414 protein-coding genes, 3 tRNA genes and 6 pseudogenes (1 of these 423 running past the window's edge) are annotated in these 448,051 nt (G+C 66.9%); 189 read left to right on the top strand and 234 right to left on the bottom strand.

Features of this window, described 5'->3' with window-relative positions; genetic code table 11:
• Positions 1–150 carry the 3' portion of an SWIB/MDM2 domain-containing protein gene (locus tag G3W89_RS07995; RefSeq protein WP_162573579.1) on the top strand. Its footprint begins 108 nt before the window's first position, so 150 of the gene's 258 nt are visible here — the last part of the coding sequence; its start codon lies off the left edge, out of view; its stop codon occupies positions 148–150.
• 134 nt (positions 151–284) lie between these two features.
• On the top strand, positions 285–521 hold the full coding sequence (locus G3W89_RS07990) for a hypothetical protein (RefSeq protein WP_162573578.1): 237 nt from the start codon (positions 285–287) through the stop codon (positions 519–521).
• Between the two features lie 128 nt (positions 522–649).
• Here G3W89_RS07990 and G3W89_RS07985 read toward each other — a convergent pair whose 3' ends face one another.
• Positions 650–1,519, bottom strand: a complete 870-nt coding sequence (locus tag G3W89_RS07985; RefSeq protein WP_197893535.1) for a class I SAM-dependent methyltransferase — start codon at positions 1,517–1,519, stop codon at positions 650–652.
• A gap of 303 nt (positions 1,520–1,822) precedes the next feature.
• Here G3W89_RS07985 and G3W89_RS07980 point away from each other — a divergent pair, with 303 nt between their 5' ends.
• Positions 1,823–2,461 (top strand): ABC transporter ATP-binding protein, encoded by a 639-nt coding sequence (locus tag G3W89_RS07980; protein WP_162573577.1) that lies wholly within the window; start codon positions 1,823–1,825, stop codon positions 2,459–2,461.
• A 228-nt stretch (positions 2,462–2,689) separates the two neighbouring features.
• Positions 2,690–3,181, top strand: coding sequence for a DUF4279 domain-containing protein (locus tag G3W89_RS07975; protein ID WP_162573576.1), 492 nt, complete (start codon positions 2,690–2,692; stop codon positions 3,179–3,181).
• A 286-nt stretch (positions 3,182–3,467) separates the two neighbouring features.
• Here G3W89_RS07975 and G3W89_RS07970 read toward each other — a convergent pair whose 3' ends face one another.
• The 3 genes from G3W89_RS07970 to G3W89_RS07960 all read right to left on the bottom strand — a co-directional run bounded on the left by G3W89_RS07970 (position 3,468) and on the right by G3W89_RS07960 (position 7,069).
• Positions 3,468–5,447: a sensor histidine kinase gene (locus G3W89_RS07970; protein WP_162573575.1), complete on the bottom strand. Its 1,980-nt coding sequence runs from the start codon at positions 5,445–5,447 to the stop codon at positions 3,468–3,470.
• A 335-nt stretch (positions 5,448–5,782) separates the two neighbouring features.
• The gene (locus G3W89_RS07965; RefSeq protein WP_174258314.1) at positions 5,783–6,301 is read right to left on the bottom strand and encodes a nucleotidyltransferase family protein; all 519 of its coding nucleotides are present in this window, start codon (positions 6,299–6,301) and stop codon (positions 5,783–5,785) included.
• A gap of 321 nt (positions 6,302–6,622) precedes the next feature.
• Positions 6,623–7,069 (bottom strand): tyrosine-type recombinase/integrase, encoded by a 447-nt coding sequence (locus tag G3W89_RS07960; protein WP_162573574.1) that lies wholly within the window; start codon positions 7,067–7,069, stop codon positions 6,623–6,625.
• A 202-nt stretch (positions 7,070–7,271) separates the two neighbouring features.
• On the opposite strand from G3W89_RS07960, the gene G3W89_RS07955 reads away from it, so the two are divergent.
• Complete coding sequence (locus tag G3W89_RS07955; protein WP_162573573.1) at positions 7,272–7,967, top strand: NADPH-dependent F420 reductase; 696 nt, start codon at positions 7,272–7,274, stop codon at positions 7,965–7,967.
• Between the two features lie 172 nt (positions 7,968–8,139).
• On the opposite strand, the gene G3W89_RS07950 is transcribed toward G3W89_RS07955, so the two are convergent.
• Positions 8,140–9,597, bottom strand: coding sequence for an NCS1 family nucleobase:cation symporter-1 (locus G3W89_RS07950; RefSeq protein WP_162573572.1), 1,458 nt, complete (start codon positions 9,595–9,597; stop codon positions 8,140–8,142).
• 162 nt (positions 9,598–9,759) lie between these two features.
• Here G3W89_RS07950 and G3W89_RS07945 point away from each other — a divergent pair, with 162 nt between their 5' ends.
• Positions 9,760–10,071 (top strand): hypothetical protein, encoded by a 312-nt coding sequence (locus tag G3W89_RS07945; protein WP_162573571.1) that lies wholly within the window; start codon positions 9,760–9,762, stop codon positions 10,069–10,071.
• 74 nt (positions 10,072–10,145) lie between these two features.
• Here the strand turns inward: G3W89_RS07945 and G3W89_RS07940 are convergent, their stop codons facing one another.
• From G3W89_RS07940 to G3W89_RS07915, 6 genes are all read right to left on the bottom strand, one after another.
• The gene (locus G3W89_RS07940) at positions 10,146–10,589 is read right to left on the bottom strand and encodes a cupin domain-containing protein (protein ID WP_162573570.1); all 444 of its coding nucleotides are present in this window, start codon (positions 10,587–10,589) and stop codon (positions 10,146–10,148) included.
• Between the two features lie 431 nt (positions 10,590–11,020).
• Positions 11,021–11,311: an excalibur calcium-binding domain-containing protein gene (locus G3W89_RS33480; RefSeq protein ID WP_162573569.1), complete on the bottom strand. Its 291-nt coding sequence runs from the start codon at positions 11,309–11,311 to the stop codon at positions 11,021–11,023.
• Positions 11,312–11,330: 19 nt separating this feature from the next.
• Positions 11,331–12,185 carry a restriction endonuclease gene (locus G3W89_RS07930; protein WP_162573568.1) on the bottom strand — a complete coding sequence of 285 codons (855 nt, stop codon included), beginning with the start codon at positions 12,183–12,185 and terminating at the stop codon, positions 11,331–11,333.
• 161 nt (positions 12,186–12,346) lie between these two features.
• Complete coding sequence (locus tag G3W89_RS07925) at positions 12,347–13,036, bottom strand: hypothetical protein (protein WP_162573567.1); 690 nt, start codon at positions 13,034–13,036, stop codon at positions 12,347–12,349.
• A gap of 15 nt (positions 13,037–13,051) precedes the next feature.
• A complete protein-coding gene (locus tag G3W89_RS07920) occupies positions 13,052–14,074 on the bottom strand; it encodes a Gfo/Idh/MocA family protein (protein ID WP_162573566.1) in 1,023 nt (340 codons plus the stop codon).
• A 25-nt stretch (positions 14,075–14,099) separates the two neighbouring features.
• The gene (locus tag G3W89_RS07915; RefSeq protein WP_197893534.1) at positions 14,100–14,783 is read right to left on the bottom strand and encodes a GntR family transcriptional regulator; all 684 of its coding nucleotides are present in this window, start codon (positions 14,781–14,783) and stop codon (positions 14,100–14,102) included.
• Positions 14,784–14,941: 158 nt separating this feature from the next.
• Here G3W89_RS07915 and dctP point away from each other — a divergent pair, with 158 nt between their 5' ends.
• From dctP to G3W89_RS07895, 4 genes are all read left to right on the top strand, one after another.
• Positions 14,942–15,928, top strand: coding sequence for a TRAP transporter substrate-binding protein DctP (gene dctP, locus G3W89_RS07910; protein ID WP_162573564.1), 987 nt, complete (start codon positions 14,942–14,944; stop codon positions 15,926–15,928).
• A gap of 87 nt (positions 15,929–16,015) precedes the next feature.
• On the top strand, positions 16,016–16,528 hold the full coding sequence (locus tag G3W89_RS07905; protein ID WP_162573563.1) for a TRAP transporter small permease: 513 nt from the start codon (positions 16,016–16,018) through the stop codon (positions 16,526–16,528).
• 2 nt (positions 16,529–16,530) lie between these two features.
• Positions 16,531–17,823 (top strand): TRAP transporter large permease, encoded by a 1,293-nt coding sequence (locus tag G3W89_RS07900; RefSeq protein ID WP_162573562.1) that lies wholly within the window; start codon positions 16,531–16,533, stop codon positions 17,821–17,823.
• A gap of 29 nt (positions 17,824–17,852) precedes the next feature.
• Positions 17,853–18,293 carry a type II 3-dehydroquinate dehydratase gene (locus G3W89_RS07895; RefSeq protein WP_162573561.1) on the top strand — a complete coding sequence of 147 codons (441 nt, stop codon included), beginning with the start codon at positions 17,853–17,855 and terminating at the stop codon, positions 18,291–18,293.
• Between the two features lie 48 nt (positions 18,294–18,341).
• On the opposite strand, the gene G3W89_RS07890 is transcribed toward G3W89_RS07895, so the two are convergent.
• Positions 18,342–18,815, bottom strand: coding sequence for a hypothetical protein (locus tag G3W89_RS07890; RefSeq protein WP_162573560.1), 474 nt, complete (start codon positions 18,813–18,815; stop codon positions 18,342–18,344).
• Positions 18,816–19,119: 304 nt separating this feature from the next.
• Between G3W89_RS07890 and G3W89_RS07885 the strand changes: the two genes are divergently transcribed.
• Entirely contained in the window at positions 19,120–20,004 is an 885-nt protein-coding gene (locus G3W89_RS07885) for a class I SAM-dependent methyltransferase (RefSeq protein ID WP_162573559.1), read from the top strand.
• A gap of 46 nt (positions 20,005–20,050) precedes the next feature.
• The gene (locus G3W89_RS07880; RefSeq protein ID WP_162573558.1) at positions 20,051–21,244 is read left to right on the top strand and encodes an alpha/beta hydrolase family protein; all 1,194 of its coding nucleotides are present in this window, start codon (positions 20,051–20,053) and stop codon (positions 21,242–21,244) included.
• 25 nt (positions 21,245–21,269) lie between these two features.
• Here the strand turns inward: G3W89_RS07880 and G3W89_RS07875 are convergent, their stop codons facing one another.
• Complete coding sequence (locus G3W89_RS07875) at positions 21,270–22,313, bottom strand: LacI family DNA-binding transcriptional regulator (RefSeq protein ID WP_162573557.1); 1,044 nt, start codon at positions 22,311–22,313, stop codon at positions 21,270–21,272.
• Positions 22,314–22,508: 195 nt separating this feature from the next.
• Between G3W89_RS07875 and G3W89_RS07870 the strand changes: the two genes are divergently transcribed.
• Together G3W89_RS07870 and G3W89_RS07865 are read left to right on the top strand one after the other, a co-directional pair.
• Positions 22,509–23,510, top strand: coding sequence for a Bug family tripartite tricarboxylate transporter substrate binding protein (locus G3W89_RS07870; protein ID WP_162573556.1), 1,002 nt, complete (start codon positions 22,509–22,511; stop codon positions 23,508–23,510).
• 19 nt (positions 23,511–23,529) lie between these two features.
• On the top strand, positions 23,530–25,254 hold the full coding sequence (locus G3W89_RS07865; protein ID WP_162573555.1) for an N-acyl-D-amino-acid deacylase family protein: 1,725 nt from the start codon (positions 23,530–23,532) through the stop codon (positions 25,252–25,254).
• Between the two features lie 81 nt (positions 25,255–25,335).
• Here G3W89_RS07865 and G3W89_RS07860 read toward each other — a convergent pair whose 3' ends face one another.
• From G3W89_RS07860 to G3W89_RS07820, 9 genes are all read right to left on the bottom strand, one after another.
• Positions 25,336–29,472 (bottom strand): CheR family methyltransferase, encoded by a 4,137-nt coding sequence (locus G3W89_RS07860; RefSeq protein WP_162573554.1) that lies wholly within the window; start codon positions 29,470–29,472, stop codon positions 25,336–25,338.
• 70 nt (positions 29,473–29,542) lie between these two features.
• Positions 29,543–30,223, bottom strand: a complete 681-nt coding sequence (locus G3W89_RS07855; RefSeq protein ID WP_162573553.1) for a Fe2+-dependent dioxygenase — start codon at positions 30,221–30,223, stop codon at positions 29,543–29,545.
• Between the two features lie 139 nt (positions 30,224–30,362).
• The gene (locus G3W89_RS07850) at positions 30,363–32,669 is read right to left on the bottom strand and encodes a catecholate siderophore receptor Fiu (protein WP_162573552.1); all 2,307 of its coding nucleotides are present in this window, start codon (positions 32,667–32,669) and stop codon (positions 30,363–30,365) included.
• 229 nt (positions 32,670–32,898) lie between these two features.
• Positions 32,899–34,281, bottom strand: coding sequence for a sulfite reductase subunit alpha (locus G3W89_RS07845; RefSeq protein WP_162573551.1), 1,383 nt, complete (start codon positions 34,279–34,281; stop codon positions 32,899–32,901).
• Positions 34,281–35,309 (bottom strand): FAD:protein FMN transferase, encoded by a 1,029-nt coding sequence (locus G3W89_RS07840; RefSeq protein WP_443083156.1) that lies wholly within the window; start codon positions 35,307–35,309, stop codon positions 34,281–34,283. The genes G3W89_RS07845 and G3W89_RS07840 overlap by 1 nt, the downstream gene beginning before the upstream one ends.
• Before the next feature lie 70 nt (positions 35,310–35,379).
• Positions 35,380–36,186 (bottom strand): DUF4198 domain-containing protein, encoded by an 807-nt coding sequence (locus G3W89_RS07835; protein ID WP_162573550.1) that lies wholly within the window; start codon positions 36,184–36,186, stop codon positions 35,380–35,382.
• A gap of 50 nt (positions 36,187–36,236) precedes the next feature.
• Entirely contained in the window at positions 36,237–36,770 is a 534-nt protein-coding gene (locus G3W89_RS07830; protein ID WP_162573549.1) for a DUF2271 domain-containing protein, read from the bottom strand.
• A gap of 28 nt (positions 36,771–36,798) precedes the next feature.
• Positions 36,799–37,464, bottom strand: coding sequence for a PepSY-associated TM helix domain-containing protein (locus G3W89_RS07825; RefSeq protein WP_162573548.1), 666 nt, complete (start codon positions 37,462–37,464; stop codon positions 36,799–36,801).
• Between the two features lie 414 nt (positions 37,465–37,878).
• On the bottom strand, positions 37,879–38,100 hold the full coding sequence (locus tag G3W89_RS07820) for a hypothetical protein (protein WP_162573547.1): 222 nt from the start codon (positions 38,098–38,100) through the stop codon (positions 37,879–37,881).
• On the opposite strand from G3W89_RS07820, the gene G3W89_RS07815 reads away from it, so the two are divergent.
• The 7 genes from G3W89_RS07815 (at position 38,078) to G3W89_RS07785 (ending at position 47,030) form a co-directional block, all read left to right on the top strand.
• Positions 38,078–40,672: a hypothetical protein gene (locus G3W89_RS07815; protein ID WP_162572173.1), complete on the top strand. Its 2,595-nt coding sequence runs from the start codon at positions 38,078–38,080 to the stop codon at positions 40,670–40,672. The two genes, G3W89_RS07820 and G3W89_RS07815, sit on opposite strands and share 23 nt — an antisense overlap.
• A 148-nt stretch (positions 40,673–40,820) precedes the next feature.
• Positions 40,821–43,121: an NADP-dependent malic enzyme gene (locus G3W89_RS07810; RefSeq protein WP_162573546.1), complete on the top strand. Its 2,301-nt coding sequence runs from the start codon at positions 40,821–40,823 to the stop codon at positions 43,119–43,121.
• A 168-nt stretch (positions 43,122–43,289) separates the two neighbouring features.
• Positions 43,290–44,324: an ABC transporter substrate-binding protein gene (locus tag G3W89_RS07805; protein WP_162573545.1), complete on the top strand. Its 1,035-nt coding sequence runs from the start codon at positions 43,290–43,292 to the stop codon at positions 44,322–44,324.
• Positions 44,324–45,202, top strand: coding sequence for an ABC transporter ATP-binding protein (locus tag G3W89_RS07800; protein WP_232076406.1), 879 nt, complete (start codon positions 44,324–44,326; stop codon positions 45,200–45,202). Before G3W89_RS07805 ends, G3W89_RS07800 begins: the two co-directional genes overlap by 1 nt.
• On the top strand, positions 45,199–45,966 hold the full coding sequence (locus G3W89_RS07795; RefSeq protein ID WP_162573544.1) for an ABC transporter permease: 768 nt from the start codon (positions 45,199–45,201) through the stop codon (positions 45,964–45,966). Before G3W89_RS07800 ends, G3W89_RS07795 begins: the two co-directional genes overlap by 4 nt.
• Positions 45,967–46,126: 160 nt before the next feature.
• Positions 46,127–46,630 (top strand): hemerythrin domain-containing protein, encoded by a 504-nt coding sequence (locus G3W89_RS07790; protein ID WP_162573543.1) that lies wholly within the window; start codon positions 46,127–46,129, stop codon positions 46,628–46,630.
• 85 nt (positions 46,631–46,715) lie between these two features.
• Entirely contained in the window at positions 46,716–47,030 is a 315-nt protein-coding gene (locus G3W89_RS07785) for an EthD family reductase (RefSeq protein ID WP_162573542.1), read from the top strand.
• On the opposite strand, the gene G3W89_RS07780 is transcribed toward G3W89_RS07785, so the two are convergent.
• The 3 genes from G3W89_RS07780 to G3W89_RS07770 form a co-directional block, all read right to left on the bottom strand.
• Positions 47,008–48,033 (bottom strand): lysylphosphatidylglycerol synthase transmembrane domain-containing protein, encoded by a 1,026-nt coding sequence (locus tag G3W89_RS07780; protein WP_232076394.1) that lies wholly within the window; start codon positions 48,031–48,033, stop codon positions 47,008–47,010. The genes G3W89_RS07785 and G3W89_RS07780 overlap by 23 nt on opposite strands.
• Positions 48,034–48,134: 101 nt before the next feature.
• A complete protein-coding gene (locus G3W89_RS07775) occupies positions 48,135–48,467 on the bottom strand; it encodes a hypothetical protein (protein WP_162573541.1) in 333 nt (110 codons plus the stop codon).
• Positions 48,468–48,508: 41 nt separating this feature from the next.
• Positions 48,509–48,904, bottom strand: a complete 396-nt coding sequence (locus tag G3W89_RS07770) for a hypothetical protein (protein WP_162573540.1) — start codon at positions 48,902–48,904, stop codon at positions 48,509–48,511.
• Between the two features lie 192 nt (positions 48,905–49,096).
• Between G3W89_RS07770 and G3W89_RS07765 the strand changes: the two genes are divergently transcribed.
• Both G3W89_RS07765 and G3W89_RS07760 read left to right on the top strand, forming a co-directional pair.
• Positions 49,097–49,330 carry a helix-turn-helix domain-containing protein gene (locus G3W89_RS07765; RefSeq protein ID WP_162573539.1) on the top strand — a complete coding sequence of 78 codons (234 nt, stop codon included), beginning with the start codon at positions 49,097–49,099 and terminating at the stop codon, positions 49,328–49,330.
• A complete protein-coding gene (locus tag G3W89_RS07760) occupies positions 49,327–49,773 on the top strand; it encodes a VOC family protein (RefSeq protein ID WP_162573538.1) in 447 nt (148 codons plus the stop codon). Before G3W89_RS07765 ends, G3W89_RS07760 begins: the two co-directional genes overlap by 4 nt.
• A gap of 216 nt (positions 49,774–49,989) precedes the next feature.
• Here G3W89_RS07760 and G3W89_RS07755 read toward each other — a convergent pair whose 3' ends face one another.
• The 3 genes from G3W89_RS07755 to G3W89_RS07745 all read right to left on the bottom strand — a co-directional run bounded on the left by G3W89_RS07755 (position 49,990) and on the right by G3W89_RS07745 (position 54,041).
• A complete protein-coding gene (locus G3W89_RS07755; RefSeq protein WP_443083199.1) occupies positions 49,990–50,934 on the bottom strand; it encodes a formylglycine-generating enzyme family protein in 945 nt (314 codons plus the stop codon).
• 120 nt (positions 50,935–51,054) lie between these two features.
• Entirely contained in the window at positions 51,055–52,524 is a 1,470-nt protein-coding gene (locus tag G3W89_RS07750; RefSeq protein WP_174258241.1) for a SulP family inorganic anion transporter, read from the bottom strand.
• Between the two features lie 254 nt (positions 52,525–52,778).
• Positions 52,779–54,041, bottom strand: a complete 1,263-nt coding sequence (locus G3W89_RS07745; protein ID WP_162573536.1) for a putative Na+/H+ antiporter — start codon at positions 54,039–54,041, stop codon at positions 52,779–52,781.
• Between the two features lie 120 nt (positions 54,042–54,161).
• Here G3W89_RS07745 and G3W89_RS07740 point away from each other — a divergent pair, with 120 nt between their 5' ends.
• The 7 genes from G3W89_RS07740 to G3W89_RS07710 all read left to right on the top strand — a co-directional run bounded on the left by G3W89_RS07740 (position 54,162) and on the right by G3W89_RS07710 (position 60,013).
• Positions 54,162–54,671 carry a hypothetical protein gene (locus G3W89_RS07740; RefSeq protein ID WP_162573535.1) on the top strand — a complete coding sequence of 170 codons (510 nt, stop codon included), beginning with the start codon at positions 54,162–54,164 and terminating at the stop codon, positions 54,669–54,671.
• A 119-nt stretch (positions 54,672–54,790) separates the two neighbouring features.
• Positions 54,791–55,135: a hypothetical protein gene (locus tag G3W89_RS07735; RefSeq protein ID WP_162573534.1), complete on the top strand. Its 345-nt coding sequence runs from the start codon at positions 54,791–54,793 to the stop codon at positions 55,133–55,135.
• Entirely contained in the window at positions 55,132–56,553 is a 1,422-nt protein-coding gene (locus tag G3W89_RS07730; protein WP_162573533.1) for a TolC family protein, read from the top strand. The genes G3W89_RS07735 and G3W89_RS07730 overlap by 4 nt, the downstream gene beginning before the upstream one ends.
• A 27-nt stretch (positions 56,554–56,580) precedes the next feature.
• Positions 56,581–57,996, top strand: a complete 1,416-nt coding sequence (locus tag G3W89_RS07725; protein WP_162573532.1) for a multicopper oxidase family protein — start codon at positions 56,581–56,583, stop codon at positions 57,994–57,996.
• Between the two features lie 29 nt (positions 57,997–58,025).
• Positions 58,026–58,517 (top strand): cupredoxin domain-containing protein, encoded by a 492-nt coding sequence (locus G3W89_RS07720; RefSeq protein ID WP_162573531.1) that lies wholly within the window; start codon positions 58,026–58,028, stop codon positions 58,515–58,517.
• Positions 58,518–58,598: 81 nt separating this feature from the next.
• The gene (locus G3W89_RS07715) at positions 58,599–58,946 is read left to right on the top strand and encodes a copper-binding protein (RefSeq protein ID WP_162573530.1); all 348 of its coding nucleotides are present in this window, start codon (positions 58,599–58,601) and stop codon (positions 58,944–58,946) included.
• 71 nt (positions 58,947–59,017) lie between these two features.
• Positions 59,018–60,013, top strand: coding sequence for an alpha/beta fold hydrolase (locus G3W89_RS07710; protein ID WP_162573529.1), 996 nt, complete (start codon positions 59,018–59,020; stop codon positions 60,011–60,013).
• An 18-nt stretch (positions 60,014–60,031) separates the two neighbouring features.
• On the opposite strand, the gene G3W89_RS07705 is transcribed toward G3W89_RS07710, so the two are convergent.
• The 4 genes and pseudogenes from G3W89_RS07705 to G3W89_RS07685 form a co-directional block, all read right to left on the bottom strand.
• Complete coding sequence (locus G3W89_RS07705; protein WP_162573528.1) at positions 60,032–60,478, bottom strand: LysR substrate-binding domain-containing protein; 447 nt, start codon at positions 60,476–60,478, stop codon at positions 60,032–60,034.
• A 52-nt stretch (positions 60,479–60,530) separates the two neighbouring features.
• A pseudogene (locus G3W89_RS33640) lies at positions 60,531–60,929 on the bottom strand (LysR family transcriptional regulator); the annotation flags it as partial.
• Positions 60,930–60,951: 22 nt separating this feature from the next.
• Positions 60,952–61,836 (bottom strand): hypothetical protein, encoded by an 885-nt coding sequence (locus tag G3W89_RS07690; protein ID WP_232076391.1) that lies wholly within the window; start codon positions 61,834–61,836, stop codon positions 60,952–60,954.
• Positions 61,833–61,985: a hypothetical protein gene (locus G3W89_RS07685; protein ID WP_162573527.1), complete on the bottom strand. Its 153-nt coding sequence runs from the start codon at positions 61,983–61,985 to the stop codon at positions 61,833–61,835. Before G3W89_RS07685 ends, G3W89_RS07690 begins: the two co-directional genes overlap by 4 nt.
• Before the next feature lie 143 nt (positions 61,986–62,128).
• Here G3W89_RS07685 and G3W89_RS07680 point away from each other — a divergent pair, with 143 nt between their 5' ends.
• Positions 62,129–62,704 carry a hypothetical protein gene (locus tag G3W89_RS07680; RefSeq protein WP_162573526.1) on the top strand — a complete coding sequence of 192 codons (576 nt, stop codon included), beginning with the start codon at positions 62,129–62,131 and terminating at the stop codon, positions 62,702–62,704.
• Positions 62,705–62,713: 9 nt separating this feature from the next.
• On the opposite strand, the gene G3W89_RS07675 is transcribed toward G3W89_RS07680, so the two are convergent.
• Positions 62,714–63,409: a Crp/Fnr family transcriptional regulator gene (locus G3W89_RS07675; RefSeq protein WP_162573525.1), complete on the bottom strand. Its 696-nt coding sequence runs from the start codon at positions 63,407–63,409 to the stop codon at positions 62,714–62,716.
• Between the two features lie 51 nt (positions 63,410–63,460).
• Complete coding sequence (locus G3W89_RS07670; RefSeq protein WP_162573524.1) at positions 63,461–64,555, bottom strand: lipocalin family protein; 1,095 nt, start codon at positions 64,553–64,555, stop codon at positions 63,461–63,463.
• Between the two features lie 242 nt (positions 64,556–64,797).
• Here G3W89_RS07670 and G3W89_RS07665 point away from each other — a divergent pair, with 242 nt between their 5' ends.
• Positions 64,798–65,985: a glycoside hydrolase 100 family protein gene (locus tag G3W89_RS07665; RefSeq protein ID WP_162573523.1), complete on the top strand. Its 1,188-nt coding sequence runs from the start codon at positions 64,798–64,800 to the stop codon at positions 65,983–65,985.
• Positions 65,986–66,004: 19 nt separating this feature from the next.
• On the opposite strand, the gene G3W89_RS07660 is transcribed toward G3W89_RS07665, so the two are convergent.
• From G3W89_RS07660 to G3W89_RS07650, 3 genes are all read right to left on the bottom strand, one after another.
• Positions 66,005–67,090, bottom strand: a complete 1,086-nt coding sequence (locus G3W89_RS07660; RefSeq protein WP_162573522.1) for a TAXI family TRAP transporter solute-binding subunit — start codon at positions 67,088–67,090, stop codon at positions 66,005–66,007.
• Between the two features lie 70 nt (positions 67,091–67,160).
• Positions 67,161–67,940: a hypothetical protein gene (locus G3W89_RS07655; RefSeq protein WP_162573521.1), complete on the bottom strand. Its 780-nt coding sequence runs from the start codon at positions 67,938–67,940 to the stop codon at positions 67,161–67,163.
• Between the two features lie 3 nt (positions 67,941–67,943).
• Positions 67,944–69,461 carry a hypothetical protein gene (locus G3W89_RS07650; protein WP_162573520.1) on the bottom strand — a complete coding sequence of 506 codons (1,518 nt, stop codon included), beginning with the start codon at positions 69,459–69,461 and terminating at the stop codon, positions 67,944–67,946.
• 169 nt (positions 69,462–69,630) lie between these two features.
• Between G3W89_RS07650 and G3W89_RS07645 the strand changes: the two genes are divergently transcribed.
• Positions 69,631–70,518, top strand: a complete 888-nt coding sequence (locus tag G3W89_RS07645; protein WP_162573519.1) for a DMT family transporter — start codon at positions 69,631–69,633, stop codon at positions 70,516–70,518.
• 22 nt (positions 70,519–70,540) lie between these two features.
• On the opposite strand, the gene G3W89_RS07640 is transcribed toward G3W89_RS07645, so the two are convergent.
• The 9 genes from G3W89_RS07640 to G3W89_RS07595 all read right to left on the bottom strand — a co-directional run bounded on the left by G3W89_RS07640 (position 70,541) and on the right by G3W89_RS07595 (position 82,134).
• Complete coding sequence (locus G3W89_RS07640) at positions 70,541–72,154, bottom strand: AMP-binding protein (protein ID WP_162573518.1); 1,614 nt, start codon at positions 72,152–72,154, stop codon at positions 70,541–70,543.
• 3 nt (positions 72,155–72,157) lie between these two features.
• The gene (locus G3W89_RS07635; protein ID WP_162573517.1) at positions 72,158–73,357 is read right to left on the bottom strand and encodes an acyl-CoA dehydrogenase family protein; all 1,200 of its coding nucleotides are present in this window, start codon (positions 73,355–73,357) and stop codon (positions 72,158–72,160) included.
• A 30-nt stretch (positions 73,358–73,387) separates the two neighbouring features.
• The gene (locus tag G3W89_RS07630) at positions 73,388–74,518 is read right to left on the bottom strand and encodes an acyl-CoA dehydrogenase family protein (RefSeq protein WP_162573516.1); all 1,131 of its coding nucleotides are present in this window, start codon (positions 74,516–74,518) and stop codon (positions 73,388–73,390) included.
• A 39-nt stretch (positions 74,519–74,557) separates the two neighbouring features.
• Complete coding sequence (locus G3W89_RS07625) at positions 74,558–75,262, bottom strand: ABC transporter ATP-binding protein (protein WP_162573515.1); 705 nt, start codon at positions 75,260–75,262, stop codon at positions 74,558–74,560.
• On the bottom strand, positions 75,255–76,028 hold the full coding sequence (locus G3W89_RS07620; RefSeq protein ID WP_162573514.1) for an ABC transporter ATP-binding protein: 774 nt from the start codon (positions 76,026–76,028) through the stop codon (positions 75,255–75,257). Before G3W89_RS07620 ends, G3W89_RS07625 begins: the two co-directional genes overlap by 8 nt.
• Positions 76,025–78,019, bottom strand: a complete 1,995-nt coding sequence (locus tag G3W89_RS33065; RefSeq protein ID WP_197893533.1) for an ABC transporter permease — start codon at positions 78,017–78,019, stop codon at positions 76,025–76,027. The genes G3W89_RS07620 and G3W89_RS33065 overlap by 4 nt, the downstream gene beginning before the upstream one ends.
• Before the next feature lie 2 nt (positions 78,020–78,021).
• The gene (locus G3W89_RS07605; protein ID WP_162573513.1) at positions 78,022–79,284 is read right to left on the bottom strand and encodes an ABC transporter substrate-binding protein; all 1,263 of its coding nucleotides are present in this window, start codon (positions 79,282–79,284) and stop codon (positions 78,022–78,024) included.
• Positions 79,285–79,301: 17 nt separating this feature from the next.
• The gene (locus G3W89_RS07600; RefSeq protein ID WP_162573512.1) at positions 79,302–80,552 is read right to left on the bottom strand and encodes an ABC transporter substrate-binding protein; all 1,251 of its coding nucleotides are present in this window, start codon (positions 80,550–80,552) and stop codon (positions 79,302–79,304) included.
• A 679-nt stretch (positions 80,553–81,231) separates the two neighbouring features.
• Positions 81,232–82,134, bottom strand: coding sequence for a LysR family transcriptional regulator (locus tag G3W89_RS07595; RefSeq protein WP_162573511.1), 903 nt, complete (start codon positions 82,132–82,134; stop codon positions 81,232–81,234).
• A 176-nt stretch (positions 82,135–82,310) separates the two neighbouring features.
• On the opposite strand from G3W89_RS07595, the gene G3W89_RS07590 reads away from it, so the two are divergent.
• Positions 82,311–83,375: a phosphotransferase gene (locus tag G3W89_RS07590; RefSeq protein WP_162573510.1), complete on the top strand. Its 1,065-nt coding sequence runs from the start codon at positions 82,311–82,313 to the stop codon at positions 83,373–83,375.
• A gap of 7 nt (positions 83,376–83,382) precedes the next feature.
• Positions 83,383–84,096: a hypothetical protein gene (locus G3W89_RS07585; RefSeq protein WP_162573509.1), complete on the top strand. Its 714-nt coding sequence runs from the start codon at positions 83,383–83,385 to the stop codon at positions 84,094–84,096.
• 14 nt (positions 84,097–84,110) lie between these two features.
• On the opposite strand, the gene G3W89_RS07580 is transcribed toward G3W89_RS07585, so the two are convergent.
• Positions 84,111–85,286, bottom strand: coding sequence for an acetyl-CoA C-acyltransferase (locus G3W89_RS07580; protein ID WP_162573508.1), 1,176 nt, complete (start codon positions 85,284–85,286; stop codon positions 84,111–84,113).
• A 34-nt stretch (positions 85,287–85,320) separates the two neighbouring features.
• Positions 85,321–87,414 carry a 3-hydroxyacyl-CoA dehydrogenase NAD-binding domain-containing protein gene (locus G3W89_RS07575; protein ID WP_162573507.1) on the bottom strand — a complete coding sequence of 698 codons (2,094 nt, stop codon included), beginning with the start codon at positions 87,412–87,414 and terminating at the stop codon, positions 85,321–85,323.
• A gap of 186 nt (positions 87,415–87,600) precedes the next feature.
• Between G3W89_RS07575 and G3W89_RS07570 the strand changes: the two genes are divergently transcribed.
• Positions 87,601–88,842 (top strand): acyl-CoA dehydrogenase family protein, encoded by a 1,242-nt coding sequence (locus G3W89_RS07570; RefSeq protein ID WP_162577376.1) that lies wholly within the window; start codon positions 87,601–87,603, stop codon positions 88,840–88,842.
• A 35-nt stretch (positions 88,843–88,877) separates the two neighbouring features.
• Here G3W89_RS07570 and G3W89_RS07565 read toward each other — a convergent pair whose 3' ends face one another.
• The 6 genes from G3W89_RS07565 to G3W89_RS07540 form a co-directional block, all read right to left on the bottom strand.
• Positions 88,878–90,539: an AMP-binding protein gene (locus G3W89_RS07565; protein ID WP_162573506.1), complete on the bottom strand. Its 1,662-nt coding sequence runs from the start codon at positions 90,537–90,539 to the stop codon at positions 88,878–88,880.
• Between the two features lie 190 nt (positions 90,540–90,729).
• Positions 90,730–91,446 carry a GntR family transcriptional regulator gene (locus G3W89_RS07560; RefSeq protein ID WP_162573505.1) on the bottom strand — a complete coding sequence of 239 codons (717 nt, stop codon included), beginning with the start codon at positions 91,444–91,446 and terminating at the stop codon, positions 90,730–90,732.
• Positions 91,447–91,513: 67 nt separating this feature from the next.
• Positions 91,514–92,329, bottom strand: coding sequence for an enoyl-CoA hydratase (locus G3W89_RS07555; RefSeq protein ID WP_162573504.1), 816 nt, complete (start codon positions 92,327–92,329; stop codon positions 91,514–91,516).
• 19 nt (positions 92,330–92,348) lie between these two features.
• The gene (locus G3W89_RS07550; RefSeq protein ID WP_162573503.1) at positions 92,349–93,119 is read right to left on the bottom strand and encodes an SDR family NAD(P)-dependent oxidoreductase; all 771 of its coding nucleotides are present in this window, start codon (positions 93,117–93,119) and stop codon (positions 92,349–92,351) included.
• 11 nt (positions 93,120–93,130) lie between these two features.
• Positions 93,131–93,922 (bottom strand): enoyl-CoA hydratase-related protein, encoded by a 792-nt coding sequence (locus tag G3W89_RS07545; protein WP_162573502.1) that lies wholly within the window; start codon positions 93,920–93,922, stop codon positions 93,131–93,133.
• 35 nt (positions 93,923–93,957) lie between these two features.
• Complete coding sequence (locus G3W89_RS07540) at positions 93,958–95,142, bottom strand: CaiB/BaiF CoA transferase family protein (protein ID WP_162573501.1); 1,185 nt, start codon at positions 95,140–95,142, stop codon at positions 93,958–93,960.
• A 104-nt stretch (positions 95,143–95,246) separates the two neighbouring features.
• On the opposite strand from G3W89_RS07540, the gene G3W89_RS07535 reads away from it, so the two are divergent.
• The 5 genes from G3W89_RS07535 (at position 95,247) to G3W89_RS07515 (ending at position 100,668) form a co-directional block, all read left to right on the top strand.
• Positions 95,247–96,026 carry a VOC family protein gene (locus tag G3W89_RS07535; RefSeq protein WP_162573500.1) on the top strand — a complete coding sequence of 260 codons (780 nt, stop codon included), beginning with the start codon at positions 95,247–95,249 and terminating at the stop codon, positions 96,024–96,026.
• A 35-nt stretch (positions 96,027–96,061) separates the two neighbouring features.
• On the top strand, positions 96,062–97,258 hold the full coding sequence (locus G3W89_RS07530) for an acyl-CoA dehydrogenase family protein (protein WP_162573499.1): 1,197 nt from the start codon (positions 96,062–96,064) through the stop codon (positions 97,256–97,258).
• 129 nt (positions 97,259–97,387) lie between these two features.
• A complete protein-coding gene (locus G3W89_RS07525) occupies positions 97,388–97,909 on the top strand; it encodes a nucleoside deaminase (protein ID WP_162573498.1) in 522 nt (173 codons plus the stop codon).
• A 166-nt stretch (positions 97,910–98,075) separates the two neighbouring features.
• Complete coding sequence (locus G3W89_RS07520) at positions 98,076–98,921, top strand: urease accessory protein UreD (protein WP_162573497.1); 846 nt, start codon at positions 98,076–98,078, stop codon at positions 98,919–98,921.
• Positions 98,922–99,225: 304 nt separating this feature from the next.
• Positions 99,226–100,668, top strand: a complete 1,443-nt coding sequence (locus G3W89_RS07515; protein ID WP_162573496.1) for an MFS transporter — start codon at positions 99,226–99,228, stop codon at positions 100,666–100,668.
• Here the strand turns inward: G3W89_RS07515 and G3W89_RS07510 are convergent.
• The 5 genes from G3W89_RS07510 to G3W89_RS07490 form a co-directional block, all read right to left on the bottom strand.
• A complete protein-coding gene (locus G3W89_RS07510; RefSeq protein WP_162573495.1) occupies positions 100,658–101,344 on the bottom strand; it encodes a GntR family transcriptional regulator in 687 nt (228 codons plus the stop codon). The genes G3W89_RS07515 and G3W89_RS07510 overlap by 11 nt on opposite strands.
• Positions 101,345–101,416: 72 nt before the next feature.
• Positions 101,417–102,871 carry a dihydropyrimidinase gene (gene hydA, locus G3W89_RS07505; protein ID WP_162573494.1) on the bottom strand — a complete coding sequence of 485 codons (1,455 nt, stop codon included), beginning with the start codon at positions 102,869–102,871 and terminating at the stop codon, positions 101,417–101,419.
• Between the two features lie 7 nt (positions 102,872–102,878).
• Positions 102,879–103,601, bottom strand: a complete 723-nt coding sequence (locus tag G3W89_RS07500; protein WP_162573493.1) for an amino acid ABC transporter permease — start codon at positions 103,599–103,601, stop codon at positions 102,879–102,881.
• A 38-nt stretch (positions 103,602–103,639) separates the two neighbouring features.
• On the bottom strand, positions 103,640–104,470 hold the full coding sequence (locus tag G3W89_RS07495) for an ABC transporter substrate-binding protein (RefSeq protein ID WP_162573492.1): 831 nt from the start codon (positions 104,468–104,470) through the stop codon (positions 103,640–103,642).
• A gap of 50 nt (positions 104,471–104,520) precedes the next feature.
• Complete coding sequence (locus G3W89_RS07490) at positions 104,521–105,417, bottom strand: dihydrodipicolinate synthase family protein (protein ID WP_162573491.1); 897 nt, start codon at positions 105,415–105,417, stop codon at positions 104,521–104,523.
• Between the two features lie 130 nt (positions 105,418–105,547).
• On the opposite strand from G3W89_RS07490, the gene G3W89_RS07485 reads away from it, so the two are divergent.
• From G3W89_RS07485 to G3W89_RS07475, 3 genes are read left to right on the top strand one after another with little or no spacing between them, the layout of a single operon-like run.
• Positions 105,548–108,466 carry an FAD-dependent oxidoreductase gene (locus G3W89_RS07485; protein WP_269474948.1) on the top strand — a complete coding sequence of 973 codons (2,919 nt, stop codon included), beginning with the start codon at positions 105,548–105,550 and terminating at the stop codon, positions 108,464–108,466.
• Between the two features lie 5 nt (positions 108,467–108,471).
• The gene (locus G3W89_RS07480) at positions 108,472–109,719 is read left to right on the top strand and encodes a M20/M25/M40 family metallo-hydrolase (RefSeq protein WP_162573489.1); all 1,248 of its coding nucleotides are present in this window, start codon (positions 108,472–108,474) and stop codon (positions 109,717–109,719) included.
• Between the two features lie 6 nt (positions 109,720–109,725).
• Complete coding sequence (locus G3W89_RS07475; protein WP_162573488.1) at positions 109,726–110,460, top strand: amino acid ABC transporter ATP-binding protein; 735 nt, start codon at positions 109,726–109,728, stop codon at positions 110,458–110,460.
• Positions 110,461–110,484: 24 nt separating this feature from the next.
• On the opposite strand, the gene G3W89_RS07470 is transcribed toward G3W89_RS07475, so the two are convergent.
• The 9 genes from G3W89_RS07470 to ppk2 form a co-directional block, all read right to left on the bottom strand.
• Positions 110,485–111,429, bottom strand: a complete 945-nt coding sequence (locus G3W89_RS07470) for a rhodanese-like domain-containing protein (RefSeq protein ID WP_162573487.1) — start codon at positions 111,427–111,429, stop codon at positions 110,485–110,487.
• A 170-nt stretch (positions 111,430–111,599) separates the two neighbouring features.
• Entirely contained in the window at positions 111,600–112,292 is a 693-nt protein-coding gene (gene urtE / locus G3W89_RS07465; protein ID WP_162573486.1) for an urea ABC transporter ATP-binding subunit UrtE, read from the bottom strand.
• Between the two features lie 18 nt (positions 112,293–112,310).
• Positions 112,311–113,189, bottom strand: a complete 879-nt coding sequence (gene urtD / locus G3W89_RS07460; protein ID WP_162573485.1) for an urea ABC transporter ATP-binding protein UrtD — start codon at positions 113,187–113,189, stop codon at positions 112,311–112,313.
• A complete protein-coding gene (urtC, locus tag G3W89_RS07455) occupies positions 113,186–114,409 on the bottom strand; it encodes an urea ABC transporter permease subunit UrtC (protein WP_162573484.1) in 1,224 nt (407 codons plus the stop codon). The genes urtD and urtC overlap by 4 nt, the downstream gene beginning before the upstream one ends.
• Positions 114,406–115,992 carry an urea ABC transporter permease subunit UrtB gene (gene urtB, locus G3W89_RS07450; protein ID WP_162573483.1) on the bottom strand — a complete coding sequence of 529 codons (1,587 nt, stop codon included), beginning with the start codon at positions 115,990–115,992 and terminating at the stop codon, positions 114,406–114,408. Before urtB ends, urtC begins: the two co-directional genes overlap by 4 nt.
• A 56-nt stretch (positions 115,993–116,048) precedes the next feature.
• On the bottom strand, positions 116,049–117,320 hold the full coding sequence (urtA, locus tag G3W89_RS07445) for an urea ABC transporter substrate-binding protein (RefSeq protein WP_162573482.1): 1,272 nt from the start codon (positions 117,318–117,320) through the stop codon (positions 116,049–116,051).
• 97 nt (positions 117,321–117,417) lie between these two features.
• Entirely contained in the window at positions 117,418–117,690 is a 273-nt protein-coding gene (locus G3W89_RS33635) for a lipase family protein (protein ID WP_443083155.1), read from the bottom strand.
• Positions 117,691–117,717: 27 nt separating this feature from the next.
• Positions 117,718–118,767, bottom strand: a complete 1,050-nt coding sequence (locus G3W89_RS07435; RefSeq protein WP_162573481.1) for an extracellular catalytic domain type 1 short-chain-length polyhydroxyalkanoate depolymerase — start codon at positions 118,765–118,767, stop codon at positions 117,718–117,720.
• Between the two features lie 71 nt (positions 118,768–118,838).
• Positions 118,839–119,756 (bottom strand): polyphosphate kinase 2, encoded by a 918-nt coding sequence (gene ppk2, locus G3W89_RS07430; RefSeq protein ID WP_162573480.1) that lies wholly within the window; start codon positions 119,754–119,756, stop codon positions 118,839–118,841.
• A gap of 210 nt (positions 119,757–119,966) precedes the next feature.
• Here ppk2 and G3W89_RS07425 point away from each other — a divergent pair, with 210 nt between their 5' ends.
• The 6 genes from G3W89_RS07425 to G3W89_RS07400 all read left to right on the top strand — a co-directional run bounded on the left by G3W89_RS07425 (position 119,967) and on the right by G3W89_RS07400 (position 125,182).
• Positions 119,967–120,821 (top strand): 3',5'-nucleoside bisphosphate phosphatase, encoded by an 855-nt coding sequence (locus G3W89_RS07425; protein WP_162573479.1) that lies wholly within the window; start codon positions 119,967–119,969, stop codon positions 120,819–120,821.
• Positions 120,818–121,765, top strand: a complete 948-nt coding sequence (locus G3W89_RS07420; RefSeq protein ID WP_269474947.1) for a DMT family transporter — start codon at positions 120,818–120,820, stop codon at positions 121,763–121,765. Before G3W89_RS07425 ends, G3W89_RS07420 begins: the two co-directional genes overlap by 4 nt.
• Positions 121,766–121,804: 39 nt before the next feature.
• The gene (locus tag G3W89_RS07415; RefSeq protein WP_162573478.1) at positions 121,805–122,440 is read left to right on the top strand and encodes an L-threonylcarbamoyladenylate synthase; all 636 of its coding nucleotides are present in this window, start codon (positions 121,805–121,807) and stop codon (positions 122,438–122,440) included.
• A gap of 47 nt (positions 122,441–122,487) precedes the next feature.
• Positions 122,488–123,159, top strand: coding sequence for a site-2 protease family protein (locus G3W89_RS07410; RefSeq protein WP_162573477.1), 672 nt, complete (start codon positions 122,488–122,490; stop codon positions 123,157–123,159).
• 13 nt (positions 123,160–123,172) lie between these two features.
• Positions 123,173–124,516 carry a tryptophan--tRNA ligase gene (locus G3W89_RS07405; RefSeq protein WP_162573476.1) on the top strand — a complete coding sequence of 448 codons (1,344 nt, stop codon included), beginning with the start codon at positions 123,173–123,175 and terminating at the stop codon, positions 124,514–124,516.
• 63 nt (positions 124,517–124,579) lie between these two features.
• Complete coding sequence (locus G3W89_RS07400) at positions 124,580–125,182, top strand: LuxR C-terminal-related transcriptional regulator (protein WP_068680282.1); 603 nt, start codon at positions 124,580–124,582, stop codon at positions 125,180–125,182.
• Positions 125,183–125,240: 58 nt separating this feature from the next.
• On the opposite strand, the gene shkS is transcribed toward G3W89_RS07400, so the two are convergent.
• The 3 genes from shkS to G3W89_RS07385 form a co-directional block, all read right to left on the bottom strand.
• On the bottom strand, positions 125,241–126,677 hold the full coding sequence (gene shkS, locus G3W89_RS07395) for a surface-behavior sensor histidine kinase ShkS (protein ID WP_232076388.1): 1,437 nt from the start codon (positions 126,675–126,677) through the stop codon (positions 125,241–125,243).
• Positions 126,678–126,889: 212 nt separating this feature from the next.
• Positions 126,890–127,096 (bottom strand): hypothetical protein, encoded by a 207-nt coding sequence (locus tag G3W89_RS07390; RefSeq protein ID WP_162573475.1) that lies wholly within the window; start codon positions 127,094–127,096, stop codon positions 126,890–126,892.
• An 87-nt stretch (positions 127,097–127,183) separates the two neighbouring features.
• Positions 127,184–132,019, bottom strand: coding sequence for an NAD-glutamate dehydrogenase (locus tag G3W89_RS07385; protein ID WP_162577373.1), 4,836 nt, complete (start codon positions 132,017–132,019; stop codon positions 127,184–127,186).
• 115 nt (positions 132,020–132,134) lie between these two features.
• On the opposite strand from G3W89_RS07385, the gene G3W89_RS07380 reads away from it, so the two are divergent.
• Positions 132,135–133,151: a class I fructose-bisphosphate aldolase gene (locus tag G3W89_RS07380; RefSeq protein ID WP_162573474.1), complete on the top strand. Its 1,017-nt coding sequence runs from the start codon at positions 132,135–132,137 to the stop codon at positions 133,149–133,151.
• 48 nt (positions 133,152–133,199) lie between these two features.
• On the opposite strand, the gene G3W89_RS07375 is transcribed toward G3W89_RS07380, so the two are convergent.
• Complete coding sequence (locus G3W89_RS07375) at positions 133,200–133,643, bottom strand: CBS domain-containing protein (RefSeq protein WP_162573473.1); 444 nt, start codon at positions 133,641–133,643, stop codon at positions 133,200–133,202.
• A 120-nt stretch (positions 133,644–133,763) separates the two neighbouring features.
• Here G3W89_RS07375 and G3W89_RS07370 point away from each other — a divergent pair, with 120 nt between their 5' ends.
• A complete protein-coding gene (locus G3W89_RS07370; RefSeq protein ID WP_162573472.1) occupies positions 133,764–134,555 on the top strand; it encodes an SDR family oxidoreductase in 792 nt (263 codons plus the stop codon).
• Between the two features lie 55 nt (positions 134,556–134,610).
• Here G3W89_RS07370 and G3W89_RS33475 read toward each other — a convergent pair whose 3' ends face one another.
• Positions 134,611–134,742: a hypothetical protein gene (locus G3W89_RS33475; protein ID WP_269474945.1), complete on the bottom strand. Its 132-nt coding sequence runs from the start codon at positions 134,740–134,742 to the stop codon at positions 134,611–134,613.
• Positions 134,743–134,841: 99 nt separating this feature from the next.
• Complete coding sequence (locus tag G3W89_RS07365; protein WP_162573471.1) at positions 134,842–135,042, bottom strand: hypothetical protein; 201 nt, start codon at positions 135,040–135,042, stop codon at positions 134,842–134,844.
• Positions 135,043–135,208: 166 nt separating this feature from the next.
• Here G3W89_RS07365 and G3W89_RS07360 point away from each other — a divergent pair, with 166 nt between their 5' ends.
• A complete protein-coding gene (locus tag G3W89_RS07360; RefSeq protein ID WP_162573470.1) occupies positions 135,209–135,502 on the top strand; it encodes a hypothetical protein in 294 nt (97 codons plus the stop codon).
• Positions 135,503–135,618: 116 nt separating this feature from the next.
• Entirely contained in the window at positions 135,619–135,981 is a 363-nt protein-coding gene (locus tag G3W89_RS07355; RefSeq protein WP_162573469.1) for a response regulator, read from the top strand.
• A gap of 73 nt (positions 135,982–136,054) precedes the next feature.
• Here the strand turns inward: G3W89_RS07355 and G3W89_RS07350 are convergent.
• Together G3W89_RS07350 and serS are read right to left on the bottom strand one after the other, a co-directional pair.
• A tRNA-Ser gene (locus tag G3W89_RS07350) sits at positions 136,055–136,145 on the bottom strand.
• Between the two features lie 53 nt (positions 136,146–136,198).
• Positions 136,199–137,530, bottom strand: coding sequence for a serine--tRNA ligase (gene serS / locus G3W89_RS07345; RefSeq protein ID WP_162573468.1), 1,332 nt, complete (start codon positions 137,528–137,530; stop codon positions 136,199–136,201).
• A 60-nt stretch (positions 137,531–137,590) separates the two neighbouring features.
• Here serS and G3W89_RS07340 point away from each other — a divergent pair, with 60 nt between their 5' ends.
• Positions 137,591–138,001 carry a VOC family protein gene (locus tag G3W89_RS07340; protein WP_162573467.1) on the top strand — a complete coding sequence of 137 codons (411 nt, stop codon included), beginning with the start codon at positions 137,591–137,593 and terminating at the stop codon, positions 137,999–138,001.
• Between the two features lie 24 nt (positions 138,002–138,025).
• Here G3W89_RS07340 and G3W89_RS07335 read toward each other — a convergent pair whose 3' ends face one another.
• Genes G3W89_RS07335 through G3W89_RS07325 form a run of 3 tightly spaced genes read right to left on the bottom strand, consistent with a single transcriptional unit; the run spans position 138,026 to position 140,411 of the window.
• Positions 138,026–138,973 (bottom strand): threonine/serine dehydratase, encoded by a 948-nt coding sequence (locus G3W89_RS07335; RefSeq protein WP_162577372.1) that lies wholly within the window; start codon positions 138,971–138,973, stop codon positions 138,026–138,028.
• A 14-nt stretch (positions 138,974–138,987) separates the two neighbouring features.
• Complete coding sequence (gene ispH / locus G3W89_RS07330) at positions 138,988–139,950, bottom strand: 4-hydroxy-3-methylbut-2-enyl diphosphate reductase (RefSeq protein WP_443083154.1); 963 nt, start codon at positions 139,948–139,950, stop codon at positions 138,988–138,990.
• 2 nt (positions 139,951–139,952) lie between these two features.
• Complete coding sequence (locus G3W89_RS07325) at positions 139,953–140,411, bottom strand: FKBP-type peptidyl-prolyl cis-trans isomerase (protein ID WP_162573466.1); 459 nt, start codon at positions 140,409–140,411, stop codon at positions 139,953–139,955.
• Between the two features lie 63 nt (positions 140,412–140,474).
• Here G3W89_RS07325 and radC point away from each other — a divergent pair, with 63 nt between their 5' ends.
• Both radC and G3W89_RS07315 read left to right on the top strand, forming a co-directional pair.
• Entirely contained in the window at positions 140,475–141,152 is a 678-nt protein-coding gene (gene radC, locus G3W89_RS07320) for a RadC family protein (protein ID WP_162573465.1), read from the top strand.
• Between the two features lie 37 nt (positions 141,153–141,189).
• The gene (locus tag G3W89_RS07315; RefSeq protein WP_162573464.1) at positions 141,190–141,861 is read left to right on the top strand and encodes a Smr/MutS family protein; all 672 of its coding nucleotides are present in this window, start codon (positions 141,190–141,192) and stop codon (positions 141,859–141,861) included.
• A gap of 36 nt (positions 141,862–141,897) precedes the next feature.
• Here G3W89_RS07315 and G3W89_RS07310 read toward each other — a convergent pair whose 3' ends face one another.
• Positions 141,898–142,317 carry a group II truncated hemoglobin gene (locus G3W89_RS07310; RefSeq protein ID WP_162573463.1) on the bottom strand — a complete coding sequence of 140 codons (420 nt, stop codon included), beginning with the start codon at positions 142,315–142,317 and terminating at the stop codon, positions 141,898–141,900.
• An 86-nt stretch (positions 142,318–142,403) separates the two neighbouring features.
• Between G3W89_RS07310 and G3W89_RS07305 the strand changes: the two genes are divergently transcribed.
• The 10 genes from G3W89_RS07305 (at position 142,404) to G3W89_RS07260 (ending at position 151,436) form a co-directional block, all read left to right on the top strand.
• Positions 142,404–143,234 carry an ABC transporter substrate-binding protein gene (locus tag G3W89_RS07305; RefSeq protein WP_162573462.1) on the top strand — a complete coding sequence of 277 codons (831 nt, stop codon included), beginning with the start codon at positions 142,404–142,406 and terminating at the stop codon, positions 143,232–143,234.
• A 107-nt stretch (positions 143,235–143,341) separates the two neighbouring features.
• On the top strand, positions 143,342–144,037 hold the full coding sequence (locus tag G3W89_RS07300; protein ID WP_162573461.1) for an amino acid ABC transporter permease: 696 nt from the start codon (positions 143,342–143,344) through the stop codon (positions 144,035–144,037).
• Positions 144,038–144,053: 16 nt separating this feature from the next.
• Positions 144,054–144,764: an amino acid ABC transporter permease gene (locus G3W89_RS07295; RefSeq protein WP_162573460.1), complete on the top strand. Its 711-nt coding sequence runs from the start codon at positions 144,054–144,056 to the stop codon at positions 144,762–144,764.
• Entirely contained in the window at positions 144,761–145,504 is a 744-nt protein-coding gene (locus G3W89_RS07290) for an amino acid ABC transporter ATP-binding protein (RefSeq protein WP_162573459.1), read from the top strand. Before G3W89_RS07295 ends, G3W89_RS07290 begins: the two co-directional genes overlap by 4 nt.
• A 13-nt stretch (positions 145,505–145,517) precedes the next feature.
• Positions 145,518–146,531, top strand: a complete 1,014-nt coding sequence (locus G3W89_RS07285; protein WP_162573458.1) for an isopenicillin N synthase family dioxygenase — start codon at positions 145,518–145,520, stop codon at positions 146,529–146,531.
• 132 nt (positions 146,532–146,663) lie between these two features.
• Positions 146,664–147,086: a rubrerythrin family protein gene (locus G3W89_RS07280; RefSeq protein ID WP_162573457.1), complete on the top strand. Its 423-nt coding sequence runs from the start codon at positions 146,664–146,666 to the stop codon at positions 147,084–147,086.
• A gap of 83 nt (positions 147,087–147,169) precedes the next feature.
• Entirely contained in the window at positions 147,170–148,522 is a 1,353-nt protein-coding gene (locus G3W89_RS07275; protein ID WP_162573456.1) for a (Fe-S)-binding protein, read from the top strand.
• 5 nt (positions 148,523–148,527) lie between these two features.
• Positions 148,528–149,112, top strand: coding sequence for a DUF3501 family protein (locus G3W89_RS07270; RefSeq protein WP_162573455.1), 585 nt, complete (start codon positions 148,528–148,530; stop codon positions 149,110–149,112).
• A gap of 182 nt (positions 149,113–149,294) precedes the next feature.
• On the top strand, positions 149,295–150,278 hold the full coding sequence (locus tag G3W89_RS07265; RefSeq protein WP_162573454.1) for a hypothetical protein: 984 nt from the start codon (positions 149,295–149,297) through the stop codon (positions 150,276–150,278).
• Between the two features lie 3 nt (positions 150,279–150,281).
• The gene (locus G3W89_RS07260; RefSeq protein ID WP_162573453.1) at positions 150,282–151,436 is read left to right on the top strand and encodes a hypothetical protein; all 1,155 of its coding nucleotides are present in this window, start codon (positions 150,282–150,284) and stop codon (positions 151,434–151,436) included.
• Here G3W89_RS07260 and G3W89_RS07255 read toward each other — a convergent pair.
• The 19 genes from G3W89_RS07255 to G3W89_RS07165 all read right to left on the bottom strand — a co-directional run bounded on the left by G3W89_RS07255 (position 151,433) and on the right by G3W89_RS07165 (position 175,788).
• Entirely contained in the window at positions 151,433–152,644 is a 1,212-nt protein-coding gene (locus G3W89_RS07255) for a trans-sulfuration enzyme family protein (protein WP_162573452.1), read from the bottom strand. The genes G3W89_RS07260 and G3W89_RS07255 overlap by 4 nt on opposite strands.
• Positions 152,641–154,014: a pyridoxal-phosphate dependent enzyme gene (locus tag G3W89_RS07250; protein WP_162573451.1), complete on the bottom strand. Its 1,374-nt coding sequence runs from the start codon at positions 154,012–154,014 to the stop codon at positions 152,641–152,643. Before G3W89_RS07250 ends, G3W89_RS07255 begins: the two co-directional genes overlap by 4 nt.
• 37 nt (positions 154,015–154,051) lie before the next feature.
• Positions 154,052–156,571, bottom strand: a complete 2,520-nt coding sequence (locus G3W89_RS07245; RefSeq protein WP_162573450.1) for an ABC transporter permease — start codon at positions 156,569–156,571, stop codon at positions 154,052–154,054.
• A gap of 58 nt (positions 156,572–156,629) precedes the next feature.
• Complete coding sequence (locus G3W89_RS07240; protein WP_162573449.1) at positions 156,630–157,487, bottom strand: formate dehydrogenase accessory sulfurtransferase FdhD; 858 nt, start codon at positions 157,485–157,487, stop codon at positions 156,630–156,632.
• Complete coding sequence (locus G3W89_RS07235; RefSeq protein ID WP_162573448.1) at positions 157,484–157,876, bottom strand: hypothetical protein; 393 nt, start codon at positions 157,874–157,876, stop codon at positions 157,484–157,486. Before G3W89_RS07235 ends, G3W89_RS07240 begins: the two co-directional genes overlap by 4 nt.
• Positions 157,873–159,123, bottom strand: a complete 1,251-nt coding sequence (locus G3W89_RS07230; protein ID WP_232076385.1) for a formate dehydrogenase subunit gamma — start codon at positions 159,121–159,123, stop codon at positions 157,873–157,875. Before G3W89_RS07230 ends, G3W89_RS07235 begins: the two co-directional genes overlap by 4 nt.
• Before the next feature lie 22 nt (positions 159,124–159,145).
• Entirely contained in the window at positions 159,146–159,421 is a 276-nt protein-coding gene (locus tag G3W89_RS07225) for a hypothetical protein (protein WP_162573447.1), read from the bottom strand.
• A complete protein-coding gene (gene fdh3B / locus G3W89_RS07220; protein ID WP_068680177.1) occupies positions 159,418–160,038 on the bottom strand; it encodes a formate dehydrogenase FDH3 subunit beta in 621 nt (206 codons plus the stop codon). The genes G3W89_RS07225 and fdh3B overlap by 4 nt, the downstream gene beginning before the upstream one ends.
• Before the next feature lie 13 nt (positions 160,039–160,051).
• Complete coding sequence (locus G3W89_RS07215) at positions 160,052–163,045, bottom strand: formate dehydrogenase subunit alpha (protein ID WP_162573446.1); 2,994 nt, start codon at positions 163,043–163,045, stop codon at positions 160,052–160,054.
• Positions 163,046–163,058: 13 nt separating this feature from the next.
• Complete coding sequence (locus tag G3W89_RS07210) at positions 163,059–163,283, bottom strand: formate dehydrogenase (RefSeq protein WP_162573445.1); 225 nt, start codon at positions 163,281–163,283, stop codon at positions 163,059–163,061.
• 112 nt (positions 163,284–163,395) lie between these two features.
• Positions 163,396–164,013, bottom strand: coding sequence for a TorD/DmsD family molecular chaperone (locus G3W89_RS07205; protein ID WP_162573444.1), 618 nt, complete (start codon positions 164,011–164,013; stop codon positions 163,396–163,398).
• A 55-nt stretch (positions 164,014–164,068) separates the two neighbouring features.
• A complete protein-coding gene (locus G3W89_RS07200; RefSeq protein WP_162577368.1) occupies positions 164,069–166,147 on the bottom strand; it encodes a 4Fe-4S dicluster domain-containing protein in 2,079 nt (692 codons plus the stop codon).
• The gene (locus G3W89_RS07195) at positions 166,107–166,700 is read right to left on the bottom strand and encodes a DUF3306 domain-containing protein (protein WP_162573443.1); all 594 of its coding nucleotides are present in this window, start codon (positions 166,698–166,700) and stop codon (positions 166,107–166,109) included. The genes G3W89_RS07200 and G3W89_RS07195 overlap by 41 nt, the downstream gene beginning before the upstream one ends.
• Positions 166,693–167,283 (bottom strand): DUF3305 domain-containing protein, encoded by a 591-nt coding sequence (locus tag G3W89_RS07190; protein ID WP_162577369.1) that lies wholly within the window; start codon positions 167,281–167,283, stop codon positions 166,693–166,695. Before G3W89_RS07190 ends, G3W89_RS07195 begins: the two co-directional genes overlap by 8 nt.
• A gap of 63 nt (positions 167,284–167,346) precedes the next feature.
• Positions 167,347–168,243, bottom strand: a complete 897-nt coding sequence (locus G3W89_RS07185) for a ChbG/HpnK family deacetylase (RefSeq protein ID WP_162573442.1) — start codon at positions 168,241–168,243, stop codon at positions 167,347–167,349.
• The gene (locus tag G3W89_RS07180) at positions 168,207–169,760 is read right to left on the bottom strand and encodes a glycosyltransferase family 39 protein (RefSeq protein ID WP_162573441.1); all 1,554 of its coding nucleotides are present in this window, start codon (positions 169,758–169,760) and stop codon (positions 168,207–168,209) included. Before G3W89_RS07180 ends, G3W89_RS07185 begins: the two co-directional genes overlap by 37 nt.
• On the bottom strand, positions 169,757–170,833 hold the full coding sequence (locus G3W89_RS07175; protein ID WP_162573440.1) for a glycosyltransferase family 2 protein: 1,077 nt from the start codon (positions 170,831–170,833) through the stop codon (positions 169,757–169,759). Before G3W89_RS07175 ends, G3W89_RS07180 begins: the two co-directional genes overlap by 4 nt.
• 225 nt (positions 170,834–171,058) lie before the next feature.
• A complete protein-coding gene (gene fdhF / locus G3W89_RS07170; RefSeq protein ID WP_162573439.1) occupies positions 171,059–173,983 on the bottom strand; it encodes a formate dehydrogenase subunit alpha in 2,925 nt (974 codons plus the stop codon).
• Positions 173,980–175,788 (bottom strand): NADH-ubiquinone oxidoreductase-F iron-sulfur binding region domain-containing protein, encoded by a 1,809-nt coding sequence (locus tag G3W89_RS07165; protein WP_162573438.1) that lies wholly within the window; start codon positions 175,786–175,788, stop codon positions 173,980–173,982. The genes fdhF and G3W89_RS07165 overlap by 4 nt, the downstream gene beginning before the upstream one ends.
• 184 nt (positions 175,789–175,972) lie before the next feature.
• Here G3W89_RS07165 and G3W89_RS07160 point away from each other — a divergent pair, with 184 nt between their 5' ends.
• Positions 175,973–176,446, top strand: coding sequence for a DUF2501 domain-containing protein (locus G3W89_RS07160; RefSeq protein WP_162573437.1), 474 nt, complete (start codon positions 175,973–175,975; stop codon positions 176,444–176,446).
• A gap of 7 nt (positions 176,447–176,453) precedes the next feature.
• On the opposite strand, the gene G3W89_RS07155 is transcribed toward G3W89_RS07160, so the two are convergent.
• The 4 genes from G3W89_RS07155 to parS all read right to left on the bottom strand — a co-directional run bounded on the left by G3W89_RS07155 (position 176,454) and on the right by parS (position 179,645).
• Complete coding sequence (locus tag G3W89_RS07155) at positions 176,454–177,425, bottom strand: LysR family transcriptional regulator (RefSeq protein ID WP_162573436.1); 972 nt, start codon at positions 177,423–177,425, stop codon at positions 176,454–176,456.
• Positions 177,426–177,435: 10 nt separating this feature from the next.
• Positions 177,436–178,527: an iron-sulfur cluster carrier protein ApbC gene (gene apbC, locus G3W89_RS07150; RefSeq protein ID WP_162573435.1), complete on the bottom strand. Its 1,092-nt coding sequence runs from the start codon at positions 178,525–178,527 to the stop codon at positions 177,436–177,438.
• Positions 178,528–178,593: 66 nt separating this feature from the next.
• Complete coding sequence (locus G3W89_RS07145; protein WP_162573434.1) at positions 178,594–179,082, bottom strand: RES family NAD+ phosphorylase; 489 nt, start codon at positions 179,080–179,082, stop codon at positions 178,594–178,596.
• Positions 179,079–179,645, bottom strand: a complete 567-nt coding sequence (gene parS, locus G3W89_RS07140; protein WP_232076383.1) for a type II RES/Xre toxin-antitoxin system antitoxin — start codon at positions 179,643–179,645, stop codon at positions 179,079–179,081. The genes G3W89_RS07145 and parS overlap by 4 nt, the downstream gene beginning before the upstream one ends.
• A 65-nt stretch (positions 179,646–179,710) precedes the next feature.
• On the opposite strand from parS, the pseudogene G3W89_RS07135 reads away from it, so the two are divergent.
• Positions 179,711–179,887, top strand: a pseudogene (locus tag G3W89_RS07135) (LysR family transcriptional regulator); the annotation flags it as partial.
• Positions 179,888–180,029: 142 nt separating this feature from the next.
• Here G3W89_RS07135 and G3W89_RS07130 read toward each other — a convergent pair.
• Positions 180,030–180,227, bottom strand: a complete 198-nt coding sequence (locus tag G3W89_RS07130) for a CopG family transcriptional regulator (RefSeq protein ID WP_162573433.1) — start codon at positions 180,225–180,227, stop codon at positions 180,030–180,032.
• 118 nt (positions 180,228–180,345) lie between these two features.
• Here G3W89_RS07130 and G3W89_RS33210 point away from each other — a divergent pair, with 118 nt between their 5' ends.
• From G3W89_RS33210 to G3W89_RS07100, 7 genes are read left to right on the top strand one after another with little or no spacing between them, the layout of a single operon-like run.
• A complete protein-coding gene (locus tag G3W89_RS33210) occupies positions 180,346–180,489 on the top strand; it encodes a hypothetical protein (protein WP_232076381.1) in 144 nt (47 codons plus the stop codon).
• 3 nt (positions 180,490–180,492) lie between these two features.
• Positions 180,493–182,517, top strand: coding sequence for a hydrogenase 4 subunit B (gene hyfB / locus G3W89_RS07125; protein ID WP_162573432.1), 2,025 nt, complete (start codon positions 180,493–180,495; stop codon positions 182,515–182,517).
• Positions 182,518–182,524: 7 nt separating this feature from the next.
• Entirely contained in the window at positions 182,525–183,472 is a 948-nt protein-coding gene (locus G3W89_RS07120) for a respiratory chain complex I subunit 1 family protein (RefSeq protein ID WP_162573431.1), read from the top strand.
• 1 nt (position 183,473) lies between these two features.
• Complete coding sequence (locus tag G3W89_RS07115) at positions 183,474–184,136, top strand: formate hydrogenlyase (protein WP_162573430.1); 663 nt, start codon at positions 183,474–183,476, stop codon at positions 184,134–184,136.
• Between the two features lies 1 nt (position 184,137).
• Entirely contained in the window at positions 184,138–185,592 is a 1,455-nt protein-coding gene (locus G3W89_RS07110; protein WP_162573429.1) for a hydrogenase 4 subunit F, read from the top strand.
• A gap of 5 nt (positions 185,593–185,597) precedes the next feature.
• Positions 185,598–187,148: a hydrogenase large subunit gene (locus G3W89_RS07105; RefSeq protein WP_162573428.1), complete on the top strand. Its 1,551-nt coding sequence runs from the start codon at positions 185,598–185,600 to the stop codon at positions 187,146–187,148.
• Positions 187,148–187,669 carry an NADH-quinone oxidoreductase subunit B family protein gene (locus G3W89_RS07100; protein ID WP_162573427.1) on the top strand — a complete coding sequence of 174 codons (522 nt, stop codon included), beginning with the start codon at positions 187,148–187,150 and terminating at the stop codon, positions 187,667–187,669. The genes G3W89_RS07105 and G3W89_RS07100 overlap by 1 nt, the downstream gene beginning before the upstream one ends.
• 16 nt (positions 187,670–187,685) lie before the next feature.
• Here the strand turns inward: G3W89_RS07100 and G3W89_RS07095 are convergent, their stop codons facing one another.
• Complete coding sequence (locus tag G3W89_RS07095; RefSeq protein ID WP_162573426.1) at positions 187,686–188,360, bottom strand: YceH family protein; 675 nt, start codon at positions 188,358–188,360, stop codon at positions 187,686–187,688.
• 112 nt (positions 188,361–188,472) lie between these two features.
• Between G3W89_RS07095 and metG the strand changes: the two genes are divergently transcribed.
• From metG to G3W89_RS07080, 3 genes are read left to right on the top strand one after another with little or no spacing between them, the layout of a single operon-like run.
• Positions 188,473–190,551, top strand: coding sequence for a methionine--tRNA ligase (gene metG / locus G3W89_RS07090; protein ID WP_162573425.1), 2,079 nt, complete (start codon positions 188,473–188,475; stop codon positions 190,549–190,551).
• A 28-nt stretch (positions 190,552–190,579) separates the two neighbouring features.
• A complete protein-coding gene (locus tag G3W89_RS07085; protein ID WP_162573424.1) occupies positions 190,580–190,792 on the top strand; it encodes a hypothetical protein in 213 nt (70 codons plus the stop codon).
• A gap of 34 nt (positions 190,793–190,826) precedes the next feature.
• Positions 190,827–192,506 carry a SulP family inorganic anion transporter gene (locus tag G3W89_RS07080; protein ID WP_162573423.1) on the top strand — a complete coding sequence of 560 codons (1,680 nt, stop codon included), beginning with the start codon at positions 190,827–190,829 and terminating at the stop codon, positions 192,504–192,506.
• Between the two features lie 36 nt (positions 192,507–192,542).
• Here the strand turns inward: G3W89_RS07080 and G3W89_RS07075 are convergent, their stop codons facing one another.
• Entirely contained in the window at positions 192,543–193,052 is a 510-nt protein-coding gene (locus G3W89_RS07075; protein WP_162573422.1) for an outer membrane protein assembly factor BamE, read from the bottom strand.
• A 43-nt stretch (positions 193,053–193,095) separates the two neighbouring features.
• Complete coding sequence (locus G3W89_RS07070; protein ID WP_162573421.1) at positions 193,096–193,767, bottom strand: hypothetical protein; 672 nt, start codon at positions 193,765–193,767, stop codon at positions 193,096–193,098.
• Positions 193,768–193,897: 130 nt separating this feature from the next.
• On the opposite strand from G3W89_RS07070, the gene G3W89_RS07065 reads away from it, so the two are divergent.
• From G3W89_RS07065 to panC, 6 genes are all read left to right on the top strand, one after another.
• Complete coding sequence (locus G3W89_RS07065; RefSeq protein ID WP_162573420.1) at positions 193,898–194,104, top strand: DUF3460 family protein; 207 nt, start codon at positions 193,898–193,900, stop codon at positions 194,102–194,104.
• 111 nt (positions 194,105–194,215) lie between these two features.
• Entirely contained in the window at positions 194,216–195,013 is a 798-nt protein-coding gene (locus tag G3W89_RS07060) for a segregation and condensation protein A (RefSeq protein ID WP_162577366.1), read from the top strand.
• A 179-nt stretch (positions 195,014–195,192) separates the two neighbouring features.
• Positions 195,193–196,773: an L-aspartate oxidase gene (gene nadB / locus G3W89_RS07055; protein WP_162573419.1), complete on the top strand. Its 1,581-nt coding sequence runs from the start codon at positions 195,193–195,195 to the stop codon at positions 196,771–196,773.
• Positions 196,774–196,904: 131 nt separating this feature from the next.
• On the top strand, positions 196,905–197,306 hold the full coding sequence (panD, locus tag G3W89_RS07050; RefSeq protein ID WP_162573418.1) for an aspartate 1-decarboxylase: 402 nt from the start codon (positions 196,905–196,907) through the stop codon (positions 197,304–197,306).
• A gap of 71 nt (positions 197,307–197,377) precedes the next feature.
• Positions 197,378–198,265 (top strand): 3-methyl-2-oxobutanoate hydroxymethyltransferase, encoded by an 888-nt coding sequence (panB, locus tag G3W89_RS07045; protein ID WP_162573417.1) that lies wholly within the window; start codon positions 197,378–197,380, stop codon positions 198,263–198,265.
• Between the two features lie 9 nt (positions 198,266–198,274).
• The gene (gene panC / locus G3W89_RS07040) at positions 198,275–199,105 is read left to right on the top strand and encodes a pantoate--beta-alanine ligase (RefSeq protein ID WP_162573416.1); all 831 of its coding nucleotides are present in this window, start codon (positions 198,275–198,277) and stop codon (positions 199,103–199,105) included.
• A 42-nt stretch (positions 199,106–199,147) separates the two neighbouring features.
• Here panC and nadA read toward each other — a convergent pair whose 3' ends face one another.
• The 6 genes from nadA to G3W89_RS07010 form a co-directional block, all read right to left on the bottom strand.
• Positions 199,148–200,260: a quinolinate synthase NadA gene (gene nadA, locus G3W89_RS07035; RefSeq protein WP_162573415.1), complete on the bottom strand. Its 1,113-nt coding sequence runs from the start codon at positions 200,258–200,260 to the stop codon at positions 199,148–199,150.
• Positions 200,261–200,263: 3 nt separating this feature from the next.
• Positions 200,264–201,142 carry a carboxylating nicotinate-nucleotide diphosphorylase gene (nadC, locus tag G3W89_RS07030; RefSeq protein WP_162573414.1) on the bottom strand — a complete coding sequence of 293 codons (879 nt, stop codon included), beginning with the start codon at positions 201,140–201,142 and terminating at the stop codon, positions 200,264–200,266.
• Between the two features lie 42 nt (positions 201,143–201,184).
• Positions 201,185–202,180, bottom strand: coding sequence for an NAD(P)H-dependent glycerol-3-phosphate dehydrogenase (locus G3W89_RS07025; RefSeq protein ID WP_162573413.1), 996 nt, complete (start codon positions 202,178–202,180; stop codon positions 201,185–201,187).
• A 28-nt stretch (positions 202,181–202,208) separates the two neighbouring features.
• Complete coding sequence (secB, locus tag G3W89_RS07020; protein WP_162573412.1) at positions 202,209–202,673, bottom strand: protein-export chaperone SecB; 465 nt, start codon at positions 202,671–202,673, stop codon at positions 202,209–202,211.
• 115 nt (positions 202,674–202,788) lie between these two features.
• Complete coding sequence (gene grxC / locus G3W89_RS07015) at positions 202,789–203,049, bottom strand: glutaredoxin 3 (protein WP_162573411.1); 261 nt, start codon at positions 203,047–203,049, stop codon at positions 202,789–202,791.
• A 23-nt stretch (positions 203,050–203,072) separates the two neighbouring features.
• Positions 203,073–203,480, bottom strand: coding sequence for a rhodanese-like domain-containing protein (locus tag G3W89_RS07010; protein WP_174258240.1), 408 nt, complete (start codon positions 203,478–203,480; stop codon positions 203,073–203,075).
• Between the two features lie 73 nt (positions 203,481–203,553).
• On the opposite strand from G3W89_RS07010, the gene gpmA reads away from it, so the two are divergent.
• The 3 genes from gpmA to G3W89_RS06995 all read left to right on the top strand — a co-directional run bounded on the left by gpmA (position 203,554) and on the right by G3W89_RS06995 (position 206,658).
• The gene (gene gpmA, locus G3W89_RS07005; RefSeq protein ID WP_162573410.1) at positions 203,554–204,297 is read left to right on the top strand and encodes a 2,3-diphosphoglycerate-dependent phosphoglycerate mutase; all 744 of its coding nucleotides are present in this window, start codon (positions 203,554–203,556) and stop codon (positions 204,295–204,297) included.
• Between the two features lie 101 nt (positions 204,298–204,398).
• Positions 204,399–205,841: a S41 family peptidase gene (locus tag G3W89_RS07000; protein WP_162573409.1), complete on the top strand. Its 1,443-nt coding sequence runs from the start codon at positions 204,399–204,401 to the stop codon at positions 205,839–205,841.
• A gap of 52 nt (positions 205,842–205,893) precedes the next feature.
• On the top strand, positions 205,894–206,658 hold the full coding sequence (locus G3W89_RS06995; protein ID WP_162573408.1) for a HesA/MoeB/ThiF family protein: 765 nt from the start codon (positions 205,894–205,896) through the stop codon (positions 206,656–206,658).
• A gap of 27 nt (positions 206,659–206,685) precedes the next feature.
• On the opposite strand, the gene G3W89_RS06990 is transcribed toward G3W89_RS06995, so the two are convergent.
• A complete protein-coding gene (locus G3W89_RS06990; RefSeq protein WP_443083198.1) occupies positions 206,686–208,662 on the bottom strand; it encodes an AsmA family protein in 1,977 nt (658 codons plus the stop codon).
• A gap of 38 nt (positions 208,663–208,700) precedes the next feature.
• Positions 208,701–208,907 carry a hypothetical protein gene (locus G3W89_RS06985; protein ID WP_162573407.1) on the bottom strand — a complete coding sequence of 69 codons (207 nt, stop codon included), beginning with the start codon at positions 208,905–208,907 and terminating at the stop codon, positions 208,701–208,703.
• 291 nt (positions 208,908–209,198) lie between these two features.
• On the opposite strand from G3W89_RS06985, the gene G3W89_RS06980 reads away from it, so the two are divergent.
• Positions 209,199–209,603, top strand: coding sequence for a response regulator (locus G3W89_RS06980; RefSeq protein ID WP_162573406.1), 405 nt, complete (start codon positions 209,199–209,201; stop codon positions 209,601–209,603).
• A 74-nt stretch (positions 209,604–209,677) separates the two neighbouring features.
• On the opposite strand, the gene G3W89_RS06975 is transcribed toward G3W89_RS06980, so the two are convergent.
• Positions 209,678–210,310 carry a response regulator gene (locus G3W89_RS06975; protein ID WP_162573405.1) on the bottom strand — a complete coding sequence of 211 codons (633 nt, stop codon included), beginning with the start codon at positions 210,308–210,310 and terminating at the stop codon, positions 209,678–209,680.
• A gap of 104 nt (positions 210,311–210,414) precedes the next feature.
• Between G3W89_RS06975 and G3W89_RS06970 the strand changes: the two genes are divergently transcribed.
• The 6 genes from G3W89_RS06970 to G3W89_RS06945 all read left to right on the top strand — a co-directional run bounded on the left by G3W89_RS06970 (position 210,415) and on the right by G3W89_RS06945 (position 213,970).
• A complete protein-coding gene (locus G3W89_RS06970; RefSeq protein WP_232076379.1) occupies positions 210,415–211,788 on the top strand; it encodes a CHASE3 domain-containing protein in 1,374 nt (457 codons plus the stop codon).
• A gap of 183 nt (positions 211,789–211,971) precedes the next feature.
• Positions 211,972–212,133 (top strand): DUF1328 domain-containing protein, encoded by a 162-nt coding sequence (locus tag G3W89_RS06965; protein WP_162573404.1) that lies wholly within the window; start codon positions 211,972–211,974, stop codon positions 212,131–212,133.
• Between the two features lie 56 nt (positions 212,134–212,189).
• Positions 212,190–212,564, top strand: a complete 375-nt coding sequence (locus G3W89_RS06960; protein WP_162573403.1) for a hypothetical protein — start codon at positions 212,190–212,192, stop codon at positions 212,562–212,564.
• Positions 212,565–212,599: 35 nt separating this feature from the next.
• Complete coding sequence (locus tag G3W89_RS06955; protein WP_162573402.1) at positions 212,600–212,980, top strand: hypothetical protein; 381 nt, start codon at positions 212,600–212,602, stop codon at positions 212,978–212,980.
• Positions 212,943–213,431, top strand: a complete 489-nt coding sequence (locus G3W89_RS06950; RefSeq protein ID WP_232076377.1) for a hypothetical protein — start codon at positions 212,943–212,945, stop codon at positions 213,429–213,431. Before G3W89_RS06955 ends, G3W89_RS06950 begins: the two co-directional genes overlap by 38 nt.
• Positions 213,428–213,970, top strand: a complete 543-nt coding sequence (locus tag G3W89_RS06945; protein ID WP_162573401.1) for a ferritin-like domain-containing protein — start codon at positions 213,428–213,430, stop codon at positions 213,968–213,970. The genes G3W89_RS06950 and G3W89_RS06945 overlap by 4 nt, the downstream gene beginning before the upstream one ends.
• Before the next feature lie 96 nt (positions 213,971–214,066).
• Here G3W89_RS06945 and G3W89_RS06940 read toward each other — a convergent pair whose 3' ends face one another.
• From G3W89_RS06940 to serA, 17 genes are all read right to left on the bottom strand, one after another.
• Positions 214,067–214,888, bottom strand: a complete 822-nt coding sequence (locus G3W89_RS06940) for a DUF429 domain-containing protein (RefSeq protein WP_162577361.1) — start codon at positions 214,886–214,888, stop codon at positions 214,067–214,069.
• Between the two features lie 24 nt (positions 214,889–214,912).
• The gene (locus tag G3W89_RS06935; RefSeq protein WP_162573400.1) at positions 214,913–215,335 is read right to left on the bottom strand and encodes a BLUF domain-containing protein; all 423 of its coding nucleotides are present in this window, start codon (positions 215,333–215,335) and stop codon (positions 214,913–214,915) included.
• Between the two features lie 5 nt (positions 215,336–215,340).
• Positions 215,341–216,072, bottom strand: a complete 732-nt coding sequence (folE, locus tag G3W89_RS06930) for a GTP cyclohydrolase I (protein ID WP_162573399.1) — start codon at positions 216,070–216,072, stop codon at positions 215,341–215,343.
• Between the two features lie 69 nt (positions 216,073–216,141).
• Positions 216,142–216,915: an endonuclease/exonuclease/phosphatase family protein gene (locus G3W89_RS06925; protein ID WP_162573398.1), complete on the bottom strand. Its 774-nt coding sequence runs from the start codon at positions 216,913–216,915 to the stop codon at positions 216,142–216,144.
• Complete coding sequence (gene nudB / locus G3W89_RS06920; protein WP_162573397.1) at positions 216,912–217,379, bottom strand: dihydroneopterin triphosphate diphosphatase; 468 nt, start codon at positions 217,377–217,379, stop codon at positions 216,912–216,914. Before nudB ends, G3W89_RS06925 begins: the two co-directional genes overlap by 4 nt.
• An 18-nt stretch (positions 217,380–217,397) precedes the next feature.
• Positions 217,398–219,203 (bottom strand): aspartate--tRNA ligase, encoded by a 1,806-nt coding sequence (aspS, locus tag G3W89_RS06915; protein WP_162573396.1) that lies wholly within the window; start codon positions 219,201–219,203, stop codon positions 217,398–217,400.
• A gap of 30 nt (positions 219,204–219,233) precedes the next feature.
• Entirely contained in the window at positions 219,234–219,854 is a 621-nt protein-coding gene (locus G3W89_RS06910) for a DUF502 domain-containing protein (RefSeq protein WP_162573395.1), read from the bottom strand.
• Between the two features lie 25 nt (positions 219,855–219,879).
• Complete coding sequence (locus G3W89_RS06905; RefSeq protein ID WP_162573394.1) at positions 219,880–220,233, bottom strand: FmdB family zinc ribbon protein; 354 nt, start codon at positions 220,231–220,233, stop codon at positions 219,880–219,882.
• Positions 220,234–220,360: 127 nt separating this feature from the next.
• Positions 220,361–221,809 (bottom strand): sodium:solute symporter family protein, encoded by a 1,449-nt coding sequence (locus G3W89_RS06900; protein WP_162573393.1) that lies wholly within the window; start codon positions 221,807–221,809, stop codon positions 220,361–220,363.
• Between the two features lie 16 nt (positions 221,810–221,825).
• Complete coding sequence (gene ubiB / locus G3W89_RS06895; RefSeq protein ID WP_162573392.1) at positions 221,826–223,391, bottom strand: ubiquinone biosynthesis regulatory protein kinase UbiB; 1,566 nt, start codon at positions 223,389–223,391, stop codon at positions 221,826–221,828.
• Complete coding sequence (locus G3W89_RS06890) at positions 223,388–223,942, bottom strand: ubiquinone biosynthesis accessory factor UbiJ (protein ID WP_162573391.1); 555 nt, start codon at positions 223,940–223,942, stop codon at positions 223,388–223,390. The genes ubiB and G3W89_RS06890 overlap by 4 nt, the downstream gene beginning before the upstream one ends.
• A gap of 46 nt (positions 223,943–223,988) precedes the next feature.
• Positions 223,989–225,032 carry a Tim44 domain-containing protein gene (locus tag G3W89_RS06885; protein ID WP_162573390.1) on the bottom strand — a complete coding sequence of 348 codons (1,044 nt, stop codon included), beginning with the start codon at positions 225,030–225,032 and terminating at the stop codon, positions 223,989–223,991.
• 38 nt (positions 225,033–225,070) lie between these two features.
• Complete coding sequence (gene ubiE / locus G3W89_RS06880; protein WP_162573389.1) at positions 225,071–225,802, bottom strand: bifunctional demethylmenaquinone methyltransferase/2-methoxy-6-polyprenyl-1,4-benzoquinol methylase UbiE; 732 nt, start codon at positions 225,800–225,802, stop codon at positions 225,071–225,073.
• Between the two features lie 95 nt (positions 225,803–225,897).
• The gene (locus tag G3W89_RS06875) at positions 225,898–226,311 is read right to left on the bottom strand and encodes a gamma-butyrobetaine hydroxylase-like domain-containing protein (protein WP_162573388.1); all 414 of its coding nucleotides are present in this window, start codon (positions 226,309–226,311) and stop codon (positions 225,898–225,900) included.
• Complete coding sequence (locus G3W89_RS06870) at positions 226,311–226,769, bottom strand: HIT family protein (RefSeq protein ID WP_162573387.1); 459 nt, start codon at positions 226,767–226,769, stop codon at positions 226,311–226,313. The genes G3W89_RS06875 and G3W89_RS06870 overlap by 1 nt, the downstream gene beginning before the upstream one ends.
• On the bottom strand, positions 226,766–230,656 hold the full coding sequence (locus G3W89_RS06865; protein ID WP_162573386.1) for a DUF3683 domain-containing protein: 3,891 nt from the start codon (positions 230,654–230,656) through the stop codon (positions 226,766–226,768). The genes G3W89_RS06870 and G3W89_RS06865 overlap by 4 nt, the downstream gene beginning before the upstream one ends.
• Positions 230,657–230,742: 86 nt before the next feature.
• Positions 230,743–231,972, bottom strand: coding sequence for a phosphoglycerate dehydrogenase (gene serA, locus G3W89_RS06860; RefSeq protein WP_162573385.1), 1,230 nt, complete (start codon positions 231,970–231,972; stop codon positions 230,743–230,745).
• 233 nt (positions 231,973–232,205) lie between these two features.
• Between serA and ugpB the strand changes: the two genes are divergently transcribed.
• The 6 genes from ugpB to G3W89_RS06830 all read left to right on the top strand — a co-directional run bounded on the left by ugpB (position 232,206) and on the right by G3W89_RS06830 (position 239,681).
• The gene (ugpB, locus tag G3W89_RS06855; protein ID WP_162573384.1) at positions 232,206–233,516 is read left to right on the top strand and encodes a sn-glycerol-3-phosphate ABC transporter substrate-binding protein UgpB; all 1,311 of its coding nucleotides are present in this window, start codon (positions 232,206–232,208) and stop codon (positions 233,514–233,516) included.
• Positions 233,517–233,687: 171 nt separating this feature from the next.
• The gene (gene ugpA, locus G3W89_RS06850) at positions 233,688–234,569 is read left to right on the top strand and encodes a sn-glycerol-3-phosphate ABC transporter permease UgpA (protein WP_162573383.1); all 882 of its coding nucleotides are present in this window, start codon (positions 233,688–233,690) and stop codon (positions 234,567–234,569) included.
• 36 nt (positions 234,570–234,605) lie between these two features.
• On the top strand, positions 234,606–235,454 hold the full coding sequence (ugpE, locus tag G3W89_RS06845; protein WP_162573382.1) for a sn-glycerol-3-phosphate ABC transporter permease UgpE: 849 nt from the start codon (positions 234,606–234,608) through the stop codon (positions 235,452–235,454).
• Between the two features lie 22 nt (positions 235,455–235,476).
• Entirely contained in the window at positions 235,477–236,484 is a 1,008-nt protein-coding gene (ugpC, locus tag G3W89_RS06840) for a sn-glycerol-3-phosphate ABC transporter ATP-binding protein UgpC (RefSeq protein WP_162573381.1), read from the top strand.
• The gene (gene ugpQ, locus G3W89_RS06835; RefSeq protein ID WP_162573380.1) at positions 236,481–237,221 is read left to right on the top strand and encodes a glycerophosphodiester phosphodiesterase; all 741 of its coding nucleotides are present in this window, start codon (positions 236,481–236,483) and stop codon (positions 237,219–237,221) included. Before ugpC ends, ugpQ begins: the two co-directional genes overlap by 4 nt.
• 57 nt (positions 237,222–237,278) lie before the next feature.
• Positions 237,279–239,681: a DUF3772 domain-containing protein gene (locus G3W89_RS06830; RefSeq protein ID WP_232076375.1), complete on the top strand. Its 2,403-nt coding sequence runs from the start codon at positions 237,279–237,281 to the stop codon at positions 239,679–239,681.
• A gap of 16 nt (positions 239,682–239,697) precedes the next feature.
• Here the strand turns inward: G3W89_RS06830 and G3W89_RS06825 are convergent, their stop codons facing one another.
• The gene (locus tag G3W89_RS06825) at positions 239,698–239,976 is read right to left on the bottom strand and encodes a hypothetical protein (RefSeq protein WP_162573378.1); all 279 of its coding nucleotides are present in this window, start codon (positions 239,974–239,976) and stop codon (positions 239,698–239,700) included.
• 77 nt (positions 239,977–240,053) lie between these two features.
• On the opposite strand from G3W89_RS06825, the gene hemA reads away from it, so the two are divergent.
• The 7 genes from hemA (at position 240,054) to G3W89_RS06790 (ending at position 246,835) form a co-directional block, all read left to right on the top strand.
• Positions 240,054–241,325 (top strand): glutamyl-tRNA reductase, encoded by a 1,272-nt coding sequence (gene hemA, locus G3W89_RS06820; RefSeq protein ID WP_162573377.1) that lies wholly within the window; start codon positions 240,054–240,056, stop codon positions 241,323–241,325.
• A gap of 89 nt (positions 241,326–241,414) precedes the next feature.
• Positions 241,415–242,503, top strand: a complete 1,089-nt coding sequence (gene prfA / locus G3W89_RS06815; RefSeq protein WP_162573376.1) for a peptide chain release factor 1 — start codon at positions 241,415–241,417, stop codon at positions 242,501–242,503.
• Positions 242,500–243,354, top strand: a complete 855-nt coding sequence (prmC, locus tag G3W89_RS06810; protein WP_162573375.1) for a peptide chain release factor N(5)-glutamine methyltransferase — start codon at positions 242,500–242,502, stop codon at positions 243,352–243,354. Before prfA ends, prmC begins: the two co-directional genes overlap by 4 nt.
• A 29-nt stretch (positions 243,355–243,383) precedes the next feature.
• The gene (gene grxD, locus G3W89_RS06805) at positions 243,384–243,710 is read left to right on the top strand and encodes a Grx4 family monothiol glutaredoxin (protein ID WP_162573374.1); all 327 of its coding nucleotides are present in this window, start codon (positions 243,384–243,386) and stop codon (positions 243,708–243,710) included.
• A 136-nt stretch (positions 243,711–243,846) separates the two neighbouring features.
• Complete coding sequence (locus G3W89_RS06800; RefSeq protein ID WP_197893531.1) at positions 243,847–244,341, top strand: cupin domain-containing protein; 495 nt, start codon at positions 243,847–243,849, stop codon at positions 244,339–244,341.
• Between the two features lie 97 nt (positions 244,342–244,438).
• Positions 244,439–245,446, top strand: a complete 1,008-nt coding sequence (locus tag G3W89_RS06795) for an AAA family ATPase (RefSeq protein ID WP_162573373.1) — start codon at positions 244,439–244,441, stop codon at positions 245,444–245,446.
• 75 nt (positions 245,447–245,521) lie between these two features.
• A complete protein-coding gene (locus tag G3W89_RS06790; RefSeq protein WP_162573372.1) occupies positions 245,522–246,835 on the top strand; it encodes a hemolysin family protein in 1,314 nt (437 codons plus the stop codon).
• A 2-nt stretch (positions 246,836–246,837) separates the two neighbouring features.
• On the opposite strand, the gene G3W89_RS06785 is transcribed toward G3W89_RS06790, so the two are convergent.
• Together G3W89_RS06785 and G3W89_RS06780 are read right to left on the bottom strand one after the other, a co-directional pair.
• Positions 246,838–247,476 (bottom strand): lytic transglycosylase domain-containing protein, encoded by a 639-nt coding sequence (locus G3W89_RS06785; RefSeq protein WP_162573371.1) that lies wholly within the window; start codon positions 247,474–247,476, stop codon positions 246,838–246,840.
• A complete protein-coding gene (locus G3W89_RS06780) occupies positions 247,473–249,221 on the bottom strand; it encodes a proline--tRNA ligase (protein WP_162573370.1) in 1,749 nt (582 codons plus the stop codon). The genes G3W89_RS06785 and G3W89_RS06780 overlap by 4 nt, the downstream gene beginning before the upstream one ends.
• A gap of 128 nt (positions 249,222–249,349) precedes the next feature.
• On the opposite strand from G3W89_RS06780, the gene G3W89_RS06775 reads away from it, so the two are divergent.
• A complete protein-coding gene (locus G3W89_RS06775; RefSeq protein WP_162577359.1) occupies positions 249,350–250,009 on the top strand; it encodes an RNA pyrophosphohydrolase in 660 nt (219 codons plus the stop codon).
• A complete protein-coding gene (locus G3W89_RS06770) occupies positions 249,996–250,550 on the top strand; it encodes a CNP1-like family protein (protein ID WP_232076373.1) in 555 nt (184 codons plus the stop codon). The genes G3W89_RS06775 and G3W89_RS06770 overlap by 14 nt, the downstream gene beginning before the upstream one ends.
• Positions 250,551–250,554: 4 nt before the next feature.
• Here the strand turns inward: G3W89_RS06770 and proB are convergent, their stop codons facing one another.
• The 4 genes from proB to rplU form a co-directional block, all read right to left on the bottom strand.
• A complete protein-coding gene (gene proB, locus G3W89_RS06765) occupies positions 250,555–251,700 on the bottom strand; it encodes a glutamate 5-kinase (protein ID WP_443083153.1) in 1,146 nt (381 codons plus the stop codon).
• A 1-nt stretch (position 251,701) separates the two neighbouring features.
• On the bottom strand, positions 251,702–252,754 hold the full coding sequence (gene cgtA / locus G3W89_RS06760) for an Obg family GTPase CgtA (RefSeq protein ID WP_162573367.1): 1,053 nt from the start codon (positions 252,752–252,754) through the stop codon (positions 251,702–251,704).
• Between the two features lie 68 nt (positions 252,755–252,822).
• Positions 252,823–253,080 (bottom strand): 50S ribosomal protein L27, encoded by a 258-nt coding sequence (gene rpmA / locus G3W89_RS06755; RefSeq protein ID WP_068680025.1) that lies wholly within the window; start codon positions 253,078–253,080, stop codon positions 252,823–252,825.
• A gap of 12 nt (positions 253,081–253,092) precedes the next feature.
• Complete coding sequence (gene rplU / locus G3W89_RS06750) at positions 253,093–253,404, bottom strand: 50S ribosomal protein L21 (RefSeq protein ID WP_068680024.1); 312 nt, start codon at positions 253,402–253,404, stop codon at positions 253,093–253,095.
• A gap of 245 nt (positions 253,405–253,649) precedes the next feature.
• Here rplU and G3W89_RS06745 point away from each other — a divergent pair, with 245 nt between their 5' ends.
• The 4 genes from G3W89_RS06745 to G3W89_RS06730 all read left to right on the top strand — a co-directional run bounded on the left by G3W89_RS06745 (position 253,650) and on the right by G3W89_RS06730 (position 255,571).
• Positions 253,650–254,579, top strand: coding sequence for a polyprenyl synthetase family protein (locus G3W89_RS06745; RefSeq protein WP_162577358.1), 930 nt, complete (start codon positions 253,650–253,652; stop codon positions 254,577–254,579).
• A 47-nt stretch (positions 254,580–254,626) separates the two neighbouring features.
• A tRNA-Pro gene (locus tag G3W89_RS06740) sits at positions 254,627–254,703 on the top strand.
• 136 nt (positions 254,704–254,839) lie between these two features.
• On the top strand, positions 254,840–255,136 hold the full coding sequence (locus tag G3W89_RS06735; protein ID WP_162573366.1) for a DUF2277 domain-containing protein: 297 nt from the start codon (positions 254,840–254,842) through the stop codon (positions 255,134–255,136).
• A gap of 18 nt (positions 255,137–255,154) precedes the next feature.
• Positions 255,155–255,571 carry a PaaI family thioesterase gene (locus G3W89_RS06730; protein WP_162573365.1) on the top strand — a complete coding sequence of 139 codons (417 nt, stop codon included), beginning with the start codon at positions 255,155–255,157 and terminating at the stop codon, positions 255,569–255,571.
• An 82-nt stretch (positions 255,572–255,653) separates the two neighbouring features.
• On the opposite strand, the gene G3W89_RS06725 is transcribed toward G3W89_RS06730, so the two are convergent.
• The gene (locus G3W89_RS06725; protein ID WP_162573364.1) at positions 255,654–255,863 is read right to left on the bottom strand and encodes a hypothetical protein; all 210 of its coding nucleotides are present in this window, start codon (positions 255,861–255,863) and stop codon (positions 255,654–255,656) included.
• 141 nt (positions 255,864–256,004) lie between these two features.
• Here G3W89_RS06725 and pbpC point away from each other — a divergent pair, with 141 nt between their 5' ends.
• The 10 genes from pbpC to G3W89_RS06675 all read left to right on the top strand — a co-directional run bounded on the left by pbpC (position 256,005) and on the right by G3W89_RS06675 (position 268,808).
• Entirely contained in the window at positions 256,005–258,218 is a 2,214-nt protein-coding gene (gene pbpC / locus G3W89_RS06720) for a penicillin-binding protein 1C (RefSeq protein WP_162573363.1), read from the top strand.
• Between the two features lie 158 nt (positions 258,219–258,376).
• Entirely contained in the window at positions 258,377–260,635 is a 2,259-nt protein-coding gene (locus G3W89_RS06715) for a phosphocholine-specific phospholipase C (RefSeq protein ID WP_162573362.1), read from the top strand.
• A gap of 77 nt (positions 260,636–260,712) precedes the next feature.
• Positions 260,713–261,450 carry an aspartate/glutamate racemase family protein gene (locus tag G3W89_RS06710; RefSeq protein WP_162573361.1) on the top strand — a complete coding sequence of 246 codons (738 nt, stop codon included), beginning with the start codon at positions 260,713–260,715 and terminating at the stop codon, positions 261,448–261,450.
• Positions 261,434–262,321: a LysR substrate-binding domain-containing protein gene (locus G3W89_RS06705; protein WP_162573360.1), complete on the top strand. Its 888-nt coding sequence runs from the start codon at positions 261,434–261,436 to the stop codon at positions 262,319–262,321. The genes G3W89_RS06710 and G3W89_RS06705 overlap by 17 nt, the downstream gene beginning before the upstream one ends.
• Before the next feature lie 116 nt (positions 262,322–262,437).
• Positions 262,438–263,592 (top strand): mandelate racemase/muconate lactonizing enzyme family protein, encoded by a 1,155-nt coding sequence (locus G3W89_RS06700; protein ID WP_162573359.1) that lies wholly within the window; start codon positions 262,438–262,440, stop codon positions 263,590–263,592.
• 53 nt (positions 263,593–263,645) lie between these two features.
• Positions 263,646–264,629, top strand: coding sequence for a Bug family tripartite tricarboxylate transporter substrate binding protein (locus G3W89_RS06695; RefSeq protein ID WP_162573358.1), 984 nt, complete (start codon positions 263,646–263,648; stop codon positions 264,627–264,629).
• An 8-nt stretch (positions 264,630–264,637) separates the two neighbouring features.
• Positions 264,638–265,774, top strand: coding sequence for an alpha-hydroxy acid oxidase (locus tag G3W89_RS06690; protein ID WP_162573357.1), 1,137 nt, complete (start codon positions 264,638–264,640; stop codon positions 265,772–265,774).
• A gap of 75 nt (positions 265,775–265,849) precedes the next feature.
• On the top strand, positions 265,850–267,007 hold the full coding sequence (locus tag G3W89_RS06685) for an alpha-hydroxy acid oxidase (protein ID WP_162573356.1): 1,158 nt from the start codon (positions 265,850–265,852) through the stop codon (positions 267,005–267,007).
• A 108-nt stretch (positions 267,008–267,115) separates the two neighbouring features.
• Entirely contained in the window at positions 267,116–268,441 is a 1,326-nt protein-coding gene (locus G3W89_RS06680) for an MFS family transporter (RefSeq protein ID WP_162573355.1), read from the top strand.
• Between the two features lie 157 nt (positions 268,442–268,598).
• Positions 268,599–268,808, top strand: coding sequence for a DUF3606 domain-containing protein (locus G3W89_RS06675; protein WP_162573354.1), 210 nt, complete (start codon positions 268,599–268,601; stop codon positions 268,806–268,808).
• 4 nt (positions 268,809–268,812) lie between these two features.
• Here G3W89_RS06675 and G3W89_RS06670 read toward each other — a convergent pair whose 3' ends face one another.
• Genes G3W89_RS06670 through G3W89_RS06660 form a run of 3 tightly spaced genes read right to left on the bottom strand, consistent with a single transcriptional unit; the run spans position 268,813 to position 271,875 of the window.
• Positions 268,813–270,051 carry an AI-2E family transporter gene (locus G3W89_RS06670; protein WP_162573353.1) on the bottom strand — a complete coding sequence of 413 codons (1,239 nt, stop codon included), beginning with the start codon at positions 270,049–270,051 and terminating at the stop codon, positions 268,813–268,815.
• On the bottom strand, positions 270,048–270,797 hold the full coding sequence (locus tag G3W89_RS06665; RefSeq protein WP_162573352.1) for a LytR/AlgR family response regulator transcription factor: 750 nt from the start codon (positions 270,795–270,797) through the stop codon (positions 270,048–270,050). Before G3W89_RS06665 ends, G3W89_RS06670 begins: the two co-directional genes overlap by 4 nt.
• A gap of 13 nt (positions 270,798–270,810) precedes the next feature.
• Complete coding sequence (locus tag G3W89_RS06660) at positions 270,811–271,875, bottom strand: sensor histidine kinase (protein ID WP_162573351.1); 1,065 nt, start codon at positions 271,873–271,875, stop codon at positions 270,811–270,813.
• Between the two features lie 52 nt (positions 271,876–271,927).
• Between G3W89_RS06660 and argH the strand changes: the two genes are divergently transcribed.
• From argH to G3W89_RS06635, 5 genes are all read left to right on the top strand, one after another.
• Positions 271,928–273,325 carry an argininosuccinate lyase gene (gene argH, locus G3W89_RS06655; RefSeq protein ID WP_162573350.1) on the top strand — a complete coding sequence of 466 codons (1,398 nt, stop codon included), beginning with the start codon at positions 271,928–271,930 and terminating at the stop codon, positions 273,323–273,325.
• Between the two features lie 164 nt (positions 273,326–273,489).
• A complete protein-coding gene (locus G3W89_RS06650) occupies positions 273,490–274,377 on the top strand; it encodes a glycosyltransferase family 2 protein (protein ID WP_162573349.1) in 888 nt (295 codons plus the stop codon).
• A 9-nt stretch (positions 274,378–274,386) separates the two neighbouring features.
• Positions 274,387–275,358 carry a UDP-glucuronic acid decarboxylase family protein gene (locus tag G3W89_RS06645; protein ID WP_162573348.1) on the top strand — a complete coding sequence of 324 codons (972 nt, stop codon included), beginning with the start codon at positions 274,387–274,389 and terminating at the stop codon, positions 275,356–275,358.
• A gap of 4 nt (positions 275,359–275,362) precedes the next feature.
• Positions 275,363–276,736: a UDP-glucose dehydrogenase family protein gene (locus G3W89_RS06640; protein ID WP_162573347.1), complete on the top strand. Its 1,374-nt coding sequence runs from the start codon at positions 275,363–275,365 to the stop codon at positions 276,734–276,736.
• Between the two features lie 224 nt (positions 276,737–276,960).
• Complete coding sequence (locus tag G3W89_RS06635; RefSeq protein ID WP_162573346.1) at positions 276,961–278,202, top strand: D-alanyl-D-alanine carboxypeptidase family protein; 1,242 nt, start codon at positions 276,961–276,963, stop codon at positions 278,200–278,202.
• Positions 278,203–278,265: 63 nt separating this feature from the next.
• On the opposite strand, the gene G3W89_RS06630 is transcribed toward G3W89_RS06635, so the two are convergent.
• Positions 278,266–278,871 carry a class I SAM-dependent methyltransferase gene (locus G3W89_RS06630; protein ID WP_162573345.1) on the bottom strand — a complete coding sequence of 202 codons (606 nt, stop codon included), beginning with the start codon at positions 278,869–278,871 and terminating at the stop codon, positions 278,266–278,268.
• 132 nt (positions 278,872–279,003) lie between these two features.
• Here G3W89_RS06630 and G3W89_RS06625 point away from each other — a divergent pair, with 132 nt between their 5' ends.
• The 4 genes from G3W89_RS06625 to G3W89_RS06610 all read left to right on the top strand — a co-directional run bounded on the left by G3W89_RS06625 (position 279,004) and on the right by G3W89_RS06610 (position 283,109).
• Complete coding sequence (locus tag G3W89_RS06625; RefSeq protein WP_162573344.1) at positions 279,004–279,453, top strand: helix-turn-helix transcriptional regulator; 450 nt, start codon at positions 279,004–279,006, stop codon at positions 279,451–279,453.
• A gap of 5 nt (positions 279,454–279,458) precedes the next feature.
• A complete protein-coding gene (locus tag G3W89_RS06620; protein WP_174258238.1) occupies positions 279,459–279,869 on the top strand; it encodes a VOC family protein in 411 nt (136 codons plus the stop codon).
• Between the two features lie 8 nt (positions 279,870–279,877).
• Positions 279,878–282,268, top strand: a complete 2,391-nt coding sequence (locus G3W89_RS06615) for an ATP-binding cassette domain-containing protein (protein WP_162573343.1) — start codon at positions 279,878–279,880, stop codon at positions 282,266–282,268.
• A gap of 73 nt (positions 282,269–282,341) precedes the next feature.
• Entirely contained in the window at positions 282,342–283,109 is a 768-nt protein-coding gene (locus tag G3W89_RS06610; protein ID WP_162573342.1) for an SGNH/GDSL hydrolase family protein, read from the top strand.
• On the opposite strand, the gene opgC is transcribed toward G3W89_RS06610, so the two are convergent.
• Both opgC and G3W89_RS06600 read right to left on the bottom strand, forming a co-directional pair.
• Positions 283,042–284,229 (bottom strand): OpgC domain-containing protein, encoded by a 1,188-nt coding sequence (gene opgC / locus G3W89_RS06605; RefSeq protein WP_162573341.1) that lies wholly within the window; start codon positions 284,227–284,229, stop codon positions 283,042–283,044. The two genes, G3W89_RS06610 and opgC, sit on opposite strands and share 68 nt — an antisense overlap.
• A gap of 69 nt (positions 284,230–284,298) precedes the next feature.
• Positions 284,299–285,540 carry a glycosyltransferase family 4 protein gene (locus tag G3W89_RS06600; RefSeq protein WP_162573340.1) on the bottom strand — a complete coding sequence of 414 codons (1,242 nt, stop codon included), beginning with the start codon at positions 285,538–285,540 and terminating at the stop codon, positions 284,299–284,301.
• An 86-nt stretch (positions 285,541–285,626) separates the two neighbouring features.
• On the opposite strand from G3W89_RS06600, the gene G3W89_RS06595 reads away from it, so the two are divergent.
• From G3W89_RS06595 to G3W89_RS06555, 9 genes are all read left to right on the top strand, one after another.
• Positions 285,627–291,593, top strand: coding sequence for an alpha-2-macroglobulin family protein (locus G3W89_RS06595; RefSeq protein WP_162577356.1), 5,967 nt, complete (start codon positions 285,627–285,629; stop codon positions 291,591–291,593).
• Between the two features lie 221 nt (positions 291,594–291,814).
• Positions 291,815–293,548, top strand: coding sequence for a type IV-A pilus assembly ATPase PilB (gene pilB, locus G3W89_RS06590; RefSeq protein WP_162573339.1), 1,734 nt, complete (start codon positions 291,815–291,817; stop codon positions 293,546–293,548).
• A 15-nt stretch (positions 293,549–293,563) separates the two neighbouring features.
• Complete coding sequence (locus tag G3W89_RS06585) at positions 293,564–294,787, top strand: type II secretion system F family protein (protein ID WP_162573338.1); 1,224 nt, start codon at positions 293,564–293,566, stop codon at positions 294,785–294,787.
• Positions 294,787–295,752, top strand: a complete 966-nt coding sequence (locus G3W89_RS06580) for a prepilin peptidase (protein ID WP_162573337.1) — start codon at positions 294,787–294,789, stop codon at positions 295,750–295,752. Before G3W89_RS06585 ends, G3W89_RS06580 begins: the two co-directional genes overlap by 1 nt.
• Positions 295,710–296,348, top strand: a complete 639-nt coding sequence (gene coaE / locus G3W89_RS06575; protein ID WP_162573336.1) for a dephospho-CoA kinase — start codon at positions 295,710–295,712, stop codon at positions 296,346–296,348. The genes G3W89_RS06580 and coaE overlap by 43 nt, the downstream gene beginning before the upstream one ends.
• A gap of 84 nt (positions 296,349–296,432) precedes the next feature.
• Positions 296,433–297,926 (top strand): MBOAT family O-acyltransferase, encoded by a 1,494-nt coding sequence (locus G3W89_RS06570; RefSeq protein ID WP_162573335.1) that lies wholly within the window; start codon positions 296,433–296,435, stop codon positions 297,924–297,926.
• A gap of 10 nt (positions 297,927–297,936) precedes the next feature.
• Entirely contained in the window at positions 297,937–298,953 is a 1,017-nt protein-coding gene (locus G3W89_RS06565) for an HAD family hydrolase (protein WP_162573334.1), read from the top strand.
• Positions 298,954–298,990: 37 nt separating this feature from the next.
• Positions 298,991–299,746, top strand: a complete 756-nt coding sequence (zapD, locus tag G3W89_RS06560) for a cell division protein ZapD (RefSeq protein ID WP_162573333.1) — start codon at positions 298,991–298,993, stop codon at positions 299,744–299,746.
• Between the two features lie 8 nt (positions 299,747–299,754).
• Positions 299,755–299,970, top strand: a complete 216-nt coding sequence (locus G3W89_RS06555; RefSeq protein WP_162573332.1) for a DNA gyrase inhibitor YacG — start codon at positions 299,755–299,757, stop codon at positions 299,968–299,970.
• On the opposite strand, the gene G3W89_RS06550 is transcribed toward G3W89_RS06555, so the two are convergent.
• The 4 genes from G3W89_RS06550 to secA are packed head-to-tail and all read right to left on the bottom strand — an operon-like array spanning position 299,964 to position 305,300.
• Positions 299,964–300,389 carry an NUDIX domain-containing protein gene (locus G3W89_RS06550; RefSeq protein ID WP_162573331.1) on the bottom strand — a complete coding sequence of 142 codons (426 nt, stop codon included), beginning with the start codon at positions 300,387–300,389 and terminating at the stop codon, positions 299,964–299,966. The genes G3W89_RS06555 and G3W89_RS06550 overlap by 7 nt on opposite strands.
• A gap of 5 nt (positions 300,390–300,394) precedes the next feature.
• Entirely contained in the window at positions 300,395–301,264 is an 870-nt protein-coding gene (locus tag G3W89_RS06545) for an ATP-binding protein (protein WP_162573330.1), read from the bottom strand.
• Positions 301,261–302,490 (bottom strand): bifunctional glutamate N-acetyltransferase/amino-acid acetyltransferase ArgJ, encoded by a 1,230-nt coding sequence (gene argJ / locus G3W89_RS06540; protein WP_162573329.1) that lies wholly within the window; start codon positions 302,488–302,490, stop codon positions 301,261–301,263. Before argJ ends, G3W89_RS06545 begins: the two co-directional genes overlap by 4 nt.
• Before the next feature lie 23 nt (positions 302,491–302,513).
• Positions 302,514–305,300, bottom strand: coding sequence for a preprotein translocase subunit SecA (secA, locus tag G3W89_RS06535; RefSeq protein ID WP_162573328.1), 2,787 nt, complete (start codon positions 305,298–305,300; stop codon positions 302,514–302,516).
• Between the two features lie 175 nt (positions 305,301–305,475).
• Here secA and G3W89_RS06530 point away from each other — a divergent pair, with 175 nt between their 5' ends.
• Together G3W89_RS06530 and G3W89_RS06525 are read left to right on the top strand one after the other, a co-directional pair.
• A complete protein-coding gene (locus G3W89_RS06530) occupies positions 305,476–305,781 on the top strand; it encodes a hypothetical protein (RefSeq protein ID WP_162573327.1) in 306 nt (101 codons plus the stop codon).
• 11 nt (positions 305,782–305,792) lie between these two features.
• Positions 305,793–306,626 (top strand): alpha/beta hydrolase, encoded by an 834-nt coding sequence (locus G3W89_RS06525; protein WP_162573326.1) that lies wholly within the window; start codon positions 305,793–305,795, stop codon positions 306,624–306,626.
• Between the two features lie 433 nt (positions 306,627–307,059).
• Here G3W89_RS06525 and G3W89_RS33205 read toward each other — a convergent pair.
• From G3W89_RS33205 to petA, 7 genes and pseudogenes are all read right to left on the bottom strand, one after another.
• Positions 307,060–307,196, bottom strand: a pseudogene (locus tag G3W89_RS33205) (helix-turn-helix domain-containing protein); the annotation flags it as partial.
• A gap of 141 nt (positions 307,197–307,337) precedes the next feature.
• A tRNA-Thr gene (locus tag G3W89_RS06515) sits at positions 307,338–307,413 on the bottom strand.
• 57 nt (positions 307,414–307,470) lie between these two features.
• Entirely contained in the window at positions 307,471–308,049 is a 579-nt protein-coding gene (locus tag G3W89_RS06510) for a ClpXP protease specificity-enhancing factor (RefSeq protein ID WP_162573325.1), read from the bottom strand.
• 27 nt (positions 308,050–308,076) lie between these two features.
• Positions 308,077–308,688 (bottom strand): glutathione S-transferase N-terminal domain-containing protein, encoded by a 612-nt coding sequence (locus G3W89_RS06505; RefSeq protein ID WP_162573324.1) that lies wholly within the window; start codon positions 308,686–308,688, stop codon positions 308,077–308,079.
• Between the two features lie 95 nt (positions 308,689–308,783).
• Positions 308,784–309,539: a cytochrome c1 gene (locus tag G3W89_RS06500; RefSeq protein ID WP_162573323.1), complete on the bottom strand. Its 756-nt coding sequence runs from the start codon at positions 309,537–309,539 to the stop codon at positions 308,784–308,786.
• Positions 309,540–309,559: 20 nt separating this feature from the next.
• Positions 309,560–310,960: a cytochrome b gene (locus G3W89_RS06495; protein ID WP_162573322.1), complete on the bottom strand. Its 1,401-nt coding sequence runs from the start codon at positions 310,958–310,960 to the stop codon at positions 309,560–309,562.
• A gap of 14 nt (positions 310,961–310,974) precedes the next feature.
• A complete protein-coding gene (gene petA / locus G3W89_RS06490) occupies positions 310,975–311,589 on the bottom strand; it encodes a ubiquinol-cytochrome c reductase iron-sulfur subunit (RefSeq protein ID WP_162573321.1) in 615 nt (204 codons plus the stop codon).
• A gap of 153 nt (positions 311,590–311,742) precedes the next feature.
• On the opposite strand from petA, the gene mscL reads away from it, so the two are divergent.
• Positions 311,743–312,171, top strand: coding sequence for a large conductance mechanosensitive channel protein MscL (gene mscL / locus G3W89_RS06485; protein WP_162573320.1), 429 nt, complete (start codon positions 311,743–311,745; stop codon positions 312,169–312,171).
• Here the strand turns inward: mscL and pdxA are convergent.
• The gene (gene pdxA / locus G3W89_RS06480) at positions 312,158–313,204 is read right to left on the bottom strand and encodes a 4-hydroxythreonine-4-phosphate dehydrogenase PdxA (protein WP_162573319.1); all 1,047 of its coding nucleotides are present in this window, start codon (positions 313,202–313,204) and stop codon (positions 312,158–312,160) included. The two genes, mscL and pdxA, sit on opposite strands and share 14 nt — an antisense overlap.
• On the bottom strand, positions 313,201–313,977 hold the full coding sequence (locus tag G3W89_RS06475; protein ID WP_162573318.1) for a Nif3-like dinuclear metal center hexameric protein: 777 nt from the start codon (positions 313,975–313,977) through the stop codon (positions 313,201–313,203). Before G3W89_RS06475 ends, pdxA begins: the two co-directional genes overlap by 4 nt.
• 237 nt (positions 313,978–314,214) lie before the next feature.
• On the opposite strand from G3W89_RS06475, the gene G3W89_RS06470 reads away from it, so the two are divergent.
• On the top strand, positions 314,215–315,363 hold the full coding sequence (locus G3W89_RS06470) for a S1C family serine protease (RefSeq protein WP_162573317.1): 1,149 nt from the start codon (positions 314,215–314,217) through the stop codon (positions 315,361–315,363).
• A gap of 19 nt (positions 315,364–315,382) precedes the next feature.
• Here the strand turns inward: G3W89_RS06470 and tatC are convergent, their stop codons facing one another.
• The 41 genes from tatC to G3W89_RS06265 all read right to left on the bottom strand — a co-directional run bounded on the left by tatC (position 315,383) and on the right by G3W89_RS06265 (position 356,692).
• Complete coding sequence (tatC, locus tag G3W89_RS06465; protein WP_162573316.1) at positions 315,383–316,183, bottom strand: twin-arginine translocase subunit TatC; 801 nt, start codon at positions 316,181–316,183, stop codon at positions 315,383–315,385.
• Positions 316,184–316,248: 65 nt separating this feature from the next.
• A complete protein-coding gene (tatB, locus tag G3W89_RS06460) occupies positions 316,249–316,707 on the bottom strand; it encodes a Sec-independent protein translocase protein TatB (RefSeq protein WP_162573315.1) in 459 nt (152 codons plus the stop codon).
• Between the two features lie 4 nt (positions 316,708–316,711).
• Positions 316,712–316,942 carry a Sec-independent protein translocase subunit TatA gene (gene tatA / locus G3W89_RS06455; RefSeq protein ID WP_162573314.1) on the bottom strand — a complete coding sequence of 77 codons (231 nt, stop codon included), beginning with the start codon at positions 316,940–316,942 and terminating at the stop codon, positions 316,712–316,714.
• Between the two features lie 69 nt (positions 316,943–317,011).
• Positions 317,012–317,371, bottom strand: coding sequence for a histidine triad nucleotide-binding protein (locus G3W89_RS06450; protein ID WP_162573313.1), 360 nt, complete (start codon positions 317,369–317,371; stop codon positions 317,012–317,014).
• Positions 317,361–317,750: a DUF4870 family protein gene (locus tag G3W89_RS06445; protein ID WP_162573312.1), complete on the bottom strand. Its 390-nt coding sequence runs from the start codon at positions 317,748–317,750 to the stop codon at positions 317,361–317,363. The genes G3W89_RS06450 and G3W89_RS06445 overlap by 11 nt, the downstream gene beginning before the upstream one ends.
• A 14-nt stretch (positions 317,751–317,764) precedes the next feature.
• Entirely contained in the window at positions 317,765–318,127 is a 363-nt protein-coding gene (locus G3W89_RS06440; RefSeq protein WP_162577355.1) for a phosphoribosyl-ATP diphosphatase, read from the bottom strand.
• Between the two features lie 143 nt (positions 318,128–318,270).
• Positions 318,271–318,672, bottom strand: a complete 402-nt coding sequence (gene hisI / locus G3W89_RS06435; protein WP_162573311.1) for a phosphoribosyl-AMP cyclohydrolase — start codon at positions 318,670–318,672, stop codon at positions 318,271–318,273.
• A 27-nt stretch (positions 318,673–318,699) separates the two neighbouring features.
• Entirely contained in the window at positions 318,700–319,479 is a 780-nt protein-coding gene (gene hisF / locus G3W89_RS06430) for an imidazole glycerol phosphate synthase subunit HisF (RefSeq protein WP_162573310.1), read from the bottom strand.
• 23 nt (positions 319,480–319,502) lie between these two features.
• Positions 319,503–320,345 (bottom strand): D-hexose-6-phosphate mutarotase, encoded by an 843-nt coding sequence (locus G3W89_RS06425; protein ID WP_162573309.1) that lies wholly within the window; start codon positions 320,343–320,345, stop codon positions 319,503–319,505.
• Between the two features lie 132 nt (positions 320,346–320,477).
• Positions 320,478–325,580 carry an autotransporter outer membrane beta-barrel domain-containing protein gene (locus tag G3W89_RS06420; RefSeq protein WP_162573308.1) on the bottom strand — a complete coding sequence of 1,701 codons (5,103 nt, stop codon included), beginning with the start codon at positions 325,578–325,580 and terminating at the stop codon, positions 320,478–320,480.
• Between the two features lie 316 nt (positions 325,581–325,896).
• The gene (hisA, locus tag G3W89_RS06415) at positions 325,897–326,640 is read right to left on the bottom strand and encodes a 1-(5-phosphoribosyl)-5-[(5-phosphoribosylamino)methylideneamino]imidazole-4-carboxamide isomerase (RefSeq protein ID WP_162573307.1); all 744 of its coding nucleotides are present in this window, start codon (positions 326,638–326,640) and stop codon (positions 325,897–325,899) included.
• A gap of 51 nt (positions 326,641–326,691) precedes the next feature.
• Positions 326,692–327,348 carry an imidazole glycerol phosphate synthase subunit HisH gene (hisH, locus tag G3W89_RS06410; RefSeq protein ID WP_162577354.1) on the bottom strand — a complete coding sequence of 219 codons (657 nt, stop codon included), beginning with the start codon at positions 327,346–327,348 and terminating at the stop codon, positions 326,692–326,694.
• The gene (gene hisB, locus G3W89_RS06405; RefSeq protein ID WP_162573306.1) at positions 327,345–327,974 is read right to left on the bottom strand and encodes an imidazoleglycerol-phosphate dehydratase HisB; all 630 of its coding nucleotides are present in this window, start codon (positions 327,972–327,974) and stop codon (positions 327,345–327,347) included. Before hisB ends, hisH begins: the two co-directional genes overlap by 4 nt.
• Positions 327,971–329,065, bottom strand: coding sequence for a histidinol-phosphate transaminase (gene hisC, locus G3W89_RS06400; protein ID WP_162573305.1), 1,095 nt, complete (start codon positions 329,063–329,065; stop codon positions 327,971–327,973). Before hisC ends, hisB begins: the two co-directional genes overlap by 4 nt.
• A 6-nt stretch (positions 329,066–329,071) precedes the next feature.
• Positions 329,072–329,437, bottom strand: a complete 366-nt coding sequence (locus tag G3W89_RS06395) for a hypothetical protein (RefSeq protein ID WP_162573304.1) — start codon at positions 329,435–329,437, stop codon at positions 329,072–329,074.
• Between the two features lie 9 nt (positions 329,438–329,446).
• Complete coding sequence (hisD, locus tag G3W89_RS06390) at positions 329,447–330,763, bottom strand: histidinol dehydrogenase (protein ID WP_162573303.1); 1,317 nt, start codon at positions 330,761–330,763, stop codon at positions 329,447–329,449.
• 89 nt (positions 330,764–330,852) lie between these two features.
• Positions 330,853–331,494 carry an ATP phosphoribosyltransferase gene (hisG, locus tag G3W89_RS06385; RefSeq protein WP_162573302.1) on the bottom strand — a complete coding sequence of 214 codons (642 nt, stop codon included), beginning with the start codon at positions 331,492–331,494 and terminating at the stop codon, positions 330,853–330,855.
• Complete coding sequence (gene murA / locus G3W89_RS06380) at positions 331,491–332,777, bottom strand: UDP-N-acetylglucosamine 1-carboxyvinyltransferase (RefSeq protein ID WP_162573301.1); 1,287 nt, start codon at positions 332,775–332,777, stop codon at positions 331,491–331,493. The genes hisG and murA overlap by 4 nt, the downstream gene beginning before the upstream one ends.
• A 15-nt stretch (positions 332,778–332,792) precedes the next feature.
• Entirely contained in the window at positions 332,793–333,035 is a 243-nt protein-coding gene (locus G3W89_RS06375) for a BolA family protein (RefSeq protein ID WP_162573300.1), read from the bottom strand.
• Positions 333,036–333,048: 13 nt separating this feature from the next.
• A complete protein-coding gene (locus tag G3W89_RS06370; protein ID WP_162577353.1) occupies positions 333,049–333,813 on the bottom strand; it encodes an ABC transporter permease in 765 nt (254 codons plus the stop codon).
• Positions 333,813–334,760: an ABC transporter ATP-binding protein gene (locus G3W89_RS06365; protein ID WP_162573299.1), complete on the bottom strand. Its 948-nt coding sequence runs from the start codon at positions 334,758–334,760 to the stop codon at positions 333,813–333,815. Before G3W89_RS06365 ends, G3W89_RS06370 begins: the two co-directional genes overlap by 1 nt.
• Positions 334,761–334,845: 85 nt before the next feature.
• Positions 334,846–335,118 (bottom strand): STAS domain-containing protein, encoded by a 273-nt coding sequence (locus tag G3W89_RS06360; RefSeq protein ID WP_162573298.1) that lies wholly within the window; start codon positions 335,116–335,118, stop codon positions 334,846–334,848.
• 7 nt (positions 335,119–335,125) lie between these two features.
• Positions 335,126–335,737 carry an MlaC/ttg2D family ABC transporter substrate-binding protein gene (locus tag G3W89_RS06355; protein WP_443083197.1) on the bottom strand — a complete coding sequence of 204 codons (612 nt, stop codon included), beginning with the start codon at positions 335,735–335,737 and terminating at the stop codon, positions 335,126–335,128.
• Positions 335,738–335,897: 160 nt separating this feature from the next.
• Entirely contained in the window at positions 335,898–336,644 is a 747-nt protein-coding gene (locus G3W89_RS06350) for an MlaA family lipoprotein (protein ID WP_162573297.1), read from the bottom strand.
• Complete coding sequence (mlaD, locus tag G3W89_RS06345) at positions 336,641–337,129, bottom strand: outer membrane lipid asymmetry maintenance protein MlaD (protein WP_162573296.1); 489 nt, start codon at positions 337,127–337,129, stop codon at positions 336,641–336,643. The genes G3W89_RS06350 and mlaD overlap by 4 nt, the downstream gene beginning before the upstream one ends.
• A gap of 23 nt (positions 337,130–337,152) precedes the next feature.
• Positions 337,153–337,935, bottom strand: a complete 783-nt coding sequence (mlaE, locus tag G3W89_RS06340; RefSeq protein ID WP_162573295.1) for a lipid asymmetry maintenance ABC transporter permease subunit MlaE — start codon at positions 337,933–337,935, stop codon at positions 337,153–337,155.
• A complete protein-coding gene (locus G3W89_RS06335) occupies positions 337,932–338,756 on the bottom strand; it encodes an ABC transporter ATP-binding protein (protein ID WP_162573294.1) in 825 nt (274 codons plus the stop codon). Before G3W89_RS06335 ends, mlaE begins: the two co-directional genes overlap by 4 nt.
• 123 nt (positions 338,757–338,879) lie before the next feature.
• On the bottom strand, positions 338,880–340,358 hold the full coding sequence (locus tag G3W89_RS06330) for a glutamate synthase subunit beta (protein WP_162573293.1): 1,479 nt from the start codon (positions 340,356–340,358) through the stop codon (positions 338,880–338,882).
• Between the two features lie 39 nt (positions 340,359–340,397).
• Positions 340,398–345,140, bottom strand: a complete 4,743-nt coding sequence (locus tag G3W89_RS06325) for a glutamate synthase-related protein (RefSeq protein ID WP_162573292.1) — start codon at positions 345,138–345,140, stop codon at positions 340,398–340,400.
• 165 nt (positions 345,141–345,305) lie between these two features.
• A complete protein-coding gene (locus tag G3W89_RS06320; RefSeq protein ID WP_162573291.1) occupies positions 345,306–345,998 on the bottom strand; it encodes a transposase in 693 nt (230 codons plus the stop codon).
• A 7-nt stretch (positions 345,999–346,005) separates the two neighbouring features.
• Positions 346,006–346,872: a class I SAM-dependent methyltransferase gene (locus G3W89_RS06315; protein ID WP_162573290.1), complete on the bottom strand. Its 867-nt coding sequence runs from the start codon at positions 346,870–346,872 to the stop codon at positions 346,006–346,008.
• On the bottom strand, positions 346,869–347,444 hold the full coding sequence (locus G3W89_RS06310) for a DUF1415 domain-containing protein (RefSeq protein ID WP_162573289.1): 576 nt from the start codon (positions 347,442–347,444) through the stop codon (positions 346,869–346,871). The genes G3W89_RS06315 and G3W89_RS06310 overlap by 4 nt, the downstream gene beginning before the upstream one ends.
• Positions 347,441–348,721: an MFS transporter gene (locus tag G3W89_RS06305; RefSeq protein WP_162573288.1), complete on the bottom strand. Its 1,281-nt coding sequence runs from the start codon at positions 348,719–348,721 to the stop codon at positions 347,441–347,443. Before G3W89_RS06305 ends, G3W89_RS06310 begins: the two co-directional genes overlap by 4 nt.
• A 56-nt stretch (positions 348,722–348,777) precedes the next feature.
• Positions 348,778–349,908 carry a deoxyguanosinetriphosphate triphosphohydrolase gene (locus G3W89_RS06300; protein WP_162573287.1) on the bottom strand — a complete coding sequence of 377 codons (1,131 nt, stop codon included), beginning with the start codon at positions 349,906–349,908 and terminating at the stop codon, positions 348,778–348,780.
• 19 nt (positions 349,909–349,927) lie between these two features.
• Positions 349,928–351,028 (bottom strand): 3-dehydroquinate synthase, encoded by a 1,101-nt coding sequence (gene aroB / locus G3W89_RS06295; protein WP_162573286.1) that lies wholly within the window; start codon positions 351,026–351,028, stop codon positions 349,928–349,930.
• A 36-nt stretch (positions 351,029–351,064) separates the two neighbouring features.
• Positions 351,065–351,610: a shikimate kinase gene (locus G3W89_RS06290; protein ID WP_162573285.1), complete on the bottom strand. Its 546-nt coding sequence runs from the start codon at positions 351,608–351,610 to the stop codon at positions 351,065–351,067.
• Between the two features lie 25 nt (positions 351,611–351,635).
• The gene (pilQ, locus tag G3W89_RS06285) at positions 351,636–353,774 is read right to left on the bottom strand and encodes a type IV pilus secretin PilQ (RefSeq protein ID WP_162573284.1); all 2,139 of its coding nucleotides are present in this window, start codon (positions 353,772–353,774) and stop codon (positions 351,636–351,638) included.
• On the bottom strand, positions 353,771–354,253 hold the full coding sequence (locus G3W89_RS06280) for a pilus assembly protein PilP (protein ID WP_443083151.1): 483 nt from the start codon (positions 354,251–354,253) through the stop codon (positions 353,771–353,773). Before G3W89_RS06280 ends, pilQ begins: the two co-directional genes overlap by 4 nt.
• Positions 354,254–354,309: 56 nt before the next feature.
• Positions 354,310–354,984, bottom strand: a complete 675-nt coding sequence (locus tag G3W89_RS06275; RefSeq protein ID WP_162573282.1) for a type 4a pilus biogenesis protein PilO — start codon at positions 354,982–354,984, stop codon at positions 354,310–354,312.
• An 8-nt stretch (positions 354,985–354,992) separates the two neighbouring features.
• A complete protein-coding gene (locus tag G3W89_RS06270; RefSeq protein WP_162573281.1) occupies positions 354,993–355,616 on the bottom strand; it encodes a PilN domain-containing protein in 624 nt (207 codons plus the stop codon).
• The gene (locus G3W89_RS06265; protein WP_162573280.1) at positions 355,613–356,692 is read right to left on the bottom strand and encodes a pilus assembly protein PilM; all 1,080 of its coding nucleotides are present in this window, start codon (positions 356,690–356,692) and stop codon (positions 355,613–355,615) included. Before G3W89_RS06265 ends, G3W89_RS06270 begins: the two co-directional genes overlap by 4 nt.
• Positions 356,693–356,934: 242 nt before the next feature.
• On the opposite strand from G3W89_RS06265, the gene G3W89_RS06260 reads away from it, so the two are divergent.
• On the top strand, positions 356,935–359,346 hold the full coding sequence (locus G3W89_RS06260; RefSeq protein ID WP_162573279.1) for a penicillin-binding protein 1A: 2,412 nt from the start codon (positions 356,935–356,937) through the stop codon (positions 359,344–359,346).
• A 16-nt stretch (positions 359,347–359,362) separates the two neighbouring features.
• On the opposite strand, the gene cyaY is transcribed toward G3W89_RS06260, so the two are convergent.
• Positions 359,363–359,695, bottom strand: coding sequence for an iron donor protein CyaY (cyaY, locus tag G3W89_RS06255; protein WP_162573278.1), 333 nt, complete (start codon positions 359,693–359,695; stop codon positions 359,363–359,365).
• 12 nt (positions 359,696–359,707) lie between these two features.
• On the opposite strand from cyaY, the gene lptM reads away from it, so the two are divergent.
• Both lptM and lysA read left to right on the top strand, forming a co-directional pair.
• Positions 359,708–359,959, top strand: coding sequence for an LPS translocon maturation chaperone LptM (lptM, locus tag G3W89_RS33630; protein ID WP_162573277.1), 252 nt, complete (start codon positions 359,708–359,710; stop codon positions 359,957–359,959).
• A complete protein-coding gene (lysA, locus tag G3W89_RS06245) occupies positions 359,956–361,236 on the top strand; it encodes a diaminopimelate decarboxylase (RefSeq protein ID WP_162573276.1) in 1,281 nt (426 codons plus the stop codon). The genes lptM and lysA overlap by 4 nt, the downstream gene beginning before the upstream one ends.
• Positions 361,237–361,248: 12 nt before the next feature.
• Here the strand turns inward: lysA and G3W89_RS06240 are convergent, their stop codons facing one another.
• The 5 genes from G3W89_RS06240 to G3W89_RS06220 all read right to left on the bottom strand — a co-directional run bounded on the left by G3W89_RS06240 (position 361,249) and on the right by G3W89_RS06220 (position 367,307).
• Positions 361,249–361,893: a sulfite oxidase heme-binding subunit YedZ gene (locus G3W89_RS06240; RefSeq protein WP_162573275.1), complete on the bottom strand. Its 645-nt coding sequence runs from the start codon at positions 361,891–361,893 to the stop codon at positions 361,249–361,251.
• A 7-nt stretch (positions 361,894–361,900) separates the two neighbouring features.
• Positions 361,901–362,899 carry a protein-methionine-sulfoxide reductase catalytic subunit MsrP gene (msrP, locus tag G3W89_RS06235; RefSeq protein WP_162573274.1) on the bottom strand — a complete coding sequence of 333 codons (999 nt, stop codon included), beginning with the start codon at positions 362,897–362,899 and terminating at the stop codon, positions 361,901–361,903.
• Positions 362,900–363,016: 117 nt separating this feature from the next.
• A complete protein-coding gene (gene ccsB, locus G3W89_RS06230) occupies positions 363,017–364,333 on the bottom strand; it encodes a c-type cytochrome biogenesis protein CcsB (protein WP_162573273.1) in 1,317 nt (438 codons plus the stop codon).
• Positions 364,334–364,389: 56 nt separating this feature from the next.
• Positions 364,390–366,525, bottom strand: a complete 2,136-nt coding sequence (locus tag G3W89_RS06225; RefSeq protein ID WP_162573272.1) for a cytochrome c biogenesis protein ResB — start codon at positions 366,523–366,525, stop codon at positions 364,390–364,392.
• A 104-nt stretch (positions 366,526–366,629) separates the two neighbouring features.
• The gene (locus G3W89_RS06220; RefSeq protein WP_162573271.1) at positions 366,630–367,307 is read right to left on the bottom strand and encodes a c-type cytochrome; all 678 of its coding nucleotides are present in this window, start codon (positions 367,305–367,307) and stop codon (positions 366,630–366,632) included.
• Positions 367,308–367,379: 72 nt separating this feature from the next.
• Here G3W89_RS06220 and yihA point away from each other — a divergent pair, with 72 nt between their 5' ends.
• Together yihA and G3W89_RS06210 are read left to right on the top strand one after the other, a co-directional pair.
• The gene (gene yihA / locus G3W89_RS06215) at positions 367,380–368,117 is read left to right on the top strand and encodes a ribosome biogenesis GTP-binding protein YihA/YsxC (RefSeq protein ID WP_162573270.1); all 738 of its coding nucleotides are present in this window, start codon (positions 367,380–367,382) and stop codon (positions 368,115–368,117) included.
• Positions 368,114–369,028: an alpha/beta fold hydrolase gene (locus G3W89_RS06210; RefSeq protein WP_162573269.1), complete on the top strand. Its 915-nt coding sequence runs from the start codon at positions 368,114–368,116 to the stop codon at positions 369,026–369,028. Before yihA ends, G3W89_RS06210 begins: the two co-directional genes overlap by 4 nt.
• Here G3W89_RS06210 and G3W89_RS06205 read toward each other — a convergent pair.
• Together G3W89_RS06205 and G3W89_RS06200 are read right to left on the bottom strand one after the other, a co-directional pair.
• Positions 369,022–369,906, bottom strand: coding sequence for an LpxL/LpxP family acyltransferase (locus tag G3W89_RS06205; RefSeq protein WP_162573268.1), 885 nt, complete (start codon positions 369,904–369,906; stop codon positions 369,022–369,024). The two genes, G3W89_RS06210 and G3W89_RS06205, sit on opposite strands and share 7 nt — an antisense overlap.
• Positions 369,903–370,796, bottom strand: a complete 894-nt coding sequence (locus tag G3W89_RS06200; protein WP_162573267.1) for a lysophospholipid acyltransferase family protein — start codon at positions 370,794–370,796, stop codon at positions 369,903–369,905. The genes G3W89_RS06205 and G3W89_RS06200 overlap by 4 nt, the downstream gene beginning before the upstream one ends.
• A gap of 183 nt (positions 370,797–370,979) precedes the next feature.
• Here G3W89_RS06200 and metK point away from each other — a divergent pair, with 183 nt between their 5' ends.
• On the top strand, positions 370,980–372,161 hold the full coding sequence (metK, locus tag G3W89_RS06195; protein WP_162573266.1) for a methionine adenosyltransferase: 1,182 nt from the start codon (positions 370,980–370,982) through the stop codon (positions 372,159–372,161).
• Between the two features lie 25 nt (positions 372,162–372,186).
• Here the strand turns inward: metK and G3W89_RS06190 are convergent, their stop codons facing one another.
• The 3 genes from G3W89_RS06190 to G3W89_RS33470 all read right to left on the bottom strand — a co-directional run bounded on the left by G3W89_RS06190 (position 372,187) and on the right by G3W89_RS33470 (position 375,437).
• Positions 372,187–372,822, bottom strand: coding sequence for a phosphoribosyltransferase (locus G3W89_RS06190; protein ID WP_162573265.1), 636 nt, complete (start codon positions 372,820–372,822; stop codon positions 372,187–372,189).
• Positions 372,823–372,850: 28 nt separating this feature from the next.
• Entirely contained in the window at positions 372,851–374,971 is a 2,121-nt protein-coding gene (locus G3W89_RS06185; protein ID WP_162573264.1) for a TonB-dependent receptor family protein, read from the bottom strand.
• A gap of 340 nt (positions 374,972–375,311) precedes the next feature.
• On the bottom strand, positions 375,312–375,437 hold the full coding sequence (locus G3W89_RS33470) for a hypothetical protein (protein ID WP_269474943.1): 126 nt from the start codon (positions 375,435–375,437) through the stop codon (positions 375,312–375,314).
• 619 nt (positions 375,438–376,056) lie between these two features.
• Between G3W89_RS33470 and groES the strand changes: the two genes are divergently transcribed.
• A complete protein-coding gene (groES, locus tag G3W89_RS06180) occupies positions 376,057–376,350 on the top strand; it encodes a co-chaperone GroES (protein ID WP_162573263.1) in 294 nt (97 codons plus the stop codon).
• An 85-nt stretch (positions 376,351–376,435) separates the two neighbouring features.
• Positions 376,436–378,088 (top strand): chaperonin GroEL, encoded by a 1,653-nt coding sequence (gene groL / locus G3W89_RS06175; protein ID WP_162573262.1) that lies wholly within the window; start codon positions 376,436–376,438, stop codon positions 378,086–378,088.
• 76 nt (positions 378,089–378,164) lie between these two features.
• Here groL and G3W89_RS06170 read toward each other — a convergent pair whose 3' ends face one another.
• From G3W89_RS06170 to tal, 3 genes are all read right to left on the bottom strand, one after another.
• Positions 378,165–378,503 carry a DUF805 domain-containing protein gene (locus tag G3W89_RS06170; RefSeq protein ID WP_162573261.1) on the bottom strand — a complete coding sequence of 113 codons (339 nt, stop codon included), beginning with the start codon at positions 378,501–378,503 and terminating at the stop codon, positions 378,165–378,167.
• An 87-nt stretch (positions 378,504–378,590) separates the two neighbouring features.
• A complete protein-coding gene (pgi, locus tag G3W89_RS06165) occupies positions 378,591–380,144 on the bottom strand; it encodes a glucose-6-phosphate isomerase (RefSeq protein WP_162573260.1) in 1,554 nt (517 codons plus the stop codon).
• Positions 380,141–381,094 carry a transaldolase gene (tal, locus tag G3W89_RS06160; protein WP_162573259.1) on the bottom strand — a complete coding sequence of 318 codons (954 nt, stop codon included), beginning with the start codon at positions 381,092–381,094 and terminating at the stop codon, positions 380,141–380,143. Before tal ends, pgi begins: the two co-directional genes overlap by 4 nt.
• A 108-nt stretch (positions 381,095–381,202) precedes the next feature.
• On the opposite strand from tal, the gene G3W89_RS06155 reads away from it, so the two are divergent.
• Positions 381,203–381,877, top strand: coding sequence for a lipocalin family protein (locus G3W89_RS06155; RefSeq protein WP_162573258.1), 675 nt, complete (start codon positions 381,203–381,205; stop codon positions 381,875–381,877).
• Here the strand turns inward: G3W89_RS06155 and G3W89_RS06150 are convergent.
• On the bottom strand, positions 381,823–382,488 hold the full coding sequence (locus G3W89_RS06150; RefSeq protein WP_162573257.1) for an HAD-IA family hydrolase: 666 nt from the start codon (positions 382,486–382,488) through the stop codon (positions 381,823–381,825). The genes G3W89_RS06155 and G3W89_RS06150 overlap by 55 nt on opposite strands.
• Before the next feature lie 136 nt (positions 382,489–382,624).
• On the opposite strand from G3W89_RS06150, the gene zwf reads away from it, so the two are divergent.
• The gene (gene zwf / locus G3W89_RS06145; protein ID WP_162573256.1) at positions 382,625–384,100 is read left to right on the top strand and encodes a glucose-6-phosphate dehydrogenase; all 1,476 of its coding nucleotides are present in this window, start codon (positions 382,625–382,627) and stop codon (positions 384,098–384,100) included.
• Between the two features lie 40 nt (positions 384,101–384,140).
• Here the strand turns inward: zwf and G3W89_RS06140 are convergent, their stop codons facing one another.
• The 7 genes from G3W89_RS06140 to G3W89_RS06110 all read right to left on the bottom strand — a co-directional run bounded on the left by G3W89_RS06140 (position 384,141) and on the right by G3W89_RS06110 (position 392,504).
• The gene (locus G3W89_RS06140) at positions 384,141–385,136 is read right to left on the bottom strand and encodes an ABC transporter ATP-binding protein (protein ID WP_162573255.1); all 996 of its coding nucleotides are present in this window, start codon (positions 385,134–385,136) and stop codon (positions 384,141–384,143) included.
• Entirely contained in the window at positions 385,133–386,125 is a 993-nt protein-coding gene (locus G3W89_RS06135; protein WP_162573254.1) for an ABC transporter ATP-binding protein, read from the bottom strand. Before G3W89_RS06135 ends, G3W89_RS06140 begins: the two co-directional genes overlap by 4 nt.
• Positions 386,126–386,144: 19 nt before the next feature.
• Positions 386,145–387,056: an ABC transporter permease gene (locus G3W89_RS06130; protein WP_162573253.1), complete on the bottom strand. Its 912-nt coding sequence runs from the start codon at positions 387,054–387,056 to the stop codon at positions 386,145–386,147.
• 61 nt (positions 387,057–387,117) lie between these two features.
• A complete protein-coding gene (locus G3W89_RS06125; protein ID WP_162573252.1) occupies positions 387,118–388,716 on the bottom strand; it encodes an ABC transporter substrate-binding protein in 1,599 nt (532 codons plus the stop codon).
• Positions 388,717–388,742: 26 nt separating this feature from the next.
• Positions 388,743–389,999 carry a M20 aminoacylase family protein gene (locus G3W89_RS06120; RefSeq protein ID WP_162573251.1) on the bottom strand — a complete coding sequence of 419 codons (1,257 nt, stop codon included), beginning with the start codon at positions 389,997–389,999 and terminating at the stop codon, positions 388,743–388,745.
• 2 nt (positions 390,000–390,001) lie between these two features.
• Complete coding sequence (locus G3W89_RS06115; protein ID WP_162573250.1) at positions 390,002–390,982, bottom strand: ABC transporter permease; 981 nt, start codon at positions 390,980–390,982, stop codon at positions 390,002–390,004.
• A gap of 268 nt (positions 390,983–391,250) precedes the next feature.
• Positions 391,251–392,504, bottom strand: coding sequence for a porin (locus G3W89_RS06110; protein ID WP_162573249.1), 1,254 nt, complete (start codon positions 392,502–392,504; stop codon positions 391,251–391,253).
• A gap of 282 nt (positions 392,505–392,786) precedes the next feature.
• Between G3W89_RS06110 and coq7 the strand changes: the two genes are divergently transcribed.
• Positions 392,787–393,416, top strand: coding sequence for a 2-polyprenyl-3-methyl-6-methoxy-1,4-benzoquinone monooxygenase (coq7, locus tag G3W89_RS06105; protein ID WP_162573248.1), 630 nt, complete (start codon positions 392,787–392,789; stop codon positions 393,414–393,416).
• Between the two features lie 18 nt (positions 393,417–393,434).
• Here coq7 and G3W89_RS06100 read toward each other — a convergent pair whose 3' ends face one another.
• Positions 393,435–393,884 (bottom strand): OsmC family protein, encoded by a 450-nt coding sequence (locus tag G3W89_RS06100; protein ID WP_162573247.1) that lies wholly within the window; start codon positions 393,882–393,884, stop codon positions 393,435–393,437.
• 250 nt (positions 393,885–394,134) lie between these two features.
• Here G3W89_RS06100 and ilvA point away from each other — a divergent pair, with 250 nt between their 5' ends.
• Complete coding sequence (gene ilvA / locus G3W89_RS06095; RefSeq protein ID WP_174258237.1) at positions 394,135–395,688, top strand: threonine ammonia-lyase, biosynthetic; 1,554 nt, start codon at positions 394,135–394,137, stop codon at positions 395,686–395,688.
• On the opposite strand, the gene G3W89_RS06090 is transcribed toward ilvA, so the two are convergent.
• On the bottom strand, positions 395,685–396,218 hold the full coding sequence (locus tag G3W89_RS06090; protein WP_162573245.1) for a type II secretion system protein N: 534 nt from the start codon (positions 396,216–396,218) through the stop codon (positions 395,685–395,687). The genes ilvA and G3W89_RS06090 overlap by 4 nt on opposite strands.
• A 62-nt stretch (positions 396,219–396,280) precedes the next feature.
• On the opposite strand from G3W89_RS06090, the gene gspG reads away from it, so the two are divergent.
• From gspG to gspE, 10 genes and pseudogenes are all read left to right on the top strand, one after another.
• Positions 396,281–396,721: a type II secretion system major pseudopilin GspG gene (gene gspG, locus G3W89_RS06085; protein ID WP_162573244.1), complete on the top strand. Its 441-nt coding sequence runs from the start codon at positions 396,281–396,283 to the stop codon at positions 396,719–396,721.
• The gene (locus G3W89_RS06080; protein WP_162573243.1) at positions 396,696–397,202 is read left to right on the top strand and encodes a prepilin-type N-terminal cleavage/methylation domain-containing protein; all 507 of its coding nucleotides are present in this window, start codon (positions 396,696–396,698) and stop codon (positions 397,200–397,202) included. The genes gspG and G3W89_RS06080 overlap by 26 nt, the downstream gene beginning before the upstream one ends.
• Positions 397,203–397,297: 95 nt before the next feature.
• Complete coding sequence (gene gspI / locus G3W89_RS06075) at positions 397,298–397,663, top strand: type II secretion system minor pseudopilin GspI (RefSeq protein WP_162577351.1); 366 nt, start codon at positions 397,298–397,300, stop codon at positions 397,661–397,663.
• Positions 397,663–398,328: a PulJ/GspJ family protein gene (locus tag G3W89_RS06070; protein ID WP_162573242.1), complete on the top strand. Its 666-nt coding sequence runs from the start codon at positions 397,663–397,665 to the stop codon at positions 398,326–398,328. The genes gspI and G3W89_RS06070 overlap by 1 nt, the downstream gene beginning before the upstream one ends.
• Positions 398,325–399,419, top strand: a complete 1,095-nt coding sequence (gene gspK / locus G3W89_RS06065; RefSeq protein WP_162573241.1) for a type II secretion system minor pseudopilin GspK — start codon at positions 398,325–398,327, stop codon at positions 399,417–399,419. Before G3W89_RS06070 ends, gspK begins: the two co-directional genes overlap by 4 nt.
• Before the next feature lie 130 nt (positions 399,420–399,549).
• Positions 399,550–400,758, top strand: a complete 1,209-nt coding sequence (gspL, locus tag G3W89_RS06060; protein WP_162577350.1) for a type II secretion system protein GspL — start codon at positions 399,550–399,552, stop codon at positions 400,756–400,758.
• Positions 400,755–401,318: a type II secretion system protein GspM gene (gene gspM, locus G3W89_RS06055; RefSeq protein WP_162573240.1), complete on the top strand. Its 564-nt coding sequence runs from the start codon at positions 400,755–400,757 to the stop codon at positions 401,316–401,318. Before gspL ends, gspM begins: the two co-directional genes overlap by 4 nt.
• Before the next feature lie 5 nt (positions 401,319–401,323).
• Positions 401,324–402,121: a type II secretion system protein N gene (gene gspN / locus G3W89_RS06050; RefSeq protein ID WP_162573239.1), complete on the top strand. Its 798-nt coding sequence runs from the start codon at positions 401,324–401,326 to the stop codon at positions 402,119–402,121.
• Between the two features lie 2 nt (positions 402,122–402,123).
• Positions 402,124–404,429, top strand: a pseudogene (gene gspD, locus G3W89_RS33625) (type II secretion system secretin GspD).
• 13 nt (positions 404,430–404,442) lie between these two features.
• The gene (gene gspE / locus G3W89_RS06040; protein WP_162573238.1) at positions 404,443–405,864 is read left to right on the top strand and encodes a type II secretion system ATPase GspE; all 1,422 of its coding nucleotides are present in this window, start codon (positions 404,443–404,445) and stop codon (positions 405,862–405,864) included.
• A 16-nt stretch (positions 405,865–405,880) separates the two neighbouring features.
• Here gspE and G3W89_RS06035 read toward each other — a convergent pair whose 3' ends face one another.
• Positions 405,881–406,465, bottom strand: a complete 585-nt coding sequence (locus G3W89_RS06035; protein ID WP_162573237.1) for a hypothetical protein — start codon at positions 406,463–406,465, stop codon at positions 405,881–405,883.
• Between the two features lie 95 nt (positions 406,466–406,560).
• Here G3W89_RS06035 and gspF point away from each other — a divergent pair, with 95 nt between their 5' ends.
• From gspF to G3W89_RS06020, 3 genes are all read left to right on the top strand, one after another.
• Positions 406,561–407,793 carry a type II secretion system inner membrane protein GspF gene (gene gspF, locus G3W89_RS06030; RefSeq protein ID WP_162573236.1) on the top strand — a complete coding sequence of 411 codons (1,233 nt, stop codon included), beginning with the start codon at positions 406,561–406,563 and terminating at the stop codon, positions 407,791–407,793.
• Positions 407,794–407,799: 6 nt separating this feature from the next.
• Positions 407,800–408,699 carry a 5'-nucleotidase gene (locus tag G3W89_RS06025; RefSeq protein ID WP_162573235.1) on the top strand — a complete coding sequence of 300 codons (900 nt, stop codon included), beginning with the start codon at positions 407,800–407,802 and terminating at the stop codon, positions 408,697–408,699.
• Positions 408,700–408,806: 107 nt separating this feature from the next.
• Entirely contained in the window at positions 408,807–410,567 is a 1,761-nt protein-coding gene (locus G3W89_RS06020) for an ABC transporter ATP-binding protein/permease (RefSeq protein WP_162573234.1), read from the top strand.
• Here the strand turns inward: G3W89_RS06020 and queC are convergent.
• The 3 genes from queC to G3W89_RS06005 are packed head-to-tail and all read right to left on the bottom strand — an operon-like array spanning position 410,546 to position 414,003.
• Positions 410,546–411,247 carry a 7-cyano-7-deazaguanine synthase QueC gene (gene queC, locus G3W89_RS06015; RefSeq protein ID WP_162573233.1) on the bottom strand — a complete coding sequence of 234 codons (702 nt, stop codon included), beginning with the start codon at positions 411,245–411,247 and terminating at the stop codon, positions 410,546–410,548. The genes G3W89_RS06020 and queC overlap by 22 nt on opposite strands.
• 18 nt (positions 411,248–411,265) lie before the next feature.
• Positions 411,266–411,736, bottom strand: coding sequence for a cyanophycin metabolism-associated DUF1854 family protein (locus G3W89_RS06010; RefSeq protein ID WP_162573232.1), 471 nt, complete (start codon positions 411,734–411,736; stop codon positions 411,266–411,268).
• Positions 411,733–414,003, bottom strand: coding sequence for a cyanophycin metabolism-associated ABC transporter (locus G3W89_RS06005; RefSeq protein WP_162573231.1), 2,271 nt, complete (start codon positions 414,001–414,003; stop codon positions 411,733–411,735). Before G3W89_RS06005 ends, G3W89_RS06010 begins: the two co-directional genes overlap by 4 nt.
• A gap of 127 nt (positions 414,004–414,130) precedes the next feature.
• Between G3W89_RS06005 and G3W89_RS06000 the strand changes: the two genes are divergently transcribed.
• The 12 genes from G3W89_RS06000 (at position 414,131) to G3W89_RS05945 (ending at position 439,112) form a co-directional block, all read left to right on the top strand.
• Positions 414,131–416,371: a cyanophycin synthetase gene (locus G3W89_RS06000; RefSeq protein ID WP_443083150.1), complete on the top strand. Its 2,241-nt coding sequence runs from the start codon at positions 414,131–414,133 to the stop codon at positions 416,369–416,371.
• Positions 416,372–416,415: 44 nt separating this feature from the next.
• Positions 416,416–418,983: a cyanophycin synthetase gene (gene cphA, locus G3W89_RS05995; protein WP_162573229.1), complete on the top strand. Its 2,568-nt coding sequence runs from the start codon at positions 416,416–416,418 to the stop codon at positions 418,981–418,983.
• A gap of 176 nt (positions 418,984–419,159) precedes the next feature.
• Positions 419,160–419,555, top strand: a complete 396-nt coding sequence (locus G3W89_RS05990) for a hypothetical protein (protein WP_162573228.1) — start codon at positions 419,160–419,162, stop codon at positions 419,553–419,555.
• A gap of 105 nt (positions 419,556–419,660) precedes the next feature.
• Entirely contained in the window at positions 419,661–419,912 is a 252-nt protein-coding gene (locus G3W89_RS05985; RefSeq protein ID WP_162573227.1) for a hypothetical protein, read from the top strand.
• A gap of 30 nt (positions 419,913–419,942) precedes the next feature.
• Entirely contained in the window at positions 419,943–421,454 is a 1,512-nt protein-coding gene (locus tag G3W89_RS05980; RefSeq protein ID WP_162573226.1) for a CYTH and CHAD domain-containing protein, read from the top strand.
• A gap of 464 nt (positions 421,455–421,918) precedes the next feature.
• The gene (gene glgB / locus G3W89_RS05975) at positions 421,919–423,805 is read left to right on the top strand and encodes a 1,4-alpha-glucan branching protein GlgB (RefSeq protein WP_443083196.1); all 1,887 of its coding nucleotides are present in this window, start codon (positions 421,919–421,921) and stop codon (positions 423,803–423,805) included.
• Positions 423,798–425,852: an alpha-1,4-glucan--maltose-1-phosphate maltosyltransferase gene (locus G3W89_RS05970; protein ID WP_162573224.1), complete on the top strand. Its 2,055-nt coding sequence runs from the start codon at positions 423,798–423,800 to the stop codon at positions 425,850–425,852. The genes glgB and G3W89_RS05970 overlap by 8 nt, the downstream gene beginning before the upstream one ends.
• Before the next feature lie 12 nt (positions 425,853–425,864).
• Entirely contained in the window at positions 425,865–429,200 is a 3,336-nt protein-coding gene (gene treS, locus G3W89_RS05965; protein ID WP_162573223.1) for a maltose alpha-D-glucosyltransferase, read from the top strand.
• Positions 429,201–429,240: 40 nt separating this feature from the next.
• The gene (locus tag G3W89_RS05960; RefSeq protein WP_162573222.1) at positions 429,241–429,963 is read left to right on the top strand and encodes a mechanosensitive ion channel family protein; all 723 of its coding nucleotides are present in this window, start codon (positions 429,241–429,243) and stop codon (positions 429,961–429,963) included.
• On the top strand, positions 429,960–432,143 hold the full coding sequence (gene glgX / locus G3W89_RS05955; RefSeq protein ID WP_162573221.1) for a glycogen debranching protein GlgX: 2,184 nt from the start codon (positions 429,960–429,962) through the stop codon (positions 432,141–432,143). The genes G3W89_RS05960 and glgX overlap by 4 nt, the downstream gene beginning before the upstream one ends.
• Entirely contained in the window at positions 432,140–433,990 is a 1,851-nt protein-coding gene (treZ, locus tag G3W89_RS05950) for a malto-oligosyltrehalose trehalohydrolase (protein ID WP_162573220.1), read from the top strand. Before glgX ends, treZ begins: the two co-directional genes overlap by 4 nt.
• Positions 433,983–439,112, top strand: a complete 5,130-nt coding sequence (locus G3W89_RS05945; protein ID WP_174258235.1) for a malto-oligosyltrehalose synthase — start codon at positions 433,983–433,985, stop codon at positions 439,110–439,112. The genes treZ and G3W89_RS05945 overlap by 8 nt, the downstream gene beginning before the upstream one ends.
• Before the next feature lie 50 nt (positions 439,113–439,162).
• Here the strand turns inward: G3W89_RS05945 and G3W89_RS05940 are convergent, their stop codons facing one another.
• The 3 genes from G3W89_RS05940 to G3W89_RS05930 all read right to left on the bottom strand — a co-directional run bounded on the left by G3W89_RS05940 (position 439,163) and on the right by G3W89_RS05930 (position 440,703).
• Positions 439,163–439,402 (bottom strand): hypothetical protein, encoded by a 240-nt coding sequence (locus G3W89_RS05940; protein ID WP_162573219.1) that lies wholly within the window; start codon positions 439,400–439,402, stop codon positions 439,163–439,165.
• Between the two features lie 23 nt (positions 439,403–439,425).
• Positions 439,426–439,623, bottom strand: coding sequence for a hypothetical protein (locus G3W89_RS05935; protein WP_162573218.1), 198 nt, complete (start codon positions 439,621–439,623; stop codon positions 439,426–439,428).
• A gap of 90 nt (positions 439,624–439,713) precedes the next feature.
• Entirely contained in the window at positions 439,714–440,703 is a 990-nt protein-coding gene (locus G3W89_RS05930; protein WP_162573217.1) for a LysR family transcriptional regulator, read from the bottom strand.
• A gap of 97 nt (positions 440,704–440,800) precedes the next feature.
• Here G3W89_RS05930 and G3W89_RS05925 point away from each other — a divergent pair, with 97 nt between their 5' ends.
• The 5 genes from G3W89_RS05925 (at position 440,801) to G3W89_RS05905 (ending at position 444,813) form a co-directional block, all read left to right on the top strand.
• Entirely contained in the window at positions 440,801–442,057 is a 1,257-nt protein-coding gene (locus tag G3W89_RS05925; protein WP_162573216.1) for an MFS transporter, read from the top strand.
• Between the two features lie 56 nt (positions 442,058–442,113).
• Positions 442,114–442,707: a cytochrome b gene (locus G3W89_RS05920; RefSeq protein WP_162573215.1), complete on the top strand. Its 594-nt coding sequence runs from the start codon at positions 442,114–442,116 to the stop codon at positions 442,705–442,707.
• Positions 442,704–443,318 carry a YceI family protein gene (locus G3W89_RS05915; RefSeq protein WP_232076367.1) on the top strand — a complete coding sequence of 205 codons (615 nt, stop codon included), beginning with the start codon at positions 442,704–442,706 and terminating at the stop codon, positions 443,316–443,318. Before G3W89_RS05920 ends, G3W89_RS05915 begins: the two co-directional genes overlap by 4 nt.
• A 191-nt stretch (positions 443,319–443,509) precedes the next feature.
• Positions 443,510–444,244, top strand: a complete 735-nt coding sequence (locus tag G3W89_RS05910; RefSeq protein WP_162573214.1) for a YceI family protein — start codon at positions 443,510–443,512, stop codon at positions 444,242–444,244.
• Positions 444,229–444,813: an SRPBCC family protein gene (locus tag G3W89_RS05905; protein WP_162573213.1), complete on the top strand. Its 585-nt coding sequence runs from the start codon at positions 444,229–444,231 to the stop codon at positions 444,811–444,813. Before G3W89_RS05910 ends, G3W89_RS05905 begins: the two co-directional genes overlap by 16 nt.
• Positions 444,814–444,916: 103 nt before the next feature.
• On the opposite strand, the pseudogene G3W89_RS05900 reads toward G3W89_RS05905, so the two are convergent.
• Positions 444,917–446,062 (bottom strand): annotated as a pseudogene (locus G3W89_RS05900) (DJ-1/PfpI family protein); the annotation flags it as partial.
• A gap of 38 nt (positions 446,063–446,100) precedes the next feature.
• Between G3W89_RS05900 and G3W89_RS05895 the strand changes: the two are divergent.
• The gene (locus G3W89_RS05895) at positions 446,101–447,093 is read left to right on the top strand and encodes a GlxA family transcriptional regulator (protein ID WP_162573211.1); all 993 of its coding nucleotides are present in this window, start codon (positions 446,101–446,103) and stop codon (positions 447,091–447,093) included.
• A 77-nt stretch (positions 447,094–447,170) separates the two neighbouring features.
• Here G3W89_RS05895 and G3W89_RS05890 read toward each other — a convergent pair.
• Positions 447,171–447,659 (bottom strand): annotated as a pseudogene (locus tag G3W89_RS05890) (hypothetical protein); the annotation flags it as partial.
• Positions 447,660–448,051 lie beyond the last annotated feature (392 nt).

The raw sequence follows: 448,051 nt of genomic DNA, 5'->3' as shown, positions 1-448,051 counted from the left end.
CTGCTGTGGGGCTACATCAAGCTGAACAATCTCCAAAACCCCGCGAACAAGCGCAATATCCTTTGTGATGCCAAGCTTCAAGCGGTGATGGGTAAGCCCGAGGTGACGATGTTCGAAATGTCGGGTCTCGTCGGGAAGCACCTGTCCTGAAGAGCGTTGCCGCACGCACGCATCGGCTCCGGCTGGCCAGGAGTCGACCTGGTCGGTGACCAGACCCAGACGGCCAAGTCCGGACATCCGATGCCGTGAGCCATCTCGTCAAGCAATAGCTTGAAAATACTCAGATGATGGATTGGGTCCCGATAGTCTTCGTCACGTTCAAGATTCTCGTGTTCGGTACGGGCATGTTCTTCGCCATCAAGTGGCACTATGAGCGAGCGAAGAAGGGGAAGGAGGAGAAGAGCACGGTGCTACGCCCGGGCGGCAAGGTCGCCGCAGTCTTCGTGCTATCGCTCCTGGGCCTCTCGCTCCTTACCTTCGGCCTGAGCAGGATGCTCGGTTTGGACTTGACATTCCCATGATGGCAAAAATGGTCGGCCGATGTCCGAGTGCGGCCAGGACCGGCGGTTCACGAGCGGCAGCTTTCCAGTTGTCCGCCGAGTCGGCGGCAGCCCAAGTGTCTGCATTCGCATGACGAGTCGTGATCGGGTCAGGGCTTGACGAACTTCAACACGAACTCGTCCTTCGGCTGTGGTGGTTCGGGAGTGTTCCGGTCGCGCGGGTCGTTCGGGTTGCGTAGGAAGTCGCCTTCTTCGGCGAGCCTGAATCCGGCCGCTTCAACTTCGCCGCGCAGGAACGATTCCTCGATCCGGTGCAGCGTGCCGGACTCGGAAATGAGCGTGCCCGGTCGACCGGCGTGGTCGGCGATGACATAAAGGCCGCCTGGCTTCAAGGCCCGGAAGACGGCGCGGTTCAGCTGCGCTCGTTTGACACCCAGGAAGCCGAAGTCGTGATAGTTGAACATCAGCGTCACAAGGTCGAGCTTGCCGTCGGCCATCGCCGGGGGCACCGGATCGTCGAAGCGCTGGCCAACGTAAACGATGTGCGCGGCCGCGACGCCCGCGGCCTGCATGTTCTTCTCGCGATCGGCGAGCACGTCCACCGTGCTGCGCTGCGGCCGTGGTGGGGCGGCGGCCGTGGGAATGCCGCCGCCCTCGGGCGCGGCCGGCGCCGGCGCCGTCCTGTTCGGATCGCGCGGCGGGCTCTGTGCGTACACCGTCCCTGACGGCCCGATCGCGCGGGCCAGCAATTCGGTCGTGTAGCCACCACCGGTGCTTACGTCAAGCGCAGTCCAACCGGATTTGATGCCGATGAACGCCAACATGTCGACGGGGTGGCGGCGGATGTCGTTCGTGCGGTCCGCGGCGCTGCGATCCGGGCTGGCGACGATCTGGGCAATGCGGTCGCGCGACAGTGTCGGCGCCGCCGATGATCTGTCGCTTATCGCGCAGCCGATTAGGCTCGCGAGGAGCGCCACGGCCAGAAGGCCGCGCGCACAGGGCAATAGTTGAATTCGCATGGCTTGTCACGCTTTCCCAGTGGGTGCACGGCCGATGTGCACCACCAATGTTGCCAGAATGGCGGCAAGAGCGCCGGCGCGAGCCTTTCGCCCCACTACACCGAGCAAACTGTGATGTCGCTACCAAAGTTGATGCAGTGCTTGGCCGTGCTGGTGCCGCGGCCGAGGCTGTACTTTGGACGACCGCTTCAAAGAGCTCAATCTCGCCGAATTGACACCCGCTTTGGGCCCCTTTGCGCTTACAGCATGTCCGGCTACAGTCGACTGAGGGGCCCTTGCATGCCATTGCTGTAGGGTTGCGGCATGAAACTTCCGACACTCGCCCCAATTCTCGACGTCGAGGACTTGTGCTTCGCGTACCCAGGGCAACCGGCGCTGGCGACCGGATGGAACGCGTCCATCGGCGCCGGGGTCACGCTGTTGCACGGCGACACCGGCAGCGGAAAGTCGACGGTTCTTCGATTGATTGCGGGCAGACTACCGGCTGACGGCCGGCTGACCCTTGCAGGTGCACGTCTTGATGGCGAGCCCGAGGCCTATCAAGGAAACGTCTTCTTCTGCGACCCAACGACCGATGCGTTTGATAAGGTCACCGCGGTTGAGTGCACGGCCTCGCTCAAAGCTGGTGATGCGTGCTTCAGCGATGCCAGGTGGCGAACCCACATCGATGGATTTTCCTTGACCCCGCATCTCGGCAAGCCGATGTACATGCTTTCGACCGGGTCAAAGCGCAAGGTCTGGTTGGCGGCTGCGCTTGCATCAGGACGCGCACTTACATTGCTCGATGAACCCACGGGCGGGCTCGATGTCGCATCGATTTGCTACTTGTGGCGCGCACTCGCCGACCTCGCTGAGTGGCCCGACCGTGCCATCGTCGTTGCAAGCGCCGCGCGAATGGATTCGGTTCCGCTTTCCGGTTCGATTCAGCTACCGCTTTGTTGAACATGACGTACCGGCTCGCGCGACATGTGACTTCCGGGCAGCGAATGTCAGCGAGGCTGTGGCTGGATGCGGCCAGCAGCAGACATTCAAGATGACTAAGCGGTTCTGGATTGCTTTGGTTGTAATCTCTGTAGTGACCCTGACCTCTGCCGGCCTGTGGCTTGGTCGTGAGCTGTCGATCGACAGTTGTTTAGATCGCGGCGGCTCTTGGGACTACGACCGTGGCCGATGCATCGTGGCCCCGCCTTAAGGCAGAAATCGGCCAACAGCCCACAACGAAATGCGCACTTCCAAGCCCAGACAATGTTGAACTGTACCGAACTCATCTTTTGCCGAGACACTGTTGAACCCGACTTTGTCACTCACACACTCGACCTCCAGCCAACGCATAGCTATAAGGTGGGGGATGTCGTTGCAGTTGGCGACATCCAGCGACCATCCTCGGTGGGCATGTGGAAGTTGCGCCTTCCTGACTCCCAAACCGATGAAACCGTTGAGGAGCAACTCGCGCGATGGTTGACGATACTCGGCACCAAGCGCGAGCGAATGGGCCGTCTGCGCCAGCTTGGATACTCGCCGTATCTTGATTGCCGAGCGGAAAAAGGCTCTCTTTCTTTGTGCATCGAACCTGTAGTTCTTGCCGGCTTGGGAACGTTGGGCATTGCGCTCAGCGTGTGGCTCTATGAGGCGCCGGCCACGGAATTCAACGCCTGTGAGTGACCGCTAAGGAGCGCAGCGTACAGCCGGTTTGGGCCCAAAGCGGAAGTAGCTGTTTCGCGAAAGCGGGCCTTCAAGCAGCATGCGGCGTCGCGCCTCAAGACCTGTTGGACAAAAAACAGGCGGACATGACCAATGGATTGCCCTGATGTGGGCAGGGGCGAACGCCTACCGCATGACGGCCTGCCCATCGCTGAGCTGCTTCACGCACATGTGCCGGGTAGTCTCATTGTTTGAGGTCTGTCGCCTACGCCCGACTACTCCGCAGGTGTCGACTTCGCCCTAAAAGTCAGGGCGCGGGCTTTCCGTGAACGACCGGATGGGAGCCCTTGTCCACCTCAGGCTCCTTGGACAATGGCAGGGATACAGTAAAAGCGGTGCCTTGGCCTAGGCCGGCGCTCACTGCCGCCACGTGGCCGCCGTGCTGTTCGACGATGCTTTTCACCAGTGCGAGGCCAATACCCAGGCCACCCTCTGCGTTTGCATCTGAAGCTCCCTGGACGAAAGGCTCAAAGGCTCTCTGAAGCAAAACGTCCGTCATTCCCAAGCCGTTGTCCTTGACCTCAAGATGGGCGACTTCACCGTCACCTGTAACTATCACTTCGATGTGCCCGCCATCGGGTGTGTATTTGACGGCGTTGGTCAACAGATTGACGATGACCTGGGTCATCCTGGTGGCATCCGCACGGACGCGTCTTCTGTGACCCGCACTGCGCACATGCAAAGTGTGGTTATGCGCAGCGACAGCTGCCTTGACGGACTCGACAGCCGTGCTTACCAGTTCATCGAGTTCGTGGACTTCCAGTTCAAGCCGCACTTTTCCTCGCATGACTCGGTTGACGTCGAGAAGGTCATCTATCAGTCGCGCCATGTGGGCAACTTGGCGGCCGACCATATCGACGTACCGTGCGGCATCTGGTTTGGCCACAGGCCGCCGCAGCAGTTCAAGAGCGTTCTTGATGGCGGCCAACGGATTGCGAAGCTCATGAGAAAGAACGGCAATGAACTCCGAAATCCTCTTGCTTTCGAACTCCAGGGCTTCCGCACGCTTGGTTGCGGTCGTATCGCGAACGATTCGGATGAAGCCCTTGCAGTTGTTGTTGCCGTCGCGAATTGACGTCGTGGTTATCTCTGCCCAAAACGGCGAGCCATCCGCTCTGCATCGTGTACCAACAATGGTCGTCGTCCCAGCGAGAAGTGCCGCCGAAAGCTCGGCTGCGCTCTTGCCTTCAAAGCGGTCCTGAGCGGAATAGAACATGGAAACATCTCGGCCCGTCACCTGCTCGGCCGCATATCCAAATACCCGCTGGGCTCCCAGACTCCAAGTCTGAATGCGGCCATCGGCATCCAAGAAGAACATCGCATGGTCTCTGACACCATCAACCAACAGACGCAGGCTCTCCTCTCTTTCGCGCAAGGCCTCTTCGTGCGCCTTGCGCTCCGTCAAGTCTCGCGTAACCTTCGAAAAGCCGAGCAATTCGCCGGCCTGCCCTCGCAAGGCAGTGATGACAACGTTCGCCCAGATGCGCTTGCCGTCCTTTCTGAGCCGCCAGCCTTCATCTTCAAAGCTGCCGGTAGCGGCCGCTCGTCGGAGTTCTTCCTGCGGCCAGCCTGCGGCCAGCGCCTCCGGCTCATAGAACATTGAGAAGTGACGTCCGATAGCCTCCGACGCGGTGTAACCGTTGATGCGTTCGGCGCCCAAATTCCAACTGGTGATTCGACCTTGGGGGTCAAGCATGAAGATGGCGTAGTCTTGAGCCGAATTCACCAAAAGCCGAAGCGCGCGTTCGCTGTCGCGTACGCGTTCCTCAGCGCGGCGGCGCTCCGTCAGGTCGCGCGTGACCTTGGAAAAGCCAAGCAGTGCGCCGTTGGGCCCAAGCACCGGCGTGATGACCACATTGGCCCAGAACTGAGAGCCGTCTTTGCGCACTCGCCAGCCTTCGTCCTCGAGCCTGCCATCCAGCACGGCGCGGTGCAGCTCTTCGGCCGGCCAGTTTCGAGCGAGCGCTTCGGGTGGATAAAACACCGAGAAGTGCCTCCCGACGATTTCGTGGGCCTGGTATCCCTTGATGCGCTCCGCGCCAGCGTTCCATGACGCGACACGCCCGTCGGGCGTCAGGAGGAAGATGGCGTAGTCCAGAACCGTTTCGACGAGGCGTCGAAATATCCGGCCGTCCTCGGCTTCAACAACCTGAAGCAAGGAGAAGGAGGGGTCGCTTGCGACCTCGACCGGTAGACCCAGGGGGAAGTTGGTTTTAGTCGGTTCCATCCTGTACCCATATTAGGGCACACAGAGGCAATTGCGCGACCGTGAGCCGGCAGACAGGAGGGGGAACAGAGGTATCGAGAATGAAACGCAATTCCAATGGCAACGTCCGCCTTTTACCCTACCGAGGCAATCTTGGTCAAGGCTTGAGGGGTCTTGAAGCCACTGTCTCGCGCAGGACGGCAACGCCTCGCTAGGCTCCGCACTAGTTTGACTTCGAAGGCGATGGAGCCCGGTGACGCAGGGCCAGCTGCCGCCGGCTGCAAGGGGGGCGCTGAATGTCCGCTGCGCGGCCACCGGGTCCCGGCCCCGTCAACTTCATAGCCGGAACTCGGCCTTCAGCATGTTTCTATGGAAAGCAACGGCCATCGCTCGCCGAACCGCTTTGATTGCACTCGGTGCCGGAAGGTCGCAGCGCTCGCTCTCATCGGGTTGTGTCGAACGACCAGTGCGAACAGGTCGTCGAGTCCGTGCGGAGCGATAACCCCTATCGATTCCTCGTCATCCAGGTTGACCCCCACGCATGTGGCGAACTCCGGCCAAGTGGCCACGCCTTCTTCAAGGGAGCGAATTGGTGGCACCACCTCACCCAGATTCTTGGCGAACCAGTCATGGACGGTTGCTTGATTGGTGACCTCCCAACGCACCGCCGGGGTAGCCTTGGCGAGGCGACCTTCCAAGTCTGCATCTTGACCCGGACCACAGGCCACGTCGTCGAAGTAGACGACGTCGACGTCCTCAAGTGCTGATGCCCGTTCATAGCCATGGAGCGCGTCCCAAACTAGCGAACGTACGGCGCCCGCGCCAATGCACCAAGAACTCAATCCGAGAGAGCGGACGGCCCTCAAAGCAGCCATCAAGCTGTTCGACGAGCGCACCAGGGTGACGAGTCGTGTCTCAAGTTCAGGCTGAGAGGGCAGGTTCACGGATGATGGCCACGTTAGGGGTTCAGGTCGACTGTCGGGTGTTGCCGCATGCTGCCGTTCAGGAAAGCACTGAGGTCATGTGCGTTGTAAGCCTCGAACTGGCGCTGAACCACGTTGACCGGCAACATTGACTATTCCTTCTGAACAGGCGTCGGTCCGCTGTTCCACGAATTCTGCGCCGCAACCGACGGGCCGCTTCTGGCCGCATTTTGCCCTTCTCTGGCGCCCGCCATTTTGAGGCGCCAGGGCAGGTCAGGCTTCCGTCTGTTCGGCTATTTCCACAGCGTCTTCAACTTCGATCCCGAGATAGCGCACGGTGCTTTCCAGCTTCGTGTGCCCGAGCAACAGTTGCACCGCGCGCAGGTTCCTGGTTCGGCGGTGGACCAAGGAAGCCTTGGTCCGACGCATCGAATGGGTGCCGTAATCCGCCGAGTCCAAGCCGATCTCCTCCACCCAGCTGTCGACGATGCGCGCGTACTGCCGCGTCCCCACGTCGCGCACCCGCAGCTTGACCAAGTCGCAGGCGCGAAGCTTGCTATCGATGCCGAGATTGAAGAGTGCAAGGTCGCGGGTTCGGCAAGACAGTTGAAGCCGGGTCCGGACCGCCCAGATTTCTTTGAGCTTGAATGGCCGCTTCTGCCCGACGAGTTTGTCCTTGTTCCAGGGTGCGCGCAGCCCAGAGATTGCGGAAGCGTTCATGTCGATCTCCTGTGCAGTTTAGGGATCGAAACTTTGCGCCAAGGTCGCCGGGGGGCCCCTAAGCGGACATCGCGCTACGCATCAGTTTGGCAGGGCATGCCACCCTTCCGGCTATGCAAGCATGGTCGGCCATCTTGACCCTGTCAGCCGTCGGGAACGCCGTCGTTCGAATAATTGCCATTTTTGAATGAGGAATCTCAAGATGAACATTGGAATCATTGGATCGGGCAACATTGGCAGCACGCTCGCGCGCAACCTCAAGGCGTTGGGCCACCGAGTGCTGATTGCGAACTCGCGGGGACCGGCAACGCTCGCGGCTTTCGCGGCCGAGACTGGAGTGGTCGCTGCGACGGTCGAGCAAGCATCAGGCGCTGCGGACTTGGTCATCATCGCCATCCCGCAATTGGCGGTCGCCGACCTTCCCCATGAAGTGCTGCGTAGGAACCCTGCTGTAGTCGTTGATGCAGGCAACTACTACCCCACCCGCGATGGTGTCATGGCACAGGTCGAGGGAGGGGCCACGGACAGCGAATGGATTTCTTCGGTGCTGGGCAGGCCGGTCGTCAAAGCCTTCAACAACATCCTGGCTGAGAGCTTGGCGACACGCGGCCAGCCGGGTGGAAGCGCTGAACGGATTGCACTTTCAGTTGCCGGTGACAACACTGAAGCCAAGCACCTTGTACAAGGCGTAGTCCGCGAGTTGGGGTTCGATGCCATTGATGGCGGAACGCTCGCTGAATCGTGGAGGCAGCAACCCGGAACCCCTGCGTACTGCAAAGACCTGAACGCCGCGCAACTCGAAGAAGCATTGGCAAGCGCGAGCAAGACGGACATACCGAGCTACCGCAAAGTCGCTGATATCGCCGCGGCACCATACCTGACGCCTTTCAAGGGCTGAGTCCCGAGGGCCATTCGCAATGTCCGCTTCTGCCGTTCTCCGCCCGCTAGCCTTCAATCGACTGGGAAGTATTCCTGCAGACGGCATGTAGGTAGACGCTGACCACCTTGTGCTTGCGCTGAAGCTCGACGATGAAATCTCCCACAGTCTCTTGAACACGTGAGCTTGGCCGTCAAACGCGGGCGGGTGCGACGGCGTTGCGCGGCCGCAGCGTTGCCATGACCAGGTACACGCCGCCGCCGATGGCCACGCCGAAGAACCAACCATAGGTGTTCCACCAGGCGGGCAGAAGGCTCGTGAAGTTGGGCAGGAAGGTGGAGAACACGCTGCCGACGCCCGCAGCGACCAGCGCATTGACGTTCCAGCCGCCTTCGTAGCGGTACTCGCCGTGCTCCTGGTAGAGCGCAGCGACGTTGATGTTGCACTTGGCCACCAGGTAGTAGTCGACCAGGATGATCCCCAGCAGCGGGCCCATGGTGGCGCCGATGGCGTTGACGAAGTGCGCGGCGTTGCCTTCCCACGGCGCGAACGGATAGAGCGCCAACGCGATGGCCGCCGCGATGTAGCCGCCCGTCTTAAAGTTGATCTGCCTCGGGAACGCGTTGGAGATGTCGAAGGCCGCCGATACGAAGTTGGCCACCACGTTGATGCCCAGCGTGGCCACCGCGAAGGTCAGCGCGGCGATCAGCGCCAGCACCCAGCTGTCGAACTTGGCGGAGATCTGCTCGGGGTGCAGCAGCACCTCGCCATACACCTTAAAGGCCGCGATGGTGGTGATGCCGGCGACCAGCGAAAACGCAATCAGGTTGATCGGCAGGCCCCAGATGTTGCCCTTCTTCACCGCGTCCTTGTTCCTGGCGTAGCGCGAGAAGTCGCAAAAATTGAGATAGAGCGCAGCGAAGTAGGTGATCCAGGTCGCCGCCACCGCCATCAGGGCCCAGAATGAGCCGGGCTCGCCGCTCACGCCGGCGTCCTTGGTCTTTGCCAGCAGCACTTCTTGCGGAATGCCGTGGTCAAAGGAGAAGCCGCCGGCCTTGACGCACAGGCCGATGGCCAGGACCAGCATCGCGATCCACACGGCGGGACCGGCCCAGTCCTGGAACTTGCGTACCGTCTCCATGCCGCGCTGGATGATGAGCAGTTGGAGCGCCCAGATCCCGACGTAGCAGATCACCTCCAACCCCGAGTGGCCGAGGAACTGTGTGCCCTTGTGGAACTCGAGCATGCTGTCGCTGCGAATCAGCAGGGCAACTACCGCGCCGGACGCGGCCGCGGTCTGCGCGCCGTACCAGAAGCACGCCACGATCGCGCGCACCAGCGCCGCAAGGTTCGCGCCCCAGACTCCGAAGGACGCGCGCGCCAGCACCGGGTACGGCACGCCGGTCTTTTCGCCCGCGTAGCCGATCAGGTTCATAAGGAAGAAGATCACCAGCGAACCGAGCCCGATCGCGATGAGGAAGTTCGTGAAGCTGCCGCACAGCAGGAACAGGCTGGCCGCGAGGTAGTAGCCCCACAGGCTGTGCACGTCCGAGGTCCAGACGTTGAAGATGCTGAAGGCACCCCAGTTACGCTCCTTGGCGGGTGCCAGGTCCTCGTTGTAGAGGCCGGGGGAAGGATTGCGGATTTCCATCGCATGTGCTCCTTGGTTGTCAGGTAGAAGGGCGCCGCACGCGGGGGAGCGGCAATACGCAGGCGCCTGAGACGCAAGCTGGTATGCAAAAAATATGCACATTTGATGCGAGCATGCGAGGGGATAACCCTTGGTTCTCGGGCCCGCCCGAGCAACCGCGCCGTGGGCGGTGCCCACCTGCATCTCGCGCATGAGCCGCGCACGGTGGGCATCGACGGTGCGGTGCCCCAGCCCCAGTTCCTTGCCGATCTGCTTGCTGCCCTAGCCATCAGGAGGAACTACGCGATCTCGCGCTCGCGCGGCGTGAAGTCGATGCTGACGGGCCGTGCCTGCGAGATGTCCTCGAACAACTCAGGCGGCGCCGGCGAAGGAATCGCCGCGCTCCACCGCGCGACCGGAGACGCGGCGCCAGAACAGCGAACCATCGGCCTTGCGCATGATGCGTTCGTCGGCAGGCGCCCGACTCGCGCATAGGTTTGGATGGCAGGCCGGAAGGTCCGGTTCTGGCCAGGCCACTTGTCGACGCTGGATACAGCCTCGTGGGCCGTTCAGCCTGCCACAGTGACACCGTGGCGCTCGAGAACGGCCAGCAGCTTTGGAATATCGGGTGGGCCCACTGGAATCTCGTGGTCGACGGCGGTGAACATTTGGGCGGCCAAAGCGTTCTGCCCGGTGATCTCAAGCATCCGGCCGCCACCCTTGCCGTACTGAAAGCCGTGCACCGTTCCGCGCGGCACATGCACGAGCGTTCCAGGATGACACGCGTGGGCGCGGCCGTTGCAGAGAAAGTCGATCTCACCGTCGAGGACGTAGAAGGATTCGTCCCAGTCGTGGCTGTGCGGAGGCGGACCTGTTCCCTCGTCCCCCTGTTGAAAAGTGATCCCATAGCTCTGTGTTGCCGCATTCGACGCCAACACCGTGACTTGCGTGCCAAGCACGTTCAGAGGAACCTCGCGCTGATCGTGCGTCAAGACAAAGTACGGAATCGTCATGTTCCATTCCTCCAAATTGGGAGCACGATTCTGCGCGCTGCGCGAAGGGGGCACAAGCCATAGCCCGAAGCGTATTCACAAGATCCCCCGCGTTTCGCGTGGTGGATGGCAGAGCTGATCATGCTTTGGCCATCACCCTCCGGCGTCCGCTTCTGGCCCGGTTGTTGCCGCAGCATAGCGGCCACCGCTGCGGTCAGGGCCTTCAATTTTCTTGCCCTCTGGAGTGACGTCTCATGCTTCGCTCCCGGGCCAGGTCCGCGGCGGATGGTCGGGTGAAGTAGCGCCATAGCGCGCCCACGACGGCCAAGGCGAGCATGCCTATCTGCGTCTGTATTGGAGGGCCGGCTCGTAGGTCTGCTGTTGGCCGAACTGAGCCTTCGGCCGTTGCTGAGCGAAAGACGGAAACCGCTGCACACCTGCCATTCCACCGCTCACCGACACCACTGCTGCTCACAAGGCACCCCATCGTTGTTCCCATCCATCTTCACCCCAGGACAGTTCCTCAAGAAGTAAGTCGCCTCTGCACACGAGGTCATCTGTGAGCAATGCGTGCGGCCATCGCACTTGAACGAAGCGCTGACGGTTGCAGACCGGACGCTCGGTGTCGGGCTCCACGCCTTCTCCGATGTGGCAGCAACGCTCGCCTGCTGCTTCTCCTCGAAGTGCGTGTACCCCTTCCATCCGATCAGGCAAACGATCGCCAGAACAATCAGCCTCGTCATACGCCGCCCTCCTCCGCATTCATGCGGTGCCCCTGCACTTGGGAAACGCCCCACAGCCCCAGAAAGCCTCGCCCGCATTCGCACCCTTCTTCGCCGTCCTTCGCACCATCTGCCCTGCGCATCGCGGGCAAGCAGGTGCCGCCGACGCGTTACTGACAAGCTCCGGTTCAATCCTGGGCTTGCCTTCAGCCGCGCGTGAGGGAACATCACGAACCTTCTCCCGCACCGAGCGGATCAATGCAAAGAGCGCATCCCCGTCCATCAACTGGACATTCCGCCCCTGCGCAAACTCCCGCGCATCAGCCGTGAATCGCCCAGAGGTCACCACGAACCCACCTGCAGCGCCGCTCGCAGCCATCACGCCATAAAGCTCCCTCACCACTTGCACGGTGACCTTGTACGCACGCCATTGCTTGCATTGCACCAGGTACTTCTCGCCGCCCTTTCGCAGCACGAGGTCGACGCCGCCATCAGCGCCCGCGCCGCCCAGCTCCTCGACCTGGAAGCCTTTGCGCCTGAAGCCCTCCCCCACGAGCAGCTCGAACTCGCGCCAGCTCATGCCTTCGAGCACATCCGCGGTTTTCGCGGCACTCACGTTGTCGGCCAGCGTCTTTCTCTGGTGCCGCCGCCATGCGGACATGGCCGCACCGGCGAGGCAGATGAAGGGAAGGAGGTATTGGCCGACGGAGCCCAGCGCGTAGTAGATGCCTGACGTGAGCTGCGGCTTGGCAATCATCTCGGCCGCGACGCGCACCGCCCACGCATGGAGGAGCAGGTAGCAGATGGGCGCCATCACCGCGCCCGCCCACCACGGGAGCATCGACACCAGCTCGATCATGTCGTCCAGGGCACTCGACTTCCTGCGTCTGGGCATGGGGGCTCCTCGTTGTTGTTCGTGCCGCGGCGCAAGGGGCGGCTGGCGGACTCTAGCCGCGGGCTGGGCGAAGACGGAGCCTATTCGCCGGGAAGGCGCTGGCTTTCGTGACTTCTGCCGCAGAAGCAAGGCGAACGAACCCACGCCTTGCGGAACCTGGCTCAACGCTGCCCGAATTCCTCAGATGTCGCCGAATGCGAGAGCGAGTACAACCCGCTGATTGCGCCTTCGGCCGCGCCTGACGCCTGCAAGGCTGTTGCAGCAAGGTCCGCATCGGCAAGCGACTCGAGGACAGGGGCCTCGTAGCCCAGGGCCACGAAGACCCAGTCGGCCACGCGATCTGCGGAGTTGCGGATGCGCTGTTCGGTCGTTTCGGCGATGGGTGGCGTCTGGTGCCGCAAGAGATGTGCACCCACGATGCCGGGGCGCTGGACCAGGTCGACGCAGAGTGTGCGGAAAAATTCGCGCAGGTCCTTGTCGCGGTCTTGCAGTGGCGAAACACGAAAGGTCAACGCATGCCGCGCAGCGCTGCTTCCCGATGACTCCAGCACGTGGCACTGGCTGCGGACCATGTTCCTGTGGTGCGGCATCATCCGGGCGGACCACGGTGTCGGGGTGTTCAAGTGACTGACGTAGGCATCCGACGAAAGGACTGCGTACGACTCGAGCTCGTAAAGGACGAAGATGCCCTCGTCTCCGGTGGCACTGGTCCAGCGTGACGCCCGCCGGAATCCGGGGACACCGAGCCGCTCCGGGAAATGTTCATGAGAATGCCAGTCCTCGAACTCGGACTTCATTTCGGGCGCCATGTCCCACCACATGGCCAGTGCTGCACTGCCTAGAAGCGACATCTTTGCGGCCCCGACTCAACGCCCGACTTCAACCGGAACGCCCCGGCGACTGCTGGCCGCAATCGCATCGAGCGTCAGCGCAATGTCGATCGACTCGTCGGGCGTGGCACCCGTCCATTTCTCCCAGCCGAAGCGCACGAGGTCGTGAAATGATTCGGCTTCGGCCAGAAACCCGGCCGTGGATCCGGTTTCGATCACTTCGCGTTCCGCATCCCATCCACTGCCGCGGCGCACATCCACGAGCGGCGGAAACGCGGCGCCCGTATCGTTGAAGTAAGGGGTGCTGATCGATCCTGCATCACCCGATATGAACGCATGTCGGTGCCTCGCAGTGGTGAAGCTGCAAGAGATCTGCGCGAGAAGACCATCTGGATATTCGAGCGTTGCCATGGTGGTCAGATCGACGCCGGTCGCACCCCAGCACGACAGGGCCGACACACGCACGGGCGCAGTGCCGGCCACCATGCGTACGAAGCTCACCGGATAGGAGCCCGCGTCCATCAGCGCACCCCCTGCAAGGGTCGGGTCCATGCGGATGTTGGCGACGTCGGTCAATGGAAAGCCGAATGAAGCCTGGATAAGCTGGATGCGGCCAATGGCGCCAGCCGTGACGAGCTCGCGAACCTTCAGCGTCTGCGGCTGCGCCCGATAAGGATAGGCTTCCACGAGATACACGCCGTTCTTCCTGGCGGCATCGAACATGGAGCGCGCCTGTGCTGCATTGGCCGCGAGCGGCTTCTCGCAGAGGACGTGCTTGCCGGCGGCGGCCGCCCGGATCGACCATTCCGCGTGCAGGTTGTTGGGCAGCGGCACGTAGACCGCATCGATGTCCGGATCGGCAAAGAGCGCGTCATAGCTGGAATGGACGCGGCCGATATCGAGCTCACGCGCGAAGGCTGCCGCGCGATCACCGTCGCGGCTCGCAACCGCGGTCACCACGACCTTTGTCGATGGCCGCACGGCTTCGACGAACAAACGGGCGATGCGTGCGGCGCCAAGAATGCCAATGCGCAGCGGGCCACTGGAAGACGATGTCATAGGTACCTCAAGAGAAGATTCCGGTTCAGGCCGCGTCCAGCACGGATGCCATCTGCGTGACGCACTCATCGACGTGCGTGGTCAGCGTCTGCTGCGCACGCCGCCAGTCGCGGGCAAGTGCGCTCTCGAGCAGCACCCGGTGCTCGTCGGCCGCTTCCTGACCTCGAAAGATGGAGGCGATCATCTGGTAGCGCAGGTACTTGTCGCAGATCGACGTATAGGTCTGCAGCAGCAGGTCGGACCCGCATGCGGAGATCAGCGCAAGGTGAAACGCCCAGTCGTACTGGCGCCAAGTTTCCGCAGGATACGGATCGTTCACCGCCATCTTCTTCTCCATCGTGGCCAGCTTGTGGTGGGCCGAGACCACGCGGCCTTCCCATTCGAGGTCGCCGCGCAGAAAAGACTCCTTGAGTCCGTGGCCCTCCAGCAGGAGCCGCATCGATGCCACGTCGCGAAGGTTGGCCGAGGAGACCGCAGTGACCTGGAAGCCGCGCGAACCTTCGGCAACGAGCAAGCCTTCGGTGGCAAGGCGATTGAAGAGTTCGCGCAGCGTGCTGACGCTGGCGCCATAGGCCTCTTTCATGCGCTCGAGCGGCAGGCGGCGTCCCGGCGTCAGACGGCCCAGCACGATGTCCGAGCGAATGCGGCGATAGGCGGCCTCGCCAACAGAGGCGCTGTCCGCGGATTCGGGCGAGATATCGGTTGGCACGTGGGCCCTCCTGGCCTGATCGGGATCGACCGCGCGCATGCAATCGGGCAGCGGTCTCCGGGATCAGAGAATACCCCAAGTATCTTAGACATTGCACATCATCTGATGATTCAATACGATGCCGAAACCGCGTCCGCGGCCATAAACAGGAGACTTTCATGAGTTCGACTCTTTCCCGTCGCGCGACGCTCGCCGCTGGTGCTTCGGCGCTTGCCCTGGCCGCCGTGCCCAAGGCATTCGCGCAGGCCCGCACCAAGCTGCGCTTCAGTTCGGCCTTCACCGAGCAGGACCTGCGTACCGAGGCCTACAAGAACTTCGCCGCGTCCATCAAGGACAACTTCACCTTCGAACCCTACTGGGGCAACACGCTCTTCAAGCAGGGCACGGAGCTGGTCGCCCTGCAGCGCGGCAACCTCGAGATGTGCAACCTTGCGCCGGCCGACATCAGCAAGCAGATTCCGGCGTGGTCGCTCATGACCTCGGCGTACCTGTTCCGCGACGTGGATCACCTGAAGAAGACCTTCAAGAGCGACGTGGGCCGCGAGTTCATCAAGATGGCGCGCGATCAGCTCGGCATCCAGATCATCACGCCGGTGTACTTCGGTTCGCGCAACGTGAACCTGAAGCCGACCAAGGAGATCAAGACGCCGGCCGATCTCGCGGGCATCAAGCTGCGCATGCCTCCCGGCGAGTACTGGCAGTTCCTGGGAGAGTCGATCGGCGTCAACCCCACGCCGGTGGCCTACGCCGAGGTCTACACGGCGCTGCAGTCGGGTGCGATCGACGGCCAGGACAACCCCCTGGTGGCAAGCCGCCTCATGAAGTTCAACGAAGTCACCACGCAGTTCGTGCTCACGGGGCACGTTCTCGGTTACGACGTGATGGTGATAACGACCAAGCTGTGGGACGCGATGCCGCCCGCGCAGCAGGCCCAGTTCCAGGCGGCGGCGGAAAAGGCCATCGACGACTACACGGCCAAGTTCGTGGCGCAAGAAAAGGAAGTGCTCGACGAGTTCAAGAAGGAGGGCAAGAAGGTCTACACGCCCGACCTCGCCGCGTTCCGCACCTACGCCCAGAAGAAGTACGTGGACAAGTACGGAAGCGAATGGCCAAAGGGCGCGCTCGAGCGCATCAACGCGCTTTGAAGCTCGGGACAGCGCGCTGAGCGGCAAGGCGCGACTTTCGACTCGATGACCGGTGGCGCACGCCGGCAACAGCAGGAAACCCAGACGATGATGAATCGACTTCGCCCGGCGGGCTCGTGGTTGCGCAGGCGCGCGAACGACGTGGCCGTAGCGCTCATGGCGCTCATGTTCGTCTCGTTCCTGCTGCAGATCGGGTTTCGCTACCTGCTCAACCAGCCCCTGGGGTGGACCGACGAGGTGACCGTGCTCTGCTGGGTGTGGGCCGTGCTCTGGTGCGCCGCGTTCGTGCTGTCGGACGCCGACGAGATCCGGTTCGACATCGTCTGCACTGCGGTCTCTCCGGGCACCCGGCGAGCCTTTACCGCGCTCTCCAGCATCGCGATCGTCGTGCTGTTTCTCATCTCGCTGCCCGCCTCCTGGAGCTACGTGACTTTCATGAAGCGCGAGAGCACTGCCTACCTTCACATGCGATTCGACATCCTCTATTCGGTCTACGTGATCTTCGCGCTGGCCATCGTCGTGAAGCACGCCGTCCTCGCCTGGGACGCCATCAAAGGCGCAGCGCCCGAAGCCGGCAGCATGGCCGACGACGCGACCTGAACATGCCCAGCCACTTCACGCTCTGCATCGTCGTCCTGGTCGGGTTGGCGGTCCTCGGCCTGCCGATCGGCCTGTCGATGATCGGCGCCTCGATCTTCTACCTGCTCCTCGCCGGGCTCGACGTGGGCACTGCCGCCGAACAGATCCTCAACGGCCTCTTCAACAGCTACGTGCTGCTGGCGGTGCCCTTGTTCATCCTCGCGGCCGAGCTCATGAACAGCGGCAGCCTGACCGATCGACTGCTCAGGTTCTGCCTGCTCCTGGTCGGACGGTTCCGCGGCGGCCTGGGCCACGTCAACGTGGTCGCCAACATCATCTTCGCGGGGATGTCCGGCTCGGCCATCGCCGATGCCGTCGGCATCGGCAAGGTGATCATCGGGATGATGACGCGCAACGGCTACCCGGTCGCCTATGCCGGCGCGATCACCGCTTCGGCGGCCGTCATCGGCCCGATCATTCCGCCGTCGATCCCGATGGTGATCTACGCGCTGGTGTCGGACACGTCGATCGGCTATCTCTTCCTCGGCGGGGTCATGCCCGGCCTGCTGCTGGGCCTGGCCTTCATGGTCACCAACGCATTCATCGCCCGGCGTCGCAACTACCCCGTCGAGCCTCCGGTTCCGATGCGCGAGATTCCGCGCATCACACTCGACGCGTTGCCTGCCCTGATGCTGCCCGTGGTGCTGTTGTTCGGCATCTACGGCGGCGTCATGACGCCAACCGAAGGCGCCGCGGCCGCAGCAGCCTACGCGCTGCTGGCTTCTGCGCTGATCTATCGCTCGATGAGCTGGCGGCAGCTCTACAACGTGCTGCTCGGCAGCGCTCGTTCAACGACATCGGTCGGCATGCTGATCGCCGGCGCGCTGGTCTTCAACTACGTGGTGACGATCGAGCAGGTTCCACTCTCGGTGCAGCAGTTCATCAGCGGCTTTCACCTGACGCCGCTGGCCTACCTGCTGCTCGTGAACGCGATCCTGCTGGTCCTCGGCTGCCTGCTCGAAGGCTCCACCATCCTGCTCATCATCGTCCCGATCCTGATTCCGGCGGCGAAGCTGCTCGGCATCGATACGGTGCACTTCGGCGTGGTCGTGGTGGTCAACATCATGATCGGCCTGCTCACGCCGCCCTTCGGCTTGCTGCTGTTCGTGGTCGCGAACATGACCAAGCAGCCGCTGATGACCGTGGTGCGCGAGGGCTTGCCCTTCATCGGCATGGCCATCGTCGTGCTGGCGATCATCACGCTCGTGCCTGAAACCGTCCTGTGGCTCCCACGCGTGATGGGCTACAAGGGCTGAGTCTGTCCCCTGTTGAAAGCGTACCCCCCATGACCAAGCCACTTTTCATCCTGAATGGCCCGAATCTCAATCGTCTGGGCAAGCGTGAGCCGGCGATCTACGGCAAGACCACGCTCGTCGAGATCGAAGCCATGTGCCGCGACGAAGCCGGACCTGTCGCCCTGGAGTTCCGCCAGTCCAACAGCGAGACGCAGTTGATCGACTGGATTCACGAGGCCATCGACGAGGGCAGCGCAATCATCATCAACCCGGCGGCCTATTCGTTCACTTCGATGGCCATCATGGATGCCCTCAAGATGTTTCCGGGTCCGATCATCGAGGTCCACATCTCCAACATTCATCGCCGCGAAGAGATGTACCACCACTCGTTGATGTCCAAGGTGGCCACCGCGGTGATCGCTGGCCTCGGACCTGGCGGATACCGGGCAGCGATCAAGGCAACACTGGCGATGCTTGCCGGCACGACCTGATCCGCAGATACCTGGGTACGGCTGCCGAGGTTCGAAGCGAGTTCCACTTCAGCGTGGCTTCTGGAAACCGCCCTCGATCCAGGCCGCCGCGCTCTCTGCATTGAGCTTGAAGCCTGGCGCTACGCGCACCTCGCCCAGTTGAGCGCCGAACTCGTCGTTCGCGCGCAGCAGGGCATGCGGGTTGTCCTCGTCCGGCACGATCTGGAGCGAGACGCGGATGCGCTCCGATCCGGCGCCGACACTCACGCTCTTGTTGAGCTGGGCATGCAGCTGCTGCTCGTGCCGTCGCAGTACCTCGGCGGCCGTCTTGACCAATGTATGGAAGGCCGGCGCATCGAGCGGCTTGGGATTTTTCTTGTCGCGGCCCATCGTCCAGGGGCCGATCAGCGCCGGCTCAGGGTCGCCTTGGCGCGTCATCGAGACGGCCCAGCCGTCATCGTCTTCGTTCTTGATCACGCGCGCCGTCCAGCGCTCGTCGCTCCAGAGAGTGGCTTCCTGAATGGGGGAGGTCTGTTCTGTCATGGAATGGTCAGAAGATGGAGAGCCTAGTGTGCACGGCGAAGAGCTTGCTGCCGGCAGCGGGAGCGACAGCCGCCGCAGTGCCTGCAAGAGGCGCAGCGCACGGCTGACATGCAAGGTAATTCTGGATGCCTACCGCGTCCGGCTCGCCCGCGGCATGCAGGCTGCAGCCGCGGATCGCGTTAGCGCTTTGGATCATGGGCCCATGGATGGAAGGCCGTCGCCAATAGTACTTTAGTTACCCAAACGAACGGAATCCTCGTACAGTCGGACGAAAACCGAGGCGTAGCTGCCCGAGGACAACAGCATGGAACATCGTCTTGACGACTGGCTTCTGCCTGGGACCCAGATCTCCCGCAAGGGGGCGCATTACCAGTTTCCCATGCCGGAACCATCGGAAGCGATCAAGGCCAACGCCCACTACTTCAGCAACCCGCAATGGGCCCAGGAGTATCTGGACTACTGCCATCGCAGTGAGCATTTTCGACAGCGATGGCTCGCCGCCGGAGGCGATTGGACGGGCAAGGTGGTGGTCGACCTTGGCTGCGGTCCCGGCAATGTCTTCGCTACCCTTGGCGGCAAGCCGGCTTTCCTGATCGGGGTCGACGTGGCCGAGGGATCGCTCGAGCTTGCGGCACGCAACGGCTATGTGGCACTGCGCGCAGATGCCGCGCAGGTTCCGCTCAAGTCCGACTTCGCCGACATCGTTGCGATCAACGCGTCCATTCACCATTGCGAAGATATGCGCGCCGTGCTTCGCGAGGGAGCCAGGATCTTGAAACCCGGCGGCGCGCTGGTGACTGACCATGATCCGCAGCTTTCCGCGTGGGATTTCAAGGGCCTGGCCAAGTTCATGTGGGACGCCAGGCTGGTCATCTACCGGCTGATCGGCCACGGCTTCCACAAGACGGGCTTCCAGCAGGCTTGCGGGCTCAGGACGGAGATCCACCACCGGCCCGGCGACGGCGTGACGGAAGCCCTGTTTCGCGAAACCCTCGAGCCCTTGGGTTTCGACGTCCAGGTCTACAGGCACAACCATGAGATCGGTGCCGAAGCACTGCAAGGACAATGGGGCCGGGCCGAGTTCAAGTACCGCGTGGGCAATTTCTTGTCGGGCCGAGATCCGAAAGCAGCAGAAAGTGCGCTGTCGCTGATGTGCGTGGCGCACAAGCGCAAGGTTGCTGTCGCTTGAAGCGGGTCATAGGCTGAGGTCACGCATGCGCACGCAATACTGGGCCGTGCTGGTGCTGGCACTGTTGGCATGGTCCTGGTTTGCGCGCCCGATCTACGAGTTGTGCTGGGTTGTCATGCGGCGAATCGCCGAGCAGGTGTCCTTGCGCACAGCACCTGCCACGACCACGGCCCCGCGCGACCAGGTGATCGAGCGCATGGTTGAACAAGGGCGCGAGATCGACGAGTACCTGGCGCAGCACCGGGCGACACTTGCCGAGCAGGCGCGGCGCTCCCAGGCGACAGCCCGATCCCAGGCCTCTGATTCATCCGCGACGGACCTCGAGGCGGCTCGGGCGCAACTGCGCCACAGTCTGGACTTTCCACCGCCGAGGTTCGATGGCAGCCGGGTTGGAAAGATAGAAGAGCACCCGCTCGGCGAGGACGAACTCGCCAGATACAGCGAGTGGCGCATCCCCGTGCTACCCGGGCTGCATGCGAGCGGGATCTATGCGCGGCCGAAGTCGGCCCGCGCGGAAGAACGGCTGCCCTTGATCATTGCCGCTCCGGGCAGGCACGGCGCGCCGGCTGCAGGGGCGGCCGATGTGCGCATGGCGACACGTTCGGCGCGCGATCTGGCTTGGGAGCCGCTCGCGCGGGGGTTTGCGGTCTGGTTGCCAACCTTCGTGTTCTACGGCCCCGACAACGACGACGACTTTCGCTACCGGCTGACGATGCGTGCGCGCCAAAGCGGCACCTCGCTGCTGTCCATCGAGATTGCGAAGCTGGTGCGCACGCTGGATGCCATCGAGCAGCAGCGTGACGACATCGATCCGGCACGCATCGCCATGATGGGCTTTTCGTACGGCGGCTTCTATGCCTTGCACACCGCTGCCCTGGAACCTCGCATCCGTGCTTTGATTGTGATGGGCTACTTTAACGATCGCGAAGCGGTGCTCCGCCAAGCCGAGCCCTACGGCTACATCGACTGGCGATTCGACCGCAGTGTTGCGCTGTGGCGCGACCCGGAACTCGCGGCGCTCGTGGCGCCCAGGCCGTTCTTTGTCCAGTTCGGCACACAGGACCCGCTCTTCGCCGTGGCAGGCGCGCGCAAGGCTGCAGCGGAAGCGGCGTCTCGCTATGCGACAGTCGGCGCGGCCGATCGTTTCGAGGCTCACGAGTTCGTCGCAAAGCACGAGTTCGACACTCGCCCGGCAATGGACTTCCTGACGCGGCAGTTTGGGGGAAGTTCGCGCCATTGACAGGGCCCTCCACGCAGGGCCGTGTTCAGGCCGGCCCGGTGCTGGCCCGCACGATCAACTCGACGCGCAGTGGCGGCGGCTCGAAGTGCTGGCCCGCGAGTCGCGACAACAGCAGCCGACCCGCTGATTCGCCGATCTCGCGGATGGGCAGGCGCACGGTGGTGAGCGGCGGATGCAGGTAGGCCGCGAAGTCGTTGTCGTTGAAGCTGGCCACCGAGAGCTTCTTCGGCACCGCGATGCCGCCCTGGTCGAGTGCGGCGAGCGCGCCGGCCGCCAGGTAGTCGGTACCGAAGACCATCGCCGTGACAGGCGTGCGTCGCGCGAGGATCGCCTGCATGGCGGCGAAGCCTTCCGCAAAGCCGTACTCCGTCTCGATGATGGCGCGCTCGTCGAGCGCCATGTCATGCCGCGCCAACGCCAGGGCCACGCCCTCGAAGCGGTGGCGGGCACGCTCGCTGTCTTTGCTGTTGCCGCCGACGAAGCCGATGCGCTTGTGTCCGAGGGCAGCCAGGTGCGCGACGACGTGCGCACCGGCCGCGTGCTCGTCGAAGCCCACGGCGTCGCTGCCCGATCCGGGCGGCGCCCACATCTGCACGAAGGGAGTTCGATTGGCGGCGAGCATCGACAGGATGGCCGGCGGCTGGTCGGCCCCCAGCAGCGCCACCGCATCGACGCCGCGCTCCAGCATCGCCCGCAGGATGGCCGGCTCCTGCTCGCGCCGGCCCTCCGGTGCCGCCAGCAGCAGCGTGTAGCCCTGCTCTGCCAGCGTGGCCTCGAGCGCCTGGATCATGGCCGGGAAAGAAGAACTGCCGAAGCGTGGCACGACCGCGCCGATGGTCTTCGTGCGCCGCATCGCGAGCGCGCGGGCGGCTCCATTCACCACGTACCCGAGCCGATCGGCCGCCGCCGTCACGCGCGCCCGGGTGGCCTCGCTGATCATCTCGGGCTTCGACAGCGCGCGGGAAACGGTGCCGGTGGACACGCCCGCGAGTGCCGCTACATCGGCCAGCGAGGCCGAGCGGGCGCTTGATTCAACAGGGCCGGGCGAAGAGCGGGAGGAGTTCGGCATGGGTGCGGGGTGATGACGATCATACGAAGTTGCAAGCGGTTGCAGCCAGCGTGACGCAGCTCGCGCCCGTTTGCTGGCCAGGATGAGGGAAATCCCCTAGTGGACACTCGGCGCCGCATCGTCGTAAGCTTAGTGCAAGCGCTTGCATTAGCGCTGGAGCCCTGCCTTTTGGGCCCTACTTTCCGGAGACTTTCGATGAAAACCAGTTCCTCTTCCTCACGCCGCCTGCTGCTCCAAGGCGCGCTCGCCGCCGGGGCCGCGCTCGCATTGCCAGCCCTGGCCCAGCCGGCCTGGCCGATCGCCGGCAAGCCGATCCGCATCATCGTGCCGTTCCCGGCAGGCTCCGGCTCGGACACGACCGCGCGCGTGATCGCCAAGCTGATGGGGGACGAACTCGGCGGGCATCCGGTGATCGTGGACAACAAGCCCGGCGCCGGCACCTTCATCGGCGCGCAAGAGGTGGCACGCGCGCCGGCCGACGGCCACACGCTGCTCTACACCATCGTCATCACGCACACGCAGAACCCGCACCTGTACGCGAAGCTGCCCTACGACCCGGTGCGCGATTTCACGCCGCTGGCACAGATGGTGAAGTCGGCGACGGTGCTGATCGCGAACCCGTCCGCACCGGTGAACAACGTGCAGGAACTGGTGGCCTATGCGCGCGCCAACCCGGGCAAGCTGAACTACGCCTCCTACTCCGCCGGTTCCACCTCGCACCTCAATGGCGAGCTGCTGCAGATGCGCACCGGCACGCGAATGGTCCACGTGCCCTACAAGGGAACGGCCGATGCCTCGCGGGCCCTGGTTGCGGGCGACGTGCACCTGTACTTCGACGGCACCGCGAGCGCCGTGGCACTGATCAAGGCCGGCAAGGCCAAGGGCATTGGCGCTGCAACGCCGACGCGCGTCTCGGTCTTGCCGGACCTGCCCACCATCTCCGAGCAGGGCGTGAAGGGGCTCGACATCGTGGGCTGGCAGGCGATCTTCGGTCCGGGCCAGATGAACCCGGCGCTCGCGAAGCAGGTGAGCTCGCTCCTGGCCAAGGTCGCGCGCATGCCCGAGATGCTCAAGCTCATCGAGGCGCAGGGCAACGAGCCCTCGGGCGTGAGCGGCCCCGAGTTCGCGTCCATCGTGAAGAGCGACAGCGAGCGATGGGGCGAGGTCATCCGCAGCGCCAACATCAAGCTCGACTGAAAGAAAGAGACCCACATCCATGTTCGATACCCTCATCCGCGGCGGCACCCTGGTCGACGGCAGTGGCGCGCCGCAACGGCAGGCCGACATCGGCATCGCCGGCGGCCGCATTGCCGAGATCGGCGACAAGCTGGGCCCGGCGCGGCGCACCATCGATGCAGACGGCGCCATCGTCACGCCAGGCTGGGTCGACGTGCACACGCACTACGACGGCCAGGCCACCTGGGACCCTTACCTCAGCCCGTCGACCGATCACGGCGTGACCAGCGTGGTCATGGGCAACTGCGGCGTCGGCTTCGCGCCGGTCAAGCCCGATCGCCGCGAGTGGCTGATCAGCGTGATGGAAGGCGTGGAGGACATCCCCGGCACCGTGCTGGCCGAGGGCATCCGCTGGGACTGGGAGAGCTTCCCCGAGTACCTCGATGCGCTGGAGCGCATGCCGCGCGCGCTCGACGTGGGCGCGCAGATCCCGCATTCGGCACTGCGCGCCTACGTGATGGGCGAGCGCGGCGTGACGCACGACGAGGCAACGCAGGACGACATCCGCGCGATGGTGGCGCTTGCGCGCGAGGGCCTGCGCGCCGGTGCGCTGGGCCTGTCGACCAGCCGCACCATCATCCACAAGTACGACGGCCGCAAGTACCCGCCGGGCACCTTCGCATCGCCGGACGAGATCCTCGGCCTGGCGCGCACGCTGGGCGAAGTCGGCCACGGCGTGTTCCAGATGACCTCCAACCATTACCAGATGGAGACGGAGGTGCCCTGGCTCGCCGAAGTGGCGCGCGACAACCGGCTGCCGGTGGCCTTCGCGCTGGTGCAGACCGACCAGACGCCCGACACCTGGGCCCGACTGCTGGCGACGCTCGACGAAACGCACAAGGCCGGCATCCCGCTTTATGGCGCGGTGGCCGGGCGGCCGGCCGGCATCCTCATGGCCTGGCTGGGGTCCACGCACCCGTTCATGTCGCATCCGCTGTGGCAGCAGATCGCGCCGCTGCCCTGGCCCGAGAAGCTGGCCCGGCTGCGCGACCCGCAGGTGCGTGCGCAGCTCACCGACATGGACACGCTGATGGGCGCCGCCAAGTACGACACGCGCCTCGCCTACCTGACCCAGAGCTTCCAGAAGATGTACGCGCTCGGCAGCGAGCCCGACTACGAACCGCCGGCGGAGTGCAGCATCGCCGCCATTGCCGAACGCGAGCGCCGCGTGCCGCTCGAGGTGGCGTACGACATGCTGATGGCCGACGAGGGCCGCGGGATCATCTACTTTCCGAGCTTCAACTACGCCTACAACGACCTGAGCCAGCTGCACACGCAGCTGCAGCATCCGCGCACGATGATGAGCCTCGCCGATGGCGGTGCGCACTGCGGCTACATCTGCGACGTGAGCATGCCGACCTACATGCTGACGCACTGGGCGCGCGACCGCCGCCGCGGGCCGACGCTTCCGCTCGAACTGATGGTCCAGCGACAGACCCGCGACACGGCGGCCATCTACGGCTTGCGAGACCGAGGCCTGCTCGCCCCGGGGTACCTGGCGGACATCAACATCATCGACTTCGACCGCCTCCGGCTGCCGCCGCCGTATGTGGCCTTCGACCTGCCGGCAGGCGGACGGCGCCTCGTGCAGACCGCCGAGGGTTATCGCGCCACGCTGAAGCGCGGCGAGACGATCATGGAAAACGGACAGGCTACCGGTGCGCTGCCGGGCGGGCTGATACGCGGGCCGCAGGCGCTGGCGTAGCCCTGGCCCACTGGCCTATCTGGTCGGCGAGGGGGTCGGACTGAGGCAGTCAATCACGATGAGGGCGGCGACCACGGCCTGCTAGCTCCGCCCCAGCTTCGCCAACCTCACCAGCGCCTCGCTCAAGGTGTCGAGCGATACAGGCTTGGTCAGGTGCAGGTCGAAGCCCGCGGCCCTGGACTTCTGCGCATCCTCGGGCCGCCCGAAACCGGTGACAGCGATCGCCGGCCAGTGTGCTGCCTTCGGCAGCTGGCGCAGCCGCGTGATGAGCTCGAGTCCGTCCATGCCGGGCATGCCGATGTCGGAGACCAGGAGATCGAAGTTGCCGTTCTGCGCCTGCTCCCACGCCGCGTAGGCGCTCATGGCGGTCGTGACTTTCGCGCCCTCGGCGGTCAGCAGCTCGCCGAGTGTTTCCAGCGTGGCGACGTCGTCGTCCACCAGCAGGATGCGCCGCCCATTCAGGGCCTGGCGCGACACCAGCTGGAAGTCGGGCCTGTCGTCGCTCAGCGCGCCTTCCAGCAAGGGAAGCCGCACGCGGAAAACAGCCCCTTGGCCCGGCCCTTTCGATTCGGCCTGGACGCTGCCGCCATGCAGCTCCGCCAAGCTCTTGACCAGCGCCAGGCCGATACCGAGACCGCCTTCGCGCCGGGTGGAGGGGTTGTGGTCCGCCTGCTGGAACATGTCGAACACGCGGTCGAGAAAGCCGGGCTCGATGCCGCGCCCCGTGTCCTGCACTTCCAGGAGAGCCCAGGGGCCGTCGCGGGTCAGGCGCACGTGGACCGAGCCACCGGGCGGCGTGAACTTCAGCGCATTGCTCGCCAGGTTCCAGAAGATCTGCTCGACACGCACCACGTCCGCGAAGATCGCGAGGTCCTCGGTTTCCACGGTGAGGGACAGCTGCTTCGCCTGCGCATCCGTGCGCAATGCATCGGCGATCCGCTCGATGATGGGCCGCCATTTCACGGCCGAACGGCTCAGCGTGAGCTTGCCGGTCTGCAGGCGCGAGAGGTCGAGCAGGTCATCGATGATCTGCGACTGCCCCTGGATCGCGCGCCGGATGGTGTCGACCGTTCGCGACAACCTCGGCACGGCCTGGACTTCCGGCGAGCGCCCGATCAGCTCCGCGCTCATCATGATGAGGTTCAGCGGATTCTTGAGCTCGTGCGACATCACGGCCAGGAACTCGTTGCGCAGGGCATGCGCCGCCTCGAGCTGGGCGCGCACCACCTTCTCGGCATCTAGCAGGTCCTCGCGCTGGCGCTCCAGCAGGCGGCGCTCGGTCAGGTCGCGAGCGATCTTGGCGAACCCTTCGATGTTGCCTTCGACCAGCGGGGTCGTGATGCCGCTGCAGTAGAAGCGGCTGCCGTCCTTGCGCAGATGCCAGCGCTCGTCGAGCGCTCGACCGCTCTCGCGGGCAGCCTGCAGCTCCTGCTCGGGCGCGCCGGCGGCGCGATCCTCCGGAACGAAGAGGCGGCGGAAGTGCTCGCCCACCACTTCGTCCACGGTGTAGCCGAACATCAGCTCGGCCCCCTTGTTCCAGCCGGTGACGCGGCCGGCAGCATCGAGCGTGATGACGGCGAAATCCTTGGTGCTTTCCGCGACCAGGCGCAGGCGCTCGTCGCGCGCGCGCACCTGCTCCTGCGCCGCACGGCGCTCGGTCACGTCGATGAAGTTGAGCACGGCGCCGTCGATGCGGTCCTCGTTGGTGCGGTAGGCCGATACGCGCATGAGGTACCAGCGGCCATCGATGGAGGCAACCTCCCGCTCCACCGGCTGCAGCGTCGCCAGCACATGCCGGACATCCGTTGCAAAGCTGTCTGCGTAGTCGAGGTGATGGGTGATGTCGCTCAGCGGGCGCCCCATGTCGGTCGCCAGAACGTTGAAGACCTTGGAGCTCTGCGGCGTGAAGCCCTTGATGAGCATTCGCCTGTCGACGAACAGGGTGGCGATGTTCATCGAGGTGATGAGGTTGTTCAGGTCGTCGTTGACCTTGGCTGTTTCCTCGACCTTGTGCTTGAGCTCGAAGTTGACGGTCGTCAGTTCCTCGTTGACGGACTGGAGCTCTTCCTTGCTGGTCTCGAGTTCTTCCGTCGCCGAACGAAGCTCCTCGTTCATCGACTGCAGTTCTTCGTTGGAAGCGCGCAGCGCTTCGCCGGAACTCGCGGATTCGCCCACGGTGCCCTGCAGCTCGCGCTGCAGCCGCAGCACCTCCGCTTCGAGCACGGCGTAGGCGGGATCGAGTGCGCCGGGGCCTGTCTCGGCACTCGGGTAAAGGGTCGCGTCCACTTCGTCGAACGCAATGAGCATGTAGCCGCTCCTGCTTGCATCGTGACTGCCGTACGCCGTCATCTGCAGCGTGATGCGCCCCTGTTCCCCGTCGATCGTGACCGGCTTGGCCGCGACGCGCCGCCCGGAATGCGCCGCCAGCAATACAGCGGGGCGAAGCGCCAGGGCGAGTTCCGGCAGCACGACCACGAGCAGGTCCTGCGAGGGAACGCCCGGCACATGGCGGAGGTAGCGCGCGGCCCCCGGATTCGTGTGCATGATCTTGTGGTTGGCATCGATGACCACGGTGGCGCGGTCGCAGTCGTCGAGCAGCCTTTGATGAAGCACGGTGAGACCCGCCACCGATGGCAATGGCCGCTCCGCGGTGCCTCCCGGCGCAGGGAATGCCCCGCTGCGCAAGGGCAGCACGTCGCCGCGGCGCAGCCGAACGGCGTTGGCCCTGTAGATCCGGCGCTTCTTGTCGACGACGGTGAAGTGCTCGGGCAGCGAATCCGCAGACTCGGCACTGCCGAGGAAAAGCAGGCCCCCCGGGTTCAGTGCGAAATGGAACATCTCGAGCACTTCGGCCTGCAGGTCCCGCTCGAGATAGATCAGCAGGTTTCGACAGGCGATCAGGTGGAGGCGCGAGAAGGGTGGGTCGCGCAGCACGTTGTGCCGGGCAAAGAGGATCTGCTCCCGCAACGCCTTCTTGACCTTGTAGGTGCCGCCGTCGTAGTCGAAGAACTGCCGCAGGCGCGCCCCGGACACATCGGCGGCGATGCCCTCCGGATACACACCGGCGCGGGCCATCGCCAGGGCGCGATCGTCGATGTCGGACGCGAAGATCTGGATCGACGGGCGCGGCACCATCTCCGGAGCGCTTTCGTTGAGCACCATGGCCACCGAGTAGGCCTCTTCGCCGGTGGCGCAGCCGACCACCCATGCGCGCAGCGGCGCACCCGCCGGCAGCTGCTGGAACAGCCCGTGCGAGACCTCTCGCTCCAGCGCCTCGAAGGCATCCGCGTCGCGGCAGAAGCTCGTGACGCTGATGAGCATGTCCTGCAGCAGGTGAGCGGTTTCCTGCGGATGGGCCTCGAGATACTGCCGGTAGGCAGCCAGGTTCTGCTGGCGTGTGACCTGCATCCGGCGCTCCAGACGCCGCACGACGGTGCCCCGCTTGTAGTTCCGGAAGTCATTGCCGGTGCGACTTGCGAGGATGGCAATGACGTCGTCGAGTGCCGCATCGGCACGGGCTGCCGCGGCCTCGGTGGGCTCTCTGGCCTGCAAGCCGGCCTCCGCCGCATGCGGCAGCTCGATGGCGCGGGCGTTCTGCCACAGCTCGATCAGCTTCGCCGGTATCTCGGCCGCAGACAGCACGAAGTCGACCCGGCCGGTGGCGATCGCAGCGCGCGGCATGCCTGCGTACTCGGCATCGGTCGGCGCCTGCACCAGCGAAATGCCCCCTTGCGCCTTCACTTCCCCCAGGCCCAGCGCGCCATCGCTGCCCGTGCCGGAAAGGACCACTGCAATGGCACGCTCCCGATGCGCCTGCGCCAGCGTCCGGAAGAACAGGTCGATGGCCACCGGGCGGCCGCGCGGGCGGTCCAGCTTCTCGACGACCAGCTTGCCATCGTCCATCGTCAGGTGGAGGGCGGGGGCGATCACGTAGACGTGATTGATCTCGATCGGGCCGGTCTGCGACACCTGCATCACGGGCATGCGCGTCGCCCGCTGAAGAATGGAGGCCGCATGGCTCTCGTGTTCAGGCGACAGGTGGAGCACGACGACGAACGCCATGCCGGGCTCGTCGGGCATCCGCTCGAACAACTGCAAGGCTGCGGCCATGCCGCCCGCAGAGGCGCCAATTCCGACCACGGGAAATTCAAGGGATGAGCGACGCGTCTCGTCCACCACGTTCCAATCGATGTCGTTCTGCGCCGGCTGCTGATTCATGCAGTCTCCTGTGATCGGGAAATTATGCGCGGCCCCCTTCCCGGCCGTCGTGCGGCATGCCGCCGCGTGGTCAAACCTCCGTCCACATCCTCAGCAGGTTGTGATAGTGCCCCGTCAGCGACACGGTCTCTTCGCAGTCCCCCACGCGGGCGCGCAGCTTCTGGATCGACTGGTCCAGCTCGAACAGCATCTCGCGCCGCCTGTCGTCCCGCACCATGCTCTGCACCCAGAAAAAGGAGCAGACACGGGCGCCGCGGGTCACGGGGTGCACGCGATGCAGGCTGCTGGACGGATAGAGGATGAGGTCGCCGGCGGGGAGCTTGACCTCGTGCGTGCCGTAGGTATCGACCACCTCGAGGTCGCCGCCATCGTAGTCCTCCGGTTCGCACAGGAACAGCGTGCACGATAGATCGGTTCGCAACTGGATGTTGCTGACCGGCACCGAGCGAACGGCGCCGTCGATGTGCAGCCCGTAGTTCTCGCCGCCCTCGTAGCGGTTGAAGAGCGGCGGCACGAAGCGCAAGGGCAAGGCGGCGGAAAAGAAGAGCGGGCTTTTCGCCAACGCGGCAAGGATTGACTGGCCGAGCTCGCGGCCGACTGGCGAGAGCTCCGGCAACTGGCGGTTCTGCTTGACGCGTGCGCCCTGGGGACCCACCGTCTCCCGGCCGTCGACCCACTCCGCGGCAGCCAGCGCGGCGCGGATGTCGCGCACCTGCTCGGGAGTGAGGACGCCAGGAACATGCAACATCATCTGGAGGGCCTCCAAAAAAGGAAAGAACCCGGGCCTTTCAGCCGGGGCTCCGAGTGTCGCACCGCGATTGTGGCGCGGCGGCGCGACGCAGTGCGACGCAGTGCGAAGCAGTGCGGCGTGATGCGGCGTGATGCGGCGATCAGAACCTGAAGTTGGCCGACAGCAATGCCGAGCGCGGCGTTCCGAGCACCAGGCGGTTGCCGGCATTGTTGACGCGCGCCAGGTAGAACTTGTCGGTCAGGTTGTACAGGTTCAGCTGCACCGAGACGTTCTTGTTGACCTCGTAGCCGATCATGGCGTCGAACACGGCATAGCTGGGGATCTCGGGAAAGAACGAGGTCGGCGTAGCGGCCGCGTTGCTGGTCGCGCGCTGTTGCGTTGCAACGTAGCGCGCGCCGCCACCGAGGGTGAGGCCGTTCCGGAACCTGTAGCTGGTCCACAGCGTCGCCGTGAGCTTGGGCGAGTAGCGGACCTGCGCTCCCTGCTGAGTGGTGCTGGTGCGAGAGCCTTCGAGGATCTTGGTGTCGATGTGGGCGAGGCCGGCGATCAACTGCCAGGCCGGGGTGATCTGGCCCACCGCGCTCAGCTCGACGCCCTGGACGCGGGTCTTGCCGTACTGCTCGAAGTTGCCGAAGCTATCGGCCTGGACCTGCTCGTTTTCGTTCGTGGTGCGGAAGAGCGCGCCCGCCAGTGCCAGGCGGCCGTCCAGCACATCCCACTTGGTGCCGATCTCCGCGGTCTTGGACTTCTGCGGATCGAGGTTCAGGTTGTTGATGTTGGCAGTGGCCGTGGTCTGGAAGGCGAAGTTGCCGCCCGGCGGCTGCGCGCCGGTGGCATAGGCGGCATAGAGGCTGCCGTTGGGCGCCGGCTTGTAGACGAGGCCGATCTTGCCGGTGAGGAGGTTGTCCGACTTCTCCTGCGTCGTCGCAGCCTGCGCGCCACCCACGGTGGCCGGCGCGGCGAGGCTGAAGTAGTTGGTGCGGTAGTGCTCGAAGCGCAGGCCGCCGGTGAGCAGCCATTGCTCGTTGAACTTCATGGTGTCGAACACGTAGGCCGCGGCGGTGGAGGTCTTGCCCTCCACCGAGGCACCGCTCGGCAGCACCGGCACGAACGGGCGGTAGATGTTCGGCAGGTACATGCTGTTGTAGGCCTGGTAGGTGCCGCTCACCAGCTGGCCGTTGGTCCGATCGATACGGGCGGCCATCGTGCCGTTGTCCTGCTCTTCGCGCGTGAGCTCGATGCCGGCGTTGAGGGTGTGCTTGACGGACCCGGTCGCCAGCTCGGCGCTGAGGTTGGTCTGGTTGGTGAGGATTTCGTTCCTCTGGAGCTTGCCCTGCGGCAGCACGCGGGTGGACCAGGTCAGCGGGTTGAGGATGTCGGGCGTGAGCGGACCGCTGCTGAAGACGCCGGTGAGCACGAGGTCCTGGTCGGTCTTGCCCCAGCGCGTGAGGTTGCGCAGCCTGAGGCCGTTGCCGAAGTCATGGTCGATGCGCGCTGTGAACATGTCGGCCTTGACGTTGTCGTGGTCCGACAAGTAGCCGTAGTAGTTGCGCGTGTCGACTTGCGGCCCGTTGCCGCCCCGCGCCGAGAGCTGCGAGAGATAGAAGCCGTCGAGGCCGATGGTCGGCAGGCCGCCGTCGGGGCGGTTCTTCTGGTCGACGTGCTGGTACTGCAGGACCACGCGCGTGGGTGTGTTCAGGCCGAAGGCGATGGAAGGCGCGACGGCCCAGCCCTTGTTCTCCACGTCGTCGCGGCCGACGACGCCGCTGTCCTGCTTCATGACGTTCAGGCGGAAGGCCATGGAGCCGGACTCGTTGAGCACGCGGTTGAAGTCGCCCGTGACGCGCTTGTAGTCGCCGCTGCCGATGCCGACGCTGCCGGTGAAGAAGTTCTCGGCCAGCGGCACCTTGCTGACGAGGTTGATGTAGCCGGTGGGCGCGGTCCGGCCGATGTCGGCGCTGGCCGGGCCCTTGACGACTTCTACCGACTCCACGTTGAACATGTCGCGGGTCACGGTGCCGATGTCGCGCGCGCCGTCGATGAAGACACTGCCGGAGGTGTCGAAGCCGCGCAGAAAGACGGCATCGCCCGTGCTCGTGTTGCCGTTCTCGCCCATCTGGAAGGTGACGCCGGGCGTATTGCGCAACGCCTCCGTCAAGGTCGTGGCGCCCTGCTCCTGCAGGACTTCCTTCTTGATCACGGTCACGGTTTGCGGCGTGTCGACCAATGGCTCGCTGAACTTGGGCGATGAAACGCGCTCGGCCTTGAAGCCGTCGGCGGTCGCTTCGACCTTCACCTCGCGCAGGGTGGAAGCCGAGGCGCCGCCCGCGGTCTGCGCGGCGGCAGGCAAGGCAAACGCCATCAATGTGGCCGCTGCGGCAGCAGCCGTGCCGAAGGGGGGAACGCCGCGCGCGACTGCGTGCTTGCGGCTCTTGATATACGCCATGAAAGGATCCTCCAGGATTGAAATTGCGTGACAACTTCACTGGCGGGTCCGTGCAGCGCATCCGGGCGATGCGGGGGATTGGCTGGCTAAGTTCATTCGCCGAGATGTACCGGCGAGCGATGCAAATGATAACGACTCTCAACAACAAGGTTCGCGAATCTTCACATCCTCGGCAAATTTCCTCGCGGACGTGGCCAGGCCGCAACGTCGGCGCGCCTTGGCCAGGGGCTCAGTAGACGTCGCGCCGGTAGCGCCCGGCCGCGGCCATCTGGTGCAGGCGGTCACGGCCGATGATCTGGCGCAGCGCGGTGTCCACACCGGAAGCCATGCCCTGCAGGCTGCCGCACACATAGAGCGCTGCGCCGCGCTCGACCCAGGCGCGCACCTCCTCCGCGGCGTGGAAGAGACGGTGCTGCACATAGCGCCGCTCGCCGTGAAGCGACTCCTCGTCGCGCGAGAACACCATGTCGAGTCGGGCGAGTGCACCGGCGGCCAGCCAGCCTTCGAGTTCGTCGCGGTACAGGAAGTCGTGCCGCGCACTGCGTTCGCCGAACACCAGCCAGCTGTCGTGCACGCCGTGGGCGATGCGCGCGCGCAGGTGGCCGCGCAGGCCTGCGAGGCCGGTGCCGTTGCCGATCAGGATGAGCGGTCGATCCGCATTGCCGTTCAGGCGGAAGTTGTTGTGCTGGCGCAGGCGCAGCGCCATGGCACCGCCCGGCGCCAGCGCGGCAGTGAGCAGGCCGGACGCGGCGCCGAGCGTGCCGTCGGGGTGCCGCTCCTGGCGAACCAGCAGCTGCAGTTCGCCGTCAGCCGGGATCGAGGCGATCGAATAGTCGCGCGGGCGTTGCGGGTCGGAGGCGAGCTGGATCTGCGCCAGGTCGCCAGAGGCCCAGTGCGGGAGCGCGCCGCTCGCCGGGGCAAAGGCGAGATGGAAGACCGGTGCGCCGGCGCTGCCCGCATTGAGCTGCCTGCGCGCCACCAGACGCCATGGCTGGAAGTCATCGTCGGCAGGCGTGTCGCTCTCGTTGCCGACGCCCCCACCGTCGCCCTCCCCCTGCCACTGTTCGCGCCAGCGGGCCAGCGCGGTGTCGTCGCCGTTGTCGACGTCGATGCGCTCGAACGCCGGCACGGCGCCACTGTCGCGCAGCCACGCATCGAGGCGGCGCCCGAAGCCGCAGAAATGCGCGTACTGGCGGTCGCCCAGTGCGAGCAGCGCGTAGCGCAGGCTCGACAACTCCGCGCGCGCTTCCATGATCCGCTCGACGAAGGCGCTGGCGCCATCGGGCGCATCGCCTTCGCCGTAGGTGCTGGCCACGAACAGCGCGCGTGGGGCCGCCTGGAGGGTCGCGAGGTCTAGCTCGTTGAGCGACATCACGCGCACGGCCGCACCCTGGGCATGCAGCCAGCGCGCGGTCTGCCAGGCGATGGACTCGGCCTGGCCCGTCTGCGTGGCGTGCAGCAACAGCATCGGTTCGCCGGCGGCAGCGAGGGAAGCGGCGTCTTGCAGCAGCGCCTGGGCACGCCGGCGCTCGCGCTGCCAGATCGCGGCACACAGGCCACCGTAAGCGAGGACCGATGCCGCCGCCGCGAGCTGACGCCAACCGTCGTCCATCAGTCCCGGCGTTCCTTCCAGGCAGTGCTGGGGCGCCACTCGAGCGCCTCGGCGGCGCGGACGCTGAACAGCGCGGCGATGCCGTGGGCATCGGCAAAGCACAGGCCTTCGTCCGGCCCGAGCACGGTAAGCACCGTGGCCAGCGCGTCGGCCTGCATGCACTGCGCGTGCAGCACGGTGACGCCGGCCACGGCGGGACCCACGGGCCGGCCGGTGCGCGGATCGATGCTGTGCGACCAGCGCCGGCCCGCATGCTCGCGCACCTGCCAACGGTCGCCGGAGGTGGCGACTGCCATGTCGGCCAGCGGCACGCGCAGGGCCGGACCGTCGCCCGCATCGACCTGCACCTGCCACGGCAGGCCACCGGGGCGGCGCCCCGCACCGCGCAGCTCGCCGCCAACCTCGAACAACAGATCGCGCAAGCCGAGCGCGCAAAGGGCCTCGACGCCATGGTCGACCGCGAAGCCCTTGGCGATGCCCGAGAGGTCGAGTACCACACCGCCGGGCTGCAGCACGCTGGCATCGGCCAGTTCGAAGCACAGGCGCTGCCAGCCCACGCGGGCGGCGGCATCGGCCAGCGCGTGGGCATCGGGCGCAGCGGCGGCGGCCTGGGGACCGAAGCCCCAGCAGGCCACGAGCGGCGCGACGGTCGGGTCGAGCGCGCCGCCGCTGGCATGCGCCCAGTCGAGCGCGCAGGCCAGCACGCTGGCGAACTCGCGGGGCAGGCGATGTCGCGAACCAGGCGGTGCGCGGTTGAAGCGGCTGATGACCGAGTCGGGCTCCCAATGGCTCATCTGTGCCACGACACGGTCGAGCGCATCCTCGACGGCTGCGCGCACCTGCGACAGCGCGAGCATGCGTGGGTTGTCGAAGCGCAGCGACCAGGTGGTGCCCATGGTGCGCCCTTCGAGGCGCTGCAGGCTGGACGGGTCGGCGCGGCGCGGCAGCGCAGCGGCGGCATAGCCATCGGCCAGACGGCGCGCAAAGGAAGGAGCCGCTTCACTCGCGGCGGCGGGGGCGGCGTTCAAGGGGCGTGCGATTTGAGATCACCTTCGCCTGCGGCTGCGGTGCTATTCCCCTTCGGAGCGGCGGTGCGGCTCATGGTGCCACTTCGAGCGTGGCCGCGTAGCTCAGCCGGCGCTCCTTGGCCTGGGGCACGGTCGTCTTGTTGTCGCGCGTGGAGGCATCGAGCCAGAACATCCCGGCGCTGGGCCATGTCACGCTGAACTGGCCCTTGTCGTCGGTCTTGAGCTTGACTTCGCTCAGCTTGTCGCGGTACTGCGTGTTGCCGGCGGTCACGGTGACTTCGAGGTCCTTGGCGGGTTGGCCGTCGATGCGCAGCACGAAGGTCGACTTCTCGCCCTTGACCAGATCGGTCGGGCTGCCCGTGCTCACGAGTTCCAGGCCCTGGCCGATCGGCTTGAGCGCACTGGGCTTGCCGACGGTGACGAAAGTTTCGATGCGCCCTGCCGACTGGGTGATGCTCACGTCGGCCGCATCGGCCGGGATCTCCTTGCCGATCGTCTCGGGCGTGCCGCGCGCGCGCTTGCCCTGGCCGGTGGCCTTGTCCTTCCAGTTCGCGAAGACGCCGTTGTTCAGCACGGCGATGCGGTAGGTGCCCGCCTGCGCCACGGGCACGTCGAACACGCTGCGGTACTTGAGCCTGGCTTCGTTCTCGGGCTTGATCAGGCTGCCGTCGGGCGCGACGATCTGCAGGCCGTCCAGCCGCAGCGGTGCATGGTTGGCGACGAACAGGTCGTTCGACACCGCCGCATCGACGGTGATGGTGTCGCCCTTCGACAGCACGGTGGTGGATGGCAGGAGCCAGGCGTTGTGAGCCACGGCAGGGACGGTGCACGACAATGCAAAAGCGAGGGCGGCGAGGCGCAGGGCGGGCTGGATCATGAGGACTCCTCTCGTTGAAGAAAAACGGCCGGGTACGTTGTTGCGGGTCACTACGGCTTGAGCTCGAGCCGGACCTCTCCGAGCTCTTCCTTGCCGGCGGCGACCGGCTGCGCCGCACTCGAGGGCGGCCACTGGAACGGGATGCTCACCACTTCGCGGCCACCGACTTCGCGGGCCGCCTCGACGACCAGCCTGTAGGCGCCCGGCGCAAGCTTTGGAAGCGCGCCGGTACCTTCCACGAAGCTCAGCTGGTGCTTGCCCGCCGGCCTGGTGGCGCTGGTCACGCCATCGACCGGCACCGCCAGCTCGCGGCCGCCGCGGCGCCACCACTGGCGCAGGTCCTTGAGCCATTTGGTGCCTTCGCCCTCGGGGTTGTTGGTCTTGGTGCGCACGTCGTACCAGACCGCCAGCGTGGTCGCCAGCGTGTTGTCGGGGCGCTCGATCCACGCCGATACGTAGGGCCGGTGGTATTCCGCGGCATTGAGGCGCGGCACCTCGATGCTGACTGCCAGGCCCGCCGCCCATGCGGGCGCCCCGAACAACGCGGACATGGCAACGGGCGCGAGTGAATAGCGGATATGCACGAAAGGACCTTTCTTCGTCCGGTTTGGATCAATGAACAAGCAGTAGCGCGAGGAGGAAAGGCACCAGCAGCCCCATCGCGACCATCGGCCACGTGAAGGGCCGGTTGCCCGCATGCATCTTGAGGATGAGCAGCCCGGTGACGGAGAACAGCAGCGCCGCCGCCGCGAAGATGTCGATGAACCAGCTCCAGGCTGCACCGGTGTTGCGCCCCTTGTGCAGGTCGTTCAGATAGGAGATCCAGCCGCGGTCGGTCAGCTCGTACTCGGCCTCGCCGTCTTCCAGACCGATGCGCAGCCACGCGTCGCCGCCTGGTCGCGGCAGCGAGAGATAGATCTCGTCCTGCGACCACTCCGCTTCCTTGCCGGCCGTAGCGACGCCCCACTGCGCCTGCACCCAGCGTTGCAGTTCGGCAGGCAGCTCGGCCTTGCCCTTCGCGGTCTTCACGATGTTCGGAAACAGGCCGGCCAACTGCCCGCGCAGCGCAGGGTCGACGGAGGCGGCCTTGTGCGTCACCGCAGGCCGCGCCTCGATCTGCGAAGCATGGTTGAGGGTGATGCCGGTGATGCTGAACAGCAGCATGCCGACGAGGCACAGCGCCGAACTGACCCAGTGCCACTCGTGCAGGGTCTTGAGCCAGTAGGAACGGCGTCGAGAGGAAGTAGCGGCGGTGGTGGTAGTGACGGAAGCGCTCATCGAAGCCCCATTGTATCCACACAAATGAGAATCAATGTCATTTGGATGTGCCGGTGGACGCCGCGCCCGGTTGGCTCCCTTGCGGGCTTCACCAGCTTGATGCGGAATTAGGGACTCTCTAATTCTTTCAACTTAATTTGAATGCCGGTGATTTCCGACGGCGCAAAAAAACGCCCGAATGTACCCTAAATAGTTATTAAGCCGAACTACTTCATTGTTGTGAATAGCCCGATGACGCGGCGAAAGACGTGAAATTTTGCCGGTCGACGGGCATTTGTCCTACACAGTCGCGAGCGGTTGGCTGACAATCGACTCATCGGACAACCATTGACACAAACAAAGGCAACAACATGAGAAATTCTCTCCCGACCCATTGCAGTTGACGAGCTTAGTCAATGCAGATGACTTAAGTACTCAATAAAACCGGCGAGCAAGTCGGTTGCGGCGGGCCCAGGCCCACTCCGGCAGAGGTCGAGCACCGACGACGTGCCACATCCCTCCAGCCCAGGCGGCAATTAGCCGCTTCCTTTTTTTATTCAGCAATTCTTTTGCGCCTTTTAAAGGCGCAGGGAATTCTTTTGTCTCGATTTTCAAATTGACCAGGAGATTCGGCGTGAACAGAATCGACAAACGCATGCTTCTGCTTGTTGTTGCAGCAGGTGCACTCGCGGGTTGCGGGGGCGGCGGAAGCGGCTCAGGCGGCAGCTTCGCTCTCCCCCAGGGCACGGATGGGGCGACCGGTACGCCGGTGCCGTCGGCCGCGTCGGCCACCGACCCGACGCCTGCACTGGCGGCCGCACCCGCCGCAGGCAAGGAGACGGCACTCAGCAAGCTTGGCTCGAGCTGGGTCAAGGTCGCCGAGGAAGGCCAGACATTCCGCCTGTCGGCATCGACGGTCGTGCAGTACGGCGCGGACTCGGGCTGGACGACCAAGGAACTCTCCGGCACCGTGACCTGCGACAACGCCGCCTTCGGCCGCGATCCATTGGAGTACGTGGCCAAGGCGTGCTATGTGCAGCCCGCGCCGGCCGCGGGAACCGTGCTCGCCCAGGAAGGTGGCTCGTTCACCGTGCCTGCCCCTACGCTGGTGAAGTACGGTGCGGACTCGCGATGGATCACCAGAACCGTCACCGGGACGGCCGCATGCACGAACACCTTCTTTGGTGACGATCCCGCATTCATGACGGCGAAATCATGCGTGTCGGCCGGTCCTGCGCCTGAGCTCGACCTCCCCAGCAAACCCGCACCCGCTCCGCTTCCGGCAGCCCCTGCCCCGGCCCCTGCCCCGGCCCCGGCTCCAGCTCCCGCACCGCCGGCTCCTCCGGCGCCCACGCCCATCGCCGGCGACGTGGTGGACAGCTCGGGCGCCATCGTGACAAGCGCCTATGTCAACCTCGCCTACAAGCTCGGTCAGGCCGAGGGCGTGGCGTACCGGTTCGGGCCGGCGGCGACCCGCACCGGCGTCAATACGCTTCCCCTGCGGGGCGACGTGGGCGCAATCAACCACAGCGTCGGCAATGAGCTCTTCTACCAGCTGGGTGCCGAAAACAATTCAGCGAGCAACCTGTACGTGAGCATCCATGCTGCAGCGATCGGCACGCCCGCCAGCGGAAGCTCGTTGTCGAGCTCGTTGGCGTGGTTTCAGTCGCAGGCGACCGACCGCGTCACGTTCATGCAGCGGCCGCAGATGCTGTGGCAAGACAAGCGCATGCTGCCCAGCGCGATCGACAGCTACTACGCCGCGGGCGTGCTGTCCCCGAACGACCCGGCAGACCTGCCCATCGTCGAAGACCGCGGCGAGAACGCGGCCGACAGCCCCTCGACACGCCTGTCGCTGATCGCGACGCAGGGCAGCCCGACGAAGCCGGCAACGATCTTCACCGTGGGCACGTACACCGCGCAGAACCGCGCCAGCGTCAAGCTGGCCCTCGGCAAGGTGCCGACGGCCATCTCCGTCACCGGCGGCGGCGAGTTCGCCCTGGTCACGGTGTGGGACACGATCAACCACAAGGGCCAGGTCGCGGTCGTCTCGCTCGGCGGCAGCTGCCAGGGCTGCACGCTGAACGGTCCGAAGTACGACTGGTGGCACGACTGGATGGACATGGTCCACCCCGGCTTCTTCAACCAGGGCAACTACATCTTCATGAAGGTGCTCGGCTACGTCGACCTGCCTGCGAACATGAAGGCGCCGACCTCGATCAAGGTGACGACCGGCATGCACCCGTATGCGGCGGTCGTGTACACCAGTGGCGGCGGCTTGTCGGGCATGGCGAAGGAAGCCTCCCCGATGGCCAGCAACCGGTCGAAGCTGCTGCCGGGCGGCGACTACTACGAGCGATACGCCAAGGGCGGCATCGCAGTCGTGGCGTCCAAGTCGGAAAAGACCGTGGCCTTCGTGGATCTCGGGCCGCTGTTCAAGTACACGAACGACATGTACCTCGGCAGCGCCGCGAGCAACCTGGAAACGCAGAACGTCGGGCTCGCCGCCAACCAGTGGCCCTACCTGCTGGCCGATCGTCCGCAGGCGGCCCCGACCGTCGTCAAGACGATCACGCTGGCCGACAGGCCCACCAGCGTCCTGACGACCTCGACCTACAACTACTGGAGCAAGGACGACCGCCGCCGCATGGCGCCGCCGAACGACATGTACTGGGAGCCGAACCCGCACCACGCACGCGCCTGGGTCGCCACCGAGAACGGCAAGGTGTACATGTACTCGCTGGGCGGCTATGTGCAGGGCCCGAAGCCGGCGGCCGGAAGCTCCGCCGAGATCGCGCAGGTCGGCGTCGTGACGGGCCTGGGCAGCAACGTCACGCACCTGGCCGCGGCCAAGGACTATCCGGGCCAGGCCGACACCATCAACACCATGCTGATCTTCACCGACCGCGCCAATCGCAAGTGGGGCTGGATGAAGTTCGCCGATGACGGCAACAGCGGCACCATCCTGCGCACGATGGAGGACTCGCGGGTCGACCCGATCATGGTGACGATGTCCGACAACTACTCCACGCAAGGCAACATCGTCAGCGTGGCGAACTACAGCGGCCAGAGCATCGACAACTACCGCTTCGGCGACCTGATCTACCCCGACAACAACTTCTGTTCGAGGGCGGGTGTCTGCCCCACGCTGGCATCCGAGGGCGAGTACGCGGGCAAGCTGGCGCTGCCGTTCAAGCCGTTCGCAGTGCACGCGTCGAACGTGCCGTAGGCGCGCTGCGAACTTGCAGTGTTCTGCCGCGTCATCGCGGCAGCACGCCCCCGCTTCGGCGGGGGCTTTTTTTCTGGTGCTTCCACTGCACGAGCAGCCCGCGCTTTTGGAGTAGCCTCTCTGCTCATCAGAACAAAGGAGACCTTTCATGGCTGCCCCCCTCTCTCCGGCAGAAGAAGCACTGCGCGATGCCGCCCGCGAATACCACCGCTCCCCCGTCAAGGGCAAGATCTCGATTTCCCCGACGAAGCCGCTGCTGAACCAGCGCGACCTGTCGCTGGCCTACTCTCCCGGCGTGGCCTATCCCTGCCTCGACATCGAGGCCGACCCCTCCAAGGCCGCCGAGTACACCTCGCGCGGCAACCTGGTGGGCGTGGTGACCAACGGCACCGCGGTGCTGGGCCTCGGCAACATCGGCCCGCTGGCCGCCAAGCCGGTGATGGAAGGCAAGGGGTGCCTCTTCAAGAAGTTCGCCGGCATCGACGTGTTCGACATCGAGCTCGCTGAATCCGATCCCGACAAGCTGGTCGAGATCATCGCCGCGCTGGAGCCCACGCTGGGCGGCATCAACCTCGAGGACATCAAGGCTCCCGAGTGCTTCTACATCGAGCGCAAGCTGCGCGAGCGCATGAACATCCCGGTGTTCCATGACGACCAGCACGGCACCGCCATCATCTCCGCCGCGGCGCTGATCAACGGGCTGGAACTGGTCGGCAAGAAGATCGAGGAAGTGAAGATTGCCGTCTCCGGCGCCGGCGCCGCCGCCATCGCCTGCCTCGACGTCATGGTGGGCATGGGCGCCAAGCCGGCCAACATCTTCGCGGTCGATTCCAAGGGACTGATCTACATCGGCCGCCCCGGCGGCTTCGACGATTCGAAGTCGCGCTATGCCCAGGCGGACACCGGCGCGCGCACGCTGGCCGACGTGATGAAGAAGGCCGACGTGTTCCTCGGCTGCTCCGCGCCCGGCGTGGTCTCGCAGGACATGGTCAAGAGCATGGCCGACCAGCCCATCATCCTGGCGCTGGCCAATCCCGAGCCCGAGATCCGGCCCGAACTGGCCAAGGAAGTGCGGCCCGACTGCATCATCGCCACCGGCCGCTCGGACTACCCGAACCAGGTCAACAACGTGCTGTGCTTCCCCTACATCTTCCGCGGCGCGCTGGACTGCGGCGCGAGCAAGATCACCGAGGAAATGAAGCTCGCCTGCGTGCGCGAGATCGCCGAGCTGACCAAGGCCGACATCAGCGAAGAGGTGGCCACCGCCTACCAGGGCCAGGAGCTGGCCTTCGGCCCCGACTACATCATTCCCAAGCCCTTCGACTCGCGCCTGATCCTGCGCATCGCACCCGCGGTGGCCAAGGCCGCTCAGGACTCCGGCGTGGCCGCGCGCCCCATCGAGGACCTGGACGCCTACCGCCAGAACCTGGCGCGCTTCGTCTACCAGACCGGCATGTTCATGCGGCCGGTGTTCAGCGCCGCCAAGCTGGCGAGCGCCAAGCGCGTGGCCTACTGCGAAGGCGAGGACGACCGGGTGCTGCGTGCCGCGCAGCTTGCGGTGGACGAAGGCCTGGCCAAGCCGATCCTGATCGGCCGGCCGGCCGTGATCGAGAGCCGCATCAAGAAGGCCGGGCTGCGCATCCGGCTCGGCACGGATGTCGACGTGGTCGACCCCGAGGACGACCCGCGCTTTCGCACCTACTGGGAGGCCTACCACAAGGTCATGGGCCGCCGCGGCATCACGCCCGAGGCAGCGAAGGCGATGGTGCGGCGCTCCAACACCACCATCGGTTCGCTCATGGTCCAGCTGGGCGACGCCGACGCGATGCTCTGCGGCCTGGTCGGGCGCTTCGACAGCCACCTGAAGATCCTCAACCAGGTGCTCGGCCTGAAGCAGGGCGCCCCTGGCTTCGCCACGCTCAACGCGATCATGCTGGAGAAGTACACCCTCTTCATCGCCGACACCAACGTGCACGAGGACCCGGACGCCCAGACGCTGGCCGAGATCGCACTGATGTCAGCCGAGGAGGTGCGCCGCTTCGGCCTGCCGCCCAAGGTGGCCTTTCTTTCGCATTCGAACTTCGGCTCGTCCGAGCGCAGTTCGGCGCGCAAGATGCGGCTGGCGCGCGACCTGTTCGCGAAGATGGCCCCCGACGTCGAATGCGACGGCGAGATGCACGGCGATGCTGCGCTGTCCGAGACCGTGCGCCACAATGCCCTGCCCGAGACCACGCTCAGCGGCTCGGCCAACCTGCTGATCTGCCCCAACCTCGACGCCGCGAACATCCTCTTCAACGTGCTGAAGATGACGGGCGGCAACGGCGTGACGGTCGGGCCGATCCTCATGGGCGCGAGCGGCTCGGCGCACATCCTCACGCCTTCGGCCACCGTGCGCCGGGTGCTCAACATGACAGCGTTGGCCGTGGCCAACGCGAGCTCCGCCAAGTAAGCCGCGCACCACCATGAACGCCCTGCCGCGGTGCAAGCGGCAGTGCGTTTTTCATTGGGAACGAGGGACGCACATGCACTCCCTTGGCTCGGGCGGAAGGGTTCGCACCAAGTGCGTGCCGGCACCGAATTTGCTTGAATGCCGGCACTCATCTTTCACGGGTCCTGCATGAACAAGCGCCAACTCCTCCACTCCTTTCTTGCCGCCTCGGCGCTCAGCTTCGGCCTCGTCAACGTTCACGCCCAGGCGCCCACGCCCATCAAGTTCCAGCTCGACTGGCGCTTCGAGGGGCCGGCTGCGCTGTTCCTGCATCCGGCCGCCAAGGGCTACTTCAAGGACGCCGGACTCGATGTCGCCATCGACGCGGGCAACGGCTCGGGCGGTACCGTCACACGCGTCGCGTCCGGCGCCTACGAGATGGGCTTCGCCGACCTTGCGGCGCTGATGGAGTTCCACGCCAACAACCCCGACAGCCCGAACAAGCCGGTCGCGGTGATGATGGTCTACAACAACACGCCGGCCTCGGTGATGACGATGAAGAAGAGCGGCATCACCAAGCCCGCAGACCTCGCGGGCAAGAAACTCGGCGCCCCGGTCTTCGACGCCGGCCGCCGCGCCTTCCCGATCTTCGCGAAGGCCAACAACATCGGCGCCGTGAACTGGACCGCGATGGACCCGACGCTGCGCGAGACCATGCTGATCCGCGGCGACATCGACGCCATCACCGGCTTCACCTTCACCTCGCTGCTCAACCTGGAGGCGCGCGGCGCCAAGACAGCCGACATCGTGGTGCTGCCCTACCCCGACTACGGCGTGAAGCTCTATGGCAACGTGATCATTGCCTCGCCCAAGCTGATCAAGGAGAACCCGGCCGCGGTCAAGGCCTTCCTGTCGGCCTTCGCCAAGGGCGCGAAGGAGGTGATCGCCAATCCGGCCGTGGCCATCGAGTCCGTCAAGAAGCGCGACGGCATCATCGACAGCGCGCTGGAAACGCGGCGCCTCAAGTTGGCCATCGACACCGTGATCAACAGCCCCGATGCGCGCGCAGAAGGCTTCGGGGTGGTCAACGCAGGCCGCCTTTCGCTGATGGCCTCGCAAGTGTCGGACGCCTTCAACACCAAGACGCGCGTGAGCCCGGACGCGGTATGGACGGCCGCACTGCTCCCGCCCGCGGCCGAGCTCAACAGCATCCTCAAGAAGTGATGGCGGTCGCGGAGACCTCACCCTTCGTCGACTTCCAGGACGTCTGGCTCGCCTACAACGAGGAACTGCTGCGCGCCAACCACTTCGCGGTCGAGGCCATCGACCTGCAGGTCAGGCGCGGCGAGTTCATCGCCATCGTGGGGCCCTCGGGCTGCGGCAAGTCCACGTTCATGAAGCTCACCACGGGGTTGAAGATGCCCTCGATGGGCAAGATCCGCATCGACGGCCAGCCGGTGACCGGCCCCGTCAAGATCTCGGGCATGGCCTTCCAGGCGCCCTCGCTGCTGCCCTGGCGCACGACAGTGGACAACGTGCTGCTCCCGCTGGAGATCGTCGAGCCTTACCGCTCGAGCTTCAAGGCGAAGCGCAAGGAATACGAGGAACGTGCCCGGCGCCTGCTGCAGAAGGTCGGCCTGGGCGGCTACGAGGACAAGTTCCCCTGGCAGCTCTCGGGCGGCATGCAGCAGCGCGCCAGCATTTGCCGCGCGCTGATCCACGAGCCCAAGATGCTGCTGCTCGACGAGCCCTTCGGCGCGCTCGATGCCTTCACGCGCGAGGAGCTGTGGTGCATCTTGCGCGACCTCTGGACCGAGCAGCGCTTCAACGTGATTCTGGTCACGCACGACCTGCGCGAGTCGGTATTCCTGGCCGACACGGTCTACGTGATGAGCAAGAGTCCGGGCCGCTTCGTGGTCAGGCGCGAGATCGCGCTGCCGCGTCCGCGCGAGCTCGAGCTCACCTACACCAAGGAATTCACCGACATCGTGCTGGAGCTGCGCGGGCACATCGGCGCGATCCGCGGGGGCGGGGCTGAAGGCATGAGCCGCGGGGCCGCTCCCAAGGCGAATACCGAAGCCGAAGGCGAAGGCACTCCATGAACAACAAGCAACTCGAACGCTGGTCACCCTGGCTGCTGCTGGTGGGGGTGATCGTTCTGTGGCAGATCGTCTGCTCGGCCTTTGGCGTCTCGGAGTTCATCTTTCCGAGCCCTTGGCGCATCTGGACGCAGTTCTGGGAGTTCAAGGCCATCATCGGGGCCCATGCCTGGCGCACCTTCTGGGTCACGATGGCGGGCTTCGGGCTGGCGATCGTGGTGGGCGTGCTGCTGGGCTTCGTGATCGGAAGCTCGCGGCTGGCTTATGCCGCGATGTACCCGCTGATGACGGCCTTCAACGCACTGCCCAAGGCAGCCTTCGTGCCGATCCTGGTGGTGTGGTTCGGCATCGGCGCCGGGCCGGCGATCCTCACCGCCTTCCTGATCAGCTTCTTTCCGATCATGGTCAACATCGCAACGGGGCTGGCGACGCTCGAACCTGAGCTGGAGGACGTGCTGCGCGTGCTGGGCGCCAAGCGCTGGGACGTGCTGGTGAAGATCGGCCTGCCGCGTTCCATGCCCTACTTCTTCGCCTCGCTCAAGGTCGCGATCACGCTGGCGTTCGTGGGCACCACGGTGAGCGAGATGACCGCGGCCAACGAGGGCATCGGCTACCTGCTGATCTCGGCCGGCTCGGCCATGCAGATGGGCCTCGCCTTTGCCGGACTGGTGGTGGTGGGCGCGATGGCGATGCTGATGTACGAGCTCTTCAGCGTGGTCGAGAAGCACACCACGGGCTGGGCGCACCGCGGCTCCCAGAATGAATAGGCGACAGGCCATCGGCACCTTCGCCATGTGCCATGTGCAAGGCGTAAGGCGGAAACTCCTTCTTGCGGTAGTGGCCGCAACGCAGTAGAACCAAATCGTTAATGCGGCTGAAAACCTCCCGCGCACAGCGTGGCGAGGCCTTCTTGCAAAGGGGGCAGACATGTTGGCGGCCGAGTGCGCGTGGACGGTGCTACGTGCCGAGCATGCACGCATGCGTGAGTTGCTGAGCCTGCTCGAACACGAGTTGAAGGGTGGCGACTGGAAGCGCTCGGGTGTTGCAGCCATGCGCATCGTCCGCCTGATCGAACGCTTCCAGGCCTTCGACGAAGCGACACATCGCCCCAAAGGAGTGGCGCTCATGGGGGTGCTGCGCGGAAGGTCTGCCGAGGCGGACGACCTCCTTCACCGTCTCGATCGGCAGCGCGAGCGCTGCGACGCGCTGCTGTCGCAGGCAAAAGCCATGCTGGAACGGGCACACGGCGGCGACGCGCTTGCTGCCCACGCTGTCGAGGACCTGCTGGAGGAGCACCGCGCCTTGTTGCTCGACCATCTCGACCAGGAGGACAACGTGCTCCACTCCCACACCGCCTTGCTCTTGACGCGTGAGGAATGGGCCCTCGTGGTCTCGTCGATGTCCAAGGCGATGCGCGCAAGAAAGGGCTGAGGCTTCGCAGGCGCCTCAACGCAGTGCTTGTTCAGCGCCACGCCATCTCCTATGCTCACTGACCTTGCCACACGGAGATAAGCAAATGATCAAGGTCAGCGTCATGTACCCCAACACCGCCGGCGCCCGGTTCGACCACGACTACTATCGCGACAAGCACATGCCCATGCTCAAGGAGAAGATGGGCGACGCGTGCAAGTCGTACACCATCGACAAGGGACTGGCAGGCGGTGCGCCCGGTGCGCCGGCGCCGTACATCGGCATGTGCCACATCCACTGCGACTCGGTGGAGAGCTTCCAGGCGGCTTTCGGCCCGCACGCGAAGGCGATCCTGGCTGACATCGCGAACTACACGGACCTCCAGCCCGTGATGCAGATCAGCGAAGTGGTGGTGGGCTGAGCTCCTGGTTGCCATCGGCCGCCGGCGGCGGATGCGCTGAGGCGTACCGCTCCAGCAGCACATAGAGCACCAGGCCGCCGCCCAGCGGCACCAGGTAATACAGCGCGCGATAGGCCAGCAGGGCACCCATCAGCGCGCCCTGGCGCACCGAGCCCGAGAGCAACGCCAGGTACACCGCCTCCAGCACCCCGAGGCCGGCCGGGATCGGCGTGACCACGCCGACCACCGAGGCCGCCAGCAGCACCCCCAGCGTGACGGAATAAGGCACCTGGCCGCCCAGCAGCAGGTACATGGCCGAGGCCATCAACGCCCAGTTCGCCGCAGCGACGCCGAGCTGCACCAGCGCCAGCCGCGGCGACGGCAGCTGGACCCGGCGCCCGCGCACCTTCCACTGCCTGCCCTGCATCTTTGCGCAGGCCAGCACATAAGCAACCGCCAGCAACAGCATCAGTAGGCCGAGCGCGCGGAAGGCACCCTCCCCCAATGTGGACTCCGAAGGCAGCTTCACGACACCGGAGGCAAACACGCATCCCGCCACCAGCCCGTAGCCCAGCCAGTTGGTCGCGAGGCTGAGTCCCACGATCTGCGCCACCGTGGTCTCGTCGAGGCCGGCCCGCGCATAGAGCCGCGCGCGCATCGCCACGCCGCCCACCAGCGAGCCCAGGTTGAGATTGAACGCGTAGCTGGTGACGGCAATCGCCCAGCTGCGCCACCGCGGCAGGCCATGCCGCGTGTGATGCCGGCCGATCAGGTCATAGCAGCCGTACAGCGCGTGGCTCGCGGTGCACAGCGCCAGCGCCGCCAGGAGCACCCCGGGCGAGTAGCGCCTGAGCGCCTGCCAGGCCCCGGCCCAGTCGACCTTGTGCGCGTGGGACAGCAGCAGTGCGAGCACCACGAGGCCCAGCACCGGCAAGGCCCAGCGACGGATGCGGCGCCAGATGGGAGTCCCGCTGCCGGGGAGGGTTTGCACGTCGGGAAAGGGCATCGCATCGCTGTCGGACATGCGCACATCGTCCCGGCACGGCAACGCAGCGGCCAGTTGCGCTGGGCGCTTGTTCGCGTAGGTTCAGATGCCGAGGCGGCCTCGCGCGGGCGGACTGCGGATCAGCGCCTGCCGCGGCGTACTGCGGCCCGCAGCACCATGGCGAGCGCAGCACCGCCCGCGGCCGCCATCATCGCGGCCTTGACCGGCTCGTCGGCCACGTAGTGCGCGCCCTGCACCTTGGCTTGCCGGGCACGCTCCGGCAGCGATGTGACTGTCGTGCGCACCTTGTCCCACGTCCGATGCAGCTTCGATGGCGTCTCCATGTGCATCGCGCCATCCCCGAGCGCGGGAGCGGGGCCGATGTCGTTGCCCGCCACGGGCATGGGCAAGTTCTCCGTGCCGGGGTCCGCCTGTTGCGGGCCGGGATGGATGTGAGGCGTGTCGATTTTCATGCTGGGCCCTCTGGAGTACGTCTGAAACGGGGCGCGCGACCTCAGCGGGCCGGCGATGGCGGCGGAGCCGGCACGGGCGTGACGCTCTCGCGGATCACGCCGCCGCCCATCACGCTGCCGCTGCTGCTGGTGGCCGCGCCTTTGACGCGCGCCTCGCAATCAGCGCGATCCCCCGCCGGCTGAAGCAGCTGGCAACGCGCCAGCGCGTTCTGCTCGGCCTGACCGGCCGGGGCAAGGCCACCGCGCTGCGCTTCCTGCTTCGCCGCACCGGCCTCGCGGCGGCAGGCTTCGCGGTCCTGCTGGACGCCGTCGCAGGTGGCGCGCTCACGCTCTGTCTGCGACGCGGCGCCCTGCGCCCGGGCCCAGCCGGCAGGCCCTATGAGGCTTGCCGCGCAGGCCAACGCGGCGAGCGAAGAATGGAGGGCATTTGCACGCATGTGGGGCTCCTTGAAAGAGCCTCTTTCTATCCCCTCGTGTCAGCGGGAGTTGTCGGACGCGGAGAGGTTTGGGGCGAGGCCTCAACGCAAGCCGCGTGCTCGATCGGGATCTGGTGACTCGGGAAACAAGATGGCTCGACCGGAGGGAGCGATCTTGCTACTCAAAGTCTGTAGACTCAAAGCAGGCATGAATTGCACCCTCCTCGACATGGAAAGACGAGGGAAGGCTCAACAACTGCGCGCACCAGGCTCGCAGCTCGCCTGCGGGCCGAACGCGCCACACGTGGGATTTCGCAAGAACAGCTTGCCGACCTTGCAGGCTTGCACCCTACGTACGTCGGATCTGTCGAGCGCGCGGAACGCAATGTGTCGCTCGACAACATCGAGCGGCTGGCCAGGGCCAGGCGCCAAGAGGGAACATCATGACCGTGAAACGCATGGACAACATGGGCATCGTCGTCGAGGACATCGATGCCGCCATCGAGTTCTTTTCCGAACTCGGCCTAGAGCTCATCGGGCGCGCCCCTGTCGAAGGAGACTGGGCAGATGGCGTCACTGGATTGCGCAACATGCGCGTCGAGATTGCCATGATGCGTACGCCGGACGGCCACAGCCGGCTTGAGATATCGAGGTTCCTTGCGCCACCCGTGGTCGCCGATCACCGTCGTACCCCCGTCAATGCCTTGGGGTACCTGCGGATCATGTTCACGGTGGAGGATATCGACGATACGCTCGCCCGTCTCGGGAAGCGCGGCGCGGAACTCGTCGGCAAAGTGGTCCAGTACGAAGACACCTATCGGCTCTGCTACATCCGGGGCCCCGAAGGAATCCTCATCGGGCTCGCTCAAGAACTCGCGCATGACGCCTGACCCGACGAGCTGCTGCCGCGCAGCGGCCCAGTCTTCTTCAGGTTCGCAAGCCGCCGTTGCAGCGGTACCCGAAGCACACCGCGCAACAGGCAGGCGACGAGTAGCACCGCCGCGAAAGCAGTCTTGTGACCACGAGGCCGAAAAGGAGTAGAAGACGAAGTCCCACCAGGACGATCAGATCTGCCAACGACATGATGGGCCGCACTTCAATGCGTGTCAGTCCTCCCGCACCAGCCGGATGCCCACCAGCGTGTAGCGGGTGCCCGGCGCGTTCCAGTTGCGATAGGCCGCACGGGCGTAGAAGGGCCAGGTGTGCCAGGAGCCGCCGCGGCGCACCCGAACCTCGCCCTGGGCGGGGCCTTGCGGGTCGTCGAGCGGCGATTGCGCGTAGTAGTTGTCGCCATGCCAATCGCCCACCCACTCCCATGCATTGCCGTGCATGTCGTAGAGGCCCCACGCGTTCGGCGCAAAGCTGCCGACCGGCGCGGTGAAGGCGTAGCCGTCGCTGCCGTCCAGCGCCATCGATTGCCAGCGCGGCCAGTACCGGGCGCTGCTCGCGTCGAACACGTTGGCCGCGCCCAGCAGCGAGCGCGGGTCTTCGCCGGAGCTGTAGCGGCTGCGGGTGCCGGCGCGGCAGGCGTATTCCCACTCGGCTTCGGTCGGCAGGCGGTAGCGGCGTCCTTCGGTGTTGCTCAGCCAGGCGGCCAGTGCCTGGGCGTCGTTCCAGGTCACGTTGACGACCGGATGGTCATCGCCTTGCGCGAAGCCGGGATCGCGCCACGAGTAGCGGGGATCGCGGCCTTCGAAGGCGTCGCCGCGCCTGGTGGTCGCGGGATCGTAGTCGGCACGCCAGCCGTAGCCGCCAGTCCGGTCAGCCACCGACTCGGGCACGTAGCCCGAGGTTTCGACGAAGCGCCGGAACTGGCCGACCGTGACCTCGTGCTGGCCCATCCAGAAGGCGCGGCTGATGCGCACGCGGTGAACCGGTCCTTCGTCGTCCAGTTGCGCGAATCGACTCGTCGGCAACTGCGGATAGGCGCGAGCCAGGGATTCGGGCGCTTCGTCGCTGCCCATCAGGAACTCGCCGGCCGGCAGTTTCACGAATGGCATGCCCAGGCTGTTGTATTCGACATCGGCAGCGTGGGCGCCGACGAAGACCATGGCCAGCAGCAGGAGACAGCGCTTCATGTGCGGATGCTATGGCATCCGCAGGTGTCGCCCGGCGGGTCCGGTTCGACGCCTTGTCAAACTTGTTCATGGTCGCCTCTCCTCAGTGGCCCATCAAGCGCTCGACGGCATCGGCTTGTCATGCACTCCGAACTTGTCGACCATGGTCGACGTGGCTTCGCTCATCCCGTCGACCTCGACCGTCGTGCCCTCGCGCCGGAACTTCGTGACGACCTTGTCCAACGCATTGACCGCCGTGATGTCCCAGAAGTGCGCACGGCTCACGTCGATGCGGACGGTCTGCAGCACCTCCTTGAAGTCGAAACTTCGGGTGAACGAGTCGGCGGACGCGAAGAACACCTGGCCAACCACCTCGTAGGCGCGGCCCTGGCCTTCGTCGGTGCTCTGGCTGTCGACCCGCAGCACGCGACCGACCTTCTGCGCAAAGAAGATGCCGCTCAGCAGCACGCCTACGAAGACGCCCTTGGCCAGGTCATGCGTGGCCACCACGACGGCGACCGTCGCCAGCATCACGACGCTCGAACTCGGCGGGTGGCTGCGCAGGTTCTTGATCGACTCCCAACTGAAGGTGCCGATGGAGACCATCACCATCACCGCCACGAGCGCAGCCATGGGAATCTGCTTGACCCACTGCCCCAGGAACACCACCAGCACCAGCAGGAACATGCCAGCAACCAGTGTGGACAGCCGGCCTCGTCCACCTGATTTCACGTTGATGACCGACTGCCCGATCATGGCGCAACCGGCCATCCCGCCCAGCAGGCTCGACGCGATGTTGGCGACCCCTTGGCCCATGCATTCGCGGTTCTTGTTGCTGTCGGTGTCGGTGAGATCGTCGACGATGGCTGCAGTCATCATCGACTCCAGCAGGCCGACGACTGCCATGGTCAGCGCGTACGGGAAGATGATGCGCAGGGTCTCGAAGGTGAGTGGGATGTCCGGCAGCAGGAAGACGGGCAGGCTGTCTGGCAGCTGGCCCATGTCCCCGACGGTGCGAACGTTCAGCCCCATGGCCATCGAAACCCCTGTCAGCACGACGATGCAGACCAGTGGCGAGGGCACGGCTTTCGTGAGCAGCGGGAAGAGGTAGATGATGCCCAACCCGACCGCGACCATCGCATACACCGTCCATGGGACATGGGTCAGTTCCGGCAGCTGCGCCATGAAGATGAGGATGGCGAGCGCATTGACGAACCCGGTCACGACCGAGCGGGAGACAAACCGCATCAGCGATCCGAGCTTCAGCAGCCCGGCACCGATCTGCAGCACTCCGGTGAGCGCGGATGCCGCCAGCAGGTACTGCAGGCCATGGTCCTTGACCAGTGTGACCATGACCAGCGCCATGGCACCTGTGGCCGCTGAAATCATGCCCTGACGACCGCCAGCGAAGGCGATGACCACGGCGATGCAGAACGAAGCGTAGAGGCCGACCTTGGGGTCGACGCCAGCGATGATGGAAAAGGCGATGGCCTCAGGAATGAGGGCGAGGGCCACGACTGTCCCGGCCAGAAGGTCGCCACGGATGTTGGAAAGCCAGTCCTGGCGGAGGTTTTGGAAGTTCATGCGTGAGATTTGCCGCGCGGCAAAGGCGGCCCTGAAGCAACGCTCGGCTGAGCGTGGATGCGGATGTACTGAGAAGGCGACCTGGAGGCCGCGGCTGCTTACCTCAAGAGACGGAGGAGGTCCGCTAAGGAGGCGTGACCGAGCAGAAGTAGCCGAGCGGCAGCGTGCTCACGGGCGAGAGTGCCGGTTTGCGGTAGGTGTGAAGACCTGAATGCTGCATCTTCCTCATTGTAGTCAGGCCCATGGATCCGCAACTACAGGAACAAGAACGCCGCAGCTGCAACGACGGTCGGCCCCAGGGCGCCAAGCAGCAAGCCGCCCGCGCCAATCGTCTCGTCGGCAAAGCCTCGCTTCAGCAGCGCCACCCCCGCAGGATTGGGCGCGTTGGCAATCACGGTCAGACCGCCTCCAGCCACCGCGCCGGCCACCAGCATGTACTTCGACGGGTCGGAGATGCCGACAATCAGCGAACCGAGGTAAGTCAATGCCGCGTTGTCCGTGATGGCGGTAAGACCGATAGCACCGAGGAACAGGGCGATGGGCGCGAGACCCGAGACGATGGGCTGCAGCCACCATTGCTGCATGCCCCCCAGCACGACGAGTCCCGCAAGAAAGAAGGCGACGAGTAGTGCCTCCCTCAGGATGAGCGGGCTCTGGTGACGCTCGTAGGCTTGCGTGAACCCGAGGAACATCAGGAACAAGCTGAGAAACACCACTGGATGATGGGCGAACAGGACCACCCCAGCCAGCAGTCCCAAATGCACCGCAACGACTGACAGCGGCACGCGTGCCTCGGTCGGCAGGTCCGGTCGGTTCGTAGAGGGGCGATGCAAATGGCCGCGCAGCACGTAGGTGGCAATGCTCGCGTTCAACAGCACCGCGACTGCCGCCTTCCAGCCAAAGGTGGAGAGCATGAAGGCGCTGTCCCATTGCCACGTGGTCGCCACCATCAGCACGGGCGGTGCGGCATAGGAGGTCAGCGTGCCGCCGATGGAAACGTTGACGAACAGCACGCCGAGCGCCAGATACTTCACGCCTTCCGGCACGTGCGGCCGGAAGATCTGCGGTGCGAGCAGGAGGGCCGCAATCGTCATTGCGGCAGGCTCCGTGACAAGCGAGCCGAGCAGCGGCACCGCTGCAAGGCCGAGCCATGCGGTAGCGAGTTCGGTGCGTATGGGCGCAATGCCGGCAATGGTGTTCACCAATGACATCACGGTGCGCAGCACGGGGCGCGAGGCCGCGATCACCATGACCACGAAGACAAAAAGTGGTTCGGTGTAGTTACGCGACTCGGCATAGTCGAGCGCCTCTTTGCCGCCGGCGACCACCGCCATCACCACGACCAACACGATGGCCCAGAAGCCGAAGACAACCTCGACTTCCCCGAGCAGGTGAAGCAGGCCGGCGTGACGCGGATAGCGATGCGAGAGACGTTCGAACTGCTTCGCGCTGAACGTATGCAGCAATGCGACGGCAAAAATGGCTGCAGCAATCCAATGGATCGAGATGTCGGACATGCAGTTCCCGGGCATGGAGAAGCAGCGAGGCGGCCCGACCTGCGCAAATCCTGGAATGCCCGAATCGGCATGCCACCCAGCGCAAATTCTAATCGGGCGGTGCCAGCGCTTCCCTGCATCATGCTCACCGACGAGACTGCTCAGCGCCTGATGCTCGGTGCGTTAGACAAGGCCCGGCAAACTCATACAATTTCGGCAATGGTCGATTTCCGCGCAATCCTGCTGTGGCTCATGATGCTTGCAGTGCCCTTTCAGGGCTATGCGGCAGCGGCCATGGCGTTTTGCTCGCCCGTCTCGGCGCATGCGAGTTCAAGTTCGGGCAAGGTCCACGACCACGGTCGACACGATCACGGCACGCTGCACGCAGAGCACCATCCTTCAGGTGTGAGCTCGAGTGCGGTCAGCGATCACGACGCGGTGCGCCATGACGCTGCAAACGCACATCACGAGCCGTCGGATGCAGATGCAGCTCACAAATGCGGCAATTGCGCCCCGTGTCACGCGGTCGGCATGATGCCGACGCTCGACACGCCGCTCCTCCACGGCCTGCCCCAGGCCGATCTGGTCGAGCCGCTGCGGGCCATCGCGACTGTGTCGCCACGCGTCCCAGACAAACCACCTCGCGCGTAACCGCGTCCGGCGCCCGGCAGTTCTGCTGCGGGTGACGGGACGCGCATGCACCGTTCGTGCCGTCACGCCCTTTGCGGGCTCGCTGACGGCATGCCGTTCATGAACATCGCGAGGACCTCATGTTCAATTTCCTGCCAGCCCGATGGCTGGCTGTCTTGCCGGCCCTGGCCGCCTGCGGAGCCGGCGCCCAGACCGGCGCCCCTGCGCCCGACACCGCGGCAGCTGCCAACCCCGCACCATCAATTGCCTATCGCTCCGCCATGGAGGACTACAAAGCCTTCGTCGACAAGAAGCCAGTCCCTTGGAAGGAGGCCAACAGAACGGTCCGTCAGCGGGGCGGCTGGCGAGCCTATGCCAGGGAAGGCGCCGGAGCCGCCGATGGAAAGCCTTCCAGTGCGGCCGATCCGCACGCGGGTCATGCCACGCCGAAGCCGGCGCCGGCGCTGTCGAAGGAGGAACCGTGAGGCGCACCGCCGCTCTGCGGCTCACCGGTGTCGTGCTGGCCGCCGCGGTCCTGGCGGGCTGTGCCTCCGTCAGGATCGATGACGCCCTGAAGGAGGCCAATTCCTCGGCATCGCAGTTCACGGGCGGAAAGCTCGAGCTCAGCCGCACCAGGGAGCAGCGAAGCGCTCGCGCGGCCCTCTCGCAAGAGCTGCTCGGCAAGCCTTTGTCGCAGGACGACGCCGTGCGCCTGGCGCTTGCCAACAGCGCTGCAGTCCAGGCGCTGGTTGCGCAAAGCTGGGCCGATATCGAATCGGCCAACCAGACGAGCCGGCTGCCCAACCCGGTCTTGACGTTCGAGCGCATGCGCCTGGGCGGCGAGCTCGAGATCGGGCGCTTGTTGTCGTTCGGCCTCGTGGATCTCCTTCTTCTGCCGCAGCGACTCTCGATCTCCCGCGACCAGGCCGCCTCGGCACAGGTCCAGTTGACCAGCACGGCGGTGGACCAGGTGACCCAAGTGCGGCAGGCATGGGTTCGGGCTGTCGCGGCACGGCAGTCCTTGCAGTACGCCGAGCAGGTCAAGGAGTCGGCCGAAGCGAGCGCGGAACTGGCGCGGCGCATGCAGCTGATCGGCAACTTCAGCAAGCTGCAGCGCGCGCGCCAGCAGGTGTTCTATGCCGAAGCAACGACGCAGCTCGCATCGGCGCGCCACACCGCCACCTCGGCGCGCGAGGAACTTGTCCGCGCCCTGGGCCTCGACGCCGCGCAAGCACCCGGGCTGACGCTGCCCGAGCGGCTGCCGGATCTCCCCAAGGCGCCCCGCGAAGCACGCGAGGTGGCGGAGACTGCCAATGAGCAGCGCCTGGACGTGCAGCAGGCCCGCGCAGAGCTCGACATTGCCGGCAGGTCGCAGCGCCTGAACCTGTTGTCGTCCATCATCGATGTCGAGGCCGGCATGCGTCGGGATACCGTTTTCGAGGGCGGCAGCCGCGACACGCGCCGCGGCTTCGAGCTCGACATTCGGCTGCCCCTCTTCGACTGGGGAGCCGCCCAGCGCGATGCGCTCGATGCCCAGGCGCTTGCGGCCGCGAACCGATATGACGCCACGGTTCGAAGCGCGAGCTCTCAGCTGCGCGAGGACTATTCGGCGTATCGCACGGCCTACGACATCGCGCGCCACTACCGGGACGAGATCGTGCCACTGCGCCGAGCCATGCAGGACGAGAACGTGCTGCGCTACAACGGAATGCTGATCGGCGTCTTCGAGCTGCTCGCGGAGGCCCGGGACCAGATCACTGGCGTGAACAACGCCATCCATGCCCAGCAGCAGTTCTGGCTCGCCGATGCGGCCCTGGCTGCATCGGTGATCGGCAAGCCCCTTGCTGCATCCATTCGGATGACCTCCTCAAGTCCGCGGGGACGCTCCAGCGACGGCCACTGAGTGGCGCTTCGACACACACACACCCACATGACAAACAGACGCAACTTTCTCGGCGGTGCCGGTGCCATCACGACCGCGTTCGCCGCCGCTTCGGTCAGCAAGGTGGCGATGGCCGCCCTCCCGGAGCCTGTGCTCCAGGACAAGCCGGACACCATGCCGCCGCTGTCGCCGTCGACAGGACGGCCCTACAGCCCCGTCGTCACGCTCAACGGGTGGACGCTGCCCTGGCGCATGAACAACGGCGTCAAGGAGTTCCACCTCGTCGCCGAGCCCGTGGTTCGCGAGATGGCGCCCGGCTTCAAGGCTCACCTGTGGGGCTACAACGGCCAGTCGCCAGGTCCGACCATCGAGGTGGTCGAAGGCGACCGCGTCCGCATCTTCGTCACCAACAAGCTGCCCGAGCACACCACCATCCATTGGCACGGCCAGCGCCTGCCCAACGGCATGGACGGCGTTGCCGGCCTGACCCAACCGCCCATTCAACCCGGCAAGACCTTCGTCTACGACTTCGTCGCGCGCAGGCCGGGCACCTTCATGTACCACCCGCATGCGGACGAGATGACGCAGATGGCCATGGGGATGATGGGCTTCTGGGTCACGCATCCGAAGGGCAAGCATCCGCTGATCGAGGAGGTGGACCGCGACTTCGTATTCCTGCTCAACGCCTACGACATCGAACCCGGCAGCGCGACGCCGAAGATCATGACCATGCTGGACTTCAACCTCTGGTCGTGGAACAGCCGGGTCTTTCCTGGCATCGACTCGCTCAACGTCAGGCTGAACGACAAGGTGCGCATACGCTTCGGCAACCTCACGATGACCAACCACCCGATGCATCTTCACGGGCACGAGTTCGTCGTCACGGGGACCGACGGCGGCCCGACGCCGAAGAGCGCACGCTGGCAGGAAGTGACGACCGACATCGCGGTCGGCCAGATGCGCCAGGTCGAGTTCCTCGCGAATGAGGAAGGCGACTGGGCCTTCCACTGCCACAAGAGCCATCACACGATGAACGCGATGGGCCACGACTTGCCTACCATGATCGGCGTCGATCACCAGGACATGGTCCGGAAGATCACCAGGCTCGTGCCCGACTACATGGTGATGGGCGAGCGTGGCATGGCCGACATGACCGAGATGGAGATGCCCATCCCCGACAACACCGCGCCGATGATGGGTGGCGAAGGCCCCTTCGGCTCGGTCGAGATGGGCGGCATGTTCAGCGTCGTCAAGGTGCGTCGAGGGCAGAAGCCGGGCGACTACTCGAACCCGGGATGGTTCAAGCATCCCAAAGGCACCGTTGCCTACGAGTTCGATGGGCAGTTGCCTGATCCGCCTCGATCCCCCAGCGCAGGCGCAGCCGCCATGCCCACGCGGAATATGCCGGCCAGGAACATCGACGTTCACGTCCGCAAGCCCGTCAGCGGCCACTCAGGCCATTGACGCTTCACTCATCTCATCGGAAACAATCCATGAACAGATCCATCTCTGGCGCCACGCTCTCAGCAATGATCGCCATCGTCTCGACTGGCGCCTTCGCCACTGGCAAGCATGCCGGCGGCCACGGGCGCGACCACGATGCCGCGATCGGCGAGCCCGGCATCGATTCGAAGGTCACGCGCACGATCAACGTCGATATGTCCGACGCCATGCGCTTCACTCCCTCCAGCATCGACGTGAAGCAAGGAGAGACTGTGCGCTTCGTCGTCACCAACTCCGGAAAGCTCAAGCATGAGCTGGTGCTCGGCACCGAGAAGGCGCTGAAGGAGCACTACGAAGTCATGAAGAAAAACCCAGAGATGGAACACGCCGATCCGAACATGGTGACCCTCGCCGGCGGCAAGACCGGCGAGATCGTCTGGCAGTTCACCAAGGCCGGAAAGCAGGATTTCGCGTGCCTGCAACCAGGCCATTACGACGCCGGCATGAAAGGTGTTGTGAACGTGTCCAAGTCTGCCAGGTAGGCGCAGCTGGTCCAGCATCGGGGCTCAGTGCTCCAACCACAGGACCTTCTTCCTCAATACTTTCTCAGCCAGGGAATTCCCATGATCAACATTCGATTCGCACTCCTCGCTTCGGCTGCTGCTCTCGCTATCTCCAACATCGCCGCTGCGCAGCCCAGCGACGGCGCAGCGCCGTTTGCCGGCGGAGCCACCAGCACAACGTCTGCCGAGCTTGTCGAGGGCGAGGTCCGCAAGGTGGACAAGGACAGCAAGAAGCTAACGCTCAAGCATGGTCCGCTCAAGAACCTCGACATGCCCGCCATGACGATGGTTTTCCAAGTAAAGGAGGAAGCCATGCTGGACAACGTCCAAGCGGGTGAAAAGGTCCGCTTCCAGGCCGAGAAGATCGACGGCAAGTTCACCGTCACCAGACTTGAAGCTGCGCGCTAGCCGGGAATGGGCGGCCTTGCCAGCACCGCCGTTCACCGGCATCATCCCCGCCGCAGAGAAGGAGACCGCTGATGAAAACGTGGATTCGCCATGCCGCCGCCCTTGCAGCCTTCGTCGCCACGGCCGCCGTGCAGGCAGGGGGCATCGTAGGCAACACGCTGCCGCCCGGCTTTCCTTCGATGGAAGACACTTCGCTTGCCAAGCCGCTCATCGGCTTCGGTGCTGCCGGCCCTGTGACGCGGACGCCGGTGATCCTCATCCACGGCAACAACGACACGCCGTTCGCCACCGCCTGCAGCCCCTACGGCCGCGTCCAGGCGCTTGCGCAATTCCTGGCCGACAACGGCTACGCCACCAGCGAGCTCTGGGGCGTCGGCTACCAGGGCGACCAATGCGACCTTGCCTCGGACCAGACGCGCCGCTCGAGCATCGCCCACACCAACGCGGCCAACGTGCCGGACCTGCGCCGTTTCGTGCGGGCGGTGATGGACTTCACGGGCGCGAAGCGCGTGGACATCGTCGGCCACAGCCTCGGCGTGACGCTGGCGCGCGAATGGATGCGGCAGGACGAGGCACAGCACCTGGTGCGCCGCTTCGTGGCGATCGACGGCCCCAACCACGGCATCATCAATTGCTCACCCGACCCCGCCAACTACTTCCAGGCGCCGGCGGCGGGCGGCTTTACCCCGGCCAGTGACGTGTGCCAGGAGCTCGGTTCACCCGACACGCCCTTCCTGCGCCTGCTCAACGGCCGCAACGGCGGCCGCGAGAACGACGGGCCGACGCGCGTGCTGGTCATCCGCAACGGGGATGCCAGCTTCGTCTACTTCCCGGTCCAGGACGGCGCCGTGGCGCCGGTGCCCGCCGTCGATTCGTTCGGCAGGCCCAACGACTTTTCGAGGAGCGCCAGCCTGCGTGGTGCGCGCGAACTCGTGCTCACAGGGCAAGGCGCCTACGACCCGATCCTGCGCACCGGCCACCTCGGCATCCTGAACTCGCCGCAAACCTGGCAGGCCACATTCGACTTCCTGACCGATGGCCAAGGGCACAAGGACAAGGACGACTGAGCGCCTCCCGCGTGCGCATCAACGCGCCGTGCTGCCGAGCGCCGACCAGAGCGCCTGGCCGGCCGCCGAGAGCCGGCTGCGCGACGCCGCGGCCAGGTAGCTGGTCCGCTCGGCCCAGGACTCTTTCAGCGGCACGCACACCAGGTTGGGAAACTGCGCCTGCTGTCCCACGCTTGCCTGCGGCAGCAGCCCGATGCCCAGGCCGCACCGCACCATCCGGCTGGCCGAATCCATGCCCTTCACCTGGATGCGGCTCTTGAGCCGTACGCCGAACTTCAGCGCCTCCTCGGCGACACGGCTCGCGAGCGCGGTGCCGGGCGGCAGCTCCACCCATTCCTCTCGAAGCAACTGTTCGAAGCGCAGTGCCTTGCGTTTCGCGAGGCGATGCCGGGCCGGCAGGATGACCACAAGCCGCTCCGAGCGATAAGGCCGCAGCTCGAGCCCCGGCACCTCGCCGTTCGACACGAAGACGGACGCCGATGTCCGCGCGCTCCTGCAGCAGCAGCCCCACGATGTCCGCGCTGGTGTGTTCGGCGAGCTCGACCTTGATGTCGGGATGCGCACGCAGGAACACCGACAGGTCCTGCGGCAGGTGCTGCACGATGGCCGAGATGGAGGCCACCAGCTTGATGCGCCCGGTCACGCCAGCCTGCAGGTTCTGCAGTTCCTCGTCGAGCGCGGCGACTTCACCCATCATCGAGCGCGCATAGCGCGCCACGGAAAGGCCGGCAGCCGTCAGCTCGACGCCGCGCGTGGTCCGGTGCAGGAGCGCCGTGCCGGTCGCCGATTCGAGCTGCGTGATGCGCCGGCTCGCGGCCGAGGGCACGATGTGCAGCGTGGACGCCGCGCGCGACAGGCTGCCCTCGCGTTCGATGGCCGCGATCAGCTTCAGGGACGACAGGCTCAGGGCGCACATCTCGCTCGATTGAGCGCCGCGCTCATTCGGCCACGTTGCTTGCAAGACGCTTGTATTCGTTGCGCTTCATGGTGAGGTAGTCCTCCCGCTCGACCTCGTGCAGTTGCCGCGCGTAGCGTTCCGTGCTGTCGTACCAGGTCGCGAGGCGCTGCGGCAGTTGCTTGGGGGCGTCCATGTAGGCGTCGATGGCGAGGTAGTAGCGCATGGTGTTGCGCTCCACCACGCCGCGCACGCCCCCGACGTACGCCGGCTCGCCGGCCGAGTCCTTGCCGGTGGCGGTGAAGCCCACCTTGTCCGCGCCGAGCGTCGCAAGATAGCCCTGCATCGCGATGCGCGCGGCAACGCCGTACGCGTAGGCGTAGCCGAGATGGATGAAGGTCTTGCCGTTGCCGAGCGGCGTCGCCTCGAGTTCGATGCGGTAGTCGCGGGTCGACAGCGGGCCCTTGTCGGCGCTCAGCCGCACGCTCAGGTAGTCGTCGGCGACGTTCGGCGGCTGCCAGATGAACTCGACCCGTTGGGCGTCGGAAAGCGGCTGGTCGAACTTGCGCCCGACCGAGACGGCGAGCATCCTGGCGGCGGCTGTTCCGCGCACTGCGCAGTGCTTGGTGTTGAGGTGGAGCATGAGCACGTCGCACCAGACGGCCGGCTGGCTCAGGGAGCCGCTCACCTGGGCGAACGGGTGACTCAGCACCGCGAAGATGTCGCCGCTCAACTGGCCGGAGGCTTCAGTCGACTCGAGCACCAGCGGCCTTTCGAAGACGTTTCGCTCAAGTTGCGCCTGTACGGCGTCGTACTTGGCCCGCAGGGCAGCCGCGCTCCCGAGCTGTGCCTGCGCCTGTGCAGCGACCGGCAGGATCAGCAACCAGAACCACAGCGCCAGGCGGCAAAGGGTTGTCGGGCGTTTCATGATGTTGCGCATTGTGTTCCTGCGCCTGTTCCGTGGCTAGTCGCATTTGCAATAGGTTGTTCGGCGACCGCAGGGAAGAAGGGATAGCAGCGACTGATCTCCTGCATGAAATGCAGTGAATCCTGCTCGCTGCCTGCTTCGGCAAGCATGGATTTCCATGTCGGCACAGTCTGCAGCGCAAGCGCCACGAAAGCGATATAGATCGACAGTCGCCGGTCGCCTGAGCCAGCCGGTGCACAGGCACGTCGATTGCCCACATGGAGACACACTGACTACATGATGGAGGCGGCGAATGCACTGGAACGATTGCTACGACTGGATTCAGCGAATGAGTCCCAAGGCCGCGAAGCTTGTCTCGCGAATGTTGTGCAAGGACCCGCTGGTCCCCTCCCACTGGTTCTTTGCCCTCGATGTGGCTCTCAAGGCACGTGCGAACGGGGCAGAGCCCTTGACGGCGGCTGATCTGGACGCCATCGCTGCGACTCAGCGCGAACAGCGACCCGAACCGGAGATAGCGCTCGACAAGGATCAACGCGAAGCCTGGGCCTTCACCGCGGCGCTCCGCTCGTCGGCCGTGCGAGACGCGAAGAAAGACATGCGGGCATTGGCGCCGAGCCACGAAGACCCCCTCTGGGACCCGCGCACGCCGACCCCCGAAGAGGCCTGGCTGCTCGCCTTCTCGGATGAGCTCCACCGCCTTTCGAACGATCGGTTCAGTGCCCAGGCGATTGCCCGATGCGCCATCGACAGACTCCAGACCGATGCACACCGCAGCCCGCTGGTGGTCGCCAGGGAACAGTTCCTGGCGGCTTCGATCAAGCCGATGTTTCAGGAGCAAGCGCCGGTGCGTTTGGGCGACGCGCGTTGATCGCTCGTCTCATGCCGCCGGCAATTCGGCGGCGAGCCTCTCCTCCAGCCGCTTCCGGTCCGCCAGCAGGCGGCCCGCCACGAGCGTCACGACCTCGAAGCCGAAGGCCGGATTCTGGAAATAGAGCGACTTGAACGTCATTTCATCCATCTGCAGCACAGTGCAGTTCGTGGCGCAGCGCGCGGTCAGCGTGCGCCGCTTGTCGGGCGCAAAGAAGCCGATTTCGCCGAACAGCCGGCCCGGCTCCATGGTCTGCCCGATCTCGACGAACTCGATCTGGCCCTCGGCCAGGAAATACAGCCGCTTGGCGGCATCGCCCTTGCGGAACAGCACGGCATTCTTCCGCAAGCGGCGCCGGCGCATGTAGGGCCGCAGCCAGACCCCGGAAAAATCACTGGCTGCTGCCGCAAGCTGCACCCGGCGCGTGAGCCTGACCATCTGGGCTGCGCGAAAGATGTTGATCGGCAGCAGCGCCCCATGCAGCAACACCAGGATCAGCGACGGATGCAGCGCGCCGTAGATCAGGAAGCCCAGGTTGCCGCCGATCGCCAGGCAGCGCAGGGGGATCATGGTCCTGACAAAGGAGCTCACGATGACCAGCGTGCCGGCGATGCCGGCGGAGCACAGCGCAACGATGCCGGACGGCGTGGCCAGCGACGCATTCAACGCGGCCACGGCAGTGTCGAACAGGGCGATCGTTGACATGAAGCTTTCCTTCTCCGGTACGGTCCTGGGCGGGATGATGCCGGCGCAGTATCACTTGCTCTTGGACTGCCTGGCGCTCAAGCGGTCGTACCCGCTCAATTCGAGGAAGCCCTGCCCTTGGCGGCTGCCGCTCACCTTGACAGGCCCCTCCCAATAGACGTTCGCGGTCGTTGCGCCTGAATCGAATTCACTGTCGGCAAAGAAGGGCTTGACGTTCAGGACGCCCGTCGGCAGCTTGACGTCCCATTCGACGACGTAGCCGATGCCGGTCTTCGGGCTCGTCCATGTCCGGCCGGGCACCAGTTCGACCTGGCCCGGCTCGATGGCTTGCGAGCCCTGGGCGTTCGACAGGGTGCCTGCGGTCATGACCTTGCGGCCGTCCGTGTCGAAGAGCTCGTAGACCATCAGGTCGGATCCATCGTCCAGATGCAAGGCGAACCAGTTCCAGCCCAGCGTCAGGACATCGAACTCGCCCCACTGGTGATCGAACCAGAGCTCGCCGCTCACCGGGACCGATTTCCCTGCGATGGCGATGCTGCCGCGCGTGGGCAGCCGGGGGCGCGAGTAGTAGTAGCTGATCCCGCTCTTGCCGAAGTCGAGCAGGCCGGGTGTCTCCGACCCCGGGGCGCGGTGCGCGACGACAGGGCCGGAAATGCCGAGGTCGACGGCGATCGACGCCCCATCGAAGCCAGCCTGAAGCACGTGGAACGACGGCGATGCCGTGAGCTGCCATCCCGCCTGCCTGAAGTCGAAGCCGTAGGCGACGCTCCTCGCGGGTGTGCCGGCGGTGCGGCTCTGGCTGACATAGCGCTTGCCGGACTGGAGGTCGGTCAGCGCTGCATGCATGACGGTGTGCTTGACCAGTCCGTTGGCCACGAAGACGACCATGTGGACCGCGTAGCGCTGGCCCTCTTCTGCACGCAGGATGCCGCTGTAGTACCACCACTCCATGGCGGACCCGTGCGGCGCATCGTCGGATGGCAGGTTGAGGGGCGGGAGCGCGGCCGTTCGCTCCATCGACTTCCCGCCTGCCTTCGGCGGCGCCGCAGCCATCGTGGAAGACGGTTCGCGCTCGGAGGCCGAGAGTTGGTACAGCCCGGCGCCGACGACTGCGATGACGATCGCCACGACGCCGAAGAACACCATCAATCCCCTCCTGCGCGCCCGCGCACGCGCCCGTGCGCGGGAGAGGGAGCGGGCGCGTTCCCAAGGGGAACGCCTGCGTTTCTGTCGAACGGGATCGTCTGCACTCATGTTCGGGGCGTCCTTTCGCCTGCGGGTCCATCGACCCGATCGGCGGACATCTTAGCCACGCAAGGTCGCATCGAATCGCAAGCCGCGAGAATTGCCGCTGGCAGACTCCCCTGGCGACGACACGACCAAGACCCATGACCCATCATCTCGACGCTAGCGCCCGTGCACTGATCGACACCTGCGCCCAGGCCTCGCTCGACCTGCTCGAGCGCAACCTGACCCCTCACGGCATCCTTGCCGCCAGCCGCACCGAAGCCGCCGAGGCGCGGCGCTACACGCGCATCTTCGGGCGCGACGCCGCCATCTGCGTGATGGCCATGTGCGGCAGCGGCGTACCCGCCCTCGAGCAAGGCGCGGTGAACAGCCTCGATGCACTGGCGGCGCAGCAGGCGGCCAACGGACAGATCCCCAAGTACGTGGACCCCGAAGGCCGCGATGCCGACTTCTGGTACCTGGGCTGCATCGACGCCACCCTGTGGTGGCTGATCGCGGTGGACCACGTGCGCCGCCATGGCCGGGTCGGCCCCACGCACTGGAGCGACGGAGTGGGGCGCGCGATCGGCTGGCTGCTGGCGCAGGAACACCAGCACTTCCGCTTGCTGCAGCAGAACGAGGCCAGCGACTGGGCCGACATCATGCCGCGCTCGGGCTACGTGCTCTACACCAACACGCTGTGGTATGAGGTGAAGCGCCGCTACGGCCTGGACCACGCCGAGGCAACGCACTACCACTTCAACCACCTGTTCAATCCCTTCCAGGCCGAGCTGCCCGAATATCACCGCGCGCGGCTGCTGCGGCACTACGCGCGCCGCGGGCAGCGCGACCCGCGCCTCTACCTGAGCTTCGTCAACCTCTCGGTGGTCGGCCATGAAGGGGACGTGTTCGGCAACGTGCTCGCCATTCAGAGCGGGCTGGCGGATACCGCCATGGCCTACCGCATCGTCGAGACCCTCAGCGCGGCGAATGCCAGCGTGCCTTATCCGTTGCGCGTGGTGCTGTATCCGCTGACGCCCCAGCACCCGCTGTGGCGGCTCTACATGGGGCGTCACCAGCAGAACCTCGTGCACCAGTACCACAACGGCGGCATCTGGCCCTTCGTCGGCGGCTTCTGGGTCATGATGCTGGCGCGCCTGGGGCTGCACGAGCCGGCATGGTCGGAGCTTGCGCGATTGGCGGACGTGAACGCGCTTGACGACTGGCGCTTCACCGAATGGTTCCACGGGCGGACGCTGGCGCCGAGGGGGATGGCGGGCCAGAGCTGGAATGCCGCCACCTTCCTGCTGGCCCGGCGTGCGCTCCTGGGCGAGCCGGCGGGCTGGTGAGGGGTCGCGCCCTGCTGCCTCACCTGTTGCAGATGCCCAGCACCAGTTCCTGCTCCGTGCAGGGACGTTGGGGCGGGGCTTGGGGGGTCGCCTTGCCAAAGGCCCCGACCCGCGAGGCCGTTTGCGACGAAATGCAGGCCCGCAGCCGCTTCTCCATCGGCGGGTAGTAGCGCCACCCCTGGCTCAGTGCCGGAAGCTCCAGCTTCACCTGCTTCCACTTGGGATGCCCGTTGGCCTGGAGCTTGTCGAAATTCGTGCAGAGCGATTCGGCGAAGCGGCCCAGGTTGCCGACCGTAGACTGCAGGCCATAGTCGTAGGTGACCAGGTAGGCCTTGATGGTCAGGGTCGGAATGTCGGCCGTGAGCCAGCTGGGATAGCTCGTCGCGCGGATGGTCGCGGGAAAGTAGGTCTTCGTCACCCTGGCTGTTTCCGGCGCCTTTTCGTCCAGCTTCAGGATCTTGATGAAGTTGCGCGCCTCGGGCTTCATGTCGGTAAAGAGCTTGGCGGGCTGTCCGGCCACGATGATGGCGACGTCGATCGACTTGTCGACCGTCAGCGCGGCGAGCGCCTCCTCGTTGTTCAGGTACTGCGCGTTGGCGGCAGGTATCGGCTCGCCGAACATCAGCTGGTAGAGCGTTCTCGCGCTGAGCGCCGTGCCGCTGCCGAGCGCGCCGACGCCAAGCTTCTTGTTCCTGATCTCGTGGATGCTGTTGAGCGGCGAATCGGCGCGCGCGACGAAATAGATCTCCTCGTCGTACAACGGCAAGATGAGCCGCAGCGGCCGGATGATGTTGCCCGCATCGGCGCTGCCGGCCTTCGCCTGGTCCAGGAAGGCCTGGTAGACGTCGGACTGCACCAGCGCAAGCTTGACCCCCTGCTCGAAGCGCATGCGATGCACGTTCTCCGCCGAGCCCTTCGACTCCAGGACCTCGAGATCAATGCCGGCGGGCTCGGCGACCCACTTGGCCAAGTCGCGGCCGATCTGGATGTAAGTACCGCTTTTCGACGCGGTGACGATCTTGTACTCGGCCGTGGCCGGCGCCGCGAGGGCGGCGGGCAGGAGGGCGATCCCTATCAGTCCCGTCAGCAGTGATCGGATGCGCATGCTGGCTCCTTCGAGGTTTCGTCGCGGGTCGCGGCATCGGGATGGTCCGGCAGCGCGCGGCTCTCTCCGCTCATCGCGCGGCCCCCGCGTCAGGGCACAGGGCCAATGCCGCAAGAGCTTCGTTGCACGCAGCCTTCGCGGTCTCCGGCGCAGGCATCGGCGACGCGGGAACGGCTGTGGCCGCTGCGACCGGCACGACCGGCACCGGCGCGGCGGCCGGGGCTTGCACGGCCTGCGGCGGCTCAGTGCGCGACTCGGCGGGAGATGCAGCGGCAGCGAGGCGCGGCGCGATCTGCGCCTGAACCGGCTGCGCCATCGGCGCTTGCGATCTCCGGGCGTCGCCCTCCTGGCTGGTTCGGATATAGCCGAGGACCAGCGCGAGCGCGGACACGGCCATCCCCACCCCGATCGCGGTGTACTTCAGAATCGGCCGCCGGTGCAACGCGGGGGCTCGCGGCTGTGCCGTCGTGATCGCAAGCGGCAGCTCGTCGGGCCACTCGAAGGCGGCCGGGACGATATGGGCGATGTCCAGGCCCAGCTCCTCGCGGGCCTCGTTGCGGAGCTCGGGGGCGATGGGACCATCGGTCGTCTCTCCCGCTTCGTCCTCCGGCATGGCGGGGAACTCGTCCGCCAGCGATGCCACCGGTTCGGCGGTATCAGAGGCCGCACGCCCGGGCCCGAACGCCGTGTTCGCGGCCTCGTCGCCCCACCGGGGTGCGTCGCTCTCGCCGCCGCAGTACGGACAGAACTTGACGCGCCCATACAGCAGTTGGGCACAGCGCTTGCACGGCTGCGAAAACGTCAGTTTCAGTTCCGCCAGGTTCGCCATGTCGAGAAACAGGTCAAGCACCGCTCATGGGTCGATCCGCCACCCTGGCAAACGACGCTTGTCGGGGTGATAGAGATACAGGTGGCCCGCATAGACGAAGGGCTGGGTCGCCCAGGGCCGCGGCAGGCTGGCAACCCAGAACTGCACGTCGTTCTCGCCATGCAGCTCGAAGGTGGCGGTATGCGCCTCGTTCGATGCGAAGAGGGTGTCCGTCGCGGCGGTGCTCGCCACGCGCGCGCACAGCACGGTCGATGCCGAAGTCGATTCCAGCAGGGGGATGACCACTTCGCCGGCCTCGGAATCCATGGAGATGTCGGCATCGAACCACGGTGCGATCCGCAGGCGCGCATCGCGTTGGAAGCACGCCGCGCCGGTGCTCAGTCGAGGCGAACTGGCCGGCCTGATCTCCGGCTCGCGAAGGCCCAGTTGAACGAAGGCGAAGCGCTGCCCCCCTTCGCCTTCTGTGCCCCCCTCCTGCAGCGCGCACTGCTGCCAGAGATGCCCACTGCGCGACAGGTAGGGACTGCCGAGCTCGAAGCTCGGCACGACGCCGGGCGGCCAGGGCAGCAGGGATGTTTCGAGCCTGTCGCCGTCGCCGGCTTTGACGAGCAGCTGCCCCGCCGCCGACATCCAGACGATCTGCCGGCGATCGGCCAGCGGGCGGACCCACGCCGCCGGGGCGGCATCGAGCCCGGGCCCTTCGACCCGGAAAAGCGCAGTGCCCGCCGGATCCAGGCCATGAACGCCCAGCTTGCCGTCGTCTTGCAGCATCGGCACGTACACCTTGTCCTGCCACAGGATGGGCGCGCCCAGGCAGCGGGTGCCGACGACGTGCGACTGGAAGGTTCCGGCGATCAGGTTGATGGAGACGATGGCCAGTCCGTCGTCGGTCGGCATGAAGATCCTGCTGGCGCCCTGCGGATCGTGCAACGCCATGCCCCAGGCCTCCTGGCCGAGAGAACTCCTGCCGAGTGCCTGCGCGCCGGCGGGACGGAGCTCCAGCCATCGTTCCGAGTGCGGCAGCCAGTGGTAGATGCGTCCACGCGAAAACTCCATGGCGAGCAACCGGGCGTCGCAGGTCTGGCACGCGCTGACGAGAAATTGATAGTGGCCCGCAGGAGGCGCCGCCAGCTGGCGGTCGGGCAGGGACTCGATGGACAGCGTCGAACGCAGCGCGAGAGGTGCGGCCGTCAGGCGCAAACCCTGCGGCGAATCTTCGGTGGCGCTGTCACCGCCGAAGGGCGGCAACCAGGTGCCCCGATGGGCAGCGGATGGCGCGGGCAGCGCCTTGCCCGTGACGGGAGAGAACTTGAAGGGCCCGGGATAGAGCGCGACGGACTTGCCTGCCCGATCTGCCCCGTCGACGCTCACACGGGCGCCCACCAGGGGCGCCAGGTCGAGAGGGTCGCACGCCTGCGGGGGCGCGCCCCATCCTTTGTAGTCGGCCAGCTCGAAGACACCCGTTGCCGGATTGCGCGACCAGGTCTGGTCGCCAATCGCCCAGTGCTCTCTCTGAAGCGCCGAGGTCAGCCAAGTGGACATCGGCTCAGTGTAGTGCGTTGGTTCTCATGTGTGCGTCCCTACTTTTGAGGGGAATCACCAATGCCGCCGCCTCTGGGCGCGCAGCCCCCATCGGATTCGGCCGTGGCTTCAGAATGCAGGGCTGGCCCTCCCGATCGATACCTCGAACAAGCCCCAGAGATCCCCAACGATGATCGACAAGACACGCGGCACGCTCGAGATGACCGCCGCCATGGTGATTTCAGGAACCATCGGCTGGTTCGTCGTCCGCTCGGGCCAGCCGGTCATCGACCTGCTCTTCTGGCGCTGCGCATTCGGCGCGGCCACGTTGCTGGCGGTTTGCGCCGCCCTGGGCATGCTGCGCGGCAAGCTCTCGCTTCGCCTGCTCGGGTGGGCGGCGCTGGGCGGAGTCGCCATCGTGCTCAACTGGCTGCTCATCTTCGCCTCGTTCTCGCGCGCGTCGATCGCCATCGCGACGACGGTCTACAACACGCAGCCCTTCATGATGGTTGCGCTCGGCGCACTGCTGTTTTCCGAGCGGGTCAGCAGCACCCAGCTCGGATGGCTGGGGATTGCCTTCGCCGGCGTGGTGCTGATCGTGCAGGCGAAGCCCGGCGCCAGCTACACCGGCGCCGACTATGTCGCGGGCGTGCTCATGGCGCTCGGCGCGGCCTTCTTCTATGCGGTCGCCGCCATGATCACGAAAAAGCTCAGCGGCACGCCCCCGCACATGATCGCGCTGGCGCAGGTGTGCGTGGGCATCGTGATGATTGCGCCCTTTGCCAACCTCTCGGCCTTGCCTGCCGACGCCAGGGCCTGGGGGAGCTTCGCCGTCATGGGCGTGATCTACACCGGGCTGGTGTTCGTGCTGCTCTACGGCGCGATCCAGAAGCTGCCGACGCACGCAGTGGGCGCGCTTTCCTTCGTCTATCCGGTCGTGGCGATCGGCGTGGACATGGTGGCCTTCGATCATCGGCTGCAGCTCGAGCAGCTGGCTGGCGCCGCGGCGATCCTGGTGGCCGCGGCGGGGCTCAACCTGGGATGGTCGTTCAAGTTCTCGCGTACCCTGCGGCCCTGAACCCGCGGGAGCGGGCGCCACCTCAGCGGACCGATTCTTTCAGCAGCCGGCGCAGCACCTTCCCCGTTCCGCTCGCCGGCAGCGACTCGCGGAACTCCAGCTGGCGCGGCACCTTGTAGTGCGACATGTTGTCGCGCGCCCAACGCAGCAGCTCCTCCGCGTCGATGCCCTTCGGCTGCGGCACGACGAAGGCCTTGATCACCTCGCCCTTGTCGACATCGGGCACGCCGATCACGGCGACCTGCCGCACGCCGGGGTGCAGGATCAGGATGGACTCGACCTCCTCGGGGAAGACGCTGTAGCCCGACACCTTGATCATCTCCTTCACGCGGCCGATGAAGGTGAGGTAGCCCTGGTCGTCCATCTTGCCGATGTCGCCGGTGTGGACCCACCCGTCGCGCAGGACTTCGGCGGTCGCGTCGGGCCGGTTCCAGTACCCGTGGAACACGCCGCGGCTGCGCACCACGATCTCGCCGCTCTCGCCGGGCGGAAGCTCGCGGCCTTCGGGGTCGAGGATTTTCAGCTCCACGCCACGGCCCGGCACGCCGTTGGTGCCCCAGCGCACCGCATCGCGCGGCATGAGCACGTCGTTGGTGTGGGTCTCCGAAAGCCCGTAGCCGGCCTCGTACACCAGGCAGTCGTTGGCGAAGGCGCTCCAGCGCCGGGCCAGCTCCTCGGTGAGCTTGATGCCGAAGCTGGTCGCCATGGTGGTGTGCAGCGACGACAGGTCGAAGCGCTCGGCACCCGGCTCGTTCATGGTCGACACCAGCATCGGCGCCATGGCGTACCACCAGCTCACGCGATGCCGCTCGATGGCCTGGAGCACGGCCAGCGGGTCCATGCGGTTGAGCAGCACCACGGTTGCGCCGGTGTAGGCGAGCATCGTCACGCCGCAGATCATGCCGGCGATGTGATAGAGCGGTGCCACGGCCAGCATCACGTCGTCCTCGCGAATGCGGAACATCTCCTGCCCGACGGCCGTCTTGTAGAGCGCGTTGCGGTAGCTGAGCATGGCCCCCTTCGGCATGCCGGTGGTGCCAGAGGTGTAGGTCATCAGCGACACGTCGTCCATCGACGGCTGCACCGCCGGTGCGCTCACGTCGCCGGAGCGGGTCACGATCGCGTGGAAGTCCAGCGTGCCTTCGGGCAGCGGTTCGCGCGCCGCCACTTCGCCGGGGACGCGAAGGCTCGGCACCTGCGGCAGCAAGTCTGCGTAGCGCACGCAGAACACATGCGGCACGCGGACCCGATCGGCCACCGACTGGACGATCGGCACCAGGTGGTCGGCCGCCACGATCGCCTTGGCACCGAGGTCGCCCACCTGGTAGGCGAACTCGTGCGCCTTGAACATCGGGCTGCAGGGGCTCACGATGGCACCGATCTTCTGAATGCCGAAGTGTGCGATGAGGTACTGCGGGCAGTTCTGCATGAAGAGCGCCACCCGGTCGCCCTTGGCCACCCCGCGCTCGTGCAGCGCCTGGGCGAAGGCATCGCTCCAGCGGTCGAGTTCGGCATAGCTGATGGCGCGGCCGTACCACAGCAGCGCGGCCTTGCCGGGCTGGCGGCGGGCGTGGCCGCGCAGGTAGTCGTGCAGGGGCTGCTCGCCCTGGAGGTAGTCGATGTCGTCGTCGTTCATGCTCTACAGGCCCAGCGCGTGCTTGGCCATGATGTTCTTCTGGATCTCGGTACTGCCGCCGTAGATGGTCATGGCGCGGCAGAACAGGTAGGTCGCGACCGGCCCGAGCGCGTGCGCGGGGCCGATCGGCGCGTCCTCTCCCTGGCCGAAGAGCGGCCCGGGCTGGTAGCGCAGCGCATCGGGGCCGCTCGCCTGCACCAGCAGCTCGGTGATGCGCTGCGCGATCTCGGTGCCGCGGATCTTGATGAAGGAGGACTTGCCCGGCCCGGGCGGCGTGCCGGCATCCATGTCCGACAGCATCCGCAAGAGCCCGATCTCGAGCGCCTTGAACTGCACCTCGACTGCGGCAACCTCCGCCATGAAGGAGGGGTCGTCTGCCAGACGCTTGCCATTGCTGCCCACTTCCGCTGCCACGCGGTGCAGCTTCTGAAGCTCCTGCGTGATGAAGCGCAGGTTGGCGTTCTCCACGCGCTCGTGCTCCAGCAGGAACTTCGCGTAGGTCCAGCCCCGCCCCTCCTCGCCGATCAGGTTGCGCCTGGGCACGCGCACGTCGTTGAAGAACACGGCGTTGAGATAGTGCCGCCCGTCCATCATGCGGATCGGCTGCACCTCGATGCCCGGGGTCTTCATGTCGATGAGCAGGAAGGAGATGCCCTGCTGCCGCTTGCCCTCGCGGCCGGTGCGGACCAGGCAGAACATCCAGTCCGCATGATGCGCGTAGGAGGTCCAGATCTTCTGGCCGTTCACGATGTAGTGGTCGCCGCCGTCCTCGGCCGCCGTCTGCAGCGCCGCGAGGTCGGAGCCTGCGCCCGGCTCCGAGTACCCCTGGCACCACCACACCGACGAATCGCGAATGGACGGCAGGTGCCCGGCCTTCTGCTCGGGCGTGCCGAAGGTGTAGATGACCGGCCCCACCATCGCCGGCCCGAAGACCTGCAGCTCGGGGCAGTGCATCTCGCCCGCGACCCGGTTGAAGATGATGGTCTGCATGGGGCTCCATGCATGGCCGCCGAACTCGCGCGGCCAGGCGCCGGTGAACCAGCCCTTGCGCCCGAGGATCTGCTGCCAGCGCATGAAGTCGTCGCGCCCGAGGTGCCGGTCCAGACGCACCTTCTCGCGAATGTCCTGCGGCAGCTCGCGCGCGATGAACTCGCGCACCTCCGCTTCGAATGCCCGCTCCTGCGGGGAAAGATCGAGATTCATGCCGTGCCGCCTCCTTCTCGCGCGGCTCGGTCAGGCTTGCGCATAGCGCTGCAGGTGCCAGCTGCTGTCGCCGAAGCTGACGCCGATCATCGAGAGACGCTTGAAGTAGTGGCCTACCGCCAGCTCCTCGGTCACGCCCATGGCGCCGTGCAGTTGCACCGCCTCCTGTCCCACCCGGCGTGCCGCGCGGTCGATCTCGATCTTGGTGGCCGAGAGCGCCTTGCGGCGTGCGGCGGCATCGGCCTCGCCCAGCATCAGCGCGCCGTACAACGCCATCGAGCGAGCCTCGTCCAGCGCGATGGTCATGTCGACCATGCGATGCTGCAGTGCCTGGTTGGTGCCGATGGGACGGCCGAACTGCTGGCGCGTCTTGAGGTAGTCGAGCGTCATGTCCACCAGCGTGCTCATCGCACCGACGGCTTCCGAGGCGATGGCGGCGATGGCCTGGTCGATCACGAGCTCGAGCACAGGCAGGGCCGCGCCCTCCTCCCCAAGCCGCTGCGACGCATCGGCACGCACGCCTTCGAACACCAGGTCCGCGGCGCGGCTGCCATCGTGCATGGCATGGGGGCGCACCTCGAGTCCCGGTGCCTTGGCATCGACGACCAGCGCCGTCAGTCCGGCCGGCTCCGAGGCCTGGCCGGCGCTGCGCGCGATCACCACGTAGTGGTCCGCGGCAGCGCCGCCGTGCACCAGGGACTTGCGCCCGTCGATGCGCCAGCCCTGGCCCTCGCGCCGGGCCGTGGTCGTGCAGTGCGCGATCTCGTAGCGCGACTCGGGTTCGGCATAGGCCAGTGCCAGCTTGTGTTCGCCGGCCATCATCGGCTGCAGCCAGCTGGCCTTCTGTGCGGTGCTGCCGAGGGAGGCCAGCACGCCGCCGGCGAGCACCACGTTGGCAAGGTAAGGCTCCAGCAGCAGGCCGCGGCCGATACCTTCCATCACGATGCCGGTGTCGGTCGCGTCGCCGCCGATGCCGCCGTCCTCTTCGCTGAAGGGCACGGCCAGCCAGCCGAAATCGGCGTAGCTGCGCCAGCAGTTCTCGTCGTGGCCGAGCTCGCTCGCGACCAGCTTGCGGCGGTGCGCGAAATCGTATTCCTCGCGCACGAAGCGCTCGACGCTTTCGCGCAGCTGGTTCTGTTCGGGGGTGTACTGGAGATCCATGGAATGTCCGGAAAGGTTGCTTGGAAAGTCCGGCCGGGTTCAGAGCGCGAGGTAGCGCTGCTGCACCTCGGGGTGCTGGTCGAAGCGGTCCCAGTCGCCCTCGAAGACCACGCGGCCCGTGTCGATCACGTAGACGTACTGGGTGCAGCGCCGCGCGAACCAGATGTTCTGCTCGCACAGCAGGAGCGCCACGTTGCCCTCGGTGCAGGTGCGCACGACATCGCGCGCCATCTCCTCGACGATGATCGGTGCCAGCCCTTCGGTCGGCTCGTCGAGCAGCAGGAGCGTGGGGTTGGCGGCCATCGCGCGCGCCACCGCCAGCAGCTGCTGCTGGCCGCCGCTGAGCTGGCCGCCGTAGCGCTGCTGCAGCGGCGCCAGCATGGGAAAGCGGGCGATGATGTCCGCCACCCGGATCGCAGGCCGGTCGGCCGAGGCGCCGTAGCGCGCCATGGCGATGTTCTCCGCGACGGTGAGGTGCGTGAAGATGCGCCGGTCCTCCGGGACCAGCGACAGGCCCATGCGGGTGCGCTGGTGCGTCGGCACGCCATGCAGGTCGCGGCCGTCGAAGCGCAGGATGCCGCGCACGCGCGGCCCGGCGTTCATCACGCTTTTCAGCAGCGTCGACTTGCCGGCGCCGTTGCGCCCGAGCAGCGCGACGCGCTGGCCGGCCTTCACCGACACCTGTGCGCCATGCAGGATGTGGCTGTCGCCGTAGAAGGCGTCGAGTTCGCGGACTTCAAGCACCGACCATCTCCTTGCCGAGGTAGACCTCGCGCACTTTCGGATCGCTGCGCACCTGCTCGACGGTGCCGGTCGACACCACCTCGCCGTAGTTCATCACCATGATCCGGTCGGCCAGGCCGAACACCACGTCCATGTCGTGCTCGGTCATGACGACGGTGATGCCGCGCTCCTTCTGCGTGCGCGCGACCAGCTGCGCGATGTCGGCCCGGTCGCTGGGCGACATGCCGGCGGTGGGCTCGTCGAGCATCAGGATGCTCGGCCTGCCGGCCAGCGCGATCACGAACTCGAGCCGCTTCTTGTCGCCGTGCGAGAGAAAGCGCGCGGCCTCCTGCGCCAGCGCGTGGAGCTTGACGTCTTCCAGCAGCGCCATGGCCTCGGCCCGCACGTCCGCCGAGGGCGCGCAGCGCCAGCGCGCCCCCAGCGGCTCGCGCCGGTACTGGCGGCGCGCCTCGACGGCGGCGATCACGTTGTCGAGCACGGTGAAGTCGTGGAACACGCGCGCGACCTGGAAGGTGCGGCCGAAGCCCTGGCGCACGCGTTCGTGCGCGGGAAGGCGGGTGACGTCCTTGCCCTCGAAGCGGATGGTCCCGCCGTCGCAGGGCACTTCGCCGGTCATGACCTTGAACATGGTGGTCTTGCCGGCGCCGTTCGGGCCGATGATGGCGAAGACCTCCCCGCGCGCGGCCGACAGGCTCACGCCGTGCAGCACCTCGATCGGGCCGTAGTTCTTGCGCACGCCGTCCACGCGCAGCAGCTCTTCGGTCATCGCGCGCCTCCTGCCTCGAGCTTGCCGATGGCCGGCACGCGCGCCTCTCGCGCTACCGGCTCACCCGCCGCATCGCCCGCCGCGTCGCCCGCCGGCACGGCCGGCCTCCGGCCCCAGAGCCGCTCCTCCACGCTGCGCCACAACCCGACCGCGCCGTTGGGTGCCAGCAGGATGATGGCGAGCAGCCCGGTGCCGACGATCAGCTCCGACAGGCCCACCAGCGTGCGCGTGGCGTACGTGATGGCGGCAAACAGCCCTGCCCCCACCACCGGCCCCCAGAACGAACTCACCCCGCCCAGCAGCGTGTTCAGCATCGGCTGGGCCGAGGCCAGCCAATGCACCTCCTCCACCGTGACGATGCGCGACCAGGGCGCGTACAGCGCGCCAGCCACCGCCGCGACCGCGCCCGAGATCACGAAGGCCGCGAGCCGGTAGCGTGCGACGTTCGTCCCCATGAAGGCTGCGCGCTCCGCGTCCTGGCGCACCGTCTGCAGCGTGCGGCCGAAGCGGCTGTGCAGCAGCCACCACAGGAAGGCGGTGATCAGCACCGTGGCCACCAGCAGGAACCAGTAGTAGGCGCTGGAGCTGGTGAGGTCGATGCGCAGCAGGCCGAGGTCGAGCACCGGCCGCGGGATGTCGGTGATGCCGTCCTCCCGCCCCAGCAAGGTCGAGAAGCCGATGATGAGCCGCAGTGCCTCGGCCAGCGCCACCGTCAGCACCGCGAGGAACACGCCGCTCATGCGGCGCAGCGCCAGCACGCCGACGACCCACGCCGCGCAGGCGCCGAACAGCGCCGCGGTCGCCAGCACGCCGAGAAAAGGCACGCCCGCGATGTGCCGCAGCGCCAGCGCAGCGAGGTAGGCGCCGATGGCGAAGAAGCCCGCATGCCCGAAGGACACCAGCCCGGTGTAGCCGAACAGGATGTTCCAGGAGAGCGCGAAGATCACCTGCACCAGGACCGTCCCGACCACGTACAGCGGCCCTGCGTTCACCCACAGCGGCAGCGTCGCCAGGATGCCGACCGTGGCGACGCCCAGCACTTGCCACACGCCACGCGGAATGCGCGGGCGATGCAGCGCGCCCGAGCCGTGGGCCTCGCTGCCGGAGTCGGCCTGTGCGCCGACGGCAGGGAACAGGCCATTGGGCTTCCAGAGCAGGAAGGCGGCGAGCACGACGTAGATCGCGAGGCCAGGCAACGAAGGCAGGAGCACGGTGTTGAGGCTCTGCACCAGGCCCAGTACCAGCGAGCCGATGAAGGCGCCGCGGATGTTGCCGAGCCCGCCGATGATCACCGCGAAGAAGGCAAACATCAGGTAGGAGTCGCCCAGCCCGGTCGACAGGCTCTGGTTGGGCAGCAGCAGGCCGCCCGCGAGGCCCGCGAGGAAGAAGCTGGCCATCACGCTCAGCGCGATGCCGAAAGAGACGTTGAGCCCCAGCACGCCCGCCATCCACGGGTCGGCCGCGAGCGCCTGCATCAGCTTGCCGAACCACATGCGGTGGATGGCCACCTCCAGCACGATGTAGACCAGCACGCCGGCCGCGATCACGAAGATCTGGTAGGCCGAGAAGAACATGCCGAAGGGGTTGAGCGGCTGGTCCAGGCCCGGCGGCGGATTGACGGAGAAGAAGTCGACGCCCCACACCAGCTTGGTCACGCCGGAGCAGACCATCATGAGCGCGAAGGTCGCGATCAGCACGTAGTGCGGATCGACGTTGCGCAGCCGGCGCAGCACCAGCCGGTCGGTCACGAGGCCCAGCAGCGCCACCACGATCCCGCCCACCAGCGCGGCGAACAGGAACAGCCAGAGCGACTGCACGTCGCGCCCCATCACCGAATAGGCCGTGTAGGCACCGATCATGAAGAAGCCGCCCTGCGCCATGTTGAGCAGGCGCATCAGCCCGAAGATGAGCGTGAGGCCGGCGGCGACCACGAAGATCGCCATGCCGAACGCCGCGGCATTGAATACCGCGAACATCAGTTCATTGACCACGTTCAGCCCTCGTACTTCCTGCCCGGCGATGGTGGCTCGACGATCTCGGTCTCGTCCAGGCGGATCACCTGTTCCAGGCCGTAGCCCGGCGGCGTGTCGCGGGCGCCGATCTTGGCGAAGTAGAACGACCCGACGCCCTGGTGGTCTTCCTTGCGGATGCGGTACGGGCCCGCGGCCGTGTCGAACTGCAGGCCCTCGAGCGCCTGGATCACCGGCTCCGTCTCGGTCGAATTGGCCTTCTTCACCGCGTTGAAGATGGCCAGCGCGGAGCGATGCGATGCCTGCACGATGCCCGGCACGTAGGGTGTGCCGGCCACCTTGAGGATGTACTCGCTGAGCTGCTTGCTGACGGGGAACTGGCTCTTGAACGGCTCCAGCTCCGGCGCCCAGAAGGTCACGCCCCACAGGTTCTGCGGGGTCGACTTCTGCATGGCCTTGGCAATCAGCAGCTCGGTGCCTGCCTCGCCGATCACCTTGAACTTCTTGTCCATGCCCACGGCGCGGCCCTGCTGCAGCAGGCTGACGCAGGGCGCCGCCGTGAGGCCGATGAACAGGCCCTGCGCGCCCGAGTTCATCAGGTTGTTGATCTCGATCTTGTAGTCGGCCTTGTTGAGGCTGGCGAACACAGGCTCGAGCACCTGGACCTTGCGCCCGGCCTTGGCCGCCGCGCCCATCACGCCGTGCTTGAAGTAGCGCGCGACGTCGCGGCCGTTCTCGCTGTCGGGCGCGATCACGGCCCACGTTTCCACGTCGCTGAACTTGCTCGTCATCAGGTTGCCGATGCCGCCGTAGAGCATCAGCGCGTTGGACGACAGGCGGAAGAAGTTGCGGCTGAAGTTCTCGTGCGTCACCGACATCACGCTCGGCGCGGGCGCCACCACCACGCTCTTGAGCTCGGCCAGGATAGGCGCAATGGCCAGGGCCATGGGCGACTGGCCGGCGCCGATCGACACGTTGACGCCCTCGCCCGCCAGCTCGCGCACCGCGCTGACCGCGCCCGCGCTGGTGAACTTGTCGTCGCGCACCACGATCTCGATCTGTCGGCCGAGGAGTCCGCCGTTGTCGTTCCATTGCAGCTGCGCGGCCTTGATGCCGTTCAGCCAGGCCGCGCCGGCCTCTGCGCCGATGCCGCTCATCGGCAGCATGGCGCCGATCCGGATGGGCGCGCCCTGGGCACGCGCCAAGGGTGAAAGCCGGCTGCCGGCGGCGCCCACCAAGGCCGCAGCGCCTGCGGCCTGCACGAGGGTTCTGCGCTTGAGTGTCATCGTCGTTTCCTTCGCGCTCACAGCGAGATCGCCTTGCCCGGCGATGGCGGCTCGGCCACGTCGGCTTCGTTGTAGGCAATGGCATCGACGATGCCGTAGCCCGGGTCTGCATCGCGCGCGCCCACCTTGGCGATGTACGCGGTGCCCAGGCCCTGGTGGTCTTCCTTGCGCACGTGGTAGCTGCCCACCGCGGTGTCGAAGGTGAGGCCTTCGAGCGCGGCGATGACGGCGTCGGTCTCGGTGCTGCCCGCCTTCTGGATCGCGTTGAAGAGCCCGAGGGCGCAACGGTGGCTCGACTGCACGATGCTCGGCGGGTTCTTGTCGCCGGTGAGCTTCACGTAGGCTTCGTAGAGCGGCGTGCTCAGGGGGTTGCGCCGTCCGGCGTCGGTGCCCGGCACCCAGTAGCTGATGCTCCACAGGTTGGCGGGCGTGGACTTCTGCATCGCCTTGGCGATCATCAGTTCGGTGCCGGCGTCGCCGATCACCTTGAACTTCTTGTCCATGCCCACGGCGCGGCCCTGCTGCAGCAGGCTGATGCAGGGCGCGGCGGTGAGTCCGACGAACAGCCCTTGCGAGGGCGCGTTCATCAGGCTGTTGATCTCGATCTTGTAGTCGGCCTTGTTGAGGCTGGCGAACACCGGCTCCAGCACCTTGACCTGGCGTCCGGCCTTGGCGGCGGCGCGCTGCACGCCGATGGTGAAGAAGCGCGCCATGTCGCGGCCGTTCTCGCTGTCGGGCACGATGCACGACCAGGTCTGCACGTCCTTGAAGCGGTCGGTGAGCATGTTGCCGATGCCGGCGAAGGCAATGTAGGCGTTCCAGGACAGGCGAAAGAAGTTCGGCTGGAAGTTCTCGTGCGTGAGCGACATCACCGTCGGGCACGGCGCGACCATCATGGCCTTGAGCTCGGGCAGGATCGGTGCGGTGGCCAGCGCCATGGGCGACTGCGATCCGCCGATCAACAGGTTGACCCCGCTGCCGGCCAGCTCGCGCGCTGCCGCGACCGCGCCCGCACTGGTGAACTTGTCGTCGCGCACGACCAGCTCCACGTTGCGCTTGAGCACGCCGCCCTTTGCGTTCCACTGCTCGGCCGCGACCTTCGCGCCTGCCAGCCACGCTGCACCGGCCTCCGCGCCGATGCCGCTCATCGGCAGCATCACGCCGATGCGAACCGGGCCGGCCTGGGCGCGGGCGGCTCGCATCGCGGGCAGGCCCAGCACGCCGACGGCTGCGGTGGACTGGAGGAAGTGGCGCCTTTTCATGGACATCGGTGTCTCCTGCGGTGATGCGCCGGAACAATCTCTGGCGCGTAATTTGTTATAACAGATTGAAATTTACAGGTCGAGGGGCAGGAGGCGTACTGGCGAAAACCCGCATGCGTGGACGTGGAGGGGCGCCGTGGCTGGATGGAGAAGGGGTCCATCGTTGAATGGAGAAGGGGTCCGTCGTTGGATGCACGCCCGGCACGCGGTACGGGCCGGTCGACCCCACTGCGGCGGCCCCTTCGGGGCTTCCCTGCGGTGCTCGCCTTTCGCGGGGTCTCGCTCAAACTCGCCTGCGGCTCAAACAGTCGCGAGCCCTGATCCGCGAAAGGCTGCGCTCCTCGGCGCCGCAGAGGGGTCGCCCAACCCGCACCGCATGCCGGGCTTGGGAGTGTTCGGGCGTTGCGTGCACTTCGGACCTCAGACCTCGAACGTCTGGAGCCTCACCCCGAGCTTATCCACGCAGGCGTGCGGTATGCCCTGGGCCGGCCGTTGAGGCGCCGCCGAGCAGCGCAGCGGCAGGCGGATCAGGGCCGCGCGTGTCTGAGCCGAAGGCGAGTTTGCGCGGACCCCGCCTGACGCGAGCAGCGCAGGGCAGCCGCGAAGCGGCCGGCGACGTCGGCCGGCACAGGGCATACCGCATGCCTGCGCACGCGCACGCTGTCAAAGCCCTTCATTCGCACGTTCACCGCACGCAGCACCGCATCAGCACATTGCGAAGCCACCGATTCGCCGCATCGTTGTCCGCACTCGCATGCCAATACATGTAGGCGTCCATCGACGAATGCGGCGCCGGAAACGCCAGCACCTGGTTGCCGAACTGCCGGTTGGCCATGTGCGCATAGCTCTCAGGCATCGTGAGCACGAGGTCGGTCTCCGACACCGTGCGGCACGCCGCAAAGTAGAACTGGCATCGCAGCGCCACCTGCCGCTGCACCCCCATGCGCCGCAGCTCGATGTCCTCGAAGCCGGGCCCCTGGCGTCGCGAGGTCACGAGGATGTGGCGCTGCGCCAGATAGGTGTCCAGGTCCACCGACCCATCGATCGCCGGATGCCCCTTGCGGGCCACCACGGCCATCCCGTCGACGCTGATCCGCTTGAACTTGACCGCGTCCGACAACGGAAGAAGCACGTCCACCGCCAGGTCGAGCGTGCCGGCGGCCAGCTCGCTCTCGAGGCTGCGGCGATTGGCGCGAACGCTCGAGACCTCGACCTCCGGCGCCTCGAGCGCCAGGGCACGCATCAGCGGCGACATCACCGTCGACTCCATGAAGTCGCGCAGCCCGATCACGAAGCGCTTCCTCGCAACGGCGGGCTCGAAGCTCTGGGTGTCGTTCAGCAGCGAACCGATCGACTGCAGCGAACCGCGCAGCGGATCGATCAGCCGCTTGGTCAGCGGCGTCGGCACCATCCGGTGGCCCTGCCGCTCGAACAGCGGATCGTTGAAGAGGTCGCGCAGGCGCGCCAGCGCATGGCTGATGGCCGGCTGCGTCAGGTGCAGCTTCTCGGCGGCCTTGGTGATGCCGCCTTCCGTGTAGATGGTGTCGAGCACCACGAGCAGGTTGAGGTCGACTCTCGAGATATGCATTCGCTGTATCCAGGTCTATTCCAAGCATTCATTGGCTTCCCGGGGGGCGGTGCCCTTAGGCTGTCTCCCGAGAACGCGCACCATCATGCCGCGAGACGCTCTGCACCTGCATTCACCGAGGAGACAAGCCCCATGATCCCTTTGATCCGACGACGGCCCTGCGGACCCACGGCCCCATGAGCGAGGCGTTCAGCGGCACGACGGAGGTCCACGAGCGCCACCGCTTCGACGAGGGCTCGCTGCAGCGGTGGTTCGACTCGCACGTCGACGATGGCGTACGCGCGGGCTTTCGCGTCTCGCAGTTCAGGGGCGGCCAGTCGAACCCGACCTTCCTGGTCGAGACCGCCAGCAACCGCTATGTCGTGCGCCGCAAGCCGACGGGCACGCTGCTGCCCTCGGCCCATGCCGTGGATCGCGAATTCCGGGTCATGAAGGCGCTCGCCGACACGGACGTGCCGGTCCCGCGCGTGCATGCGCTGTGCGAGGACGACGCGGTCATCGGCACCGCGTTCTACGTGATGGACTACATGGATGGCCGCATCCTGTGGGACCCTCGCCTGCCCGATGCGAGCGCGGACGAGCGAGGCCGGATCTGCGACGAGATGAACAGGGTGATGGCCGCGCTGCACGAGGTCGATGTCCACGCGGTGGGCCTCGGCGACTACGGTCGCCCGGGCAACTACATCGAGCGCCAGATCGCGCGCTGGAGCCGACAGTACCGGGCCAGCGAGACCGAGCGCATCGAGGCGGTCGAGCGGCTCATCGAATGGCTTCCGCAACACGTGCCGCAGGAAACGGCGACGCGCATCGTGCACGGCGACTTCCGCCTCGACAACCTGGTGTTCGCGCACGATGCGCCGCGCATCATCGCCGTGCTCGACTGGGAACTCTCGACCCTGGGCGACCCGATGGCGGACTTCGCCTACCACTGCATGGCCTGGCAACTGCCGCCGCCGTTCCGCGGACTCGGCGACCTGTCTGCCAGCCAGTTGGAAGCACTGGGGCTGCCTTCCGAAGAGGGCTATCTCGCACGCTACTGCGAGCGCCGCAAGCTTCCGGCCGTAACACCGGAAGCGTGGCGCTTCTACACCGCCTTCAACCTGTTCCGCGCCGCCGCGATTGCACAAGGGATCATGGGCCGTGCGCTGGCGGGGAACGCCTCGAACACGCACGCGCTCGATGCCGGCCGCCAGGCGCGGCAACTGGCCGAACTCGGCTGGCAGCGCGCCGCGCAGGCCTGATCGCGAGATGCCGCCAGTGTTGCATCCGCCCTGCTTTCGCGGCTTGCGCTTCGCGGCTGCCGATGCCGCCGCGGTGGCATCGGTCTTCGACAAGGTCCTCGGTATGGCGGCAATGCCTCCGCGCACAGCCGGGGACTCACCGTGCGGTCGCTTCCTGCTCGACGCTCAATGGCTCGAGGTTTGCGCCGCCCCGGGCAACACCCTGGACCTGGGCTGCGACGATCTCGGCACGCAGCGCACGCACCTGCGGCGCCTCGGCATCGAGGCCCTCGACGGTTCGGCGCTGGGCTGCACGCCAAGACTTCGGCTCGACGCGATGGACACCGGCGCCTGCACGGTCGACCTGCGCGAGCAGGCAGCCCCGGTGGGTTCAGCCGAGGACGGCCGCGCTGCAAGCGGCAATGGGGCCGATCGGCTCTGCGGGATGGAGTTGGCGGTCCGGGCGCCCGAGCGCGTGGCCCTTCACTGGGCGCAGCTCTTCCATGCGCGGTCCTCGCGCGACGAGGGCGGATTGCCACGGGTCACCCTCGCCTCCTTCGACCTCCGCTTCGCCCTGGCTGCGGACGGGCGCACCGGCGTGACCGCACTGGAATTCGCCGCGGCCGAACTCGCGCCGCTGGTGCGCAAGGCATCGGCGCAAGGCTTCGATGTGTGCGGCGACGCCCGGCGCGCTGCATTCAACGCACAGGGCATCGCTTTCCGCCTCCGGTCCGGGGCCTGAGCGGCCCGACGCGTTCAGAGCACCTCGAACACCCCCGCGGCCCCCATCCCGCCGCCGATGCACATCGTCACGACCACCTTCTTCGCACCGCGGCGCTTGCCTTCGATCAGCGCGTGCCCGGTCAGCCGCTGGCCGCTCACGCCATAGGGGTGCCCGACCGCGATGGCGCCACCGTTCACGTTCAGCCGGTCGCCCGGAATGCCCAGCTTGTCGCGGCAGTAGATCACCTGCACCGCGAAGGCCTCGTTGAGCTCCCACAGGTCGATGTCCTGGACCTTCAGGCCCAGGCGCTTGAGCACCTTGGGGATGGCGAACACCGGGCCGATGCCCATTTCGTCGGGCTCGCAGCCCGCGACCGCGAAGCCGAGGAAGCGGCCCAGGGGCTTCAGCCCCTTCTTCTCGGCGTAGCCCTCCTCCACCACCACGCAGGCGCCGCCGCCATCGGAGAACTGGCTGGCATTGCCGGCCGAGATCACGCCGCCAGGAATGGCCGGGCGGATGCCGCTGATGCCTTCCTTGGTGGTGCCGGGGCGGATGCCCTCGTCGTTCTCGACCGTCACTTCCTTGGTGCGCAGGCCCATCACGGGGTCGGCCACGCCGGCCAGCACGGTGATGGGGGCGATCTCGTCCTTGAAGAGGCCCTTCTCGAGCGCGGCGGCGGCCTTCTGCTGGCTGGCGGCGCCGTACTCGTCCATGGCGTCGCGGCCGATGTCGTAGCGCTTGGCGACCTGCTCGGCGGTCTGCAGCATGTTCCAGTAGGTCTCGGGCTTGTGCTTGACCAGCCAGGGGTCGGCCAGCATGTGCTTGTTCATCTCGTTCTGCACGCACGAGATGCTCTCCACGCCGCCGGCCACGTAGACCTCGCCCTCGCCGGCAATGATGCGCTGCGCGGCGGTGGCGATGGTCTGCAGGCCCGAGGAGCAGAAGCGGTTGATGGTCATGCCCGAGGTGGTGACGGGCAGGCCGGCACGCAAGGCGATCTGGCGCGCGATGTTGGCGCCGGTGGCACCTTCGGGGTTGGCGCAGCCCATGATGACGTCGTCGACTTCGGCAGCCTCGATGCCGGCACGCGCCACGGCGTGCTGCACGGCATGGCCGCCGAGGGTGGCGCCGTGCGTCATGTTGAAGGCGCCTTTCCAGCTCTTGGCAAGCGGGGTGCGGGCGGTGGAGACGATGACGGCACGGGTCATGGTGGAGTCCTTTGCAGAGAGATGATGATGGGGTTCAGCCGAACTGCTTGCCTTCGGCCACCAGCTTCTCGATCAGCGGGGCCGGCTGCCAGAACGCCGCGTCGTCGCGCGGGTTCTTCGCAAAGCGCTTCATCGCTTCGGCCACGTTGAAGAGACCGACCTGGTTGGCGTAGTGCATCGGGCCGCCGCGGTAGATCGGGAAGCCGTAGCCGGTGAGATACACCATGTCGATGTCGCCGGACTTGGAGGCGATGCCGTCTTCGAGGATATGGGCGCCCTCGTTGACCAGTGCGTAGACCAGTCGCTGCACGATCTCGTCGTCGGAGATCTTGCGCGGGGTGATGCCGAGCTCCTTGCGGTGGTCCTCGATCATCTTGTTGACGAGCGCCGACGGGATGGCGTCGCGCTTGCCGGCCTGGTAGTCGTACCAGCCTGCCCCGGTCTTCTGGCCGAAGCGGCCGAGCTCGCACAGCTTGTCTGCCGTGCGGCTGTACTTCATGTCGGGATGCTCGACGGCGCGGCGCTTGCGGATGGCCCAGCCGATGTCGTTGCCGGCAAGGTCGCCCATCCGGAAGGGGCCCATGGCAAAGCCGAATTTCTCGATGGCCCTGTCCACCTGCTGCGGGGTGGCACCCTCGTCGAGCAGGAAGCCGGCCTGGCGCGAGTACTGCTCGATCATGCGGTTGCCGATGAAGCCATCGCACACGCCGGAGACGACGGCCGTCTTCTTGATCTTCTTGGCGAGGGCCATGACGGTGGCGAGCACGTCCTTGGCAGTGTGCTTGCCGCGCACGACCTCCAGCAGCTTCATGACGTTGGCGGGGCTGAAGAAGTGCATGCCGACGACATCCTGCGGGCGCTTCGTGAAGGCGGCGATCTTGTCGACATCGAGCGTCGAGGTGTTGGAGGCGAGGATGGCGCCGGGCTTGGCGACGCGATCGAGTTCCTTGAAGACCTTCTCCTTGACGCCCAGTTCCTCGAAGACGGCCTCGATGACGAGGTCGGCATCCTTGAGGTCGTTGTAGTCGAGGGTGGTGGACAGCAGCGCCATGCGCTGCTCGTACTTGTCGGCCTTGAGCTTGCCCTTCTTGACCTGGGCCTCGTAGTTCTTGCGGATGGTGGCGATGCCGCGGTCGAGCGCCTCCTGCTTCATCTCGAGGATCTTGACGGGGACCCCGGCGTTGAGGAAGTTCATGGTGATGCCGCCGCCCATGGTGCCGGCACCGATCACGCCGACCGACTGGATGGCGCGCTGGGGCGTGTCTTCGGGGACGTCGGCAATCTTGCTGGCCGCGCGTTCGGCGAAGAAGCCGTGGCGCAACGCAGCGCTCTCCGGCGTCCACACGAGCTCGGTGATGGCGGCGCGCTCGTAGTCCACGGCCGCGTCGAAGTCCAGGCGCACCGACTGCGCCACACAGTCGAGGCAGCGAAGCGGCGCGGGGTAGTTGCGCGAACTCGCCGCGACACTGTTGCGCGCGAACTGCAGGTAGGCCTCGGCGTTCGGATGCTCGACCTTCAGGTCGCGGGAGCGCGGCAGCGGGCGAAGCTGCGCCTTGGCACGCGCGAACTCGATGGCGGCGGCCACGACGTCGTCCCGAACGAGCCGGTCGAACAGCTTCTGCGACGGCATCTCGGCCAGCACGTCGCTCATCACCGTGTTGCCCGTCACGATCATGTTGAGCGCGGCTTCGAGCCCGATCAGGCGCGGCAGCCGCTGGGTGCCGGTCGCGCCGGGCAGGATGCCGATGCGCACCTCGGGCAGTGCGACCTGCGTGCCGCTCTGCACGATGCGGTAGTGGCAGCCCATCGCCAGCTCCAGGCCGCCTCCCATCACGACGCCATGGATCGCGGCCACGACGGGTTTGCTGCTGCCCTCGACCAGGCGGATCACGTCGACGAGTTCCGGCGAGGCCGTGGCTTCGGGCTTGTTGAACTCGCGGATATCGGCGCCGCCGCAGAATGCGCGGCCTTTCCCGGTCAGCACGATGGCGAGGACCTCGGCATCGTCCTGCGCACGCGCGATCGATTCCGCGATGAATCTGCGGTTGCCCAGGCCCAGGCTGTTGACGGGGGGGTTGTCCATCGCGACGACGGCAATGCCGTCGCGCACTTCGTAGCTGGCTGTCACGTAGGTTCCTTTCGCCATTGGATGCGCATCGATGTTCCTTCAGCCGGCGCTGCAGCCGCATCAACAAGACGCATGCGCCGGATGAAAAGCCTTCATGCCGAACGGCCCCCGAAGCGGCCGGGTCGGGGCACCATCGAGTCATCCCCCACTCCGCTGGGCTCTTCCCACCCACGCACCTTCGACACCATGGAATTCGACTACACGCCCAAGGTCCAGGACCTCCGCACCCGCCTCCTCGCCTTCATGGACGAGCACATCTATCCCAACGAAAAGCGGCGCGAGGAAGAAGCCCAGCAGTCCTGGCTGAACGCCCGCGACGGCGGCAGCTACACCACGCTGCCGCTGATGGAGGAGCTCAAGCCGAAGGCGCGCGCCGCCGGCCTGTGGAACATGTTCCTGCCCGAGGCCGGCCACGGAGCGGGCCTGACGAACCTCGAGTACGCGCCGCTGTGCGAAATCATGGGCAGGCGCTACTGGTGTGCCGAGGCCTTCAACTGCAGCGCGCCGGACACCGGCAACACCGAGGTCATCGCGCGCTACGGCTCGCCCGAGCAGCAGGAGCGCTGGCTGCGCCCGATGCTCGATGGCGAGATCCGCTCCTCCTTCGCCATGACGGAACCGGCGGTCGCCTCGTCGGACGCAACCAACATCGAGTGCAGCATCCGCCGCGACGGCAGCGACTATGTGATCAACGGGCGCAAGTGGTACATCACCGGCGCGATGAACGAGCGTTGCAAGCTCTTCATCCTCATGGGCAAGACCGACCCCGACAACGCCGACCGGCATCGGCAGCAGTCGATGATCATCGTGCCGCGCGACACGCCCGGCGTGACCGTGCTGCGCGACATGGCGCTCATGGGCCACTACGACGCGCCCTTCGGGCACCCCGAGGTGCTGTTCGAGAACGTGCGGGTGCCGGCGTCGAACCTGCTGCTCGGCGAGGGCCGCGGCTTCGAGATCGCGCAGGGCCGCCTCGGCCCCGGCCGCATCCACCATTGCATGCGCATGATCGGCATGGCCGAGTCGGCGCTCGAGATGATGTGCGAGCGCGTGGTCTCGCGCGTCGCCTTCGGCAAGCCGCTGTCGGAGCAGGGCGTGTGGCGCGAGCGCATCGCGAAGGCGCGGATGCTCATCGACCAGACGCGCTGGATGGTGCTGCACGCCGCGTGGCGCATGGACACGGTCGGCAACAAGGTGGCGGCCAAGGAGATCGCGATGATCAAGGTCATCGCCCCCAACAACTGCGTGCAGGTGATCGACGACGCGATGCAGGCCTTCGGCGCGGCCGGCCTGAGTCAGGACACGTTGCTGACTTCGTTCTACGCCTACGCACGCCACCTGCGGGTGGCCGACGGCCCCGACGAAGTGCACCGCAACGCGATCGCCAAGCACGAGCTCTCGGGATATCGCGCAGCCGCGGTGCGCTGAACGCAATACCGCGAAAAGGGGCTGCGCGCCCCTTTTCAGTTGATGGCCATCGATGCCGCCGGGTCGTGCAGCATCCGGCGCAGCAGCTTGCCGCTTTCAGATGATGGCAGGCCGCTGCGGAAGATCACGGTGCGCGGCACCTTGTAGTGCGACATGTGCTGCAGGCACCATTCGATGATCTTCTGGTCGACGCGGTCGGTCTGCTGGCCGGCGCGCACGCGGGCCGCCGCCTCGTCCTTCAGCACCACGTAGGCCTGCACGGCCTCGCCGCGGTCGGGGTCGGGCAGGCCGACCACCGCGGCCTGGCGCACGTCGGGATGCAGGGCGAGGATGGCCTCGACCTCCTCCGGGAACACGCTGTAGCTCCAGACCTTGATCATTTCCTTGGTGCGGCCGAGGAAGGTCAGGTAGCCTTCCTCGTCGACGACGCCGACGTCCCCGGTGCGAAGCCAGCCGTCGAGCAGCATGGCCTGCGTGGCGGCCGGATGCAGCCAGTAGCCCTTGTAGCGGATGGGGCTGCGCAGCAGGATCTCGCCGCGCTGGCCGGCCGGCAGTTCGCGGCCGGTCTCGGGGTCGACGATGCGCAGCTCCACGCCGGGTGCGGGCTTGCCGTTGGTGCCCCACTTGATGGCGTCCGGCGGCATCAGCGTGTCGCAGGTGTGGGTTTCGCTCAGGCCATAGCCGGCCTCGTAGACGAGGCACTCGTTCGCGAAGCGGCTCCAGCGCCGCGCGAGCGATTCGCTCAGCTGCACACCAAAGCTCGTGCCGACGGTGGTACGCAGCGAAGAGAGGTCGAAGGTGGCGGCATCGTCGCAGGCCATGACGGAAGGCAGCGAAGGCGCCATGGTGTACCACCAGCTCACCCGGCAGGCCTCGATGGCCTGCAGCACCGCCGTGGCGTCGAAGCGGTGCAGCAGCACGACCGTGGCGCCGCAGTAGATCGGCAGCGCCAGGCCGGTCATCATGCCGGAGATGTGGTGCAGCGCGACGTCGGCCAGCATCACGTCCCCTTCACCCAGCCGGAAGCCGTCCGCGCTCACCGCGATCTTGTAGAGCGCGCATTCGAAACTGATCATCGCGCCCTTGGGCAGGCCGGTGCTGCCGGAGGTGTAGGCCATGAGGCAGACGTCGTCCATCGCGATGGTCTCGACCGGCGTGAAGGGGCCCACCTCGGCCAGCGCGTTGGCGAAGTCGATCACGCAGCCGGGCAGCGGCGGTGCCGGCTCGTGCCGCAGCCGGATGCATGGCGGCACGTCCATGGCCAGCGTGGCGGGCAGCATGTCGCCATAGCGCACCGCGTACACATGGGCCACCGTGCGCAGCGCATGAGAGCCGAGCACGACCTTGAGGAGGTCCTCGCCCGCGACGACGGCGCTGGCGTCGAGCTCGGTCAACTGGTGCTCGAGCTCGTAGGCGCGTGCGTCCGGGTTGCAGGGGCTCACGATGGCGCCGAGCTTCTGCACGCCGAAGTGCGCGATCAGGTATTCGGGGCAGTTGTGCAGGAAGAGTGCGACCACGTCGCCCTGGCCGATGCCTCGCTCGCGCAGGCTCTGGGCAAAGCGATCGCTCAGGTCATCGAGCTCGGCGTAGCTGATGCGCCGGCCGTACCAGACCAGGGCAGGCTTGTCGGGCGTCCTGCGGGCATGCTCCCGCAAATACTCGTGCAGCGGCCTCTGGCCGTGGCGGTAGGCGATCATCCTGGCGTGTCTCCGGTCGATTGCGCATTTCAGGGCTGGCCCGCGGTGCGGAAGCCTTTTTTTTTCGCAATCATGCGGCCACGCGCCGGCTGCGGCAAGTGAACCCCAATGAATATTGGGCATTGAGGTGCATCGTCCTGATGCATGGACCAGCGCCACGCCGGGGCGCCGCCCATGCCGGGCAGGCGCGTCAGGCGATCTGGCGGGCCGCGCGGCGTGCCGCCGGAGCGGGCTGCGCCGACGCGTCCTCGCCGCGCTCGCGCAGGTAGGCGAGGATCGGCGCGCTGGTGCGGTCGATCTCGTCGTGGATGCCGCGCCGGGCCACCTCGCCGTCGCGCTTGCGAAGACCGCGCAGCACCATGTGATGCGGGTGCTGCTTGCGCGGCTGGCCGATCGCATGGGTCTGCAGCGCCTTCATGAGGGGTCCGCACTGCAGCCACAGGCTTTCGATCATGCGCTGCAGCACCGGCCTGTCGGCCAGCGCGTAGACGCCCATGTGGAAGCGCTCCGACTCGAGCAGCTCGCCCGCGGTGTCGCCGGCCTCGCGCAGGGCCGCCATGCGCTCGTGCAGCGCCTCGAGCTTCTTCACGTCGTCGCTGCCGGCATGCAGCGCAGCGCGCGCTGCCGCCTCGCCCTCGAGCATGAGCCGCAGCTCGCGCACTTCGGCGAAGCGCTGCTCGCTCATCACCGGCACCCGCACCGAGTGGTGGCCGACCTGCTCGAGCGCCTGCTCGGAAATCAACCGCGCCAGCGCCTCGCGCACCGGCGTCGGGCTGATGCCCATCTCGGCCGCGAGGTCCCGCAGCTTGAGCTTCTCGCCGGGCGCGAACCGGCCTGCCTTGAGGTCGCGGCAGAGGCGGCTGTAGGCCTGTGCGTTGAGGCTGTCGCGGGTGAGGATGTCGTCCATGGGATGGAAGCGTGCGGGTAGGCGCGCCTTGTCAAATAGCTTATATGTTATTTCACGTCGGCGCTTGTCAGCGGCCGGTGAACGCGGGAGGCCGCTTTTCCAGGAAATGCGCCACGCCTTCCCGGAAATCCTCGCTGCCGAAGGAGGCCTGCATCTCCTCGTCCGCGCGGCGCCAGGCGGTGTCGAGGTCCTGGAACAGGCTGTCGTACACCTGCCGCTTGATCACGCCGATGGAGCGCGGCGAGGCGTTGTCGGTCACGTCCTTCGCGATGGCCTGGACGCGCGCGAGGAAGCCTTCGGCGGGCAGCGCCTTCACCAGGCCCATCGAGGCTGCCTCCGCCGTGTTCAGCGTGCGGGCGGAGAGAAGCAGGTCCAGCGCATGGGTGGGGCCGACCAGGCGAGGCAGCATCCACGAGATGCCATGCTCGGCGATCAACCCGCGCTTGGCAAAGGCGGTGGTGAGCTTCTGGCCCTCGGCCATGTAGCGGAAGTCGCAGAACACGGCCATGCACAGGCCGATGCCCGCGATAGGCCCGTTGATGGCCACGAACACCGGCTTGCGCACGCGCAGCAGGTAGCTGAAGCGCCAGGCGTAGTTGGCGTCGATGCCCGCGGCTGTCGGCGCTGGCATGGCGGCTGCATCGCTGCCGGCCACACCCGCGGCGCCGGCCTCGAGGATGTCCATGTCGGCACCGGCACAGAAGCCCCGCCCCGCGCCGGTCACGACGATGGCGCGCACGGCGTCGTCGGCCTCGGCGGCTTGCACGGCCTGGCGGAACTCGGTTTCCATGCGGTGCGTCCACGCATTGAGCCGGTCGGGCCGGTTCAGCGTGATCGTGCGGATGCGGCCTTCGGTCGCGGCGGTGATGTCCTGGTAGGTCATTGGATGCTCCCGCGCGGCCTCAGGCCTCGCCGCCGATGGTGGCACCGCCATCGATCACGATGGTGGTGCCGGTGATGAAGCGTCCGGCATCGGAGCCCAGCAGCAACGCCGCACCGGCGATGTCCTCCGGATCACCGATGGCGTTGAGCGGACTGGACGCCAGCGCGGCGGCCAGCGTCTGCGGGTTGTCCCACAACGCCTTGGCGAAATCGGTCTTGATGAGGCCGGGTGCGATGCAGTTGGTCCGCACGCCCTGCTTGCCCCATTCGAGCGCGAGGTTGCGCGCGAGCTGCATGTCGGCCGCCTTGGAGATCGCGTAGGCGCCGAGCACCCGCGATCCGGTCAAGCCCGCGATGGAGCTGATGATGACGATCGAGCCGCCGCCCCGCTCCGCCATGCCCGGCGCCACCCGGTTGACGAGCCAGAGGTTGGAGCGGATGTTCACGTCCATCACCTTGGAGAAGGCCTCGTCGGTGATGCCCGACATCGGTCCGTAGTACGGATTGACGGCCGCATTGCAGACCAGCACGTCGACCGGGCCGTACGCCTTTTCGGCCTGGTCGACCAGCGCCGCGACCTGCTCCTTGCCGGAGATGTTGCAGGCGATGGCCATCGCTTCCAGCCCTTCGCCGCGCAGCTGCTCGACCACCGCATTGCAGGCGTCGAGCTTGCGGCTGGTGACGACGACACGCGCCCCCGCGCGGGCGTAGGCGATGGCGATGGCGCGGCCGATGCCGCGCGACGAGCCGGTGACGATGGCAGTCTTGCCCTTGAGAGAAAAGCGGTCCATGAAGGGCTCCTTCAGCGATTGACGAACTTCGGCGCGCGCTTCTCGACGAAGGCGCGGGCCGCTTCCTGGTGGTCTTCGGTCATGCCGCAGCGGATGTGCCGGATGGCCTCGTGGTCGAGCGCCTGCGCCAGCGTGGCGCCCTGCTCGGCGGCATTGAGGTTGGCCTTGATGTGGCCCAGCGTGATCGACGGGCCGTCGGCCAGCTGCTGCGCGAGCGCGCGGCCCTCGACGTCGAGCTCGGCATCGGGCACCACGCGGGTGACCAGGCCCTGGGCCAGCGCCTCGTCGGCCTTCAGCACGGGGGACAGCAGTGCAAAGGCCCGCGCCCGCGGGCCGAGGAGGTGAGTCAGGAAGTAGGTGCTGCCGAAATCGCCCGAAAGGCCGACCTTGGCGAACGCCGAGGTGAGCTTGAGCGTGTCGCTCGCCAGCAGCAGGTCGCAGGCCAGCGCCAGCGACAGGCCCGCGCCCGCCACGGCGCCGCGCGCGACGGCGATGGTCGGCTTGGGCATCTCGTGGAGCAGGCGCGAACATTCCATGTGCTCGCGCAGCTGGAGCGTGCGCGACTCGAGCGTCTGCGACGCCGCGTCGTCCTCGGCCATGGCCTTGACGTCGCCGCCCGCACAGAAGGCGCGCCCCGCGCCGGTCAGCACCACGGCGCGCGCGCGCGCATCGACGGCGGCGCGGCGCAGCGCGTCGAGCAAGGCCTCGGTCATGGGCACCGTCAGTGCGTTGAGCCGTTCGGGCCTGTTGAGGGTGAGCGTCAGTACGCCGTGTTCGAGATGCTCGATCAGTTCGGTGGTCAAGTGCCGGTCTCCTGCGGATGGTTGTGGGTGATTCGTCAAAGGGCGCCTGCGGCCTCGAGCGCAGCGACCTGCTCGGCGCCCATGCCGAGCCACTGCTGCAGCACCTCGGCGTTGTGCTCGCCCACGGCCGGCATGGCGCGCTCGATGGCGAGCGGGGTGGCCGACAGGTGGATGGTCACGCCCTGCACGGGCACGTTCACGCCGCCGAATGGAATGTCAGCGATGGCGCCGCGGTGGCGCAGTTGCGGGTTCTCCACGACCTCGTCGATGGTCGCGACCTTGGCGCAGGGCACGCCTTCGGCTTCGAGGAGCGCGACGATCCCGTCGGCCTCGTGCGACAGCATCCACGCGGCCACGGCACCCTCGACGGCGTCGCGGTGTTCGAGCCGCGATGCCATCGTGGCGAAGCGCGGGTCGTCCAGCAGTGCCGGCTGCCGCATGGCGCGCACGACGCGCGGGAACATGTTGTCGTCGCCGCCCACCATCAACACATGGCGGCCGTCGCCCGTGCGGAAGGTGTTCGACGGCGCCACGAAGCGGTCGCGGCTGCCGACGCGCGTCATGGTGGTGCCGAAGAGCTTCTGCTGCGGGATCGCCGTCATGAGCATCGAGGTGGCGCTCTCCAGCAGCGAGACGTCGACGAGCTGCCCTTCGCCGGTGGCGTGGCGGGCATGGAGCGCCGAGAGGATGCCGAGGGCGGTGTACATGCCGGTCGTGTAGTCGCACATGAACGAGCCGATCATCGTGGGCGGGCCGTCCTCCTGGCCGGTCATGTCCATCAGGCCGCTCATGGCCTGCGCCACGCCGTCGAAGCATTGCTTGGTGGCGAGCGGGCCGTCCTGCCCGAAGCCGGAGATGCGCGCCATGACGAGGCGCGGGTTGAGCGCATGCACCGCGTCCCAGCCGAGCCCCATCTTCTCCATCGTGCCCGGGCGGAAGTTCTCGACAAGCACGTCGGCATGCGCGATCAGCTCACGCAGGACCTGCAGTCCGGCCGCGCTGCGCAGGTCGATGGCCAGGCTTTTCTTGTTGCGGTTGACGATGAAGGTGTAGAGGCTCTGCCCGTCGACAGCCGGCGTGGCGCGCCGCGCGTACTCGCCCTCGCCCGGCGGCTCGATCTTCACCACCTCGGCGCCCATGTCGCCCAGCATCATGGCGCAGTAGGGGCCGGCAATGAAGCGCGAGAGGTCGAGCACACGCAGTCCAGCAAGCGATGTCATGTCGGGTGGCCTTTGTCTCTTGTGGCTTGTGACCTGTTGATTTGTGTATTTGTTATATCATATTCAAAATTGCCATTGTTGGCGAGCACAAGGAGACAGACGTCTTGACAACGACCTATTTGAGACTTCGCCAGCTCTGCCTGGTGGCGGCCAAGCTGGAACCGGTAGAGGAGGACCTCTGCGAGGTATTCGGCGTGCGGGTCTGCCATCGCGATCCCGAAGTGGGGCAGTTCGGCTTGCACAACGCGCTCATGCCCTTCGGCACCAGCTTCGTCGAGGTCGTCGCACCGCTGCGCGAAGGCACCACCGCGGGCCGCTACCTGGAGCGGCGAAAGGGCGATGGGGGCTACATGGTGATCCTCGACAGCGAATCGCTGCCGCGCTGGCGCACGCATGTGGATGAGGTGGGCGTGCGCATCGCCGCGCCGCTTGCGCTCGGCGACTACGAAGGCATGCAGCTGCACCCGCGCGATACGGGCGGCGCGCTGCTCGAGATCAACACCACGCGCAACGGCGCCGACCTGAACGGTCCCTACTGGCCGGCGGGCCCGCATTGGCAGGAGGCCGTGTCGGATGCGCGCGTGCAGGGCATCACGGGCGCCGTGCTGCAGGCCGATGACCCGGCCGCGCTGGCGGCGCGCTGGGGCCGCATTCTGCAACGGCAGGTCGAGCGCGAGGGCGACAGCTGGCGACTGCAGGTCGACAACGCAAGGCTGCGCTTCGTGGCGCCGCGCGACGATCGCGGCGAAGGGCTGGCGGGCATCGAGCTGGCAGTGCGCGACGCCTCGGCCATCCGCAAGACTGCGCAGGCCCGCGGGGTCGAGGCGGATGCGGCGGGCGTGCGCGTCGGCGGCGTCCACTTTGCACTCGGTTCGAAAGACTGACGCGGCAATCCGCCGCATCCACCAGGAGACGAGAGATGGAACTGGCCTTTTCGAAGGAAGAGCAGGCATTCGCAGATGACGTACGCACCTTCATCACCGAGAACCTGCCGCGCGACATTTCGCGCCGCGTCGAGCACGACCTGCACCTGCATCGCGAGGACTTCATGCGCTGGCAGCAGATCCTCGGGCGCCGCGGCTGGCATGCGTACACCTGGCCGGTCGCGCAAGGCGGCCCGGGCTGGAGCGCGACGCAGCGCTACATCTTCGAGACCATCAGTGCGGAGCTGAACTGCCCGACCATCCAGCCCTTCGGTCCGCGCATGGTGGGGCCGGTGATCTTCAATTTCGGCAGCGACGCGCAGAAGCAGCAGCACCTGCCGGGCATCCGGGCCTCGACCGTCTGGTGGTGCCAGGGCTATTCGGAGCCGGCGTCGGGCTCGGACCTGGCCTCGCTCGCCACGCGCGCGGAAGACCGGGGCGATCACTACCTGGTCAACGGCCAGAAGATCTGGACCTCGTACGCCCACTATGCCGACTGGATGTTCTGCCTGGTGCGCACCAGCCGCGAGGCGAAGGCGCAGCGCGGGATCTCGTTCCTGCTGATCGACATGAAGTCGCCGGGCATCGTGATACAGCCGATTCCGATGCTGGAGGGCACGCATTCGTTCAATGCGGTGTTCCTGACGGATGTGAAGGTGCCCAAGTCCAACCTGGTCGGCGAAGAGGGCCGCGGCTGGAGCTATGCCAAGTTCTTGCTGGAGCACGAGCGCGTCGAGAACTCGAACATCGGGTTTTCGACTTTCGCGATGCGACGGCTGCACCGCATCGCATCGGGCGTACGGCATCGAGGCCGCCCGCTCCTCGAAGACCCGGTGTTCCGCGCAAAGGTGTCTGCGGTCGAGGCACAGCTCAAGGCGCTCGAAGTGACGACGCTGCGAGCGCTGTCGAGCATGGGCTCGGGCAGCTCGCCGGGGGCCGGCCTGGCGTCGGCGCTGAAGATCCGGGGCACCGAGATAGGCCAGCGCATCACGGAGCTGATCTTCGAGGCCGCCGGCCCCCAGGGGCAGGTGCTCGACCCTGCGCTGATGCGCGGCGAAGGAAATCTCGATGGCATCGAGGCCAGCGTGCGCGGCGCGGCACCCAACTACTTCTGGCGTCGTGCCATGTCGATCTATGGCGGCAGCAACGAGATCCAGCGCAACATCATCGCCAAGCACGAGCTCGGCCTGTAGGGTGCGCACCGCGCGTCTGTGCCGGCGCAGGCGCAACGGCGGCTTCTTCTGCACCCTCGGCTGCACTTCGCTGCGCTTGGCAATCGCCACGTCTGGGCATCAGTTGCACGCCTTGGGTAGCATGAACCCATGGATTCGCTCCTTCTTCCCACCGTTCCCCCGGAGACCCCGCTCGACGAGCGAGACGGGCGCTACCTGCGCAAGGCCATCGTGTGGTCGCATGCCGCGCGGCGGCGCGGCAATCGGCCATTCGGCGCGGTGATCGTCTCGGCCGACGGCGAGGTGCTGGCCGAGGCCTGGTGCAACACAGCCGAGACCGGCGATGTCACAGGCCACGCCGAAACCAATGCGGTGCGCATGCTGGCCGGGCGCGGCCTCTCGCGCGAGGCGCTGGCGGCTGCCACGATCTATTCCTCGGGCGAACCCTGCGTGATGTGCGCGGGCGCCATCTTCTGGTCCAACATCGGCCGCGTGGTCTTCGGCATCGACGCCGAGCGCTTGCGCGTATTCCGCGGCGAGCGCCCGGAGCAGCGCGACGCGGAGCTGTCCTGCCGCGACGTGTTCGCAGCGTCGGCGCATCCGGTCGAATGCATCGGGCCGGCGCTGCTCGACGAAGCCATCGCGGCGCACGTGGGCGCTTGGCAGCCTTAGCACGGCGTCCAGGCGCTGCCGTTTCCTTGGGCAACCCAGCGCAAGCCCTTGCCGGACAACGCTCTGGCGACTTGTACCCGGGGTTTTCCACAAGCTTGTCCACGTCTTCCGGGGATGAACTCCGTACGCGCCGGGGTGCCGCCATCCTGCTCCCTACACTCGCCCCATGCCCTGGAACGCGCGACTCGAGCTCGACTACCGACTGGAAGGCCCGCGCAGCGTCGCGCGCTTCCGCCACGAAGGCCCACTGCGGATCCTGCAGAGCCTGTACCCCGAGGGCGACGCGGTCTGCCACAACGTGCTGGTGCATCCGCCGGGCGGGCTGGTGGGTGGCGACACGCTCGACATCCGGGTGAGCGCCGCAGGCGGCAGCCATGGGTTGATCACGACGCCGGGCGCCAGTCGCTTCTATCGCTCGGAAGGCGAGCCGGCGCTGCAGCGCACGGCGCTGCAGCGCACGGCGCTGCAGCTCGAGCCCGGAGCGCGGCTCGAATGGCTGCCGCTCGAAGCGATCTGCTTCAGCGGCTGCCGCGCGGAGAACCGGCTCTCGCTTCAGCTCGCCGAAGGCGCAGAGCTGATCGGCTGGGACGTGACGGCGCTGGGCTTGCCCGGCGCCGGCAAGCCCTTCGAGAAAGGCACGCTGCTGCAGCACATCGAGATGCCGGGCGCCTGGCTGGAGCGCGGGCGCATCGATGCCGCGGACCCGCGGCTGCTCGATGGTCCGTTGGGGCTGGCCGGCCATCGATGCCTGGCCACCCTGTTCTTTGTCGCGGGCGCCGCGATCGCCCGGCCCCGGCGCGAAGCCGCGCTCGACGCCGCGCGTGCGCTGATCGAGGCCCATGCGCTGCGCGACAGCGCTGGCGCAACCAGCCCGCAGCCGGGCGTGGTCGTGCTGCGCGTGCTGGCGCCCCTGGTCGAGCCGGCGATGCAGTTGCTGCGGCAGGCGTGGCAGGCATGGCGTGCCGAGCTGTGGCAGATGCGCGGTGCGCCGCCGCGCATCTGGGCGATGTAGCCCGCGCCGGCCCTCTGCTTGCCGTGCGGTGGGCCCTTGCCCTACCCGGCCGCCCGTCGTTCTCCGGCTCGGCCCCGGCAAAGCGCTCGCTAAGGTGGCCACTCCAAAGAACAGGAGAACTCCATGAAAAGCATCATCCTCTGGCTGTGCGGCGTACCGATCGGCGTGATCATTTTGCTGAAGGTATTCGGCGTCTTCTGATTCGCCGGAGGGTCCGCGCCGCGCGCATGGGGCATGCGACTACAGGCGCGGCCCGTCGGCGGCATTAGGCTCGGGGCATGCCGCGCCTCGCGAAGCCGACCCGATGACGGATGTCCACAGCGACATCCCGGCTCGCCTCGACCGCCTTCCCTGGTCGCGCTGGCACTGGCGCGTGGTCGTGGCGCTGGGCGTCGCCTGGGTGCTCGACGGGCTGGAGGTCACGCTGGTCGGCTCGATCGGCGGCGTGCTCGAACGGCCCGACACGCTGGCGCTGACGGCGGCGCAGATCGGCTGGTCGGGCTCGCTCTACATCGGTGGCGCGGTGATCGGCGCCCTGCTCTTCGGCCGCCTGACCGACCGGCTGGGGCGCAAGAAGCTGTTCCTGATCACGCTGGCCGTCTATGCACTGGCCACGCTTGCCACCGCCTTTTCCCCCGACTTCGCCTTCTTCGCGCTGTGCCGCTTTCTCACCGGGCTGGGCATCGGCGGGGAATACGCGGCCATCAACTCGGCGATCGACGAGCTGATTCCTGCGCGGGTGCGCGGCCGCGTGAACCTGGCGATCAATGGCAGCTTCTGGATCGGCGCTGCGCTCGGCGCGGGGCTGAGCCTTGTGCTGCTGGACCCGCGGGTGCTCGGGCCCGTGTGGGGTTGGCGCGCAGGCTTCGGCCTGGGCGCGGTGCTGGCCGTGGCGATCCTGCTGGTGCGGCGCGACGTGCCGGAAAGTCCACGCTGGTTGATGGCGCATGGCCGCACCGAAGAAGCGGAGCGCATCGTCGCAGGCATCGAGGCGGAGGTCGCCGCGCAGTACGGCACGCTACCCACGCCCGTGGGCCGCGTGCACTACGGCCGGCGCGCGAGCCCGGGTTGGCGCGAGGTCGCGCAGGTGCTGCTGCGCCGCTACCCGCAGCGCAGCGGCGTCGCGCTCGCGCTGATGATCTCGCAGGCCTTCTTCTACAACGCCATTTTCTTCACCTATGCGCTGGTGCTGACGCGCTTCCACGGGGTGCCGGAAGGGCGCGTCGCGCTCTACATCTTTCCCTTCGCGCTCGGCAACGTGCTGGGGCCGCTGATCCTCGGGCCGTTGTTCGACCGTGTCGGGCGCCGCCGCATGATCGCGCTGACCTATGTGTGCTCGGGCATCGGCCTCGCACTGACCGGATGGGCTTTCATGCAGGGCTGGCTCGATGCGCGCAGCCAGGCGTTGGCCTGGTCGGCCGTGTTCTTCCTGGCCTCGGCAGCAGCGAGCTCGGCCTACCTGACGGTGAGCGAGGTGTTCCCGCTCGAGATCCGGGCGATCGCCATCGCGATCTTCTACGCCGTGGGCACGGGCGCGGGCGGCTTCGTCGCGCCGGTGCTCTTCGGCGCGCTGATCGAAACCGGCAGCCGCACCGCGGTGGCCGTCGGCTATGCGATCGGAGCGGCGCTGGTGGTGATCGCCGGGCTGCTGGCGCTGCGCTTCGCGGTCGACGCGGAGCGCAAGCCGCTGGAGGAAGTGGCGCCGCCGCTGGGCAGCGATTCGAGCGAAGGCCCGCTCACTCGATGATGGCGCGCTTGACGTCTTCCTGCAGGCTGCGCAGATGCGCGCGCATGGCCTCGCGGGCGCGCTCCGGGTCGCGGGCGCGCAAGGCATCGATGATGGTGCCGTGCTCGTCGTGGTTCTCGCGCTGGCGGTGCAGCGGGCTGTGCAGTCGGAACAGCCGCGCATTGACGCGCAGCTCCTCGACCAGCCGCGGGAACACCACGTTGCCGCTCGCGTTGGCGATCAGCGAATGGAAGCGGTCGTCGAAATGGAAGTGCTCGATCTCGCTGTGTTCGCCGTTGTGCAGGGCCTGTGCCTCGGCCTCGAGCGCGTCGATCTCGGCATCGGTGATCTTGGCCACGGCGAGCGCGATGGCCTCGCACTCGATCACCTCGCGCGCGCGCATGCAGTCGAAGTATTCCTTGGTGCCGAGCGCGCGCACGGCATAGGAGCGCGCGTCGCGCCGCACCAGCAGGCCTTCGCCGGCCAGCCGCACCAGCGCCTCGCGCATCGGCGTGCGGGAGATGCGCAGGTCCTCGGCCAGGCGAGCTTCCTGCAAGGGGCTGCCGGCCGAGATCTGGCGGTCGAGGATGAGCTGGCGCAACCGCTCGTAAGCCTGCTCGGCCAGGCTGGTGGAACGCACCTCCAGCGGCGCGATGGTGATGGTGGCGGGCTGCGCCGGACTGGGAAGGCTTGGCATGCGGGAGGAGAAGGCGAACTCCACGTGGAGCGGGAAAAGCTTATCAGGCCCGCGGCGGCGCACGGCTCGGCCTCACAGCCACTTCTGCAGCGGGTTGCCGGCGTTGGGCGCGCGCGGGCGCAGGCACGGCAGGAACTCGCCCGATCCCGGCTCGGCCCGGAACTCGCCGTCCTGCCACACCACGCGACCGCGCGACACGGTGATACCGGGCCAGGCGCGCAGCTTCATGCCCTCGTAGGGGGTGTAGTCGGCGGCATGGTGGAGCATGTCGTTGGCGATGGTCTTCTCCTTGCCCGCGGCGAAGACGTCCCACACCACGAAGTCCGCATCACTGCCGACCGCGATCGTGCCCTTGCGCGGGTACAGGCCGTAGAGCCGCGCCGGATTCGTGGCAGTGAGCTCCACGAAGCGATGGATGTCGATGCGCCCGGCCAGCACGCCCTCGCTCATCAGCAGCGGCAGCCGCGTTTCCACGCCCGGAATGCCGTTGGGGATGCGGTCGAACGAGGCGTTCTCGCCGGCCACCCGCTTGCCGTCCGGGCCGTTCATGTTGAAGGGCGCATGGTCGGAGGAGACGATGGTGAAGAGACCGCTGGCCAGCCCGTTCCAGATGAAGGGCTGGTTGGCCTTGTCGCGCGGCGGCGGGCTGCAGATGCAGCGCGCTCCGTGCATCGGGTCGTCTTCGTGCAGCCCCAGGTCCTCGGCGCTCAGGAAGAGGTACTGCGGGCAGGTCTCTGCATGGATCGGCAGGCCGCGCCCGCGGGCCCAGTGGATCTGCTCGACGGCCTCGCGGCCAGAGACGTGCACGATCAGGATCGGGGTATCGACCAGTTCGGCCAGCGCGATGGCTCGGTGCGTGGCCTCGCGCTCCACCGCCATCGGCCGGGAGCTCGCGTGGTAGCGCGGCGCGGTGAGGCCGGCGTCGAGCAGCTGCTCGGTGAGCCAGGCGATGCAGTCGCTGTTCTCGGCATGGACCATGGTCATCGCACCATGCCGGCGCGCGGCGGCGAGCACTTCGAGGACCTGCCGGTCGTCCAGCTTCAGGTCGTCGTAGGTCATGTAGATCTTGAAGGAGGTGTAGCCCTTCTCGATCAGCGCGGGCAGCTCCCGCCGCGTCACGTCGCGGGTGGCGTCGGACACGATCAGGTGGAAGGCGTAGTCGATCACCGCCTTGCCCTCTGCGCGCTGGTGGTAGTCGTCGACCGCGGCCTGCAGGCTGTGCCCTTTCTGCTGGGCGGCGAAGGGCAGCACGGTGGTGGTGCCGCCGCAGGCCGCCGACCGGGTGCCGGTGAAGAAGTCGTCGGCAAAGCGCGAGCCGTCGCTGGTGGGCTGGTCGAAGTGGCAGTGGCCGTCGACACCGCCGGGCGTGACGAGCCGGCCCGCGGCATCGATCTCGCGTGCGGCGTGGCCTTCGAGGCCTTGCGCGATGGCGGCGATGCGGCCTTCGCGCACGCCGATGTCGGCACGGTAGCGGTCGCCGACGGTGGCGATGTCGGCGTTGCGAAGAATCAGGTCGTAGTGGGCCATGGCAGTCCTAGCGCTGCTCGAGCGCGGCCTCCGGCGGTGCCGCGGCCGGCGCGCTCGCCGGTCCGTAGGCGCGGCCGTAGTGGCGTTCGATGCGGCGCTGCACGAAGTCCCAGGCGGTGGTCATCAGCAGGTAGTAGAGGGCTGCGACGAGGAACAGCTCGAGCACCATGAATCTTTCCTGGATCAGCACCTGCGTGCGGCGCAGCAGCTCTTCCATCGAGATCACCGACGTGATCGAGGTGGTCTTCAGCAGGCCGTTGATGCTGTTGCCCAGCGTCGGCACGATCAGCCGCATCGCCTGCGGCATGACGATGTAGCGCATGGTCTGCGCGTTGCTGAAGCCGACGGCGCGCGCCGCATGGGTCTGGCCCACCGGCACCGACTGGATGCCGCCGCGCACGATCTCGGCCAGGTACGCCGCCTCGTTGAGGATCAGGCCGAGCAGGGCCGACTCGATGACCGACAGCTTCAGCCCCAGCTGCGGCAGGCCGGTGTAGATGATGATCAGCTGCACCAGCAGCGGCGTGCCGCGGAACACCCAGATGTAGAAGTGCGCCGGCGCGTTGAGCCAGCGGCGGCTCGACAGCCGGGCCAGGGCCAGCGCGCAGCCCACCACCAGTCCGCCGGCGATCGCGGCAAGCGTGAGCCACAGCGTGGTCACGGCGCCGCTCAGCAGGTAAGGGTTCAACAGGTAGTCGGTGAATCCCGACCAGCTCCAGCCTTGTCCCATGGCAGTTCCTTCGAGGGGCTTCGGTGGCCGCGCGGCACTCAGCCCGCAGGGCCCTTGACGGTCACGGCGCCTTCGAAGGCCTTCACGCCGTACTGGTCGAACAGCTTCTGGAAGCTGCCGTCCGCCTTCATGTCGTTGAGCACCTTGGCGATGGCGCCGGCCACATCCTTGTTGCGGGCAGCGAGCGCGACGGGGGTCGGGAACAGGCCGTGCAGCACGCGGTCGAAATCGCCGCGCTTCTGGTACTCGGCGCCCGTGGAATCGATCGACAACGCCACTTCGACCTGGCCGGCGCGCAAGGCCTGGAAGGCCATGGCGAAGTTCTCGAAGGTGCGGATGGTCATGCCCTTCATGCCCTTGTCGGTGAGCTGCTTGTCGAGCTCGCGCGCCTTGCGCTCCTCGAAGCCGCCGATCTCCACGCCGATGCTCTTGCCCGAGAGGTCCTCCGGCTTGCCGATCTTCAGCGGGTTGCCCTTGGCGGTGCTGATGCTGATGGCCTGGTCCTCGTAGATCAGCATCTGCATCAGCTTGGCGCGCTCCTCGGTATAGAAGATGCCGGTGTTGATGACATCCCAGCGGCCCGCCTGCAGGCCCGGGATCATGGCCGAGAACTCGATGCGCACGTACTCCGGCGTCAGGCACAGCCGCTTGGCGATCGCCTCGCCCAGTTCCACGCGCATGCCCTTGAGTGCGCCCGTCTGGTCGACGAACTGCAAGGGCGGCAGCGTGGGATTCACCGACATCACGAGGGTGCCCTTCTTGACGAGCGCCGAATCGGGCACCGGCGACTTGCACGCCTGCGCGTTCGCAGCGCCCGCGCCGAGAAGGAACAGGGCCGAGGCCGACACGAGAGCGGGAAGCAGTTTCATGGTGATGTCCTTGGGGAAGTGAAGGAGGCGAAGAAACGGGCGCGCGCGGCTCAGGCGCGGATCGAATCGAGGAGCTGCAGGCGGTCGAGCTCGCGGCGCAGGTCGGCCGCCTCGTTGGCCGGGAGCGGCAGGCGCGGAGCGCGGGGCTTGCCGACGGGCAGGCCCATCATCGTGAGCCCGTCCTTGGAGGCCGCGACATAGCGATGGCCGCCGACCCAGCGCACGATCGGCAGCATCTTCTTGTAGAGCGCCAGGGCCGCAGGCATGTCGCGCTCGTCGGCGACCAGTTCGAAGAGGCGGGCCGACATCTTCGGGATCAGGTTGGAGCACACCGCCACCCAGCCCTGGGCACCGAGCCAGAAGGACTCGTAGCCGAGGATGCCGGCGAACACCGTCATGCGGTCGCCGCACAGTTCGATGATGTCGCGCACGCGGGTCACTTCGAGCGTCGACTCCTTGATGTACCTGCAGTTGTCGATGCGCGAAAGGCGCGCCACCAGCTCTGGCTTGAGGTCCACGTTGGCCGTGGCCGGGTTGTTGTAGACCATGATCGGAATGCCGATCGCCTCGCCCACCTTGCGATAGTGCTCGAACAGCTCGTCGTCCGTGGGCGTGCTGTAGAAGGGCGGGATGATCATCACGCCGTCGGCGCCCATGCCCTCGGCCTCCCGGCTCAGGCGCACGCATTCGTCCGTCCACTCGGCGCCGGTGCCGATCAGAACCGGCACGCGTTTTGCTGCGGTGGTCACGCAGGTTTCGATGACGAGCTGGCGCTCCTGCGGCGTCAAGGACAGGAATTCGCCGGTGCTGCCCAGCGGGATCAGCCCGTGGATGCCCTCCTGGATCTGCCACTCGACCAGCTTCTTCAGTGCCGGCACGTCGACCTGCCGGCCATCGGCGGTCATGGGGGTGATGAGCACCGTGTAGGTGCCTCGAAATGCTGTCATCGGCGGTCCTGGGGGAGGTTCGAGGTGGCTGATTGCAAGGTATACGTGTAGTATACGTATACGTTCATCGCCGTCAACGTTCTTTTCCTCCTCTTCTTCGCCCATGCCTGTTCGATTGAGCCACCCTTCGATGAGCCCTGCCGGCAAGCCGGTGCGCTTCTGGTACGACGGGCAGCCGATGGAAGGCCTGGAGGGGGAGACCCTCGCCGCGGCGCTGGCGGCAGGCGGCATCCGCGAGATGCGCCATACCCGCGGCGGAGAACGCCGCGGCCTGTACTGCGGGATGGGGGCCTGCTTCGATTGCCTGGTGACGGTGGACGGGCGCGCCAGCCAGCGCGCCTGTCTCACCAAGGTGGCCGAAGGCCAGCAGGTCCGCTCGGCGATGCCTGCCGGCACGCCCGAGGATCCGCTGCGGCCGCTGGCGCCCGAGCCGGCAGCCGAGCCGGCGCGCCGCGAAGTCGACCTGCTGGTGATCGGCGCCGGGCCGGCTGGCCTGTCGGCGGCGCTGGCCGCGCGCCGCGCCGGGGCGGGTGTGCTGGTATTGGACGAACGGCTCCAGGCAGGCGGCCAGTTCTACAAGCCGCTGGCGCCCTCCCACCACGCCGCCGCACCCGCCGACCGCCAGTTCGCGGCCGGCCTCGCGCTGGAGCGTGAGGTGCTGGCGGCGGGGGTCGTGATCGAGCAGGACGCGCAGGTCTGGGCCGCCTTCTCGCCGAACGAGGTCGGCGCGCTCATTCGTGGGCAGGCGCATGTCATCGCGTGCCGGCAACTCGTGCTTGCCCCGGGGGCCTACGAGCGACCCGTGCCCTTCCCCGGCTGGACGCTGCCGGGCGTGATGACCACCGGTGCCGGCCAGACGCTGGCGCGCGCCTACCGCGTGGCCCCGGGACAGCGGGTGCTCATCGCGGGCAACGGGCCGCTGAACCTGCAACTGGCCGCCGAGCTGCTGGCCGGCGGCGCGAAGGTGCTCGCCGTACTGGAATCGGCGCCGCGACCCGGGCTGGGCCAATGGCAATCCATGTGGACCGCGACGCGAGCCGCGCCCGACTTGCTGCGCGACGGCTGGCGCTACCTGCGGCAGCTGCGCACGCACGGTGTGCCGGTGATCTGGGGTACGGCGGTGACTGCTGCCGAAGGCACGGACCGCCTCGAGGCCGTGCAGGCCGCACGCCTCGATGCGCAAGGCCGCGCAGTGCCGGGCACGGTGCAGCGCTTCGAGGCCGACACGCTGTGCCTGGGCTACGGCTTCATACCTTCCACCGAGCTCGCGCGCATGCTGGGCTGCGAACACCGGGTGGCGGACCGGCACCTCGGCTACCCCGCGACCGTCACCCGCGAAGACGGCACCACCCACCTGCCCGGCGTTCTTGTCGCCGGCGACGGCGCGGACCTGGGCGGCTCGCGCGTGGCCCTGGCACGCGGCACGCTGGCCGGCGCCGCGGCGGCCCGCAACCTGGGCCTGGACGCGCCCGAGCCCGCGGCGGCGCTCGCCGATCTGCGGCAGGCGGAGCGCTTCCAGCGCGCGCTGTGGTCGCTCTACGCCGCGCCGCCGGTGCGGCTGGCGGACGTGACCGACGACACGCTGCTGTGCCGCTGCGAGGAGATCCGGTTCGGGGACGTCCGCGAGCAGATCCGGGCCGGCCGCGACACGCTGGCCGCCCTCAAGCGCAACACGCGGCTCGGCATGGGGCGTTGCCAGGGCCGCTACTGCGCCGTGACTGCCGCCCGCCTGCTCGGCGAGACGACGGGCAAGCCGCCCGATGTGGAGCAGTACTTCGCGCCCAGGCCGCCCGCCAAGCCCGTCCCGGTCGGTGCATTGGGTTTCGAGAAGCCCGAATGGGGCGGCCACAAGCCGGCGATCACGCCCAACCTTGCGCGGCCGATGGCGGTCGAAGCCTTCGCGCCGCTGCGCACCGAGGTGCTGGTCATCGGTGCCGGCGTGCTGGGCTCCTGCCTTGGCTACTACCTCTCGCGGGCGGGGCAGGAGGTGACGGTGGTCGACCGCGACGACGTCAACCTCCAGGCCTCGGGCGCCAATGCGGGCAGCCTGCATGTGCAGCTGCTCTCGTTCGACTTCGGGGCCCGGGCGCAGGCCGGCGGCGGTCCGGCCGCGGCCACGCTGCCGCTCGGGCCGATGTCGGTGAAGCTGTGGCAGCAGATCGAGGCCGATTGCGGCGAGGACCTCGAGATCAAGATCACCGGCGGCCTGATGGTGGCCGACAGCGAGGCCGGCATGCGCTTCCTCGAGGCCAAGGCCGCGCTGGAGCGGCGCCATGGCATCGACGCCGAGGTGATCGACGGCGCCGCTCTGCGCCGGCTGTCGCCCGCCCTGTCCGGCGAGCTGCTGGGTGCGGAGCACTGCCCGATGGAGGGCAAGATCAATCCGCTGCGTGCCACCTACGCGGTGGCGCGGCGTGCGCAGCAACAGGGCGCGCGCCTGCTGCGCGGCTGCGACGTGCAGGCCATCGAGCGGCTGCCCGGCGCGGGCGCGGGCTTCGAGGTGCGCACCTCGCGCGGCACGATCCGGGCCGGCCGCATCGTCAATGCGAGCGGCGCCTGGTCCAGTGCGCTCGGGGAAATGCTGGGCGTGAAGATCCCGGTCCAGGGCGCACCGCTGCAGATGATCGTGACCGAGCCCGCGCCGCCGCTGGTCGATCACCTGATCGCGCATGCCGACCGTCACCTGAGCCTCAAGCAGGCGGCCAGCGGCGGCCTGCTGATCGGCGGCGGCTGGACTGCTGCCTTTCACCCGGACATGCGGCTCAACCGCGCCGAGCGCGCCAGCATCGAGGGCAACCTCTGGGTGGCCCGCCGGGTGCTGCCGGCCGTGAGCGGGCTGCACATGGTGCGCTGCTGGGCCGGCATGAACGTGAACATCGACGGCGCGCCGATCATCGGCGAGGTGCCGGGTGTGCCGGGCTTCTACAACGCCGTCACTTCCAACGGCTACACGCTGGCGCCGATCACGGCAAAGCTGGTCGCCGACCTGATCGCGCACGGCCGCACCGACATCGACATCACCCCGTTCCGCATCGACCGCTTTCTCTGACCACCATGACCGACCACGACTCCGCGCGCGAGAGCCTGCGCCACTTCATCGACACGCATTTCGACGAGCAGGTGGGCACGCTGGCCCGGCTGGTGCGGTGTCCTTCCGACAATCCGCCGGGCGACTGCGCGCCGCATGCCGAACTCACGGCAGGCCTGCTCGAGGCGATGGGCTTCGAAGTCGAACGCCACCCGGTGCCGGCCCGGTTCGCGGCCGAGCACGGCATGCGCAGCGCGACCAACCTGATCGTGCGCGAACGCTTCGGCGACGGCCCCGTGGTGGCGCTCAACGCGCACGGCGACGTGGTGCCGCCCGGCGAAGGCTGGAGTGTCGACCCCTATGGCGGCGAAGTGCGCGATGGCTGGCTGTACGGTCGCGGCGCCGCCGTGTCCAAGTCGGACTTCACCACCTATGCCTGCGCACTGCGCGCGCTCAAGCAGCTCGCGGCCGAAGGAGCGGCGCTGGGCGGCACCGTCGAGCTGCATCTCACCTACGACGAGGAGACGGGCGGCATGACCGGCCCGGGCTGGATTCTTTCCCAAGGGCTGAGCCGGCCCGACTACGTGCTCTCGGCCGCCTTCTCGCACCACGTGGTGGTCGCCCACAACGGCTGCCTGCACCTCGAGGTGACGCTGCGCGGCAAGTCCGCCCACGCAGCCCGGCCGGACACCGGCCATGACGCCATCGAGGCCGCCGCCACGCTGCTGCCGGCGCTCTATCGGCATCGCGACGCGCTCGCCGGCAGGCCTTCGCAGACGCCCGGCATCAGTCACCCGACGCTGGTGATCGGGCTGATCGAAGGAGGCATCAACACCAACGTGGTGGCCGACCGGCTCAGCCTGCGCATCGACCGTCGCATCGTGCCCGAGGAATCGCCGGAGGCGGTGGAGGCCGAGTTGCGCGGCGTGATCGAGCAGGCCTGCCGCGCGCTGCCCGGCATCGAGGTCGAGATCCGCCGCATCCTGCTGGCGCGCCCCTTCGCCCCCGCGCCCGGCGCGAAGGAACTGGCCGAGCTGATGTGCCGCGAGGCGAGCGCGGTGATGGGCAAGGCGGTGACGCCGATCGGCGTGCCGCTCTACACCGACGCGCGTCTCTACAGCGAAGCCGGCATTCCCACCGTGATGTACGGCGCCGGCCCGGAGTCGCTGCTCGAAGCCAACGGGCACCGCGCAGACGAGCGCGTGCCGCTGGACGAATTGCGCAAGGCGACGGTGGTCGTCGCCAACACCCTCCTGCAACTCCTGACACGCTGAGCTTCCATGATCGAGATACGTCAACTGAGCAAGTGGTATGGGTCCTTCCAGGTGTTGGCCGACTGCAGCACCAGCGTGCGCAAGGGCGAGGTCGTCGTGGTCTGCGGCCCTTCGGGTTCGGGCAAGTCCACGCTCATCAAGTGCGTCAATGCGCTGGAGCCCTTCCAGCAGGGCAGCATCGCGGTCGACGGCGTCTCCGTGGGCGACCCGAAGGTGGACATGAACAGGCTGCGCTCGCGCGTGGGCATGGTGTTCCAGCACTTCGAGCTGTTTCCGCACCTGTCGATCGAGGAGAACCTCTCGATTGCACAGCGCAAGGTCCTCAAGCGCTCCGTCGAGGAGGCGCACACCACCTCCATGGCACTGCTCCAGCGGGTGGGCATGCGGGCCCATGCGCACAAGTACCCCAGCCAGCTCTCGGGCGGCCAGCAGCAACGCGTGGCGATCGCCCGCGCGCTCGCGATGAACCCCGTCGCCATGCTGTTCGACGAGCCCACCTCGGCGCTGGACCCGGAGATGGTGAACGAGGTGCTCGATGTGATGGTGCAGCTCGCGCGCGAGGGCATGACCATGATGTGCGTCACGCACGAGATGGGCTTTGCGCGCAAGGTCGCCCACCGCGTGATCTTCATGGACCAGGGCCGCATCGTCGAGGATTGCGGCAAGGAGGAGTTCTTCGGCAACCCCGCGGCGCGCTCGGAGCGCGCGCGGCAGTTCCTCTCGAAGATCCTTCAGCACTGAGCGGCCGGGCGCGCTCCGGTCGGGTCAGGCCTCGGCAGTCGGGTGGCCGGCGTCCACCCAGGCCTCCAGCCCGCCGGCCAGCGGCCGCGCGCGCAAGAAGCCGCGCGCCATCAGCGCCTGCGCGGCGAGCGCAGCCGAGAGCTCGTTCGGGCAATTGCAGTAGAGGATGATCTCGCGCCCCTTGTCGTCGAAGGGCAGCGCCGCGCGCCGCTGCTGCAGGGCCTTGAGGGGAATCGGCACGGCCCCGGGAATGCGGCGTGGATCGACCTGCACTCCGGCCTCTCCGCGCACGTCGACCACGATCGGCGGGGCCTCGCCCGCCATCAGCCCGAGCAGCTCGTCGATGCCGGCGCGCGGCATGCTCGCGATACGCAGGACGCTGCGGCGGCGCCACCAGCGCAGCGCCAGCATCGCTGCGAGCACAACGACCAGCGCAACGGTCGCGACGCCGCCGGCATTGGCCAGCGTGTCGAGCACGGCCTCGATCTGCTCCCGGAAGACCCAGCCCAGGCCGAGGAAGACGCCGACCCACAGCAGGGCGGCCATGGTTTCGAAGCCCAGGAAGCGCCACGAGGACATGCCGAGTGCGCCGGCCATTGGCGGTGCTACCACGGAGACGCCGGGCACGAACTTGGCGGCGACCAGCGACAGCCCGCCCCAGCGGGTGATCAGGGATTCGCTGCTGCGCACGCAGGAGTCGGGCGAGATGGAGATCTTGCACAGCAGCCGCATGAAGCGATAGCCGTAGGTGCGGCCGGCATAGAACCACACGGCGTCGCCGAGCACGTTGGCCAGCAGCGCCGCGGCGACCAGGGCGAGCAGCAGCACCGGCTCGGCCATGGCGGCGATGCCGCCGGCCACGACCAGCACGGGCGCGGCGGGCAACGGCAGGCCGACGCGCGCGGCGAAGGTGATGACGAAGACGACCGCCACGGCATGGTCGACCATCAGGGCGATCAGCGTTTCCATGCGCGAACCCCGGCTGGACGAAGGCGGCACTGGCAGGCAAGGGACATGGCGAAGCGGCGGCAGGCGCAAGAGGCGACGACCGCTAGCGTAGCGCCAATGCTCGGCACGGGCTGTGGCGGCTCGCGAATCCCCCGGAGCGCTCGGGCACGGGCGAGCCGCCCCGGCAGCGTTCAGATTGCGACCAGCTGGCGCACTCCCTGCGCCTCCATGTCCTTGCCTGCGCCGCGCGCAATCACCTCGCCGCGTTCCATGACCAGGTAGTCGTCGGCCAGTTCCTGCGCGAAGTCGTAGTACTGCTCGCACAGCACGATGGCCATGTCGCCGCGGTCAGCGAGCATGCGGATCACGCGGCCGATGTCCTTGATGATGCTGGGCTGGATGCCTTCGGTCGGCTCGTCGAGGATCAGCAGCTTGGGGCCAGGCGCCAGTGCCCGCGCGATGGCGAGCTGCTGCTGCTGGCCGCCCGACAGATCGCCGCCGCGGCGGTTGAGCATCTGCTTGAGCACGGGAAAAAGATCGAACAGCTCCGGCGGGATCGGCGTGCCTGCCGGGCGATAGGCCAGGCCCATGCGCAGGTTCTCTTCGACCGTGAGGCGCGCGAAGATCTCGCGCCCCTGCGGCACGAAGCCCATGCCGGCTCGGGCGCGCTCGTAGGGCGTCTTCCGGTGGATCGGCGCGCCGTCGAACTCGATGCTGCCGCTCTTGATGGGGACCAGCCCCGTCAAGCATTTGAGCAGGGTGGTCTTGCCCACGCCGTTGCGCCCGAGCAGCACCGTGACCCTGCCCGCATGCGCCTCCAGGCTCACGTCACGCAGGATGTGGGAGCCGCCGTAGTACTGATGGATGTTCCTGACCTTGAGCATCGTGGTGTTCCTGCCTTCTCAGCGTCCCAGATAGACCTCGATCACGCGCTCGTCGGCCTGCACCTCGTCGAGCGTGCCCTGCGCCAGCACGGACCCGTCGCAAAGCACGGTCACGATCTCCGAGATGGTCCGCACGAAGCTCATGTCGTGCTCGACCACCATCAGCGAATGCTTGCCCTTGAGCTTCAGGAAGAGCTCGGCGGTGCGCGCCGTCTCCTCGTCGGTCATGCCGGCCACCGGCTCGTCGAGCAGCAGCAGCTTCGGGTCCTGCATCAGCAGCATGCCGATTTCCAGCCACTGCTTCTGCCCATGGCTCAGGTTGCCAGCGAGGCGCGAGACGCTCTCCCCCAGGTGGATGGTGTGCAGCACCTCGGCCAGCCGGTCGGATTGCGCGGAGTCGAGCCGGAACAGCATCGAGGCCTTCACGCCCTTGTCGGTCTTGAGCGCGAGCTCGAGGTTCTCGAACACGGTCAACTGCTCGAACACCGTCGGCTTCTGGAACTTGCGGCCGATGCCGAGCTGGGCGATGTCGGCCTCCTTGTGGCGCAGCAGGTCGATGGTGCTGCCGAAGAAGACCGTGCCCTCGTCCGGCCGCGTCTTGCCGGTGATGATGTCCATCATCGTGGTCTTGCCCGCGCCGTTCGGGCCGATCACGCAACGCAACTCGCCGGGCGCGATGTCGAGCGAGAGCTTGTTGATGGCCTTGAAGCCGTCGAAGCTCACGCTCACGTCCTCGAGGTAGAGGATGCGGCCGTGCGTGACGTCGACCTCGCCGGGCGTGGCATGCCGGCCGTAGCCGGCCGCGCGGCCGCCCGAGGCGGTGAGCTTGCCGAAGTCGCTGTGCTGGTTGTGGCGTGCGATGCGCTCCGCGCCGGCGTCCATCAGGTCGGGCGTCATGCGCGCGCTCCTTCCGTGCGCACCGGCAGCGGCGCGAGTGCGCCGGGATCGACGCCCTGCTCCACGGCCACGGCACGCTGGGCAAGCTGGCGCGGTTCTTCGCCGGCCGCAGCCCTCCTCTCCCGGGTCGTCCACTTCTTGACCAGGCCCACGATGCCGTTCGGCAGGAACAGCGTGACGGCAATGAACAGCGCACCGAGGAAGTAGAGCCAGTATTCCGGATAGGCCACGGTGAGCCAGCTCTTCGCGCCGTTGACGATGAAGGCGCCGAGGATCGGCCCGACCAGCGTGGCGCGTCCGCCGACCGCGGCCCAGATTGCGATCTCGATGGAGTTGGCCGCGCTCATCTCGCCCGGATTGATGATGCCCACCTGCGGCACGTAGAGCGCCCCGGCCACGCCGCACATCACGGCCGAGATGACCCAGACCGTGAGCTTGTAGGGCAGCGGGTTGTAGCCCGAGAACATCACGCGCGACTCGGCATCGCGGATGGCCTGGAGCACGCGGCCGAACTTGCTGCCGATGAGCCACCGCGCGAACAGGAAGAAGCCCAGCAGCGTGAGCCCGGTGAGCGCGAACAGCGTCATGCGCATCTCCTGCGTCGCGATCGGCGTGCCGAGGATGCGCTTGAAATCGGTAAAGCCGTTGTTGCCGCCGAAGCCGGTCTCGTTGCGGAAGAACAGCAGCATCGCCGCGAAGGTCATGGCCTGCGTGATGATCGAGAAGTACACGCCCTTGATGCGCGAACGGAAGGCGAAGAAGCCGAACACGAAGGCGATCAGGCCCGGCACGGCGACGATCAGCAGCAGCGTCGCGATGAAGCTGTCGCTGAAGGTCCAGTGCCAGGGCAGCGTCTTCCAGTCGAGGAAGACCATGAAGTCCGGCAGGTCGCTCTTGTAGTTGCCGTCGCGCCCGATCTGGCGCATGAGGTACATGCCCATCATGTAGCCGCCCAGCGCAAAGAACAGGCCGTGGCCCAGCGAGAGGATGCCGGTGTAGCCCCAGATCAGGTCCATGGCCAGGGCGCAGATGGCGTAGCACATGATCTTGCCGACCAGTGCCACTGCGTAGTCGCTCATGTGCAGCGCGCTGCCCGAGGGCACCAGCAGGTTGAGCACGGGGGCCACGGCGCAGACGGCGATCAGCGCGACGAAGAAGAAGGTCCAGCCCTTGCCGCCGAGGAGCGGACCTTTGGAAGGAAGTGCGGCCGTGCGGCTCATGCTTCGGCGCTCCGACCTTTGACAGCGAAGATGCCTTGGGGCCGCTTCTGGATGAAGATGATGATGAAGACCAGCACCGCGATCTTCGCGAGCACCGCGCCGGCCCACCCTTCGATGAACTTGTTGAGCACGCCCAGTCCCATTGCCGCGTACACGGTGCCGGCGAGCTGGCCGACGCCGCCCATCACGACGACCATGAAGGAATCGACGATGTAGCTCTGGCCGAGGTCGGGGCCTACGTTGCCGATCTGCGAGAGCGCACAGCCCGCCAGCCCGGCGATGCCCGAGCCCAGCGCGAAGGCGTAGGTGTCGATGCGGGCGGTGTTCACGCCCATGCAGGACGCGATGGGACGGTTCTGCGTGACGCCCCGCACGAACAGCCCCAGCCGCGTGCGGCCGATGAGCCAGCCCATCGCCAGCAGCACCAGGACTGCGAAGACGATGATGCAGATGCGGTTCCACGGCAGCGTGACGTTGCTCAGCATGGTGAAGCCGCCGCTCATCCAGGCGGGGTTCTCCACGCCGACGTTCTGCGCGCCGAAGAGCGAGCGCACCAGCTGCTGCAGCATCAGGCTGATGCCCCAGGTGGCCAGCAGGGTCTCGAGCGGCCGTCCGTAGAGGAAGCGGATCACGCCGCGCTCCAACACCGCGCCCACGAGCGCCGAGGCGAGAAAGGCGACGGGAATCGCGGCGACCAGGTACCAGCCGAAGAGCGGCTCGGGCATGTAGCGCTGGAAGATGCCCTGCATCACGTAGGTGGCGTAGGCGCCGATCATCATCAGCTCGCCATGCGCCATGTTGATCACGCCCATCAGGCCGTAGGTGATGGCCAGTCCCAGTGCGGCCAGCAACAGGACCGAGCCCAGGCTGATGCCGCTGAAGATCGCATTGATGCGGTCGCCCCAGACCAGCGAACCGTCGATGCTGCGGATGGACGCCTCGATGGTCGTCTTGACATCGGCGTCGGTCTCGTCGGCCAGGCGCTGGTTGAGCAGCAGCTTGGTGTCGGGGCTGCGGCTCTCGCCCAGCGCCTTCGCGGCCGAGAGGCGCTTTGCCCTGTCCACGCTGCCCAGCATGCTGGCGGCGCGCACCAGTTCGAGCCGGGCCTTGATCCGGTCGTTGGTTTCGGCGGCCAGCGCCTTCTCGACCAGGGGCAGGCGCGATTCGTCGGGCTCCTTGAAAAGGGCCTGCGCCGCCTCGGCGCGCACCGCCTCGTCCTTGCTCGTGAGCTTGAGCGCGGCCTGCGCCGCGTCGAGCGCGCCGCGCATCAGGTTGTTGTTGACCACGTCGTCGGCCGTGTCGGGCAACTTGAGCTCGGCACCGGTGACCGGGTCGTAGGCCTTGTCGCCCTTGATGAGGAAGACCTTGTCCTCGGTGTACTTGACCGCGTCGCCGGCCATGGCCTCGATGAAGGCGGCGGTCTTCTCGTCCGCGGTCGCGACGGCCTTGTTGAGGGCGGCGATGCGGGCCTCGGATTCGCCCGAGGCGATGGCACGGGCCTCGTCCAGGGTGAGTGCGTGGATGGACAGCGCCATCAGCAGCGTCGAGGCGCAGAGCAGGCGGTGAAGTGTTCGTCGGAGCATCGTGGTTCGGGCTTTGCTCCCTCTCCCCAAGGGGAGAGGGGGCAGCGCTCTTTGCCTTACATCGACTTGCCAGCCGGATAGTCCGGCTTCTTGTCGTTGCCCTCGATGTACGGACTCCACGGCTTGGCCTTGACCGGACCCGGCGTCTTCCACACGACGCTGAACTGCCCGTCGGCCTTGATCTCGCCGATGAACACGCTCTTGTGCAGGTGGTGGTTCTTCTCGTCCATCTTCGAAACGATGCCCGAGGGCGCGGTAAACGTCTGACCGGCCATCGCCGCGATCACCTTGTCGGTGTCGGTGCTCTTGGCCTTCTCGACCGCCTGCTTCCACATGTGGATGCCGATGTAGGTGGCTTCCATCGGGTCGTTGGTGAGCGGCTTGTCCTTGTGGCCGGCGATGTTCTTGGCCTTGGCGTAGTCGCTCCACTGCTTGATGAACGCGGTGTTGGTCGGGTTCTTGATCGACATGAAGTAGTTCCATGCGGCCAGGTGGCCCACCAGCGGCTTGGTGTCGACGCCGCGCAGCTCTTCCTCGCCCACCGAGAAGGCGACCACCGGCACGTCCTTGGCCTTCAGGCCGGCGTTGCCGAGTTCCTTGTAGAAGGGCACGTTGGAGTCGCCGTTGATGGTCGACACCACGGCCGTCTTGCCGCCGGAGGAGAACTTCTTGATGTCGGCGACGATGGTCTGGTAGTCGCTGTGGCCGAAGGGGGTGTACTTCTCGTCGATGTCGGTGTCCTTCACGCCCTTGCTCTTGAGGTAGGCGCGCAGGATCTTGTTGGTGGTGCGCGGATAGACGTAGTCGGTGCCCAGCAGCACCCAGCGCTTGGCGCCGCCGCCTTCCTTGCTCATCAGGTAGTCGACCGCGGGAATGGCCTGCTGGTTGGGCGCGGCGCCGGTGTAGAAGACGTTCTTGCTGAGCTCCTCGCCTTCGTACTGGACGGGGTAGAACAGCAGGCCGTTCATTTCCTCGACCACCGGCAGCACCGACTTGCGCGACACGGAGGTCCAGCAGCCGAAGATCACCGACACCTTGTCCTGGCCGAGCAGCTGCTTGGTCTTCTCGGCGAAGAGCGGCCAGTTGGAGGCCGGGTCGACCACCACGGGCTCGAGCTTCTTGCCGAGCACCCCGCCCTTGGCATTGATCTCGTCGATCGCCATCAGCACGGTGTCCTTGAGCACGGTCTCGGAGATGGCCATGGTGCCCGACAGCGAGTGCAGCACGCCGACCTTGATGGTGTCGGCAGCCAAGGCCGGAATGGCGGAAAGGCCGGCCAGCGCGACCGCGGCCGTGAGCGCCTTGAGGGTGAATCGACGTTGTTGCATGGGACTCTTCTCCTGGGTGTGAATGACACAGGCGAGTCTGCGGAATCGGTCCCGCGTCGGAAATACGCCGGGTGGCGTACAGCTCAGCCTGTTCTCTTCACCCGAAACGGGCATTCGCGAAGAGCGACAAGGCCGGCGGCAGGTGCGTGACGAGGTCGCAGCCATTGACGAGTCGAAGCAACTGGACTTCCGCGAGCGCGGCCACGAACGCCGTGCTGCCGACGCGCGGCGAGCCGAAGGTTCCAGCAGGCTCGGGGCAAGCACCGTGGCGGGCAGTGTGGCGAGTGCGGCACCGAGGCTGTGGCCGGTGAGGATCAGGCCGATGCGGCCAGCGCCCTCGCCTTGCCAGCCATTCGCGCAGCACCGGCATCAGTGGTCGCAGGCGATGCCGGACATGTCAGGCTACCGCGGCCGCCTTGAACTGCTTCGAGGCGAAGGCCCAGATCAGCCGCGACGCATTGGGCCCGGCCGCGTCGCTGAAAGGCAGGCGTGGCGCGCCGCCGCTCCAGGCATGACCCAGCCCCGCGACCTCGCACAGCATGACAAGGGTGCGGCCCTTGCGCTTGAACTCCGTGACCCGCATTGCATGGCGCTTGCCACGCTGCACGGTGCGCTGGATGCCGGGCCGCGCGCCGGTGGCCGTGGCCCAGACCTCCGCGGTGCTCAACGCATTGCGGGCCGACACGACCAGATCGGCATCGCCATGCAGGACCAGCAGCGGCGGCAGCGTGGCGAAGACCGCGGCGGCCCCCATGGCCTTGCCGACCGCAGTGGCGGGCATCGGCGGCACATGGCGCCCGCGCATGGCGCCCAGCGCGGTCGCGGGCGAGCGGGCGGCGCCGGGTGCCACGCCCGAATGCATGGCCAGGGCCTTGAAGCGCACGGCGTAGCGCGTGGCCATCAGCGCCGCCATGCCGGCGCCCGCGGAGAGCCCGGCCACGGCGACGCGCTCGCGGTCCACCGGGTACAGCAGGCAGACCTGGTCGATGGCGGCCATCAGCGTCGCAGCCTCGGCGTCGGCCTTGCCGAAGCGGCGGTCGTACCAATTCCAGCAGCCCTGCGGATGGGCCATGCGGTCCTGCTCCGGGTAGAGCACGAAGAAGCGTTCGCGTGCAGCCAGCAGGTTCATGCGCGTGCTGGCGGCAAAGTCGCGCCCGGTCTGGCCGCAGCCATGCAGCATGACCAGGAGCGGCAGGCGCTCGCCCAGCTGCATGTCCGGCGGCCGGTACAGGTGATAGCGCCGCGCCCCGCCAGGGCCGAGCGCGGCCCCCGCCAGCCAGTCGCCGGGGCCGCGAGGCGGCTTGAGGTGCTCGGCCGCCGCGCGCTGCACCTGCCCTGCGATGCGCTTTCCATTGCGCAGGGTGGCGGTGGTGAGGGCCTTCATGCTGCGCTGGTAGGCGCGCGTGAACGCCTTCGCGGCAGAGGTCGAGGAAGAGCGACGGGCCATGGTGCGGGCGTGGGCCGGGTTCGGCTCCCCACCTTAGCAGCTTCCGGGCCGCGAGCTGCGCTGCGACGCTCCTAGTAGACCTCGGGCACGTACATCGAAGCCGGCACCGGTTGCCGCAGGTAGTCTGCGTGCCGCTCGCGCGCGGGCAGCTCGATCGGGGCATGCGGCACCTCCTGGTAGGGCAATTGGCCCAGCAGGTGCGTGATGCAATTCAGGCGCGCCTTCTTCTTGTCGACGGCCTGGACCACCCACCAGGGCGCTTCCTCGATGTGCGTGCGCTCCAGCATGGTTTCCTTCGCCTTGGTGTATTCCTCCCAGCGGCGGCGGGATTCCAGGTCCATCGGGCTGAGCTTCCACTGCTTGAGCGGGTCGTGGATGCGGCCCAGGAAGCGCATGTGCTGCTCTTCGTCGGTGATCGAGAACCAGTATTTGATGAGCTTGATCCCCGAACGCACCAGCATGCGCTCGAAGTCGGGCACGGAGCGGAAGAACTCCTCGTATTCGTCGTCGGTGCAGAAGCCCATCACGCGCTCGACGCCGGCGCGGTTGTACCAGCTGCGGTCGAACAGCACCATCTCGCCGGCGGCCGGCAGTTGGGCCACGTAGCGCTGGAAGTACCACTGGGTGCGCTCGCGGTCGTTGGGCGCCGGCAGCGCCGCGACGCGCGCCACGCGCGGGTTGAGCCGTTGGGTGATGCGCTTGATCACCCCGCCCTTGCCCGCCGCGTCGCGGCCCTCGAACAGGATCACCACCTTCTGCCGGCTGTGCTGCACCCAGTCCTGCAGCTTGACGAGCTCGCCCTGCAGGCGGAACAGCTCCTTGAAGTAAGCGCGGCGGGCTGCCTTGTCGCCCGGGTGGCCCGACTCGAGCTCGTCCAGGTCACGGTCCTCGATCTCGAGCTCCAGTTCTTCGTCGTAGCTGTCGATGAGGTCGCGCGCCATGCGCTGCATCAGTTCGTCCTGGTCGCCGAGGGTGCTGGGCAGCGTCATAAAGCTTCCGAAACAAATAGAGGACAACCATGCTGCCCTTGCGGAATGACCGACTCGTGACAGACGGGACCGCCCGCCGCCGTCGTCGCGGCACGCAAGAAGCGCTCGAAAGGGCGCACCGGCGCTTTGTGGTTGCTATTCGTTCGATAGCAGGCTCGACAGTCTCCATGGGCCCTGCAAGCCCATGCAAGAAAGAATAAGATCCACCGGGTGTCTTCCATCCTGAACGCCGACCTGCACTGCCACTCCGTGGTGTCCGACGGCACCCTGACCCCCGAGCAACTGGCGGCCCGCGCCGCTTCCAACGGCGTCGAGCTCTGGGCCCTGACCGACCACGACGAGATCGGCGGCCAGCACCGCGCGGCTGCGGCGGCGCGCGCGCAGGGCATGCGCTACCTCACAGGCACCGAAATTTCGGTCACCTTCGCCAACGAGACGGTGCACATCGTCGGGCTGGGCTTCGACCCTGAGGACGCGGCCATCGGCGAAGGCCTCTACGGCACCCGCGGCGGCCGCGGCCGGCGGGCCGAGGAAATGGCCGAGGGCCTGGCCCAGGTGGGCATCAAGGGCGCCTATGAAGGTGCGCTCAAGTTCGTGGGCAATCCCGAGCTGATCTCGCGCACCCATTTCGCCCGCTTCCTGGTCGAGCAAGGCCATTGCCGAGACACCTCGGAGGTGTTTCGCAAGTTCCTCACCGAAGGCAAGCCGGGGTATGTGCCGCACCGCTGGGCCACGCTGAAGGACGCGGTGCGCTGGATCACCCAGGCCAAGGGCCTCGCGGTGATTGCGCACCCGGGCCGCTACAAGTTCACGGCCAATGAGGAATACGCGCTGTTCCTCGAGTTCAAGGAACACGGCGGCAGGGCGATCGAGGTCGTGACGGGCAGCCACTCCCCAGCCGAGTACGTCGAATACGCCGACAAGGCGCTGGAATTCGGCTTCGCCGCCTCGCGCGGCAGCGATTTCCACAGCCCCGACGAAAGCCATTGCGACCTGGGCAAACTGCCGCTGCTTCCCGGCCGGCTGACCCCGGTGTGGGAACTGCTCGAAGACCGTATCCAGTGAGCAGCCCGACCACGACGACCGGCGGCCTGGCGGAACGCAAGCGCACGCGCGACCTCGAATCCGAGCGCATCCTCGCGGGCATCGGCCTGGTGATGGTGGCCGTGGCCTGCTTCGCCACGCTGGACAGCGCCACCAAGCTCTCGACCGCCGGCGTGCCGATCCTCATGGGCGTGTGGTTCCGCTATGCCTTCCAGGCCCTGGCGACCACCGCCGTGCTGCTGCCGCTGAAGGGCACGGCGCTGCTGCGCACCAAGCACCCGAGATACCAGCTGCTGCGCGGCGCGCTGCTGCTGGCCTCGAGCACGCTGGCCTTCTTCAGCCTGCGCTACATGCCGCTGGCCGAGTTCACCTCGATCGTGCTGATCGCCCCGCTGGTGATCACCCTGCTGGCCGCGACGACGCTCAATGAGCAGGTCTCGCCGCTTCGCTGGGTGCTGGTGGCGGGCGGCTTCATCGGCACCCTGGTCATCCTGCGGCCGGGCGGAGAGGCCTTGAGCTGGGCCGTGCTGCTCCCCATCGGCCTGGTGCTGACCAATGCCTGGTTCCAGGTGCTCACCAGCAAGCTGGCCCGCACCGAGAACCCGATGACCATGCACTTCTACACCGGCTGGGTGGGCGCGCTCCTGGCCTCGCTGGCCCTGCCCTTCGTGTGGACAGCGCTGCCGGGCTGGCAGTGGTGGGCACTGCTTTGCCTGATGGGCTTCATGGGCACCGTGGGCCACTTCATCTTGATCCTCGCCTACCAGCGCGCGCCGGCGTCCACCCTCACGCCCTACCTCTATGCCCAGATCGCCTTTGCCATGCTCGGCGGCTGGCTTGTTTTCTCGCAGGTGCCCGACCGGGTCTCGCTGATCGGCATCTCCATGATTGCCGTCTGCGGCGCGGCCGGCGCCTGGCTCACGGTGCGCGAGCGGAAGGTGCCGATCGAGCCTGCGGAGTCCTGAGCTCACGTTGTCCGTTTGTCGGCAGAATGCATTGACTCCATGGCCCAGTTCTTCGAAATCCATCCCGAGAACCCGCAGCAGCGCCTGCTCAAGCAGGCAGCTGCCCTGCTGGCGCGCGGCGAGATCGTGGCAGTGCCCACCGATTCGAGCTACGCCCTGGCCTGCCACCTGGATGACAAGGACGCTGTCGACCAGTTGCGCCGCATCCGCCAGGTCGACGAGAAGCACCACCTCACGCTGCTGTGCCGCGACCTGAGCGAGCTTTCGAGCTACGCGAGGGTGGACAACAAGCAGTACCGCCTCCTGAAGGCAGCGACCCCAGGCCCCTACACCTTTCTGCTGGAAGCCACCAAGGAGGTGCCGCGGCGGGTGAGCCATCCACAGCGCAAGACCATCGGCCTGCGCGTGCCCGACCACAAGGTGCTGTGCGAGCTGCTCATGCTGCATGGCGAACCGTTGTTGGCCACCACCCTGATCCCGCCCGGCGAAACCGCGGCGCTCAATGATGCGCAGGCGATCCGCGAGCGCTTCGAAAAGCAGATCGGCGCGGTGATCGCCTGCGGCGCTTGCCCTTCCGAGCCCACCACGGTGGTCGACCTGACGCCCATGGGCACTGGCGGCGAGCCGGTCCTGGTGCGCGAGGGCCGCGGCCCGCTGGCGGCACTCGGCCTGTGAACGTCTGCCCGCCCGGCTCGGCCGGAGCCGTCTGAGACAATCGTTCGGTGGATATCTCCAACCTGATCGAAAAAGTGCTGATCTATGCACTGCCCGTGATCTTCGCGATCACGGTGCATGAGGCGGCCCATGGCTACGTGGCCCGCTACCTGGGCGACCAGACGGCCTGGATGATGGGCCGCGTGACGCTCAATCCCATCAAGCACATCGACCCCATCGGCACCATCCTGATGCCGCTGCTGCTCTATTTCGCCACCTCGGGCGCCTTCCTGTTCGGCTATGCCAAGCCGGTGCCGGTCAACTTCGGCCGGCTGCGCCATCCGAAGCGCGACATGATCTGGGTGGCGCTGGCCGGCCCGGCCTCGAACTTCATCCAGGCGATCCTGTGGGCGCTGGCCTTCGTGCTGATGCGGGCCGCCGGCGTCGAGGAAACCTTCTTTCTCGAGATGGCGCGCGGCGGCGTTCTGGTCAATCTGGTGATGTGGGCCTTCAACCTGTTCCCCCTGCCCCCGCTGGACGGCGGGCGGGTGCTCGCCGGCCTGCTGCCGCGTGGCGCCGCGCAGGACTTCCTGGCGCGCATCGAGCCTTATGGCTTCTTCATCGTCATGGGCCTGGTCATTGCCGGCATCGTCAGCACCTGGTGGCTGCGCCCGCTGATGAGCTTCGGCTACCAGGCCATCGGCCTGCTCATCTCGCCCATCACGGCGCTGCTGCGCTGACTAGGCTCCTGCAATGGCAAGTTCCTCTCCCAAGCCCGTTCGCTTTCTCACCGGCATCACCACCAGCGGCACACCGCACCTGGGCAACTACGTCGGCTCGGTGCGCCCCTCGGTGCGCTTCAGCCGCGAGGCCCACGTTCAGAGCTTCTATTTCCTGGCCGACTACCACGCGCTGATCAAGGTCGACGAGCCGGCGCGCATCCAGCGCTCCACGCTGGAGATCGCGGCGACCTGGCTGGCCTGCGGCCTCGACCCGCAGCGCGTCACCTTCTATCGCCAGTCCGACATCCCCGAGATCCCGGAGCTGACCTGGCTGCTGACCTGCGTCACCGGCAAAGGCCTGCTGAACCGTGCCCATGCGTACAAGGCGCAGGTGGACAAGAACGCCGCGCGCGGCGAGGACCCGGACGCGGACGTCAGCGCGGGCCTCTTCATGTACCCCGTGCTGATGGGCGCCGACATCCTGATGTTCAACGCCCACAAGGTGCCCGTGGGCCGCGACCAGATCCAGCACATCGAGATGGCGCGCGACATGGGACAGCGCTTCAATCACCTGTACGGCGAGCACTTCACCCTGCCCGACGCCGAAATCGACGACGCAGTGGCGACGCTGCCGGGCCTCGATGGCCGCAAGATGAGCAAGAGCTACGACAACACCATCCCGCTCTTCGCCCCGCGCGCCCAGCTGCAGAAGCTGATCGCCGGCATCGTGACGGACTCCCGCGCACCCGGCGAGCCGAAGGACACCGAAGGCTCGGCGCTGTTCCAGATCTACCAGGCCTTCGCCGACGCCGAAGAAACCGAAGCGCTGCGGCGCGCCTTCGCCGAGGGAATTTCCTGGGGCGATGCAAAGCAGCGCCTTTTCGAGCGCATCGATCGCGAAATCGCACCGATGCGGGCGCAGTACGAGAGCCTGGTCAACGACCCGGCGCAGATCGAGAAAATCCTGCTGGCCGGGGCCGGGAAGGCGCGGGCGATCTCACACCCCTTCATGGCCGAGCTGCGCCATGCGGTTGGCCTGCGCAACCTCGCGGACGCGGGCAACAGGGGCGCGGCGCGGCCCAAGGCGGCCAAGTCTGCCAAAGGTGCCAGGGCTTCGTTCAAGCAATACCGCGACAAGGATGGGCTCTTTTATTTCAAGCTTCTCGACGAACACGGCTCACAACTGTTACAAAGCTTGGGTTTTGCATCGCCGCAAGATGCGGGCCGGGCGATTGGCACGCTGAAGGAACAGCGCGGCGCGGCTCTGACCTTGCTCGCCGCGCAGCTCGAACCCGTCGACAATGCAAACATGCGCGCGGCAACGGACGCACTCGAAGCGCTCGCTGCCGAAGCGATGGGCGACACGAACGACTAGGGAAGAACGCCTCGCGACCCACAAGGGCCGGCCAGCCGGTCCGCATACAGTGAGAAAAATGTTATGAGTATTTATGTCATCGACGACCACCCCCTGATGCGCGACGCCATCGTGATGGTGCTGCGGCGCCTGCGGCCGGCTGAAACCATCGTGGAGCTCGAAAGGCTCGACAAGCTGGCCAGCGCCGTCAAGCAGCATGGGGAGCCCGGGCTGTTCTGCCTCGACCTGAAACTGCCCGACGTCACGGGTGTTTCGGGCGTGATCGCGGTGAAGAAGATTTATCCCGACGTGCCGGTGGCTGTCTATTCGGCCTCGCCGGCCGGCGACATGGAAGAGGCCTGCATCGAGGCCGGCGCGGACACCTACATCGAGAAGTCGGCCAGTTCGGCCGAACTCACCGCCGCGCTGCGCGGCCTGCTGATGGCCGATACGGAGGCCGAGGAACCGGTGGCCGCGGCCAGCAGCAAGCTCTCGAAGCGCCAGACCCAGCTGATCGCCATGCTGGACCAGGGCATGAGCAACCGCGACATCGCGACCGAGCTCGACATCAGTGAGCACACGGTCAAGGTGCACCTGTGGCGCCTGTTCAGGCGGCTCGGCGTCAAGAGCCGGACGCAGGCGCTGCACCACGCGCGCACCAACGGACTTTTGTCCAGCAACCCTTAAGCAGACGATAACCGGGCCCTTCGGCCCGGTCCTTCTTTCGGGCCTCCGGCCGTTTTTTTCAACCCACGGCGCCTGAGATGCGGGTCTGGGCCTGCGACTCGTCCGCGTCGTGGAGGGCCACCCGGAACACGCTGCCACGGCCCAGCCTGGAGCGCACGCTGACGGGGTGGCCGAGGGCGTGCGACAGCCGCGCCACGATCGCCAGGCCCAGGCCGAAGCCGTCGGAGGTGCCGGCATGGTCGGCGACCTTGTAGAACTCCAGGAACACGTCGCGCAGGTGCTCGCGCGCGATGCCGATGCCGGTGTCCCACACCTCCACCCGAAGGCCGTCGCGGGTGTGGCGCGAAGCCAGCAGCACGCCACCTTCAGCCGTGTACTTGATCGCATTGGCCAGCAGGTTGCCGATCATGCGGCGCACGCGGATCGGGTCGGTCAGCACGGTGCCCGAGCTCACGTGCATCCGGAAGCTCAGGCCCTTGGCCTCCGCGACCGGGCGGTACTGGAGCTCCAGGTCGTGCAGCAGCTGGGCCACGTCCACACGCTCGATGTGCAGCCGCACCTGCCCCGAGTCGATGCGGGCGAGGTCGAACAGCGAATCGAACAAGGCATTGACCGCGTGCGTGGCGCGCACGATCTTCGGCGCGATCTCGGCCACGAGCTCCGGCTCGTTGCGCAGCCAGTCGGCGTAGAGCGAGAGCGCCAGCACCGGCTGGCGCATGTCGTGCGCGGCGCTCGCGAGAAAGCGGTTCTTCATCGCCACCGCCGACACCGCCGCCTGGCGCTGCTGGGTCAGCGAGTTGATCAGGATGTGGTTGTGAAAGAGCAGCTCGAAGCTGTTGCGCGCGGTTTCATGGATGCGCCGCCCGGCGCGCAGGAGCAGCCACCAGTGCAGGCCCGGCAGCAGCAGGAAACCGTAGTGGAAATGCGGGCGCTCGAAATTGAGCTCGATGACGCGAAAGACGATCGCCGCCAGCATGGTGACGAAGAGCGTGTTGACGTAGCGCTTGAGCAGCGGCGGATGCAGCGCCAGCCCGTTGAGGGGAAAGGTGGCCACGCCCGCAACGATGAGCCAGCTCATGAACTGGTTCACCAGCGGCGTGCGCTCGAAGAAGATCAGGATCGACAAACCCCAGGCGAAGGCGCTGGCGCTCCACAGATAGCGGTAGCGCTCGACGAAGTACTGCTGCGCGGCCGAATCGCGGTCGGCATAGTGGCGGCCGTAGACCTGTTCACCCCAGATGCGGCAGGCGGTTGCCGCGATGCCGATGGCCAACCAGACGAAGAGCTGCCAGGCGGGCACATGACCCCAGCTCAGGCCCACCATGGCCGGCATCAGCGCCGCTGCCAGCAGGTAGGAGCCGCGGGAGGCCCGCATGAGGCTGCGGATCAGTTCGCCGCGCACCCATGGTTCGGCCTCGTCGGCGGAAGCCGGCGCCGGCGTAAGGCTGGCAAAGGACGAGTTGCCAAGCCCCGCGAAGGACGAATTACCCATCATGGCTCACAGTCCCTCCCGATGTCAGAGCGGCCATAAAAAAAGCCCCTGTCGAGGGGCCCCCTGGTGTGCGGCTCTCGGGCGCGCTGCGAAAGCTCCGGCAGCCCACGAGGCTGCATGGAAGCCCGCACCCGGCGGCCCACCGTGGTGCGATCTTAACTGGGTGCGATGCCGATGCGCCGCCGCCTGCGTCGCGCAGGCACAACGGCCGGCATCTAGCCACCGCCGAAATAGCGCATGGCAGTGCGGCCGAGCGGTGTCAACGCGGTCACCACTGCGGAGGCGGGCCTGCCTTGCGGCGGCAACTCGACTTTCACATAGCCTGCGTCGCGAAGGACGCGCAGGTTCTCGATGTCCGCCTCTGAACTCAGCGTCATCGGCAACGAAGCGCCGGCAATTATTCTCAGCAGCTCGTAGGCCATCCAGTCCTCCATTCGCTCTTGTCTGTGTTCTTGTAGCGATTGTGGAGCATGTCGCCGCCAAAGCAGGCGGCAGCCGCCTGGGCGACTTCAGGCCAGCGCCCGCAGCTCGCGCAGCGCCACGGCCAGCATCGCAGCATCGGGCACCGCGACCGCGCGAAGTTCGCCCATCAGCTGCGCCGCGCGTTCGAGCGTGCGGCCGTTGCTGGCCTGCCACGCCTCGATGCGGGCAGCCGGCGATTCGCCCTCGCCCCCGCCGGTGAGCACCGCATGGGTGATGGCACGCTGCAGGCCGGAGAGGTCGTCCTGCATCGCGCTCTTGGCGAGCGCCTGCCAGTGCTGATCGCCCGGCAACGCGGAGATGCGATCCCGCAGCCACGGCATTCCGAGCCGGTTGGCAAGATCGAAGTAGATCGCGGCCACCAGCTCGACCGGCCAGCGTGCGCTGCCGGCGATCTCGGCGATGTCGAGCGTGGCGTAGAGCGTGCCGAAGTTCACCACGCGCTCCGCCAGCTCGCGCGGCACGCCACGCGTCGTGTAGTGGGCCGCCGCAGTATCGACACGGGCGCGCTCGTCGGCGTCGAGCAGTTGCGGCAGCCGAGCCGAGAGCGCCTCGACGTTCGACTTGAAGTGCTCGATGGTCGAGGCCATGTCCTCGGTCAGCCGGCGAGAACGCAGGAACCACATGGTGCCGCGCTCCAGCTGGCGGCTCGTGGCGATCAGCATGCCGGACTGCACCTCGTCGTCGACCCGGTTGTCCAGCGCCTCGATGGCGAGCCACAGCGGCACCATGCCGAAGATCTCGCGCGACAGCAGGTAGGCGCGCACCACCTCGAAGGCGCGCGCACCGGTGGCTTCGACGAGCCGGTGCATGAAGGTGCTGCCGACACGGTTGATCGTGCTGTTGGTGACGTGCGTGGCGATGATCTCGCGCTTGAGCGGATGGCGCGGCATCCAGGCCGCAAAGCGCTCGCGCAGCAGCGACGGGAAGTAGCGCTCCAGCGCCGTCGCGACCCAAGGGTCGTCGGGCAGCGTCGACTCGAGCAGCTCGTCGTACAGCCAGATCTTGCTGTAGGCCAGCACTACCGCGCGCTCCGGGCTGGTGAGGCCCTGGCCCTGCGCCCGCCGCTCGGCCAGTTCCTCGTCGGACGGCAGGTACTCGATGGCCCGGTTCAGGCGCCCGGCCTTCTCCAGGTATTGCATGAAGCGCGTCTGCGCGTCCAGCAACTGCGGCGCGATGCGTCCGGTGACCGAGAGCACCTGGGTCTGGAAGACGTTGTCGCGCAGCACCAATGCCGCCACGTCGTCGGTCATCTCCGGCAGGACCGCGTTGCGCTGCTTCTCGGTGAGCTCGCCTTCGGTGATCGGCAGGCCGAGCAGGATCTTGATGTTGACCTCGTGGTCGGACGTGTCGACACCGGCCGAGTTGTCGATGGCATCGGTGTTGATGCGCCCGCCGGCACGCGCGTACTCGATGCGCCCGAGTTGCGTGCAGCCCAGGTTGCCGCCCTCGGCAAAGACCTTGCAGCGCAGCTCGCGGCCATTGACGCGCAGCGCGTCGTTCGCGCGGTCGCCTACCTGCGCGTGGGTCTCGCCGGCCGCCTTCACGTAGGTGCCGATGCCGCCGTTGTAGATCAGCGCCACGGGTGCCTTGAGAATGGCGTTGACCAGCTCGGTGGGTGTCAACGCATCGGCCTGGATGTCCAATGCCTGCTTCACCTGCGCGGTGAGCGAGATGGATTTGGCGCTGCGCGCATGCACGCCGCCGCCTTCGGAGATCACGCTCGCGTCGTAGTCGGCCCACGAGGAGCGCGGCAGCTTGAACAGGCGATCGCGCTCCGCGAAGCTCTTTGCCGCATCGGGCGACGGGTCCAGGAAGATGTGGCGGTGGTCGAAGGCCGCCACCAGCAGGATGTGCGGTGACAGCAGCATGCCATTGCCGAACACATCGCCCGACATGTCGCCGATGCCGGCGACGGTGAACTCCGTGCTCTGGGTATCGATGCCCATCTCGCGAAAATGCCGCTTGACCGACTCCCAGGCGCCGCGGGCGGTGATGCCCATGGCCTTGTGGTCGTAACCCACCGAGCCGCCCGAGGCAAAGGCATCGCCCAGCCAGAAGCCGTACTCCTTGCTGATGCCGTTGGCGTAGTCGCTGAAGGTGGCGGTGCCCTTGTCGGCCGCAACCACCAGGTAGGCGTCGTCCGCATCGTGGCGGCGTACCTGCGCCGGCGGCACGATGGCGGTGCCGGCCAGGTTGTCGGTAATGTCGAGCAGGCCCCGCAGGTAGTTCTGGTAGCAGGCCACGCCCTCGCGCAGGTAGGCCTCGCGGTCGCTCGCTGCTGGCGCACGCTTCAGGACGAAGCCGCCCTTGGAACCCACGGGAACGATGACGGTGTTCTTCACCATCTGCGCCTTGACCAGGCCCAGCACCTCGGTGCGGAAATCCTCCGGCCGGTCCGACCACCGCAGCCCGCCGCGTGCAACGCGCCCGCCGCGCAGGTGCACGCCTTCGAAGCGGGTCGAATACACGAAGATCTCGAACAGCGGCTTCGGCGCCGGCAGGTCGGGTACCTTGGCCGCATCGAACTTGAAGGACAGGAAGCCGCGGCGCCGTCCGGCAGCATCTCGGCGCCAGTAATTGGTGCGCAGGGTCGCCTGGATCAGCGCCAGGTACTGCCGCAGCACGCGGTCTTCCGACAGGTTGGACACCCCGTCCAGCGCGGCCTCGATCTCGCGCACCTTCTCTTCCTCGCGCGCCTGCGCATCGAGCGCCGGCTGCGGGTCGAAGCGCAGCTTGAAGAGCTCCACCAGCGCCCGCGCAATGCCGGCATGGGTGGCGAGCGTGCCCTCGATGAAAGACTGCGAGAGCGCGAAGCCGATCTGCCGAATGTACTTGGCGTAGGCGCGCAGGATCACGATCTCGTGAACCGGCAGCTGCACCGCTGGCACCAGGCGATTGAAATCGTCGTTCTCGACGTCGCCGTTCAGCACGGCGTGGAAGGCTTCCTCGAACACCGGACGCAGCGCATCCACTTCGATCTCGGTGTCGCCCGAGGCGGCCAGGAGCCCGAAGTCATGGACCCAGACCGGCGACTCGCCCTGTGGAGCGACGCGGTGCGGATGCTCGTCGAGCACCTTCATGCCCAGGTGCTCGAGCATCGGCAGGCTCGCCGACAACGTGATCGGCTCGCCGCGCCGCAGCACCTTGAAGCGCAGCGTGCCGGGAGCTGCTTCGAGCGGGCGGTAAAGGTTCATGCCCAGGCGCTGCTCGTCGCTCAGCTGCGCCATCAGCTGGATGTCGTGCACCGCGGCGCGCGCTGCGAACTCGTCGCGGTAGCCGGCCGGAAAGGCCGCTCCGAAGCGCTGCAGCAAGGCGTTGCCCTGCGCCTCGCCGGCGGCTTCGATCAGCGCGGTCTTCAGGTCGTCGTCCCAGCGGCGGGCGGCGGCCACCAGCTTCTCCTCCAGCTCGCGCACATCGAAGGCGGGAATGCTTCCGGGCTTGGTGCGCACCGTGATCTGGACGCGCGCCAGCACCGATTCGGAAAGGTGCACGTTGAACTCGGAAGCAATGCCGTTGAACTCGCGCAGCAGGATGTCCTGCCACTTCTGGCGCAGCTCGGTGGTGTAGTTCTCGCGCGGCGCGTAGATCAGGCAGGACAGGAAGCGCTCGAAGGGATCGCGCCGCACGAACAGCCGGAAGCGCTGTCGTTCGCCCAGGTGCAGGATGCCCATCGCCGTCTGCAGCAGGTCATCGTTGCTGATCTGGAACAGCTCGTCGCGCGGGTAGGTCTCGAGGATGTTGATCAGCGCCTTGCCCGAATGGCTGCCCGCTGGAAGACCGGCACGCTCCACCACGCTGGCGATCTTGCGGCGCAGCAGCGGGATCTCGGCCGGGTTGGCGCTGTAGGCGGTGGAGGTGAAGAGACCGAGGAACCGGTCTTCGCCGCACACCTCTCCCCGCTCGTCGAAACGCTTGACCGCCACATAGTCCAGGCGGCCAGGCCGGTGAACGGTCGAACGCGACGTCGACTTGGTCACCACCAGCAGCTCGGGCCGGCGTGCATTGGCGCGTATCTCGGGCGGCAGCGCGGCGAACGCGGCGTTGGCGCTCGGTGCTTCTGCATCGCGCAGGATGCCCAGGCTCGAGCCAGTCACGATCTTCAGCGCGTCCTGGCCATCGGCCTTGACCAGCTCGTGGCTGCGATAGCCGAGGAAGGTGAAGTGGTCGTCGGACAGCCAACGCAGGAAGGCCTGTCCCTCGGCGAGCTCCTGCGCCGGGATCGGCGGGGGCCGATCGTCGAGGCCCTGCACGATCGCGAGCACCCGCTCCCGCATCGGCTCGAAGTCGGCCACGGCCTGTCGCACGTCGTCGAGCACGCGCTCGAGGTCGACCGCCAGCGCCTCCATCCGCGCCGGCTCCGGCACGCGGTCGACCTCGACATGGATGAAGGATTCGCGGCGCGCATCGGCCGATGCACCTGCCTCGCTCGCCAGGCCGCGCAGCACGCCGTCGGCGCCGCGCTCGACGGCCATGAGCGGATGAATGATCAGGTGCAGCGTGAGCCCGTGACGGTTGACCTCCATCGTGATCGAATCGACCAGGAAGGGCATGTCGTCGTTCACCATCTCGATGACGGTGTGGGTCGACTGCCACCCGTGTTCCGCGATCGTGGGGTTGAAGACCCGCAGCTTGGCCCGTCCTGCCTCGCGCCTGCGCGCGAAGCTCCAGTGCGATAGCGCGGCGCCATAGAGGTCGGCCGCCGGCCGCTCGCCCAGGTCCTCCGGGTCGACCTGGGCGAAGTAGCGGCGCACGAAGCCGCAGACTTCCTCCACCGATCCGGCCGGCACCTTGGCTCGCACCCTCTGCTCCACTTCCTCCAGGCGCTCGTCCTTGCGCGCTGCTTCCGTCGTCTGCGTGGTCATCAGCATGCTTGTCTCCGGTTGGGCCGCTAATCTACATCGCAATCGCGTCGGACAAATGACTTGCGTTGCCGGGTCGGCCGGCGGAGACTGGCAGGCTCCAACGGGGGACTCCGCCATGACCACCGAACTTCGAGCGACCGTGCACGAGCTCGTGCACAAGGGCAAGGGCATCCTGGCGGCCGACGAAAGCGCCCCGACCATCGCCAACCGCTTCAAAGCGATCGGCGTCGAGTCGACCGAAGAAAACCGGCGCGCCTGGCGCGGCCTGGTGCTGGCGACGGCGGGCCTCGGCCAGTACGTCAGCGGCGTCATCCTGTACGAAGAGACGCTCGGCCAGCGCGCCGACGGCGGCGAGCCGCTGCCGGAGCTGGCCGCGCGGCAGGGCCTCGTGCCGGGCATCAAGGTCGATTGCGGCAAGGGACCGCTGGCGCTGGCGCCGGGCGATGAGATCACGTACGGTCTGGACGGGCTCGCCGAGCGGCTCGAGCGCTACAAGCAGCAAGGCGCGCGCTTTGCGAAGTGGCGCGCGGTCTACAACGTCTCAGGCCTGCTCCCGAGCCGGGCCGCGATCGAGGCCAACGCAGAGGCGCTTGCGCGCTATGCGGCGGTCTGCCAGTCACTGGACGTGGTGCCGATCGTCGAGCCCGAGGTGCTGATCGATGGGGGCCACGCGCAGGCCCGCTGCGCAGAGGTCACCCTGGCGGTTCTTCATGAGGTGTTCGCTGCACTGAACCGACACAGTGTGGCGCTCGAGCACATGCTGCTGAAGCCGAGCATGGTGGTGCCCGGCAAAGCCCACACGCAGCAAGCCACACCGGCCGAGGTGGCCGAGCAGACCTTGCGGGTGCTGCGGCGTGCGGTGCCCGCAGCGGTGCCCGGCATCAACTTTCTCTCCGGCGGCCAGTCGCCCGCCGAGGCGACCGCCAACCTGGACGCGCTGAACCGGCTCGGGCCTCACCCCTGGCAACTGAGCTTTTCCTACGGACGTGCGCTGCAGGACCCAGCAATGCAGGCGTGGCGGGGACAGTCGGGCAATGCGGCGCTTGCGCAGAAGGCGCTGCTGCAGCGCGCCAGGCTGAACAGCGCGGCAACGCTCGGTGACTACAGCGCGTCGATGGAAGACGCCACCTAGCGCCGGGTCGCGGGTGTTCGCGCCGGCTCGCGCAAAGAGGCCGAACGCTCAGGCGTGCTCACCGGCAATGTAGTGCTGAAGCTGTTCGATGATGAACTTCTGCTCCGAGATGATGCCCTTGACCAGGTCGCCGATCGAGATCAGCCCGACCAGCCGGCTCTCGTCGTCGAGCACCGGCAGGTGGCGCACGCGGTTCTCGGTCATCACCGCCATGCACTCCTCGCTGCTCTGCGAGGGGTGCACATAAATGACGGTGGGGGTCATGATCTCGCTCAGGCGGGTGTCCTTGGACGAGCGCGCCATCAGCACGACCTTGCGGGCGTAGTCGCGCTCGCTCAGCATGCCGACGATGCGCTCGCCGTCCATGACCAGCAGCGCGCCGATGTTCTTCTTCGCCATCAGCGCGACTGCCTCGTAGACCGAGGCGTCGGGCCCGATGCTGTGCACGGCCTGGTCGCCTTTTTCCTTGAGGATTTCTGCCACCTTCTTCATCGCTTGTTTCTCCGAACACGACTTTATTCCCGCATGACAACACAGGCAGGCCGGGCTCGGCAAGTACCCCTTAAGACCTCCTAAGATCTGCCTGTTCGGCAACTCGACCCCGGAGGCTTCATGGATCTTCAGCTGAGCGGCAAGCACGTCCTCATCACAGGCGGCAGCCGCGGCATCGGCCTGGCCTGCGCCCGTGAGTTCCTGCGCGAGGGCGCGCAGGTCAGCCTGGGCGGGCGCAGCCAGGCGCACCTGGACACGGCGCTCGCGCAGTTGCGCTCGGAAGGCCATGCCTCGGTGCGGGGCTACAGCGCGGACCTGGCCGACGCATCTGCGGCGCTCGCGATGCTGGATGCTGCCGAGGCCGGCCTCGGCCCCGTGGAGGTTCTGGTCAACTCCGCAGGAGCGGCGCGGCGCACGCCCTTCGGCGAGCTGCAGCCGAAGGCCTGGCACGACGCGATGCAGGCCAAGTTCTTCACCTACATCCATGTGATGGACCCGGCGATCAAGCGCATGGGCGAGCGCGGCGCGGGCGCGATCGTCAACATCATCGGCATGGGCGGCAAGGTCGCCGCGCCGACCCACCTGGCCGGCGGCGCGGCCAACGCGGCGCTGATGCTGGCCACCGCGGGCCTCGCCGCCGCCTACGGGCGCCTCGGGGTTCGCGTGAACGCGGTCAATCCCGCGATGACGCTGACCGAGCGCATGGCCGAGGGCCTGGCGGCCGACGCCCGCCTGCGCCAACGCAGCGAAGAGGAGGTGCGGCGCGATGCCGAGGCCCGCATGCCGCTCGGGCGCATCGCGAGCCCGGAAGACATCGCCAATGCGGTCGTGTTCCTGAGTTCGCCGCGCGCGGGCTACATCTCGGGCGCCATCGTCTCGATGGATGGAGCGGCGACACCGCTGGTGGTCTGAGAAGGTGTGAATGACCAGGCCGGCGCCGCGAGTCGAGCCGGCGCACTGTGCGGCGTCACCGGGGCCGGGCCTCTATTTCGAGCGGCGTGGAGCCGAGATAGGGACAGTCGCCGGCATCGAGGAAACCGCCCATCACGGGCGCTGCCGAAGCAACCTCTACCAGCGCCAGGCGACTGTCTGCTTTCATGATGGAAGGCCAGTCTTAATCCTCGCTTAAAGGACGGCCTTGAGAGCGTTTGCCTTTCGCCGTGAGATGGGCGCACTGCGAGCACGCAAGGCCGAGGCCTCAGGAGACAACGCGGACGAGGTTCAGCAGCGACCAGCCGAAGCCCGCCATGAGTGCAACGATCAGCGCCGCCTTGAGCCACACCCTTTCCGGCCGTCGCCTAAGGAAAGGGCCCGAGATCGGGTTGAATGAGGAAGCGCGCGGCTCCCGTTCGGGCTTGTCAGTCCACCAGCCCAGGTTGGTGTCGGGTGTATCTTTCATGGTCATCATTTTGACCAGTAAAGTACTACTTTCGACCTCTACTACAGAGCAAAAAGTGGAACTGTGTGAGAAGTTCCCATACGTAATGTTTGGCTCCATCGTGGGGCAGTAACACTCTCGTTTGCAGCTGCCGTTACCATGCAGTTCCACCAAGAGGAGAGATTCGATGCCCCATCCCACTCCCGGCGCCGAGAGCACAGCGCCGGCCATCGACCAGGCGCTGGAGAAGAACAAGCAGGCCACCGAAACCGTCAAGCAGGTCGCCGAAGAGCTGGCGATCATCCATGAGGTTCTCGACGCAGGCATTTCCGGGCGAGGTCGCAGCGACGATGTCGAACAAGCGGTCGAGAAGACGAGCGACGCCGAAAAGCGGCTGAACGGCTCGGTCGAGCAACTGGAGGAGGTCAATGATTCTCTGGGAAGGCATGCGTCCCGCGAGGAGTACAGAGCCGCCGGCTGACGCATCGACACGCCGCCCTTCTCGGGTAGTCCGCCTACATGTCCCGCAGCGCGCCGACGCGTAGAACACTCGCACTGGCGCGGTGCCAGCAAAGAATCAGAGGAAAGGTCGCGGGCGTGTTGTTGGCCACCATTCTTGTCGAAGACAGCAAGACCATTCGCGACAACCTGATTGCTGCGTTACTGGAATTTGCCGACGTCGAAGTCCTCGCGACGGCAGAGACCGCTTCCGAAGCCATTCTCGTGGCCGCGCGCTACGCCGAGCGATGGAACCTCATGATCCTGGACCTGTTTCTCAAGGAAGGCTCCGGTTTGACCGTGTTGAGGGCTTTCAAGGATCGACGTTCGGACCAGAGGATTGTCGTGCTGACAAACTATGCGACACCGGACATTCGAAGCCGGTGCGCGACAGCCGGTGCTAGCGCCGTGTTCGACAAGTCCACCGAGCTCGAAGCCTTCTTCGACTACTTGTCGAACTAGAGGGCCAACAAAAAAGCCCAGGAGTTTGATCTCTTGGGCTTCTTGCGTTTGTCGAAGCCGTTGGAAGGCTTCCTGGCGGAGAGGGTGGGATTCGAACCCACGGTACGGGGTTACCGTACGCCTGATTTCGAGTCAGGTACATTCGACCACTCTGCCACCTCTCCGGAGTCTGGTGTTTGTCGAGCCGGCGATTCTAGCAGAGAGTTCCGGCGGCCTTTCAGGGCCGCAGCATTTCGAGACCGCCCATGTAGGGCCGCAGCGCCGCTGGAATTGCGATCGATCCGTCCGGCCGCTGATGGTTCTCCAGCACAGCGACCAGCGTCCGGCCGACCGCGAGGCCCGAGCCGTTGAGCGTATGCACCAGCTCGTTCTTGCCCTGCGCGTTCTTGAAGCGGGCCTGCAGGCGCCGCGCCTGGAAGGCCTCGCAGTTCGACACCGAGCTGATCTCGCGGTAGGTGTTCTGCGCCGGCAGCCAGACTTCGAGGTCGTAGGTCTTGGCCGCGCCGAAGCCCATGTCGCCAGTGCACAGCAGCACAACGCGGTAAGGCAGCTCCAGCGCCTGGAGCACCGCCTCGGCGTGGGTGGTCATGGCCTCGAGCGCCTCGTAGCTCTTCTCCGGATGCGTGACCTGGACCATCTCGACCTTGTCGAACTGGTGCTGGCGGATCATGCCGCGCGTGTCGCGCCCGGCGCTGCCCGCCTCCGATCGGAAGCAAGGCGTGTGAGCAGTCAGTCGCAGCGGCAGTTGGGACTCGGCCAGGATCTCGTCGCGCACGAAGTTCGTGAGCGGCACCTCGCTGGTGGGGATGAGGTACAGCGCCGAGTGGTCCGGCGCGGGCTCGCCTTCCTGCCCGCCCTTCCTCGCCGCGAACAGATCGCCTTCGAACTTCGGCAGCTGGCCGGTGCCGCGCAGCGTGTCGGCATTGACCACATAAGGCACGTAGCACTCGGTGTAGCCGTGCTGCTGGGTCTGGATGTCCAGCATGAACTGCGAGAGCGCTCGATGCAGCCGCGCGATCGGCCCCCTCATCACGGTGAAGCGCGACCCCGCCAGCTTGACGCCAGTCTCGAAGTCGAGCCCGAGCGGGGTGCCCAGGTCCACGTGGTCGCGCGCCTCGAAGCCGAGCGCCGGCGCATCGGCGCCGTTGCCGCCCTTGGGGCTCCAGCGCCGCACCTCATGGTTCGCCTTCTCGTCATCTCCCACGGGTACGCTCGCGTGCGGGAGGTTCGGCACCGCGAGCAGCAAGGCCTGCAGCTCGGGCTGGATGGCCTCGAGTCGCGTCGCCGAGGATTCCTGCTCGGCCTTGAGCGCATTGACCTCGGTCATCAGCGCATCGACGGATTCGCCCTTCGCCTTCAACGGCCCGATCTGCTTGTTGAGCGCGTTGCGGCGGGCCTGCAGCTCCTCGGTGCGGGTTTGCAGGGTCTTGCGCTCGGCCTCCAGTGCGCTGAAGCTGTCCACGTCGAGGAAGGTCTGGTTTTTCTTGCGGGTTTCGAGGCGGGCAACGACCGACGAGAGGTCCTTGCGTAACAGAGTGATATCGAGCATCGAGCGATTTTAGGCGGGGGCGTAGGATCGCTCTCCCCTACCGACACCGAAGGAAATTCGATGGAAGCCTATCTGTCATTCAACGGAAACGCGGCCGAGGCGCTGGCGTTCTATGCCAAGAGCCTGGGCGGCAAGATCCTCTTCAGCATGACCTTCGGCGAGAGCCCGATGGGCAAGGACACACCGGATTCACACAAGAACAAGGTCATGCATGCCACGCTCGAGGCGCGAGGCAAGCAGCTCATGGCGTCCGACCTGCCGCCCGGCATGCCCTTCAACGGCTACAAGGGCTTCTCGCTCTCGGTGCAGGCCACGGACGTCAACGAAGGCGAACAGCTCTTCAAGGCGCTTTCCGAGGGCGGCAAGGTCACCGTGCCCTACGCCGCAACGTTCTGGTCGCCAGGCTTTGGCATGCTCGAAGACAAGTTCGGCGTGCCGTGGATGGTCAACGTCGCGCACCCGCAGACCTGATCGAGCAGACCTCAGGGCCGCGCTTCAGGCCAGGCTCGCCGGGTCCACGTTCGCGCCGCAGACGATCAGGCAGATCTTCTCGCCTTGGCGCGGCGCATAGGCGCCTGTATGCAGCGCGGCCAGCGGCAGCGCCGCGGCCGGCTCGACGGCCAGCTTGAGCTCCTTCCACAGCCACAGCTGCGCGGCGCGAATCGACTCGTCGGGCAGCAGCAGGGCGTCGCGCACCTGGCATTGCGTGATGTCCCACGCGAAGGCGCCGATGCGGCGCGCCCCCAGCGAATCGGCCGCCACGCCGCCCACGTCCACATCCACGGGCTCGCCCGCCTCGCGCGCACGAAACAGCGTGGGCGCGCGCTCGGGTTCGAGCGCCACCACGCGGCTGCGCTGCTCGAACCAGGCTGCAAGCCCGCCGATCAGGCCGCCGCCGCCCACGCTGACCAGCACCGCGTCGGGAAGGCCGCCCTCTTCCTCGATCTCACGGCCCAGCGTGCCGGCGCCGGCCACCACTTCGGCCTGGTCGTAGGCATGCGTCAGCAACGCGCCGCTCTCGCGCTGACGCTCCAGGCATGCGGCCAGGGCGTCGGCATACACCTCGCCGCCCACCACCACCGTGGCACCGAGCGCGCGCAGCTTTGCGCGCTTGGCTTCCGGCGACACGATGGGAAGGAAGACCTCGCAATGCACGCCCAGCGCCTGCGCAGCCGCGGCGGTAGCGATGCCGGCGTTGCCGCCGGAGGCCACAATGGCGCCGCTGGCGGGAATCTCGTTGGCGAGCAGCCGGTTCATCATGCCGCGCGCCTTGAAGCTGCCCCCGGCCTGCAGATGCTCGAGCTTGAGCCAGAGCTCGACGCCCGGTACCTCGATGCCGAGCGCGCTGCCCGGCAACTTCCATAGCGGCGTCCGGCGCAGGAAACTCGGGGCGTGTTCCTGGATGCGGGCGGCGGCGGCCTCGATGTCGCGACGCCAGTCGATGGTGGGGGCGCTCGTCACGAGATATGCCCCGGTGCGGGCATGTCGTCGAGCTTCAGGCCCTTGGGCAGCGGGAACTTGAGGGTCTCCTCGATGCCGTTCATCTTGCGCACCGACACTGCGCCGAGCGACCTGACGCGCTCGATCACCTCGCGCACCAGCACCTCGGGCGCCGAGGCGCCGGCCGTCAGGCCCACGCGGACCTTGCCCTCGAACCACGCGGGCTGCAACTCGTCGGCCGAATCGACCATGTAGGCCTCGGTGCCCAGGCGCTGTGCCAGCTCGCGCAGGCGGTTGCTGTTGGAGCTGGTCGGGCTGCCGACCACGATCACGATATCGACCTGCGGGCTCAGGAGCTTGACCGCGTCCTGCCGATTCTGCGTGGCATAGCAGATGTCTTGCTGCTTGGGCTCGCGGACCTTCGGGAAGCGCGCCCGCACCGCTGCAGAAATTTCCGCTGCATCGTCCACCGAGAGCGTGGTCTGCGTGACCACTGCCAGCTTCTCGGACTGCGCCGGCTGGACGCGCGCCACGTCCGCAACGTCCTCCACCAGGTGAATGCCGCCGGACAGCTGCCCCATCGTGCCCTCGACCTCGGGATGCCCCTTGTGGCCGATCATGATGAACTCGTAGCCTTCTTTCGCCAGCTTGGCGACCTCCACGTGCACTTTGGTCACCAGCGGGCAGGTGGCGTCGAAGATCTCGAAGCCGCGTGCCCGCGCCTCGGTCTGCACCGCCTTGCTCACGCCGTGGGCGCTGAACACCAGCGTCGCGCCGGGTGGCACCTCGGCCAGGTCCTCGATGAAGATGGCGCCCTTGGCCTTGAGCTCGTTGACCACATAGGTGTTGTGCACGATCTCGTGGCGCACATAGATCGGCGCGCCGAACTTGGCGAGGGCGCGCTCGACGATCTCGATAGCACGGTCGACGCCGGCGCAGAAGCCGCGCGGCTCGGCAAGGATGACTTCCTGCACTGCCATGGTCAGAGCACGCCGATCAATTGCACTTCGAAGCTCACCGGCTGCCCAGCGAGCGGATGGTTGAAGTCGAAGCGCACCGCCGTTTCGTTGGCTTCGACCACCGCGCCGGCATAGCTGCCGCTGCCGTCGGGCGTGGGGAACTGCACCACGTCACCCACGGCGTACTGCTCGTCCGGGTCGCCCATCTGCGCGAGCAGCTTGCGCGCCACCCACTGCTGCATCTCGGGATTGCGCTCGCCGAAAGCCTCGCCGGCAGTGAGCTCGAAGGTCGCGTGCGTGCCCTCGGGCAGGCCGATCAGCCGCTGCTCGACGGCCGGCGAGAGCTCGCCGGTACCCAGCGAGAGCGTGGCCGGCTTGTCACCGAACGTATTGATGATGTCGCCCGCCGGGCCGGCCAGCCGGTAGTGCAGCGTGAGGAAGGAGCCGGGCGCCACGATGGGGCCTGTGAGAGTGGGAGACACGTTCGGGATGGCTTTAGACTGGGACCTGCATTTTAGGGAGCGGGCCAAGAGCCCATGTCAGCCATGTCTTTCACCGATCTTCCCCTCGAAGCGCGTCCGCGCGAAAAGCTCATGCTCAAGGGGCCCGGCGCGCTCGCCGACGCCGAGCTGCTCGCGCTGCTGCTGCGCACCGGCATCCCCGGCAAGAACGTGCTGCAGTTCGCGCAGGAGCTGCTCGACAGCTTCGGCGGGCTGAGCGGCCTGCTCCATGCCGGGCTCGACGACCTGAAGCGCATCAAGGGCCTGGGCGGCAGCGCGAAGCGCGGCAACCTGGCCGCCGTGCTCGAGCTCGCGCGGCGCACCATGGCGCAGCGCCTGAAAGACCGGGAGCTGTTCGAATCGCCAGAAGCCGTCAAGCACTATGTGCAGTTGCACCTGGCGGCCAAGCCGCACGAAGTCTTCGCAGCGCTCTTCCTCGACGCGCAGCTTCGCCTGATTGCCCTGGAAGAGCTTTTCCGCGGCACCCTGACGCAGACCAGCGTGTACCCGCGCGAGGTGGTGATGCGCGCCCTGCACCACCATGCCGCGGCCGTGATCCTGGCGCACAACCATCCGAGTGGCTGCGTCGAGCCCTCGCGCGCCGACGAGGCGCTGACACACACGCTTCGGGCCGCGCTGGCACTGGTCGACGTGCGGGTGCTGGACCACGTGATCGTGGCCCCGGGGCAGGCCTTGTCGATGGCCTCGCGCGGCTTGGTCTGAGTCGGGCACAGACAACGTATCCTCCGGCGACCAGCCGATGCCAAGCAAACCCAAAGCCCTCAAGAGCCTCGCCGAGCTCAAAGGCGTGCAGAAGACCCTGGCCGAGCAGCGCGAGCGCGAAGCCGCCGAAGCAGCCGCACGCGCGGCCGCCGAGAAGAAGCGCGCCGCCGATCAGAACCTGTTCTCGCGCGCCATCGGCGCTACGCGGCCGCTGCGCCCGCGGCCCACCGTGCCGCTGGCGCCCGAGCCGCCGCCACCGATCGCGGTGCAGCAACAACTCGACGAGCAGCGCGTGCTGCACGAAGCAATCAGCGACGAGTTCGACGCGACGACGCTGCTGGACATCGACGACGCGCTGAGCTTCCGCAGGCCCGGCATCGGGGTGGATGTCACCCGCAAGTTGCGCAAGGGCGGCTGGACCCTCCAGGGCGAGATCGACCTGCACGGGCTGCGCCGCGACGAGGCGCGCGAAGCGCTTGCCGCCTTCCTGCGCGATGCGACGCGGCGCGGCTGGCGCTGCGTGCGCGTGGTGCACGGCAAGGGGTTGGGCTCGCCCGGCAAGACGCCGGTGCTCAAGGGCAAGGTGCAGAGCTGGCTGATGCAGAAGGACGAAGTGCTTGCCTTCGTGCAGGCGCGGGCCGACGAAGGCGGAGCGGGCGCGGTGGTGGTCTTGCTGCGGCCTGCGCGAGTTGCTGCAGGCATGCCTTGAGCGTGGCACACACCGGAGAGAGTCCCGAAGCCCAGATCAGCCAGCCGAATTCCTCATCCAGTCCGCCGTCTGGAAGAACGAGGCGCGCAGTCGCTCGCGCAGTTTCTCGTCGACGCCCACCTCACCCATCGCCTGGTCCATGCACGCGAGCCACTGGTCGCGCTCCTTGATGCCGATGGAGTGCCCGCCGATGCTCTGCGGCAGGTGCCGTGCCCGCAGCATCGGGTGCCCGAAGCGATCGGTGTAGTGCTGCGGCCCGCCCAGCCAGCCACAAAGAAACCAGAACAGCCGCTGGCGCGCGTTGTCGAGCGACGGGCCGTGCACCGCGCGCAGCTGCGTGTAGGCAGGCTCCAGCTCCATCAGGTCGTAGAAGCGCTCGACCAGCGCATGGACTTTCTCCTCGCCGCCGATCCACTCGTAGAGGGTGTCGAAGGGGGGCTTTTCCTGGATTTGCATGACGGCAGTATGCATATGTGAAAGAGCTATTTCGCCGCGCAGGCTTTTGTTGCTATGGTGCGGACCCCTTTCCCCAGGAGAACAAGATGCGCTTTCGCTACGCCGCCACCGTCTTCGCCGCAGCCGCCCTGCTGGCCGGCACCGCGGTCCATGCCGACCAGCTGGACGACATCAGGAAGAAGGGCCAACTGGTCGTCGGCGTGCTCGGCACCGACGAGCCCGCCACCTTCATCGACCCGAAGACGCGCGAGATCATCGGCTACGAAGTCGACCTGGTGAACGCCATTGCAAAGAAGATCGGCGTCAAGCCTGTGCTGAAGCAGATCGCGGTGGCCGCGCGCATTCCCGAGCTCCAGCAAGGCCATGTGGACCTGATCGCAGCGGGCCTTACGCACAACAAGGAGCGCGAGTCGCAGATCGATTTCTCGCTCACCACCTTCGTGACCGGCCAGAAGGCCATCGTCAAGAAGGACAGCGGCATCACCGAAGTGCCGCAGCTCTCGGGCAAGAAGGTCCTGACCATCCGCGGCGGCACGCAGGAGCCCAACATCAAGAAGGCCGTGCCCGGCGCCGAGGTCGTGACCTTCGACACCAGCCAGCAGGCCTTCCAGGCACTGCAACAGGGCAAGGGCGTGGGCTACGTGGACGACGAGGCCGCGCTGCTCAACAGCTATGCCAAGCTGGGCCCTCAGAAGGCGCAGTACGTGTTGCTCAAGCAGAACCTCAGCACCGAGGCACTCGCCATCGGCATCAGGAAGGGCGAGACCGGCCTCAAGAAGGTGGTGGACGACACCCTGCGCGAGCTCGAGAAATCCGGCGAGGCCGAAAAGATCTTCTTCAAGTGGTACGGACCGAAGACCAAGTCGGGCTTCGAGACCCGCAGCTTCAAGATCGAGACCGACAAGATCGACAGCTGAAGAAGGCAGGAGCGCCGCGCCCCAGGTTCAGGCGCTTCAGGCGCTTCAGGGATGCGTACCATGGGCCCCGCGGCCGCGCGCCGGGGCGCGGTCGCATCCAATCGCCCATGCCGCTCTTCGACTATTCCCTGCTTCTCACCGGGAAGTACCACGACATGCTGGTCGCGGGCTTCCTGCTCTCGCTGCAGCTGCTGGCCGCCTCGCTGATGCTGGCCCTGCCGATCGCGCTCGCGGTGGCGCTGCTGCGCCTGTCGCCCGTGGCCGCCTTGCGCGGGCTGGGCTTCGCCTACGTCGAATCGATCCGCAACATCCCGCTCCTCGCGCACATGCTGTTCTGGTATTTCGGCGCGCCCGAGCTGCTGCCCGAGGACATCAAGCAACGCCTTTATGCCGGCCGCATCGAGGCGATGAGCGCTGTGGTGGCGCTGGGCCTCTACACCGCGGCGTACATGGCCGAGGACATCCGCAGCGGCATCCGCGCCATTCCCGCGGTACAGATGGAAGCGGGTCGTGCGCTGGGCTTCGGCTTCCTGGCGACCATGCGCCGGGTCATCCTGCCGCAGGCGTTGCGCGTCACTATCCCGCCGCTGATCTCGCAGACCCTCAACCTCTGGAAGGGCACCAGCATTGCCACCGTGATCGGCGTGGCCGAGCTGATGTACCAGGCCGGGCAGGTGGAGAGCGCCACCTTCCGCAGTGCCGAGTCCTTCGCCTTCGCCACCGCCGCATACCTCACGGTCTCGATGCTGATCACGGGCGCAGCCAGCTGGTACCAGTACCGCTTTCCGCCGCGGGCGCTATGAGGCGAAAAGGCGCATCGTGATCGAACTCGTCCGCGACTACTGGGTCTACTTCCTGATTGGCCAGTACCCCAACGGCCCGCTCGGCGGCCTGGCGCTGACCGTCGTGCTGGCTGCCCTGGGCCTGGTGCTCGCCCTGCCGTTCGGCCTGCTGCTGGGCCTGGCGCGTGTCAGCCCCTGGCGCTGGCTGCGGTGGCCGGTCACCACGGTGGCCTTCGTGGTGCGCGGCACGCCGCTGCTGATGGTGGTTTTCTGGGCCTACTTCTTCCTGCCCAGCGTGACCGGCATCAAGACCGACCAGTTCACCACCATGCTCATCGCACTGGTGGTCTTCGATGGCATCTACATCGGCGAGATCGTGCGCGCCGGCATCCTCGGGCTGCCGCGCGGCCAGGTCGAGAGCGCCCGCTCACTCGGCCTGGGCTGGGGACGCACGATGCGCTTCGTGGTGCTGCCGCAGGCCCTGCGCAGCATGCTTCCCTCGCTGGTGAACCAGTTCGTCTCCACCATCAAGGAGACCTCGCTGGGCTACATCATCGGGTTGGCGGAGGTGTCCTTCATCGCCTCGCAGATCAACACGCAGGTCTTCACCAAGCCGGTCCAGGTGTACCTGGTCCTCGGCCTCAGCTATTTCGTGATGTGCTTCGGGCTTTCGCGCTTCGCCTACTGGCTGGAGCGGCGCACCGGCCGGCGCACCACGGCCCGCAAAGCACCCGAGGCACCCGCATGATCGAATTCGACAAGGTCGACAAATGGTATGGCGACTATCACGCGCTGGTCGACGTGAGCGAGACGATCGCCCGCGGCGAGGTGGTGGTGGTCTGCGGGCCCTCGGGCTCGGGCAAGTCCACGCTGATCCGCACCATCAATCGCCTCGAGCCCATCCAGTCCGGCCGCATCACGGTCGATGGGAAGGACATCCATGCACGCGGCATCGACATCAACGAGTTCCGATCGCACATCGGCTTCGTGTTCCAGCAGTTCAACCTGTTCCCGCATCTCACGGTCATGGGCAACTGCACGCTGGCGCCGATCCAGTTGCGCGGCCTGTCGCGCACGGAAGCCACGGAGCGCGCGATGGCACTGCTCGAGCGCGTCGGCCTGGCGAACAAGGCCGATGCATTTCCGTCCGAACTGTCGGGCGGCCAGCAGCAACGCGTGGCGATCGCACGGGCACTGGCCATGCAGCCGCCGCTGATGCTTTTCGACGAGCCGACCAGCGCGCTCGACCCCGAGATGGTGGGCGAGGTGCTGCTGGTCATGCGCGATCTCACGCGCGAGGGAATGACCATGGTGGTCGTGACGCATGAGATGGGCTTCGCGCGCGACGTGGCCGATCGCGTGCTCTTCATGGACGCCGGCCGCGTGCTGGAGCGTGCGACGCCCGACGACTTCTTCAACCGCCCGCAACACCCGCGCGCGCAGCAGTTTCTTGCCGACATCCGCACACCCTTCGCCCATGCCGTTTGATACGCTGCACGAGATGAACGCATCGTCCCCTTCGCTGCCCGTGATCGAGATCGCGCCGCTGGTGACGCGAGCCCCGGAGCGCGCCGAAGTCGCTGCGCGGATTGGCGAGGCGTGCCGCGCGCACGGCTTCTTCTATGTCACCGGTCATGGCGTCGACCCTGCGCTGACCCGGCGCCTCGAAGACCTGAGCCGTGCCTTCTTTGCATTGCCCGAAGCCACCAAGATGCAGTGGCGCATGGAACTGGGCGGGCGCGCCTGGCGCGGCTACTTTCCGACCGGCGGCGAGCTCACCTCCGGCCGGCCCGACTGGAAGGAAGGTCTCTACCTCGGTACCGAACTGCCCGAGGACGATCCCCTGGTGCTGGCGCGCACGCCGGTGCACGGGCACAACCTGTTCCCGGACATTCCCGGCTTCAGGCAAACGATCCTCGACTACATGGCCGCCGCCACGCGCCTCGGCCACCAGCTGATGGAGGGTATCGCCCTGAGCCTGGGTCTCGAAGCGTCCTACTTTGCCGAGCGCTACACAGCCAATCCGCTGATCCTGTTCCGTCTCTTCAACTACCCGACCCAGCCGGTGCCGCAGGGACTCGATGTCGCCTGGGGCGTGGGCGAGCACACCGACTACGGCCTGCTCACGATCCTGCGCCAGGACGATATCGGCGGCCTGCAGGTGCGCACCGGCGATGCCTGGATCGACGCCGCGCCGGTGCCCGACGCCTTCGTGATCAACATCGGCGATATGCTGGACCGCATGACTGGCGGGCTCTATCGCTCGACGCCGCACCGCGTGGTCCGCAATACCTCGGGGCGAGACCGCCTGTCCTTTCCGCTCTTCTTCGACCCCAACTTCCACGCCCGCGTGAAGCCCATCGAAGGCCTGCCCCGGCCTGCCGTGGTCGACGACAGCGCCACGCGCTGGGACCGGGCCAACGTGCATGCCTTCGACGGCATCTACGGCGACTACCTGCTCGCCAAGGTGTCCAAGGTGTTCCCGCAGCTGCGTGGGGCCGTGCTGCCGGGCTGAGCTCATTGCCTGCCTCAATGATCTCCATTGAGGCTTTATATGGCACGCGCCGCTGCATGGTGTAGATTGCGATGGCGCCGCTGCCGCCGGTAGCGACGGTTCCACTTGCCTAGCCAATCCGAGGAGACAGCCATGGACTTGAAGGGATCGAGAACCGAGCAGAACCTGAAGGACGCCTTTGCAGGCGAATCCCAGGCCAACAGACGCTACCTCTACTTCGCGAACAAGGCCGACATCGAAGGCCAGAACGATGTCGCAGCGCTGTTCCGCTCCACCGCCGAAGGCGAGACCGGCCATGCGCACGGCCACCTGGAGTTCCTCGAGAATGGCTCGGGCGACCCGGCCACCGGCCTGCCGATCGGAGACAGCCGCCTGAACCTCAAGGCAGCCGTCGCCGGCGAGACCCACGAGTACACCGACATGTACCCGGGGATGGCCAAGCAGGCCCGCGAAGACGGTTTCGACGAGATCGCGAACTGGTTCGAGACGCTGGCCAAGGCCGAGCGCTCGCACGCGAACCGCTACACCAAGGCGCTCGAGGCGCTGGTCGACTGAGGCCTCGCGCGAGCGCTGCGCAGGCGGGGGCTTCTTGCACGGTCCCGCCCGCCGACGCCGCGCGCCAGGCAACGGGCAAATCCATGACGAATCGAGAAGGCAATCTCGAGGCGCCGACGCGCCACCCGGTGGACTGGAAGAACCCCGAGTTCTACGACCAGACCGCCTGCGAGCGCGAGATGACGCGCATCTTCGACATCTGCCACGGATGCCGTCGCTGCGTGAGCCTGTGCCAGGCCTTCCCGAATCTCTTCGATCTGGTCGACGCGACGGAGGACGGCGAGGTCCACGGTGTCGACCCCAAGCACTATGGCAGCGTGGTCGACCAGTGCTACCTGTGCGACCTCTGCTACATGACCAAGTGCCCCTACGTGCCGCCGCATCCGTGGAACGTGGATTTCCCGCACACCATGCTGCGCGCGAAGGCCATCAAGTTCAGGAACGGCGGGGTCGCAGGCGGCGAGAAGCTGCTCGCTTCCACCGACGTGCACGGCAAGCTCGCCGGCATACCGGTGGTGGTGCAGACCGTGAACGCCCTGAACAGGACCAAGCCCATGCGCAGCCTGCTCGACAGCGCGCTGCATGTGCATCCCGATGCGTGGCTGCCCGACCTGGCAACCAAGCGCTTCCGCTGGAGCGCGCCCAAGTGCGATGACACGCAGCCGGTGGTCGATGGCGAGCGAACGCCCGGCAAGGTCGCGATCTTCTCGACCTGCTACGTGAACTACAACGAACCCGGCATCGGCTTCGACCTGATCAAGCTGCTGCGACACAACGGCATTCCCTACACGCTCGTCTCGAAGGAGAGCTGCTGCGGCATGCCCAAGTTCGAGCTGGGCGACCTGGAAGGCGTGGCGAGGCACAAGGAGGCCAACATTCCCATGCTGGCGAAGTACGCCAAGGACGGCTTCGCCATCCTCACGGCCATCCCCTCCTGCACGCTGATGTTCAAGCAGGAGCTGCCGCTGCTGTTCCCCGACGATGCCGACGTGAAGCTGGTGCAGCAGGCCATGTTCGATCCTTTCGAGTACCTGGTGGCCCGCCACAAGGACGGCCTGCTCAAGACCGACTTCAAGACCGCGCTGGGCAAGCTCAGCTACCACATCCCCTGCCATGGCCGGGTGCAGAAGATCGGCCGCAAGACCGAGGAGATGTTCAAGCTGATCGGCCAGAAGGTCCCGGTGCAGCTCAACACGGTTGAACGCTGCTCAGGCCATGCCGGCACCTATGGCGTGAAGACGCCTTATCACCCGGTGGCGATGAAGATCGGCAAGCCGGTGTTCAAGGCCATGGCCAAGAACGAGCCCGACTACATCAGCTCCGACTGCGCGCTGGCCGGCCACCACATCGCGCAGGGCATGGCGCAGGACGGGTTGCCGGCGGCGAAGCTGCAGCACCCGCTGAGCCTGGTGCGCATGGCCTACGGCCTGGAGTAGCGACGATGACGACGATCACCCCCGACAGCCTGATGACGCTGGAGGCCTACGCGAAGATCCGCAAGTCGAGCGCGCCGGAGTTCATCGCACACCGCAAGCTGCGCACCGTGCGCCTGGGCGAGCACGTGAGCGTGCAGTTCGAGGACGAGACCACCATCCGCCGCCAGATCCAGGAGATGCTGCACATCGAGAAGATCTTCGAGGAAGACGGCATCCGCAGCGAAATCGAGGCCTACCTTCCGCTCGTGCCCGGTGGCAGCAACTGGAAGGCGACCATGCTGATCGAGTACACCGACGTGCACGAGCGCAAGCGCGAACTGGCGCGCCTCATCGGCGTGGCGGACCGCATGTTCGTCGAGGTCGAAGGCCATGCCCGCGTCTACGCGATCGCCGACGAGGACCTGGACCGCGAGACCGAGGAGAAGACTTCGGCGGTGCATTTCCTGCGCTTCGAGTTCGACGATGCGGCGCGTGCGGCGGTCCGCGCGGGTGCGCAGGTCAAGCTCGGGTGCGACCACACGAACTACCCGGCGATGACGGTCATCCCGCCCGAGACGCTGGCGAGCCTCGCGGGAGACCTGGGCGCCTAGGGGTCTGCGCGGCAGATCTGTCCGGTGATCGCGCCGGACTTGCTCCCTCCCCGTTCGGGGGAGGGTCGGGGTGGGGGCGCCCGGTTCACGTTCAGGCCTTGGTTGCAGCACGGGACCGAACATCACGGAACCGGCGCAGCCAAGACGTTACAGAACGAATTCCACCACGTACGAATGCTCCCATGACACGAGGCCAATGGCGCTCCGAGTTCACCTCCCTCGTAGAGGGCCTGTTTCGGGAATCAGGCGAAGACGCACCCATCCTGCTTCAAGATATCCATGAGCCGGCGATTCTCGATTTGAGGCTCCACGGAACGGACTTTGTCCTCGGACACGATCCCGATCCCGATGGCCGCGCAGACCAGATCTTCGTTGAAATCCCCCTCGGCCCACTGCCTCGGGAGGATGTCGAAGGGACCATGCGGAATTTACTGACTCCGGTCAGGCACCTCGTCCACGGAACGCGCCTGGCGGCGATCGGCTTCGACCCGGATGAGGACGTGGCAACTTGCGGATTTCACCTGCCACTGCAGGGAATGGCGCCCGGCGCACTCGCTGAGATCCTCATCAGCGCTTCGCAATTCGCCACGGAGTGGCGCGAAGCCGGCTTTCTGCAACGTCCGCAATACAGCCCTTGCCGCCCGCAAATCCATGATGAATCGTTCAACGCCTATCGTGCGAAGTTCATTTCTTTGGTGGAAAAGGCATGCAACAGGTGCGGTTGGGACTTTCCGGTGCCGACAACGGACGGTGAGGCGTTGAGCTTCGCGCTCGATGTCCATGACATACCGATTGCAATGCTGCACAGCAAGGAAGATGGGTCGGAGACATTCGAAATTTGCTGCTCGTATGGGCCGATCCCGCGCCAGGATACCGAAGCGGTCTTGCTTCGTGTGCTCGAACTGAACCGCATTCGTTCTGCCGAGGGGCAGATCACATTGCATGTCGACCAGGAAGCGGCTCTCGTGTTTGCGAGCCATTTCGGCACGCTGGACCTTGAGGACGACAGAACGCTTTCTGGAACGCTGCGGCAAATGGCTCTGTCCGCAATGATGTGGAGAGAGAAATTTCACATGAATTTCAAGCTACCTGATTTGGATTTTCCCCACATGCCCCTCGACAGCCGCAACCGGCATTTTTCCACCACATCATTCGAAATGAAATAACGCATGAGTCCGCTTCATACACATCACAGAGAAGTTCAGCAACTGGTCAATCGACTGGCAGCAGAGCAAGCAGAGGAACCCCCTCCGCCCGAGCAGCCGGTCAATTCCGACACAGCACTCCTGGTTCAAATCAGGAAACAAAGGGGTGGTCGCCCGTATGTGCCAATGGACGTCTCGGCTGCACGAAACGCAGCCGAGTTTTCTCCGCTTGGGAATTACAAGAAGCGAGTGCAGAGCGCCAACCTTGGCAGTCTCGAAGAGAAGGCAAAGGTCCTCGAGGAGGCTCTGGAGAGCTCCAAAGCTGAACACGCACAACTACCACCAACAGCGAGCAAGCTGGAACAGCTCAAAGCCCTGGTTCGCGTGGAGATTGTGTTGGCGCAACTCTTGTTCGTACACGATAGAGTCAAGATCCTGGCTGAGGATCCCCAGCAGAATGGCGCGAACCTGAAATGGGCTCTCAATTTTCTCGGTCGACACGGTGAGACCGACGCAGGCCTTCTTCAATACATCAGGCAGGACCGAGCCAAACAGCCCATTGCTCAAGTCAATCGAATTTCACCGGCTGCAACTCCGGTCAGCACGGACAAGCGCAACGCACCTCCCCTTCATATCAAGCCGGAGCCGAGTTCATCCGGTATTTCCGCAATCCCGCTGCGACCAGCTCGCGGGGACGGACAGATCACACCCGTTCAGGAACACCTCCATCCACCCGTGGATCAGCAGAGCAGTACACAGACCCTGGATGGTGTCATTACCCGCCTGAAGAGCGGTCGTGACGCAGCTGCTCAAAAGCGGCTCGACAACTTCAGAAAATGGCACGTCGAGCTCGATAATCCGCAATCAGTGCTCTCGCCGGCCTTGAGGAAACTGCTGTATTGGGGGGCCGCGTACCGGCTCGAGGTCAATGACGATGAGTCGTTCAGCGAATTGGATAAGCTGTACAACATCTACGCCGAGCCAGAGTATCACGCTCAGAAAGCCCTGGGAGCCGTAGTGAATGAGTTCCTGGACACCGGAAGCTGGGACAAGCAGCGGATAGAAAGCAACGTCGCGTCCGCGAGCCTTGTTGACCAGACGATCGGGGGCGGCTGGAATTCGCTCGAACGAGAGATATTGGCCTATCAGCGGGGTGAACCCGCTCTGCCTCTCAATTAGCCGGCATCACGCGAGGCGTTCACTCTCTCTAAAGCCTGCGCCAGATCCGCACGCAGGTCTTCGAGCGCCTCCACGCCCACCGACAAGCGCACCAGACCATCCCCAATGCCCAGGCGCGCACGCGTCTCGGCCGGGATGGTGGCGTGGGTCATGATGGCCGGATGCTCGATCAGGCTCTCGACGCCGCCCAGGCTCTCGGCCAGCGAGAAAATGCGCACCGCCTCCAGGAAGCGCCGCGTGCCGGCGAGATCGGTCTTCAAGTCGATCGAGATCATGCCGCCGAAGCCCTGCGTCATCTGCTGCCGCGCCAGCTCGTGCTGCGGGTGCGAGGCAAGTCCCGGGTAGTGCACGCGCGCCACCTTCGGTTGCGCTTCCAGCCATTGCGCGAGCGCCAGCGCGCTGCTGCAATGCCGCTCCATGCGCAGCGCGAGTGTCTTCACGCCGCGCAGGGTGAGAAAGCTGTCGAAGGGCCCGGCGATCGCACCCACCGAGTTCTGCAGAAAGCCCAGCCGCTCGCGCAAGGGTGCGTGGCGCTCCTCCCGGCCGACGACGGCCACGCCGCCGATCACGTCCGAATGGCCGTTGAGGTACTTGGTGGTCGAGTGCACCACGATGTCGAAGCCCAGTTCCAGCGGGCGCTGCACCCAGGGGCTCGCGAAGGTGTTGTCGGCCACGCAGAGGATGCCGCGCTCGCGGCAGATCGCGGCAATGGCGCGCAGGTCGGCCAGCCGCAGCAGCGGATTGGTCGGCGTCTCGACCCACACCATGCGCGTCTCGGGCGTCAGCGCCTGCAGCAGCCGCGCCGGATCGGTCAGGTCGACGAAGCTGAAGCGGTGCCCCGCGCTGCGCGCGCGCACGCGCTCGAACAAGCGGAAGGTGCCGCCATAGACGTCGTCGCCCGAGACGATGTGGGCATTGGCGTCCAGCAGCTCCAGCGTGGTCGAGATCGCGGCCAGGCCGGAGGCGAAGGCAAAGGCCGCGGAGCCGCCTTCGAGGTCGGCCACGCAGCGCTCCAGCGCCCAGCGCGTGGGGTTGTGCGAGCGGCCGTAGTCCAGGCCCTTGTGCACGCCGGGGCTCTGCTGCACATAGGTCGAGGTGGCGTAGATGGGCGGCATGATCGCGCCCGTCGAAGGGTCGGGCGCCTGACCCGCGTGGATCACGCGGGTGGCGAACGCAAGTCCGTCGTGGGAGTTCCTGTCTTGGTTCACTTCAGCTTTCTCCGGAGATGGTTGAGCAGGTCGGTGCGGGTGATGAGCCCGTGGAAGCCGGCCTCGTCCGCGATCATCGCGACCAAGCCGCGGTCGAGCACGGCTTCGAGCTCAGGCAGGCTGGCACTGGCAGGCAAGGTCTCTGGCAGGTCGGTCATGGCGCTCTTCACGCTCGAGCGGAAGCGGCCGGCATCCGTGTGCACGCTCATCAGCAGGTCGGACTCGTCGATCACGCCGACGAGCTGCGTGCCCTCCAGCACCGGCAGCTGCGACACGTCCGCCAGCCGCATGCGCTGGAAAGCGGTCAGCAGCGTGTCTTCAGGGCCGACGCTGATCACGCTGCCCTCCTCGAAACGGCGCGACACCACGTCGCGCAGGTCGCCGAAGCGCTCGCGCGCGAGCAGGCCCTGGTCGAGCATCCACTGGTCGTTGTAGACCTTCGAGAGATAGCGGGTCCCGGTGTCGCAGACGAAGCTCACGACCCGCAGCGGCCTGGTCTGCTCGCGGCAGAAGCGCAGCGCCGCAGCCAGCAGCGTGCCGGTGGAGGAGCCGCCGAGAATGCCCTCGGCCCGCAGCAGCTCGCGCGCGGCGCCGAAGCTTTCCTCGTCGCTGATCGAGTAGGCCTTCTTCACGCCGGAGAGATCGGCGATGCCGGGGATGAAGTCCTCGCCGATGCCCTCCACCGCCCACGACCCGGCCTCGCCCACCGAGCCGCTGCGCGTGTACTCGGCAACCACCGAGCCCGCCGGATCGGCCAGCACGAAGAAGAGCGCCGGCTGCACCTCGCGGAAGTAGCGCGTGAGCCCGGTGACGGTGCCGCCCGACCCGACGCCGACGACGATCGCGTCCACGTCATGCCCGCACTGCTGCCAGATCTCGGGCCCGGTGCTCGCGGCATGCGCGAGCGGGTTGTCGGGGTTGTTGAACTGGTCGGCGAAGAAGGCGCCGGGAATCTCCCGCGCGAGCCGCGCCGCATAGTCCTGGTAGTACTCGGGATGGCCCTTGCCCACGTCCGAGCGCGTGGTGTGGACCTCCGCACCCAGTGCCTTGAGGTGCAGCACCTTCTCGGTCGACATCTTGTCGGGCACCACCAGCACCACGCGGTAGCCCTTGGCGCGTGCCACCAGCGCCAGGCCGAGGCCGGTGTTGCCGGCCGTGGCCTCGACCACCGTGCCGCCGGGCTGCAGGCGCCCGTCGCGTTCGGCCGCATCGATCATCGCGACGCCGACGCGGTCCTTGATCGAGCCGCCGGGGTTTTGCGATTCGAGCTTGAGAAAGAGGGTGCAAGGGCCGGTGTCCAGGCGCGTGACGCGCACCAGCGGCGTGTTGCCGATCAGGTCGAGGACGGCGGGGCGGGTCTCGGTCGTCATGCGGATCACCTCTCGCACGATCGTAGCCGCGCCGGGCCTATTCTGCTGCGCGCCTGAGCGTATCGACCACCGGCCTGCGCAGCACCTCGCGCAGGCCCCACCAGCCGGCTGCCAGCGCGAGCACGGCGCCAGCCAGCGAGCCGGCGAGCGGAACCAGCGGCGAGGCGGTCCAGCTGAAGTCGAACACGTAGCGCGCCAGACCCCAGCCGATGAGTGAGGCCACGATGCTGGCCAGGAAGCCGGCCAGCAGGCCCACGCCCACGAGCTCCGCGCGCTGCACCTGCCGCAGCAGGCTGCCGCGCGCACCCACCGCGCGCATCACCGCGAACTCGCGCGCCCGCTCCTCGCGCGTGGCGGTGACGGCCGCGAACAGCACCACCAGGCCCGCCGCGAGCGTGAAGCCGAACAGGAACTCCACCGCGCGGATCACCTGGTCGAGCACGCGCTGCACCTGGCCAATGGTGGCGCTCATGTCCACGTTGGTGACGTTGGGGAAGGTGCGCACCAGGGCGTTGTCGAAGCCCGGACGGTCGGGCGCCCGGAAGGCGCTCATGTAGGTGACGGGGACATCGTTGCCGAGCGAGCTGACGGTGTACATCACGAAGAAGTTGGCGTGCATCGAGCCCCAGTCGACCTTGCGCACGGATGCGATGCGCGCCTCGTTCTGCTGGCCGCCGATGTCGAAGCGCAGCCGGTCGCCGAGCTTGAGGCCCAGCGTCTCCATCAGGCCCTGCTCCACGCTCACGTCGCCCTTCTTCTCGGGCTCCCAGCTGCCGGCCACGACTTCGTTGTGCGGCGGCCGCTCGGCAGCGTTGCTCAGGTTGAACTCGCGGTCGACCAGGCGCTTGGCGCGGTCGTCCGCGTAGTCATCAGGCGAGACCGGCTTGTCGTTGACCGCGACCAGGCGCCCTCGGATCATCGGATACCAGTCGTACTTCTTGACCCCGCCGGCCTGCAGCGCCTGGCGAAACGCCTCGCTCTGGTCGGGCATCACGTTGATCACGAAGCGGTTGGGCGCATCGGGCGGCGAGGCACGGCGCCAGCTCGCGACCAGGTCGGTACGCAGCAGCACCAGCAGCACCAGCGCGAGCAGGCCCACGGCCAGCGCGCTGACCTGCACCACCGCGTAGGCCGGCCGCGCCGAGATCTGGCGCGTGGCCAGTACCAGCCAGCGCGGTGCGGTCGTCTCGTTGACGCTGCGGCGCAGCAGCAGCACCGCCAGCCAGCTCAGCACGGCGAAGACCGCCACCGCAGCCGCGAAGCCGCCGACGGCGATCAGGCCCAGCTTGAGATCGCTGCTGGCTGCCAGCAGCAGGGCCGCGAAGCCGGCAACGCCGAGTCCCAGCACCGCGATCGAGGCAGGCTTGAGGCCGCCCACGTCGCGCCGGATCACGCGCAGTGGCGGCACCTGTGCGAGCTGCAGCACCGGCGGCAGCCCGAAGGCGAAGAGCAGCGTGAGCCCCATGCCGAGCCCGAACGCCACCGGCCACAAGCTGGGCGCGGGCAGCGAAGCCTCGACCAGGCCGGCGAGCAGCAGCACGAAGACGTAGTGCACGGCGAAACCGATCGCAACGCCCAGTGCGCTGGCGGCGAGGCCGATGGCAGCGAACTCGAAGGCGTAAGCCTGCGCGATGGTGCGCTGGCTCTGGCCCAGCACCCGCAGCATGGCGCAGTCGTCGAGGTGGTTGGCCGCGAAGCCGCGCGCCGCCAGTGCCACCGCCACGGCGGACAGCAGTGCAGCCAGCAGCGCAACCAGGTTGAGGAATTTTTCGGCGCGGTCCAGCGTCTGGCGCATTTCGGGGCGGCCGCTCTCGAAGGAGTCGAGCCGGATGCCGCGCAGCTCGCCCTTCTTGAGGGTCGCGTCGGCCCAGTCGCTGAATCGCTTGACCGCGGCGGTGTCCCCGGCCACCGCGAAGCGATAGCTGACGCGGCTGGCCGGCTGCACGAGCCCGGTGCGCGGCACATCCGCCTGGTTGAGCATGACGCGCGGCGCAAAGCTCATGAAGCCGGCGCCGCGGTCGGGCTCGAGCGTGATCACGCGTGCGATGCGCAAGCCGGCATCGCCCAGCAGCAGCGTGTCGCCCATCTTGAGACCCAGCGCTTCCAGCAGCGAGGCGTCGACCCAGACCTGGCCGGACGCGGGCACCTCGCGCGTGGGCTGCCCTGGCGCGCCAGGCGCGGTGCTGACCTGCAGGCTGCCGCGCAGCGGATAGCCGGCCTCTACCGCCTTGAGCGCGACCAGCTTGGCCGCGCCGCCCTGTTCATCGCTGGCACGCGCCATCGTCGGAAAGCCATAGGTACCGGCGGTCTGCAGGCCGAGGGCGCGGGCGCGCTCGATGAAGACTTCGGGGGTCGGGTTGTCGCTCGCGAGCACGGCGTCCCCCCCGATCAGCTGGCGCGCATCGCGCTGCAGGCCGCCCTTGAGCCGGTCGGCGAAGAAGCCGACGGCGGTCAGCGCAGCCACCGCGAGCAGCACGGCGACGATCAGAAGGCGCAGCTCGCCGGCGCGCAGATCGCGCCAGAGCGTGCGCCAGCCCAGGCGGAGGGAGGCATTCATGCAGGGACGATAGCCGATGCCCGGATGGGATGCATGAAACATCCCCTCTCTCGACGGCCTAACGCACGGCCAGTTCAGGCTGCAGGATCAGCCGCTCGAAGCCCGCGTAGCAGACGAAGCGCCTGTTGGTCGCACGCCCGATGGCGCAGAGGCCCACGCGCAGGGCAACCTCGTGGCCCATCTGCGTGATGCCGCTGCGCGAGACCACGATGGCCACGCCCATCTGCGCCGACTTGATCACCATTTCGCTGGTCAGGCGACCGGTGGTGTAGAACACGCGCCCGCCTTCGAGCCGCCCGGGCGGCTGCATCGCGATCCAGCCGGCGATGGTGTCGATGGCGTTGTGGCGGCCCACGTCCTCGACGAAGCACTGCATGTGGGCGTCGTCGTCGCCCTCGCCGAGCGTGAACAGGGCACAGCCGTGCACCGAACCGGCCGACTTGTAGGTGCTCTCCTGGAGCCGGATCGCGTTGACCAGCGCGTAGAGCTGCGACTGGCGCATGCGCGTCGCAGGCAGTTGCAGCCGATCGATGCCCGCCATCAGCTCGCCGAACACGCTGCCCTGGCCGCAGCCGGTGGTGACCACCTTCTTGGCGGTGCGCTCCTCGATGCGGTCGATGCCGGCATGGGTCTTCACGGCCGCGGCGCCCACCTCCCAGTCGACCGTGATCGATTCGACGTCCGCCGCGGACTCGATGAGCCGCTGGTTCAGCAGGTAGCCGAGCACGAGCAATTCGGGCTGGGCACCGAGCGTCATCAACGTCACGAGCTCACGCCGGTCGACGTAGACCGTCAGGTCGCGTTCGGCCGGAATCGAGACCGAACCGTGCTCGCCATGCTCGTCGATGACTTCCACTTCGCGCGTGAGCTCGGCATGGGCCGAGGTCAGGCGCGGAAGCGGCGCGGCATGCGTCACTGTTTCGGCGTGGGATTGAGGACCGCGGCGGGCTGGTTATTGCTCGGGGGCGACGAGGCGTTGCCGGGCGGCGAGTGCGCGCCCGATGTTTCGAGCGGCTTCTGCTCCGCAGGCGTGAAGGCAAAGGGGCCCGGGTCGGCGCAGGCGGGAAGCGAAGGCGGCGGCGGTGGCAACTGCTTGCCGGCGGCCGCTGCGTCCGCGCGGTACTTGGCCGCCACCTTGTCCTGAGACTGGCACAACTGGTAAGCCTCGACCTTTCCGGTCCATGCCGTCTTGGCGGCGGCTTCTGCGGCCTTGGCCTTGGCTTCGGGCGTGGCGGACGGCGGGGGCAGCTTGGCGAATGCGCTGGCGGCCAGCGCCAGCCCGCATGCGATCACGATCTTCTTCATGAGGGGTTTCCTTCGATGCGGGCGGTGGTCACCGGCATGGCGGGGGGAAGCTCGGCGCTGCGCTGTGCCGGTATCTTGCCGGCGACGATGTCGTCGTACCAATACGCGTGGTGCTCGCGTGCCCACGTTTCGTCCACGTAGCCGTGGCGCATGGCATCGTAGGCCCCCGTCATGCCGATCGTGCCGATGTAGATGTGGCCGAGGATCATCGCCATCATCAGGATGGTCGACACGGCATGGATCATGTGCGCAACCTGCATCTCGCCGCGCGTGTAGACGAAGCCCGGCAGCAGCTTGTCGAGGAACAGGCCCGAGCCGGCGATGATTGCGCCCAGCACCAGCACGCCGCCCCAGAAGACCAGTTTCTCTCCCGCGTTGAAGCGATGCGACGGCGGCTCGTGGCTGCCGAACAGGCCACCCAGCTTGGCCATCCATTTCAGGTCGGCCATGCTCGGCAGGTTGTCGCGCACGAAGGTGAAGAACATCAGCACCAGCGAAACCACGAACAGCGGCCCGACGAAGTTGTGGAGAGTCTTGAGCGCGTAGGTCAAGCCGCCGAAGAGCGACGCGCCGATGATCGGCAGCAGGAAGAACTGGCCAAAAGCCATCACCAGGCCCGAGACGGCCAGCACCACGAAGGCGATCGCGTTCGACCAGTGGGTGGCGCGCTCGAAGGGCGTGAAGCGCTCGATCTTGCGACCCGTGGGTGCACCGTGCTCACGGATCGGCCCATGCGTGAAGTAGTAGATGGCGATCGCCAGCAGCACGACGAAGAGAAACGCGGCACCGTAGGGAATGATCCACTCGTTGCGCACCTGGCGCCAGGCCTCGCCGGCGTTGGTCAGGCGCGAGCCCGGGTACTTCACGAAGGGCTGGATCAGGTTGCCGGCCTCGGGCGCCTGCGTCACGGGCAGGCTGCTGTAGCCGGTCACACCCTGCCCCACCTGCCGCCACATCGGCGCGTTGTTGCCGGGCTGCACCTTCATGCGCTCGCCGTTGCTCTGCTGGAAGTAGTTCGGATCGGCGCTGGCCTCGGGCTTGACCTCGAAGATGTTCTGGCTGCGGATGCCGCCGGGCTGCTGCGCCGCGGGGGCTTCGACCGAAGGCGCCTGCGGCGCGGGTGCGCCGCTGACGGCACCGCCGGCAACGGGATTCGACGTCTGCGCCATGGCCAGGCCGCAGGCCAGCGCAGACGTCAGCGCGACGCTCAGCGTCAGGGCGTTCAGCAGCTTGTTGATGCAGCTCATGCAGCAGCCTCCTTGCGCTTCTTCAGTTGTCGCGGGTGTAGTCGTTCTGGCCGTTCTGCGTGCGCACCTTGAGGTGCTGCTGCCAGGCGTTCTTGTCGCCCACGTTCCAGCCCGAGGCGGTGAACGCCGTTCCGGTGGTCGCCTGCGTGCCGGCATTCGAGCCGGTGCCGGTGCTGGTGCCGCTCCACGGCGGGGCGTCGTACTTCACGCCCTGGGCGTTGGTCTGCGGCTTCTCGCCGCACGCGGCGAGCAAGGCCACGGCCGCCGAAGCCGCTGCGATCAGCGCCAGGCGCCTCATTTCGTGCCCCCGTTGGTCGGCGTGCCGGCCTGCTGCGAGCCGTAGGCCGTGCCCCAGCCCCAGACCTCGGCGCCCTTGCCGCGGTGCAGAACGCGCGTGCGGAAGATGTCGGCCACCACGTCGCCGTCGCCGGCCAGCAACGCCTTCGTCGAGCACATCTCGGCGCAGGCCGGAAGCTTGCCCTCGGCCAGGCGGTTGCGCCCGTACTTCTCGAACTCGGCCTGCGAGCCGTTGGCCTCGGGGCCGCCGGCGCAGAAGGTGCACTTGTCCATCTTGCCGCGCGCGCCGAAGGTACCCTGGGCCGGGAACTGCGGGGCACCGAAGGGGCAGGCGTAGGAGCAGTAGCCGCAGCCGATGCACACGTCCTTGTCGTGCAGCACGACGCCCTCTTCCGTGCGGTAGAAGCATTGCACCGGGCACACCGCCATGCAGGGCGCGTCGGAGCAATGCATGCAGGCCACCGAGATCGACTTCTCGCCCGGTACCCCGTCGTTGAGCGTGACGACCCGGCGGCGGTTCACGCCCCAGGGCACCTCGTTCTCGTTCTTGCAGGCAGTCACGCAGCCGTTGCACTCGATGCAGCGCTCGGCGTCGCAGACGAATTTCATTCTTGCCATCGTGGTGCTTCCTCTACGCCTTCTCGACGTTGCAGATGGTGGTCTTGGTCTCTTGCATCATGGTCACGCTGTCGTAGCCATAGGTGGTCGAGGTGTTGATCGCCTCGCCGCGCACCACCGGCGCCGCGCCGGCCGGGTAGTAGGCCAGCATGTCCGCGCCCTGCCAGTGGCCCGAGAAGTGGAAGGGCATGAAGACGGTGTCCGGCCCCACTCGCTCGGTGACCAGCGCCTGCACGTTGAGCCTGGCACCGGTAGGCGTGTGGACCCAGGCGCGCTCGCCGTTGCGGATGTTCTTCTCGGCTGCGACCTTGGGGTTGATCTCGATGAACATCTCCTGCTGCAGCTCGGCGAGCCAGGGGTTGGAGCGGGTCTCCTCGCCGCCGCCCTCGTACTCGACCAGGCGGCCGGAGGTCATGATGTAGGGGAACTTCTCGGCCAACTTGTCCGCGATGTTCTTCTGCTGCACGCTCTTGTAGAGAGTGGGCAGCCGCCAGAAGGCCATCTTGTCGTCGTGGGTCGGGTACTTGGCCATCAGGTCTGGCCGCGTACCGTACAGCGGCTCCCGGTGCTGCGGGATGGCGTCGGGGAAGTTCCACACCAGCGCACGCGCCTTGGCATTGCCGAAGACGTGGCAGCCGTGGTTCTTCATGGTCACGCGGATGATGCCGCCCGAGGAGTCGGTCTTCCAGTTCTTGCCCTCGGCCTTGGCCTTCTCGGCATCGGTGAGCTCGTCCCACCAGCCGAGCTTCTTCAGCAGCAGGTGGTCGAACTCCGGATAGCCGGTGGTGATCTCGGCACCCAGCGAGTGCGAACCGTCCTCGGCCAGCAGGTTCTTGCCGTTGCGCTCCACGCCGAAGTTGGCGCGGAAGTTGCCGCCGCCGTCCATCACGTGCCGCGTGGTGTCGTAGAGGTTGGCGCTGCCTGGGTGCTTGAGCTCGGGCGTGCCGTAGCAAGGCCAGGGCAAGCCGAAGTAGTCGCCCGTGAGGTCGTAGCCGTTGACCTTGTCCTTGCCCGTCTTGGCGCGCAGCGTGCGTACATCGAAGGCGCCCATGTTGCGCATGTGGGCCTGCAGGCGCTCGGGACTCTGGCCGGTGTAGCCGATGGTCCAGCAGCTCTTGTTGATCTCGCGCAGGATGTCGTCGGGGATGGGCTCGTCAAGGCCCTTGACCTTCTGCATGCGGTAGTTCTTGCTGAGCTCCTTGCCGAAGCCGAGCCGGTCGGCGAACTGCTGCATGATCATCTGGTCGCTGCGGCTCTCCCACAGCGGCTCGATGACCTTCTCGCGCCATTGCAGCGAGCGGTTCGACGCGGTGACTGAGCCGCTGGTCTCGAACTGGGTGCAGGCCGGCAACAGGTAGACCGCGCGCTTGGGGTTCAGGTCCTCGGGCCGGCCCGGCATGGCGGCCATGGCCGCGGTCGCCGAGGGGTACGGGTCGACCACCACCAGCAGGTCGAGCTTGTCCATCGCCCGCTTCATCTCGAGGCCGCGGGTCTGCGAATTGGGTGCATGGCCCCAGTAGAAGACGCCGCGCAGATTGGAGTCCTGGTCGATCAGCTCGTTCTTCTCGAGCACGCCGTCGATCCAGCGCGAGACCGTGATGCCGGGCTTGGTCATCATCGCGGGCGAGGCGAACTGCTTCTTGATCCACTCGTAGTCCACGCCCCACGCAGCGGCGAAGTGCTTCCATGCGCCGTCGGCGATGCCGTAGTAGCCGGGCAGCGAGTCGGGGTTGGGGCCCACGTCGGTGGCGCCCTGCACGTTGTCGTGGCCGCGGAAGATGTTGGTACCGCCGCCCGACTTGCCCACGTTCCCCAGCGCCAGCTGCAGGATGCAGGAGGCGCGCACCATGGCGTTGCCGATGCTGTGCTGGGTCTGGCCCATGCACCAGACGATGGTGCCGGGGCGGTTCTCGTTGAGCCAGGTCGCGATCTTCACCATCTGGGCTTCCTTGACGCCGCAGGCCTCCTCGACCTTGTCGGGCGTCCACTTGGCCAGCACGTCGGCACGCACCTCCTCCATGCCGAAGACGCGGTCGTTGATGTACTTCTTGTCTTCCCAGCCGTTCTTGAAGATGTGGTGCAGCAGGCCGAACAGGAAGGGGATGTCGGACCCGGACCGGATGCGCACGTACTCGTCGGCCTTGGCGGCGGTGCGCGTGAACCGCGGATCGACCACGATCATCTTGCAGCCGTTTTCCTTGGCATGCAGCATGTGCAGCATGCTCACGGGATGCGCCTCGGCGGCGTTCGAACCGATGTAGAGCGCGACCTTGGAGTTGCGCATGTCGTTGTACGAATTGGTCATGGCGCCGTAGCCCCATGTGTTCGCGACACCCGCGACGGTGGTCGAGTGGCAGATGCGCGCCTGGTGGTCGCAGTTGTTGCTGCCGAAGAAGCTCACGAACTTGCGCATCAGGTACGACTGCTCGTTGCTGTGCTTGCTGGAGCCGATCCAGTAGACCGAATCGGGCCCGCTGGCCTGGCGCAGTTCCTTGAGCCTGGCGGTGATCTCGTCGAGCGCCTGGTCCCAGCCGATGCGCTGGTACTTGCCGTCGACCAGCTTCATCGGGTAGCGCAGCCGGTACTCGCCGTGGCCGTGCTCGCGCAGCGCGGCGCCCTTGGCGCAGTGGGCGCCGAGATTGAGCGGCGAGTCGAAGACCGGCTCCTGCCGGACCCAGACGCCGTTCTCGACCACGGCGTCGGAGGCGCAGCCGACCGAGCAATGGGTGCAGACGGTGCGCCGGACCTCGATCTTGCCGGCGCCGACGGCCGCGGGCCTGCCCTCGGCCGCCTGCGACTTGCGCATGAGCGTGAGCTGGCCGGCAGCCAGGCCGACCCCGACCCCGAGGCCCGATCGCCGCAGGAAGGCGCGCCGGTCCATGGTCGGCAAGGCGTTGGAGAGGCCGCGCCGCAGGCTGTGGACGAAGGGCGAGGAGGACGAAGACGAAGAGGCGTGAATCGATTCGCCGTCACGCGCGGTGACGGTCGACTTGCGGGTCAGCAGCATGGTGTGTCGTTCCTCAGGCCGATGTCGACCGGTAGTAGCGCTTGACGTGCTCGCTCAGGCTGTAGCCACCGCCCTTCTCGGGCGCCGGCCCGGGAGCGGGCGTGGCGGCGGAGGCTGGCGCCTCGACGATCTTGGGCAGCACCGTGACGGCAGCTGCGGCTGCGCCGACCGAGGCGGCGCCGACAAAAAAACTTCGGCGGGACGCCGGCTTGGTGCCGGCGGCATGGCTGTCCTGCATGTCTTCTCCAGGAGTGGCTCTGTCAAAACTGGATATGAAACCAGTTACATATGTTTGGATACTAGTCCAGACCCTAATACGTCGGCAATGAAAGCCCCCTCACGGCGGCTTCTCAGTCGAGCATGTCGAAGCCCTGGGCCTCGACCTCGGCAAAGGCACGGGTCAACGCAGCCAGCGCGGCGTAGAAATGCGCCTTCGGATGCTGCGCCACCGCATCGCACATGGCGGCCATCCAGGGCTGCACATGGGTGGCGAAGAAGGCCTGCTGCTGCGCCAGGTTGGCGATCGCGGCGTCCTCGCCCGCGATCAGGTAGCGCATGACCTCGAACAGGCAGGCCACGTGGTCCTCGGTCTCGGACACCGCCTGTTCGCGCGCCAGGCCCAGCCGGTCCAGGTCGCCGCGCAGTCGCGCAAGCGGCTTGTCGTTGAGGAAGCCGCTGAGGTAGTGCGAGCCGAACAGGTAGACCTCGGGCTTGCCGATGCCGCCGAAGAGCGCGTCGTACTCGTCGTGCGCTGCCGCCGCGTCGAGGCCGCGCGCGACGCCCACCAGCTGGCGCCACGGCTCCTCGAGGAAGGCGCCGGCGGCCGGTGCCTCGGTGGGCGCGACCTGGAAGGCGGCGAGCAGCTCGGCGTCGGGCGCTGCATACCAGAGCCGCGCGAGCAGCCCGTAGAGCTCGGCGCGCGCGAGCTCCTCGTCGAGCGCGGAAGTGACAGGGGAGCGCTCGCTCATCAAAAGACCTCCGCGCAAAGCGCTGCGGTATTCGCCTTGGGAGCGGCCCTGCGGCTCATAGCTGCGTGATCCTGAGTTCGTTGGAGGCGCTGTACAGGTCGATGACCCGGCAGTCGCTGCACATCTTGAGGCGCTCCAGCGCCTCGCCCTGGAACATCGCGTGGCCGACCAGCTTGCCGAGCATGGCCTCGATGGCCTTCTGCGTGCCGAAGGGCTTGTCGCAGCGGATGCAGCGCCATGGCTTCGCTTCGTTGAGGACCACCGGGTGGCTGCGCTCGGGCGCCACGAGCAGCCGCGGCACGAGCGAGATCGCGTCCTCGGGGCAGGTGCTTGCGCACAGGCCGCACTGCACGCAGTTTTTCTCGATAAAGCGAAGCTGCGGCGCGTTGGGGTTGTCCTGCAGTGCACTCGCGGGGCAGGCGCTCACGCAAGCCAGGCACATCGTGCACTTGTTCTTGTCGATGTCGAGGGCGCCGTAGGGCGAGGCCGCGGGCAGCGCGATGGCGAGCGGCGCGTCGCGGCCGGTCTTCATCGCAGGCGCGGCATCGACGAGGTGGTCGAGCGCGAGTTCGAGGGTGCTGCGCTTCTCGGCACCGATCGCGAAGCGCGCAGGCGCCGCAGGGCGTTGCGGATGCGCTTCGCACAGTTGCGCCAGCGCCTGGTCCAGCGCCGCGGGCTGGCCCGCCTCGATCAGCCGGAAATGCGTGCCGGTATAGCCCAGGCCCGCGAGCACGGCCTGCGCGACGTCCATTTGCGCGCGCAGCGCATCGATGTACGCAGGCGCCTCCTCGCCGGTCGCCAGCACCGCCACCTGCGAGGCGCCGAAGGCGACGGCGCTCAGCCACAGGTCGATGCCGGTGCTCGCCGCGTGCCAGAGCCCGACCGGAATCACCTGGGCCGGGACGCCCTGCGCGCGGCCGAGCCGCGCCTCGCGGCCCAGCTGCTCGATCAGGACCTGGCCGCCTTCGCGGCCGTGCAGCAGCAGAACCGCATCGCGCCCACCCGCCAACGCATAGGTGGACAGCAGCGTGCGCAGCCGGGTCCCCTGATCGGGCGCATGCGGATAGGCGTAGGCCAGCGCGCCCGTCGGGCACACGGTGGTACAGGCGCCGCAGCCAACGCAAAGGTTCGGATTGACGACGATGCGCTGGCGCGCCTTGTCGCTGCTCACCGCATGGGCCGAGCAGACGTCGATGCAGGCGTTGCAGCCCACTTGCTCGTTGCGGCTGTGGGCGCAGAGCTTCTGTCGGTAGTCGAAGAACTTGGGCTTCTCGAACTCGCCCACGAGTTCGCGCAGTTGCAGCAAGGTCGAAGGCGTCTGCACATTCGCCAGGCCGCCGCGCAGGTGAAAGTAGCCTTGAGGCGGCGCGTGCCAGTCGATGAGCGGCGTCTCACCCAGGTCGAGTACCAGGTCGAAGCCGACTTCGACGGCCTCGGCCGGGCGGCTGAAGTCGATGGCGCCGGCCACGGTGCAGGCGCGCTCGCAATCGCGGTGCGACCGGCACTTCTCGTTGTCGATCTGGTAGTCCAGCCCGATCGCCTGCTCGGGACAGGCCACGAGGCAGGCATTGCAGCGGGTGCACAGGTCGAGGTCGATCGCGTTGTCGCGTGTCCAGCGCAGCTGGAAGGCGCCGAGCCACCCGACGAGCGCATCGAGGCGGCCGGAAATGACGGGCCAGCGGCGCTCCTGCAGACCGCCTGCGTTGCCGGGGCCGCGCGAGAAGATCGTGATCTCCAGCGTGTCCGCCAGCAGCGCGGCAATGCGCTCCGCCTCGTCGAGCGCACCGACCACCAGCACCCGTCCCTGGCTCTTGTAGCTGACCACGCCGACCGGCTCAGGCTCCGGCAGGCGCGCCTGCGCGAGCAGCGCCGCAATCTTGGGGCTGGCACCCGCCGCATCGCGGCTCCAGCCGCCGGTCTCGCGGATGTTGACGAACCGGATCGGCGATTCGGCGCCGGGCGTTTGCTGCGCAAGCTCGCCGAACAGCCGCTTTTCCTGTGTGCAGGCCACGACCACGTCATCGCCGGACTGGATCGCGCGCTGGAAGGCCGGCGCCTCGCGGCGGCACAGCGCGGAATGGAGGGGCAGTGTTTCAGCCAGCGCCGCGCCGAGGGTCTTCGGCTCGAGCGGCATCGTCTTGTTGCAGTCGCAGATCAGCGTGGTGGTCATCGGCTTCTTGGCGTGCCGGCTGCGCATCGGCGGCAACCGGCTGGCTGGGAACGGGGTCGGTGGTGGTCGACTGTGCCACGTCCGGCGGGGCGTCGCCCTCAGGGTTTTTGTCGGGCTGTTCGTCGAACAGCTTCATGAACTTCGCGCTCGCCATCTGGCGCAGGACGTTCTCCGGCACGGGGGTCGAAACGGAATAGTCGTCGATGTAAGTGTCGAGGCCATCCATGACATTGAAATGCGGAGCGGCGAACAGCTTCTTGAGCGCGGCGTTCTTGACCTCGGGCGCGACGTTGCTGGCGAGGAAGGGCTTGAAGTCGGAATCCGAGGTCAGGGCTTCAGTGTCCGCCAGCGTCGGAGGCGGTATTTCTCCCTCCCGTTCCGGCAAAGGGTTGGGCTGGGGGGGCGCAGCCTCGGCAACCGGCGCAGCCTCCGCAGGCAGCACCACTTCCTCCGGCACCTCCCCTTCCCTCACCTGCTGCTTGCGCCGTGACCAGCGCTCGAAAAATCCCTCAGACATCGCCCGCTCCGCGCCCGCGCTTCTTCTCCGTCGACACGCTGGCCGCGTTGCCGAATCGGTCCACGAGCGGCCTGAAGCTCTGCGGCCGCTGGCGGCGCTTGGGCTCGGCCACGTGATGCTCGTCGACCCAGGTGCGCAGCCATTCCACCACCTCGGGCGGCGCCGGCACTTGCTCGACGTTCTCCTGCGCATCCAGCCAGCGGCCGGCTTCGTTGTAGCTCAGGGTCACCACCACCGGCCGGGCGATCGGCTCGGGCGCCACGGTGGCTTCTTCCTCGAGGCGCCACAGCACGAACCATCCGGGCGCGGGTGTCGTCGCGTTGAGTTCGTATCCTTCGGTGTCATCGCGAAACAATTCGACCTTGAAGCCGGGGTGCAGCCAGCGCTGCACCTCGTCGTCCTGCTGCAGCAGGCGCGGCGCACTGCCGAAGCCGGGTTCGTCGGGCACCACGCCCTCGAGCATCCAGCGCCAGGGCTGCCAGTGGCTGGAGGGCCCGTGCAGCCGCTCGCGCCGCATCACGACCGCGACTTCCAGCGAGGGGCGCGCGCCGGGGTCGATGTTGGGATCGGAGGACGGGTTCATGCGCCCGACGATAGCCGAATGCGGCACGTGGAGATATCGGGCATTGCACAGGCGCCGCCTGGCTCATGGCAGTGGGCTGCACTCGGGACCGGCAGCGGCGAGCGGCTGGAGCGAGAGGGGTCGCAGGAAGACGCTGCCGCGCTTGGTTCGCACCGGAAAGTCGAGCGCCTCCAACGCCGCGTACTCGCGTTGCCGCGCCGCGGCGATGCGGTCCCCGGGGACGCGATCGAGCGCCGGGTGGCAAAGCAGCACATCGCCGCTGCGGCAGTTGCCGATCCAGTCGGCCAGGCGTTCCCGGTAGGCCTCCAAGCTGCCGTCAAATCCGTAGACGCCGAGCAATCTGCGGCTGACAGGAATGCGGTGCTCGGCCGCGAGCGCGATCATCCGCCGGCCGCCGAGCGCGAAGATGGCGTCGGCCTTGGTCGGCGTCCAGCCGCCGTGTGTCGCCGGGGCCGTGCTGCGGATCCAGGGTGCGGCCGCCGTACCGTATCTGGATGCGATCTCCTCCACCAGAACCTCTCTCACCACCGGGAGCTGGTGCACATGCCGGTGTCCGTCGACAAAGGCCGGCGGGCGCCCCAGCGCGTCCTCGAACCGGGCCAGCTGCTCGCGGACATCGTCCCGCACCGCACCGGGACGCAGCAGGCCCAGGTAGCTGGCAGCAAGGAGATTGCGAAGCGGCGGCTCGGCTGGCGAATCCGAAGGCGGCCGCCCCACTTCGAGGTGCAGGCCGAACTCCGCGCCGTGTGACGGGTCGATGGCACGCAGCGCTCGCGATCCCGCCGCCCACGCGCCGCGCAGCACCATGCAGGATGCCGCGCAGATCCGGCTGCGGCCCAGCAGCGCGAGCACGGCGGCGTTGACGCCCTCGCTCATGCCGAAGTCGTCCGCGCAGATGCAGAGGAATCGGTCCCCGTCGACCGTCATGGAGACGCGGGCCTCGCCGGCTGCTGCAGGCAATCCTCCCCCGCCGCCGCGCTGCCATCGAATCGCCAGACGGCGGTGTCCCCGTTGACCGCGACGAGGTGGGCCTTGGCAAGCCACGGCAGCACTGCCGGCGCGCTCGAGCTGCCGATCAGCCAGCTCGCCTGCGGCACACACAGGGTTTCTCTCACGTTCCCCAGATCGACCAGAAGGGCCGCGCTGCGCGCAGGGTCGAAGCGGCCGGCCTCGTAGAGCTCCCGACGCCAGTCATCGCGCTGCGCCACGGCTTGCGAATGCCATTCGGCCAGCACCAGCGCAGGCCGCTGCAGCTCCCAATAGAAGGGCAGCTCGTAGTAATAGGCACCGAGCATCAGCACCTGGTCCGAGGGCCCTACCGCTTCGCCAGGCGGAAGCCGCAGGCGGTCGCCCGCAGGCGCGGGCTGCGCGGCCATCCACACGAGGCCAGCGATGCACAGGGCGGCGGCCACGATGGCGGTCGGGCGCAGTGCCACGGGCCCGCGGGGAGAGCCCAGTGCCGCCCGCGCAATCAGGTATGCCAGGGGCGGCAGCGCCGGGAGGACGTAGCCGACAAGCTTCGAACTCGGCACCGAGAAGAAGAAAAGAACTCCCAGGCACCAGATGACCATGAGCCAATCAAGTTCGGAGCGGGGCGCCTGCGTGCCGCTCGCCGGCCGAACGGCAGCGGCCAGCCACACGATCCAGGGCAGCGTGAGTAGCGCGACCACCGGCAGGTAGAACCAGAAGGGATGAGCTCCATTGAAGCCCGAGCTCGTGAAGCGACGGAAATGCTGCGTCACGATGAAGTAGTCGAGGAACCCCGGATGGCGCAGTTCTACCGCCACGAACCAGGGAACGGCGATCGCCAGCAGCAGCACCCAGCCAGGCAGCCACACCATCAGCGCGGCGAGCCGGGGCCGTCGGATCAGTGCACACCAGCCGAGAAAAATGAGCCCGGGCAGCACCAGGCCGATCAGGCCTTTGGCCAGCACACCCAGCGCGGCGAAAGCGTAGGCCCCCGCCAAGGCTGCGCGCCATGCGCCGCCGTTCATCTTCGACAGCGCCGCATGGGACGCGAACAGCAGCGTGGCCGCGATGCAGCCTGCCACCAGCATGTCCAGGTTGGCGAACTGCGCCCCGACGTAGAAAAAGGGCATGGTGACCAGCACCACCGTGGCCAGGGCGGCGCGGCCCGGGTCGGCCCAGCGGCGCAGGAACAGGAAAAGGCCGCCCGCCGCCAGCGTCGCCCCGATCATCGAGGGCAGCCGCGCCGGCCATTCGGAGACACCCAGCGCGCCCATCGCGGCCGCGCTGATCCAGTAGAACAGGGGCGGCTTGTGAAAGAAGGGCAGCCCATCGAGGCGCGGCACGACCCAGTCGCCGGAGCGCAGCATCGCCAGGGCCACGCCGACGTAGCGGCCTTCGTCCGGCGACATCAAGGGACGCAGCCACGCAGTCGCGGCGAGCCAGGCGAACAGGCACACCAGCGCCACGCCGGCCCGTGCCGGTCCGAACATGCCGGGCAAACCCTTCATGGCTGCGGCGCGTCCAGGCCGTGGCCGAGAACCTTCCTCACCACGTAGAGCGGACGGCCCTTCACCTCCACGAAGATGCGCGCGACGTACTCCCCGACGATGCCGGTGGAGATCATCTGGATGCCGATGAAGAACATCAGGCTCACCACGATCGTGGTCCAGCCCGACACCGGGTTGCCCACCAGAATGTGCTCCAGGATCAGGTAGATCCCGTAGACCAGGGCCGGCAGCGCCAGCAGCAGCCCCACGATGCTGACGATGCGCAATGGCCAGGTGGTGAAAGAGGTCAGCCCGTCGATGGCGAGACTGAGCAGGCGCGCGGTGTTGAAGCTGCTCTCGCCCTGGCCCCTCGGGCTCGGGGTGTAGGGCAGCGCCACTGCCCTGAAGCCGACCCACGCGTACAGGCCCTTCATGAAGCGCGTGCGTTCCGGCAAGCTCATCAGGGCGTCGACCACCCTGCGGTCCATCAGGCGGAAGTCGCCCGCGTCCTCGGGCAGCTCGAAGCGCTGCGAGGCGTTTACCAGCTTGTAGAACAGGCGCGTGCCCAGGCGCTTGAACGCGTGCTCGTCGGTCCGCTCTTGCCGTACCGTGTAGACCACCTCGGCGCCCTCCTGCCAATGCCGCACCATTTCCGCGATCAGCGCGGGCGAATGCTGCAGGTCGCCGTCGAGAAGCACGACCGCATCACCGCGGGCAGCCTGCAGGCCAGCGGTGAGCGCGGCCTCCTTGCCGAAATTGCGCGACAGGCTGATGCAGCGGAAGCCCGAGAGCTGACACCAGGGCTCGGCCGCGGCCACGGTGTTGTCGGTACTGCCGTCGTCGACCACGATGATCTCCCAACGAAGTTGTGTGGACCACAGGGTCTCCTCCAGGCTCGACAGCAGTGCGTTGAGGTTCGGGCCCTCGTTGTAGCAGGGGATGACGCAGGAGATGCCGCGCCGTGCCGATGCGGGAGCGCTCGGGTGTGAATCAAGCGTCAGCTCGGGTGCGGGCGCTGGCGCGGATGCCGCGACGAGAGGGGCGCGGCCTGCGAGGCCGACAGATTCACGCGGTATGGCCTGAGAGCGGTTCATGAGGTTGCGCTCCATGCGAATGCGCTGCCAACGGCCGCCAGCCGCGGGCGGGCTTGAGGAAGCCCGCAGCCATGCCCGAAATGGAAGAAGGTCGAGTGACTTTCATACCGGAAGGCACCCAGGCCGCGCAATCTGTCGCATGGCCGAAACTCTAGGCGGGCGTTGTGAAGCCAAGCTGAACATCGTCTTCAGCTTTGCGACCCGGCTGCCGGCGCGCGGCGGGCCTCAGCGAGGCGCGCTTACCGCTCCTGTCCCGTATCCCGCCGCGGCCATCGGCATTCCGCCGGGCAGCACTTGCACGGCGCAGTACTTGAACTCGGGGATCTTGCCCAGCGGATCGAGGGCCGCGTTGGTCATCAGGTTGGCTGCGGCCTCGTAGTACGCGAAAGGCACGAAGACCGTCCCCTTCGGCGTGCCGTCGTCGCGCCGCACGTGAATCGCGACCTCGCCGCGGCGCGAGCGAATGGTGATCACGTCGCCGGCCTGCAGGCCCAGTGCGTCGAGGTCGCCCTGGTTCATCGAGGCCGTGGCCATGGGTTCCAGCGCGTCGAGCACTGTCGCGCGACGCGTCATGCTGCCGGTGTGCCAGTGCTCCAGCTGGCGGCCCGTGATCAGCACGAACGGGTATTGCACGTCGGGCCGCTCGTCGGCCGGGATGATGTCGGCCGGGACCAGCTTCACGCGGCCGTCCGCGGTCGGGAAGGTGTCGATGAAGACGGTCGGCTGGCCCGGGTCGTCGGCGCTCAGGCAGGGGTAGGTCACGCTGGACTCGCGCTGCAGACGCTCCCAGCTGATGCCGCTGATGGCAGCGTGCATGGCCTGGCGCATTTCCTCGTAGACGGCGGCCACGCCGGATTCTTCGCCCTCGTAGTTCCACGACAGGCCCATGCGTTGCGCGATCTGCTGGATGATCCAGAGGTCGGGCTTCGCATCGCCCGGCGGATTCAGCGCCCGCTTGCCCAACTGCACCATGCGGTCGGTATTGCTCACCGTGCCGGTCTTCTCGGGCCACGCGCTCGCGGGCAGCACCACGTCGGCCAGCCACGCGGTCTCTGTCATGAAGATGTCCTGCACCACCAGGTGCTCCAGGCTCGCGAGCGCATGGCGGGCGTGGTTGAGGTCCGGGTCGCTCATCGCGGGGTTCTCGCCCATGATGTACATGCCGCGGATCTTGTGCGGGTCGCTATCGGGCGCCAGTGCCTTGTGCATGATCTCGACGACCGTGTAGCCGGGCTTCTCGTCGAGCGGCATGCCCCAGAAGTTCTCGAACCATGCATGCGCACCGGGCTCGTCGACGCGCTGGTAGTTGGGGAACATCATCGGAATCAGCCCGGCATCGCTCGCGCCCTGCACGTTGTTCTGGCCGCGCAGCGGGTGCAGGCCCGAGCCGGGCTTGCCGATCTGGCCGGTGACGGTGACCAGCGCAATCAGGCAGCGCGCGTTGTCGGTGCCGTGCACGTGCTGGCTGATGCCCATGCCCCACAGCACCATCGCGCCCTTGGCTGTGGCGAAGGCGCGCGCGACCTCGCGCAGCGTCTCGGCCGGAATGCCGCAGATCGGCGCCATGGCCTCGGGGCTGTAGCCCTTCACGTTCTCGCGCAGCGCCTCGAAGTTGCTGGCGCGATCGCGCACGAAGGCCTCGTCGACCAGGCCCTCGTCGATGACGGCGTGGATCAGCGCATTGAGCATGGCCACGTCGGTGTCGGCCTTGAACTGCAGGGTGCGCCACGCATGCCTGCCGATGTCGGTGACGCGCGGGTCGGCCAGCACGATCTTCGCGCCGCGCTTGGCTGCGTTCTTCATCCAGGTCGCGGCCACCGGGTGATTGGCGGTCGGGTTGGAGCCGATGACGAAGATCAGGTCCGCATGCTCCACGTCGTTGACCTGGTTGCTCACCGCGCCCGAGCCCACGCCTTCGAGCAGGGCCGCGACGCTGGAGGCATGGCACAGGCGCGTGCAGTGGTCGACGTTGTTGCTGCGAAAGCCGGTGCGCACCAGCTTCTGGAACAGGTAGGCCTCCTCGTTGCTGCCTTTGGCGGAGCCGAAGCCAGCCAGGGCCTTGTTGCCATGCGTGTCCCGCAGGTCCTTGAGCTTGCCGGCCGCGAGTTCGAGGGCCTCTTCCCAGCTGGCCTCGCGGAAGACGTCGTGCCAGTCCCCGGGGCGCGGGGCGTCGTCGAAGCCCTTGGGCACGCCGGGCTTGCGGATCAGGGGCTGGGTGAGGCGCTGCGGATGGTGCGCGTAGTCGAAGCCGAAGCGGCCCTTGACGCAGAGCCGGCCATGGTTGGCCGGGCCATCGCGGCCGTCGACGCTGACGATCTTCTCGTCCTTGATGTTGTAGGTGATCAGGCAACCCACGCCGCAGAAGGGGCAGACCGAATCGACCTGGCGATCGACCTGCTGCGAGCCGATATGGCTCTTGGGCATGAGGGCGCCCGTGGGGCAGGCCTGCACGCATTCGCCGCAGGCCACGCAGGTGCTGTCGCCCATCGGGTCGTCGAAGTCGAAGACGATCTTCGAGTTGGCCCCTCGCAGCGCGTAGCCGATGACGTCGTTGACCTGCTCCTCCCGGCAGGCGCGCACGCAGCGGTTGCACTGGATGCAGGCGTCGAGATTGACGGCCATGGCGGGGTGGGAGTTGTCGGCGGCGGGCTGTTCCCGCCGCAGGGCCTTGAGGGCCGGGCGGACCTGGACGCCGAGGCGCTGCGCCCAGTCGCTGAGCTCGCCGTGCTGGCCGACCGATTGGCCCTCACCCCCGCCCTCTCCCGCAAGCGGGAGAGGGCTGCGGGCCTCCGCCACGCCCGCATCGATCCACTTGTAGCCCGCATCGGGCATGTCGGACAGCAGCATCTCGACCACCATTCGCTGGCTCTTCAAGGCCCGCTCGCTCGTCGCCTGGACCTCCATGCCGGCGGTCACATGGCGGCAGCAGCTCGGCGCCAGCACGCGCTCGCCCTTCAACTCCACCACGCAGGAGCGGCAATTTCCATCCGGCCGCATCCCTTCCTTGTAGCAAAGCCGCGGGATCTCGACCCCATGCCGCTCGGCAGCCTGGAGGATGCTCTCGCCCTCGAAGGCCTGGACGGCCCGCCCGTCGAGCGTGAACTCGACCGTCTGGGGCATCAGTTCGTTCAGCTTGGCGGGCGCGTTCATTCGATCTCCTGCGGAAAGTACTTCTGGATGCAGCGGATCGGGTTGGGCGCCGCCTGGCCGAGCCCGCAGATCGACGCATCGCCCATGACCTGCGCCAGATCCTCCAGCAGGGCCTGGTCCCACACCGGGGCCTCCATCAGCGCCGCGGCCTTGGCCGTGCCGACACGGCACGGCGTGCATTGGCCGCAGCTCTCATGCTCGAAGAAGCGCATCACGTTGCGGGCCGCGTCGCGCGCCTTGTCGTGCTGGCTCAGCACCATCACCGCGGCAGAGCCGATGAAGCAGCCGTAGGGCTGCAGGGTGTCGAAGTCCAGCGGGATGTCGTTCATGCGCGCGGGCAGGATGCCGCCGGAGGCGCCGCCGGGCAGGTAGGCGTAGAGCTGGTGGCCGTCGAGCATGCCGCCGCAGTACTCGTCGATCAGTTCCTGCACCGTGATGCCCGCGGGCGCGAGCTTGACGCCGGGCTGCTTCACCCGCCCGCTCACGCTGAAGCTGCGCAGCCCCTTGCGCCCGTGGCGGCCGAAGCCGCTGAACCATTGGGGGCCACGCTGCACGATGTCGCGCACCCAGTAGAGGGTCTCGAAGTTGTGCTCCAGCGTGGGCCGGCCGAACAGGCCAACCTGCGCGATGTAGGGCGGGCGCATGCGGGGCTCGCCGCGCTTGCCCTCGATGCTCTCGATCATTGCAGACTCTTCGCCGCAGATGTAGGCGCCGGCGCCGCGCCTGAGCTCGATGCGCGGCAGCTCGCAGGGCGGATCGGCCTGGAGCCTGGCCAGCTCGGCTTGCAGCAACGCGCGGCAGTCGTGGTATTCGTCGCGCAGGTAGACGTAGCAGGCTTCGGTGCCCACCACCTGCGCCGCGATCAGCAGGCCCTCGAGGAAACGGTGCGGATCGCGCTCGAGGTAGGCGCGGTCCTTGAAGGTGCCGGGCTCGCCCTCGTCGATGTTGACGGCCATCAGCCGCGGCGCGGGCTGCTCGCGCACGATGCGCCACTTGCGCCCCGCCGGAAAGCCCGCACCACCGAGACCGCGCAGGCCGGAGTCTTCCATCGCCTGGATCACGGCTTCGGTGTCCTGCTCGCCGTTGACCAGGGCCGCCGCCAGCGCGTAGCCGCCGTTGGCGCGGTAGGTGCCGTAGTCGGTGAAGGGCGGCAGCGTCTGCACCGCATCGAGCGGCGGCGTCACGCTTTTTTCAGCAAAGGCGGAGGGCACGAAATGCCCGGTCTCGCGCGCCGGGGGCGCCGATTCCAGTGCCTGGAGGATCTTTTCAGGGGTCGCCATCGGCACTGCGCGGTGGTGCACCGCGGCGGCCGGCGCCTGCTCGCAGCGGCCGATGCAAGGCGCCGCGATCACGCGCACGTCGTCACGGCCCGCCGAGCCCAGCAGGGCGGGCAGGCGGGCGAGCAGGTCCTGCGCCCCGGCCAGCTCGCAAGCCAGGCCATCGCACACGCGAATCGTGAGGCCGGGTGCCTGTTCGTCGCCGCGCAGGATCTCGAAGTGGTGGTAGAAGGTCGCGACCTCGTAGACCTCGGCCATCGGAATGTTCGTGAGCGAGGCCAGCGCCACCAGATGCCGGTCGTGCAGGCCGAGGCAGGCATCGTTGAGCCGGTGCAGGTGCTCGATCAGCAGGTCGCGCCGCCAGCCTGCGTCAGGCTTCGGGCCGATGAGTTCACGCACTTCACGCAGCGCCTCGGCCTCGGGCTGACGCCCCTTGAGCTTGCTCTTGCGCCGGATGCGCTCGCGCAGCTGGTCGGGGGTGGCGAGAGGAATCGCCTGGATCTCGTTCTGGGTGCCTGGGTGGTTCATTGCCTCGGCCGTCGACGGCGGAATGCCGCGGCTGCACTGTGGAGCGCCCCGCGACGCTTGGCAAATTGAATCCACACATCGGGTGATTCAATTTGGAAATGAAGGCCACCAGCGGTGGGCGGCCCAAGCGGCCTTTCCGGGTTATCCTGACCCGGATGGGGCACCAGGCTCCGCAGGAGACGTCATGCACTTTCCATCGATAGTGGCCGCTGCCGCGCTGCTGGCTCTCGCGCAGTCGAGCTTTGCCCAGAACCAGATGCTCGACGCGCTCAAGGACAAGCTGGGCGGAGCGAACTCGGGGTCGGAGGCGAGCGCCGCGGGCAATGCGGGCGGAACCGGAGCCGCAGGAGCCGCGCTCGCCAAGAGCCTGGGCATTTCCATGCCCGCCATTGGCGCAAGCAGCATGGGCAATGCAGCCGGTGTGCTGCAGTACTGCATCAAGAACAACTACCTGAGCAGTGACGCGGCCGGCGGCATCAAGGACAAGTTGCTCGGCATGGTCACGGGCAACAAGGCGCAGCAGACCGGATTCGCCAACGGGAGCAAGGGGCTGCTGCAAGGCAGCGACGGTACTTCGCTCAATCTCAAGAGCGTGGGCGCAAAGCTGAAGACGCGGGCCTGCGACTACGTGCTCGACAACGCGAAATCGCTCGTCTAGCCGGGTTTCAGGCTGCCGGGGAAGGGGCGCCGACGGACGCGCCGAGCGAGCCGCTGTGTGCTGCGACCTCGGCGCGCCAGGCCGGCTCCTGCAGCATGGCCAGCGCGGCCTCCAGCGCGCGCGAGGGCCGCACGGCCGTCTGCGTCATGAAGCCGATCGGCGTGCGCACTTCCGGCGCCACCAACGGCAGCGCTTCGAGCGTGCCCCGGCCTCGCACCGCGTCCACCATGGCGCCGGGCAGCACTGCGCAGACCTCGCCCGACATGACGCTGAGCGCGAGCGTCAGCACCGAATTGGTTTCGATGGCCGGAGAGACCTTGGCGCCCGCTGCCGCAAAGGCCTGGTCGATGATGGCGCGGTTGTGCATTTCGGGCGTGAGCAGGCACAGCGGCAGGCGCGCCGCCTCGGCCCAGCCCATGGGCGAGCCGATTCGCAGCGCCGCGGCCTCGGCCTCCGGGCTGCGGCGCAGCAGGAAGTAGTGCTCGATGCTCTGCGGCCAGGCCGTGAGCTTGACCTCGCGCAGGTGCATGCGCTCGGTGTAGCCGAGCGCGATGTCGAGCGACAGATTCTCCAGCCCGGTCTCGAGCTCGAGCGAGCTCATCGACAGCACGGTCGGCGCGATGCCCGGATGCCGCGCCTGCAGCCGTGCCGCGAAGCGCGCGAGCACGGGGATGGCGGTCGGCACGGCGGCCATGCGCAGGCCGCCGCGCGGGTGCGCCTCCTCGCTCTTGAGCAACTGCTGCAGCACCTCGTTCTCGTGCAGCATGCGGTGCGCCGCGTCCAACACGGCCTCGCCCTCGTGCGTGAGGCCGGCATAGGTGCGCCCGCGCTTGACGATCACGACCCCGAACTCGGACTCCAGCGCGCGCAGCGCGTTCGACAGCGCCGGCTGGGTGATGTAGCAGGCCTGCGCGGCGCGGCCGAAATGACGATGCTCGCTCAGCGCGACCAGGTAGCGCATCGAGGCGAGCAGGTTCATGCAGGCAAGGTCACGTGTTCTTGCTGACGGTGATGGTGGGGAACTTCGCGGAGAAATCCTTGGCCTTCTCGGCAATGCCCACCGCGACCCGGCGGGCGACCGCCTTGTAGATGCCCGCCACTTCGCCATCGGGATCGGCCACCACCGTCGGCTTGCCGCTGTCGGCCTGGAGGCGGATGTTGATGTCCAGCGGCAGCGCGCCGAGGTAGGCCATGTCGTATTGCTCGGCCATCTTCTTGCCGCCCTCGGCCCCGAAGATGTGCTCGACGTGGCCACAGTTGGAGCACACGTGCACCGCCATGTTCTCCACGATGCCAAGGATGGGCACGCCCACCTTCTCGAACATCTTGATGCCCTTCCTGGCGTCGAGCAGCGCGATGTCCTGCGGCGTGGTGACGATCACCGCGCCGGTCATCGGCACGCGCTGCGACAACGTGAGCTGGATGTCGCCGGTGCCGGGCGGCATGTCGACGATCAGATAATCGAGTTCCTTCCAGTTGGTCTGGCGCAGGAGCTGCTCCAGCGCCTGGGTGGCCATCGGGCCGCGCCAGATCATGGCCTCGTCCTGGTCGACCAGGAAGCCGATGGACATCACCTGCACGCCGTGGTTCTCCAGCGGCTCCATGGTCTTGCCGTCCTCGCTCTCGGGCCGGCGGGAGATGCCCAGCATCATCGGCTGGCTGGGACCGTAGATGTCTGCATCGAGGAGGCCGACGCTGGCCCCCTCGGCTGCCAGCGCAAGCGCGAGGTTGGCGGCGGTGGTGCTCTTGCCCACCCCGCCTTTGCCCGAGGCCACGGCGATGATGTTCTTGACGTTGGGCATCAGCTGCACGCCGCGCTGCACCGCATGGCTGATCACCTTGGTCACGATGTTGGCCGAGACGTTCTCGACACCCGGCACGGACTTCGCCGCCGCGACCAAGGCCTTGCGCAGCGCGGGGACCTGGCTCTTGGCGGGGTAGCCGAGCTCGATGTCGAAGGAGACATCGCCCTCGTGGATCTGGAGGTTCTTCAGCGACTTGGTGCTGACGAAGTCCTTGCCCGTGTTGGGGTCGAGGACGGTCTTGAGCGCTTCGGCGAGCGCCTGGGGTGTAACGGTCATGGGGGCTCCTGATGGCGGGTAGTCTAGTGCGGTGCCGAGGGGACGCCCGCCTGCCGCGGGTTCACCCTACAGGGCAGCGCGGGCACCCAGGCGCTGGTCGAAGAGCCAGGGCCGGAGCTTGGTCGCCGTGAGCTTGCCGGCGTCCGGGTGCCTTGGATTCACAAGGATGTTGGATTCCTCGGGAACGATGACCGACGGGACAAGGAGCAGTGCCGACGCCGCGCCGGACAGCCACGTGTCGCCCGCCTCGACGGAGACCCTGCCCTCGGGGATGGCGCTCCAGCCGACGGGCAAGGTGCCGGGCGACAGCGCCTGGCGCCCGACCCAGACTTCGTCGGGCACGTCGATCCTGACCAGGAAGCGGTTCAGGGGGAAGCCGGACAGGTTCAGATGCACCACGGTTTCGAGGCAGGCCAGCGCCACGGAGCTGGCCGCGTAGAGCACCGGGCTGCCGGCCCGATTCCAGCGGCCGCCGGTCTTCTCGGCGCCCTTGCCGCTCATGTCGTCGGCGGTGTACTCCCGGGTATCGGCCGCAATGCGCCAGACGGATGTCACGAATACGCACCGGAAACGGCGCGGTCCAGCAGGTTGGACACGATGGCCTGGCCCTCGGCAGTGTCCATGAGCTCGCCCGGCGTACGCCCCCCGAGCGCGCCCACGGGCTGGGCCAGCCACTGGCCGACCCATTGGGCCGCATTGAAGCCGGCCGGCTCACCCGACTCGTCGATGATGGCCTGGGCCTGGCCCACCAGGCGGGCAATGCCGAGGACGCGCGAGGACTCGTCCCTGGACAGGGCCTTTCCGTCCTTGAGCTTCCGATCGATCGTGGCCCGGGGCAGGCCCAGCGTCTGGTAGAGGCTGTCCTTGCTGACGCCCATGGCCTTGGCCACGGTCACAGCCATCTGCGCCGGCACGCCGGCCTTGACGAGCTCGACGCGCTCCAGCGGAGCGTAGCGAAACATCGCCTCGAAATACTTGCGGCCGCTGTTGCTGCTCGCGGCAAAAGCCGAGGCTTGCCTCTCCTTGGCGCGCGCCACGGTGGGCTTGGCGGTATCGCTGTAGCGAAACAGCGATTGCGGGCCTGGTTTTGCTGCACCGGTCGATTTTTTCGAAGTCATGTTTTGCTCCATTGAGCAGAAATTATGGCTCAAATGGTCGACATCGCGGCCCCGCGCTCCGCCGCGTGTGCGCCGGTCTTCTTCTCACCGAGGTCGCCCACACGCTCCACACCTCCCAGCCAGGCGTGAGCCGGCAGATCCGCGAACTCGAGGAAGAACTCGGCATCGAGCTCTTCGTGCGTGCCGGCAAGCGCCTGACCGGGCTCACCGAACCCGGCGGCCATGTGTTGCCGATCATCGACGATGGCGTCGGGGGCCGGTGTGCCCGGCGAGGCCTGAGGGTCCATTTGGACGCTCCCCGACCGCTCGACGCACGAAGTGCGATGGGTGCGCAGGCACTGCTTGGCAGCTGCCGCGAGCTTGTTCTCGTCTGATTCGGCCGGGTCAGCGTTCGCGGGCCTTCTTGCCATCCGGCCGAACACCGCTAGGCACGAATGTCACTCCATGATGGGTCAAATAGTCGCGAATCAGGCGCCTCACCACTTGAGAAGGCGTCACGTCCTGTTGCGCGCAGAGCGCCTCGAAGGCCTGCTTCTTGGCCGGATCAATCAGGACTGTAAGGCGAGCAGTCTTGAGCTCCATGATGGCTCCAAATATGTTAATTGTATGTACATACAAGTCAATCCAGAGCTTCTTGAATCGCATGGCATTCATATACTATGTGCTGCGGGTACCTATTGCATTGCCATGCTGAGGAACCATGGAGCTCAAAACTGCGCGCCAGACTCTGCCCATCGCCCCTCATAGGAAGGAAGCCTTCGAGCGGCTTCGCGCGCTGCAGGATCGGCCGGCGTCGCAGATGCCGCGACAGCTGCCCCGAGACGTCGCGCACGGCGGTGCCTGAGTCATGAGCGGCCTGCCTCCCGTCGCGCAATGGATCCATCTCGACTGGATCCTCGTTGTGACGATGGGCTGGCTGATCGTGGGGACCATCGGGATCTTCGCCCTGCATCGATTCGGCCTGGTGTCCCAGGTGCTCTTCCCCATCGGAGGACTATCGGGGTTGGCGCTCTTCGGGTTGGCCCTGGACGCACTGCTCGGTCGCCCCGAGGTCGCCGTGTTGCCCATCGGACTGCCGGCACTGCCCTTCCATCTCCGCCTGGACAGCCTGTCGGCCTATTTCCTGATGGTGACCGGCGGCGCGTCAGCCGGCATCTCCGTGTTTGCGGCCGGATATTTTCGCAAGGGCGAAGGCACGCCACCCGGCCTGCTGTGCCTGGAGTACCACGTCTTTCTGGTCAGCATGGTGGGCGTGATCCTTGCCGACGACGCCTATTCGTTCATGGTGATGTGGGAGACGATGGCGCTGTCCTCGTTCTTCCTGGTAACCGCGAACCACCGCATGGCCGAGGTGCGCAGCGCGGGCTATCTCTACATCACGATGGCGAGAATCGGCGCAATCGCCGTCCTGCTGTGCTTTGGCGTGCTGCAGGCCAACACGGGCGACTACACCTTTGCCAACATGCGTGCCCAGGCCTTGTCTCCATTCTGGGCCTCCGCCGGTTTCTTGCTCGCCTTGTTCGGCTTCGGCGCCAAGGCCGGCATCCTGCCACTGCATGTGTGGCTGCCAGAGGCGCACCCCGCGGCGCCGTCCCCCGTCTCGGCCATGATGAGCGGGGTCATGCTGAACACCGCCGTCTACGGCCTGTTGCGCGTGTCTTTCGATCTGCTGCATGCGCACCAGTGGTGGTGGGGCGGCCTGCTGCTGGCGGCCGGCCTGGCGACCGCCCTGTTCGGCGTGGTCTTCGCGGCAGTGCAGACGGATATGAAACGGCTGCTCGCCTATTCGTCGATCGAGAACATGGGCCTGTTGTTCGTCGGCATGGGCTTGACCTTGATTTTTTCGGCTTACGACATGAAGCCGATGGCAGCGCTCGCATTGACGGCCGCCCTCTATCACGTCGCGGGCCACGCCTTCTTCAAGAGCCTGCTCTTCCTCGGGACTGGCTGTGTGCTTCATGCCACTTCCGAGCGAAGCCTCGGCAAGCTGGGAGGCCTGATCCGAACGATGCCCTGGGTGACCTGGCTCACGCTGCTGGGCGTCTTGACCAGTGCGGGCCTGCCGCCGCTGGGGGGCTTCGTGTCCGAATGGCTGCTGCTGCAGAGTTTCCTCTTCACGGCGGGGCTGCCGGTGCCCTTGTTGACCATGCTGATTCCGGTCGTGGCCGCGCTCATCGCCCTGGTAGCCGCGCTGGCCGGCTACACCATGGTCAAGTTCTTCGGCGTGATTTTCCTCGGACAGCCGCGAGAGGAAAAGCTCGCCCAGGCCCACGATGCGGGCCGCTGGGAGCGCACCGGCATGGTGTGGCTGGCACTTGGCTGCATCGCGCTGGGACTGCTGCCGGCCCAGTTCATTCAATTGATCGATCCGGTGACGCAGCAGCTTGTCGGATCGGGTCTAGCCGCCCAGGTGGCAGCCAACGGCTGGCTGTTGGCGCCGAACGGTCTCGCGCAGGCCAGCTACGGGCCCGCGATCTTCTTGCTCGGCATCCTGGGAAGTTTTGCGCTCGCCTTCCTGCTCGTGCGGAAGCTTTACCACGGTCGCGTGCGTCGCGGCCTCCCCTGGGCCTGCGGCTTCCCGTGGGGAACGGCACGCATGCAGGACACCGCCGAAGGGTTCGGACAGCCAATCCGCCAGATCTTCGAACCCTTCTTCCTGATGCGACGCGATCTGCCCACGCCCTTCGATACAAGGCCGCGCTATCGCGTCACTGTGGAGGATCACTTCTGGCGCTGGCTCTACGTACCGGTCGCCGATCTGGCGGCGTACCTCGCGCAACTGATCGGCGTCATGCAGCAAGGGCGGATCTCGGTGTACCTGCTGTACAGCTTCCTGACGCTCGTGGCCACGTTGCTCGTGGTGATGCGATGAGGTCGCCATGAGCTTCGCCGCCTTCCTGTCGCAGTTGCTCGAGATCGTCATCGCGATCGGGTTGGCCCCCCTGCTGACCGGCTGGGTCAACCTGTGGCGTGCGTGGCTCCAGAACAAGACAGCGCCCAGCCTCTGGCAGCCCTACCGGATGCTGCACAAGCTGTTCAACAAGGAGTCGATGCTTGCCGACCACGCATCGCGACTGTTTCGCGTCACGCCCTATGTGATGTTCGGCTGCATGGTCCTGGCCTGCGCCATCATCCCCACGCTGTCGACCGATCTGCCGTTGGCGCCGGCGGCCGATGCGATCGCACTGGTCGGCCTGTTCGCCCTGGCACGGGTGTTCATATCGCTGGCCGCCATGGACATCGGCACTGCGTTCGGCACCATGGGGGCACGGCGCGAGATGCTGATCGGCTTTCTTGCCGAGCCTGCGCTGTTGATGGTGCTGTTCTCGGCTTCGCTGATTTCCAAGTCGACATCGCTCACCACCATTGTCGAGACGCTGACGCAGCGTGAACTGGCCATCTATCCCGGCATGGCCTTCGCCGGGGTCGCGTTCACGATGGTGTCGCTGGCCGAGAACGCGCGCGTACCAGTGGACAACCCGGCCACGCACCTCGAGCTGACGATGATTCACGAGGCGCTCATCCTCGAGTACTCGGGCCGCCACTTGGCGCTGATCGAATGGGCCGCCAGCCTGAAGCTCTTCGCCTATTCATGCATCGGCCTGGCCCTGTTCCTGCCTTGGGGCATTGCGCAGGCCCAGGCCCCGCTGGAGATGCTGCTGGCCCTGCCCGTATTGGCTGCCAAGCTCGCCGTGGGCGGCTTTCTTCTTGCGGTGCTGGAGACGGCAAGCGCCAAGATGCGCATCTTCCGCGTGCCCGAGTTCCTGGCCACGGCCTTCCTGCTCGCGGTGATCGGCATGCTGGTTCACCTGCTCCTCGATCGGTGACATGAGCAGCAGCATCCTGACCCAACTCGTCAACCTGCTCGGCGCAGTGCTGCTGATGATCGCGTTCGCGATGATCTCGCAACGGCGCATCCTCACCCTGATCCATCTGTTCACGATGCAGGGTGCGACACTGGCGCTGGCGACCGCCGTGGTCGGCTATGCGACCGACCAGCACCACCTGTACCTGTCGGCCGGGCTGACCGTGGTCCTCAAGGTGCTGTTGATCCCGTACCTGCTGCACCGGGTGATCGATCGTCTCGACATCCGCTGGGACGTCGAAACGCTGATCAACATCCCGACCACGATGCTGATCGGCATCGGGGTCGTGATCTTCGCGTTCAATCTGGCGATACCCATTTCCCAGCTGTCGTCGGCGCTGGCCAGCGGCACGCTGGGCATTGCGCTGGCCTGCGTGCTGCTGTCGTTCCTGATGATGATCGCGCGCGCGAAGGCGGTTCCGCAGGTGATCGGCTTCCTCGCGATGGAGAACGGCCTGTTCTTTGCCGCCACGTCGGCCACCTACGGCATGCCGATGGTGGTCGAGTTCGGTATCGCGCTGGACGTTCTGATCGGTGTGCTGATCCTGGGCGTCTTCATGTTCCAGATTCGCGAGCAGTTCGACAGCCTGGACATCCGCCATCTCGAGAAACTGAAGGAAGACTGAGTTGCTTGCATTGGCTTTCCTTCTCGCAACGCCGCTGGCCGGCGGGCTGGTGCTGGCGCTGGTCGGCCAGCGCGACAACGCACGAGACGTCAACGTCGCGTTCAGCCTGGGCACGTTCGTCGCCGCCTGCGTGCTCACGGCGCAGATCGTCGAAAGCGGGCCGATGCTGGCCTGGGACCGAGAGTTCTACATCGACCCGCTGAATGTCTTTCTCGTCACGCTGACCGCGTTCGTCGGCCTGACCACGTCCATCTTCTCGCGCCCCTACATGCGCGTCGAGCGCGACCACGGCAAGATGACGCCGCCGCGCCTGCGCCTGTACCACAGCATGTACCAGCTGTTCAGCTTCACGATGCTGCTGGCATTGACGACCAACAACATGGGGATCGTCTGGGTCGCGATGGAGGCTGCCACCTTGACCACCGTGCTGCTGGTCAGTGTCTATCGCACTGCGGCCAGCCTGGAGGCCGCATGGAAATACTTCATCCTGTGCGGCGTGGGCATCGCCCAGGCGTTGTTCGGGACAGTGCTGCTGTACATGGCCGCCGAGAAGGTGATCGGCCCGGAGGGCGGCGCCTTGCTCTGGACCAACCTCGACGCGATGAAGGATCAGCTCGACCCGAACATCATCACGCTGGCCTTTGCGTTCCTGTTCATCGGCTACGGCACCAAGGTCGGCCTGGTGCCGGTCCACAACTGGCTGCCCGACGCGCACGCCGAGGGGCCGACGCCGGTATCCGCCGTGCTGTCGGGCCTGCTGCTGAACGTCGCGCTCTACGCGATCCTGCGCTGCAAGGTCCTGACCGACGGCGCGCTGCACTACCCGCTCGCCGGACGGCTGATGATGGGTTTCGGCCTGCTGTCCGTCGTCGCGGCAGTGTTCTTCCTGATTCGGCAGAAGGACGTAAAGCGCATGTTCGCCTACTCGTCGATCGAGCACATGGGAATGATGACCTTCGCATTCGGCATGGGGGGGCCGATTGCCAACTATGCCGGGCTGCTGCACATGACGGTGCATTCGCTGGTCAAGTCCGCGATCTTCTTTGCCGTCGGCCACGCCACGCAGAAGGCCGGCACCCAGCTCATGGAGAACATCCGCGGGCTCATCAAGGTCAGCCCGACGGTTGCCTGGGGTCTGATGCTCGGATCGCTTGCCATCCTGGGCATGCCCCCGTTCGGCGTCTTCGCCAGCGAGTTCCTGATCGTCACGACGGCGATGCGCGAGCAACCCTGGGCAACCCCGTTGCTGCTGATCGCATTGGGTTTGGCGTTCGCGTCCGTCTTCAGCCGCGTCCAGCCGATGGTGTTTGGCGAGACCAACGTGAAGCCCTTGGCGCATCCGCCGGCCCTGATTCCGGTGTTCACGCACCTGGCGCTTGGCCTGATGCTCGGCGTCTACATCCCGCCCTACCTCAATGCCTGGTACGTCCAGGCGGCCGCGATGCTGGGGAAGTGATCAAAATGGCCCGGCCGGAACTCGGACCCGATCTGCGACGCCTGCCGGCGCCGCTGCCCGCCTGGCATGGGCGAGTGAGCCGCGACGCCTGGAGCGCCGTGGCGCGCGGCATCGCGGACGCGGGCGGAAGGCTGGTTTCGGTCTGGGGCGTCGACCGCAGCGCATCCGGCGACGGAATGGCAGCGTGTGCAGCCTATGCCGTTTCCGAGGGCCTGATCTGGGTCGAACTGAAGCTGGACGATGCAGCGCAAGGGTTTCCCGATCTGGCAGCCGCATTTCCCTGCGCGGGACGCATGCAGCGCGCCATGGCCGATCTGTCAGGCATCCGTGCCGCGGGCAGCAGCGACGATCGCGCCTGGCTCGACCACGGTGTGTGGGCGCCCGGGTCATTGCCGCTGCAGCGCAAACACCGGTCCGAAGCAGCTGCCGCTGGCAGACTTCCCGCCGACTACCCCTTCGTGCGCGTTGACGGCGACGGGGTCCACGAGATCGCCGTGGGGCCCGTGCACGCCGGCATCATCGAGCCCGGCCACTTTCGCTTCTCTGTCGTCGGCGAGAAAGTTCTCAGGCTGGAACAGCACCTGGGTTACACGCACAAGGGCATCGAGCGCCGGTTCACGGAACTGATGCCGCTCGAGGGCCATCGTCTCGCGGGCCGCGTCTCGGGCGACACGACGGTCGCTTACGCCTGGGCCTACAGCATGGCACTCGAGTCGGCCTGGGGCGGCGAGATCCCGGAGCGCGCCGCCTGGCTGCGTGCGCTGATGCTGGAGCGCGAACGCGTGGCCAATCATCTGGGCGATCTCGGCGCTTTGGGCAACGATGCAGCCCTGGCCTTCGGCCTGGCGCAGTTCTCGCGACTGCGCGAGGACTGGTTGCGCCTGTCGAAGGAGATTTTTGGCCATCGCCTGATGATGGATGCCATCGTGCCCGGCGGCGTGGCGATCGATCTGACACCCACGATGCGGGCCCGCCTGAGCACGCAGTGCGACGCGATCGAGCGAGAGGTGCGCGTGCTGCGTCGCATCTACGACGAACATGCGGGCCTGCAGGACCGCTTTGCCGGCACCGGAAGGGTAACGCCTCAGCTGGCCGCACAGCTCGGCCTGACGGGCCTCGCGGGGCGTGCCAGCGGGCAGACGGCCGATCTGCGCCGCGACTTCCCTTGGCCGCCCTACGGTCAGCTGAAGGCCGCGATCGCGGCACAGAGCGATGGCGATGTTGCAGCACGCGTGGCGGTGCGCTTCGATGAAGCATTCGAGTCATTGCGGCTCATCCGCGCCATCTGCCAGGGCTTGCCGGACGGCGCCGCTCACGCCGCGCTCCGGCCGCAGGCCTCGGCATCGCTGGGTGCAGGCTGGGTCGAAGGCTGGCGGGGCGAGGTTCTCGTCGCACTGGAGATCGACGGAGATGGCCGCATCGTGCGATGCCATTGCCATGATCCATCCTGGCAGAACTGGCCGGTGCTCGAGCACGCCATCATCGGCAACATCGTTCCGGACTTCCCGCTGATCAACAAGTCCTTCAACCTGAGCTATTCGGGTCACGACCTCTGATGTGGCACATCCTCAAGCAGATCGTCCGTACCGGCATCGGCACCGAGCCGGTGCCGCGGCTCGATGACGCCGAACACCCCGCTGTCGATCGCATCCAGCGCGACATCCTCGCCATCCTGGGCCAGGCGCTGACGATCCGCCAGGTCGATGCCGGCTCATGCAACGGCTGTGAACTCGAAATCCACGCACTCAACAACCCCTACTACAACATCGAGGGACTCGGCATCAAATTCGTCGCCAGTCCTCGCCACGCCGACATGCTGCTGGTGACCGGCCCAGTGTCGCGGAACATGGAAGAGGCATTGCGGCGCACCTACGATGCCACGCCGGAGCCGAAGCTGGTGGTCGCGGTCGGCGATTGCGGCTGCACCGGCGGCATCTTCGGTGAGAGCTACGCCAGCTGCGGGAAGGTGGCGAATGTGATTCCGGTCGATGTGGCAGTACCCGGCTGCCCCCCGCCGCCGATCGACATCCTGCGCGGGATTCTCGGCGCCGTTCGGCAGCGCAGGGCTCAGCGCTAGCCTCATGCGCCGGGCTTCAGGCCTGGTCCGCGATGCCCAATTCCGAACAGATGCGCGATGTCAGCGCCTTGAGGGCCGCGACCTCTGCCTCGAGCCGGGCGACGTTGAGCTTCAGGGCCGCCACTTCGCCGAGCGACGCATCGCCGCGGCCGGCCGGCGCTCCCGCAGTCTCCAGCGCCTGCTCCGAAGGCGGACCGGCCAGCAGATGCATCCAGCGGTTCTCCCGCGCCCCCGGAAGGCGCCCGAGCTTCACGACGAGGGCGCCGGCCGGGCGCTCGGCCAGTTCGTCCAGGAAGGCCTCGACCGAGGAGATGTCGGCAAAGTTATGCATGCGCTCGCTGGCAATGCGCAGCTCACCGGGGGTCTGCGGGCCGCGCAGCATCAGCACCGTCAACAGGATGGTGGATTGCGAGGGCACGCGCAGCACGCGCTCGATGTTGTGCTCGTAGCGGGCGACGCGCCCGCCGCTCGACTCCATGACCAGGCTGTAGCCCTTCAGGCTGTCGAGCGCCGCCTGTGCCTGGGTCTCCGACAGCTCCATCAGCGGGTTGCGACTGGTCTTCTGGTTGCAGCCGGCCACCAGGGTGTTGAGCGTCAGCGGGTAGCTGTCGGGCACGGTGCGCTGTTTCTCGGCCAGCACGCCGAGGACGCGGATTTCGACGGCGGACAGGATCGGCAGGGCAGAGGTCATGGCAGCAGCTCGAAAGGGGGCCAAGTGTAAGCGCCGTGCGCCGCCTAAAATGCCCCTCCCGCCGGCCGCCCCGGCCGCCGCTCCCGTCCGTTTCCCCAGAAAGCGCCCCTCGATGCCCCAGCGCAAGCTCTTCGTCACCACCGCTCTGCCGTATGCCAACGGCAAGTTCCACGTGGGCCACATCATGGAATACATCCAGGCCGACATCTGGGTGCGGTTCCAGCGCATGCAGGCGCACATGGTGCACTTCGTGGGCGCCGACGACGCGCACGGCGCGCCGATCATGATCGCGGCCGAAAAAGCCGGCAAGACGCCGCAGGAATTCGTGGGCGAAATCGCGGCCGGCCGCAAGGAATACCTCGACGGCTTCCACATCAGCTTCGACAACTGGCATTCGACCGACAGCCCGGAGAACACCGAGCTGGCCCAGGGCATCTACAGGAAGCTCAAGGCAGCCGGGATGATCGCCACGCGCACGATCGAGCAGTTCTACGACCCCGTGAAGGGCATGTTCCTGCCCGACCGCTACATCAAGGGCGAATGCCCGGTGTGCCACGCCAAGGACCAATACGGTGATTCCTGCGAGGTGTGCAGCAGCGTGTACGCGCCCACCGAGCTGATCCATCCCTATTCCACGCTGACCGGCGCGGCCCCCGAGCTGCGCAGCTCCGAGCACTTCTTCTTCAAGCTCTCCGATCCGAAGGTGGTCGACTTCCTCAAGAGCTGGACCCAGGACGGCAAGCTGCAGCCCGAGATGGCGAAGAAGGCCGGCGAGTGGTTCGAGGCCGGCATGGCCGACTGGGACATCTCGCGCGAGGCGCCCTATTTCGGCATCGAGATCCCGGATGCACCGGGCAAGTACTTCTACGTCTGGCTGGACGCGCCCATCGGCTACCTGGCCAGCCTGAAGAACCATTTCGACAAGGGCCAGGCGGCTGCCCACTGGCACGAGCCCTCGCGCACCCCGCAGAGCTTCGACGAGTTCGTGGCCGACCCCGCGGTGGAGCAGGTGCACTTCATCGGCAAGGACATCGTCTACTTCCACACGCTGTTCTGGCCCGCGATGCTGCAGTTCAGCGGCCGCAAGACGCCGCGCCAGGTGAACGTGCACGGCTTCATCACCGTCTCGGGCGAGAAGATGAGCAAGAGCCGCGGCACCGGCATCGATCCGCTCAAGTACCTCTCGATCGGCATGAACCCGGAGTGGCTGCGCTACTACATTGCGGCCAAGCTCAACGCCAAGGTGGAGGACGTCGATTTCAACCCCGACGACTTCATCGCCCGGGTGAACGCCGATCTGATCGGCAAGTACATCAACATCGCGAGCCGCGCGGCTGGCTTCATCGCCAAGCGTTTCGGGGGCAAGCTGGGCATCGTGAGCACCGATGGCGCAGCGCTCCTGACGACGCTGCAGGAAGCCGCCCGGCCGCTCGCTGCGCTGTACGACGGACGCGACTTCGCGCGCGCGCTGCGCGAGATCATGGCGCTGGCCGACAAGGTCAACGAGTACGTGGATCAGAACAAGCCCTGGGAGCTGGCCAAGCAGGGCGGGATGGAAGCGCGCCTGCACGATGTGTGCACCACCTGCATCGAGGCTTTCCGCTTGATGACCATCTACCTGAAGCCGGTGCTGCCAGCACTCGCGGCGCAGGTCGAGGGCTTCCTGCGCAGCGAGCCGCTGGTGTTCGCCGATGCGGCGCATCTGCTCGGCGAAGGCCACGCGATCACCGAGTACAGGCACCTGATGCAGCGCGTCGACGCCAAGCAGATCGACCAGCTGTTCGAGCCGCCCGAGCCCGTGCCCGAAGCCGCGGCGGCCACCGCACTGCCCGGCGGCGAAGGCATCGCGCCCATGATCGGCATCGACGACTTCGCGAAGATCGACCTGCGCATCGCGAAGATCGTGGCCTGCCAGAAGGTCGAGGGCTCCACCAAGCTGCTGCACCTGACGCTCGACGCCGGCGAAGGCCGCACGCGAAACGTGTTCTCCGGCGTCGCCTCCGCTTATCAGCCCGAGCAGCTGGTGGGCAAGCTCACCGTGCTGGTCGCCAACCTGGCGCCACGCAAGATGAAGTTCGGTATTTCCGAAGGCATGGTGCTGGCCGCCAGCCACGCCGACGAGAAGGCCGAGCCCGGCATCTACGTGCTCGAGCCCTGGCCTGGCGCGCAGCCGGGGATGCGGGTACGCTGACGCGCCGCCACCTGCACCGGATTCACCCATGAAACGCACCGCCCTGACCGCCCTCGTCCTCGCCCTGGTCCTCGCGCTGGGCGGCTGTGCCGTGGTGACGGTCGCCAGCACCGCGGTGAGCGTGACCGCCGGCGCCGTGGGCCTGGCGGCCGATGCGGCGATCGGCACCGCGCGAATCACGGGCAAGGCGGTGGGCGCCGCGGCCGATGCGGTGCTGCCCGGCGACGGCGAACCGCGCTGACCTGGCGGCCGGAAGGCGCCGCCACAATAGCGCCATGAGTTCGCCCCTGCCGACCGCTCGCTTCAGACCCCGATTGATCGACGCCCTGGCAGGCTACAACGGGCAGCGTTTTCTGAAGGACCTCGGCGCCGGCGTTACGGTGGGCATCGTGGCGCTGCCGCTGGCGATGGCCTTCGCGATCGCCTCCGGGCTCAAGCCCGAGGCCGGCATCTGGACCGCGATCATTGCCGGCTTCCTGATTGCGGCCCTGGGCGGCTCCGCGGTGCAGATCGGCGGGCCGGCCGGCGCCTTCATCGTGATCGTCTACGGCATCGTCGAGCGCTACGGCGTGGCCAACCTGCTGATCGCCACCGCCTGCGCCGGCGTGCTGCTGTTCCTGATGGGGCTGTTCCGGCTCGGCACCCTGGTGCGCTACGTGCCGGTGTCGATCGTGATCGGCTTCACCAACGGCATCGCGGTGCTGATCCTGATCTCGCAGCTCAAGGACTGGCTCGGGTTGACGATCCCGAAGATGCCGGCCGACATGTTCTCGCAGCTGCACACGCTGGCCACCCACCTCGACACCTTCAATCCCTACGCGTTCGGCCTCGGCCTCGCCTGCCTCGCCGGCCTGTTCCTTTGGCCCACGCTGCTGCACGACAAGACGCGCTTCGGTTACGCGGTGCACTTCGTGCTGGGCCGCGTGGCCGACCTGCGCGTGGTACGCGCCGGTTCGCGCGTGCCGGGGCCGATCGTCGCCCTGGCCACGCTCACGCTGGTGTCCTGGGGCTTCGGCCTGCCGGTGGAAACCATCGGCACGCGCTTCGGTGGCATTCCCGAAGGCATGGCGCGCTTCGCCCTCCCCGAGTTTTCGTGGGAGACCGTGAAGCAGCTGGTGACGCCCACCCTCACCATTGCGCTGCTCGGCGCGATCGAGTCGCTGCTGTGCGCGCGCGTCGCCGACCAGGTCAGCGGCCTGCCGCGCCATGACCCGAACCAGGAGCTGATGGCGCAGGGCGTGGCGAACTTCGTCGCGCCCTTTTTCGGCGGCATGCCGGCCACCGGCACCATCGCCCGAACGGTGACCAGCGTGCGCGCGGGGGCGAACTCACCCATTGCCGGCATCGTGCATGCGATCACGCTGCTGGTGGTGGTCCTGGTCGCCGCGCCGCTTGCGCAGCACGTGCCGCTGTCGGTGCTTGCCGGCATCCTGCTCTTCGTGGGCTGGAACATGGGGGAATGGCGGGAGTTGTCGCCCTACATCCTTCGCCGCGCCAGCCGCGACTACAAGGTGCTGATGCTGGGCACCTTCTTCCTCACCGTGGTGTTCGACCTCACGGTGGCGGTGCAGGCGGGCATCGTGCTGGCCTGTGCGCTGTTCGTGCGCCGCATGAGCAAGCTTTTCAGCGTCGAGATGGTTTCGCTGCAGCCGCCGGTGCTGACCTTCAAGCTCTACGGCGCGCTTTTCTTCGGGGCCGCCGCCAAGCTGGACCCGACCGTGCAAGCCATCGAGCGGGCCCCGCGCGAGATGACGGTGGTGCTCGACGCGATGCACCTGGTCCTGCTCGACACGACCGGCCTCGACGCGCTGCGCCAGGTGCACAGGGCCGTGCTGGCGCGCGGCGGCGTGCTGCGCATCGACTCGGTGCAGGCGCAGCCGCTCGAGGTGATGGAGCGCTCGGGCTTTGCGCAAGAGTTGCGGACCGGCGTGCCCGCAGGGGCTCACCAGACATGATGGTCGCCGTCTGCCCCAGGACGGCGACCGTCGTGCCTAGTTGGCGTTCGCCTCCGCGCTGCGATCCGGGGAAGAGCCTGCACTCACCACCCGCTGGTCATCGTTCAGCGTGGCGGTGAAGACCATCGGCGAGTTCGGCGGCTGCACCCAGCGCCACTCCCACTCGGTCTGTTTCTTTAGCGGATAAGGCATGCGCCGCGCCGGCTTACCTAGCAGCTTGCGCAGGTCCTCCATCGCCATCCCGGGCTGCACGCGGGCGAAGTTCTCGGGCGTGAGCACCTGGCGCAACGCGGCCATCCTGCCGTCGGGACCGATGGTGATCATGTAGTTCTTCTGGCCCTGCGGCTGGCGGTTGTATTCGAACACGCGGCCGGCGGGCGAGTCCCACACGTTCTCGGGCTCGCCGAAGCGCGCGCGCACGTCGGCCTCGGTCGCAACGCCCTCCTCCAGTTCGCTGATGTGCTTCGGGTCGCAGCCCGCGAGCCAGCACGCGGCGGCCAGCACTGCGGCGAACGCGCGCCTGCGCCCCAATCGTTCCTGCACCATTCGACTCGACCCCTTTCATCAAGCAAGGGCCGAGTCTATGCGCTCAGTTCTGGGCAAAGCAGTAGAGCAGGCCGCCTCCGCCGGTGCTTTTGAGTGCATCCATGCCGCAGCCTCGCGTGGGATGCGAGGCGTTCCAGGACTTTGCCGGCGCGGTCTGGTCGAGCCCCGTGCGGTCGTGGTGGCCCACGATGGCCGAGCCTTCGCCGCTCTTGGTCCAGTTGCCGCAAGTGTTGTCCTTGCCGTCGCTGATCGCGCGGCCATCCGCCGTGGAGCCGGTCAGTATGTCGTGCAGGTTCACCGGGTCGCCGCTGCCGCTGATCATCTCGCCCTTCTGGGTCAACGCGGTCTGCTTGGTGAGCTTGTTGCTTGGACCATGCAGGTCCTCGACGCTGCTCGCGACCTGCTCGCCCTTGGCGTTGAACCACGGGCCCTTGCCGATGCGGTCACGCGCATCCACCGCCGGGGTCCCGGCCATGGCGGTGTTGCTGAGATAGGCGCGCCAGGAGCGACCGCCGGCGCCCGCGCTCGCGGCCAGGCTCTGGCAGTAGCGATCGGCACCTGCAAGGCCTCCGAAGTCGGCACCCTTGCCCGGATTGGCGCTGGTCACGAAAAAGCTCATCTTGCTTTGCGGCGGACTGCTCGTCATGCCACTGCAGGCCACCAGCGCAATCGCCGCCGTGGTGGTCGAAACGAGATACATCAAATTCCGGCGCATGGGCAAACTCCTTGGAATTGTTGGAGCAGCGACGCTAACGCATGGGAGCGGCCTCAACAAGAAGGAATCCACCGGTGGCGGGCGCCAGGGGTTCGGCCCCGGTAAACTTCGCTTCCAAAGGTCCAATCCCATGTCCATCTTCGCCCGCCCCCACTACACCTCCGAGATCACGAACTTCATCGAGGAGATGAAGCAGAAGAAGCCGACGCTCGAAGCCGAGCAGCGCGCCGGCCGCAGCCTGCTGTGGGACAAGCACCTGGACCGCTCCTTGCTTGATGAGTACCAGCAGGGCGCGGTAGCGCAGCAGCCCTACGTCTACCAGACCCGCGTGAAGTAAGCAGTGCCCATCCGGCCTGTAGCGAGCCACCGCGATTCGAGTGCGGGCGAGCAGGCGCGCACCGAAGGTCCCGAGAGCATCGTGGACGACGACGCGCCGCAGATCGCCGCCATGCCCGAGGTCATCGACCAGGTCGCGCTGGCCCGGCTGTATGGCGAGCCGCTGTTCGCGCTGCCGAGCGATCTCTACATCCCGCCCGAAGCGCTGCAGGTCTTCCTCGAGGCCTTCGAGGGGCCGCTGGACCTGCTGCTGTACCTGATCCGCAAGCAGAACTTCAACATCCTCGACATCCCGATGGCGGCGCTGACGCGCCAATACCTCAGCTACGTCGACGAGATCCGCCAGACCAACCTCGAGCTCGCGGCCGAATACCTGCTGATGGCAGCGATGCTGATCGAGATCAAATCGCGCATGCTGCTGCCGCCCAAGAAGACGGCCGAGGGCGAGGAGGTCGAGGACCCGCGCGCCGAGCTGGTGCGCCGCCTGCTCGAATACGAGCAGGCCAAGCTGCAGGCCGCCTCGCTCAGCGCGATGCCGCAGGCGGGCCGCGATTTCTGGAAGGCGCAGGTCTATATCGAGCAATCGCTGAAGCCGCGCTTTCCGGACATGAACGTGGTCGACCTGCGCGACGCCTGGGCCGATATCCTGCGCCGGGCCAAGCTCGTGCAGCACCACAAGATCTCACGCGAGGAGCTCAGCGTGCGCGAGCACATGAGCATCGTGCTGCGCCATCTGCAGGGCCGGCAGTTCGTCGAATTCGAGAAGCTGTTCGACATCAACCGCGGCACGCCGGTGTTGATCGTCACCTTCATCGCCATGCTGGAGCTGGCGAAAGAGACGCTGATCGACATTACGCAGGCCGAGGCCTTCGCACCGATCTACGTCCGACTGGCCTATTCGCCAGCATGACGTTGCCCTTTTCAGCGCATCAGTCGACCTTGCCCGCCCCGGGATCATCGATCAGAGGCCGGCGAAGCCAGGCCCGTTCGCGAGACACCGCGGAACCGGCTTCGCCGGGCCGCTGGTGTCGCCCCCGGTGAGGGGGTGGGCGGCTACACGAAGTGAGCCAACCTGGGGGAGAGCCATATATGCGCGATTTCGACGTTCTCATCGTCGGCAGCGGTCTCGCCGGCCTCAGCGCCGCTTTGCACCTCGCGCCGACCCACCGCGTGGCGGTCATCACCAAGCGGGCGCTGGCCGATGGCGCCAGCCAGTGGGCACAGGGCGGGATCGCCGCGGTGCTCGGCGAGGACGACAGCTTGCAGTCCCATGTGGACGACACGCTGGTCGCCGGTGCCGGCCTCTGCGACCTGGCCGCCACGCGCTTCGTGGTGGAACACGCACCCGAGGCGATCGCCTGGCTGCGCGCGCTCGGCGTGCCTTTTTCGCTGGAGAACGGCGAGCTGCACCTGACGCGCGAAGGCGGGCACAGCCAGCGCCGCATCGTCCACGCCACGGATGCCACAGGCGCCGCGGTGCAGCGCACGCTGATCGATACCGTGCGCCGCACGCCGAACGTGACGCTGTTCGAGCAGCACACGCTGGTGGACCTGATCACCGGCGGCAGGCTGCAATCGGCAGACCCGGCCTGCCTCGGCCTCTATGCGCTGGACGAGGCGACCGACGAAGTGCTCACGTTCCGCGCGCCCCACACCATCCTGGCCACTGGCGGCGCAGGCAAGGTGTACCTCTACACCACCAACCCTGACACCGCCACGGGCGACGGGATCGCCGCGGCCTGGCGCGCGGGCTGCCGGGTGGCGAACATGGAGTTCATCCAGTTCCACCCAACCTGCCTGTACCACCCGCATGCCAAGTCCTTCCTGATCAGCGAGGCGGTCCGGGGAGAAGGCGGGCTGCTGAAGCTGCCCCAATCGGCAGGCGGCATCCGCTTCATGCCCATGCACGACGTGCGCGCCGAGCTCGCGCCGCGCGACGTGGTGGCACGCGCCATCGACTTCGAGATGAAGAAGCACGGGCTCGATTGCGTGCACCTGGACATCTCGCACCAGAGCCCGGCCTTCCTGCGCGAACATTTTCCCAACATCCTGGCGCGCTGCGCCGAGCTGGGCATCGACATCACACGCGAGCCGATCCCGGTGGTGCCGGCCGCGCACTACACCTGCGGCGGGGTGCTCACCGACCTCGCGGGCCGCACCGACGTACCGGGGCTGCACGTCATAGGCGAGACCGCCTGCACCGGCCTGCACGGCGCCAACCGGCTGGCCAGCAACTCGCTGCTCGAATGCATGGTGTTCGCTCGCGCCGCGGCGCGGGCGATTGCCGAAACGCCGGCTCGTGACGGCGCCGCGTTGCCCGACTGGGACGACAGCCGCGTCACCGATGCCGACGAGACGGTGGTCCTTTCGCACAACTGGGACGAGCTGCGTCGCTTCATGTGGGACTACGTAGGCATCGTGCGCACCAACAAGCGCCTCGAGCGCGCGGCTCACCGCATCGCGCTGCTGGATCGAGAGATCCAGGAGTTCTATGCGCATTTCCACGTCACGCGCGACCTGCTCGAGCTGCGCAACCTGGTGCAGGTGGCCGAGCTCATCGTGCGCTCGGCCCAGGCCCGGCGCGAGAGCCGCGGCCTGCATTTCAGCCGCGACTACCCGTCGCTCGCCGCGCCCGCGGCGCCGACCATCCTGGTGCCGCCCGTCAGCTGAACTGCAGGCCGCGGAAAGTTCCTGACCGGAATTTTTCTTTGGCGGGTTCTCCACTAGCATTCGACGCCTCGCGCCCCCCGGCTTCAAGTCCTGGGCGAGAGTCCCCACCTCCCCTACCTAGCGTCGACTCCATGTTCCGTACCCTGCTCAAGTCCAAGATCCACCGCGCGACTGTCACCGACTGCGAGCTGCACTACGAGGGTTCCTGTGCCATCGACGAAGACCTGCTGGAGGCCGCCAACCTCGCAGAGAACGAGCAGATCCATGTGTGGAACATCAACAACGGCGAGCGCTTCGTGACCTACGCGATCCGCGGCCAGCGTGGCAGCGGCATCATCTCTCTCAACGGCTCGGCCGCACGCAGGGCGTCGCTGGGCGACCTGGTCATCATCGCCGCGTTCGGGCTGGTGACCGAAGAGCAGGTGCGCAGCCACCAGCCGAAGCTGGTGTTCGTGGACGGCGCGAACCGCATCAAGGAAGAGCGCGCGCATATCCCGGTGCAGCCCGCAGCGGGCGAAGCCGTCCCCGCCTGATCGCACTTCCAGGGCGCCTTGCCGCGCCCGCCCCGACCCGGCCTGCGGCCGACCCCGGAGAAATCTCGACCATGCCATCCACGCCTGCCGCCGCCAGCGCGGCCACGCCCTACGGCACCTTGCCGCGGGCCTCGACGCCTGCGCAGCGCAAGCCGCTGAGCCTGCCCCGGCTGGCCGACATGCACGCGCGCGGCGAGAAGATCGTCATGCTGACCGCCTACGATGCCACTTTCGCCGCCATGGCCGATGCGGCCGGCGTCGAATGCATCCTGGTCGGCGACTCGCTGGGCATGGTCTGCCAGGGCCTGCACAGCACGGCGGGCGTGACGCTGGAGACCATGCGCTATCACACCGAGAGTGTTTTTCGCGGGCTGCACCGCGTGCAGGGCACGGCCTGGCTGATCGCCGACTTGCCCTTCGGCAGCTACCACGAGTCGCGCGAGCAGGCGCTGCGCAGCGCCGCGGTGCTGATGCAGGCCGGCGCCCACATGGTCAAGCTCGAAGGCGGCGGCTGGACCAGTGAGACTGTGCGTTTCCTGGTCGAGCGCGGCATCCCGGTGTGCGCCCACCTGGGCCTCACGCCGCAGACGGTGCACGCACTGGGCGGCTACCGCGTGCAGGGCAAGGGCGGCGAGGCCGCGGCCCGGCTCAAGCGCGAAGCCCATGCGCTGCAGGACGCGGGCGCGGCCATGCTGGTGCTGGAGATGGTGCCGGCCGCACTGTCCGCAGAGCTGACAGGCGAGCTGAAGCACTGCGCCACCATCGGCATCGGGGCCGGGCGAGGCACCGCCGGCCAGGTGCTGGTGCTGCACGACATGCTCGGCATGAACCTCGGAAAGATGGCGAAGTTCGTGCGCAACTTCATGCAGGGTGCCGAGGGCATCGCGCCGGCCATCGAGGCTTATGTGCGCGCGGTGAAGAACGGCAGCTTTCCCGACGACCGGCTCCACGCCTGGTAGGAACACCCCATGCACATTGCACGCACGCTTCCCGAACTGCGCGAATTCCTGGGCCACTACCGGCGCCCCGCCTTGGTCGCCACGATGGGCAACCTGCACGAGGGGCACATGGCGCTGGTGCGCGAGGCCAAGCCGCTGGGCGACGTCACGGTGGCCAGCATCTTCGTCAACCGGCTGCAGTTTCTGCCGCACGAGGACTTCGACAGCTATCCGCGCACCTGGGACAGCGACTGCGAGAAGCTGCGTTCGGTCGGCTGCGACCTGCTGTTCGCGCCCGATGAGAAGGTGCTCTACCCCGAGCCCCAGACCTGCAAGGTGCATCCCGACCCGGTGCTGGCCGACATCCTCGAAGGACATTTCCGGCCCGGCTTCTTCGTCGGCGTCTGCACGGTGGTGATGAAGCTCTTCGCCTGCGTGCAGCCCCGCTTCGCGGTGTTCGGCAAGAAGGACTACCAGCAATTGATGATGATCCGCCACATGGTTCGGCAGTTCGCGCTCCCGATCGAGATCGTGGGCAGCGAAACGCGCCGTGCCGACGACGGGCTGGCGCTGTCCTCGCGCAACGGCTACCTGAGCGAGGCCGAACGGGCCGAGGCAGTGCAGCTGTCGGCGGCTTTGCGCGCGATGGCCGATGCGGTGCGCTCGGGCGAGCGCGATTTCGCGGCGATCGAGGCGCGCGCGATGCGTTCGCTGGAAGCGCGAGGCTGGAAGCCCGACTACCTGCTGCTGCGCCGCCGCACCGATCTGCAGGCGGCGGCGGCCGGCGAGCCGCTGGTGGCGCTCGCGGCAGCCCGGCTCGGCACGACGAGGTTGATCGACAACCTGGAAATCGACCGTTGATTTCCTGAGGAGCTACAGCATCCCGCCTGGAGACGCGCCCCTTCAGGCCGCGCCGATGCCGGCCACCAAGCTGCCCGCGGGCTGGCCCTTCTTGAGCCCCGCGGTGAAGGCCAGCATGCGGTCGATCGGCACGCGCGCACGCAGGCCCAGCGCCGGGTCCACATGCACCTCGCCGTCGGCCGTCTCCAGCACGCGCGCCAGGTCGGCCAGCCCATTCATCGCCATCCAGGGGCAGTGCGCGCAGCTCTTGCAGGTGGCTCCGTTACCGGCAGTGGGCGCCTCGATGAAGGCCTTGCCGGGGTTGAGCGTGCGCAGCTTGTGCAGGAGACCGGTGTCGGTCGCGACGATGAATTCGTGCGCATCCATGCGCTGCGCGGCGGCGAGGATGCCCGAGGTGGAGCCCACGGCGTCGGCCAGCGCGACCACTGGCGCCGGCGACTCGGGATGCACCAGCACCTTGGCGCCGGGATGGGCCTCGACCAGCAGTTGCAGCTCGAGCGCCTTGAACTCGTCATGCACGATGCAGGCGCCGTCCCAGCTCAGCATGTCGGCGCCAGTCTCGCGCCGGATGTAGTCGCCCAGGTGCCGGTCGGGCGCCCACAGGATCTTGTGGCCTTGCGCATGCAAGGCGCCCACCACGTCGAGCGCACAGCTGGAGGTGACGAGCCAGTCGGCACGCGCCTTCACTGCAGCGCTGGTGTTGGCGTAGACGACCACGGTACGGTCGGGGTGCTGGTCGCAGAAGGCGCTGAAGGCATCGACGGGGCAGCCCAGGTCCAGCGAGCAGGTGGCATCCAGGTCCGGCATCAGCACGCGCTTCTCGGGCGAGAGGATCTTTGCGGTCTCGCCCATGAAGCGCACGCCGGAGACGACCAGGGTCTGGGCTGGATGGTCGCGGCCGAAGCGCGCCATCTCGAGCGAATCGCTGACGATGCCGCCGGTGTCCTCGGCCAGGTCCTGCAGGTCGGGATGCACGTAGTAGTGCGAGACCATCACCGCATTGCGCTCGCGCAGCAGACGGCGGATGCGGGACTTGAGCGCCTCGCGCTTCTCCCGCGAGGGCTCGGCCGGCACGCGCGCCCAGGCATGGCGCGTGTCGCAGGCGGCGTCGGAAACGGGCTGCTCGTAGTCGACGCTGATGACGGCTGATGTCATGGATCAGGCTTCCTGAAAACGCATCGAGAAATCGATCGCCTTGATGTCCTTGGTCAGGGCGCCGACGGAGATGCGGTCCACGCCGGTCTCGGCCAGGGCACGCACGCTGTCCATCGTGACGCCGCCCGAGATCTCGAGCACGGCACGGTCGCCTGCGGCCGCATCGTTGCGGCGCACGGCCTCGCGCAAGGTCGATAGATCCATGTTGTCCAGCAGGACCATGCGGGCGCCCTGGGCCAACGCCTCGTCGAGCTGGGCCAGGGTCTCGACTTCGATTTCGACGAACCTGGCCCGGCGGCCTGCTTCGCTGGCGGCCCGCAGCGCGGCGCTGACGCCGCCGGCCGCGGCGATGTGGTTTTCCTTGATGAGGATGGCGTCGTAGAGGCCGATGCGGTGGTTGGTACCGCCGCCCGTGCGCACGGCGTACTTCTGCGCGAGGCGCAGGCCCGGCAGGGTCTTGCGGGTGTCGACGATGACGGCGCGCGTACCGCGCACCGCTTCCACGTAGGCGGCCGTGCGCGTCGCGACCGCGCTGAGGAGTTGCAGGAAGTTCAGCGCAGTGCGCTCTCCGGTCAACAAGGCGCGGGCGTCGCCCTCGATCTCCAGGACCACCTGATCGGCCGCGCAGCGCACGCCTTCCGCGCCATGCCAGTCGATCCGCGCCTGCGGATCGAGCTGCCGCACGATGGCGTTCACCCAGGGCGAGCCGCACAGCACGGCAGGCTCGCGCAACAGCACGCGGGCAGTGGCGCGGCTGCCGGCGGGCACCAGGGCGGCGGTGAGGTCGCCGTCGCCGGCGTCCTCCCGCAGGGCGCGCGCGCCATCAGCGGCGGCCAGTTCCGCTATCCGGGCCGGGGAGAAGTCGAAGAAGCTGTCGTCCATATCGTGTTGTTCTTTCAATCCTCGTGGCCCGCGAGCGGGGCTTCAGGGCGCTTCGACGCCTGGCTCGCGCCGCATCAGCTCCGCGACCGCCTCCGCGGGCCGCACGCGGCCATCGAGCAGGGCCACCACGCTCTCCGCGATGGGCATCTCGACGCCCAGGTGGCGCGCGCGCTGGACCACGCTGCGTGCACAGTAGACGCCCTCGGCCACGTGGCCGAGCGAGTCCACCGCCTGCGCGAGGCTCTGCCCCTGGGCCAGGAGAAGGCCGACCTTGCGGTTGCGCGAGAGATCGCCGGTGGCGGTGAGCACCAGGTCGCCCAGGCCCGAAAGCCCCATGAAGGTGTCGGATCGTGCGCCCAGGGCGAGGCCCAGGCGCGTCATCTCGGCCAGGCCGCGGGTGATCAGGGCAGCGCGCGCATTGAGACCGAGGGCCAGGCCGTCGGCCAGGCCGGTGGCGATCGCCAGCACGTTCTTCACGGCGCCGCCCACCTCGACGCCGACGATGTCGTCGTTGGCGTAGACACGCAGGTTCGGGCCGTGGAAGGCATCCACGAGCGATGAGCGCAGGGAGGCATGGGAACTGGCGGCGACCAGCGCCGTCGGGCGGCCCTGCGCGACCTCCTGCGCGAAGCTGGGACCGCTGAGCACGCCGGCCACCAGGCCAGGCGCCACCTGGGCCTGGATCTCGTGGGCCAGCAGGCCCACCGCGCCGGCCAGGGCCGGCTCCACGCCCTTGCACAGCCATGCCACCGGGCAGCCCGCAGCGCGCAGCAGCAGGAGTTGCTCGCGCAAGGCGGCCATGGGGGTGGCGATGATTGCCAGGTCCGCACCGGCGACCGCGGCGAGCACGGTGCCGCTGCGCAAGTCCAACGACGGGGGAAGCGGGACGCCGGGCAGGTAGCGCGCGTTCTCGCGCGCTCCCGTCATGGCCTGCACCTGGGCCGAATCGCGCGCCCAGAGGCTGACCGCATGGCGGCCGGCCGCATTGACTGCCAGCGCCGTTCCCCAGGCGCCAGCGCCGAGCACGCAGATCTTCATCGGCGGCTGCGAAATGCGCGGTGGCGTTTTACTGGGTAACGATCGGGGAGGTCTGGCCGGCCGCCTGGGCCTGCTGCTGCTCGAACATGGCCTGGAAGTTGATCTCGGCCAGGTGAACCGGGGGGAAGCCGCCGCGCTGAATGACGTCGGCCACGTTGCCGCGCAGATAGGGATAGACGATCTGGGGGCAGGCAATGCCGAGGATCGGGCCCATCTGCTCTTCGGGCAGGTTGCGGATCTCGAAGATGCCGGCCTGCTTGGCCTCGACCAGGAAAACGGTGCGGTCCTGGATCTTGGTCTGCACGGTAGCCGAGACGGTGATCTCGAAAATGCCGTCGGTCACGGGCTGGGCATCGACGCCGAGCTGGATGTCGACGGTGGGCTGCTCCTGCTCCAGCAGGATGGCCGGCGAGTTCGGCTGCTCGAGCGACAGGTCTTTCAGGTAGACGCGCTGGATCTGGAAGACGGGGTCTTGGGCTTGCTGGTCGGCCATGGCAGAACTTTCGAAGATCAAAACAACGCCCGCTGGGAAGAGGTGTCCCGACAGCGGGCTGGCGTGTTTGAATGAATGGGAAAAGGGGAAAGGGGGCGATTATCGCCCCGTGGCGTCAGCCGCCCTGCAGCAGCGGCACCAGGCCGCCACGGCTGTCGAGGGCGATCAGGTCGTCGCAGCCGCCGACATGCGTGTCCCCGATAAAAATCTGGGGGACGGTGCGCCGCTGGGTGATGTTCATCATCGTGATCCGGGCTTGCGGATCGCCATCGATGCGGATCTCCTCGATCTGCTCGACGCCCTTGGCTTTGAGAATCTGCTTCGCGCGAATGCAGTAGGGGCAAACGGCGGTGGTGTACATCTTGACGGCTTGCATCGTGCTCATGTGGGATGGAAAGATCAGGCTTTTTCAACCGGCAGGTTAGCCTCTTTCCACGATTTCAGCCCACCGGCCACGGCTTGGGCTTGCTCGTAGCCGAGTTTCTTGGCAATACCAACGGCGCGCTGGGCCCGCGTCCCGGTGGCGCACACCAGCAGCAACGGCACCGTCTTGTTCTTGACCGCGCCAGCGAGCTTTGTCTCGAGCTGGTTGAGCGGCACGTTCCTGGCGCCGATCATGTGGCCGGAGGCGAATTCCTCCGGTTCGCGCACATCGACCACTACGGCGCGCTCGCGGTTGATCAGCTGCACCGCGCCCTGTGCCGTCAGCGATCCCGAGGTGGCCCCACGCAGCAGCGGCCAGGCCAGCATGCCGCCGGAGCTGAGCGCAATCAGGATCAGCATCCAGTTGTCGACGATGAATTTCACGGTGTTCTCTCGAGTGGCAAACCGCGGATTTTAGAATGTCGGGTTTCGGCAAGCGTTCCCAAAGGCCTCCCTCATGCACAAACTGGTACTGATCCGCCACGGCGAATCAACCTGGAATCTCGAAAACCGCTTCACCGGCTGGACCGATGTCGACCTCACTCAACTCGGGATCGAGCAGGCCAAGCAGGCAGGCCGCCTCCTCAAGACCGAGGGATACGAGTTCGACGTGGCCTACACCAGCGTGCTCAAGCGCGCCACCCGCACGCTGTGGCACACGCTCGACGAGCTGGACCGCACCTGGCTGCCTGTCGTGCACTCCTGGCGCCTCAACGAACGCCACTACGGGGCGCTTCAGGGCCTCAACAAGGCCGAGACGGCCAAGAAGTACGGCGACGAGCAGGTCCTGATCTGGCGCCGCAGCTACAGCGTGCCGCCACCGGCGCTCGAGCCCGGCGATCCGCGCAGCGAGCGCGGCGATCCACGCTACGCCAAACTGGCGTCCGAACAGGTGCCCCTGACCGAATGCCTCAAGGACACGGTGGCACGCGTCCTGCCCTTCTGGAACGAATCGATGGCTCCGGCGATTCGCGCCGGCCGGCGCCTGGTGGTGGCAGCGCACGGCAATTCGATCCGCGCGCTGGTCAAATACCTTGACGGCATCTCCGACGACGACATCGTCGGCCTCAATATTCCGAATGGCATCCCGCTGGTGTACGAGCTCGACGACGAGCTCAAGCCGCTGCGGCACTATTACCTCGGCGATGCGGCAGCCGCCGAAAAGGCGGCGGCTGCGGTCGCTGCGCAAGGCAAAGCCTGAGCCTGAAAATCTGCCGCGGCGCCCTCGGGTACGCGGAACCCCGGCAGACAACTTGCTTCCAAGCTGTGTATATTGGATTGACAGGCGACAAGGACATTTAAATGGGGCAGAAACTCAAGATCACCGGCTGGGTCGCAGCCGGCGCCGTTGCAGGCGCGCTGACCACGGTCTCGTTGCAAACAGTTGCACGAGGCTCACTGGCCCCTCTCCCACTCGAAGAACTGCAGCAGCTCGCTGCCGTGTTCGGCATGGTGAAGAGCGACTACGTCGAGCAGGTCGACGAGAAGAAGCTCATCTCGGACGCGATCTCCGGCATGGTCGCCGGGCTCGATCCGCATTCGCAGTACTTCGACAAGAAGTCCTTCAAGGAATTTCGAGAAGGCACCACCGGCCGCTTCGTCGGCGTGGGCATCGAGATCTCGCAGGAGGACGGGCTGATCAAGGTGGTGTCGCCGATCGAGGGCTCGCCCGCCTTCCGCGCCGGCCTCAAGCCGAACGACATGATCACCCGCATCGACGACACGGCGGTGCGTGGGCTTTCGCTCAACGAGGCAGTCAAGCGCATGCGCGGCGAGGCCAGCACCAAGGTGCTCCTGACGATCTTCCGCAAGGATGAGAACCGCACTTTCCCGGTGACCATCACGCGCGAGGAGATCCGTACGCAGTCGGTGCGCGGCAAGGTAATGGAGCCGGGCTACGGCTGGATCCGCCTGTCGCAGTTCCAGGAGCGCACGGTTGACGACTTCGTGAAGAAGGTCGAGGAAATCTACAAGCAGGAGCCCAACCTCAAGGGCCTGGTGCTCGACCTGCGCAACGATCCGGGCGGCCTGCTCGACGCAGCGGTGGCCATCTCGGCTGCGTTCCTGCCTGAGAACGTCACGGTGGTGTCCACCGACGGCCAGTTGCCCGAGAGCAAGTCGGTCTACAAGGCAGCGCCCGAGTATTACCAGCGCCGCGCGGGCAGCGACCCGCTGCGCAACCTTCCACCGGCACTCAAGACGGTGCCTCTGGTGGTGCTGGTGAACGAAGGCTCGGCTTCCGCCAGTGAGATCGTGGCAGGTGCGCTGCAGGACCACAAGCGCGCCACCGTCATGGGCAGCCAGACCTTCGGCAAGGGCTCGGTGCAGACGGTGCGCCCGCTCGGCCCGGACACCGGCCTCAAGATCACGACAGCACGCTACTACACGCCCAGCGGCACCTCGATCCAGGCCAAGGGCATCGTGCCCAACGTGCTGGTCGACGAGAGCGCCGAGGGCAGTCCCTTCGCGGCGCTGCGCATGCGCGAAGCCGACCTCGAGAAGCACCTGGCGAGCGGCCAGGGTCCCGAGGCCAAAGACCCCGAGCGGGAAAAGGCGCGTGACGAGGCGCGCAAGCGCCTCGAGGAAGAAGCCAAGAAGCCGCCGCAGGACCGCAAGGTGCCGGAGTTCGGCAACGAGAAGGACTTCCCGCTGGTACAGGCGCTGAACCGGCTCAAAGGCGAGCCGGTGCTCGTCAGCAAGACGCAGGTGATCGTCGAGAACAAGGAAGAGAAGAAGGAAAACTGATCCGGCACGCCAGCTCCCGTCGGGGGAGCGCCGGTATCGGCCCGCGCGGCGCATGGAAGACCAGGACCTGCTGCGCTATTCGCGCCACATCCTCCTCGAGGAATTCGGGATCGACGGCCAGGGGCGCGTCAGCGCCGGACATGCGCTGGTCATTGGCGCTGGCGGTCTTGGCTCGCCGGTGGCGCTCTACCTCGCTGCGGCCGGCGTCGGCCACATCACGCTGGTCGATGACGACGAGGTCGACCTCACCAACCTCCAGCGGCAGATCGCGCACAGCACCGCCCGTGTCGGCCAGGCCAAGGTCGAGTCGGCAGCCACGGCGATGCGGGACATCAATCCGGAGATCCGCATCGAGACCCACGTGCTGCGCGCCGGCGAGGCCCTGCTGCATCGGCTGGTGGCCGCGGCCGACGTGGTGATCGACTGCAGCGACAACTTCGCCACGCGGCATGCCGTGAACCGCGCCTGCGTGACGCACGCCAAGCCGCTGGTCGCCGGCGCGGCGATCCGTTTCGATGGCCAGTTGAGCGTGTACGACACGCGCGAGGCCGATTCGCCCTGCTACGCCTGCCTGTTCCCTCCTGACGCACATTTCGAGGAAACGCGCTGCGCGGTGCTCGGCGTGTTCGCGCCGGTCGTCGGCACCATCGGCACCCTGGAGGCGCACGAGGCCCTGAAGCTGCTCGCCGGCATCGGCCCCTCGCTGGCGGGCACCCTCCTGATGTTCGACGGGCGCCGCACGGCCTTCGACACATTGCGAGTGGCGCGCGATCCAGGCTGCAGCGTCTGTAGCCACCGCCCGGCAGCGGCGAGCTGATCGCCATCGGCGCGATCGCCTCGACCGCTACTGCTTCCTGGCCTTGGCCGCGCCAGCCGCTGGCTCGCCGGCACTCGGCTGCTTGGCCTGGGCAAGTACCGCCTGGCAGTCGGCGTCCGATCCTGGCCCGGTCTCGACCGTCGCGGCGAGCGCGAGCAAGGGGTTGAGCGCTCCGAGCACGAGAGCCGCAGCGCCCCGTGCCGCCAGCGACCCGGCTTCCAGGCCCGCACTCGGCGACGCAAAAGTGCCGCCGATGACCAGCGGCGTGCGCAGGGACAGGATGCTCCTGTCCTTGGGCTGGGGCCGCACCACGAAGTCCAGCGTCTCCTTCGACAGGTTGGCCTGGCCACTCGCGCTGAACAGGGTGTCCTCCGTATCCAGAACGACGCTGCGGCTCACCATCGCCCCCTTGTCGACGTCGAAGGCCATCGCAGCGCAGCGCAGCACCACGTTCTCGTCGCCGCGCAGGAGAAACTTGATGATCTCGCCACCATCGAGCCCCATGAACTCCAGAAGGAGATTGCTGAACTCCCCGCGGCCGGTGAGCGCGGCGACATCGCCGGAAGCATGCCCCAGCCAGCTCGCCACCGAGTTGCCGCGCCCGGAGAGATTGATCCGCCCATCGAGCTTGCCGAAGCTGCTGCGCATGGTTTCGATCTTGGGGACCAGCCGGCTGAGTTGCATGCCGCGCACTTCAAGCCTGGCCCTGATGTCGGCCGGGTTCTGTGCGCCGTCGATGCGCACGGCGCCGGTGATCGACCCGCCGGCCACGCCCAGGTTGAGCGGATCGAGCGTCAGCACGCCGTCCCGCAGCTTCACTTGCACGCCGCCCTTGTCCAGCGGGAGCTCACGGACGTTCCTGATGCGGTCGGCCGTGTATTTCACGTCGGCATTCATCGCGCGAAGCCGCTCGAAGTCGAGCGTGGCAGCGGGCAGCACCTTGCGGCCGGGGTCGCGCCGCGCACGCTTGACCTCGGCGATGTTGGGCGGCGGCGTCAGACCTTCGATGGCCTTGGCGGAGCGCTCCGTGGGCGGCAGGCCGATCAGCGGACCGAGGTCGTCCATGTCCATCACCCGCGAGCGAAGAGCACCGGACAGGAAAGGCACCTTCTGCGATTGGTCGAATTTCATGTCGCCGCCGATATCCGACAGGCCCAGCTTGCCCTCGAGACCCACCGCCTCCCACAGCTTGACCCGCTTGCGCAACTCGCCGCTCAACGCATACGGCGAGGTCTGGGGCAATGCGATTCCGAGCAATCCGTACAAGTCGCCAAGGTTCTGGCCCTTGAGATCGAAACGGGCATCCACGCCGTCCAGGCTTGCCAGCTCGGCCACCGTGCCCTTGGCCTTCAGGTGCGTGTGGCCAGCTGCCGCATCGATCTCCAGCGGAAACGGGGGCTGACCGGCCGCGTTGAGCTGCAGTACGTTGCCGGTTCGCCCCTGCGCCGTGAGCGGCTGGCGCTGGTACCGGCCCTCGATGCGAAAGTCGAGCGGCAGCTCCCCACGGCTGCTGTCGTAGCTGAAGTCCGCATGCAGGTCGACGCCAAGGTGCGCCGCGAGGAAGTCGAGCGTACCCCGGTCGACCTCCAGCAGGCCGATGACAGGCACTGTGCCTTCGTCCGCAGTGTTCTTGCCCAAGGCCCAAGTGCGCCGGCCGTCCTCTTCCATCTGCAGGCCCAGCGCGGGCGAGGCCAGAAAGATGTGCGGAATCACGACTCGCCGCGCGAGGAGCGGCCACAACCGAATGTCAAAAGTCGCGCGCTCGGCTCGGACCAGGTAGGGCTCACGCGCCCACGGAGGGTTGGCAAACTCGATGCCATCGAGTTTCACGGTGGCAGCGCGCCACCCCAGATCGACATCCAGGCGACGGGTAATCTCGAATTTGCGCCCCGTCTGTTCGCTGACATAGCGATTGATCGGCCCGCGCAGCGCGTCCCATGGAAACAGCGTGAGCACCAACAGGAGCACCGCAAACAGCCCCAGCACAATCGCGCCGACTCTCACCCAGATCGGCAATGACGGCTTGCGGGTGGGCGGTGTGCTCACGGCACGGTCGTCTTTCGCTCTGGCGCCGAGTTGATGGAGGCGGGCAAGGCGAGGCCAGGCAACGCAGTGATTCCCACGAATGCGGCGGCGGTGGCGGCCTCGACGACCTTCAACTCGGCGCTCGCGGGTTCCCCGAGCGCCACCACTGCAGCGGCGGCCAAAGTCAACAGGCTGACCACCCCGTAGTTCCAGATCATCTTCATCTTGGCCACCTGTCAGGAACTCGAGGCTGCGGCAGGAGCGCTGCAGCTCGATTGCGACCAAGCGTAATAGGCGCGGCTTCGCGCGAGGGTCGGCGCTCGACAGCAGCGGCTGTGCGGCACCGCCTACGGGCACTCAGACCACAGAACTCGTAAGAACAGACCTACAGCCGGATGCGCTCGCAGGCGGCATGATCCTGTTCGGTCATTCGTAGCAACACTTACAAACTGGCGTTCGTCGCAATCATCCGCTAAGGTCGCGAAGTTTCATTCCAGGCAGACGCGCGGTTCTCCATGGACCTCAGATTGAAAACCTACATCGTCGAAGACAACGTCACGATCCGCGAGAACCTCGTCGGCACTCTGGAAGAACTCACGTGCATTTCGGCCGTCGGTTTCGCCGAAACCGAGGCGGAGGCTGTCCGCTGGTTGGCGGAGAACGGCGAACAGTGGGAACTGGCCATCGTCGACCTGTTTCTCAAGCAAGGCAGTGGCCTGGGCGTGTTGCAGGCGGTCAGCAAGCGGCGGCCCCATCAGAAGATCGTGGTTCTCAGCAATTACGCCACACCCGACATCCGCAAGCGCTGCGCCCAGTTCGGCGTGGATGCGGTTTTTGACAAGTCGAACGAGATCGATGCGCTGATCGACTTCTGCATCGAGCAGGCCTCGACGCTGCGGCAGACCTCGGGTTCGAGCTGAAGCCGCGCAACCCGGTCAAGCTCGTGGCCCCGCCGATGCGGCGCCCCCGCCCCTGCGAGGGCACCTTCCCCGTCTCAATCGATCAGCTTGTTCTTCAGCGCGTAATACGTGAGATCGCTGTTGGAGGAGAGGTTCATCTTCTCCATGAGCCGCGTGCGGTAGGTGCTGACCGTCTTGACCGAGAGCGACAGGGTCTTGGCAATATCCCCCGCCGTCTCGCCCTTGGCAAGCTTCAGGAAGACCTGGAACTCGCGTTCGGACAGCTGCTCGTGCGGGGCCGCGTCGTCCTTGCGGTCGAGCTGCCGAGCGAGCAACTCGGCCACGGCTTGCGTGATGTAGCGGCGGCCCAGCGAGATGGTGCGAATGGCATCCACGATCTCTTTCGGATCGCATTCCTTGTTGAGGTAGCCGCTCGCGCCCTGCCGGATCAGGTTCATCGCGTAGTGCTCCTCGGGGTATCCGCTGAGGATGAGGATGCCGACGTCCGGTGCCTTGGCGCGGATCATCGCCAGCGCATCGATGCCGCTTTGGCCGGGCATCGACAGGTCCATCACCAGCACGTCCAGCTCCGTGGTGCGCACGAGCTCGATCGCCTCGCGCCCGCTCGCGGCCTCCCCGACCACGCGCAGATCGACGTGCTCCGAGAAGAACTGGCGCAGGCCGGAGCGCACGATGGCATGGTCATCCACAATTCCGATTTTGATCATCTGGTACCTTCTTTGTCGTGTCGCGGCCTTTTGCGTCGCAGCAAACTGCCCCCTGGTCGCCGATTATTCCTGAATTTGAACTGCTCGCGTCCTTCGGAGACCCCATGCGCTGGTTAGCTTTCCCCAAGATGGCCGCCGGCCTCACGCTCGCGATGCTCGCGGCGCTTGCGCTCGTGGGCATCAACGAGGCCGGCTACAGGCAATCCACCCAGGCACTGACCGAGGTCAGCGAGGCGCAGCGCATACGGCTCGCACTCAATCTTCTGCTGCAGAGCATTGTCGATGCTGAAACGGGTCAGCGAGGTTATTTGTTGACGGGAGAGGCGCGCTATCGCGAGCCTTACGACAGCGCTGTGAAAAAGGTCGATGGCCAGTTGGCCGCGCTTCAGTCGCTCTACGCACATCGCCCGGCCGAGGCCGCGCGGCTGACCGAGCTCGCCAAACATGTTTCGCGCAAGCTTGCCGAGATCGACATGAGCGTGCGATTGCGGCAAGAAGGCAACGACGATGCCTGGAAGTTCGTGATCACCACGGATGTCGGCCGCGAGGAAATGGAAGCCATCCGGCAGCAGGCCAGCGAGCTGATCGCTCTCAGCAACGAAGCCCTGATGCGGGGGCAGGCACAGATCACGATGTCGCTGCGCTTCGGCCGCATCGGCATCGGGCTGGTGGCGCTCGCGGGATTGGCCGCCTTCTATCTCTACCTGCGCCAGACGCATGCGCTGCGGTCGGCCGGCGAACGCCAGCAGGAAGCCTTGCAGCGCGAGCGCAACGCCCTTGAGGACGAGGTGCGGGAGCGGACCGCGACCCTGGCCGAGCTCGCCACCCACTTGCAGGAGGTGCGGGAGACCGAGCGCGGCTTCCTGGCCCGCGAGCTGCACGACGAGCTGGGCTCTCTGCTGACCGCTGCCAAGCTCGATGTCGCACGGCTGAAGTCCCGCCTCCTCGATTCGCCGGAAGCGATACAACGATTGCAGCACATGAACGAACTGCTCAACAGCGGTATCGCCCTCAAGCGCCGCATCATCGAGGACCTGAGACCTTCCTCTCTGGCCAACCTCGGCCTCATCGCTTCGCTCGAGATCCTCGGGCGCGAGTTCGCGGAGCACTCGGGGGTCGAGATCGAGATGGTGCTCGAGCCGGTGACTCTCGACGAAGCCAACCAGCTTACGGTCTATCGGATGGTGCAGGAGAGCCTGACCAACATCGGCAAGTATGCGCAGGCGACCGAAGCCAGCATCGTGATGAAGAACTACGGCAACCACGTGGTTGTGGAGGTGAGCGACAACGGCAAGGGCTTCGATCTCCAGGCCCTGCGCGTGTCCTCCCACGGCCTTGCAGGCATGCAGCATCGCGTCGAAACGGCCAAGGGCAAGCTGACCATCTCGTCGACGCCAGGCCAAGGGACGCGCCTGAGTGCCAGCTTGCCTACCGCCCCCCCGGCGGCCACGCCTTCCCTGGCCCGGCAGCTCGCCTGAGCGCAGCCCCCCCATGCGCGGCCACCGCGATTCGGCCCTCTCCTACGCCCCCAGGCCTCGGCTGCTGACAGGGTCTTGAAGAGCCGTCCTTTACTGTTGAGTCCATGCTCTCGACAAAGCCCTCGCCAAGGCGAAGAGGCCGTGATCACACAACGAGACATGCCCAAAATAAAGGAGTCCAGCATGTTGTACTACGCAGTCGTGTTCCTGGTCATCGCGCTGATCGCCGCGGTGTTCGGCTTCGGCGGCATCGCGGCCAGCGCGGTGGGCATCGCCAAGATCCTCTTCATCATCTTCATCGTGCTGGCGCTCGCCAGTTTCATCGCGGGCTTGATGCGACGATGACTGCATCGTTACGATGAGCAGGCTCTCGCAACTTTTCTCCCATAAGGACTTTTCTCATGAGCACGATCAAGACCCCGTCGCAAATGGCTGAAGAGGCACGTCAAACTGCCAACGACGCGATCGACAACACCCGCGCCTATGCCCAGAACGCGGTGAACGCCGCCGGCGAGAAGGTGCGCGACCTGCGCCGCGAGGCCGAACCCACCGTCGAGCAACTCGCTGCGCGCGTGCAGCAAGCCGTGCAGCGCGGCCTGGACGCGGCTTCGACGACCAGCGCCCGCGCCCAGCGCCGCCTGGAACAGGCGGCGGACGTGACGGGCCGGTACATTGCGGACCAACCAGTCCGATCGGTGCTCGTCGCCGCCGCCGCAGGCGCCGTCATCACTGCGCTTATCGTGCTCGCCAGCCGCCGCAGCCGGGACGACTATTGAACTGAAGCCGCCTCGCCCGCGCCGCCTGCCGCACCATGTTGCATCCCATTTTCTCCACGGTGCTCAGGCATCCAGAGCTCTTCGTCGAACATGCCTCGAACTACGCAGCGCTGCTCAGGCTCGAGGCGGCAGAGGCCACCAAGGGCCTGATAGGGCGTCTTGTCGCCGGTGTCCTTGCCGCAGTCGCGGGCATGCTGGCCCTTGGCCTCACCGGGACGGCCATCATGCTCGGCGTCGTCCAGGGAGGGTTTCATTGGGTATTGGTCGCGGTCCCCGGCGTCTCAGCGGCCATTGCGCTGATCGCGGGGTATGTCGCTGCGCGTCCCATCGAATTCCACGGATTCAACGACTTGCGGGCTCAGGTAGATGCGGATATCCATGCCCTCCATGCTGCGGGAGACGCCAGTGCCGACTGAGCGCGAGAGCCTGACGCCGCAGGAGCGGCTCGCCATTTCACGCCGTGCGCTCGTCGCGCAGCTGCAGGGCCGCGGACATCGCGCGTACAACGGCCGGGAGCCGGTCGGTGAACCGGTTGCACAAGGCACAGCGCGCGAAACCTTCATCGACCGCGTAGCCTGGGCCTCGATGGCGCGCAACGTGGTGCAGCGATGGTGGCGCCGCCATCCGGCCAACGCGGCTGGACAGCTCGCCCGTCCCTTGATCGAGCGTTATGCGCGCGAACAGCCGGTCAAGCTCATTGCCGCCGCGGCGGGGACGGGGGCGCTGATCGTGCTGATCAGACCGTGGCGCCTGCTGTCCATCACTGCAGTGATCGCCGCGGTGCTCAAGACATCCGACGTGGCCGACCTCGTGACCACGCTGATGCACAAGAACCCGGACACTCCCGCACGAAAGGAATTCCCATGACGAACATACCGGCCAAGATGCCCCAGCGCCTGGTACTGGACCAAGCGAAGATCGACGCGGCTTCCCAAAGCCTCGATGAGGGTGCAGTGACGCCGGGCTACGGGCCCTGGCGAGACGACATCGTGCGCCTGCTCAACGACGCGCTGGCGACCGAGCTCGTCTGCGTGCTGCGCTACAAGCGTCACTACTTCACCGCGAGCGGTCAGGCCTCGCCGCCGATTGCCGACGAGTTCCTGGTGCACGCCAACGAAGAGTCGGCCCATGCGGACAAGATCGCGGAACGGATCGTGCAGCTGGGCGGGGAGCCCGACTTCAACCCGCAGACGCTGCGCGAGCGCAGCCACGCCCAATACGATGAATCAAAGGACCTGCAGGCCATGGTGCGCGCCAACCTTGTGGCCGAGCGCATTGCCATCGAGACCTACCGGCAGATGATCTCGCTGGTCGGCGACAAGGACCCCACTACCCGGCGCATGCTTGAGGAGATCCTGACGGATGAAGAAGAGCATGCCGACGAGCTCAAGGACTGGCTCGAATGAGATCGCGTGCGGAGCGCACGCCAGCAAAAAGGCCCGGCGAGAGCTGGGCTTTTTTGTTGAACTGAGCAGCGCTCCATCCTCGAGAGACGTGGAGCTTCAGGCGGTGAGAATCCAGCCTTCGAGCGGGTCCATGGCCGCCGGCAATCCGTAGCCGGGGCCGACGCTCGTAGAGCGGGCGACTCCCCAGGCGGCCTGTACAAGGCACAGCGCTGCATCAAGGCAATCTCCACGCGCGTCGGCCAGCAGCTGGTTGCGTTCGGGCCCCGCCACGATGAGCCTAAGTCGAAGGCGTGTGGCACCGCGTTCGAGGGCGGCAAGCAGCTCCGTACGCGCTTCGCTCCGGGGAGCAGTCTGGGAGGCCGAATCGTCGCTCTTGTAGCTGCGCCGCCCGATCAGCTCTCGCGCCAGGAGGCCCGGGTAGCCCTCCAGCGCGATGCGCCCGGCGGCGCTTGCCGGCACGTGCAGGCCTGGCAGAGCCGCCCGGGCCTCCAGCAGCCGCGGCACGCCGGCATGCAGCATGAAAGCCACCGGCGGGTTGACCCACTTCATGGAGGGGCTGGAGCCGGCTGGTGCATCGGTTGCGCGGTGCGCGAACTTGCCCCCGGGGGGCCGCGCCGCGCAGAAGGCCGCGAAAGTCTCGCGGATCAGGGCGCGGTCGAGACCGGCATAGTGCTCGATAAGTGCGCGCCACTCCATCGGCCATCCCAGATGCGCCACCAATTCGCGCGGCAGACCGAAGGGAAAGTCGAAAGCGCCGACCCAGGCAGGCTCGCTGGCCAGCCAAGCGCGCCACGATCCCAGTGAGTCGAAACGCTCGAGCCTTTGCAAGCTGACGCCACCTGGAATGGCGCAACCGACCGCGAGCACGATGGGCTTGCGCGCATTCGGCGCACTGGAGAAATCGCAGCCCAGCAGCAGTGCGGACACCGCGCGGCGACGCGCTCAGTGACGCCCGACGATGGCGGCGGTCGCCATCAGCTCTTCGAGCAGTGCAAGCGAAACCTTGCCGGACACCGAATACGGGTCCAGTTCCGGCTTTTCCGAGTACTTGAGCAGCGTGGAGACGTTGAGTTTGGACAGGTTGACCTGTCCCATGGTCCAGCCGCCGAAGCGGCGCTCCGAGATCTCCTCGTAGTGCAGCAACACGACGTCCTTGTGGCGGGGATCCCGCTGGATATGGCCGTAGAGCTCGCTGATTGCCGTGCGGCCACCCTCGATGGCCTGCAGGAACACGCCGCCCCCGTAGCAAAGGATGCCCGTGATGCCGCAGGCTGTGTTGTGTGCGCGCGATTGCGCGAGGATCGCCTCCACCGCATCGGGGCTGGTGTCGACGGCACGGCTGACATAAAGCAGGCGTACAAGCATGGCGTTTAGCTCCGGCGGGGAATCAGCGCAAGAAATTCTCGACGCAAATTGGGATCCTTGAGGAAGACGCCGCGCATCACGGAGTTGATCATCTTGCTGTCCATCTCCTTGACGCCGCGCCACTGCATGCAGAAGTGCTCGGCCTCCATCACCAGGGCCAGCCCGTCGGGCTGCGTGCGCTCCTGGATCAGGTCGGCCAGCTGGACCACGGCTTCCTCCTGGATCTGGGGACGGCTCATGACCCACTCCGCCAGCCGTGCGTACTTCGACAGGCCGATGACGTTGGTCTTCTCGTTGGGCATCACGCCGATCCAGAGCTTGCCGATGATCGGGCAGAAATGATGCGAGCAGGCGCTGCGCACCGTGATCGGACCGACGATCATGAGCTCGTTCAGATGCTCGGCGTTGGGGAATTCGGTGAGCGGAGGCTGGGCCACGTAGCGGCCCCTGAACACCTCGTTCAGGTACATCTTGGCGACACGGCGCGCAGTGTTCTCGGTGTTGTGGTCGTTGTCGAGGTCGATCACCAGCGCCTCGAGCACGTCCTTCATCTTGTGTTCGACCTCGTCGAGCAGCCCCTCGAGCTCGCCGGGCTCGATGAACTCGGCGATGTTGTCGTTGGCATTGAAGCGCTTGCGCGCGGCCAGCAGGCGCTCGCGGATCTTCACGGAAACGGGCGTGCCCTCATCCCCGGCGTCCGGCTCGGGGCGCTCGGCGGTATCGATTGTCCTTAGCATCAGCGCATCCTAACAGTGAATGAATTGCAGCGAATACCCCTGCAGCGCGCAGTGCGCCTGACCTGGAGGCTATCTTTTTGATAGCACGAAATCGGCCACCAGCGGAAGATGATCGGACATTCGCGCCCAAATCGGCCCGCGCGGCACCGTGGTCGCCACCGCCTCGACCTGCCGGCCGTAGATGAAGTCGAGCTGCGTCACGGGCAGGCGCGAGGGATAGGTCAGCGTGCGCGGCCCGCGCAGGTCGCTGGTGTCGCGCAGTCCCATCGCGTTCATCGCGTAGCGCATGCGGGCACCCCAGTCGTTGAAGTCGCCGGCCACCACCAGGGCCTCGCCCGGCGGAATCTCGCGCTCGATGAACTCGCGCAGCAAGGCGATCTGGCGCACCCGGCTGCCGCGGATCAGTCCCAGGTGAACGACGATCGCATGCACGGGCCGGCCCTCGACCTCGATCGCCACGTGCAGCAGGCCGCGCTGCTCGAAGCGGTGGTCGGAAATGTCCTGGTGGGTCTTGCGCAGCACAGGCCATCGCGTCAGCAGCGCGTTGCCATGTTCGCCATGTCGCGTGATGGCATTGGTCTCGTAGATTGCGGTGTAGCCCTCGGGCGCCAGAAAGTCGGCTTGCGGCAGCTCCGGCCAGTGCCTGAAGCGGGCGGCGGCCTGGCGGTTCATCTTGCGCACTTCCTGGAGACAGACGATGTCGGCGTCCAGCTGCTCGATGGCATGGCCCAGGTTGTGGATCTCAAGGCGCCGCGTCGGCCCGATGCCTTGCACCCCTTTGTGGATGTTGTAAGTGGCGACCCGGAGGTTGCTGCCGCTCGAGGTGCTGCTCGGCAAATTCATTGCGCAAATTCTGGCAGCAGCAGGATCGCTTCTGCATTCGAAGGGGAAAAGCAGGCGTCGGCCGCCTCGCGGTAGGGCAGCCAGCGCCAGGCCGTGTGCTCCCGCGGCTCCAGCCGCGGAGTCACCGGCTCGGGCACGCACAGCCCGAACAGGTGCTCGGTATTGTGGGTGACACCTGGGGCATAGCGAGAACGCCAGCGAGGGTAGATTTCGTAAACGTTCTGCAGCCGCCAGTCGCGCAGACTGCAGGCCAGCGCGCTTCCCGCGCGGCAGTCGATGCCGGTCTCCTCGGCGACCTCGCGCGCCGCCGTGAGCGCCAGTGGCTCGTCGACCTCGTCCTTGCTGCCGGTGACCGACTGCCAGAAGTCCTCGGCGTCGGCACGTTGGATCAGCAGCACTTCGAGCGCCGGCGTGTGGATCACGACCAGCACCGATTCAGGAATCTTCCAGGGCCGCTCGCTCATGCTTGCGCCCCTTGGCTCTCATGCGGCGGGCTGGGGGTTGCGCAAGCGGATGTGCAGCTCGCGCAGCTGCTTCTCGTCGACCGGGCTCGGCGCCTGCGTCAGCAGGTCCTGCGCGCGCTGGGTCTTGGGGAATGCGATCACGTCGCGGATGGATTCGGCGCCGGTCATCAGCATCACCAGCCGATCGAGGCCGATGGCGATGCCGCCATGCGGCGGAGCTCCGTACTGCAGCGCGTCCAACAGAAATCCGAACTTGTTTTGCGCGTCTTCCGCGCTGATCTTGAGGGCGCGGAACACCTTGCTCTGCACCTCCTCACGGTGGATACGCACGGAGCCGCCGCCCATTTCGATGCCGTTGAGCACCATGTCGTACGCCTTGGCGATGCACTTCTCGGGCGCGGTGTCCATGAGATCCTCGTGGCCGTCCTTGGGCGAGGTGAACGGGTGGTGCACGGCCGACCAGCGTTGGCCTTCCTCATCGAACTCGAACATCGGGAAGTCGACCACCCACAACGGCGACCAGCGCTCTTCGAACAGGCCGTTCTTGCGGCCGAAGGCGCTGTGACCGATCTTCACGCGAAGCGCGCCGATGGCGTCGTTGACGATCTTCTCCTTGTCCGCGCCGAAGAACAGGATGTCGCCGTTGCGTGCGCCGGTGCGCGCAATGATCTCGGCCAGCGAGGCGTCGCTGAGGTTCTTGACGATCGGGCTCTGCAGGCCCTCGCGCCCTTGCGCCGCGTCGTTGACCTTGATGTAGGCCAAGCCCTTGGCGCCGTAGATCTTGACGAACTCTGTGTAGGCATCGATGTCGCCGCGCGAGAGGCCGCCCTCGGCACCGCCGCTGGGGACGCGCAGCGCGACCACGCGGCCGCCCGTCATTCCGGCCGCCTGCGCGAAGACCTTGAACTCGACATTGCGCATCACGTCGGTGAGCTCGGTGAACTCCAGCTTCACGCGCAGGTCGGGCTTGTCGGAGCCGTACTTGAACATCGCGTCCGCATAGCTCATGACCGGGAAGGGCGGCAGCTCGACTTCCGCCGCGGCGCGGAACACCTTGCGGATCATGCCTTCGAACATCTCGCGGATCTCCTCCTCGGCCATGAAGGAGGTCTCGATGTCGATCTGTGTGAACTCGGGCTGGCGGTCGGCACGCAGGTCCTCGTCGCGGAAGCACTTGACGATCTGGTAGTAGCGGTCGAAGCCGGACACCATCAAGAGCTGCTTGAAGAGCTGGGGCGACTGCGGCAGTGCGAAGAAGCTGCCGTCGTGCACCCGGCTTGGCACCAGGTAGTCGCGCGCGCCCTCCGGCGTCGACTTGCCGAGCATCGGCGTCTCGATGTCGATGAAGCCGTTGGCGTCGAGGAACTTGCGCACCTCCATCGTGACCTTGTAGCGCAGCATCATGTTGCGCTGCATGGCCGGACGGCGCAGGTCCAGCACGCGGTGCGTGAGGCGGGTAGTCTCGGAGAGATTGTCGTCGTCGAGCTGGAACGGGGGCGTCACCGAAGGGTTGATGACCTTCAACTCATGACTGAGCACCTCGATCTTGCCGCTCTTGAGGTTCTCGTTGACCGTGCCCTCGGGGCGCGCGCGAACCAGGCCCGTGACCTGTACGCAGAACTCGTTGCGCAGCCCTTCGGCGGTCGCGAAAGTGGCTGCGCGGTCGGGGTCGCACACCACCTGGACATAACCTTCGCGGTCGCGCAGGTCGATGAATATCACGCCGCCATGATCGCGGCGGCGGTTGACCCAGCCCGACAGGGTGACGGTTTGGCCCAGCAGGGCTTCGGTCACGAGACCGCAATAGTGTGTACGCATGGCCATAAAGGATTCCGGCGCCGTCGAGCGCGTGTTTTATCTGTTCGCGATGGTCGCAGGGCCGTTTGGAACGACGACGCCCATCGACACGATGTACTTGAGCGCGTCGTCCACGCTCATCCTGAGTTCGATGCAGTCGGTGCGCCTGAGCATCACGAAGTAGCCGCCTGTCGGGTTGGGCGTCGTGGGCACGTAGACGCTCAGGTAGTCGCCACCGCCAAGTTCCGAGAGCACTTCGCCGCCAGGGGCGCCGGTCACGAAGGCAATGGTCCAGGAGCCGTCGCGCGGCCACTGCACCAGCACCGCGGTGCGGAAGGCATTGCCATTCTCGGAGAACAGGGTGTCCGACACCTGCTTGACGCTCGAATAGATCGAGCGCACCACCGGGATGCGGCGCACCACCGCGTCGCCCCAGCCCAGCAGGCGCTTGCCGATGAAGTTGCTTGCAGTCGCGCCGACGACCAGCAGGATCGCCAGCGTCAACAGCACGCCCAGCCCGCGCACCTTGTGATCGGTGAGCCACTGCTGCCAGTGCTCGGGCAGCAGCCACAACGTTTGGTCCAGCGTGCCGATGATCCAGTTCAGAACGCCCAACGTGATGACCAGCGGCACGATGACCAGCAGGCCGGACAGCAACCATTTGCGCAGGGCGAGCATGGCGTTGGGCGTGGCGACGTGGCTCTCAGTCGCCCTTGGAGGCGGCTGGCGCAGCTGCGGGCGACGGCGCCGGCGCCGCGGTAGGCGACGCGGCCGGCGCGGGCGCGTCAGCCGCCCCGGTCGAGGCGGGAGCGCCCTCGGCCGGTGCGCTCGTCTCCCTGTCGCCATTGGCCTTCTCGGCCGCCTTCTTGCCGCCGCCATCACGGAAGTCGGTCACGTACCAGCCCGAACCCTTCAGCTGAAAGCCGGCGGCGGTGACCTGCTTGCTGAATGCGCTGGCGCCGCATTGCAGGCACTCCGTCAGCGGTGCATCGGACAATTTCTGCAGCACGTCCTTGGCAAAGCCGCAGGCGCTGCACTTGTAGGCGTAGATAGGCATGGGTAGGAGGGGAGAAAGCGGCCGGCGGCCGCTCGCAAAGCCTTTGATTATAGGTTGGCATGGAGAGTGCAAGAAGGTTGCCCTTCGGCCTCCACGCCCGACTCACGAGGTGTAATTCACACCTTTTTCAAGCGGGATCGATCGCCAGTGGCCGGTGCGGCGTACGCCGGTTGGCCACCCACTGGGGCGCCAGCGAGCCCGTGAACATGCCCGCAAAGGAAGCCAGCACGCCGGCAAGCTGGGCCGGGAACTCCTCGCCCCAAGGCATGGCGAGGAACAGCAGCCAGACTCCGATGCCGAGCACCACCGAGGCCACCGCGCCCTGGGTGGTCGCCCGCTGCCAATACAGGCCGCAGACCAGCGGCACGAAGGCGCCCACCAGCGGCACCTGGTAGGCGCCCGAGACCAGTTCGTAGATGGGCGTGCCCTGCATGCGAATCGCATAGGCGAGCACCGCGGCGCTGAACACCAGCACCGTGATGCGCATGGTCAGCAGGTTCTCGCGGTCGGTGCCAGCCGGGCGGAACTGGCGCCAGATGTTCTCGGTGAACGTGACGCTGGGCGCCAGCAGGGTGGCCGACGCGGTGGACTTGATGGCCGACAGCAGCGCGCCGAAGAAGAACACCTGCATCACGAACGGCATCTTCTCCAGCACCAGAGTGGGCAGCACCTTCTGCGGATCGTCCTTGAGCAGCGTGGCGGTCTGCTCCGGCATGATGAGCAGCGCGCTGGCCACCAGGAACATGGGCACGAAGGCGAACAGGATGTAGGCGACGCCGCCGATCACAGGCCCGCGGGTCGAGGCCTTGACGCTGTTGGCCGACATGACGCGCTGGAACACGTCCTGCTGCGGGATCGAGCCCAGCATCATGGTGATGGCTGCGGCGAAGAAGAAGATGATGTCTTTCCAGCTCGGCTCGGGCCAGAAGCGGAACAGGTCCTTGCTGGCCGCCAAGGCCACCACCTTCTCGGCGCCGCCAGCCATGTCGCCTGCAAACATCGCAATGACCGCCAAGCCGAGCACCAGGATGATCATCTGGATGAAGTCGGTCACCGCCACGGACCACATGCCCCCGAACAGCGTGTAGGCGAGGATCGAGATCACGCCGATGACCATGCCCGCCGGGATGCTGACGACGCCGCCCGACAGCAGGTTGAACACCAGCCCCAGCGCCGTGACCTGCGCCGAGACCCAGCCCAGGTAGCTCAGCATGATGATCAGCGAACAGGCGACCTCGATGGTGCGGCCGAAGCGCTCGCGGTAGTAATCGCTGATGGTGAGCAGCGTCATGCGGTAGAGCTTGCCGGCAAAGAACAGGCCGACCAGGATCAGGCACGTGCCGGCGCCGAAGGGGTCCTCGATCACGCCGTGCAGCCCGCCCTCGATGAACTTGGCGGGAATACCAAGAACGGTCTCGGAACCGAACCAGGTGGCGAAGGTCGTGGTCACGATCATGTAAAGCGGCAGGTGCCGCCCGGCGATCGCGAAGTCGGTGGTGTTCTTCACGCGCCTGGCGGCGTACAGGCCAATGGCGATCGTGACGAGCAGGTAGACGATGACCAGGGTCAGCAGCACGGCGGAATCCTCCTATTCAGAACAGACGCACGCGCACCAGCACCTGCATCGCGAGCAACCCCAATACAAAACCTATGCCACCGTAGATGATGGCCTGCAGGAGCCGATTGGTCCGCTTTTGAGCGGCCAGCAGCTCCAGCAGTTCGCGTCGGTGGTCAGCAGGCCGATTTTCGAGGAAGTCGTGCATGAGCCGAGGCAGTTGCGGCAGCAGCTTGGCGTAGCGCGGCGCTTCGGCGCGCAGTTGCTCCAGCAGCTTGCGCGGGCCGATCTGGTCGCTCATCCATTTCTCCAGGAAAGGCCTGGCGGTATGCCACAGGTCCAGCTCCGGGTCGAGCTGCCGGCCCAGGCCCTCGATGTTGAGCAAGGTCTTCTGCAGCAATACCAGCTGCGGCTGGATCTCGACGTGAAAGCGGCGCGAGGTCTGGAACAGGCGCATCAGCACCATGCCTAGCGAGATTTCCTTGAGCGGGCGATCGAAATAGGGCTCGCACACGGTGCGGATCGCGGCCTCCAGTTCGTCGATGCGCGTGCCCCCGGGTACCCAACCGCTCTCGAGGTGCAGCTCCGCCACGCGCTTGTAGTCGCGCCGGAAGAAAGCGGCGAAGTTCTGCGCCAGGTACTCCTTGTCGGACTCGGTCAGCGTGCCGACGATGCCGAAGTCCAGCGAAATGTAGCGACCGAAGGTGGCCGGCTCCAGGCTGACCTGGATGTTGCCGGGGTGCATGTCGGCATGGAAGAAGCCGTCGCGGAACACCTGCGTGAAGAAGATCGTGACGCCGTCGCGCGCCAGCTTCGGGATGTCGACGCCGGCAGTGCGCAGCCGGTCGAGTTGCGCGATCGGCACGCCCTTCATGCGCTCCATCACGATCACTTCGGGATGGCAGAAGTCCCAGAACATCTCCGGGATCATCACCAGGTCGAGCTGGGTCATGTTGCGCCGCAACTGCGCCGCGTTGGCGGCCTCGCGCACCAGGTCGAGCTCGTCGTGCAGGTACTTGTCGAACTCGGCCACGACTTCGCGCGGCTTGAGGCGCTTGGCGTCGCTGGACAAGTTCCCGACCCACGCGGCCACCATGGCCATCAGCTCGAGATCCTTGTCGATCACGTTGCGCATGCCGGGCCGCAGCACCTTGACGGCGACCTCTCGGATCGCTCCGCCGGGTTCGCGCAGGGTGGCGAAGTGCACCTGCGCGATGGAGGCGCTGGCCACAGGCGTCGGGTCGAAGTCGACGAAGACCTCTCCCACTGGCCGGCGGAAAGCGCGCTCGATCGTGGCGATCGCGATCCTCGAGTCGAAGGGCGGCACGCGGTCCTGCAGCCAGGCCAGTTCATCGGCAATGTCCGCCGGCAGCAGGTCGCGTCGCGTCGACAGCACCTGCCCGAATTTGACGAAGATCGGTCCGAGGCTTTCCAGCGCCTCGCGCAGGCGCTGGCCACGGGGTGCATCGAGCTTGCGGCCGACGGATACGATGCGCGCCAGCACACGCAGCCAGGGCTTCTGGAAGCTGGTGAGGACGAGTTCGTCGAGCCCGTAGCGCAGCGCGACCAGGACGATGAAGACGCCGCGGTAGAAGCGCCTCATTCGGCGCCTGCGGAGCCGGCGGGCTTGCCTCCGCGCTCACCGACGAATTGCCGCAGTCCCTCCACGACGCGCCGCGCGCCGTTGGCGATGGTGTGGGCCGGCACATCGCCGATCAGGCGCGCCAGGTCGTCCTCCACGTCCCAGCGCACATGATCGACCAGCCAGTTGACCTCGGCGGCCAGCTGCACGTCGCCCTCGATGCGCACCGCCGGTTTCTCGCCGCGCGCGGCGGCCCGCGCCAAACCGAACGGCGAGGTCTCGGCCAGCACCAGCATGAGCTCGGGCACCGCGCCCTCGGGTGCCAGGTCGAGCAGGCCGGCCGGCGTGGCGACAACCTTCATGGTCACGAATCGCCATTCGAATTCGACCACCCTGCCCTGCTGGCGCGCCAGGCGCTGCTGCGCCTCGGGCTCCTGCTGCAGCACGTGATTAAGGAAGAGCACCGCGCGATGCTGGACCTCGTGAATCACCCAGCCCGGCGGCTGCAGGCGGCTGCCGACGCGGTTGATGAAATCGTCGAGAAAAGAAAAAGGGGACGATGGTGTGACCATGTCCCCATTATCCCGGTCTTGCGACCGGCTTCGAAGCGTCAGGTGCCTACTGCAGGGCCTGCACGCCGGCCACCAGCCAGCCGCTTGAACCGCTGGTCGGCCGGGTCATGTTCCAGACCTCGCGGAAGGGGCTCGGGCCAGAGGAAAGGTCCTCGCGGATCATGCCGGAGAACTCGACGCTCGCCAGGTAGGCATCGGGCAGTTCTTCGATGCCCAGCAGCTTGGCGTCCAGCATGACCACCTCGGTCTTGTTGGCCTGGCCGCCCGTGTGGTCCTCGCGCTCCCCCAACTGCTGGCGGATCTCGCCGACCATGCTGTCGGTCATCATCGAGCGCAGGGTGTTGATGTCGGCACGGTCCCAGGCGTCCTGCAGCGTCACGAAGTTGCGCTTGGCCGCGGTCAGGAAGCCGTCGGTGTCGAAGCCAACCGGGATGCCCCAGGACTGCGCGCCGCTCAGGGCCGAGCCGATCAGGCTGCCGCCGCTGGCCGCCGCCGCGCCCGCCATCGACGAGCCGCCGCGGTCGGCCGCGTGTTCGGGTTGTGCCGGGCTGGCGTCGAAGGCCGCCGAGTTGCGCTCCCAGGGACGGGCCGACGCGTCGTTGCCGACGTTGTTCGGGCTGTACTGCACGGGCGAAGCGGGATTTGCAGGACTGCCCGCACCCTGGAAGGCGAAGCCGCCGCCGCGCTGGGCGCCGTTGGCGCGCGAACGTGCCGCGAAGATGCGCCACACCACCACGGCTGCCAGCACCAGAAGCGCGATCAACAAGATGTTGCCGAAGGCTGCGCCCAGGCCGAGCGAATGAGCGAGCCATGCCAGTCCCAGGCCTGCGGCCAGGCCGCCGAGCATCGCGCCCCACGGGCGTTTGGGCGCCGTAGCGGGTGCCGCCGTTGCCGGCTTGGCCGCCGCGCTGTTCACGTTGCTCTGCGCAGGTGCACCGGGCGTGGCTGGCGGAGTCGGCGAGGCCTCACGCTGCGTCACGTTGCCCGACTGCTTGCCGAAGGACTTCCCGCCACCCAGGCGGCGTGCATCGGCGTCCATGCTTCCGACGGCCAGGGCACAGACCAACAAAACGGACAACAAACTTTTCATGACGTCTCCTCGAACGGCAAAGAAATCTCTTCTGATCATCAGCACTTGATTCCAACATGCAGGGCGACGACGCCCCCAGTCATGTTGTGATAGTCCACATGTCCGAAACCGCCCTCTTTCATGAGGGTCTTGAGCTCCTCCTGAGAGGGGTGCATCCGGATCGATTCGGCCAGGTAGCGGTAGCTCGCGTCGTCGCCTGCCACCACCTTGCCCAGTCGCGGCAGCACGCTGAAGGAGTACCAGTCGTAGACCTTCGACAAGGGCTTGGCGACCTTGGAGAACTCGAGCACCAGCAGCTTGCCGTGCGGCTTGAGCACCCGGTTCATCTCCTTGAGCGCAAGGTCCTTGTGCGTCATGTTGCGCAGGCCGAAGGCGACGCTCACGAGATCGAAATGATTGTCCGGAAAGGGCAGCTTCTCGGCATCGCAGACCAGCGTGGGCAGCGCGACGCCGGCGTCGAGCAGCCGGTCGCGGCCGGTGCGCAGCATGGCCTCGTTGATGTCGGTGTGGATCACCTCGCCGCTGGCGCCCACCTTCTTCGCGAAGGCCAGGGCGAGATCGCCGGTACCGCCTGCGATGTCCAGCACCTTCGATCCCTCCCCGAGGTTCGCGACCATCACGGTGTAGGCTTTCCAGGCGCGGTGCAGTCCACCCGACATCAGGTCGTTCATCAGGTCATAGCGGTTGGCGACCGAATCGAACACGCCGCGCACGCGCCGTGCCTTGTCGCCTTCCTCGACCGTCTCGAAGCCAAAATGGGTGCTGCTCATTCGTCCGATGTTAGGTCGGAAGCGCATACATCAAGCCGACGCCCCTGCAAGGACGCCGGGCATTCGTTGCTTTTTGCGGCGAGGCGCTCGGCTTCTCAGTGGCTGCCGCAGGCGTGGCCGCCCTTCTCGGCCATCGGTGCATCGCGATCGACGCCGGCTGCAGCGAGGCGCCGCTCGTATTCGGCCCACAGCTCGTCCTGCTTTGCGCCCAACTCGTACAGCAAGTCCCACGAGTAGATGCCAGTATCGTGGCCGTCGGAGAAGCTGGGCTGCACCGCGTAGTTGCCCACCGGCTGCAGGTCCAGCAGGTCGACATTGCGCTTGCCGGTCTGCAGCACTTCCTGTCCGGGCCCGTGGCCCTGCACTTCGGCCGAGGGCGAGTAGATCCGCATCAGCTCGAAGGGAATGCGAAAGCTCGCGCCATCGGAAAAGCCCACTTCCAGGATGCGCGATTGGTTGTGAACGGTGATCGACTGGGGCGTCGGCGCGCCCGTTTGCAAACCTGCCATCAGGAACTCCGGTTCAGTGGATGAGCTGCCAGGCGCCGGGCCATGTCCCGTTCAAGCGCCTCCAGTTTGACCTCGATCGCGGCTTCGCGTTGCGGATCGCGGTCGCGCTGCGCGGCAGCCCAGACGGGCGACGGGAAGCGCGTGTCCCACTCGAAGCGCGCGATCACGTGCCAATGCAGGTGCGGCACCATGTTGCCAAGGGCCGCGAGGTTGATCTTGGCGGGCGCCAGTGCGTCGCGCAGGCATTGCTCCACCGCGACCACCGCGTCCATGCACATCGCCCGATGCTCCGGCGGAAGATCGGACCACTCCGCGACATGGCTTTTCCAGACAACGCGATAGAAGGCGGGAAAGCCCTCCTCGGCCGCGTGCACGACGCGAAGATCAGGCGCTTCGAACACCACGCGGCCGCCGGGCTCCTCGCAAAGCGGGCAATCCGCCACGCGCACCTCCGTCATACCAGCACCCGCTCGATGCCGCCCTGATTGGCAGCGGCCACGTAAGCGGGCATCCAGTCTTTGCCGAGGATCTTGTTGGCCATCTCGACAACGATGTAGTCGGCTTCCAGCAGGCCGTTCTCGAGGTCCTTGCCGTAGCGGCTCAGGCCCTGCAGGCAGCTCGGGCAGCTGGTGAGGATCTTGACGTTGCCCTTGGGCGAGACCATGCCGCTGTTGCGCAGCGAGGCCTCACCCTTGCGCAGTTCCTCTTCCTTGCGGAAGCGAACCTGCGTCGAGATGTCCGGCCGCGTCACGCCGAAGGTTCCCGACTCGCCGCAGCACCGGTCGTTCTTGAGCACCTGGTCGCCGACCAGCGCCTTCACCGTCTTCATCGGATCCTGAAGCTTCATCGGGCTGTGGCAGGGGTCGTGGTAGAGGTAGGCCGAGCCGTCGGCCCCCTCGGTCGAGTTCTCGAGGGTGATGCCCTTTTCGAGCAAATACTCGTGGATGTCGATGATGCGGCAGCCCGGGAAGATCTTCTCGAACTGGTAGCCCTGCAGCTGGTCGTAGCAAGTGCCGCAGCTCACCACCACGGTCTTGATGTCCAGGTAATTCAGCGTGTTGGCCACGCGGTGGAAGAGCACCCGGTTGTCGGTGATCATCTTCTCGGCCCGGTCGTACTGGCCACTGCCGCGCTGCGGGTAGCCGCAGCACAGATAACCCGGTGGCAGCACGGTCTGAACGCCTGCGTGCCACAGCATCGCCTGCGTGGCCAGCCCCACTTGCGAGAACAGCCGCTCCGAGCCGCACCCCGGAAAGTAGAACACCGCCTCGGTCTCGGGCGTGGTCGCCTTGGGGTCCCGGATGATCGGCACGTAGTCGGCATCCTCGATGTCCAGCAGCGCCCGCGCGGTCTTGTTGGGCAGGCCGCCCGGCATCTTCTTGTTGATGAAATGGATCACCTGCTCCTTGATCGGCGCAGGTCCCACCGTGGCCGGCGGAGCCGCCGTCTGCATCCGCGCCAATCCACGCAGCAGGTCGTTGGCGAGGCGCTGGACCTTGAACCCGATGTCCACCATGCCGGTGCGCATGGCCTTGATGGTCTGCGGGTTGGTAGCGTTGAGGAACAGCATCGCCGCTGCGTTGCCGGGCCGGAAGGACTTCTGGCCCATCTTGCGCAGCAGGTTGCGCATGTTCATCGAGACGTCGCCGAAGTCGATGTTCACCGGGCAGGGCGTGAGGCACTTGTGGCAGACCGTGCAATGGTCGGCCACATCCTCGAACTCCTCCCAGTGCTTGATGCTGACGCCGCGCCGGGTCTGCTCCTCGTAGAGGAAGGCCTCGACCAGCAGCGAGGTCGCGAGGATCTTGTTGCGCGGCGAGTAGAGCAGGTTGGCGCGCGGCACGTGGGTGGCGCACACCGGCTTGCATTTGCCGCAGCGCAGGCAGTCCTTCACGCTGTCGGCAATGGCGCCGATGTCGCTCTGCTGCATGATCAGCGACTCGTGGCCCATCAGCCCGAAGCTGGGCGTGTAGGCATTGGTGAGGTCGGCATAGAGGCCCGGCCCGGCGTGCATCGAAGGCCGCAGCAGCTTGCCCTTGTTGAAGCGGCCTTCGGGATCGATGCGTTGCTTGTAGTCCGCAAAGGGGCGCAGCTCGTCGTCGGACAGGAATTCGAGCTTGGTGATGCCGATGCCGTGCTCGCCGGAGATCACGCCGTCGAGGCTGCGCGCCAGCACCATGATGCGTGCCACCGCCGCATGCGCGGTTTGCAGCATCTCGTAGTTGTCGCTGTTGACGGGGATGTTGGTGTGCACGTTGCCGTCGCCGGCATGCATGTGCAGCGCCACCCAGACCCGGCCCTTGAGCACCCGCTGGTGGATCGCGTTGCACTCGGCCAGGATCGGCGCGAACTCCGCGCCGGAGAAGATGGCTGCGAGCGGCGCGCGGATCTGCGTCTTCCAGCTGGCACGCAGCGAGTGGTCTTGCAGCCGCGGAAACAACGCGTCGATCTGGTCCAGCCAACCCTGCCACGACGCACGCACCTCGCGCACCAGCGCCACCGCCTGCGCCACGCGGTCTTCCAGCAGCTCCGCCGACGAGATCTCGTTGGCATCGTCGCTCTTGCCCAGCGGCAGGTTACCGCGCAGAAAGAAGGCCTCCAGCTCGTCGGCGAGCGCCAGCTTGTTCTGCAGCGAGAGCTCGATGTTGATGCGCTCGATGCCATCCGTGTACTCGGCCATCCGCGGCAGCGGAATCACCACGTCCTCGTTGATCTTGAAGGCGTTGGTGTGCCGGCTGATGGCAGCGGTACGCTTGCGGTCCAGCCAGAACTTCTTGCGCGCCTCCGGGCTGATGGCGATGAAGCCCTCGCCGCTGCGCGAGTTGGCGATGCGCACCACCTCCGAGGTGACCCGCGCCACCGCATCGGCATCGTCGCCGGCGATGTCGCCGAACAGCACCATCTTGGGCAGGCCGCCGTGCTTCTTGGATTTGGTGGCGTAGCCAACGGCCTTGAGATACCGATCGTCCAGGTGCTCGAGGCCGGCGAGCAGGACTCCCGAGCGCTTCTGCTCGGCAAACATGAAGTCCTTGATCTCGACGATGCTCGGCACCGCGTCCTTGGCATTGCCGAAGAATTCGAGGCACACCGTGCGGGTGTGCGCAGGCATGCGGTGCACGACCCAGCGGCAGCTGGTGATCAGGCCGTCGCAGCCCTCCTTCTGGATGCCCGGCAGGCCCGAGAGGAACTTGTCGGTCACGTCCTTGCCGAGGCCTTCCTTGCGGAAGGTCTTGCCGGGGATCTCGAGCCGCTCGCTGCGCAGCCTGGTCCGGCCATCGGCCGCGAAGTACTGGAGATCGAAGACGGCGCTCTCGGCGTCGTGGATCTTGCCAAGGTTGTGGCCGATGCGCGTGACCTCGAGCCATTCAGCCTCCGGAGTCACCATGCGCCACGAGGCCAGGTTGTCGAGCGCGGTGCCCCACAGCACGGCCTTCTTGCCGCCCGCGTTCATCGCGACGTTGCCGCCGACGCACGAGGCCTCGGCGGAGGTGGGGTCGACCGCGAACACGAAGCCCGCGCGCTCGGCCGCATCGGCGACACGCTGGGTCACCACGCCCGCCTCGGTCCAGACGGTCGGCACGGGCTGCTCGAGGCCGGGCAGGGAGACCATCTCGACCTCGGTCATCGCCTCCAGCTTCTCGGTGTTGATGACGGCGCTGTTCCAGGCCAGCGGGATCGCGCCGCCGGTGTAGCCGGTGCCGCCGCCCCGCGGGATGATGGTGAGGCCGAGCTCGATGCATCCCTTGACCAGCGCAGCCATCTCGGCCTCGGTGTCGGGCGTCAGGACGACAAAGGGATATTCGACCCGCCAATCGGTCGCGTCAGTGACGTGCGACACGCGCGAGAGACCGTCGAACTTGATGTTGTCGCGCGCGGTGAGCCGGCCCAGGGTGCGCGTGGCCTTGCGGCGCAACGCCGCCACATCGCGAAACAAGGTGTCGAAGGCCTGCACTGCCTGCGCCACCAGCGCGGTCAGCTCGCCCACGAGGCTATCGCGCTGGGCGGCGGCATCGGGGGTGCGCCGCCTCTGCACCTCTGACAGGCGGTGATTCAGCGCATCCACCAATTGGCCACGCCGGCGCGGGTTGTCCAGCAGATCGTCGACGAGATAGGGGTTGCGCTGCACCACCCAGATGTCGCCGAGCACCTCGTACAGCATGCGCGCGGAGCGGCCGGTGCGGCGCTCGGCGCGCAAGCTCTGCAGCAATTCCCAGCCTCGCTCACCCAGCAGGCGGATCACGATCTCGCGATCGGAGAAGCTCGTGTAGTTGTAGGGGATCTCACGCAATCGCGCGGGCTCTGCGGCCTGCGACAACAACGCCGTCAACGCGGTCGGTGCATTCATCGGGGTGGGCCTCGGTCGGGCGCTGCGCGCCCCTGAACCAGGGCCGTGGATTTTAAGTCAGGCCTGACTGTGACGCCGGGCCCGACCTAGAACAACACCCGGCTGCGGATCGTGCCGGGCACCTTCGCCAGTTTCTCGAGCGCCAGGTCGGAGGAGGCGGCGTCGATGTCCGTCACCACATAGCCCACCTTCTCGTTGGTCTGCAGGTACTGCGAGGCAATGTTGATGTTGTTGTCGGCGAACACGCGGTTGACGTCCGAGAGCACGCCGGGCACGTTGTGGTGGATGTGCAGCAGCCGGTGCTTGCCGGGGTGTGCCGGCAGGGCGACCTCGGGAAAGTTGACGGATGAGGTGGAGGTGCCGTTGTCGCTGTACTTGACCAGCTTCTCGGCCACCTCGAGCCCGATGTTCGCCTGCGCCTCCATCGTGGAACCCCCGATGTGCGGCGTGAGGATCGTGTTGTCCAGCCCGCGCAGCGGCGACTGGAACTCGTCCTTGTTGCTGCGCGGCTCCACGGGGAACACGTCGATCGCGGCGCCCAGCAGCCTCTTCTGCTTCAGTGCCTGGGCCAGCGCATCGATGTCGACCACGCTGCCACGCGAGGCATTGATCAGGATCGATCCGGGCCTCATGGCCGCGATCTCCTTGGCGCCGATCATCCATTGGGTGGCGGGCGTCTCGGGCACGTGCAGGCTCACGATGTCGCTCTGCAGCAGCAGCTCGTTCAGCGTGCGCACCTGGCGCGCGTTGCCCAGCGGCAGCTTGGTGACCACGTCGAAGAAGGCCACCTGCATGCCGAGCGCCTCGGCCAATACGGAGAGCTGCGCGCCGATCGAGCCGTAGCCCACGATGCCCAGCGTCTTGCCGCGGATCTCGAACGCGTTCTCGGCCGACTTGAGCCAGCCGCCGCGGTGCGCCACCGCGCTTTTCTCGGGGATGCCGCGCAGGAGGAGGATGGCCTCGGCCAACACCAGTTCGGCTACCGAACGGGTATTGGAATACGGAGCGTTGAAGACGACCACGCCATGCTCGCGCGCGGCATCGAGATTGATCTGATTGGTGCCGATGCAGAAAGCCCCGACCGCGACGAGCTTTTGCGCGGCGGCAAAGACCTCCGCCGTCAGTTGGGTACGCGAGCGGATGCCGATGAAATGCACGTCGGCCACGCGCTGCTTCAGTTCCTCTTCCGGCAACGACCCGGGCAAGGTCTCGATGCTGGTGTAGCCTGCCGCGCGCAGCACTTCGACTGCCGAAGGGTGAATGCCTTCGAGTAGAAGAAACTTGATCTTGCTTTTGTCGAGAGAGGTCTTGCTCATACGCTTGGCGGCAGCCCCGACCGACTTCAGGAGGAGGCAGCAGCACCTGAAAAAGGGAGCGCGATCCTAGCATGGTGCGCCGCAGCAAGCAGCCTTGCGCAACCCTGCGGCCCAGACGTGAAAAGGGTTTCCCCGCCTTCTGGTGCACCGTCGTGCTGCGACAAAATGTGACGCGGCCGTGTCATACGCGCGGCCTAGCATTCGCGCTTTTGTTTCTCTTCCTAGGAGTCTTCATGCGATTCAAGACGTTCGCCGTAGCATCGGCGCTTGCGGCAACGCTCTCGGCGCCAGCCATGGCGCAGACCGAGATCCAGTGGTGGCATTCCATGAGCGGCCCGCTCGGCGAATGGGTCAACGACCTCGCCAAGCAATACAACGCCAGCCAGAAAGACTACAAGATCGTGGCCACCTACAAGGGCCAGTATGACGAGTCGATGACCGCTGCCATTGCCGCCTTCCGCTCGGGCAATGCGCCGGACATCCTCCAGGTGTTCGAAGTGGGCACCGCCACGATGATGGCTTCCAAGGGCGCCATCAAGCCCGTGGGCGAGGTCATGAACATGGGTGGCGCCAAGTTCGACCCGAGCGTGTACGTACCCGCCGTGGCGGGCTACTACACGGCTCCCAGTGGCCAGATGCTGAGCTTTCCCTTCAACAGCTCGACCACCGTCTTCTATTACAACAAGGACGCCTTCAAGGCGGCAGGGCTCGATCCGGAGAAGGCCCCCACCACGTGGCCCGAGGTGATCGCAGCCGCAGACAAGCTCAAGGCCAGCGGCCACAAGTGCCCCTTCACCACCAGTTGGATGAGCTGGACCCAGCTGGAAAGCTTCTCGGCCTGGCACAACACCCTGTATGCGACCCAGAACAACGGCTTCGGGGGTACCGCCGCGCGCCTGGCGTTCAACTCACCGCTGCAGGTCCGCCATTTCGAGAACCTGGCCAAGATGGCGAAGGACGGCACCTTCGTCTACAAGGGTCGCAACAACACGCCCGATGCCGCCTTCCCCTCCGGCGAGTGCGCGATGATGACCGGCTCCTCGGGCCTGTACGCGCGCGTGGCCAAGGACGCCAAGTTCAAGTACGGCATCTCGACCCTGCCCTACTACCCCGACGTGAAGGGCGCGCCGCAGAACACCGTGATCGGCGGCGCCAGCCTGTGGGTGCTGTCCGGCAAGCCGGCCGAGCACTACAAGGGCGTGGCCAGCTTCTTCACCTACCTGTCCGACACCAAGGTGCAGTCCGAAAGCCACAAGCGCACCGGCTACCTGCCGATCACCACCGCGGCCTACAAGCTCACCGATGCCTCGGGCTTCTACAAGGAGAACCCGGGCACCGATGTGGCCGTCACGCAGATGATCCGCAAGACGACCGACAAGTCGCGCGGCATTCGCCTGGGCAACTTCGTGCAGATCCGCACCATCATCGACGAGGAAACCGAGCAGATCTGGAGCGGCAAGATGAGCGCCAAGGAGGCGCTCGACGCCGCCGTCAAGCGCGGCGACGAGCAGCTCGAGCGCTTCCAGAAAGCGAACAAGGGCTGACGCAGGCTCGCGCCTGCGCAGCCCTTTGGGCGTCCACGGCACCCCACCCTGCCCTCCCCGCCAAGCGGGGAGGGTGCCTGCCGAGAAGGTGGGCGCCGCAGTAGACTCGCACGCCCGCCCTTATCGGAAGACCGAGGGCGGGCGTTTCGTTTTTCAGGGGTTTGGAGGGATATGGAGAAACGCGTTCTTTTCAGGTCGGCCTGGTTGCCCTGGCTGCTGATCGCGCCGCAGATGGCGGTGATCCTGGTGTTCTTCTTCTGGCCGGCCAGCCAGGCCGTCTGGCAATCGATGCAAACCGAGGACGCCTTCGGCACCTCCACCGCCTTCGTCGGGCTGGAAAACTTCCAGACCCTGTTCGACGACCCCGCCTACATCGAGTCCTTCAAGGTCACCGCGCTGTTCTCGGTGCTGGTAGCCGGCAGCGGCATCGCGCTGTCGCTGGTGCTGGCAATCTTCGCCGATCGCATCCTGCGTGGCGCCCTGGTCTATAAGACCTTCCTGATCATTCCCTACGCCGTCGCGCCGGCCATTGCGGGCGTGCTGTGGGTGTTCATGTTCTCGCCCAGTATCGGCGTGGTGTCGTACTTCCTGCGCTACATGGGCATGGACTGGAACCACCTGCTCAATTCCAACCAGGCGCTCGCGCTGATCGTGGTAGCCGCCGTGTGGAAGCAGATCTCCTACAACTTCCTGTTCTTCCTGGCAGGCCTGCAGTCCATTCCCAAGGCGCTGATCGAAGCGGCCTCCATCGACGGCGCCGGGCCGCTGCGGCGCTTCGCCACCATCCAGTTCCCGCTGCTGTCGCCCACCACCTTCTTCCTGCTGGTGATCAACATCGTGTATGCCTTCTTCGACACCTTCGCGATCGTGCATGCCACCACCGAAGGAGGGCCGGGGCGCGACACCGCGATCCTGGTCTACAAGGTGTGGCACGACGGCTTCAAGGCGCTCGACCTGGGCGGCTCGGCCGCGCAATCCGTGGTGCTGATGGCGATCGTGGTCGTGCTGACGGTGATCCAGTTTCGCTACGTCGAAAAGAAGGTCCAGTACTGATGGCCCGCACCCTCACCCCGAACCGGATAAAGCACCATGGTTGAACGTCGCCCTGGCCTCACCGTCCTGTCGCACGTGGTGCTGCTACTTGGCATCGCCATCGTGGCCTTTCCCATCTACCTGGCCTTCATCGCGTCCACCCACACGCGCGACGCGATCCTGCGGGTGCCCATGCCGTTGCTGCCGGGCGGCCACATGCTCGAGAACTACAGCGCCGCCCTGCTCGGTGCCGACACCCAGGGCGCGCGCGTGGTGGTGGGCCGCATGATGTGGATCAGCCTGGTCACGGCGCTGGTCATCAGCATCGGCAAGATCGCGATCTCGCTGCTGTCGGCCTTCGCCATCGTGTACTTCCGCTTCCCGTTCAAGAAGATCGTCTTCTGGATGATCTTCGTGACGCTCATGCTGCCGGTGGAAGTGCGCATCCTGCCGACCTACAAGGTCCTGGCAGACCTCAACATGCTCAACACCTACGCGGGGCTGACGGTGCCGCTGATCGCATCGGCCACCGCCACTTTCCTGTTCCGGCAATTCTTCCTGAGCGTGCCCGACGAGCTGGTGGAAGCGGCACGCATGGACGGCGCCGGGCCGATGCGCTTCTTCAAGGACATCCTGGTGCCGCTATCGCAGACTTCCATCGCGGCGCTGTTCGTCATCCAGTTCATCTACGGCTGGAACCAGTACCTGTGGCCGCTCCTCGCCACCACGAGCGAGGACATGTACCCGGTGGTGATCGGCATCAAGCGAATGATCGCCTCGGGCGACGCCGCGGTGGACTGGAACCTGGTGATGGCCACGGCCATCCTGGCGCTGGTGCCGCCGGCGATCGTGGTGGTGCTGATGCAGCGCTGGTTCGTCAAGGGCCTCGTGGATACTGAAAAATAACCGGCAAAGAAGCAACGACGCAATGGCTGCCATCTCTCTTCGCAATGTCATCAAGCGCTACGGCCACGGGGCCAAGGCCAACCAGGTCATCCACGGCGTCTCGGCCGACGTCAAGGACGGCGAATTCGTCGTCATCGTCGGGCCCTCGGGCTGCGGCAAATCCACGCTCCTGCGCATGGTCGCGGGGCTGGAGGAAATCAGCGCCGGCGAGATCGCCATTGGCGACCGGGTGATGAACAACATCGAACCGGCCCAACGCGACATCGCCATGGTGTTCCAGAACTACGCGCTCTACCCGCACATGTCGAATTTCGACAACATGGCCTATGGGCTCAAGATCGCGAAGGTGCCCAAGGCGGAGATCAAGGCTCGCGTCGACAAGGCCGCCAAGATCCTCGAGCTCGGGCATCTGCTCGAGCGCAAGCCGCGCGAGCTTTCCGGCGGCCAGCGCCAGCGGGTGGCCATGGGCCGTGCGATCGTGCGGCAGCCGAAGGTCTTTCTGTTCGACGAGCCGCTGTCCAACCTGGACGCCAAGCTGCGCGCGCAGACCCGGCTGGAGATCCAGAAGCTGCATCGCGAGCTGGGCATCACCTCGCTCTTTGTCACCCACGACCAGGTCGAGGCGATGACGCTGGCGCAGCGCATCATCGTGATGAACGCCGGCGTGATGGACCAGTTCGGTACGCCCGAGGAGGTGTATGCGCGCCCAGCGACCACGTTCGTGGCCGGTTTCATCGGCTCGCCGCCGATGAACCTGCTCAAGCACGCGCCTGGCGTGCGCCCCGGGATGATCCTCGGCATCCGCCCGGAGCATCTCACGCTCGATACGGACGGCTGGTCGGTGCAGGTCGAGTACGTCGAACTGCTGGGCGCCGAGCGGCTGATCTACGGCCGCGTCGGCGACGAGCAGCTGGTAGTGCGCGCCGACGAAGGCCAGCCGGCGCCGGTCGCGGGCGACACGGTGAAGATCGCGGCGCGCCAGGACAAGCTGCACTGGTTCGATGCCGGCTCGGGCAAGCGCGCCGCATGAAAGCCTGGCCCTACCCTTTCTGGATCGCCCACCGCGGTGCCGGCAAGCTGGCGCCGGAAAACACGCTTGCAGCCTTTCGCCTGGGCGCCGAGCACGGCTACCGCATGTTCGAGTGCGATGCCAAGCTCAGCGCCGACGGCATTCCCTTTCTGCTGCACGACAGCACGCTCGAGCGCACCAGCAACGGCCGCGGCATCGCTGGTGAGCAGCCGTGGAGCGCGCTGGCTCAGCTCGATGCGGGCGCCTGGCATTCGCGCCGGTATGCCGGCGAGCCGCTGCCCACGCTCGAAGCGTTGATCCGCTTCTGCCTGGCCAACCGCTACCTCCTCGACATCGAGATCAAGCCTACGCCTGGCGCCGAGCGCCGTACAGGCGAAGCCGTTGCGCGGCTGGTGGCCAGACTCTGGGCGCATGCCGATCTCCCGGCTCCCTTGCTGACCTCCTTCGCCCCTGAATGCCTGGAAGGCGCGCTTGCAGCAGAGCCGGCGCTGCCGCGCGGCCTGCTGCTCGACACCCTGCGGGCGGGCTGGCTCGACACTGCCAGACGCCTCGACTGCGCAGCGATCGTCTGCAACTACGCCGTGTGGAACGCCGCCACGGTGCACCAGGTACATGCGGCCGGGATGCGTGCACTGAGCTACACCGTCAACGACGAGTCGGTGGCCGTCTGGCTGGCAGGCCTGGGAACCGACGGCATCGTCACCGACCGCGTCGACCGCTTCAGCCCCGCACGCTGATCGCGTGGGGCGGCCTGGGCCTCCGCAGTGCCCTTCTATCATCGGGCCATGAGCTGGATGCTTCGTCTCGCAATCCTGTTGCTGGCCGCCGTCCTCGGAAGCGCCGTTCTTGCGCAGGACGCCCAGGCGCCGCCGGAACCCACGGTAGCCGCCTTGCGGACCCAGCTCGACAGCATTCCCTCTTCGGTCGACAGCAATGCCGAGGTTCGCGAGTTGCTGGGCCGGATCAATGCCATTGGCGGCCAGGCAGACAAGTTCGTCGCATCCCGCACGGGTCCGCTCAACGACCTCAACGCACGCCTCGGCGAACTGGGCAACCCGCCGGCCGAGGGCGCGTCCCCCGAGGACCCGGACATCACCCGCCAGCGCGCCGCCCTGCTGAAGGAACGCAATGCGCTCGACGCCGACATCCGCCTGGCGCGCCTGATCACCGTCGACGCGCGGCAGCGCGGCAGCGAGCTGCTCTCGAAGCGCCGCAGGCTGTTCGAGGCCCAGCTCACCGAGCGCGCGCCTTCGCCGCTGGGGCGGCAATTCTGGTTCGACATCAGCGATGCATGGCCCGCCGACCTGGAGCGCCTGGCGAGCCTGCGCGGCGAGCTGCGCGCTGCGATCGACACCGCGATGGACCCGGCACATCGCGTCTCGGTACTGGCCAGCCTTGCAGCTGCGCTGCTGCTCGCACTCCTGGGCAACTGGGCAGCCGAACACGGGCTGGTTCGGCTGGCCGCGCGCGTGCTGCCGTCCGGACGGCTGCGCCGCTCGCTGCTGGTGATCGCGGTCGTGGGCGTCAACGTCCTGCTGATCGCGCTGGCAGCGCAGGTCGTGTTCGCCACGCTCGACCGCCACGGGATCCTCGGGCCGCAGATCCGCAAGCTGGCCCAGGCCGTGGTGCAGTCCACCATCTTCATCGCCTTCGTGGTCGGGCTGGGCCGCGCGCTGCTGTCCAACAAACGGCCCTCGTGGCGGCTGCCGCCCATCCCCAACACGATGGCGCGGCGGCTTGCGCCTTTCCCCTGGCTCACGGCCGTCATTGGGGTGCTGGTCTGGGTGCCGAGCCAGGTCAACGCGATCGTCGACGCCAGCTTCGCGGCCGTGGTTGCTACCCACGTGGTCACCGCGCTGGCGCTGACGGCGCTGATCGGCATGATGCTGCTGCGCCTGCACGAGCCCGCCGAAGCCGCGCTCGTCGAAGGTGCGAAGACGGAGGCGGCAGAGCCGCCGCCCGGCGATCCTGAGCGCCCGCTGTGGATCAGCTTCCTGCTGAGCGCCGTCGCGCTCGCGGTCATCGTGATCTGGGTGCTGGTGGGCGTCGGCTACGTCGCGCTGGCCAGCTTCCTGGCCAACCAGCTGACCTGGACCGGCATCGTCGCCTCGGCTTTCTACCTGCTCTTCAAGTTCGCGGACGACCTGTTCATGGCCACGGTGGCCTCGAAGAGCGAGCTTGGCCAGAAGCTGCAGAAGAGCTTCGGCTTTGCGCCGCGGACGCTGGACCAGGCCGCCGTGGTGCTTTCAGGGCTCGCCCGGGTCGCGCTCTTTTTCTACATGCTGATCGCGCTGGCCACGCCACTCGGGACGGGCCCCGGCGAGGTGTTCCAGCGCAGCGGCCAGTTCGGCACCGGTCTCAAGATCGGCGAGTTCCATCTGGTGCCTGGGGCCATCTTCAGTGCTGTCGCTGTGCTGGCCATTGGCTTCCTTGCCCTGCGCGTCTTCAAGAAGTGGCTGGAGGCCCGCTACTTGCCAGAAACCGCGCTCGAGCCCGGTATGCAGAGCTCGATTACCACGCTGCTCGGCTATGTAGGCGGCGCCGTGGTGATCGCGGTGGGCCTTTCAGCCCTCGGGATCGGCATCGAGCGCATCGCCTGGGTGGCGAGCGCGCTGTCGGTGGGTATCGGCTTCGGCCTGCAGGCGATCGTGCAGAACTTCATCTCGGGGCTGATCTTGCTGGCCGAGCGGCCGGTCAAGGTCGGTGACTGGGTGGTGCTGGGTACTGCCGAGGGCGACGTGCGGCGCATCAACGTGCGTGCCACCGAGATCCAGTTGGCCGACCGCTCCACGCTGATCGTGCCCAACTCCGAATTCATCACCAAGACCGTGCGCAACATGACCCTCACCAACGCCGAGGGCCGCTTGTTGATCAGGCTGCCGATGCCTCTGGCCACCGACGCCAAGCTGGCGCGCGAGCTGATGCTGTCGGCCTGCGCCGATCACGGTGGCGTGCTGGTGGCGCCTGCGCCCTCGGTCACGCTGGAGGGCATCGAGGGCGGCATGCTGATCTTCCAGGCCATCGCTTTCGTGCAGAGCCCGCGATTGGCCGGGGGCGTGCGCAGCGACGTTCTGTTCACCATGCTCGATCGCTTCAAGGAAGCGGGGCTGCCGCTGGTGGCGCCGGCCGTGGCGGCGCCCCAGGCCCCGGCGCCAGCGCCCGCGGCGCCCCCGCCCGTGCCGCCGCTGGCGCAGTGAGCGCGTCCGCCCGCCCTCAGCCGCGCCAGGCGCGCAGCAGCCACCACTGCGTGGTGCCGCAAACCACGACCAGGGCGGCATACGTCGCAATGCGCCCGTCGTGCCCGAAATAGACCAGGCCGGCGACCAGAACTGCCAGCCCGGCTGCGAAGGTGACGACGACCTGCACCCAAAGGCGGACGGCCGCGCTGCGCCCGTGCATGGCCAGGCGGAACAGGAGGGCAAGCACGAGGGCGACGCAGAATGCCGGCGCCATGAAGTTGAGCAAGTGGATCAGCAGGTCGAGCACAGACATGAGGGCAAGGGGGCGTTCAGGGGGTCATCCGTAGAGTGGACACACGCTGCTGGCGGTGGATTTTATAATCCTGGGTTATGTCAGTCTGGGCCCTCGGCTTGAACCACACGACCGCGCCACTCGACCTGCGCGGTCGCTTCGCGTTCGCCATCGACCAGATCGCTCCGACTTTGCAGAGCCTGCGCAGCTCCTTCGGGACCCACCGGCATCCGGACGTGGAAGCGGCCATCATCTCGACCTGCAATCGCACCGAGATCTACTGCGCCGCGGACCACCTCGCCCTCGATCACACGGTCGACTGGCTGGCCCAGAGCGGTGGCGTGGCGCCCGCCCTTCTGCGCTCCCATGCCTACACGCTGCACGACGACAAGGCGGCGCGCCACGCCTTCAGGGTGGCCAGCGGCCTCGACTCGATGGTGCTCGGCGAGGCCCAGATCCTCGGCCAGATGAAGGATGCGGTGCGCGCCGCCGAAACAGCGGGCGCGCTCGGCAGCACGCTGAACCAGTTGTTTCAGCGCTCCTTCGCTGTCGCCAAGGAAGTGCGCACCGCGACCGAAATCGGCGCCCACTCCATCAGCATGGCCGCTGCTGCAGTGCGCTTGGCGGCCCAGCTGTTCGAGGATCTGAAGCAGACCCGCGTGCTCTTTGTCGGCGCGGGCGAGATGATCGACCTGGCCGCGACGCACTTCGCCGCCAAGGAGCCGAAGTCCATTGTCATTGCCAACCGCACGCTGGAGCGCGGCGAAAGGCTGGCTTCGCGCTTCGGCGGGGAAGCCATGCGGCTGGCCGAGCTGCCGGCGCGCCTGGCCGAGTTCGACATCGTCGTGAGCTGCACCGCCAGCACGCTGCCGCTGATCGGCCTGGGCGCCGTCGAGCGCGCGCTCAAGCTGCGCAAGCACCGCCCGATGTTCATGGTGGACCTGGCCGTGCCGCGCGACATCGAAGTCGAAGTCAAGGCGCTCGAGGACATCTACCTCTACACCGTCGATGACCTCGCCCAGGTCGTGCAGCAGGGCCATGCCAACCGCCAGGCCGCTGTGGCCGAGGCCGAGGTGATCATCGACGCCGGGGTTCGAAGCTTCATGCACTGGCTGGACCAGCGCGGCAGCGTGCCGCTGATCCAGCAGCTCAACGCCCAGGCCGACGAATGGCGCGCCGCCGAACTAAGCCGCGCGCGCAAGCTGCTGGCCAAGGGCGAGCCGGTGGAAGCCGTGCTGGAGGCGCTGTCGCGCGGGCTCACACAGAAGCTGCTGCACGGCGCCATGGCCGAGTTGCATGCCGGCGATGCCACGGCACGCGAACACACGGCGCAGGCCATTTCGCGGCTGTTCCTGCGCAAAGAGCGTTAGCGGCGCTGCCCCGAAGCCGGCGATCCGACGCCGGACAGCCGAGCGCCTTTGCGTTCGGTACCCCGCTCCCGCATTTTGAAGACCCTTCAGTGAAACCCTTTCTCCGCCATCAACTCGAGCGCTACGCGCAACGCCTCGGCGAGCTCGACTTCCTGCTCTCGCGCGAGGACATCATGTCCGACATGACGCAGTACCGGAACATCTCGCGCGAGCATGCAGAGGTGACGCAGGTGGCGGGCCGCTATCAACGCTACCTCCAGCGCGAATCGGACCTGGCGGCCGCGCGCGAGATGCTGGACGACCCGGACATGGCCGAGATGGCAAGGGAAGAAATCGCCGGCGCCGAGGCCGAGCTGACTGCGCTGGAGGACGAGCTCCAGCGCCTGCTGCTGCCAAAGGACCCGGAGGACGCGCGGAACGCCTTCCTCGAAATCCGGGCGGGCACCGGCGGTGACGAGTCCGCGCTCTTTGCGGGCGACCTGCTGCGCATGTACACCCGCCATGCCGAGCGTGCCGGCTGGCGCTGCGAGATCGTGAGCGCCAGCGAAAGCGAACTGGGCGGCTTCAAGGAAGTGGTGGTGCGCGTGACCGGCGACGAGGTCTTCGGGCGGCTGCGCTTCGAGTCTGGCGGCCACCGGGTGCAGCGCGTGCCCGCGACCGAGACACAGGGCCGCATCCATACCAGTGCCTGCACGGTTGCCGTGCTGGCCGAGCCGGACGAGGCACAGGCAGTGCAGATCAACCCGGCCGACCTGCGCATCGACACCTATCGTGCCAGTGGTGCCGGCGGGCAGCACATCAACAAGACCGATTCGGCGGTGCGCATCACGCACATCCCGACCGGCATCGTGGCCGAGTGCCAGGACGACCGCAGCCAGCATCGCAACAAGGCCAAGGCGCTGCAGGTGCTGTCGGCGCGCATCCAGGAGAAGGAGCGCAGCGCGCGCGCCGCCAAGGACGCCGCCTTGCGCAAAGGCCTGATCGGCAGCGGTGACCGCAGCGACCGCATCCGCACCTACAACTTCCCGCAAGGGCGGCTCACGGATCACCGCATCAACCTCACGCTTTACAAGCTGCAGATGATCATGGAAGGCGACCTGGGTGAGGTGCTGGATGCTCTTCGCGCGGCCCGCGAGGCCGAGAAGCTGGCCGAGCTGGAAGCCAGCCTGCCAGCATGACACCCGAGGACGGCCGGCCGCCATCGACGGCGGCGCAGATGCTGGCCGCGGCCGCCGCGCTGGGCGTGGCGCGGCTCGACGCCCAACTGCTGCTTCTGCACGTGCTGGCGCGACCATCGGGCGACCGCGCCTGGCTGCTGGCTCACGATGCCGACATCCTGGCCGACAACGTGTGGCCGGCCTTCTCCTCGCTGTGCACGCGCCGGATGACTGGCGAGCCGGTGGCCTACCTCGTGGGCGAAAAGGAGTTTCATGGGCTTGGCCTGCAGGTCGATGCGCGCGTGCTGGTGCCGCGGCCCGACACCGAGACGCTGGTCGAGTGGGCGCTGCGATTGCTGCAGGGCCGCACGTCGCCCCGGGTGGTCGACCTGGGCACCGGCAGCGGTGCGATCGCGCTGGCGATCCAGCACGCACGGCCCGATGCCAAGGTGACGGCGATCGACCGCAGCCCCGATGCCCTTGCGGTGGCCCGCGGCAACGCGCAGCGCCTGGGGCTGGCGGTGCGCTTCGCCGAGGCCGATTGGCTGGAAGGCGCAGGCACGGATCTGGACCTGGTGGTTTCCAACCCGCCCTACGTCGCCGCCGGCGACCCGCACCTGGTCGCCCTGCGCCACGAACCCTCGAGCGCACTGGTGTCGGGCGCCGATGGGCTGGATGACATCCGCCGCATCGTCGAGGCCGCGCCTGGGCACCTGAGCAAGGGCGGCTGGCTGCTGCTCGAGCATGGCTACGACCAGGCTGCGTCGGTGCGCGCCTTGCTCGCGCGGCGCGGTTTCGCCGACGTGCAAAGCCGCGACGATCTGGCAGGCATCGCGCGCTGCTCGGGCGGGATCTGGCGCTCGGTGAAATAATCCGCCCAACTCATTTTTTGGAGAGGCCCATGTCCGACGTCCAGCAGCGCATCGACGATCTCGTCAAGACCAACGATCTCGTGCTCTTCATGAAGGGGAACGCCAGTTTCCCGATGTGCGGCTTCTCGGGCCGCGCGATCCAGATCCTCAAGGCCGTAGGCGTCGATACCCGCACGCTCAAGACTGTCAATGTGCTCGAGGACGAAGGCGTGCGCCAGGGCATCAAGGAATACAGCAACTGGCCGACCATTCCGCAGCTTTACGTCAAGGGCGAGTTTGTGGGCGGCTCCGACATCCTGATGGAGATGTACGAATCGGGTGAGCTGCAGCAAATTCTTAACGGCAGCCCCGCCTGAAGCGTTGCTCGCCCCCAGGTTGGCTCACTTCCTGTAGCCGCCCACCCCCTACCGGGGGCAACACCAGCGGCCCGGCAAAGCCGGTTCCGCGGTGTTTCACCAACGGGCCTCGCTTCGCGGGCCATGAGAGGGCATCGTGAGCCACGAACATTCGGATCATGATCACAATGACGCCGCATGGAAGCATGATGGCGTGCGGGTGATTCCCGGCAACCAGCTCGACGCGAACACCGCACAGACGCCCGGTATGAACCGGGCCGCGGCGATCAACTTCGCGCGGGTCGGCGCCCAGAAGCTCTGGGCCGGCACGGTGACCATCCATCCCGATGCGAAGACCGGCGCCCACCACCACGGCCATCTTGAATCCGTGATCTACGTGGTGCGCGGGCGTGCCCGGATGCGCTGGGGCGAACATCTGGAGTTCACGGCCGAGGCCGGCCCGGGTGACTTCATCTACGTGCCGCCCTACGTGCCGCACCAGGAGATCAACGCCAGCCCGACGGAGGCGCTCGAGTGCGTGCTGTGTCGAAGCGATGGTGAGGCCGTGGCCATCAACCTCGACATCCAGCCGGTCGAGAAGCCCGAATCGGTGCTCTGGGTCGACCCGACGCATCCCCACGGCGGCGTCTGACCCGCTTAAAAGCCCTCGAAGCGAGAAAACCTGGACAACCGCCGACACCGGGCACGGCTTATGCTGTGTCGAAGTGTGATCGAACGGAGGTCTGCCAATGGATTCCCGCCCATCCCGCGAGCTGGCTGCTGCGTCTGGCTCATCTTTTCAGTTGCCGGTCGCGCATCTGCGCAGTGTGTTCCGCACGCACGATGTCGAGCGCAAGCTCGCCAAGCTGCCAGACCGCGACCACGAGCACCTGCGCACCACTTACGAACGCATGCTCGAACGCGGCCCGGAGCGCTTCCAGGTCAAGCCCAGCGGCGTTCCCGAGATGGCCGCGCTCTACGCCGAGCTGCCGAACTTCACCGAGGTGCTCGACGATGTGCGGCGCCACGTCGCGCTGGCGCAGGACAGCCGCGACGGGCTCGAGGTCACGCCCATGCTCCTGCTGGGCCCGCCCGGCATTGGCAAGACCCATTTCGCCAAGCGACTGGCCGAGCTGCTGGGCACTGGCATGTCGCTCGTCCCGATGAGCTCGATGACCGCCGGCTGGCTGCTCTCGGGTGCCTCCTCGCAGTGGAAGGGCGCCAAGCCCGGCAAGGTGTTCGAGGCCCTGGTCGACGGCCAGTACGCCAACCCGGTGATGGTGATCGACGAGATCGACAAGGCCGGCGCCGATGTGCAGTACGACCCGCTGGGCGCGCTCTACGGCCTGCTGGAGCACGACACTGCCCATGCCTTCGTCGACGAGTTCGCGGAGGTGCCGATCGACGCCAGCCAGGTGATCTGGGTCACGACCGCGAACGACGTCCGCGGTATTCCCGAGCCCATCCTCAATCGCATGAACGTGTTCGAGATCGATGCGCCGTCGCCCGAGGCGGCCCGGCAGATCGCGCGCCAGCTCTACGCGTCGATCCGCAACGCGCACGACTGGGGCCGGTTGCTGGCCGACGAACCGCGGGACGACGTGCTCGACCACCTCGCCACGGTGGCGCCGCGTGAGATGCGGCGTGCGCTGATGACAGGCTTCGGCAATGCCCGGCTGGCAGCGCGGGAGGAGGTGCGTGTCGAGGATTTGCCGCGCGCGGGACCGGGGCGCAGTCGGATCGGTTTCGTGCAGTAGGCGGTCGCGCGGCGCTTCAGCGCCGCCGGTCCGGACGGCCGCTCATGGCACTATCTCGGTCTTCCCGACCCGCCCATGACGCTGACCCAAAGCCTTCTCATCATCGCCCTACTGATTGCGACCAGCGCCTTCTTCTCCCTGGCGGAGATCTCGCTGGCCGCCTCGCGCCGCCTGCGGCTGCGGCAGATGGCCGACGAGGGCGATGCGCGTGCCGAGCGCGTGCTGCGCATCCAGGAGCAGCCGGGCCACTACTTCACCGTGGTGCAGATCGGGCTCAATGCGGTCGCTATCCTGGGCGGCGTGGTCGGCGAAGGCTCGCTGAGCCCCTACTTCGCGAAGTTGTTCGAGCTCTGGTTCACGGTCGAGACTTCGCAGACTGCGGCCTTCCTGGCTTCTTTCGTCACGATCATCGCGGTGTTCCTGGTCTTCGCCGATCTGTTTCCCAAGCGCTTGGGCATGAACGATCCGGAACGCCTGGCGATGCGCATGGTCGGGCCGATGCAGGTGCTGATCACGGTGATGAAGCCGCTGGTGTGGCTCTTTACGCAGTGCACCGACCTGCTCTTCAAGCTCCTGGGCATGCCCATGCAGCGCGACGACAAGATCACCTCCGCCGACATCCTGGCCATGACCGAGGCCGGCGCCCGCGCCGGGATCCTGGCCGTGCGCGAGCAGCAGGTGATCGCCAACGTGTTCGAGCTCGACACGCGCCTGGTCAGCAGCGTGATGACGTCGCGCGATCGCATCGCCTGGTTCCACAAGGACGACCCCGAGGCGGTGCTGCGCGCGCGCATCGTGGCCGAGCCCTACTCGGCCTATCCGGTGTGCGACGGCGACATCGACCATGTGCTGGGCTACGTGGACGCCAAGGACATGTTCCAGCGCGTGCTCAGCGGCCAGCCGCTGGCCTTCGGCCAGGGCTTGCCGCTGCACAAGGCGCTGATCATCCCCGACCGGCTGTCGCTCACGGAGGTGCTGGAGCAGTTTCAGCAGGCGCACGAGGACTTCGCGATCATCGTCAACGAGTACGCGCTGGTGGTGGGCGTGATCACCCTCAACGACGTGATGAGCACTGTGATGGGCGACCTGGTCGGCGTGCAGGACGAGGAGCAGCAGATCGTTCGTCGTGACGAGAACTCGTGGCTGATCGACGGCGTGACGCCCATCCAGGACGTGCAACGTGCCCTCGCCATCGACGAGCTGCCGCACGCCGAGGAGTACGAGACCCTGGCCGGCTTCCTGATGGTGATGTTGCGCCGCGTGCCCAAGCGCACCGACAGCGTGAGCTGGGGCGGCTTCACTTTCGAGGTGATGGACGTGGACAGCCACCGTATCGACCAGGTGATGGTCACGCGCGGTGGCGCGGTCGCCGCCACGCCGGCAGCCTGAATCTAGCCGCGGTCGTCTCGCCGGTCGTTGAAGACCCAGAGCCGCTGGTTGGAGAACACCGCGTTCGGATAGGGTGCCTTGCCGCGGCTGCCGTTGTAGCGCCCCAGCGTCATGAACAGGTCGCCGGCTTCGCGGTCGAGATAGTGACGCAGGATCACGCAGCCGAAGCGCAGGTTGGTCTGCATGTGGAACAGCTTGGACGAATCGCCATCGCCGATCACGCGGGTCCAGAAGGGCATCACTTGCATGAGGCCGCGGGCCCCCGCGCTCGACACGGCGAACTTGCGGAAGTTGCTTTCGACCTGGACGAGACCGAGCACCAGGCTGACCTCCAGGCCTGCTCGCTTGCTCTCGTACCACACGGTCTGGAGGAACTCGATGCGCTCCTGGTGCCCGGGAATCTTCTTCTTGAGGCGTTCGCTCATTTCGCCCAGCCAGCGAAGATGGGCCAGGCGCGACGCGGTGTCCTTGAACTCCGGCTTCGGCGGCGCGCTGCTGCGGATGGCGGCGCTCAGGGCATTGCGCACCGAGTCGATCAAAGGCTCTTCGATCTGCGCCCCGGCATGGGCCTGGCCGGGCAGCAGTGGCAGGGCTGCGGCGGCGGCTCCGGCCAGCAGGTACGAACGCCGCGTCAGTCTCATGCGGCGGCTAGCTTGCCCTTGACAAAGGCAGCGATGTCCGCCGCCGACACCTTGGTGGCGGCGGTATCGCGGCGCTGCTGGTATTCGTACTGGCCTTCCTTGATGCCGCGATCGGAGATCACGATGCGGTGCGGCACGCCGATCAGTTCCCAGTCGGCAAACATGGCGCCGGGACGCTCGCCGCGGTCGTCGAGCAGCACGTCCACGCCGGTCGCGAGCAGTTCCTCGTACAGAGACTCCGCGGCCTGCTTGACCTCGGCACTGCGGTCCATGCCGATCGGGCAGAGCACCACGGTGAAGGGCGCGATGGCGTCGGGCCAGATGATGCCGCGCTCGTCGTTGTTCTGCTCGATCGCCGCCGCCGGCAGGCGCGTGATACCGATGCCGTAGCAGCCCATCTCGAGGAACTGGGGCTTGCCGGCCTCATCCAGGAAGGTGGCATTCATCGGCTTGCTGTACTTGGTGCCGAGCACGAACACATGGCCGATCTCGATGCCCCGCTCGATCGCAAGCACGCCCTTGCGGTCGGGCGAGAGGTCGCCGGCGACCACGTTTCGGATGTCGGCCACGAGGTCGGGCTCGGGCAGATCCCGGCCCCAGTTCACGCCGGTCATGTGGAAGTCGACTTCATTGGCGCCCGTGATCCAGTCGGCCATGACTGCCACCTCGCGGTCGGCGACCAGCTTGACCGGCTGCTTCAGGCCGAGCGGGCCGAGGTAGCCGGGCTTGCAGCCGAAGTGCGCATCGATTTCGGCGCTGGTTGCAAAGCGGAAGCCGTGGTCCAGGCCCGGCACCTTGCTCACCTTGATCTCGTTCATCTCGTGGTCGCCGCGCACCAGCAGCAGCCAGACCTGCGAGCCCTCGACGCGGCCATCGGCGCCGAGCTTGTCGGTGGCCAGCACAAGCGACTTGACGGTGGTCGAGAGCGGCACGCCCAGCAACTCGGCCACCTCCTCGCACGTGGCCTTGCCCGGGGTGGGGGTCTTTGCCAGCGGCTGGGCGGGCGAGGGCCGCGGACCGGCGGGCGCCAGCGCCTCGGCCTTTTCCATGTTGGCCGCGTAGTCGCTGCCTGGGCAATAGACGATCGCATCCTCGCCGGTGGCGGCGATCACCTGGAATTCCTGGCTGACGTCGCCGCCGATGGCGCCGCTGTCCGCCGCCACCGCCCGATAGCGCAGGCCGAAGCGGTCGAAGATCCGGCGGTACGCGTCCGCCATGACCTTGTAGCTCGCCTTGGCGCTGTCGAGGTCCCGGTCGAAGCTGTAGGCGTCCTTCATGATGAATTCGCGCCCGCGCATCAGGCCGAAGCGCGGACGCCGCTCGTCGCGGAACTTGGTCTGGATCTGGTAGAAATTCTTAGGGAGCTGCTTGTAGCTGCGGATCTCCTGGCGGGCGATGTCGGTGACGACCTCTTCGCTGGTCGGTTGCACGACGAAACTGCGCTCATGCCGGTCCTTGATGCGCAGCAGCTCGGGGCCATAGGCCTGGAAACGGCCGCTCTCCTGCCACAGCTCGGCAGGCTGCACCACCGGCATCGTGAGCTCGACGGCGCCCGCGCGGTTCATCTCTTCGCGCACGATGGCCTCGACCTTGCGGATCACGCGCAGGCCGAGCGGCATGTAGGTGTAGATGCCGGTGCCCAGCTTCTTGATCATGCCGGCGCGCATCATCAACCGGTGGCTCGCGACCTCGGCATCCGCCGGCGCTTCCTTGAGGGTAGAGATAAAGAATCGGGAAGCTTTCATCGTCGCGGAGGAGGAATCCAGTTAGAGCAGAGGGGATGAGGCGCCCGCGGCGCCCACGGAACCGGTCGCTTTGCCGAGTGCGACCCGGCATGCATAATCGACTCAGTTCAAAAAATTGGGGTTTGATTATGCTCGACCGCGACGGCTTCAGGCCCAACGTCGGCATCATCCTGCTCAACCAGAAGAACCAGGTTTTCTGGGGCAAGCGCATCCGGACCCATTCCTGGCAGTTCCCGCAAGGCGGCATCGATCGCGGCGAGAATCCCGAGCAAGCCATGTTCCGGGAACTGCACGAAGAAGTCGGACTCCAGCCGGAGCACGTGCGCATCGTGGCCCGTACCCGCGACTGGTTGCGCTACGAGGTGCCAGACCGGTTCATCCGCCGTGATGCACGTGGGCACTACAAGGGCCAGAAACAGATCTGGTATCTGCTGCAGCTGATGGGGCACGACTGGGACCTGAACCTTCGCGCCACTGATCACCCCGAGTTCGACGCTTGGCGCTGGCACGATTACTGGGTCCCGCTCGATGTGGTGGTTGAATTCAAGCGCGGCGTCTACGAGATGGCGCTGACCGAACTGGCCCGCTACCTGCCCCGGCAAGACTTCCGCAACCGGTTCCTGCGCAGCAACGTGCGCGCTCGCGAATTCGAGCGCCATCCGCCAGGCACAGGCCATGAACCCAACTTCGAGCTGCCCCCCGGGGCCAGCTTCGATCCAAATCCCAATGCTCCTCATCCCGCGCCCGATCCGTCCTCGACCAACGACCCTCTTCATGCGCCGCGCTAGGCCCGTTCTCGTGCTCGCCCTTGCGGGCGCGCTTTCTGCCTGCGGGTCGCCGGCCAGAGACACGGACAACCCGGATTGGGCCCAGACCGGCATGCCGCCGCCGCCCAAGATCACAGCTCAGGCGGACGAGTGGAAGGAGGCCGACGTGCCGCCGCCTCCCCCCTTCAACGAGAGCCGGTTGATCCCCCTCGAGATGCCGGCCTATTCGTCGCTCAAGTTCGGCGTCGACCCGGCCACCCTCAGCGTGACGGGCGATGGCGTTGTCCGCTACGTGGTGGTGGCCAACAGCAAGGCGGGTGGCGGCACCAACGCCTTCTATGAAGGGATCCGCTGCGCCTCGGAAGAGGTCAAGCAGTACGCGCGCTACGGCGACGGGGCCTGGCAGCTCGCGAAGACACCGGAATGGAAGCGCATCGACGACCGCGGTTCGCGCTATGCCAAGGAGCTGGCGCTGCAGGGCGTCTGCCGCGGCCATGCACCGCGCGCCTCGGTACGAGAGATGGTCCAGCAGATGAAGAACCCGTTGCGCGAGCTCCCCTGAGACTTCAGCCGGGCGTCAGGACCATGTTGTCCCGGTGCACCATTTCCGGTTCGGCCGCGTAGCCCAGCAGGCGTTCGAACTCGGCAGAAGGCTTGCGGCACAAGAGCCGCGCCTCGGCGCTTGAATAGTTGGCGAGCCCCCGGGCCAGTTCGGCGCCGGCGCCATCCCTCACCGCGATCACATCGCCACGGGAGAACTCACCCTCGACGCCGGTCATGCCGATGGGCAGCAGGCTCTTGCCTTCGCCGCGTACCTTGGCCGCGGCGCCCGGATCGACAGTGACGGAGCCGCGCAGTTGAAGGTGATCTGCCATCCAGCGCTTGCGAGCCTGGTGCTTGGCGGTCTGCGCGACCAGCAGGGTGCCAATGGACTCCCCACGCGACAGGCGCAGCAGGGCATCGGGCTCGCGGCCCCAGGCGATGACGGTGGAAGCGCCAGAGCCTGCGGCACGCTTCGCGGCCAGGATCTTGGTGATCATGCCGCCACGGCCGATGCTGCTACCCGCCCCACCGGCCATGGCCTCCAGTGCGGGATCGCCTGCGGCGGCCTCGTCGACAAAGCGCGCATCGGGGTTCTTGCGCGGATCGGCGGTGTAGAGGCCCCTCTGGTCGGTGAGGATCACCAGCGCATCAGCCTCCACAAGGTTCGCGACCAGCGCACCCAAGGTGTCGTTGTCGCCGAACTTGATCTCGTCGTTGACCACCGTGTCGTTCTCATTGATGACCGGCACCACGCCGAGCGCGAGCAAGGTCACGAGCGTGGAGCGCGCGTTCAAGTAGCGCTCGCGATCGGCGAGGTCGGCATGGGTCAGCAGCACCTGGGCGCTGCCCAGGCCGTTCTCGCGCAGCTTGGTCTCGTAGATCTGGGCCAGGCCCATCTGGCCGACCGCCGCTGCGGCCTGCAGTTCGTGGACCTCGTGCGGTCGCGTGCGCCAGCCCAGGCGCTTCATGCCCTCGGCGATGGCCCCGCTAGACACCATCACGACCTCGCGGCCATCATGGACCAGGGCTGCGAGCTGGCGGCACCACTCGCCGATGGCCTGATCGTCGAGGCCACGGCCCTCGTTCGTGACGAGGCTGGATCCCACCTTGACGACGAGGCGGCGCGCATCGCGCAGAGCAGTGGAAGCGGTCATGGGCGTAGCAGTCATGTCAGGCAAAGCGCGGATCGATCTCGGTCGGCGGCTGCTCTGCGACCTGTTGCGCCTTGACGTGCTGATAGACCGCCTTTACCAGCGACTCGCAGCCCTCTCGGGTCAATGCGGAGATCTCGAACACGGGGCCCTTGAAACGCAGGCGCTTGACGAAGTCCTTCACCTTCGAGGCGCGCTCCTCGACCGGGATCATGTCCAGCTTATTGAGCACCAGCCAGCGCGGCTTCTCGTACAGCGCCGCATCGTATTTCTTGAGCTCGCCGACGATGGCCTTGGCCTGCGCGACAGGATCGGTCTCGTCGAAGGGAGCCAGATCCACCACATGCAGCAGCAACCGCGTGCGCTGCAGATGGCGCAGGAACTGGTGGCCCAGTCCGGCGCCTTCCGAGGCGCCCTCGATCAGTCCCGGCAGGTCGGCGACCACGAAGCTCTGCTCGGGTCCCACGCGCACCACGCCAAGATTGGGATGCAGCGTGGTGAAAGGGTAGTCGGCGATGCGAGGGCGCGCATTGGAAATGGCGCTGATGAGCGTGGACTTGCCCGCGTTGGGCATCCCCAACAGGCCGACGTCAGCCAGCACCTTCAGCTCGAGCTTGAGGCTCTTGCGCTCGCCGGGCCAGCCCGGCGTCTTCTGCCGCGGAGCGCGATTGATGGCGCTCTTGTAGCGCAGGTTGCCGAAACCGCCGTCGCCGCCCTTGGCAATGATGATCTTCTCGCCGGGCGTCAGCAGCTCGAACAACACCTCGCCGGTCTCGGCATCGCTGATGATGGTGCCCACCGGCATCTTGAGCGTGATGTCGTCGCCAGCGGCGCCGAACATGTCCGAGCCCATGCCATGCTGGCCGCGCCGGGCGTCGTGGCGGCGCGAAAAGCGGAAGTCCACCAGCGTATTGAGGTTGGGATCGGCCACCGCGAAGACATGGCCGCCGCGGCCGCCGTCGCCGCCGTCCGGCCCCCCGAATTCCTTGTACTTCTCATGGCGGAACGACACGCATCCGTTGCCGCCATCGCCGGCGGCGATGTCGATGAAGGCTTCGTCCACGAACTTCATGAGATGTCCAGTTTACAAATGAAGAAGCCCCGACAAAGCGGGGCTTCGAGCGGATCGAAGTGACGGGCTCAGGCCGGCGTCACGCTGACCGTGTGCTTGTTGAGCGCGCCCTTGGTGCCGAAGGACACGTGGCCGTCCACCAGCGCGAACAGCGTGTGGTCCTTGCCCACGCCGACGTTGGTGCCGGGGTGGAACTGCGTGCCGCGCTGGCGCACGATGATCGAGCCTGCGCTGATCAGCTCGCCGCCGAACGCCTTCACGCCGAGCATCTTGGGCTTGGAATCGCGCCCGTTTCGCGTAGAGCCGCCGCCTTTTTTCTGTGCCATGGTGTCAGCTCCTTAGCCGGCGATCGCGCCGATTTGCAGCTCCGTGAACTGCTGGCGATGGCCTTGACGTTTTTGATAGTGCTTGCGACGGCGCATCTTGAAGATGCGAACCTTGTCGTGCTTGCCATGCGACAGCACGGTGACCGTAACCGTTGCGCCGGACACCAGGGGCGTACCGATCTTGAGAGCGCTGCCGTCGCCGACTGCGAGCACCTGATCGATCACGATTTCCTGGCCTACGTCCGCAGCAATCTGTTCTACTTTAATTTTTTCGCCGGAAGCAACGCGATACTGCTTGCCGCCGGTTTTTATGACCGCGTACATGTAAACCTCTTGAGGAAGATGGCTCTACGGCGAATTCCGCAGAGCCCAAGATTCTAGCACGCGAGACGGTTCTCGGAACACACGCTCAGCCGTTGGGGCGCAGGGACCACCTGGCTCCCTATAATCTCGGCGTTCCGGCCCCGGCCGTCCGTTCTTCAAAGCAGCGCACGAGCGCCTTCGCCTTGTCAGCTCCCCCCCCCGATAACTCCCCCGCCGCCGCCGTGCTCAGCCTGATTGCCGAGGACATGGCCGGGGTCGATCTCGTGATCGCCCGCCGCCTCGACACCGGCGTCCCCCTGGTGCGACAGGTATCGCAATACATCATCTCGGCGGGTGGCAAGCGGCTGCGCCCGGCCCTGCTGCTGCTGATGGCAGGCGCGTTGGGCTATCAGGGCGAACAGCGATTCAACCTGGCCGCAGTCGTTGAATTCATTCACACCGCGACTTTGCTGCACGATGATGTCGTCGACGAATCCACACTGCGGCGTGGCCGTCCCACTGCCAACGAGTCCTTCGGCAATCCGGCCAGTGTGCTGGTGGGGGATTTCCTCTATTCCCGGGCCTTCCAGATGATGCTGGACGCCCACGACATCCGGGTCATGGAGATCCTGGCCGAGGCCACCAATGTGATCGCCGAGGGCGAGGTGCTGCAGCTGATGAACATGCACGACGCCTCGCTCGATGAAGACGCCTATCTCCGTGTGATCCGCTCGAAGACCGCCAAGCTGTTCGAGGCCAGCACTCGCCTGGCTGCGGTGCTGGCCGGCGTTGCACCGGAAAGGGAAGAAGCCTGCGCGGCCTACGGGCGAGCGCTCGGCACCGCCTTCCAGGTCATCGACGACGTGCTCGACTATGCCGGCGATGCCAGCGAAACCGGCAAGAACGTCGGAGACGACCTGCGTGAGGGCAAGACCACCCTGCCGCTGATCCTCGCCATGCAGCGCGGCACGCCGGCACAGCGCGACCTCATCCGCACCGCGATTGAAGCCGGCAACACCACCCAGTTGCCTCAGATCGTCGCCATCGTGCGAGAAACAGGCGCCCTGGACGCCACGCGCGCCGCCGCCGCTGCCGAAGCCCAGCGCGCGATCGATGCGCTGGCCGGTTTTCCGGCGAATTCGCACGCGTCGGGTTTGCTACAATTGGCAGCTCAGTTGCTTGAGCGGCGCGCCTGACACCTCACGACAGTGGGCCGAAAGGTCGATTTTTTTCTCGCAACCATCGGGGTGTAGCTTAGCCTGGTAGAGCGCTACGTTCGGGACGTAGAGGCCGGAGGTTCGAATCCTCTCACCCCGACCACATTGACTGTTGAATCCGCCATTCGGCGCGGAGTTCGGCAGAGTCGCAGCGGCGATTCGTCGACCCCCCGAGTTCCGCCCGCCGGCTGAATGGGGCGGATCCTGAAGAGCACCGCCATCTCTTCCATGGAGCGACCATGTGCCGGAACATCAAGACCTTGTTCAATTTCGAACCGCCCGCGGCGGATGAGGAAATACGCGCTGCGTCGCTGCAGTTCGTGCGCAAGCTCAGCGGCTTCAACAGCCCGTCAAAGCTCAATCAGGAGGCCTTCCAGCGCGCCGTTGAAGACGTCGCGAGCACAGCACGGAGGTTGATCGATTCACTGGTGACCACGGCCGATCCGCGCGACCGGGAGATCGAGGCCGAGCGCGCGCGCGCCAAGTCGGCAGACCGATTCGGACCCAAGCCGTACAAGCCCTTCTCTCCCGAATAACACGAGGAAAGCCGTCGCATGACCCAGCTTCTACCGGCGCTCGAAGCCGTTCAGAAAATTCTCGAGCCGCTGTTTCCCGGCCTCATGGGCGTTCGCCTCCTTACGATCGAGTCAGAGCGCGTGATTGCCGAGCTGTTCGTCCGTCCCGATCTCTGTACTGCCGGCGGCATCCTGCACGGCGGCGCCTACATGGCCTTCGCCGACACGCTCGGGGCAATCGGCACCGTGATCAACATGCCGCAGGGCAAGCGGACGACAACGACCGACTCCAGCACCAAGTTCATCGGCGGCGCGCGCGTGAACACCACGGTCACGGGCGAGAGCCTCGCCCTGCATCGGGGCCGGACCACCATGGTTTGGCAGACCACGATCCGGTCCGCGGAAGGCAAGCTGTGCGCCGTGGTCACGCAGACGCAACTGATACTGGACGCCTAGAGCTCACCGGCAGAAGGCTCCTCGTGCGCACGCTCATCGTCGGAACGGGCGGCCGCCAACAATGGCAGGGCCCAGCAGCGCCTCAACGCCGGTTCGGATTGTTCGGCCGGCTGTCGTAGCGGTTCGGAACGCCGTCATTGTCCCGATCGCGGTCATAGCGATTGGGCACGCCGTCGCGGTCACGGTCCGCGTAGCCCCCGCGGGGCGGGGACCGACCACTGTCGTACGGCACGGCCACGCAGCCGGCCAGGGCTGCGGTTGCAGCAATCAGCAGGGCGGCAAGTGTTTTCATCGGATCTCCTTGAACGGTCGATAGGTGCTCAAGATGCGCGGCGCGACGGGCGCCGGCAACCCGTGCGCAGACCCGTTTGCAAGTAGTCCCCCGCCGCATCCGCGTGCCCGGTCCGCATCCTGTGGCAAGCTGGCGGCCCCTATGCCGCGCACTCCAAAAGCCCTGCTGGCGCTCAGCCTGCTCGCCGCCTTGACGGGCCCGGCGCAAGCGCTGCCGCGCTTCGAAGATGTGAAGCGCGACTTTCGCCCTTCCGACGTGCGGGTGCTCGACCGGGATGGCGAGTTGCTCCAGCGCGTGCGCACCGATGCCACCGTACGCCGCGGCCGATGGACTGCATTGGCCGATATCTCTCCGGCCCTGCGCACCGCGATGCTGCTGAGCGAAGACAAGCGCTTCTACGAGCACAGCGGCGTCGACTGGCGCGCGGTCTCGGCCGCCGCCTGGGGCAACTTGTGGAACACGCGCACGCGCGGCGCCTCCACCATCACGATGCAGCTCGCTGGCCTGCTCGATGACGACCTGCGGCGCGGCAGCGGCGGGCGCGATCTGGCGCAGAAGCTCGGGCAGACGTTCGCGGCGCAGCAGCTCGAACGGCAATGGCGCAAGGACCAGATCCTCGAGGGCTATCTCAACACCGTGCCGTTCCGCGGCGAGATCGTCGGCATCGATGCGCTCTCTCGTACCCTCTTCGGCAAGGCGCCGCATGGGCTCGATGCGCGCGAGGCGGCGGTCGCGGCAGTGCTGGTGCGTGCCCCGAATGCGAAGGCCGCGGTAGTGGCGCAACGCGCCTGCGAGGTGATGCGCGCCATGGACGCGGGCGCCAAGGTGAATTGCGAGGCGCTCGACCTGTTCGCGAGCGCGGCATTGCAACGCAAGGCCTTCGAGGCGAGTGAAGGCATCGCGCCGCATCTGGCGCGGCGAGCGCTGAAAGAAGGCGACGGTCCGACGAGCGCCCTCACCCCCAACTTCTCTCGAAGGGAGAGGGAGCAAGGGGACATTCGCACCACCCTGCGAGCGCCGCTGCAACGCTTTGCGCTCACGACCCTGCAGCGTCACCTCAACGAACTGCGCGGCCGCAATGTCGAGGACGGCGCACTGGTGGTGCTCGACAACGCCAGCGGCGAGGTGCTCGCCTGGGTCGGCTCCTCCGGCGCGCTGAGCCGTGCGGCCGAGGTCGATGGCGTGGTGGCGCAGCGCCAGCCTGGATCCACGCTCAAGCCGCTGCTTTATGCACAGGCGATCGCCGAGCGAAGGCTCACCGCGGCCTCGCTGCTCGACGACTCCTCGGCGCAGATCAGCACGGCGGCCGGCCTCTACATCCCACAGAACTACGACCGCCATTTCAAGGGGCACGTCTCGGTTCGCACTGCGCTCGCGGCGTCGCTCAACGTGCCGGCGGTGCGTACCCTGGTGATGGTCTCGCCGGAAGCATTTGCACGCCAACTGCGAGCGGCGGGGCTCAGTCTGGCGCAGAACGGGGACTATTACGGGTACAGCCTGGCGCTGGGGAGCGCCGAGGTATCGCTGCTGGCGCTGGCGAATGGCTACCGGACGCTGGCGAACGGAGGAAGGTTCGGCGCGACGCGCATCCTGTTGGCGGCCCCGTCCTCACCCCCGCCTTCTCCGGCAAGCGGCCGAGGCGGCGAGCAGCACGCGATCGATCCGCGTGCCGCTTTCATCGTTGGCGACATCCTGAGCGACGCCAACGCTCGCGCGCCCACCTTCGGCCTCGACAGCGTGCTGGGCACACGCTTCTGGAGCGCGGTGAAGACCGGCACCAGCAAGGACATGCGCGACAACTGGGCGGTCGGCTGGTCGGAGCGCTACACGATCGGCGTGTGGGTGGGGAACGCGAGCGGCGCGCCGATGTGGGACGTGAGCGGCACCAGCGGCGCCGCGCCTATCTGGGCCGAGCTCATGGGCTTCCTCCACCGCCGCGAGCGCAGCCGTGCACCCGACGCGCCGCCGGGCCTGGTCCGCATGCGCGTGCGCTTCAGCGACGAGCTGGAAGCAGCGCGCGAGGAATGGTTCATCGCCGGCACCGAGCAGCCACGCTTCGAGCTGCCAGCCGAAGGTACGGACCCGGCGCCTCGCATCACCGCCCCCACAGACGGCACCATCATCGCGCTCGATCCCGACATCCCGCCGCGCCACCAGCGCGTGCGCTTCGAGGCGGAGGGCAGCGGCCTCGCGTGGCGCATCGACGGCAAGCCCTTCGCGCGCGGCGCGAGCGCCCAATGGCTGCCCTGGCCCGGCCGGCACGTGGTGGCGCTGCTCGATGCGCGCGGGCAGGTGGTCGATCAGGTCAGGCTCGAAGTGCGCGGCGCCGGCGTGAAGCGGGTGACGGCCAAGTAAATCGGCGCCCAGGAAGCAATGCCGTGCATTCCCATCGGCGGATAGCCCGGCCCCGAATTGAATTCCGCTCCCTGTTTCGGCATGGCGCTTCGAGCACGATTCACAGTCCTGTCATCGCCGCTTCCTAAGCTCATCGAGGTCAAACCACCTCTGAAGCCATGGCCACGAACATTCCCCCACGACGCGACTTCCTTCGCAAGACCGCAGGCGCCCTGGGCGCCGCTTCCGCGCTTACCGTGCTGCCGCCCTCGATCCGCCGCGCGCTGGCCGTCGAGGCGCAAGTCAAGTCCCGCTCCATCGAGGACGTCCAGCACATCGTCATCCTGATGCAGGAGAACCGCAGCTTCGACCACTACTTCGGCGCCATGCGCGGCGTGCGCGGCTTCGGCGACCGCTTCCCGATTCCGCTGGCGAGCGGCAAGTCGGTGTATTTCCAACCCAACCCCAGCGGCGGCGCGGAGATCCAGCCCTTTCGCCGCGATTCCAGGATCGGCAAAGCGCTGATCGGATCCGGCACGCCGCACAATTTTCCCGATCAGCAGGCCGCATGGAACCAGGGAAAGATGGATCGCTGGATTCAGTTCAAGAATCAGGCGACGATGGGCTATTACCTGCGTGACGACATTCCGTTCCAGTACGCGCTGGCAGATGCCTTCACGATTTGCGACGGATATCACTGTTCCGTCCTCACCGGCACCGACCCGAACCGCATCGTTTTCTGGTCGGGTTCCAACTTCAACCCGGAGTTGCGCAAGCAGGGCATCAACAGCACGCACGCTGATTCCGAGCCCGTCAATTCGCGCTGCTGGCCCAGCCCGTCCAACTGGGTCGCGGGCAGGGCTCAGCAGGCAGACGGGTCGGGTCAGGTAGACCCCGCAACGGGTGCCCACAACTACAAGTACGTCAACACCTCCTTCAAATGGGCCACGTTGCCGGATGTCCTGCAAAAGGCGGGCATCAGCTGGCACATCTACCAGAACATGAACAACAACTGGACGGGCGCCATGCACGGATGCCTTGCCTTTCAGAGTTTCCGCACTGCGCAGCCCGGTTCGCCGATCTACGAGCACGGCCTGACGGGCGGCCCCGCGTCGGCGGACGGCGCTGTCAATTTCCTCGCCCAGCTCAAGCAGGACGTGACCAACGACACCCTGCCGCAGGTCTCGTGGGTGCTGCCGACGCAGGCACTGGCCGAGCATCCCGGCAGCAGCGAAGGCACGGCCGGCGCGGCCGACTTCATCGCGGACGTGCTGAACGCGCTGACGTCCAATCCGAAAGTCTGGAGCAAGACGGTCCTGTTCGTGACCTTCGACGAGAACGACGGCTTCTTCGACCACCTGCCGATGCCAGCGGTGCCGTCGTATGACGCCAGCGGCAACCTGATGGGCAAGTCCACAGTGGCCCTGGACGGTGAATATTTCGATGCCTCGCTGGGCAACTACCTGAACGTCAATGACACCACGAGCGGCAAGATTCGCCCGTGGGGCCTGAGTTCGCGCGTCCCGATGTACGTGGTGTCGCCGTGGAGCAAGGGCGGCTGGGTCGACTCGCAGGTGTTCGACCACACCTCGGTAGGCATGTTCCTGGAGAAGCGCTTCGGCATCACGGTGGACGCCATCAGCCCGTGGCACCGCGCCGTCTGCGGCGACCTCACCTCCTGCTTCGACTTCGTCAGCCCGAACGATCCGGTTTTCCCCCAGTTGCCCGACACGAGCAACTTCCCTGCGATCAATGCGGCGCAGAGGCTGCTGCCCACGGCGCCGGTGACGACCGCGCCCGCCACGCCGCAGGCGCTGTTCCAGGAGATCGGGGTGCGCCCGTCGCGTGCACTCCCGTACGAGCTGCACACCAATGCGCGGGTGGAGTCGCGAGGCATGCTCTCGCTACTATTCGCCAACACCGGCAAGCAGGGCGCCGTGTTCCACGTCTACGACAAGCTGCACCTGGACCGCATTCCGCGCCGCTACACCGTGGAGCCCGGCAAGACGCTGAGCGACACCTGGAACACCGGCGCCTCCGACAGCGGCAAGTACGAGCTCTGGGTCTACGGCCCCAACGGCTTCGTGCGAACCTTCAAGGGCGACGCGCTGTTCCATGACACCGCTCACTTCAAGCCCGAGATCCAGGTCGGCCATCAGGCCCGCAGCGGCCAGCTCCACCTGAGGGTACGCAACAGCGGCAAGGAAGCCGGCAGCGTCACGATCACGTCCAATGCCTACCGTGACGATGGCCCGTGGTTGATGAAGAAGATCAAGCCCGGCGAGATCGACGACCAGCACTGGAACCTCGGGAAGAGCGGCGACTGGTACGACTTCACGGTCACGGCGGACAACTTCGAGCGCCGCTTCGCCGGCCGTATCGAGAGCGGCAGGCCGGGTGTCAGCGACCCCGCGATGGCGCTGCATCTGCAAGGCTGAAACGGAGAGGCAGGGGCTGCCGTCGCTTGCCGCACAATCCGGCGCTTGAGACCACTCGAGCATCCGGAGACCACGACATGACGACAAGCACCCTCGGCCTCATCGTGCCGCCCGCCGCAGGCCTCGTCCCGAACGACGGGCAGGCACTCTACGGCGGGTGCGACGTGCGCTTCATCGCGCGCGGCCTCGGCATCCCGGGCATCTCGCCTGAGGGCTTCGACACGGTGGTCGACCGCATCCTCGCACTCGCGGTCGAACTGCGCGACGCCGGTGCCCAGGCCGTCTCGCTGATGGGCACCTCGCTCAGCTTCTACCGCGGGCTCGAATTCACCAACGCGCTGCGCGATCGCATGCAGGAAGCCACCGGCCTGCCCTGCACCACCATGAGCCACGCCATCGTCGACAGCCTGCGCGCGCTCGGCATCCGGCGCGTTGCGGTCGCCACCGCCTACATCGACACGCTGAACCAACGGCTGGTGTCGTATCTCGCCAGTTGCGGCATCACGGTCACGCATATCGAAGGCCTGTCCATCACGGGCGTCGAAGCCGTCGGCCAGGTAACGGGCGAAACGCTGATGGCGCTGGCCGAGCGCACCGTGGCAGCCGACCGCTCGGCCCAGGGCTTGCTGATCTCCTGCGGCGGCCTGCTGACGCTGGACATCCACGTGCCACTTGAAAACAAGCTCGGCTTGCCCGTCACTTCGAGCTCGCCCGCCGGCTTCTGGGACCTGATGCGCGCAGCCGGCCTCGACCCCGCTTCGTCCGGCCACGGCCGCCTGTTCGCGCCCGAGACCGCGCTTGAACGAGCCGCTTGATCTCGCGACGCTGCGCGTGATCGTCGCGGCAGCGGAGCTCGGCTCCATCAGCGCCGCCGGCGACCGGCTGCAGCTTGCGGTGGCGGCCGCGAGCGCGCGCATCACGGCGCTGGAAGAAGCGCTCGGCCTGCGCGTCTTCGAGCGCTCCTCCCGTGGCGTGCGGCTCACGCCCGCGGGCCAGATGCTGGTGCGGCGCGGCCGCGAGATCCTGGTCGACATGGACCGGCTCTCGGTCGACCTGCACGACTACGCGAAGGGCCTGCAAGGCCACGTGCGGCTGGCGGCCAACACCTCGGCCATGCTGGAAGTACTGCCCGCCAAGCTCGACCGCATGGCGCGCGAGCATCCGCTGATCCGCATCGATGTCGTGGAGCACGGCAGCCTCGACATCCCGCTGATGCTGCTCGAGGGGCGCGCCGACCTCGGCATCGTGGACATGGCGCACGCGCCGCACGGCATCACGCTCACCGACTGCTTCTCCGACACGCTGGTGCTCGTGGTGCCGGCCGGCCACGCGCTGGCCGGCACCGCGCCGCTGGCGCTGGAGCAGGCACTCGACGAACAGTTCATTGCACTGCACGACGGCACCGCACTCTCCAGTCGGTTGATGCGCTCGGCCTCTCTGTCCGGCAAGGCGCTGAAGATCCGCATGCAGATGCGCAGCTTCGATGCTGTCTGCCGCATGGTCGCGGGCGGCCTGGGCGTCGCCGTGCTTCCGCTGCAGGCGGTGGGCCCGCAACTCGCCAGCCTGCCGCTGGCCACGGTGCCGCTCACGGACGCCTGGGCCGCGCGCACCCACCGCATCGCGCTGCGCAGCGGCGTGGAGCCCGCGCCGGCCACGCTGACGCTGATCGACTTCCTGCTGCGCTGACGGTGAGCCTGGGCAAACCCTGATTTCGTGCTTCGCGAAAGCGGGCTTCGCGCCGGATGCTTGTGAGGCTCGGGACGGCCTTCCTACACTGCGCCCCAACCAGGAGACACGCCCCCATGAAGATCACCCGCGTCGCGGCCACGCCCCTGCATCTGCCGGTTTCGGTGGAGGTCGCGGGGCGCAGCAAGACCACCTCGCTCTCCCTTTGCCTCGTCGACGTCGAGACCGACGAAGGCCTGGTCGGTACCGGCATGACCGCCATCACCGAGGAGGAGGTCATCGCCTCGGTGGTCAACGACATCGTCGCCCATGCGCTGGTCGGCATGGACCCGCTGCGGCACGAGCAGATCTGGGAGCGCCTCTATTGGCTGCTCACGCCCCGCGGCCAATCAGGCTATGCCAGCCATGCCATCGCCGCGCTCGACCTCGCGCTGTGGGACCTGAAAGGCAAGGCCCTGGGCCAGCCCTGCTGGCGCCTGCTGGGCGGCGCGCGCGCCGAGGTGCCGGTGTATGCCACCTTCGGCTTCGCCTTCTACGAGCGCGACGAGCTCGCCGCCGCGGCGCAGAGCTGGGTCGAGCGCGGCTTCAAGCGCCTGAAGATGACCGTGGGCCACCACGGCCTCGCGCGGCGCGACGAGCCGCGCCCGCTGGACACGCTCATCGCCGAGGACGTCCAGCGAATTCGCGCCGTGCGCGAGGCGGTGGGGCCCGAAGTGCAGATCTACATCGACGCCAACTGCAGCCTCGACTACTTCCACGCGCTCTCGCTGGCGCAGCGCATCGAGGAATACGGCATCAGCTTCTTCGAGGAGCCGGTCTCGCAGAACGACATTCCCAACCTGGTGAAGCTGCGCCACAAGACATCGATCCCGCTCGCCGCGGGGCAGAACGAAGGCCAGGCCAGCCGCTTCCGCGACATGCTGGTCGCGCAGGCCGTGGACGTGGTGCAGCCGAACGCCTGCATCACCGGCGGCTTCACGCAGTGCCTGCGGATTGCCGGCATGGCGCAAGCCTTCAACGCGCGCTTCGCCAACGGCGGCGCCTGGCCGCACCACAACATGCACCTGCACGCGGGGCTGGCCAACGGCTCGCTGGTCGAATACCACTCGGTGGCCGTCGACTGCTGCAAGCTGGTGTTCGATGATCTGCCGGTGCCGAGCGAAGGCGTGCTCGCGCTCCCCGAGAAGCCGGGCCTGGGCTTCGAGCCGAACCGCGAGCGCGTGGCCGAGCTGGCGAAGCGCCCAGGCTCGCGCGGCGTCGGCAAGGCCTGAACGCGCGCCAAACGCATCACACGAGTCCACACAAGATTTCCGGAGACAAGACGATGAAGCCATTCACCCCCCACCGCCGCGCGCTGCTCGCACTCGGCGCCGCCCTGCTGGCCGGGCACGCGAACCTCGCCTCGGCGCAAGGCACCTACCCCGATCGCCCTATCCGCCTGCTGGTGGGCTACTCCGCCGGCGGCGGCGTCGATGCAATGGCACGGCTGATCGCGCCGCGGCTGTCCGCCCTGCTTGGCCAACAGGTGGTGGTGGAGAACCGTGCGGGGGCTGCCGGAGTCATCGCCGGCGATGCGGTCGCCAAGGCCGCACCCGACGGCTACACGCTGCTGCTGGGCGACAGCTCGACGCTGATCGCCAAGTACATGCAGGCCAAGCTCACTTTCGATCCGATCAAGAGCTTCGTGCCGGTCGCGGGGCTGTTCAAGTCGCCGCTGCTGATCGTGGCCGGCAACGACTTTCCCGCCAGGAACCCGCGCGAGCTGGTGGCGGCCCTCAAGGCCAGGCCCGGCTTCTATTCCTTCGCCACCTCGGGCGTGGGCACGGTGCACCACCTGGGCTTCGAGATGCTGAAGGGACAGTCGGGCACCTTCGCGCTGCACATCCCCTACCGCGGTGCCGCGCAGATCGTGCCCGACGTGATCAGCGGCCAAGTGCCGCTGGGCGTGGTCAGCGCGACCGCCGGCCTGGCGCAGGCCAAGGGCGGCAAGCTGCGGGCGCTGGCGATGATGAGCAACGACAAGCTCCCGGGCGCTGAAGACGTTGCCGCGCTATCGACCGCCGTGCCCGGCGTGGACGTGGCGCCGAGGCTCTTCCTGCTGGCGCCCGCTGGTACACCCGCTGCGGTCGTCGACAAGCTGGGCGAAGCGGCACGCACCGCCATGGGCGCACCCGACCTGCCCCAGGCCGCCGCGCTGCAGGGCGCGGTACCGGACTTCATGCCTTCAGCGCAATTGGCCACGGCGATCGCGCAGGAGTCGGCGCGCTGGGGCAAGCTGATCAGCGAACAGAAGATCAGCTCGCAGTAGCAAGCCGGATGAGCGTCATCACCTGCATCGAGGACCTGCGCGTCCTCGCGAGGAAGCGCGTGCCGCGCATGTTCTACGACTACGTGGACTCCGGCTCCTGGACCGAAAGCACCTACCGCGCCAACGCCGCCGACTTCGACCGCCTCAAGCTGCGCCAGCGCGTGGCAGTGAACATCGAGCAGCGCAGCACGCGCACGACGATGGCGGGCACCGAGGTTGCCATGCCGGTGGCCATCGCGCCCACCGGCATGACGGGCATGCAGCATGCCGACGGCGAAATCCTGGCGGCCAGGGCTGCCGAGAAGTTCGGCATCCCCTTCACGCTCTCGACCATGAGCATCTGCTCGATCGAGGACATCGCGGCCGCAACGAGCACGCCGTTCTGGTTCCAGCTCTACGTGATGCGCGACCGCGACTTCATGGCACGCCTGATCGATCGCGCCAAGGCCGCGAACTGCTCGGCCCTGGTGCTGACGCTGGACCTGCAGATCATCGGCCAGCGCCACAAGGACCTGCGCAATGGCCTGTCGGTGCCGCCCAGGCCGACGCTTGCCAACCTCGGCAACATGGCCACCAAGCCGCGCTGGTGCATGGGCATGCTGGGCACGAAGCGGCGCAACTTCGGCAACGTCTTCGGCCATGTGAAGGGCATCGAGACCATGCGCTCGCTATCGGAGTGGACCAACAAGCAGTTCGATCCGACGCTCTCATGGGCGGACGTCGACTGGATCCGCCGGCGCTGGGGCGCAAGGCTGATCCTCAAGGGCATCCAGGACGTGGAGGACGCGAGGTTGGCCGTCGACTCGGGCGCCGATGCGCTGATCGTCTCCAACCACGGCGGGCGCCAGCTCGACGGCGCGCCCTCGTCCATCTCGGCGCTGCCCGGGATCGCCGAAGCCGTGGGCCACCGCATCGAGGTGCACATGGATGGCGGCATCCGCAGCGGCCAGGACGTGCTGAAGGCGCGCGCACTCGGCGCCAGGGGCGTCTACATCGGCCGCTCGATGCTTTACGGCCTGGGCGCAATGGGGGAGTCGGGCGTCACGCGGGCGCTGCAGATCATCCACCGTGAGCTGGACCTCACGATGGCGTTCTGCGGGCACACCGATATCGAGAAGGTGGATGCGGGGGTGCTGCTGGGGTAGAGCAGCAACAGGCGTGCCGGGTGGATGCACCCCGATAATCGAGGACCCCAGCGCATCCCCACAAGGAGACCCCGAGTGCCCGACCTTTCCCGGATCACCTGCATCGAAGACCTGCGAGTGATCGCCCAGTCGCGCGTGCCGCGCATGTTCTACGACTACGCCGACTCCGGCGCGTGGACCGAGGGCACCTACCGTGCGAACGAGGCCGACTTCCAGAAGATCAAGCTGCGCCAGCGCGTGGCCGTGAACATGGAAGGCCGCTCCACACGCACGACCATGGTGGGCCACGAGGTGGCGATGCCGGTGGCCATCGCGCCCACCGGCCTCACGGGCATGCAGCATGCCGACGGCGAGATCCTGGGCGCGCGAGCGGCCAAGGCCTTCGGCATTCCGTTCACGCTGTCGACCATGAGCATCTGCTCGCTGGAGGACATTGCCGAGAACACCGACCGCCATCCATTCTGGTTCCAGCTGTACGTGATGCGCGACCGCGACTTCATCGAGCGGCTGATCGAGCGCGCCAAGGCCGCCAACGTCTCGGCGCTGCAGCTGACGCTGGACCTCCAGATCCTCGGCCAGCGGCACAAGGACATCAAGAACGGACTGACGGCGCCGCCCAAGCCGACGCTCAAGAACCTCATCGATCTCGCGACCAAGCCGCGCTGGTGCCTGGGCATGCTGGGCACGAAGCGCCGCACCTTCGGCAACATCGCCGGCCATGCCAAGGGGGTGAAGGACCTGTCGTCGCTGTCGTCGTGGACGGCCGAACAGTTCGACCCGACCTTGAGCTGGGCCGATGTTGAATGGATCAAGAAGCTCTGGGGCGGACCGCTGATTCTCAAGGGCATCCTGGACGTGGAAGATGCACGGCTGGCGGCTTCAAGCGGTGCCGATGCGCTGATCGTCTCGAACCACGGCGGGCGCCAGCTCGACGGCGCACCCTCCTCGATCGAGGCGCTGCCGGCCATCGCCGAGGCAGTCGGCACGGAGATCGAGGTCTGGATGGACGGCGGCATTCGCAGCGGGCAGGACGTGCTGAAGGCGCGGGCGCTCGGGGCGCGCGGCACGTTGATCGGGCGCAGCTTTCTCTACGCCCTCGGCGCGTTCGGCGAGGCCGGCGTGACTCGCGCGTTGCAGATCCTCCAGCGAGAGCTCGACCTCACGATGGCCTTCTGCGGACGCACGCAGATCGACGAAGTGGATTCGAGCATCCTGCTGCCGGGCACTTTCTGATACAGCCTTGTTCCATTCGGGCGAGCCTGGATGAGGCGTCGGCCGACAGCGCGTCTGCACGCTGCCGCGCAGAATCGATCGGGCCATCACAACACTCAAGGCGAAATCATGAGTGCAGCCACGCCCGCTTCCAGCCCAGCCCAGCAGCCTGCAACGCACTACACCGCCGAGGAAAAGCGCCGCAGGGTCTTCGCCATCGTCGGTGCTTCCTCGGGCAACCTGGTCGAGTGGTTCGACTTCTACGTCTACGCTTTCTCGGCGCTCTACTTCGCCTCCTCGTTCTTTCCCAAATCCAACCCCACTGTTCAGCTGCTCAACACCGCGGGCGTGTTCGCAGCCGGCTTTCTGATGCGGCCGATCGGCGGCTGGCTGTTCGGCCGCATCGCCGACCGCAAGGGCCGCAAGACATCGCTGGTGATCTCGGTCACCATGATGTGCGCCGGCTCGCTGGCCATCGCCTGCCTGCCGACCTACGACAGCATCGGTGCCTGGGCGCCCACGCTGCTGCTGGTCGCGCGGCTCTTTCAGGGCCTTTCGGTGGGCGGCGAGTACGGCACCACCGCCACCTACATGAGCGAGGTGGCGCTCAAGGGCCAGCGTGGCTTCTTCTCGTCGTTCCAGTACGTCACGCTGATCGGGGGGCAGCTGCTCGCGGTGCTGGTGATCGTGGTGCTGGAGCAATTGCTGAGCGAGGCGGAGCTCAGGGCCTGGGGCTGGCGCATTCCCTTCGTGATCGGCGCGATCACCGCCGTCGTCGCGATGCAGCTGCGCCGCCAGCTGCACGAGACCTCCAGTTCCGAGAGCCGCGAGAACAAGGAAGCCGGCACGCTCGCGGGCCTGTTCCGCCACCACAAGGCGGCCTTCTTCACGGTGCTGGGCTTCACCGCCGGCGGCTCGCTGATCTTCTATACCTTCACGACCTACATGCAGAAGTACCTGGTCAACACGGTGGGCCTGCCGATCAAGACGACCAGCTACGTGATGACCTGCGCCCTGTTCGTCTACATGTGCATGCAGCCGGTCTTCGGCGCGCTGTCGGACCGCATCGGGCGGCGCAACAACATGCTGCTCTTCGGCGCGCTCGGGGCGCTCGCGACGGTGCCCATCCTCATGACGCTCCAGCGCGTGACGAGCCCGGTCGCGGCCTTCGCGCTCATCATCCTGGCGCTGGCCGTGGTGAGCTTCTACACCTCGATCAGCGGCATCGTGAAAGCCGAGATGTTCCCGCAGGAGGTGCGCGCCCTCGGCGTGGGGCTGGCCTATGCGGTGGCCAATGCGATCTTCGGCGGCTCGGCCGAGTACGTCGCCCTGGGGCTCAAGGCGCTGGGGCACGAGTCGGCCTTCTTCTGGTATGTCACGGTGATGATGGTGATCGCCTTCCTGGTGAGCTTGCGGCTGCCGCGGCAGGCGAGCTACCTGCATCACGAGCATTGAATCGCGGTCGACACCCGGCGGGAACACGAACTCCTGCCCAGCTTGCCAGCAAGAAGTAGGAATTCACGCTTGGCTGGTTGCGCCTCGCGCCGACACGGTTGCGCATGTCGTGTTCTAGCTTCGCAGGCAAACGTCGCACTCTTTTCCAAGGACTCCTATGCCGCAAGATGAAGCCTCGTCACAAGCCGAAAGCATCGATGTCAGTTCCTCGAGTGCGCTGGAAGATCTTGCCAGGCGATTCGATGCGACCCCTCAGCAGATCCGGGAAGCGGTCAAGGCCGTTGGAAGCCGGGTCGCTGACGTGGAGCTTCACCTGAAGGGCACGCGCAGCTCGAGCAACGAACAACGCGTGGACGGTAAGCCTTGAAGTCCTAGTCCCCGAGCAGCTCCCCGATCGGCTGCAGGTCCTCCACCCTGTCGCAGACGGCCTTCACCACCATCATGATCGGGATGCCCAGCAGCAGGCCCCAGATGCCCCAGATCCACCCCCAGAAGATCACGCCCACGAACACCGCCACCGGGTTCATGCGGCTCGTGCGGCTGGTGAGCCAGGGCACCAGCAAGTTGCCCACCAGCGTATGGATGAGCAGCGAGGTGCCGCCGACCAGCAGCGTCATCTCGATGCTGTTGAACTGCAGGAATGACACCAGGCCGGCCGCGGCCATCACGATCACCGAGCCGATGTAGGGAATGAGGTTGGTCACCGCGGCGAGGATGCCCCATACGGCCGCGTTCTCCAACCCGATGGCCCAGAAGGCGAGGCCGGTGGCGAGGCCGACCATCGCACTGGTGAGGATCTGCACCAGCAGGTAGCGCTCGATGTTCTGGGTGATGTCGTCGAGCACGTGCACGGTGATCTTTTTCTTCTGCAAGCTGGGTCCGGTGATCTTCACCAGCTTGCGCCTGAAGGTGTCGCCCGAGCCGAGCGCGAAATAGGTCAGGAAGGCGACCAGCGTGAGCTGCCCGGCGGCAGCGATCAGCCCCACCGTGCCGCTCCACAGGTAGTCCCGCACGTTGAAGGCCGGCCGCTCGACGACCACGCGCGACACGCCTTTGCGCGCGGCGACCTTGGCCGAGTTCTCCTCGGCCGCCTGCTCGATCTGGGCAGCAGCCTTCTGCACGGTGTCGAGCGCGCTCGTGTCGGTGCTCCGGCCGCTGCGCAAGGCCGTGCGCAGCTTCTGCGTCGCGACGGGCAGCGTATCGAGCAGCTCGGAGGCGCTGCCGGAGAGCGAATAGCCGGTCCAGCCCAGGCCGCCGAGGAGCCCGAGCAGGATCACGGCGGCACTGATCCAGCGCGAGATCCTCCAGCGCTGGAACAGATCGACCAGCGGCGCGAGCGCATAGGTCAGCAGCAGGCTCAGCATCAGCGGAACGAACACGGACTTGGCCCAGTGAAGCGTGAACACCACGGCGAGCACGCACAGCATCACCAGCGCTGCGCTGCGCACGTCGACCGGCATGTGCAGCAGTACGCGCTCCACCTCCGCCTCGGCGGATTCGGCTGCTGCCGCAACGGTCCGCTCCTGCTCGGCCGACAGCGGCGGCGGTGGCGGCGGTGGCGGCGGCTCGGCCGGCGCCTCTGCGGTCTTCGGTGCAACTTCGTCGTTCATCGCGGATCCTTCAGCGCTTCGCGCACGGCGGCCAACTGGCGGCGCGACACCACCACCGGCTCGGGAATACCGTCGATGCGCAGTGCCCAGCCCTCGGCGTCCTCGCCGTCGTCGTACTTGTGGAGCGCGCGGATCGACTGGCGCGCCACCAGCGCGTTGCGGTGCACGCGCACGAAGCGCGCCGGGTAGCGCTCCTCGAACTCGGCGAGCGACCCGTCGTAGATGTGGCTGCGCGCCGCGGTGCGCACCGTGAGGTACTTGTACTCGGATTTGAGATAGAGCACGTCGGACATCAGGACACGCTCGGTACGGCCGCGGTCCTGGATCAGCAGCACCTCCTGCGGCACGTCGGCCATGGGGCCGCGCCGCTCCCGCAGCGAGCGCGCTGCCTTCTGCAGCGCCTGCTGCAGCCGGTCGGCCCGCACCGGCTTGGTGAGGTAGTCGACGGCCTCGAGCTCGAAGGCCGTGACGGCGTGGACGGCATGCGCGGTGACGAACACCACTGCCGGCGCGCCGGCGCGCTGTCGCAGGCTGCGTGCCAGCTCGATGCCGTCCATGCCCGGCATGTGGATGTCGAGCAGCACCAGATCGAAGTCCCCGGTGAGCAGTTGCGCCTGGGCGTCGGCACCATTGGCCGCCTCGCCCACGACCTCGGCCGCCGGCGCGCGGCAATCGGCCAGCAGCGTGCGCAGCCGCGACCGGGCCAGCGTTTCGTCGTCGACGATGAGGGTGCGAAGAACATGCATATGTCTGTTTTTTTCACGCTTCTGCCGGAATGGCGATGCGCACGCGATAGGCCTTCTGGTCCATGCCCGCGCTGAACTGCGCCTGCACGTCGTGCAGCAGGTGCAGCCGGTCGCGCACGTTGGCCAGCGCGATGCCATGGCCGCGCGGCAGGGGCTCGTCGGCCCAGCGCAGCGGCGGCAGGCTGTTAATCACTTCGATCACGGCCATGCTGCCGCGGCGCTCGGTGCGGATGCGGATCTTTGCGCCCTCGGGGCTGGGTTCGACGCCATGCTTGACCGCGTTCTCGACCAGCGGCTGCAGCAGCAAGGGCGGCAGGCGCGCGCCGTTGGCCGCCGGATCGATGTCCCAGCGGATGCGCAGCCGCTCGCCGAAGCGCACCTGCTCGATCGCCAGGTAGCGCTCGGCCAGCGCGATCTCGTCGGCCAGGGTGACCGATTCGCCCTCATCGGCCAGGGCGTGGCGAAACAGCTCACTCAAGTCCTCGAGCATGGCCTCGGCCTTGGCCGGCTCCTCTCGCACGAGCGCGATGGCGCTGTTCAACGTATTGAAGAGAAAGTGCGGACGGATGCGCGACTGCAGCTCCTCCAGGCGCGCCGTCATCGCCGCGGGCGTCTGGCCGCGCGCGCGCAGCACCAGCGCGGCCATTACCAGCGCCGCGAACATGGCCCCGGCCAGGGCGCTGGCAATCCACGGCGCGCTTCCCACCACGCCGGTCAGCCGCAACAGGCCGCAGCCATAGACCGCGGCGGCCGCCCCGAGCAGCGCGCCGGCTGCGTACTGCGCCGCGCGCGGCAAGCGGCCCAGCAGCTTCTTGAGCCAGCATGCCGACAACAGCCACAGCAGCGTGGCCGGCAGGGCTCCGCCGGTGACGGTGGCGAGCAGCATCAGCCACTCCGAGGGTGTGGACGCCTGGAACAACGTGGCCGCTGCCACCACCGCCTCGACGAACATGACCGCACGCAGCACCACGCCGATCTGGCAGGCATCGAAGATCGCGGCCCCGGCGCGCGCAGGTCCACGGGTCCGTGCCGGGGACGGCGCCTGAGGGGTGGTCGATAAAATCGATGGGCTGCGCATCAAGCAAAGATCGGGTGCAAACCCATTATTGCCTCCCAACCGGTTCACACCCATGACCCACAACCAACTCGACAAGAAATCCGAAGCCTGGTCGGCCCTGTTCTCCGAACCGATGAGCGACCTGGTGAAGCGCTACACCGCAAGCGTCTTCTTCGACAAGCGGCTGTGGCAGGCCGACATCCAGGGCTCGCTGGCGCATGCGGGCATGCTGGCCGCCCAGGGGGTGATCGGCGCCGAGGATCATGCGGCCATCGAGCGCGGCATGGCGCAAATCCGCGGCGAGATCGAGTCGGGCGCCTTCGACTGGAAGCTCGACCTCGAGGACGTGCACCTGAACATCGAGGCGCGCCTCACGCAGCTGGTCGGCGATGCCGGCAAGCGCCTGCATACCGGCCGCAGCCGCAACGACCAGGTGGCCACCGACGTGCGGCTCTGGCTGCGCGGCGAGATCGACCTGATCAGCGGGCTGCTCGGCGACCTGCAGAAGTCGCTGCTGGCCATCGCCGAGAAGAACGCAGAGGTGATCCTTCCGGGCTTCACCCACCTGCAGGTGGCGCAGCCTGTGAGCTTCGGCCACCACATGCTGGCCTACGTCGAGATGTTCGCGCGGGACGCCGAGCGCATGGCCGACGTGCGAGGCCGCGTCAACCGCCTCCCGCTGGGCGCCGCGGCGCTGGCGGGCACCAGCTATCCGCTGGACCGGGAACTGGTCGCGCGCACGCTGGGCATGGACGGGGTGTGCGAGAACAGCCTGGACGCGGTGAGCGACCGCGACTTCGCGATCGAGTTCGCTGCCGCCGCCTCGCTGGCCATGGTGCACATCAGCCGGCTCAGCGAGGAACTGGTGCTCTGGACCAGCCAGGCCTTCGGTTTCATCGACATCGCCGACCGCTTCTGCACCGGCAGTTCGATCATGCCGCAGAAGAAGAACCCGGACGTGCCCGAACTCGCGCGCGGCAAGACGGGCCGCGTCGTCGGCCACCTGATGGGCCTCATCACGCTGATGAAGGGCCAGCCGCTGGCCTATAACAAGGACAACCAGGAGGACAAGGAGCCGCTGTTCGACACGGTCGACACGCTCAAGGACACGCTGCGCATCTTTGCGGAGATGGTGGGCGGCATCACCGTCAAGTCGGAGGCCATGGAGAAGGCGGCGCTGCGCGGCTACGCCACCGCCACCGACCTGGCCGACTACCTGGTGAAGAAGGGCCTGCCCTTCCGCGACGCGCACGAGACGGTGGCGCATGCCGTGAAGGCCGCGATCTCGCACAAGGTGGACTTGTCGGAGCTGCCTCTGTCGGTGCTGCAGACCTTCCATCCCAAGATCGAGAAGGACGTGTACGACGTGCTGAGCCTGCGTGGCTCGGTGCATGCACGCAACATCCTCGGTGGCACCGCGCCGGCACAGGTCCGCAAGCAGATCGCGCGGCACCGGGCTCGGCTGCAATAACGGTCTCCTCCCGGCAACACCGAGCGGCTCTATGCCAGGGTTTGCCCGTGGTTTTTTGTCAGCTTTGTGGCTATTTGTAAAACTGTAGTGCTAAAGTTTGGCATTGCATTGCAGCAAAGTGCCGGGCAACCTGCGTTACCGAACCCGGCCAGCCAACCCCATTCATGGAACAAGACTCCTGCGTTGTCGTCATCCTGACCTTCAACTCCGCCTCGATCATCCGGGAGACCGTGTCGCAGGCGAAAAAGGCGAGCCCGAACGTCTTCGTGGTCGACTCGCATTCGACGGACAACACGGTCGCCCTCCTCGAGGAGCTGGGCTGCGCCGTGGTGCAGCGGCCCTTCTCCAACTACAGCGACCAGCGCAACTGGGCGATCTCGCAGATCGAGGGGGCCTACGGCTGGCAACTGCACCTGGACGCCGATGAGGTGCTGGACGAGCAGGCCGTCGCAGAGATCCGGGCCTTGCTCGCCGGCACGCCGCGCTTCGATGCCTACATGCTGCGCCGGCGCGACTACTTCATGGGCAAGATGCTGCGCTTCTCGGGCGTCAACCCTTGGCACCTGCGGCTGTTCCGCTCGGGCGCGGGGCGCTGCGAGTCACGGCTCTACGACCAGCACTTCATCAGCAACGCCACGCCGGGGCGCCTCCAGGGTTTCATGCACGACAAGAACTCGGCCCGGCTCACCGACTGGATCGCCAGCCACAACCGCTGGAGCGACGCGGAGGCCAAGGAGAAGCTGGGCCCGCGGCCGGCCGCCGCCAACGTGCTCCAGCCCCGGCTGATGGGGGACGCGCGCGAGCGCACGCGCTTCATCAAGGAGATCTACTACAAGCTGCCGACCGGGCTGCGCTCGCTCAGCTATTTCATGTACCGATACGTCTTCCGGCTTGGCTTCCTGGACGGCACCACCGGCTTCTATTTCGCTTTTTTTCAGGCATTGTGGTTTCGCATGCTGGTCGACGCGAAGATGTACGAACAGCGCACGGCGCAGCCGCCAGTAGCCGAACTGAAGGCCAAGCCCCCCCAACCAATTCCCCCAATGGAGTGATCTCACAGCATGCGGCAATACAACGCTTCCAAGAAAGTCCTGGTCACCGGCGGCGCCGGGTTCCTGGGCAGCCATCTCTGTGACCGGCTCATCGAGCAGGGCCACGATGTCCTGTGCGTCGACAACTTCTTCACGGGCACCAAGCGCAACATCGAGCACCTGCTCGACCATCCACGTTTCGAGCTGATGCGGCACGACGTGACCTTCCCGCTCTATGTGGAGGTCGACGAGATCTTCAACCTGGCTTGCCCCGCATCGCCGGTTCACTACCAGCACGACCCGGTGCAGACCACCAAGACCAGCGTGCACGGCGCGATCAACATGCTGGGGCTTGCCAAACGGGTGCGCGCCAAGATCCTGCAGGCCTCCACCAGCGAGGTCTACGGCGACCCGGAGATCCATCCGCAGGTCGAGGCCTATTGGGGCCGCGTCAACCCGATCGGCATCCGCAGCTGCTATGACGAGGGCAAGCGGTGCGCCGAGACGTTGTTCTTCGACTACCACCGCCAGCACAAGCTGCGCATCAAGGTCGTGCGCATCTTCAACACCTACGGCCCTCGCATGCACATGAACGACGGGCGCGTGGTGTCCAACTTCATCGTGCAGGCGCTCAAGGGCGAGGACATCACCATCTACGGCGACGGCCAGCAGACGCGCAGCTTCTGCTACGTGGACGACCTTGTGGAGGCAATGCTCCGCATGATGGGCACCGGCGACGAGGTGCCGGGCCCGATCAACATCGGCAACCCCGGCGAGTTCTCGATGCTGGAGCTCGCCAACAAGGTGATCGAGCTCACCGGCTCCAAGAGCCAGCTGGTGCGCATGCCGCTGCCCGCGGACGACCCCAAGCAGCGCCGGCCCGACATCACGCTCGCCCAGCAGGAGCTCGGCGGCTGGGAGCCCAGGACCCAGCTCGAGGAAGGCTTGAAGAAGACCATCGCCTATTTCGACAAGGCGCTCTCCGAAACCATCGCAGACTGAACACATGAACGTCACCATCATCGGCACCGGCTACGTCGGCCTCGTCACTGGCGCCTGTCTCGCCGACATCGGCAACAACGTGCTCTGCGTGGACGTCGACAAGCGCAAGATCGACACCCTCAACGCGGGCGGCATCCCGATCTACGAACCGGGCCTCAGCGAACTGGTCGAATCCAACGCGGCGGCCAGACGCCTGAGCTTCTCGACCGACATCGAGGCCTCGGTCGCGCATGGCGAAGTCCAGTTCATCGCCGTGGGCACGCCGCCCGACGAGGACGGGAGCGCCGACTTGCAGTACGTGCTGGCGGCGGCGCGCAACATCGGCAAGTACATGAACGGCTTCAAGGTGGTGGTCGACAAGTCCACCGTGCCGGTGGGCACGGCCGACAAGGTCGCCGCCGTCATCCAGGAGGAGCTCGACAAGCGCGGCCGTCCGGACCTGCGCTTCTCGGTGGTGAGCAACCCCGAGTTCCTGAAGGAAGGCGCCGCGGTCGAGGACTTCATGCGGCCCGACCGCATCGTCATCGGCTACAGCGACGACGAGAACGGCCGCGAGGCCCTGGCGGCCATGCGCAAGCTCTATGCGCCCTTCAACCGCCATCACGAGCGCACCCGCGTGATGGACGTGCGCTCCGCCGAGTTCACCAAGTACGCGGCCAACGCAATGCTCGCCACCCGCATCAGCTTCATGAACGAGCTGGCCAATCTGGCCGATCGCGTGGGTGCCGACATCGAGGCGGTCCGCCAAGGCATCGGCTCCGACCCGCGCATCGGCTATAGCTTTCTCTATGCCGGCACCGGCTACGGCGGCAGCTGCTTCCCGAAGGACATCCAGGCGCTCACGCGCATCGCGCGCGAGAACGGGCAGACACTGCGGGTGCTGGAGTCGGTCGAGGCTGTCAATGACGAGCAGAAGCGCGTGTTGACGCAAAAGGTGCTCGACCGCTTCGGCGCCGACCTCAGCGGCCGCAGCTTCGCGCTGTGGGGCCTGGCCTTCAAACCCAACACCGACGACATGCGCGAGGCTCCGAGCCGCGTGGTGCTCGACACGCTGCTGCGCGCCGGCGCGCGCGTGGTGGCGCACGACCCGATCGCCGTCGACGAGACCAGACGCGTGCTGCAGCTCGACTTCGCGGATGCGCCGGCGCTGCTGGATCGCATCAGCTTTTCCTCGGCCAAGGACCCGCTGGAGGTGCTGGCCGATACCGACGCGCTGATCATCGTGACCGAGTGGAAGGCCTACCGCAGCCCCAACCTCGAGCGGCTCAAGGCGTTGATGAAGTCGCCGGTGATCTTCGATGGCCGCAACCTCTACGAGCCCGGCGTCATGAAGGAGGCGGGCGTCATCTACCAGGGCATCGGGCGCAACAGCCGCTGAAGGCGGCCATACCGGATCGAGGGCACCTCCGGGATGCCTTCGTCAAAGACGCGAGCACCCATGGGAAATGCTCGGAGAAGGCGAATCGCATAGGCCAGGCAGCGTCAACTCGACCGTCAGCCGCCGCGCATGCATTGAACTTGCACTTCGATCTTCGATCCTCCATTCGCGATCGAAAATCAACGCCTGATCCGCGACAATCTCCATTCCGCCCCAGAACACCCATGCACTCCAAGACTTTTTCCATTCTTCCGGTCCTCTTCGCGATTGCCGCGAGTTCCCTTGTCCCCGGCTCCGAAGCCTTTGCGGCCTCTCACGCCGCTCAGCGTGCAACCCAGAAGAAGCCGGCGGCCGCCGCGCCTGCGTCCGCGCCGGCGGCTGGACAGACCGCAGTTGCCGGCGGTGCGCCGGCGCTCCCCGCCAAGTCATGGTTGTTGATGGACTTCGACTCTGGCGAAGTGCTCGCCTCGGCCAACCCCGACGAACCGCTGCCGCCAGCCTCGCTGACCAAGATGATGACCAGCTTCCTGGTCGAACAAGCGCTTCGGTCGGGCAAGCTCAAGAAGGACGATCTGGTATCGGTCAGCCAGAACGCCTGGTGCCGTGGCTCCAGCACCGAGTCATGCATGTACCTGCCGCTGAACAGCCAAGCCACGGTCATCGACATCCTGCGCGGCATCATCGTCCAGTCCGGAAACGACGCGTCCAAGGCAATCGCCGAGCACATGGCCGGCTCCGAAGAGGGCTTCGCCAAGCTCATGAACGCCGAAGCCCAGCGCCTTGGCATGACTCACACGCATTTCGTGAATGCGACGGGTCTGCCCGACCCGGAGCACAAGGCGTCTGCACGGGACCTCGCGATCCTGGCACGCGCGATCATCCGCGACAGCTCCGACTACTACCCGATCTACGCGGAGCGTGAGTTCAAGTTCAACGGCATCAAGCAGGGAAATCGCAATGCCCTGCTCTATACCGATCCAACGGTCGACGGACTGAAGACCGGCCACACCCAGGAGGCGGGCTACTGCCTCGTCACCTCGTCCAAACGCAACGGGATGCGCCTCATCACCGTGATCCTCAACACCAACAGCGCGCAGGCGCGTGCCGACGAGACGCGCGCGCTGCTCGGGTGGGGCTTCGGCAACTTCGAGAAGGCGACGCCCATTCAGCCGAACGCGGTGGTAACGACCGCCAAGGTCAGCTTTGGCAAGGTCGACACTGTTCCTGCGACGCTGCAGTCGCCATGGACGGTGACGGTCCCGCGCGGCCAGCAGGTGCACACCTCGGTGCAGATCAAGCCAGACCTGGAGGCACCGGTGACGAAGGGGACGGTGATCGGCAAGGTGATCGCTGACTCGAACGGCAAGCCCGTCGGGGAAGCGCCGCTGGTCGCGCAGGCCGACGTGGAACGCGCGGGCTTCATGCTTCGCACGTGGCAACGCGCGCTCAAATTGGTCGGCAAGTGAACGACGGCTGCTTCGGGCGGGTGCCGGGGCAATGAGGAAAGCCGACGACAGTCCAGCAAGAAGTCACTCTGGTGCGCACTCCAGCGAGAACAGTGGCAGTTCGGCTTGCCGGCTCAGCCACACGCCGCCGCCCACCTCCTGAAAGTGGCGCGAAAGCCCATGCCGATACACCTCGGCGCTGTGGCGAAAGATGCGTGGGTCCGTCAGGTCTTCATCCACGATGTCGCGCGCGAAGTCCTCGCGCGTCACGGCTTCCACGTACAGGGCGCCCTGGCTCAGCAGGCTGAGGTTGCGCAAGGCGCGCTTCAGATCCGGCGGGCTGAGATAGGGCAGCACGCCCTGGCAGATGACGAAGTCGAAGGGCTTCCCGGCCTGGTAGTCCACCACAGAACCGCGCTCCCATCCGTAGCGCCCGCACAGGTACTCGCTGAACTCCACGCCGTGGTAGCTGGCCAACGGGAACTGCCGCGCGATGATGTCGCGCCACAGCCCGATGCCGCAGCCGACGTCCAGCACTCGCCTCACGGGCACGCGCAGGTATCGCAGGTAGGCGCAGACAAACGCGCCCAGGCGCTCGACGTGCTGGGGGTCGACCACCTTGGTCTTCTTGTCGAAGTAGTAGCGCCGGTAATAGGCTTCGTCGAAGGTGGCGGCACCGGCTGATCGCATATCTGACACTCCTCGTTGTGCCGAATCGTATCGGCAACCGAAGACCGCTCGTGGCACTGCATTTGCCTAGTGCGCCTTCACGCCCCACCGCTGCGCTTGAGCACGCCACGGCGGCATGGCACGATTGTGCAGATGATTCCCAGCCCCGCCGCAACGCAGCACCTGCGCGACCTCGCCCGGCTGCGCCGCGTTCGCGACAGGATCGACCGGGAGTACGCGCAGCCGCTGGACGTCGAGGCGCTCGCCCGCGACGCGAGCATGTCGGCCGGACACCTCAGCCGCCAGTTCCGGCTCGCCTACGGCGAATCGCCGTACAGCTACCTGATGACACGGCGCATCGAGCGTGCGATGGCACTGCTGCGTCGCGGCGACCTCAGCGTTACCGAGGTCTGTTTCGAGGTCGGGTGCTCGTCGCTGGGCACCTTCAGCACCCGCTTCGCCGAGCTGGTCGGCATGCCGCCCAGCACCTATCGGCGCCAACAAGCACTTGCGACCGCGGGGATGCCGTCGTGCGTGGCGAAACAGGTCACACGCCCGATCAGGAATCGAGAAGCGCGAGACACGGAGCCGGAATTAGACTGACCGGCATGGACATCACCATTCACTCCACCTTCCTCCCGCACAACGATCCGGCCGCCTCCCTGGCCTTCTACCGCGACACGCTCGGCTTCGAGGTCCGCAACGATGTCGCGTACGGCGGCATGCACTGGATCACGGTGGGCCCGGCGGGCCAGCCCGGAACGTCCATCGTCCTCTATCCGCCGGCCGCTTCCCCCGGCATCACCGACGACGAGCGCCGCACGATCGCCGAGATGATGGCCAAGGGCACCTACGGGATCATTCTCCTGGCCACCCGAGACCTCGACGGCACCTTCGAGCAGCTGCAGGCCAGCGGCACCGAAGTCGTCCAGGAGCCGACCGAGCAGCCCTATGGCGTTCGCGACTGCGCCTTCCGCGATCCCGCGGGCAACCTGATCCGCCTGCAGGAGCTGCGCTGAGCGACCGGATGAGCAAGGCCACGAAGACGAACAAGACATCGCCCGCACCGCTTCCCGCCGCCGACAGTCACGACTTGATCCGCGTGCACGGCGCGCGCGTGAACAACCTGAAGGACGTCAGCATCGAGATCCCGAAGCGCCGGCTCACGGTGTTCACCGGCATCTCCGGGTCGGGCAAGAGTTCGCTGGTGTTCGGCACCATCGCCGCGGAGTCCCAGCGGCTGATCAACGAGACCTACAGCGTCTTCGTGCAGGGATTCATGCCAGCGCTGGCGCGGCCCGAGGTCGACGTGCTCGAAGGGCTGACGACCGCGATCTTGGTCGACCAGGAACGCATGGGCGCCAACGCGCGTTCGACGGTGGGCACCGCCACCGATGCCAACGCGCTGCTGCGCATTCTTTTCAGCCGGTGCGGCAAGCCGCACATCGGCTCGCCCAACGCGTTCGCCTTCAACGTCCCCTCGGTCCGCGCAAGCGGCGCGATCACCATCGAACGGGGTGCGGGAAAGACCGTGAAGCAGAGCTTCAGCCGCACAGGCGGCATGTGCCCGCGCTGCGAGGGCATGGGCTCGGTCACCGACTTCGACATGGCCGCGCTCTACGATGACAGCAAGTCGCTCAACGAGGGCGCGCTCATCATTCCCGGCTACAGCATGGACGGCTGGTACGGCCGCATCTTCCGCGGCTGCGGCTTCTTCGACCCGGACAAGCCGATACGCAAGTTCAGCAAGGGAGAGCTGCACGACCTGCTCCACAAGGAGGCGACCAAGATCAAGGTCGATGGCGTCAACCTGACGTACCAGGGCGTCATCCCGCAGATTCAGAAGTCGATCCTTTCGAAGGATGTCGATGGACTGCAGCCGCACGTACGCGCCTTCGTGGAGCGGGTGGTGACGTTCAGCACCTGCCCCGACTGCGGCGGCACGCGGCTCAGCGAGGCCGCCCGGTCCTCGAAGATCAAGAAGATCAACATCGCCGATGCGTGCGCAATGCAGATCAGCGACCTGGCCGAGTGGGTGCGCGGCCTCGACGAGCCCTCGGTGGCTCCGCTGCTCGCCGCGCTGGCGCAGACACTCGACTCGTTCGTGGAGATCGGCCTCGGCTATCTCTCGCTCGACCGGCCGTCCGGCACCCTGTCGGGCGGCGAGGCGCAGCGCGTCAAGATGGTCCGTCACCTGGGCTCCGCGCTCACCGACGTCACCTACGTCTTCGACGAGCCCACCACGGGCCTCCACCCGCACGACATCCGGCGAATGAACGAGCTGCTGCTGCGGCTGCGCGACAAGGGCAACACCGTGCTCGTCGTGGAGCACAAGCCGGAGACGATTGCGATCGCCGATCACGTCGTCGACCTCGGCCCCGGCGCGGGAACGGCAGGCGGCAGCGTCTGCTTCGAGGGCAGCGTCGAGGGGCTGCGGGCCAGCGGCACCCTCACCGGCCGGCATTTCGACGACCGGGCCTCCCTCAAGCAGAAGGTGCGCAAGCCGACCGGGGTGCTTCCGATTCGCGGCGCGAAGACGCACAACCTGCGCGACGTGGACGTGGACCTCCCGCTCGGTGTGCTGGTCGTGGTCGCCGGGGTGGCGGGCTCGGGCAAGAGCTCGCTCGTGCACGGATCGATTCCCGCTGGCGCGGGCGTGGTCACCATCGACCAGGCCGCGATTCGCGGCTCGCGGCGCAGCAACCCGGCGACTTACACGGGACTGCTGGACCCGATCCGCTCGGCCTTCGCGAAGGCCAACGGCGTGAAGCCCGCACTGTTCAGTGCGAATTCTGAGGGCGCCTGCCCCAATTGCAACGGTGCCGGCGTCATCTACACCGACCTGGGGGCCATGGCCGGCATCGCCACCCCCTGCGAGGAATGCGAGGGAAAGCGGTTCCAGGCATCGGTACTGGACCACCATCTCGGCGGCCTCGACATCAGCGAGGTGCTCGCGATGCCGGTCTCCGAGGCGAAAGACTTCTTCGGCGCAGGGAAGGCGCGCACGCCGGCCGCGCTTGCCATTCTCGAACGGCTGGCGGATGTGGGCCTGGGCTACCTCAGCCTCGGTCAGCCGATGACCACGCTGTCCGGCGGCGAGCGGCAGCGGCTCAAGCTGGCGACCCACATGGCCGAGAAGGGAGGCATCTACGTGCTCGACGAGCCGACGGCGGGCCTGCACCTGGCCGACGTCGAGCAGTTGCTCGGCCTGCTGGATCGACTGGTCGATTCGGGCAAGTCAGTCATCGTGGTGGAGCACCACCAGGCGGTCATGGCGCATGCGGACTGGATCGTCGACCTCGGGCCGGGCGCCGGCCATGACGGGGGGCGCGTCGTGTTCGAGGGCACGCCGGCCGACCTCGTCGCCGGGCGGTCGACGCTCACCGGCAAGCACCTGGCGGCCTACGTCGGTGGCTGACCGGAGCGCAACCCTCGGTCTTGCGAATACGATCGAAGCCCCTCTCTTGCGTTGCTTGTATTCCATGTCTGTGATGAACGCTGCTCCCGCCGCCAGGGCAGCTCGCCGCGTGCTGCTGCCAATCGCACTCATGGTCGCGGCGTGCGCCTCGCAGGCTCAATCCAACGGCTCCGAGGCGGCCCCCTCCCCTGCCCACCTCGCGGCACAGGCACGCTGGCGGGCCGAGCTCTCGGCCTTCGACGCCGCCGACCGGCAGCAGTGGCCCAGCGAGGGCGGCGTCGTCTTCGTCGGCAGCTCCACGATCCGCTTCTGGACCCGGCTGGCGCAAGACTTCCCGCAGCTGCCGGTGGTCATCAACCGCGGCTTCGGCGGCTCGACCATGGCGGACTGCAGCTTCTTCGCACGCGAACTCGTGCTGCGCTACAAGCCTCGGCACGTGCTGGTCTATGCGGGCGACAACGACCTGGCCGAGGGCCGCACGCCGATCGAGGTGCTGGAGAGCTTCGCCCAGTTCGCCAACTCCGTGCGCGCCGAGCTGCCGGATGCGCGCATCAGCTATATCTCCATCAAGCCCAGCCCCTCGCGCGAGAAGCTGCTGCCGCGCATGCGTGAGACCAACGACATCGTTGCCGCCTACCTGCGGCGCCTGCCGAACAGCGACTACATCGATGTCTTCACGCCCATGCTGGGCGGGGACGGCCGGCCGCGCGCCGAACTGTTCCTGCGCGACCAGCTGCACCTGAACGACGAGGGCTACCGCCTTTGGCGCTCGGTCATCGGCGCGCAGCTGGCGCGGCCGGCGGATCGGGCCGAGCTGTCGATCGCGCCGGCATCGCGGTAGCCGCCGCCCGGCTGCGCCGCCTTCCGTCCCACCACAGCGTCGCCTGCGCTACGCCGTAGAGCCATGCGAATACCACGACCAGCAGCAGCACATCGCCCCACCACGGCCGCACCGTCTGGCTGTCGCCGTAGAAGGCCAGGACCAGCAGCACCGCCACGAGGTGTGCGCAGAACACCGGCAGCGAGGCCGAGCCCATGGCTTCCAGCGCATGCAGGCGCGGGAGGCGCCGCATCAGTGAAGGCCCGAAGTGCACGGTGACGATCCCCAGGACCACCAGGTTGACGATGCGAAGCGGGCCGAGCTGCCACTTGTCGAACAGCAGGTTCATCGCCTCGTCGCCGCCAAAGGGCGCCTGGCCGTTGATGCCGTGGTGCCGCCACCAGAGCCCGTAGAGCGCCGCCCCCACTGCGAGTGCCACCAGCCACTTCGGGAAGCGAATGGGCTCGGCATCGGGCGCGTGCCGGCTGGCGCCTAGCCACAGCCCCGCGAACCACAGGAACTGCCAGGCAAAGGCATTGAACGCGCCCATCTCGCGGAACGGCACCGGCAGATGCAGGTATTGCACCGCCAGCCCGTACAGCCATTCGCTGAATTCGAACTGGGCCAGCCCCCACAACGCGGCACTCGCCACCATCACGACCGTCCAGCCGTGGCGCAGCGCGAAGGCAAGCACCCATGGGCTCATCAGCATGAAGAAGATGTACATCGGCAGGATGTCGAGCAGCGCGGGCTCGTACACCAGCAGCAGCGAGTAGCCGAAGCCCTCGATCGGGTTCGTGAGATAGAAGGCCAGCAGGTTCTTCACCGCAGGCTGGTCGATGCGCAGCCCGACTCGGGTGATGACGGTGAACAGGAACAGCAGCGTCGCCGCCTGCGCCAGGTAGACCTTGAGCGCACGCCGCCAGAAGGCGCGGCGCATGGCGTCGACGCCCTGGCGGTCGCTGATTCGGGTGTAGACCAGGCCGGCGACGAAGGCCGAGAGCAGCACGAAGCCCTCGGCCGCCGAGACGAAGCCGAAGGGCTGCCCCAGCGGATCGGTGAACCGCGTGGGCAGGTGCGTGAAGGTCATCAGCACGAGCATGAGCCCGCGCAGTGCGTCGATTTCCCAGTAGCGCTTCATCGGAGCTCGGCACCGGGCATGGACAGCGGAGCTGTCCCAGGACGGGCGATCACGGCGGGTGTTTCGGTACTACGCCAGCTTGCGGATGGCGTCGATCACGACCTCGCTGTAGTTCCTCCAGGTGTAGGTGGCCGCGTGCTGCACGGCCGCCTCGCTCATGGCCGGGAGTTCCTGCCGGTTCTGGTTGAACCAGGCGAGCTTCTCCGCGATCTTTTCGGGCGAGCGGATCGGCACCAGGAAGCCGGTCTTGCCCTCGATCACCAGGTCGTCCCCGCCGGTGTTGGGCGTGATCACGATCGGCAGGCCCTGGCTCATCGCCTCCTGCATGACCAGCGCGCGTCCTTCGTAGAGCGAAGGCAGGCAGAACACGTCGCAGCTGCGCATCAGGGCCAGCACCTCGGCATGGGGGCGCCCCTTCTCGTGCGTGAAGTCGGCGTACTGGCCGCGATAGAAGGCGGGCTCATTCAGCAGCGAGCCCATGACGACCAGCTCGATGTTCTCGCCCTTGAGCAGGTGCATGGCCTGGAACAGGTCGCCCAGTCCCTTGCGCTGGCCCATCGAGCCGACGAAGAGCACGCGCAGCGGCTTCGAGGGGTCGACCGTCTTGCGCGAGGCCACGGCCGCCGGCAGTGGAGAGCCGAAAGGCGAGAGCACCCGCGTCTTTTGCCCGGCCCAGGCCGGCAGAGAATCAGCGACGAAGCGGCTGGGCACCACCACCAGGTCGGCCAATTCGAGCTCGCGCGCCTTGCGTTCGAGCTTGGCGGGCGAATCGGACATGCCGCCGCCCATCGCCTCGACCCAGGCGGGCAGACGCTCCACCTCTTCTTCCATCAGCTTGCGGCCCACCTCCCAGTAGGAAATCGGCAGGTCGTACACGCATTTCAAGCCCAGGCCCTTGGCGGCCTTGAAGGTGTCGAGGGCGGAGTCTTCATAGGTGTAGACGGCGCCGAGGCCGAGGCGCTCGTGCAGCCGGGGCAGAGCGCGGGCGCTGAAGCGGTCGAAGTCCTGCAGCACGCCGTCGATGGAAGCGAAGCCCTTCTCGTGCCGCAGCCAGTAGTTCCAGCCGGCACGGGAGCAGACGGCCCGCGCCAGTTCGCGCCAGGGGTGTTGCAGGATCTTCTCGCGCGGGATGTTGAAGCGGCGCCGCAGCAGGTCGCGACTCAGCCCCTGGGGCACGAGCTTCAGGGCGACATTGTCCGGCTCCACGGCCACCGTGGTCGCGAAACGAGCGAGCATGCCGGCGGCCTCCAGTCCGTCGAGCATGGCGCGCACGTTCTGGTTGCCTGCGGGATGGCTGAACAGCAGTTTCATATCGATCGATCATAGTGGACGCCTATGGCACCAAGGAGTTGCGATACGCTGCGCTCCCAAAGGAGAAGCTGTTGAAAACGAGAACAATGACGCGGTCCTTCGCTGCCATCGCGCTGAGCCTGTGCGCCCTTGGCGCCCATGCGCTGCAGATCGCCAGCCTCACGCCGCAAGGTGAAGTCGCTCGGATCCGCCAGGTAGTTGCCAAGTTCGACCAGACAGCCGTCAACTTCGGGGATCCCAAGGCGCCCGCGCCGCTGGCGGTGAGCTGCAGCGATGCGCAGGCCGGCAAGGGCACCGGCCGCTGGACCGGCGATAAGCAGTGGGTCTGGGACTTCGAGAACGACCTGCCACCGGGCGTGCGCTGCACGGTCACCCGGATCGCGAGCTTCAAGTCGGCCACGGGCGCCGAGCTGACCGGGCCCGAGCGCTACCAGTTCTCCAGCGGCGGCCCGTTCGTGCGGAGCTGGCAGCCCAGCTACGGCAAGATCGACGAAGAGCAGCAGTTCATGCTCGAGCTCAACGGCCCGGCGACGCTGGAGAGCGTGCGTGCCAACATCGGGTGCCAGGCCGACGGCGTGGGCGAGCGCATTCCGGTCCGGCTAGTCGAAGGCGTGCAGCGCCAGGCCTTGCTGAAGGCCTTTGGCCGCGACAAGGAGGCCGAGAAGACGCCGCTGCGCTTCGTCACGCTGCAGTGCAACCGGCGACTGAGCCCGGGCGGGCGCCTGCAGCTGGTCTATGGCAAGGGCGTGGCCACGCCCTCCGGCGTGGCCAATGCGGTCGAGCGACGCCTGAACTTCGAAGTGCGCGAGCCATTCGCCGTCTCTTTCAGCTGCGAGCGCGAGAACGCGCAGTCGGCCTGCCTGCCGCTCAAGCCACTGGTGCTTCAGTTCAATTCGCCGGTGGCGCGCAAACTGGCGACGCAGATCACGCTGCAGGGCGGCGGCAAGACCATCAAGCCGAAGTTCGACGGCGAGAACACCTCGCAGGACGAGGACGCGGTGGTCGATTCGGCGAGCTTCCCGCCGCCATTTGCCGAGCAGACGCCCTTCACGATCACGCTGCCGGCCGGGTTCCAGGACGCATCGGGCCGCGCGCTGGCGTCGCCCGACAGCTTTCCGCTGAAGGTGGCGACCGGCGCCATGCCGCCGCTGGCCAAGTTCGCTGCTTCTCCGTTCGGCGTGGTGGAGCGCCTGGCCGAGCCGGGCGGCACGGCGCTGATGCCCGTCACGGTGCGGCGCGTCGAGCCGGCATTGCAGGTACAGGCGCTGACGCCCGGCAAGGTGAGCGACATGAAACCGAGCACCGACGCGGACATCATTGCCTGGTTCCGCAAGGTTCGGCGCTACGACAGCAACTACGTGATCTCGCGCACGCAGGCGGCGCGAGACGTAGAGGGCGCGCTGCCGAAGATCATCGACAAGGACGATCGCGAGAACGTCCAGACCCGCATGGTCTCGCTGCTCGGCGGCCGGTCCGGCGTGAAGACGCTCGACATGCCCAAGGCCGAAAGCGGGGACCCACGCCCCTTCGAGGTGATCGGCATCCCGCTCACGCCCGGCTTCCATGTGCTGGAGATCGCATCGCAGAAGCTGGGCGACACGCTGCTCGACGAGCGCTACGGTGCGGGCCGAACCATGTACGTGCGCACCACGGCGCTCGCCACCAACCTCGCGGTGCACTTCAAGCTGGGCCGCGAGAACGCGCTCGCCTGGGTCACCACGCTCGACAAGGGCATGGTGGTTGCCAACGCGGCGGTGCGCGTCTCGGACTGCAACGGCAGGGAGATCGGTGGCGGCACCACCGATGCGCGCGGGCTGGTGCGGCTCGCCGGCATCCCGCCCACGCCACCCAGCTGCTCCAGCGAGGAGGACTACAACAGCGACGCGTACTTCGTGAGCGCCCGCGCCAAGGACGAGGCCGGCGTGGAAGATCTCGCCTTCACCTGGAGCGACTGGCAGCGCGGCATCGAGCCCTGGCGCTTCAACGTGCCCACGAGCCTGGAGCCCGAGCCCGACCGCGTGGCACACACGGTGTTCGACCGCACGCTGCTGCGGGCCGGCGAGACCGTGTCGATGAAGCACCTGATCCGGACACAGACGAGCGAGGGCTTCGGTTTGCCGAAGAGCCTCCCCGACACGCTGGTCGTGACGCATGTGGGCAGCGGGCAGCAGTTCACCCAACCGCTCGCCTGGCGCAGGACGGCGACCGGCGGGCGGAGTGGCGAGAACACCTTTGCGATCCCGCCGGCGGCCAAGCTGGGGCTCTACCAGGTCGAGCTGCGCAAAGGCAGCGGCACCAACGCCACGGACAGCGAAGACGGCGGCGAGCGCAGCTACGGTACCGGCCAGTTCCGCGTCGAGGAGTTCCGACTGCCGGTGCTCGAGGGCCGGATCGCCCCGGCCGAAAAGAAGCCGCTGGTGGCCGCGACCTCGCTGCCCACCGACGTGCAGGTCAACTATGTGGCCGGCGGCGGCGCGGTCAACCTGCCGGTGCGGGTGTCGGCGGCGGTGCGGACCAAGAGTCTTTCTTTCGCAGACTTCGACAGTTTCAGCTTCGTGCCGCCGCGCCAGGATGGGCTGTCGGCAGGCGATGCCGAGGAATCGGATTCGGCGTCGCAGGAGCTGCGCGTCGTGGCCGACAAGGTGCCGCTCACGCTCGACAAGACCGGCGCCGGCAAGCTCACCATCGACAAGATCCCGCTGGCCAAGGCGGCGCCGCGCGAGCTGCTGCTCGAAGCCACCTATGCCGATCCCAACGGCGAGGTGCAGACGCTGCGCAGCGTGCAGACGCTCTGGCCCGCGGCCGTGATCGCCGGTATCAAGACCGAGGGCTGGGTCTCGACCGGCCAGAAACTGAAGTTCCAGGCGCTGGCCCTGGACCTCGCGGGCAAGCCGCAGGAAGGCGTGACGCTCAACGTGCGCGCCATCGCGCGCATCACCACCACCAGCCGCAAGCGCATGGTCGGCGGCTTCTACACCTACGACAACAAGACCGATGCAAAGGAGATCGGCACCGTCTGCAGCGGCAAGAGCGATGCGCGTGGCCTGCTGCTGTGCGAGGCCGAGCTCAAGGAGGCCGGCCAGGTCGAGCTGATCGCGAGCGCCACCGATGCCGAAGGGCGCGACAGCCGCGCCGCCAGCTCGGTCTACGTCACGCGCCAGGGCGAGCTCTGGTTCGGCGGCGAGGACCATGACCGCATCGACGTGCTGCCCGAAAAGAAGAACTACCAGCCCGGCGAGACCGCCCGCTTCCAGGTGCGCAGCCCCTTCCGCTTCGCGACGGCGCTGGTGTCGGTCGAGCGCGAGGGCGTGATCGAGACGCAGGTCGTCCGTCTCGACGGCAAGGACCCGACGGTCACGCTGCAGGTCAAGCCTGAATGGGGACCCAACGCGTACGTGAGCGTGCTCGCACTGCGCGGGCGGCTGCGCGAGGTGCCGTGGTACAGCTTCTTCACCTGGGGCTTCAAGGCGCCGCGCGAATGGTGGACCGCCTTCTGGTACGAGGGCAAGGAATACGTGGCGCCCACCGCCTTGGTCGACCTGAGCAAGCCGGCCTACCGGCTCGGGCTGGCCGAAATCCGCGTGGGTACGCAGGCCCATCAGCTCGACGTGAAAGTGGCGAGCGACAAGCCCAGCTACCCGGTCCGCGGCAAGGCGCTGGTCACGATCTCGGCTCGGCTGCCCGACGGCAAGCCCGCCGCAGGCGCCGAGGTGGCACTGGCCGCGGTCGACCAGGCCCTGCTGGAGCTGATGCCCAACGACAGCTGGAAGCTGCTCGAGGCGATGCTGCAGCGGCGCAGCTGGGGCGTCTCTACTTCTACCGCGCAGATGGAAATCGTGGGGCGGCGTCACTACGGCCGCAAGGCGGTGCCGGCCGGCGGTGGCGGCGGCAAGGGCCAGACCCGCGAGCTGCTCGACACCCTGCTGCTGTGGAACCCGGCAGTGGTGCTCGACGCCAACGGCCAGGCCCAGGTGACGGTGCCGCTCAACGATGCGCTGACGACTTTCAGGGTCGTCGCCGTGGCGGATGCAGGCACCGGGCTCTTCGGCACCGGCCAGGCGTCGATCCAGGCCACGCAGGATCTGCAGATCATCAGCGGCCTGCCGCCGCTGGTGCGCGAGGACGACCAGTTCCGCGCCCAGATCACGCTGCGCAATACCACGCAGAAGGTGATGAAGGTGGAGGCGGCGCCGCGCGCCACCCTGCTGACGCTCGAGCCGCAGACGGTCGACATCCCGGCCGGCGAGGCTCGCGAGCTGAGCTGGACGGTCACCGCTCCAGCCCAGCTGGCGCAGACGCGCGCCGAGGCGCTCCTGTGGGAGATCGAGGCCAAGGACCAGATCGGCGGTGCGCGCGACGCGCTCAAGGTGCGCCAGCGCATCGTGCCCGCGGTGCCACTCACGGTCCAGCAGGCCACGCTGGTGCAGCTCGACGGGCCATTCACGCTCGACATCGCGCCGCCGGCCGACGCCCTGCCCGGCCGCGGAGGGCTCAAGCTCTCGCTGCAGCCGCGGCTGGCCGAGGGACTGACGGGCGTGCGGGACTGGTTCGCCGCCTACCCCTACGCTTGCCTCGAGCAGAAGACGAGCAAGTCCATCGGCCTGCGCGACGGCAAGGCCTGGCAGGCCGTGGTCGCGCAACTGCCCGGCTACCTGGACGGCGACGGCCTGGCCAACTACTTCCCGCCACGCGACGGCGAGGCCAACCGCGGCAGCGACATCCTGACGGCTTACCTGCTCGCCGCGGCCCACGAGGCGGCCGCGCTCGATCCCGCTTTCGCGCTGCCCGACGCGGCGCGCGCGCCGATGGAACAGGGGTTGATCGCTTTCGTCGAAGGCCGCATCCAACGCGAGTTCTGGAGCCCGCGCAAGGACCTGGACGTGCGCAAGCTCGCGGCACTGGAAGCGCTCTCGCGCTACGGCAAGGTGCAGGGCCGCATGATCGGCAGCATCGCCATCGTGCCCAACCAGTGGCCGACCAGCGCGGTGGTCGACTGGCTCAACATCCTCAAGCGCGTGCCCGACCTGCCGCAGCGGCAGCAGCGGATCGAGGAGGCGAACAACGTGCTGAAGTCCCGCCTGAGTTATCAGGGCACCAAGCTGATCTTCAGCACCGAGCGCGACGACTACTGGTGGTGGCTGATGGCCAGCGGCGACGTCAACACCGCGCGCCTGCTGCTGGCGGTGCTGGACGATCCCGCCTGGAGGGAAGACATCGGCCAGCTCGCCAGCGGCTTCATCGGACGCCAGCAGAAAGGCGCCTGGCACACGACGACGGCCAATCTGTGGGGTGGCCTCGCGCTCGAGAAGTTCTCCAGGCAGTTCGAGAACACGCCGGTGACCGGCATCACTGCGGCCAACCTCGGCGATGCCAAGGCGCAAGTCGATTGGAGCAAGGTCGAGCGCGTCAAGGCCAGCGACCCGGCGGGTGCGCTGAACCAGACGACTGCCTTCGGCGCTCCGGCTGCCCCGGGCAACCTGCGCAACAACGGCATGTTCCTCCCCTGGCCGGCGGACGCACCAGCAACGCGCGACAGCCTGCTGGTCACGCAGAGCGGCAGTGGCAAGCCGTGGCTCACCCTGCAGTCCGTCGCGGCAGTCCAGCGCAAGGCGCCCTTTTCCGCCGGCTATGCGATCAGGAAGACTGTGACGCCCGTGGAGCAGTCGGTCAAAGGCGTCTACACGCGCGGGGACGTGCTGCGCGTGAGCCTGGAGGTGAATGCCAGCGCGGACATGACGTGGGTCGCGATCACCGATCCGGTCCCGGGCGGCGCCACGATCCTCGGCAGCGGCCTGGGCCGTGATTCCCAGATCGCAACGCAGGGCGAGAAGCGTTCGGGCTCCGGCTCGCCGGTCTTCGAAGAACGCAGCTTCGAGGCCTTTCGCAGCTATTACGAATACCTGCCCAAGGGCGTGGTGAAGATGGAGTACACGGTGCGGTTGAACAACGTCGGCGAATTCGCCCTGCCGCCCAGCCGGGTCGAGGCCCTCTATGCCCCGGAGATGTTCGGCGAGCTGCCCAACGAGCGGCTGAAGGTCCAGCCAGCCAGGTAGCTCATGGGCTGCGGCCCAGCAGGGCACGCACCCAGGCGGGAGAACGAGGCTGATGCTTGTTTGGGCCTAAACTGGCGCCTCGTTCGAACGCTGGTTTCGCCCACGCCTTTCCGGCAGTAAATGCAAAATGCTGCGCGCTTCGGTCCAAATGGATCGGTTTACAGCCCCGGGTTGATCAGCGATGATCGTGAAGCTCTTTCACGTCTTGTTACATTCACTGAATGGCCGCTGCTGACCCTCTCGCCAAAGAAAGCGCATCAATCGCCCTGCCAGGGCTGGCCCGCGCCTTGATCTCCGCCGGCAAGCTGCCGGCGAAGACTGCGGAGGAGATCTATCAGAAGTCCCTCAGCGGGCGCAGCAGCTTCATCGCCGAGCTGACCGGCACCGGCGCGGTCTCCGCGGCGGATCTTGCCCATACGCTGTCGAGCGCCTTCGGCGCGCCCCTGCTCGACCTCGACGCCGTCGATTCCCAGCGCCTGCCGAAGGACCTGCTGGACTCCAAGCTGTGCCAGGCCTATCGGGTCGTGGTGCTCAGCAAGCGCAACAACCGTCTCATCGTCGCAACAGCCGACCCCTCGGACCAGCAGGCGGCGGAAAAAATAAAGTTCGCGTCGCAGATGGGCGTGGATTGGGTCGTTGCCGAGTACGACAAGCTCTCCCGCATGATCGAGGCGGCGGCGGTGAGCGCCGCCGAAACCATCGACAGCATCGTCGGCGCCGAGTTCGAGTTCGACGACTCCTCGATCGCCGAGAGTGCCGACGCGAACGAAGCGGCGATCGCCGAGGTCGAGGACGCGCCGGTCGTCCGCTTCCTGCACAAGATGCTGCTCGACGCCTTCAGCATGCGCGCGTCGGACATCCACTTCGAGCCCTACGAGCACCAGTATCGCGTGCGCTTCCGGGTCGACGGCGAACTGCGCGAAATCGCCACGCCGCCCACCGTCATCAAGGACAAGCTGGCCTCTCGCATCAAGGTGATCTCGCGGCTCGACATCTCCGAGAAACGCGTGCCGCAGGACGGCCGCATGAAGCTCAAGATCGGCCCGGAGCGGGTGATCGATTTCCGCGTCAGCACCCTGCCCACGCTGTTCGGCGAGAAGATCGTGGTGCGTATCCTCGACCCGAGCAGCGCGCGCCTGGGCATCGATGCCCTGGGCTACGACGCCGACGAGAAAGAGCGGCTGATGCAGGCCATCGGCCGTCCGTACGGCATGGTGCTGGTCACCGGGCCGACAGGCTCGGGCAAGACGGTCTCGCTCTACACCTGCCTGAACCTGCTGAACAAGCCCGGCGTCAACATCGCCACGGCGGAGGACCCGTCTGAAATCAACCTGCCCGGCGTCAACCAGGTCAACGTCAACGACAAGGCAGGGCTGACCTTCGCAACCGCGCTGCGCGCCTTCCTGCGCCAGGATCCCGACATCATCATGGTCGGCGAAATCCGCGACCTGGAAACCGCCGACATCGCGATCAAGGCTGCGCAAACCGGCCACCTGGTGCTGTCGACCCTCCACACCAACGATGCCCCGACCACGCTGACGCGGATGCGCAACATGGGCATCGCGCCTTTCAACATCGCATCCAGCGTGATCCTCATCACCGCCCAGCGGCTGGCGCGCCGGCTGTGCACCGTGTGCAAGGCGCCGATCGAGGTGCCCAGGGAAGCGCTGCTCGACGCCGGCTTCAAGGACCGTGACATCGACGGCACCTGGAAGCCCTACAGGCCCGTCGGCTGTTCTTCATGCAACGGCGGCTACAAGGGCCGGGTGGGCATCTACCAGGTGATGCCGATCTCCGAGGAGATCCAGAAGATCATCCTGCGCGACGGCAGTGCGCTCGAGATCGCCAAGCAGTCCGAAGCCGAGGGCGTGCGCTCGCTGCGGACTTCCGGGCTGCGGAAAGTCATGCAGGGCCTGACTTCCCTCGAAGAAGTGCTCGCGGTCACCAACGAATAGAGAAGCGGACATCGAATGGCAACAGCAGCAGCATCCCGGACGGCGCTCAAGGAATACGTCTTCGAGTGGGAAGGCAAGGACCGCAACGGCAAGGTGGTGCGCGGCGAGGTCCGGGCCGCCGGCGAGAACCAGGTCCAGGCCGCGCTGCGTCGCCAGGGAGTGCTGGCCTCGAAGATCAAGAAGCGGCGCATGCGCTCCGGCAAGGCCATCAAGCCGAAGGACATCGCCATCTTCACGCGCCAGCTGGCGACCATGATGAAGGCGGGCGTGCCGCTGCTGCAGGCCTTCGACATCGTAGGACGCGGCAATGCCAACCCGAGCGTGGCCAAGCTGCTCAACGACATTCGCAGCGACGTCGAGACCGGCACCTCCCTGTCCGCCGCCTTCCGCAAGTTCCCGAAGTACTTCGACAACCTCTATTGCAACCTGGTCGAGGCCGGCGAGGCCGCCGGTATCCTGGAAGAACTGCTCGACCGCCTTGCCACCTACATGGAGAAGACGGAGGCCATCAAGTCGAAGATCAAGTCGGCGCTGATGTATCCCACCTCGGTGGTCGTGGTCGCCTTCGTGGTGGTCGCGATCATCATGATCTTCGTGATCCCGGCCTTCAAGCAGGTGTTCAGTTCCTTCGGCGCCGACCTGCCGGCGCCGACGCTCATCGTGATGGGGATCAGCGAATTCTTCGTCGCCTACTGGTGGCTGATCTTCGGTGTGATCGGCGGCGGGCTGTACTTCTTCTTCCAGGCCTGGAAGCGCAACGAAAAGGTCCAGCGCTTCATGGACCGCTTGCTGCTGCGCGTGCCGATCTTCGGCACGCTGATCGAGAAATCCTGCGTGGCCCGATGGACCCGCACCCTGGCCACCATGTTCGCGGCGGGTGTGCCGCTCGTGGAGGCCCTTGATTCGGTGGGCGGCGCTTCAGGCAACACGGTGTACGGCGACGCCACGGTCAAGATCCAGCAGGAGGTCTCGACCGGCACCAGCCTGACGATGGCCATGACCAATGCCAACCTGTTCCCCTCGATGGTCCTGCAGATGACCGCCATCGGCGAGGAGTCCGGGTCCATCGACCACATGCTGGGCAAGGCTGCCGACTTCTATGAATCGGAGGTCGACGACATGGTCGCGGGCCTGTCGAGCCTGATGGAGCCGATCATCATCGTGTTCCTCGGGGTGATCATCGGTGGCATCGTGGTCTCGATGTACCTGCCCATCTTCAAGCTCGGCCAGGTCGTCTGATGCTGCTGTCGCAGGGGGCCGACGCCGCATTGGCCGGCGTGCTGGGGCTGCTCGTCGGCAGCTTTCTCAACGTGGTGATCTACCGCACGCCGATCATGATGTACCGGCAGTGGCTGGCCGAGGCCGTAGGCAACCTGATGAAGGTGGAGGGCGCGCCCTCTTTGTGGAGCCTGGTGTTCGGACCGAAGTCGGACACACCCCCTCGGCTCGAAGCCGCCGCCGGCGACGCGGCCAAGCTCGTGGACGCCCTGCCCCCCTTCACCCTCGCCCGCCCGGCCTCGCGCTGCGGACACTGCGGCCACGCAATCCGCTGGTACGAAAACGTGCCGGTGCTCAGCTACCTGTTGCTGCGCGGACGCTGCAGCGCCTGCAAGACGCCGATCAGCCCACGCTACCCCCTGGTGGAACTGGTCACCGCGGCGCTGTTTGCGCTGTGCGCGTGGCGCTACGGGTTGACGCCCGCCGCAGCGCTGTGGGCCGCCTTCGCGGCGCTGCTGGTCTGCCAGTTCCTGATCGACCTGGACACGCAGTACCTGCCCGATTCGCTCAACTATGCGCTGCTGTGGCTCGGCCTCATCGGCGCGGCAGCCGGCCTGACGCATGTGCCGCTGGCCTCCGCGGTCTGGGGCGCCGTGTTCGGCTATCTGAGCCTCTGGCTGGTCTATCACGCCTACCGACTTGCGACCGGCAAGGAGGGCATGGGCTACGGCGACTTCAAGCTGCTGGCGGCGCTCGGCGCCTGGCTGGGCGCCGACTACCTCATCGCCATCGTGCTGGTCTCGTCGCTGGTGGGTGCCACCCTCGGCACGCTGCTGCTGCTGATCGGCAAGCTGGCCCACAAGGATGTTCCGATCTCGTTCGGCCCCTTCCTGGCAGGCGCCGGGCTCGTGTGCCTCGTCGCCGGACCCGATACTGTGCGGCAATGGATTCCCTTCGCATTTCCCCTGGGCGCCCTGACCCTCTGAGCCTGCGCATCGGCCTGACCGGCGGCATCGGTAGCGGCAAGAGCACGGTCGCGTCCATCCTGGTCGCCGATGGCGCGACGCTGATCGACACCGACGCCATCGCGCGTGCCATCACCCAGCCGCAAGGCGCCGCGATGCCGGCGATCGAGGCTGCCTTCGGACCCTCCTTCGTCGCTGTCGACGGCAGCATGGACCGCGCCCGCATGCGGGAGCTGGTGTTTGCGGACCCGGCGGCAAAGGAGCGGCTCACGGCCATTCTCCACCCGGCGATCGGCGCGGAGTGCGAAGCCCAGGCAGCCGCCGCCGGCCCCGGGCTGATCGTCTTCGACGTGCCACTGCTGGTCGAATCGGGGCGTTGGCGCGCCTTGGTCGACCGCGTGCTGGTGGTCGACGCTACCGAAGAGAGCCAGTTGCAGCGCGTCGTCTTGCGCTCGGGCTGGAGCCCCGAGGCCGTGCGGGCTGTGATTGCGCAGCAGGCGCCGCGAAGTGCGCGCCGTGCGGCCGCGGATGCAGTGATCTTCAATGAGGCGCTGTCGCTCGAGGAACTTGCGGTCGAGGTGCGCGCTCTGTCCTGGCGTCGGGCTGCCCAGCGATAATCCAAGGTTTGCTGCCCCGGCGGCGGCTCCCCCATCGAACAGAAGAAGACGGCGAACGAGGCCAGCGCGTCCGCCCCATCCGAGATGCTTTTCAATTCGCACGCGTTTCTCTTCGTCTATTTCCCGATCGTCCTGCTCGGCTTCTTCCTGATCGGCAAACGCAATGCACGCGCTGCGGCCGGCTTCCTGGCCCTCGCCTCGCTGTTCTTCTACGGCTGGTGGAGCGTCAAGGCGCTGCCGCTGCTGATCGGCTCGATCTGCATCAATTACTGGTTCGGGTTGCGGCTCACGCCCGGGCCGGGCCGCGGCGACGCCGAGCGCAAGCGCCTGCTGATCATTGCCCTGGTGGTGAACCTCGGCGTGTTGGCGGTGTTCAAGTACGCGAACTTCTTCGTCTCGAACGTCAACGAGGGATTGGCGGCCGCGGGCTTCTCGCCCATCCCGATGCTGCACATCGCGCTGCCGATCGGGATCTCGTTCTACACCTTCACGCAGATCGCCTTCCTGGTCGATTGCTGGCAGGGCAAGGTGCACGAGCGCAGCTTCATCCACTACGCACTGTTCGTCACCTACTTCCCGCACCTGATCGCGGGCCCCGTGCTCCACCACGCGCAGATGATGCCGCAGTTCGCCAACCCGCAGACCTACAAGGCCGATCCGCAGAAGGTGGCCGTAGGTCTGGCCATCTTCAGCTTCGGGCTGGCCAAGAAACTGATCATCGCCGACCCGATGGGCCAGTACGCGGACCTGATGTTCAACGGCGCGCACAACGGCATGGCCCCCACGCTCTATACCGCGTGGTTCGGCGTGCTCGCCTATACGCTGCAGATCTACTTCGACTTCTCGGGCTACTCGGACATGGCGGTCGGCCTCTCGCTGTGCCTGGGCGTGCAACTCCCGCTCAACTTCCGCTCGCCCTACAAGTCGACCAACATCATCGAGTTCTGGCGGCGCTGGCATATTTCGCTGTCGACCTTCCTGCGCGACTACCTTTACGTCCCGCTGGGCGGCAACCGAAAGGGTCCGGCCCGGCGCTACCTGAACCTGTTCCTCACCATGTTGCTGGGCGGCCTCTGGCACGGCGCCGCCTGGACCTTCGTGATCTGGGGCGCGCTGCACGGTGCCTACCTGATGGTCAACCACCTCTGGAACGCCAAGGTGCGGCGCAACGTACCGGCAGGGCCCGTGGGCCGCGTGGTCGGCTGGCTGCTCACCTTCCTGTGCGTGATGATCGCGTGGGTGGTGTTCCGCGCCGACGGCATGCACACGGCAATTGCCGTCTACAAGGGCATGCTGGGCATGCACGGGGCCCCTCCGAGCGCCTTCAGCGAGTTGGGGCTCGTGCCCTACCGCAAGTCCGAGTTCTTCAGGACGCTGCTGGTCGGCCTGGTCATCTGCCTGAGCTTCCCGCCTACCATTTCGCTCGAGCGATGGGTGCCCCATCCGCAGGCGCTGGCCGGCAACAGGGTGCTGGCCCTGGGTTCGACCCTGATGGTTGCCGCCGGCAGCTTCCTGGTATTCGCCTGGGCGGTGTCGAAGCTGGGCGGCTACAGCCCCTTCCTGTACTTCCAATTCTGAAACAAGCGACATGACGCTCGCAAAAGTCTGGCTCCGCATCTTCGTCACCGGCTATGTGGCCGTGTTCGCCATGTGGCTCGTCTCGCTGACCACGCTCCCGCCCTATGGCGACCTGACCCGCATCGGCCACCTGGCGGAAGAGGATTTCGGCTGGACCAAGCCGGGACCCACGGTCGACCCGGCCTACCTCAAGGCGGCGCCGGTCGGCGAGGCCGACGTCCTGGTCATCGGCGACAGCTTCTCGATGACGCTCTATTGGCAGGCGTCGCTGGTGAAGGCGGGCTACCGCGTCGCCACCACGTACTGGGGCCAGTACGGCACGGTGATGTGCAAGGATTTCGACCAGTGGCTCCAGCGCGCCGGCTTCAAGGGCAAGCTGATCATCTTCGAAAGCGTGGAGCGCCTGCTCGATGAGCGCACGGTCGATGGCCAGGCCTGCAACAAGGTCGTCAAGCCCTTCGAGTCGAAGCTCGAGCCCTTCGTCAAGCCAGCCACGCTTCCCGGGCCCGATGCGCTGCCCAACTGGACTGCGCGCTTCGATACCGGCCCCGAGGCCTACTACAACTCGTGGCGAGCGAAGAGGTCGAGCGTCGATCTCCTGTTCAACAAGAACACCTGGGTTCGGTCCTTCCCGGAAGGTTGTAAATACTTCTCCCATCGAGAGTGCAACAAGCTGCCGGTTTTTGTCGATGAAGAAGGCAACGGCCCGCTGACCACGGGGACTTTGGAGCGCATCAAGACCTTTGCCGCGCAGCACCCGGCCATTCCGCAGCTGTGGATGGTGATTCCCAACAAGGCCACCGTCTATCTCAGGCCCGAATTCTCGAAAGACTTCGTGAAGGGATTCGTCGAGGCCAAGCTCGGGCCCGACCTCTACGCCTTCTCCCGCGAGAAGAGCGCACAAATCCAGGACTTCTTTTTCTCCAACGACACCCACCTGTCCATGCATGGCCAGCTGGCGCTGGGCGAGCACATGCTGGGCGTCGTGCGCGAAGTGCTGCCTGTCCCACAGGCGAAGTCACCGTGAGAGGCTTATCATCCCGCGACGGGAACCCCACACACACGTGATCCTCTACGAATACCCCTTCAACGAGCGCATCCGGACCTACCTGCGGCTGGAGCACCTGTTTCGTCGCCTTGGCGAACTGGTACCCGCCGACTCGCCCTTGTCCCACCACTACGCGCTGGTCACGATCTTCGAGATCATGGATGTGGCCGCGCGCGCCGACCTGAAGGCCGACGTGCTGCGCGACCTGGACAAGCACAAGCACGTCTTCAATGGCTACCGCGGCAATCCCGCGATTTCCGAGGCGGTGCTGAACCAGATCGTCGCCAAGCTGGAGAGCAACTTCGCGACGCTCAACACAATTCCGGGCAAGGCCGGCCAGGCACTGACCGAGAACGAGTGGCTGATGAGCATTCGCAGCCGCGCGAGCATACCCGGCGGCACCTGCGAGTTCGATCTACCCGCCTACTACGCCTGGCAGCATCGGCAGGCCCATGAGCGCCGCGCCGACCTGGAACGCTGGTCCTCCACGCTCGCGCCGCTGGCTGAATCGATCTACCTGCTGCTCAAGCTGCTGCGCGATGCCGACGTGCCCTACAAGGTGATCGCCACCGGTGGGCAGTTCCAGCAAACGCTGCCGCAAGGCCGCAGCTTCCAGCTCCTGCGGCTGCGCATCGATCCGCGGCTGGGCCTCATTCCCGAAATCAGCGGCAATCGGCTGATGGTGTCGGTACGGCTGATGCGGCACGAGGCTGACGACCGCCTGCACCAGAGCACGGAAGACACCCCTTTCGAGCTCACCCTCTGCGCTTGAGGATTGTGATGGCGACGAGCAAGAAGACTGCCGCAGGCGAGCGCATCGTGCGCTGCCCGGCCTGCGGCAATGACAGCGTCTACGGACCGAGCAATCCCTATCGCCCCTTCTGCAGCGCGCGTTGCAAGGGCATCGACCTTGGGGCCTGGGCCAATGAAGAATTTCGGATGCCGGCGGAGGCCCCGCCGGACGACGAGGCCTTCGGCGACCCCAAGCTTCAGTAGGTGGTCCGGGGCAGGCCGCGCTCCTGCGCCAGCCAATCGAGCACCGGCAACGCGCCCGGCAGCACCGGGGTCACCGACAGTGGCAGCTGCTGCCAGCGCATGGACTGCCCTTCGCGCATCTCGAACTCGCCCTGCCACGCTCGCACCTTGCACCAGTGCAGGCGCACCAGTGCGTGCGGGTAATCGTGCTCGGTCGTCTTCCAGACCTCGGCGGCCTCGATGGTGATGCCCAGCTCCTCGTGCAACTCGCGCCGCAGTGCCTGCTCGATGGACTCGCCGCCCTCGATCTTGCCCCCCGGAAACTCCCAGTAGCCGGCATAAGGCTTCCCCTCGGGGCGCGTCGACAGCAGCAGGGCGTCATCAGCCTCGCGGATCAGGATGCCGACCGCCACCTCCGTGTGCTTGCGTTCGTCCGCCATCGCGCTCAGTGCCGCCCGGCGTAGTCGCGCGCGAACTGGTAGGCCACCCGGCCGCTGCGCGAGCCTCGCTCCAGTGCCCAGACCAGTGCCTCGGCGCGCGCGGCCTCGATGGTCTCCGCACCGGCGCCGAAGGAGGACAGCCACTGCGCGACGATGGCGAGGTACTCGTTCTGGCTGAAGGGATAGAAGCTCACCCACAGGCCGAAGCGCTCCGACAGCGAAATCTTCTCCTCGATCACCTCGCCCGGGTGCACCTCGCCGTCCTCGGTGTGGGTGTAGCTGAGGTTGTCCTTCATGTACTCGGGCAGCAGGTGGCGTCGGTTGCTGGTCGCGTAGATCAGCACGTTGGGGGTGGCCGCGGCCACCGAGCCGTCGAGGATGGATTTGAGTGCCTTGTAGCCCGGCTCGCCCTCATCGAAGCTCAGGTCGTCGCTGAAGACGATGAACTTCTCGGGTCGCTGCGACACCACTTCGACGATGTCGGGCAGGTCGGTCAGCTCCGCCTTGTCGACCTCGATCAGGCGCAGGCCCTGCGGCGCATAGGCGTGAAGGCAGGCGCGGATCAGCGACGACTTGCCGGTGCCGCGTGCGCCGGTGAGCAGCACGTTGTTGGCCGGCTTGCCCTCCACGAACTGCCGCGTATTGCGCTCGATCTTTTCCTTTTGGACATCGATTTCCTTCAGCGCTTCAAGCGGCATGGGTGCCAGATGACGCACTGGTTCCAACGTGCCATGGCCCGAGCTGCGTCTGCGGTAGCGCCAAGCAATGGAGGCGCTCCAGTCGGCCGGCGCGGCGAGAGGCTGGGGAAGGATGGATTCGATGCGGCCGATCAACTGTTCGGCGCGCTCGATCAGGTGTTCGAATTTCTCATTCATGACCTGTAGTCGGCATTGATCGATACGTAGTCGTGGCTCAGGTCGCAGGTCCACACCGTGTCCGAGGCTTCGCCGCGGCCAAGCGCGATGCGCACGGTGATCTCGCTCTGCTTCATCACCCGCTGTCCGTCTTCCTCGCGATAACTCGGATTGCGCCCGCCCTTGACGGCCACGTGCACGTCGTCGAGGTAGAGATCGATGCCGGTCTGGTCGAGGTCGGCGATGCCCGCGTAGCCGACCGCCGCCAGGATGCGCCCGAGGTTCGGGTCGCTGGCATAGAAAGCGGTCTTGACCAGCGGCGAATGCGCGACAGCGTAGGCCACCTGCCGGCATTCGGCGGCGTCACGGCCGCCCTCCACGTGCACGGTGATGAACTTGGTCGCACCCTCGCCGTCCCGCACGATGGCCTGCGCCAGTTGGCGTGCGACTGCCTGCATGGCTTCGACCAGTTCGCGGCCATCAGTCGAATCGAGCGAATCGATGGCGGCATGCGCAGCTCTCTGCGTGGCAATGACCACGAAGGAATCGTTGGTCGAGGTGTCGCCGTCGATGGTCACCCGGTTGAAGGAGGCGTCCGCGAGGGCCTTGGCGAGCGGCTGGATCAGCGCGGGTGCGATCTTGGCGTCGGTCGCCATGAAGCCCAGCATGGTCGCCATGTTGGGCCGGATCATTCCGGCACCCTTGCTGATGCCGGTGATCGTGATGGTCGCACCGCCGATCTGCACCTGCCGGCTGAAGGCCTTGGGCACGGTGTCGGTGGTCATGATGCCCTCGGCCGCACGGCCCCAGTGGCCGGGCTGCGCATCGGCCAGCGCGGCAGGCAAACCGGCCTCGATGCGATCGATCGGCAGCGGCTCCATGATCACGCCGGTGGAGAAGGGCAGGATCTGCTCCGGCGCCACCTCGAGCTTGCGAGCCAGGGCGATGCAGGTGGCGCGGGTGCGCGCCAGCCCGTCCTCGCCGGTGCCGGCATTCGCGTTGCCGGTGTTGATCAGCATTGCGCGAATGCCGAAGTCCTTCTGCAAGTGCTCGCGACAGACCTGGACCGGCGCTGCGCAGAAGCGGTTCTGCGTGAACACGCCGCCGACTGCGGCGCCTTCGTCGATCAGCACGACGGTCAGGTCCTTGCGGTTGGCCTTGCGCACGCCCGCTTCGGCCACGCCGATGCGCACGCCGGGCACCGGGTGCAGCCCGGCGGGATCAGGCGCGGAAAGATTCACTGGCATAGCGGATTCCTGTTTGTTCGGTGTCAGGTCAACTTGCCGTGGCAATGCTTGAATTTCTTGCCGCTTCCGCAGGGGCAAGGGTCGTTGCGCCCCACGCGCGCAAAGGCAGCGGCGCCGGCAGACAGGCCGCCGGTAGCGATCGCCGCCAGCCGGCGCTGGCTTTCCTCGTCAACGCGGACCTCCACCTCGCCGGTCTCGGTCGGCGCGCTGTAGGTGATGTTGGCCAGGTTCTCGCCGCGGCTTTCCATGGCCTCGGCGGCCTGCTCGAGCTGCTCGGTGGACTGCACGCGAACCGTCATCAGCTGGCGCGTGACTTCGTTCTTGACCGAATCGAGCAACTGGCCGAAGAGCTCGAACGCCTCGCGCTTGTATTCCTGCTTGGGCTGCTTCTGCGCATAGCCGCGCAGATGGATGCCCTGGCGCAGGTAGTCCAACGAGGCCAGGTGCTCGCGCCAGTGGGTGTCGATGCTCTGCAGCAGCACCATGCGCTCGAACTGGGTGAAGTTCTCCTGCCCGATCAAGGCCACCTTGGCATCGAAGGCCTCGTTGGCAGCGGCGATCACCTTCTCGACGATGTCCTCATCGCTCATGGCGGTGGCGGCTTCCACTTCCTTCTGCAGCGGGATGTCGATGCCCCACTCGCTCGCGAGCGTCTTCTCGAGACCGGCCAGGTCCCACTGCTCCTCGACCGATTCGGCTGGCACGTACTGCCGCACCAAGTCGGTGAAGCAGCCTTCGCGCAAGGCCGCGATCTGCGCCGTCAGGTCGCCCGCATCGAGGATGTCGTTGCGCTGCTGGTAGATCACCTTGCGCTGGTCGTTCGAGACGTCGTCGTACTCGAGCAGCTGCTTGCGGATGTCGAAATTGCGCGCCTCGACCTTGCGCTGGGCGCTTTCGATGCTGCGGGTGACGATGCCGGCCTCGATCGCCTCGCCGTCCGGCATCTTGAGGCGGTCCATGATGGCCTTGACGCGGTCGCCCGCGAAGATGCGCATCAGCGGGTCGTCGAGGCTCAGGTAGAAGCGCGAGGAACCGGGGTCGCCCTGGCGCCCCGAGCGGCCGCGCAGCTGGTTGTCGATGCGCCGCGATTCGTGGCGCTCGGTGGCGATGATGCGCAGGCCGCCGACCGATTTGATGAACTCGTGGTCCTTCTCCCATAGCGCGCGCATGCGTGCGATCTCGGCCGCCTTGGTGGCAGGGTCCATCACCTCGTCGATCTCGACCGCCTCGATCGCCTTGTCGATGTTGCCGCCGAGCACGATGTCGGTGCCGCGACCGGCCATGTTGGTCGCGATGGTGATCATCGTGGTCCGGCCCGCCTGCGCCACGATATCGGCCTCGCGCGCGTGCTGCTTGGCGTTGAGCACCTGGTGCGGCAGGTCGGCCTTGGTGAGCAGCTCGTCGATGATCTCGGAGTTTTCGATGGACGAGGTGCCTACCAGCACCGGCTGGCCGCGCTCGTAGCACTCGCGGATGTCCTGGATGGCGGCCTCGTACTTCTCGCGCGTGGTCTTGTAGACGCGGTCGAGCTGGTCCTCGCGCCTGCTCGGCCGGTTCGGCGGGATGATCATGGTCTCCAGGCCGTAGATCTCCTGGAACTCGTACGCCTCGGTGTCGGCCGTGCCGGTCATGCCCGCCAACTTGGCGTAGAGGCGAAAGTAGTTCTGGAAAGTGATCGAGGCGAGCGTCTGGTTCTCGGCCTGGATTTCCACGCCTTCCTTGGCTTCAACGGCCTGGTGGAGGCCATCGCTCCAGCGGCGGCCGGTCATGAGGCGGCCGGTGAACTCGTCGACGATCACGACCTCGCCCTGCTGCACCACGTAGTGCTGGTCGCGATGGTAGAGATGCCGCGCGCGCAGCGCCGCATTGAGGTGATGCATCAGCGTGATGTTGGCCGGGTCGTAGAGCGAGGCACCTTCAGGCAGCAGCTTGAACTCGGAGAGGACCCGCTCGGCCTTCTCGTGGCCGTCCTCGGTCAGGAACACCTGATGCGTCTTCTCGTCGACCGTGAAGTCGCCCGGCTTGGTGACGCCTTCGCCGGTGCGCGGGTCGGCCTCGCCTTCCTGCCGGGTGAGCAGCGGCACGACCTTGTTGATCGCCAGATAGAGCTCGGTGTGGTCCTCGGCCTGGCCGCTGATGATCAGTGGCGTGCGTGCCTCGTCGATCAGGATCGAGTCCACCTCGTCGACGAGGGCGTAGTTCAGCCCGCGCTGCACTCGGTCCTGCGTCTCGTAGACCATGTTGTCGCGCAGGTAGTCGAAACCGTACTCGTTGTTGGTACCGTACGTGATGTCGCTGCCGTAGGCCTCCTGTTTCTCTTCGCGCGGCATCTGCGGCAGGTTGATGCCGACGGTGAGCCCGAGGAAGTTGTAGAGGCGACCATTCCAGCGCGCGTCGCGGTTGGCGAGGTAGTCGTTCACCGTCACCACATGAACGCCCTTGCCGGTCAGCGCATTCAGGTACACCGGCAGCGTGGAGGTGAGCGTCTTGCCCTCGCCAGTGCCCATTTCGGCGATCTTGCCGAAATGCAGCGCCATGCCGCCCAGCAACTGCACATCGAAATGGCGCATCTTCATCACGCGCTTGGAGCCTTCGCGTACGACGGCGAATGCTTCGGGCAAGAGGTCGTCCAGGGTTTCGCCCCGACCGAGCCGGTCCTTGAACTCCTGGGTCTTGGCACGCAGGGCGTCGTCGCTGAGCTTCTCGAGCGTCGGCTCGAGGGCATTGATGCGATCGAGCGTCTTGCGATACTGCTTGAGGAGCCGGTCGTTGCGACTGCCGAAGATCTGGGTCAGGAAATTGGTGGCCATGCGAGCGGGTCGACAGCGACCCCATGGCATGCGGGTCCGCGACCGAAATTCCTAAGAAAGTGAAATCAGGTGGGCGCGCCTGGCGCAAAATCAACACGCCAAATGGGACGGACCCGCCGGCACGAGTGCCGGCAAACCGGGCATTTTAGCCGCGTTGCCATTTCAGCACCTTGTCATGAACCGTCGTCTCCACCCCCTCACTCTGCAGCAAGCCGCCGAAGATTCGCCCACGCTGGCGAGCCTGATGGCGCGCGCGCGCGACGCATCCGAACGGCTGCAGGCCATCCAGGAATTGATTCCGCCGGAGATGCGCTCCGCTGTCCAGGCCGGCCCGGTGGAAGGCAACAGCTGGTGCCTGCTGGTGCGAGGCAGCGCCGCGGCGGCCAAGCTGCGGCAGCTGGTGCCTGCGCTCCAGGCGCGGTTGAAATCAAGAGGCTGGGCCGACGTCACCTTGCGCCTGAAGGTCCACGGGCGCCATTGAGAAGCAGAACCTTGTCATCCAGAGCCTTTCGCATCGCACTCTCTGTTTCGGCTGCTGCCATCGGCAGCATCGCGGCCTACTGGACCCTCCTGGCGACGCGCCAGGGGCACATCCTGTTCAACGCACGCAAGCACCCTGTCGTCCACTTGTCGGACGACTTTTCCACCTATTCGCACACCGTGCCGGGCGGGATGGTGCGCGGCTACGTCTATCACCCCCATGGCGAGGAAGCGCTGCAGGACTTGTTCATCTACTTCGCGGGCCGCGGCGAAGATGTCCGCGCCACTGCGCAGGCCCTGCACTGGCTTCCGGAAGGCTTCGGATTCGCGGCAATCAACTACCGCGGGGTGGCGGACTCCGAGGGGCACCCGTCCGAGCTGGCCTCCGTGCAGGACGCCAGCCAATTTGCCAATCACTTGCGACGGGCCCTCCCGCACGCGCGCCTGCATGTCGTCGGTCGAAGCCTGGGGACGGGGGTCGCCATTCAGCTGGTGGCGCGGCAGGAATTCTCGAGCCTGCAGCTGGTCACGCCCTACGATTCGATGCTGGAGGTGGCGAAGAAGCGCTTCCCGCTCGTTCCGCTTTCGCTGTTGCTGCGGCACCAGTTCAATTCCCTGACCCATTGCAAGGAAGTCGCTGCGAAAACGCAGGTCCTTTTGGCCGAGCGGGACGACGTGGTGCTGCCGGAGCGTTCGCAGAAGCTCATCGCGGCTTGGCCGACGCCCATCAGCGTGCAGACGATCACCGGCTCCGACCACCACAACATCATGGGCCTCGAAGCGACCTGGCTTCATCTCGTCGACTTCGCCTTGACAGCCATTCTCCCGGAGCCGAAGGCAGCCTGAGCCTCAGAGCGAAGCAGGTGGCGGCTTTCCCCAGACGTATCGGCAGACGGATTCCAGCCGCGTTGCCGCAGCAAACGCCGATGGCGATCAAGCCCATGACGACAAGCATCGCCGCGCTATGGAGGCCGACTGCGGCGAGCGCCAGCATCAGCGAGTTCGACGTGCTCGCTGCCGGGCCGACCCATCTCCGAAACAGAGTGGGATCAGCGCCGGCCCCTGCGTTCGCCAGCCATGGCCAAAGACTTCCCATGACATCTGCTCGGCTCGGGCTGCGATGTTCAGTCTGGCGCGCAGCACGCGTGGGCCACCGGTCTTGCGGGGTTTTTCACGACTCGAGGCCCCTCGCGTGCGATCGCGGTACTGGCCCACCCACAGGCTGCGGGGGTCGCCAACACAGTCCAGGGCGCCCGTGGTCTCTCCGCTTGCCGGGTCGATGCTCGCCGAGTCGTGCCATGGCGATGCCGCGCAACCCAAGCGCCGGCGGATCGTCGCGCAGCGCGACGCGCCTGAGGCACCGAGCGGATCACCGGCGGCAAGGGCGCGCGCGGAGGCGGCGATCAGGGAGTCCATGGCGACAGGCTGCCTCAGTACGTTCGTTTTGCTGCGCGTGCGCGCTTCAGGCGCGAGGCGAGGACGCATCCAGGACCTGAGCCGACCGTGCGGTGGCGCCGGGTCGGCCGATGATTGGCCTTGCGGGCGGGAGATGGTCGATGGTGCCGCTTGTCGGAATCGAACTGACGACCTACCGCTTACAAGGCGGTTGCTCTACCAACTGAGCTAAAGCGGCATGGGAATGGGCGTTGATTCTAACGGCGCCCCCGCCTGCGCCGCCCCGTCGCTCCTGCTACTTGATGCGTTTCAGCGAGGGACGCGAACCGCCCGCACTCGGCGGGCGCGGCGGATCTTCCGGGTCCGGCGACGTGGATGTCGTGGTCGTTGCCGCGGCGTCGTCGGTAGCGTTTTCACCGCTGATCAGGTGCACCACCTTGCCGGCATCGGCTTCCGCGCCGCGAGAGGCATCGCGCAGGGGCGCGCGTGCCGCGGGCGCCGCCGGGCCAGCAGCCTGCGCACCGCCGGCATCGACTGGGGCCGCACCGGGAGCCGGCGTTGGAAAGGCCATGCCCTGGCCGTTCTCGCGCGCATAGATCGCGATCACGCGGCCGACAGGTACGCTGATCTCGCGCGCAGTTCCGGCGAAGCGGGCCTTGAACTCGATGAAGTCGTTGCCCAGCTTGAGCGAACTGGTCGCATCGAAGCTGATGTTCAACACGATCTCGCCGTTCTTCACATACTCGCGCGGCACCTGCACGGTATCGTCGACCTGCACCGCCACATAGGGGGTGAAGCCGTTGTCCGTGCACCATTCGTACAGCGCCCGGATCAGGTACGGACGGGTCGAAGAGGACTCCAGCGCATTGATCATGGGAAAAGCAGCAGCAGCGTTCGGCGTTTACTTGCGCATGACCTTTTCGGACGGCGTCAGCGCTTCGATGTAGGCTGGGCGCGAGAAGATGCGCTCGGCGTACTTCAGCAGCGGTGCCGCGTTCTTGCTCAGGTCGATGCCATAGTAATCCAGGCGCCAGAGCAGCGGCGCAATGGCGACATCGAGCATCGAGAAATTGTCGCCAAGCATGTATTTGTTCTTGAGGAACACGGGCGCGAGCTGCGTCAACCGGTCGCGGATGTGCGAGCGGGCCTTTTCCAACGCTTTGTCGTTGCCCTTGGCACTGCGGTTTTCGAGTGTGGAAACATGGACGAAGAGCTCCTTCTCGAAATTGAGAAGGAACAGGCGCACGCGGGCGCGGTCGACCGGGTCGCCGGGCATCAGCTGGGGATGCGGGAAGCGCTCGTCGATGTACTCGTTGATGATGTTCGACTCATACAGGATGAGATCGCGCTCGACCAGGATCGGCACTTGGCCGTACGGGTTCATGACCCCGATGTCTTCTGGCTTGTTGTAGAGATCGACGTCGCGGATCTCGAAGTCCATGCCTTTTTCGAACAGCACGAAGCGGCAACGATGGGAGAAGGGGCAGGTCGTTCCTGAATACAAGACCATCATGGCTTAAGGCTCCTAAAAACTAAAAAGAGTGGGTTGCTCTCGGCAACCCACTCCGCAAGGACGCGTGCCCATAGAGACGGGCCGCGTTCCCTCTGTTACTTCACGTCTTTCCAATACGAAGCATTGAGACGCCACACGAAGACCAGCGACAAGACCAGGAACAGCATGACCCAGACGCCGACGCGGATGCGGGTGTTCTGCGCCGGCTCGGCCATCCATTGCAAGTAGCCCACGAGGTCGCCCACGGCCTGGTCGTACTGAAGCGGCGTCATGCTGCCAGGCGTGACCTGCTCCCAGCCCTTGAAGACCTCGGTCTCATGACCATGGGCTTCGACCTTGTCGTACACGGGGCGGCGCTCACCCTGCAGTTCCCACAGCACGTGGGGCATGGCGACGCTCGGGAACACCAGGTTGTTCCAGCCGGTCGCCTTGGTGTCGTCGCGGTAGAAGGTGCGCAGGTAGGTGTACAAATAGTCGGCCCCGGTGCCGCCGTGGCCGGCGCGCGAGCGGGCGACCAGGGTGAGGTCGGGCGGAACACCGCCGAACCAGGCCTTGGCCTGGACCGGGTCGATGTTGGCCTTCATGGTCTCGCCGACCTTGTCGGTCGTGAAGAGCAGGTTGTCCTTGATCTGCTGCTCGCTGATGCCGATGTCCTGCAGCCGGTTGTAGCGCATGAACGCCGCTGAATGGCAATTGAGGCAGTAGTTGACGAACAGCTTGGCGCCGTTCTGCAGCGCGGCCAGATCGTTGGTCTTGTTCGGTGCCTTGTCCCAGGCGATGCCGCCCTCGGCGGCATGCGCGCCGGCCACGATGCCGAGCGCTGCGATCAGGGTGAGGATCAGTTTCTTCATTGTTGTGTGCTCCGGCTCTCTCAGTGCGCGTGGAAGGTCACGCGCTCGGGCACCGGCTTGAATGCGCCGAGGCGGCTCCACCACGGCATCAGCAGGAAGAAACCGAAATAGAAGAGCGTACCCACCTGAGACACGCGCTCGCCCGTCGGCGAAGGCGGCTGGACGCCGAGGTAGGCGAGGACCACGAAATTGATGACGAACAGGCCGTACAGGTACCAGTGCCAGCCCGGACGGTAGCGGATCGAGCGCACCGGGCTGTGGTCCAGCCAGGGCAGGAAGAACAGGATGATGACCGCGCCGCCCATCACGAGCACGCCCCAGAACTTGGCGTCGATCGACAGCATCATGGCCGCGACACCGACGGCGACGATCACGATCCCGGCCTTGAAGATCGTGGCCACGCGCGCCTTCCAGACGCCGAATACGGCGGCCGCGATGACGCAGGCGATCAGCGCATACATCATCTCGCTGGTGATCGCGCGCAGCATCGAATAGAAGGGCGTGAAGTACCAGACCGGCGCGATGTGATTCGGCGTCTTCAGCGAATCGGCGGGGATGAAGTTGTTGTATTCCAGGAAGTAGCCGCCGGCCTCGGGCGCGAAGAAGATCACGGCCGAGAAGATGGTGAGGAACACCACCACGCCGAAGATGTCGTGCACCGTGTAGTACGGGTGCGACGGGATGCCGTCCAGCGGATGCCCGTCGGGGCCGCGCTTGGCCTTGATCTCGATGCCGTCGGGGTTGTTCGAGCCCACCTCGTGCAGCGCGATCAGATGTGCGACCACCAGGCCCAGCAGCACCAGCGGCACTGCGATGACGTGGAAGCTGAAGAAGCGGTTGAGCGTGGCATCACTCACCACGTAGTCGCCGCGGATCAGCAATGCCAGGTCGGGGCCGACGAAGGGGATGGCGGAGAACAGGTTGACGATCACCTGCGCGCCCCAGTAGCTCATCTGGCCCCAGGGCAGCAGGTAGCCCATGAAGGCCTCGGCCATCAGGCATAAGAAGATGGCGCAGCCGAAGATCCAGATCAGCTCGCGTGGCTTGCGGTAGCTGCCATAGATGAGGCCGCGGAACATGTGCAGGTACACGACGATGAAGAAAGCCGAGGCACCCGTCGAGTGCATGTAGCGGATCAGCCAACCCCAGGGCACGTCGCGCATGATGTACTCGACCGAGGCGAAGGCTTGCGCCGCATCGGGCTTGTAGTGCATCACGAGAAAGATGCCGGTCACGATCTGGATCACGAGGACCAGCATGGCGAGCGAGCCGAAGATGTACCAGAAGTTGAAGTTCTTCGGGGCGTAGTACTGGCCCCACTGGTCATTCCACAGCTTGGTGAGCGGGAAGCGGTTGTCGACCCAGTTCAGCAGCTTTTCACCCGCAGGGGCGTTGGGTGAGATTTCCTTGAATTCAGCCATGTTCCTTTTGCTCCTCAGGCCTTCTTGTCTTCGCCGATCAGAAGGCGCGTGTCGGAGAGATACATGTGCGGCGGCACCGGCAGGTTGTCGGGCGCGGGCTTGTTCTTGAAGACGCGCCCGGCCAGATCGAAGGTCGATCCGTGGCAGGGGCACAGGAAGCCACCTTGCCAGTCGTCGGGGAGCGAGGGCTGCGGGCCGGCCTGCAGTTTGTCGGTGGGCGAGCAGCCGAGGTGGGTGCAGATGCCGACGACCACCAGGACCTCGGGCTTGATCGAGCGATTCTCGTTGCGCGCGTACGCGGGCGTGAACTCGTCGGGGTTGCGCTTGGACTGCGGATCGGCGAGTTGGCCGTCGAGCTTGGGCAGTTCGGCGAGCTGGGCTGCAGAGCGCCTGAGGATCCAGACGGGCTTGCCGCGCCATTCGACTGTCAGCTTCTCGCCCGGCTGCAAACCACCGATGTCGACCTCGACCGGGGCACCGGCTGCCTTGGCCTTTTCAGAAGGTTGGAACGTGCTGACGAACGGGATGGCGGTAGCCACGCCGCCCACTGCGCCGGCACAGCCTGATGCGATCAACCACGTCCGCTTGCTGCTGTCGATCCGCTGGCGGCCGACGGAGATGTCACTCATGGGGGTCCTCAGTCTTCTTCGATGGGTGCTTGGGTCAACCGACGATTGTAGCGGAGCGTCACAAGCGAATTCAACGCGAACTCAAGGCGTGACCGCGAGGCATTTGCGCTTCTATACTGCCGCGATCCCACAACAAGCACTTGAGGCAAGCCCATGAGTTTCATGAAGGAGTTCCGTGAGTTCGCCGTCAAGGGCAACGTGGTCGACCTCGCGGTCGGTGTGATCATCGGCGCGGCGTTCGGCAAGATCGTCGACTCGATCGTGTCCGACATCATCATGCCGATCGTGGGCCTGGTGTTCGGCAAGCTCGACTTCTCGAACCTCTACGTGGTGCTGGGAACGGTGCCGCCCGGCGTCGCCAACAACCTGGCCGATCTGAAGAAGGCCGGCGTGCCGGTGCTGGCATACGGCAACTTCATCACCATCGTGGTCAACTTCGTGATCCTCGCCTTCATCATCTTCCTGATGGTCAAGCAGATCAACAAGCTGCGCAGGAAGCACGAGGAAGCGCCTGCGCCGGCCGCGCCGCCCGAGGACATCGTGCTGCTGCGCGAGATCCGAGACAGCCTCAGGCGCCCCTGAAGGCCAGCGCCCGCGCCATCCGGATTGCCTCGATCAGGCTGCTCGCGTCGGCGCGGCCGGTGCCCGCGATGTCGAACGCCGTGCCGTGATCGGGGCTGGTGCGCACCAGCGGCAATCCCAGTGTCACGTTTACGCCCTTCTCCACGCCGAGGTACTTGACCGGAATCAGCCCCTGGTCGTGATACATCGCGACCACCACATCGAATTCGCCAGCATGCTGCGCGGTGGCGCGGGCGCGCATGAAGACGGTGTCCGGCGCATGCGGCCCGTCGGCGGCGATGCCCTGGGCACGCGCAGCCGCGATGGCCGGCGCGATGATGTCGCGCTCCTCGGTGCCGAAAAGCCCGCCCTCCCCCGCATGCGGATTGAGGCCGGCAACGCCGATCCTCGGCGCGCGCCCCAGCAGTGATGACAGAGAGTCGTGCGCGATGCGCAGCGTTTGCAAAACGCCGTCAAAGCTGACGGCATCGATCGCTGCACGCAGGGACATGTGGATGCTCACGAGTACGGTGCGCAGTTCGTCATTGGCCAGCATCATGCGCACGGGGACATCGGCGACCGCCCTCCCCTGGTGGGCCGCGGCCTCGGCCTGCAGCAGTTCGGTGTGGCCGGGGAAGGCATAGCCCGCAGCAGCCAGCGCCTCCTTGTGAAGCGGCGCGGTCACCAGTGCCGCCACATCGCCGCGCAATGCGGCGCGAGCCGCCCAGACCACGCAGTCGCCCGCAATGCGGCCGGCAAGCGCGCTGATCGCGCCTGGCGCGATTGCCGAATCGGGCGGGCGCACCGCCTGCAGCACCGGAATGCAGCCTGGGGGCGCGGCGAGCGCATCGCCCGGCGCCTCGATCAAGGCGATCGGCAGCGCCAGCCGTGCCGGCGCTTCGAGCGCCTGGGCCGCCTGGCGCATGATTCCAAGATCGCCAGCCACGAAGCAGCCGCGAGTGAGCTCGGGCGCATCGCGAAAGGCGCGGGCGATGATCTCCGGGCCGATGCCCGCGGCGTCGCCCAAGGTGATGGCGAGGGCCTGGGTTTTCACGCTGGGTTGTCGATGTCGATGAACTCGTGCGCGAGGCCCAGTTGCGCGGCGACATGGGCTGCCACTGCCGGCGCGCCGTAGCGCTCGGTCGCATGGTGGCCGCAGGCCAGGAAGGCGACGCCCATCTCGCGCGCGTAGTGGGCCTGCGGCTCCGAGATCTCTCCCGTGATGAAGGCATCGGCGCCGGCCGCGATCGCCGCCTCGAAATAACCCTGCGCCCCGCCCGTGCACCAGGCGATGTTGCGGACAGGCCGCGGCGTCGGCACGTCGACCAGCGTGATCTTCCTGCCGAGCGTCTTCTCCACCTCCGCGGCGAGTGCCCGGGCATTGGCAAAGCTCTCGCCATTGTCTCGAGCGCCGAGGAAGCCGATCTCCTGCTCGCCAAAGCGGCCGCTCGCCCCCGCGTGCGCGACCAGACCCAGCTTCAGTCCGAGCTGGGCGTTGTTGCCGAGCTCGGGGTGGGCGTCGAGCGGCAAGTGGTAGGCGAACAGGCTCACGTCGTCGCCGAGCAGCAGGCCCAGCCGCTGCTTCATCCAGCCGGTCACGCGACCGTCCTGTCCGCGCCAGAACAATCCGTGATGGACAAAGATCGCATCGGCCTCGGCAAGGATGGCGGCCTCGATCAGCGCACGGCTCGCGGTTACGCCGGAGACGATCTTGCGCACCGAGGTGCGGCCCTCGACTTGCAGGCCGTTGGGGCCGAAGTCCTTGAAGCGCTCGGGCGCGAGCAGCAGGTCGAAGGCGTGCAATAGCTCGTGTCGGGTGGTGCTCATCGCGCCATTGTGGCCTCGCGGCGCCGAGACTTGAACGGCGCTTTGCCGTCCCATGCTGCCGGCGGGGCTGCTGGACACCGCAGGCATCGGTATTTCCCTCCCCCATATAGACAGCAACTATCGCCAGAAGCCCTCCTGGCTCATGCACAGCGAAACTCTCCGACCGTTGAGGGACAATGCGGCTCTTGAAGCCGGCTTTCACGGCAACGCTGCAACCCCTCTTCTCCTCTCGCTTCCATGAAACGCACCTGGCTGCTGTTCGCTCAAGCCGTGACCGTGATGCTCGCGGCCTATTTTGTCGTCGCGACGCTCAAGCCCGAATGGATCGGACGCCGCGCCACCTCGCTGGGCGGCATGGTGTCGGTGATCGAGGCGCCGGTGTCCAGCCCCTCGGCAATTGCGCCCGGCAGCCTGAGCGCGGCGGCGAAGAAGGCCTCCCCGGCGGTTGTCAGCATCAACACCAGCAAGGCGGCGCGGCGCAGCCCGCGCAGCGACGACCCATGGTTCCGCTTCTTCTTCGGAGACCAGGGCGACCAACCGCAAATCGGGCTGGGCAGCGGCGTGATCGTCAGCACCGATGGCTATATCCTCACCAACAACCACGTGGTGGAGGGGGCCGACGAGATCGACGTCACGCTCAACGACAGCCGCCACGCGCGGGGCAAGGTGATCGGCACCGATCCCGACACCGACCTCGCGGTGCTCAAGATCGAACTCGACAAGCTGCCGGTGATCGTGCTGGGCAACTCGGACATCCTGCAGGTGGGTGACCAGGTGCTCGCCATCGGCAATCCCTTCGGCGTCGGCCAGACCGTCACCAGCGGCATCGTGTCGGCGCTGGGGCGCAACCAGCTGGGCATCAACACCTTCGAGAACTTCATCCAGACCGATGCCGCGATCAACCCTGGCAACTCCGGAGGGGCGCTGATCGACGTCAGCGGCAACCTCCAGGGCATCAACACCGCCATCTACTCGCGCTCGGGCGGCAGCATGGGCATCGGCTTCGCGATTCCGGTTTCGACGGCCAAGCAGGTGCTGGGAGACATCGTGAAGGAAGGCAAGGTGACGCGCGGCTGGATCGGCGTCGAGCCCAACGACCTCTCGCCGGAGCTGGCGGAAACTTTCGGTGTCAAGGCCAGCAAGGGCGTGATCATCACCGGCGTCCTCCAGAACGGCCCGGCCGCGCGGGCGGGCGTGCGCCCCGGGGACGTGATCACCGGCGTCGGCGAGAAGCAGATCGGCAACGTGCAGGAGCTGCTGACAGCGGTCGCCGGTCTCAAGCCCGGCAATGCCGCGCGCTTCGCGCTTCAACGCGGCAGCGACAAGATGGAGTTGGACGTCACGCCGGGCCCGAGGCCCCGCACACCGATGCGCCGCGCAGAGTAAGGTCCGGCCACCCGACAGCTCAGGGCTGCTGCGCCGAATCGGCGCCTTCTTCTGGCGCCTTGCTGTGCTTCACGAAATAACGCGCAGCGACGATGCCAATTTCGTAGAGCACGCACATCGGGATCGCCAAGGCAAGCTGGGAGACCACGTCAGGAGGCGTGAGGACAGCTGCCACCACGAAGGCCAGCACGATGAAATAGCCGCGGAAGCTCTTCAGCTTCTCGATGGTGACCATTTCGAAGCGCACGAGCAGCATCACGATGATCGGGACCTGAAAGGCAACGCCGAACGCAAGATAGAGCGACAGGATGGCTTCGACGTACGACGCGATGTCCGGCGTGGCGGCCACCGCCTCGGGTGTGAATTTCTGGATGAAGCCGAACATCTTGTCGAGCACGAAGAACTGCACGAACGCGATGCCCGAATAAGCCAGGAAGCTGCCGAAGACGATGAGCGGCAGTGCGAACTTCTTTTCGTGGCTGTAGAGGCCCGGCGCGACGAACATCCAGGCCTGGTACATGAGCCATGGCAGCGTCAGCAGCACCGACGCCATCAGCAGGGCCTTCAGCGGCACGAAGAAGGGAGAGAACACGCCCACCGCGATCAGCTTGGCATCGGGCGGCATGTGGGCGCGGATCGGCACCGCGATGAGGTCGATCAGCCCGCTCGGGCCGGGCCAGATTGCCAGCAGGATGCCTGCGATCACGAGCCCGTAGACGCAGTAGAGCAGGCGGTCGCGCAGCTCCATCAGGTGCGCGACGAAAGGCTGCTCGGTGCCGGCCAGCTCGTCGTCTTTGTTCTTGTCGGGGAAATCGGCCATGTGGGGGAGCGCTGCGGGCAAAAGTGGGAGGCGCGCTGCGCGCGGCCGGAACAAGCGGACGGCTCTCAGTTGATCTTGTGAGGACGGTAGCGAGCGACGCGCGCCGCGCCCGAAAGCGCCCGGGTGCGCACGCCGTTGCGTGCCTTGTACCACTGCGGCATGGTGCCCTGCTTCAGGCGCCACTTCTTGCGGGGATGCTTGTACTCGGGGTAGCTCGGAGTCGGCTCGGCCAGCTCGGCGCTCGTCTGGCCGATGTCGGAGAACTGCTTCTCGAAATCGCTGGCGCCGGTCTGGATACCGTGCTCGACCTCCCGGGCGGCGTCCTGGACCGTGTCCTTCATCTTGCGCAGCTCGTCGAGGTCCATCGAGCGGTTGACCTCGGCCTTGACGTCGTTCACGTAACGCTGGGCCTTGCCCAGCAGCGTGCCGACAGTGCGCGCGACCCGCGGCAGCTTCTCAGGCCCGATCACGATCAGCGCGACCGCGCCGATCAATGCCAATTTCGAAATGCCGAGATCAATCACGGAATCAGGGCTTCTGGCGCGCTTCGACGTCGATGGTCGATTTGTCGGCGTTGGCGGAGGTGGCGCTCACCTGCGGATTGGGCGTCTCGGATGCCGAGCCGTCCTTCATGCCGTCCTTGAAGCCCTTGACCGCGCCACCCAGGTCGGACCCCATGTTGCGCAGCTTCTTGGTGCCGAAGATCATCACCACGACGAGCAGCACGATCAGCCAGTGCCAGATGGAAAGTGAACCCATGGATTACTCCTGAAGAAGTGTCAGATTTTAGTCGGCGCAGGAGGCTGTCCCTCCGGATCGCGGGGAATATCAACCTTTGAGCCAGGGGCGAGGGCCGCCCATGACATGCACATGGAGATGCTGGACTTCCTGCCCGCCCTCCGCGCCGGTGTTGACGACGATGCGGAAGCCGCCCTGCGGATAGGGCCGGCAGCCCTGCTCCAGGGCCAGCTTGGGGGCCAGGGTCATGATCCGGCCGAGCAGCGCCGCATCGTCCGGCATGACCTGGGCCATCGAGGGGATGTGGCGCTTGGGCACCAGCATGAAGTGCACGGGCGCCCAGGGAGCGATGTCGTGGAAGCCGAACAACTCCTCGTCCTCGTAGACCTTGCGCGAGGGGATCTGGCCCGCGATGATTTTGCAGAAGATGCAGTTCGGATCAGAGGACATTCGAAGGCTCCATGGAACGGCCCGCATTCATGCGCACCATCCCCTTGACGATGCGATAGAGGAACCACAGTGAAATCAGCGCCCAGGCGATCCAGCCGGGCAGCAGCAACAGCAGCCACAGCCAGGAGGTCAGGATGTAGGCCAAGCCGGCCCACAGCACCGAGCGGATGCGCCAGCTGAAGTGCGAGGCCTGCCAGCTGCCGGCCGCATCGTCGCGCTTGACCAAGTCGATTACGAGCGCGATCAGCAGCAGCGCAATCGAGGCCTGTGCGCCGGGCAGCACGGCACCCACCGCCACGACCAGATGCAGGATGTAACTGATCCAGCCCCAGGTCTTGAGCGACGAATCGGGTTCCACGGTCACGATGTCGTTGGGCATGGCGTCCTCTGGTCTCAGTCGTTGGAAGCTTCGCGGTCTTTCGCCTTGCGCAAGGCCTTTTCCTCGATGCCACTGGTGCCCTCGCGCCGTTCGAGCTCGGCCACCACGTCGCGCGGGGAGAAGCCGTAGTGGGCCAGGGCCACCATGCTGTGGAACCAGAGGTCGGCCACTTCGTTCACTATTTTCATGCGCTCGCCGCCATGGTCCGCGTCCTTGGCAGCCATCACGACCTCGGTGGCCTCCTCGCCGATCTTCTTGAGGAAGGCGTCAGGACCGCGGTGCAGCAGGCGCGCGACGTAGCTCTTCTCGGGGTCGCCGCCGTGCGCCGGCAGGCGGCTCTCGATCACCGCGGCCAGGCGGGCCAGTGCGTCTTCCATCGGGCGTTGCGTGTCGTCGGCGCTCAATGGGCGACCTTCGCCTTCGGCTGCGGTGCGAGCCCCTTCGGGCGGCCGTGCGGTGCTCAATAGGCGACCTTCGCCTTCGGCTGCGGTGCGAGCCCCTTCGGGCGGCCGTGCGGTGCTCATCTCGGCGATGTGGAGTAGATCATTGCGGGGTCTTTCAGGACCGGCTCGGTCACGGTCCACCGGCCGTTCTCGTACTTGCTGAAGAAGCAGCTGTGGCGCCCGGTGTGGCAGGCGATGCCGGGCTCGTGGCCGGTCTGCGTGACCTCGAGCAGGAGCACGTCGTTGTCGCAGTCCATGCGGATCCCGTGCACGGTCTGCACATGGCCAGACTCCTCGCCCTTGAACCAGAGCTTGCCGCGCGAGCGGCTGAAGTACACGGCACGGCCCAGCTCGGCCGTCTTTTCCAGGGCTTCGCGGTTCATCCAGGCGAACATCAGCACGTCCTTGCTGCCACGCTCCTGCGCGATCACGGGCACCAGGCCGCTCGCGTCCCATTTCACTTCGTCAAGCCAGTTCATGATGGCGATTGTCGGGGATGTGCACTTTTACATCCGCACCGGAATGCCGCGCCCCGCCATGCAGGCCTTGGCCTCGCCGACGGTGTATTCGCCGTAGTGGAAGATGCTCGCCGCCAGCACCGCGTCGGCGCCGCCGGTCTGGATGCCGTCGGCCAAATCGTCCAGGTTCCCGACGCCGCCCGAGGCGATCACCGGCACGCTCACCGCATCGCTCACTGCCCGGGTCAGGGCGAGGTCGAAGCCGCTCTTGGTGCCGTCGCGGTCCATGCTGGTCAGCAGGATCTCGCCGGCGCCGCGGTGCGCCATCTCGACGGCCCACTGCACCGCATCCAGGCCGGTGTTCTTGCGGCCGCCATGGCTATAGACGTCCCAGCCCGGGCCGCGCTGGGCCTCGTCTTCGGCAGAGCGCCGCTTGGCGTCGATCGCAACCACGATGCATTGAGCGCCGTACTTGCGCGAGGCGTCCTCGATGACCTGCGGATTCGCGATGGCGGCCGAATTGAAGCTGGTCTTGTCTGCGCCCGCGTTGAGCAGCCGGCGCACGTCTTCGACGGTGCGCACGCCGCCGCCGACGGTCAGCGGGATGAAGACCTGCGAGGCGACCGCCTCGATGATCGGCAGGATCAGGTCGCGGCCGTCGCTGGTGGCGGTGATGTCCAGGAAGGTCAGCTCGTCGGCGCCCTGGGCGTTGTACCGCGCGGCAATCTCGACTGGATCGCCGGCATCGCGCAATTCGACGAAGTTGACGCCCTTGACGACGCGACCGCCGGTCACGTCGAGGCACGGAATGATGCGCTTGGCAAGCATGGTGGGTTCGTTGGGGATGAGGTTCAGAGGACGGTGAGCTGCTGCCAGCCTTGCCAGCTCCCGCCCGGCGCCAGCAGCACGGGCTCGTCGATGCGCGCGGCCTCCACGCAGAGCATGTGGCGCCAGCCGTCGTCGGGGAGGTCCGGGAGTTGCGCGCTCAGCGCTGGACCCGGGTTCCAGACCACCGTCTCGGTGCAGCTCGCGCTCTGCGTGATCTCGAGCGTGGAAGAAGGCTGTGCCAGGCGCAGCGGCTCCGCGGGCGCCACGTAGACACTGTCGAACTCGGTGCCGAAGCGCAGTTCTGGCGCGAGGTCCACGTGGCGGTCGTTGCGCACCGCGTCCCAGCGGTTGGCACCCTGCAGGCCTTCCAGCGACGCCTGGGCGATGTCGTCGACGCGCAGGTAGCTGTGCAGTGCGGCGGCAAACGACCAGGGCGCGCCACCGGTGTTGTCGATGGAGAGCGCCACCCGCAGCGAACGGGGCGCCAGGGTCACGGCCAGCTTGGCATGGAAGGCATGCGGCCAGATCGCCCGCGTGGCCTCATCGTCGTGCAGCGAGAAAACGAGGGTGTCGGGCTTGCTACCGATGCCAACCGGCTCGGCCCGCCAGGCGACATTGCGCACGAAACCGTGCTTGGGCAGCGGCCCGCGCTGGTTGAACTGCGGCCAGCACACCGGCACGCCGCCGCGGATCGCGCTCTGGCCATCGAAACGCGCCTCCGGGCTGAGGTAGAGGCGCTCGGTGCCATCCGAGGTGGTCCAGGACAGCACATGGGCGCCGTGCAGCGCTACCGTGCAGGCACCGCCCTCGGGCAGGGCGAGGCGCAATGCGGGCTGGCCATGGAAATGGAGCTCTTTGGGAGACATGGCCCCATTCTAGGTTTGGCGTGTGACCGCCAAGGCCGCCACGGCACGTTGAACCGGGCCAGCTGCCGCGCTGCATTCTTCATGCGTGAGAGATGTCGCCAGCACCGAGCACGGCCAAGCACGCCTGCGAAGCTACCAGCGCACCCGCAGCCCCGCCGAAGCATTCAGCTGCGACTTCACGCGGGTGTCTCCACCTGACGCCCACAGCTTGCCGACTTCGCTGTAGAGGCTGGTCGATTCGCTCAGCGACAGCGTGAAGCCGGTCGCCAGTTCGGTGTAGGTGCTGCCGGTGCTGCTGTCGATCGCCGTGATGGCCGCAGGATTGATGAAGCGGGTGCTGTCGTTGCCGCCCGAGGCGCGGTACAGGTTCACCCGGCCATAGGGCTGCAGCCGGCCTGCACTGGTGGCGATGTCGCCTTTCACGCGCACCCCCACGCGGGCGAGCCAGCTGCCGTCTCGTTCCTGCTGCACGCGCGCCCCGGCGATGTCGACGTCGTCGAAGTCCACCCGCTGGTGCACCAGCTGCGCCTGCGGCTCGATCTGCCAGCCCTCGCCCAGCGCGAAGGACTGGCCGATCTCCAGCGAGGCGCTCAGGCTGCTGGCCTTGCCTTTGGTCCGCAGAGTGGCCTGGGGCTTGACCTCGTAACGATGACGCCCCGCCTGCAGCACGCCGTCGGCGTAGAAGCCGCTGGTACCGCTGTAGGTGGCATAGCCGCCCAGGTACTGGCTGCGCAGGTCGTTGCTGCCCACGGTGAGGTTGGCGATGCCCCGGGCGAAACCCTTGACCTGCATGTCGCCGTCGAGCTGGCCGACGTAGAGGCCGGCGCGCCAATTGGCGTGGGTCCACAGGTCGGTGCCGGCCTGCAGGCCGCTCAAGCGGCCGTCGCTTTGCGGGCTGACGGTGCCGCCTTGCTGGATGTTCAGGCCCGTGCTGAGCACGCGGCCCCAGGCGCGGCGCTCGCCGGTGGCGGAGGCTGCAGCGGTGGTCTGGGCGCCGGCCGCCGAGCGCACGTCGTCGTCGCCGATGCGCTGGTGCAGGTTGCCGAGCATGGCCAGGTTGCCCTGGCGCAGTTGCTCGGGCAGGGCCGCGAACAGGGGCACCTCGGCGCGGTAGGTCGGCACCTGGATGGGGGCGGCCGCAGGAGGGGCTGGCAGGGCCGGTGGCGCGGGAGGCGCGGGCTGCGGCGGCGGGATGATGGTGCTGGTGGAGCGCAAGTACCAGTTCTCTCCGGCGCCTGCGGCATCGCCCGCCTGCAGGCGGTATTCGTAGGCGCCCGCATCCACATGGCCGCCCTGCAGGGCAAAGGCATCTTTCGTGCCCTGCGCGGTGGTGGCGGCGCCGTTGAGCGCACTGATCAGTTCGATGCCGTTGCCGGTGGTGAGCGCCCCGAGGCCGCCGAGGTTGACGACCTGCACGGTGGTGCGCCCGCTGGCGACAGCACTCGGGCCGCTGAGGACGAGCCGGTCGCTGGCACTGGCGCTGTCTCCGAGAAACGTGCCCAGGCGCAGCAGGCCGTTGTTGCCCACATAGGGGCCGGTGACGGCGAGGGTGGTGCCCGGTGTTGCGCCGATGAGGGAGACGGTGCCGGCATTGGCGAGGCCAGCGATGCTCTGGCTGAAGCCGGCAAGATCGAGCGTGGCACCGGAGGCGACGCCGTGGACGGAGGCCGCACTGAAGGTGTTGGCAGCACCCGCGCGCAGGGTGCCTTCGGTGACGGAGGTGGTGCCGCTGTAGGTGTTGGCGCCCGCAAGGGCGAGGGTGCCGCTTCCCAACTTGCTCAAGTCCCCAGGCCCGGTGATGGCGCCGGTGAGGGTGGCGGTGAAGGGACCGGTGTCGATGGCGGGATCGACCGCGTCGGTGAAGGCGATGGGATTGGCCAGGTCGAGCCCATCGGCGGCAAAGCGCAACGTGGTGCCTTCGTGCATGGCGAGTTGGCCGGTGCCCAGCGCACTGTTGTTGCCGACGGCGAGGCTGCCTTGCTTGAGGTCGGTGCCGCCTCTGTAGCTGTTCTCGTCAGTGAGGGTCAAGGTGCCGGCGCCGGTCTTGATGAGGGCGCCCACGCCGCTGAAGATGCCGCTCGCCGTCAGGTCGGCATCGGTCTGCAGGGTGCCGCCGCCCGCGTCGAGTTGAATACTCCGCGCGGTGGTGAAGGCAGCGGTGTTGCGCAGCGTGCCGCCGTCGAGAGTCAGGCCACCTGAGGTACGGCCCAGGTTCCGGTCCTTGGCGACGGACAGCGTGCCTCCCCTCACGATGGTGCCGCCGCGGTAGGAATTGGTGCCGCCGAGCGTCAAGGTGCCGGCACCGGTCTTGGTCAGTGCGCCACTGCCGCGCACCTCGCCGCTCGCCGTGAGATCGGCATCGGCTTGCAAGGTGCCGCCCCCGCTGTCGATGCCAATGTTGCGTTCAGTGGCGAAGCCTTCGGTGGTGCGCAGGGTGCCGCCATCGAGGATCAGGTCCCCCAAGGCGTTGCCCAGGTTGTGGTCCGCCGAGATCGACAAGGTGCCTGCCACGATGGCAGTACCGCCAAGGTAGCTGTTGGCGCCGGTGAGGGTCAAGGTGCCGCTGCCGCTCTTGTACAGGCTGCCATCCCCCGAGATGAGCCCTGTAGCCCTCAGATCGGCGTTGGTCTGGATACCCGCGTTGAAGACTCCGATGGTGACGTCGCGTGCCATCGTGAAAGCGGCCGTGCTGCGCAGCGTGCCGCCATCGAGGGTCAGCACCCCCGAGCGCGCACCCAGGTTCTCGTCAGCCGAGATAGCAAGCGTCCCTTCTTCGACGAAAGTACCGCCGCCGTAAGTGTTCGTGCCGGAAAGCGTCAGTGTGCCGCTGCCGAACTTGACCAGCTCGCCGCTCCCGCTGATGGCCTGCGCGAGGGTGCCGCGCGATCCTTGTTCGAACCACAGCGTGCCGTTGTTGATGATGCCGCTGCTACTTCCAATCCCGGCCGCCGCGGTGTCCAGGACCGCGCCGGCGTTGATCGTCGTGGTCCCGGTGTAGGTGTTGGCGGCCCTGTAGTACACCCTGCCCGCGTTGCTGGCGATGGTGACGCTGTCGCCGCCGATGGCGCCGGCCAGGGTCAGGCTGGTGCCGTCGTTGCCGATGGTGTTCGTACCTCCCGTGCCCAGCGTGACAGTGCCTCGGAGCAGCGCTTGGCCGGTGCTGCTGGTCAACGTGCCGCCCATCAGATCGACGTGCTGCGCTATCCCGTACTGCCCGCCGAGGTCCAGGGTGCCGCCGCTGTTGACCGTTGCAGTCGCGCTGCTTGCACCGAGCCCATAGAAGCCGTTGTCCAGGCGCAGCGTGCCCGCGTTGATCGTGACTCGTCCGGTGACGGTGTTGTCCCGGTCCAGGGTCAGCGTTCCCGCCCCGATCTTGATCAGCTCGCCGCTTCCCGACATCACGCCGCTGAAGGTGGTGCTGCTGTTGTCGCCTCCCGCCGTCAGTGTTCCGGTGCCCAGGGCCACGAAGCCGAAGCCTGCCAGGCTGCCGATGGTCTGGCTGAAACTGTTCAGATCCAGGGTGGCGCCACCGCCGAGCGTCACCGCACTGGCCGCGCTGAAGCTGTTCGCAGCGCCGGCTCGCAGCGTGCCGCTGACGGTCGTCGTCCCGGTGTAGGTGTTGGTACCGGCGAGCGTCAAGGTGCCGACACCGGCCTTGATCACGTTGCCCGTGCCCGAGATGGAACCGGTGGAACTCAGGTCGGCGTCGGTCTGGAAGGCGCCCCCGGCACTGCCGATGGTGATGGCGCGCGCGGTCGAGACGACCGCGGTGTTCTGCAACGTGCCGCCATCGAGGGTCAGCGTGCCGGAGGCCGCGCCGAGGTTCTGGTCCGAGGAGATCGACAGCGTGCCACCAGTGACGGTGGTGCCGCCGCTGTAGGTGTTGGTGCCGGAGAGGACCAGCCTTCCAGCGCCTCTCTTGCTGAGGCCGATGCTGCCGGCGTTGGCGCCGGTGCCGCCGGAGCCGGTCTGGTCGGCGATCGCGTCGGCCACGGTCTGTGTGTTGCCTGCTCCAGGCACGAAGGCCAGCGTACTGCCCGTGCCCTGCATGAAGATGCCGCTGCCGAAGGCCGAGCCGGCTTGCGAAGAGCCGCCGCCGCCTTCGCCCGCCACCACGCTGCTGCCCCGTACTTGGGTATTGCCGCCGAGGGTGATCGCCCCCCCGTCCATGACGAAGATGGCGCCGCCCATTCCTGCGCCGCCGCCGCCTCCTCCGCCGTCGGATGGGGATTGAGCTGCGCCGTTACCCCCGCCGAAACCTCCGGAGCCTCCACCCGAAGTGAAAGCCCCGCCCCCGCCCCCACCGCCGAAGCCGGCAGCCCCGCCTCTGCCTCGACCTCCGCCACCGCCGCCGCCAAAGCCCCCGGCGCCCCCGGCAGCATTGAAAGCATCGCTGCTGCCTCCTCCACCTCCGCCCTGGCCACCGTTCCCGCCGCGGCCGCTGATAGCTAAATTGCCGCCCCCTCCACCGCCCCCGCTATAAGCCTCGCCGTTACCGCCGGAGTCTGTAGCGCCACCTTGACCGGGATTCGGTCCTCCGCCGTCGCCGCCACCAGTGAGGGTCGACCCAACGCCCCCATCTTCAAACACGCCCCCGCCGCCTCGTCCGAATCCGTTGTCGAGGCCCTGGACGAATCCGCCCCCATTGCCGCCCAACCCGCCGCCGCCGCCGCTCGCGGCGAAGTTGAGGCTACTCGTCAGCTGGCCGCCCCCGACACCGCCGACCGCCTGGCTGGCGATGATGATCACGTCGTTCAAGCTGGCGCCCGCCCCACTGGCTACAAACACCGCCCCGCCCGCGCCCATGCCGCCGCCCCCCGGGGTGTACTCCGTTCCCCCGTGGCCCCCCTGGGCCTTCAGGTTCTGCATGGTCAGCCCATTGACGGTGGTGGTGCCCGAGCCGACAAAGAAGCCACGGAACTGCCCGGCGCCGTCGAGGGTAAAGCCGTGACCGTTGATGGTGACGCTGCGCTCGATCACCGGCAGGTGCGTACCGAGCGTGATGGCCCCGGTCAGATCGATGACCATATCGATCCCCGCAATGCAGGCAGCCAGCTCGGTGGTGCTGCCTGCGGTGCACGCATGGGCGGCCGGCATCCCCCCGCACAAGAGGGCAAACGTCAGCGTCGAAGCCCTCGCGATGCCGCTGCGCCTGCCCCGCGAATGGGCATTCTCGGGAGCGGCAACCCAGGTGCCTAGCGCGGAGTTCCAAAGGCTGCGATGCGTTCTGTTCATGGGGGAGTTCCGGGTCGTTCAGGGACTCACGCGCGTGGCGTGGGTGGCGGCGATGCCGCCTGAGCGGGGCCGTGCTCTTCCGCACACACGCCGGAAGCTCAGGCCGCAGTTCATGAACCCAGAGGGACTCGACGGCCGAGGAATGCTAGGAATCCCAGAGTGCGCAGTCAGACCGCCGCGACAAAATGCGAGAATTCATTGCCGTCCAGTCCGAACAAGTCAGGCCAGCCCGACATTTGGCGTACGCAAAAAGAAAGGGCACGCGATGCGTGCCCTTTTCTGATGGGTCGGCGCGTGCGCCACGCGCGATCGCGAACTACTGTTCGGCCAGTTCGTCGGCTCGCGCCTGCGCGGCGGCGAAGTCCAGGTCGCCCGAATAGATCGCACGCCCGCAGATCACCCCCTCGACGCCATCGGCCTCGACCGCGCAGAGCTTGTCGATATCGGCCATGTTCGAGAGCCCGCCGGAGGCGATCACGGGGATGGTGAGCGCTTGCGCGAGCTTGACGGTGGCGTCGATGTTGATGCCCGAGAGCATGCCGTCCCGGCCGATGTCGGTGTAGATGATCGCCTCGACACCGTAGTCCTCGAACTTCTTGCCCAGGTCGGCCACCTCGTGACCGGTGAGCTTGCTCCAGCCGTCGGTGGCGACCTTGCCCTCCTTGGCATCGAGGCCGACGATGATGTGGCCGCCGAAGGCACTGCAGGCATCCTTCAGGAACCCAGGGTTCTTGACGGCAGCGGTGCCGATGATCACGTAGCGCAGGCCGTCGTCGATGTAGCGCTCGATGGTGTCCAGGTCGCGAATGCCTCCGCCGAGCTGCACCGGGATGTCGTCGCCCACCTCACGCAGGATCGCCTTGATCGCGGCGTGGTTCTGCGGCTTGCCCGCGAAGGCGCCGTTCAGGTCGACCAGGTGCAGCCGCCGCGCACCGGCCTCCAGCCATCGGCGTGCCATGGCGGCGGGGTCCTCGCTGAAGGTGGTGGACTGGTCCATGTCGCCTTGCTTGAGGCGAACGCAGTGGCCATCCTTGAGATCGATCGCAGGAATAAGGAGCATGGTGCGGAATTGCGCGGAGCGCGAGCGATGAAGCGCAGCGAAAAGACTGCTTCAGGGATTCCAGTGGAGAAAGTTTCTGTACAGCTGCAGCCCATGGTCCGCACTCTTCTCGGGGTGGAACTGAGTTGCAAAAATATTATCGCGTGCGATGGCGGCGGTAAAGCGTTCGCCGTATTCCGTCTCGCCCGCGCTGTGGAGGGGATCGGCTGGCCGTGCGTAGAAACTGTGCACAAAGTAGAAGTAGCTGCCATCCGGCACGCCCGTCCACACCGGGTGCGGGCGGGTTTGCAGCACCTCGTTCCAGCCCATCTGAGGCACCTTGTAGCGGCTTCCGTCGGGCTGGGTGCGGCCCGCCAACTCGAACTTGAGCACCCGGCCCGGGATGAGGCCGAGGCCTTCGGTCGGGCCCTCGTCGCTCGCCGACAACAGCATCTGCATGCCTACGCAGACGCCGAACAGGGGCTTGGAAGCCGCCGCCTCGAGCACCGACTCCTGCAGGCCGGAGTCGCGCAGCTCGCGCATGCAGTCGGGCATGGCACCCTGCCCCGGCAGCACCACGCGGGTGGCGCGGCGCACCACCTCGGGGTCGGCCGTCACGAAGACCTCGACCCCGACCTGGTCGGCCGCATGCTGGACCGCCTGCGAGACGGAACGCAGGTTGCCCATGCCGTAGTCGACGACGGCAACGGTGTTCTTGCTGCTGTTCAGAGGGAACCCTTGGTCGAAGGAATCACGCCGGCCGAGCGAGGATCGAGCTCGAGTGCAACCCGCAGCGCGCGGGCGAAAGCCTTGAAGACCGTCTCGCACTGGTGGTGGGCATTGACGCCCTTGAGGTTGTCGATGTGCAGGGTGACGAAGGCGTGGTTGGCGAAGCCCTGGAAGAACTCGTAGGTGAGCTGGCTGTCGAAGCCGCCGATCATGCCGCTGGTAAAAGGCACGTGCATCACCAGGCCGGGCCGGCCGGAGAAGTCGATCACCACGCGGCTGAGGGCCTCGTCGAGCGGCACGTAGGCGTGGCCGTAGCGGCGAATGCCTTTCTTGTCGCCGACCGCCTTGGCTACGGCCTGGCCGAGGGTGATGCCCACATCCTCCACCGTGTGATGGCCATCGATGTGCAGGTCGCCCTGGCAGTCGATCTCCAGGTCGATCAGGCCGTGCCGCGCGATCTGGTCCAGCATGTGGTCGAAGAAGCCGATGCCGGTCGAGAGCTTCGAACGACCGGTGCCGTCGAGGTTGAGGTCGACCGAGATCTTCGTCTCGGCGGTGTTGCGCGTGACGGAGGCCGTCCGCGCGGCGGCGGCAACGACTGCTTCAGGGGCCTTGGGGGTGTTCATAGCGAGGCTTCGAGGGCTGCGAGCATCTGCGCATTCTCATCGGCGGTTCCGACCGTCAGGCGCAGGCAGTTCGCGAGCAATGGGTGCATTCTAGAAACGTTCTTGACCAGGACGCCGCGAGCCTTCATGCCCTCGAAGGTTTTCACTGCATCAGGCACCCGCACCAGGATCATGTTCGCCTCGCTGGGCCAGCTTCGGACGCCTGAAAGCCCGGCCACCGCCTCTAAGATGCGGGCACGCCCGGCGCGAATCCGGGCAGCCTGTTCCGCGAACACCTCGGCGTGCTCCAGCGCGAAGAGCGCGCATTCGCAGTTGAGCACGCTGATGTTGTAGGGGGGGCGCACCTTGTCCACCTCGGCGATCAGGGCCTCTGGCCCGACCAGGTACCCCAGCCGGACCCCCGCCAGGCCGAACTTGCTGAGGGTGCGCATCAGCAGCACATGGCCGTGGCGCGCCGCCCGGTCGATGTAGCTGCGGGCGGCGAAGGGCTGGTAGGCCTCGTCGATCACGACCAGGCCGCCCTGCGCACCCTGGGCCTGGACGATCTTCTCGATCACGGCGTCGTCCCACAGGTTGGCCGTCGGGTTGTTGGGGTAGGCCAGGTAGACGATGGCCGGCTTCTCGCGCGCAATGGCCGCGAGCATGGCGGCCTCGTCAAGTTCGAAATCAGCGGTGAGCGGCACGCCGACGAAGCGCAAGCCCTGCAGCCGGGCGCTCATCGCGTACATCACGAAACCAGGCTCCGGCGCCAGGATGACCGCCCCAGGCAGGTCGCAGGCCATGGCCAGCAGCGAGATCAGCTCGTCCGAGCCGTTGCCGAGCATCAGCGCGAAGCCCTCCGGGAGCCCGGCGTAGGCGGCCAGCGCGCGCTGGAGGTCGCCGCTGCGGGGGCCGGGATAGCGGTTCAGCGCCAGCGCGCCCAGGCGCTGGCCCAGCGCCGCCTGCAGCGCGGGCGGCAGGCCGAAGGGGTTCTCCATCGCATCGAGCTTGAGCAGGCCGCGTGCGTCCTGCACGGCATAGGCATGCATGGACTGGATGTCGGCGCGGATGCGGCCCAGGGCGCGCTTGGTGTCGTCGGAAGCAGAAGTCATTCGGGGCTAGAGGCAGCGGTAGCTATTGCTGAGCGCGGCGGAAATCACCAGTTGCACGGGCATGTCGGCCTCGTAGCTGTCGGCGTTGCGTGCGAGTTCGGTCTGGTAGAGCGCGCGCGCCATCGCGGGCTCGAGCCGGCGGCCGTTGACGCAGAACAGCGGCTTCTGCCCGGCGCGCTGCTCGGCCTCGCTGGCCTCGCGCAGGCCCTCGACCACCCCGACCAGGTAGTAGTTGGCGTAGGTCTTTCCGTCCTTCTCGTTGGCTTCGAGCAAACGCAGCTCGCGAATGCTCATGGCCTGGCAGGCGCCACCGGCCGCCACCAGGCCCAGAAGGAGCAGGCAACGAATGGATCGGAGCGGCAGCATCGACATGCCCACCCCTCAACGCAGGCGCATGCGGGCGGCCTCGGCATGCGCCGGCAGGCCCTCCCCTTCGGCGAGCGTGACGGCGATGCGGCCCAGCGGCTGCGCGCCAGCCTCGCTGACTTCGATCAGGCTGGAGCGCTTCTGGAAATCGTAGACGCCCAGCGGCGAACTGAAGCGGGCCGTGCCGCTGGTCGGCAGCACGTGGTTGGGGCCGGCGCAGTAGTCGCCCAGGCTTTCGCTGGTGTAGGCGCCGAGGAAGATCGCGCCGGCGTGCCTGAGCAGCGGCTCCCAGCGGTGCGGCTCGCGGCTGCTGACCTCCAGGTGCTCCGGAGCGATGCGGTTGCTGATCGCGCAAGCCTCTTCCATGCTCTTCGTGTGGATCAGCGCGCCTCGCCCGTTAAGCGAGGCGGCAATGATCGCGGCGCGCGGCATCGAGGGCAGCAGCCGATCGATCTCCTGTTGTACCTGGTCGATGTAAGCGGCGTCGGGGCACAGCAGGATGCTCTGCGCAAGCTCGTCGTGCTCGGCCTGGCTGAACAGGTCCATTGCCACCCAGTCTGCCGGCGTGCTGCCGTCGGCCAGCACCAGGATCTCGCTGGGCCCGGCGATCATGTCGATGCCCACGGTACCGAACACCCGCCGCTTGGCGGCGGCCACGTAGGCATTGCCGGGGCCGGTGATCTTGTCGACCGCGGGGATGGTCGCGGTGCCATAAGCGAGCGCGCCCACGGCCTGCGCACCGCCGATGGTGAAGGCGCGCGTCACGCCGGCCACGTGGGCAGCGGCAAGCACGAGCGGGTTTTTCTCGCCGCCCGGCGTCGGCACGACCATGATGATTTCGCCGACGCCGGCTACGTGCGCGGGAATCGCGTTCATGAGCACGCTCGACGGATAGGCGGCCTTGCCGCCCGGCACGTAGATACCGACGCGGTCCAGCGGGGTGACCTTCTGGCCCAGCAGGGTGCCGTCGGCATCGCGGTAGCTCCAGCTCTCGCCGCTGGCCTTCTTCTGGGCCTCGTGATAGCTCCTCACGCGGCTTGCGGCAGCCTCGAGCGCCTCGCGCTGGGCGGCGGGCAGCGCGTCGAAGGCGGCGCGCAGCTCGGGGGCCTTCAGTTCCAGGGCCTCCAGGTTGCCGGCGTCGAGCCGGTCGAAACGCCGCGTGTAGTCGAGCACGGCCGCGTCGCCGCGATGGCGCACATCGGACAGGATGTCGGTCACGACCTGCTCGATGGCGGCATCGGTGTCGGCCGACCAGTGCAGCCGCGCCTGGAAATCCGCTTCGAAGCGGGCCGAGGCAGTCGACAGGCGGGCGGGAGCGGCTTTCACGTTCATGTCAGCGTCCGCCCGGCCGCCCGGAGGACGCTGAGCGCCCGCTCGGGGGGCAGCGATACACGGATTGACGAGCGTGGTTGCATTTCATTTCAGGCGGAGGGGATGACCGAGGCGAAGGCATCGATGATGTGCCGGATCGACGCCTGCTTGAGCTTGAGCGCCGCCTGGTTGACCACCAGGCGCGCGCTGATGTCCATGATGCGCTCGACCTCGACCAGGTCATTGGCCTTGAGGGTGTTACCGGTTGACACCAGGTCGACGATGGCATCGGCCAGGCCGGTGAGCGGCGCCAGCTCCATGCTGCCATAGAGCTTGATCAGGTCCACGTGAACGCCCTTGCTGGCGAAGAACTCGCGCGCCAGGCCGACGTACTTGGTCGCAACCTTGATGCGCGAGCCTTGGCGCACGGCTGAGGCGTAGTCGTAATCGGCGCGAACCGCCACGCTCAGGCGGCAGGCTGCGATGCGCAGGTCCAGCGGCTGGTAGAGACCCTGATTGCCGTGCTCGAGCAGCACGTCGAGCCCGGTGACCCCCAAGTCCGCGCCGCCATACTGAACGTAGGTCGGCACGTCCGATGCACGCACCAGCACCACTCGCACCTCGGGGCACGTCGTTGCAAGGATCAGCTTGCGCGATTTTTCCGGGTCCTCGCTGACCTCGATGCCGGCCGCGGCGAGCAGCGGCAGGGTCTCTTCGAAGATGCGGCCCTTGGACAGCGCGAGCGTGATCACGGCTGGTACTCCGCCGGCCCGGCCACGCGCTCGATGTCGGCACCCAGGCCGCGCAGCTTGCTTTCCATGCGGTCGTAGCCGCGGTCCAGGTGGTAGATGCGGTCGACCAGGGTTTCGCCCTGGGCTACCAGGCCGGCGATCACGAGGCTGGCGGAGGCACGCAGGTCGGTCGCCATCACGGTGGCGCCGGACAGCTGGCGCACGCCTTCGATCACCGCCACCTTGCCGTCGGTCTGGATCTTGGCCCCCAGCCGCAGCATTTCGTCCACGTGCATGAAGCGGTTCTCGAAGATCGTCTCGGTCACGGTCGAGGTGCCCTCGGCGATCACGTTGAGCGCCATGAACTGGGCCTGCATGTCGGTCGGAAAGCCGGGGTACTCGGTGGTGCGGAAGCTCTGCGCCTTCAGGCGGCCCTGGCTGCGCACGCGAATGCCTTCTTCCACCGCATCCACCAGGACGCCGGCTTCGTGCAGCTTCTCAATCACGGCGTCGAGGTGGTCGGCGCGGCCGTGGCGCAGCAGAACCTCGCCCCCGGTGGCGGCCACGGCGCACAGGAAGGTGCCTGCCTCGATCCGGTCGGCCACCACGCGATGCGTGCAGCCGCCCAGCTTTTCCACGCCCTGGACGCGGATGCGGCTCGTGCCGTGGCCTTCGATCCTGGCGCCCATCTCGATCAGCATCTCGGCCAGGTCGGCGATCTCGGGCTCCTGCGCGGCGTTCTCCAGCACAGTCTCGCCGTCGGCGAGCGCGGCGGCCATCAGGAAATTCTCGGTGCCGGTGACGGTCACCATGTCGGTGGTGATGCGCGCGCCGTGCAGGCGCCGGCGGCCCTCCGCGATGCCCGCGACCATGTAGCCGTGCTCCACGGCGATCTCGGCGCCCATGGCCTGCAGGCCCTTGATGTGCTGGTCGACCGGACGCGACCCGATGGCGCAGCCGCCCGGCAGCGAGACCCGCGCCTTGCCAAAGCGGGCCAGCAGCGGACCCAGCGCGAGAACTGACGCGCGCATCGTCTTCACCAATTCGTAAGGCGCCTCCGGTGCGTGCAGCGGACCGGCGTCGAGGCGCACCGTGCCGTTGTCGTCACGCTCGGCCGCCACACCCATGTTGCGCAGCAGCTTGAGCATGGTCGTGACGTCGTTGAGCCGCGGCACGTTGTGCAGGGTGACTGGGCGCTCGCTCAGCAGCGCCGCGCAGAGCTCCGGGAGGGCCGCGTTCTTCGCGCCGGAAATGAGCACCTCGCCGCGGAGCTGTCGCCCGCCGCGAATCAGGAGTTTGTCCATGAAAAAGTCCAGCGACTAGGAGTTTTGAGCCGCCCATTCGGCGGGCGTGTAGGTCTTCATCGAGAGCGCGTGCACTTCGTCGGTGTGCATTTTGGCACCGAGGGTCGCGTAGACGCGCTGGTGTCGCTGGATCGCGCGCTTGCCCTCGAACTCGGTGGAAACAATGGTCGCGTACCAGTGGCGGCCATCGCCCTCGAGCGTGATGTGCTCGCAGGGCAGGCCGGCCTCGATGATGGATTGCAGGTCTTCGGCGGTCATGTGGTGGAAGGGGTCAGCCCCGGATCTTGTAGCCGATGCGCAGCAAGTGGATTGCGATCGCACTCACCAGCAACCAGGCGCCGCCGACGATCGCAACGCTCAGCCAGGGCGAGATGTCGCTGATGCCGAAGAAGCCGTAGCGGAAGCCGTCGATCATGTAGAAGAAGGGGTTCAGGTGGCTGACCTTCTGCCAGAAAGGCGGAAGGGAATGAATGGAATAGAACACGCCCGAAAGGAAGGTCATCGGCATGATCAGGAAATTCTGGAACACGGCCATCTGATCGAACTTCTCCGCCCACAGGCCGGCGATCAGGCCCAGCGTGCCGAGGATTGCGGCGCCCAGGAAGGCAAACACTGCAATCCACAGCGGCGCCACGAAGGTCGGCACGGCAAAGAGCGCTGTCACCGCGAACACGCCCAGCCCGACGACCAGCCCGCGCACGACCGACGACCCCACGTAAGCGAGGAACCATCCCCAGTGCGACAGCGGCGTGAGCAGGATGAAGACCAGGTTGCCCATGATCTTGCTCTGGATGATGGACGACGAGCTGTTCGCGAAGGCGTTCTGCAGCACGCTCATCATCACCAGGCCCGGCACCAGGAAGGCGGTGTAGCTGACCGAGCCGTAGACCGTGACCCGGCCTTCCAGCACATGGCCGAAGACCATCAGGTAAAGCAGCGCCGTAAGCACCGGCGCGCCGACGGTCTGGAAGCCGACCTTCCAGAAGCGCAGCGTTTCCTTGTAGAGAAGCGCTCGCCAGCCCAATGCGTGAACCATCATCGAGCGACCTCCAACGGCGTCTGCTCGCCGGCCATCAGGTCGATGAAAACGTCCTCCAGATCGGCCTTGCGCATCTCGACATCTTCCACGTCGAGCCCAGCCTCTCGGATGGCGGCGAGCAGTTGTTCGACCTCGCGCGCGTTCTGGGCCGGCAGCTGCACGATGCGGCCGGTGATGCGCGCGTGCTGGGCCAGCTCCGAGGGCAGCATGCCGTCGGTCTTGAAGCGCAGCACGTTGCTGGCAGCCGAGCGCAGCAGTTCGCTGGTGCGGTCCAGGGCGATCACCCGGCCCTGCTTGAGCATGGCAATGCGGTGGCACAGTGCCTCCGCCTCCTCGAGATAGTGGGTGGTCAGCAGCACCGTGCTGCCTTGCTTGTTGAGCTTGGCGACGAACTGCCACAAGGTCTGGCGCAGTTCCACGTCGACGCCGGCCGTCGGTTCGTCCAGCACGATCACCGGCGGCTTGTGCACCAGCGCCTGGGCGACCAGCACCCGCCGCTTCATGCCGCCGGAGAGCTGGCGCATGTTGGCGCTGGCCTTGTCGGCCAGGCCGAGGCTGCTCAGCAGCTCGTCGATCCAGTCGTCGTTGTTCTTGATCCCGAAGTACCCCGACTGGATGCGCAGCGACTCGCGGACATTGAAGAAGGGGTCGAAGACCAGCTCCTGCGGCACCACCCCGAGCTTGCGGCGAGCCTGGCTGTACTCGCGCTGCACATCGAAGCCGTGGACGCTGATGGCACCCGCGGTCGGCCTGGAGAGGCCGGCGAGCATGCTGATCAACGTGGTCTTGCCGGCACCATTGGGCCCCAGCAGACCGAAGAACTCGCCCTCTTCGATCTGGAACGTGACCTCGTCGACCGCGCGCAGGCCGGGTTTCCCCTCGGCACGCTGCTGGCGCGAGGCAGGATAGGTCTTGCAGACCGATTGGAAGGAAATCGCAGGCATGGGAGCCCGCGATTTTAGGGCCCCGCCGTTTTTCCGCTTTCAGGCGGGACAAAGGCCTGGGCGGCAGCCTGCCGCTGCCGCTACATCATGGTGCGGCAGGCAGGAGGCCCGCCACGCCGTACAGCGACGCGAGTTCCCGCAGGCGCGGCGGCAAGCCCTTCACCGCGAAGCCACGCCCCATCGCACTGGATTCGCGCCGGCATTCAAGCAGTACCGCAAGCGCGGAGGAATCGAACTGCGCGAGCGCGCTTGCGTCGACCACGGTGGACGTCGCGGCCTGCCCTGCGAGCCCTTGCCGCAGCATGAGCACGCAGGCGGGCGCCTCGTCGTGCGTGAGCCTGGGCGGCAGGACGAGCATCGAAAACTCACCCCTTGCCGTTGCGCTTGTTGCGCTCGGTCAGCGCGGTGATCAGGCCATCGATGCCCTTGGCGTTGATCTCCTGCGCGAACTGGCTGCGGTAGGTATCGACCAGCCACACGCCCAACACGTTCAGGTTGTAGATCTTCCAGCCGCCCGCCTCGCCGGGCGTCTTCTCGAGCCGGTAGTCGAGCTGCACCGGATCGCCGCTGCCGCGGACCTCCGTGCGCACCAGCACTTCCTTGTCGTCGGGCGAGCCGCGGAAGGGCCGCACGGCCACAGTCTGGTCGCTGACCTGGTCGAGCGCGCCGGCATAGGTGCGCACCAGCAGCTTCTTGAACTCTTCCTGCAGGCGCTGCTGCTGCTCGGGCGTGGCCTGGCGCCATGCCGGCCCGACCGCGGACGCGGTCATGCGTTGGAAGTTGACGTTCGGCATGATCTTGGCGTCGACCAGGGCCATGATCTTGTTGACGTCTCCCGCCTTGATCGACTTGTCGGCCCTGATGGTCTCCAGCACGTCGGCGGAGAGCCGCTTGACCAGCGCGTCCGGCGCCTCGTCGGCGGCGTGGACTGGCCGCACGAAGGCGGCGGCGCCCGCGAGCAGCAGGCCGGCCAGCATCAGGCGCCCCACGGAGCGGCGTTGCAGCATCTGAATCATCGATGGTTCCCTTTGAAAGTTTTGAGTCCTTGCGACCCTTGGCGAATTGGAGCAGAGGCTTGTCAACCGGGTTCCCGCCCCGTGCAAAGCGCGCAACGGGATGCAAGCGCCGGACACGCTGTCAATTGCCCTCGTTCGGCAGGTCCCCGTCATGAACCTCGTTCTTTCGGCGCTGCAGATAGGCATCGCGGGTGAACGTGTACTTGTCGAGCGCCGCGTTGTCCAGCAGCTGGCTCGCGCGCAGGAAGTTCGCGCGCGTGTCGATCACGCGGAGAAAGTAGAGCGAGTTCCGCCACGGGACATCGTGGATCTGGTTCAGCAGGTCGCCCTGCCGATCGATCGTGAGTGCAGCCGTGTCGCGCACCGTCGAAGAACCCAGCAGCGGCAGCACCACGTACGGACCGCTCGGCACGCCCCAACGGCCGAGAGTCTGGCCGAAGTCTTCGGAGTGGCGGTCGATGCCGGCCTCCGTGGCGATATCCAGCAGCCCGCCGAGACCGAAGACGGTGTTGACGTTCACCCGCATGAAGGTCTGTGCGCTGTGCTCCAGCTTGAGCTGCAACACGCTGTTGGCAAAGCTCCACACATCGGACAGGTTGCCGAAGAAATTGTTGACCCCCGTGCGCACGAAGGAAGGCAGCACGCGGCGATAAGCCGTCGCCGCCGGCACCAGCACGGCGTCGTCCACGACGTCGTTGAAGCGCGTGACGCCACGGTTGAAGGGTTCGAACGGGTCGGCCGGATTGGCCTTGGGCCCGGAGGCGCAGCCGGTGGCAATGACCAGCACTGCAATGGCGCCCAGGCAGCGCAGGGCGGAGGCAGTGCCGCGAAGCACGCGCGGCAAGTCGATGGGGGTTCTTGGTTTCATTTCTTGCTGCTGTTGCCCGATGGCGTGCTGCCCTCAGCCGCCTTGCTGTAGAGGAACTGTCCGATGAGGTTCTCCAGCACGACTGCCGACTGTGTCGAGGTGATGGTGTCGCCAGCTTGAAGGGTCTTCTCCTCAGCTCCCGCCTCGATTCCGATGTACTGCTCGCCAAGCAGGCCGCTGGTCAGGATCTTGAGGGAACTGTCCTTCGGGAAACTGTAACGGCTCTGCAATGCCAGCGTGACGCTGGCCTGAAAATACTTGTCGTCGAATGTGATCGATTCGACGCGGCCGACCACGACGCCCGCGCTCTTGACCGCGGTCTGCGGCTTCAGCCCGCCGATGTTGTCGAATCGCGCGCTGACGGAATAGGTCTTCTGGAAGTTCAAGCTCAGGAGGTTGGCCGACTGGAGCGCGAGAAACAGCAGCGCTGCCGCGCCGATGAGCACGAACAGGCCGACCCAGACGTCATTCTTGGAACGTTGCATGAGTGCCCTTTGCCTTTTGCTTTCTAGATACTGAACATCATCGCGGTGAGGAGGAAGTCGAGCCCCAGCACCGCGAGCGAGGCCACGACCACCGTGCGGGTGGTGGCGCGCGACACGCCCTCAGGCGTCGGCTGGGCCTCGAAGCCCTGCAGCAGCGCGATGAAGGTGACGGTGAAGCCGAAGACGATGCTCTTGACCACGCCATTGCCCACGTCGCGCCAGACATCGACGCCGCCCTGCATCTGCCCCCAGAACGCGCCCGGATCCAAACCGAGCATCAGCACGCCGACCACCCAGCCGCCGACCACGCCGACAGCGCTGAACACGGCCGCCAGCAGCGGCATGGTGATCACGCCGGCCCAGAAGCGCGGCGCAAGGATGCGCTGCACCGGGTCGACGGCCATCATCTCCATGGCACTGAGCTGCTCGCCGGCTTTCATCAAGCCGATTTCCGCGGTCAGCGAGGTCCCCGCACGGCCCGCGAACAGCAGCGCCGAAACCACGGGCCCGAGCTCACGCACCAGGCTCAGCGCAACCAGCAGACCCAGCGCCTCCGAGGAGCCGTAGCGCTGCAGCGTGTAGTAGCCCTGCAACCCGAGCACGAAGCCGACGAAGAGGCCCGAGACCGCGATGATGGCGAGCGAGTAATTGCCGAGGAAGTGGATCTGGTCGCGCACGAGGCCGAAGCGCCGCAGGCTGCCCGCGCCGCGCAGCATAAGGCGCAGGAACAGGCGCGCGCCCGTGCCGAGATCGCCCAGCTTCGAGCGGACGGCAAAGCCCACGTCGGCCGGCCTGTACCAGCTCACGCCCGTTCCCCATGCGCGTTGTTGCCGAAGTCCTGCTCCACGGCAACGCCCGGGTAGTGGAAATGCACAGGCCCGTCCGGCAGCGCATTGACGAACTGGTGGACCAGCGGATCGCCGCTCTGCCGCACTTCCTGCGGCCGGCCCTGCGCGGCAATCCCGCCGTTCGCCAGGATGATCACGTGGTCCGCGATGCGAAAGGTCTCTTCCAGGTCGTGCGACACCACGATGCTGGTCAGCCCGAGCGTGTCGTTGAGCTGGCGGATCAGGCGCGCCGCGGTGCCCAGCGAGATCGGGTCCAGGCCGGCGAAGGGTTCGTCGTACATGACAAGGTCGGGGTCGAGCGCGATTGCCCGGGCCAGCGCGACGCGACGCGCCATGCCGCCGGAGATTTCGCTGGGCATCAGGTGGCGCGCCCCGCGCAGGCCGACGGCGTCGAGCTTCATGAGCACGATGTCTCGCACCAGCGCCTCTGGCAACTGCGTGTGCTCGCGCAGGGGGAAAGCGACGTTGTCGAGCACGCTCATGTCGGTGAACAGGGCACCGAACTGAAACAGCATGCCCATGCGGCGACGCGCGGCATAGAGTGCGTCGCTGCCCATCTTGCCGATGTCCTGGCCATCGAACAGCACCTCGCCGCTTTGCGCGCACATTTGGCCACCGACCAGGCGCAGCACGGTGGTCTTGCCACCGCCGGAAGCCCCCATGAGCGCCGTCACCTTGCCACGGGGCACGGTGAAAGATACGCCGTCGAGGATCGCGCGTTCGCCGTAGCCAAAACGGACATCGCGGAATTCAACCAGTGAGGACTCGGGTGGGTTCATGGACAACAGAAAAGCCGGGGCGCCTGAGGGCTCCCCGGCTAGCGGTAGTCGTCGATGATAAATGAAGCACAGGCCGTGCCCATCCACCAAGCAAGGGGCGAATCCCCGGCTAATTCGGCGCCTTCAGCGCGGCAGGTCGCTGTAGCCCATCAGGAACTCGTCGACGGCGCGGGCCGCCTGGCGCCCTTCGCGGATGGCCCACACCACCAGCGACTGACCGCGGCGGATGTCTCCAGCGGCGAACACCTTCGGGATGTTGGTCGCATAGCCGCCAATGAAGTCGACGCTGGCTTTGGCATTGCCGCGGGCGTCCTTCTCGATGCCGAAGGCCTCCAGCACGCCGGCGACGGGGCTCACGAAGCCCATGGCGAGCAGCACCAGGTCGGCCTTGAGCACTGTCTCGGTGCCCGGCACCTCGACCATCTTGCCGTCCTTCCACTCGACCCGAACTGTCTTGAGGCCGGTGACTTTGCCCTTCTCGCCGATGAACTCCTTGGTGGAGATCGCGAACTCGCGCTCGCAGCCCTCCTCGTGGCTGGAACTGGTGCGCAGCTTGTAGGGCCAATACGGCCAGGTCATCGGCCGGTTCTCTTCTTCGGGCGGTTGCGGCATCAGCTCGAATTGCGTGACGCTGGCGGCGCCGTGCCGGTTGCTGGTGCCCACGCAATCCGAGCCGGTGTCTCCGCCGCCGATGACGATCACGTGCTTGCCATCGGCGCGGATCTGGCTCTTGACCTTGTCACCCACATTGACCTTGTTCTGCTGCGGGAGGAACTCCATCGCAAAGTGGATGCCATCGAGATCGCGCCCGGGCACCGGCAGGTCGCGTGACTGCTCGGCGCCACCGGTCAGGACAACGGCGTCGAATTCCTTGTCGAGCTGCTCGGGGGTCACGGTCTCCTTGGCCCAATTGGTGACCTTGGAGCCCTTGCCCAGCGGGTCCTTGGCGGCACCGACCACCACGCCCGTGCGGAACACCACGCCCTCGGCCTTCATCTGCTCGACGCGGCGGTCGATGTGCACCTTCTCCATCTTGAAGTCGGGGATGCCGTAGCGCAGCAGGCCGCCGATGCGGTCGTTCTTCTCGAACAAGGTGACGTCGTGGCCGGCGCGGGCGAGCTGCTGCGCGGCCGCCATGCCGGCCGGGCCGGAGCCCACCACGGCGACCTTCTTGCCGGTCTTGTGCCTGGCCGGGCGCGGCGCAACCCATTGCTCGTCCCAGGCGCGATCGATGATCGCGTGCTCGATCGACTTGATGCCCACCGGATCGTCGTTCACGTTGAGCACGCAGGCCGCCTCGCAGGGCGCGGGGCAGATTCGGCCGGTGAACTCGGGGAAGTTGTTGGTCGAGTCCAGCACCGTGAAGGCGCTCTGCCAGTCGTTGCGGTAGACCAGGTCGTTGAAGTCCGGAATGATGTTGTTGACCGGGCAGCCGCTGTTGCAGAAAGGCGTGCCGCAGTCCATGCAGCGTGCGCCCTGCACCTTGGCCTGCTGCGCATCGAGGCCGACAACGAATTCCTTGTAGTGCTTGACCCGCTCCTCGACGGGCTTGTAGCCCTCCTCGATGCGCTCGTGCTCCATGAAGCCCGTGATTTTTCCCATCGTGATTTCCTGGTTCTGTTCTTCGTTTTGTGGCCGCGCTCAGGCAGCGACCGCCGGCTTCGTCATCGCGTGCGGCTCGAGTCCCACATGGGCGTTGTTGCCGCTGCTCGTGAGCTCGACCTCGCGGTCGTGGATCTCGGCGAGCGCGCGCTTGTACTCGTTCGGGAACACCTTGACGAAGCGCGTGCGCGCCACGGCCCAGGTGTCGAGCAGCTCGCGCGCGCGCTTGCTGCCGGTCCAGCGGTGGTGGTCCTCCAGCAGCTTCTTGAGCTTGGCCTCGTCGGTCTCGCCCTCGTGCCAGATCTTGCGGTGCACGCTCGCGGTCTGCTCGGCCGAGGTCAGCACCTTGTCGAGCGAAACCATCGCGAGGTTGCAGCGCGAGGCGAACTGGCCGTCCTCGTCGTAGACGAAAGCGACGCCGCCGCTCATGCCGGCCGCGAAGTTGCGCCCGGTCTTGCCGAGCACCACCACCGTGCCGCCGGTCATGTACTCGCAGCCGTGGTCGCCCGTACCTTCGACCACCGCGGTGGCACCGGACAGGCGAACCGCGAAGCGCTCGCCCGCGACGCCGCTGAGGAAGGCCTCGCCGGTGGTCGCGCCGTACAGCGCGGTGTTCCCCACGATCGTGTTGCGAGTGGCCTCGCCGCGGAAGTCCAGGCTGGGGCGCACCACGACCCGGCCGCCCGAAAGGCCCTTGCCGGTGTAGTCGTTGGCGTCGCCGATCAGGTAAAGCGTGATGCCGCGCGCCAGGAAGGCGCCGAAAGACTGGCCGCCGGTCCCCTCGAGCTGGATGCGGATCGAGTCGTCGGGCAGGCCCTGCGGATGCACCTTGGTCAGCGCGCCCGAGAGCATGGCTCCCACCGAGCGGTTCACGTTGCGCGCCACCTCGATGAACTGCACCTTCTCGCCCTTCTCGATGGCGGGGCGGGACTTCTCGATGAGCTTGTTGTCCAGGCTCTTCGCGAGGCCGTGGTCCTGCGCCTCGACGTGATAGCGCGGCACGTCGGCCGGCACGTTCGGCTGCGCAAAAAGGCGGCTGAAGTCCAGGCCGCGGGCCTTCCAGTGCTCGATGCCCTTGCGGGTGTCGAGCAGATCGGCGCGGCCGATCAGGTCGTCGAACTTGCGGATGCCCAGCTGCGCCATGATCTGGCGCACTTCCTCGGCGACGAAGAAGAAGAAGTTCACGACATGCTCGGGCTTGCCCGAGAACTTCTTGCGCAGCACCGGGTCCTGCGTCGCCACGCCGACGGGGCAGGTGTTGAGATGGCACTTGCGCATCATGATGCAGCCCTCGACCACCAGTGGCGCAGTCGCAAAGCCGAACTCGTCGGCGCCCAGCAGTGCGCCGATGGCGACGTCTCGCCCGGTCTTCATCTGGCCGTCGGCCTGCACGCGGATGCGGCCGCGCAGGCGGTTGAGGACCAGGGTCTGCTGGGTCTCGGCCAGGCCGATTTCCCAGGGGCTGCCCGCGTGCTTGATCGACGACCAGGGCGAGGCGCCCGTGCCGCCGTCATGGCCGGCGATCACCACGTGGTCGCTCTTGCACTTGGCGACGCCCGCCGCGATGGTGCCGACCCCCACCTCGCTGACCAGCTTGACGCTCACGCTGGCATGCGGCGCGACGTTCTTCAGGTCGTGAATGAGCTGCGCCAGGTCTTCGATCGAGTAAATATCGTGGTGCGGCGGCGGCGAGATCAGGCCCACGCCAGGCACGGAATAGCGCAGTTGGCCGATGTAGTTGGAAACCTTGCCGCCGGGCAGCTGGCCACCTTCGCCGGGCTTTGCGCCCTGCGCCATCTTGATCTGCAGTTGGTCGGCCGAAGCCAGGTACTCGGCGGTGACGCCGAAGCGGCCGGAGGCGACCTGCTTGATCTTCGAGCGCAGCGAATCGCCGTCCGCCAGCGGCAGGTCGACCTCGACATTGGCCTCGCCGATCACGCTCTTGAGGCTGTCGCCCACCTTGATGGGGATGCCCTTGAGCTCGTTGCGATAGCGCGCCGGGTCCTCGCCGCCCTCGCCGGTGTTGCTCTTGCCGCCGATGCGGTTCATGGCGACGGCCAGCGTTGCGTGCGCCTCGGTGCTGATCGAGCCCAGCGACATGGCGCCCGTGGCAAAGCGCTTGACGATCTCGCTCGCGGGCTCGACTTCGTCCACGGGAATCGCCTTGGCAGGATCGATCCTGAACTCGAACAGGCCGCGCAGCGTGAGATGGCGCCGGTTCTGGTCGTTGATGAGCTGCGCGTATTCCTTGTAGGTGTTGAAGTTGTTGGCACGCGTGCTGTGCTGCAGCTTGGCGATGGCGTCCGGCGTCCACATGTGCTCTTCGCCGCGCACGCGCCATGCGTATTCGCCGCCGGCGTCCAGCATGCTGGCGAGCACCGGGTCGTCGCCGAAGGCCGCCTTGTGCATGCGGATGGCTTCCTGCGCGATCTCGAAGACGCCGATCCCTTCGACCCGGCTCGCGGTGCCGGTGAAGTACTTGGCCACGGTGTCGCTGTTGAGGCCGATGGCCTCGAAGAGCTGGGCGCCGCAGTAGCTCATGTAGGTGCTGACGCCCATCTTCGACATGATCTTGGACAGGCCCTTGCCGATCGCCTTGACGTAGTTGTAGATCGCCTTCTCGGCACCCAGGTCGCCGGACAGGTCTTCGTGCATCGCGGCGAGCGTTTCCATCGCGAGATAGGGATGCACCGCCTCGGCGCCATAGCCGGCCAGCACGCCGAAGTGATGGACCTCGCGCGCCGAACCGGTCTCGACCACCAGGCCCGCCGTGGTGCGCAGGCCTTCGCGCACCAGGTACTGGTGGATGGCCGAGAGCGCCAGCGGCGCCGGAATGGCAATCTGCGTGGCGCTCACCGCGCGATCACTCACGATCAGGATGTTGTGGCCACCCTTGATGGCGTCGACGGCCTCGGCACACAGCGATGCCAGCTTGGCCTCCACGCCCTCCTCGCCCCAGGCAAGCGGGTAGGTGATGTCGAGCGTGTAGCTCTTGAACTTGCCATGCGTATAGGCGCCGATGTCGCGCAGCTTCGCCATGTCGGCAAAGTCGAGGATCGGTTGGCTCACCTCGAGCCTCATCGGCGGGTTCACCTGGTTGATGTCCAGCAGGTTCGGCTTCGGGCCGATGAAGGACACCAGCGACATCACGATCGCCTCGCGGATCGGATCGATGGGCGGATTCGTGACTTGCGCGAACAGCTGCTTGAAGTAGTTGTAGAGCGGCTTGTTCTTGTTCGACAGTACGGCAAGCGGGCTGTCGTTGCCCATGGAGCCGATGCCTTCCTCGCCGGCTGCGGCCATCGGGCTCATCAGGAACTTGATGTCTTCCTGCGTGTAGCCGAAGGCCTGCTGCCGATCGAGCAGGCTGACCTGGCTTGCCGGCGCCGAGACGGCCTGCGCCTCGACGCTGTCGAGCTTGATGCGCAGGTTCTCGATCCACTGCTTGTAGGGCTTGCTATTGGCGAGTGTGGCCTTGACCTCCTCGTCGTCGATCATGCGGCCCTGCTCCAGGTCGATCAGGAACATCTTGCCGGGCTGCAGGCGCCATTTGCGCACGATCTTCTGCTCTGGCACCGGCAGGACACCGGATTCGGACGCCATGATCACCAGGTCGTCGTCGGTCACGCAGTAGCGTGACGGGCGCAGGCCGTTGCGGTCGAGCGTGGCGCCGATCTGGCGGCCGTCTGTGAAGACGATCGAGGCGGGGCCGTCCCACGGCTCCAGCATGGCCGCGTGGTATTCGTAGAACGCGCGGCGGCGCGGGTCCATGGTCGCGTGCTGCTCCCAAGGCTCGGGAATCATCATCATCACCGCCTGGCTGATCGGGTAACCGGCCATGGTGAGGAGCTCGAGGCAATTGTCGAAGGTGGCGGTGTCGGACTGGTCGGCGAAGCTGATGGGGTAGAGCTTCTGCAGGTCAGCCCCCAGCACCGGCGACGACATCACGCCCTCGCGCGCCTTCATCCAGTTGTAGTTGCCCTTGACGGTGTTGATCTCGCCGTTGTGGGCGACGTAGCGGTAGGGATGGGCCAGCGGCCACTCGGGGAAGGTGTTGGTCGAGAAGCGCTGGTGCACCAGGCCGAGGGCCGAGATGCAGCGCTTGTCCTGCAGGTCAAGGTAGTAGGTGCCGACCTGGTCGGCCAGGAGCAGTCCCTTGTAGACCACCGTGCGGCTCGACATGCTGGGAACGTAGTACTCCTTGCTGTGCTTCAGCTTCAGGCGCTGGATGGCGGCACTGGCGGTCTTGCGGATGACGTAGAGCTTTCGCTCGAGGGCGTCCTGGACGATCACGTCGTTGCCGCGGCCGATGAAGACCTGGCGCAGCAGCGGCTCCTTCTTGCGCACGGCCGGCGACATCGGCATCTCTCGGTTGACGGGAACGTCGCGCCAGCCCAGCAACACCTGCCCTTCGGCCTTGATCGCGCGCTCCAGTTCCTGTTCGCACGCCTCGCGCGAGGCGTGCTCCTTCGGCAGGAAGATCATCCCGACGCCGTATTCGCCGGGCGGCGGCAGCGTGACGCCCTGCTTGGCCATTTCGTCGCGATAGAGCACATCGGGCAGCTGGATCAGGATGCCGGCGCCGTCGCCCATCAGCTTGTCAGCGCCCACTGCGCCGCGGTGGTCGAGATTCTCGAGAATCTTCAGGCCCTGCAGAACGATCGAATGGCTTTTCTCGCCCTTGATGTGAGCCACGAAGCCAACGCCGCAGGCATCGTGTTCGTCAGCGGCGGAATAGAGTCCGTTTTGTTGGAGATAGTCGATCTCGGCAGCCGTGGTCATGGCGCGCTCCTTCAGTTTTTCGCGGGGAAGGGAAGGATATTGCGTTGCACAAATAATGCCAAGCGCTTTATTGGGGGTCAGATTCCCATTAAATTCCGACCTCAAGACTCGGAATTAAATTGGGGACACAACAAATCCGCAAGAGGTGCGGTGAATGCCTTCGGCTCAGCCTCGGGGAGCTCGGGGCCGCCCCGGCCGGGACTTGAGAACCCGCCGCCCGGTGTTCTTTTGCAACGCCTCGAGAAAGGCACCATCGCCGGCGGCCCACCCGTGCAGCGTGGCCTCGGTCAACATGGCCTGGTCGTCCGCCGCTACCCCGCCACGGACCAGATCGGCGTAGGCGGCTTCCCGGGCAAACGGTGTGTTGCCGAGCGACCAGTAGAGCGGATGCGGCGTCACCAGCTTGTCGTGCCGCAGCCCGGCGTAGTGCGCGTGGCTGGACCATGAATAGTCGCGGGCATCGACGACGAGGCCCGCACGCACCGGATTCAGGTCGATGTAGGCCATGCAGGTCAACAGGTAGCGATCGGTCTGGATCAACGTGGATTTGTAGCGCCCCTCCCACAGGGTGCCGGTGCGCCCGTGCCGGTCGTTGAAGTAGCGCACGTAGCGCCGACCCACGGCCTGCATCCACAGCGGCAGGCCGTCGGCGCTCGCGGGCGTGGCCAGCAGGTGGTAGTGGTTGTCCATCAGCACGTAGGCGTGCAGTGCGATGCGGAAGCGAGCCGCGTTCTCGCCGAGCAGGCCCAGCAGCATTTCTCGGTCCGCGTTGTCGATGAAGATGGCCTGGCGGTTGTTGCCGCGCTGGATCACATGGTGCGGCTGCTCGGCCAGCGTGAGACGGGGAAGGCGGGCCATGGCGGGATCAGCCCAGGCGGAAGCGTGTCTCCAGCAGCGACTCCAGCCCGAATTCGGCCAGCAGTTGCTCCAGCCGGGTTGCGGCGCTGGCTTTGCGCTGGCCGGTGCGGCGGGCGATGATCAGCTCGTTCTTCAAGCTGTGCTCCCAACCCACCAGTTCCGTGACGGTGACTTGGTAGCCATTCGCCTCCAGGTAGAGGCAGCGCAGGACGTTGGTGAGCTGGCTGCCGATCTCGCGGGTGTGCAGGGGATGGCGCCAGAGTTCGGCCAGCGGCGTGCGCGAGAGCGACAGCGCCTTGGTCTCGCGCAGGCAGGCCGCGACCTCGGCCTGGCAGCAGGGCACGAGCACCATGAAGCGCGCCTGCTTGGCGAGCCCGAAGGCGATGGCGTCGTCGGTGGCGGTGTCGCAGGCATGCAGCGCGGTCACGACGTCGATCTGCGCCGGGAGCTCGGCCACGTCGGCCGATTCGGCGGCGCTGATGTTGAGGAAGGCCATGCGATCGAACCCGAGCCGCTTCGCCAGTGCGCGCGACTTGTCGACCAGGTCGGCCCGCGTCTCGATGCCATACACATGACCTCCGCCACGCGGGCCGAAGAACAGGTCGTAGAGGATGAAGCCGAGATAGGACTTGCCGGCGCCGTGGTCGGCCAGGCTGGCGTGCGCGCCGTCCTCCGGCAGTTCGACGAGCACCTTCTCGATGAACTGGAACAGGTGGTAGACCTGCTTGAGCTTGCGGCGCGAATCCTGGTTGAGCCGTCCGTCGCGCGTGAGGATGTGCAGCTCTTTCAGCAGTTCGATCGACTGGCCGGGGCGCAGGACTTCCTGCAGCTCGGCTTCGGCCTTCGAAGCCTTGGAAACGGCCTTGTCGTTCATCGCTGTGCTCCGCCGGGACCGACATTCAGCGCCGCCCAGCCTTCGGCGCCGAGCTGCTCCAGGATCTGCATGTTGCGCCCGAAGATGGCGTGCGCATCGGGGAAGGCCTCGACGGCACGGCTCACGCTGTCCTCGCGCAGCAGATGCAGCGTGGGGTACGGCGCGCGATTGGTCGCGTTGGTGATGTCGTCGGGCTCCGCGCCTGCGAACTGGAAGCGTGGATGAAAGCTGGCCAGCTGGAACTGGCCTCCAAAGCCGGCGCGCACCAGGCGACGCTCGGCGCGCGCCGTCAAATCGTTGAAGTCGAGGAAATCGGACAAGGTGTTCGGTGCGATCAGGAGGGTGGTGTCGCGCTCGGAAGCAGGGCAGGCAGCCAGCCCGCGCGCTTCTTCCAGCAGTTCGTCGATCAGGCCATCTTCATCCTTGCGCAGGTACAGCGCGTAGTGGATCTGGCGGCGCGCATGCACAGACTTGGCGAAGGGGCAGAGATTGAGCCCGATGACCGCGCGCTCGAGCCAGCGCTGCGTGTCCGCGCGTGCTTGCGCCGCCGTGACGATCGCATCGCCGCTCATCGTGCAGTCCCCGCAGCGGATCTCGCGGGCGCCACCCGCGCCGCCAGCGCCAGGCCCGCCAGCGAACATGCCAGGGTCACGCCCCACGTCCATTGCCAGCCGCCGACCCGATGGGCGATCCATGCGACCGCCGGCGGCGCGATGAACTGGCCGAGCGAGGAGGCCTGCTGCATCATCCCTACCGTGGTCGAGACTGTCGATGGACCGGGCGCGAGCCGGGTTGAGAGCATGAAGAGGGTCGCAGGGATCATTCCGCCGGCAAGCGAGAACAGGCATACGGCGACGTAGCGCAACGCGGGCGGCAGGCCCACGGTGCTGGCGGGCGCGCCGATCTGCGCGAACGCCGCAACGCCGCCGAGCGCCATGACGACGAAGCCCCAGCGCAGCAGGCGCTCCGGCGCGACGCCGCGCTGCAGGAAGCGGCCGCCGCTGACATTGCCCACGATGTTCATCGCGGCGGCGAGCGCAGTCAGCGCCGCGTTCCAGGCGGCCGGAACGCCGGCGCCGGCATAGATCGCGGGAAGGAAGCCGATGACGGCCATCCATTGTGCGGAGTACACGCCGAAGGCCAGAGCCAGCGTCCGAGGGCCGCTGGCTCGGATCGTGTCGAGCAGGGGCGCGGTCCAGCGCGGTGACAAAGAGGCCGGTATGGCTGGCCGCTGATCGCCAGGGACCGCGAGCAGGACCCAGAGCGCCGCAAGAGCCGAAACTGCCGAAAGCACCCACCACCAGCCCGGCCACCCGCCCCACGCGATCAGGGACGGACCGAGCAGGAGCGCGAGCGCCACGCCCAGGGGCATGTAGGCACCCCAGAGGCCGAGCGCCTTCTTCTCTGCGCCCGGCGGCGACAGGGTGCGGATCAGCCCGGGCCCGGGCATGACCGCCAGCAGGAAACCAACGCCTTCCAGCGCGCGCAAGGCGAGCAGCCAGTGAATGGCACCAGGGCCCGCATCGACCGTGCGCCCGACCCATCCGCCGAGCACGCTCGCGCCCGTGACCAGAGCCAGGCCCGCCAGCATGCTGCGACGCAGGCCGAAGGCATCGGCCACCAGTCCGAAGACCATGCCCAGGCACATGCCCGCCACCTGCACCAGCGACAGCAGGAAGCCTGCTTCCACCAGATCGATGCCCAGCGTCGCCTGCAAGGCCGACACGGCGGGCGGCGGTTTGCCCAGGTGCAGGGCCGCAGCCACACCGGCAAATACCACAGCCAGGGCATTGCGGGGTACGCCGGCGTGCGACGACGTGCGGCTCGCAAGGCAAGCTCTCTGTCTCATTGAAGTGCCTTCGCCTTCGGCTACCGTGCTATTCGCCTTCGGAACGGCCGGGCGGCTCATTGGTCCCACTGCCTTCCCGTGAGGCGTTCGTACTCGCGGATCGCAAAGCGGTCGGTCATGCCGGCGATGTAGTCGGCCACTGCGCGATGGCGATCGTCACGCTGCGCGTAGGAAGCGGGCATCTGCTTGACATCGTCGATGTAGGCCGCGAAGAGTGCGCGGACGACCTCCTTCGCCCGGCTCGTGGTCTGCATGACGCGCGGATGGCGGTAGAGGTTGCGAAAAAGGAACTGCTTGAGTTCCGTGGACTGGGTGCGCATGGTCTCGCTGAAGAGCACCAGCGGCGCGGCGCGGCGCACGCCATCGGCATCGCCCGGCGCTGCCGCCGCGAGCGCGCCGCGCGTGGCGTCGATCACGTCGTAAACCTGGGCGCTGAGCATCCGACGGATGGCTTCGTAGAGCACGCGCCGGCCCTGCAGATTTGGATGCTCCTCCAGCGTCTCTCGCAGGTATTGGCTGAAGAGGGCCACCTCGCCCAGGCGCTCGAGGCCGATGAGGCCTGAACGCACGCCATCGTCGATGTCGTGCGCGTTGTAGGCGATCTCGTCCGCAAGGTTGCACAGCTGAGCCTCGAGGCTCGGCTGCGCACGATCGAGGAAGCGCCGCCCCACTCCGCCGGGCTCCGTGGCCTCCAGGCGCTCGGCGTTGGCGCGGGAGCAATGCTTGAGGATGCCCTCCCGCGTCTCAAAGCTCAGGTTGAGTCCGTCGTACTGCGGATAACGATCCTCGAGCGCATCCACCACCCGCAGGCTCTGCAGGTTGTGCTCGAAGCCGCCATGCGCCTCCATGCAGGCATCGAGCGCATCTTGCCCGGCATGGCCGAAGGGGGTGTGGCCCAGGTCGTGCGCAAGGGCAATAGCCTCCACCAGGTCTTCGTTGAGCCGCAGTGAGCGCGCGATCGATCGGCCCAGTTGCGCAACTTCGAGCGAGTGGGTCAGCCGGGTGCGGAAAAGATCGCCCTCGTGATTGAGGAAGACCTGCGTCTTGTAGACGAGCCGCCGGAAGGCCGTGGAATGCACGATGCGGTCACGATCGCGTTGGAACGCATCGCGCGTCGGAGCCGGGGCCTCGGCATGGCGCCGGCCGCGGGACTGCGCCGGATGACTGGCGTGGGGTGCCAGGCTCATTGTCGCCCCGGCCTGCGATTCAGGCCTCACAGCGCTGTGCCAACACCTCGCGCACGAGGGCGTCGGGGGCGCTGCGCACGACGGCCGAGCCTGGCTTGTCGATCACCACGAAACGGATCTCGCCCGCTTCCGACTTCTTGTCGATGCGCATCAGCTCGAGGTATCGATCCGCGCCCAGCGAGGGGGCGACTACCGGCAGCCCTGCCCGCTTGATCAGCGCAGACAGCCGCGCGACAAACGCCGCATCGGTGCCGCCCAGTCGCTGCGACAGCTCGGCGGCCAGGACCATGCCGCAGCCGACCGCCTCGCCGTGCAGCCAGCGACCGTAGCCCAGACCCGCCTCGATGGCATGACCGAAGGTATGGCCGAAATTCAGGATCGCCCGCAAGCCGGTCTCTCGCTCGTCCAGCCCCACGACCGCGGCCTTGATCTCGCAGCTGCGCCGGACCGCGTGGGCCAGCGCGGCCGGGTCTCGCGCCACCAGCGCTTCGATGTTCGCTTCAATCCAGTCGAAGAAGCGCATGTCGTAGATCGGCCCGTACTTGATGATCTCGGCCAGCCCCGCACTGAGCTCCCGCCGCGGCAGCGTGGCGAGCGTGGAGAGATCGCACAGAACGAGGCGCGGCTGGTAGAAGGCGCCGATCATGTTCTTGCCGAGCGGATGGTTGATCGCTGTCTTGCCGCCGACCGACGAATCGACCTGGGCGAGCAAGGTGGTCGGCACCTGCACGTAGGGCACGCCTCGCATGTAACTGGCAGCGGCAAATCCGGTCATGTCGCCCACCACCCCGCCGCCGAGGGCGACGAGCACCGTCTTGCGGTCGCAGCCATGGCGCAACAGGGCATCGAAAATCAGGTTGAGTGTGGGCCAATCCTTGTGCGCCTCGCCATCGGGAAGTTCCAGCAGGTGCACGGCTCGGAAGCGGCTGGCCAAGGCGTTGCGCAGCCGCTCGCCATAGAGCGGCGCGACGGTGGTGTTCGTGACGATCAGCGCCGCGGCGGCTGCAGGCACGGCGTCGAAGCTCCCGGGCTGGCGGAGCAGCTCACTGCCGATCAAGATCGGATAGCTGCGCTCGCCGAGCTGAATTTCGACGCATTCGGGGGAGGCGGACACTGGCATGGCTCCGAGTTTAGGCGCATGGCGCCGGGTCCAGGCTCAGCCCTGCGGATCGCTTCGGGAGCCCGGGGATATCACGCCGGCGAGCTCCAACTGCATCACGATGATGTTCACCAGCATCGCGACCGAAGGCCGGCCGGTCTCGACAACATCATGAGCCGTCTCGCGGTAGAGTGGGTCGCGTGCACTGTAGAGTTCGTGCAACCGACCCAGCGGGTCGGCCACCTGCAGCAGCGGCCGCTTGACGTCGTGCCGCAGGCGCCTGAACAGGTCCTCGGGCGAGGAGCGCAGGTAGATCACATGGAAGTGGGAGCGCAGTTGGACCCGGTTGGCCTCCCGCAGCACGGAGCCGCCGCCGGTGGACAGGACGCCGCGAGGCGAGGCCGCGAGATCAGCGATCACGCTTTGTTCGAGGTCGCGAAAACTCTGCTCGCCCTCGCGTTCGAAGTAGTCCCGGATGGAACAGCCGATGCGGCGCTCGATCAGCTCATCACTGTCGACGAAAGGCAGATGGAGACGCTGCCCGAGACGCCGGCCCACCGCGGATTTTCCGGCGCCGGGCAAGCCGACGAGTGCGACCGACACGCGGTGCTGCGAACGCGCACGCGCCTTAGCGCGCGGCGTTCCGGTCGGTAATCATCTTCGGGGTGATAAAGACGAGCATTTCGGTCTTGTTGGCAACGCGATTGCGTGTGCGGAACAGCGCCCCGACATAGGGCACTTCACCGAGCACCGGCACGCGCGATTCATCGTTGGTTTCGGTGAGTTCGAAGATACCACCGATGACCACCGTGCCGCCGTTCTCGACCAGCACTTCGGTCTGCACGTGCTTGGTGTTGATGGCAAAGCCTGCCGTCGTCGCCTGGCCGACCGTGTCCTTGTTGACGTCCAGCGTCAGGATGATGTTGCCCTCGGGCGTGATCTGCGGTGTGACCTCGAGCTTCAGGTTGGCCTTGCGGAAGGCGATCGAGGTGGCGCCGCTGGAGGTCGCAACCTGGTAGGGCAACTCCGTGCCCTGCTCGATCAAAGCCTTGGTCTGGTCTGCAGTCACAACGCGGGGGCTGGACACCACCTTGCCCTTGCCGTCTGCTTCGAGCGCAGAGATTTCCAGATTCAGCATGCGCGAGAAGCTGGAATTGAACAGAGAGATGGCGAAGGTTCCCGGCGCGTTGCCGTTGCCTTGTACGCCAGTCGACGGCAAGTTCACGAAATTCGAGTTCGTGAAGGTGGTGAGTGCGCTGGCCGGGGTGGTAGCGGTCGCGCCAGTCACGACGGGCATAGCGCCGAGGTTGCCGAACACCGGGCGGCCGTTGTTGGAGCCCACGGTGCCGCCTGAGATGCCGCCGCCGAGCCGCACGCCCAGCGACTTGCCGAAGGTGTCCGACGCCTCGACGATCCGTGCCTCGATCAGTACCTGCCGCACCGGAATGTCCAGCTTCTGGATGAGCTCGGCGACCTGTTGCAGGCGCGAGGGAATGTCCGACACGAAAAGCTGGTTCGTGCGCGATTCGGCAATCACGCTGCCGCGCGGGCTCAGGATGCGGGTCGTGGTGCCTGAGCCGCCGCCGCTGGAGGCGCCCGTGCCCGTCAGGCCCTGCGCAATTGCGACGGCCTTGGTGTAGTTCAGTTGGAAGGACTGGGTGCGCAGGGGCTCTAGGTTCTGGATCGCAGCCTGGGCCTCGAACTCGAGCTTTTCCTTCGCGTTGATTTCGTCCTTGGGCGCAATCCACAGCACGCTGCCGTTCTTGCGCATGCCCAGGTTCTTGGCCTGCATGATGATGTCGAGGGCCTGATCCCAGGGCACGTCCTTCAGGCGAAGGGTGAGCGCGCCGGTCACGGAGTCCGAGGTCACGATGTTGAAGTTGGTGAAGTCGGCGATCACCTGAAGCAGCGAGCGGATCTCGATGTTCTGGAAGTTCAGCGACAGCTTCTCGCCGGTGTAGCCCACGCCCTGGGTCAGCTTGGTTGGGTCCACCTTGCGCGGGCGCACCTCGACCACGAACTGGTTCTCGCTCTGGTAGGCGCTATGCTCCCAATCACCCTTGGGCTCAATGGTCATGCGCACGCGGTCACCGGCCTGCTGGGTGGTGACGGTCTGCACCGGCGTGCCGAAGTCCGACACATCAAGGCGGCGGCGCAGGCCCTCTGGCAGCGTCGACTTGGTGAATTCCACCACCAGGCTGCGGCCCTGCTGGCGGATGTCGACGCCCACCTGGTTGTTGGCAAGATCGACGATCACACGCCCCGTGTTGTCCGAACCCAGGCGGAAATCGACGTCGCGCAGCGGCAGCGTATCGCGATTGCGGTTCTCGGCAAAGGCCTGCGGCGTCGAGGCCACGAGCGCGGCACCCGGGACAGGCTCCAGTGAAACGAGGAGCGACTTGCCCTGGATCTCGGCCTTGTACGCGGTGGCCTGCTTGAGGTTCAGCACCAGACGGGTACGTTCACCTGCCTGGACCACATTGACGGAACGAAGGTTGCCCTGGTTGACATCGATGGTCGAGCGGCCGATGGCGTTGGTCACGCCCGGAAAATCGAGTGCGATGCGCGCCGGCGTCTGAATCGCGAAGCCTGTAGGCACAGCGGCCAGCGGTTGCGTCAGGTCGACCCGGATGACCTCGGCACCCGACTGCATCGAACTGGTGACCGACTCGATGGCGTTCTGCGCATGCGCCGCCGCTGCCGCGCCGAGCGCGAGCAGGCTGACGCCGACCACGCGCAGCCACTGCGCGAACCTTGAATTCTTCATTTCGACCTCTCTTGCAACTGCAGCGTCGCCACGCGTTCGATCCATTCACCGGCGGCGTCCTGCACGATTTCACGCAAGGCGAGTTCGGTTTCGCTGATACGGGTGATGCGCCCGTAGTTGAGTCCCAGATAGTTTCCGACCCGAACCTGATAGAGCAGCTTGTCGACGGTGACCAGGGCCACCGGCTGACCATTGCGGTTCATGCTGCCCACCATCGCCATCGAGTCGAGCGGGAAAGCTTCGAGTGCTTCCTTGCGGCGAGCCAACTCAGGCGCGATGAGACCCGAGGTGCTCGGCTGGGCCGAGTCGCGGCGCAAAGCCTGCGTGAGCTTCTGCATGTTGAAGGGCTCGAACGCACTGGCCTCGGTATAGGCTTGGGGTGTGAATTTCTTCGGCTCTGTGATGGGCGGCACCGTGGGGCGCACATTTGCCCGCTGTTCGGCCATCCATTGTTGGAGCTCTTCCTGGTCCGAGCCCATGCAGCCGCTCAGGACGACAGCCGCAACGCCGACGCACAGCGCAAACGCAAGCCTGCTCATTTCTTCTTCGCTCCCGCCACAGCTCGCTTCTGGGCCGCCTGCTCTTCGTCGTCCAGGTAACGGAAGGTCCTCGCAGTGGCATCCATCGTCAGCATGCCGTCTTTTGCGGGGACGACGGCCAGGTTGTTCAAGGTCACGATGCGCGAGAGATTGGCAATGTCCGCTGCGAAGGCACCCATGTCGTGATAGCGCCCGGTCACGCGCACGGCAATCGGCAGCTCGGCGTAGTAGTCCTTCACGACCACCTGGCCCGGCCGGAACAGCTCGAATTGCAGGCTGCGCCCGAGACCGGCCTGATTGATGTCGGATAGCAAGGCGTCCATTTCGGCCTTGCTCGGGAGCTGCTTCTCGAGCAGCGTCACATACTGCTGAACCTGCTCCCGCTGCTTTTTCAACAGTTCGAGATTGGCCGCCTGACCCACCTTCTTCTGGTAGTCGGCCCTGAGCGCGACTTCCTTGGTTCGCTCGGCCTCGAGCTCATCGTTTGAATTGGTAAGCCAGACGAACCACAGGGCCACCAGAACGAGGGCGGTGACCAGCACGCAAAGCGCGTAGCGTGGTACCGGCGGCCAGACGGAGGGATCGTTCGGATTTAGACCGCGGAACTGATCGCCGAAGCGCTGAAGAGCACCGGCGAAGTCGATGTCGGAGGATGCGCGTTGGGTTGCCATGATGACGCTCAGCCTTTTCCTGCGGCGGACGTCGGCGCACTGCCGGCCCCAGGGGCCGCCTTTTGTGCATCCGTCGGCCGTTTGAGTCCGATACGCATGGTGAAATTCGCCACGCGCCGCTGGTCGCGGGGGCTTAAATTGACATTGCCGGAGGTGATTTCCACCAACTCAGGCTTGACCAGCCAGGGGCTGTTGTTGCCCAGGTTGCGCAACAGTTCCGAAACCCGCTCGTTGGACTGCGCCTGACCCAGGAGGGTGACGGTCTGGTTGTCCTGCTTCATGCTCGTCAGGTAGACGCCATCGGGCAACTGCCGCACGAGTTCGTTGAGCAGGTGGACCGGCATGTTGCGGTCGCCCTGAAGATCCTCGACGGCTTGCTGACGAGCGCGCAAGGCCGCGATTTCGGCCTGAAGGGTCGAGATTTCCTTGATCTCGGCCTCGAGTTTCTTGATCTCGGCCTGAAGGAAGCTGTTCTTGCCCTGCTGGCTCGAGATCTGGGCCTGGTACCAGAGATAGGCGCCACCTGCAATCAGAAAGCCTGCCACGGCCGAAGCACCCAGAGCGGCATAGAAGGTTTCGCGCCGGCGCTTGCGCGCTGCCTCCCGGTGCGGGAGCAGGTTGATCAAGATCACTGCAGGAACCTCCGCATGGCAAGCCCGCATGAGGTCAGGTAGGAAGGCGCCTCGCGCCGCACCTTCTTCTCGCGGATGCCGCCTCCGATCTCCATTCCATCGAAGGGATTGACGAGCGAGCAGGCAAAGGAGGTCTGCCGTGTCACGGCGCTGGTGAGGCCCGGCAACGCAGCCGACCCGCCCGCGAGCAGGACATAGTCGACACGGTTGTGCGGCGTGCTGGTAAAGAAGAACTGCAGTGCCCGCGCGATCTCCTGGGCAATGCTCGCCACAAAGGGCTTGAGCACGCCCGAGCCATAGTCGTCGGGCAGGTCGCCGCTTCGTTTCTTTGTCTCCGCCTCTTCCGCGGAAAAGCCGTACTGGCGCACGATCAGCTGTGTCAGCTGGGCGCCCCCGAAGGCCTGATCGCGGTCGTAGAGCACTTCCTGGTTGCGAAGCACCTGCATGCTGGTGGTGAAGGCACCCACCTCGAACAGGGCCACCACGGCATCGCGGCCCTGGCCAGGCAACTGCTCAATCAGCCGCGCCGTCGCCAGTCGTGACGCATAAGATTCGACGTCGAGAATCACGGCCTTGAGGCCTGCCGCTTCGGCAAGGCCCTGCCGGTCCTGGACCTTTTCCTTGCGCGAAGCGGCGATCAGGACTTCGACATCGCCGGTCGAAGTGGCACTCTGCCCGATGACGCAGAAGTCCAGACTCACCTCATCGAGGGAAAAGGGAATGTACTGATTGGCTTCCGACTCGACCTGGATCTCGAGCTCCTGCTCGCTCATGCCGCCGGGCAGGACGATCTTCTTGGTGATGACTGCCGAGGGCGGCAGAGCCAGTGCGGCATTCTTGGTACGGCTGCCGCTCTTGCGCACGGCGCGCCGCACGGCCTCGGCCACCTCATCGAATTTCTCGACATTGCCATCGGTGATCCAGCCTCGCTCCAGGGGCTCGATCGCGCAACGTTCCAGAACCAACTTGCCGCTGGCATCGCGGCCGAGCTCGACCAGCTTCACGCTGGATGAGCTGACGTCCAACCCGAGCAGAGGCGCGGGTTGACGGCTGAACAGCGATCCCAAAGCAGCCAAGTTATATCCCGTTGTGTTTGTAACGATTAGAAATAATTACGTGTGGTTGCATGCTAGCAGGAGGTGTACAGCCAACCAAGCGCATTGGCCTCAACTGTCTCATCGAGCGTTGTCAAAAGGGAACGTAACAGCCTCGATTCACAACTTACGTCACAAATGCGAGTACTTGGGTTTTATGTCGCTCCAAAGGTCGCTGGAGAGCCGTCGCTTTTTATAATTGGCGCTGACTTCAACATCGCTTCATGCCCGAAAAAACACGCCCCAGTGGGCCTTCCAAGACCCCCACTCCAGCACAGCGCCCAGTCTGGCTGACCTGGCTTCTGCGCTTCCTGATGTGGGGACTGGGTATCGCTGCAGCTGGAGCGGTGTCGCTGGTCTGCGTGGTGGCGGTCGCCCTGGCCGTGGCCTACCCGAACCTGCCGGACGTCTCCGATCTGGCGGACTACCGGCCAAAGCTGCCGCTGCGCGTGTTCTCCTCCGAGGGCATCCTGATCGGCGAGTTCGGCGAGGAACGCCGCAACCTCACGCCCATCGCGACCATTCCGAAGGTTATGAAAGACGCCGTACTGGCAGCGGAGGACGCCCGCTTCTACGACCATGGCGGAGTCGACTACAAGGGCCTGTTGCGCGCGGGAATCGCCAACATGAACCGGATGAAGAGCCAGGGCGCGTCCACCATCACCATGCAGGTCGCGCGCAATGTCTACCTCAGCTCCGAGAAGACGCTGACCCGCAAGATCTACGAAGTGCTGCTGACCTTCAAGCTCGAGCACCTGCTCAGCAAGGACCAGATCTTCGAGATTTACCTGAACCAGATCTATCTCGGCAACCGGGCCTACGGCTTCGCGGCTGCTTCGGAAGCCTACTTTGGCAAGCCGCTCAAGGACATCACCATCGCCCAGGCCGCCATGCTCGCGGGCCTGCCGAAGGCGCCGGGCGCGAACAATCCGGTGAACAACCCCTCGCGCGCGCGTGGGCGCCAGCTTTACGTGATCGACCGGATGCAGGAAGCCGGCTTCATCAGCGCCGAACAGGCCGCCGAGGCCAAGAAGGAAGAGCTGCACCTGCGTGAAGGGGCCGACCCCACCCGCCTCCATGCCGAATACGTCGCTGAGACGGTGCGGCAACTGATGTACGCGCAGTACGGCGACAGCACCTACACGCGCGGCCTCAAGGTCTACACCACATTGGTCGCTACCGACCAGGCCGCGGCCTACAAGTCGCTGCGCAAGGGCATCATGGACTACGAACGTCGGCAGATCTACCGCGGCCCCGAGAAGTTCGTCGATCTGCCCAACGACCCGAAGGAACTGGACGAGGCCGTGGACGATGCGCTGGCCGAGCATCCTGACAACGGCGACGTGATGTCGGCGGTCGTGCTCAAGGCCAATGCAAAGGAAATCAGCGCCGTGCGCGCCAATGGCGATGCCGTGCAGATCACCGGCGAAGGGCTGCGGCCCGCACAGTCGGGGCTGTCGGACAAGGCACCGCCCAACATCAAGATCCGCCGGGGCGCCGTGATCCGTGTCGTGAAGACGCCGAAGAGCACCTGGGAGATCACCCAGTTGCCGGAGGTCGAGGGCGCTTTCATTGCGCTCGACCCGCGCGACGGTGCTGTCAAGGCCATGATCGGCGGCTTCGATTTCGACAAGAACAAGTTCAACCACGTGACGCAGGCCTGGCGCCAGCCGGGCTCCAGCTTCAAACCCTTCATCTACTCGGCGGCCCTCGAAAAAGGGTTTACGCCCGCAACGGTCGTCAATGACGGGCCGCTCTTCTTCGACGCCGGCACGACCGGCGGTCAGCCTTGGGAACCCAAGAACTACGACGGCGCTTTCGAGGGCCCGATGTCCCTGCGCCGAGCGCTTGCGAAATCCAAGAACATGGTTTCGATCCGGGTGTTGCAATCGATCGGCACGCGCTACGCCCAGGACTGGATCGGCAACTTCGGCTTCGAGCGGGAGAAGCACCCGGCGTATCTGCCCATGGCCCTCGGTGCCGGCGCAGTCACGCCGATGCAGATGGCAACGGCCTACTCGGTCTTCGCCAACGGCGGCTATCGCGTGAATCCCTACCTCGTGACGCGCATCACCGATCACAAGGACAAGGTGCTGGTTGAAACCCAGCCGCCGCTGCTCAACGAGACCATGCGTGCCATTCCGCAGCGCAACGCCTTCATCATGGACAGCCTGCTGCAGGAAGTCGCACGCAGCGGCACGGCGGCCAAGGCGCAGGCCACGCTCAAGCGCCCCGACATCTACGGCAAGACCGGCACCACCAACGACTCGCTGGATGCCTGGTTCGCAGGCTTCCAGCCGACCATGGCGGCGGTGGCCTGGATGGGCTACGACACGCCGCGCAAGCTCGGCGACCGCGAGACTGGCGGCGGGCTGAGCCTGCCGATCTGGATCAGCTACATGGAAACCGCCATCAAAGGCGTTCCAGTGACCGACCTGACCGCCAAGCCTCCCGCTGGCGTGGTCAATGCGGGAGGCGAGTGGTACTACGACGACTATGCACCAGGCCGAGGTGTCGCGACCCTGGGCGTCGAGTCTGGCCCGACGCCGCCTGCCGAGGCGATCTCGGGCGCGCCCATCGGTCCGACGCCGCAGCCAGAGGAGCGCAGCCGCATCCTCGATCTTTTCCGCAACTGATCACCCGCCGATTGCCTCAATCGGCGCTGAATTGCAGCGGCATACCGGCTTGCGCGCTCGCCTCGCGCGACAGCTGAGCGAAGAACTCCTCACTGGTCTTCGTGTCGATCCATGCACGGCCATCATGTCGGTAGTGGTAGCCGCCCGAGCGCGCCGCCAGCCAGATCTCCTGCAAGGGCTTCTGCAGGTTGACGATAAGCTGGGTGCCGTTGCGGAAGGTGATGGTGATCATGCCCCCGACGCGCTGATTGTCCATATCGGCGTCGCTCGTGTCGTTGATGTGATCGCAGCTGCGTTCGATCGCGGCCAGCGCGGCCTCGGCGCGGTCCAGGTACTCGGGGTCGGTCATTACAATTTCGTCATGCTGAATGTTCGTCAAATTCTAGTGAGCGCGATTGGCCTCGCGATCGTCGGGGTCGCGCTCGCCGGTTGCGGGCAGAAAGGTGCGCTCTACCTGCCCACCGAACCGGCCGCGACGAATCGCGCGACACTCCCAGGTCTGCTCATCCCCGGGTCGCGCGATGCCGCTGGCGCAGCACGCCCCGGAACGGGGACCTCCCCCGCACCCGCCGCGCCCAGCAGCGCACCCGCCACTCGCGAAGGAACGAAGTGACGCTCGCCGAACGCCTGCCCGGCCATCCCTTCATCGCATACAAGAACGGCACGCTGCACGTCGAGGCAGCGGCGCTGCCCGAACTCGCGCGCGAGCACGGCACCCCGCTTTTCATCTACTCGAAGCAATGGATGCTCGAGGCGCTGGCCGCGTACCAGCGCGGCTTCGAAGGGCGCGACGCGCTGATCTGCTATGCCATCAAGGCCAACTCCGCATTGGGCGTGCTGCGCATCTTTGCCGAGGCGGGCTGCGGCTTCGACATCGTCTCCGGCGGCGAGCTCGCCCGCGTTCTCGCAGCGGGCGCCGATCCGGCCAAGGTGATCTTCTCAGGCGTCGGCAAGACGAAGCATGAAATGCGGCAAGCGCTGGCGGCAGGCATCGCCTGCTTCAACGTGGAGAGCGAAGCCGAGATCGACGTGCTCAACGCGGTCGCGCTCGACGAAGGACGCCAGGCCGCGATCAGCGTGCGCATCAATCCCAACGTCGATCCGAAGACGCATCCCTACATCTCCACCGGTCTCAAGGGCAACAAGTTCGGCATCGCGCACGACCGCGCACTGGCCATCTACCGGCACGCCGCCTCGCTGAAGGGCCTGCGGGTGGTCGGCATCGATTGCCATATCGGCTCGCAGATCACCGAGGCCGCGCCCTACCTCGAGGCGCTGGAACGGGTGCTCGATCTGGTCGAGGCGATCGAGAAGGCCGGCATCGCGCTGCACCACCTCGACTTCGGCGGCGGGTTGGGCATCGACTACAACGGCGACACGCCGCCAGCGGCCGATGCGCTGTGGCGGCGACTGCTCGAGCGCCTCGACGCGCGCGGCTTCGGCCAGCGGCGCCTGGTTGTCGAGCCTGGGCGCTCGCTGGTCGGCAACGCCGGTGTCTGCGTGACCGAAGTGCTCTATACGAAGCCCGGCGAGGCCAAGAACTTCTGCATCGTCGATGCAGCGATGAACGACTTGCCGCGGCCCGCGATGTACCAGGCCTTCCACCGGATCGTCCCGGTCACGCCCCGTCGAGGCGAGGCCGTCAGCTACGATGTCGTCGGCCCGGTCTGCGAGAGCGGCGACTGGCTCGGCCGCGACCGCGCGCTCGACGTGAAGGCCGGCGACCTCCTGGCGGTGCTGTCGGCCGGTGCCTATTCGATGGCGATGGCGAGCAACTACAACACCCGCGGCCGCGCAGCCGAGTTGCTGGTCAGCGGCGACCGCGTCACGCTGATTCGCCGCCGTGAAAGCATCGAGGACCAGCTGCGCAGCGAGCAGTTCGAGGGCTGAGCGTCCCCGCCTTCACTTGCTCAACTGCACGCGCCCGGCGGGTGCATGCCGCGGCGCTTTCCTGTTCCGGGCGAAGTTCCAGGCCCGCCACCCCAGCAGCACCGCAATGATGGCGGCGTAGACGAAGACTTCGCCAAAATTGTTCTTCGCGGCGCGCATCCAGAAGAAGTGCAGCAAGCCCAGGCCAGCGATCACATAGACCCACTTGTGCAGCATCTGCCAGCGCTTCGCGCCCATCGCCTTGATCGCGCGGTTGAACGAGGTGGCCGCAAGCGGCGTGAGCAGCACGAAGCCGCTGAAGCCCACCAGGATAAAGGGCCGCTTGGCGATGTCCTTGGCGATCTCCGGAATGTCGAAGCCCATGTCGAACAGGCTGTAGCTCAGCAGATGGACCACCACGTAGAAGTACGCGAACAGGCCCAGCATGCGGCGAAAGCGCGCTAATGCATTGAGCCGGGCCATGACGCGCAGCGGCGTCACCGCGAGCACGATGCAGATGAAACGCAGTGTCCAGTCGCCGGTGGAGCGGATCAGGTGCTCCGCAGGATTGGCGCCCAGTCCATCGGTGAAGGCGCCCCAGGCCAGCCAGGCGAAAGGCAGCAGGCACAGCACGAACACCAGCGGCTTCGCGGCCGGGTGCAGCAGCAGCTTGTTCATGATGGATTCAGTAGAACTTCTTCAGGTCCATGCCGGCGTAGAGCTGCCCAACCTGTGCCTCGTACCCATTGAAGATCAATGTCTTGTGGCGCTTGGCGAACAGTCCGCTACCGTCGCCGATGCGGCGCTCGGTGGACTGGCTCCATCGCGGGTGGTCCACGTTGGGATTGACGTTCGAATAGAAGCCGTACTCCTGCGCCGCCGCCTTGTTCCAGGCGGTGCCTGGCTCCTTCTCGACGAAGCGGATCTTGACGATGGATTTGGCACTCTTGAAGCCATACTTCCACGGCACCACGATGCGCACGGGCGCGCCGTTCTGGTTGGGCAACACCTCGCCGTACATGCCGAAAGTCAGCAGCGTCAGCGGATGCATCGCCTCGTCCATGCGCAGGCCTTCGGCGTAGGGCCAATCGAGGACGCGCGAGCCGACGAAGGGCATGGTCTTGGGATCGGCCAGCGTGACGAACTCGACGTACTTGGCATTGCCCTGCGGCTCGACGCGCTTGATGAGTTCGGCAAGCGAATAGCCGACCCATGGGATCACCATCGACCAGCCCTCGACGCAGCGCAGCCGGTAAATGCGCTCTTCCTGCGCACTGAGCTTGATCAGGTCCTCGATGGCGTACTTCCCCGGCTTCTTGACCAACCCTTCGACTTCCACTGTCCAGGGCCGCGTTTTCAGCGTGCCGGCGTTCTTCACCGGGTCGCCTTTGTCGGTGCCGAACTCGTAATAGTTGTTGTAGCTGGTGGCGTCCTTGTAGTCAGTGAGCTTCTCCATCGTCTGCGCACCGGCCACCGCCGACTTCTCGCCTTTGAGCGCCGCCAGCTTTCCCGGCGTGGCGGTCTGGGCAAGCGCCTCGCGCCCGGCCCATGAGGCCATGGCCGCGCCAGCGACGCCGGTGGCCAGCAGCTTGAGCAGGTCGCGCCGTCCTTCGTAGGCCGCGCGCGACGTGATCTCGCTCGGATGCGGGTGGATGAAGCCCTGGTCCTTGGATCGAATCAACATGGATCGCCTTTCGCTGTTTTGCTTGTACTGGGATCTATTCGTTCCCAATGCTGATCCGGTTACGCGCCGGACGTTCCGCCGGTTTCAACCTGCCGTCCGACCTGCGGGCAGCGCCTCCTACAGGGTCCCGTAGCTGTGCAGGCCGCTCAGGAACATGTTGACGCCCAGGAAGGCGAAGGTGGTCACAGCCAGTCCGCCCAGCGCCCACCAAGCCGCCACGGTGCCCCGCAAGCCCTTGACCAGCCGCATGTGCAGCCAGGCCGCATAGTTGAGCCAGACGATCAGCGCCCAGGTTTCCTTCGGGTCCCAGCTCCAGTACCCGCCCCAGGCGTCGGCTGCCCACAGCGCGCCGAGCACGGTGGCGATGGTGAAGAAGGCAAAGCCGACCGTGATCGACTTGTACATCACGTCGTCGAGCACCTCGTTGGCCGGCAGCCGTGCCGCGATGCGCCTGCGGCCCAGCAGGATGCCTGCAGCAATCAGCGCCGAGATGGCCGCGTAAACGAACCAATAGCTGCCGCCCGCCTCTTGCGCACGCTGGCGGAATGCCACCGGTACAAAGCACAGCGCCACGCCCAGGAGCCACATTGGCGTGAGCTTGTACCAGCGCGTCTCATGCGCCTGCTCCTTGATAAGGTAGGCAAAGGCCACCATCGCCGCCAGCGAGAAGGTGCCGTAGCCGATGAAGTTGGCCGGCACATGCAGCTTCATCCACCAGCTCTGCAAGGCCGGCACCAGGGGCTGGATCTCGTGGGCCTCACGCACGAGCGTGTACCAGAGCAGGAAGCCGACGGCGGCGCTGACCACCAGCATCACGAAGGCGCCCAGCGCCCGGGTGCCGTAGCGCGACTCGAAGTACAGGTAGAAGGTCGCGGTCAGCCAGCAGAAAAGCACGAAGACCTCATAGAGGTTGCTGACCGGGATATGGCCGATGTCCGGGCCCAGTTGATGGCTCTCGTACCAGCGCACCATCGTCCCGATCAGCGCCATGGTGACAGCTGCCCAGGCCAGGCGCGAGCCGATCAGGTCCATGGTGTCGGCCTGGCGGCCGCCAAAGAAGCCAAACCAGTAGAACAGCGTGCTCATGAAGAAGAGCACGCTCATCCACAGGATCGCCGACTGGCTGGACAGGAAGTACTTGAGCCAGAAAACGGTGTCGGCGCGCGCCAGGTCGCCCTGGTACGAGACGATGCCCAGCAACGCCGCCGCTGCCACCACCATTCCCAGCACCTGCAATGGGCGCCAGAACCAGCCCAGCCACACGGCGAAGGGCATGGCGGCCAGCAGGATCACCTTTTCGTAGACGTCCATCGCGCCTGCATAGTGCGAAAAGGCGAAGAGCCCGCCCGCCACGACCAGCGCGGCGAACACCCAGTCGAAAGCGTTGCGGCGCGACAGGAAGCCATCGTTCAGCGTGAGAGTGGTGGTGGTCATTGCTTAAGCCTCCGCGCGATGCGCTACGGTATTCGCCCTGGGAGCGGCCAGGCAGCTCATGAAGAGCCGCTCTTTCCGATGGCGAGCAGCCTGTCCTTCAGGCGCTCGAACTCGCGGTCGCTGTCGATGGTCTTGCGGTTGACCGAGTAGGCCATCGTGGCCGCCGTGCCCCGCCCGCCCGCGTCCTTTGCGAGCCAAACCCAGAGCCTGCGCTCGCGGACGTACAGCATGGCAAAAATGCCCACGATCAGCAACAGGCACCCCAGATAGACGACGTTCTTGCCAGGGGCGCGGGCGACCTGGAATACGCTGGCCTGCACCTGCTTGAAGTCGGTCATCATCATTGCCACGGGCGCGGGGTAGAAGTAGGCGTCGCTGATAGCCAGCACCGCCTGCGTCAGGAAGGCTTGGGATTTCTCGTCGGCCGACAGGGCCGCCAGGCCCGCCTTCTCACGGCTGAGGTTCAGTACCTCGAAGAGCGCATCGTTGAGGATGCGCACCAGCACGGCGCCGGCTCGCTCGCGCTCGGCCTCGGGCACATTCGCCTCCATGAACTCGGCGATCGCCTGCCAGCCGCCGCCGCTCACCGCGTCGGCCTTCGCGCGCTCGGCTCCGGCGAACAGCGCGAGAGCGCGGCCGGCCGAGATGCGCAGTTGCCCGGCGAGCTCGGGCCGCTTGGGGTCGGCGGCACGCGCGATGTAGCGCTCGATCGCCCGCGTGCGGGTGTCCGCGTCGGCGAGGGCTGCGCGCATGCGCACGAAGCCGTCCATCGATCCTTGCTCGTCGGCCGGAACCCGCAAATACCGGAAGGGCTCCTCCGGCCGTTCGCGCATGCCGAGCAGGAACACGGGCTGGCCGTCGCCGGTGTCTACCGGCACCATGTAGTTCTGGTACTCGCGTGCCTGGCCCGCGGCATCGCGAAGCTTGTAGCCGATGCTGGGGCCGATGTTGCGCAGCACCTTCGGCTTGTTGGTCTTGTTGGCCGCGCCCAGGCGCGACTCGATGTCGTTGCGCAGGTCGACCTTGCGCACGTCGGCGCCGCTGCCCATCGCGCCGGCGTCGCCGAAGTTCTCGACATTGATCACGCGCAGCGCCGTGTACTCCAGCGTCAGCCGGTCGCTGCCGTTGGTGATCTCCGAACTGTTGCCGATGATGCCCTCGACCTCGAAGGGCTTGGCTGCGGCCGCCATGGGCACCGCCTTGAGCTTCACGGTGGAACCGCCATCGTCGAAGCTGGACTGGTAGATCTCGATGCCCTTGTAGCTGGCCGGATGGTTCACCTCGATCCGCGCCGGCACCTGCTCGCCGGTCGCGCGGTCGTGCAGCACCACCTCGCTGGCGAACAGCTTGGGCATTCCGGTCGAGTAGTAGTCGACGATGAACTTCTTCAGCTCGATCGAGAACGGCAGGTCCTGCAGCAGCACGCCATCGGCCTGGTTCAGGATGGCGACGCTGGACTGCCCGCCTTCGGGCACGAGGATGTTGCCGCGAAAAGTAGGGTTGCTCGGCGACAGCCGATGCTGCGGCGCCACATCGGCGATCAGCCCGCCGCCGGTGTAGACGCTCTTGCCGTTGAACCAGGTCTGGGCGCGCACCACCAGGTCGCCATCGAGCAGCCCGCCGAGGCACACCAGCACGATGGCGCTGTGCGCCGCGATGTAGCCAAGCTTGTGGGCGCCGCCCGCGCGCGCAGCGACCATCCAGCCGTCGCCGTCGCGGTGCTGCAGCTTGACTTTCCAGCCGCCGCCCGCGAGAAGCTGCCCGATGCGGTTGGCCGCGGCATCAGGCGTTTCGTCGAGCGCGGTCTCAGCGCGCTGGCCGAAGGCACGCAGGCTCTGGACCCGGATGCTCTCCTTGAAGTTTTTCAGGTCGGTGAAGATGCGCGGCGTGTTGCGGGCAATGCACAGCGAGGTGCTGACCACCAGGAAGGTCAGGATCAGCAGGAACCACCAGGCGCTGTAGATCGAATCGAGCCGCGCCGCACGGAACACCTCGGCCCAGAAGGGGCCGAACTGGTTGATGTAGTTGTTGATCGGCTCGTGCTGCTTGAGCACGGTGCCGATGATGGATGCGATGCAGATGACGGTCAGCAGCGCGATGGCGAATCGCATCGACGACAGCAATTCCACCGCAGCCCGGACCGCGTGGGGACCGCGGCGGACGCGAAGGCCGTGGGTGGAGACTGCTGACATGGATGAGGGGGAGGGGAAAGCAAAAAGGCGGGCCATCCTTGCTGGATCGGCCCGCCCTGTTGGGGTTTGTTATCGGCGGTTAGTTCACACTGGCGGCAGGACCATCAGCGCAGGCCGGCAATGTAGTCGGCCACGGCCTTGATCTCACGGTCGTTGAGCTTGGCGGCGACGCCCGTCATCTGAGGGCTGTTCTGGCGGGTGCCGTCGCGGAACAGGCTGAGCTGCGCCATCGTGTAGTCGGCATGCTGACCGCCGAGGCGCGGGTACTGGGCCGGGATGCCGGCACCGTTCGGGCTGTGGCAGCCGGCGCAGGCCGGAATCTGGCGCTCCCCGATGCCGCCGCGGTAGATCTTCTCGCCCAGGGCAACCAGGTCCTTCTCTTTCGCGAAGCCGGGCTTGACCTTCTTGGAGCCGACGAACCAGGCGACGTTGCGCATGTCCTCGTCCGACAGGGCCGAGGCCATCGGCTTCATGATCGGGCTCTTGCGCTTGCCGGACTTGAAGTCCTGCAACTGCTTGAGGATGTATTCGGGATGCTGTTGCGCCAGCTTGGGATTTGCCGCCACGGCCGAGTTGCCGTCGGCGTTATGGCAAGAGGCGCAGCTCTGGCTGTTGACCGGGGTGTTGTTGAAGACGGTGTCGCCCTTGGCTGGATCGGGCTTGGCAATCTTGGCAGGGGCAGCGGCGGCAGCCGGCTTGCCTTCCGGATCGTCGGCCGCGAAGCTGGTGCTGACGGCGGCGCCCACGAGGGCTGCAAGCAGGAAACGGGCAAACAACTTCATATCGGGGGCTCTGGATTTATGGCGCAAAACCGCGCGATTCTACAATGGCGCCCCGTTACCGAGGCTCCACCCATGACCACCCCGAGCCGCAAGCCGGCCGCCCCTCTCTCCCGCACGGCCACCGTCGTGGATGCCGCAGTGGCCGAACGCATCCGCATCGCGCGCGGCTGGCTGCATACCGCCCACTTCCTCACCAGCGCGCCGCAGCTGGAGCATCTGCCGTCCCTCGGGTTGCCGGAGATCGCTTTCGTCGGGCGGTCGAACGCCGGCAAGTCGACCGCCATCAACACCCTTACCCAGCAGACCCGCCTGGCCTTCGCCTCCAAGACGCCCGGCCGCACCCAGCACATCAACCTGTTCGGCGTCGGCAAGCAGAAGGTGGACGACGCGGTGCTGGCCGACCTCCCGGGCTATGGCTACGCGGCCGTGCCGCGCGAGGCGAAGCTGCGGTGGCAGCGAGTCATGGGTAACTACCTGATGACGCGCGAGAGCCTGCGCGGCGTGGTGCTGATGTGCGACCCGCGCCATGGTCTCACCGAACTCGACGAGATCCTGCTGGAGGTGATCCGTCCGCGGGTCGAGCAGGGCCTGAAGTTCCTCGTGCTGCTGACCAAAGCCGACAAGCTGACACGTTCGGACGGCGCCAAGGCGCTGTCGATCGTGCGACTGCAGGCCGGCGGCGGTGAGGTCAAACTGTTCTCGGCCTTGAAGCAACAGGGAGTGGACGAGGCGGCGGAACTGCTGTGGCGCTGGGCCCATCCGCAGGACGAGCTGCCCGCAGAACCGACCGAAGGAGACAGCCCGCCATGATCCAGACCTTTGCCCGTGCGCTGCCCAACGGCACCACGCTCAGCTGCCGTGCCGCCGGCGAGCCCGGCCGCCCCTTGATGGTTTTCCTGCACGGCTTTCCTGAAGCCGCTTTCATCTGGGACGAGCTGCTCGAGCATTTCAGCCAGCCAGAGCACGGCGGCTGGCGCTGCGTGGCGCCGAACCTGCGCGGCTTCGAGAAGTCGAGTTCCCCGACCGAGGTGTCGGCCTATCGTGCGCACCTGCTGATCCAGGACATCGAGCAGCTCGCGCAAAGCGAGCGCGAGGACGGCCGCATCGAGGCGCTGGTCGCGCACGACTGGGGCGGGGCCTTCGGCTGGGGCTACGGCAATCAGCATGCGGACAAGCTGGGCCGGCTCGTCATCATCAATTCGCCGCATCCGGGCACCTTCGTGCGCGAGCTGCGAGACAACCCTGCGCAGCAGGCTGCCAGCGCCTACATGAACTTCCTTGCGCGGCCCGACGCCGAAACGCTGCTCTCGGCCGACGACTACAAGCGGATGTGGCTCTCGTTCACCCAGATGAAGGCCGGGCCGGAGGGCTACGGCTGGCTGACGCAGGAGGTCATGGCCAAGTACCGCGAAGTATGGGACCACGGCCTCACGGGCGCCTGCAACCTCTATCGCGTGACGCCGATGAAGCCCGCCCTGCCCGGCAAGCCTGCCGCCGAACTGCCCGAATTGCCGCGCGAACGGCTGGTGGTGGAGGTACCCACCTTCGTCTTCTGGGCACTCGACGACAAGGCGCTGCTGCCCGGCTTGCTTGAAGGTCTGGAAGACTACGTGCCCAGGCTCGATCTCAAGAAAGTGCCCGACGCCACGCACTGGATCGTGCACGAACAACCCGAGTTCGTTGCCCGCGAGATCGAGGCCTTCCTGCAGCGGACTCAGTAGACAGGCGCCGCGCCCTCCGGCCGCGTCTTGAACCGCCGGTGCACCCAGTAGTACTGCGCAGGCATGGTGTCGATGTAGCCCTGGAGACGCCGGTTCATCAGCGCGGTGTCGGCCATCACGTCCTCGGTCGGGAAGTCTTGCCAGGCCGGCAGCACCTCGATCTCGTAGCCGGCGGGCGTGAGCTTCGAGACGATCGGCACCACCTTGGCTCGCCCCAGCCGGGCAAAGCGCGACAACGAGGGCACGGTGGCCGCCGGCACGCCGTAGAAGGGCACGAAGACGGTCTGGTCGCGCCCGAAGTCCATGTCGGGCAGCAGGTACAGCAGGCCGCCCTTGCGCAGCCCTGCGATGATCGGCTTGATGCCGTCGACGCGATTGAGCGTGATCACGTTGCCGAAGCGCTTGCGGCCCTCGCGAATCCACTCGTCCACCATCGGATCGCGCTGCGTCGTGTAGATGGTGGTGGAAGGCCGCGCCGTATGCATGGTGAGCGCGGTGGCTGCCGCGTCGAGGCCGTAGAAGTGCGGCGCGAAGAGGATCATCGGCTCCTTGCCGTTGGCGATTTCGTCGATTTCGCCCGCCGAGCCCTTCACTCGTAGCCGCGCTGCCACCGTCTTTTCGGGCGCATGCCAGAGCCAGCTGCGGTCCAGCCAGGATTGCGCCACATAGACGAAGGTCTCGCGCGCGATCCGCCGCCGCTCCGCCGGCGATTTGGTCGGAAAGCAAAGGGCGAGGTTGGCGTCAACGACACGCCGACGCGGCGCGGCGACAGCGTGCAGCACGTGGCCCAGCGCGGTGCCGAAGCCGCGGACCAGCGGCAGCGGGACATGGGCCAGGGTGCGCATGAAGACAATGCCGAGGCGGGAGAACACGCTCATCGCGCGGCCTCCGCTTCGGCCGCCACGGGCGCCTCGCCACGCGGCTGCTTGTAGCGGGCGTAGTCCCAGACGTACTGCCCCGGCAGTGCACGAATCAGCGCCGCGACGCCTTCGTTCATCGCGGCGGCGGCGGCTTCGGGCGTGGCCTTCGGGTCGCCCAGGGCGGTACCGTCGTAGGGCGTGAGCCGGATCACATACCCCGCCCCGCGCGGCAGCCGTTCGCAGACGCCGAAGAAGACGCGCGCTCCGGTCTGCTGCGCCAGGCGCGGCAGCAGGGTCATGGTGTAGGCAGGGCGGCCGAAAAAGGGTGCCCAGACGCCCTGCCCCAGCGGCGGCACCTGGTCGGGCAGGATGCCGGTGTACCCGCCGGCCCGCAACGTGCGGATCAGCCCGCGCACACCGGCGACGCTGGTGGGCAGCATCTGCAGGCCGCGCCGCTCGCGCGAGCCGGCACCGATCAGCTCGGCCATCCATTTTTTGCGAGCCGGGCGGAACAGCGCCGTGATCGGGCCGTAGGCGTCGACGAAGCGCTCACCGAGCGCCTGCCCCAGGATCTCCCAGCAACCGACGTGTGGCGAGGCGACGATCACGCCCTTGCGCGCCGCCAGCGCCGCCTCCAGCTCCGCCGCTCCCTCCCAGCGCACGATCCGCGGCAGCACGCTCTCGCCCTGCGGTCGGGCCCAAAGCCAGGGCAGCTCGGCGGCCATCGCGCCAGCGGCGCCGATCGCGGGGCGGTACTGGGCGGGCGTGAAGCCGGCGTGCTCGGCGTTGTCCTTGAAGCGTTGGCGGTAAGTGGGCGAACCCCACCACACCAGCCAGCCCAGGCCGCGGCCAGCGGCATGCATCCAGCGCAGCGGCACATGGGCGAGCAATCGAAACAGAAGAATCATCCGGTTGGAGGGGGTGAAAACCAGGACGCGCACGCGGGCTGTCGCGCGGCTCGAATACAATCGAAATTGTCGCTGAGTTATGGAACTACTTGCAGGGCGACGTTAAACATCACTGCTAAAGCGTTCGCCACACTCCAAATGGATAGGCAACGCGCCAATTCAACTGCTTGGAGTTTCATCGACATGGCGAACGACTTTCTCTTCACTTCCGAATCGGTCTCCGAAGGCCATCCCGACAAGGTCGCAGACCAGATCTCGGACGCCATCCTCGACGCGATCTTTGCCCAGGACCCGCGCAGCCGCGTCGCCGCCGAGACGCTGACCAACACGGGCCTCGTGGTGCTCGCCGGCGAGATCACGACCAACGCCCACGTCGACTACATCCAGGTGGCGCGCGACACCATCAAGCGCATCGGCTACGACAACACCGACTACGGCATCGACTACAAGGGCTGCGCAGTGATGGTCTGCTACGACAAGCAGTCCAACGACATCGCCCAGGGCGTGGACCACGCGAGCGACGATCACCTCAACACCGGCGCCGGCGACCAGGGCCTCATGTTCGGTTACGCCTGCGACGAGACGCCCGAGCTGATGCCCGCGCCGATCTACTACGCCCACCGGCTGGTGGAGCGCCAGGCCCAGCTGCGCAAGGACGGCCGCCTGCCCTTCCTGCGCCCCGATGCCAAGAGCCAGGTCACGATGCGCTACGTCGACGGCAAGCCGCACAGCATCGACACGGTCGTGCTCTCCACGCAGCACCATCCGGACCAGAGCGAGACGCCGACCAAGATGAAAGCCTCGTTCAACGAAGCCATCATCGAGGAGATCATCAAGCCGGTCCTGCCCAAGGAGTGGCTGAAGGACACCAAGTACCTGATCAACCCCACCGGCCGCTTCGTCATCGGCGGACCGCAGGGCGACTGCGGCCTGACCGGCCGCAAGATCATCGTCGACACCTATGGCGGCGCCTGCCCGCACGGCGGCGGCGCCTTCTCGGGCAAGGACCCGAGCAAGGTGGACCGCTCGGCCGCCTACGCGGCGCGCTATGTGGCCAAGAACATCGTGGCAGCGGGCCTGGCGCGCCAGTGCCAGATCCAGGTCGCCTATGCAATCGGCGTGGCGCGCCCGATGAACGTGACGGTCTACACCGAAGGCACCGGCGTGATCCCGGACGAGAAGCTTGCGGAGCTGGTGCAGGAGCATTTCGACCTCCGCCCGAAGGGCATCATCCAGATGCTCGACCTGCTGCGCCCCATCTACGGCAAGACCGCGGCCTATGGGCACTTCGGCCGTGAAGAGCCCGAGTTCACCTGGGAAGACACGAGCAAGGCAGCGGCGCTGCGAGCCGCCGCAGGGCGCTGAGAGCCGAAGGGGGCGCCTCGACGAGTCAGGCGCCGTCGCCCTGCAGCAGCCGGCGTACTTCTTCGTCGCTGGTCTGCCCGAAGTCCTCGTACCAGATGCCCACCGCGCGAAACGGCTCTGGCACGTGGGCACAGACGACTTCGTCCGCCACTGTGTTGAGCAGTTGCACGGCCTCTCTCGAGCCCACGGGCACCGCCACCACGATGCGCTGCGCCTGCATTGCGCGCACCGCAAGCACGGCCGCGTGCATGGTGGCGCCGGTGGCAAGGCCATCGTCGACCAGGAGGACGACGCGCCCGGTCAGCGCCAGCGGCGGGCGCTCGCCGCGGTAGAGCCGCTCGCGGCGCGCCAGCTCGGCCTGCTCGCGTTCGATCACCTGCTGCACTTCCGCCTCGGACACCGGCCACATCGGCGGGACATCGGACATGACGCGCACGCCCCCGGGCCCGATCGCGCCCATCGCGAGCTCCTCCTGCCCCGGGAAACCGAGCTTGCGCACCACCAGCACATCCAGCGATGCCTGTAGCGCCCGGGCGACTTCCCAGGCCACCGGCACCCCGCCGCGCGGCAGCGCCAGCACCACCACATCAGACTGGCCGCGGTACGCCTCCAGTGCGCTCGCGAGCATGCGGCCCGCCTCGTATCGGTCCTTGAATTCCATCTGCGCTCCTCGTCATGGCAGCGGGATTTCAGAAACGATACGCCGCCCCGACGCCGAGCGTCCAGTTGCGCTCCAGGGCAGGTTCGAAGTAGCGCGCGTTGCCCTCGTTCACGATCACCGACCCGACATAGCGCCGGTCGAAGAGGTTGTCGATCCGCGCGAAGGCGTTGAGGTCCCAGCGCTCCCAGCGCTTCACGTACCCGGCGTAGAGCGACGCCACCGCATAGCCCGGCATGCGGGCGCTGTTGCGGTCATTGGCAGCGATGCCGCTGAGCGCGCGCAGCTCGGCGCCGGCGCGCCAACCCTCGGGCGGCACCCAGCCGAAGGAGGCAAAGAGCGCGTGCTCGGCAATTCCCGGGATGCGCTTGCCGGCGGGCACCGTGGTGCCCGCGCTGCAGGGCGAAGGAGAACAGAAGCCATCGCGGTAGCGCGCGTCGAGCCAGGTGTAGGCCAGCTGCGTGCGCCAGTGGTCCAGCGTCTCGTGCTGCCAGGCAAGTTCGAAGCCATCCCGCTTTGTGCGCCCGGCGTTCTGGAAGGTGGCGCGGCCGCCGATGTTGGTGTTGGTCACGATCTCGTCCCGCGTGCGGGTCCGGAACAGAGCCGCGGTCAGCAGCCCGCCGGCGAGGCGCGCCTTCGCCCCGACCTCGACGCTGGTGTTGACCGAGGGCTGCAACCCGAAATTGAGCCCGCCGGTGCCATCGGCGCGGTAGGACAGCTCGTTGAGCGTCGGAGTCTCGAAGCCACGGCCCGCGGAGGCGTAGAGCGCCAGGTCGGGCATGGCCTGGTAGCGCAGCGAGGCCACCGGCAGGGTCTTGCCATAGCGCGCGCTGCCGCTGTCGTCTCCGTTGGGGCCGAGGATGTAGAGGTCGCGCGAAGAGAAGCGCACATTGCTGCGGCGCACACCGGCTTCCAGCGTCCAGCGCTCGGCGAAGCGCCAGCTGCCCTGCACATAGGGATCGAGGTTGCGTACCTCGTTGCGCTCGTCGCGGCGCAGCCTGCCCTGGACGCCGAGCGCCAGCGGCGCCGCCGCGCGTCCGAAGAAGTTCTCGAAGCCGCGGCGCTGCTCCCGCAAGTTGTCGTAGGCCAAGCCGGCAACGAGGTCGAAGGGCCGATCGGCCAATTCCAGGTTGGCACTCCAGCGCAGGTCCACACCGCCGTAATCGCGCGCCAGATCGATCACGCCACCGGCATGCCGCGGGTCCACTTGCGCAGGAGAAGGCGGAATCGACTGGAACTGCACGGTGCTGCGCTGCCCGCCGTACACCATCAGACGCAGCGCGTTGCGCGCATCGATGCGGCGCTCGTACGTGAGGCCCAGTTGCTGCTGGTCGACCGTCTTGCGCGTGTCGAACTGCGTTGCCAGGGGGGCGCCGCGCGGGTCGAGCGCGTACAGCTCGGCCGACAGGCCCAGCGGGTCCTGCGCGTAGACATGCACGCTGTTGAAGACCAACGTGAGCTTGCTGCCGTCGTCCATCCGAAAGCCCAGCTTGCCGTTCTGGATCTCGCGGTCCGCAGCGCTGTGCTCGCGCCAGCCGTCTGTGTGAAAGCGGCTCGCACTCAGCGTGTAGTCGACCGTGCCGGCCGAACCGCTGAGCTTGCTGCCAACACGCCAGGTGCCGAAGCTGCCGCCGGCCGACGAGAAACCGAACGTGGGTGGCCCCTCCCCTTCCTCGGTGAAGGCCTGGACCACGCCGCCGGACGAATTGCCATAGAGCGCAGAGAAAGGCCCGCGCAGGATCTCGACCCGGTCGACGGAGCCGATGTCGATGTTGGAGGTCTGGCCCTGGCCGTCCGGCAGCGTGGCCGGGATACCGTCCACGTAGAGGCGCACGCCGCGCACGCCGAAGGTGGAGCGCGCGCCGAAGCCACGGATGGACAGCTGCAGGTCCTGCGCGTAATTCTGGCGATTCTGGAGCTGCAGCCCCGGCACCGCACCGAGGCTTTCGGACAGGTTCACCCCGAGCCGCGCGTCGCGCATCTCGCTGCCATCGACGCGGTCGACCGAGCCCGGCACGTCGAAAGACCGCACCTCGCCGCGCGGAGTGGACACGGTGATCTCGCGCAGCATGGGCGCGGGCAGAGCATCTTGCGCCTGGGTGGCACAGGAAACGGCGGCGAGCAGGCCGGCCGCGGAGAGGCTGGATTTCATCGCGGCCATTCTGGGGTTGGCAGCCGCGTGGCCGTGGTGGGCAAGACCCTAGGGCGCTGGGTACGTCTCGAAACCAGAAGCCTTTGCGCGGCCGCCGCCAGCCGTACCAGAAGCCCGCGCAGGTCGGAATGCCAAGTGCGACCCAGGCCACTGCATCGCCCAGTCCGCCATCGCTGAAGAGCGCCGACACCAAGCCGACGGACGTGAGCACGCCCAGCAGGGTCGGCCACCCCACAGGTGCCAGAAAGGATGGCGCGGCTTCGTCATGACCTCGCCTTCGCCGTCACGCCCGGGCGTGCCCTCGGGGCCGCTTGCGTGCCCTGCCCCGGTACAACTGGCGTCACCCCGGCAGGCACGGCCTTGCCGCGCCTGAGCCATAGGTAGAGGCCACTGCCCAGCACGACATCGCCACCATCATCTCGTACTGCCAGTACTTGATCACCAGGTCGGCCCACGTGTTGATCATGCCGGTGGCGCCCACGGTGAATCACGCCCAACCTCGACGTCACGGCGCACTACAACTACACCGAACTCGACGAGCAGCTCGGTCAGAAGCCGCCGCGCTGAAGGCGATGCTGCGGCTGGCGGGCTCGTACTTGACCTCGACCTCCCACTGCTCGCCGCGCAGCGGCGTGAACACGTGGCCCTGCCGCGGGGACTGCGGGCCAATCCCGGCTCGATCTGCTGCGCAACGAAGCTGCGAGCGGCGATGAGTTTTCGAAGCGGGCACTCCCCAAGGCTCTGCTGGACAAGTTCGACTCGACGGGCGACCGGATGACCTCTACGAGGCCATGATTTGGGTGGACAGGCGCTGGGACATTCACGGTGAACAGGAACGGGCTGCACGCATCGTGGACCGCTGCTGCGGACACCGCGTGGTGCGATGGCACCGGCGCTGCGCCTTGGGCGAGTGACGGCGGTAGCCCCCGCTAAACGTTCTCGGAGGCTCTTGAAAGCGTCAGATTTGCGCTTATCATTAGCACTCGCTGAAGAGGAGTGCTAACAACATTCCGCTTCCGTGGCCAGGCAGGCGGCCCCCAGCCGCCGCCCAAAAACCGAACCCCGTTTCTTATCCAGGAGATGAAATGAAACTTCGTCCTTTGCACGATCGCGTGATCGTCAAGCGCATTGAAAGCGAAACCAAGACCGCCTCGGGCATCGTGATCCCCGACAACGCCGCCGAGAAGCCCGACCAGGGCGAAGTCCTGGCCGTCGGACCTGGCAAGAAGAACGACAAGGGCGACCTGATCGCCCTGAACATCAAGGTCGGCGACCGTGTGCTGTTCGGCAAGTACAGCGGCCAGACCGTCAAGGTCGAGGGCGACGAGCTGCTGGTCATGAAGGAAGACGACCTGTTCGCGGTCGTCGAAACGAAGTGATTTTGCGGGACAGACCCGGCGAGCGCAAAGCGATCGACTGCTCTGTCCCCAACTGACCAAGTCAACATTTTTTCGGAGAAATCTCATGGCAGCAAAAGACGTAGTCTTCGGCGGCGAAGCCCGCGCACGCATGGTCGAAGGCGTGAACATCCTGGCCAATGCGGTCAAGGTGACCCTGGGCCCCAAGGGCCGCAACGTGGTGCTCGAGCGCTCCTTCGGCGCCCCCACCGTGACCAAGGACGGTGTGTCCGTGGCCAAGGAAATCGAGCTCAAGGACAAGCTCCAGAACATGGGCGCTCAGCTCGTGAAGGAAGTGGCCTCCAAGACCTCGGACAACGCCGGTGATGGCACCACCACCGCGACCGTGCTGGCCCAGGCCATCGTGCGCGAAGGCTTCAAGTACGTGGCCGCGGGCATGAACCCGATGGACCTGAAGCGCGGCATCGACAAGGCGGTCACCGCCCTGGTCGAAGAGCTCAGGAAGGCTTCGAAGGCCACCACCACCTCGAAGGAAATCGCCCAGGTCGGCTCGATCTCGGCCAACAGCGACGAAGCCATCGGCAAGATCATCGCGGACGCGATGGACAAGGTCGGCAAGGAAGGCGTGATCACCGTCGAAGACGGCAAGTCGCTGGACAGCGAGCTGGAAGTCGTCGAAGGCATGCAGTTCGACCGCGGCTACCTGTCGCCCTACTTCATCAACAATCCCGAAAAGCAAAGCGCGATTCTCGAAAACCCGTTCGTGCTGCTGTTCGACAAGAAGATCAGCAACATCCGCGACCTGCTGCCGACGCTCGAGCAAGTCGCCAAGGCCGGCCGTCCGCTGCTGATCATCGCCGAGGAAGTCGAAGGCGAAGCCCTCGCGACCCTGGTGGTGAATACCATCCGCGGCATCCTGAAGGTCGTGGCCGTCAAGGCGCCTGGCTTCGGCGACCGCCGCAAGGCCATGCTGGAAGACATCGCCATCCTGACGGGCGGCAAGGTCATCGCCGAAGAAGTGGGTCTGACGCTCGAGAAGGTGACGCTGGCTGACCTCGGCCAAGCCAAGCGCATCGAAGTGGGCAAGGAAAACACCATCATCATCGACGGCGCCGGCGCCGGTGCCGACATCGAAGCCCGCGTGAAGCAGATCCGCGTGCAGATCGAGGAAGCCACCAGCGACTACGACCGCGAGAAGCTGCAAGAGCGCGTGGCCAAGCTGGCCGGCGGCGTGGCGGTGATCAAGGTTGGCGCCGCCACCGAAGTCGAGATGAAGGAAAAGAAGGCGCGCGTCGAAGACGCCCTGCACGCCACCCGCGCTGCAGTGGAAGAAGGCGTGGTGGCCGGCGGCGGCGTGGCGCTCCTGCGCGCCAAGCAAGCTGTGGGCGACAAGCTCAAGGGCGACAACGCTGATCAAGACGCCGGCATCCGCCTGGTGCTCAAGGCCATCGAAGCGCCGCTGCGCGAGATCGTGTTCAACGCCGGCGGCGAAGCCAGCGTGGTGGTGAACGCAGTTCTGGCCGGCAAGGGCAACTACGGCTTCAATGCGCAGAACGACACCTACGGCGACATGCTCGAGCTGGGCATCCTGGACCCGACCAAGGTGACCCGCACCGCACTTCAGAACGCCGCCTCGGTGGCCTCGCTGTTGCTGACGACGGAAGCCATGATCGCCGAAGCGCCGAAGGACGAAGCGCCTGCCGGCGGCGGCATGCCCGACATGGGCGGCATGGGTGGCATGGGCGGCATGGGCATGTAAGACGGCCCGGCACTTCAGCCAACAAAAAACCCCGCGGTGCGAACCGCGGGGTTTTTTTCATTGGGGCGCCGAAGCCTCAGGCGACGGCAAGCGGCGGTGCACCGTATTCGTTGCTCTCGGGTTGGCTCGGCTGCACGGCAAAGTACAGGAGCACCAAGTTCACCAGCGGGATCAGGCCCAGCAGCAGCCACCACCCGCTCTTGCCGATGTCGTGCAGGCGTCGCGCGCCGGCCGCCATCATCGGCAGCAGGAAGGCAAGGACCACGAGACCATAGAGGACCTGGTGGATGAAGCCGGCCACGATCGCCGCGATCACGTAGGCCAGCACGAACCACCAGTATTCGGACCGCGAAGCGCGGCCGCTGAAGTCCACGTATTTGCTGAAGCAGGTCTTGACGGCTTCTTGAAAATTCATCGAACAGCTCCTCTTTATAGTTCCCACGGGAAAACTCCCGCGGCCATCATAAAGGGCGGTTCACCGGCCTTGATGACTCGGCGCAGGCTAGCGCAGCCGCGCCAGCAGCCCGGCCGTCGAGGCATCGATGCCTGTCGTGTCGCCGGAGGCGAGGCGCGGCTCGATGTCCTTGGCAAGCACCTTGCCGAGCTCCACGCCCCACTGGTCGAAGCTGTTGATCCCCCACAACGCGCCGCTGGTGAACACGCGGTGCTCGTACATCGCGAGGAAGGCGCCCAGCGCCTCGGGATTCAGCTGGTCGAAGACGAAGAAGCTGCTCGGCCGATTTCCGGGAAAGTTACGGTGCCCGCCGGCGTCCTGCTTGCCGATCATCAGTGCCTGCGCCTGCGCGAGCGCATTGGCCAGCAGCTTGGGATGATGGCCTTCCAGGTCATGTGCCGGCTCGCGCACGGCGATGAACTCCAGCGGGATCACGTCCGTGCCCTGGTGCAGCATCTGGAAGTAGGCATGCTGCCCGTTGGTGCCGGGTTCGCCCCACAGGACCGGCGAGGTGTCGAACGGCAGCGCGGCACCGCTCGCGTCGACCTGCTTGCCGTTGCTTTCCATTTCCAGCTGCTGCAGGTAGGCGGGCAAGCGCTGCAATGCGCTGTGGTAGGGCGCGATGCTGCGGCTCCTGAAGCGGTGGAAGTTGCGATACCAGACATCGATGAGCCCCAGGCGCACCGGCAGGTTCTGCGCCAGCGGGGCGCTGCGGAAATGCGCGTCCATCGCGTGCGCGCCGGCGAGCAGCCGGCGAAATCCGTCGGCGCCAATGGCCAGCGCGATCGGCAGCCCGATGGAGGACCACAGCGAATACCGCCCACCCACCCAATCCCAGAAGCCGAAGGTGGTTTCGATCCCGAAGGCACGCGCGGCCTCGACGTTGGTGGTGAGCGCGGCGAAGTGATGGGCGATGTCGGCATTGCCCGATTGCTCGAACCACCGCTTGGCCGAGTGGGCGTTGGCCATGGTCTCGGCCGTGGTGAAGGTCTTGGAGGCGATCAGGAACAGCGTGTGCTCGGGTGCCAGGCCGCGCAGCACGCTGGCCAGTTCGTGGCCATCGACGTTCGAGACGAAGTGAAAGCGCTTGCCCGGCGCCACGTAGGCATCGAGCGCGGGCACGGCCATCTGCGGGCCGAGGTCCGAGCCGCCGATGCCGATGTTGACCACGTCGGTGATGGTGTGGTCGGCGCGCACCTGCTCGGCATAGGCCAGCATGGCGTCGAGCGTGGCGTGCACCTGCGCCAGCTTGCCCGCCAGCGAGGGCAGAACCGCCATCGAGGCCGGCGCGCGCAGCAATGTGTGGAGCACGGCGCGGTCTTCGGTCGCGTTGATGTGTTCACCGGCAAACATGGCATCGCGATGTGCCTCGATGCCGGCTTCGCGGGCCAGCGCCAGCAACAGGGCTTCGGTCTTCGCGTCGATCAGGTTCTTCGACAGATCCGCGAAGAGGTGCGGTGCCGGTTGGCTGAAGACATCGAAGCGCTGCGGATCGGCGGCAAAGGCTCGGCGCAGATCGAACTCGCGGCCGCCCGCGTCGTAGTGCGCCTGCAGGCGGCCCCAAGCCGAAGTGCGGTCGCAACGCGTGCGGGTGCGGGTCATTCGATTTCCTCCATCAGCTTCTCCAGCTTGACCGCGTCGGCCGCGAAGGCGCGGATGCCTTCGGACAGCTTCTCGGTGGCCATCGCGTCTTCGTTGAGTGCGAAACGGAAAGCCGGCTCGTCCAGGACCAGCTTCGGAATGTCGAGTGCCTGAGCGGCATCGGCGTCGAGTGCATGCGCGAGCGGCGCTTCGCTGGCGGCGAGCTCGGACAGCAGCTCGGGGCTGATGGTCAGCAGATCGCAGCCTGCGAGCGCTGCGATCTGCCCCACGTTGCGGAAGCTGGCGCCCATCACCTCGGTCCGGATGCCGTGCTTCTTGTAGTACTCGAAAATCTGGCGTACCGACTGGACGCCCGGATCGTTGGCACCCGCGCGGGCCGCTTCGTCCCAGGCACTGCCGGCCGCCTTCTTGTGCCAGTCGTAGATGCGCCCTACGAAGGGGGAGATCAGCTGCACGCCCGCCGCGCCGGACGCCACCGCCTGAGCAAAGGAGAACAGCAGCGTGAGGTTGGTGTGGATGCCCTTCTGCTCCAGCTGGCGCGCTGCCTCGATGCCTTCCCAGGTGGCGGCGATCTTGATCAGCAAGTGCTTTTCGGTGTCGACGTCCTCGGCACGGTAGAGCGCGACGATCCGCTCGGCCCGCGCCACGGTGGCGCCGGTATCGAAGCTCAGCCGGGCATCGACTTCGGTCGAGACCCGGCCGGGAATGAGCGAGAGGATCTCGGTGCCGAAGCGCACCAGGAGGCGGTCGATGACCTCGTCGGTCGCGAGATGGCCGTGCTTCTTCACGGCCTCGTCGAGCAACGGCCGGTACTCCGCCTTCTGGACCGCCTTGAGGATGAGAGAAGGATTGGTGGTCGCGTCCTGGGGCTTGAACTGGGCCAGTTGGCGGAAATCGCCGGTATCGGCCACCACGGTGGTCCACTGGCGGAGGGCATCGAGTTGGTTCATGCGGCCATTATCCCGCCGCAAAACTACAGTTCGTGTGGTCCCCGGCTGACGACGCCGCTTCAGGCGCGCGCCTAAGGTCGGTCTCCTGACCGACTCAGAGGAATGCCCATGTTTACTCGCCGCCCCCAGTCCGCTGTGCCACAGCGCGTCGTCTTCGACGACCGAGTGCACAGCGCGTCCATCGGCACTCTGGCGACGGCTTTCTGCGTCGGCGGGGTGCTGACGCTGCTGGCGTTCACGACCGCCCGCGCGTCGCGAAGCGAGCGCGTGGCCGGCCCCGCCGACGGCGCGCCGTTGATGCGCGCGCCGTTGCAGGTGGTCGCGCCGGTCGATCTGCAGCGCTATGTGGGGCTGTGGCACGAGCAGGCGCGCCTGCCCAACCGGTTCGAGAAGAACTGCGCAGGCGAAGTCACGGCCGAATACACGCTGCTGGAGGACGGCAAGCTGCAGGTGCTCAATCGTTGCACGCTGCCGGATGGACGCCTCGAGGAATCACTCGGGGTCGCCCGCGTTGCACCGGTCGCCGGGCAGCCCGGCGCCGGCCGGCTGGAGGTGAGCTTTGCGCCCGACTGGATGCGCTGGCTTCCCCTGGTCTGGGGCGACTACTGGATCCTCAGGCTCGATCGGGACTATCAGGTGGCGCTGGTCGGGACGCCGGACCGAAAGTACTTGTGGGTACTGTCACGCGCACCGCGGCTGGACGATGCAGCGCTCGAAGCCGAACTCGATTACGCGCGCTCGCTGGGGTTCGAGGTCGACAGGATCGAGCGCACCGGCAAGTAGGCCGCCAGCTGCGAAGGCAGCGCACTCGGCGCCTCGCAGTGGATGGCCTCCCAGCCCAGTGCACGAGCCGCCGCTACATTGGCCGCGGAGTCGTCGATGAACACGGTGTCGGGCGCCTTCAGCCCATAGCGCGCTGCGAGCAGTTCGTAGATTTCGGGCTGCGGTTTGATCATGCGGACGTCGCCCGAGAAGACGCCACCGTCGAACCACTGAAAGAAATCATGGCGTTGCTCGAGCACGCGCGCGTAGGGTGCCGGCATGTTGGAGAGGTAGTAAAGCCGCAGCGCCTCCCCGGCATCGCGGCGCGCGCGCAGCGATGCGAGCAGCTCGATGGTGACGTCGATGGGCTCGAGGCGCTCGCCCATCGGCGCCAGCGTCGTGCTGAGCCGCTCCACGGGCAGCGAGAGGCGCAGCGCCATGCGCCCGATAGCGTCTTCCAGGCTGTGCGTGCCGCGGTCGAAGCCAAGCCAGTCCTCGTGATGGAACATCTCTTGCGCGAGCGCGTGCGCGGCCTGCGCAGTCGGCGTGTGCGGCGCGACGACCGCGTGCACCAGCGACACCGGCTCCCAGCTCAACAGCACCGCGCCGAGATCGAACACAACGTTCTTCATGCCTGCTCGTTCAAAAGAAAAGGGTCCCAAGGAACCGGCCCGAAGCTTAAGCGAAGTCGCCGCCGCAACAGCCTCCGTTACCATTCGGCGACGGGCTTCAGGCGCTGAGCATCACCACGACCACACGGATTGATCCATGAGTTTTGACCTTGTCCTATTCGGCGGTACCGGCGACCTCACCTGGCGCAAGCTGATGCCGGCGCTGTTCCAGGCCTTTCGTCACGGCAGTCTGCCCGAAGGTGGCCGGATCATCGGGGTGGCGCGCGACGAGCTGTCCGACGAGACCTACCGCGAGCTCATCCAGTCGCGCTTCGAGGCCGTCGAAGGCGCGAAGCGGCCGACTCCCGAGGAGTTCAAGCAGTTCGCTGCCCTGCTCCACTACCAGCGCATGGACCTGTCCCGGACGGAGGACTACGCGAAGCTCGCGGAGCTGCTCACGCAACGGGACGCGAGCACGGTCGTGATGTACCTGGCCACCGCCCCTGCCCTCTTCACCCAGGTGGTAGAACAAATTGCCGCCGCCGGGCTCAACGGTCCAAAGACGCGCGTGGTGCTGGAGAAGCCGCTGGGGCACGACCTGGCCTCCAACCGCGCCATCAACAAGGCGGTATGCAAGGTGCTGGCGGAGCACCAGGTGTTTCGCATCGACCACTACCTGGGCAAGCCGTCGGTACAGAACCTGTTCGCGATGCGCTTCGGCAATGCGCTGTTCGAGCCCATCTGGCGCCGCGAGCACATCGCCAACATCGAGATCACCATTGCCGAGGACCTCGGCATCGAGAAGCGCGGAGCGTTCTACGACCAGACCGGTGCGCTGCGCGACATGGTGCAGAACCACGCACTGCAGCTGGTCTGCGCGATCGCAATGGAGCCTCCGATCAACGCGCATGCAGATGCCATCCGAGACGAGAAGCTCAAGGTGCTGCGCGCGCTCAAGCCATGGACGGCGGAAGCCATCGGACTGCACGCGATCCGTGGACAGTACACCGCCGGCACGGCCTATGGCGAACGCGTGCCGGGATACCGGGAGCAGCAGGGCGTGGACCCGGAGAGCCGTACCGAGACCTTTGTCGCGCTGCGCACCGAAATCGCCAACTGGCGCTGGGCCGGCGTGCCGCTCTACATCCGAACCGGCAAGCGGCTGGCCTCGCGCGATGCGCACATTACGGTCAACTTCAAGCCGACGCCGCACGCCATCTTCCGGGCACCGCCCAATGCGTTCAACAAGCTGGTGATCAATCTGCAGCCCAGGGACGGCCTGGAACTGCACATGCTCGCCCAGGCGCAGGATGGCCGCCAGCGCAACGGCAACGCTCACCGCCACGCCGGGCCGCAGCTGGCGCCGGTTCAGCTGGACCTCGACTTCGACAAGCGCTTCGGCTCCGAGCGCGTGGGCGCCTACGAGCGCCTGCTGCTCGACGTGATCGACGGCCGGCTCAACCTCTTCGTGCGCAGCGACGAGCAGGAGGAAGCCTGGCGCTGGGTCGAGCCGCTGATCGACAGCTGGGCCTCGGAAGGATCACCGCGGCCCTATGCAGCGGGAACATGGGGCCCCAGCGCATCGAGCGCGATGATCGCGCGCGATGGGTTCGCCTGGAGCGAAGAGCAGTAACGACGGAACGTCCGCGCCCTTTGCGTGCGCACGGACGTATTCAGATCCGTCCTTCCTCCACGGCATGGCAGGCCACCTGCACGCCGCGCAGCATCTGCAGCGGCGGGCGCTCGGCCTTGCAGCGGGCGTTGGCATGCGGGCAGCGCGGGTGGAAGGTGCAGCCGGTGGGCGGGTCGAGCGGGTTGGGAACCTCGCCCTGCACGGGCGTGCGCGCCTCGCCCGCATGCTTCATTTTCGGGATGGCTTCGAGAAGCATCCGGGTGTAGGGATGCTGCGGCGCATTGAAAAGCGTCACCTTGTCGGCCACCTCGACCAGCCGGCCAAGATACATCACCCCAACCTGGTCGGCGACATGGCGCACAACGGCGAGGTTGTGGGAAATGAACAGATAGGTCAGGCCGAGTTCGCGCTGCAGGTCCTTCATGATGTTGAGCACCTGCGCCTGCACGCTGACGTCCAGGGCCGAAGTCGGCTCGTCGCACACCAGGAACTCGGGCTGTGTGGCGAGGGCCCGCGCAATGGAGATGCGCTGGCGCTGGCCGCCGGAGAACTGGTGTGGGTACTTCGTCATGTCGAGCGGGCTCAGCCCGACCGACTGCAGCAGCTCGCCGACGCGCCCCTTCAATGCAGGCCCCTCCTTCAGGATCTCGTGCTCGCGCAGCGGCTCGCCGACGATGTCCTGCACCAGCCACCGCGGGTTGAAAATGGCGTACGGGTCCTGAAAGATCATCTGGATGCGCCGGCGCAGCTTGCGGCCTTCGGCGCTCTTGAACGTGGCATGGGCGTCCTGCCCGTCGAAGTGCATGCCGCCGCGGGTGGGCTCGTAGAGGCCAACGAGCAGGCGCGCGACGGTGCTCTTGCCGCAACCGGATTCGCCGACCAGGGCCAGGGTCTTGCCGCGCTCGATGGAAAAGCTCACGCCGTCGACTGCGTGCAGCAGCAAACGCGGCTTGCGCTCGAGCATACGGTTGAGCCACGGCGGGGAGACGTCGAAGACCTTGGCGAGGTCCTGGGCGACCACGAGTGGCGCACTCATCGCTCAATCCCGTCGATGGTGGACATGCTGTGTGAGTCGTGCAGCCAGCAGGCGGCCCGTGTCGCGCCGGCGTTGAGCAGATCCGGCCGCTCGACCAGGCAGCGGTCGAAGACGCGCGGGCAGCGCGGGTTGTAGGCACAGCCGCGCGGGATGGCGTTCAGGCGCGGCATGGCGCCGTCGATCTGGTTGAGGCGTTCGCGATCCATCGTCATGTCGGGGATGGCGGCCATCAGGCCCGAGGTGTAGGGATGCGCCGGCTGGTGGATCACCTCCTGCACCGGGCCGATTTCGGCAATGCGGCCGGCGTACATCACGGCCACGCGGTCGCAGGTTTCGGCGATCACGCCCATGTCGTGGGTGATCAGCATGACCGCCGCGCCACGCTCCTTGCAGATGCGCTTGAGCAGCCCGATGATCTGCGCCTGGATCGACACGTCCAGCGCGGTGGTCGGCTCGTCCGCCACGATCAGCTTGGGCTCGGCGGCCAGCGCAAGGGCGATCACGACGCGCTGGCGCATGCCACCGGAGAACTGGTGCGGATAGTGGTCGATGCGCTGCGCGGCGCCGGGAATGCCGGTGTCTTGCAGGAGCCCGATCGCACGCCGGCGTGCCTCTTCCTCGCTCACGGGCAGATGCGTTCGAATGGTTTCGGTCAGTTGTCGCCCGATGGTGTAGAGCGGATTCAGCGAGGTCAGCGGATCCTGGAAGATGGCGCCGATCTTGCGACCGCGGATATGGCGCATGGCCTCGTGGCCCAGGTTGTCGATGCGTTGGCCTTCCAGCACGATCTGGCCCGCGGCCACGCGCCCGGGCGGCTCCAGCAGGCCGATGATGGCCGCCCCCGTCAGGGACTTGCCCGCGCCCGACTCGCCCACCACGCCGAGGATCTCGCCCGGCTCGATCTCGAAGCTGATGTCGTCCAGCGCGCGCAGCGTGCCGCGGCGATGCGGGAATTCAACGATAAGGTTGCGGACTTGCAGAAGACTCATTCGAATGTGCTTCCTGGCTTCAGCGCAGTCGCGGGTTGAGCGCGTCGCGCAACCAGTCGCCGAGAAGGTTCACGCTCAGCGCGATCAGGACCAGCATCAGGCCTGGAAATACGGTGATCCACCACTCGCCCGAGAACAGGTAGTCGTTGCCGACCCGGATCAGGGTGCCCAGGGAGGGCGACGTAGGCGGCACACCGACACCCAAAAACGACAGTGTCGCCTCCGTGATGATTGCCGTGGCCACCTGGATGGTGGCCAGCACCAGCACCGGGCCCAGCACGTTCGGCAGCACGTGCCGGCGCATGATGCGAATCGGCGCGACGCCTGTCACGCGCGCCGCCTGCACGTACTCCTTGTTGCGCTCGACCATGGTCGAGCCGCGCACCGTGCGCGCGTACTGCACCCAGCCGGTGAGCGAGATCGAGATGATCAGCACGCCAAAGGCCACCGTGTCGTGCGCATTCGGGAACAAAGCGCGCCCGACGCCGGCGATCAGCAGTGCAACCAGGATGGGCGGGAAGGACAACATCACGTCGCACACGCGCATCAGGAAGGCATCGAGCCATCCGCCCCAGAAGCCGGCCAGCAGCCCCAGCAGCACGCCGACCGCGACGGACAGCACCACCGAGACCAAGCCGACGACCAGCGAGATGCGTGCACCGTAGATCAGGGCCGAAAGTATGTCGCGGCCCTGGTCGTCGGTACCCAGCAGGTACTTGGTCGTGCCGTCGGCATTCCAGGCTGGGGGCAGGCGCGCATCGCCTAACTCCAGTGCGGCAAGGTCGAAGGGATTGTGCGGCGACACCCATCCCGCGAAGACCGAACAGAAGATGCAGACGAAGGCAATCGCCGCTGCGAGCATTGCAACGGGCGAGGTGCGGAAGCTGTAGCCGACGTCGCTGTCGAGCCAGCGGGCCAGTGTCTTTTTCATCGAGAGGCCTAAAAAGCGGGCCTGCGTCGCAGGCCCTCGAAAACACCTTTCCGTTTGGCGTTCAGGGCTTGGCGGGCGCCTGGATGCTCATCCACTTGAAAGGCATGAAGTTGTCAGCCCGCTGCGTCAATGCGACCTGCTTGCTCACGCCCCATGCCAGCGACTGCTGATGCAACGGCAGGTGCCCGATATCGTCGGCGTGGATCGCGAAGGCTTCCTTGATCATCGCCATGCGCTCGTTCTTGTCGGTGCTCGACTTGATCTTTCCGATCAGCTCGTCGAGCTTGGGGTTGCAATACGAGCCGAGGTTGAACTGGCCGTCGCCCGTCTTGTCGTCGGGGCAGCGCATCAACGCGTCGAGTGCGTTGTGCGCGTCATAGGTGGTCGGCGTCCAGCCGAGCAGATAGAAGCTGGTGTCGCGACGCAGGATCTTGGGGAAATACGTGCCCTTGGTCTCGGCCGCGAGATTGATCTTCACCCCGATCCGCGCGAGGTTCGCGGCTACCGCTTGGCAGATCTGACCATCGTTGACATAGCGGTCGTTGGGGCAATTCATCGTCACCTCGAAACCGTTCGGGTAGCCCGCATCCGCCAGCAACTTCTTGGCGCCATCGACGTCTTGCGGCAGGCGCTTGTCCTGCGCCTCGGTCCAGCCATTGATGCCGGGGCCGACCATCAGCGCCGTGGGTCGAGAGGCGCCGCGCATCACGGTGCGCTGGATTCCGTTGATGTCGATGGCCTGGTAGAAGGCTTGGCGCACGCGCTTGTCCTTGAACGGGTTCTTGCCCTTGACACTCGAATACAGCAGCTCGTCGCGCTTCTGGTCCATGCCCAGGAAGATGGTGCGGAGCTCGGGGCCGACCACGACCTGCGCGTTCGGGCTGGCATTGATGCGCGCGATGTCCTGCACCGGCACGGGCTCCATCACGTCGATCTCGCCCGACATCAGGGCCGCGACGCGCGTTGCCGAATTGGCAATAGGGGTGAAGATCACCTCTTGCACGTTGCCGTCGATCTTGCCCCAGTAGGTGGGGTTGCGCACGAACACCGTACGCACATTGGGCTGGCGCTCGCGCACGCGGAAAGGCCCGGTGCCATTGGCCTTGAAGGAGGCGGTGTTCTCGATGCCCTTGCGGCGGTCGACGGGCTTCTCTGCCTTGTTTTCCTCGCACCACTTCTTGCTCATGATCGCAAGGTCCGACAGGACGTCCGGGAGGATCGGGAACGGCCCTTTGGTCTCGATGTCGATCGCGTGGTCGTTGACCTTGCGAACTTCCTTGATGTCGTTCACCTTGGCCTTCACGTCCGAGCCGTCGCCGGCCGCACGCGCGATGCTGAAGAGGACGTCGTCGGCGGTGAAAGGCGTGCCGTCGTGGAACTTGACGTTCTTGCGCAGTTCGAAGCGCCACACGGTCGGCGACGTCTGCCGCCAGGAGGTGGCCAGCGAGGGCGCGAGACTCAGATCCTTGTTGCGGTCGGTCAGCGCATCGTACGCATTGAGGTCGACCGAGAGCTGCAGCGACTCGTTGAGCGAGTGCGGATCGAGAGAGAGTGCATCCCCCTGATTCGCCACACGGATCGTCTGCGCCCCCACCGGCAGGCAGAGTGTGCCCAGCGCGGAAATGACGGCCATCGCGGCCAGCTTGTTTCTCAGGTTCATGGAAGCACTCCTCGGGTTGGAAAGACTCAAGACACCGCTGACGTGGCCACGCCTGTGGTGGCGGGCGGGTCTGCGGCGTTCAGGGGCATGCCCTGCTCGATCAGGCCGGCATGCAAGGCGGCGCCGAGCGGCAGGATTTCATCGTTGAAGTCGTAGCGGCTGTTGTGCAGGAATGCGCCGCCCCGTGCATCCTGGCCAATGCGCAAATAGGCGCCGGCCTTCTTCTGCAGCATAAAGGAGAAGTCCTCCGCTCCCATGCTTGGCTCCATGTTGCGCTCGACGTTGTGCGCACCTACCAGGGATTGCGCGACATCGCCGGCGAACATTGCCTCGGGCGCGGTGTTGATGGTGGCGGGGTAGATGCGCTCGAACTTCACCTGCGCGGTGGCCCCGAAACCGGCCGCGACCGCGGAGCACAGCTCCACCAGCCGCTGCTCGATCTGTGCCTGCACGCGCACGCTGAAGGTGCGCACCGTGCCCACCAGGGTCGCCTTGCCGGGCACCACGCTCATCGCGCCAAGGTCGCCCGCCTGCACAGCGCAGATGCTGATCACGGCCGCATCGATGGGCCGCACATTGCGCGAGACGATGGTCTGCACCGCGGTAATGATATGGGCCGAGACCAGCACAGGGTCGACGGTGAGGTAGGCATGGGCGCCGTGGCCACCCTTGCCCTCGATCTCGATGGTGATGCGGTCGGCTGCCGCCATCATGGCGCCGCGGTTGATTCCTACCGTGCCGGCAGGCAGGCCGGGCCAGTTGTGCATCGCGTAGACCGCGCTGACGGGGAAACGGTCGAACAAGCCGTCCTCGATCATTGCGCGTGCGCCGGCGAAGCCCTCCTCCCCTGGCTGGAAGATCAGGACGGCCGTCCCGTCGAAGTCGCGGGTTTCGGCCAGGTAGCGCGCGGCGCCGACCAGCATGGCGGTATGGCCGTCGTGGCCGCAGCCGTGCATCAGGCCCTTGTTCGCGGAGCGCCAGCCGAAGTCGTTGTCCTCGCACATCGGCAGCGCGTCCATGTCGGCGCGCAGGCCGATCATGCGGCCGCTGGCGGTGGAACGCCCGCGGATCACACCGACGACGCCCGTCTTGCCGATGCCGGGATGGATCTCGTCGACACCGCACGCCCTCAGCGACTCCTGCACGCGACCGGAGGTGTAGAGTTCCTCGAAGCCGAGCTCGGGATGCACATGCAGGTCGCGTCGGAAGGCAGTGATCTCCGGATGGAAGCGGGCGATGTGCGCAAAGGCCCGTCCTGAGGCTTGATAGCAAAGGGCGTTCATCGTCAATGCCCTCCTGCCCTGCCGATGCGCAATCGCGGGTCAACCACGAAGTACAGCAGGTCCACGACCAGGTTGATGACGACGAAGATCAGTGCGATCAGGCACAGGTAGGCAGCCATGACTGGAATATCTGCGAAGGTGACGGCTTGGATGAAGAGCAGGCCCATGCCGGGCCACTGGAACACCGACTCAGTGATGATGGCGAAGGCGATCAGTCCGCCCAACTGCAGGCCAGTGATGGTCATGACCGGCACCAGCGTGTTTTTGAGCGCGTGCCCGAAATGAATGGCGCGGTCCGAGAGGCCGCGAGCTCGCGCGAACTTGATGTAGTCGGTGCGCAGGACCTCCAGCATCTCGGCGCGCACCAGCCGCAGGATCAACGTGAGCTGGAAGATCGCGAGCGTCACCGCCGGTAGCACGATGTGCATCCAGCCGTCAGCGCTTAGAAGGCCGGTGCTCCACCAACCCAACTGCACCGTCTCACCTCGCCCGAAGCTGGGAAACCAGCCGAGCAGCACGGCGAAGACCAGGATCAGCAGGATGCCGATCAAGAAGGTGGGAAGCGAAACGCCCAGCAGCGAGATCATCATGAACAGCTGGCTCATGAAGGTGCCCCGCCGCAACGCCGTGTAGACACCCATCGGGACGCCGATCGCCAGAGCCAGGAAGGCGGCAACCAGCGCGAGCTCCAGTGTTGCTGGGAATCGTTCGCCGATCAGTCGCGACACTTTGCTGCCCAGCCGCAGGCTGAGCCCGAACTCGCCTTGCGACGCGTTGACCAGGAAATGCCAGAACTGGACGAAGAAGGGCTTGTCCAGGCCGAGTGCGGCGCGCAGCTCGCGGATCTGCTCGGGCCTCGCATCCTGACCGAGCAGGAACACCACGGGATCGCCCACGTACTGGAATAAGAGGAAGGCGATGAAAGCGACCGCGACCATGACGATCACGGCCTGTATCAGGCGACGCAGTACGAAAGCAATCATTCAGCAGGGCACGTGTTCAATGATGCTAGCAGAGCAAGCGGTATGCCCAAGAGGTGATTCCCCGGGGTGTAGCCCTCTTGAGATCGCCAGGAAAGCAGGCGAGCTTGTCGACATCCATTCACCCCGATCGGCCGCCAGTCGAGCCGACAGGGCCCCGGTCGAGGAATATCCCAGTTCGCGAAAGCCGGGAAAAGAAAAAAGCCGCCCGACTTTCGTCGGACGGCTTTCAAGAACTTCCCGTTCGAAGCTGGCTTACGCCAGCCTCAGATCAGAAAGCGTGACGGATACCGAAGTCGTAACCCGTCGAAGTCTTCGGAGCATACGAAGCGCCGCCGAAACTGGTCAGGAAGGTCGGGCCGCCCAAGCTCAGGGCAGCGCCATTCTTGTTGCGAACACGAGCCACCGTGGCGTACAGGGCCGTACGCTTCGACAGGTTGTGCACGTAGCCGATGGCAAACTTGTTGGCCTTCGGATCGTCGGTGGTGAAGAACGGGGTAGGCGTCAGGTTGAAGTCGTACTTGACAGCAGAGTACGCCACACGGATCAGGCCGGGACCGACAGGCACGGTCGCGCCGAGCAGCCAACCCTTCAGGTCGATGTCAGTCGGGGCGAAGAGGAAGGCGCTTTCGACGTCAACTTCGTTCTTGGCCTTCGAGTATTCACCGAAGAGCTTCACGACGCCGAAGTCGTAGGAAGCGCCGAGATTGAAGGTCTTGACCGCGGTCGTGGTACCTGCGTAGAAGGCATCGCCGACCGTGCTGTTGCCATAGGAGGCAGCAACGTCCAGCGGGCCGTTGGCGTAGCCGAAGCGGCCACCGACGTAACGACCAGTGCGCTGGGTGTTCAAGCCAGTGGTGAGCGTGCCCGGGGTCGCGTTACCCGGATCGTACTTGTCACGCTCGTTGAAGCCGTACATCACCTGGCCATAGAAGCCACCGAGGTTCGGGGGCAGGAAGTAGCCGACGGTGTTGCTGGCACGAACGTAGTTGCTGCCGGTCACGTTGGTGAAGCCGGGGACGCTGGTCGTCCCGCCGCCATTCCACGCGCCGAACGAGCTGTTCGCGGTGCTGATCAGGTTGGTGCCGACGCCATTGGTGCCGAACGGATCGAACACGGTGTCATTCCAGAACGTCGGGGTGTAGTCACGGCCCAGACGAACTTCACCGAAACCGCCCGACAGGCTCACGGTCGAGCGACGAGCAAAGGTAGCGATGCCTTCCTGGCCGTTATCGTTGCTGATGGGGGCTTCGAGCCAGAAGCTGGCAGCCAGGCCACCACCGAGATCTTCCGTGCCACGGAAGCCCAGACGGCTGGAGTTGTAGCCTGAGTTGCGCAGCTCACTGCGGCTAACCTTGACGCTGCCCGGCAGGAACGGGGTGGTCAGCGACGGGACGGCGAGGTCCGACTTGTTCGAGTAGCCGCTGACAGCGGCGTCAACCACGCCGAACAGCGTCACGGACGACTGCGCCGAGGCAACGCCGGCAACAGCCAGAGCAGCCAAGGCAACTAGAGATTTTTTCATTGCAAGTTTCTCCAAGGTTAAACATAGGGCTCCGGTGCGAAGGGCTCACCGTGACTGGCACTTCTGTGCTCCCACCGGACCCCGGGCCAACCTCCTTTTGGGAAGTTGTCGCTATTGCACCAGAGCCGCTTCGTCTGGGCAAAACAATTCTCCCGAAAACGCGGCGCGCTTCGCCGTTTCGTTGCACTCGTGCAACAAAGCACCAAGCACCTGCAAGATCCCGCGATATGAAACAAAACCTCTCGGGTCAAAGTAATGTTGCGCATGCGTTCCAATCGCTCCATGACTCCTTCCTTCGATGCTCTCCTCGGTACTGCGGATTTGGCCCTGCGTACCTTGTTTGCCAAACCCCATGCGACTCGCGCCTTGCCGCAGCCCGCCGGACCCGGCAGCGAGCTCAGCCAAACCGAGCGCCGCGAAGCCGGCGCATTGATGCGCGTGAATCACGTCGGAGAGGTGTGTGCCCAAGCCTTGTACACGGCGCAGGCTGCGGTCACGCGGGACCCGAAGTTACGTGCGCACTTCGACGAGGCTGCGCGAGAGGAAACGGATCATCTCGCCTGGACGCAGCAGCGGCTCGACGAACTGGGCGCGCGCACCTCGGCGCTGAATCCGCTCTGGTACCTGGGCGCTTTCGGACTCGGTCTCATGGCCGGGCGGCTCGGCGATCCCTTGAGCTTGGGATTCGTCGCAGAGACCGAGCGGCAGGTCGAGGCCCATCTGGACAGCCACCTCGACCGGCTACCTGCGGGCGATACAGCCTCGCGCGCGGTGGTCAACCAGATGAAGCTGGACGAGGCGCGTCATGCGGCACAGGCCTGGAGCGCCGGCGCGCAGGAATTACCGGCGCCAGCCAAGGCCCTCATGCGCCTCGCGTCCCGCGTGATGACCACCGTCGCCCACCGCATATGAAGGGCGTCGGCACCGCGCTCATGTCTCGATGAGATCGAAGCTGGTCGTGATCTCGGCCGTCTTGGCCAACATGACGCTTGCAGAGCAGTAAGTGTCGTGGCTGAGCGCAATCGCACGCTCGACGGCCGCAGCTGGAATACTCTTGCCAGCCACAGTGAAGTGCATGTGGATCTTGGTGAAGACCTTCGGATCTTTCTCTGCTCGCTCGCTGCTCAGCTTGACGCTGACGCGCTCGACCTGATGCCGCCCTCGCTTCAGGATCAGCACCACGTCGTATGCGGTGCACCCGCCGGTGCCGGCCAGCACCGTTTCCATCGGCCGGGCGGCCAGGTTCCGGCCGCCGTTCTCCGGCTTCGCAGTATCCGGCGCGCCGTCCATCGTCAGGACATGGCCGCTGCCGGTCTCGGCGACGAAACCCATGGCCGACAGCGTTCCCGCGCCGCCGGTCCAGCTCACTGTGCATTCCATCCTTGCAGACTCCAGAGTCACGACGCTCAGCGAGGAAGATCACGCTGCCGTCGATTTGTGTTGGAAAAGCGTCACTGCCTTGTTGCAATGCAACAAAGAGTCGATATACTTTATTTCATCGCACACGGAAACGTGTGTACCAGTTGTCTCCTCCACCCTCCCAATTGGTGGATTTAGCCCCGAGCCGCAAGGCCCGGGGCTTTTTTCTTGAGGCTGTGGCAGCGGAATGGCAGCCTATGATCCGGACCTTATGTCCACGCCGCCCGCTCCGCTTTCCCCTGCCGACTACCTGAAGAAGATTCTCACGGCCCGTGTTTACGATGTGGCGGTGGAATCCGCGCTCGAGCCGGCGCAAGCGCTGAGCGCGCGGCTGGGCAACACGGTGCTGCTCAAGCGCGAGGATCAGCAGGCGGTCTTCAGCTTCAAGCTGCGGGGGGCCTACAACAAGATGGCTCACCTGAGCCCAGAGCAACTCGCCAGAGGCGTAATTTGTGCGTCGGCCGGCAACCATGCCCAGGGCGTCGCGCTCAGTGCCCGCAAGCTCGGCGCACGAGCAGTAATCGTGATGCCGGTAACCACGCCGCAGCTCAAGATTGACGCCGTGCGCGCGCTCGGCGGAGAAGTGCAACTGCACGGCGACAGCTACTCTGACGCCTATGGCTACGCGCTGGAGCAGCAGAAGCTTCATGGCCTCGTCTTCGTACACCCCTTCGACGACCCCGACGTCATCGCCGGCCAGGGCACGATCGCAATGGAGATCCTGCGCCAGCACCAGGGCCCGCTCGATGCGGTCTTCGTCGCCATCGGCGGCGGCGGATTGATCTCGGGCGTTGCCAACTACATCAAGGCCGTGCGACCCGAGATCAAGGTGATCGGCGTCCAGATGAACGATTCGGATGCGATGCTGCGCTCCGTCACCGCGCGCGAACGGGTGACGCTGGCCGATGTAGGCCTGTTCTCCGATGGCACCGCGGTCAAGCTGGTCGGCGAGGAGACCTTCCGGATCTCTCGCGAGCTGGTGGACGAGTTCATCACCGTGGACACCGACGCGGTGTGTGCCGGGATCAAGGACGTGTTCATCGACACCCGCAGCATCGTCGAGCCCGCCGGGGCGCTTGCGGTGGCTGCGATCAAGCAGTACGTCGAGGCCCACGGCACGCGGGGCCAGACGTACGCAGCCATCCTCTGCGGCGCCAACATGAACTTCGACCGGCTGCGTTTCGTCGCCGAACGCGCCGAGGTGGGCGAGGAGCGCGAGGCCCTGTTCGCCGTCACCATTCCGGAGGAGCGCGGCAGCTTCCGGCGCTTCTGCGAGCTGGTGGGACAGTTGCCCGGTGCGTCGCGCAGCGTGACCGAATTCAACTATCGGATCAGCGACGCCAGGGAGGCGCATGTGTTCGTGGGCTTGACCACCCAGACGCACGGCGAGTCGAAAACCATCACCGAGACCTTCCTCGCCCACGGCTACGGCACCATCGACCTCACGCACGACGAGCTCGCCAAGGAGCACATCCGCCACCTGGTGGGCGGCCGCAGCGCGCTGGCGCACGACGAGCGGCTGCTGCGCTTCGTGTTCCCCGAGCGGCCCGGCGCGCTGCTCAAGTTCCTGAGCCTCATGCGGCCCACCTGGAACATCAGCCTCTTCCACTACCGCAACCAGGGCGCCGACTATGGCCGAATACTGGTCGGGCTGCAGGTCCCGGCGGCAGACCAGAAGGCCTTCGACGAATTCCTGCGGACGCTGGACTATCCCTTCGTCGAGGAAACCGGCAACCCGGTCTATCGGCTGTTCCTGCAGGCCTAGCGCCGGACTCCGCGACGCTCAGGCGGCGCGACCACGGGCTGCGGCGCATCGGACAGAGAAGGCGCAGGGCCGTTGACGGCGAGCGGCCGCGCCGGCAATTGCAGCGTGAAGGCCGGCGCGGCATCGACGCTGGCCCCCAGAGAGGCGGCCCGTGCGCTGACCGACTGCAGCACATAGCCATCGGCCAACTTGGCTCCGACACGGAAGGGCCGGGCGGGCTTGCCGTCGACGGCAATCAGCGCAGCGCCCTGCTGGTCTGCGTCGGCCACCACGCCGAGCAGCTGGAAGCGGCTGGCGGCATCCGGCGTCGCCACGACCGCGGCCTGGCTCGGCACCACACCCAGCATCTGCGCGACCGCCGCCGGATCGACCGTCACCGCGGCGTTGCTGTTCAGGGCGGGCGGCGCGACTGCATCGGACGGCGACATCAGCCGCAGCCCCCAGAACACGATGCTCGCGGCGGCCAGCGCCCACAAGACGGTGGTCGCCATGGCCGAGGGCCAGCGGGCGGGGGCGTAGGAAGCTGCCATGGGGCGGGATTATCATTCAGCGCAGGCGCCCACGCGCATTTCCCACTCCCCCTCCCACATTCATGTCCCTTTTTCAACGTCCCATCGCGCGGACCCTCCAGCGAGGCTTCACCCTCATCGAGCTGATGGTCGTGCTGGTCATCATCGGCGTGCTCGCGGCGCTGATCGTGCCCAACGTGATCGAGCGCGCCGACGACGCGCGCGTGACCGCTGCCCGCACCGATGTCAACAACCTGATGCAGGCGCTCAAGCTCTACCGGCTCGACAACCAACGCTATCCGACGGCCGAGCAGGGCCTGCAAGCGCTTCTGGCGCGGCCCACCACCGGTCCCGCAGCACCCAATTGGAAGCCCTACATCGAGAAGCTGCCCAACGACCCGTGGGGCCGCCCCTACCAATACATGAACCCGGGCCTGAAGGGCGAAATCGACGTGTTCTCGCTCGGCCCCGATGGCCAACCCGGCGGCGAAGGCAAGAATGCCGACATCGGCAGCTGGCAATAGGCGCGTCGCTTCCCGCTTCGACAGCGCCCGCGGACGGAAGCCCGGCGGCTTCACCCTGATCGAGTTGCTGGTGGTGATCGCGATCATCGCGATCGCGACGGCCGGTGTCGGTCTGGCGCTTCGCAACACCGGCCAGGAAAGCCTGGATCGCGAAGCCGAGCGTCTATCAGCCCTGCTCGAATCGGCGCGCGCCCAGTCGCGTGCCAGCGGCATGGCGGTGCGCTGGCGTACAACGCCGGAGGGTCCTACCAACTTCATTTTCGACGGGCTGCCGCCCGGCACGCTGCCCACCGCATGGCTTTCCGCAGGCATCGTGGCTCAACCGCTGGCAGGAGATGGCTCCGCGATCGCGGCCCTGCAGCTCGGGCCCGATCCGATCATCGCGGCGCAGCAGGTGCTGCTCACGTCCGAGGGCCCGCCCGCGCGCACCCTGCGCATCGCGACCGACGGCCTGCGCCCCTTCGCGGTGACCACGCCATGAGCCGCCCGGCCGCTCCACAGGCGAATAGCACCCCAGCCGAAGGCGAAGGCACTACAGTGAGCCGCACGGCCGCAGCGCGTCGCGCGGTTCGTCCGATGACGGGCGGCCCCGTTCGCGGCTTCACCCTGATCGAGGTGCTGGTGGCGCTGGGCATCATCGCGATCGCGCTGGCCGCGGGCACCCAGGCCACCAACGCGATCACGCGCAACGCGCAGCGGCAATCGGACCTGTTGCTGGCACAGCTTTGCGCCGAGAACGAGCTCATCAAGGCCCGCCTCGCGCGCCAGATGCCGGCCATCGGCGACGCCGGCCTGGTCTGCACCCAGGCCAACACCAGCTTCGCCGTCACGATCTCGACCACGCCCACGCTGAATCCGAACTTTCGGCGGGTCGACGTGCAGGTGCGCGATGCCGCCGAGGCACCAGTTCTGCGGCTTTCGACTGTGGTGGGGCGCTTCTGATGACGAGGATGCGCCCCACCCGCGGCTTCACGCTGATCGAACTGCTGGTGGCGATCGCCGTCATGGCGCTGCTCGCGCTGGTCAGTTGGCAAGGTCTCGAAGGCATGGCGCGCGCCCAATCCATCAACCGCGAGCGCAGCGACGCCGTGCTGACGCTGCAGACGGCACTGTCGCAGTGGACGGCCGACCTCGACGCCACCGTGACCCTGGCGCAGACCCGCGCGATGGACTGGGACGGCCGCACGCTGCGCCTCACCCGGCGCAGCACCGACAGCGCCCTGCCGGTGGTCTATGTGGTGGCGTGGACCCTGCGGTCCGACGCCGCTGGTGTCGCGCGCTGGTACCGCTGGCAGTCGCCCGGCCTCACCGGCCGCCCCGAATGGCAGCAGGCCTGGGACCGCGCAGCCGCCTGGGGACAGGACAGCACCAGCAGCGACGAGGTGGGCGGCACCGAGATCGCCTTGATGCCGCTGGAAGCCTGGCAGCTCTTCTACTTCCGCAACGACGTCTGGGGTCCGGCGGTCGGCGCTACGGCTCTCGGCACCGGCACCCCATTGCCCGATGGCGTCCGCCTGGTGTTGAGCCTTCCGCCTGGCCCGGCGCTCGCGGGCGTGCTCACACGCGACTGGGTGCGGCCCACCGCCTCGGCGCCCAAGTCCTCATGAAGCGGCCTGCTCCCCTCGCATCACGACCGCAGCGTGGCGCGGCCTTGCTGACGGCCATGCTCACGGTCACGCTCGTCGCCACCTTTGCAGCTGCATCGCTCTGGCAGCAGTGGCGCGCCGTCGAGATCGAGGCGGCCGAACGGGCGCGCGTGCAATCGGCCTGGGTCCTGGTCGGCGCGCTCGATTGGTCGCGCCTGATCCTGCGCGAGGACGCCCGGGCCGGTGGAGGCGCCGGCCCCGATCACCTGGCCGAGCCATGGGCTGTGCCGCTGGAGGAAGCCAAGCTGTCGAGCTTCCTCGCGGCCGACAAGAACATCGCCAGCGACGCCCTCGAGGGCTTGCCCGAGGCCTTTCTCCAGGGCCGGATCATCGACGCGCAATCCAAGCTGAACGTGATGAACATGGTGCTGAACGGCGCGCCGGTGCCGGCAGAGATCGCCGTCTTCACCAAGCTGTTCGAGATGCTGGGCCTTCCCGTGCAGGAGGTGCCGGTACTCGCAGCGCAGCTCAGGCGTGCCCTGCCGCCGGCCGCCTCCGTGGGCGCGGGGACGGGCGCTGCAACTGGAACTGCAACTGGAACAGGAACAGGAACAGGGGGAGGCGCGGGCGCGGGCGCAGGTGCAGCCACGCAGCCCACCACCGACACCTCGGCGTCCGGCCCACTTCTGCCGCAGCGCACGGCCCAACTCATCTGGCTCGGGTTGTCGCCCTCCACGGTGACGGCGCTGGAACCTTACGTCACCATCCTGCCCACGCGCACGCCGCTCAACATCAACACCGCGAGCGCCGAAGCGCTTGCAGCCAGCGTGCCCTCTCTCGACCTGGCGAGCGCCAAGCGCGTCGTCGCGCAGCGCGCCACGCGCTACTTCCGCACCCAGGAAGACGCCAACAAAGTGCTCGCTCAAGGCGCCGGCCAGTTCAACAGCCAGCAGCACAGCGTCGGCACCAACTTCTTCGAAGTGCAGGGCCGAATCAGGCTTGGCAATGCCTGGGTCGAGGAGCACTCACTGCTGCGGCGCGACAACCTCGAGTTGCGGATCCTATGGCGTGAACGTGGCGCAGGCGCCACGTCCATGGCTCCTAAGTCCTGAAGCCGAAACCTTTGGTCACGCTTATGGGATTAAATGCATCGCAGCGCCCCATGCCTTGGGCAGAAAGCGCTATCAACTTTGTAGCATCAGATGTGAACCATCGTCCTACAATGGCGACCCCCAATTGAACATGGCCCTGCTGCTCGTCACCGCCCCTCTTCCTCCTGCGCCTGCCGGCGGCGATTACGGCTGGGCGGCGTGGTCCAGCGACGGGCGCAAGCTGCGATCGCAAGGCAGCGCGCCACCCGCCCTTCTGCCGAGCGGCGACGAACTGATCCTGTGTGTGCCCGCGGCCACGTTGTCCTGGCACCAGGTCACCCTTCCGCAGGGCAGCATGACCAGCGGCGTGCGCCTGCGCTCGGTGCTCAACGGCCTGCTCGAAGACCAGCTGCTCGATGATCCGGAGCAGCTCCACTTCGCACTGCAGCCGGACCCACGCGCGGGCGTGCCCGTCTGGGTCGCGGCATGCAACCGGCTCTGGCTGCGCGGCGTTGTTCAGGCTCTCGAGAGCGCGGGCCGCCGCGTCACCCGCATCGTTCCCGAATTCGCGCCGCAACCGCCCGGCGCGGCACCGATGATGTTCGCTATCGGCGAGCCCGGCACCGCCCAGTTGGTGGTCTGCGACACCGAAGGCGTCACCCCGCTGCCGCTCGATTCCGCCGGCACGACGCTGGTAGGCACAGTGCCGGAAGGAACGGCGGTGCTGGCGGAGCCCGCCGTGGCCGAGCTCGCGGAAAGCCTGCTGGAGCGGCGCGTGCCCATCGTCAAACCGCCCGCCCGCTGGCTGCAGGCCAGCCGCTCGCCCTGGGATCTTGCGCAGTTCGACCTCGCCTCCACCGGCCGCGCGCGTGCCAGCAAGAAGCTGGTGGCGATATGGCGCGCGCTGTGGCACGGGCCCGAATGGCGGCTGGCGCGCTGGGGCGCGCTGGTGCTCGTGCTGACGCAGCTCATTGGCCTCAACGCCTGGGCCTGGAAGGAGCGCAACGCACTCAACAACAAGCGAGCAGCAGTGAACAACATCCTCAGGCAGACCTTTCCCTCGGTGCAACTGGTGGTCGACGCGCCAGTACAGATGGTGCGCGAGGTCGCGACGCTGCAGCAGGCCACGGGTGGCGTGTCGGCGATCGACCTTGAGCCCATGCTCGGCGCCGTCGCCACCAGCCTGCCGCCGGCGCGGGTCCCCAGCGCTATCGACTACACCGCGGGTCAGCTGCGCCTGCGCGGCTTGGGCCTGCAGCCCTCGGAAGCCAATCAGGTCGCAGCAACCCTGTCCGCGCGCGGCTACAGCGCGCGCAGCGAGGGCGACCTGCTGCTGGTTCAGGCGGAGGCGCCGCGATGAACTGGCTCGAATCCCTCGAAGCGCGGTGGCAGGCCTGGTGGCCCGAGCTGGAGCCTCGCGAACAGCGCCTGATCGGCGCTGCGGCTGCGCTGGTGCTGCTGGCCCTGCTGTGGTGGGTGGCGCTGGCGCCGGCACTGCGCATCCTGTCCGCGGCACCCACCGAGCACGCCAGGCTCGATGCACAGCTGCAGCAGATGACCACGCTGCAGACCCAGGCCAAGGCCCTGCAGGCACAACCCCGTGCGAGCCGCGACGATGCAGTGCGCGCCCTCGAAGGCTCGGTGCGCCAGAGCCTCGGGCCCAATGCGCAGCTGCAGCCCGCCGCTTCCGGCGACGGCATCACGGTCGCGGTGCGCACCCTTCCAGCCGACACCCTCGCCCAGTGGCTGGCCCAGGCCCGCAGCAATGCACGTGCCGTCCCGCGCGAAGCACACCTTGCGCGCAGCTCGCAAGGCGCGCCGGCCGCCGGCGGCACTGCTCCGATGGGCGGCGGCACGAGCAACGAGCGCCCCGCCGTGCGCTGGGACGGCACGCTGGTCATGGGCTTGCCGCCCCGTTGAATTCGATGGCTACCCGACGCACCCTTTCCGCCAGCAGCGCCACCGGCCGCGGCTGGGCCGTGCTCGGCGTGCTGCTCGGTGCGCTGCTGGCGCTGTCGCTCTACGCGCCGGCGCGCTGGCTTGCCGCCGGCCTGGCGCGTTGGAGCGACGGCCACCTTCAGCTCGTCAATGCCCGCGGCACGGTCTGGAACGGCACCGGCGGCGTGGTGTTCGCCAGCGGCACGGGCGGCGTCGAAGCCATTTCCCTGCCCGGCACCGTCGCCTGGACCCTGCGGCCGCGCTGGGACGGCGTGGCCGCAACGCTGCAGATCCCCTGCTGCGCGCCGCAGCCGCTGCAGTTCAGGGCGCAGCCGCGGCCCAGCGGCCTGCAGCTGGCCTGGGCCGACGGACGCTCCCGGTGGCCGGCCGCGCTGCTCAGCGGCTTCGGCGCGCCCTGGAACACGCTCAAGCCCGAAGGCGTGCTCGACATCTCGATGCAATCCTTCGTGACGCAGTGGAGCGGCCAGCAGCTCAGGCTGGCCGGGCGCGCCACGCTCGACGCCATGGACATCTCCTCCAGCCTGTCGACCCTGAAGCCGATGGGGAGCTACCACATCACGCTCGAAGGTGGGCCCTCGCCCACCTTGCTGCTGACCACGCGAGAGGGCAGTCTGCAGCTCAATGGCAGCGGCCGCTGGAACGGCCGCGCCCTGCGCTTCGACGGCGAGGCCAGCGCCGCGCCAGGGCGCGAGGACGCGCTGTCGAACTTGTTGAACATCATCGGGCGACGCGAGGGCGCGCGCTCGATCATCACTCTGGGTTGACCATGAAATCACCATCTCCCAGCGCCATGCGCCTGTGCACCGTCGCCCTCGCAGTGCACCTGCTGGCTGCCGTCTGCATGCCGGCCGCCTTCGCGCAGGAAAGCGCCGCGCCGCGCCGCGGCGAGCCAATCACGCTGAACTTCACCAACGCCGAGATCGAATCAGTGGCGCGCACCATGGCCGTCGTGACCGGACGCGACGTGGTGGTCGACCCGCGCGTCAAGGGCACGATCAACCTGCAGACCGATCGCCCGATCTCGCCCGCCGCCGCCTTCAACCAGTTCGCCGCAGCGCTGCGCCTGCAGGGCTTCGCCGTCGTGCAGTCCGAGGGGCTCTACAAGGTGGTCCCCGAAGCCGATGCCAAGCTGCAGAGCAATGCCGTCACGACCTCGACGTCCGCCACGGCCAGTCTGTCCGGCAACCAGATCGTCACGCAGATCTTCAAGCTCAACTACGAGGCGGCCAACAACCTGTTGCCGGTGCTGCGCCCACTGATCGCGCCCAACAACACGATCAACGTGAACCCGGGCAACAACTCGCTGGTGATCACCGACTATGCGGAGAACATGCGCCGGCTGGCACGCATCATCGCGGCGCTGGACGTGCCCAACGCCTCCGAGGTCGAAGTCATTCCGCTCAAGCACTCCGTGGCGACCGACCTGGTGCCGGTTCTCATGCGCCTGGCCGAGGGCGGCTCCGCCGCCGCGCCGGGGCAACCCGCGGCCGCGCCCGGCACTTCCGACGCGTCCTTCCGCACCACTTTGCTGGCCGAGCCGCGCAGCAACGCGATCATCATGCGAGCCGCCAACCCTGCACGCTCCCAGCTGATCCGCACGCTGATCGACCGGCTCGACCGCGCGCCCATCGACTCCGGCAACGGCGCCGCCGGCAACATCTACGTGGTCTACCTCAAGAACGCCGACGCCGTGCGAATCGCCACCACGCTGCGCGCCGCGCTGACGAGCGCTCAGGCCGGCATGCTGGGTGCCCAGGGCACAGGGGGGGGGCCAACCCGATCCCGGCCGGGGCTCAGCAGCAACCCCAGCAGCAGCTCAACCAGATGGCCAGCGCGGGTGGCGGCCTGAGCGCCGCCACCACGCCGGTCAGTACCACTGCGCCGGTCTCCACCGGCGGACAGATCCAGGCCGATCCCGCCACCAACTCGCTCATCATCAGCGCGTCCGAGCCGCTCTACCGGCAGCTGCGTGCCGTCATCGACCGGCTCGACAGCCGCCGCGCACAGGTGCTGATCGAAAGCCTCATCGTCGAGGTCAATGCCGACAAGGCGGCCGAGTTCGGCATCCAGTGGCAAAGTGGCATTGGCGGCAGCGGCGACCGCAACGTCGGCGTGATCGGCACCAACTCGAGCCTGGGCGGCGCCAACATCATCGACCTGGCGGTCGGCCTGGCGACCGGCAATGCCGCGGTGCGTCCTTCCAGCGGCTTCAACTTCGGCATCGGCCATCGCTATGGCGAGAACGGCCAGTACGTGCTGGGCTTCCTCGCGCGATTCCTGTCGAGCAACGGCGAGGGCAACGTGCTGTCCACCCCCAACCTGCTGACGCTGGACAACGAAGAGGCCAAGATCGTGGTCGGCCAGAACGTGCCCTTCGTCACCGGGCAGTACACCAACACCGGCAGCAGCACCAACACCGTCAACCCGTTCCAGACCATCGAGCGCAAGGACGTGGGCCTGACCCTGCGCGTGCGTCCGCAGATCAGCGAGACGGGGACCGTCAAGATGCAGATCTTCCAGGAGGTCTCCAGCGTGGTCGCGTCCACCGTCAACAACATCAACGGCCCCACCACCACCAAGCGCTCCATCGAGTCGAACGTGCTGGTCGACGACGGCAACATCATCGTGCTGGGTGGCCTCCTGTCGGACGAGTACTCGAACTCCCAGGAAAAGGTCCCCGGCCTGGGTGACGTGCCGGTGCTCGGCAACCTCTTCAAGAGCGAGGTGCGCAGCCGCAGGAAGACCAACCTGATGGTGTTCCTGCGGCCCACCGTCGTGCGCGACCAGCTCTCCGGCGACGCCATCACCGCCGACCGCTATGACGCGCTGCGCGCCCTGCAGCAGACGCAGCAGCCGTCGACCGACAACCCGATGCTCAACGCGGTGCGCGAATCCTCGATCCTGCCGCCGCTGCCGGCAGTCCGGCAGGGCGACCCTTCCCGCCGCATCGAAGGCACCCAGCTGATCCCACCGCCGCTGCCGCCGCAGCATGCGCCGCTCCCGCCGGGCGGGCCGCTCAAGGGCGCACTGCCGCCCACGGCCGACCCGTCGACGGGGCGCGAACTACCCTGAGGAGGCCCGAGCCGTGCGCTACCCCCTGCCCTATGCCTTCGCGCGCACCCAGCAACTGCTGCTGGAAGAATCGGACGATGGCGCCCTCACGCTCTGGATGCCGCAAACGCCACCCAAGAGCGCGCTCAGCGAAGTGGTCCGCAAATACCCCGTCAAGGCCTTCGAGCCGCTGACGCCCGCCGAGCTGGCCCAGCGCATCTCGGCCGCGTATGCCAAAGGCGAGTCGAACGCCGCCGCGGTCGTCAGCGAAGTGCAGAGCGACGCCGACCTGTCGCGCATGATGCAGGAGCTGCCCGCGGTCGAAGACCTGCTGGAGAGCGCCGGCGACGCGCCCATCATCCGCATGCTCAACGCCCTGCTCACGCAGGCGGCGCGCGACGGCGCCAGCGACATCCACATCGAACCCTACGAGCGCACATCGTCCGTGCGCTTCCGCATCGACGGCACGCTGCGCGAGGTGGTGCAGCCCAACCGCGCGCTCCACGCGGCGCTGATCTCGCGCCTGAAGATCATGGCCGACCTCGACATTGCCGAGAAGCGGCTGCCGCAGGACGGGCGCATCAGCCTGCGCATCGGCACCCGCGCGGTGGACGTGCGGGTCTCGACCCTGCCCTCGGCGCACGGCGAACGCGCCGTGCTGCGCCTCCTGGACAAGTCCGAAAGCAAGCTCACGCTGGAATCGGTCGGCATGCAGGGCGACACGCTCGCGCGCTTCCTGCACCTGATCAACCAGCCGCACGGCATCATCCTGGTCACCGGGCCGACCGGCTCCGGCAAGACCACCACCCTCTACGCCGCGCTCGGCCGTCTGGATTCCGCCCACAGCAACATCATGACGGTCGAGGACCCGATCGAGTACGAGCTCTCCGGCGTCGGCCAGACGCAGGTCAACGCCAAGATCGACCTCACCTTCGCCAAGGCGCTGCGCGCCATCCTGCGGCAGGACCCGGACGTCATCATGATCGGCGAGATCCGCGACTTCGAGACCGCGCAGATCGCGATCCAGGCCTCGCTCACCGGCCACCTGGTGCTGGCCACGCTGCACACCAACGACTCTGTCAGCGCCGTGACGCGGCTGACCGACATGGGGGTGGAGCCTTTCCTGTTGAGCTCATCGCTGCTGGGCGTCCTGGCGCAGCGGCTGGTGCGCCGCCTCTGCCCGGTGTGCGCCGTGCCCAGCGCGGCCGGCGACGAGGCCGAGCCCGTGGGGTGTGACGCGTGTGGCCAGACCGGCTACCAGGGCCGCACCGGCATCTTCGAGCTGCTGGTGGCGGACGACACCATACGCTCGCTGGTGCACAACCGCGCACCCGAAAGCCAGCTCTTCGTGGCGGCCGAGCGCGGCGGACTGCGTTCGATGCGCGAGGACGGAGAGCGGCTGGTCAAGACCGGCGTGACCTCACGGGCCGAGTTGCTGCGCGTGACGCGGGACTGATCCGCACCCCGCGCCTTTACTCCAGCACGACCAGGTTGCGCGTTTGTGGATCGGTCTCCACCGCGCGCACGCGGCCGGCATTGTCGAACAGCACCTGGAACTCGCTGAAGCTGCCCAGCCACATGCGCCAGACCGGTGCGTCGAGGTTCGGGTTCTCGCTGCTGATCGGGTAGCCCACGGCCATGGCGACCTGTTCGCGCGTCATGCCCTTGGTCACGCGCGCCGACTTGATGGCCTCGCGGATCTTGGGCGGAAAACCCGCGATGCGGGCCGCGGCGTCTTCGGTGACCACATAGCGCCTGGCGAAGGCGCCCAAGTCCAGGTCGCGGCTGTAGTCGTTGCCGATGTCCTGCTTCTTGCCATCGATCAGCACGTTCACCCGCTGTCGGCCGTAGCCCGTCACCTGGGCCGGCGTGCCGACAGGGATGATGCGCTTGCCGCTCTCGGCGTAGTTGCTGTCGCTGATCCAGCTCCCGTCGGTTCGCAAGTTGCAGCAGAGAAAGCCGCTGTAGGTCGGACGGTCCTGCGCGGCGGCAGGCAGCGAAAGCGCGCCGAGCAGCGCGGCAACGGCAACGGCAAGAACTGAAGTACGAAGGTTCATAAAGACTCCTCGGTTCGATGTTGTGACGGCCGTACGACGAAAAGGCGGCGCCAAACGTCGACAATGCGGACTCGCGCATTTTGCCGCCAGTCCCCATGCCCGCCTATTCCTTCGAAGCCATAGACCAACAGGGGCAGCCCCGCAAGGGCGTGCTCGAAGCAGACACTGCGCGCAGCGCGCGGGGCGTGCTGCGCGCGCAGGCCCTGATCCCGCTGTCGGTGACCGTGGTCGGCAGCGCCGAGGGGGGGGCGCCTGCCTCCGGCGGCTGGCGCCGCTTGCTGGGCGGCAGGCGCATCTTCAACTCCACGACCCTCGCGGTCTGGACCCGGCAGCTCGCCGGGCTGGTGTCTTCGGGGCTGCCGCTCGAACGCGCGCTGACCGCGCTCACCGACGAGGCCGAGACCGAGGAGCAGCGCGACCTGGTCGCCTCGCTGCGGGCCGATGTCAACGCGGGCTCGCCTTTCGGCCGCACGCTGTCGCAGCACCCGCGCGAGTTTTCGCCCATCTACACCGCGGTGATCAGTGCCGGCGAACAGACCGGCAACCTGGGGCTGGTCCTCGATCGGCTGGCCGACGACCTGGAGCAGCGACAGGCGCTGCAGCAGAAGCTGGTCGGCGCGGCGCTCTACCCCGCCATCGTGACGCTGGTCGCGATCGTGATCGTGATCTTCCTGGTCAGCTACGTGGTCCCGCAAGTGGCCAACGTGTTCGCGGGCACCAAGCGCGCCCTGCCGATCCTGACCGTGATCATGCTGGCGCTCAGCGACTTCGTACGCAACTACGGCTGGCTGATGCTGGGCGCAATCGTCGTGGTGGTCATCGGCGCGCGCATGGCGCTGGCGCGCGCCGCCTTTCGCGAGCGCTTCGATGCCGCCTGGCTCGACCTGCCGCTGGTCGGGCGCCTCTCGCGCGGCTACAACGCGGCGCGCTTCGCCAGCACCCTGGCCATGCTGGCCACTGCGGGCGTCCCCATCCTGCGTGCGCTGCAGGCCGCCTCCGAGACCCTGGGCAATCGCGCGATGCGCGCCGATGCGCTCGATGCGCTGGTGCTGGTGCGCGAAGGTGCGCCGCTGGCCTCTGCCCTGGCGCAGAAGAAGCGCTTCCCCGGCATCGTCTCCATGTTCGCGCGGCTGGGCGAGCAGACCGGCACCCTGCCCCTGATGCTGCAGCGCGCGGCCACGCAGCTGGGTGCCGAGGTGCAGCGCCGGGCCATGCACCTGGCCACCATCCTCGAGCCGCTGCTGATCGTCGCCATGGGCGCAGTGGTCATGCTGATCGTGCTCGCGGTGCTGATGCCGATCATCCAGCTGAACCAGCTCGTCAAGTAGTCAACGATGCCGGTCTCCCTGGACGACAAGCTGGTGGTCGCGATCTCGTCTCGCGCCCTGTTCAACCTCGAAGAAGAGAACCGCCTCTTCGATGGCGGCGACCCCGACGCCTACATGCGACTGCAGCTCGAGCGCCTCGACGTGCCGGCGGCGCCCGGCATCGCCTACTCGATGATCCGCAAGCTGCTGCGCTTCAACGACGACGGCATCCAGCGGGTCGAGGTCGTGATCCTCTCGCGCAACGACCCGGTCTCCGGCATGCGCATCTTCAATTCCGGAGCGGCGGCGGAACTGCGCGTGCAGCGCGGCGTGTTCACGCAGGGACGGCCTCCCTTCCGTTACCTCCGGCCGCTCAACGCCGACATCTTCCTGTCGGCCAATGCATCGGACGTGCGCGAGGCGCTGGCCGCCGGCTTCCCCGCGGCGCATGTCCGGGTCGACGGCGCGCTGGCCAGCGCCCTGCACCCCGACGAAGTACGCATCGCCTTCGACGGCGACGCCGTCCTCTTCTCCGACGAGGCAGAAAGGGTGTTCCAGCTGGAAGGCCTGGATGCCTTCCAGGCGCACGAGACCAGCAAGGCCGCGGTTCCGCTCGGGGCCGGCCCTTTCAAGCCTTTCCTCGTCGCCTTGCACCGGCTGCAGCAGGCCTCGAGCACCGGCATGCGTATCCGCACTGCGCTCGTGACGGCGCGCGGTGCCCCGGCCCACCGCCGCGCAATCCAGACGCTGATGGACTGGAACATCCGGGTCGACGAGGCCATGTTCCTCGGCGGCTTGTCCAAGGGCGAGTTCCTGCGTGAATTCGAGCCCGACTTCTTCTTCGACGACCAGACCGGCCATGTCGACGCGGCGGCGCGCCATGTCCCGGCGGGGCATGTGTCCAGCGGCATCAGCAACCCACGCTGATCGACAGCACCCGCGGCGTTCAGAACCGCTTAAGGGGAGCCGCCGGCAGTGGCGCTACGATGGCTTGAAAGGCGCTGCTTCCAGCCGCCACCACGAGCCCCACGCCCATGAACGATTCCGCCCGCTCCACGAGCATGCTCGCCACGCTGCGCCGCATCGGGGCGCTAGCTGCGCCCTATTTCCGTTCCGAAGACCGATGGAAGGCACGCGGCCTGCTCCTCACGATCATCGTGCTGAACCTCGGCACGGTGTACATGGCGGTGCTCAACAACCAGTGGTTCGGCCGCTTCTACAACGCGCTCGAGAACCGTGACCAGGCCGTGTTCTGGCACGAGCTGGGCTTCTTCTGCTGGATCGCCTTCGGTGCCATCACCATCGGCATTCTCAAGTTCTACCTGACCCAGCTGCTGCAGATCCGCTGGCGCGCGTGGATGACGCGCAGCTATCTCACGCGCTGGATCGCCGACCGCACCTTCTACCGGCTCGAGCTCGCGCGCTACGCCGCGAGTGGCGACAACCACTCGCCCGACAACCCCGACCAGCGGATCCAGGAAGACCTGCAGATGTTCACCGACTACACGGTCACGTTGTCGATGGGGCTGCTCAACGCGGTGGTCACGCTCGTGAGCTTCATCGGCATCCTGTGGGGCCTGAGCGGCGTCGTGGACTTCAAGATCGGCGGCAGCACCTACGAAGTCGCGGGCTCGATGGTCTGGCTCGCCATCGCCTACTGCGTGATCGGAACCGTCGTCACCCACTACATCGGCCGGCCGCTGATCGGCACCAACTTCAGGCAGCAGCGCTTCGAGGCCGACTTCCGCCACCACCTGGTGCGGGTGCGCGAGTACAGCGAGGCGATCGCGCTGGACCGCGGCGAGCGCGTCGAGCACGCCCAGCTGGAAAAGCGCTTCGGCGCCGTGCTGCGCAACTACTTGACCCTGATCCGGCAGCAGAAGAACCTGGTGTCGTTCACGCTCTCCTTCGGGCAGGCCGCCGCGGTCTTCCCCTTCATCATCGCCGCGCCGCGCTTCTTCGGCGGCGCCTTCCCGCTGGGCCAGCTGATGCAGATCGTGACGGCCTTCGACAAGGTGCAGACGCAGCTGAGCTGGTTCATCGACAACTACGACCGCGTCGCCGTCTGGCGCGCCACGGCCGACCGCCTCACCAGCTTCGACGATGCCATGCGTGTCCACGCGAAGCCCGATGGCGCGCTGGTGCGCGACAGTGCGAGCTCGCTCGCCACCCAGGACCTCGACATCGCACTGCCCAATGGCACCCCGCTGCTCGCGAAGGCCGCCCTTAGCGTCAAGCCGGGCGAGCACGTGCTGCTGCAGGGCCCCTCGGGCAGCGGCAAGTCCACGCTGTTCCGTTCCTTCGCCGGCATCTGGCCCTTCGCGAGCGGCAAGCTCTCGATGCCCGAGAACGCGATGTTCATTCCGCAGCGGCCCTATGTGCCCGACGGCAAGCTGCGCGACGCGCTGGCCTATCCCCAGCCGGCGGGCGACTACAGCGATGCTCAACTGAAGCAGGCTCTCGAGGATGCGTTGCTGCCTGGCCTTGCCCAGCGGCTCGACGACGCCGACGCATGGAGCCAGAAGCTCTCCGGCGGCGAGCAGCAGCGGCTGGCGATCGCGCGCGTGCTGCTCAAGAAGCCGGCCTGGCTGTTCGCCGACGAGGCGACCAGCGCGCTCGATGCGCAGGCCGAGGAGACGCTCTACAAGCGACTGGCGGAAGGTGTGCGCGCGGCAGGCGGAGCCATGGTGTCGATCGCGCACCGCGCCTCGGCTGCCGCCTTCCACGACAAGCGCTGGACCCTGGTGCCGCAACCCGAAGGCGCGGGCGCGCGCTACCGGCTCGAGGCCGCGTAGCCCTCCCAGCCGCGGGCGCGCAGCTCGCAGGCGGGGCAGTTGCCGCAGCCATAGCCCCACGCGTGGCGCCGGCCGCGGTCGCCCACGTAGCAGGTGTGCGTGTCCTCGATGACCAGGTCGACGAGCGCCTGCCCGCCCAACCTGTGCGCCATGGCCCACGTCGCGGCCTTGTCGATCCACATCAAGGGCGTCTCGATCACGAAGCGCCGGTCCATCCCCAGCGAGAGCGCGAGCTGCATCGCCTTCATGGTGTCGTCGCGGCAGTCGGGATAGCCCGAGAAGTCGGTCTCGCAGACGCCGGTGACGATCACCTCCAGCCCGCGGCGATAGGCCAGCGCGCCGGCCAGCGTGAGGAACAGCAGGTTGCGCCCCGGCACGAAGGTGTTGGGCAGTCCGTTGGCCTGCATCTCGAAAGCGATGTCCTGCGTCAGCGACGACTCGCTGATCCGGCCCAGCACGTCGACGTTGATCAGGTGGTCCTCGCCCAGCCGCGGCGCCCAGTGCGGGAAACGCTCGCGCACATGCGCAAGGACAGTGAGGCGCGCGTCGAGCTCCACGATGTGCCGCTGGCCGTAGTCGAAGCCGATGGTCTCGACGCGCTCGTACTTGTCGAGCGCCTCGGCCAGGCAGGTGGTGGAGTCCTGGCCGCCGGAAAAGAGGACGAGTGCGGTGGTGTGCATCGGTTGTCGACTCTCGGCTCAGAGAAACCGTTCCAGCAGCTTGCGCGACGCCCGGTCCAGCGCCTTCACATCCGGAATGCGGAACTGCACCCCCTGCGCGCTCGCGATCAGCAGTGCGCCGTCCTCGAGCCGGCGGATGTCTTCCTCGGCCTTGAGCACGAACTGGGCGTCGCCGCGGTCGGTGCTCACGGTCCAGGTGCTCGGCACGCCGAAACTCGAGACCTTGTGCAGCTTCAGCAGCGTGGGCGCGAAGTCGCGCGCGGCCAGGTCCTCGGCGAGCAGTGCGCGCGCAGGCTCGGGCAGGTCGTCCAACCGATCGATCCACAGCAGCTCGCGGCCTTCGCTGCCGACGAGCGACAGGCCCTCGTCCGGCGCGCTCAGCGGAAAGGCGCGCACCGGCACCACGCCGACGTGGCGGACCCCTTCGGCCTCTATCAGCACCAGGTGCCCGAAGGCATCGCGTTCCAGCTTGAAACTCGCGCTCATCATGCGTCTCCCGCCGGATGGGCCGCATGCCCGCCGAACGCCAGCGCGGCGCCGGCCCGCTCGTCCGCAGAGCCGGGGCTCTCGTCGTCGGCCTGGCGCAGCTGTGCCTGGTAGAGCCGCCAATAGGCGCCCTGCTTCTCCATCAGCACATCGTGCGGCCCGACCTCCACGATCTCGCCGCGGTCCATCACCACCAGGCGGTCGGCCTTGCGCAGCGTCGACAGCCGGTGCGCGATGGCGATGGTGGTGCGGCCCTGAACCAGGTTGTCCAGGGCCTTCTGGATCTCCTTCTCGGTCTCGGTGTCCACCGCCGAGGTGGCCTCATCGAGGATCAGGATGCGCGGATCGATCAGCAGCGCCCGCGCGATGCTGATGCGCTGCCGCTCCCCGCCCGACAACCCCTGGCCGCGCTCGCCCACCAGCGAGTCGTAGCCGTGCGGCAGCCGCAGGATGAAGTCGTGCGCATGCGCCGCGCGTGCGGCGGCAACGATCTCTTCGCGTGTCGCATCGGGCTTGCCGTAGGCGATGTTCTGGGCGATGGTGCCGAAGAACAAAAAGGGTTCCTGCAGCACCAGCCCGACGTGGCGCCGGTAGTCGGCCACCGCGAAGCGGCGGATGTCGGTGCCGTCGACCAGGATGGCGCCGTCGGTCACGTCGTAGAAGCGGCAGATCAGGTTGACCAGCGTGCTCTTGCCGGAGCCGCTGTGGCCGACCAGGCCGATCATCTCGCCAGGCTCGATCACGAGGTCGAGGTCGCGGATCACCGCGCGGCTGCCGTAGCGGAAGCCCACGTCGCGCATCTGGATGCGGCCCTGCACGCGCTCGATCTTGACCGGGTCGGCCGGCTCGGGCACGTTGCTCACATGGTCGAGGATGTCGAAGATGCGCTTCGCCCCGGCCGCCGCTTTCTGAGTGACCGAGACGATGCGGCTCATCGAATCGAGCCGCGTGTAGAAGCGCCCGATGTAGGCGATGAATGCGGTCAGCACGCCCACCGTGATGTTGTGGCGCGCGACCTGCCAGATGCCGAAGCCCCAGACCACCAGCAGGCCGATCTCGGTCAACAGCGACACGCTGGGCGTGAACAGCGACCAGGTCTTGTTGAGCTTGTCGTTGACTTGCAGGTTGTAGAGGTTGGCGGCGCGGAAGCGGTCGGCCTCCCGCTTCTCCTGCGCGAAGGCCTTGACCACGCGGATGCCTGGGATGGTGTCGGCCAGCACGTTGGTCACCTCGCTCCAGACGCGGTCGATCTTCTCGAAGCCGGTGCGAAGCCGGTCGCGCACCACGTGGATCATCCAGGCGATGAAAGGCAGCGGCACCAGCGTGACCACCGCCAGCAGCGGGTTGATGGAGACCAGGATGACGGCCGTCATCGCGATCATCAGCACGTCCGTCAGGAAATCGAGTGCATGCAGCGACAGGAACACGTTGATGCGGTCGGTTTCCGAGCCGATGCGCGCCATCAGGTCGCCGGTGCGCTTGCCGCCGAAGTAATCGAGCGGCAGGGTCAGCAGATGCTCGTAGGTGGTGGTCCGCAGGTCGGCGCCGATGCGTTCCGAGACCAGCGCCAGCAGATAGGTCCGCGCCCAGCCCAATGCCCAGCCCGTGAGCGCCGCGAGCAACAGGAGGCTCAGGAACAGCGCGACCTTCTCGACGGCGATCTGCTGGCCGTTCTGGAACGGGATCAGGATGTCGTCCATCAGCGGGATGGTCAGGTAGGGCGGCACCAGCGTGGCCGCGGTCGAGGCCAAGGTCAGCAGGAATCCCGCGATCAACTGCTTTTGGTAGGGCTTTGCGAAACGGGCCAGGCGAAGCAGCACCCAGGTGGAGGGTGGGGTCTGTAGCTCGAGCCCGGGCAGGAGAGCCTCTTCGGCCTCTGCCTCTGTCGCGGGCGCGACACCGGCGGCCTGTTGGCCGAGAAGCTTCTGCAGCCGCAGTGCCGCCGCCTGGTGTGCCAGTGTGTAACGCCACCGCGCGAGCCGGCCCTGGCCGTCCAGCAGGTCCAGGGTGCCGACGCCGGCGTGGTCGGCCAGTTGCAGTTCGAACCCTGGATGGGCCAGCGGCCACTCGGCCCAGTCCCCCTGCGCGTCGCGGGCGAGCAGGCGCCGATCGGTCAGCGCCAGCAGGCCGGAAGCAAACCGAAGTTCACCATCGAGGTCAACCGGGATCGTCGCCAGCACGTTTTCCGCAGGTCTGAGCCGGCTTTTCAGCGCGTCTGAAGCCCCCTCCTCTTCGCCCCTCGGGGTGCCGACTGGATCGTGATGTTGCATTGTGTTTCTGTGTGTCTGGCCCGCAGGGGGCCGCTTCATGGCGCTCGCCGGGCGCCGATTCTGACCGATGGCCATGGGCGCGCTTGAAGGCGCCGAGGTGCTCGGCCAAAGCACAACGAACGTTTGCATGACCCGTTTCGACGACATCCGCCTCCTGCGCGTCAATTACCTGCGCGGCCCGAACCTCTGGACCTACCGGCCCGTGCTGGAAGTCTGGCTCGATCTTGGAGCGCTGGAGGACCACCCCTCCAACAAGATCGACGGCTTCACCGAGCGCCTGACCGGGCTGCTCCCGGCCCTCGTCGAACACCACTGCGGCGTCGGCGAGCGCGGCGGTTTCATCCAGCGCCTCACCGAAGGCACCTGGGCCGGCCACGTGCTCGAACACGTGGTGATCGAGCTGCTCAACCTCGCCGGCATGCCCACCGGCTTCGGCCAGACCCGCAGCACCTCGCAGCACGGCGTCTACCGCATGGTGTTCCGGGCACGCGACGAGCAGGTCGCCCGTGTCGCGCTGGCCGAGGGCCACCGCCTGCTGATGGCCACCATCAACAACGCCCCCTTCGACGCCGCCGACGTGCAGCGTGCGGTGGACGCGGTCAAGGCGAAGGTCGAGGACTGTTACCTGGGCCCGAGCACGGCCTGCATCGTCAGCGCGGCCACCGACCGCGGCATCCCGCACATGCGCCTGAACAGCGGCAATCTGGTGCAACTGGGCTACGGCGCCAACCAGCAGCGCATCTGGACCGCCGAGACCGACTACACCAGCGCAATCGGCGAATCCATCGCCAGCGACAAGGAGCTCACCAAGACGCTGCTGTCCGGCTGCGGCGTGCCGGTGCCCGAAGGCCAGGTGGTCGCCAGCGCACAGGAAGCCTGGGAAGCCGCCGAGGACATCGGCCTGCCGATCGTGGTCAAGCCGTCCGATGCCAACCATGGCCGCGGCGTCTCGCTCGAGCTGAACACGCGCGAGGAGGTCGAGGCCGCCTTCGCCGTCGCCGAGCCGGAGGGTAGCGACGTCATGGTCGAGCGCTTCGTCCGCGGCCACGAGCACCGCCTGCTGGTGGTGGGCGGCCAGGTGGTGGCCGCCGCCCGCGGCGAGATCATCACCGTGACGGCCGACGGCCAGGCCACCGTCGCCCAGTTGATCGACACGCAGCTCAACAGCGACCCGCGACGCGGCGCCGAGGAAGAATTCCCGCTCGACTTGCTGGACATCGCGACCGACTCCAAGCTGCAGCTCGAGCTCAAGCGCCAGGGCCTGGACGCCGCTGCCGTGCCCGAGGCCGGCCGCGTCATCACCATCCAGCGCAACGGCAACATGGCGATCGACTGCACCGACCAGGTCCATCCCGAGGTCGCCCATGCCGCCGTGCTGGCCGCTCGGGTGGTGGGGCTGGACATCGCCGGCGTCGACCTCGTGGCCCAGGACATCGCGCGCCCGCTGGCGGCGCAGGGCGGCGCCATCGTCGAGGTCAACGCAGGCCCAGGCCTGCTGATGCACCTGAAGCCCGCGGTGGGCTCGCCGCGCCCGGTGGGTCGCGCCATCTGCGACCATCTTTTCCCCGATGAAGCGCCGGGCCGCATCCCCGTGGTGGGCGTGGCCGGCTCGCGCAACACTGCCGTGCTGGCGCGACTGGTCGGGTGGCTGGTGGGCCTGGGCGGCCGCCACACCGGCCTGGCCTGCCGCGACGGCCTGTTCCTCGAGCGCCGCCGCGTCGATGCGCGGGACAGCGCCAACTTCGACGCCGGCCGGCGACTGCTGATGAACCGCGCCGTGCAGGCCGTGGTGATCGAGAACGGCGCGGGCACCATCCTGCGCGACGGCCTGGCCTACGACCGCTGCGAGGTCGGCATCGTGACCGACCTGGAAGGCGCCGAGAAGCTGGCCGAGTTCGACATCACCGACAGCGACCAGATGGTCAAGGTGCTGCGCACCCAGGTCGACGTGGTGCTGCCCGAAGGCACGGCCGTGCTCAACGGGGCGGACCTGCGCGTCGCTGGCCTGGCGCCGTTGTGCGATGGCGCCGTGATCCTGTATTCGGCCGATCCGCAGGCCGAGGCGCTGATCAAGCACCAGCAGGCGGGCGGCAAGGCCGTGCTGGTGCGCCAAGACCGGGTGGTGCTGGCCAACGGCAGCAGCGAATCCTTCCTGCCCGGGCTCGGTCGCCTGACCATCTGGCGCGCCACTCATACGGGCGTCGACCTCGAAAGCCTGCTGGCCGCCGTGGCCGCCGCCTGGGCCCTCGGCATTCCGCTGAGCCTGATCGGCGCCGGCGTCGAAGCCTTCGAAGCCGACCTGCAGGCCGCCCTCGCCTCGCTGCAGCTTTCACAGACCCTTCTTTCGCCCGAGCAACAAATGGCCTGACCGGCAGCGGCCGGTCCTTCGAATCGCCCCTTCGCCTCATCGTTATGGACGTCAAACGCATTCGCGCGCTGCGCGGGCCCAATCTCTGGAGCCGCCACACCTGCATCGAGGCCGTCGTCACCTGCAGCGGTGACGAGAACGCCGTCGGAAGGCTGACCGGCTTCGAGCGCCGCCTGCGCGCCCTCTTTCCCACCATCGGCGAGTTGCACCCGATCGTGCTCGGCCAGCCGCTGGCGCTGGCGCACGTGCTGGAGAACGCGGCTGTTGCGTTGCAGTCCCAGGCCGGTTGCGCCGTCAACTTCGGCCATACCGCCCGCACCATCGACGAAGGCGTCTACCAGGTCGCGTTCCAGTACAGCGAGGAGGCCGTTGGCCGGCGCGCCCTGGAGCTCGCCGAACAGCTGATCGCTGCTGCCCAGGCCGGCACCGCCTTCGACGCCCACGCCGCCATCACCGAATTGCGCGACCTCGACGAATCGGAGCGACTGGGCCCGAGCACCGGCTCGATCGTCGATGCCGCCGTGGCGCGGGGCATCCCCTTCCGGCGCCTCACCAGCGGCAGCCTGGTGCAGTTCGGCTGGGGCTCGAAGCAGCGCCGCATCCAGGCCGCCGAAGTCGACTGCACCAGCGGCGTGGCCGAGTCGATCGCGCAGGACAAGGAGCTCACCAAGCAGTTGCTCAACGCCGCCGGCGTGCCGGTGCCCCTGGGCCGCCCCGTCACGAGCGTCGAGGACGGCTGGGCCGCCGCGCAGGAGATCGGCCTGCCGGTGGTGGTGAAGCCGCAGGACGGCAACCAGGGCAAGGGCGTCACCGTCAACATCGGCACGCGCGAGCAGCTGGCCGCCGCCTACGACTCGGCCGCGGCCTACGGTGAAGTGATGGTCGAGAAGTTCCTGCCGGGCTTCGACTTCCGCCTCCTGGTGGTCGGCGACAAGCTGGTCGCCGCCGCGCGCCGCGACCCGCCGCAGGTCATCGGCGATGGCAGCCACACCGTGCGCCAGCTGGTCGGCCTGGTCAACCAGGACCCGCGCCGCGGCGAAGGGCATGCCACCTCGCTGACCAAGATCCGGCTCGACGACATCGCCATCGGTCGCCTCGAGGCCCAGGGCCTTGCGCCCGACAGCGTGCCGGCGCTCGGCCAGCGCGTGGTGCTGCGCAACAACGCCAACCTGTCGACCGGCGGCACCGCCACCGACGTGACCGACACGGTGCATCCTGAAGTCGCGGCGCGCGCCGTCGATGCGGCCCAGATGGTCGGCCTGCACATCTGCGGCGTCGACATGGTCTGCGAGAACGTGCTGCGCCCGCTCGAGGAACAGCACGGCGGCGTGGTCGAGGTCAACGCCGCGCCGGGCCTGCGCATGCACATCTCGCCCTCCTTCGGCCGTGGCCGCGCGGTCGGCGATGCGGTGATGGACACTCTCTTCGCGCCTGGCGACGACGGCCGCATCCCGGTCGTGGCGGTGACCGGCACCAACGGCAAGACCACCACAGCGCGCCTTGTCAACCACCTGCTCGCCGGCAGCGGCCTGCGCACCGGCATGACCAACACCGACGGCGTGTACGTGGACGGCCGCCAGACCGACAGCGGCGACTGCAGCGGCCCCAAGAGCGCGCGCAACGTCCTGCTGCACCCCGATGTCGATGCCGCCGTGTTCGAAGTGGCGCGCGGCGGCGTTCTGCGCGAAGGCCTTGGTTTCGACCGCTGCCAGGTGGCAGTGGTGACCAACATCGGCAGCGGCGACCACCTCGGCCTCAACTACATCACCACCGTCGAGGACCTGGCGGTGCTCAAGCGCGTGGTCGTGCGCAACGTGGCGCCCGATGGCTACGCGGTGCTCAACGCGGCCGATCCGAACGTCGCCGCCATGGCCGCCAGTTGCCCGGGCAGCGTGATCTTCTTCGCCCAGGACCGGCAGCACCCCGTGATGGCCACGCATCGCGCCCAGGGCAAGCGCACCGTGTACGTCGACCAGGACACGCTCGTCGCGGCGGAGGGTTCGTGGCGCGAGCGCATTCCGCTGCGCGACGTGCAGATCACCCGCAACGGCAGCATCGGCTTCCAGGTCGACAACGTGATGGCTGCCGTCGCCGCAGCCTGGGCCGTCGGCCTGGACTGGGACAGCATCCGCCGCGGCCTCGCCAGCTTCAAGAACGACGCGGCGGGCGTGCCGGGCCGCTTCAACGTGATGGACTACCGCGGCGCCACTGTCATCGCCGACTACGGCCACAACACCGATGCCATGCGCGCGCTCGTGGCCGCCGTCGACACCATGCCGGCGAGGAAGCGCTCGGTGGTGATCAGCGGCGCGGGCGACCGCCGCGACTGCGACATCCGCGACCAGACGGCCATCCTCGGCCAGGCCTTCGACGACGTGATCCTCTACCAGGACGCAGCCCAGCGTGGCCGGGCCGACGGGGAGGTCATGGCGCTGCTGCGCCAGGGACTGGCGGGCGCGACCCGCACCCGGGCCATCGACGAGATCCGCGGCGAGTTCATCGCCATCGACACCGCGCTCGAGCGGCTGCAGCCCGGCGACCTGTCGCTGATCCTGGTCGACCAGGTCGAGGAAGCGCTCGCTCACCTGGCCAAGCGCATCGCAGAAGCCTGAGCGGCACAGAGCCGGCGCGCTTCCGGACCGCGTGCCGGACCTGTCCCACATCGAGCCGCGGCGCGGCCGGCGGGCGGCGAGCCGCTCCAGTCCCACAGCGCTTGCTTCATGGGTGGCGGACACTGTCTGTCCGGCCGGCGCATGCCGCGTCGCCCTGTCCTGAAAGGAGCGCCTTCATGAACAAGACCGTTCACACGACCATTCGTTCGAGCCTGGCCCTCGTGCTCGCCGCCGGCAGTCTCGCACTGCCGTCCCTCGGCGCCGCACAGGGCACCGAGTCCGGCTACCTGCGCGAGCGCGCCGTCTGCGACGGCGTGCTGCAGGACCGCAACGCCTGCCTGCGCGAAGCGGGTGCCGCCCGCTACGAAGCCGGACGCGGCGGACTGACGAGCGCGCCTCCCACCACCTACGAACAGAACGCCCTGGCCCGCTGCGCCCTGCAGCCACCGGCCGATCGCTCCGCCTGCGAGGCCCGCATGCGCGGTACCGGCACCACCTCGGTCGAAGGCAGCGTGCTCGGCGGCGGCTTGATCCGCGAGACCGTCACGCCGATTCCGGCGCCGGTTCAGTGAGCCCGTCAAGCAAAAAGCCCAAGAGAGCTACACCGTCGTCAGACTGTCACGAAAGGCCAGGAAGGGCTGGCTATAGTTCCAGATCCATCAGGAGGAACCCAGCCCATGAACGCCATCAAGGTCGCCCGCCGCTTCATCGAAACGGACCCGGCCGACGAATCGGCCCAGATCCTCGCCCGCCTTGTTCTGGCGCTCGAATCCGAACGCAGCTTCGAGCTGGTCACGCTCTATCAGCTCGACTACAAGAGCTTCCAGTTGGCGATGGACATCCTCAAGGAATGGCGGCTCGACCGCTATTACGCGAGCAAGTCCAAGCTTTACGACCTGTCCCTGCAAGTCAGCGAACTCCCGGGCTGAGCCGCTGTCGGCAGGGTGCCGTCTGAAGACGTGACCGAATTCGAGCTCAAGTTCCAGGTTGACCCGCGCGACAGGGCGGCCGTCGAAGGCGCGGTCGCGCGCGGCCGCTCGACCCGACAGCGCCTACAGGCCCGCTACTACGACACCGCCGACGGCGCGCTGGCGGCCCAGCGCATCGTGCTGCGCGTCCGCAAGGAGGGGCAGCGCTGGGTTCAGACCGCCAAGGCGCCGGGCGGCAATGCGTTGGAGCGTCATGAGCACAACGTCGAGATCGACACCGCCAAGGCCGGCGACGTGCCGCTGCCGCGGCTCGAGCGCCATGCCGGCACGCCTGTCGGCGCGCTGATCGCCAGGGCGCTGCACGCCGCCGGCCAGGACACGGCTGGTGCGCGGCTGCTGCCGCTCCACGCCACCGACATCCGCCGCACCACGCGCGAGATGCGCACCGGTGACGCGTGCGTCGAGCTTGCCTTCGACCGTGGCGAGGTGCGCGCCGGAGACCGCTCGCATCCCGTGTGCGAGCTCGAGATCGAACTCAAGAGCGGCAGCCCGCAATCCTTGCTCGAGCTCGCGCGCCGTTGGCGCGTGCGCTACGCGATCTCGCTGGACACGGTCTCCAAGTCGGCGCGCGGCGAGCGGCTGGCCAAGGGCGTCGAGTACGGTGTGCCAATCAAGGCCGAGCCGCCCGCAGTGGGCGAGGACATGGACGGGCCGCAGGTGTTCCGCGCCGTCCTTGGCGCCTGCCTCGCGCAGATCCTGCCCAACGCCAGCGAAGTGGCCGCCGCCAGCCCCGAGCCCGAGCATGTGCATCAACTGCGCGTCGGCATTCGTCGCCTGCGAACTGCCCTGCGCGAGATGGGCGCCCTCGCGCCCGCCATCGACCCCACCTGGGAACCCGCCCTGGTGGACGCCTTCCGCGCGCTGGGCCGCCAGCGCGATCGCGAGCACCTGCAGAAGACGGTGCAGCCGCAGATCGAAGCGGCTGGCGGTCCGCAGGTGACTTGGCCCCACCCCGCCGAACCGGAGCCAGACCCGGCCGCCGTGGTGCGCGGGCAGGCCTTCCAACTGGTTCTCATCGGCCTGATTGCCGCCTCGTTGCCGCCTGAGGAACAACCCGCCGGCGCGCCCCCGGCCGAGCAGCACGCCGAGCCGGCCCGCAAGCCGCTGCGCGCGCGCCTGTCGAAGCTGCACCGCCAGGTCGTGCGCGACAGCCGCCGTTTCGACACGCTGGCGCCAGAGGCACAGCACCGGGTCCGCAAGCGGCTCAAGCGCCTGCGCTACCTGGCCGAGTTCGTCGCCCCGATCTTTGGGAAGCGCCGTGCCGCGCGCTACCTGAAAGCGCTACATCCCGCCCAGGATGCGCTGGGCGAGCACAACGACGCGGCCGTGGCGATCGATGCCTACCGCAAGGCGGCTGGCCACGATGGCAGCGCCTGGTTCGCGGTCGGATGGCTCTCTGCGCAACAGCGGCAGCGTGCGCTCGAATGCAGGACGGCATTGGAAAAGGTGGCGCAGGCGCGGCGGTTCTGGAAATCGTCATAGACGTCGCAAGGGACTGCCTGGTGCTCAGTCCAGAAAGCGTTCTGCGCCGCTCTTACGTCCCCTGATCCCAAACGACTTCATTGGTCGACACGTCGGTATTGCTCGATCTGACAGGCGTAGCTGCCGGGTTGGGTTGAACATGCAGAGTCGCCGGGAGGCGCGCTGGCCGCGCAACCGGCCACGACACACAAAATCAATGAGCTCGCCAGCTTGAGCAACTTGAACATGAAGGTTCTCCCGAACTCACAGGCTTGACACTCGCTCGCAGGCGCATTCTGCCTGTCAGCCAATGGATCCTGCGCCTTTCCAGCCCGTCCAAGACGCGCCGCTGTCCGACAAGCTGAAGCGCGAGCGCGGCCATTGCCGGGGCCGCGCGCTACTCCTACAAAGGCAAGTTCACGCCGATCCGGCTGCGTTCGTTGCCCGGCCGCGGCCCTCGAACGCCAAGGACGCCCGCAGTGCCCATCACCTCTTCCGCCCCGTTCAGCGCCCAGGACCGCTATTTCTTCAGCGAGGGCACGCACTCCCGTCTCTACGATCAACTAGGCTGCCACCTGCGCGGGGACGGCGGCGCCCACTTCGCGGTCTGGGCGCCGAATGCCGCCTCGGTTTCGGTGGTCGGCGACTGGAACGGCTGGAACGGCGATGCCCATCCGCTGCAGGCCCATCAGGACAGCGGCATCTGGACCGGCTCCGTCTGCGAGGTCGCGCCGGGCCAGGCCTACAAGTACCGCATCCGCTCGCGCCACAACGGCTACCAGGTCGACAAGGCCGACCCTTTTGCCTTCTTCTGCGAGGCCGCGCCCGCTACCGCCTCGCGCGCCTGGTCGCTCAACTACGAATGGGGCGATGGCGACTGGATGGCCACGCGCGCCCCGCGCAACGCGCTGGATGCGCCCATGTCCACCTACGAGGTCCATCTCGGCTCCTGGCGCCGCCGCGACGGCCAGTTCCTCAACTACCGCGAGCTCGCGCCGCTGCTGGCCGACTACGTGTGCGAGATGGGTTTCACGCACGTGGAGCTGATGCCCGTGACCGAGCATCCCTTCTACGGCTCCTGGGGCTATCAGACCACCGGCTATTTCGCACCCACGTCGCGCTACGGCACGCCGCAGGACTTCATGTACTTCGTCGACCACCTGCACCAGCGCGGCATCGGCGTGCTGCTGGACTGGGTGCCGTCGCACTTTCCCACCGACGAGCACGGGCTCGGCTACTTCGACGGCACCCATCTCTATGAGCACGAGGACCCGAGACAGGGCTTCCATCCCGAATGGAAGTCCAGCATCTTCAACTATGGGCGCCACGAGGTACGCAGCTTCCTGATCTCCTCGGGCCTGTTCTGGCTGGACAAGTACCACATCGACGGGCTGCGCGTCGATGCAGTCGCCTCCATGCTCTACCTCGACTACGGGCGCGCGCACGGCGAATGGATTCCCAACCGCCACGGCGGACGCGAGAACCTGGAGGCCGTCGAGTTCCTGCAGACGCTCAACCGCGCCGTCTACCGCGAGCACCCCGACACGCTCACCATCGCCGAGGAATCCACCGCCTGGCCGCGCGTGTCGCGCCCGACCGACATGGACGGCCTGGGCTTCGGCATGAAGTGGAACATGGGCTGGATGCACGACAGCCTGGCCTTCATGCACGAGGACCCGGTCAATCGTCGCTACCACCACCACAAGATGACCTTCTCGCTGGTGTATGCCTTCAGCGAGAACTTCGTGCTGCCGCTCTCGCACGACGAGGTGGTCTACGGCAAGGGTTCGCTGCTCAACAAGATGCCGGGTGACAGCTGGCAGCAGTTCGCCAACCTGCGCGCGCTGTTCGGGTTCATGTGGGGACATCCGGGCAAGAAGCTGCTCTTCATGGGCGGCGAGTTCGGCCAGCGCCGCGAATGGACCCACGACGGCGAGCTCGAATGGTGGGTTGCCGCGCTCGACGGCCATGCGGGGCTGCAGCGCTTCGTGGCCCAGCTCAATGGCGTCTACCGCACCACGCCGGCGCTGCACGAGCTCGACTTCTCCGGCGCCGGTTTCGAATGGGTGGCGGCCGACGACGCCGAACACAGCGTCTTCGCCTTCCTGCGCAAGCCCCGCGAAGGGGCGCCCCTGCTGGTGGTCAGCAACATGACGCCGGTGCCGCGCACCAACTACCTGCTCGGCGTACCCAAGGGCGGCTTCTGGCGCGAGCGCCTCAACAGCGACGCCACCGAATTCGGCGGCGCCGGCTGGGGCAACTTCGGTGGCGTCGAGGCCTCGCCCGTTCGTTCGCACGGCCGCATGCATTCGCTCTGTCTCACGCTTCCGCCGCTCTCCACCTTGATCCTGGAGCACCACCCCCATGTCTGAGGCCGCCGCATCGCCTGCTCCGGAAATCGAACGCGCCGACGGCGAGGATGGCCGCGTGCGCGCCGTCATCGATGCCGTTCTGCCCCATGTCGACGGCGGCCGCTTCGCGGTCAAGCGCGTGGCCGGCGAGGCCTTGCGCGTGGAGGCCCATTGCTTCGCCGACGGCCACGATGTACTGCGCGTGATGTTGCGCTGGCGTCCGGAGGCCGATGCGGGATGGACCGAAGTGCCGATGAAGCCGCTGGGCAACGACGTCTGGGAGGCCGAGTTCGCGCCGCCCGCCATCGGCCGCTATCGCTACACCGTCACCGCCTGGGTCGATGCCTTCGAATCGTGGCGGCACGACATGGCGCGCCGCGTCGATCCGGAGGACATCCGCATCGCCTCGCAGGTGGGCGCGCAGGAGATCGCCGCCGCGGCCGAACGTGCCGAGCAGGCGAAAAATGCAGATGCTCGGGCGCTGGCGCGCTGGAGCCGCGAGCTGAACGCGGCGGCGGTCGAGAACAGCATGGACGCGACCGCCCTCAAGGCCTTCGCGCTGGACGAGGCGCTCTGCACGCTGGCCGAGCGCTACCCCGACCGCCGCCTGGCCACGCACCACCCGGTGGAGCTGCCGCTCGTGGCCGACCGCGTGCGCGCGCGCTTCAGTACCTGGTACGAGCTCTTCCCGCGCTCCACCGCCCCCGAAGGCGACCGGCACGGCACCTTCAAGGACGTGGAAGCGCGCCTGCCGGCGATCGCCGCCATGGGTTTCGACGTGCTCTACTTTCCGCCGATCCATCCGATCGGGCGCATCCAGCGCAAGGGAAAGAACAACGCGCTCGCGGCGCAGCCTGGTGATGTCGGCAGCCCCTGGGCCATCGGCGCCGACGAAGGCGGCCACAAGTCCATCCTGCCGGAGCTGGGCACCCGCGAGGACTTCCAGCACCTGCGCGTCGAGGCGCAGCGCCACGGCCTGGAGATCGCGCTCGACATCGCGTTCCAGTGCGCGCCCGACCACCCCTACGTGAAGGCCCATCCCTCCTGGTTCCGCTGGCGCCCCGACGGCACCGTGCAGTACGCCGAGAACCCGCCGAAGAAGTACCAGGACATCTATCCCTTCAACTTCGAGACCGAAGATTGGCAGGGGCTCTGGACCGAGCTCAAGAGCGTGTTCGAGCACTGGATCGGCGAGGGCGTGAAGATCTTTCGCGTCGACAACCCGCACACCAAGGCCTTCCCCTTCTGGGAATGGGCGATCGGCGAGCTCAAGCGCGCGCATCCCGACGTGCTGTTCCTCGCCGAGGCCTTCACCCGGCCCAAGGTGATGCACCGGCTCGCCAAGCTGGGCTTCTCGCAGTCCTACACCTACTTCACCTGGCGCAACACCAAGCAGGAGCTCACCGAGTATTTCACCGAGCTTTCGCAGGGGCCCGGCAGCGAGTACTTCCGGCCGAATGTGTGGCCCAACACGCCCGACATCCTGCACGAGCGGCTGCAGGGCGGCGAAACCCCCGTCTTCATGACCCGCCTGGTGCTGGCCGCCACCTTGTCGGCAAGCTACGGCATCTATGGCCCCGCCTTCGAGCTGCGCGAGCACCTGCCGCGCGAGCAGGGCAGCGAGGAGTACCTGAACTCCGAGAAGTACCAGCTGCGCCGGTGGAACCACGACGACTCGCAGAGCCTCGCGCCCTTCATCGCACGCGTCAACCAGGTCCGGCGCGAGCACCCCGCCCTGCATTCGGACCGCAGCCTGCGCTTCTTCGACATCGACAACGGCGAGTTGCTGGCCTATGCCAAGCGTTCGCCCGACGGCAGCAACGTGATCGTGACGGTCGTCAACCTCGACCCGCACAACGTGCAGTCCGGCTGGCTCGACCTCGACCTGGACTTCGTCGGCTGCGAGCCCGAACATCCGTTCCAGATGCACGACCTGCTGAGCAACCAGCGCTACCTCTGGCAGGGCAGTCGCCATTTCATCCGGCTCGATCCGCACAGCGTGCCGGCGCATGTCTTCCTGGTGCGGCGGCGCGTGCGCGACGAACGCGATTTCGATTATTTCCTGTAGGGGCCTTTCGACATGAATGCACCGGTATCGCACCTGCTCCTGGAGACCGTCGAAATCGACAGCACAGACGATCCGCAGTGGTATCGCGATGCCGTCATCTACCAGCTCAACGTCAAGGCCTTCTTCGATTCGAACGACGATGGCTACGGCGACTTCAAGGGCGTGACCGCCAAGCTCGACTACGTGAAGGACCTGGGCGTCAACACCATCTGGCTGATGCCCTTCTACCCCTCGCCGCTGCGCGATGACGGCTACGACATCGCGGAGTATGAAGACGTGCACCCGCACTACGGGAGCCTGGCCGACTTCAAGATCATGCTGGAGGAGGCGCACAAGCGCGGCCTGCGGGTCATCACCGAGCTGGTCATCAACCACACCTCGATCGACCACCCGTGGTTCCAGGCCGCACGCCGGGCGCCGCCGGGCTCGCCCGAGCGAGAGTTCTACGTGTGGAGCGACACCGACCAGCTCTACCAGGGCACGCGCATCATCTTCACCGACACCGAGACCTCCAACTGGGCCTGGGACCCGGTGGCCAAGGCCTACTACTGGCATCGCTTCTTCAGCCACCAGCCCGACCTCAACTTCAGCAACCCCAAGGTGCTGGAGGCCGTGTTCAAGACCATGCGCTTCTGGCTCGACATGGGGGTGGACGGCTTCCGGCTCGACGCCATTCCCTACCTGTGCGAGCGCGACGGCACCAGCAACGAGAACCTGCCCGAGACCCACGTGGTGATCAAGCAGCTGCGCGCCGCCATCGATGCACAGTACAAGAACCGCTTCCTGCTGGCCGAGGCCAACATGTGGCCCGAGGACGTGCGCGAGTACTTCGGCGACGGCGACGAATGCCACATGGCGTACCACTTTCCTTTGATGCCGCGCATGTACATGGCGATCGCGCAGGAGGACCGCCACCCGATCGTCGAGATCATCCAGCAGACGCCCGAGATCCCGGAGGGCTGCCAGTGGGCCATCTTCCTGCGCAACCACGACGAGCTCACGCTCGAGATGGTGACCAGCAAGGAGCGGGACTACATGTACCTCATGTATGCGGCCGACCTGCGCGCCCGCATCAACGTCGGCATCCGGCGCCGCCTCGCGCCGCTGATGGAAAACGACATGGACCGCGTGAAGCTGATGAACGCGATGCTGCTGTCGATGCCGGGCTCGCCCATCATCTACTACGGCGACGAGATCGGCATGGGCGACAACGTCTTCGTCGGCGACCGCAACGGCGTGCGCACGCCGATGCAATGGAGCCCCGACCGCAACGCAGGCTTCTCGCGGGCCGACCCGCAGCGCCTGTACCTCCAGCCGATCATGGACGCGATGTACGGCTACGAGGCGCTCAACGTCGAGGCGCAGGCGCGCGACGCCAGCTCGCTGCTGAACTGGACCCGCCGCATGCTCTCGGTGCGCAAGACCAGCCGGGCCTTCGGCCGCGGCAAACGGGTGTTCCTGCGGCCCGGCAACCGCAAGATCCTCGCCTATCTCAGCGAACACGAGGACGACACCATCCTGACCGTCTTCAACCTCTCGCGTGCGGCGCAGCCGGTGGAGCTGGACCTCTCGGCCCACAAGGGCAGCATTCCGGTCGAGATGCTGGGGCGCACCTCGTTCCCGCCGATCGGGGAGCTGCCGTACCTGCTCACCCTGCCCTCGTACGGCTTCTACTGGTTCCGGCTCGCGCAGGACGCCGAGATGCCCAGCTGGCACCAGGAAGGCGTGGGCCTGCAGGACCGGCCGACGCTGGTGCTGTTCGACGGATGGACCAGCTTCTTCCGCGACCGCGTGATGCCGTGGCGCATCGGCATGGCCGAGCGCATGCTCACGCAGTTCGAGACCGACACCCTTCCACGCTTCATCGAGATCCAGCGCTGGTACGCCTCCAAGGGCGCGGCGGTCGCGCGCGCCCGGCTCGTGGATCACGCGGTGTGGGACAGCGACGGCTACAGCTGGATGCTGCCCCTCGTTTCGCTCGACGGCCCCTCCGAGGCGTCGACCTATTTCGTGCCGCTGGCGCTGGCCTGGGAGGAGCAGGACGAAGACCGCCTCAATCGCCTGACCCAGGCGGGCGTCGCCAAGGTGCGGCAGCAGGCGAACGTCGGCGTGATGGCCGATGCCTTCTTCGACGAGACCTTCTGCCGCGCGATGGTGCGCGCCGTGCGCGACGGCATGGAAGTGCCGGCAGCCAGGGGTCGGCTGCGCTTCACGCCCACCGATGCGTTCAGCCGGGTCGAGGCCGACCTCGACGCGCTGGCCGTCGGCCGCCCTGGCGCGCAGAGCAGCAACACGGTCGTGACCTTCAACGAGACCCTCTTCCTCAAGGCCTATCGGCGCGTGCGCGAGGGCGTGAACCCCGAGGTCGAGCTGGGTCGCTTCCTCACCAGCGTCGCCCGCTACCCGCATTGCGTGCCGGTGCTGGGCGCGCTCGAATATGTCGGCGACGATGGCCGCACCGCGACCTTGGCGATGGTGCAGCGCTACGTCCGCAACCAGGGGGACGGCTGGGTGTACACGCTGGGCTACGTGGAGCGCTTCCTCGAAGAGCTGCGCACCGCGCCCGAGACGCTCGCCGACGTCGCTCCGGCGCAGGCCCACGGCGGCTTCGCGGCGCTGATGGAGGTGCTCGGCCGCCGCACCGCGGAACTGCACCTTGCACTGGCGCGCCGCACCGGCGATCCGGCCTTCGACCCCGAACCCCTCGCGGCCGAGGACATCCAGGCCATGCGCGAGCATGCGAGCGCCGACGTCGCGACCACGATGACACTGCTGCGCGAGCGCCTGCCGCAACTGCCCGGCGCCGCGCAGGAGGACGCCCAGGCGCTGCTCGCGCAGGAAAGCCGGCTCGCGGCGCGCGCCTCCGCGGCGATCGGCGACGGGCACGGCCTGAAGACGCGCTACCACGGCGACTATCACCTCGGACAGGTCCTGGTGAGCGACAACGACTTCGTCATCATCGATTTCGAGGGCGAGCCCACCCGCACCTTCGAGGAGCGCCGGGCCAAGGGCTCGGCATTGCGCGACGTGGCCGGCATGCTGCGCTCCTTGAACTACGCGCGCTGGTCGGCGCTCAAGCGCGTGGCGCAGAACACCGACGAGCTGCAGCGCCTGGGCACGCCCGTGCGCCAATGGGAGACCACCAGCCGCCAGGCCTTCCTCTCCGCCTACCTCGAGGCAATGGAAGAAGCCGAGCCCGCAATGCCGGTCGACCTGCAACTGCTGGACCTGTTCGAACTCGAAAAGGCGCTGTACGAACTGCGCTACGAACTGAACAATCGCACCGACTGGGTCCAGGTCCCGCTGCAAGGCCTCCTTGCGCTGGCGGGTCGCGACGCCGCATCCTGACGAACGCCCGCCGCCAACGCCCCCACGGGAGACAAGCATCATGGAAAGCTTCGGAATCCACCTGGAGCCCTTGCGGGCCATCCTGTTTCAGATCGGCGCCTTTCTGCCGCGGCTGCTCTTCGCGCTGGTGGTGGTGGTCGCCGGCTGGCTGCTCGCCAAAGTGGCGCGCTTCACGGTGGTGAAGGCACTGCATGCCGTCAACTTCAACGTGCTCACCGAGCGGGCCGGCCTCGACGGCTTCCTGCGCCAGGGCGGCATGCGAGGGGACACCACGGGCGTGTTCGGCGTACTGGTGTACTGGCTGGTGATCCTGGCCGCGCTGCTGATCGCCTTCAACGGCATGGGTCTCACCTACATCAGCGACCTGATCGGCAAGGTGATGTGGTTCGTGCCCAATGTCTTCGTCTCGCTGCTGGTGCTGGCCTTCGGCTCCTACTTCGCGCGCTTCGTCGGCGACACGGTGACCTCCTACGGCCGCAACAGCAAGCTGCAGGACGCCGTCTTCCTCGGCAAGCTGGCGCAGTACGCGATCATGGTCTTCGTGGTGCTGATCGCGCTCGACCAGATCAAGGTCGGCGGCGACATCGTGCGCGAGAGCTTCCTCGTCATCCTCGCCGGCGTGGTGTTCGCGCTGGCCCTGGCCTTCGGGCTCGGCGGCAAGGACTGGGCGGCCGAGCGCATCGAGCAATGGTGGCCGCGCGAGCACAAGGACAGGGACAAGGACCTCATCGACCGGCTCGAGGAGCGCAAGTTTCGCCGATGAAAACCAACGACCTGATCACCGCAGTCTGGCCCGGCCGCCCCTATCCGCGCGGCGCACACTGGGATGGCGAAGGCGTCAACTTCTCGCTCTTCTCGCAGCATGCGACGAAGGTGGAGCTGTGCATCTTCGACGACAAGGGACGTCATGAGCGCCACCGCATCACGATGCCCGAGCGCACCGACGACATCTGGCATTGCTATCTGCCCGAGGCGCGGCCGGGCATGGCCTACGGCTTTCGCGTGCATGGCCCGTACAAGCCCGAGGAGGGGCATCGCTTCAACCCCAACAAGCTGCTCATCGACCCCTATGCCAAGGACCTCGTCGGCCAGCTGCGCTGGAGCGACGCGCTGTACGGCTACACGGTGGGCAGCAAGCGCCAGGACCTGTCCTTCGACCGCCGCGACAGCGCGCCGCTCATGCCGAAGGGCCGGGTGCTCGAGCCGGCCTTCACCTGGGGAGACGATCGCCCGCCGCGAATTGCGTGGCAGGACATGGTGATCTACGAGATGCACGTGCGGGGCTTCACGATGACGCATCCCGACGTGCCGCCGCAGCTGCGCGGCACCTACGCCGGGCTGTGTTCCGCGCCGGTGGTCGACTACCTCTGGCGCCTGGGCGTCACCACCGTCGAGCTGCTGCCGGTGCATGCCTTCCTGAACGACCGCCACCTCGCCGAGAAGGGGATGCAGAACTACTGGGGCTACAACACCCTGTGCTACTTCGCGCCCGAGATGCGCTACAGCGCTTCGCAGAAGGTCAAGGAATTCAAGACCATGGTGAAGACGCTGCACACCGCCGGCATCGAGGTGATCCTCGACGTGGTCTACAACCACAGCTGCGAAGGCAACCAGATGGGGCCGACGCTGTCGATGCGCGGCGTCGACAACGCGTCCTACTACATCACCAACGGCGAGAACCGCCGCTTCTACGACGACTTCACCGGCTGCGGCAACACCGTCAATCTCGAGCATCCGCGCGCGCTGCAATTGGTCATGGATTCCCTGCGCTACTGGGTCGAGGAGATGCATGTCGATGGCTTCCGCTTCGACCTCGCCTCGGCACTCGCGCGCGAGTCGGGCAAGGTGGAGAACCTGGGCGGCTTCTTCGATGCCATCCGGCAGGACCCCACGCTGAACCGCGTGAAGCTGATTGCCGAGCCCTGGGACCTGGGCCACGGCGGCTACCGCGTGGGCAACTTTCCCTATGGATGGGCCGAGTGGAACGACCGCTACCGCGACGGCGTGCGCGCCTACTGGAAAGGCGACGGCGGCAAGCTCGGCGACTTCGCGCAGCGCCTGACCGGCTCGCAGGACCTCTACGGATGGTCCGGAAGGCATCCCAACTCCAGCATCAACTTCGTCACCGCGCACGACGGCTTCACGCTGCACGACCTCGTCTCCTACAACGACAAGCACAACCAGGCCAACGGGGAGGACAACCGCGATGGCAGCAGCCACAACCTGTCGTGGAACTGCGGCGTGGAGGGCCCGACCTCCGAGCCCGCCGTGCTCGCGCTGCGCGCGCGCCAGATGCGCAACCTGCTGGCCACGCTGCTGCTGTCGCAAGGCGTGCCGATGCTGCTGGCCGGCGACGAGCGCGGCCACACGCAGAACGGCAACAACAACGCCTACTGCCAGGACAACGAAAGAACCTGGCTGGACTGGAGTCCCGACGAGGAGCGCGAGGCGCTGACGACCTTTGTCCGGCGCGTCATCGCCTTGCGCCGGATGCACCCTTCCTTTCGCCGCCGCGGCTTCTTCACGGGCCAACCGCCCCCGGGCAGCAAGGTCAACGATGTCTGCTGGCTGCGCCCCGACGGCGGCGAGATGACCCCCGAGGATTGGAACGACGGCGAGGCCCGTGCGCTGGCCATGCTCGTGTCCGGCCTCGGCATCACCGACTCCGGACCGCGAGGCGAGGCCGTGCGCGACGACGATTTCCTGCTGCTCTTCAGTGCCCACCACGAGGACCTCGAATTCGTCCTGCCCGAGGCGGGCGAGCCCTGGTACCTGCTGGTCGACACGGCGACCGGCGCCCTGCCTCCCGAGGAAGGCCAGACGGGCGCCAACTTGTCGCAGCCCTGGGCAAAGCCCGGTTATCGACTGCAGAGCCGCTCTTTCGTACTCATGACCCGCACGGCGCGCGTGAGCGCCGAAGCAGCGGCGGAACCTTCGACATGAATCACTCTCACCCCATGCCCTTCGGCACCACCCTGCTGGACGGCGGGGGGGTGCGCTTCGCCCTGTGGGCACCCGCCGCCGACCAGGTGGCGCTGGAGCTCGGCGAGCCACCGTCCTCGCACCCGATGCTGCGCGATGGCGACGGCTGGCACCGGCTCGACCTGCCCGAGGCACGGCCCGGCGACGCTTACCGCTTCCGGCTGCCTGACGGCCTGCGCGTGCCCGACCCGGCCTCGCGCTTCAATCCCGACGACGTGCACGGTGCGAGCCGCGTGATCGATCCGAACGCCTATGCCTGGCAGCACGGTCAGTGGCGCGGCCGGCCCTGGGAGGAAGCCGTCATCTACGAGCTGCATGTCGGCACCTTCACGCCCGAGGGCACCTTCGCCGCGGCGCAGGCGCGGCTGCCCGCGCTGGCGCAGCTGGGTATCACCGCCATCGAACTCATGCCGCTGGCGGATTTTCCTGGACAGCGCAACTGGGGCTACGACGGCGTGCTGCAGTTCGCACCCGATGCGAGCTACGGCGCACCCGAGGACCTGAAGGCGCTGGTCGACGCCGCCCATGGCCTCGGGCTGATGGTGCTGATCGACGTGGTCTACAACCACTTCGGACCCGAGGGCAACTACCTGCACGCCTACTGCCCGCAGTTCTTCAACCCGAAGCACCAGACGCCCTGGGGCGCGGCCATCAACTACGACGGCGAGGAGGCGCGCACGGTGCGCGACTTCTTCATCCACAACGCGCTCTACTGGGTCGAGGAGTTCCGATTCGACGGCCTGCGCATGGATGCGGTTCATGCGATCCGCGACGACTCGGCGCTGCACATCGTGCAGGAGGTCTGCCAGGCGCTGCGCAGCGGTCCCGGACGGGAGCGGCACGTGCACGTGGTGCTGGAGAACGATGCCAACCAGGCCTCCTTCCTCGCGCGCGATTCGCTCGGGCAGCCGCCTGGCGCCACCGCCCAGTGGAACGATGACCTGCACCATGCGGCCCACGTGCTGGTGAGCGGCGAGACCGACGGCTACTACGCCGACTACGCCGACAAGCCCGTGGCGCAATTCGGCCGCGCGCTGGCGCAGGGCTTCGTGTACCAGGGACAGCCCTCGGCCTTCCGAGGCGGCGAGCGGCGCGGCGAGGACGCGAGCCGGCTGCCGCTGGCCGCCTTCGTCTCCTACCTGCAGACGCACGACCAGGTCGGCAACCGCGCGTTCGGCGAACGCATCCAGGCGATCGGCGACATCGCCCTGGTGCGCGCCGCGTGGACCTGCCTCGTGTTCTCGCCCCACGTGCCGATGCTGTTCATGGGCGAGGAGTTCGAGGCCTCCACGCCCTTCCAGTATTTCTGCGACTTCGGGCCCGAGCTGGCGGACGCGGTCTCGAAGGGCCGGCGTGACGAGTTCGGCGGCTTCGCGGCTTTCGCCGACGAGGCGGCGCGCGCGCGCATTCCCGATCCCAATGCCGAGTCCACCTTTCTCGCGTCCAAGCTGCGCTGGGAGGAGTGCGACGACCCCTTGCACGAGGCCTGGCGCGTCCAGCTGAGCGAGATGCTGGCGCTGCGGCAGCAACGGCTCGTACCGCTGCTCGCGGGCCAGTGCGGTCCGGGACGCTTCCAGGCCGACGACGGCCTGCTGCGCGTCGCGTGGACGCTGGCGGACACGACACGCGGCGAGGACGGGCCGCGCCTGCACGTCGCGGCACACTTCGGCGATGCGCCGGTCGATGGCATCGCGCCGCCGCCGGGCGAGATCCTCTATGCCAATGCCATCGAGCGCAGCGGCGATGGCACCCTGCGCCTGGCGCGCGGCGCCGTTGTCGTGACGCTGCAGGAGCCCGGCCTTGGCTGAAGCGGAACATCACGGCGCTTCGGAAGCGATCGCGCGCCTCTGCGCCCACTTCGGCATCGCACTCGACTACCACGACATCTGGGGCGCGCACCGGCCGGTGCCGCGCGAGACCCTGCTCGCACTGCTGTCCGAGTTCGGCGTGCGGCTGCACGACGACGCGCAGGCCGACGCACTGCTGGAGGCGGAGCGCCGTGCAAGCTGGTCGCATGGCTTGCCGCCGGTGCGGGTGATACGAGCGTCCAGCGCCGACTGGATGCTGCCCCTGCGCATGCCCGCCTCGATGGCGCTGCTGCGCTGGCAGCTGTGGGACGAGGACGGTGCGCAGCATCAGGGCGAGATCGATGCGGCGGCACTGCCCGAAACGGCCTCCATCGAACTCGACGGCACGCGCTGGTGCGAGCGCCAGGTACCGTTCGCCCACGGCCTGACGATGGGCTACCACCGGCTGCGCATCGAAGGGCTGGAGGGCGAGACCCTCATCGTCAGCGCGCCGGAGCGCTGCTGGCGCCCGGCGGCGCTGCGCGACGGCGGCCGGGTGTGGGGTCCGGCGCTGCAGCTCTACGCGCTGCGCTCGCGGCGCAACTGGGGGATCGGCGACTTCACCGATCTTGCCCAGCTCATCACCCAGATGGCGCCCCGGGGTGCCGACATCGTCGGCCTCAACCCGCTGCATGCGCTGTTTCCGCACAACCCGGCGCATGCAAGCCCGTACAGCCCATCCTCGCGGCGCTGGCTCAACGTGCTCTACATCGACGTCGAAGCCACGCCGGACTTTGCCGACTGCGAAACCGCGCGCAGGCTGGTGGGGTCGCTCGAATTCCAGACGCGGCTGGCCGCGCTGCGCGAGCTGCCGCTGGTGAACCATGCCGGCGTCGCGCAGGCAAAGTTCGAAGTGCTGGAGCTGCTGTTCACGCACTTTCGAACGCGTCACCTGTCGAAGGATGGCTGCGACGCGCTGGACGACACAGGCGTTTCGTTCCTGGAGTTCGTCGCCAATCGCGGCGAATCGCTGCGGCGGCATGCCTTGTTCGAGGCGCTGCAGGCGCACTTCCACGCGGCCGATCCGGCCGTGTGGGGCTGGCCGCTCTGGCCCGGGGACTACAGGGACCCCGGGAGCCCCGCCGTTGCCGCCTTCGCACGCGAGCATGCCGAGCGCGTGCAGTTCCACCAGTACCTGCAGTGGCTGGCCGACGCCCAGCTGGCGCGTGCCAACGCGCACTGCAAGGCGCTCGGCCTCGGCATCGGCCTGTACCTCGACCTCGCGGTGTCGAGCGACCGCGGCGGCTCCGACGTCTGGAGCGAGGGTGCGCTGTTCGCCGCCGAGGCGAGCGTGGGCGCGCCGCCCGATGAATTCAACCCCAGCGGCCAGGGCTGGGGACTGCCGCCGCTGCGGCCCGATCGCCTGCGGGCGGAAGGCTACCGGTTCTTCATCGATACCTTGCGCGCCAACATGCGAGACGCCGGCGCCCTGCGCATCGACCACGTCATGGGGCTGATGCGGCTGTTCTGGATTCCCGGAGGCCGCACCGCGCGCGATGGCGGGTACGTGCATTACCCGCTCGACGAGATGCTGGCCATCGTCGCGCTCGAAAGCCAGCGCCACCGCTGCCTGGTGATCGGCGAGGACCTCGGCACCGTCGCGCCCGAGATGCGCGAGGCGCTCGCGCGCTTCGACATCCTGTCGTATCGGCTGCTGTTCTTCGAACGCGAGTCCGATGGCGCCTTCAAGCCGGCGGCGGCCTACCCCGCGCAGGCACTGGCTGCCGTGGCCACCCACGATCTCCACACGCTCGCGGGCTGGTGGAGCGGCGAGGACCTTCGGCTGCGCTTGCGCCTCGGGCTGATCGCCGACGAGGCGCAGCTCGAGCAGCAGTTGCTCGATCGCGCCCGCCAGCGCGTGCAGCTGCTGCTTGCGGTGCGGCATGCCGGCCACCTGAGCGCCGACGATGTCGCGCAGGCCAGCACCGAGTCGCGCCTGTCGCCGCGCATGGTCGAGGCGGTGCATGCCTTCCTCGCCGAGGCGCCCGCCTTGCTCATGATGGTCCAGCTCGAGGACGTGCTCGGCGTCGTCGAGCAGGCCAACATGCCCGGCACGACGCACGAGCAGCCCAACTGGCAACGCAAGCTGCCGGCCGATCTGCAGACCTTGGCCGCCAGTGCGGAGATGGATTCGCTCGCGCGCACGCTGGCCCGGCTGCGTCCCCACGCGCGCGTGGCAGACGCGGCGCAGCGCAGCGCGATGCAGGCGCGCATCCCGCGCGCCACCTACCGGCTCCAGTTCCACAAGGGCTTCCGCTTCGACGACGCGATCCGCGTGCTGCCTTATCTCGCCCGCCTGGGCATCAGCCATGTGTACTGCTCGCCGATCCAGCGCGCAAGGGCGGGCAGCATGCACGGCTACGACGTGGTCGCGCACGACCAGGTCAACCCCGAGCTCGGCGGGCGCGAAGGCTTCCGTCGCTTCGTCGCCGCGCTGCGCGTGCACGACATGGGGCAGTTGCTGGACCTGGTGCCAAACCACATGGGCGTGATGGGCGCCGACAACGCGTGGTGGATGGACGTGCTGGAGAACGGCCCCGCCTCGCTCTATGCCCAGCACTTCGACATCGACTGGCATCCGCTCAATCCCGAGCTTGCGGGCAAGGTACTGGTCCCGGTGCTGGGCGACCACTACGGCGACGTGCTGATGAGCGGCGACCTGGTGCTGCGTTTCGACGAAGGCAGCGGGAGCCTCGCGGTGTATTACTTCGAGCACCGCTTTCCGCTGGCGCCCGACAGCTATCCGCGGGTGCTCGGCGGCGCGGCGATGCAGCTCGAGGAGGCAGCGCTCGCGGCTCAGCTGGCCGGCATTTCCTCGGCCTTCGGGCGCCTGCTCGGGCGCGAGGCGAGCGACGACCCGGCGCGTGCCGAGCAGGCCCGCGACAAGGAGCTGCTCAAGACCCAGTTGGCGCAACTGCCGGCTCGCCAGCCGGCCGTTGCGCGCGCCATCACCGCGCGCGTGGCCGAGCTCAACTTGCCGAGTGCACGGGACGAGCTGCACGCGCTGATCGAGGTACAGGCGTGGCGGCTCGCCTACTGGCGCGTGGCCGCGGACGATATCAACTACCGGCGCTTCTTCGACATCAACTCGCTCGCAGGGCTGCGCATGGAGCGCGAGGGGGTGTTCGAAGCCACGCAGTCCCTCGCGCTCGACCTCGCCGCCTCGGGACAGGTCGATGGGCTGCGCATCGACCATCCGGATGGCCTCTACGACCCGACCCGCTATTTCCGGCAGTTGCAGGAAGGCTATGCGCAGCGCGCCGGCCTGGTGCTGGCCGAGCGCGACGACGACGGCCGGCCGGCGCGGCCGCTCTACGTCGTGGCCGAGAAGATCAAGGCCGAGGACGAGGAAGTGCCCGGGGAGTGGCATGTGCACGGCACCACCGGCTATCGCTTCGCCAACGTGGCGAATGGCGTGCTCATCGACACCGCCGCGGCAGAGAAGTTCGAGAAGACCTGGCGCAACTTCACCGGCGTGCGAGACAGCTTCCTGAGCCTGGCGCGCGCCGGCAAGCGCGACATCATGCGCACCGCGCTTGCCTCGGAGCTGACGGTGCTGTCCACCGAGCTGCTGCGCATCGCGCGCGCCGACCGGCGTACGCGCGACTACACCTTCAATGCGCTTCAGCGCGCGCTGGGCGAGATCGCGGCCTGCCTGCCGGTCTACCGCACGTACATCATCGAGGCACCCTCGGCGCAGGACGAACGCTTCATCACCTGGGCTACCCGCGAGGCGCGGCGCGGCAGCCGGGAAGCGGACGTCTCGATCTACGATTTCGTGCAACAGACCCTGCTCGGACGCGCCGTGCCCGATGCCGACGAGGCCCTGCAACGGCGCGTGCTTCACCTGTCGATCCGCTTCCAGCAGTTCAGCGCGCCGGTCACGGCAAAGGGCGTGGAGGACACTGCCTTCTACCGCTACTTCCCCCTGAGTGCGCTCAACGAGGTGGGCGGCGAGCCGGCGCGCTTCGGGATGACGGTGGAGCAGTTCCACGAGGCAAGCGCCGATCGCGCGCGGCACTGGCCGCACACCATGCTGGCCAGCTCCACGCACGACAACAAGCGCTCCGAGGACGTGCGCTGCCGCATCGACGTGCTGTCGGAAATGCCGGGGACCTGGCGCCTGGCGCTGCGGCGCTGGCGCGCGATGACGCGCGGAATCCGCGGCAGGCTGGAAGCCGGTGGCGCGCTGTCCAGCGCCCCCTCCTCCACCGACGAATACCTGCTCTACCAGACCTTGCTGGGCACGCTGCCCGCCGAGGGCCTCGACGACAGCACCCGCGAGCCCTACACCGAGCGCATCGTGGGCTACATGCAGAAGGCGGCGCGCGAGGCCAAGCTCCACACCCGATGGACGAACCCCGACGAAGCCTACGAGCAGGCGCTGGAAGCCTTCGTGCGCGCGGTGCTGAGTCGCGAGGCCGACCCGCGCTTCGTCGACGACCTGCAGACGCTGGCCCGCACGCTGGCCTGGTTCGGGGCGCTCAACAGCCTCTCGCTGACGCTGCTGAAATTCGGTTCGCCCGGCGTGCCGGACGTGTACCAGGGCAACGAGCTGATGGACCTGAGCCTGGTCGATCCGGACAACCGGAGGCCGGTGGACTACGCACTGCGCATGCGCCGCCTGGACGAACTCGAGGCAATGACCCGCACCGGCGATCTTCCGGCCCGCGTCGCCGCGCTGGTGCCTGCCGCGGCCCGCGATGGACGCGCCAAGCTCTGGGTTGGCTGGCGCATGCTGTCGCTGCGCCGCGAGCAGCCTGCGCTGTTCCGCGAAGGCGACTATCGAGGACTACCGGCCGAAGGCGCGAAAGCCGCGCACGTGGTGGCCTTCATGCGCCGGCACGAGGACCAGGTGCTGGTGTTGATTGCGGCGCGCCTGTTCAGCTCGCTTGCCGGCATCGGCCAGCCGCCGCTCGGCGAAGTGTGGGAGGACACAACGGTGCGCCTGCCGGAGGTGCCCGAGGGCACGCGCTTCGAGAACGTGCTGACGGGCGAGACCTTCGTGCTGCAGGACGGCGCGATCCGCATCTCGGCTGCCTTCGCCCATTTCCCCGGCGCGGCCTTGTGGGCGAAGCCTTGACGGCATAGCCGCGTCATCGGCTTGTACACCCGGCGCCTTCACAAAACGGGCTACCAGCGCACCCGTAACCCCGCCGAGGCATTGAGCTGCGACTTCACGCGCGTGTCTCCGCCTGAAGCCCACAACTTCCCGACTTCGCCATAGAGGCTGGTCGATTCGCTTAGTGACAGCGTGAAGCCTGTTGCCAGTTCGGTCGAGGTGCCGCCCCTGCTGCTCGCGATCATCGTTCGTGTAGTGCCGATGTTGTAGTCAGAGCGAGGCTCGGTGTCGCTCCACGACGCCAGCTGCATGAAGGACCAAAGCCGTCGAGCGCTCAGCGCCCCTGGTTCAACCGGCTGAGCCCCTGGTCGGTCAGCACGCAGGCGCCCTGGTGGTCGGTCGTGACCAGCCCGTTGGAACGCAGACGGCTGGAGACCTTGATGGTGTGGGTGGGGCGCCGCTTCGCGAGGGCATCGCGCAACGCTTCGAGCGTCCGCCACTGTTCATCATTGAGCTGGATCTTCTTCGTCATGGCTGCTGGGGTCCTCGGGGCGGGAGTTTGGCGCGCAAGCCCGCATGGCGCCTCCTTCAGAGGAGCTCTTGTCAGCAAGCCCCAGTTCGGCTATAGAGGCGGGCGCGGACCGCGCCCCGCAAGCGCCTGATTGCCTGCCCCCGCCGGCACGTCCATTCCGAAGATGGCGGGCATCGCCTCCCGCATTGCCTCGATGAAGCGGCGCAACCGGGCCGGCTGGAAGCGCGCGTGGGGGTAGACCAGGTAGACCGGCAAGGGCGCCGCGCGCCATTCGGGTGCCAGATGGAGCAGGCGCCCCTGCACCAGATCATCGACCGGTAGCCAGGCCGATGCGGCGCACGCGCCCAGCCCCGCGAGCGCGGCGCTGCGCATGGCCAGCAAGCTGTCGGTGCTCAGGCGCGGCCGGATCGCGAAACGCAGGGTTTCGCCGCTCGCCGCATGCGTGAGCGTCACCTCGTTGCGGTAGAAGGTGCGCAGCGCCAGCCAGGGCAGGCTTGCCAGTTCGGAGGGATGGGCGGGTAGGGGCCGGCCCTCGAGCACCGAAGGCGCGGCGATCACGATGCGCGGCACCTCCGCCAGTTTGAGCGCCACCACCGAAGGATCGCGGACCTCGCCCACCTGGATGGCGCAGTCGACGCCATTCGCCACGAAGTCCTGCATGTCGTCGTGCAGCAGCCATTCGACGGTGACACGCGGGTAGCGCCGCAGGAAGCGCGCCAGCGGCTCGACCAGTTGCTGCTGGCCAAAGGCATGGGGCGCGATCACGCGCAGGCTGCCCTCGGCTTCGTCGCCGGCGCCGCGCAACTCGGCCTCGAAGGCCTCCCAGTTCGCCAGCAGTTCCTTGGCGCGTTCGTAGCAGCGTTCGCCGTCCTCGGTGAGCTTCATCGCGTGGGTCGAGCGACGCAGCAAGCGCACGCCCAGCGAGCGCTCCAACGCCTGGAGACGCCGGCTCACGGTGGGCTGGGTCGCGCCCATCTGCGCTGCGGCGGCCGACAGGCTGCCGGCCTCCACGATGCGAACGAAGGTCTGCATCAGCGCGATGCGGTCGGTGGTGCCCGTGGGCGCAGCGGGTTCGTTCATGCGATCGACGTATATCGGTTGTTCAGCCTTTCCGGCTACCGCTTGCGAAGCATAACCCTCAGACTCTGTCTTCAACGCAATTCCAAGGGTTTACTCCATGCCTGGCATTCAATGTTCGCATGCAACGCCGGTGGCCGTACCGGCACCGGCCCAAGCGGCCGTGGCGAAGGCACTGCCTGCATCGCTGCTCCTCCTGCTGGCCGCCATGGCCGGCCTGGCGGTCGCATCGCTGTACTACAGCCAGCCCATGCTCGGCGTGCTCGCCGCAGAGATCGGCGCCTCCGATCGCGCGATCGGCCTCGTCCCCACACTCACGCAGCTCGGTTACGCGCTCGGCATCGGGCTGCTGGCGCCGCTCGGCGACCGCTACGACCGGCGCCGCATCATCCTGATCAAGGCTGGCGTGCTCGGCGCCGCGCTGCTGATGACAGGGATCGCGCCTTCCATCGGCGTGTTGCTGGTCCTGAGCCTGGTCATCGGGCTGTCCGCGACGCTGGCGCAGGACGTCGTGCCAGCCGCCGCCACGCTCGCGCCCGAAGCGCACCGCGGCCGCGCCGTGGGCACGGTCATGACCGGGCTGCTGCTGGGCGTGCTGCTGTCGCGGGTGGCGAGCGGCTTCGTGGCGGAGCACTTCGGCTGGCGCGCGGTGTTCCTCGGGGCGGCGGCGAGCATCGCCATGATCGGGTTGGCGGCCTGGCAGCGGCTGCCGCGCTTCCGGCCCACGACGCAGTTGGCCTACCGCGCACTCCTGGGCTCGTTGGCCGCGCTGTGGAAGCGCCATCCGGCGCTGCGCCGCGCGGCATGGGCCCAGGGGCTGCTGGCGATCGGCTTCAGCGCCTTCTGGTCGACGCTTGCCGTGATGCTGCACGCCGCGCCCTTCCATCTGGGCGCTGCTGCCGCCGGCGCCTTCGGCCTGGCCGGCGCCGCCGGCGCGCTCGCGGCGCCGCTGGCCGGGCGCATCGCCGACCGCCGCGGGCCGGAATGGGTCACACGGCTGGGGGCGGGGCTGGTCGTCGTCTCCTTCGCCGCGATGACGCTGTCGCCGCTGCTGCAGCCGCACGCCCGCCTCGGCTTGCTGGTGCTTTGCGCGATCGGCTTCGACCTCGGCGTCCAGGCGACGCTGATCGCACACCAGACCTTGATCTACGGCATCGAACCCGCCGCGCGCAGCCGGCTCAACGCCGTGCTCTTCATCGGCATGTTCGTCGGCATGGCGGTCGGCGCGGCACTGGGCAGCCTGCTGCTGGCCGGGTGGGGCTGGATGGGCGTCACGGCGTTGGCGACCGCTTCGGCCGTCGCGGCCTTGGCGGTACGGCTCTGGCCCGCGCGGCAGGTGGGCGCACAGCCCGCTTGAGAGCGACGCCTTGCAGCCCTCTTGTACGCAACCGGCACAGCCGGTACAAGCACGGGATGCGGCCGAAACCCAGACCCGTCGACGCCCGCCGGCAAGCAGGGCCGGCACCCGCCGCATGGAGCGGCGGCATCAAGTTCTTCCATTGGCTGATCGGGCTGCTGATCCTCGTTCAGTTCGCCCTGGGCTGGCTGGCGGTCTCATGGCGGCTCTCGCCGACCAAGCTGGATCTCTTCGTCTGGCACAAGTCGATCGGGGTCCTGGTGCTTGCGCTGGTGCTGCTGCGCCTGGCGTGGCGTCTCGCCGCACCGGCTGCGCCCGCCTTGCCCGCGCACATGCCGGCATGGGAACGCACCGCGGCGCGCGCCAGCCACGTGCTGCTGTATGGGCTGATGCTCGCGCTGCCGCTCAGCGGCTGGGTGATCCAGTCCACCTCGGGCATGCCGTTCCGCATCTTCCGGCAATGGCCGCTGCCAGCGATCGCGGCCGCCGACAAGGCGGCGTCCGATCTCGCGGCAATCGTTCATCTCTCGCTGGGCATCGCCTTGGCCGCCCTGCTCGCCGTGCACATCGGCGCGGCGCTGCGGCACCACTTCATCCTGCGCGACGAGGTGCTGATGCGGATGCTGCCGGCCCGGAGGCGCCCCTCGTGAACCGCACGGCTGCTCCGCTGCCGAATAACGCCGTCGCCGAAGGCAAAGGGACTCCAGTCGCCCGCCTGGCCCGCCTCGCCCTGGTGCTCGCCTGCGCCACGCTGCCGCCCGCCTTTGCGGCCGAATGGAAGATGGACCCGGCCGCAAGCCGGCTCGATTTCGCCGCAACCTTCGAGAAGACGCCGGCGCCGGGTTCGTTCAAGGACTTCGAGGTGCGGCTCGACTTCGACCCCGAGCGCCCCGCCGACGGCCGCCTCGAGGTCCGCATCGGCGTCGCGAGCGCCGACATGGCGAACGCGGACATCAACAAGGCCATCGCCGGTCCCGAGTGGTTCGACGCCGCCCGCCATCCGCAGGCGGAGTTCCGCGCCTCCGAGATTCGCCGTGTGCAGGGCAACAGCTATCTCGCGCGCGGCACGCTGAGGCTGAAGGGCGTGCAGCAGGCCGTCGAGGTGCCTTTCACCTGGAGCGGCGAAGCGGACACGGCGGGCATGCAGGGCGAGTTCACCGTCAAGCGGCAGCCCTTCGGCATCGGCACCGGCGAGTGGGCGGCGACCGACGTCATCGGCCCCGACGTGACGATCAAGTTCCGCGTGCGCCTGCTGAAATGACGCTCTCCCCCAGGTTTCGCGCACTTCGTGTCGCTTACGCCGGCCCCCTTCCGACACCAGCGGCCCGGCAAAGCCGGTTCCGCGGTGGGGATGTTGCTCCCCCCCAGGTTGGCTCACTTCGTGTAGCCGCCCACCCCCTGCCGGGGGCAACACCAGCGGCCCGGCAAAGCCGGTTCCGCGGTGTTTCTGGAATGGGCCTTGCCCTGCTCGTCATCGTCCTCGTCGTGCTCGTCGCAGGGTGCGGATCGCCAATGCGCGAGAGCGCGTCCGTCTCAGCGGGCCGCACGGCACCGATTGAATTTCCGAGCACGTTCTCCGCGCAGGCGCTGGCCCGGGGCAAGGCGGTCTATCGCATCGAGACCGCACGTTCGCTGGCCGTCATCACCGTGCGCCGCGGTGGATCGCTGGCGCGGCTGGGGCACGACCACGTCGTCGCGAGCCGCCATGTGCAAGGCCTGATCGCCACCGACGACGGCCGCGCGGACCTGTACCTGCCCCTGGCCGAGCTCTCGGTCGACGAGCCGGCGCTGCGCGCGGAGGCAGGGCTGGACACGCAGCCGAGCGACGCCGACATCGCCGCCACGCGCGCCAACATGCTCGACAAGGTGCTCGAGGTGCAGCGCTTCCCCTTCGCGCTGATCCGGGTGAGCGGCCCGGCGGCGATGACGGCCGGCGCGCAACTCGGCATCGAGGTCACGCTGCACGGAACGAGCCGCCGCTTCGATCTGCCGGTCCGCATCGGCATGGCCAACGGCGAGCTGAACGTGGCCGGCACGCTTGAGTTCGACCAGTCCGAATTCGGCATCGTGCCCTTTTCGGTCCTGGGCGGCGCGATTCAGGTGCAGGATCGCCTGAGCCTGCGTTTCAGCGTCCAGGCCCGCAGGGTCGGCACGGGGGACGTGGCAAGCCCATGGCCGATGCAGTGAGACGGCGCAGCGCCGCCCTCTTCCTCCTGCTGCTCCTGCCGCTCGCCGACGCGTGCGCAGCAAGCGTGGACCGGATCACCGTCGAGACCGACAGCCAGGGCGAGCTGATCACGGTCACCGCCGCGGCCGACATGCAGGTCGACCCGCGCACGGTGTGGGACGTGATTTCCGACTACGACCGCCTGGCCGAATTCATTCCCGGCATGCGCAGCTCGCGCGTGATCCGCCGCGACGGCGACGAGGTGCTGGTCGAGCAGACCGGCGAGTTCGGCTTCCTGTTCTTCCGGCAGGCGATCGAGGTCCGGCTGGCAGTGAGCGAATCACCGCCGGGCCGCATCGTGGCGCACGCCATCGGCGGCAATCTCCGGTCGATGGAGGGACGCTACGCCGTGGAAAGCCTGTCCGGCGGCCAGGTGCGCCTGAGCTACTCCGGCCGGCTGGTGCCCGGTTTCCAGGTGCCGCCCTTCATCAGCCGGATCGCGGTGCGCAGCACCATGGACCGGCAGTTCCGTGCGCTGGTGCGGGAGATCGTGCGGCGCGACCCCTCGGTGCGCGGCGAGGCGCGCTGAACGGCTCAGGCGTCGCCGACGCTGACTCTCACTGTGCCGGTGCCATCGCACTCGGGGCAACTCGATGCGCCGAGCCGGCCCGATCCTCCGCAGCGGGGGCAGATGCCTTCGGCGTCGCGCGTTCGCAGGCGCTCTCCGGCCGCGGGTACTCCATCTCCTGCATCACCCGTTCGCGCCGCACGGCGCCGTAGCGCTGCGCGATCTCGCACAGCGTGAGGTCCAGTTGCTGCGCCGGCTTGAGCGCCGGCGAAAGCGGCACGCGCCGCGACCCGCCGGCCGCAGGCTGTGCGACGAGCAACAAGCCACTCTTCAGCCGCACCGGCCCCGACGCCGACGCGGCCTCCACGCTCACGCGGCCGGTGCGCGTCCAGGCGTCCACGGCCAGCGCCAGGGCGATGTCGTCGCTGCCGCCCTGCACCTCGACGCGCCATCGCTCGTCGCGCCAGAACGCGGCCTTGTCCACCACATAAGTCCAGGCCCGCCCTGCATCGAGCTTGAAGGGCGCGCTGTCGTGCACCGGGTCCCAGGCGGCGACGCCGAGTTCGGCCGCCAGGGCCTGGGCCCGCTCCCGCCCGCCGATCGCCTCCACCAGCGCGAGAGTGGTCGGCACCGAGGCGGTGATGCCGGTGGTGGTGGCAACGCCGCGATCGACCACGTAGCGCCGGTTGGGCACGTAGCTGGCGCCGGGGTGTCGCCGCAGCAGCGTGCTGCGGTCATACCAGTGGCCCGCGAAGCGCCGACCCTCGAGCAGGCCGGCCCGGCCCACCACGCGCGCGCCGGAGCAGACGCCGATCACGCGTGCGCCCTGCCGCGCCTGCTGCTGCAGCCAGTTCGTCACGGCGGGATCGTCGTCGGCGCGCATCGCGGGGACGATCACGTAGTCGGCACCCGAGGGATGCATCCGGTCGAAGCTGGCCATGTCCTGTGCGCCCTCGACCTCCAGCGCGGGATACAGGCTCACTCGCCCGGCACGCGGCGCCACGATCCGCACCTCGGCCACGCCGGCGCGCTGGAGCACCGCATGCGGCAGCAGCAGGTCGGTCATCTCCGTACCTTCGTTCAAGGCGAGCACCGCGACCACCGGCCGGCCCGGCCCACGCGGTTTCAAGGCTTCGACGAAGGCTTGCTTGTCGCGCGCGATCGTGGCTGCGTCGTCCTGCGCTGGCACCTGCGGTGCGACCGCGCCGCAGCCTGCCACGCCCAAGGCTGCAATACTTGCCCCGACCCACGCACGTACCCACTTCCACATGGCTGCCCTTCCTTGACTGCGATGTCCTGAGCCTACGTATGCCCGCCCTGCCCCACAAGGACGAAGAAGCCGCGCTTTCTGCCAGCGACATCGTGCTGGTCGCGTTCGACGGCGTCGAGGCGATCGACGTCGCCGGCCCGGCCAGCGTGTTCACCAAGGCCGAGCAGCTGCGCCCCGGCAACTACCGGCTGCACATCGCCTCGCCGGCTGGCGGCACCGTGTCGACGAACGGAGGGCTGAGCTTCGCCGCCACGCGGCCATTGCGGCAACTGCCTGGCGCGATCGATACGCTCATCGTGGCCGGCGGCGACGAACCGGGCGTGCGCGGGGCGATCGTCGAGCAGCGCATCTCGGACTGGCTCGCGGAGATTGCGCCGCGGGTCCGCCGCATCGCGAGCGTGTGCAGCGGCGCCTTCGCACTCGCCGCGGCCGGCCTGCTCGATGGCCGCGAGGCCACCACGCACTGGCGCGCCTGCGACCAGCTGCAGGCGCTTTGGCCGCAGGTGCGCGTGCGGCGCGAGCGCATCTACGTGCGCGACGGGCCGGTGTGGACCTCGGCCGGCGTCACCACCGGCATCGAGCTCGCGCTCGCGCTGGTCGAGGACGACCTGGGCCACGCCGTGGCCATGGAGATTGCCCGCACCCTGGCGCTGCCCATGCTGCGCGGCGCCGGCGAGTCGCAGCTGAGCCCGACGCTGCAGGCCCAGGCCGCGGCCAGCCATCGTCTGCGCGAGCTGCTGGCGTGGATCGGCACGCATCCGCAGGAGGCGCTGTCGGTCGAGGCACTGGCCGCTCGCGTGAAGATGAGTCCGCGGCATTTCGCACGCGCCTTCGTGGCCGAGACCGGCTGCACGCCGGCGCGCTTCGTCGAGCAGACCCGCGTGGCCGCCGCCGCGCAGTTGCTGCGGCGCACGCGCTGGCCACAGGAGCGGATCGCGAGCCGCAGCGGCTTCCGCTCGGTGGACGCGCTGCAGCGTGCCTTCGCGCGGCAGCATGGTTTGACGCCGCAGGCCTGGCGCGAGGGCGCCTAGTCACACGATGGGCTCCACCGGTCCCTTCGACGCCAATTTCAGGGAATCTGATCAATTCAGACAAGCCGCGAATAAACAAGGTAGGTCGCGCGCTTATTGGGCTTGCGCAAATCGCCGAGCAGATCGACGATGGGCTGCGCATAGGCCTCGTGTTGCGGATCGAGAACACGTCGCGCCGCGCGATGCACCAGCGCGGCTTGTTGCCCTCGTTCGCGCCGGGTAGCCGCGCACGCAGGCCCAGCCCGCGCCACGCGGCCCGGCCGGCGCGCGTCATCTCGCGCGCCACCTGCTCGACGAGCGCCTCGGCCGCGAGAGTGCCGCCCGGTTGACGACCAGGCTGCGCGCGATGTGGGTGATGCCGGCGTCGCTCACGCGCAGCGTCTCGTGGCCCTGCGGCCAGCGCACGCGCTCCAACAGGCCGGCCGCCAGCAGCTCGACCTCGATCGCATCGCAGCAGGGCCAGCCGGCCGAGCGGTACATCTCGTGCAGGCGCCGCGCGTGCGGCCGAGCGCCGAGGCGCAGGGCGGCGGATCTGCCGCCGGCGGTTGCGCGCCGGGCTCGGTCATGGGCGGATCGGCGGGCGGCGGGTCCACTGCACGTTCATCGCGCTGGTAGCGAAAAGCGCGGCCGCGGCCGGATTGGCTTCGCTCATCCCGCGCGAGCGGGCGGACCTGCGGCGAGGCAAGCGCGGGCGGCAAGGTCGGAAACGCTTGCGGCGAGTCCCACGATGGAAGCCGCCGATCCCTCCGACGCCAAATTCAGGGCCGGAATCTGATGAATTCTGACAAGTCTCGAATAAACAGCTTGACCCCTATTGATTTCAAGGGCGTGAATCGATAACGTGGCGGGCCTCGCGGCGGCGTAGGCGAGCTGACAGCCGTCTCGGCTGCATAACCGCAGCCAATCAGAATAAGTCTCAGGGAAATTGATGAATCAGTGCAGAGCGCATCAGCTCACG

The organism is Variovorax sp. PBL-H6, assembly GCF_901827155.1.
Lineage (GTDB): Bacteria > Pseudomonadota > Gammaproteobacteria > Burkholderiales > Burkholderiaceae_C > Variovorax.
Note: the sequence above shows the minus strand (reverse complement) of the source record. Positions and strands in the feature narration are given on the sequence as shown.

Excerpts from the sequence above, each read along its gene's own strand:
- G3W89_RS07990 (WP_162573578.1), top strand. The coding sequence starts at position 285 with ATGATGGATTGGGTCCCGATAGTCTTCGTCACGTTCAAGATTCTCGTG.
- G3W89_RS07985 (WP_197893535.1), bottom strand. The coding sequence starts at position 1,519 with ATGCGAATTCAACTATTGCCCTGTGCGCGCGGCCTTCTGGCCGTGGCG.
- G3W89_RS07980 (WP_162573577.1), top strand. The coding sequence starts at position 1,823 with ATGAAACTTCCGACACTCGCCCCAATTCTCGACGTCGAGGACTTGTGC.
- G3W89_RS07975 (WP_162573576.1), top strand. The coding sequence starts at position 2,690 with ATGCATCGTGGCCCCGCCTTAAGGCAGAAATCGGCCAACAGCCCACAA.
- G3W89_RS07970 (WP_162573575.1), bottom strand. The coding sequence starts at position 5,447 with ATGGAACCGACTAAAACCAACTTCCCCCTGGGTCTACCGGTCGAGGTC.
- G3W89_RS07965 (WP_174258314.1), bottom strand. The coding sequence starts at position 6,301 with ATGGCTGCTTTGAGGGCCGTCCGCTCTCTCGGATTGAGTTCTTGGTGC.
- G3W89_RS07960 (WP_162573574.1), bottom strand. The coding sequence starts at position 7,069 with ATGAACGCTTCCGCAATCTCTGGGCTGCGCGCACCCTGGAACAAGGAC.
- G3W89_RS07955 (WP_162573573.1), top strand. The coding sequence starts at position 7,272 with ATGAACATTGGAATCATTGGATCGGGCAACATTGGCAGCACGCTCGCG.
- G3W89_RS07950 (WP_162573572.1), bottom strand. The coding sequence starts at position 9,597 with ATGGAAATCCGCAATCCTTCCCCCGGCCTCTACAACGAGGACCTGGCA.
- G3W89_RS07940 (WP_162573570.1), bottom strand. The coding sequence starts at position 10,589 with ATGACGATTCCGTACTTTGTCTTGACGCACGATCAGCGCGAGGTTCCT.
- G3W89_RS33480 (WP_162573569.1), bottom strand. The coding sequence starts at position 11,311 with ATGACGAGGCTGATTGTTCTGGCGATCGTTTGCCTGATCGGATGGAAG.
- G3W89_RS07930 (WP_162573568.1), bottom strand. The coding sequence starts at position 12,185 with ATGCCCAGACGCAGGAAGTCGAGTGCCCTGGACGACATGATCGAGCTG.
- G3W89_RS07925 (WP_162573567.1), bottom strand. The coding sequence starts at position 13,036 with ATGTCGCTTCTAGGCAGTGCAGCACTGGCCATGTGGTGGGACATGGCG.
- G3W89_RS07920 (WP_162573566.1), bottom strand. The coding sequence starts at position 14,074 with ATGACATCGTCTTCCAGTGGCCCGCTGCGCATTGGCATTCTTGGCGCC.
- dctP (WP_162573564.1), top strand. The coding sequence starts at position 14,942 with ATGAGTTCGACTCTTTCCCGTCGCGCGACGCTCGCCGCTGGTGCTTCG.
- G3W89_RS07905 (WP_162573563.1), top strand. The coding sequence starts at position 16,016 with ATGATGAATCGACTTCGCCCGGCGGGCTCGTGGTTGCGCAGGCGCGCG.
- G3W89_RS07900 (WP_162573562.1), top strand. The coding sequence starts at position 16,531 with ATGCCCAGCCACTTCACGCTCTGCATCGTCGTCCTGGTCGGGTTGGCG.
- G3W89_RS07895 (WP_162573561.1), top strand. The coding sequence starts at position 17,853 with ATGACCAAGCCACTTTTCATCCTGAATGGCCCGAATCTCAATCGTCTG.
- G3W89_RS07890 (WP_162573560.1), bottom strand. The coding sequence starts at position 18,815 with ATGACAGAACAGACCTCCCCCATTCAGGAAGCCACTCTCTGGAGCGAC.
- G3W89_RS07885 (WP_162573559.1), top strand. The coding sequence starts at position 19,120 with ATGGAACATCGTCTTGACGACTGGCTTCTGCCTGGGACCCAGATCTCC.
- G3W89_RS07875 (WP_162573557.1), bottom strand. The coding sequence starts at position 22,313 with ATGCCGAACTCCTCCCGCTCTTCGCCCGGCCCTGTTGAATCAAGCGCC.
- G3W89_RS07870 (WP_162573556.1), top strand. The coding sequence starts at position 22,509 with ATGAAAACCAGTTCCTCTTCCTCACGCCGCCTGCTGCTCCAAGGCGCG.
- G3W89_RS07865 (WP_162573555.1), top strand. The coding sequence starts at position 23,530 with ATGTTCGATACCCTCATCCGCGGCGGCACCCTGGTCGACGGCAGTGGC.
- G3W89_RS07860 (WP_162573554.1), bottom strand. The coding sequence starts at position 29,472 with ATGAATCAGCAGCCGGCGCAGAACGACATCGATTGGAACGTGGTGGAC.
- G3W89_RS07855 (WP_162573553.1), bottom strand. The coding sequence starts at position 30,223 with ATGATGTTGCATGTTCCTGGCGTCCTCACTCCCGAGCAGGTGCGCGAC.
- G3W89_RS07850 (WP_162573552.1), bottom strand. The coding sequence starts at position 32,669 with ATGGCGTATATCAAGAGCCGCAAGCACGCAGTCGCGCGCGGCGTTCCC.
- G3W89_RS07845 (WP_162573551.1), bottom strand. The coding sequence starts at position 34,281 with ATGGACGACGGTTGGCGTCAGCTCGCGGCGGCGGCATCGGTCCTCGCT.
- G3W89_RS07835 (WP_162573550.1), bottom strand. The coding sequence starts at position 36,186 with ATGATCCAGCCCGCCCTGCGCCTCGCCGCCCTCGCTTTTGCATTGTCG.
- G3W89_RS07825 (WP_162573548.1), bottom strand. The coding sequence starts at position 37,464 with ATGAGCGCTTCCGTCACTACCACCACCGCCGCTACTTCCTCTCGACGC.
- G3W89_RS07820 (WP_162573547.1), bottom strand. The coding sequence starts at position 38,100 with ATGCGTTTGTCGATTCTGTTCACGCCGAATCTCCTGGTCAATTTGAAA.
- G3W89_RS07810 (WP_162573546.1), top strand. The coding sequence starts at position 40,821 with ATGGCTGCCCCCCTCTCTCCGGCAGAAGAAGCACTGCGCGATGCCGCC.
- G3W89_RS07805 (WP_162573545.1), top strand. The coding sequence starts at position 43,290 with ATGAACAAGCGCCAACTCCTCCACTCCTTTCTTGCCGCCTCGGCGCTC.
- G3W89_RS07800 (WP_232076406.1), top strand. The coding sequence starts at position 44,324 with ATGGCGGTCGCGGAGACCTCACCCTTCGTCGACTTCCAGGACGTCTGG.
- G3W89_RS07795 (WP_162573544.1), top strand. The coding sequence starts at position 45,199 with ATGAACAACAAGCAACTCGAACGCTGGTCACCCTGGCTGCTGCTGGTG.
- G3W89_RS07790 (WP_162573543.1), top strand. The coding sequence starts at position 46,127 with ATGTTGGCGGCCGAGTGCGCGTGGACGGTGCTACGTGCCGAGCATGCA.
- G3W89_RS07785 (WP_162573542.1), top strand. The coding sequence starts at position 46,716 with ATGATCAAGGTCAGCGTCATGTACCCCAACACCGCCGGCGCCCGGTTC.
- G3W89_RS07780 (WP_232076394.1), bottom strand. The coding sequence starts at position 48,033 with ATGTCCGACAGCGATGCGATGCCCTTTCCCGACGTGCAAACCCTCCCC.
- G3W89_RS07775 (WP_162573541.1), bottom strand. The coding sequence starts at position 48,467 with ATGAAAATCGACACGCCTCACATCCATCCCGGCCCGCAACAGGCGGAC.
- G3W89_RS07770 (WP_162573540.1), bottom strand. The coding sequence starts at position 48,904 with ATGCGTGCAAATGCCCTCCATTCTTCGCTCGCCGCGTTGGCCTGCGCG.
- G3W89_RS07760 (WP_162573538.1), top strand. The coding sequence starts at position 49,327 with ATGACCGTGAAACGCATGGACAACATGGGCATCGTCGTCGAGGACATC.
- G3W89_RS07755 (WP_443083199.1), bottom strand. The coding sequence starts at position 50,934 with ATGGTCTTCGTCGGCGCCCACGCTGCCGATGTCGAATACAACAGCCTG.
- G3W89_RS07750 (WP_174258241.1), bottom strand. The coding sequence starts at position 52,524 with ATGAACTTCCAAAACCTCCGCCAGGACTGGCTTTCCAACATCCGTGGC.
- G3W89_RS07745 (WP_162573536.1), bottom strand. The coding sequence starts at position 54,041 with ATGTCCGACATCTCGATCCATTGGATTGCTGCAGCCATTTTTGCCGTC.
- G3W89_RS07740 (WP_162573535.1), top strand. The coding sequence starts at position 54,162 with ATGCTCACCGACGAGACTGCTCAGCGCCTGATGCTCGGTGCGTTAGAC.
- G3W89_RS07735 (WP_162573534.1), top strand. The coding sequence starts at position 54,791 with ATGTTCAATTTCCTGCCAGCCCGATGGCTGGCTGTCTTGCCGGCCCTG.
- G3W89_RS07725 (WP_162573532.1), top strand. The coding sequence starts at position 56,581 with ATGACAAACAGACGCAACTTTCTCGGCGGTGCCGGTGCCATCACGACC.
- G3W89_RS07720 (WP_162573531.1), top strand. The coding sequence starts at position 58,026 with ATGAACAGATCCATCTCTGGCGCCACGCTCTCAGCAATGATCGCCATC.
- G3W89_RS07715 (WP_162573530.1), top strand. The coding sequence starts at position 58,599 with ATGATCAACATTCGATTCGCACTCCTCGCTTCGGCTGCTGCTCTCGCT.
- G3W89_RS07710 (WP_162573529.1), top strand. The coding sequence starts at position 59,018 with ATGAAAACGTGGATTCGCCATGCCGCCGCCCTTGCAGCCTTCGTCGCC.
- G3W89_RS07690 (WP_232076391.1), bottom strand. The coding sequence starts at position 61,836 with ATGAAACGCCCGACAACCCTTTGCCGCCTGGCGCTGTGGTTCTGGTTG.
- G3W89_RS07685 (WP_162573527.1), bottom strand. The coding sequence starts at position 61,985 with ATGCTTGCCGAAGCAGGCAGCGAGCAGGATTCACTGCATTTCATGCAG.
- G3W89_RS07680 (WP_162573526.1), top strand. The coding sequence starts at position 62,129 with ATGCACTGGAACGATTGCTACGACTGGATTCAGCGAATGAGTCCCAAG.
- G3W89_RS07675 (WP_162573525.1), bottom strand. The coding sequence starts at position 63,409 with ATGTCAACGATCGCCCTGTTCGACACTGCCGTGGCCGCGTTGAATGCG.
- G3W89_RS07670 (WP_162573524.1), bottom strand. The coding sequence starts at position 64,555 with ATGGTGTTCTTCGGCGTCGTGGCGATCGTCATCGCAGTCGTCGGCGCC.
- G3W89_RS07665 (WP_162573523.1), top strand. The coding sequence starts at position 64,798 with ATGACCCATCATCTCGACGCTAGCGCCCGTGCACTGATCGACACCTGC.
- G3W89_RS07660 (WP_162573522.1), bottom strand. The coding sequence starts at position 67,090 with ATGCGCATCCGATCACTGCTGACGGGACTGATAGGGATCGCCCTCCTG.
- G3W89_RS07650 (WP_162573520.1), bottom strand. The coding sequence starts at position 69,461 with ATGTCCACTTGGCTGACCTCGGCGCTTCAGAGAGAGCACTGGGCGATT.
- G3W89_RS07645 (WP_162573519.1), top strand. The coding sequence starts at position 69,631 with ATGATCGACAAGACACGCGGCACGCTCGAGATGACCGCCGCCATGGTG.
- G3W89_RS07640 (WP_162573518.1), bottom strand. The coding sequence starts at position 72,154 with ATGAACGACGACGACATCGACTACCTCCAGGGCGAGCAGCCCCTGCAC.
- G3W89_RS07635 (WP_162573517.1), bottom strand. The coding sequence starts at position 73,357 with ATGAATCTCGATCTTTCCCCGCAGGAGCGGGCATTCGAAGCGGAGGTG.
- G3W89_RS07630 (WP_162573516.1), bottom strand. The coding sequence starts at position 74,518 with ATGGATCTCCAGTACACCCCCGAACAGAACCAGCTGCGCGAAAGCGTC.
- G3W89_RS07620 (WP_162573514.1), bottom strand. The coding sequence starts at position 76,028 with ATGACCGAAGAGCTGCTGCGCGTGGACGGCGTGCGCAAGAACTACGGC.
- G3W89_RS07605 (WP_162573513.1), bottom strand. The coding sequence starts at position 79,284 with ATGACACTCAAGCGCAGAACCCTCGTGCAGGCCGCAGGCGCTGCGGCC.
- G3W89_RS07600 (WP_162573512.1), bottom strand. The coding sequence starts at position 80,552 with ATGTCCATGAAAAGGCGCCACTTCCTCCAGTCCACCGCAGCCGTCGGC.
- G3W89_RS07595 (WP_162573511.1), bottom strand. The coding sequence starts at position 82,134 with ATGCATATCTCGAGAGTCGACCTCAACCTGCTCGTGGTGCTCGACACC.
- G3W89_RS07590 (WP_162573510.1), top strand. The coding sequence starts at position 82,311 with ATGAGCGAGGCGTTCAGCGGCACGACGGAGGTCCACGAGCGCCACCGC.
- G3W89_RS07585 (WP_162573509.1), top strand. The coding sequence starts at position 83,383 with ATGCCGCCAGTGTTGCATCCGCCCTGCTTTCGCGGCTTGCGCTTCGCG.
- G3W89_RS07580 (WP_162573508.1), bottom strand. The coding sequence starts at position 85,286 with ATGACCCGTGCCGTCATCGTCTCCACCGCCCGCACCCCGCTTGCCAAG.
- G3W89_RS07570 (WP_162577376.1), top strand. The coding sequence starts at position 87,601 with ATGGAATTCGACTACACGCCCAAGGTCCAGGACCTCCGCACCCGCCTC.
- G3W89_RS07565 (WP_162573506.1), bottom strand. The coding sequence starts at position 90,539 with ATGATCGCCTACCGCCACGGCCAGAGGCCGCTGCACGAGTATTTGCGG.
- G3W89_RS07560 (WP_162573505.1), bottom strand. The coding sequence starts at position 91,446 with ATGGACGACATCCTCACCCGCGACAGCCTCAACGCACAGGCCTACAGC.
- G3W89_RS07555 (WP_162573504.1), bottom strand. The coding sequence starts at position 92,329 with ATGACCTACCAGGACATCACCGCCGCGACCGAAGGCCGCATCCGCACG.
- G3W89_RS07550 (WP_162573503.1), bottom strand. The coding sequence starts at position 93,119 with ATGGACCGCTTTTCTCTCAAGGGCAAGACTGCCATCGTCACCGGCTCG.
- G3W89_RS07540 (WP_162573501.1), bottom strand. The coding sequence starts at position 95,142 with ATGACATCGCTTGCTGGACTGCGTGTGCTCGACCTCTCGCGCTTCATT.
- G3W89_RS07530 (WP_162573499.1), top strand. The coding sequence starts at position 96,062 with ATGGAACTGGCCTTTTCGAAGGAAGAGCAGGCATTCGCAGATGACGTA.
- G3W89_RS07525 (WP_162573498.1), top strand. The coding sequence starts at position 97,388 with ATGGATTCGCTCCTTCTTCCCACCGTTCCCCCGGAGACCCCGCTCGAC.
- G3W89_RS07520 (WP_162573497.1), top strand. The coding sequence starts at position 98,076 with ATGCCCTGGAACGCGCGACTCGAGCTCGACTACCGACTGGAAGGCCCG.
- G3W89_RS07515 (WP_162573496.1), top strand. The coding sequence starts at position 99,226 with ATGACGGATGTCCACAGCGACATCCCGGCTCGCCTCGACCGCCTTCCC.
- G3W89_RS07510 (WP_162573495.1), bottom strand. The coding sequence starts at position 101,344 with ATGCCAAGCCTTCCCAGTCCGGCGCAGCCCGCCACCATCACCATCGCG.
- hydA (WP_162573494.1), bottom strand. The coding sequence starts at position 102,871 with ATGGCCCACTACGACCTGATTCTTCGCAACGCCGACATCGCCACCGTC.
- G3W89_RS07500 (WP_162573493.1), bottom strand. The coding sequence starts at position 103,601 with ATGGGACAAGGCTGGAGCTGGTCGGGATTCACCGACTACCTGTTGAAC.
- G3W89_RS07495 (WP_162573492.1), bottom strand. The coding sequence starts at position 104,470 with ATGAAACTGCTTCCCGCTCTCGTGTCGGCCTCGGCCCTGTTCCTTCTC.
- G3W89_RS07490 (WP_162573491.1), bottom strand. The coding sequence starts at position 105,417 with ATGACAGCATTTCGAGGCACCTACACGGTGCTCATCACCCCCATGACC.
- G3W89_RS07485 (WP_269474948.1), top strand. The coding sequence starts at position 105,548 with ATGAGCCCTGCCGGCAAGCCGGTGCGCTTCTGGTACGACGGGCAGCCG.
- G3W89_RS07480 (WP_162573489.1), top strand. The coding sequence starts at position 108,472 with ATGACCGACCACGACTCCGCGCGCGAGAGCCTGCGCCACTTCATCGAC.
- G3W89_RS07475 (WP_162573488.1), top strand. The coding sequence starts at position 109,726 with ATGATCGAGATACGTCAACTGAGCAAGTGGTATGGGTCCTTCCAGGTG.
- G3W89_RS07470 (WP_162573487.1), bottom strand. The coding sequence starts at position 111,429 with ATGGAAACGCTGATCGCCCTGATGGTCGACCATGCCGTGGCGGTCGTC.
- urtE (WP_162573486.1), bottom strand. The coding sequence starts at position 112,292 with ATGCTCAAGGTCAGGAACATCCATCAGTACTACGGCGGCTCCCACATC.
- urtD (WP_162573485.1), bottom strand. The coding sequence starts at position 113,189 with ATGACGCCCGACCTGATGGACGCCGGCGCGGAGCGCATCGCACGCCAC.
- urtC (WP_162573484.1), bottom strand. The coding sequence starts at position 114,409 with ATGAGCCGCACGGCCGCACTTCCTTCCAAAGGTCCGCTCCTCGGCGGC.
- urtB (WP_162573483.1), bottom strand. The coding sequence starts at position 115,992 with ATGCTCCGACGAACACTTCACCGCCTGCTCTGCGCCTCGACGCTGCTG.
- urtA (WP_162573482.1), bottom strand. The coding sequence starts at position 117,320 with ATGCAACAACGTCGATTCACCCTCAAGGCGCTCACGGCCGCGGTCGCG.
- G3W89_RS33635 (WP_443083155.1), bottom strand. The coding sequence starts at position 117,690 with ATGCCGGTGCTGCGCGAATGGCTGGCAAGGCGAGGGCGCTGGCCGCAT.
- G3W89_RS07435 (WP_162573481.1), bottom strand. The coding sequence starts at position 118,767 with ATGGCCCGTCGCTCTTCCTCGACCTCTGCCGCGAAGGCGTTCACGCGC.
- ppk2 (WP_162573480.1), bottom strand. The coding sequence starts at position 119,756 with ATGACGCTGCCCAGCACCCTCGGCGACCAGGACGAACTGATGCAGCGC.
- G3W89_RS07415 (WP_162573478.1), top strand. The coding sequence starts at position 121,805 with ATGGCCCAGTTCTTCGAAATCCATCCCGAGAACCCGCAGCAGCGCCTG.
- G3W89_RS07405 (WP_162573476.1), top strand. The coding sequence starts at position 123,173 with ATGGCAAGTTCCTCTCCCAAGCCCGTTCGCTTTCTCACCGGCATCACC.
- G3W89_RS07400 (WP_068680282.1), top strand. The coding sequence starts at position 124,580 with ATGAGTATTTATGTCATCGACGACCACCCCCTGATGCGCGACGCCATC.
- shkS (WP_232076388.1), bottom strand. The coding sequence starts at position 126,677 with ATGATGGGTAATTCGTCCTTCGCGGGGCTTGGCAACTCGTCCTTTGCC.
- G3W89_RS07390 (WP_162573475.1), bottom strand. The coding sequence starts at position 127,096 with ATGGCCTACGAGCTGCTGAGAATAATTGCCGGCGCTTCGTTGCCGATG.
- G3W89_RS07385 (WP_162577373.1), bottom strand. The coding sequence starts at position 132,019 with ATGACCACGCAGACGACGGAAGCAGCGCGCAAGGACGAGCGCCTGGAG.
- G3W89_RS07380 (WP_162573474.1), top strand. The coding sequence starts at position 132,135 with ATGACCACCGAACTTCGAGCGACCGTGCACGAGCTCGTGCACAAGGGC.
- G3W89_RS07375 (WP_162573473.1), bottom strand. The coding sequence starts at position 133,643 with ATGAAGAAGGTGGCAGAAATCCTCAAGGAAAAAGGCGACCAGGCCGTG.
- G3W89_RS07370 (WP_162573472.1), top strand. The coding sequence starts at position 133,764 with ATGGATCTTCAGCTGAGCGGCAAGCACGTCCTCATCACAGGCGGCAGC.
- G3W89_RS33475 (WP_269474945.1), bottom strand. The coding sequence starts at position 134,742 with ATGAAAGCAGACAGTCGCCTGGCGCTGGTAGAGGTTGCTTCGGCAGCG.
- G3W89_RS07365 (WP_162573471.1), bottom strand. The coding sequence starts at position 135,042 with ATGAAAGATACACCCGACACCAACCTGGGCTGGTGGACTGACAAGCCC.
- G3W89_RS07360 (WP_162573470.1), top strand. The coding sequence starts at position 135,209 with ATGCCCCATCCCACTCCCGGCGCCGAGAGCACAGCGCCGGCCATCGAC.
- serS (WP_162573468.1), bottom strand. The coding sequence starts at position 137,530 with ATGCTCGATATCACTCTGTTACGCAAGGACCTCTCGTCGGTCGTTGCC.
- G3W89_RS07340 (WP_162573467.1), top strand. The coding sequence starts at position 137,591 with ATGGAAGCCTATCTGTCATTCAACGGAAACGCGGCCGAGGCGCTGGCG.
- ispH (WP_443083154.1), bottom strand. The coding sequence starts at position 139,950 with ATGGCAGTGCAGGAAGTCATCCTTGCCGAGCCGCGCGGCTTCTGCGCC.
- radC (WP_162573465.1), top strand. The coding sequence starts at position 140,475 with ATGTCTTTCACCGATCTTCCCCTCGAAGCGCGTCCGCGCGAAAAGCTC.
- G3W89_RS07315 (WP_162573464.1), top strand. The coding sequence starts at position 141,190 with ATGCCAAGCAAACCCAAAGCCCTCAAGAGCCTCGCCGAGCTCAAAGGC.
- G3W89_RS07310 (WP_162573463.1), bottom strand. The coding sequence starts at position 142,317 with ATGCAAATCCAGGAAAAGCCCCCCTTCGACACCCTCTACGAGTGGATC.
- G3W89_RS07305 (WP_162573462.1), top strand. The coding sequence starts at position 142,404 with ATGCGCTTTCGCTACGCCGCCACCGTCTTCGCCGCAGCCGCCCTGCTG.
- G3W89_RS07300 (WP_162573461.1), top strand. The coding sequence starts at position 143,342 with ATGCCGCTCTTCGACTATTCCCTGCTTCTCACCGGGAAGTACCACGAC.
- G3W89_RS07290 (WP_162573459.1), top strand. The coding sequence starts at position 144,761 with ATGATCGAATTCGACAAGGTCGACAAATGGTATGGCGACTATCACGCG.
- G3W89_RS07285 (WP_162573458.1), top strand. The coding sequence starts at position 145,518 with ATGAACGCATCGTCCCCTTCGCTGCCCGTGATCGAGATCGCGCCGCTG.
- G3W89_RS07280 (WP_162573457.1), top strand. The coding sequence starts at position 146,664 with ATGGACTTGAAGGGATCGAGAACCGAGCAGAACCTGAAGGACGCCTTT.
- G3W89_RS07275 (WP_162573456.1), top strand. The coding sequence starts at position 147,170 with ATGACGAATCGAGAAGGCAATCTCGAGGCGCCGACGCGCCACCCGGTG.
- G3W89_RS07270 (WP_162573455.1), top strand. The coding sequence starts at position 148,528 with ATGACGACGATCACCCCCGACAGCCTGATGACGCTGGAGGCCTACGCG.
- G3W89_RS07265 (WP_162573454.1), top strand. The coding sequence starts at position 149,295 with ATGACACGAGGCCAATGGCGCTCCGAGTTCACCTCCCTCGTAGAGGGC.
- G3W89_RS07260 (WP_162573453.1), top strand. The coding sequence starts at position 150,282 with ATGAGTCCGCTTCATACACATCACAGAGAAGTTCAGCAACTGGTCAAT.
- G3W89_RS07250 (WP_162573451.1), bottom strand. The coding sequence starts at position 154,014 with ATGACGACCGAGACCCGCCCCGCCGTCCTCGACCTGATCGGCAACACG.
- G3W89_RS07245 (WP_162573450.1), bottom strand. The coding sequence starts at position 156,571 with ATGAATGCCTCCCTCCGCCTGGGCTGGCGCACGCTCTGGCGCGATCTG.
- G3W89_RS07235 (WP_162573448.1), bottom strand. The coding sequence starts at position 157,876 with ATGAAGAAGATCGTGATCGCATGCGGGCTGGCGCTGGCCGCCAGCGCA.
- G3W89_RS07230 (WP_232076385.1), bottom strand. The coding sequence starts at position 159,123 with ATGAGCTGCATCAACAAGCTGCTGAACGCCCTGACGCTGAGCGTCGCG.
- G3W89_RS07225 (WP_162573447.1), bottom strand. The coding sequence starts at position 159,421 with ATGAGGCGCCTGGCGCTGATCGCAGCGGCTTCGGCGGCCGTGGCCTTG.
- fdh3B (WP_068680177.1), bottom strand. The coding sequence starts at position 160,038 with ATGGCAAGAATGAAATTCGTCTGCGACGCCGAGCGCTGCATCGAGTGC.
- G3W89_RS07215 (WP_162573446.1), bottom strand. The coding sequence starts at position 163,045 with ATGCTGCTGACCCGCAAGTCGACCGTCACCGCGCGTGACGGCGAATCG.
- G3W89_RS07210 (WP_162573445.1), bottom strand. The coding sequence starts at position 163,283 with ATGCAGGACAGCCATGCCGCCGGCACCAAGCCGGCGTCCCGCCGAAGT.
- G3W89_RS07205 (WP_162573444.1), bottom strand. The coding sequence starts at position 164,013 with ATGAGCGAGCGCTCCCCTGTCACTTCCGCGCTCGACGAGGAGCTCGCG.
- G3W89_RS07200 (WP_162577368.1), bottom strand. The coding sequence starts at position 166,147 with ATGCCGCTCGAGCCGAAGACCCTCGGCGCGGCGCTGGCTGAAACACTG.
- G3W89_RS07195 (WP_162573443.1), bottom strand. The coding sequence starts at position 166,700 with ATGTCTGAGGGATTTTTCGAGCGCTGGTCACGGCGCAAGCAGCAGGTG.
- G3W89_RS07190 (WP_162577369.1), bottom strand. The coding sequence starts at position 167,283 with ATGAACCCGTCCTCCGATCCCAACATCGACCCCGGCGCGCGCCCCTCG.
- G3W89_RS07180 (WP_162573441.1), bottom strand. The coding sequence starts at position 169,760 with ATGAAGGGTTTGCCCGGCATGTTCGGACCGGCACGGGCCGGCGTGGCG.
- G3W89_RS07175 (WP_162573440.1), bottom strand. The coding sequence starts at position 170,833 with ATGAACCGCTCTCAGGCCATACCGCGTGAATCTGTCGGCCTCGCAGGC.
- fdhF (WP_162573439.1), bottom strand. The coding sequence starts at position 173,983 with ATGAACGCGCCCGCCAAGCTGAACGAACTGATGCCCCAGACGGTCGAG.
- G3W89_RS07165 (WP_162573438.1), bottom strand. The coding sequence starts at position 175,788 with ATGAACCACCCAGGCACCCAGAACGAGATCCAGGCGATTCCTCTCGCC.
- G3W89_RS07160 (WP_162573437.1), top strand. The coding sequence starts at position 175,973 with ATGCACTTTCCATCGATAGTGGCCGCTGCCGCGCTGCTGGCTCTCGCG.
- G3W89_RS07155 (WP_162573436.1), bottom strand. The coding sequence starts at position 177,425 with ATGAACCTGCTCGCCTCGATGCGCTACCTGGTCGCGCTGAGCGAGCAT.
- apbC (WP_162573435.1), bottom strand. The coding sequence starts at position 178,527 with ATGACCGTTACACCCCAGGCGCTCGCCGAAGCGCTCAAGACCGTCCTC.
- parS (WP_232076383.1), bottom strand. The coding sequence starts at position 179,645 with ATGACTTCGAAAAAATCGACCGGTGCAGCAAAACCAGGCCCGCAATCG.
- G3W89_RS07130 (WP_162573433.1), bottom strand. The coding sequence starts at position 180,227 with ATGGAGCTCAAGACTGCTCGCCTTACAGTCCTGATTGATCCGGCCAAG.
- G3W89_RS33210 (WP_232076381.1), top strand. The coding sequence starts at position 180,346 with ATGGAGCTCAAAACTGCGCGCCAGACTCTGCCCATCGCCCCTCATAGG.
- hyfB (WP_162573432.1), top strand. The coding sequence starts at position 180,493 with ATGAGCGGCCTGCCTCCCGTCGCGCAATGGATCCATCTCGACTGGATC.
- G3W89_RS07120 (WP_162573431.1), top strand. The coding sequence starts at position 182,525 with ATGAGCTTCGCCGCCTTCCTGTCGCAGTTGCTCGAGATCGTCATCGCG.
- G3W89_RS07115 (WP_162573430.1), top strand. The coding sequence starts at position 183,474 with ATGAGCAGCAGCATCCTGACCCAACTCGTCAACCTGCTCGGCGCAGTG.
- G3W89_RS07105 (WP_162573428.1), top strand. The coding sequence starts at position 185,598 with ATGGCCCGGCCGGAACTCGGACCCGATCTGCGACGCCTGCCGGCGCCG.
- G3W89_RS07100 (WP_162573427.1), top strand. The coding sequence starts at position 187,148 with ATGTGGCACATCCTCAAGCAGATCGTCCGTACCGGCATCGGCACCGAG.
- G3W89_RS07095 (WP_162573426.1), bottom strand. The coding sequence starts at position 188,360 with ATGACCTCTGCCCTGCCGATCCTGTCCGCCGTCGAAATCCGCGTCCTC.
- metG (WP_162573425.1), top strand. The coding sequence starts at position 188,473 with ATGCCCCAGCGCAAGCTCTTCGTCACCACCGCTCTGCCGTATGCCAAC.
- G3W89_RS07085 (WP_162573424.1), top strand. The coding sequence starts at position 190,580 with ATGAAACGCACCGCCCTGACCGCCCTCGTCCTCGCCCTGGTCCTCGCG.
- G3W89_RS07080 (WP_162573423.1), top strand. The coding sequence starts at position 190,827 with ATGAGTTCGCCCCTGCCGACCGCTCGCTTCAGACCCCGATTGATCGAC.
- G3W89_RS07075 (WP_162573422.1), bottom strand. The coding sequence starts at position 193,052 with ATGGTGCAGGAACGATTGGGGCGCAGGCGCGCGTTCGCCGCAGTGCTG.
- G3W89_RS07070 (WP_162573421.1), bottom strand. The coding sequence starts at position 193,767 with ATGCGCCGGAATTTGATGTATCTCGTTTCGACCACCACGGCGGCGATT.
- G3W89_RS07065 (WP_162573420.1), top strand. The coding sequence starts at position 193,898 with ATGTCCATCTTCGCCCGCCCCCACTACACCTCCGAGATCACGAACTTC.
- G3W89_RS07060 (WP_162577366.1), top strand. The coding sequence starts at position 194,216 with ATGCCCGAGGTCATCGACCAGGTCGCGCTGGCCCGGCTGTATGGCGAG.
- nadB (WP_162573419.1), top strand. The coding sequence starts at position 195,193 with ATGCGCGATTTCGACGTTCTCATCGTCGGCAGCGGTCTCGCCGGCCTC.
- panD (WP_162573418.1), top strand. The coding sequence starts at position 196,905 with ATGTTCCGTACCCTGCTCAAGTCCAAGATCCACCGCGCGACTGTCACC.
- panB (WP_162573417.1), top strand. The coding sequence starts at position 197,378 with ATGCCATCCACGCCTGCCGCCGCCAGCGCGGCCACGCCCTACGGCACC.
- panC (WP_162573416.1), top strand. The coding sequence starts at position 198,275 with ATGCACATTGCACGCACGCTTCCCGAACTGCGCGAATTCCTGGGCCAC.
- nadA (WP_162573415.1), bottom strand. The coding sequence starts at position 200,260 with ATGACATCAGCCGTCATCAGCGTCGACTACGAGCAGCCCGTTTCCGAC.
- nadC (WP_162573414.1), bottom strand. The coding sequence starts at position 201,142 with ATGGACGACAGCTTCTTCGACTTCTCCCCGGCCCGGATAGCGGAACTG.
- G3W89_RS07025 (WP_162573413.1), bottom strand. The coding sequence starts at position 202,180 with ATGAAGATCTGCGTGCTCGGCGCTGGCGCCTGGGGAACGGCGCTGGCA.
- secB (WP_162573412.1), bottom strand. The coding sequence starts at position 202,673 with ATGGCCGACCAGCAAGCCCAAGACCCCGTCTTCCAGATCCAGCGCGTC.
- grxC (WP_162573411.1), bottom strand. The coding sequence starts at position 203,049 with ATGCAAGCCGTCAAGATGTACACCACCGCCGTTTGCCCCTACTGCATT.
- gpmA (WP_162573410.1), top strand. The coding sequence starts at position 203,554 with ATGCACAAACTGGTACTGATCCGCCACGGCGAATCAACCTGGAATCTC.
- G3W89_RS07000 (WP_162573409.1), top strand. The coding sequence starts at position 204,399 with ATGGGGCAGAAACTCAAGATCACCGGCTGGGTCGCAGCCGGCGCCGTT.
- G3W89_RS06995 (WP_162573408.1), top strand. The coding sequence starts at position 205,894 with ATGGAAGACCAGGACCTGCTGCGCTATTCGCGCCACATCCTCCTCGAG.
- G3W89_RS06985 (WP_162573407.1), bottom strand. The coding sequence starts at position 208,907 with ATGAAGATGATCTGGAACTACGGGGTGGTCAGCCTGTTGACTTTGGCC.
- G3W89_RS06980 (WP_162573406.1), top strand. The coding sequence starts at position 209,199 with ATGGACCTCAGATTGAAAACCTACATCGTCGAAGACAACGTCACGATC.
- G3W89_RS06975 (WP_162573405.1), bottom strand. The coding sequence starts at position 210,310 with ATGATCAAAATCGGAATTGTGGATGACCATGCCATCGTGCGCTCCGGC.
- G3W89_RS06970 (WP_232076379.1), top strand. The coding sequence starts at position 210,415 with ATGCGCTGGTTAGCTTTCCCCAAGATGGCCGCCGGCCTCACGCTCGCG.
- G3W89_RS06965 (WP_162573404.1), top strand. The coding sequence starts at position 211,972 with ATGTTGTACTACGCAGTCGTGTTCCTGGTCATCGCGCTGATCGCCGCG.
- G3W89_RS06960 (WP_162573403.1), top strand. The coding sequence starts at position 212,190 with ATGAGCACGATCAAGACCCCGTCGCAAATGGCTGAAGAGGCACGTCAA.
- G3W89_RS06955 (WP_162573402.1), top strand. The coding sequence starts at position 212,600 with ATGTTGCATCCCATTTTCTCCACGGTGCTCAGGCATCCAGAGCTCTTC.
- G3W89_RS06950 (WP_232076377.1), top strand. The coding sequence starts at position 212,943 with ATGCCCTCCATGCTGCGGGAGACGCCAGTGCCGACTGAGCGCGAGAGC.
- G3W89_RS06945 (WP_162573401.1), top strand. The coding sequence starts at position 213,428 with ATGACGAACATACCGGCCAAGATGCCCCAGCGCCTGGTACTGGACCAA.
- G3W89_RS06935 (WP_162573400.1), bottom strand. The coding sequence starts at position 215,335 with ATGCTTGTACGCCTGCTTTATGTCAGCCGTGCCGTCGACACCAGCCCC.
- folE (WP_162573399.1), bottom strand. The coding sequence starts at position 216,072 with ATGCTAAGGACAATCGATACCGCCGAGCGCCCCGAGCCGGACGCCGGG.
- G3W89_RS06925 (WP_162573398.1), bottom strand. The coding sequence starts at position 216,915 with ATGAATTTGCCGAGCAGCACCTCGAGCGGCAGCAACCTCCGGGTCGCC.
- nudB (WP_162573397.1), bottom strand. The coding sequence starts at position 217,379 with ATGAGCGAGCGGCCCTGGAAGATTCCTGAATCGGTGCTGGTCGTGATC.
- aspS (WP_162573396.1), bottom strand. The coding sequence starts at position 219,203 with ATGGCCATGCGTACACACTATTGCGGTCTCGTGACCGAAGCCCTGCTG.
- G3W89_RS06910 (WP_162573395.1), bottom strand. The coding sequence starts at position 219,854 with ATGCTCGCCCTGCGCAAATGGTTGCTGTCCGGCCTGCTGGTCATCGTG.
- G3W89_RS06905 (WP_162573394.1), bottom strand. The coding sequence starts at position 220,233 with ATGCCTATCTACGCCTACAAGTGCAGCGCCTGCGGCTTTGCCAAGGAC.
- ubiB (WP_162573392.1), bottom strand. The coding sequence starts at position 223,391 with ATGAGGCGCTTCTACCGCGGCGTCTTCATCGTCCTGGTCGCGCTGCGC.
- G3W89_RS06890 (WP_162573391.1), bottom strand. The coding sequence starts at position 223,942 with ATGGTCACACCATCGTCCCCTTTTTCTTTTCTCGACGATTTCATCAAC.
- G3W89_RS06885 (WP_162573390.1), bottom strand. The coding sequence starts at position 225,032 with ATGAAAAGTTTGTTGTCCGTTTTGTTGGTCTGTGCCCTGGCCGTCGGA.
- ubiE (WP_162573389.1), bottom strand. The coding sequence starts at position 225,802 with ATGAGCAGCACCCATTTTGGCTTCGAGACGGTCGAGGAAGGCGACAAG.
- G3W89_RS06875 (WP_162573388.1), bottom strand. The coding sequence starts at position 226,311 with ATGGCAGGTTTGCAAACGGGCGCGCCGACGCCCCAGTCGATCACCGTT.
- G3W89_RS06870 (WP_162573387.1), bottom strand. The coding sequence starts at position 226,769 with ATGACGGAGGTGCGCGTGGCGGATTGCCCGCTTTGCGAGGAGCCCGGC.
- G3W89_RS06865 (WP_162573386.1), bottom strand. The coding sequence starts at position 230,656 with ATGAATGCACCGACCGCGTTGACGGCGTTGTTGTCGCAGGCCGCAGAG.
- serA (WP_162573385.1), bottom strand. The coding sequence starts at position 231,972 with ATGAGCAAGACCTCTCTCGACAAAAGCAAGATCAAGTTTCTTCTACTC.
- ugpB (WP_162573384.1), top strand. The coding sequence starts at position 232,206 with ATGCGATTCAAGACGTTCGCCGTAGCATCGGCGCTTGCGGCAACGCTC.
- ugpA (WP_162573383.1), top strand. The coding sequence starts at position 233,688 with ATGGAGAAACGCGTTCTTTTCAGGTCGGCCTGGTTGCCCTGGCTGCTG.
- ugpE (WP_162573382.1), top strand. The coding sequence starts at position 234,606 with ATGGTTGAACGTCGCCCTGGCCTCACCGTCCTGTCGCACGTGGTGCTG.
- ugpC (WP_162573381.1), top strand. The coding sequence starts at position 235,477 with ATGGCTGCCATCTCTCTTCGCAATGTCATCAAGCGCTACGGCCACGGG.
- ugpQ (WP_162573380.1), top strand. The coding sequence starts at position 236,481 with ATGAAAGCCTGGCCCTACCCTTTCTGGATCGCCCACCGCGGTGCCGGC.
- G3W89_RS06830 (WP_232076375.1), top strand. The coding sequence starts at position 237,279 with ATGCTTCGTCTCGCAATCCTGTTGCTGGCCGCCGTCCTCGGAAGCGCC.
- G3W89_RS06825 (WP_162573378.1), bottom strand. The coding sequence starts at position 239,976 with ATGTCTGTGCTCGACCTGCTGATCCACTTGCTCAACTTCATGGCGCCG.
- hemA (WP_162573377.1), top strand. The coding sequence starts at position 240,054 with ATGTCAGTCTGGGCCCTCGGCTTGAACCACACGACCGCGCCACTCGAC.
- prmC (WP_162573375.1), top strand. The coding sequence starts at position 242,500 with ATGACACCCGAGGACGGCCGGCCGCCATCGACGGCGGCGCAGATGCTG.
- grxD (WP_162573374.1), top strand. The coding sequence starts at position 243,384 with ATGTCCGACGTCCAGCAGCGCATCGACGATCTCGTCAAGACCAACGAT.
- G3W89_RS06795 (WP_162573373.1), top strand. The coding sequence starts at position 244,439 with ATGGATTCCCGCCCATCCCGCGAGCTGGCTGCTGCGTCTGGCTCATCT.
- G3W89_RS06790 (WP_162573372.1), top strand. The coding sequence starts at position 245,522 with ATGACGCTGACCCAAAGCCTTCTCATCATCGCCCTACTGATTGCGACC.
- G3W89_RS06785 (WP_162573371.1), bottom strand. The coding sequence starts at position 247,476 with ATGAGACTGACGCGGCGTTCGTACCTGCTGGCCGGAGCCGCCGCCGCA.
- G3W89_RS06780 (WP_162573370.1), bottom strand. The coding sequence starts at position 249,221 with ATGAAAGCTTCCCGATTCTTTATCTCTACCCTCAAGGAAGCGCCGGCG.
- G3W89_RS06775 (WP_162577359.1), top strand. The coding sequence starts at position 249,350 with ATGCTCGACCGCGACGGCTTCAGGCCCAACGTCGGCATCATCCTGCTC.
- G3W89_RS06770 (WP_232076373.1), top strand. The coding sequence starts at position 249,996 with ATGCGCCGCGCTAGGCCCGTTCTCGTGCTCGCCCTTGCGGGCGCGCTT.
- proB (WP_443083153.1), bottom strand. The coding sequence starts at position 251,700 with ATGACTGCTACGCCCATGACCGCTTCCACTGCTCTGCGCGATGCGCGC.
- cgtA (WP_162573367.1), bottom strand. The coding sequence starts at position 252,754 with ATGAAGTTCGTGGACGAAGCCTTCATCGACATCGCCGCCGGCGATGGC.
- rpmA (WP_068680025.1), bottom strand. The coding sequence starts at position 253,080 with ATGGCACAGAAAAAAGGCGGCGGCTCTACGCGAAACGGGCGCGATTCC.
- rplU (WP_068680024.1), bottom strand. The coding sequence starts at position 253,404 with ATGTACGCGGTCATAAAAACCGGCGGCAAGCAGTATCGCGTTGCTTCC.
- G3W89_RS06745 (WP_162577358.1), top strand. The coding sequence starts at position 253,650 with ATGGCCGGGGTCGATCTCGTGATCGCCCGCCGCCTCGACACCGGCGTC.
- G3W89_RS06735 (WP_162573366.1), top strand. The coding sequence starts at position 254,840 with ATGTGCCGGAACATCAAGACCTTGTTCAATTTCGAACCGCCCGCGGCG.
- G3W89_RS06730 (WP_162573365.1), top strand. The coding sequence starts at position 255,155 with ATGACCCAGCTTCTACCGGCGCTCGAAGCCGTTCAGAAAATTCTCGAG.
- G3W89_RS06725 (WP_162573364.1), bottom strand. The coding sequence starts at position 255,863 with ATGAAAACACTTGCCGCCCTGCTGATTGCTGCAACCGCAGCCCTGGCC.
- pbpC (WP_162573363.1), top strand. The coding sequence starts at position 256,005 with ATGCCGCGCACTCCAAAAGCCCTGCTGGCGCTCAGCCTGCTCGCCGCC.
- G3W89_RS06715 (WP_162573362.1), top strand. The coding sequence starts at position 258,377 with ATGGCCACGAACATTCCCCCACGACGCGACTTCCTTCGCAAGACCGCA.
- G3W89_RS06710 (WP_162573361.1), top strand. The coding sequence starts at position 260,713 with ATGACGACAAGCACCCTCGGCCTCATCGTGCCGCCCGCCGCAGGCCTC.
- G3W89_RS06700 (WP_162573359.1), top strand. The coding sequence starts at position 262,438 with ATGAAGATCACCCGCGTCGCGGCCACGCCCCTGCATCTGCCGGTTTCG.
- G3W89_RS06695 (WP_162573358.1), top strand. The coding sequence starts at position 263,646 with ATGAAGCCATTCACCCCCCACCGCCGCGCGCTGCTCGCACTCGGCGCC.
- G3W89_RS06690 (WP_162573357.1), top strand. The coding sequence starts at position 264,638 with ATGAGCGTCATCACCTGCATCGAGGACCTGCGCGTCCTCGCGAGGAAG.
- G3W89_RS06680 (WP_162573355.1), top strand. The coding sequence starts at position 267,116 with ATGAGTGCAGCCACGCCCGCTTCCAGCCCAGCCCAGCAGCCTGCAACG.
- G3W89_RS06675 (WP_162573354.1), top strand. The coding sequence starts at position 268,599 with ATGCCGCAAGATGAAGCCTCGTCACAAGCCGAAAGCATCGATGTCAGT.
- G3W89_RS06670 (WP_162573353.1), bottom strand. The coding sequence starts at position 270,051 with ATGAACGACGAAGTTGCACCGAAGACCGCAGAGGCGCCGGCCGAGCCG.
- G3W89_RS06665 (WP_162573352.1), bottom strand. The coding sequence starts at position 270,797 with ATGCATGTTCTTCGCACCCTCATCGTCGACGACGAAACGCTGGCCCGG.
- G3W89_RS06660 (WP_162573351.1), bottom strand. The coding sequence starts at position 271,875 with ATGCGCAGCCCATCGATTTTATCGACCACCCCTCAGGCGCCGTCCCCG.
- argH (WP_162573350.1), top strand. The coding sequence starts at position 271,928 with ATGACCCACAACCAACTCGACAAGAAATCCGAAGCCTGGTCGGCCCTG.
- G3W89_RS06650 (WP_162573349.1), top strand. The coding sequence starts at position 273,490 with ATGGAACAAGACTCCTGCGTTGTCGTCATCCTGACCTTCAACTCCGCC.
- G3W89_RS06645 (WP_162573348.1), top strand. The coding sequence starts at position 274,387 with ATGCGGCAATACAACGCTTCCAAGAAAGTCCTGGTCACCGGCGGCGCC.
- G3W89_RS06640 (WP_162573347.1), top strand. The coding sequence starts at position 275,363 with ATGAACGTCACCATCATCGGCACCGGCTACGTCGGCCTCGTCACTGGC.
- G3W89_RS06635 (WP_162573346.1), top strand. The coding sequence starts at position 276,961 with ATGCACTCCAAGACTTTTTCCATTCTTCCGGTCCTCTTCGCGATTGCC.
- G3W89_RS06630 (WP_162573345.1), bottom strand. The coding sequence starts at position 278,871 with ATGCGATCAGCCGGTGCCGCCACCTTCGACGAAGCCTATTACCGGCGC.
- G3W89_RS06625 (WP_162573344.1), top strand. The coding sequence starts at position 279,004 with ATGATTCCCAGCCCCGCCGCAACGCAGCACCTGCGCGACCTCGCCCGG.
- G3W89_RS06620 (WP_174258238.1), top strand. The coding sequence starts at position 279,459 with ATGGACATCACCATTCACTCCACCTTCCTCCCGCACAACGATCCGGCC.
- G3W89_RS06615 (WP_162573343.1), top strand. The coding sequence starts at position 279,878 with ATGAGCAAGGCCACGAAGACGAACAAGACATCGCCCGCACCGCTTCCC.
- G3W89_RS06610 (WP_162573342.1), top strand. The coding sequence starts at position 282,342 with ATGAACGCTGCTCCCGCCGCCAGGGCAGCTCGCCGCGTGCTGCTGCCA.
- opgC (WP_162573341.1), bottom strand. The coding sequence starts at position 284,229 with ATGAAGCGCTACTGGGAAATCGACGCACTGCGCGGGCTCATGCTCGTG.
- G3W89_RS06600 (WP_162573340.1), bottom strand. The coding sequence starts at position 285,540 with ATGAAACTGCTGTTCAGCCATCCCGCAGGCAACCAGAACGTGCGCGCC.
- G3W89_RS06595 (WP_162577356.1), top strand. The coding sequence starts at position 285,627 with ATGACGCGGTCCTTCGCTGCCATCGCGCTGAGCCTGTGCGCCCTTGGC.
- pilB (WP_162573339.1), top strand. The coding sequence starts at position 291,815 with ATGGCCGCTGCTGACCCTCTCGCCAAAGAAAGCGCATCAATCGCCCTG.
- G3W89_RS06585 (WP_162573338.1), top strand. The coding sequence starts at position 293,564 with ATGGCAACAGCAGCAGCATCCCGGACGGCGCTCAAGGAATACGTCTTC.
- G3W89_RS06580 (WP_162573337.1), top strand. The coding sequence starts at position 294,787 with ATGCTGCTGTCGCAGGGGGCCGACGCCGCATTGGCCGGCGTGCTGGGG.
- coaE (WP_162573336.1), top strand. The coding sequence starts at position 295,710 with ATGGATTCCCTTCGCATTTCCCCTGGGCGCCCTGACCCTCTGAGCCTG.
- G3W89_RS06570 (WP_162573335.1), top strand. The coding sequence starts at position 296,433 with ATGCTTTTCAATTCGCACGCGTTTCTCTTCGTCTATTTCCCGATCGTC.
- G3W89_RS06565 (WP_162573334.1), top strand. The coding sequence starts at position 297,937 with ATGACGCTCGCAAAAGTCTGGCTCCGCATCTTCGTCACCGGCTATGTG.
- G3W89_RS06555 (WP_162573332.1), top strand. The coding sequence starts at position 299,755 with ATGGCGACGAGCAAGAAGACTGCCGCAGGCGAGCGCATCGTGCGCTGC.
- G3W89_RS06550 (WP_162573331.1), bottom strand. The coding sequence starts at position 300,389 with ATGGCGGACGAACGCAAGCACACGGAGGTGGCGGTCGGCATCCTGATC.
- G3W89_RS06545 (WP_162573330.1), bottom strand. The coding sequence starts at position 301,264 with ATGAATGAGAAATTCGAACACCTGATCGAGCGCGCCGAACAGTTGATC.
- argJ (WP_162573329.1), bottom strand. The coding sequence starts at position 302,490 with ATGCCAGTGAATCTTTCCGCGCCTGATCCCGCCGGGCTGCACCCGGTG.
- secA (WP_162573328.1), bottom strand. The coding sequence starts at position 305,300 with ATGGCCACCAATTTCCTGACCCAGATCTTCGGCAGTCGCAACGACCGG.
- G3W89_RS06530 (WP_162573327.1), top strand. The coding sequence starts at position 305,476 with ATGAACCGTCGTCTCCACCCCCTCACTCTGCAGCAAGCCGCCGAAGAT.
- G3W89_RS06510 (WP_162573325.1), bottom strand. The coding sequence starts at position 308,049 with ATGATCAATGCGCTGGAGTCCTCTTCGACCCGTCCGTACCTGATCCGG.
- G3W89_RS06505 (WP_162573324.1), bottom strand. The coding sequence starts at position 308,688 with ATGATGGTCTTGTATTCAGGAACGACCTGCCCCTTCTCCCATCGTTGC.
- G3W89_RS06500 (WP_162573323.1), bottom strand. The coding sequence starts at position 309,539 with ATGAAGAAACTGATCCTCACCCTGATCGCAGCGCTCGGCATCGTGGCC.
- G3W89_RS06495 (WP_162573322.1), bottom strand. The coding sequence starts at position 310,960 with ATGGCTGAATTCAAGGAAATCTCACCCAACGCCCCTGCGGGTGAAAAG.
- petA (WP_162573321.1), bottom strand. The coding sequence starts at position 311,589 with ATGAGTGACATCTCCGTCGGCCGCCAGCGGATCGACAGCAGCAAGCGG.
- mscL (WP_162573320.1), top strand. The coding sequence starts at position 311,743 with ATGAGTTTCATGAAGGAGTTCCGTGAGTTCGCCGTCAAGGGCAACGTG.
- G3W89_RS06475 (WP_162573318.1), bottom strand. The coding sequence starts at position 313,977 with ATGAGCACCACCCGACACGAGCTATTGCACGCCTTCGACCTGCTGCTC.
- G3W89_RS06470 (WP_162573317.1), top strand. The coding sequence starts at position 314,215 with ATGAAACGCACCTGGCTGCTGTTCGCTCAAGCCGTGACCGTGATGCTC.
- tatC (WP_162573316.1), bottom strand. The coding sequence starts at position 316,183 with ATGGCCGATTTCCCCGACAAGAACAAAGACGACGAGCTGGCCGGCACC.
- tatA (WP_162573314.1), bottom strand. The coding sequence starts at position 316,942 with ATGGGTTCACTTTCCATCTGGCACTGGCTGATCGTGCTGCTCGTCGTG.
- G3W89_RS06450 (WP_162573313.1), bottom strand. The coding sequence starts at position 317,371 with ATGTCCTCTGATCCGAACTGCATCTTCTGCAAAATCATCGCGGGCCAG.
- G3W89_RS06445 (WP_162573312.1), bottom strand. The coding sequence starts at position 317,750 with ATGCCCAACGACATCGTGACCGTGGAACCCGATTCGTCGCTCAAGACC.
- G3W89_RS06440 (WP_162577355.1), bottom strand. The coding sequence starts at position 318,127 with ATGGAAGACGCACTGGCCCGCCTGGCCGCGGTGATCGAGAGCCGCCTG.
- hisI (WP_162573311.1), bottom strand. The coding sequence starts at position 318,672 with ATGAACTGGCTTGACGAAGTGAAATGGGACGCGAGCGGCCTGGTGCCC.
- hisF (WP_162573310.1), bottom strand. The coding sequence starts at position 319,479 with ATGCTTGCCAAGCGCATCATTCCGTGCCTCGACGTGACCGGCGGTCGC.
- G3W89_RS06425 (WP_162573309.1), bottom strand. The coding sequence starts at position 320,345 with ATGTCTCCCAAAGAGCTCCATTTCCATGGCCAGCCCGCATTGCGCCTC.
- G3W89_RS06420 (WP_162573308.1), bottom strand. The coding sequence starts at position 325,580 with ATGAACAGAACGCATCGCAGCCTTTGGAACTCCGCGCTAGGCACCTGG.
- hisA (WP_162573307.1), bottom strand. The coding sequence starts at position 326,640 with ATGCTCCTTATTCCTGCGATCGATCTCAAGGATGGCCACTGCGTTCGC.
- hisB (WP_162573306.1), bottom strand. The coding sequence starts at position 327,974 with ATGAACACCCCCAAGGCCCCTGAAGCAGTCGTTGCCGCCGCCGCGCGG.
- hisC (WP_162573305.1), bottom strand. The coding sequence starts at position 329,065 with ATGACTTCTGCTTCCGACGACACCAAGCGCGCCCTGGGCCGCATCCGC.
- G3W89_RS06395 (WP_162573304.1), bottom strand. The coding sequence starts at position 329,437 with ATGTCGATGCTGCCGCTCCGATCCATTCGTTGCCTGCTCCTTCTGGGC.
- hisD (WP_162573303.1), bottom strand. The coding sequence starts at position 330,763 with ATGAACGTGAAAGCCGCTCCCGCCCGCCTGTCGACTGCCTCGGCCCGC.
- murA (WP_162573301.1), bottom strand. The coding sequence starts at position 332,777 with ATGGACAAACTCCTGATTCGCGGCGGGCGACAGCTCCGCGGCGAGGTG.
- G3W89_RS06375 (WP_162573300.1), bottom strand. The coding sequence starts at position 333,035 with ATGACCGCCGAAGACCTGCAATCCATCATCGAGGCCGGCCTGCCCTGC.
- G3W89_RS06370 (WP_162577353.1), bottom strand. The coding sequence starts at position 333,813 with ATGGTTCACGCATTGGGCTGGCGAGCGCTTCTCTACAAGGAAACGCTG.
- G3W89_RS06365 (WP_162573299.1), bottom strand. The coding sequence starts at position 334,760 with ATGCCTGCGATTTCCTTCCAATCGGTCTGCAAGACCTATCCTGCCTCG.
- G3W89_RS06360 (WP_162573298.1), bottom strand. The coding sequence starts at position 335,118 with ATGCTCGTCCTGCCGCCCAGGCTCACGCACGACGAGGCGCCCGCCTGC.
- G3W89_RS06355 (WP_443083197.1), bottom strand. The coding sequence starts at position 335,737 with ATGCTGGCCGGCCTGCTGCTCGCGGGCGCCGCCGCCTTCGTGCGGCCA.
- G3W89_RS06350 (WP_162573297.1), bottom strand. The coding sequence starts at position 336,644 with ATGAAACCAAGAACCCCCATCGACTTGCCGCGCGTGCTTCGCGGCACT.
- mlaD (WP_162573296.1), bottom strand. The coding sequence starts at position 337,129 with ATGCAACGTTCCAAGAATGACGTCTGGGTCGGCCTGTTCGTGCTCATC.
- G3W89_RS06335 (WP_162573294.1), bottom strand. The coding sequence starts at position 338,756 with ATGAACCCACCCGAGTCCTCACTGGTTGAATTCCGCGATGTCCGTTTT.
- G3W89_RS06330 (WP_162573293.1), bottom strand. The coding sequence starts at position 340,358 with ATGGGAAAAATCACGGGCTTCATGGAGCACGAGCGCATCGAGGAGGGC.
- G3W89_RS06325 (WP_162573292.1), bottom strand. The coding sequence starts at position 345,140 with ATGACCACGGCTGCCGAGATCGACTATCTCCAACAAAACGGACTCTAT.
- G3W89_RS06320 (WP_162573291.1), bottom strand. The coding sequence starts at position 345,998 with ATGGCCCGCCTTCCCCGTCTCACGCTGGCCGAGCAGCCGCACCATGTG.
- G3W89_RS06315 (WP_162573290.1), bottom strand. The coding sequence starts at position 346,872 with ATGAACGACAAGGCCGTTTCCAAGGCTTCGAAGGCCGAAGCCGAGCTG.
- G3W89_RS06310 (WP_162573289.1), bottom strand. The coding sequence starts at position 347,444 with ATGAGCGGCGATGCGATCGTCACGGCGGCGCAAGCACGCGCGGACACG.
- G3W89_RS06305 (WP_162573288.1), bottom strand. The coding sequence starts at position 348,721 with ATGAGACAGAGAGCTTGCCTTGCGAGCCGCACGTCGTCGCACGCCGGC.
- G3W89_RS06300 (WP_162573287.1), bottom strand. The coding sequence starts at position 349,908 with ATGAGCCTGGCACCCCACGCCAGTCATCCGGCGCAGTCCCGCGGCCGG.
- aroB (WP_162573286.1), bottom strand. The coding sequence starts at position 351,028 with ATGCCAGTGTCCGCCTCCCCCGAATGCGTCGAAATTCAGCTCGGCGAG.
- pilQ (WP_162573284.1), bottom strand. The coding sequence starts at position 353,774 with ATGAAGAATTCAAGGTTCGCGCAGTGGCTGCGCGTGGTCGGCGTCAGC.
- G3W89_RS06280 (WP_443083151.1), bottom strand. The coding sequence starts at position 354,253 with ATGGGCTCGGACCAGGAAGAGCTCCAACAATGGATGGCCGAACAGCGG.
- G3W89_RS06275 (WP_162573282.1), bottom strand. The coding sequence starts at position 354,984 with ATGGCAACCCAACGCGCATCCTCCGACATCGACTTCGCCGGTGCTCTT.
- G3W89_RS06260 (WP_162573279.1), top strand. The coding sequence starts at position 356,935 with ATGCCCGAAAAAACACGCCCCAGTGGGCCTTCCAAGACCCCCACTCCA.
- cyaY (WP_162573278.1), bottom strand. The coding sequence starts at position 359,695 with ATGACCGACCCCGAGTACCTGGACCGCGCCGAGGCCGCGCTGGCCGCG.
- lptM (WP_162573277.1), top strand. The coding sequence starts at position 359,708 with ATGCTGAATGTTCGTCAAATTCTAGTGAGCGCGATTGGCCTCGCGATC.
- G3W89_RS06240 (WP_162573275.1), bottom strand. The coding sequence starts at position 361,893 with ATGAACAAGCTGCTGCTGCACCCGGCCGCGAAGCCGCTGGTGTTCGTG.
- msrP (WP_162573274.1), bottom strand. The coding sequence starts at position 362,899 with ATGTTGATTCGATCCAAGGACCAGGGCTTCATCCACCCGCATCCGAGC.
- ccsB (WP_162573273.1), bottom strand. The coding sequence starts at position 364,333 with ATGACCACCACCACTCTCACGCTGAACGATGGCTTCCTGTCGCGCCGC.
- G3W89_RS06225 (WP_162573272.1), bottom strand. The coding sequence starts at position 366,525 with ATGTCAGCAGTCTCCACCCACGGCCTTCGCGTCCGCCGCGGTCCCCAC.
- G3W89_RS06220 (WP_162573271.1), bottom strand. The coding sequence starts at position 367,307 with ATGAAGTTGTTTGCCCGTTTCCTGCTTGCAGCCCTCGTGGGCGCCGCC.
- yihA (WP_162573270.1), top strand. The coding sequence starts at position 367,380 with ATGACCACCCCGAGCCGCAAGCCGGCCGCCCCTCTCTCCCGCACGGCC.
- G3W89_RS06210 (WP_162573269.1), top strand. The coding sequence starts at position 368,114 with ATGATCCAGACCTTTGCCCGTGCGCTGCCCAACGGCACCACGCTCAGC.
- G3W89_RS06205 (WP_162573268.1), bottom strand. The coding sequence starts at position 369,906 with ATGAGCGTGTTCTCCCGCCTCGGCATTGTCTTCATGCGCACCCTGGCC.
- G3W89_RS06200 (WP_162573267.1), bottom strand. The coding sequence starts at position 370,796 with ATGATTCTTCTGTTTCGATTGCTCGCCCATGTGCCGCTGCGCTGGATG.
- metK (WP_162573266.1), top strand. The coding sequence starts at position 370,980 with ATGGCGAACGACTTTCTCTTCACTTCCGAATCGGTCTCCGAAGGCCAT.
- G3W89_RS06190 (WP_162573265.1), bottom strand. The coding sequence starts at position 372,822 with ATGGAATTCAAGGACCGATACGAGGCGGGCCGCATGCTCGCGAGCGCA.
- G3W89_RS06185 (WP_162573264.1), bottom strand. The coding sequence starts at position 374,971 with ATGAAATCCAGCCTCTCCGCGGCCGGCCTGCTCGCCGCCGTTTCCTGT.
- G3W89_RS33470 (WP_269474943.1), bottom strand. The coding sequence starts at position 375,437 with ATGATCAACACGTGGGCCGACCTGGTGATCAAGTACTGGCAGTACGAG.
- groES (WP_162573263.1), top strand. The coding sequence starts at position 376,057 with ATGAAACTTCGTCCTTTGCACGATCGCGTGATCGTCAAGCGCATTGAA.
- groL (WP_162573262.1), top strand. The coding sequence starts at position 376,436 with ATGGCAGCAAAAGACGTAGTCTTCGGCGGCGAAGCCCGCGCACGCATG.
- G3W89_RS06170 (WP_162573261.1), bottom strand. The coding sequence starts at position 378,503 with ATGAATTTTCAAGAAGCCGTCAAGACCTGCTTCAGCAAATACGTGGAC.
- pgi (WP_162573260.1), bottom strand. The coding sequence starts at position 380,144 with ATGACCCGCACCCGCACGCGTTGCGACCGCACTTCGGCTTGGGGCCGC.
- tal (WP_162573259.1), bottom strand. The coding sequence starts at position 381,094 with ATGAACCAACTCGATGCCCTCCGCCAGTGGACCACCGTGGTGGCCGAT.
- G3W89_RS06155 (WP_162573258.1), top strand. The coding sequence starts at position 381,203 with ATGTTTACTCGCCGCCCCCAGTCCGCTGTGCCACAGCGCGTCGTCTTC.
- G3W89_RS06150 (WP_162573257.1), bottom strand. The coding sequence starts at position 382,488 with ATGAAGAACGTTGTGTTCGATCTCGGCGCGGTGCTGTTGAGCTGGGAG.
- zwf (WP_162573256.1), top strand. The coding sequence starts at position 382,625 with ATGAGTTTTGACCTTGTCCTATTCGGCGGTACCGGCGACCTCACCTGG.
- G3W89_RS06140 (WP_162573255.1), bottom strand. The coding sequence starts at position 385,136 with ATGAGTGCGCCACTCGTGGTCGCCCAGGACCTCGCCAAGGTCTTCGAC.
- G3W89_RS06135 (WP_162573254.1), bottom strand. The coding sequence starts at position 386,125 with ATGAGTCTTCTGCAAGTCCGCAACCTTATCGTTGAATTCCCGCATCGC.
- G3W89_RS06130 (WP_162573253.1), bottom strand. The coding sequence starts at position 387,056 with ATGAAAAAGACACTGGCCCGCTGGCTCGACAGCGACGTCGGCTACAGC.
- G3W89_RS06125 (WP_162573252.1), bottom strand. The coding sequence starts at position 388,716 with ATGAACCTGAGAAACAAGCTGGCCGCGATGGCCGTCATTTCCGCGCTG.
- G3W89_RS06120 (WP_162573251.1), bottom strand. The coding sequence starts at position 389,999 with ATGAACGCCCTTTGCTATCAAGCCTCAGGACGGGCCTTTGCGCACATC.
- G3W89_RS06115 (WP_162573250.1), bottom strand. The coding sequence starts at position 390,982 with ATGATTGCTTTCGTACTGCGTCGCCTGATACAGGCCGTGATCGTCATG.
- G3W89_RS06110 (WP_162573249.1), bottom strand. The coding sequence starts at position 392,504 with ATGAAAAAATCTCTAGTTGCCTTGGCTGCTCTGGCTGTTGCCGGCGTT.
- coq7 (WP_162573248.1), top strand. The coding sequence starts at position 392,787 with ATGACTCCTTCCTTCGATGCTCTCCTCGGTACTGCGGATTTGGCCCTG.
- G3W89_RS06100 (WP_162573247.1), bottom strand. The coding sequence starts at position 393,884 with ATGGAATGCACAGTGAGCTGGACCGGCGGCGCGGGAACGCTGTCGGCC.
- ilvA (WP_174258237.1), top strand. The coding sequence starts at position 394,135 with ATGTCCACGCCGCCCGCTCCGCTTTCCCCTGCCGACTACCTGAAGAAG.
- G3W89_RS06090 (WP_162573245.1), bottom strand. The coding sequence starts at position 396,218 with ATGGCAGCTTCCTACGCCCCCGCCCGCTGGCCCTCGGCCATGGCGACC.
- gspG (WP_162573244.1), top strand. The coding sequence starts at position 396,281 with ATGTCCCTTTTTCAACGTCCCATCGCGCGGACCCTCCAGCGAGGCTTC.
- G3W89_RS06080 (WP_162573243.1), top strand. The coding sequence starts at position 396,696 with ATGCCGACATCGGCAGCTGGCAATAGGCGCGTCGCTTCCCGCTTCGAC.
- gspI (WP_162577351.1), top strand. The coding sequence starts at position 397,298 with ATGACGGGCGGCCCCGTTCGCGGCTTCACCCTGATCGAGGTGCTGGTG.
- G3W89_RS06070 (WP_162573242.1), top strand. The coding sequence starts at position 397,663 with ATGACGAGGATGCGCCCCACCCGCGGCTTCACGCTGATCGAACTGCTG.
- gspK (WP_162573241.1), top strand. The coding sequence starts at position 398,325 with ATGAAGCGGCCTGCTCCCCTCGCATCACGACCGCAGCGTGGCGCGGCC.
- gspL (WP_162577350.1), top strand. The coding sequence starts at position 399,550 with ATGGCCCTGCTGCTCGTCACCGCCCCTCTTCCTCCTGCGCCTGCCGGC.
- gspM (WP_162573240.1), top strand. The coding sequence starts at position 400,755 with ATGAACTGGCTCGAATCCCTCGAAGCGCGGTGGCAGGCCTGGTGGCCC.
- gspN (WP_162573239.1), top strand. The coding sequence starts at position 401,324 with ATGGCTACCCGACGCACCCTTTCCGCCAGCAGCGCCACCGGCCGCGGC.
- G3W89_RS06035 (WP_162573237.1), bottom strand. The coding sequence starts at position 406,465 with ATGAACCTTCGTACTTCAGTTCTTGCCGTTGCCGTTGCCGCGCTGCTC.
- gspF (WP_162573236.1), top strand. The coding sequence starts at position 406,561 with ATGCCCGCCTATTCCTTCGAAGCCATAGACCAACAGGGGCAGCCCCGC.
- G3W89_RS06025 (WP_162573235.1), top strand. The coding sequence starts at position 407,800 with ATGCCGGTCTCCCTGGACGACAAGCTGGTGGTCGCGATCTCGTCTCGC.
- G3W89_RS06020 (WP_162573234.1), top strand. The coding sequence starts at position 408,807 with ATGAACGATTCCGCCCGCTCCACGAGCATGCTCGCCACGCTGCGCCGC.
- queC (WP_162573233.1), bottom strand. The coding sequence starts at position 411,247 with ATGCACACCACCGCACTCGTCCTCTTTTCCGGCGGCCAGGACTCCACC.
- G3W89_RS06010 (WP_162573232.1), bottom strand. The coding sequence starts at position 411,736 with ATGATGAGCGCGAGTTTCAAGCTGGAACGCGATGCCTTCGGGCACCTG.
- G3W89_RS06005 (WP_162573231.1), bottom strand. The coding sequence starts at position 414,003 with ATGCAACATCACGATCCAGTCGGCACCCCGAGGGGCGAAGAGGAGGGG.
- G3W89_RS06000 (WP_443083150.1), top strand. The coding sequence starts at position 414,131 with ATGACCCGTTTCGACGACATCCGCCTCCTGCGCGTCAATTACCTGCGC.
- cphA (WP_162573229.1), top strand. The coding sequence starts at position 416,416 with ATGGACGTCAAACGCATTCGCGCGCTGCGCGGGCCCAATCTCTGGAGC.
- G3W89_RS05990 (WP_162573228.1), top strand. The coding sequence starts at position 419,160 with ATGAACAAGACCGTTCACACGACCATTCGTTCGAGCCTGGCCCTCGTG.
- G3W89_RS05985 (WP_162573227.1), top strand. The coding sequence starts at position 419,661 with ATGAACGCCATCAAGGTCGCCCGCCGCTTCATCGAAACGGACCCGGCC.
- G3W89_RS05970 (WP_162573224.1), top strand. The coding sequence starts at position 423,798 with ATGTCTGAGGCCGCCGCATCGCCTGCTCCGGAAATCGAACGCGCCGAC.
- treS (WP_162573223.1), top strand. The coding sequence starts at position 425,865 with ATGAATGCACCGGTATCGCACCTGCTCCTGGAGACCGTCGAAATCGAC.
- G3W89_RS05960 (WP_162573222.1), top strand. The coding sequence starts at position 429,241 with ATGGAAAGCTTCGGAATCCACCTGGAGCCCTTGCGGGCCATCCTGTTT.
- glgX (WP_162573221.1), top strand. The coding sequence starts at position 429,960 with ATGAAAACCAACGACCTGATCACCGCAGTCTGGCCCGGCCGCCCCTAT.
- treZ (WP_162573220.1), top strand. The coding sequence starts at position 432,140 with ATGAATCACTCTCACCCCATGCCCTTCGGCACCACCCTGCTGGACGGC.
- G3W89_RS05940 (WP_162573219.1), bottom strand. The coding sequence starts at position 439,402 with ATGCAGCTGGCGTCGTGGAGCGACACCGAGCCTCGCTCTGACTACAAC.
- G3W89_RS05935 (WP_162573218.1), bottom strand. The coding sequence starts at position 439,623 with ATGACGAAGAAGATCCAGCTCAATGATGAACAGTGGCGGACGCTCGAA.
- G3W89_RS05930 (WP_162573217.1), bottom strand. The coding sequence starts at position 440,703 with ATGAACGAACCCGCTGCGCCCACGGGCACCACCGACCGCATCGCGCTG.
- G3W89_RS05925 (WP_162573216.1), top strand. The coding sequence starts at position 440,801 with ATGCCTGGCATTCAATGTTCGCATGCAACGCCGGTGGCCGTACCGGCA.
- G3W89_RS05920 (WP_162573215.1), top strand. The coding sequence starts at position 442,114 with ATGCGGCCGAAACCCAGACCCGTCGACGCCCGCCGGCAAGCAGGGCCG.
- G3W89_RS05910 (WP_162573214.1), top strand. The coding sequence starts at position 443,510 with ATGGGCCTTGCCCTGCTCGTCATCGTCCTCGTCGTGCTCGTCGCAGGG.
- G3W89_RS05905 (WP_162573213.1), top strand. The coding sequence starts at position 444,229 with ATGGCCGATGCAGTGAGACGGCGCAGCGCCGCCCTCTTCCTCCTGCTG.
- G3W89_RS05895 (WP_162573211.1), top strand. The coding sequence starts at position 446,101 with ATGCCCGCCCTGCCCCACAAGGACGAAGAAGCCGCGCTTTCTGCCAGC.